The sequence below is a fragment of the Streptomyces sp. NPDC026659 genome (genome assembly GCF_040638245.1).
Classification (GTDB): Bacteria; Actinomycetota; Actinomycetes; order Streptomycetales; family Streptomycetaceae; genus Streptomyces.
Window position 1 is genome coordinate 57,672 of sequence record NZ_JBEZXY010000006.1, and the last position, 401,006, is coordinate 458,677.

At 71.9% G+C, this 401,006-nt stretch carries 363 protein-coding genes, 8 tRNA genes, 3 pseudogenes and 1 riboswitch (1 of these 375 only partly in view); of the genes and pseudogenes, 245 read left to right on the plus strand and 129 right to left on the minus strand.

Going from position 1 to position 401,006, the window contains the following annotated elements:
- The 3 genes from AB0E91_RS16570 to AB0E91_RS16580 all read left to right on the plus strand — a co-directional run.
- Window positions 1-595, plus strand: partial view of a DNA polymerase III subunit alpha gene (locus AB0E91_RS16570; RefSeq protein ID WP_361782434.1) — the 3' portion only. The gene continues 2,816 nt to the left of window position 1, outside the view; only the last 595 of its 3,411 coding nucleotides appear in the window; its start codon lies beyond the left edge, outside the window; it ends in the stop codon at window positions 593-595.
- Complete coding sequence (locus tag AB0E91_RS16575) at window positions 592-1,566, plus strand: hypothetical protein (RefSeq protein WP_361781487.1); 975 nt, start codon at window positions 592-594, stop codon at window positions 1,564-1,566. Before AB0E91_RS16570 ends, AB0E91_RS16575 begins: the two co-directional genes overlap by 4 nt.
- Before the next feature lie 243 nt (window positions 1,567-1,809).
- Window positions 1,810-2,670, plus strand: coding sequence for an alpha/beta fold hydrolase (locus AB0E91_RS16580; RefSeq protein ID WP_361781490.1), 861 nt, complete (start codon window positions 1,810-1,812; stop codon window positions 2,668-2,670).
- Window positions 2,671-2,734: 64 nt separating this feature from the next.
- On the opposite strand, the gene AB0E91_RS16585 is transcribed toward AB0E91_RS16580, so the two are convergent.
- Window positions 2,735-3,658 carry a lytic polysaccharide monooxygenase gene (locus AB0E91_RS16585; protein WP_361781493.1) on the minus strand — a complete coding sequence of 308 codons (924 nt, stop codon included), beginning with the start codon at window positions 3,656-3,658 and terminating at the stop codon, window positions 2,735-2,737.
- A 221-nt stretch (window positions 3,659-3,879) separates the two neighbouring features.
- On the opposite strand from AB0E91_RS16585, the gene AB0E91_RS16590 reads away from it, so the two are divergent.
- Entirely contained in the window at window positions 3,880-4,479 is a 600-nt protein-coding gene (locus AB0E91_RS16590) for a class I SAM-dependent methyltransferase (RefSeq protein ID WP_361781496.1), read from the plus strand.
- Between the two features lie 34 nt (window positions 4,480-4,513).
- Here the strand turns inward: AB0E91_RS16590 and AB0E91_RS16595 are convergent, their stop codons facing one another.
- Both AB0E91_RS16595 and AB0E91_RS16600 read right to left on the minus strand, forming a co-directional pair.
- Complete coding sequence (locus AB0E91_RS16595) at window positions 4,514-5,014, minus strand: DUF402 domain-containing protein (RefSeq protein ID WP_361781499.1); 501 nt, start codon at window positions 5,012-5,014, stop codon at window positions 4,514-4,516.
- Window positions 4,995-5,924, minus strand: a complete 930-nt coding sequence (locus AB0E91_RS16600; protein WP_361781502.1) for a GNAT family N-acetyltransferase — start codon at window positions 5,922-5,924, stop codon at window positions 4,995-4,997. The genes AB0E91_RS16595 and AB0E91_RS16600 overlap by 20 nt, the downstream gene beginning before the upstream one ends.
- A 110-nt stretch (window positions 5,925-6,034) precedes the next feature.
- Between AB0E91_RS16600 and AB0E91_RS16605 the strand changes: the two genes are divergently transcribed.
- On the plus strand, window positions 6,035-6,409 hold the full coding sequence (locus AB0E91_RS16605; protein WP_343245666.1) for a GntR family transcriptional regulator: 375 nt from the start codon (window positions 6,035-6,037) through the stop codon (window positions 6,407-6,409).
- 7 nt (window positions 6,410-6,416) lie between these two features.
- Here AB0E91_RS16605 and AB0E91_RS16610 read toward each other — a convergent pair whose 3' ends face one another.
- Window positions 6,417-7,187 carry a DUF72 domain-containing protein gene (locus AB0E91_RS16610; protein ID WP_361781506.1) on the minus strand — a complete coding sequence of 257 codons (771 nt, stop codon included), beginning with the start codon at window positions 7,185-7,187 and terminating at the stop codon, window positions 6,417-6,419.
- A gap of 69 nt (window positions 7,188-7,256) precedes the next feature.
- Window positions 7,257-8,366 carry a DUF5925 domain-containing protein gene (locus AB0E91_RS16615; RefSeq protein WP_361781509.1) on the minus strand — a complete coding sequence of 370 codons (1,110 nt, stop codon included), beginning with the start codon at window positions 8,364-8,366 and terminating at the stop codon, window positions 7,257-7,259.
- A 110-nt stretch (window positions 8,367-8,476) separates the two neighbouring features.
- Between AB0E91_RS16615 and AB0E91_RS16620 the strand changes: the two genes are divergently transcribed.
- On the plus strand, window positions 8,477-9,898 hold the full coding sequence (locus AB0E91_RS16620) for a xylan 1,4-beta-xylosidase (RefSeq protein WP_361781512.1): 1,422 nt from the start codon (window positions 8,477-8,479) through the stop codon (window positions 9,896-9,898).
- Window positions 9,899-9,932: 34 nt separating this feature from the next.
- Here the strand turns inward: AB0E91_RS16620 and AB0E91_RS16625 are convergent, their stop codons facing one another.
- The 5 genes from AB0E91_RS16625 to AB0E91_RS16645 all read right to left on the minus strand — a co-directional run bounded on the left by AB0E91_RS16625 (window position 9,933) and on the right by AB0E91_RS16645 (window position 17,129).
- Window positions 9,933-13,688, minus strand: a complete 3,756-nt coding sequence (locus AB0E91_RS16625) for a lipopolysaccharide biosynthesis protein (RefSeq protein ID WP_361781515.1) — start codon at window positions 13,686-13,688, stop codon at window positions 9,933-9,935.
- On the minus strand, window positions 13,681-14,481 hold the full coding sequence (locus AB0E91_RS16630) for a polysaccharide deacetylase family protein (protein ID WP_361781518.1): 801 nt from the start codon (window positions 14,479-14,481) through the stop codon (window positions 13,681-13,683). Before AB0E91_RS16630 ends, AB0E91_RS16625 begins: the two co-directional genes overlap by 8 nt.
- Entirely contained in the window at window positions 14,478-15,533 is a 1,056-nt protein-coding gene (locus AB0E91_RS16635; RefSeq protein WP_361781521.1) for a glycosyltransferase family 2 protein, read from the minus strand. The genes AB0E91_RS16630 and AB0E91_RS16635 overlap by 4 nt, the downstream gene beginning before the upstream one ends.
- The gene (locus AB0E91_RS16640) at window positions 15,530-16,351 is read right to left on the minus strand and encodes a glycosyltransferase family 2 protein (RefSeq protein WP_361781524.1); all 822 of its coding nucleotides are present in this window, start codon (window positions 16,349-16,351) and stop codon (window positions 15,530-15,532) included. The genes AB0E91_RS16635 and AB0E91_RS16640 overlap by 4 nt, the downstream gene beginning before the upstream one ends.
- Before the next feature lie 391 nt (window positions 16,352-16,742).
- Window positions 16,743-17,129, minus strand: a complete 387-nt coding sequence (locus AB0E91_RS16645) for a hypothetical protein (protein ID WP_361781527.1) — start codon at window positions 17,127-17,129, stop codon at window positions 16,743-16,745.
- A gap of 306 nt (window positions 17,130-17,435) precedes the next feature.
- Between AB0E91_RS16645 and AB0E91_RS16650 the strand changes: the two genes are divergently transcribed.
- Window positions 17,436-18,230, plus strand: coding sequence for an SGNH/GDSL hydrolase family protein (locus tag AB0E91_RS16650; protein WP_161180066.1), 795 nt, complete (start codon window positions 17,436-17,438; stop codon window positions 18,228-18,230).
- A 72-nt stretch (window positions 18,231-18,302) separates the two neighbouring features.
- Here AB0E91_RS16650 and AB0E91_RS16655 read toward each other — a convergent pair whose 3' ends face one another.
- From AB0E91_RS16655 to AB0E91_RS16670, 4 genes are all read right to left on the minus strand, one after another.
- Window positions 18,303-19,949, minus strand: coding sequence for a serine/threonine-protein kinase (locus AB0E91_RS16655; protein ID WP_361781531.1), 1,647 nt, complete (start codon window positions 19,947-19,949; stop codon window positions 18,303-18,305).
- Between the two features lie 27 nt (window positions 19,950-19,976).
- Complete coding sequence (locus tag AB0E91_RS16660) at window positions 19,977-21,659, minus strand: sulfite exporter TauE/SafE family protein (RefSeq protein ID WP_361781534.1); 1,683 nt, start codon at window positions 21,657-21,659, stop codon at window positions 19,977-19,979.
- Complete coding sequence (locus AB0E91_RS16665; RefSeq protein ID WP_361781537.1) at window positions 21,656-23,194, minus strand: tetratricopeptide repeat protein; 1,539 nt, start codon at window positions 23,192-23,194, stop codon at window positions 21,656-21,658. The genes AB0E91_RS16660 and AB0E91_RS16665 overlap by 4 nt, the downstream gene beginning before the upstream one ends.
- An 82-nt stretch (window positions 23,195-23,276) precedes the next feature.
- Window positions 23,277-24,815, minus strand: a complete 1,539-nt coding sequence (locus AB0E91_RS16670; protein ID WP_361781540.1) for a DUF4331 domain-containing protein — start codon at window positions 24,813-24,815, stop codon at window positions 23,277-23,279.
- Between the two features lie 217 nt (window positions 24,816-25,032).
- Here AB0E91_RS16670 and AB0E91_RS16675 point away from each other — a divergent pair, with 217 nt between their 5' ends.
- The 3 genes from AB0E91_RS16675 to AB0E91_RS16685 all read left to right on the plus strand — a co-directional run bounded on the left by AB0E91_RS16675 (window position 25,033) and on the right by AB0E91_RS16685 (window position 26,777).
- The gene (locus AB0E91_RS16675; RefSeq protein WP_361115056.1) at window positions 25,033-25,575 is read left to right on the plus strand and encodes a sigma-70 family RNA polymerase sigma factor; all 543 of its coding nucleotides are present in this window, start codon (window positions 25,033-25,035) and stop codon (window positions 25,573-25,575) included.
- Window positions 25,572-26,381: an anti-sigma factor gene (locus AB0E91_RS16680; protein WP_361781544.1), complete on the plus strand. Its 810-nt coding sequence runs from the start codon at window positions 25,572-25,574 to the stop codon at window positions 26,379-26,381. Before AB0E91_RS16675 ends, AB0E91_RS16680 begins: the two co-directional genes overlap by 4 nt.
- 126 nt (window positions 26,382-26,507) lie before the next feature.
- A complete protein-coding gene (locus AB0E91_RS16685) occupies window positions 26,508-26,777 on the plus strand; it encodes a hypothetical protein (RefSeq protein WP_361781547.1) in 270 nt (89 codons plus the stop codon).
- Window positions 26,778-26,960: 183 nt separating this feature from the next.
- On the opposite strand, the gene AB0E91_RS16690 is transcribed toward AB0E91_RS16685, so the two are convergent.
- The 3 genes from AB0E91_RS16690 to hmgA form a co-directional block, all read right to left on the minus strand.
- On the minus strand, window positions 26,961-28,112 hold the full coding sequence (locus tag AB0E91_RS16690; RefSeq protein WP_361781550.1) for a type ISP restriction/modification enzyme: 1,152 nt from the start codon (window positions 28,110-28,112) through the stop codon (window positions 26,961-26,963).
- Between the two features lie 117 nt (window positions 28,113-28,229).
- A complete protein-coding gene (locus AB0E91_RS16695) occupies window positions 28,230-28,979 on the minus strand; it encodes a GntR family transcriptional regulator (protein WP_361781553.1) in 750 nt (249 codons plus the stop codon).
- A gap of 44 nt (window positions 28,980-29,023) precedes the next feature.
- Entirely contained in the window at window positions 29,024-30,337 is a 1,314-nt protein-coding gene (gene hmgA, locus AB0E91_RS16700) for a homogentisate 1,2-dioxygenase (RefSeq protein ID WP_361781556.1), read from the minus strand.
- Between the two features lie 123 nt (window positions 30,338-30,460).
- On the opposite strand from hmgA, the gene AB0E91_RS16705 reads away from it, so the two are divergent.
- From AB0E91_RS16705 to AB0E91_RS16720, 4 genes are all read left to right on the plus strand, one after another.
- Window positions 30,461-31,075: a TetR/AcrR family transcriptional regulator gene (locus AB0E91_RS16705; protein WP_361781559.1), complete on the plus strand. Its 615-nt coding sequence runs from the start codon at window positions 30,461-30,463 to the stop codon at window positions 31,073-31,075.
- A gap of 136 nt (window positions 31,076-31,211) precedes the next feature.
- Window positions 31,212-33,458, plus strand: a complete 2,247-nt coding sequence (locus AB0E91_RS16710) for a molybdopterin oxidoreductase family protein (protein WP_361781562.1) — start codon at window positions 31,212-31,214, stop codon at window positions 33,456-33,458.
- A 118-nt stretch (window positions 33,459-33,576) separates the two neighbouring features.
- Window positions 33,577-34,965: an aldehyde dehydrogenase family protein gene (locus AB0E91_RS16715; RefSeq protein WP_361781565.1), complete on the plus strand. Its 1,389-nt coding sequence runs from the start codon at window positions 33,577-33,579 to the stop codon at window positions 34,963-34,965.
- Window positions 34,966-34,979: 14 nt separating this feature from the next.
- A complete protein-coding gene (locus tag AB0E91_RS16720) occupies window positions 34,980-36,074 on the plus strand; it encodes a Zn-dependent alcohol dehydrogenase (protein WP_361781568.1) in 1,095 nt (364 codons plus the stop codon).
- A gap of 10 nt (window positions 36,075-36,084) precedes the next feature.
- Here the strand turns inward: AB0E91_RS16720 and AB0E91_RS16725 are convergent, their stop codons facing one another.
- The 3 genes from AB0E91_RS16725 to AB0E91_RS16735 all read right to left on the minus strand — a co-directional run bounded on the left by AB0E91_RS16725 (window position 36,085) and on the right by AB0E91_RS16735 (window position 38,625).
- A complete protein-coding gene (locus AB0E91_RS16725; RefSeq protein ID WP_361782437.1) occupies window positions 36,085-37,089 on the minus strand; it encodes a DMT family transporter in 1,005 nt (334 codons plus the stop codon).
- Window positions 37,090-37,220: 131 nt separating this feature from the next.
- On the minus strand, window positions 37,221-37,925 hold the full coding sequence (locus AB0E91_RS16730) for a winged helix-turn-helix domain-containing protein (RefSeq protein ID WP_361781571.1): 705 nt from the start codon (window positions 37,923-37,925) through the stop codon (window positions 37,221-37,223).
- Between the two features lie 58 nt (window positions 37,926-37,983).
- Window positions 37,984-38,625, minus strand: a complete 642-nt coding sequence (locus AB0E91_RS16735; protein WP_361781574.1) for a TetR/AcrR family transcriptional regulator — start codon at window positions 38,623-38,625, stop codon at window positions 37,984-37,986.
- An 85-nt stretch (window positions 38,626-38,710) separates the two neighbouring features.
- On the opposite strand from AB0E91_RS16735, the gene AB0E91_RS16740 reads away from it, so the two are divergent.
- The 3 genes from AB0E91_RS16740 to AB0E91_RS16750 all read left to right on the plus strand — a co-directional run bounded on the left by AB0E91_RS16740 (window position 38,711) and on the right by AB0E91_RS16750 (window position 40,948).
- Window positions 38,711-39,862: an acyl-CoA dehydrogenase family protein gene (locus AB0E91_RS16740; protein ID WP_361782440.1), complete on the plus strand. Its 1,152-nt coding sequence runs from the start codon at window positions 38,711-38,713 to the stop codon at window positions 39,860-39,862.
- 93 nt (window positions 39,863-39,955) lie between these two features.
- The gene (locus tag AB0E91_RS16745; RefSeq protein WP_361781577.1) at window positions 39,956-40,264 is read left to right on the plus strand and encodes a YiaA/YiaB family inner membrane protein; all 309 of its coding nucleotides are present in this window, start codon (window positions 39,956-39,958) and stop codon (window positions 40,262-40,264) included.
- A 60-nt stretch (window positions 40,265-40,324) separates the two neighbouring features.
- The gene (locus tag AB0E91_RS16750; RefSeq protein WP_361781580.1) at window positions 40,325-40,948 is read left to right on the plus strand and encodes a TetR/AcrR family transcriptional regulator; all 624 of its coding nucleotides are present in this window, start codon (window positions 40,325-40,327) and stop codon (window positions 40,946-40,948) included.
- 55 nt (window positions 40,949-41,003) lie between these two features.
- On the opposite strand, the gene AB0E91_RS16755 is transcribed toward AB0E91_RS16750, so the two are convergent.
- Entirely contained in the window at window positions 41,004-41,465 is a 462-nt protein-coding gene (locus AB0E91_RS16755) for a MaoC family dehydratase (RefSeq protein ID WP_361781583.1), read from the minus strand.
- Window positions 41,466-41,578: 113 nt separating this feature from the next.
- Between AB0E91_RS16755 and soxR the strand changes: the two genes are divergently transcribed.
- Entirely contained in the window at window positions 41,579-42,037 is a 459-nt protein-coding gene (soxR, locus tag AB0E91_RS16760; RefSeq protein WP_361781586.1) for a redox-sensitive transcriptional activator SoxR, read from the plus strand.
- Between the two features lie 262 nt (window positions 42,038-42,299).
- On the opposite strand, the gene AB0E91_RS16765 is transcribed toward soxR, so the two are convergent.
- Window positions 42,300-42,902, minus strand: a complete 603-nt coding sequence (locus AB0E91_RS16765; RefSeq protein ID WP_361115012.1) for a hypothetical protein — start codon at window positions 42,900-42,902, stop codon at window positions 42,300-42,302.
- Between the two features lie 308 nt (window positions 42,903-43,210).
- Here AB0E91_RS16765 and AB0E91_RS16770 point away from each other — a divergent pair, with 308 nt between their 5' ends.
- Entirely contained in the window at window positions 43,211-46,003 is a 2,793-nt protein-coding gene (locus AB0E91_RS16770) for a penicillin acylase family protein (RefSeq protein WP_361781590.1), read from the plus strand.
- A gap of 53 nt (window positions 46,004-46,056) precedes the next feature.
- Here the strand turns inward: AB0E91_RS16770 and AB0E91_RS16775 are convergent, their stop codons facing one another.
- Entirely contained in the window at window positions 46,057-47,310 is a 1,254-nt protein-coding gene (locus AB0E91_RS16775) for a DUF1343 domain-containing protein (protein WP_361781593.1), read from the minus strand.
- 252 nt (window positions 47,311-47,562) lie between these two features.
- On the opposite strand from AB0E91_RS16775, the gene AB0E91_RS16780 reads away from it, so the two are divergent.
- A complete protein-coding gene (locus AB0E91_RS16780) occupies window positions 47,563-48,333 on the plus strand; it encodes an SDR family oxidoreductase (protein ID WP_361781596.1) in 771 nt (256 codons plus the stop codon).
- A gap of 142 nt (window positions 48,334-48,475) precedes the next feature.
- Window positions 48,476-49,069, plus strand: a complete 594-nt coding sequence (locus AB0E91_RS16785; protein WP_361781599.1) for a TetR/AcrR family transcriptional regulator — start codon at window positions 48,476-48,478, stop codon at window positions 49,067-49,069.
- Between the two features lie 70 nt (window positions 49,070-49,139).
- On the opposite strand, the gene AB0E91_RS16790 is transcribed toward AB0E91_RS16785, so the two are convergent.
- The 3 genes from AB0E91_RS16790 to AB0E91_RS16800 all read right to left on the minus strand — a co-directional run bounded on the left by AB0E91_RS16790 (window position 49,140) and on the right by AB0E91_RS16800 (window position 51,885).
- A complete protein-coding gene (locus AB0E91_RS16790; protein ID WP_361781602.1) occupies window positions 49,140-50,354 on the minus strand; it encodes an acyl-CoA dehydrogenase family protein in 1,215 nt (404 codons plus the stop codon).
- Between the two features lie 6 nt (window positions 50,355-50,360).
- Window positions 50,361-51,383 carry a phosphotransferase family protein gene (locus tag AB0E91_RS16795; protein ID WP_361781605.1) on the minus strand — a complete coding sequence of 341 codons (1,023 nt, stop codon included), beginning with the start codon at window positions 51,381-51,383 and terminating at the stop codon, window positions 50,361-50,363.
- Between the two features lie 202 nt (window positions 51,384-51,585).
- The gene (locus AB0E91_RS16800) at window positions 51,586-51,885 is read right to left on the minus strand and encodes a hypothetical protein (protein ID WP_361781608.1); all 300 of its coding nucleotides are present in this window, start codon (window positions 51,883-51,885) and stop codon (window positions 51,586-51,588) included.
- Between the two features lie 179 nt (window positions 51,886-52,064).
- Here AB0E91_RS16800 and AB0E91_RS16805 point away from each other — a divergent pair, with 179 nt between their 5' ends.
- Window positions 52,065-52,997, plus strand: coding sequence for an NADP-dependent oxidoreductase (locus AB0E91_RS16805; protein ID WP_361781611.1), 933 nt, complete (start codon window positions 52,065-52,067; stop codon window positions 52,995-52,997).
- A 16-nt stretch (window positions 52,998-53,013) separates the two neighbouring features.
- Here AB0E91_RS16805 and AB0E91_RS16810 read toward each other — a convergent pair whose 3' ends face one another.
- From AB0E91_RS16810 to AB0E91_RS16825, 4 genes are read right to left on the minus strand one after another with little or no spacing between them, the layout of a single operon-like run.
- Complete coding sequence (locus tag AB0E91_RS16810; RefSeq protein WP_361781614.1) at window positions 53,014-53,352, minus strand: DUF202 domain-containing protein; 339 nt, start codon at window positions 53,350-53,352, stop codon at window positions 53,014-53,016.
- The gene (locus AB0E91_RS16815; protein ID WP_361781617.1) at window positions 53,349-53,741 is read right to left on the minus strand and encodes a DUF202 domain-containing protein; all 393 of its coding nucleotides are present in this window, start codon (window positions 53,739-53,741) and stop codon (window positions 53,349-53,351) included. The genes AB0E91_RS16810 and AB0E91_RS16815 overlap by 4 nt, the downstream gene beginning before the upstream one ends.
- 21 nt (window positions 53,742-53,762) lie before the next feature.
- Complete coding sequence (locus tag AB0E91_RS16820) at window positions 53,763-54,278, minus strand: NUDIX domain-containing protein (RefSeq protein ID WP_361781620.1); 516 nt, start codon at window positions 54,276-54,278, stop codon at window positions 53,763-53,765.
- 38 nt (window positions 54,279-54,316) lie between these two features.
- The gene (locus tag AB0E91_RS16825) at window positions 54,317-55,228 is read right to left on the minus strand and encodes a DMT family transporter (protein ID WP_361781623.1); all 912 of its coding nucleotides are present in this window, start codon (window positions 55,226-55,228) and stop codon (window positions 54,317-54,319) included.
- Window positions 55,229-55,616: 388 nt separating this feature from the next.
- On the opposite strand from AB0E91_RS16825, the gene AB0E91_RS16830 reads away from it, so the two are divergent.
- From AB0E91_RS16830 to AB0E91_RS16845, 4 genes are all read left to right on the plus strand, one after another.
- Window positions 55,617-56,648: a hypothetical protein gene (locus tag AB0E91_RS16830; protein ID WP_361781626.1), complete on the plus strand. Its 1,032-nt coding sequence runs from the start codon at window positions 55,617-55,619 to the stop codon at window positions 56,646-56,648.
- A gap of 145 nt (window positions 56,649-56,793) precedes the next feature.
- Window positions 56,794-57,483, plus strand: coding sequence for a molybdopterin-dependent oxidoreductase (locus tag AB0E91_RS16835; protein WP_361782443.1), 690 nt, complete (start codon window positions 56,794-56,796; stop codon window positions 57,481-57,483).
- Window positions 57,467-58,084 carry a cytochrome b/b6 domain-containing protein gene (locus AB0E91_RS16840; RefSeq protein WP_361781629.1) on the plus strand — a complete coding sequence of 206 codons (618 nt, stop codon included), beginning with the start codon at window positions 57,467-57,469 and terminating at the stop codon, window positions 58,082-58,084. The genes AB0E91_RS16835 and AB0E91_RS16840 overlap by 17 nt, the downstream gene beginning before the upstream one ends.
- A gap of 55 nt (window positions 58,085-58,139) precedes the next feature.
- On the plus strand, window positions 58,140-58,547 hold the full coding sequence (locus tag AB0E91_RS16845; protein WP_361781632.1) for a YchJ family metal-binding protein: 408 nt from the start codon (window positions 58,140-58,142) through the stop codon (window positions 58,545-58,547).
- A 36-nt stretch (window positions 58,548-58,583) separates the two neighbouring features.
- Here AB0E91_RS16845 and AB0E91_RS16850 read toward each other — a convergent pair whose 3' ends face one another.
- Complete coding sequence (locus tag AB0E91_RS16850; protein WP_361781635.1) at window positions 58,584-59,285, minus strand: FadR/GntR family transcriptional regulator; 702 nt, start codon at window positions 59,283-59,285, stop codon at window positions 58,584-58,586.
- Window positions 59,286-59,427: 142 nt separating this feature from the next.
- On the opposite strand from AB0E91_RS16850, the gene AB0E91_RS16855 reads away from it, so the two are divergent.
- From AB0E91_RS16855 to AB0E91_RS16865, 3 genes are all read left to right on the plus strand, one after another.
- Window positions 59,428-59,946, plus strand: coding sequence for a gluconokinase (locus AB0E91_RS16855; protein ID WP_361781638.1), 519 nt, complete (start codon window positions 59,428-59,430; stop codon window positions 59,944-59,946).
- A gap of 92 nt (window positions 59,947-60,038) precedes the next feature.
- Window positions 60,039-61,436: a gluconate:H+ symporter gene (locus AB0E91_RS16860; RefSeq protein WP_361781640.1), complete on the plus strand. Its 1,398-nt coding sequence runs from the start codon at window positions 60,039-60,041 to the stop codon at window positions 61,434-61,436.
- A gap of 22 nt (window positions 61,437-61,458) precedes the next feature.
- The gene (locus AB0E91_RS16865; protein WP_361781643.1) at window positions 61,459-62,229 is read left to right on the plus strand and encodes an SDR family oxidoreductase; all 771 of its coding nucleotides are present in this window, start codon (window positions 61,459-61,461) and stop codon (window positions 62,227-62,229) included.
- 95 nt (window positions 62,230-62,324) lie between these two features.
- Here AB0E91_RS16865 and AB0E91_RS16870 read toward each other — a convergent pair whose 3' ends face one another.
- From AB0E91_RS16870 to AB0E91_RS16885, 4 genes are all read right to left on the minus strand, one after another.
- The gene (locus tag AB0E91_RS16870; protein ID WP_361781646.1) at window positions 62,325-62,591 is read right to left on the minus strand and encodes a hypothetical protein; all 267 of its coding nucleotides are present in this window, start codon (window positions 62,589-62,591) and stop codon (window positions 62,325-62,327) included.
- 93 nt (window positions 62,592-62,684) lie between these two features.
- Complete coding sequence (locus tag AB0E91_RS16875) at window positions 62,685-63,533, minus strand: helix-turn-helix transcriptional regulator (protein ID WP_361781649.1); 849 nt, start codon at window positions 63,531-63,533, stop codon at window positions 62,685-62,687.
- Between the two features lie 14 nt (window positions 63,534-63,547).
- Complete coding sequence (locus AB0E91_RS16880; protein ID WP_361782446.1) at window positions 63,548-64,033, minus strand: DUF6879 family protein; 486 nt, start codon at window positions 64,031-64,033, stop codon at window positions 63,548-63,550.
- A 1-nt stretch (window position 64,034) separates the two neighbouring features.
- Complete coding sequence (locus AB0E91_RS16885) at window positions 64,035-64,247, minus strand: hypothetical protein (RefSeq protein WP_361781652.1); 213 nt, start codon at window positions 64,245-64,247, stop codon at window positions 64,035-64,037.
- A 180-nt stretch (window positions 64,248-64,427) separates the two neighbouring features.
- On the opposite strand from AB0E91_RS16885, the gene AB0E91_RS16890 reads away from it, so the two are divergent.
- Window positions 64,428-64,616: a hypothetical protein gene (locus AB0E91_RS16890; protein WP_361781655.1), complete on the plus strand. Its 189-nt coding sequence runs from the start codon at window positions 64,428-64,430 to the stop codon at window positions 64,614-64,616.
- 237 nt (window positions 64,617-64,853) lie between these two features.
- Here AB0E91_RS16890 and AB0E91_RS16895 read toward each other — a convergent pair whose 3' ends face one another.
- Window positions 64,854-65,639: a GNAT family N-acetyltransferase gene (locus AB0E91_RS16895; protein ID WP_361781658.1), complete on the minus strand. Its 786-nt coding sequence runs from the start codon at window positions 65,637-65,639 to the stop codon at window positions 64,854-64,856.
- Between the two features lie 238 nt (window positions 65,640-65,877).
- Between AB0E91_RS16895 and AB0E91_RS16900 the strand changes: the two genes are divergently transcribed.
- The 4 genes from AB0E91_RS16900 (at window position 65,878) to AB0E91_RS16915 (ending at window position 67,700) form a co-directional block, all read left to right on the plus strand.
- Window positions 65,878-66,087, plus strand: coding sequence for a hypothetical protein (locus tag AB0E91_RS16900; protein WP_361781661.1), 210 nt, complete (start codon window positions 65,878-65,880; stop codon window positions 66,085-66,087).
- Window positions 66,071-66,592: a DUF6879 family protein gene (locus AB0E91_RS16905; protein WP_361781664.1), complete on the plus strand. Its 522-nt coding sequence runs from the start codon at window positions 66,071-66,073 to the stop codon at window positions 66,590-66,592. The genes AB0E91_RS16900 and AB0E91_RS16905 overlap by 17 nt, the downstream gene beginning before the upstream one ends.
- On the plus strand, window positions 66,589-67,422 hold the full coding sequence (locus AB0E91_RS16910; RefSeq protein WP_361781667.1) for a helix-turn-helix transcriptional regulator: 834 nt from the start codon (window positions 66,589-66,591) through the stop codon (window positions 67,420-67,422). The genes AB0E91_RS16905 and AB0E91_RS16910 overlap by 4 nt, the downstream gene beginning before the upstream one ends.
- An 83-nt stretch (window positions 67,423-67,505) precedes the next feature.
- The gene (locus tag AB0E91_RS16915) at window positions 67,506-67,700 is read left to right on the plus strand and encodes a hypothetical protein (RefSeq protein WP_361781669.1); all 195 of its coding nucleotides are present in this window, start codon (window positions 67,506-67,508) and stop codon (window positions 67,698-67,700) included.
- 276 nt (window positions 67,701-67,976) lie between these two features.
- On the opposite strand, the gene AB0E91_RS16920 is transcribed toward AB0E91_RS16915, so the two are convergent.
- Together AB0E91_RS16920 and AB0E91_RS16925 are read right to left on the minus strand one after the other, a co-directional pair.
- Window positions 67,977-68,441, minus strand: a complete 465-nt coding sequence (locus tag AB0E91_RS16920; RefSeq protein ID WP_361781672.1) for an SAM-dependent methyltransferase — start codon at window positions 68,439-68,441, stop codon at window positions 67,977-67,979.
- A gap of 67 nt (window positions 68,442-68,508) precedes the next feature.
- Window positions 68,509-68,596: transfer RNA gene (locus AB0E91_RS16925), tRNA-Leu, on the minus strand.
- 233 nt (window positions 68,597-68,829) lie between these two features.
- Here AB0E91_RS16925 and AB0E91_RS16930 point away from each other — a divergent pair.
- From AB0E91_RS16930 to AB0E91_RS16940, 3 genes are all read left to right on the plus strand, one after another.
- Window positions 68,830-70,155, plus strand: coding sequence for a M20/M25/M40 family metallo-hydrolase (locus tag AB0E91_RS16930; protein WP_361781675.1), 1,326 nt, complete (start codon window positions 68,830-68,832; stop codon window positions 70,153-70,155).
- Between the two features lie 147 nt (window positions 70,156-70,302).
- Entirely contained in the window at window positions 70,303-70,536 is a 234-nt protein-coding gene (chpH, locus tag AB0E91_RS16935; protein ID WP_361781678.1) for a chaplin ChpH, read from the plus strand.
- 121 nt (window positions 70,537-70,657) lie between these two features.
- Window positions 70,658-71,710 carry a chaplin family protein gene (locus AB0E91_RS16940; RefSeq protein ID WP_361781681.1) on the plus strand — a complete coding sequence of 351 codons (1,053 nt, stop codon included), beginning with the start codon at window positions 70,658-70,660 and terminating at the stop codon, window positions 71,708-71,710.
- A 108-nt stretch (window positions 71,711-71,818) separates the two neighbouring features.
- Here the strand turns inward: AB0E91_RS16940 and AB0E91_RS16945 are convergent, their stop codons facing one another.
- A complete protein-coding gene (locus tag AB0E91_RS16945; RefSeq protein WP_018549191.1) occupies window positions 71,819-72,007 on the minus strand; it encodes a DUF5703 family protein in 189 nt (62 codons plus the stop codon).
- Between the two features lie 47 nt (window positions 72,008-72,054).
- On the opposite strand from AB0E91_RS16945, the gene AB0E91_RS16950 reads away from it, so the two are divergent.
- Complete coding sequence (locus AB0E91_RS16950) at window positions 72,055-72,753, plus strand: hypothetical protein (RefSeq protein WP_361781685.1); 699 nt, start codon at window positions 72,055-72,057, stop codon at window positions 72,751-72,753.
- Window positions 72,754-72,811: 58 nt separating this feature from the next.
- Here the strand turns inward: AB0E91_RS16950 and AB0E91_RS16955 are convergent, their stop codons facing one another.
- Complete coding sequence (locus tag AB0E91_RS16955) at window positions 72,812-75,085, minus strand: helix-hairpin-helix domain-containing protein (protein WP_361781688.1); 2,274 nt, start codon at window positions 75,083-75,085, stop codon at window positions 72,812-72,814.
- Window positions 75,082-76,065, minus strand: coding sequence for an aldo/keto reductase (locus AB0E91_RS16960; RefSeq protein ID WP_361781691.1), 984 nt, complete (start codon window positions 76,063-76,065; stop codon window positions 75,082-75,084). The genes AB0E91_RS16955 and AB0E91_RS16960 overlap by 4 nt, the downstream gene beginning before the upstream one ends.
- A gap of 183 nt (window positions 76,066-76,248) precedes the next feature.
- Here AB0E91_RS16960 and AB0E91_RS16965 point away from each other — a divergent pair, with 183 nt between their 5' ends.
- Together AB0E91_RS16965 and AB0E91_RS16970 are read left to right on the plus strand one after the other, a co-directional pair.
- On the plus strand, window positions 76,249-77,304 hold the full coding sequence (locus AB0E91_RS16965; protein WP_361781694.1) for an LLM class F420-dependent oxidoreductase: 1,056 nt from the start codon (window positions 76,249-76,251) through the stop codon (window positions 77,302-77,304).
- A gap of 209 nt (window positions 77,305-77,513) precedes the next feature.
- Window positions 77,514-78,302, plus strand: a complete 789-nt coding sequence (locus tag AB0E91_RS16970; RefSeq protein WP_361781697.1) for a ferritin-like domain-containing protein — start codon at window positions 77,514-77,516, stop codon at window positions 78,300-78,302.
- 36 nt (window positions 78,303-78,338) lie between these two features.
- On the opposite strand, the gene corA is transcribed toward AB0E91_RS16970, so the two are convergent.
- Entirely contained in the window at window positions 78,339-79,337 is a 999-nt protein-coding gene (corA, locus tag AB0E91_RS16975; protein WP_361781700.1) for a magnesium/cobalt transporter CorA, read from the minus strand.
- Window positions 79,338-79,435: 98 nt separating this feature from the next.
- On the opposite strand from corA, the gene AB0E91_RS16980 reads away from it, so the two are divergent.
- The 4 genes from AB0E91_RS16980 to mshC all read left to right on the plus strand — a co-directional run bounded on the left by AB0E91_RS16980 (window position 79,436) and on the right by mshC (window position 82,948).
- Window positions 79,436-80,122 carry a histidine phosphatase family protein gene (locus AB0E91_RS16980; protein WP_361781703.1) on the plus strand — a complete coding sequence of 229 codons (687 nt, stop codon included), beginning with the start codon at window positions 79,436-79,438 and terminating at the stop codon, window positions 80,120-80,122.
- A 58-nt stretch (window positions 80,123-80,180) separates the two neighbouring features.
- Complete coding sequence (locus AB0E91_RS16985; RefSeq protein ID WP_361114934.1) at window positions 80,181-80,771, plus strand: DUF3090 domain-containing protein; 591 nt, start codon at window positions 80,181-80,183, stop codon at window positions 80,769-80,771.
- Window positions 80,735-81,568 (plus strand): SCO1664 family protein, encoded by an 834-nt coding sequence (locus AB0E91_RS16990; RefSeq protein ID WP_361781707.1) that lies wholly within the window; start codon window positions 80,735-80,737, stop codon window positions 81,566-81,568. The genes AB0E91_RS16985 and AB0E91_RS16990 overlap by 37 nt, the downstream gene beginning before the upstream one ends.
- Window positions 81,569-81,718: 150 nt before the next feature.
- Entirely contained in the window at window positions 81,719-82,948 is a 1,230-nt protein-coding gene (gene mshC, locus AB0E91_RS16995) for a cysteine--1-D-myo-inosityl 2-amino-2-deoxy-alpha-D-glucopyranoside ligase (protein ID WP_361781710.1), read from the plus strand.
- A 74-nt stretch (window positions 82,949-83,022) separates the two neighbouring features.
- Here the strand turns inward: mshC and AB0E91_RS17000 are convergent, their stop codons facing one another.
- The 5 genes from AB0E91_RS17000 to AB0E91_RS17020 all read right to left on the minus strand — a co-directional run bounded on the left by AB0E91_RS17000 (window position 83,023) and on the right by AB0E91_RS17020 (window position 89,365).
- Window positions 83,023-84,018 carry a PAC2 family protein gene (locus AB0E91_RS17000; RefSeq protein WP_361781713.1) on the minus strand — a complete coding sequence of 332 codons (996 nt, stop codon included), beginning with the start codon at window positions 84,016-84,018 and terminating at the stop codon, window positions 83,023-83,025.
- Window positions 84,019-84,182: 164 nt separating this feature from the next.
- On the minus strand, window positions 84,183-85,799 hold the full coding sequence (locus tag AB0E91_RS17005; protein WP_361781716.1) for a glycerol-3-phosphate dehydrogenase/oxidase: 1,617 nt from the start codon (window positions 85,797-85,799) through the stop codon (window positions 84,183-84,185).
- Between the two features lie 51 nt (window positions 85,800-85,850).
- Window positions 85,851-87,389, minus strand: coding sequence for a glycerol kinase GlpK (gene glpK / locus AB0E91_RS17010; RefSeq protein ID WP_361781719.1), 1,539 nt, complete (start codon window positions 87,387-87,389; stop codon window positions 85,851-85,853).
- Between the two features lie 88 nt (window positions 87,390-87,477).
- Window positions 87,478-88,269: an MIP/aquaporin family protein gene (locus AB0E91_RS17015; RefSeq protein WP_361781722.1), complete on the minus strand. Its 792-nt coding sequence runs from the start codon at window positions 88,267-88,269 to the stop codon at window positions 87,478-87,480.
- A 331-nt stretch (window positions 88,270-88,600) separates the two neighbouring features.
- Window positions 88,601-89,365, minus strand: a complete 765-nt coding sequence (locus AB0E91_RS17020; RefSeq protein WP_361781725.1) for an IclR family transcriptional regulator — start codon at window positions 89,363-89,365, stop codon at window positions 88,601-88,603.
- A gap of 318 nt (window positions 89,366-89,683) precedes the next feature.
- Here AB0E91_RS17020 and metH point away from each other — a divergent pair, with 318 nt between their 5' ends.
- The 4 genes from metH (at window position 89,684) to AB0E91_RS17040 (ending at window position 97,753) form a co-directional block, all read left to right on the plus strand.
- On the plus strand, window positions 89,684-93,196 hold the full coding sequence (gene metH / locus AB0E91_RS17025) for a methionine synthase (RefSeq protein WP_361781728.1): 3,513 nt from the start codon (window positions 89,684-89,686) through the stop codon (window positions 93,194-93,196).
- Window positions 93,197-93,414: 218 nt separating this feature from the next.
- The gene (locus AB0E91_RS17030; protein ID WP_361781731.1) at window positions 93,415-94,134 is read left to right on the plus strand and encodes an HAD family phosphatase; all 720 of its coding nucleotides are present in this window, start codon (window positions 93,415-93,417) and stop codon (window positions 94,132-94,134) included.
- A 371-nt stretch (window positions 94,135-94,505) separates the two neighbouring features.
- Window positions 94,506-96,110, plus strand: coding sequence for an ABC transporter substrate-binding protein (locus AB0E91_RS17035; protein WP_361781734.1), 1,605 nt, complete (start codon window positions 94,506-94,508; stop codon window positions 96,108-96,110).
- Window positions 96,111-96,172: 62 nt separating this feature from the next.
- Window positions 96,173-97,753: an ABC transporter substrate-binding protein gene (locus AB0E91_RS17040; protein WP_361781737.1), complete on the plus strand. Its 1,581-nt coding sequence runs from the start codon at window positions 96,173-96,175 to the stop codon at window positions 97,751-97,753.
- Window positions 97,754-97,825: 72 nt separating this feature from the next.
- Here the strand turns inward: AB0E91_RS17040 and AB0E91_RS17045 are convergent, their stop codons facing one another.
- On the minus strand, window positions 97,826-98,500 hold the full coding sequence (locus tag AB0E91_RS17045; RefSeq protein ID WP_161181627.1) for a response regulator transcription factor: 675 nt from the start codon (window positions 98,498-98,500) through the stop codon (window positions 97,826-97,828).
- A 15-nt stretch (window positions 98,501-98,515) separates the two neighbouring features.
- Window positions 98,516-99,523 (minus strand): RecB family exonuclease, encoded by a 1,008-nt coding sequence (locus AB0E91_RS17050; protein WP_361781741.1) that lies wholly within the window; start codon window positions 99,521-99,523, stop codon window positions 98,516-98,518.
- Between the two features lie 176 nt (window positions 99,524-99,699).
- Here AB0E91_RS17050 and AB0E91_RS17055 point away from each other — a divergent pair, with 176 nt between their 5' ends.
- The 3 genes from AB0E91_RS17055 (at window position 99,700) to AB0E91_RS17065 (ending at window position 102,914) form a co-directional block, all read left to right on the plus strand.
- On the plus strand, window positions 99,700-101,148 hold the full coding sequence (locus AB0E91_RS17055; protein ID WP_361781744.1) for a site-2 protease family protein: 1,449 nt from the start codon (window positions 99,700-99,702) through the stop codon (window positions 101,146-101,148).
- Window positions 101,149-101,196: 48 nt separating this feature from the next.
- Window positions 101,197-102,099, plus strand: coding sequence for a tRNA (adenine-N1)-methyltransferase (locus AB0E91_RS17060; protein ID WP_361114904.1), 903 nt, complete (start codon window positions 101,197-101,199; stop codon window positions 102,097-102,099).
- A gap of 230 nt (window positions 102,100-102,329) precedes the next feature.
- The gene (locus AB0E91_RS17065; RefSeq protein WP_361781747.1) at window positions 102,330-102,914 is read left to right on the plus strand and encodes a hypothetical protein; all 585 of its coding nucleotides are present in this window, start codon (window positions 102,330-102,332) and stop codon (window positions 102,912-102,914) included.
- Window positions 102,915-103,053: 139 nt separating this feature from the next.
- On the opposite strand, the gene AB0E91_RS17070 is transcribed toward AB0E91_RS17065, so the two are convergent.
- The gene (locus AB0E91_RS17070; RefSeq protein ID WP_361781750.1) at window positions 103,054-103,356 is read right to left on the minus strand and encodes a ferredoxin; all 303 of its coding nucleotides are present in this window, start codon (window positions 103,354-103,356) and stop codon (window positions 103,054-103,056) included.
- A 542-nt stretch (window positions 103,357-103,898) separates the two neighbouring features.
- Between AB0E91_RS17070 and arc the strand changes: the two genes are divergently transcribed.
- The 6 genes from arc to prcA all read left to right on the plus strand — a co-directional run bounded on the left by arc (window position 103,899) and on the right by prcA (window position 110,054).
- The gene (gene arc, locus AB0E91_RS17075; protein WP_361781753.1) at window positions 103,899-105,665 is read left to right on the plus strand and encodes a proteasome ATPase; all 1,767 of its coding nucleotides are present in this window, start codon (window positions 103,899-103,901) and stop codon (window positions 105,663-105,665) included.
- 235 nt (window positions 105,666-105,900) lie between these two features.
- Entirely contained in the window at window positions 105,901-107,412 is a 1,512-nt protein-coding gene (gene dop / locus AB0E91_RS17080; RefSeq protein ID WP_343245775.1) for a depupylase/deamidase Dop, read from the plus strand.
- A gap of 167 nt (window positions 107,413-107,579) precedes the next feature.
- On the plus strand, window positions 107,580-107,798 hold the full coding sequence (locus tag AB0E91_RS17085) for a ubiquitin-like protein Pup (protein WP_361781757.1): 219 nt from the start codon (window positions 107,580-107,582) through the stop codon (window positions 107,796-107,798).
- A 38-nt stretch (window positions 107,799-107,836) separates the two neighbouring features.
- Entirely contained in the window at window positions 107,837-108,427 is a 591-nt protein-coding gene (locus AB0E91_RS17090; RefSeq protein WP_361781760.1) for an endonuclease VII domain-containing protein, read from the plus strand.
- A complete protein-coding gene (gene prcB / locus AB0E91_RS17095; RefSeq protein WP_361114890.1) occupies window positions 108,379-109,224 on the plus strand; it encodes a proteasome subunit beta in 846 nt (281 codons plus the stop codon). Before AB0E91_RS17090 ends, prcB begins: the two co-directional genes overlap by 49 nt.
- 77 nt (window positions 109,225-109,301) lie before the next feature.
- A complete protein-coding gene (prcA, locus tag AB0E91_RS17100) occupies window positions 109,302-110,054 on the plus strand; it encodes a proteasome subunit alpha (protein ID WP_361781764.1) in 753 nt (250 codons plus the stop codon).
- An 84-nt stretch (window positions 110,055-110,138) separates the two neighbouring features.
- Here the strand turns inward: prcA and AB0E91_RS17105 are convergent, their stop codons facing one another.
- A complete protein-coding gene (locus AB0E91_RS17105) occupies window positions 110,139-111,200 on the minus strand; it encodes a LacI family DNA-binding transcriptional regulator (RefSeq protein ID WP_361781767.1) in 1,062 nt (353 codons plus the stop codon).
- Between the two features lie 81 nt (window positions 111,201-111,281).
- Here AB0E91_RS17105 and AB0E91_RS17110 point away from each other — a divergent pair, with 81 nt between their 5' ends.
- The 16 genes from AB0E91_RS17110 to AB0E91_RS17185 all read left to right on the plus strand — a co-directional run bounded on the left by AB0E91_RS17110 (window position 111,282) and on the right by AB0E91_RS17185 (window position 127,880).
- Window positions 111,282-112,538, plus strand: a complete 1,257-nt coding sequence (locus AB0E91_RS17110) for an MFS transporter (protein ID WP_361781770.1) — start codon at window positions 111,282-111,284, stop codon at window positions 112,536-112,538.
- Between the two features lie 9 nt (window positions 112,539-112,547).
- The gene (gene pafA, locus AB0E91_RS17115; protein ID WP_361781773.1) at window positions 112,548-113,909 is read left to right on the plus strand and encodes a Pup--protein ligase; all 1,362 of its coding nucleotides are present in this window, start codon (window positions 112,548-112,550) and stop codon (window positions 113,907-113,909) included.
- Window positions 113,910-114,054: 145 nt separating this feature from the next.
- A complete protein-coding gene (locus AB0E91_RS17120; protein WP_361781776.1) occupies window positions 114,055-115,059 on the plus strand; it encodes an FKBP-type peptidyl-prolyl cis-trans isomerase in 1,005 nt (334 codons plus the stop codon).
- A 91-nt stretch (window positions 115,060-115,150) separates the two neighbouring features.
- Entirely contained in the window at window positions 115,151-115,531 is a 381-nt protein-coding gene (locus tag AB0E91_RS17125) for an FKBP-type peptidyl-prolyl cis-trans isomerase (RefSeq protein ID WP_361114876.1), read from the plus strand.
- 173 nt (window positions 115,532-115,704) lie between these two features.
- On the plus strand, window positions 115,705-116,658 hold the full coding sequence (locus tag AB0E91_RS17130; protein ID WP_161182305.1) for a WYL domain-containing protein: 954 nt from the start codon (window positions 115,705-115,707) through the stop codon (window positions 116,656-116,658).
- Between the two features lie 20 nt (window positions 116,659-116,678).
- Window positions 116,679-117,746 (plus strand): WYL domain-containing protein, encoded by a 1,068-nt coding sequence (locus tag AB0E91_RS17135; protein ID WP_361781781.1) that lies wholly within the window; start codon window positions 116,679-116,681, stop codon window positions 117,744-117,746.
- 62 nt (window positions 117,747-117,808) lie between these two features.
- Window positions 117,809-118,069, plus strand: coding sequence for a hypothetical protein (locus tag AB0E91_RS17140; protein ID WP_161178678.1), 261 nt, complete (start codon window positions 117,809-117,811; stop codon window positions 118,067-118,069).
- Between the two features lie 85 nt (window positions 118,070-118,154).
- A complete protein-coding gene (locus AB0E91_RS17145) occupies window positions 118,155-118,349 on the plus strand; it encodes a hypothetical protein (protein WP_361781784.1) in 195 nt (64 codons plus the stop codon).
- 262 nt (window positions 118,350-118,611) lie between these two features.
- The gene (tatA, locus tag AB0E91_RS17150) at window positions 118,612-118,893 is read left to right on the plus strand and encodes a Sec-independent protein translocase subunit TatA (protein ID WP_361781787.1); all 282 of its coding nucleotides are present in this window, start codon (window positions 118,612-118,614) and stop codon (window positions 118,891-118,893) included.
- Between the two features lie 45 nt (window positions 118,894-118,938).
- Complete coding sequence (gene tatC, locus AB0E91_RS17155) at window positions 118,939-119,886, plus strand: twin-arginine translocase subunit TatC (protein WP_361781790.1); 948 nt, start codon at window positions 118,939-118,941, stop codon at window positions 119,884-119,886.
- Window positions 119,887-120,007: 121 nt separating this feature from the next.
- The gene (locus AB0E91_RS17160; protein WP_361781793.1) at window positions 120,008-122,863 is read left to right on the plus strand and encodes a DEAD/DEAH box helicase; all 2,856 of its coding nucleotides are present in this window, start codon (window positions 120,008-120,010) and stop codon (window positions 122,861-122,863) included.
- 322 nt (window positions 122,864-123,185) lie between these two features.
- The gene (locus tag AB0E91_RS17165) at window positions 123,186-124,826 is read left to right on the plus strand and encodes an ATP-binding protein (RefSeq protein WP_361781796.1); all 1,641 of its coding nucleotides are present in this window, start codon (window positions 123,186-123,188) and stop codon (window positions 124,824-124,826) included.
- Window positions 124,823-125,230, plus strand: a complete 408-nt coding sequence (locus AB0E91_RS17170; RefSeq protein ID WP_018549147.1) for a roadblock/LC7 domain-containing protein — start codon at window positions 124,823-124,825, stop codon at window positions 125,228-125,230. The genes AB0E91_RS17165 and AB0E91_RS17170 overlap by 4 nt, the downstream gene beginning before the upstream one ends.
- Window positions 125,227-125,658, plus strand: a complete 432-nt coding sequence (locus AB0E91_RS17175; RefSeq protein WP_361781799.1) for a DUF742 domain-containing protein — start codon at window positions 125,227-125,229, stop codon at window positions 125,656-125,658. Before AB0E91_RS17170 ends, AB0E91_RS17175 begins: the two co-directional genes overlap by 4 nt.
- Window positions 125,639-126,271 (plus strand): ATP/GTP-binding protein, encoded by a 633-nt coding sequence (locus AB0E91_RS17180; protein ID WP_361781802.1) that lies wholly within the window; start codon window positions 125,639-125,641, stop codon window positions 126,269-126,271. Before AB0E91_RS17175 ends, AB0E91_RS17180 begins: the two co-directional genes overlap by 20 nt.
- Before the next feature lie 61 nt (window positions 126,272-126,332).
- Entirely contained in the window at window positions 126,333-127,880 is a 1,548-nt protein-coding gene (locus AB0E91_RS17185) for a cytochrome P450 (protein WP_361781805.1), read from the plus strand.
- A gap of 36 nt (window positions 127,881-127,916) precedes the next feature.
- Here the strand turns inward: AB0E91_RS17185 and AB0E91_RS17190 are convergent, their stop codons facing one another.
- Window positions 127,917-128,876, minus strand: a complete 960-nt coding sequence (locus AB0E91_RS17190; RefSeq protein WP_361781808.1) for an RluA family pseudouridine synthase — start codon at window positions 128,874-128,876, stop codon at window positions 127,917-127,919.
- Between the two features lie 76 nt (window positions 128,877-128,952).
- Between AB0E91_RS17190 and AB0E91_RS17195 the strand changes: the two genes are divergently transcribed.
- Window positions 128,953-129,561, plus strand: coding sequence for a GNAT family N-acetyltransferase (locus AB0E91_RS17195; RefSeq protein ID WP_361781811.1), 609 nt, complete (start codon window positions 128,953-128,955; stop codon window positions 129,559-129,561).
- A gap of 54 nt (window positions 129,562-129,615) precedes the next feature.
- Here AB0E91_RS17195 and AB0E91_RS17200 read toward each other — a convergent pair whose 3' ends face one another.
- The gene (locus tag AB0E91_RS17200; RefSeq protein ID WP_361781813.1) at window positions 129,616-130,464 is read right to left on the minus strand and encodes a siderophore-interacting protein; all 849 of its coding nucleotides are present in this window, start codon (window positions 130,462-130,464) and stop codon (window positions 129,616-129,618) included.
- 166 nt (window positions 130,465-130,630) lie between these two features.
- Window positions 130,631-131,551, minus strand: coding sequence for a 5'-3' exonuclease (locus AB0E91_RS17205; protein ID WP_361781816.1), 921 nt, complete (start codon window positions 131,549-131,551; stop codon window positions 130,631-130,633).
- Between the two features lie 176 nt (window positions 131,552-131,727).
- Between AB0E91_RS17205 and AB0E91_RS17210 the strand changes: the two genes are divergently transcribed.
- The 4 genes from AB0E91_RS17210 (at window position 131,728) to AB0E91_RS17225 (ending at window position 137,170) form a co-directional block, all read left to right on the plus strand.
- Window positions 131,728-132,816 (plus strand): glycine betaine/L-proline ABC transporter ATP-binding protein, encoded by a 1,089-nt coding sequence (locus AB0E91_RS17210; protein ID WP_361781819.1) that lies wholly within the window; start codon window positions 131,728-131,730, stop codon window positions 132,814-132,816.
- The gene (locus AB0E91_RS17215) at window positions 132,809-135,424 is read left to right on the plus strand and encodes an ABC transporter permease/substrate binding protein (protein ID WP_361781822.1); all 2,616 of its coding nucleotides are present in this window, start codon (window positions 132,809-132,811) and stop codon (window positions 135,422-135,424) included. Before AB0E91_RS17210 ends, AB0E91_RS17215 begins: the two co-directional genes overlap by 8 nt.
- Window positions 135,425-135,860: 436 nt before the next feature.
- Window positions 135,861-136,433 (plus strand): XRE family transcriptional regulator, encoded by a 573-nt coding sequence (locus tag AB0E91_RS17220; RefSeq protein WP_361781825.1) that lies wholly within the window; start codon window positions 135,861-135,863, stop codon window positions 136,431-136,433.
- On the plus strand, window positions 136,433-137,170 hold the full coding sequence (locus tag AB0E91_RS17225) for a helical backbone metal receptor (RefSeq protein WP_361781828.1): 738 nt from the start codon (window positions 136,433-136,435) through the stop codon (window positions 137,168-137,170). The genes AB0E91_RS17220 and AB0E91_RS17225 overlap by 1 nt, the downstream gene beginning before the upstream one ends.
- Here AB0E91_RS17225 and AB0E91_RS17230 read toward each other — a convergent pair.
- Window positions 137,082-138,239, minus strand: a complete 1,158-nt coding sequence (locus tag AB0E91_RS17230; RefSeq protein WP_361781831.1) for a TDT family transporter — start codon at window positions 138,237-138,239, stop codon at window positions 137,082-137,084. The genes AB0E91_RS17225 and AB0E91_RS17230 overlap by 89 nt on opposite strands.
- 69 nt (window positions 138,240-138,308) lie before the next feature.
- Here AB0E91_RS17230 and AB0E91_RS17235 point away from each other — a divergent pair, with 69 nt between their 5' ends.
- Entirely contained in the window at window positions 138,309-139,214 is a 906-nt protein-coding gene (locus AB0E91_RS17235) for a LysR family transcriptional regulator (protein WP_361781834.1), read from the plus strand.
- Between the two features lie 28 nt (window positions 139,215-139,242).
- On the opposite strand, the gene AB0E91_RS17240 is transcribed toward AB0E91_RS17235, so the two are convergent.
- Both AB0E91_RS17240 and AB0E91_RS17245 read right to left on the minus strand, forming a co-directional pair.
- The gene (locus AB0E91_RS17240; protein WP_361781837.1) at window positions 139,243-139,938 is read right to left on the minus strand and encodes a gamma-glutamyl-gamma-aminobutyrate hydrolase family protein; all 696 of its coding nucleotides are present in this window, start codon (window positions 139,936-139,938) and stop codon (window positions 139,243-139,245) included.
- A 52-nt stretch (window positions 139,939-139,990) separates the two neighbouring features.
- Entirely contained in the window at window positions 139,991-140,803 is an 813-nt protein-coding gene (locus AB0E91_RS17245) for an FCD domain-containing protein (RefSeq protein ID WP_361781840.1), read from the minus strand.
- Window positions 140,804-140,899: 96 nt separating this feature from the next.
- Here AB0E91_RS17245 and AB0E91_RS17250 point away from each other — a divergent pair, with 96 nt between their 5' ends.
- From AB0E91_RS17250 to AB0E91_RS17265, 4 genes are all read left to right on the plus strand, one after another.
- Window positions 140,900-142,258, plus strand: a complete 1,359-nt coding sequence (locus AB0E91_RS17250) for a glutamine synthetase family protein (protein ID WP_361114819.1) — start codon at window positions 140,900-140,902, stop codon at window positions 142,256-142,258.
- 66 nt (window positions 142,259-142,324) lie between these two features.
- Entirely contained in the window at window positions 142,325-143,698 is a 1,374-nt protein-coding gene (locus AB0E91_RS17255) for an aldehyde dehydrogenase family protein (protein ID WP_361781844.1), read from the plus strand.
- Entirely contained in the window at window positions 143,695-144,477 is a 783-nt protein-coding gene (locus AB0E91_RS17260; RefSeq protein WP_361781847.1) for a 3-oxoacyl-ACP reductase, read from the plus strand. The genes AB0E91_RS17255 and AB0E91_RS17260 overlap by 4 nt, the downstream gene beginning before the upstream one ends.
- A gap of 25 nt (window positions 144,478-144,502) precedes the next feature.
- The gene (locus AB0E91_RS17265; RefSeq protein ID WP_361781850.1) at window positions 144,503-145,744 is read left to right on the plus strand and encodes a haloacid dehalogenase-like hydrolase; all 1,242 of its coding nucleotides are present in this window, start codon (window positions 144,503-144,505) and stop codon (window positions 145,742-145,744) included.
- A gap of 28 nt (window positions 145,745-145,772) precedes the next feature.
- Here AB0E91_RS17265 and AB0E91_RS17270 read toward each other — a convergent pair whose 3' ends face one another.
- Complete coding sequence (locus AB0E91_RS17270) at window positions 145,773-146,975, minus strand: amino acid deaminase/aldolase (RefSeq protein ID WP_361781853.1); 1,203 nt, start codon at window positions 146,973-146,975, stop codon at window positions 145,773-145,775.
- A gap of 274 nt (window positions 146,976-147,249) precedes the next feature.
- On the opposite strand from AB0E91_RS17270, the gene AB0E91_RS17275 reads away from it, so the two are divergent.
- Together AB0E91_RS17275 and mycP are read left to right on the plus strand one after the other, a co-directional pair.
- Entirely contained in the window at window positions 147,250-148,752 is a 1,503-nt protein-coding gene (locus AB0E91_RS17275; RefSeq protein ID WP_361781856.1) for a hypothetical protein, read from the plus strand.
- Window positions 148,749-149,972: a type VII secretion-associated serine protease mycosin gene (mycP, locus tag AB0E91_RS17280; RefSeq protein ID WP_361781859.1), complete on the plus strand. Its 1,224-nt coding sequence runs from the start codon at window positions 148,749-148,751 to the stop codon at window positions 149,970-149,972. Before AB0E91_RS17275 ends, mycP begins: the two co-directional genes overlap by 4 nt.
- Here mycP and AB0E91_RS17285 read toward each other — a convergent pair.
- Entirely contained in the window at window positions 149,969-150,931 is a 963-nt protein-coding gene (locus AB0E91_RS17285; RefSeq protein WP_361781862.1) for a serine hydrolase, read from the minus strand. The two genes, mycP and AB0E91_RS17285, sit on opposite strands and share 4 nt — an antisense overlap.
- A gap of 158 nt (window positions 150,932-151,089) precedes the next feature.
- Between AB0E91_RS17285 and AB0E91_RS17290 the strand changes: the two genes are divergently transcribed.
- The gene (locus tag AB0E91_RS17290) at window positions 151,090-151,827 is read left to right on the plus strand and encodes an SseB family protein (RefSeq protein ID WP_361781865.1); all 738 of its coding nucleotides are present in this window, start codon (window positions 151,090-151,092) and stop codon (window positions 151,825-151,827) included.
- Window positions 151,828-151,830: 3 nt separating this feature from the next.
- Here the strand turns inward: AB0E91_RS17290 and AB0E91_RS17295 are convergent, their stop codons facing one another.
- On the minus strand, window positions 151,831-152,187 hold the full coding sequence (locus AB0E91_RS17295; protein ID WP_361781868.1) for a DUF1844 domain-containing protein: 357 nt from the start codon (window positions 152,185-152,187) through the stop codon (window positions 151,831-151,833).
- A 407-nt stretch (window positions 152,188-152,594) separates the two neighbouring features.
- On the opposite strand from AB0E91_RS17295, the gene infC reads away from it, so the two are divergent.
- The 9 genes from infC to AB0E91_RS17340 all read left to right on the plus strand — a co-directional run bounded on the left by infC (window position 152,595) and on the right by AB0E91_RS17340 (window position 162,397).
- Complete coding sequence (gene infC / locus AB0E91_RS17300; protein ID WP_361782450.1) at window positions 152,595-153,272, plus strand: translation initiation factor IF-3; 678 nt, start codon at window positions 152,595-152,597, stop codon at window positions 153,270-153,272.
- A 110-nt stretch (window positions 153,273-153,382) separates the two neighbouring features.
- Window positions 153,383-153,577: a 50S ribosomal protein L35 gene (gene rpmI / locus AB0E91_RS17305; RefSeq protein WP_018549118.1), complete on the plus strand. Its 195-nt coding sequence runs from the start codon at window positions 153,383-153,385 to the stop codon at window positions 153,575-153,577.
- 106 nt (window positions 153,578-153,683) lie between these two features.
- On the plus strand, window positions 153,684-154,067 hold the full coding sequence (gene rplT, locus AB0E91_RS17310; protein ID WP_162469411.1) for a 50S ribosomal protein L20: 384 nt from the start codon (window positions 153,684-153,686) through the stop codon (window positions 154,065-154,067).
- A 155-nt stretch (window positions 154,068-154,222) separates the two neighbouring features.
- Window positions 154,223-155,098: an RNA methyltransferase gene (locus tag AB0E91_RS17315; RefSeq protein WP_361781873.1), complete on the plus strand. Its 876-nt coding sequence runs from the start codon at window positions 154,223-154,225 to the stop codon at window positions 155,096-155,098.
- A gap of 51 nt (window positions 155,099-155,149) precedes the next feature.
- On the plus strand, window positions 155,150-156,277 hold the full coding sequence (locus tag AB0E91_RS17320; RefSeq protein WP_361781876.1) for an ATP-binding protein: 1,128 nt from the start codon (window positions 155,150-155,152) through the stop codon (window positions 156,275-156,277).
- A 160-nt stretch (window positions 156,278-156,437) separates the two neighbouring features.
- Window positions 156,438-157,559 (plus strand): phenylalanine--tRNA ligase subunit alpha, encoded by a 1,122-nt coding sequence (gene pheS / locus AB0E91_RS17325; RefSeq protein WP_361781879.1) that lies wholly within the window; start codon window positions 156,438-156,440, stop codon window positions 157,557-157,559.
- Window positions 157,559-160,072: a phenylalanine--tRNA ligase subunit beta gene (pheT, locus tag AB0E91_RS17330; protein WP_361781882.1), complete on the plus strand. Its 2,514-nt coding sequence runs from the start codon at window positions 157,559-157,561 to the stop codon at window positions 160,070-160,072. Before pheS ends, pheT begins: the two co-directional genes overlap by 1 nt.
- A gap of 347 nt (window positions 160,073-160,419) precedes the next feature.
- On the plus strand, window positions 160,420-161,760 hold the full coding sequence (locus AB0E91_RS17335) for a transcriptional regulator (protein ID WP_361781885.1): 1,341 nt from the start codon (window positions 160,420-160,422) through the stop codon (window positions 161,758-161,760).
- Window positions 161,761-161,860: 100 nt separating this feature from the next.
- Entirely contained in the window at window positions 161,861-162,397 is a 537-nt protein-coding gene (locus tag AB0E91_RS17340; protein WP_361781888.1) for an NUDIX domain-containing protein, read from the plus strand.
- Between the two features lie 43 nt (window positions 162,398-162,440).
- On the opposite strand, the gene AB0E91_RS17345 is transcribed toward AB0E91_RS17340, so the two are convergent.
- The 5 genes from AB0E91_RS17345 to AB0E91_RS17365 form a co-directional block, all read right to left on the minus strand.
- Window positions 162,441-163,106 carry a hypothetical protein gene (locus AB0E91_RS17345; protein ID WP_361781891.1) on the minus strand — a complete coding sequence of 222 codons (666 nt, stop codon included), beginning with the start codon at window positions 163,104-163,106 and terminating at the stop codon, window positions 162,441-162,443.
- Complete coding sequence (locus tag AB0E91_RS17350; RefSeq protein ID WP_361781893.1) at window positions 163,103-163,930, minus strand: ATP-binding cassette domain-containing protein; 828 nt, start codon at window positions 163,928-163,930, stop codon at window positions 163,103-163,105. Before AB0E91_RS17350 ends, AB0E91_RS17345 begins: the two co-directional genes overlap by 4 nt.
- 48 nt (window positions 163,931-163,978) lie before the next feature.
- The gene (gene infA / locus AB0E91_RS17355) at window positions 163,979-164,203 is read right to left on the minus strand and encodes a translation initiation factor IF-1 (RefSeq protein ID WP_161181672.1); all 225 of its coding nucleotides are present in this window, start codon (window positions 164,201-164,203) and stop codon (window positions 163,979-163,981) included.
- 50 nt (window positions 164,204-164,253) lie between these two features.
- Complete coding sequence (locus tag AB0E91_RS17360; protein ID WP_361781896.1) at window positions 164,254-165,006, minus strand: GNAT family N-acetyltransferase; 753 nt, start codon at window positions 165,004-165,006, stop codon at window positions 164,254-164,256.
- Window positions 165,007-165,265: 259 nt separating this feature from the next.
- Window positions 165,266-166,141, minus strand: a complete 876-nt coding sequence (locus AB0E91_RS17365; protein WP_361781899.1) for a 3-hydroxybutyryl-CoA dehydrogenase — start codon at window positions 166,139-166,141, stop codon at window positions 165,266-165,268.
- 173 nt (window positions 166,142-166,314) lie between these two features.
- Between AB0E91_RS17365 and AB0E91_RS17370 the strand changes: the two genes are divergently transcribed.
- Entirely contained in the window at window positions 166,315-167,607 is a 1,293-nt protein-coding gene (locus tag AB0E91_RS17370) for a family 10 glycosylhydrolase (protein ID WP_361781902.1), read from the plus strand.
- Window positions 167,608-167,670: 63 nt separating this feature from the next.
- On the opposite strand, the gene AB0E91_RS17375 is transcribed toward AB0E91_RS17370, so the two are convergent.
- Together AB0E91_RS17375 and AB0E91_RS17380 are read right to left on the minus strand one after the other, a co-directional pair.
- Entirely contained in the window at window positions 167,671-167,868 is a 198-nt protein-coding gene (locus tag AB0E91_RS17375) for a DUF1918 domain-containing protein (protein ID WP_361781905.1), read from the minus strand.
- Window positions 167,869-167,887: 19 nt separating this feature from the next.
- A complete protein-coding gene (locus AB0E91_RS17380) occupies window positions 167,888-168,802 on the minus strand; it encodes a DMT family transporter (protein WP_361781908.1) in 915 nt (304 codons plus the stop codon).
- Here AB0E91_RS17380 and AB0E91_RS17385 point away from each other — a divergent pair.
- Window positions 168,801-170,234 carry a PLP-dependent aminotransferase family protein gene (locus AB0E91_RS17385; protein ID WP_361781911.1) on the plus strand — a complete coding sequence of 478 codons (1,434 nt, stop codon included), beginning with the start codon at window positions 168,801-168,803 and terminating at the stop codon, window positions 170,232-170,234. The genes AB0E91_RS17380 and AB0E91_RS17385 overlap by 2 nt on opposite strands.
- A 125-nt stretch (window positions 170,235-170,359) precedes the next feature.
- A complete protein-coding gene (locus AB0E91_RS17390; RefSeq protein WP_361781914.1) occupies window positions 170,360-170,953 on the plus strand; it encodes a histidine phosphatase family protein in 594 nt (197 codons plus the stop codon).
- 12 nt (window positions 170,954-170,965) lie between these two features.
- On the opposite strand, the gene AB0E91_RS17395 is transcribed toward AB0E91_RS17390, so the two are convergent.
- Together AB0E91_RS17395 and AB0E91_RS17400 are read right to left on the minus strand one after the other, a co-directional pair.
- Complete coding sequence (locus AB0E91_RS17395; RefSeq protein WP_361781917.1) at window positions 170,966-171,457, minus strand: DUF6314 family protein; 492 nt, start codon at window positions 171,455-171,457, stop codon at window positions 170,966-170,968.
- 30 nt (window positions 171,458-171,487) lie between these two features.
- On the minus strand, window positions 171,488-172,378 hold the full coding sequence (locus AB0E91_RS17400) for an AraC family transcriptional regulator (protein WP_361781920.1): 891 nt from the start codon (window positions 172,376-172,378) through the stop codon (window positions 171,488-171,490).
- 263 nt (window positions 172,379-172,641) lie between these two features.
- On the opposite strand from AB0E91_RS17400, the gene AB0E91_RS17405 reads away from it, so the two are divergent.
- On the plus strand, window positions 172,642-175,419 hold the full coding sequence (locus AB0E91_RS17405) for a fibronectin type III domain-containing protein (protein WP_361781923.1): 2,778 nt from the start codon (window positions 172,642-172,644) through the stop codon (window positions 175,417-175,419).
- Between the two features lie 91 nt (window positions 175,420-175,510).
- Here the strand turns inward: AB0E91_RS17405 and AB0E91_RS17410 are convergent, their stop codons facing one another.
- Both AB0E91_RS17410 and AB0E91_RS17415 read right to left on the minus strand, forming a co-directional pair.
- Window positions 175,511-176,506, minus strand: a complete 996-nt coding sequence (locus tag AB0E91_RS17410) for an alpha/beta hydrolase (protein ID WP_361781926.1) — start codon at window positions 176,504-176,506, stop codon at window positions 175,511-175,513.
- Window positions 176,507-176,564: 58 nt separating this feature from the next.
- A complete protein-coding gene (locus tag AB0E91_RS17415; protein WP_361781929.1) occupies window positions 176,565-177,140 on the minus strand; it encodes a helix-turn-helix domain-containing protein in 576 nt (191 codons plus the stop codon).
- Between the two features lie 343 nt (window positions 177,141-177,483).
- Here AB0E91_RS17415 and AB0E91_RS17420 point away from each other — a divergent pair, with 343 nt between their 5' ends.
- Both AB0E91_RS17420 and AB0E91_RS17425 read left to right on the plus strand, forming a co-directional pair.
- The gene (locus AB0E91_RS17420; protein ID WP_361781932.1) at window positions 177,484-178,458 is read left to right on the plus strand and encodes a hypothetical protein; all 975 of its coding nucleotides are present in this window, start codon (window positions 177,484-177,486) and stop codon (window positions 178,456-178,458) included.
- Window positions 178,459-178,505: 47 nt separating this feature from the next.
- Entirely contained in the window at window positions 178,506-179,582 is a 1,077-nt protein-coding gene (locus tag AB0E91_RS17425; RefSeq protein ID WP_361781935.1) for a barstar family protein, read from the plus strand.
- A gap of 22 nt (window positions 179,583-179,604) precedes the next feature.
- On the opposite strand, the gene AB0E91_RS17430 is transcribed toward AB0E91_RS17425, so the two are convergent.
- Entirely contained in the window at window positions 179,605-180,003 is a 399-nt protein-coding gene (locus AB0E91_RS17430) for a DUF5958 family protein (RefSeq protein ID WP_361781938.1), read from the minus strand.
- A 98-nt stretch (window positions 180,004-180,101) separates the two neighbouring features.
- Between AB0E91_RS17430 and AB0E91_RS17435 the strand changes: the two genes are divergently transcribed.
- Window positions 180,102-180,761: a hypothetical protein gene (locus AB0E91_RS17435; RefSeq protein ID WP_361781941.1), complete on the plus strand. Its 660-nt coding sequence runs from the start codon at window positions 180,102-180,104 to the stop codon at window positions 180,759-180,761.
- Between the two features lie 281 nt (window positions 180,762-181,042).
- On the opposite strand, the gene AB0E91_RS17440 is transcribed toward AB0E91_RS17435, so the two are convergent.
- A complete protein-coding gene (locus tag AB0E91_RS17440; RefSeq protein ID WP_361781944.1) occupies window positions 181,043-181,369 on the minus strand; it encodes a hypothetical protein in 327 nt (108 codons plus the stop codon).
- A gap of 686 nt (window positions 181,370-182,055) precedes the next feature.
- Here AB0E91_RS17440 and argC point away from each other — a divergent pair.
- Genes argC through AB0E91_RS17465 form a run of 5 tightly spaced genes read left to right on the plus strand, consistent with a single transcriptional unit; the run spans window position 182,056 to window position 186,910 of the window.
- Complete coding sequence (gene argC / locus AB0E91_RS17445) at window positions 182,056-183,084, plus strand: N-acetyl-gamma-glutamyl-phosphate reductase (protein WP_361782453.1); 1,029 nt, start codon at window positions 182,056-182,058, stop codon at window positions 183,082-183,084.
- Window positions 183,081-184,232: a bifunctional glutamate N-acetyltransferase/amino-acid acetyltransferase ArgJ gene (argJ, locus tag AB0E91_RS17450; RefSeq protein WP_361781947.1), complete on the plus strand. Its 1,152-nt coding sequence runs from the start codon at window positions 183,081-183,083 to the stop codon at window positions 184,230-184,232. Before argC ends, argJ begins: the two co-directional genes overlap by 4 nt.
- On the plus strand, window positions 184,229-185,146 hold the full coding sequence (argB, locus tag AB0E91_RS17455; protein ID WP_361781950.1) for an acetylglutamate kinase: 918 nt from the start codon (window positions 184,229-184,231) through the stop codon (window positions 185,144-185,146). Before argJ ends, argB begins: the two co-directional genes overlap by 4 nt.
- Window positions 185,143-186,357 carry an acetylornithine transaminase gene (locus AB0E91_RS17460; RefSeq protein WP_361781952.1) on the plus strand — a complete coding sequence of 405 codons (1,215 nt, stop codon included), beginning with the start codon at window positions 185,143-185,145 and terminating at the stop codon, window positions 186,355-186,357. The genes argB and AB0E91_RS17460 overlap by 4 nt, the downstream gene beginning before the upstream one ends.
- A 7-nt stretch (window positions 186,358-186,364) precedes the next feature.
- The gene (locus tag AB0E91_RS17465; protein ID WP_161183317.1) at window positions 186,365-186,910 is read left to right on the plus strand and encodes an arginine repressor; all 546 of its coding nucleotides are present in this window, start codon (window positions 186,365-186,367) and stop codon (window positions 186,908-186,910) included.
- A gap of 93 nt (window positions 186,911-187,003) precedes the next feature.
- On the opposite strand, the gene AB0E91_RS17470 is transcribed toward AB0E91_RS17465, so the two are convergent.
- Genes AB0E91_RS17470 through AB0E91_RS17490 form a run of 5 tightly spaced genes read right to left on the minus strand, consistent with a single transcriptional unit; the run spans window position 187,004 to window position 191,893 of the window.
- On the minus strand, window positions 187,004-187,744 hold the full coding sequence (locus tag AB0E91_RS17470; protein WP_361782456.1) for an FAD:protein FMN transferase: 741 nt from the start codon (window positions 187,742-187,744) through the stop codon (window positions 187,004-187,006).
- Window positions 187,745-187,796: 52 nt separating this feature from the next.
- The gene (locus AB0E91_RS17475; RefSeq protein WP_361781956.1) at window positions 187,797-188,603 is read right to left on the minus strand and encodes an FMN-binding protein; all 807 of its coding nucleotides are present in this window, start codon (window positions 188,601-188,603) and stop codon (window positions 187,797-187,799) included.
- A gap of 49 nt (window positions 188,604-188,652) precedes the next feature.
- The gene (locus AB0E91_RS17480) at window positions 188,653-190,035 is read right to left on the minus strand and encodes a ferredoxin reductase family protein (RefSeq protein ID WP_361781959.1); all 1,383 of its coding nucleotides are present in this window, start codon (window positions 190,033-190,035) and stop codon (window positions 188,653-188,655) included.
- A gap of 59 nt (window positions 190,036-190,094) precedes the next feature.
- The gene (locus AB0E91_RS17485) at window positions 190,095-190,526 is read right to left on the minus strand and encodes an FMN-binding protein (protein WP_361781962.1); all 432 of its coding nucleotides are present in this window, start codon (window positions 190,524-190,526) and stop codon (window positions 190,095-190,097) included.
- 17 nt (window positions 190,527-190,543) lie between these two features.
- A complete protein-coding gene (locus tag AB0E91_RS17490) occupies window positions 190,544-191,893 on the minus strand; it encodes a ferredoxin reductase family protein (RefSeq protein WP_361781965.1) in 1,350 nt (449 codons plus the stop codon).
- A 145-nt stretch (window positions 191,894-192,038) separates the two neighbouring features.
- Between AB0E91_RS17490 and AB0E91_RS17495 the strand changes: the two genes are divergently transcribed.
- On the plus strand, window positions 192,039-192,779 hold the full coding sequence (locus AB0E91_RS17495) for a response regulator transcription factor (protein WP_361781968.1): 741 nt from the start codon (window positions 192,039-192,041) through the stop codon (window positions 192,777-192,779).
- Window positions 192,780-192,817: 38 nt separating this feature from the next.
- Window positions 192,818-194,299 carry a HAMP domain-containing sensor histidine kinase gene (locus AB0E91_RS17500; protein WP_361781971.1) on the plus strand — a complete coding sequence of 494 codons (1,482 nt, stop codon included), beginning with the start codon at window positions 192,818-192,820 and terminating at the stop codon, window positions 194,297-194,299.
- A 13-nt stretch (window positions 194,300-194,312) separates the two neighbouring features.
- On the opposite strand, the gene AB0E91_RS17505 is transcribed toward AB0E91_RS17500, so the two are convergent.
- Window positions 194,313-194,900, minus strand: a complete 588-nt coding sequence (locus AB0E91_RS17505) for a pyridoxamine 5'-phosphate oxidase family protein (protein ID WP_361781974.1) — start codon at window positions 194,898-194,900, stop codon at window positions 194,313-194,315.
- A gap of 90 nt (window positions 194,901-194,990) precedes the next feature.
- Here AB0E91_RS17505 and AB0E91_RS17510 point away from each other — a divergent pair, with 90 nt between their 5' ends.
- The 5 genes from AB0E91_RS17510 (at window position 194,991) to AB0E91_RS17530 (ending at window position 201,039) form a co-directional block, all read left to right on the plus strand.
- Entirely contained in the window at window positions 194,991-196,184 is a 1,194-nt protein-coding gene (locus AB0E91_RS17510; protein WP_361781977.1) for an argininosuccinate synthase, read from the plus strand.
- A 131-nt stretch (window positions 196,185-196,315) separates the two neighbouring features.
- Window positions 196,316-197,737, plus strand: a complete 1,422-nt coding sequence (gene argH, locus AB0E91_RS17515; RefSeq protein WP_361781979.1) for an argininosuccinate lyase — start codon at window positions 196,316-196,318, stop codon at window positions 197,735-197,737.
- A gap of 157 nt (window positions 197,738-197,894) precedes the next feature.
- Window positions 197,895-198,866, plus strand: coding sequence for an aldo/keto reductase (locus tag AB0E91_RS17520; protein WP_361781981.1), 972 nt, complete (start codon window positions 197,895-197,897; stop codon window positions 198,864-198,866).
- An 86-nt stretch (window positions 198,867-198,952) separates the two neighbouring features.
- The gene (locus AB0E91_RS17525) at window positions 198,953-199,504 is read left to right on the plus strand and encodes a helix-turn-helix domain-containing protein (protein WP_361781984.1); all 552 of its coding nucleotides are present in this window, start codon (window positions 198,953-198,955) and stop codon (window positions 199,502-199,504) included.
- Entirely contained in the window at window positions 199,501-201,039 is a 1,539-nt protein-coding gene (locus AB0E91_RS17530) for an MFS transporter (RefSeq protein ID WP_361781987.1), read from the plus strand. The genes AB0E91_RS17525 and AB0E91_RS17530 overlap by 4 nt, the downstream gene beginning before the upstream one ends.
- 69 nt (window positions 201,040-201,108) lie before the next feature.
- Here the strand turns inward: AB0E91_RS17530 and AB0E91_RS17535 are convergent, their stop codons facing one another.
- Window positions 201,109-201,738 (minus strand): lysophospholipid acyltransferase family protein, encoded by a 630-nt coding sequence (locus AB0E91_RS17535; protein WP_237525710.1) that lies wholly within the window; start codon window positions 201,736-201,738, stop codon window positions 201,109-201,111.
- Between the two features lie 389 nt (window positions 201,739-202,127).
- Between AB0E91_RS17535 and AB0E91_RS17540 the strand changes: the two genes are divergently transcribed.
- From AB0E91_RS17540 to AB0E91_RS17550, 3 genes are all read left to right on the plus strand, one after another.
- Window positions 202,128-203,321, plus strand: coding sequence for a glycerophosphodiester phosphodiesterase (locus AB0E91_RS17540; RefSeq protein ID WP_361781990.1), 1,194 nt, complete (start codon window positions 202,128-202,130; stop codon window positions 203,319-203,321).
- Between the two features lie 95 nt (window positions 203,322-203,416).
- Window positions 203,417-203,923 (plus strand): sigma-70 family RNA polymerase sigma factor, encoded by a 507-nt coding sequence (locus AB0E91_RS17545; RefSeq protein WP_361781993.1) that lies wholly within the window; start codon window positions 203,417-203,419, stop codon window positions 203,921-203,923.
- Window positions 203,924-203,968: 45 nt separating this feature from the next.
- Entirely contained in the window at window positions 203,969-204,466 is a 498-nt protein-coding gene (locus AB0E91_RS17550; protein WP_361781996.1) for a GNAT family N-acetyltransferase, read from the plus strand.
- Window positions 204,467-204,490: 24 nt separating this feature from the next.
- On the opposite strand, the gene AB0E91_RS17555 is transcribed toward AB0E91_RS17550, so the two are convergent.
- Window positions 204,491-204,916, minus strand: coding sequence for a hypothetical protein (locus AB0E91_RS17555; protein WP_361781999.1), 426 nt, complete (start codon window positions 204,914-204,916; stop codon window positions 204,491-204,493).
- A gap of 1 nt (window position 204,917) precedes the next feature.
- Complete coding sequence (locus AB0E91_RS17560) at window positions 204,918-205,277, minus strand: hypothetical protein (protein ID WP_018549073.1); 360 nt, start codon at window positions 205,275-205,277, stop codon at window positions 204,918-204,920.
- 599 nt (window positions 205,278-205,876) lie between these two features.
- On the opposite strand from AB0E91_RS17560, the gene AB0E91_RS17565 reads away from it, so the two are divergent.
- The 9 genes from AB0E91_RS17565 (at window position 205,877) to AB0E91_RS17605 (ending at window position 218,067) form a co-directional block, all read left to right on the plus strand.
- Window positions 205,877-206,911 carry an ATP-binding cassette domain-containing protein gene (locus AB0E91_RS17565; RefSeq protein ID WP_161178342.1) on the plus strand — a complete coding sequence of 345 codons (1,035 nt, stop codon included), beginning with the start codon at window positions 205,877-205,879 and terminating at the stop codon, window positions 206,909-206,911.
- The gene (locus AB0E91_RS17570; RefSeq protein WP_361782003.1) at window positions 206,908-207,645 is read left to right on the plus strand and encodes a methionine ABC transporter permease; all 738 of its coding nucleotides are present in this window, start codon (window positions 206,908-206,910) and stop codon (window positions 207,643-207,645) included. Before AB0E91_RS17565 ends, AB0E91_RS17570 begins: the two co-directional genes overlap by 4 nt.
- Before the next feature lie 90 nt (window positions 207,646-207,735).
- On the plus strand, window positions 207,736-208,569 hold the full coding sequence (locus AB0E91_RS17575) for a MetQ/NlpA family ABC transporter substrate-binding protein (protein ID WP_361782006.1): 834 nt from the start codon (window positions 207,736-207,738) through the stop codon (window positions 208,567-208,569).
- Window positions 208,570-208,644: 75 nt separating this feature from the next.
- The gene (locus tag AB0E91_RS17580) at window positions 208,645-209,478 is read left to right on the plus strand and encodes a MetQ/NlpA family ABC transporter substrate-binding protein (RefSeq protein WP_361782009.1); all 834 of its coding nucleotides are present in this window, start codon (window positions 208,645-208,647) and stop codon (window positions 209,476-209,478) included.
- Window positions 209,479-209,663: 185 nt separating this feature from the next.
- Window positions 209,664-210,311: a GNAT family N-acetyltransferase gene (locus AB0E91_RS17585; protein ID WP_361782012.1), complete on the plus strand. Its 648-nt coding sequence runs from the start codon at window positions 209,664-209,666 to the stop codon at window positions 210,309-210,311.
- A 152-nt stretch (window positions 210,312-210,463) separates the two neighbouring features.
- Window positions 210,464-211,681 (plus strand): precorrin-6y C5,15-methyltransferase (decarboxylating) subunit CbiE, encoded by a 1,218-nt coding sequence (gene cbiE, locus AB0E91_RS17590; protein ID WP_361782015.1) that lies wholly within the window; start codon window positions 210,464-210,466, stop codon window positions 211,679-211,681.
- A 409-nt stretch (window positions 211,682-212,090) separates the two neighbouring features.
- Entirely contained in the window at window positions 212,091-215,747 is a 3,657-nt protein-coding gene (cobT, locus tag AB0E91_RS17595; protein WP_361782018.1) for a nicotinate-nucleotide--dimethylbenzimidazole phosphoribosyltransferase, read from the plus strand.
- A 183-nt stretch (window positions 215,748-215,930) separates the two neighbouring features.
- The gene (gene cobA / locus AB0E91_RS17600; RefSeq protein ID WP_361782021.1) at window positions 215,931-217,166 is read left to right on the plus strand and encodes a uroporphyrinogen-III C-methyltransferase; all 1,236 of its coding nucleotides are present in this window, start codon (window positions 215,931-215,933) and stop codon (window positions 217,164-217,166) included.
- Between the two features lie 91 nt (window positions 217,167-217,257).
- Window positions 217,258-218,067, plus strand: a complete 810-nt coding sequence (locus AB0E91_RS17605; RefSeq protein ID WP_361782024.1) for an RNA methyltransferase — start codon at window positions 217,258-217,260, stop codon at window positions 218,065-218,067.
- Between the two features lie 16 nt (window positions 218,068-218,083).
- On the opposite strand, the gene AB0E91_RS17610 is transcribed toward AB0E91_RS17605, so the two are convergent.
- The gene (locus AB0E91_RS17610; RefSeq protein WP_361782027.1) at window positions 218,084-219,460 is read right to left on the minus strand and encodes a protein kinase; all 1,377 of its coding nucleotides are present in this window, start codon (window positions 219,458-219,460) and stop codon (window positions 218,084-218,086) included.
- Window positions 219,461-220,098: 638 nt separating this feature from the next.
- On the opposite strand from AB0E91_RS17610, the gene AB0E91_RS17615 reads away from it, so the two are divergent.
- The 5 genes from AB0E91_RS17615 to AB0E91_RS17635 all read left to right on the plus strand — a co-directional run bounded on the left by AB0E91_RS17615 (window position 220,099) and on the right by AB0E91_RS17635 (window position 224,377).
- Window positions 220,099-220,275 carry a hypothetical protein gene (locus AB0E91_RS17615; RefSeq protein WP_202485842.1) on the plus strand — a complete coding sequence of 59 codons (177 nt, stop codon included), beginning with the start codon at window positions 220,099-220,101 and terminating at the stop codon, window positions 220,273-220,275.
- Between the two features lie 259 nt (window positions 220,276-220,534).
- Window positions 220,535-221,677 carry an SPFH domain-containing protein gene (locus AB0E91_RS17620; RefSeq protein WP_361782032.1) on the plus strand — a complete coding sequence of 381 codons (1,143 nt, stop codon included), beginning with the start codon at window positions 220,535-220,537 and terminating at the stop codon, window positions 221,675-221,677.
- Window positions 221,678-221,744: 67 nt separating this feature from the next.
- Complete coding sequence (locus tag AB0E91_RS17625; protein WP_361782035.1) at window positions 221,745-222,827, plus strand: hypothetical protein; 1,083 nt, start codon at window positions 221,745-221,747, stop codon at window positions 222,825-222,827.
- A 231-nt stretch (window positions 222,828-223,058) separates the two neighbouring features.
- The gene (locus AB0E91_RS17630) at window positions 223,059-223,967 is read left to right on the plus strand and encodes an aminoglycoside phosphotransferase family protein (RefSeq protein ID WP_361782038.1); all 909 of its coding nucleotides are present in this window, start codon (window positions 223,059-223,061) and stop codon (window positions 223,965-223,967) included.
- A 125-nt stretch (window positions 223,968-224,092) separates the two neighbouring features.
- Window positions 224,093-224,377 (plus strand): zf-TFIIB domain-containing protein, encoded by a 285-nt coding sequence (locus AB0E91_RS17635; protein ID WP_161180453.1) that lies wholly within the window; start codon window positions 224,093-224,095, stop codon window positions 224,375-224,377.
- Between the two features lie 54 nt (window positions 224,378-224,431).
- On the opposite strand, the gene AB0E91_RS17640 is transcribed toward AB0E91_RS17635, so the two are convergent.
- From AB0E91_RS17640 to AB0E91_RS17660, 5 genes are all read right to left on the minus strand, one after another.
- Window positions 224,432-224,503 (minus strand) — tRNA-Val (locus tag AB0E91_RS17640).
- Window positions 224,504-224,556: 53 nt separating this feature from the next.
- Window positions 224,557-224,628, minus strand: a tRNA-Val gene (locus AB0E91_RS17645).
- A 26-nt stretch (window positions 224,629-224,654) separates the two neighbouring features.
- Window positions 224,655-224,726: transfer RNA gene (locus tag AB0E91_RS17650), tRNA-Val, on the minus strand.
- Window position 224,727: 1 nt separating this feature from the next.
- Window positions 224,728-224,801 (minus strand) — tRNA-Cys (locus tag AB0E91_RS17655).
- Window positions 224,802-224,839: 38 nt separating this feature from the next.
- Window positions 224,840-224,912, minus strand: a tRNA-Gly gene (locus tag AB0E91_RS17660).
- Window positions 224,913-225,130: 218 nt separating this feature from the next.
- Between AB0E91_RS17660 and AB0E91_RS17665 the strand changes: the two genes are divergently transcribed.
- The 3 genes from AB0E91_RS17665 (at window position 225,131) to AB0E91_RS17675 (ending at window position 227,886) form a co-directional block, all read left to right on the plus strand.
- Window positions 225,131-226,156 carry a chorismate-binding protein gene (locus AB0E91_RS17665; protein WP_361782042.1) on the plus strand — a complete coding sequence of 342 codons (1,026 nt, stop codon included), beginning with the start codon at window positions 225,131-225,133 and terminating at the stop codon, window positions 226,154-226,156.
- Window positions 226,153-226,974: an aminodeoxychorismate lyase gene (locus AB0E91_RS17670; RefSeq protein WP_361782045.1), complete on the plus strand. Its 822-nt coding sequence runs from the start codon at window positions 226,153-226,155 to the stop codon at window positions 226,972-226,974. Before AB0E91_RS17665 ends, AB0E91_RS17670 begins: the two co-directional genes overlap by 4 nt.
- Before the next feature lie 93 nt (window positions 226,975-227,067).
- Window positions 227,068-227,886, plus strand: coding sequence for a GNAT family N-acetyltransferase (locus tag AB0E91_RS17675; RefSeq protein WP_361782048.1), 819 nt, complete (start codon window positions 227,068-227,070; stop codon window positions 227,884-227,886).
- 27 nt (window positions 227,887-227,913) lie between these two features.
- On the opposite strand, the gene AB0E91_RS17680 is transcribed toward AB0E91_RS17675, so the two are convergent.
- Entirely contained in the window at window positions 227,914-228,435 is a 522-nt protein-coding gene (locus AB0E91_RS17680; protein ID WP_361782051.1) for a DsbA family protein, read from the minus strand.
- 268 nt (window positions 228,436-228,703) lie between these two features.
- Here AB0E91_RS17680 and AB0E91_RS17685 point away from each other — a divergent pair, with 268 nt between their 5' ends.
- A complete protein-coding gene (locus tag AB0E91_RS17685) occupies window positions 228,704-229,135 on the plus strand; it encodes a hypothetical protein (RefSeq protein WP_361782054.1) in 432 nt (143 codons plus the stop codon).
- Window positions 229,136-229,298: 163 nt separating this feature from the next.
- Window positions 229,299-229,451, plus strand: a complete 153-nt coding sequence (locus tag AB0E91_RS17690) for a hypothetical protein (protein ID WP_199587679.1) — start codon at window positions 229,299-229,301, stop codon at window positions 229,449-229,451.
- A 91-nt stretch (window positions 229,452-229,542) separates the two neighbouring features.
- Here the strand turns inward: AB0E91_RS17690 and AB0E91_RS17695 are convergent, their stop codons facing one another.
- Window positions 229,543-230,109 carry a CGNR zinc finger domain-containing protein gene (locus tag AB0E91_RS17695; protein ID WP_361782058.1) on the minus strand — a complete coding sequence of 189 codons (567 nt, stop codon included), beginning with the start codon at window positions 230,107-230,109 and terminating at the stop codon, window positions 229,543-229,545.
- 307 nt (window positions 230,110-230,416) lie between these two features.
- Window positions 230,417-230,830: an SsgA family sporulation/cell division regulator gene (locus tag AB0E91_RS17700; RefSeq protein ID WP_004002642.1), complete on the minus strand. Its 414-nt coding sequence runs from the start codon at window positions 230,828-230,830 to the stop codon at window positions 230,417-230,419.
- 191 nt (window positions 230,831-231,021) lie between these two features.
- Between AB0E91_RS17700 and AB0E91_RS17705 the strand changes: the two genes are divergently transcribed.
- The 3 genes from AB0E91_RS17705 to AB0E91_RS17715 all read left to right on the plus strand — a co-directional run bounded on the left by AB0E91_RS17705 (window position 231,022) and on the right by AB0E91_RS17715 (window position 232,120).
- Complete coding sequence (locus AB0E91_RS17705; RefSeq protein ID WP_361782062.1) at window positions 231,022-231,462, plus strand: TIGR02611 family protein; 441 nt, start codon at window positions 231,022-231,024, stop codon at window positions 231,460-231,462.
- 47 nt (window positions 231,463-231,509) lie between these two features.
- A tRNA-Val gene (locus AB0E91_RS17710) sits at window positions 231,510-231,581 on the plus strand.
- 467 nt (window positions 231,582-232,048) lie between these two features.
- Window positions 232,049-232,120: transfer RNA gene (locus AB0E91_RS17715), tRNA-Val, on the plus strand.
- Between the two features lie 89 nt (window positions 232,121-232,209).
- On the opposite strand, the gene AB0E91_RS17720 is transcribed toward AB0E91_RS17715, so the two are convergent.
- Window positions 232,210-232,935, minus strand: a complete 726-nt coding sequence (locus AB0E91_RS17720; protein WP_361782065.1) for an exonuclease domain-containing protein — start codon at window positions 232,933-232,935, stop codon at window positions 232,210-232,212.
- Window positions 232,936-233,103: 168 nt separating this feature from the next.
- Between AB0E91_RS17720 and AB0E91_RS17725 the strand changes: the two genes are divergently transcribed.
- The 3 genes from AB0E91_RS17725 (at window position 233,104) to thrS (ending at window position 237,004) form a co-directional block, all read left to right on the plus strand.
- Window positions 233,104-233,670 (plus strand): DUF4365 domain-containing protein, encoded by a 567-nt coding sequence (locus AB0E91_RS17725; protein WP_361782068.1) that lies wholly within the window; start codon window positions 233,104-233,106, stop codon window positions 233,668-233,670.
- Entirely contained in the window at window positions 233,667-234,935 is a 1,269-nt protein-coding gene (locus AB0E91_RS17730) for a hypothetical protein (RefSeq protein WP_361782071.1), read from the plus strand. The genes AB0E91_RS17725 and AB0E91_RS17730 overlap by 4 nt, the downstream gene beginning before the upstream one ends.
- Window positions 234,936-235,027: 92 nt before the next feature.
- Window positions 235,028-237,004: a threonine--tRNA ligase gene (gene thrS / locus AB0E91_RS17735; protein WP_361782074.1), complete on the plus strand. Its 1,977-nt coding sequence runs from the start codon at window positions 235,028-235,030 to the stop codon at window positions 237,002-237,004.
- Between the two features lie 32 nt (window positions 237,005-237,036).
- Here thrS and AB0E91_RS17740 read toward each other — a convergent pair whose 3' ends face one another.
- Entirely contained in the window at window positions 237,037-237,690 is a 654-nt protein-coding gene (locus tag AB0E91_RS17740) for an ion channel (protein ID WP_361782077.1), read from the minus strand.
- Window positions 237,691-237,757: 67 nt separating this feature from the next.
- On the opposite strand from AB0E91_RS17740, the gene AB0E91_RS17745 reads away from it, so the two are divergent.
- On the plus strand, window positions 237,758-238,318 hold the full coding sequence (locus AB0E91_RS17745; RefSeq protein ID WP_361116504.1) for an HIT domain-containing protein: 561 nt from the start codon (window positions 237,758-237,760) through the stop codon (window positions 238,316-238,318).
- 24 nt (window positions 238,319-238,342) lie between these two features.
- Here the strand turns inward: AB0E91_RS17745 and AB0E91_RS17750 are convergent, their stop codons facing one another.
- On the minus strand, window positions 238,343-239,989 hold the full coding sequence (locus tag AB0E91_RS17750; RefSeq protein WP_361782080.1) for a hypothetical protein: 1,647 nt from the start codon (window positions 239,987-239,989) through the stop codon (window positions 238,343-238,345).
- 215 nt (window positions 239,990-240,204) lie between these two features.
- A complete protein-coding gene (locus AB0E91_RS17755) occupies window positions 240,205-242,403 on the minus strand; it encodes an elongation factor G-like protein EF-G2 (protein WP_361782083.1) in 2,199 nt (732 codons plus the stop codon).
- Between the two features lie 268 nt (window positions 242,404-242,671).
- Here AB0E91_RS17755 and pgsA point away from each other — a divergent pair.
- The 7 genes and pseudogenes from pgsA to AB0E91_RS17790 all read left to right on the plus strand — a co-directional run bounded on the left by pgsA (window position 242,672) and on the right by AB0E91_RS17790 (window position 248,525).
- A pseudogene (pgsA, locus tag AB0E91_RS17760) lies at window positions 242,672-243,401 on the plus strand (phosphatidylinositol phosphate synthase).
- Window positions 243,398-244,312, plus strand: coding sequence for a phosphatidylinositol mannoside acyltransferase (locus AB0E91_RS17765; protein WP_361782086.1), 915 nt, complete (start codon window positions 243,398-243,400; stop codon window positions 244,310-244,312). Before pgsA ends, AB0E91_RS17765 begins: the two are co-directional and overlap by 4 nt.
- Window positions 244,309-245,472 (plus strand): glycosyltransferase family 4 protein, encoded by a 1,164-nt coding sequence (locus AB0E91_RS17770; RefSeq protein ID WP_361782089.1) that lies wholly within the window; start codon window positions 244,309-244,311, stop codon window positions 245,470-245,472. The genes AB0E91_RS17765 and AB0E91_RS17770 overlap by 4 nt, the downstream gene beginning before the upstream one ends.
- A gap of 41 nt (window positions 245,473-245,513) precedes the next feature.
- Window positions 245,514-246,056: a hypothetical protein gene (locus tag AB0E91_RS17775; protein WP_356103142.1), complete on the plus strand. Its 543-nt coding sequence runs from the start codon at window positions 245,514-245,516 to the stop codon at window positions 246,054-246,056.
- A 112-nt stretch (window positions 246,057-246,168) separates the two neighbouring features.
- Window positions 246,169-247,074, plus strand: a complete 906-nt coding sequence (gene pdxS / locus AB0E91_RS17780; protein ID WP_161178297.1) for a pyridoxal 5'-phosphate synthase lyase subunit PdxS — start codon at window positions 246,169-246,171, stop codon at window positions 247,072-247,074.
- A gap of 12 nt (window positions 247,075-247,086) precedes the next feature.
- On the plus strand, window positions 247,087-247,692 hold the full coding sequence (pdxT, locus tag AB0E91_RS17785) for a pyridoxal 5'-phosphate synthase glutaminase subunit PdxT (protein WP_361782092.1): 606 nt from the start codon (window positions 247,087-247,089) through the stop codon (window positions 247,690-247,692).
- An 80-nt stretch (window positions 247,693-247,772) separates the two neighbouring features.
- Window positions 247,773-248,525, plus strand: a complete 753-nt coding sequence (locus tag AB0E91_RS17790; RefSeq protein WP_161178299.1) for a YebC/PmpR family DNA-binding transcriptional regulator — start codon at window positions 247,773-247,775, stop codon at window positions 248,523-248,525.
- Window positions 248,526-248,628: 103 nt separating this feature from the next.
- Here the strand turns inward: AB0E91_RS17790 and AB0E91_RS17795 are convergent, their stop codons facing one another.
- Window positions 248,629-248,940, minus strand: a complete 312-nt coding sequence (locus tag AB0E91_RS17795; protein ID WP_361782095.1) for a hypothetical protein — start codon at window positions 248,938-248,940, stop codon at window positions 248,629-248,631.
- 322 nt (window positions 248,941-249,262) lie between these two features.
- Here AB0E91_RS17795 and ruvC point away from each other — a divergent pair, with 322 nt between their 5' ends.
- The 8 genes from ruvC (at window position 249,263) to AB0E91_RS17835 (ending at window position 258,606) form a co-directional block, all read left to right on the plus strand.
- A complete protein-coding gene (gene ruvC, locus AB0E91_RS17800) occupies window positions 249,263-249,865 on the plus strand; it encodes a crossover junction endodeoxyribonuclease RuvC (RefSeq protein ID WP_361782097.1) in 603 nt (200 codons plus the stop codon).
- Window positions 249,862-250,467, plus strand: coding sequence for a Holliday junction branch migration protein RuvA (gene ruvA / locus AB0E91_RS17805; RefSeq protein ID WP_361782100.1), 606 nt, complete (start codon window positions 249,862-249,864; stop codon window positions 250,465-250,467). The genes ruvC and ruvA overlap by 4 nt, the downstream gene beginning before the upstream one ends.
- A 28-nt stretch (window positions 250,468-250,495) precedes the next feature.
- On the plus strand, window positions 250,496-251,566 hold the full coding sequence (gene ruvB / locus AB0E91_RS17810; protein WP_161178303.1) for a Holliday junction branch migration DNA helicase RuvB: 1,071 nt from the start codon (window positions 250,496-250,498) through the stop codon (window positions 251,564-251,566).
- Between the two features lie 165 nt (window positions 251,567-251,731).
- Window positions 251,732-252,271, plus strand: coding sequence for a preprotein translocase subunit YajC (yajC, locus tag AB0E91_RS17815; RefSeq protein WP_361782105.1), 540 nt, complete (start codon window positions 251,732-251,734; stop codon window positions 252,269-252,271).
- A gap of 144 nt (window positions 252,272-252,415) precedes the next feature.
- The gene (gene secD, locus AB0E91_RS17820; RefSeq protein WP_361782108.1) at window positions 252,416-254,179 is read left to right on the plus strand and encodes a protein translocase subunit SecD; all 1,764 of its coding nucleotides are present in this window, start codon (window positions 252,416-252,418) and stop codon (window positions 254,177-254,179) included.
- Between the two features lie 3 nt (window positions 254,180-254,182).
- On the plus strand, window positions 254,183-255,286 hold the full coding sequence (gene secF / locus AB0E91_RS17825) for a protein translocase subunit SecF (protein ID WP_361782111.1): 1,104 nt from the start codon (window positions 254,183-254,185) through the stop codon (window positions 255,284-255,286).
- Entirely contained in the window at window positions 255,283-255,822 is a 540-nt protein-coding gene (locus AB0E91_RS17830; protein ID WP_161178306.1) for an adenine phosphoribosyltransferase, read from the plus strand. Before secF ends, AB0E91_RS17830 begins: the two co-directional genes overlap by 4 nt.
- 264 nt (window positions 255,823-256,086) lie before the next feature.
- Window positions 256,087-258,606 carry a RelA/SpoT family protein gene (locus AB0E91_RS17835; RefSeq protein ID WP_361782115.1) on the plus strand — a complete coding sequence of 840 codons (2,520 nt, stop codon included), beginning with the start codon at window positions 256,087-256,089 and terminating at the stop codon, window positions 258,604-258,606.
- An 88-nt stretch (window positions 258,607-258,694) separates the two neighbouring features.
- Here the strand turns inward: AB0E91_RS17835 and AB0E91_RS17840 are convergent, their stop codons facing one another.
- Together AB0E91_RS17840 and AB0E91_RS17845 are read right to left on the minus strand one after the other, a co-directional pair.
- Window positions 258,695-259,924 carry a DUF349 domain-containing protein gene (locus AB0E91_RS17840; RefSeq protein ID WP_361782118.1) on the minus strand — a complete coding sequence of 410 codons (1,230 nt, stop codon included), beginning with the start codon at window positions 259,922-259,924 and terminating at the stop codon, window positions 258,695-258,697.
- A 158-nt stretch (window positions 259,925-260,082) separates the two neighbouring features.
- Window positions 260,083-260,922 carry a peptidylprolyl isomerase gene (locus AB0E91_RS17845; protein WP_361782121.1) on the minus strand — a complete coding sequence of 280 codons (840 nt, stop codon included), beginning with the start codon at window positions 260,920-260,922 and terminating at the stop codon, window positions 260,083-260,085.
- Between the two features lie 180 nt (window positions 260,923-261,102).
- Here AB0E91_RS17845 and AB0E91_RS17850 point away from each other — a divergent pair, with 180 nt between their 5' ends.
- From AB0E91_RS17850 to nusB, 19 genes are all read left to right on the plus strand, one after another.
- Window positions 261,103-261,810: an MBL fold metallo-hydrolase gene (locus AB0E91_RS17850; RefSeq protein ID WP_361782124.1), complete on the plus strand. Its 708-nt coding sequence runs from the start codon at window positions 261,103-261,105 to the stop codon at window positions 261,808-261,810.
- Between the two features lie 17 nt (window positions 261,811-261,827).
- A complete protein-coding gene (hisS, locus tag AB0E91_RS17855; RefSeq protein WP_361782127.1) occupies window positions 261,828-263,090 on the plus strand; it encodes a histidine--tRNA ligase in 1,263 nt (420 codons plus the stop codon).
- Window positions 263,091-263,308: 218 nt separating this feature from the next.
- The gene (locus tag AB0E91_RS17860) at window positions 263,309-263,965 is read left to right on the plus strand and encodes a vitamin K epoxide reductase family protein (protein ID WP_161178312.1); all 657 of its coding nucleotides are present in this window, start codon (window positions 263,309-263,311) and stop codon (window positions 263,963-263,965) included.
- A gap of 71 nt (window positions 263,966-264,036) precedes the next feature.
- Window positions 264,037-265,389 carry a replication-associated recombination protein A gene (locus tag AB0E91_RS17865; protein WP_361782131.1) on the plus strand — a complete coding sequence of 451 codons (1,353 nt, stop codon included), beginning with the start codon at window positions 264,037-264,039 and terminating at the stop codon, window positions 265,387-265,389.
- A gap of 340 nt (window positions 265,390-265,729) precedes the next feature.
- On the plus strand, window positions 265,730-266,344 hold the full coding sequence (rpsD, locus tag AB0E91_RS17870; protein ID WP_018549020.1) for a 30S ribosomal protein S4: 615 nt from the start codon (window positions 265,730-265,732) through the stop codon (window positions 266,342-266,344).
- Between the two features lie 220 nt (window positions 266,345-266,564).
- Entirely contained in the window at window positions 266,565-267,002 is a 438-nt protein-coding gene (locus AB0E91_RS17875) for a DUF948 domain-containing protein (RefSeq protein ID WP_361782135.1), read from the plus strand.
- Window positions 267,003-267,017: 15 nt separating this feature from the next.
- The gene (locus tag AB0E91_RS17880; protein ID WP_161178315.1) at window positions 267,018-267,380 is read left to right on the plus strand and encodes a hypothetical protein; all 363 of its coding nucleotides are present in this window, start codon (window positions 267,018-267,020) and stop codon (window positions 267,378-267,380) included.
- Window positions 267,380-270,052 (plus strand): alanine--tRNA ligase, encoded by a 2,673-nt coding sequence (alaS, locus tag AB0E91_RS17885; protein WP_361782140.1) that lies wholly within the window; start codon window positions 267,380-267,382, stop codon window positions 270,050-270,052. The genes AB0E91_RS17880 and alaS overlap by 1 nt, the downstream gene beginning before the upstream one ends.
- 10 nt (window positions 270,053-270,062) lie before the next feature.
- Window positions 270,063-270,527, plus strand: a complete 465-nt coding sequence (gene ruvX, locus AB0E91_RS17890; RefSeq protein WP_361782143.1) for a Holliday junction resolvase RuvX — start codon at window positions 270,063-270,065, stop codon at window positions 270,525-270,527.
- Window positions 270,528-270,649: 122 nt separating this feature from the next.
- Window positions 270,650-272,374, plus strand: a complete 1,725-nt coding sequence (gene mltG / locus AB0E91_RS17895) for an endolytic transglycosylase MltG (RefSeq protein WP_361782146.1) — start codon at window positions 270,650-270,652, stop codon at window positions 272,372-272,374.
- 256 nt (window positions 272,375-272,630) lie between these two features.
- Window positions 272,631-272,786, plus strand: a complete 156-nt coding sequence (locus AB0E91_RS17900) for a hypothetical protein (RefSeq protein ID WP_361782149.1) — start codon at window positions 272,631-272,633, stop codon at window positions 272,784-272,786.
- 156 nt (window positions 272,787-272,942) lie between these two features.
- The gene (locus AB0E91_RS17905) at window positions 272,943-273,782 is read left to right on the plus strand and encodes a shikimate dehydrogenase (RefSeq protein WP_361782152.1); all 840 of its coding nucleotides are present in this window, start codon (window positions 272,943-272,945) and stop codon (window positions 273,780-273,782) included.
- A gap of 178 nt (window positions 273,783-273,960) precedes the next feature.
- Window positions 273,961-275,145, plus strand: a complete 1,185-nt coding sequence (gene aroC, locus AB0E91_RS17910) for a chorismate synthase (protein WP_361782155.1) — start codon at window positions 273,961-273,963, stop codon at window positions 275,143-275,145.
- Complete coding sequence (locus tag AB0E91_RS17915) at window positions 275,142-275,660, plus strand: shikimate kinase (protein WP_361782158.1); 519 nt, start codon at window positions 275,142-275,144, stop codon at window positions 275,658-275,660. The genes aroC and AB0E91_RS17915 overlap by 4 nt, the downstream gene beginning before the upstream one ends.
- Window positions 275,657-276,748, plus strand: a complete 1,092-nt coding sequence (gene aroB, locus AB0E91_RS17920; protein ID WP_361782161.1) for a 3-dehydroquinate synthase — start codon at window positions 275,657-275,659, stop codon at window positions 276,746-276,748. The genes AB0E91_RS17915 and aroB overlap by 4 nt, the downstream gene beginning before the upstream one ends.
- Before the next feature lie 178 nt (window positions 276,749-276,926).
- Window positions 276,927-277,790: a Pro-rich N-terminal domain-containing protein gene (locus AB0E91_RS17925; protein WP_361782164.1), complete on the plus strand. Its 864-nt coding sequence runs from the start codon at window positions 276,927-276,929 to the stop codon at window positions 277,788-277,790.
- 310 nt (window positions 277,791-278,100) lie between these two features.
- Complete coding sequence (locus AB0E91_RS17930) at window positions 278,101-279,207, plus strand: aminopeptidase P family protein (protein WP_361782167.1); 1,107 nt, start codon at window positions 278,101-278,103, stop codon at window positions 279,205-279,207.
- Between the two features lie 49 nt (window positions 279,208-279,256).
- On the plus strand, window positions 279,257-279,823 hold the full coding sequence (gene efp, locus AB0E91_RS17935; protein WP_161178545.1) for an elongation factor P: 567 nt from the start codon (window positions 279,257-279,259) through the stop codon (window positions 279,821-279,823).
- A 2-nt stretch (window positions 279,824-279,825) separates the two neighbouring features.
- Window positions 279,826-280,260 (plus strand): transcription antitermination factor NusB, encoded by a 435-nt coding sequence (nusB, locus tag AB0E91_RS17940; RefSeq protein WP_361782171.1) that lies wholly within the window; start codon window positions 279,826-279,828, stop codon window positions 280,258-280,260.
- Between the two features lie 179 nt (window positions 280,261-280,439).
- Here the strand turns inward: nusB and bldD are convergent, their stop codons facing one another.
- The gene (gene bldD / locus AB0E91_RS17945; protein WP_018549006.1) at window positions 280,440-280,940 is read right to left on the minus strand and encodes a transcriptional regulator BldD; all 501 of its coding nucleotides are present in this window, start codon (window positions 280,938-280,940) and stop codon (window positions 280,440-280,442) included.
- Between the two features lie 253 nt (window positions 280,941-281,193).
- On the opposite strand from bldD, the gene pyrR reads away from it, so the two are divergent.
- The 13 genes from pyrR to metK all read left to right on the plus strand — a co-directional run bounded on the left by pyrR (window position 281,194) and on the right by metK (window position 295,604).
- On the plus strand, window positions 281,194-281,763 hold the full coding sequence (gene pyrR, locus AB0E91_RS17950) for a bifunctional pyr operon transcriptional regulator/uracil phosphoribosyltransferase PyrR (protein ID WP_361782175.1): 570 nt from the start codon (window positions 281,194-281,196) through the stop codon (window positions 281,761-281,763).
- Window positions 281,764-281,856: 93 nt separating this feature from the next.
- Complete coding sequence (locus tag AB0E91_RS17955; RefSeq protein WP_161178548.1) at window positions 281,857-282,849, plus strand: aspartate carbamoyltransferase catalytic subunit; 993 nt, start codon at window positions 281,857-281,859, stop codon at window positions 282,847-282,849.
- A 5-nt stretch (window positions 282,850-282,854) separates the two neighbouring features.
- The gene (locus AB0E91_RS17960) at window positions 282,855-284,141 is read left to right on the plus strand and encodes a dihydroorotase (RefSeq protein WP_361782180.1); all 1,287 of its coding nucleotides are present in this window, start codon (window positions 282,855-282,857) and stop codon (window positions 284,139-284,141) included.
- On the plus strand, window positions 284,138-284,722 hold the full coding sequence (locus tag AB0E91_RS17965) for a hypothetical protein (protein ID WP_361782183.1): 585 nt from the start codon (window positions 284,138-284,140) through the stop codon (window positions 284,720-284,722). Before AB0E91_RS17960 ends, AB0E91_RS17965 begins: the two co-directional genes overlap by 4 nt.
- A complete protein-coding gene (carA, locus tag AB0E91_RS17970) occupies window positions 284,719-285,876 on the plus strand; it encodes a glutamine-hydrolyzing carbamoyl-phosphate synthase small subunit (RefSeq protein ID WP_361782186.1) in 1,158 nt (385 codons plus the stop codon). Before AB0E91_RS17965 ends, carA begins: the two co-directional genes overlap by 4 nt.
- On the plus strand, window positions 285,869-289,177 hold the full coding sequence (gene carB / locus AB0E91_RS17975) for a carbamoyl-phosphate synthase large subunit (RefSeq protein ID WP_361782189.1): 3,309 nt from the start codon (window positions 285,869-285,871) through the stop codon (window positions 289,175-289,177). Before carA ends, carB begins: the two co-directional genes overlap by 8 nt.
- 75 nt (window positions 289,178-289,252) lie before the next feature.
- Complete coding sequence (locus AB0E91_RS17980) at window positions 289,253-290,359, plus strand: quinone-dependent dihydroorotate dehydrogenase (RefSeq protein ID WP_361782192.1); 1,107 nt, start codon at window positions 289,253-289,255, stop codon at window positions 290,357-290,359.
- The gene (pyrF, locus tag AB0E91_RS17985) at window positions 290,356-291,198 is read left to right on the plus strand and encodes an orotidine-5'-phosphate decarboxylase (protein WP_361782195.1); all 843 of its coding nucleotides are present in this window, start codon (window positions 290,356-290,358) and stop codon (window positions 291,196-291,198) included. Before AB0E91_RS17980 ends, pyrF begins: the two co-directional genes overlap by 4 nt.
- Window positions 291,199-291,488: 290 nt before the next feature.
- A complete protein-coding gene (locus tag AB0E91_RS17990; protein ID WP_003977346.1) occupies window positions 291,489-291,812 on the plus strand; it encodes an integration host factor in 324 nt (107 codons plus the stop codon).
- A gap of 60 nt (window positions 291,813-291,872) precedes the next feature.
- Window positions 291,873-292,466 (plus strand): guanylate kinase, encoded by a 594-nt coding sequence (gene gmk, locus AB0E91_RS17995; protein WP_361782198.1) that lies wholly within the window; start codon window positions 291,873-291,875, stop codon window positions 292,464-292,466.
- A gap of 74 nt (window positions 292,467-292,540) precedes the next feature.
- Window positions 292,541-292,813, plus strand: a complete 273-nt coding sequence (gene rpoZ, locus AB0E91_RS18000; protein WP_005319902.1) for a DNA-directed RNA polymerase subunit omega — start codon at window positions 292,541-292,543, stop codon at window positions 292,811-292,813.
- 106 nt (window positions 292,814-292,919) lie between these two features.
- The gene (coaBC, locus tag AB0E91_RS18005) at window positions 292,920-294,122 is read left to right on the plus strand and encodes a bifunctional phosphopantothenoylcysteine decarboxylase/phosphopantothenate--cysteine ligase CoaBC (RefSeq protein ID WP_361782203.1); all 1,203 of its coding nucleotides are present in this window, start codon (window positions 292,920-292,922) and stop codon (window positions 294,120-294,122) included.
- Between the two features lie 273 nt (window positions 294,123-294,395).
- Window positions 294,396-295,604 (plus strand): methionine adenosyltransferase, encoded by a 1,209-nt coding sequence (gene metK / locus AB0E91_RS18010; protein WP_361116617.1) that lies wholly within the window; start codon window positions 294,396-294,398, stop codon window positions 295,602-295,604.
- Between the two features lie 58 nt (window positions 295,605-295,662).
- Here the strand turns inward: metK and AB0E91_RS18015 are convergent, their stop codons facing one another.
- Window positions 295,663-296,250 (minus strand): S1 RNA-binding domain-containing protein, encoded by a 588-nt coding sequence (locus AB0E91_RS18015; protein WP_361782207.1) that lies wholly within the window; start codon window positions 296,248-296,250, stop codon window positions 295,663-295,665.
- A gap of 56 nt (window positions 296,251-296,306) precedes the next feature.
- On the opposite strand from AB0E91_RS18015, the gene AB0E91_RS18020 reads away from it, so the two are divergent.
- Window positions 296,307-298,454, plus strand: coding sequence for a primosomal protein N' (locus AB0E91_RS18020; protein ID WP_361782210.1), 2,148 nt, complete (start codon window positions 296,307-296,309; stop codon window positions 298,452-298,454).
- A 351-nt stretch (window positions 298,455-298,805) separates the two neighbouring features.
- On the opposite strand, the gene AB0E91_RS18025 is transcribed toward AB0E91_RS18020, so the two are convergent.
- Window positions 298,806-299,327, minus strand: coding sequence for a hypothetical protein (locus AB0E91_RS18025; protein ID WP_361782213.1), 522 nt, complete (start codon window positions 299,325-299,327; stop codon window positions 298,806-298,808).
- Window positions 299,328-299,607: 280 nt separating this feature from the next.
- On the opposite strand from AB0E91_RS18025, the gene fmt reads away from it, so the two are divergent.
- The 14 genes from fmt (at window position 299,608) to AB0E91_RS18095 (ending at window position 315,259) form a co-directional block, all read left to right on the plus strand.
- The gene (gene fmt, locus AB0E91_RS18030; protein WP_361782216.1) at window positions 299,608-300,540 is read left to right on the plus strand and encodes a methionyl-tRNA formyltransferase; all 933 of its coding nucleotides are present in this window, start codon (window positions 299,608-299,610) and stop codon (window positions 300,538-300,540) included.
- A gap of 82 nt (window positions 300,541-300,622) precedes the next feature.
- Window positions 300,623-302,041 carry a transcription antitermination factor NusB gene (locus AB0E91_RS18035; protein WP_361782219.1) on the plus strand — a complete coding sequence of 473 codons (1,419 nt, stop codon included), beginning with the start codon at window positions 300,623-300,625 and terminating at the stop codon, window positions 302,039-302,041.
- A gap of 286 nt (window positions 302,042-302,327) precedes the next feature.
- Window positions 302,328-303,014, plus strand: coding sequence for a ribulose-phosphate 3-epimerase (rpe, locus tag AB0E91_RS18040; protein ID WP_361782222.1), 687 nt, complete (start codon window positions 302,328-302,330; stop codon window positions 303,012-303,014).
- Window positions 303,015-303,104: 90 nt separating this feature from the next.
- Complete coding sequence (locus AB0E91_RS18045) at window positions 303,105-304,148, plus strand: sugar-binding domain-containing protein (RefSeq protein WP_361782460.1); 1,044 nt, start codon at window positions 303,105-303,107, stop codon at window positions 304,146-304,148.
- Window positions 304,149-304,237: 89 nt separating this feature from the next.
- Window positions 304,238-304,762 carry a ribonuclease domain-containing protein gene (locus AB0E91_RS18050; RefSeq protein WP_361782225.1) on the plus strand — a complete coding sequence of 175 codons (525 nt, stop codon included), beginning with the start codon at window positions 304,238-304,240 and terminating at the stop codon, window positions 304,760-304,762.
- Complete coding sequence (locus tag AB0E91_RS18055; RefSeq protein ID WP_361782228.1) at window positions 304,759-305,094, plus strand: barstar family protein; 336 nt, start codon at window positions 304,759-304,761, stop codon at window positions 305,092-305,094. Before AB0E91_RS18050 ends, AB0E91_RS18055 begins: the two co-directional genes overlap by 4 nt.
- A gap of 126 nt (window positions 305,095-305,220) precedes the next feature.
- The gene (locus AB0E91_RS18060; protein ID WP_361782231.1) at window positions 305,221-306,663 is read left to right on the plus strand and encodes a GuaB1 family IMP dehydrogenase-related protein; all 1,443 of its coding nucleotides are present in this window, start codon (window positions 305,221-305,223) and stop codon (window positions 306,661-306,663) included.
- A gap of 338 nt (window positions 306,664-307,001) precedes the next feature.
- Window positions 307,002-308,486 (plus strand): amino acid permease, encoded by a 1,485-nt coding sequence (locus AB0E91_RS18065; protein ID WP_361782234.1) that lies wholly within the window; start codon window positions 307,002-307,004, stop codon window positions 308,484-308,486.
- A 39-nt stretch (window positions 308,487-308,525) separates the two neighbouring features.
- Entirely contained in the window at window positions 308,526-308,978 is a 453-nt protein-coding gene (locus tag AB0E91_RS18070; RefSeq protein ID WP_018548984.1) for an Lrp/AsnC family transcriptional regulator, read from the plus strand.
- Between the two features lie 115 nt (window positions 308,979-309,093).
- Complete coding sequence (locus AB0E91_RS18075; protein ID WP_361782238.1) at window positions 309,094-311,517, plus strand: nitrate- and nitrite sensing domain-containing protein; 2,424 nt, start codon at window positions 309,094-309,096, stop codon at window positions 311,515-311,517.
- Window positions 311,507-311,944: a roadblock/LC7 domain-containing protein gene (locus tag AB0E91_RS18080; protein ID WP_361782241.1), complete on the plus strand. Its 438-nt coding sequence runs from the start codon at window positions 311,507-311,509 to the stop codon at window positions 311,942-311,944. Before AB0E91_RS18075 ends, AB0E91_RS18080 begins: the two co-directional genes overlap by 11 nt.
- 7 nt (window positions 311,945-311,951) lie before the next feature.
- On the plus strand, window positions 311,952-312,518 hold the full coding sequence (locus AB0E91_RS18085; protein ID WP_361782244.1) for a DUF742 domain-containing protein: 567 nt from the start codon (window positions 311,952-311,954) through the stop codon (window positions 312,516-312,518).
- Window positions 312,519-312,681: 163 nt separating this feature from the next.
- Window positions 312,682-313,482, plus strand: a complete 801-nt coding sequence (locus AB0E91_RS18090) for a carbon-nitrogen hydrolase family protein (RefSeq protein WP_361782247.1) — start codon at window positions 312,682-312,684, stop codon at window positions 313,480-313,482.
- Between the two features lie 79 nt (window positions 313,483-313,561).
- On the plus strand, window positions 313,562-315,259 hold the full coding sequence (locus tag AB0E91_RS18095; RefSeq protein WP_361782250.1) for an NAD(P)/FAD-dependent oxidoreductase: 1,698 nt from the start codon (window positions 313,562-313,564) through the stop codon (window positions 315,257-315,259).
- 49 nt (window positions 315,260-315,308) lie between these two features.
- Here AB0E91_RS18095 and AB0E91_RS18100 read toward each other — a convergent pair whose 3' ends face one another.
- From AB0E91_RS18100 to AB0E91_RS18115, 4 genes are all read right to left on the minus strand, one after another.
- Window positions 315,309-316,241, minus strand: coding sequence for a TIGR03619 family F420-dependent LLM class oxidoreductase (locus AB0E91_RS18100; RefSeq protein ID WP_361782253.1), 933 nt, complete (start codon window positions 316,239-316,241; stop codon window positions 315,309-315,311).
- Between the two features lie 95 nt (window positions 316,242-316,336).
- Complete coding sequence (locus AB0E91_RS18105; protein ID WP_361782256.1) at window positions 316,337-317,023, minus strand: DUF5995 family protein; 687 nt, start codon at window positions 317,021-317,023, stop codon at window positions 316,337-316,339.
- Between the two features lie 119 nt (window positions 317,024-317,142).
- Window positions 317,143-318,537, minus strand: coding sequence for a solute carrier family 23 protein (locus AB0E91_RS18110; RefSeq protein WP_361782259.1), 1,395 nt, complete (start codon window positions 318,535-318,537; stop codon window positions 317,143-317,145).
- Window positions 318,538-318,716: 179 nt separating this feature from the next.
- Entirely contained in the window at window positions 318,717-319,934 is a 1,218-nt protein-coding gene (locus AB0E91_RS18115) for an MFS transporter (RefSeq protein ID WP_361782262.1), read from the minus strand.
- Between the two features lie 119 nt (window positions 319,935-320,053).
- On the opposite strand from AB0E91_RS18115, the gene AB0E91_RS18120 reads away from it, so the two are divergent.
- Window positions 320,054-321,301, plus strand: a complete 1,248-nt coding sequence (locus AB0E91_RS18120) for an ROK family transcriptional regulator (protein WP_361782265.1) — start codon at window positions 320,054-320,056, stop codon at window positions 321,299-321,301.
- Window positions 321,302-321,321: 20 nt separating this feature from the next.
- On the opposite strand, the gene AB0E91_RS18125 is transcribed toward AB0E91_RS18120, so the two are convergent.
- The gene (locus tag AB0E91_RS18125) at window positions 321,322-322,056 is read right to left on the minus strand and encodes an NAD(P)H-binding protein (RefSeq protein ID WP_361782268.1); all 735 of its coding nucleotides are present in this window, start codon (window positions 322,054-322,056) and stop codon (window positions 321,322-321,324) included.
- Window positions 322,057-322,377: 321 nt separating this feature from the next.
- A riboswitch (FMN riboswitch) is annotated at window positions 322,378-322,508 on the plus strand.
- 154 nt (window positions 322,509-322,662) lie between these two features.
- On the opposite strand from AB0E91_RS18125, the gene AB0E91_RS18130 reads away from it, so the two are divergent.
- The 9 genes from AB0E91_RS18130 (at window position 322,663) to AB0E91_RS18170 (ending at window position 330,201) form a co-directional block, all read left to right on the plus strand.
- Window positions 322,663-323,268: a riboflavin synthase gene (locus tag AB0E91_RS18130; protein WP_361782271.1), complete on the plus strand. Its 606-nt coding sequence runs from the start codon at window positions 322,663-322,665 to the stop codon at window positions 323,266-323,268.
- Window positions 323,265-323,903, plus strand: a complete 639-nt coding sequence (locus AB0E91_RS18135) for a nicotinamide mononucleotide transporter family protein (protein WP_361782274.1) — start codon at window positions 323,265-323,267, stop codon at window positions 323,901-323,903. Before AB0E91_RS18130 ends, AB0E91_RS18135 begins: the two co-directional genes overlap by 4 nt.
- Window positions 323,900-325,243: a bifunctional 3,4-dihydroxy-2-butanone-4-phosphate synthase/GTP cyclohydrolase II gene (locus AB0E91_RS18140; RefSeq protein ID WP_361782277.1), complete on the plus strand. Its 1,344-nt coding sequence runs from the start codon at window positions 323,900-323,902 to the stop codon at window positions 325,241-325,243. Before AB0E91_RS18135 ends, AB0E91_RS18140 begins: the two co-directional genes overlap by 4 nt.
- Window positions 325,244-325,269: 26 nt before the next feature.
- Entirely contained in the window at window positions 325,270-325,755 is a 486-nt protein-coding gene (ribH, locus tag AB0E91_RS18145; protein ID WP_361116683.1) for a 6,7-dimethyl-8-ribityllumazine synthase, read from the plus strand.
- Window positions 325,756-325,788: 33 nt separating this feature from the next.
- Window positions 325,789-326,061 carry a phosphoribosyl-ATP diphosphatase gene (locus AB0E91_RS18150; protein ID WP_026249121.1) on the plus strand — a complete coding sequence of 91 codons (273 nt, stop codon included), beginning with the start codon at window positions 325,789-325,791 and terminating at the stop codon, window positions 326,059-326,061.
- A 65-nt stretch (window positions 326,062-326,126) separates the two neighbouring features.
- The gene (gene hisG, locus AB0E91_RS18155) at window positions 326,127-326,984 is read left to right on the plus strand and encodes an ATP phosphoribosyltransferase (protein ID WP_361782282.1); all 858 of its coding nucleotides are present in this window, start codon (window positions 326,127-326,129) and stop codon (window positions 326,982-326,984) included.
- Window positions 326,985-326,998: 14 nt separating this feature from the next.
- A complete protein-coding gene (locus AB0E91_RS18160; RefSeq protein WP_361782285.1) occupies window positions 326,999-327,457 on the plus strand; it encodes a PH domain-containing protein in 459 nt (152 codons plus the stop codon).
- A 288-nt stretch (window positions 327,458-327,745) separates the two neighbouring features.
- Window positions 327,746-329,080: a hemolysin family protein gene (locus AB0E91_RS18165; protein ID WP_361782288.1), complete on the plus strand. Its 1,335-nt coding sequence runs from the start codon at window positions 327,746-327,748 to the stop codon at window positions 329,078-329,080.
- Window positions 329,077-330,201: a hemolysin family protein gene (locus AB0E91_RS18170; protein WP_361782291.1), complete on the plus strand. Its 1,125-nt coding sequence runs from the start codon at window positions 329,077-329,079 to the stop codon at window positions 330,199-330,201. Before AB0E91_RS18165 ends, AB0E91_RS18170 begins: the two co-directional genes overlap by 4 nt.
- Window positions 330,202-330,233: 32 nt before the next feature.
- Here the strand turns inward: AB0E91_RS18170 and AB0E91_RS18175 are convergent, their stop codons facing one another.
- Together AB0E91_RS18175 and AB0E91_RS18180 are read right to left on the minus strand one after the other, a co-directional pair.
- Entirely contained in the window at window positions 330,234-332,099 is a 1,866-nt protein-coding gene (locus tag AB0E91_RS18175) for an AAA family ATPase (RefSeq protein WP_361782294.1), read from the minus strand.
- Between the two features lie 428 nt (window positions 332,100-332,527).
- Complete coding sequence (locus tag AB0E91_RS18180; protein ID WP_361782463.1) at window positions 332,528-333,148, minus strand: hypothetical protein; 621 nt, start codon at window positions 333,146-333,148, stop codon at window positions 332,528-332,530.
- A gap of 251 nt (window positions 333,149-333,399) precedes the next feature.
- Here AB0E91_RS18180 and AB0E91_RS18185 point away from each other — a divergent pair, with 251 nt between their 5' ends.
- From AB0E91_RS18185 to AB0E91_RS18195, 3 genes are all read left to right on the plus strand, one after another.
- The gene (locus tag AB0E91_RS18185; RefSeq protein ID WP_361782297.1) at window positions 333,400-334,356 is read left to right on the plus strand and encodes a hypothetical protein; all 957 of its coding nucleotides are present in this window, start codon (window positions 333,400-333,402) and stop codon (window positions 334,354-334,356) included.
- 39 nt (window positions 334,357-334,395) lie between these two features.
- A complete protein-coding gene (locus AB0E91_RS18190) occupies window positions 334,396-335,937 on the plus strand; it encodes an amino acid permease (protein WP_361782300.1) in 1,542 nt (513 codons plus the stop codon).
- A 344-nt stretch (window positions 335,938-336,281) separates the two neighbouring features.
- Window positions 336,282-337,643, plus strand: coding sequence for a peptidase C39 family protein (locus AB0E91_RS18195; RefSeq protein ID WP_361782303.1), 1,362 nt, complete (start codon window positions 336,282-336,284; stop codon window positions 337,641-337,643).
- Between the two features lie 122 nt (window positions 337,644-337,765).
- On the opposite strand, the gene AB0E91_RS18200 is transcribed toward AB0E91_RS18195, so the two are convergent.
- Entirely contained in the window at window positions 337,766-338,788 is a 1,023-nt protein-coding gene (locus AB0E91_RS18200) for an alpha/beta hydrolase (RefSeq protein ID WP_361782306.1), read from the minus strand.
- A gap of 369 nt (window positions 338,789-339,157) precedes the next feature.
- On the opposite strand from AB0E91_RS18200, the gene AB0E91_RS18205 reads away from it, so the two are divergent.
- Window positions 339,158-339,829 (plus strand): TetR/AcrR family transcriptional regulator, encoded by a 672-nt coding sequence (locus tag AB0E91_RS18205; protein WP_361782309.1) that lies wholly within the window; start codon window positions 339,158-339,160, stop codon window positions 339,827-339,829.
- 315 nt (window positions 339,830-340,144) lie between these two features.
- Complete coding sequence (locus AB0E91_RS18210; protein ID WP_361782312.1) at window positions 340,145-341,317, plus strand: acyl-CoA dehydrogenase; 1,173 nt, start codon at window positions 340,145-340,147, stop codon at window positions 341,315-341,317.
- A 432-nt stretch (window positions 341,318-341,749) separates the two neighbouring features.
- Here the strand turns inward: AB0E91_RS18210 and AB0E91_RS18215 are convergent, their stop codons facing one another.
- Complete coding sequence (locus AB0E91_RS18215) at window positions 341,750-342,199, minus strand: hypothetical protein (protein ID WP_361782315.1); 450 nt, start codon at window positions 342,197-342,199, stop codon at window positions 341,750-341,752.
- Between the two features lie 209 nt (window positions 342,200-342,408).
- On the opposite strand from AB0E91_RS18215, the gene AB0E91_RS18220 reads away from it, so the two are divergent.
- From AB0E91_RS18220 to fxsA, 4 genes are all read left to right on the plus strand, one after another.
- The gene (locus AB0E91_RS18220) at window positions 342,409-342,849 is read left to right on the plus strand and encodes an Lrp/AsnC family transcriptional regulator (RefSeq protein ID WP_018548954.1); all 441 of its coding nucleotides are present in this window, start codon (window positions 342,409-342,411) and stop codon (window positions 342,847-342,849) included.
- A gap of 73 nt (window positions 342,850-342,922) precedes the next feature.
- Complete coding sequence (locus tag AB0E91_RS18225; protein WP_361782318.1) at window positions 342,923-344,539, plus strand: amidohydrolase; 1,617 nt, start codon at window positions 342,923-342,925, stop codon at window positions 344,537-344,539.
- 546 nt (window positions 344,540-345,085) lie between these two features.
- Complete coding sequence (locus AB0E91_RS18230) at window positions 345,086-345,943, plus strand: polyprenol monophosphomannose synthase (protein WP_361782321.1); 858 nt, start codon at window positions 345,086-345,088, stop codon at window positions 345,941-345,943.
- Window positions 345,944-346,019: 76 nt separating this feature from the next.
- Window positions 346,020-346,595 carry an FxsA family membrane protein gene (gene fxsA, locus AB0E91_RS18235; protein WP_361782324.1) on the plus strand — a complete coding sequence of 192 codons (576 nt, stop codon included), beginning with the start codon at window positions 346,020-346,022 and terminating at the stop codon, window positions 346,593-346,595.
- A 131-nt stretch (window positions 346,596-346,726) separates the two neighbouring features.
- On the opposite strand, the gene AB0E91_RS18240 is transcribed toward fxsA, so the two are convergent.
- From AB0E91_RS18240 to AB0E91_RS18255, 4 genes are all read right to left on the minus strand, one after another.
- Window positions 346,727-347,101 (minus strand): RNA polymerase-binding protein RbpA, encoded by a 375-nt coding sequence (locus AB0E91_RS18240; protein ID WP_361116736.1) that lies wholly within the window; start codon window positions 347,099-347,101, stop codon window positions 346,727-346,729.
- Between the two features lie 255 nt (window positions 347,102-347,356).
- Complete coding sequence (locus AB0E91_RS18245; protein ID WP_361782328.1) at window positions 347,357-348,703, minus strand: MFS transporter; 1,347 nt, start codon at window positions 348,701-348,703, stop codon at window positions 347,357-347,359.
- A gap of 66 nt (window positions 348,704-348,769) precedes the next feature.
- Window positions 348,770-349,537, minus strand: coding sequence for a glycerophosphodiester phosphodiesterase (locus AB0E91_RS18250; RefSeq protein WP_361782331.1), 768 nt, complete (start codon window positions 349,535-349,537; stop codon window positions 348,770-348,772).
- Entirely contained in the window at window positions 349,534-350,184 is a 651-nt protein-coding gene (locus AB0E91_RS18255; RefSeq protein ID WP_361782334.1) for a hypothetical protein, read from the minus strand. Before AB0E91_RS18255 ends, AB0E91_RS18250 begins: the two co-directional genes overlap by 4 nt.
- A 103-nt stretch (window positions 350,185-350,287) precedes the next feature.
- On the opposite strand from AB0E91_RS18255, the gene AB0E91_RS18260 reads away from it, so the two are divergent.
- On the plus strand, window positions 350,288-351,793 hold the full coding sequence (locus tag AB0E91_RS18260; RefSeq protein ID WP_361782337.1) for a PLP-dependent aminotransferase family protein: 1,506 nt from the start codon (window positions 350,288-350,290) through the stop codon (window positions 351,791-351,793).
- Between the two features lie 81 nt (window positions 351,794-351,874).
- Here AB0E91_RS18260 and AB0E91_RS18265 read toward each other — a convergent pair whose 3' ends face one another.
- Both AB0E91_RS18265 and AB0E91_RS18270 read right to left on the minus strand, forming a co-directional pair.
- Complete coding sequence (locus tag AB0E91_RS18265; RefSeq protein WP_361782340.1) at window positions 351,875-353,518, minus strand: hypothetical protein; 1,644 nt, start codon at window positions 353,516-353,518, stop codon at window positions 351,875-351,877.
- A 163-nt stretch (window positions 353,519-353,681) separates the two neighbouring features.
- Window positions 353,682-353,876 carry a hypothetical protein gene (locus AB0E91_RS18270; protein ID WP_361116755.1) on the minus strand — a complete coding sequence of 65 codons (195 nt, stop codon included), beginning with the start codon at window positions 353,874-353,876 and terminating at the stop codon, window positions 353,682-353,684.
- A gap of 266 nt (window positions 353,877-354,142) precedes the next feature.
- On the opposite strand from AB0E91_RS18270, the gene AB0E91_RS18275 reads away from it, so the two are divergent.
- From AB0E91_RS18275 to AB0E91_RS18310, 8 genes are all read left to right on the plus strand, one after another.
- Entirely contained in the window at window positions 354,143-354,535 is a 393-nt protein-coding gene (locus AB0E91_RS18275) for an ankyrin repeat domain-containing protein (RefSeq protein WP_361782344.1), read from the plus strand.
- Window positions 354,536-354,878: 343 nt separating this feature from the next.
- Complete coding sequence (locus AB0E91_RS18280) at window positions 354,879-356,297, plus strand: HEAT repeat domain-containing protein (RefSeq protein WP_361782347.1); 1,419 nt, start codon at window positions 354,879-354,881, stop codon at window positions 356,295-356,297.
- Window positions 356,298-356,515: 218 nt separating this feature from the next.
- Complete coding sequence (locus AB0E91_RS18285; protein ID WP_361782350.1) at window positions 356,516-357,640, plus strand: glycosyltransferase family 1 protein; 1,125 nt, start codon at window positions 356,516-356,518, stop codon at window positions 357,638-357,640.
- A complete protein-coding gene (locus AB0E91_RS18290; protein ID WP_361782353.1) occupies window positions 357,637-358,872 on the plus strand; it encodes a glycosyltransferase in 1,236 nt (411 codons plus the stop codon). The genes AB0E91_RS18285 and AB0E91_RS18290 overlap by 4 nt, the downstream gene beginning before the upstream one ends.
- Window positions 358,869-359,786 carry an SGNH/GDSL hydrolase family protein gene (locus AB0E91_RS18295; protein WP_361782356.1) on the plus strand — a complete coding sequence of 306 codons (918 nt, stop codon included), beginning with the start codon at window positions 358,869-358,871 and terminating at the stop codon, window positions 359,784-359,786. Before AB0E91_RS18290 ends, AB0E91_RS18295 begins: the two co-directional genes overlap by 4 nt.
- A gap of 115 nt (window positions 359,787-359,901) precedes the next feature.
- Window positions 359,902-361,428, plus strand: a complete 1,527-nt coding sequence (locus tag AB0E91_RS18300; RefSeq protein WP_361782359.1) for a hypothetical protein — start codon at window positions 359,902-359,904, stop codon at window positions 361,426-361,428.
- A 293-nt stretch (window positions 361,429-361,721) separates the two neighbouring features.
- Window positions 361,722-362,600 carry a hypothetical protein gene (locus tag AB0E91_RS18305; protein WP_361782362.1) on the plus strand — a complete coding sequence of 293 codons (879 nt, stop codon included), beginning with the start codon at window positions 361,722-361,724 and terminating at the stop codon, window positions 362,598-362,600.
- 73 nt (window positions 362,601-362,673) lie between these two features.
- On the plus strand, window positions 362,674-367,296 hold the full coding sequence (locus AB0E91_RS18310; protein WP_361782365.1) for a hypothetical protein: 4,623 nt from the start codon (window positions 362,674-362,676) through the stop codon (window positions 367,294-367,296).
- A gap of 94 nt (window positions 367,297-367,390) precedes the next feature.
- On the opposite strand, the pseudogene AB0E91_RS18315 reads toward AB0E91_RS18310, so the two are convergent.
- Together AB0E91_RS18315 and AB0E91_RS18320 are read right to left on the minus strand one after the other, a co-directional pair.
- Window positions 367,391-368,041: pseudogene (locus tag AB0E91_RS18315) on the minus strand (transposase); the annotation flags it as partial.
- A 24-nt stretch (window positions 368,042-368,065) separates the two neighbouring features.
- Window positions 368,066-368,845, minus strand: a complete 780-nt coding sequence (locus AB0E91_RS18320) for an aminoglycoside phosphotransferase family protein (RefSeq protein ID WP_361782368.1) — start codon at window positions 368,843-368,845, stop codon at window positions 368,066-368,068.
- 341 nt (window positions 368,846-369,186) lie between these two features.
- Between AB0E91_RS18320 and AB0E91_RS18325 the strand changes: the two genes are divergently transcribed.
- Window positions 369,187-370,005: an alpha/beta fold hydrolase gene (locus AB0E91_RS18325; RefSeq protein WP_361782371.1), complete on the plus strand. Its 819-nt coding sequence runs from the start codon at window positions 369,187-369,189 to the stop codon at window positions 370,003-370,005.
- Window positions 370,006-370,126: 121 nt separating this feature from the next.
- Here AB0E91_RS18325 and AB0E91_RS18330 read toward each other — a convergent pair whose 3' ends face one another.
- On the minus strand, window positions 370,127-371,128 hold the full coding sequence (locus tag AB0E91_RS18330) for an alpha/beta hydrolase (protein WP_361782374.1): 1,002 nt from the start codon (window positions 371,126-371,128) through the stop codon (window positions 370,127-370,129).
- Between the two features lie 107 nt (window positions 371,129-371,235).
- On the opposite strand from AB0E91_RS18330, the pseudogene AB0E91_RS18335 reads away from it, so the two are divergent.
- A pseudogene (locus AB0E91_RS18335) lies at window positions 371,236-371,439 on the plus strand (IS1380 family transposase); the annotation flags it as partial.
- A gap of 152 nt (window positions 371,440-371,591) precedes the next feature.
- Here AB0E91_RS18335 and AB0E91_RS18340 read toward each other — a convergent pair.
- The 6 genes from AB0E91_RS18340 to AB0E91_RS18365 all read right to left on the minus strand — a co-directional run bounded on the left by AB0E91_RS18340 (window position 371,592) and on the right by AB0E91_RS18365 (window position 380,837).
- The gene (locus AB0E91_RS18340) at window positions 371,592-373,142 is read right to left on the minus strand and encodes a GMC family oxidoreductase N-terminal domain-containing protein (protein WP_361782377.1); all 1,551 of its coding nucleotides are present in this window, start codon (window positions 373,140-373,142) and stop codon (window positions 371,592-371,594) included.
- 27 nt (window positions 373,143-373,169) lie between these two features.
- The gene (locus AB0E91_RS18345) at window positions 373,170-374,735 is read right to left on the minus strand and encodes an amino acid permease (RefSeq protein WP_361782380.1); all 1,566 of its coding nucleotides are present in this window, start codon (window positions 374,733-374,735) and stop codon (window positions 373,170-373,172) included.
- A gap of 64 nt (window positions 374,736-374,799) precedes the next feature.
- The gene (locus tag AB0E91_RS18350) at window positions 374,800-375,951 is read right to left on the minus strand and encodes an aromatic ring-hydroxylating dioxygenase subunit alpha (protein WP_361782383.1); all 1,152 of its coding nucleotides are present in this window, start codon (window positions 375,949-375,951) and stop codon (window positions 374,800-374,802) included.
- Window positions 375,948-377,153, minus strand: coding sequence for an N-methyl-L-tryptophan oxidase (solA, locus tag AB0E91_RS18355; RefSeq protein ID WP_361782386.1), 1,206 nt, complete (start codon window positions 377,151-377,153; stop codon window positions 375,948-375,950). Before solA ends, AB0E91_RS18350 begins: the two co-directional genes overlap by 4 nt.
- 191 nt (window positions 377,154-377,344) lie before the next feature.
- Window positions 377,345-379,891, minus strand: a complete 2,547-nt coding sequence (locus tag AB0E91_RS18360; RefSeq protein ID WP_361782389.1) for an FAD-dependent oxidoreductase — start codon at window positions 379,889-379,891, stop codon at window positions 377,345-377,347.
- A 202-nt stretch (window positions 379,892-380,093) separates the two neighbouring features.
- The gene (locus AB0E91_RS18365; protein WP_361782466.1) at window positions 380,094-380,837 is read right to left on the minus strand and encodes an IclR family transcriptional regulator; all 744 of its coding nucleotides are present in this window, start codon (window positions 380,835-380,837) and stop codon (window positions 380,094-380,096) included.
- A 493-nt stretch (window positions 380,838-381,330) separates the two neighbouring features.
- On the opposite strand from AB0E91_RS18365, the gene AB0E91_RS18370 reads away from it, so the two are divergent.
- Complete coding sequence (locus AB0E91_RS18370) at window positions 381,331-381,654, plus strand: bifunctional 3-phenylpropionate/cinnamic acid dioxygenase ferredoxin subunit (protein WP_018548931.1); 324 nt, start codon at window positions 381,331-381,333, stop codon at window positions 381,652-381,654.
- Complete coding sequence (locus AB0E91_RS18375) at window positions 381,651-382,865, plus strand: FAD-dependent oxidoreductase (RefSeq protein ID WP_361782394.1); 1,215 nt, start codon at window positions 381,651-381,653, stop codon at window positions 382,863-382,865. The genes AB0E91_RS18370 and AB0E91_RS18375 overlap by 4 nt, the downstream gene beginning before the upstream one ends.
- A 52-nt stretch (window positions 382,866-382,917) precedes the next feature.
- On the opposite strand, the gene AB0E91_RS18380 is transcribed toward AB0E91_RS18375, so the two are convergent.
- On the minus strand, window positions 382,918-383,481 hold the full coding sequence (locus tag AB0E91_RS18380; RefSeq protein WP_361782469.1) for a hypothetical protein: 564 nt from the start codon (window positions 383,479-383,481) through the stop codon (window positions 382,918-382,920).
- A 447-nt stretch (window positions 383,482-383,928) separates the two neighbouring features.
- On the opposite strand from AB0E91_RS18380, the gene AB0E91_RS18385 reads away from it, so the two are divergent.
- From AB0E91_RS18385 to AB0E91_RS18410, 6 genes are all read left to right on the plus strand, one after another.
- A complete protein-coding gene (locus AB0E91_RS18385; protein ID WP_361782397.1) occupies window positions 383,929-387,099 on the plus strand; it encodes a nitrate- and nitrite sensing domain-containing protein in 3,171 nt (1,056 codons plus the stop codon).
- A complete protein-coding gene (locus tag AB0E91_RS18390; RefSeq protein WP_361116806.1) occupies window positions 387,096-387,518 on the plus strand; it encodes a roadblock/LC7 domain-containing protein in 423 nt (140 codons plus the stop codon). The genes AB0E91_RS18385 and AB0E91_RS18390 overlap by 4 nt, the downstream gene beginning before the upstream one ends.
- Before the next feature lie 9 nt (window positions 387,519-387,527).
- Window positions 387,528-387,923: a DUF742 domain-containing protein gene (locus tag AB0E91_RS18395; protein ID WP_361782401.1), complete on the plus strand. Its 396-nt coding sequence runs from the start codon at window positions 387,528-387,530 to the stop codon at window positions 387,921-387,923.
- 24 nt (window positions 387,924-387,947) lie between these two features.
- Window positions 387,948-391,586, plus strand: coding sequence for a hydantoinase B/oxoprolinase family protein (locus AB0E91_RS18400; protein ID WP_361782404.1), 3,639 nt, complete (start codon window positions 387,948-387,950; stop codon window positions 391,584-391,586).
- A complete protein-coding gene (locus AB0E91_RS18405; RefSeq protein ID WP_361116813.1) occupies window positions 391,567-392,172 on the plus strand; it encodes an ATP/GTP-binding protein in 606 nt (201 codons plus the stop codon). The genes AB0E91_RS18400 and AB0E91_RS18405 overlap by 20 nt, the downstream gene beginning before the upstream one ends.
- A gap of 73 nt (window positions 392,173-392,245) precedes the next feature.
- The gene (locus AB0E91_RS18410; protein ID WP_361782407.1) at window positions 392,246-392,782 is read left to right on the plus strand and encodes an NUDIX domain-containing protein; all 537 of its coding nucleotides are present in this window, start codon (window positions 392,246-392,248) and stop codon (window positions 392,780-392,782) included.
- 33 nt (window positions 392,783-392,815) lie between these two features.
- Here AB0E91_RS18410 and AB0E91_RS18415 read toward each other — a convergent pair whose 3' ends face one another.
- A complete protein-coding gene (locus AB0E91_RS18415) occupies window positions 392,816-395,161 on the minus strand; it encodes a glycoside hydrolase family 31 protein (RefSeq protein ID WP_361782410.1) in 2,346 nt (781 codons plus the stop codon).
- A gap of 210 nt (window positions 395,162-395,371) precedes the next feature.
- On the opposite strand from AB0E91_RS18415, the gene AB0E91_RS18420 reads away from it, so the two are divergent.
- Both AB0E91_RS18420 and AB0E91_RS18425 read left to right on the plus strand, forming a co-directional pair.
- Window positions 395,372-397,339, plus strand: coding sequence for an acetoacetate--CoA ligase (locus AB0E91_RS18420; RefSeq protein ID WP_361782413.1), 1,968 nt, complete (start codon window positions 395,372-395,374; stop codon window positions 397,337-397,339).
- 90 nt (window positions 397,340-397,429) lie between these two features.
- On the plus strand, window positions 397,430-398,317 hold the full coding sequence (locus AB0E91_RS18425; protein ID WP_361782416.1) for a hypothetical protein: 888 nt from the start codon (window positions 397,430-397,432) through the stop codon (window positions 398,315-398,317).
- A 75-nt stretch (window positions 398,318-398,392) separates the two neighbouring features.
- Here AB0E91_RS18425 and ptsP read toward each other — a convergent pair whose 3' ends face one another.
- Both ptsP and AB0E91_RS18435 read right to left on the minus strand, forming a co-directional pair.
- Window positions 398,393-400,063: a phosphoenolpyruvate--protein phosphotransferase gene (ptsP, locus tag AB0E91_RS18430; RefSeq protein WP_361782419.1), complete on the minus strand. Its 1,671-nt coding sequence runs from the start codon at window positions 400,061-400,063 to the stop codon at window positions 398,393-398,395.
- Window positions 400,064-400,139: 76 nt separating this feature from the next.
- Window positions 400,140-400,589, minus strand: coding sequence for a PTS glucose transporter subunit IIA (locus tag AB0E91_RS18435; RefSeq protein ID WP_361782422.1), 450 nt, complete (start codon window positions 400,587-400,589; stop codon window positions 400,140-400,142).
- Window positions 400,590-401,006 lie beyond the last annotated feature (417 nt).

The window sequence follows — 401,006 nt, forward strand, 5'->3', positions numbered from 1 at the left end:
CAGTGCCGAACTGGGCGTGCTGTCCATGGACGTCTCGCGTCATCTGATGGACGACCACCGGGAGTTCCTGGCCGAGCTGGGGGTCGTGTCGGCGCGGCGGCTGCGTGCGGCGCGGCACGGGGAGACGGTGCTCGTCGCGGGTGCCAAGGCGGCCACCCAGACCCCGCCGATCCGGTCCGGCAAGCGGGTCATCTTCAGCACCCTGGACGACGGTACGGGCCTGGTCGACCTCGCCTTCTTCGACGACTCCCACGACGCCTGCGCCCACACCGTCTTCCACTCCTGGCTGCTGCTGGTGCGGGGCGTGGTGCAGCGGCGGGGGCCGCGCAGTCTGAGCGTCGTCGGCTCCGCCGCCTGGAACCTCGCCGAACTCGTCGAGCTGCGGGCCGAGGGCGGGCTCGACCGGGTGGCCGCCCGGCTGGCGGAGTCCGTGGAGCCGGCGGGTGAGGACCGGGCCGGTGGCCGTCGTATCCGGATGGCCACCGGGTACGACATGCATCCGTGGGCCGATCTGCGGCCGGCGGGGGAGGGGGTCGCCCAAGGGCCCGCTGCCGCACGGAAGTTGTGGCACCGGAGTCCGGGGAGCGCGGGATGACCGTTCTCTGTGTGCGATTCCGGCTCGCGCCCGGGCGCGAGGGGCTGCTGCCCGCGCTCGTGGGGCTCGTCGAGGAGTTCACGCCGGTGGTGCAGGCGCTGGTGCCGGACCGGGTGCTGGCCGATCTCGGCGGCGCCGAACGGTACTTCGGGCGGGATGCCGTGGAGATCGCCTCCGTCATCCGGGTCCGTGCGCTGGCGCGGTACGGCGTCGACTGTGCCGTGGGTGCCGGGCCCGGGCCGATGCCGGCCCGGTTGGCGCTGCGTTCCGCTCGGCCCGGAGTCGTCCGGGTCGTGCCCGAAGAGCCGGGCGCGCGGGCGGAGTTCCTTGCCGGGCTTCCGGTGGGCGCGCTGCCCGGGGTCGGTGCCGCCACCGCCCGCACCTTGTGCGAGTACGGGCTCGACACCCTGGGGAGGGTCGCCGCCGCGCCGCCGTCCACCCTTCAGCGGCTGGTCGGTGCCCGCGCGGCACGTGAACTGCGGGACGGGGCGCGGGGGATCGACCGGGGACGGGTCGTGCCGAACGCGGCGGCCCGGTCGGCCGGGGCGGAACGTGCCTTCGGCACCGACGAGTTGGACTCCGGGCGGCATCGCGGGGCCCTGCTGGACGCCGCCGGTGAGCTGGGGTTCCGGTTGCGCGGGGGCGGCCAGGTCTGCCGGAGTCTGACCCTCACCGTGCGCTATGCCGACCGGTCCACCACGACGCGTTGCCGCACCCTCGCGGAGCCGACCGCGCACTCGGCCGCTCTCACCCGGGCCGCCTACGGCATGTACGAGACGCTCGGTCTCCAGCGGGCGCGGGTCCGTGCCGTCGCGCTGCGCGCCGAGGGGCTGACCCCCGCCGAACACGCCTCCCGCCAGCTCACCTTCGACCCCGTGGACGAGAAGGTCCGCCGGATCGAGGAGGTCGCCGACCGGGTGCGGGCCAAGTTCGGGCCCCGTGCGGTGATTCCGGGGACGCTTGCGGCCTGAGTGCGGCGAGTTACGCGTGTTGTGGGTGATTTGGGAGTGGCTGGAGTTCTATGGTCGGGTCCAGCCGGTCTGGTGACGGTTCCTCAGTGTGCGTGTGTGTCTGATGCGTGATGGAACTTTTTACTGACGCGTAACTTCACAGTTGCACTACTCGTCCGTAACTTGACGAGTGAACCAGCATCCCGTGATCCGGATCACAGGGTCAGTCCGTGCACCCCCCTTGAGCCGCAAGGAGATCACACGATGCTGCCCTGGAAGCGAGCGTTCAGACCGCTCGCCTCGCTGCTCCTGGCCGCCGCGCTCGCTGCCGTCCCCACCGCCACCGCCCACGCCGCGACCGCGCCCAGCTCCGGCTGGAACGACTACTCCTGCAAGCCCTCCGCCGCCCACCCGCGCCCCGTCGTCCTCGTCCACGGCACCCTCGGCAACTCCGTCGACAACTGGCTCGGCCTCGCGCCGTACCTGAAGGACCGCGGGTACTGCGTCTACTCCCTCGACTACGGCCAGCTCGCCGGTGTCCCCGTCTTCTACGGCCTCGGCCCCATCGACAAGTCCGCCGAGCAGCTGTCCGCCTTCGTCGACAAGGTGCTCGCCTCGACCGGCGCGGGCAAGGCCGACCTCGTCGGGCACTCCCAGGGCGGCATGATGCCGCGCTACTACCTGAAGTTCCTCGGCGGAGCCGCCAAGGTGAACGCCCTCGTCGGCATCGCCCCCAGCAACCACGGCACCAACCTCAGCGGTCTGACCAACCTGCTGCCGTACTTCCCCGGCGCCGAGGCCCTGATCAAGGCCACCACCCCCGGCCTCGCCGACCAGATCGCCGGGTCGGCCTTCCTGACCAAGCTCAACGCGGGCGGCGACACCGTTCCCGGAGTGCACTACACGGTCATCGCCACCCAGTACGACGAGGTCGTCACGCCCTGGCGCAGCCAGTACCTGACCGGCTCCGACGTCCGCAACGTCCTGCTCCAGGACCTCTGCCCGCTCGACCTGTCCGAACACGTCGCGATCGGTCTGATCGACCGCATCGCCTTCCACGAAGTGGCCAACTCCCTCGACCCGGCGCACGCCACCGCCACCACCTGCGCGTCGGTCTTCAGCTGACCGCCGCCGGGTCCTGTCCGGCCTGAGCCGCCGGACAGGACCCGGCGCATACCGCGCGCGCCGCTCAGCGCCCGCCCCGGTCGCCGCCCGTCGAGCGCTGCCGCACCGAGAGGAACAGCGCCGCCGAACCGAGGGCCAGCACCCCGGCCCCGACGACTGCCCCGTACGAGGTGTGCGGGGCGGTGCCCGTGTCGGCGAGATACAGCGACGTCACCGTGGTGGCAGGGGAGTCGGCGGCCGGGGACGTGGTGGTCGCGGGCGGGGTGGTCGGGCCGGGGGTCTCCGCCACGCGCCGCTCGACCGCACGCTGCCCGGCTGCCGGTCCGGCCGCTGCCGCCTCGATCCGTACCTCCTTCGACGCGGAGGGCGCCGACGCCGAGGGAGTGGGAACCGGGGCCGCCCGGTGGGTCGTCGGAGCCGGGGCCGGTGGGGGAGTCGTACCGCCGAAGTCCACGTCCGCGCAGGAGTGGAACCACTCCGAGCCGTCCGAGCGGTGCCACACCGCGTACAGCACCTGTCTGCCGGTGCGCTCGGGGAGCGTGCCCGTGAACGTGTAGCGGCCGTCCGAGGGCGTCGCGTCCACCACCCGCGCGACCGGGTGCGCCAGATCCAGCGCCGACCAGGTCAGGGGTCGTGCCGGGTCGTAGCCGGACTTCGTCACGTACACCTTGAAGCGGCCCTGGTGACGCGTGGTCACCCGGTACGTGAAGGTGTACGGCCCGCTGTGCACCTGGGGCGTGGAGCGGTCGGCGCCGACCAGGTCGAGGCCGCCGGACTCGCCGTTCTCGACGCCGCACAGCTCGCCGCCTTTCGAGCTGTGCGGCGAGTCATCTGCCGACTCGTGCGCTGTTCCGCGCGTCGAGTCGTGTGCCGAAGCGGGCGCGGCGGCGAGGGCGAGCGGGGCGAGTCCGAGCACGGCCACGGCGGCGGCCGCCCGCAGCCGGGACATCCCCTGCCCGGGGTGAGCCGAGGGCGTGGGGAAGGGCATCGGAACTCCTCGCGGCATCGCGTCGTCCGGCCGCCGGACGGCCCGGCTTCCGTGGGGGGTGTGATCAGAAACTAGCCGTGTGCGCGGGCGAGTTGGACCCTTCGGGGCGGTCGGGGCCGATCTTTATGGTCGTCTTAAGGACGTGCTCAGGCTGGGCTCAGGTAGCCGAGGCCCCGGGCCGGTCCGGGGGCGTTGTCAGTGGCGGGTGCCATGCTTCGGGCATGAGTGAGGCGAGTGGATCGGTGGACTGGGACGTGATGGCTGCCTCCTTCGACGAGGAGCCCGATCACGGTCTGCGCGCGCCCGAGGTGCGGGCCGCCTGGGACGCGCGGTTGCGCGGGTGGCTGCCCATACGCCCGGCCGACGTGCTCGACCTCGGCTGCGGCACCGGGAGTCTCGCGCTGCTCGCGGCCGGGCAGGGGCATCGGGTGACGGCGGTCGACTCCTCTCCCGCCATGGTCGAACTGGCCCGGGCCAAGCTCGCCGGGTGGGACGCGACGGTGGTGCGGGGGGACGCCGCCGAGCCGCCGGTGGGGGAGGGGAGCGTGGACGTGGTGCTCGTCCGGCATGTGCTGTGGGCGCTGCCCGAGCCCGGGAAGGTGCTGCGCCGCTGGCGTGAACTGCTGCGGCCCGGCGGGCGGTTCGTGCTGGTGGAGGGGGTGTGGGGGACGGTCGCCCCGGCAGGGATACCCGCCGGCCGGCTCGCCGCGTTGCTGGAGCCGGTCGTGCGGGACGTACGGGTGGAGTCGCTCTCCGGCGATCCGCTGCTGTGGGGGAAGGCCGTGGACGACGAGCGGTATGTGGTGGTGGGCGCGGTGTGAGCCGTCCGCGCCCGGGTCCTGTTCCGGCTTCGGGTCAGGTGAGGAGGGTGTCGAAGGCGTTCGTCCGGGCCAGCGTCTCCAGCGCGCTCAGGGCGGCCAGCGCGGCGGTGGCCGCGTCCGGGTCGGACTCCGCGAGGCCGCTCGCGGCGAACTCGTCCTCGTCCAGGCGCAGTACGTCCTTGCCGTCGGCCGACAGCCAGAGGTCCAGGTCCAGGTCCTCGACGGTCAGTTCGGCGCCGGAGCGGACGGCCGGGCGGGTGATGTCGCAGTACCAGCCCTTCAGCGTGCCGTCCCCGGACCGGACCTCCTTCACCGCGTACCACCGGTCGCGCCAGTAGTGCTCGGTGAACACGTCCCCCGGCTCGAAGCGCACGAAGCCGAAGTCGCGCACGCCCTCGGCCGCCCAGGGGGCGCGCACGGTCAGCCGGGTGCCGTCGTCGGAGAGGAGCGCCGCCGGGTAACGGATCTTCGTACGGCCCGCCTTGGTCAGGACGATCTCCAACAGGCCCGTGTCGTCAGCCGAGTCGGCGGACATGCTGCACCTCCGTAGCGCAGATCTCGTAACCGAGCCACTTGTTGACGGCGAGCATCGGTCCGTTGGTCTTGTCGTTGCCGGTGTACGCGTCGGTGATACCGGCCGCGCGGGCCCGGTGCAGGGAGTGCGCCTTGACCAGCTTGGCGAGGCCGAGGCCCCGGTGGGAGCGGGCGGTGCCGGTCATGCCGGTCAAGTAGCGGGTCGCGCCGTCGGTACGGGCGACGGTGAACGCGACCGGGCGCCCGTCGGCCACGCAGACGGTGGTCAACTCGCGGTCCAGCAGCGGATGTTCCCAGTTCTCCTCGATCCAGGCGGTGTAGTCCGAGTAGGACACCGGCACCGCGTTCGGCTCGTCCGACGTGGTCTCCGCGTCCAGCTCGAACAGCGGCCGGGGATCGTCCGCGAAGTCGGCGGCCGTGCGCACCTCCATGCCGGGCGGCGTCTCGGGCAGCGAGGGGAGGTCGTCGGTGGTCAGGTCGCGGCGCAGGAAGTGGGCGGTGTTGCCCTCGGTGTAGCCGCGCCGCTCGGCGAAGGCACGGTTGCCGGGGGTGTCGAGGACCCAGGAATAGGCCCTGGTCGCGCCGACGGACGCGAGATGCGCCTCCCCGGTCTCCAGGAGCAGACGGCCCGCGCCGCGCCCGGTCCGGTCGGGGCGTACGTACACGTTCACATACCCCTGGCCGGGCTCGGCGCTCTGGTGCGCCATGTGCACCTGGGCCGTGCCGATCACCTCGCCGTCCTCCTCGGCGACGAGCGCGCGGTAGTGGGCGGCAGGGTGCATACGAGCGATGACATGACGGACGGATTCGGGGGTGAACAGGACGTACGGCAGGGCGAGCCGTCGTACGAGGACGAAGCCCTCCGGGTCGGCCGGGACATCGGGACGCAGATCGCGTACGAGGACGGTCATGGGCAGGAACGCTACGAGCAGCCGGGGCGAGGGCGCCTCCTATTTTTCGCGCGCGGCCGGGTACGTTCCGCCCGCTCGGCGGGGCGCGGCGCGTGCGGGACAATCGGGGGGTGAGCCTGAAGATCCACATTGATGACGGCGCCCCGCCCTACGAGCAGGTGCGCGCGCAGATTTCCGAGCAGGCACGGGCGGGTGTGCTCCCGGTGGGGTACCGGCTGCCGACCGTGCGGGGCCTGGCCGAGTCCCTGGGGCTCGCGGTGAACACCGTCGCCAAGGCCTACCGTGCGCTGGAGGCCGACGGGGTGATCGAGACCCGCGGGCGCAACGGCACGTACGTCGCCGCCGCGGGCCCGGCCGCCAGCAAGGAGGCCGCGTCGGCCGCCCAGGCGTACGCGGAACGCGCGCACCGGCTCGGCCTCCCGGAGGACGAGGCCCTGGCCGCCGTACGGGACGCCCTGCGGGCCGCCTACGGGGAGCGGGGCTGAGCGGCCGCTAGCGCCGTGCCGTCGGCTCCGGGGTGCGTGTTACCGGCAGTCCCGCCTTGCGGGCCAGGGCGCCGAACTCCGCCGCGTCCTTCACCGCCGCGCCCCTCGGGTCGTTGTTGAAGTACGCGTACACGTCGTCCGCGCCGTCCCACGTCGAGGCGATCCGCTCCACCCAGCTCTCCAGCGCCGTGTGCCCGTAGCGCGGCCAGGGACGGGCGCGGCCCCGGTGGAAGCGGACGTACCCCCAGTCGGTGGTGCGCCACAGCGGGGTGACCGGGCGGGACAGGACGTCCGCCCAGCACAGCGCCGCACCCCGGGCCTCCAGGACGCTTCGCGTCTCGGGCGTCCACCAGGACTCGTGGCGCGGTTCGACCGCGACCCGCGTGTCCCGGGGGAAACAGGCCAGGCACGCGTCCAGCAGCGGCGGGTCCGCGCGCAGGGTCGGCGGCAGCTGGAGCAGGATCGGGCCCAGCCGGTCGCCCAGGCCCTCGGCGTGGCTCATCAGCCGGTGGACCGGCTCCTCGGGGTCGCGCAGCCGCTTGATGTGGGTCAGATAGCGGCTGGCCTTGACCGCCACCACGAAGTCCGCCGGCACCCGCTCCCGCCAGGACGCGAAGTTCTCGCGGGAGGGCAGCCGGTAGAAGGCGTTGTTCAGCTCCACCGTCGCGAAAAGCTTGGTGTACTCCTCCAGCCACAGCCGCGCCGGGCAGCCCGTCGGGTACACCACGCCCCGCCAGCTCGTGTACTGCCACCCCGACGTGCCGACGAACAGGGTCATAGGTCCATGAAAGCACCGAAGCGGGAGTCGTACCGGTGCGGGAGTCGTACCGGTACGGGTCGGGTGCCGCTACAGATACAGCCCCGCGTCCGCCCCCTCCCGCGCCCCCGGCACCGACGTCGGCCCCGTGCCCCGGCGCAGCGCGTACAGCTCGGCCAGGGTCGCGCCTTCCCGGCCGACCGCGCTCTCGTGCTCGGGGCCCTCGCCGCCCAGCCAGTCCATGGCCTCGGGACGGGTCAGCGGGCCGACCTCGATGCGGGCCAGACAGCGGCCGGGCCGCACCACGGCGGGGTGCAGCCGCTCCAGGTCCTCGTTGGTGGTGACCCCCACCAGGACGTTGCGCCCCTGGCCGAGCAGGCCGTCGGTCAGGTTGAGCAGCCGGGACAGCGCCTGCCCCGCCGTGTGCCGGGCCTCGCCCCGGATCAGCTCGTCGCAGTCCTCCAGCAGGAGCAGCCGCCAGCGGCCCTTGCCCGTGCCGTCCTCCTCGCCGATCGCGATGTCCATCAGATAGCCCACGTCGGAGAAGAGCCGCTCCGGGTCGAGTACGCAGTCCACCTGGCACCAGTCCCGCCAGGAGCGGGCCAGCGTGCGCAGCGCCGAGGTCTTGCCGGTGCCCGGCGGGCCGTGCAGCAGGAGCAGCCGCCCGGCGATGTCCTCCGGGGTCGTCTTCATCAGGCGGTCCATCGCGGAGGCGACCGGAGCGGTGTAGTTGGGCCGCACCTCCTCCCAGGTGCCCGCCGAGATCTGGCGGGTGGTGCGGTGCGGGCCGCGCCTCGGGGAGACGTACCAGAAGCCCATGGTGACGTTCTCCGGCTGCGGCTCGGGCTCGTCGGCCGCGCCGTCGGTGGCCTGGCCGAGGATCTGTTTCGCCAGGTCGGCGGTGGTCGCGGTCACGGTCACGTCCGCGCCCCGGTTCCAGCGCGAGACCAGCAGGGTCCAGCCGTCGCCCTCCGCGAGGGTCGCGCTGCGGTCCTCGTCACGGGCGACCCGCAGCACGCGGGCGCCCTCGGGCAGCAGGGTCGCGCCGGAGCGCACCCGCTCGATGTTGGCCGCGTGGGAATACGGCTGCTCGCCCGTCGCGAAACGGCCGAGGAACAGCGCGTCGACGACGTCGGAGGGCGAGTCGGAGTCGTCGACATTGAGCCGGATCGGCAGGGCGTCGTGTGGGTTGGCGGACATGCCGCCATGATCTGTCACGGATGCCCTCCGCGCACGGCATTTCCGCCCCTTCTCGGAGGGTGTTCCCAAGACCTGCCCGACGCCCCGATTCCGCCGTTACTGTGGTCCTGATGGCACGTCATGGGTGGTACACGGGGGATCGGCGGTGGCGGCTCACCGCGCTGCTCGGCGTGGGCGTGCTCGCCCTCGCCCTGGTGGTGACCCTGCTGGGCACGCTCCCCGGGCGTGGCGCGGACACCTCCGGCACCTCGCCCGACGGCGACCGCGTGCACGGCACACCCGCCACCCCGGCCGGGCGTCCGCGGCCGTCGGTGGGCTGGGGTTTCACCCACACCCAGTACAGCGCGGACCGGGGCGGCGGCGCGGCCACCGAGCGCGTCGAGAAACTCCTCTCCGACGCCGGCGGCCTGCCGCAGGACCAGGCCATCATGGGCTGGGGCGCCGACAATCCCGAGCCGGTGAAGGGGCGTTACGACTTCGGCGCCCTCGACCACCGCATCGACTTCGTCCGCGCCTCCCACGGCACCCCCGTGATCACGCTGTGCTGCTCGCCGGACTGGATGAAGGGCGGCAAGGCCGGGGCCGGTCGCACCGACTGGAGCCAGTCCGCCCTGGAGACCGCGCCCGACCCGGACCACTACGAGGACTTCGCCCGGCTCGCGGCCACCGTCGCCCGCCGCTACCCCGACGTACGCCACTTCGTCGTGTGGAACGAGTTCAAGGGCTTCTGGAACGACTCCGCGGGCCGCTGGGACTACGAGGGCTACACGAAGATGTACAACCTCGTCTACCGGGCCCTGAAGAAGGTCGACCCCGACATCATGGTCGGCGGCCCCTACCTGGTGATGGACAGCGTCGGTGCCGGGCAGGAGCACGCCTCCGCCGACCTGCGCGGCCCCTGGGGGGCCATGGACCAGCGGGTCCTGGACGCCTTCCGCTACTGGAACACCCACAAGGCGGGCGCCGACTTCGTCGTCGTGGACGGCTCCAGCTACACCAACGACGACCAGTTCCTCCCCGACGAGTTCGCCGCCACCGCCAAGTTCACCGCCGTCAGCCAGTGGCTGCGCCGCCAGACCCGTGACCTGCCGCTGTGGTGGGCCGAGTACTACGTCGAACCCGCCGACGCCGACGACCGGCGCGAGGGCTGGTCCGAGAAGCACCGGCTCGCCGTCCACGCCACCGCCCTGATCGCCATGGTCGACGGCGGCGCCGACTCCGCCTTCTACTGGAACCCCGAGAAGAAGAGCGGCACCGACTGCGCGGGCTGCCTGTGGACACCGACGAGCGAGACGGACGGCGGCCGCGCCCTGCCCATGTACGGCCTGCTGTCCCGCTTCCACGCGGCCTTCCCGCCCGGTACCCGGTACGAGACCGTCTCCGTCGCCCGCGACGACCGGCCCAACGTACGGGTCCTGGCGAGTGACCGGACGGTCCTGGTCGTCAACACCCTGAACCGGCCGATCAGCGCCCAAGTGGACGGCAGACGCTTCACGATGGACGCCTACGGCGTGAAGTGGCTGAAGCGCTGAGCCACTTCACCTCGCAGGTCCCTCACCTCATCGCTCAGCTCATTGTCACGAACCGCTGGACCAACGACGCGAGGAACACCGCGAGCAACGGCAGCGAGAACCAGAACCCCGTCTGCAACAGCCGGAGTTGGCGCACGCTCGGCCGCATCGCGACCCGTACGACCTCCCGCGCGGTCAGCAGCAGGATCAGCAGGACGGCCGCCAGCGCGCCCACCACCGACCACGCCGTCCAAGTGACCTGCGGCCCGATCGGCCCCGGGTCCGGCTCCGGCACCGCGCCCGCGGGCCGCTCGCGCAGCGCGTACACCGTCACGTCGTCGTTGACCAGCACCCGCCGCAGCTCCTGCCGCGCGTCCAGGTTGGCCAGCAGCCGCGGCTCCCAGCTCGCCGAGTAGCCCGAGTCCAGCTCCAGATAGCGGACCTGGCTCTCGTTGACCATCAGATACGAGTTCGGGCCCGCGTCCTTCAGCGCCGTGACCAGGCCGGACACCAGCACCGGGTCGGGCGGGGCCAAGGTCGGCACATAGTTCACCCGCTCCATGTCCCGCGCCCCCCACGGCAGCGCCGGGGTCACGTCGTTCACCGGGTCGGTGCTCAGCCACAGCAGCCGTACGGTCGACTCGTCGTGCGCGTACACCCAGTTCATCGCCGCGACCTCGCCGGGCCGGGTCCGCTCGAAGGTCTCGTTGCCCCAACGGGCCACCAGGAAGCCGCCGATCAGCAGCAGACCGGCGAGCAGCGCGGCCACCGGGGCGAGGCTCACCCGGTCCTTCTCGCGTTCCTCGGCGGTGGCGCCGGTGCGCGGGAAGAGGGCGAGGGCGCCGAGCAGGGCCGCGCCCGGCAGCGCGAACATGAAGACGCGCAGCGCCATCTCGCCGCCGTACGACTGCATGCCGAAGCCGAGGAACGGCACGAACGCCAGCACCAGCAACGAGCGTTCGCGGTAGCGGTGGTCGCGTCTGCGCCACCAGCCCCAGCAAGCCAGGGCCAGCACCGAACCGGCCAGCAGCACACGGGTGTAGAGGACCAGCTTGTGGACCGAACTCCCGCCCTGGATACGGCCGGAGACCGAGCTGGAGACATTGCCGCCGACTCCGCCGAGGCCGCCGAAGAGGTCGTTGAAGTGCCCGGACCAGTACGGCTCGGCCATGAAGCCGAGCCATGCCACGACGACCACCGCGAACAGCAGCGGCAGACCGCGCAGTTCGCACCGGCCCAGGACGACCAGGACGGCGACCACGCCGAGCATCACGAACGGGGTCAACTGGTGGGCCGGGACGCTCGCCGCGAACAGGCCGGTCAACACCAGGAGCAGCACGGCCCGTTGACGCCGGTCGGTGGGCTCCACCTCGGCCTCGCCGGGGCGCAGCCGCGTCCAGATGACGTGCGGGGGGCGGAACCAGACCAGCAGGATCGCCGCGAACGCCAGATACAGCAGATAGGTGAAGCCCTGCGGCGAGAAGTAGTCCTGGCCGACCCAGCCGGCCAGGACGAAGATCCACACCCCGGTCCACTTGGCCCGCCAGCTCGCCCGCAGCGAGCGGGTCAGCAGGAACATCGGCGCCAGATAGGCGAGTTGGATGGCTGTCGGCCACCAGCGGATGACCTCCGTCAGATCGCTCACCCCGCACGCCCGCGCCGCGAACGCCGTCACCGCGAAGAAGCCCGGCCAGCTCCAGCGGGCGTCCAGGTCGGGCACGGCGGAACCGGTGCGGTCGATGTAGTCGAGGAAGCCCAGGTGCTGCCACGCCGTGGGGAAGCGCGGCTCGCTCTCGATCACGGCGGGCAGCGCGTGCAGGCTGATCACGGTGGCGAGCAGGGTGGTCAGCAGCAGCGCCCGGTGCTCCCGGCGCAGCCACAGCAGTACGGCGAACACCGTCACCAGCAGCGCGGCCCCGGCCAGCGTGGGCAGCGGCAGCACGGAGACGAGACCGAGCCCGCCCATCGCGTCCAGGTCGGCGTCGTCCAGGCGGAGTGCGGGCACCCAGTACAGAAGGAGCGCGGCGGTCAGCAGACAGCCGAGAAGGAGTCCGGAGCGGGTGGGCGCGAAGCGGGGGCGGGAGTCCGGCTCGGGGCCGGGGGCGTCCGCCGTGTCGTGGGGTCGAGGCGCTGGTTCCTCCTGGTCGGCGGCAGCGCGCTCGGGGGCGGGCGGCTCCGGACGGCTCCGTTCCAGCCCGCTCTCGGGCAGTGCCGTCCCGAGCGGCGCGTCCGTCTCCTCGTGTCGTCCCGGCAGCACAGGCGTCCCTCCCGGCGGCGTCTTTGGTCCCGGGCGGACGTCCGGCCGTCGCTCCACATGGTCGAAGTCCACACCCACCCCCAGGGCGAGTGTGTCCTGGTTCAGCGCCCAGCTCGGCCGCCGTCGGCGTGCCGTGCTTCCGGCCTTCGCCTCGCGGGTGCCCAGGTCGGCGAGGTCGCCGTCGGGTGCGGCGGTGTCGGGTGGGCTCCCCGGTCCGGAGCGGAGCGTCCGCCACAGGCGCGGCGCCGCGATCGCCACGATCACCGCGAGGCTGGAGATCTCCGCGACGCCCGCGCCGGTCAGCCCCATCCGGGGCAGGAGCAGCAGCGTGAGCCCCAGCACCAGTACGCACAACAGCCCCTGGAGCCAGGCGAGTCCGGAGGTACGGCTCTGCGCGCGCAGCACCGCGAAATACGTCTCCATGACGACCCGCAGCACCGCGCCGACCGCGAACCAGCGCAGCAGCGGGGTCGCCGCGTCCGCGTAGCCCGGGCCGAAGACGCCCAGGATCCAGGGGGCGCCGACGAACAGCACCGTCGCGATCGGCAGCATGATCCGCGCCATCCGCCGGAGCGCCGCGCGGGTGTTGGCCGCGAGCCGGGCCGGGTCGTGCGAGCCCTCCACGGTCAGCGAGGCGCCCATGTTGATGGCGAGCAGATTGGTCGTGCCGCCGATGGTGGTCGTGATGTAGAAGTACGCGTTGTCCTCGCTGCTGACCTGCGAGGCGATGATCACCGGGACCAGGTAGACCACCGCGAGCGAGAACAGCGAGCCGGTGTAGTCCCCGGCCAGGAACCTGCCGATCTCCCGCAGCGCCGGGGGACTGGCGTGCCCCTTGGTCGCCTCGACGTGCCGGGGCACCAGGCGCCGGAACACCAACCAGCCCAGCGGCACCACCGAGGTCGCGATGGCCGCGACCCAGGACACGAAGACACCGGCGGCCGGGATCGCCACCGCGAACGCGACCAGCAGCCCCAGCTTCACCGCCGAGAAGACCGTGTTGCCCACCGGCACCCACGGCGCGCTGCGCAGCCCGGTCAGCACCCCGTCCTGCAGCGTGAGCAGATTCCAGGCGACGACGGCCGCGATGAAGCCGAGCCCGTTCACGGTCCCGTGCAGGAACCGGTACGACGGACCCCACTCGTTGAGTGTCAGCAGGAACACGACCGCCGCCAGGGCCACGACCAGTGAACTGCCCGCGTACGTACGGAGGATGAGGCGTCCGGTGTGCCGTCCCGCCACCGGGATGAAGCGGGCCAGCGCGCCCGTGAGCGTCACCGCCGTGAGCCCGGCGAGCAGCTTCATCGCGGCGATGGCGGCCGAGCCCTGCCCGACCGCCGACTCGGAGTAGTAGCGCGCCGCCGCCAGCCAGAAGCCGAGCCCCAGTACGGCGGAGATGCCGGTGTTGAGCATCAGCGCGTAGGCGTTGCGGAACAGCGGACTGCCGCCGCCCTCGCGGCTCATGCCCGGCAGGCGCAGGCGTCTGCCCGGCCGCTCGGGCGGCTCGGTGCCGGGCGCGGCGGCCTCGGTCGTGGTGGTCGTCGTGTCAGACACGGGAACTGATGGCCTTCCGGCGGACCTGGCGTGCTCTTCGGACGAGTGCGTAACCCTTGGTGAGCAGGCGGTCCTTGGCGAAGTGGCAGGAGATCGCCCGGCCTTGGACCAGCTGCTCGAACTCCTCGACGCCGGTCCCGCGGCGCACGGTGACGCGCCGCAGGGCGTAAGGACCCTGCGCCCGCCGCGCGAGCGCGTTGCCGACGGCGAGCGCCTGGGCGTACCCGGCCGAACGCACGGCACGGCGCACCCGGCGGTCGGAGTAGCCGTACGGATAGGCGAACGACGTCGGCCGCACGCCCAGTTCGCCGGTGACGATGTCGGTGCTGCGGTCCAGCTCCCACTTCAGCGCGCCGTCGTCGAGCTGGTCGAGCTGCGGGTGGCTGTGGCTGTGCCCGCCGATCTCGACCCCGGCGGCGGCCAGTTCCCGCACCTGGTCCCAGTCGAGCATGGTGTCCAGGGCACCACCGGTGTCGTAACGGCCCCTGATCCAGCCGGTGGAGACGAACACCGTGGCCGGGAAGCCGTGTTGGGCGAGGACGGGCAGGGCGTGCCGGTGGACGCCCTCGTAGCCGTCGTCGAACGTGATGAGCACCGGGCGCGGGGGGAGCGGGCGTCTCAGACGCCAGCGCTCCGCGAGCGCGGTGGTGGTGAGCGGGGTGAGACCCAAGTCGCCGATGAGCGCCATCTGTTCGGCGAACGCCTCGGGGGCGACCGACAGGGTCCGGGTGGCCGCGTTCGGTGCGGCGGCGACCGCGTGGTACATGAGAACCGGTACGGCCGCCTCGCTCATGCCTGCGCTCCCTTCGCCTCCGGCGCCGCCGTGATCCCTGCCCCGATGGGCGCCACGGAGAACGTCGGGGCGCCCCGCCGGGCCCGCATGCTGCCGATCGCGTAGCCGCCGGCCGCCGTGAGCACGCCCGCGACGATCGCGCCCGCGCGGCCCGCGCCGCCCGGACGGGCGAGCAGTGCGTCCCGTAGCCCGCGCACCACACCCACGGGCAACACCCGTGTCGTGTAACGCCGTTCGGACTCCAGTCCCTTGTCGGCGCCGACGCTGCGGGCCACCAGTGCCTTCGACAGGCCCTCCGCGTAGGTACGGGTGCGGAAGTAGGCGAAGCGCTCGCGGGCCTTCGGCACCCGGTGGTGGATGACCGCGCGGTCGTCGACGAGCAGGACGGCGTCGGGCCGGGCCCGGGTGAGCCGGATGCACAGCTCCGTCTCCTCGCAGCCCAGCGGGCGGCGGTCGCCGTCCCGGCCGATGCCGGTGGCGAAGCCGCCCGCCGCCTCGAACGCCGTACGCCGGAAGGAGGCGTTGCCACCGAGGACGTTGCGCACCCGGACCCGGCCCGGTGCCAGGCCCCGATAGCTGCAGCCGACGACCCAGTCGAACTCCTCCGGGAACCAGTCCGGCCGCCGCCCCGACGCCCACACCGGGACCGTACGGCCGCCGACCGCCAGGACGCGCGGGTCGGCGTACCCCTCCGCGAAGTGGCGCAGCCAGTCGCGTTCGGCCACGGCGTCGTCGTCCAGGAAGGCGATGACCTCGCCGTGCGAGGCGGCGATGCCGGTGTTGCGGCCCGAGGAGAGGCCGCGCGGACCGGCGTTGGCGAGGACGCGGACGGGACCGGTGCCGGTGGCGTCCCCCGTGGTGGCGCCTTCGGCGGTGTCGTCCTTGAACTCCCGTGCCAGCCGCTCCAGCAGCGCCGGGTTGTGGTCCACGACGAGGAGTGTCTCCAGCGCCGGGTACGACTGCGTGCGCACCGAGGAGACCGCCGCGAGGATGTCCTCCCAGCGGTCCTCGGTGTACACACAGATCACGACGGAGATGCCGGGATCTCTCAAGACAGCTCTCCCCGGACGGCATTCGCGAGCGCGGCGGCCCGGCGCTCACGGCGCAGGGCACGGCGGTTGGACCGCTCCTGGAGGATGACCCGCAGCACCCGCAGCCCGTCACGCACGGCCCGCAGATTGCTGGCGCCGTGGATGCGCAGGTATTCGTGGCTCGGGATCTCCTGCACCCTGAGGCCCGCCTTGACCACTCTGATGTTCATCAGGGTCTCGACCTCGAAGCCGGTGCAGTCGAGGTCGATCTTGTCCAGGCAGTGCCGCCAGAAGGCGTTGTAGCCGTAGCACAGGTCGGTGTAGCGGGCGCCGAACTTGCGGTTGACGGCCGTGCACAGCGCCCAGTTGCCGAGCCGGCGGATCAGGGTCATGTCATCGGTGCCGCCGCCGTTGGCGAAGCGCGAGCCCTTGGCGAAGTCGGCGCCGGAGACCAGCGCGGAGACGTACGACACGATCTCGTTGCCGTCGGCCGAGCCGTCCGCGTCGACCATCACGATGATGTCGCCGGAGCATGCCTCGAAGCCGCTGATCAGGGCATCCCCCTTGCCCTTGCCGCGCTGCCCGACGACCTTGACGCCGGGCCACAGCGAACGGGCCACCTCCACGGTGTCGTCGGTGGAGTTGCCGTCGACCAGGACCACTTCGTGGATCCAGTCCGGCAGGGTCTTGAAGACGTACGGCAGGTTCTCCGCCTCGTTCATGGCGGGAATGACCACGCTGACCGGCGGAGTGATCGCCAGATGCGAGGAGATGGGCCGATAGGAGCCCGCGACCACGGGCTCGGGGCCCGGACTGGACATGGGCAGAACGGAACTCATGACGGTGTGATCCCTCTCGTCCGGCGGACCGCCCGCCCCTGGGCGGCCCGGCTCTGTGTCCGGTTCGAAAGGGGGGTACTCACCCCCGGCACGGCGAAGAGCGGTCTGCCGTGTACAAGGACGAGCTGGCAAAGCTGCCGAGCTGCCGACGTGCGGGCAGCCGGTCGCGCGGCCCGGCCCGGTCACCTGAAGCGGTCACCGAGTACGGCACCCCCCTACCGCGCCCCGCCTCGGAATGTCGCCGGTCCTGAGCCCTCCCCTGAACCGAGTGCGACCGACCGATGCGGGTGAGATGTACGACGGTATTGACGATTGAACATGAATGGCAAGGTGTGGACGTGGCCTCACCTTTTTGTTGGTCTGTCCGTTACACAACCTTGGCCCATGTTCCTCATTCCGGCAGCCGTTTTCCCGAACTGGCCTTCATACGACGGAAGATGACCAGAAAGAGCAGCAGGCTCAGCCCGGTCACGGCTACGATCCCGCCCCGCACCGACCAGCGGTGCACGGCGAGCATGGCCTGCGCCACGAGCATGTCGAGGACGACCGCCCCCGCGACCGCGGCGACGAGCCGGCCGTAGGCGTCCAGGCCGCGCAGGGCGAGCCAGATCGCCGCGGCCGGTGCGGCCAGCAGGAAGAACAGGGTCGACGGGCCGCGCAACGGCGTGTGCGCGTCCGTGAGCGCGAGCAGCGCGCCGCATCCGGCGACGGCCGTCGCGGCGCCCGCGAGCAGTGAACTCGTGTTGCCCGATGATGACTTGACAGAAATTGACCGCATGGGCCGACTTGCCCCCCGACGCGCCGGATGCCGGGCTTCAATGTGTCCCAGGCGTGTGCGGGCCGTCAAGACGGCCTGTGTCGCACGCGCGTTCCCGTGGCTGACGTGAACTCCGTGATGAAGACGCTCATGTGATGTGCCGTCAACACCTCTGTAAAGCCTGCGCAATATGTGGGGCCGTGAAGTTCCTGGGGCGATCCTGTCGAGAGATAGTTGAGAGCCAAATAGTTTTGGCATGAACACTTCCGATCAACGCGCGTAGCCGGTACCACAGTTGCGGCAGAGATCCTGCTAAAGGGAGGTTCCATGAGACGTACCCGACTTGCGGCATACGTGACTTCACTCCTCCTCGCCACCGGCCTCGGGATGGCCGGAGCCGGACAGGCCCAGGCCGCCGGTGGCGGCTACGTGGCTCTCGGCGACTCCTACTCCTCCGGAGTCGGTTCGGGCAGCTACATCAGCTCCAGCGGCGACTGCGACCGCAGCACCAAGGCGTACCCCTACCTCTGGAACGCCGCGCACGCCCCGTCCTCGTTCGCCTTCAACGCCTGCTCGGGCGCCCGCACCGACGAGGTGCTCGCCAACCAGCTCGGCTCCCTCAACTCGTCGACCGGACTGGTGTCCATCACCATCGGCGGCAACGACGCCGGGTTCGCCGACGTCATGACCACCTGCGTCATCCAGTCCGACAGCACCTGCCTGTCCCGCATCAACACCGCGCGGGCGTACATCGACTCCACGCTCCCCGGCAAGCTCGACGCCGTCTACAACCAGATCAGCGCCCGCGCCCCGTCCGCCCGGGTCGTCGTCATCGGCTACCCCCGCTTCTACCTCCTCGGGCAGAGCTGCCTCGGCCTCTCCGAGACCAAGCGGTCCGCCATAAACGGCGCGGCCGACTACATCAACAGCGCCATCCAGAAGCGAGCCCAGGCCCACGGCTTCGTCTTCGGCGACGTCCGCAACACCTTCTCCGGCCACGAGATCTGCTCCGGCAACTCCTGGCTGCACAGCGTCGACTGGCTCGACATCGGCGAGTCCTACCACCCCACGGCCGCCGGACAGTCCGGTGGCTACCTCCCCGTCCTCACCAACGCGGCCTGACCCTCACGGGTGAACCCGTCGCTGACCGCGGTCCCTTGTAAGGGTGATCCTCATGAGGGCGAGCGCACCCCGTCAGGGTGAGTACGAAGCCGAAGCGGAGGCCCCGTCCGTCGGGGTCTCCGTCGTCGCGGTTCGGCACGTCACCGAGAACGGCACCTGATTCGACTCCGCCTTCACCGGCGAGCGCACCTCCACGCCGATCGCGTTCTCGATCGTCCCGCTGTCCGACCAGGTCGTCACGGTCACCCGCACCCGCTTGGTCCGCTCCCCGCCCTCCGGGAACGACAGCGTCCGCCAGCCGTCGTCCGGCAGCGAGCCGTGTTCGAGCCGCCAGCGGTACTCCACTTGAGTCGGCACCCTCCCCACCGTGAACGTCGCTGTGAACGCGGGCGCACCGTCCTCCGGGGGCGGGCAGGTGCCGTTGTACTCCGTGTGTTCCCCCGCCACCGTGACGTGCACGGACTGGGCCGGGGCGCTGCTCGCCGGGCTGCTGCTGGTGCGGGTGGGCGGGGGCGCGGCGGTCTTGGTGTTCCGGGTGGGGGAGCGGCTCGTGGTGCTGGTGGTGGTCGGGCTCCCGCCGGACTTGCCCTCGTCGCCCCGCTTCCCGTTGTCGCGGTCCAGCAGGGCGTACGTCAGACCGGCCACGGCCAGGACGAGCGCGAGCACGCCCGCGACCAGGGCGACACGGGCGCCTCGGGTGGTGGTCGGCTGCGTCCTTGTTTCCTCGCCGCCTCCGCCTCCGCCTCCGATCCCGGCTCCGGCTGCCGCTCCCGCGAGTGGGGTCGTGGGCCGGGGAGGGGTGGGCGTGGGTGGCTGCGGGGTCCAGACGGTGGGGGCGTACGGCACGGTGGGCAGCGTGTCGGTACGCGGCGTGCCGCCCGCCGCGACGAGGCGCAGGTCCCGCTCGGCGCGGTCGGGCGCGATGCGGTCGGCCGGGTCCTTGCGCAGGAGCCCCTCGATCACCGGCGCGAGCGGCCCGGCCCGGCGCGGCTCCGGCAACTCGTCCTCGACCACCGAGCGCAGGGTGTTGAGCGGGGTGTCCCGGCGGAACGGCGAGCCGCCCTCGACGGCCGCGTACAGCAGCACGCCCAGCGACCACAGGTCCGACTCCGGGCCCGGAGTGCGCCCCAACGCCCGCTCCGGCGGCAGGAATTCGGGCGAGCCGATCACCTCGCCGGTCATGGTGATGGCGGAACTGCCCTCCACCGTGGCGATGCCGAAGTCGGTCAGCACCACGCGGCCGTCCTCGGCGAGCAGCACGTTCGCCGGCTTGACGTCCCGGTGCAGCACCCCGGCGATGTGCGCGGCGCGCAGCGCGGCCAGGACCTCGGCGCCGATCCGTGCCGCACGGTCCGGGGGCAGCGGTCCGTCCGCCTCCAGCGCGTCCGCGAGCGACCGGCCGCGCACCAGCTCCATCACGATCCAGGGGCGGCCGCCCTCCATCGCCACGTCGTACACCGTGACCACGTTGCGGTGCGAGATACGGGCCGCCGCCCACGCCTCGCGCTCCAGCCTGGCGTACATCCGCTCCACGTCGGAAGCGGGCAGACCCGCCGGGGCCCGCACCTCCTTGACGGCCACGTCACGGTGCAGCACCTCGTCACGGGCGCGCCACACCGTGCCCATACCGCCCTGGCCCAGCGGGGACAGCAGACGGTAGCGGCCCGCGATCAAACGGTCGCGTCCCGGTTCTTCTGACACGGGCGCCCCCCACGGCATCTCGCGCGATTCCTCCCCAAAAGTAGCTCAGCCGAAGGCCGTTGCGACCCCCTTGAGCATCAATCCGGCGCCCAGGGCCACGACGGTCAGCGCGGAGGCGAGCGGGAGTGAGCGGCGGGCCAGGGCGGTCAGGGGATGGGCGGTGCGGCGCGGGTGACGGTCGAGGAGCCGGTTCACCCGTGAGCCCAGCCGGACGACGGCGAAGCCCGCCGCCGTCAGCGTCAGCGCGAGCCCGACGCCGTATGCGACGACGAGCAGCAGCCCGAACCAGGCGTGCCCGAGCGCCGCCGCGCCGACCAGCACGACGACCGCGGAGGGGCTGGGCACGAGGCCACCGGCGAAGCCGAGCAGGATCGTGCCGCGGAGGGTGGGGGCGGTGGGGTGCGAGTGGGTGTGGCCGTTGTGGGTGTGGACGAGGGTGTGGGGGGTGTCGGTGTGGTGGGCGTCGGGGTGGGGGTGGGGGTGGTCGTGTGCATGTGTCCCGCCCACATGGTGGTCGTGCACATGGTGCTCGCCCCGAGCGTGTTCGTGGCCCGCGCCCACCAGGGCCAACGGCCGGGACGCCGCGTGCTGATGGGTGTGGGGGTGCGGGTGCTCGTGGTCGTGCTCGTGGTCGTGGTCGTGCCCATGGTCATGCCCGTGCGCGTGTTCATGCCCGTGCCCGTGCCCCGCGAGCTCCCGGCCCCGCCACGCCTTCCGTACCAGTGTCACCCCCGCCACCAGCACGAGCGCGCCGCTCGCCACGCCCAGCCAGGCGATCACCGAGGGGGCCGCGGCGGAGCCGGCCGTGACCAGGATGCCGAGGCCGACCACGCCGAGGGTGTGGGTGACCGTCACCGAGGCGGCGAGGGGGAGTACGTCCCGCATGCGGGCCCGGCCGCCCCGCGCGGCAGCGGCCGCGGCCATCATGGTCTTGCCGTGTCCCGGGGCGAGCGCGTGCATCGCGCCGAGCACGACCGCGACGAGCAGCGCCAGCGCGGCGAAGCCGACGGTGAGGTGGTGCCGGGCGACCAGGTCGTTCAGGGCCTGGGTCCAGCGGTCCGCGCCGCGCGGCAGCACCGAGGCGGCGGGCGCGTCCCGCTCCGCCGACAGGGCCGCGCCGCCCGGCCGTACCCCCAGCCGGGCGGTGGAGGTGTCGGCGGGAGAGGACAGCAACTGCGCCGGGTACTGGGTGAGTTCGTGGGAGACCGACTTCGCCGGCACGTCGGAGCGGGTCAGCGTCATCCGGTCGCCCCGCGCGGTGATCTCCCGCCAGCCGGGCCCGGAGGACACCCCCGCGCTGTGGAAGCCGACGGTCAGCGTCGCACCCTTGGGCAGCGGGGCCCGCTCCGCGCACTCCACGCGCAGGGTCTCGAGCCCCGCCTGACCCGGCCGCAGCCGCGCCGTGGCCGAGGTGACGGTGAGCGCGACGGGGCGCCCGTCGACGGTGAGCCTGCTGCCCCGCGCCGCCGTCGCACAGCGCTGCCGGGCCCACTCCGTCGTGCCCAGCCGTTCGAGGTCGGGCTTGGCCTGGGTCGCCGGGATCTCCGCCAGGTCCTCGACATGGGTGACGCGCAGCTCGCCGGGGGCGGCCACGAGACCGTCGTAGTGGTTGACGGTGAAGTTGCCGAGCGGGTGCGCGCTCGCGGCCGTCGCCGGGCCGAGCGCGAGGGCGCAGGCGCCGGTGAGGACTGCGGCGGCGAGGGTCAACGGGCGGCGGAGTGAGGTCACTTGGTGTTCTCCAGTGCCTTGCGGGCCGTGGCGGCGCCGAGCGGGGAGAAGCCGGGGTTGAGTTTCAGCGCGGACTGGAGCGAGGCGCGGCCCTCGTTCTTGTGGCCCGTGGCCAGTTCGATCACGCCGAGGTGGTAGCGGAAGAGGGCGCTCTGGTAGCCGGTGGCCGTCGCGCGTCGGGCGTACGAAAGCGCCTCGCGGTCTTGGCCGTTGACGTGCAGCGCCCAGGCCAGGGCGTCCGCCGTGTGCACGGTGTGGCGGCGGGCCCACTCGGCGCGGGCCGCGCGCAGGGCGGCCTTCTTGTCGCCGTGGTCGGCGGCGGCGAGCGCGGTGTCGAGGTCGGCGTCGACGCCGTTGGCGTGGGCGATCGCGATCCACGCCTCGACCAACGCGTACTGCTCGCGGGCCCGTTCGTGGTCACCGGCGGCGCCGCGCGCTTCGTACAGTTCGCCGAGTTCGACCAGTGGGCCGGGCAGCGGGTAGCGCGAGACCACGAGTTCCATGCCCTTGATCGCCGCGGCCCGGTCCCCGCTCGCCGCCTGGGCGCGGGCGCGGCCCTCCAGCGCGGGGAGGTAGTTCTCGTCGGCGGCGAGGGCGCGGGCGTAGGAGGTGAGGGCGGACTTGTAGTCACCCTGGTTCCAGGCGAGTTGGCCGAGCTGGGCGGCCACGTACGCGATGTCGCCCTTCGACGTGGCGGCGCCGAGCGCCTGCTCCAGCACGCGCCGGGCCGCCGGTACGTCGCCGCGCAGCTCGCGCACGTAGGCGTATCGCGTGAACACGGGCACGCCCGGCTTGCGGGCGTCGGCGGTGTCGGCGGCGCGGGACGCCTCGTCGTACCGGCCGAGTTCCACCAGCGCGTCGATACGGGAGGACAACGCCCGTTCGCTGTAAGGGTTCTCGGCGAGCGCCCGGTCGGCGTTCGTGAGCGCTCCCTTGAAGTCGTGCCGGGCGGCGGCGAGCGCGGCCTGTCCGGCCAGCGCCTGATCGCTGTGCGGAGAGAGCGAGAGGGCCCGCTTCAACGCGGCCTGCGCCTGCGGGTACCGGGCCGGGTCTCCCTTGGTCCGTGCCTGCTCCACATAGGCCAGCCCCAGCGTGGCCCACCCGTCGGAGTCCCTCGGCTGCGCCTTGAGATGCGCCTGCAGCGCGGCGATCGCCGCGTCCGGGTCCCCGCTCGCCAGTGCCCCCGGATCAACGGCGGCCGAGACCGCCACGGCGGCCACCGGCGCCTTGTCCCGCGCGGCGCCGACAGCGATGGCACCTCCGGTGACGGCGACGGCGAGCAGCACGGCGATCCCGGCCCGCTCCGCGATACGCCGGGTGCGTCGGGGTGCGTCGGCGGGGCGAGCGGGGGTGTTCTCCGCGGTGGGGGAGGGCTCCGCGGCCGGACCGCTCCCCGGCGCCTCGTCCGCGCCGGCCTTCTCGACCGTCAGCGGCTCCCCGGCGCACTCGACTTCCTCCGTCGTCAACTCCCCTTTTCCTGAGGTCGTTTCCTCGGTCGTTCCGCCGGAGGCCGTCTCGTTCGTGCGCGGGGTCATGCCCTCTCCAAGGTCACCTGATGGGGTCAAAGGGTGGGCGCGGTCCGCCGTGGGGGAGTACGCGGACCGCGCCCGGTCTGGATCAGTACGGACGCTGCATACGGCGGCGCCACCAGCCGAAGGCGACACCGATCAGCAGGACTCCGGCCGCGCCCGCGGCCGCCGAACCGGCGATCAGGACGGTGTTGTCGGAGCCGCCGGAGGCGGAGGCGGGCTGGAGGGCGTCACCGAGGGCGCTGCGGACGTCGGCACCGGCGGTCGTGCCCTTGGCGAGGTTGCCGCGCGAACCGGCCGTGGGCTGCGCGACGTACGGGAAGTACTTCTCGAACTTCTGGTCGTTCGCGTCGACCGCGTCACCCAAGTCGTTCTTGGAGCCGACCAGTTCGCCCTCGACGACCTGAAGGGCCTCGTCCACGACGTCGTCGGTGAGCCGACGCCCGTTCGGGAAGCCCGCGTTGTCGCCGTCGAGTACGCCGAGCCGCTTGGGGTGCATGGCGGGCTTGATCGAGGTGTTCAGCCGCAGCTGCTCCGAAGGCTTCACGTTCGGCGGCTGGTTGAGCCCCTTGACGCCCTTGAGGAACACGTCGACCAGGTCGTTGCGCGGCTCGGCGGGCGCCTTGATCTTGTAGATGCCCTCGATCAGCTTGGGCAGTTCGGGGTTGGTGACGTTCTTCAGGAACTGCGCGTCGTGGGAGGGCTGGGACGCGTTGAAGCGGTCCTTGTCCTTCTGCGGGTTGACGACCTCGTTGACGAGCGGGTTGCCGAGACGCGAGACCTGCGAGAAGTAGCCCTGGGCGTTGCGCCGTTGGGTCGTGGACCAGATGCCGACGACCGGCTGCTCGGCGGACTGGCGGATCAGGCTGTTGGGGACCTGGAGGGCGATCGTGTTGACGTTGTAGCCCTTGAGGGTGTCGCGCCCGACCTCGCTCAGGTTGCCGCCGTAGAGGAGGTCGAAGACCCGCAGGTCCAGGAAGAACGGGTCGTCCGCCTGGCCCGCGAACGTCGCCGCCCCGGACGCGGACTTCTTGATCGCCTGATCACGCAGCTTCGCGTACTCCGGCATGGACGCCTTGCCCACGTTCGACGGCGCGACCGGAACGTTCCGGACCATCTTGTACTTCGACATCACGTGATGGTTCTTCGACCGGATCACTTCGATGTCGTACGTCTGCGTCACGTTCAGGTCGGGATCGTCCAGGCTGGTGACCGGACCGGTGTTGTAGAGGAACGTGTTCCCGTTCTTCGTATGGGTCTTGAACGTGTAGCGGAAGGTCAGGTCGTCCTGCGCGTCCCCGTCGCTGTCGACGTGGATGTCGTACTGCGCGTCGTCCGCGAACGTGTAGAAGTTCGGGCCGCCCGCGGGGTCCTCGAACGGGATCCAGTTCGCCACGATCGTCGTCGTGTCCGGCTTGTCCGGGCTGACGAACGCGTACAGGTCGGTGTTGTCGTACTGCGGGGTGCCCGAGATCAGCGGGGCCTCGCGGTGCGAGGAGGCGGAGGCCGCCCCGGGTGCCAGTGCGGCGGTACCGGCGGCCGCGAGTCCGCCGGCGGCCAACGCGCCGCAGATGAGCGGTATCAGGCCCTTGCGCCCCGTGCCGCTCCTGGAAGAAAGAGGTGTCATGCCGTCCGTCCTCAGTGCCAACTTGCCTTGACGGACGGGTATACGGAGCGGGGAGGGCTTTCGGATTGGCCGTCGGGGAATTTTCTTTTTCTCGTTCCCGACCCGCGTTTTCGAGCCGCCGCTCCGTATCATCCGCCGGAGGTGTGCGTACGTGCGGATGCGTGGGGTCACGGGCAGTTCCGGCTGCGGCCGGGGGAGCCAGGTGAGGGGGGCCCGGATGGAGGCGGACCAGCTTCTGGTGCGCGTGGCCGGTGGTGACCAGAAGGCCTTCGAGGAGTTGTACGCGCTGGTGTCCGGGCCGGTGTTCGGACTGGTCCGGCGCATCGTGCGCGACCCCGCGCAGTCCGAGGAGGTCGTCCAGGACGTGCTGCTCGAACTCTGGCGCTCCGCAAGCCGGTTCGACCCCGCCCGGGGCAGCGCGCTCTCCTGGATCCTCACCCTCGCCCACCGCCGTGCCGTGGACCGGGTACGCAGTGTCCGCGCGGCCGGGGAACGCGAGCAGCGCGAGGCCCTGCGCGCCGGTGAACCCGCCTTCGACCACGTCTCCGAAGAGGTCGAGGCCGGACTGGAACGCGAGTGGGTGCGCCACTGCCTGGACCGGCTCACCGCGCTCCAGCGCCAGTCCGTCACCCTCGCCTACTACGACGGCTACACCTACCGTGAGGTCGCCGAACGGCTCTCACTGCCGCTCGGCACCGTCAAGACCCGGATGCGGGACGGCCTCATCCGACTGCGCAACTGCCTGGGAGGTGCCGCGTGAGCCTCCTCGGCCGCCTGCTGCGCCGCGACGACCCGCACTCCCTCGCCGCGCCCTACGCCCTCGACGCCCTCGAACCCGGCGAACGGCGCCGCTTCGAGCGGCACCTCGCCACCTGCGACCGGTGCGCCGTCGAGACCCGCGCCCTCGCCGACGACGTGGTCCGGCTCGCCTGGTCCACCACCACCGTCGCGCCGCCCGACGCCCTGCGCGAGCGGGTGTTCGCCGCCGTCCGCGCCACCCCGCAGGAACCGCCCGCCGCGCCGGTCCGCAAGCGCGTGGCCCAGCTGCCCCCACATGTGTGGGGCGCACAGCCGCCACCGGCCCGCCGTACGCGCCCGCTGCTGGTGCCGTTCGCCACGGTGACCGCCGCGGCCGCGCTCGTCGTCGCCTCCCTCTTCGCGGTCCAGGCGAACCGCACGCAGGACCGGCTCGCCGCCGAACAGGCGCGCTCGCGTGAGATCGCCCACGTCCTGGCCGCGCCCGACGCCCGCGCCACCGGCGGGACGGACGCACGCGGCCGGAGCATGGCCGTGATCGCCTCCGCCTCGGAGGGGCGGGCCGTCGTCACGCTCAGCGGTTACGGCACCCCGAGCGGAGGGCGCGTCCACCAGCTGTGGCTCGTACGCCCCCACGCGCAACCGCGCTCCCTCGGGCTCCTCACCAGCGACACGCCCTTGGTCGCCAAGGGGCTCGACAAGTCCTCGGCGTCACTCGCCGTGACGGTCGAGCCCGACGGTGGCTCAGTGCGCCCCACTGGCCAGCCCATTGTCCAACTCACCCTGAAATCGGTCGGATTCGGAGAGTAGTCAAAGCGGGATGATCAACCACCTTGTGGGGAAGGTGAATCCCGTGGCCGAGATACACGTGTGCCCAACCGGGACGATAGGGTTACCCTGCCCGGGCCGGGCGGATTCGTACGGGTGGGGAGTGACATGGAACAGATAACGATGCGCAGCAGGGCCAGGGTTCCTGCGATCACCTGCGGAAGCAGCGCGAGCAGTTCGCGCCTGGACCGTCATCTCTCGGTGCTGGCGGGCCCCGCCATTCCGCAGCAGAAGACGGTCGAAGCGACCTCGCTGATGCGCGAGCTGACCGCACGCGACACGGTGCACCGTCGCAGCGACCGGGGTGCCCGGGTCCGCCGGGTCTCCCTCTTCGCCCCCTTGCGCCGCCTGCGGCGCTCCCTCTTCGGCAGCCACTGACCGGACACCGGACCGCATTGGGGCTCTCTTTGAGCCCACCCTGCGAGTCCGGCTCCGGCCCGGTCCGTACGACCCCACGCTCAGGCTGCCACGCCGTCCCGGCACAGCGCCGCGACCCGCCGTCCGTCATTCCCACGGCGCGCTTCGCGGCGAACCGGCGTGCGGTCCTGGGCGTCGTCGCTCTCAGAGCAGCGCGAACTGCCCCTCAGGCCCCTCTTCTTGGTGATCCAGGACTGAGGCGGGGCGACGCGCGGAAGAGGGAGGCGGAAGCACCCCCACCCGATGCAGCTCCGTCCCGGTCAGCGGCGACGTCACCTTCAACTCCGCCCTCGTCGGGGCGATTTCCGCCAGCAGCGCCAAGACCGTGATCAGCTCCAGCAGCTCCGAGGTCCAGGGCTGGGGCCAGGCGGCGGGGCGGATCGCCGAGAGGGTGCCCGGTGGGGCAGCGGCCGTACGGGCCGCGAACCAGGCTTCCAGGGTGCGGACTTCGGACACCTCGTGCTCCCACGCCGAGCGCGGCACGGGAGAGATGCGGCCCTCGTCCAGGCACAGGGTTTCGGTGTCGGCGTCGTAGCCCAGGGTGGTCGGCTGTGCGGGCAACGGGGCGCGGACGTAAGGGCGTCGGCCTCCGGGCAGCTTGGGACGGTCGCCGTCGCGACGCATCAGCCAGAGCAGCCGGTGCCCCAACTCGACTCCCCGCTCCCATACTTCGGCGTCGCCGGTGAGCGGGACCGTACGGTCGGACCGGATCGCGGCCAGAGTCCAGGCGAGGAAGTCCACCGGCGTGGGCCGGACCCCGAGTGTCCGCGCCAGCTGGTCCAACAGCCCCGGCGCCAGGTTGGGTTCCGTGCCGCCGGGGCGGCGGTACAGCGGGCGGATGCGCCCGGAGGGGAGCGTGGGCAGCAGGGAGGTCGCGAGGAGCGCGTCGCCGCCCGTCTCCACCACGAACACCTGGTGTGCGTCCGCCACCCGCCACAGCTCCGGACGCGCCGCGTCGAGCAGCCGATGGTCCGGGATCAGCCACCGTTCGTCGAACGGCGCCGCCAGCACCCGTACCGGCTCCGCGCACCGTCCAGAGGCGCGCGCCAGCCGCTCGGTACCGGCCGGATGCCCCGGCAACTGCGACACCGCCGACCGCAGCGACCGCGCCCGCGTCACCTCGAACAGGCCCTCGCGCTCCGCCCCTTCGGCCGCGAGCAGAGCCGCCCAGCGGGCTTTCAGCGAACCCGCGTCGGGCGCCGTCGGCCACACCCGGCCCGGCCGCAGCGGTGCGACGGACCACGGCATGAGGTCCGCCAGCGGCGGAGCGTCGTCGTCGTACGTCACGCCCGGCATCGTACGACCTGTCCGGCGCCGGGACACGAGGATGAGCCGCACCCGCGCCCGCACTCGCGCCCGTGCGCGCACCCGAAGCCGCGCCCGCTCACACCGATCCCGCCCCCGGCCCGGCCCTCACGTCGCATCCAGCGTCACCGTGAACGAGAACCGATCCCCCCGATACTGGATCACCGCCACGTCCAGTACCCGCCCGTCCGAGCCGTACGTGATCCCCGTGTAGTGCAAGATCGGGCTCAGCAGAGGCACTTGGAGCAGCCGAGCCGTCTCCGGTTCGGCGAGCCGCGCCTCCACCGTGTCCGTGATGCGGCTGATGCCCGCCCCCACCACGTCCCGCAGCACCTTCGTCATCGGCCGGCGGGTGAGGTCGGCGGGGTCGATGCGCGCGGCCAGCTCGGGGCGAACATGGTTGACGGCGTGATTGGTGGGTTCGCCGGTGCTCTCGTCGCCGCGCAGGCGGTGGTAGACGGCGACCTCGGTGAGGTCGGGGAAGTACTCGGTGAGGGCCGTCGGGACGGGGACGTGACCGTGGTCGAGGAGTTCGCTGGTCATGCCGGACTGCTGGGCGACGATCGCGTCGACCGAACCCAGGAGCCGTACCGGGGCCCCGCGCCGGGCGTCGGGTTCGATGAAGGTGCCGCGGCGGCGGTGGCGGCTGATCAGGCCCTCGTCCTCCAGCTCCTTGAGGGCCTGGCGCATGGTCAGCACGCTCACGCCGTAGTGCCGCGCCAGGTCCTCCTCGGTGGGCAGGCGCAGCGGGTCCTGGGGCGAGCGGCCGAGGATGGAGGCGCGCAGGGACTGCGACACCTGGTACCAGAGCGGCAGCTTGCGGTTCAGGACGATCGAATCCGGAGCGAAAGAGGTCACGCGGCTATCCGTACCTGTCGGAGAGGATCAGCGCAATGGAGCGGTCAGGGCGCCCTGAAGTGCCGCTCCAGGCCCTGCCACACATCGTCGTAGCGCGGCTGGAGATGGTCGGCACCGGCCGCGTGCGGGGTGAGCGTGACCGGCCAGCGGGTCTCGAACATGAAGGCCAGGCCGTCGTCGATCCGCTGCGGCCGCAGTTCCGCCGCGCTCGCCTTCTCGAAGGTCTCCCGGTCCGGACCGTGTGCCGACATCATGTTGTGCAGTGAGCCGCCGCCCGGCACGAAGCCCTCCGCCTTCGCGTCGTACGCGCCCTCGACCAAGCCCATGTACTCGCTCATCACGTTCCGGTGGAAGTACGGCGGGCGGAAGGTGTCCTCGCCCACCAGCCAGCGCGGCGCGAACACTACGAAGTCCACCCCGGCGAGCCCCGGTGTGTCCGAGGGCGAGGTGAGGACCGTGAAGATCGACGGGTCCGGGTGGTCGTAGGAGATGGTGCCGATCACATTGAACCGGCGCAGGTCATAGGTGTACGGCACATAGTTGCCGTGCCAGGCGACCACGTCGAGCGGGGAGTGGTCGTACGTGGCCGTCCAGAGGTTGCCGCAGAACTTGTTGACTACCTCCACCGGACCCGTCTCGTCCTCGTATGCCGCGACGGGCGCCCGGAAGTCGCGCGGGTTGGCCAGACCGTTGGCGCCGATGGGGCCGAGGTCGGGCAGTCGGAGCGGCGCACCATAGTTCTCGCACACATAACCCCGGGCAGAGTCGTCCAGTAGCTCCACACGGAAGCGCACCCCGCGCGGGATGAGCGCCACCTGTGCGGGCTCCACATGGAGTCGCCCGAACTCGGTGTGCAGCAGCAGCCCGCCCCGTTCCGGCACGATCAGCAGCTCCCCGTCGGCGTCCGAGAAGACGCGCTCCATCGAGGAGTTGGCGTGGTAGAGGTGCACGGCCATGCCGGTGCGCTGGGTCGCGTCGCCGTTGCCGCCCAGCGTCCACAGGCCCGCGAGGAAGTCGGTCCCGGCCGGCGGCTCGGGCAGCGGGTTCCAGCGCAGCCGGTTCGGATCGGGCACCGTCTCGGTGAAGGGGGCGGTGCGGATCGCGCCGTTGCCGGTGCGGGTGAACTCCGGGTGCGCGGCCGAGGGGCGGATGCGGTACAGCCAGGAGCGCCGGTTGTGCGCCCGGGGCTCGGTGAACGCCGTACCGCTGAGCTGCTCGGCGTACAGGCCGTACGGCGCGCGCTGCGGCGCGTTGCGGCCCTCGGGCAGAGCGCCCGGCACCGCCTCCGAGGCGTGTTCGTTGCCGAACCCGGTGAGATACGACAGTGCCTCGGCGGTCTTCCGCGCGTCCGCGCCCATGATCGCTCCCTCGCGCCCGGGACGCGCTCCATCGGCCGCCCCATTCCTCTGTAGCACCGTAGGAATGAGCGAGCCCCGGCGCAAGGGGGCGCGCTTCGCCGGAACCCTGTGGCGGGGCATCATGTGGCCGTGCCCCATGTGACATCGCTCCGCCGCGCGCCCGTCCAGCGGCGCAGCGCCGAACGGCTGACCCGAATCCTCGACGCGTGCGCCGTGCTCCTCGACGAGGTCGGGTACGACGCGCTGAGCACCCGTGCCGTGGCCGAACGCGCCGGTGTCCCCATCGGCTCCGTCTACCGCTTCTTCGGCAACAAGCGCCAGATGGCCGGCGCCCTCGCCCTGCGCAACCTCAACCGCTACACCGACCGCGTCACCGAACGGCTGGAGGAGACCCGCGAGGGCGACTGGCGGGCGGCGATGGACGTCGTCCTGGACGAGTACCTGAGCATGAAGCGCACCGCGCCCGGCTTCTGCCTCGTCGACTTCGGCAACCAGATACCGGTCGGCACCCGCCAGTCCGCGCCCAACACCCGCGTCGCGGACCGCTTCACCGACCTGCTCTCCGGCCATCTGGGCCGCACCCCGGACGACGAGCTGCGCCGGGTTCTCCTGGTGGCCGTGGAGAGCGCCGACACCCTCGTCCAGCTCGCCTTCCGGATGGACCCGCGCGGCGACGCCGCGATCATCGCCGAGACGCGGGAACTGCTGCGGGCCTATCTGAGCCGCGTACTGGACTGAACCGGCCGGTCTCGCGCACGGGTCTCCCCACCATGCCAACCGGTCGGTATGCTCGCCCCAGCCCGTCGGCCAGGTCCAGGTTCAGGCCCGAGTCCAGGCCCCGGGAGGCAGCGCCGCCGACCCTCCGGGAGGACCCGTGTCCCGCACCGCCCTGCGTATCTGCCCTCTGTGCGAGGCCACTTGCGGACTGACCCTCACCATCGAGGGCACCCGCGTCACCGGCGCCCGGGGCGACCGGGAGGACGTCTTCAGCAAGGGGTTCATCTGCCCCAAGGGCGCTGCTTTCGGCGCCCTGGACGCCGACCCCGACCGGCTGCGCACCCCGCTGGTCCGGGTGAACGGCGAGCTGCGCGAGGCGACCTGGGAGGAAGCCTTCGACGCCGTCGCCGCCGGACTCCGCCCGGTCGCGGAGCGGTACGGGTCCGACGCGGTCGGCGTGGTCCTCGGCAACCCCAACGTCCACACCGTGGCGGGCGGCCTCTACCCGTCCCTCCTGATCGGCGCGCTGCACACCCGCTCGGTGTTCACGGCCTCCACGGTCGACCAGATGCCCAAGCACGTCTCCAGCGGCCTGCTCTTCGGCGACCCGAACGCCATCCCCGTGCCCGACCTCGACCACACCGACCATCTGCTGCTGATCGGCGCCAACCCCCTGGAGTCCAACGGGAGTCTGTGCACCGCCCCCGACTTCCCCGGAAAACTCAAGGCACTTCGCGCCCGCGGCGGACACCTCACCGTGATCGACCCGCGCCGCACCCGCACCGCCCGCCTGGCCGACCGGCACATCGCCGTACGCCCCGGCACCGACGCCCTGCTGCTCGCCGCGCTGGCCACCACCCTGTTCGAGGAGGGCCTGACCGACCTCGGCGACCTCGCCGCACATGTCGAAGGACTCCCCGAACTCCGGGCGGCCATAGAAGACTTCACCCCCGAGGCGGTCGCCGACGCCTGCGACGTCGACGCCGCTCTCATCCGCACCCTCGCCCGCGAGCTCGCCGCCGCCCCGACCGCCGCCGTCTACGCCCGCATCGGCAGCTGCACCGTCCCGCACGGCACCCTGGCCAGCTGGCTCGTGGACGTCCTCAACACCCTCACCGGCAACCTCGACCGGCCCGGCGGCGCCCTCTTCCCGCAGGCCGCCACCGACCGCACCCCCCGCCCGGCCGGACCCGGACGCGGCTTCACACTCGGCCGCTGGCACTCCCGTGTGCGAGAACTCCCCGAGGCGAAGGGTGAGTTGCCGCTGTCCGCGCTCGCCGAGGAGATCGACACCGCGACCGAGCGGGGCGAACCGGTACGCGCCCTCGTCGTGATCGCGGCCAACCCGGTGCTGTCCGCCCCCGACGGCGACCGGCTCGACAAGGCCCTGGAATCACTGGACTTCATGGTCGCCGTCGACCCCTACCTCAACGAGACCTCCCGCCACGCCGACGTCGTCCTGCCCCCGCCCCCGCCCGCGCAGAGCCCCCACCACGACTTCGCCTTCAACACCCTCGCCGTCCGCAACCAGGTCCGCTACAGCCGCCCCGCCGTCCCGCTGGAGCCGGGCCGGATGGCCGAGACCGAGATCCACGCCCGGCTCGTCCTCGCCGCGACCGGGATGCCGAAGGCCGACCCCGGCTCGGTGGACGCCATGGTCGTCGAGCAGACCCTCGCCAAGGCCGTGAAGGACCCCCACTCCCCGGTCCACGGCCAGGACCCGGAGGAACTCGCCGCCCGCCTCACCGGCGGCGACGGCCCCGAGCGGCGCCTCGACCTGATGCTGCGCCTCGGCCCCTACGGCGACGGCTTCGGCGCCGACCCCGACGGCCTCACCCTCGCCCGGCTCCTCGCCCACCCGCACGGCATCGACCTCGGCCCGCTCCGCCCCCGGCTGCCCCAGCCGCTCAAGACGGTCAGCGGCAAGGTCGAGCTGCTGCCCGCTCCCCTCGCCGCCGACCTGCCCCGGCTGCGGCAGGCCCTGCGCGAGCGGCCCGCCGGACCGGTCCTCGTCGGCCGTCGTCATCTGCGCTCCAACAACAGCTGGCTGCACAACCTCCCCGCCCTCACCGGCGGCACCAACCGCTGCACCCTGCACCTCCACCCCGAGGACGCGGCCCGGCTCGGCGTGCGCGACGGGGAGCCCGTACGAGTGAAAGGCGCCGGGGGAGAAGTGACGGCGCCCGCCGAGATCACCGACGGCATCCGGCCCGGCGTGGTGAGCCTCCCGCACGGCTGGGGCCACGACCGCCCCGGCACTCGCCAGAACCACGCGGCAGCCCAACCCGGCGTCAACGTCAACCAGTTGCTCGACGGCACCCTGCTCGACCCGCTCTCCGGCAACGCCGTGCTCAATGGCATACCGGTCGAGCTGACCCGGGTGGCCGTCCCGGAACCCCGGTGACCGCCCCGGAACCCCTGGCGGCCGAAAACTAGCGCCGCTAGTTTGTTTCCCGGGCCGCCCCGCACCACCCTGGAGCACACGCCACACGCCGCACGCCGGACCCGCCGGGAGGAACGCCATGAAGGCACACGACGATCTCTACATCGACGGCGCCTGGCGCCCCGCCACCGGCCGGGACGTGATCGAGGTGGTCAACCCGGCCGACGAGCAGGTCATCGGCCGCGTCCCGGCGGGCGACGCCCAGGACGTGGACGCCGCCGTACGCGCCGCCCGCGCCGCGCTCCCCGGCTGGGCGGCCACACCCCCGGCCGAGCGCGCGGCCCGGCTCGCCGCCCTGCGGGACGCCCTGGCAGCCCGCTCGGACGAGTTCACCGAGACGATCACCGCCGAGCTGGGCGCCCCGCCGGACTTCGCGCGCGCCGTACAGGCCGGTCTGCCCGTCGTGGTCGCCGGGTCCTACGCCGACCTGGCCGCCACCCACTCCTTCGAGGAGAAGGTCGGCAACTCCACCGTCCTGCACGAACCCGTGGGCGTCGTCGCCGCGATCACCCCCTGGAACTACCCCCTCCATCAGATCGTCGCCAAGGTCGCCCCGGCGCTCGCCGCGGGCTGCGCGGTCGTCCTCAAGCCCGCCGAGAACACCCCGCTGACCGCCCAGCTCTTCGCGGAGGCCGTCCACGAAGCGGGCGTACCCGCCGGGGTGTTCAACCTCGTCACCGGCCTCGGCCCGGTCGCCGGACAGGCCCTCGCCGAACACCCCGGAGTCGACCTCGTGTCGTTCACCGGCTCCACGGCGGTCGGCCGCCGGATCGGCGCCGCGGCCGGAGCGGGCGTCAAGCGCGTCGCCCTGGAACTCGGCGGCAAATCGGCCAACGTCATCCTGCCGAGCGCCGACCTCGCCAAGGCGGTCAACGTCGGCGTCGCCAACGTGATGGCCAACTCCGGTCAGACGTGCAGCGCATGGACCCGGATGCTGGTCCACCGCGACCAGTACGACGAGGCCGTCACGCTCGCCGCGGCCGCCGCCGCCAAGTACGGCGACCGCATCGGCCCGGTCGTCAGCGAGCGCCAGCGCGACCGGGTGCGCGGCTACATCGAGAAGGGTGTCGCCGAGGGCGCCCGGCTGGTCGCGGGCGGCCCCGAATCCCCGCGCGAACAGGGGTACTTCGTCAGCCCGACCGTGTTCGCGGACGTCACCCCGGACATGACCGTCGCCCAGGAGGAGATCTTCGGCCCGGTCCTCTGCGTGCTGCCCTACGACGACGAGGACGACGCCCTGCGCATCGCGGACGGCACCGTGTACGGCCTCGCCGGAGCCGTCTGGGCCGGGGACGAGGAGGAGGCCGCCGCCTTCGCCCGCCGGATGCGCACCGGCCAGGTCGACATCAACGGCGGCCGGTTCAACCCCCTTGCCCCCTTCGGCGGTTACAAGCAGTCCGGGGTCGGCAGGGAACTCGGCGCGTACGGACTGGCCGAGTACCTCCAGACCAAGTCCCTCCAGTTCTGAGGAAGTCGGTGACCATGGCCGTACGAGCCGCCGTCCTGCCCGCCGTCGGTGAACCCCTGGAGATCACCGGCATCGAGCTGCCCGAACCCGGCCCCGGCCAGGTCCGGGTACGCCTCGCCGCCGCCGGGGTCTGCCACTCCGACCTCTCCCTGGCCAACGGCACCCTGCGCGTCCCCGTCCCGGCGGTCCTCGGTCACGAGGGCGCCGGAACCGTCGTCGCCGTGGGGGAGGGGGTGACCCATCTGGAACCCGGCGCGCGTGTGGTCCTCAACTGGGCGCCCGCCTGCGGGAATTGCCCCGCCTGTGCGCGCGGCGAGGTCTGGCTGTGCGGCAACGCGCTCAACGGCGCCGCCGCCGTCCACGCCCGCACCGTCGACGGCACCGCACTCCATCCCGGCCTGAACGTGGGCGCGTTCGCCGAGGAGACGGTCGTCCCCGCCTCCTGCGCGCTGCCCCTGCCCGATGGCATCCCGCTCACCGACGCGGCCCTCCTCGGCTGCGCGGTCCTCACCGGCTACGGTGCGGTCCGTCACTCCGCCCGCGTCCAACCCGGCGAGTCCGTCGCGGTGTTCGGGGTCGGCGGCGTCGGCCTCGCCGCGCTCCAGGCCGCACGCATCGCGGGCGCGGAACGGATCGTCGCCGTCGATGTCTCCGCCGAAAAGGAGGAGTTGGCGCGTGGCGCGGGCGCCACCGACTTCCTCCTCGCCTCCCCGCAGACGCCCCGCGAGATCCGCGCCCTCACCGGAGGCGAGGGCGTCGACGCGGCCGTGGAGTGCGCGGGCGTGGCCACCGCCATCCGCGCCGCCTGGGAATCCACCCGGCGCGGCGGCCGCACCACGGTCGTCGGCATCGGCGGCAAGGACCAGCAGGTCACCTTCAACGCCCTCGAACTCTTCCACTGGGGACGGACGTTGTCCGGCTGCGTCTACGGCGACTCGGACCCGGCCCGCGACCTCCCGGTCCTCGCCGAGCACGTCCGCGCAGGCAGGCTGGACCTCAAGGCGCTGGTGACGGAACGGATCACCCTGGACGGCATCCCCTCGGCCTTCGAGAACATGCTCGCGGGCAAGGGCGGCCGCTCCCTGGTGCTCTTCGAAGACGCCGGCTGACCTCGGCGGATCAGACCTCCTCGGGCCGCCGCTCGACCACCGGACCGGCCACCTGCTCCGCCACCGGACCGGCCACCGGTTCCACCACCGGCTCTCCCTCCGGCCCGGCGGCGGCCTCGATCCGTACCACCCGCGCCCGCGCCCTGGACCGCGACACCGCCACACCCGCCAGGCACAGCACCCCGCCCACCAGCGTGAACGGCCCCGGCACCTCGTCCAGCACCAGCCAGGACAGCAGCACGACCAGCGCCGGGACGGCGTACGTCGTCGCGCCCATCCGCGAGGCGGTCGTACGGGCCAGCGCGTAGGCCCAGGTGGTGAAGGCGAGGGCGGTCGGGAAGACGCCCAGGTACACCATGTCGAGGGTGGCGGTGAGCGGCGCGCGGGACGCCTCCGTCACCAGCTGACCCGCGAACGGCAGGCAGCACACGGCCCCGACCAGGCAGCCGAACGTCGTCACCTGCAAGGCGCTGGCCGACCCGAGCGCGGGCTTCTGCGAGACCACCCCGCCCGCGTAGGCGACCGCCGCGAGCAGGCACAGCACCACGCCGAGCACCGAGGAACCGCCGCCCCCGGACGACATCGAGAGGCCCACGACCACCGCACCCGCGAACGACACCGCCATCCCCGCGAGCAGCCGGGGCGGCATCGGATCACCGAGCAGCCGGGCGCCGAGCAGGGCGATCAGCAGCGGGCCCACGTTCACCACGAGCGCGGCCGTACCGGCGTCCACCTGCCGTTCGCCCCAGTTGAGGACCACCATGTAGAACCCGAACCACAGCACCCCGGAGATCAGGATGCCCCGCCACGCGGCACGCGGCGGCCACCCCTCGCGCCGCAGGAGACACAGCGCGCCCAGCGCGACACTCCCCGCGAGCATCCGCCCGAGCGCCAGCGCCCCCGGCGAGTAGGCGTCCCCCGCGGCCCGGATCGCCACGAAGGCGGAGGCCCACAGCAGAACGGTGACAAGGGCCGCCGCGGTGGGCAGCACGGACCGGGACGAGGACACGTTCATCATGCTCCTGACACTGGAGGGCTACTTTTGGAGCCCACGGCAACCAACAAAGGGGCGCGGGGCTGTGCCGATGTGCGGCTCCGCCGCGCGGGCGCGATCAGCCCAAGCGGACCCGCACCCGACCGACGACATCACCCCACCGACACCCCGAGCAACTCAAAAATCATCCGCTCCCCCGACGGAGTCACCCGTACCGCCCGCCCCGACCCGATCCGCTCGCACCACCCCGACTCCAGCGCGTGCCGGCACAACCCCGCCCCCGCCGCCCCCGCGAGATGCGGCCGCCGCTCGGTCCAGTCGAGGCAGGAACGGGCCAGCGGGCGCCGCCCGGAGCGGTCCAGCTCGATGCCCGCCGCGCCGAACCACTCAACTCCCGCCTCCGTCAGGGCGAACCCGGTGTCCTGGCGCAGCAGCCCCCGCGCGGTCAGCCCGTCCGTGAGCGCGATGCCGAGCCGCCCGGCGAGATGGTCGTAGCAGGTACGCCCCCGCGCCATCGCGGCCCCGGCGCTCGACTCCCGCAGCGTGCGCGGCCGTTGCCGTACCGCGTCCGCGGGGAGCCGGGCGGTCAGGTCCTCCAGCAGCTGGGCCACCTCGGGCCCGGCGAGCCGGACGTACCGGTGCCGCCCCTGGCGTTCCTCGGCCAGGAGGCCGCCCGCGACCAGCTTGCCCAGGTGCTCGCTGAGCGTGGACGCGGCGACGCCCGCGTGCCGGGCCAGCTCGCCGGCGGTCCACGCCCGCCCGTCCAGCAGGGCGAGCAGACACGCGGCCCGCGTCTCGTCCGCGATCAGCGCGGCGAGCGAGGCGAGTCCGGGGGCCCGGGGGTCCTTGGCGTTCATGCGTTCCAGCATGGAGGACGGACACTTCGGCGCCCACCGAACGAACGCCACTGCGGATTCAGACCGCCCGCCCCACCCCCGCGAACTGCCCCTCCAGCCCGTCGAGGAGCGCCGCGAGCCCCGTCTCGAAGGCCCGCTCGTCGATCTTCTCCTGCTGCTCGGCGAGGAGGTGGGCCTGCCCGAGATGGGGATAGTCGGCCGGGTCGTAGGCGCTCTGGTCGTCCACGAAGCCCCCGGCGAAGGAGCCCAGCGCGGAGCCCATGATGAAGTACCGCATCAGCGCGCCGATGGAGGTGGCCTGCGCCGGGGGCCAGCCCGCGTCCACCATCGCGCCGTAGACCGCGTCGGCCAGCCGCAGCGCGGCCGGGCGGCGGCCGGGGCCGCGGGCGAGGACCGGGACGATGTTGGGGTGGTCGCGCAGGGCGGAGCGGTAGGAGACGGCCCAGTCGCGCAGCGCGGTCCGCCAGGGGCGGCCGTCCTCGAACATCGACAGGTCGACCTGCGCGCTCACCGAGTCCGCGACCGCCTCCAGGATCTCGTCCTTGGTGCGGAAGTGGTTGTAGAGCGAGGGCCCGCTCACGCCGAGTTCGGCGGCGAGCCGCCGGGTGGAGACGGCCGCGAGCCCTTCGGTGTCCACGAGTTCCCGCGCCGCCGCGACGATCCGGTCGGTGCTGAGGAGGGGCTTGCGCGGTCGGGCCATGGCGCACATAGTAGGGCTGCCGCAAGAAACTAGCACTGCTAATTTAACGCGGGCCCGGTGCGGCCCGGGGTGAGGTGATCGCATGGTGAACCTGGAGCTGAGCGAGGAGCAGGCCGCCGCGCGCCGCCTGGCCCGGGACTTCGTCGCGCGCGAGGTCACCCCGTACGCGGCCGGGTGGGACCGCGCCGAGGAGGTCGACCGGGGCATCGTGAAGAAGCTCGGCGAGGTCGGCTTCCTCGGGCTCACCGTCCCCGAGGAGTACGGCGGCTCGGGCGGTGACCATCTCGCGTACTGCCTGGTCACCGAGGAACTGGGGCGCGGCGACTCCTCCGTGCGCGGGATCGTCTCCGTCTCCCTCGGCCTGGTCGCCAAGTCGGTCGCCGCCTGGGGCGACGAGGAGCAGAAGCGGCGCTGGCTGCCGGGGCTCACCTCCGGCGCGTACCTCGGCTGCTTCGGCCTCACCGAGCCCGGCACCGGCTCCGACGCGGGCAACCTCACCACCCGGGCCGTACGCGACGGCGGCGACTATGTGATCAACGGCGCCAAGACGTTCATCACCAACGGCACCTGGGCCGACGTCGTGCTGCTCTTCGCCCGCTCCACCGACGCCCCCGGCCACAAGGGCGTCTCCGCCTTCCTGGTCCCCACCGGCACTCCCGGCCTCACCCGCCGCGCCATCCACGGCAAGCTCGGTCTGCGCGGCCAGGCCACCGCCGAGCTGGTCCTCGAGGACGTGCGCGTGCCCGCCTCCGCGCTGGTCGGCCCCGAGGGCAAGGGCTTCTCCGTCGCCATGTCCGCGCTCGCCAAGGGGCGGATGTCGGTCGCGGCGGGCTGCGTCGGCATAGCCCAGGCCGCCCTGGACGCGGCCGTGGCGTACGCCGGGGAACGCGAGCAGTTCGGGAAGCCCATCGCCCAGCACCAGCTGGTGCAGGAGCTGATCAGCGACATCGCCGTGGACGTGGACGCGGCCCGGCTGCTGACCTGGCGGGTCGCGGACCTGATCGACCGGGGGCGGCCGTTCGCCACCGAGTCCTCCAAGGCCAAGCTGTTCGCCTCCGAGGCCGCCGTGCGCGCCGCCTCCAACGCCCTTCAGGTCTTCGGGGGTTACGGCTACATCGACGAGTACCCGGCGGGCAAACTCCTGCGCGACGCCCGCGTGATGACCCTCTACGAGGGCACCAGCCAGATCCAGAAGCTGCTCATCGGGCGCGCGCTGACCGGGGTTTCGGCGTTCTGAGGGCCCTGGGACCGTCGTGAGGGTGCTTTCTGAGTATCCGTACTGAGTACGTCGGCGGATGTGGCCCGCGCCGCGTCCGCCGACACTCGTGCCATGAGCGACACACCAGTCAAGCAGCAGAGTACGGCCGCCTTCTACGGACAGGCCGTCGCCTCCTTCGCCGTCGCCATGACGGCCACCGCGATCGGTATCTACCGGCTCGACGCCAACGCCTGGGTGCGTGCCTTCCTCGCCATCGCCGTCCTCTACCTCGTCACCTCCGCCTTCACCCTCGCCAAGGTGATCCGGGACCGGCAGGAGGCCGGGGAGATCGTCAGCAGAGTCGACCAGGCCCGCATGGAGGAACTCCTCACCTCCCACGACCCGTACCGCAAGACCCCCGACCCCCGGCAGTCGCGCTAAGCGGGCGCTCACCTTCGGCGGTATGGTGGTGCTCCTGTCAGCGAGAGGGGCCAGTGAGCGATGAGTACGGCGGAGGAGACGGCCGGCGCCGAGATGGAGCCGTGGGCCGAGGTCACCCCTGACGCGGCCCGGCGCCTGCTCGTCGCGGCCGTGGAGGCCTTCGCCGAGCGCGGCTACCACGCGACGACGACCCGCGACATCGCGGGCCGCGCGGGCATGAGCCCGGCCGCGCTCTACATCCACTACAAGACCAAGGAAGAGCTGCTCCACCGGATCAGTCGGCTCGGTCACGACAGGGCGCTGGACATCATGCGCACGGCCGCCCGGCGCGAGGGGAGCGCCACCGAGCGCCTGGCCGACGCGGTCGGCTCCTTCGTGCGCTGGCACGCCGGGCGGCGCACCACCGCGCGGGTCGTGCAGTACGAACTGGACGCGCTCTCGCCCGACGCGCGCGCCGAGATCCTCGCGCTGCGGCGCCAGGTGGACGCCGAGGTGCGCGGGATCGTCGAGGACGGCGTGGCCGCGGGCGAGTTCGACGTGCCCGACGTGCAGGGCACCACCCTCGCGGTGCTCTCGCTCTGCATCGACGTGGCCCGCTGGTTCAACGTGGACGGACCGCGCACCCCGGAGCAGGTCGGCGCGCTCTACGCCGACCTGGTGCTGCGGATGGTGGGGGCGCGGTGAGTGCGTCCCGCGCCGCCCGCGAGCGGTCCGTACGACGGCGTGGCCGCCGTGCCGGTCAGAAGTAGTACCGGGACACCGACTCCGCCACGCACACCGGCTTCTCGCCGCCCTCGCGCTCCACGGTGAAGGCGAGCGACACCTGGACGCCGCCGGGCACGTCCTCCACGTTCGTGATCGTCCCGGTGGCGCGCAGCCGGGAGCCGACGGGTACGGGAGCCGGGAAGCGGACCTTGTTGGTGCCGTAGTTGACGCCCATCTTCACGCCCTCGACCGCGATGAGCTGCGGCCCGAAGAGGGGAAGCAGCGAGAGGGTGAGGTAGCCGTGCGCGATGGTCGTCCCGAACGGGCCTGCCGCGGCCTTCTCCGGGTCGACGTGGATCCACTGGTGGTCCCCGGTGGCCTCGGCGAACAGATCGATCCGCTTCTGGTCGACCTCCAGCCAGTCGGTGTGGCCCAGTTGTTCGCCCACGGCCGCCTTCAGCTCGTCGGGGGAGGTGAAGGTCCTCGGTTCTGCCATGTTCCCGGCCTCTCGCTCGCGTCTCGCTCACATCTCTAAGCAACTGCTTAGCATGGTCGGGTGTACGGTGCCTGTCAACGGACTCCGCGCGGCGGGTCGGTAGGCTCTGAGGAGTGTCCCGGATTCCCGAGAAGATCCACGAGCTGACCGTCGGCCAGCTGTCCGCGCGCAGCGGCGCCGCCGTCTCCGCGCTGCACTTCTACGAGGCCAAGGGTCTGATCCACAGCCGGCGCACCCCCGGCAACCAGCGCCGCTACTGTCGCGACACCCTGCGCCGCGTCGCCTTCATCCGGGCCGCCCAGCGCGTCGGCATCCCCCTCGCCACGATCCGTGAGGCCCTCGCCGAACTCCCCGAGGAGCGCACCCCCACCCGCGAGGACTGGGCCCGCCTCTCCGAGGCCTGGCGCGCCGAACTGGACGACCGCATCGCCCAGCTCAACCGCCTCCGCGACCACCTCACCGACTGCATCGGCTGCGGCTGCCTCTCCCTGAAGAGCTGCGTCCTGTCCAACCCCGACGACGAACGGGGCGAACAGCAGGCGGGCTCCCGGCTGATGCGGGAGCGCCGCTGAGGGCACTGGTGACGTGACACGGCCGAAGTGGAGGCGGTGATGAAGGGGATCACCTTTCCCGCCTGGTACGGAAAGCGTCATGTGACCCTGGCCGAGCCGCTGGTCCGCCTCGGCAACTCCGGCCGGGCGGCGCACGGGGGCGTGCCAAGCCTCTGCATCACCGCCCACACGCCGTACGCGGGGCGCGCGAGCCCCCACCCCCGCGCCCCTCGGGCATCCGCACCACCGGCCCAGGCGGCTCACCCCCCGAACCGGCGGAGCGTCACGCCGACATCAGCAGCCGTTCCCGCCGCGCCGCCGCCAGTGCCCTCGGCGTGAGGACCGGGCGGGGGACCAGGATGCCGCAGTCCGTGCAGACCGGGCCGGAGGACGGCGCGTGGGCGAGGCCGTAGCGCCACAGGAGGCGGTCGCCCGCGCAGACCGGGCAGACCGATCCCGGCTCCCGTTCGAGCGCGGTGATCAGACGGCGCAGTACCTCGGCCAGCGGCTCACGGGGGTGCAGCCGCGGGTCGTCGCACCAGGCGACACCGAAGCCGCCCCAGGTCATCCGATGCCAGTCGTCCACGCTGCCCGGCCTGCGCAGCCCGTCGTGCTTCTCCTTCCTGCGCCGCTCGGCGAACTCGGCCTCGTAGGCCAGCCACACCGCACGCGCCTCCTCCAGTTCCTCCAGTGCGGCCACGAGCCGCGCCGGGTCCGGGGAGCGGTCCTCCGGGCCGAAACCGGCCCGGGAGCACAGATGGTCCCAGGTCGCCCGGTGCCCGTAAGGAGCGAACCGCTCCAGGCACTTGCGCAGCGAATAGCGCCGCAGCGCCAGATCGCATCGCGGATCGCGCACCTGTCTCGCCAGACTTCGGAATCCGGCCATCGCCCTGCACCTCCGTCACCTCTGTGTCGCACGTCGGTCACCTCGGCGTCGCCGTAAGGCGTTCGTGTGCGACGTTGCCGAATAGACGTGCCGCCGGTCCATCCGGCTCCATCCGATTTCCGATGCCCTCCCATAAGGCGCCCCGGGTTGACCGTCCCGGCCCCCGTCCGGACCGCCGGCCGAGTCATCGACCGAGTCATCGGCCGGGCCATCGGCCGGGCAGAGCACGGAAGTTGACGCATGTTCACCTTCCATCGCGGGGATACCGCCGGTAACGTCCGGCCCACCCCCAGTCGGGAGGAGCTGCCATGGCACGGCGCACCCCACGTAACGCGTTGTCCGACAGAGCGAGAACTCCCCGCACTCTTTCCGGGTTCCTGAAGACGGCCTCCATATGCGTCCTGATCGCCGGTCTTCTCTCCCCGCTCACCCAGGCGGCGGCAGCCGGAACCCCTGCCGCGGCCCCCAACGACTACTGCGGCGGCCAGTGTTCCGACATCCTGCCGCCCGGCGAGAACGGCAACGCCACCCTCGCCCAGATCCTGCTCAACCAGATCTTCGGCACCCAGCCCGACCACGCAGAGGACCAGCTCGGCCCCTACGCCAACCTGGCCACCGGCTACCAGAGCCTGACCGACACGAAGATCAACACCTTCTTCAACGACTCCTCGTTCGGCGTCCCCGCCGACCAGGTCGCCTCCACCGAGAAGCCCGCCGGACGCGCCGACGTGACGATCGTGCGCGACAAGAAGACCGGTGTGCCGCACATCACCGGCACCACCCGCTACGGCACCGAGTTCGGCGCCGGATACGCGGCCGCCGAGGACCGGCTGTGGCTCATGGACCTGTTCCGGCACGTGGGACGCGGCCAGTTGACCACCTTCGCCGGCGGCGCCCTGGCCAACCAGGGCCTCGAGCAGCAGTTCTACCGAGCGGCCCCCTACACCGAGGCCGATCTCCAGGCCCAGATCGACAGCGCCGTGGCCCGCGGCGGCGACCGCGGCCGCCTGGCCCTCACCGACGCGGGCGCCTACCTCGACGGCATCAACTCCTACATCGACGCCTCCGACAGCGGCCGCTACTTCCCCGGCGAGTACGTCCTCACCGGCCACAAGGACTCCATCACCAACGCGGGCACCATCGACCACTTCAGGATCACCGACCTGGTCGCGCTCGCCTCGGTCGTCGGCGCCCTGTTCGGCTCCGGCGGGGGCGGCGAGGTCGACAACGCCGTCTCGCTGCTCGCCGCCCAGTCCAAGTACGGCGTCACGGAGGGCACCAGGGTCTGGGAGTCCTTCCGCGAGCGCAACGACCCCGAGGCCGTCCTCACCGTCCACGACGGCCAGAGCTTCCCCTACGGCACCCGGCCCGCCGACGCCAGGGGCGAGGCCCTGCCCGACCCCGGCTCGGTGACGCAGGAACCCCTGGTCTACGACCGCACCGGCAGCGCGGGCTCGGCGAGCGCCAAGTCCGCCTCGACCACGGCCGCGAAGACCACCCTCGGCTCGGCGAAGCGCGGCATGTCCAACGCCCTGGTCGTCAGCGGCGCGCACACCGCCAGCGGCCACCCCGTCGCCGTCTTCGGACCGCAGACCGGCTACTTCGCCCCGCAACTGCTCATGCTCCAGGAGATCCAGGGCCCCGGCATCAGCGCACGCGGCGCCTCCTTCGCGGGCCTGAGCATGTACGTCGAACTCGGCCGGGGCCAGGACTACTCCTGGAGCGCGACCACCTCCGGCCAGGACATCATCGACAGCTACGCGGTCGAGCTCTGCCAGGACGACTACCACTACCTGTACCGCGGCACCTGCACGGCCATGGAGCAGCTCGAACAGAAGAACGCCTGGAAGCCGACCGTGGCCGACGGCACCGCCGCCGGTTCGTACACCCTGCGCGTCTGGCGCACCAAGTACGGCCCCGTGCAGTACCGCGCGACCGTCGGCGGCAAGAAGGTCGCCTACACCACGCTGCGCTCCTCCTACCTCCACGAGGCCGACTCGATCATCGGCTTCCAGATGCTGAACGACCCCGACTACGTCAAGGGCCCGGAGGACTTCCAGAGGGCGGCCCAGCACATCAACTACACCTTCAACTGGTTCTACGCCGACTCCCGGCACACCGCCTACTACAACAGCGGTGACAACCCGGTCCGCGCCGACGGCGTCGACAGCGAGTTCCCGGCCTGGGGCCGCCCCGACTACGAGTGGCGCGGCTGGAACCCGGCCGGCAACACCGCCGACTACACCCCCGCCTCCACCCACCCGCAGTCGATCGACCAGGACTACTACATCTCCTGGAACAACAAGCAGGCCAAGGACTACGCCGCCGCCCCCTGGGGCGAGGGCTCGGTGCACCGGGGCAACCTCCTGGAGGACCGGGTGAGCAAGCTCGCCGCCGCAGGCGGGGTGACCCGCACCAAGCTCGTCCAGGCGATGTCGGACGCCGCCCTGGCCGACCTGCGCGCCGAGGACGTGCTGCCCAAGCTCCTGAAGGTGGTCAACTCCTCGCCGGTGACGGACAGTACGGCCGCCTCGGCGGTGAGCAAGCTCCAGGCGTGGGTGAACGCGGGCGCCAAACGCACGGAGACCTCGGCCGGTTCGAAGAAGTACGCCGACGCCGACGCGATCCGCATCCTGGACGCCTGGTGGCCGCTGCTGGTGAAGGCCGAGTTCGAACCCGGCCTCGGCACCGACCTGTTCACCGCGTTCACGGCCAACCTGCCCGTGGACGAGGCACCTTCGGCCGGACACGGCCCGACCGGCTCGCACGCCGGAAGCTCCTTCCAGTACGGCTGGTGGAGCTACGTCGACAAGGACATCAGGGCCATCCTCGGTGAGTCCGTACAGGGCCCGCTCGCCCGGACGTACTGCGGCGACGGCAGCCTCACCGCCTGCCGGGACGCCCTGATCGGCACCCTCAAGCAGGCGGCCGGGCGCACCGCGGCCCAGGTCTACCCGGGCGACGACCAGTGCTCGGCCGGGGACCAGTGGTGCGCCGACTCGATCGCACAGCGCACCCTCGGCGGCATCAAGCACGGCAGGATCAGCTGGCAGAACCGGCCGACCTTCCAGCAGGTCGTGGAGTACACCTCGCACCGGTGACGGGCGTACGGCCTCCAAGTCACCGATTGCCCAGGTGACTTGGAGGCCGTCGCTCAGCGGTAGAGCAGATACTTCCCGCGCGCCTTCCGGAACGCCGCCAGCTCCGGCTGCCAGGCGGCGGTCACCTCGTCGGTTCCGGCGCCCGCGTCGATCATCGTGCGCACCCGGTCCGAACCGGTGAGCTTGTCGATCCAGTTGTCCGGCCGCCAGGCGAAGTCCGTCCACACCCGCCGCGCCGTCACCAGCAGCCCGATCCCGGTGCGCGCCGGGTCGTACGCTGCCCGGTCGTGCACATGGATCTGCACCCCGCCCACCGTCTTCCCCTGGAACTTGGAGAAGGTGGGCGCGAAGTACGCCTCCCTGAACCGCACGCCGGGCAGCCGGAGTTCGTTCGCCGCCTGGGCCCAGCGGCCGTCGATCCCCTCCGCGCCGAGGAGTTCGAAGGGGCGGGTGGTGCCGCGCCCCTCGGACAGGTTCGTGCCCTCGAACAGACAGGTGCCGGAGTACACCAACGCAGTATCCGGAGTGGGCATGTTGGGGCTCGGCGGCACCCAGGGCAGCCCGCACGCGTCGTACCACATCGAGCGCCGCCACCCCGTCATCCGCACCGTCTCCAGCGGCACCGGCCGGTCCAGGAACTCCCCGTTGAACAGCAGGGCCAGTTCGGCCGCCGTCATCCCGTGCGCCTGCGCGATCGGGCGCCGTCCGACGAAGCTCGCGAACTCCTGGTGCAGCACCGGACCTTGGGCCGAGCGGCCGGTCACCGGGTTGGGGCGGTCCAGGACCATGAACCGTTTGCCCGCGAGCGCGGCCGCCTCCATGCAGTCGTACAGCGTCCAGATGTACGTGTAGAAGCGGGCACCCACGTCCTGGATGTCGAAGACCACCGTGTCCACCCCGGACGCGGTGAACACCTCGGCCAGACCGGCGCCGCTCTTCAAGTAGGTGTCGTAGACCGGCAGTCCGGTCGCCGGGTCGTCGTAGCGGCCCTCGGAGCCGCCTGCCTGCGCGGTGCCCCGGAACCCGTGCTCGGGCCCGAAGACGGCGGTGAGGCGTACGCGCGGGTCGGCGTGCATCACGTCCACGACGTGCCGGACGTCGCGGGTGATCCCGGTCGGGTTGGTGACGATCCCGACCTTGCGGCCCGCCAGCGGCGCGTATCCCTCGGCGACCAGCCGCTCGAACCCCGTGCGCAGCCCGCCCGCGCCTCCGCCCGCGTCCCCGGCCGTCGACGCCGGGACGGGGACCACCCCGGCGACCGCGGCCGTGGCGGTGGTGGTGAGCAGGCTCCGTCTGGACAGCGTCATGCGGTGACCTCCGTGATCGCGGCGGACGAGCGGGTGACGTGCGGGTCGAGCGGTGGGCTTCGGGCGGTGTGCGGCGGGCGTGGCCCCGGGGACGCTAGCGCGGGTCGGCGCCGCAGGGAACGAGCCGGACCGCGGCCGTCCGTGTTTTCCCTTCCACCTGGCATACCGACTGGTTAGTCTGGCGCGAGTGGCGCCGGAAACGCGCCACGCCGAGCCGTGTCGAGCCGTGTCGTGTGTCGAGGGAGACCGAGCGTGGAAGCTGTGCGGGATACCGCAGTCGTCGTCACCGGGGCGGGCGGAGGGATCGGGGCCGCGCTGGCCCGCCGGTTCGCCGCCGAGGGCGCCCGGGTGGTCGTCAACGACCTGGACGCCGGGAAGGCCAAGGCGGTGGCCGAGGAGATCGGTGCGATCGCCGTGCCCGGGGACGCCTCCGCCATAGTCGAGGAGGCGCGCGAGGCCCTCGGCGGCGCCATCGACGTCTACTGCGCCAACGCGGGCGTCGCCTTCGAGGACTCCCTGCCCGAGGGCCCGCTGGACGAGCGCTCCTGGCAGACCTCCTGGGACGTCAACGTGATGGCCCACGTCCGCGCCGCCCACGCGCTGCTGCCCGAGTGGCTGGAGCGGGGCACAGGGCGGTTCGTCTCCACCGTCTCCGCCGCCGGACTGCTCACCATGATCGGCGCCCCCTCCTACAGCGTCACCAAGCACGGCGCGCTCGCCTTCGCCGAGTGGCTGTCGCTCACCTACCGGCACCGGGGCGTCAAGGTCCACGCCATCTGCCCGCAGGGCGTGCGCACCGACATGCTCGCCGCCACCGGCAGCGCGGGCGACCTGGTGCTCCAGCCGACCGCCATCGAGCCGGAGGACGTCGCGGACGCGCTCCTCAAGGGCATCGCCGAGGACCGCTTCCTGATCCTCCCGCACCCCGAGGTCGCCGACTACTACCAGGCGCGCGCCGCCACCCCCGACCGCTGGCTGGCGGGCATGAACCGCGTCCAGCGGACCTGGGAGGAGGGCCGCTGACGGCCCGCCCGGGCCCGGACGGAGAACCGGGGGCATCCGTCCGGGGCCGGTAATGGGAAGATCCTCCGGCGGGACACGCGTCCCACGCGTGCGACCAGGACGACGACAGTCGGCGACGACGACGGAAAGGCAGGTGGCGGCAGTGCCCAGGACCACGGACGGGGACGGGACGCCCGTACCCCGGCGGCTGCTGGACGCCGCCACCCGCCTCTTCGCCGAACAGGGCTACGACCGCACCTCGGTCCAGGAGATCGTGGAGGCGGCCGGCGTCACCAAGGGCGCGCTCTACCACTACTTCGGCTCCAAGGACGACCTCCTGCACGAGGTGTACGCGCGCGTGCTGCGCCTCCAGCAGGAGCGCCTGGACACCTTCGCGGACGCGGACGAGCCGGTCGAGAAGCGGCTGCGCGCCGCCGCCGCCGACGTGGTGGTCACCACCATCGACAACCTGGACGACGCCGCGATCTTCTTCCGCTCCATGCACCATCTGAGCCCGGAGAAGAACAAGCAGGTCCGCTCCGAGCGCCGCCGCTACCACGAACGCTTCCGCGCGCTCATCGAAGAGGGTCAGCGCGAGGGCGTCTTCTCCACGGCCACCCCGGCCGACCTCGTCGTGGACTACCACTTCGGCTCGGTCCACCACCTGTCGACCTGGTACCGCCCGGAGGGGCCACTCACGCCTCAGCAGGTCGCCGACCACCTGGCGGACCTGCTGCTGCGCGCGCTGCGCCCGTAGAAGCACGAGTCCTGCAGAGGCACGAGTAAGGGGCGTCCGCCATGGCGAACGCCCCTTACCGCACACCCTGTTACAGGTACTTCTTCAGCTCCCGCCGCGCCAGCGACCGCTGGTGCACCTCGTCGGGCCCGTCCGCCAGCATCAGCGTGCGCGCGCTCGCGTACAGCTCGGCCAGCGGGAAGTCCTGGCTCACCCCGCCCGCGCCGTGCAACTGGATCGCGCGGTCCAGGATCTCCACCACCGCACGAGGCGTGGCGATCTTGATGGCCTGGATCTCGGTGTGGGCGCCCTTGTTGCCGACGGTGTCCATCAGCCAGGCCGTCTTCAGCACCAGCAGCCGCAGCTGCTCGACCGTCACCCGGGCGTCCGCGATCCAGTTCTGGACCACGCCCTGCTGGGCCAGCGACTTGCCGAAGGCCGTACGGGACACCGCCCGGCGGCACATCAGCTCGATCGCCCGCTCGGCCATGCCGATCAGCCGCATGCAGTGGTGGATACGGCCCGGGCCGAGCCGCGCCTGCGCGATGGCGAAGCCGCCGCCCTCCTCGCCGATCAGGTTCGACACCGGCACGCGCACCTGGTCGAAGACGACCTCGGCGTGGCCGCCGTGCGAGTGGTCCTCGTAGCCGAAGACCTGCATGGCCCGCTTCACCGTGAGGCCGGGCGTGTCACGCGGGACCAGCACCATGGACTGCTGACGCCGGATGTCCGCGCCGTCCGGGTCGGTCTTGCCCATCACGATGAAGATCTGGCAGTCCGGGTTCATCGCCCCGGAGATGTACCACTTGCGGCCGGTGATGACGTACTCGTCGCCGTCCCGCTCGATCAGCGTGGTGATGTTGGTGGCGTCCGAGGAGGCCACCTCCGGCTCGGTCATCGCGAAGGCCGAGCGGATCTCCCCGGCGAGCAGCGGCTCCAGCCACTGCTTCTTCTGCGCCTCGGTGCCGAACTGCGCCAGCACCTCCATGTTCCCGGTGTCCGGGGCCGCGCAGTTGGTCGCGGGCGGCGCCAAGTGCGGGGAACGGCCGGTGATTTCGGCGAGGGGCGCGTACTGCAGGTTGGTGAGCCCCGCGCCGTACTCGGTGTCGGGCAGGAACAGGTTCCACAGCCCCTGCCTACGGGCCTCGGCCTTCAACTCCCCGACCACGGCCGGGGTGTCCCACGGCGAGGCCAACTGCGCCCGCTGCTCCTCGGCGACCGGCTCGGCCGGGTACACGTACTCGTCCATGAAGGCGAGGAGGCGGTCCCGCAGCTCCTCGGTGCGCGCGTCGAACGCGAAGTCCATGTGCGGTCAGCCTTCCTGAAGGGTCGTCAGTCCATGGTTGATGAAGACGGGTACGAGGTCGCCGATGCGGTCGAAGCCGCGCCCGACCGTCTGGCCGAGGGTGTACCGGTAGTGGATGCCCTCCAGGATCACGGCGAGCTTGAACCAGGCGAACGCCGTGTACCAGTTGACGTCCGAGACATCGCGCCCGGAGCGTGCCGCGTACCGCTCGATCAGCTCGCGCGGGGACGGGTGGCCCGGCGCCTGGGCGGTGGTGGAGACGGGGGAGTCGGCCATGCCGAGCGGCTGGCTGTACATCACCAGCAGGCCCAGGTCGGTCAGCGGATCGCCGAGCGTGGACATCTCCCAGTCGAGGATGGCCTCGATCCGGTCGTCGGTGCCGATCAGCACGTTGTCCAGGCGGTAGTCGCCGTGGACGACCGCCGGGGCGGGGGAGTTGGGCAGCGAGCGGCCGAGCGCCGCGTGCAACTCGTCGATGCCCGCGAGGTCACGGTTGCGGGAGGCGTCCAACTGCTTGCCCCAGCGGCGCAGTTGGCGGTCCAGGAAGCCCTCGGGGCGGCCGAAGTCCGCGAGCCCCACCTCGGCGGGGTCCACCGCGTGCAGCTCGACGAGGGTGTCCACCAGGGACAGCACCGCGTCCCGGGTGCGCTCGGGGCCGAGCGGGGCGAGCTGGTCCGCCGTGCGGTAGGGGGTGCCCTCGACGTACTCCATGACGTAGAACGGAGCCCCGAGCACCTCCTCGTCCTCGCACAGCAGCACCGGACGCGGGACCGGAACGTCGGTCGGGTGCAGGGCGCTGATCACCCGGTGCTCGCGCCGCATGTCGTGCGCGGTGGCGAGCACATGGCCGAGCGGCGGACGGCGGACGACCCACTTCGAGGTGCCGTCGGACACCGCGTAGGTGAGGTTCGACCGTCCGCCCTCGATCAGCCGGCCGGTCAGGGGGCCGGTCACCAGGCCGGGGCGCTCACGGTCGAGCAGCGCGCGCAGCCGGTCGGGATCGAGTCCGGGCGGGTGGTCGGCGCTCATACATCACTCCTACGAACGGGCGAACAGGAACGGGCCAACAGGAACCCGTCTCATGATGCCGACCGGTCGGTATGTCGTCCAGTGTGTTCACCGGAACCATCCCGATCAGTGACCGGGACCACAGCCGCGCGCCGACGGCCCCTCCGGCGCGGCGTCGGAGGGGCCGTCGGCACGAGCGGGCTCGATGGCCTGCGGGCGGGGCTCAGTGGTCGTCGTAGTGGTCCTCGTGCTCGGCGTGCCGGTGCCCGTCGTGCAGATAGTCCACGTGGTCGGCGTGCGCCACGCGCGCGTGCCCGCACTCCTCGTGGTGCACATGGTCGTGGCCGGGGTGCGCGACGTGCCCGGCGGGCTCGCACTCGTCCCAGTGGCCGCTGTGCGCGCGGTGCAGATGGCCGTCGTGCGCGTAGTCGACGTGGTCGCCGTGCGGTACGGCGGAGTGCCCGCAGCCCGGCCCGTGGCTGTGCGCGCCGTGCTCGGAGTGTTCCTGGTGAAGGTCGGTCATGTGGCTCACCTTCGGGGATACGGGGTGGGGAGGTGCCGTCGTGGAGAGGGTGTCGTGGAGCGGGCGCCCAGGGGGTGACGTGCGCTCCATGGCGACGACGACGGACAGGCTACGCGCGAATGGGGCGTATCCCGGCATATGGGTTGCGTGGCGTCCGGGTACCCAGGAAGGTCTAGGACATGAAGGCGATCAGCTACCGCCGCTACGGCGGACCCGAGGTACTGGAGTACGGCGAGCGGCCCGAGCCCAAGCTCGGCCCCGACCAGGTACTGGTCCGCGTGCGCGCGGCGGCCGTCAACCCGGTGGACTGGAAGTGCCGCGAGGGCTACCTCGACCCGATCCTGGAAACCGTGTTCCCCGTGATCACCGGCTGGGACATGAGCGGGGTCGTGGTCCGGCCGGGCGCCTCCGTCCCGGAGTACGAGGAGGGGGACGAGGTGATCGGCTACGTCCGCGAGGACTTCCTCTCGCTGGGCACCTTCGCCGAGTACGTCGCCGCGCCGGTGCGCACCCTGGCCCCGAAGCCCGGCGCGCTCTCCTTCGAGGAGGCCGCGGGCCTGCCGCTGGCCGGGCTGACCGCCTATCAGTGCGTGGTCACCGTCCTCGGGGTCAAGCGCGGCGACACCCTCCTCGTGCACGCCGCCGCCGGCGGGGTCGGCTCGCTGGCCGTCCAGCTCGGCGTCCACCTCGGCGCCCGCGTCATCGGCACCGCGAGCGAGCGCAACCACGCCTTCGTACGCACCCTCGGCGGCGAGCCCGTCTCCTACGGCGAGGGCCTGGCCGAGCGCGTGCGCGGGATCGCCCCCGAGGGCGTCGACGCGGTCTTCGACACCATCGGCGGCGAGACCCTCAGGATCTCCGCCAACCTGCTCGCCCCCGGCGGCCGCCTCGTCTCCATCGCCGACCCCGAGGTGGTCAAGTACGGCGGCCGCTACTGGTTCGTCCGCCCCGATGCCGAGGACCTGACCAAGCTGTCCCAACTGGCCGACCAGGGCGTGGTCTCCGTCCACGTGGAGAAGGTGTTCCCGCTGGAGGAGACGGCGGAGGCCCAGAAGCTCAGCGCGGGGCACCATGCGCGGGGGAAGATCGTCGTCAGGGTGTCGGAGGAGTAGCCCCGGGAGCGCGGGCTCACACCAGCAGCGCCGCCGCGCACACCGCCAGCGCCGCCGCACACACCGCCGCCGCCGTCGCGTGACGCGGGGTCAGCGCGGCGGGGCGGTCGGCCATCGCCAGCACGCGGATGCGACGGTGGGCGATCCACAGAAAGCCCAGCCACAGCCCGCAGCTCAGCGCGCACAGCAGCGCGGCGGCGACCGGCTCGCCCGCGCGCAGCGCCGCCCGCACCGCGAGCACCGCCACCACCGTGCACGCGAGCGTCGTACGCCGCCACGCCAGCCGGGTCCGCTGCGGCTGGAGTCCCCGGTCCCGGCCGGACTGCCCGCCTCCCGGGGGCCGGCCGGCACTCACCCCGCCCACCCCACCAGCACCACCACGACCATCGCGAGAGCCACCACCGCGACCACCAGGCTCAGCGCCACCGGGAAGCGCGACACCGGCAGATCCTCCCCGAGCCGCATCGCCCGCTCGCAGCGCACCCAGTGGTTCACCGCGCGCAGCGCGCACAGGACCCCGGCCGCGAGCAGGGCCAGGGCGAGTCCCGCCCGCCACGCCCAGCGCAGGTGCGGCAGGAACTGGTCCACCGCGAACCCGCCGCCGATCAGCGCGAGCGCGGTCCGCAGCCAGGCGAGGAAGGTGCGCTCGTTGGCGAGCGAGAACCGGTAGTCGGGGGTGCTGCCCTCGTCCCGTACCCGCTCGGGGGCGAACCAGAGGCGGACGTTCCGCGCGAAATCGATCACGCCCTGGACACTACCGGCGCCTCACCGGGCCGCCCGGAACGCCCTCAGCCGCTCGTACGCCGCGAGCCCGTCCGGTACCCATTCCCACGCGCCGAGCCGCCGCTCCACCTCGTCCTCGGCCAGGAAGTCGTGCCACTGCACCTCCTCCACCTGCGGCTCCACCGGAAGCTCGCAGCGGACCTCGTACACCGCCGACCACCAGCTCTTCCCGGCCCCGTCGTCGTAGAGGAACTTGAACAGGAACTCCGGGCGGTCCAGCCCCGACACCCCCAGCTCCTCCTCGGCCTCCCGCAGCGCGGCCTCGTCGTAGGACTCGCCCGCGCCCACCACCCCGCCGACGAACATGTCGTACAGCGCGGGGAAGACCAGCTTGGTCGCGGTGCGGCGGTGGACGAAGAGCCGCCCGGCCGCGTCCCGGGCCAGGACGAAGACGCAGCGGTGACGCAGGCCCCGGGCGTACGCCTCACCGCGCGGCACCCGGTCGATCACCCGGTCCCGCTCGTCCACGATGTCGAGGATCTCGTCGGCAGGATTCATACGGCCATCCAAGCAGCCCACTGCCTGGAGGGCGGGGCTCAATTGCGCTGAAGGTCCCGCACCCGCCGCTCCTGCGCCGTCCCGCACGGCATCGCCGGATGCAGCCCAAGGAGCACGATCCCCGCCACGATCGCCGCGAGCCCGGCCGCCTCCCAGGCCAGCGCCCCGGTGTCGGTACGCAGCCGGTCGCCCAGGAAGCCCACCCCGCACAGGATGCCCGCGAGGGGCTGCGCCGCCGTCAGCGCGGGCAGCGACATCCGCAGCGGAGCCGTCTCGAACGCGCTCTGCACCAGCATCAGCCCGGTCACCCCGAGCACCAGCACACCGTACGGCTGCCAGCCGGTGAACAGTTCCGCCGGGCCGCCCTCGGCCCACCGGGTGGCGCTCACCCGGGTCAGCGCGTCCTGCACGCCGTACAGCAGCCCCGCCGCCGCGGCCAGCAGCACCGCGCCCCAGCCGGTCCGCGACCGCTTGGCGTACCCGGCGAGAGCGAGGGCGACGCCCAGCATCACGCCCATGATCAGCCAGTGCCGCAGCGGATCGGTGACGGCGGTGCCCGCGTGCGGACGGCCCGCCAGGATGAACGCGCTCACCCCGCCCGCGAGCAGCGCGAGCCCGGCCCAGCCCTGACGGCCCAGCGGCTGCCCGGTCTGACGGCGGGACAGCGCGAGCGCGAAGAGGAGGTTGGTGGCGAGCAGCGGCTCCACCTCGGAGATCTCGCCCTGCCCGAGCGCGACCGCGCCGAGCGCCATCCCGGCCACCATCAGCGCCGTACCGCCCAGCCAGCGCGGCACCCGCATCAGGTCGAGGAGCAGCCGGAAGGACAGGAAGTCGCTGAGCGGGGCCCGCTGCGCCACGTTCTGCTGGAGCACGAATCCGAACCCCAGGCAGCAGGCGGCGCCCATGGCGAGAAGGACAACCAGAAGGGACACGCTGCGTACCTCGATCATCGGCCGGGCCACGATTGCGTGTGGCCGACTGTAGCGCCCTCGCACGGCGTCGCCGCGGAGAGTGCCCGGATTGGGGCGGGTTGGCGCGGCCCCGTCGTACGGCCGGGCGGGGCGCCGGACCAGGGGTCGCGAGGCCGGTCCGGGCAGCGGCGAGCGGAACCGTCGGCTCATGTTCCGCCGCCCCGTTCCCGGGCGCCATGGCGTACGCCACAATCGGGCCCCCGAACCCCCGCGCCGGGCCCGCCACCAGGTCCCTCGAACCCCAAATGCCCCTAAAGCAACGCTCGTTGAACCCAGTAACACTCGGATTCCGCTTGACGCAATCCCTGGCGGGGAGTTTGCTGTGCGTGATCGGCCGATGGCAGCCCGAGAAACAGGAAGTCCAGCGGTGCCCCCACTCCCGTCCCTGCTCGGCACATGCCGGGCCCCCGCTCAACCGTCCGGTGACACCGCTCCCGACGACCCCCGCGCCTTCGAGGCGGCCCTCGGCGACGCGGAACTGCTCGCCGCCCGCGCCGCCCTGACCCGCGGCCGCTGGCAGCCCGTCCGCTCCCTGCTGGCGCACACCGGCGACGACTGGGACCGCCGGGGCCACCGGATCACCGTGCTCGCCCAGAAACCGTGCACCGAGGCCCGCGTCCGAGAATGGCTGCTGGCCGAACCCGGCTCCGCCGACGCCACCGCCCTGCTCGCCCTCACCCTGGTCCACCGCGCCCTCACCGGCCGCGAGGAACCCGACAGGGCGCGCGCCGCCTGCCACGCGGCCGCCACGCTCGCGCCCGCCGACCCCACCCCCTGGCTCGGCCTGCTCCTGCTCGCCCGCGCCCTCGGCCCCGAGTCCGAGCTGTGGCGCGCCTTCGCCGAGCTGCGGCTGCGCCACCCCGAGCACCACCACGGCCACCACCTGATCGTCGCCGCCCTGGCCGAACGGCCCGGCGCCGCGCGCCCCGAGTCCCACGAGGCGTACGACCTGGCCGAGCGCGCCGCCGCCCAGGCCCCGGCCGACTCCCCGCTCGCCGTCCTGCCGGTCGTCGCCCACACCGAGCGCCACCGCCACCTCGCCGCCACCGGCCTCGCCCCCGCCGACCCGGCCGCCGCAGGGCACTGGGGCGGCCGCCGGGCCCGCCGCGCCCTGCGCGCCGCCTTCGACTGGTGGCTGGAGTGGGAGCACGACGAGCACCCCCGCCGCCACCTCGACCTCAACCATCTGGCGTTCGCCATGTCCGCCGCCGGGCGCCCCGCCGAGGCCGCCGCCCTCTTCCACCGCATCGGCCCGCACGCCACCCGCGAACCCTGGTCCTACCTGGGCGGCGACCCCCGTACGGCCTTCCACCAGGCCCGCGCCCGTGCGCTCGGATTACCGAACTCTGACATCCGCCCGGATCCACTGGCCCCAGCCGCCCCGACGGTGTTCGAATGACGGCGTGAAGCCCGAAGAACCTCCGGAGGACCGCGCGGACCTCCCCGATGCCGATGCCGAAGCCGCTGCTGCTTCTGCTGCCGCTGCTTCTGCCGCTGATGCCGAAGCCGACGCCGCTTCTGCTGCCGAACCCCGCGGCAAACCGATCGGCCGCCGCGTCTTCCTCGGCACCGTCGCCGCCGGTGCCCTCGGCGTGGCCACCGCGCCCATGCTCCAGCGCGGCCTCGAAGGACTCCTCGGCGGACTCTCCGGCCAGGACCCCACCGGACTGAGCGGCCTGCTGCCCAACGGCGGCGGCTTCCGCTACTACTCCGTCACCGCGTCCGTCCCCCGCAAGGGCCCCGCCGACTACCGGCTCACCGTCGGCGGCCTGGTCGACCGCCCGCACACCTACACCCTGGACGACCTGCGCGCCCTGCCGCAGACCCGGCTCGTCAAGGACGTCCAGTGCGTCACCGGCTGGCGCGTCCCGGGCACCCCCTTCCAGGGCGTACGCCTGGCCGACCTCCTGGACGCGGCGGGGGTCCAGTCCTCCGCGCGGGCCATCCGCTTCACCTGCTTCGACGGCGCCTACACCGAGAGCCTCACCCTCGACCAGGCCCGCCGCGCCGACGTCCTGGTCGCCCTGCGCATGCAGGACAAGGACATCGGCCACGACCACGGCGGCCCCGTCCGCCTCTACGTCGCCCCGATGTACTTCTACAAGTCCGCCAAGTGGCTCTCCGGCATCACGGTCACCGACCGCGTCCGCCCCGGCTACTGGGAGAACCGCGGCTACGATGTCGACGCCTGGGTCGGCCGCTCGAACGGACGGACCGATGACCCCACCAACTGACACCGCCGCCCCGCCCGAGACCCGCGTCCCCCGCTTCACCCCCGCCGAACGCTGGACCCACCGCGTGACGGCACTCCTGATGGGCGTGTGCGTCGCGACCGCCGCCTGCCTCTACATCCCCGAACTGGCCGTACTGGTGGGCCGCCGGGAACTGGTCGTCCGCATCCATGAATGCGCGGGCCTGGCTCTCCCGGCCCCCGTCCTGCTGGGCCTGACCTCCCGCGCGCTCCGCGCGGACCTGGGCCACCTCAACCGCTTCGGCCCCCACGACCGAGCCTGGCTCCAAGCCGTACTCCGCCGCACCCCCCACCGCCCCGCCGCCAAGTTCAACGCGGGCCAGAAGCTCTACTCCGCCTGGATCGCCGGAGCCACCCTCGTCATGCTCGGCACCGGCCTCATGATGTGGTTCACCCACCTCACCCCCCTGATGTGGCGCACCTCGGCGACCTTCGTCCACGACTGGCTCGCCCTCACGATCGGCGTCGTTCTCGCCGGCCACATAGGAATGGCCCTGGCAGACCCGGAAGCCCGCCAGGGCCTGCGCACCGGCACGGTGAGCCGCGCGTGGGCGGAACGGGAACACCCGTTGTGGCGCCCTTAGCGGCCTTCGCGCCACGGGACCCCACCCTGCGGAGCAGTCCGGCACAATGACCCCCATGGCCAGTCGCACCCCCCGCCCCACCCCCGTCACCCCCACCACGCCCTGCCCCTGCGGGCTGCCCAAGGCGTACGGGGAGTGCTGCGGGCGGTTCCATTCCGGTGCGGCAGCCGCGCCGACCGCCGAGGTGCTGATGCGGTCGCGGTATGCCGCGTTCGTCGTGGGGGACGTCGCGTATCTGCTGAAGAGCTGGCACCCGAGCACCCGCCCGGCCCAGCTCGACCTCGACCCCGACATGCGGTGGACGGGACTGGAGATTCTCGACCGCTCCGACGGGTCGGCGTTCCACGACCGGGGGACCGTGACGTTCCGGGCGTCCTATCGCGGTGGGGAACTGTGCGAGCGGAGCCGGTTCGAGCGGGTCGGTGGGGAATGGGTGTACGTCGACGGGGAGTTCCTCGACTAGGGCGACGCCGCGAGAAGTACTCCCGACTCAACTCCCCTACGGCACCAGGATGTCCAGCTCCTGAAGCGCCCCCACCGTGATCTCGCGCGTGAGTTCCTCCGCGCGGACGCTGTCGCGGGCACGTACCGCTTCGGCGACGCGGACGTGGAGGGTGACGGCGGCCGGGTCGGGGTCTTCGAACATGACCTCGTGGTGGGTGCGGCCCGACAGGACCTCCGCGACGACGTCGCCGAGGCGGGCGAACATCTCGTTGCCGGAGGCCGTGAGGATGATGCGGTGGAAGGCGATGTCGTGGATCAGGTACTGGTCCAGGCGGTGGCCGCGCGAGTTGGAGACCATGCCGAGAGCGCACTCGGTGAGTTCGGCGCACTGTTCGGCGGTGGCGAGGCGGGCGGTGAGGCCCGCCGCGACCGGCTCGATCGCCGAGCGCAGCACGGTGAGAGAGCGCAGCTGGTGCGGGCGGTCGGCGCCGGCCAGCCGCCAGCGGATGACCTGCGGGTCGTAGACGTTCCACTCGGCCTTGGGGCGCACCGTCACGCCCACCCGGCGGCGGGACTCGACGAGGTGCATGGACTCCAGGACGCGTACGGCCTCGCGCATCACGGAGCGGGAGACCTCGAAGTGCTGGGCCAGCTCGTCCGTGCGCAGCACACTGCCCGGCGGGTACTCGCCCGCGGTGATGGCAGGGCCGAGGGTGTCCAGTACGCGGCCGTGCAGCCCCCGGCCCGGTGTGCTCATGCACTCAGCGTACGGCCTGGGTCACAGCGACAAAAAGTCAGACTTATATGTCACAGACTCTTGAATTTGTCGTACCTAATAGGTTTCAGTGTGGCGACGCCGGAGTTCGGCGTCGGATGTCGAAGAAGACAGCGAGGCAGTCATGCGCACCCCCCAGGTCGTCGTCGTGATGGGCGTCGCCGGGACGGGCAAGACCACGATCGGTCCGTTGCTCGCCGCCCGGCTGGGCGTCCCGTACGCCGAAGGCGACGACTTCCACCCGCAGGCCAACATCGACAAGATGTCGGCCGGGATTCCGCTCGAGGACGCCGACCGGTGGCCGTGGCTCGACGCCATCGGCACCTGGGCGCACGGCCGGGCGGGGCTCGGCGGGGTGGTGAGCAGCTCGGCGCTGAAGCGGTCGTACCGTGACCGGCTCCGGGCCGAGGCCCCCGGGATCGTCTTCGTCCACCTCAGCGGCAGCCGTGAGCTGATCGAGGGCCGGATGTCGCAGCGGCAGGGGCACTTCATGCCGACCGCGCTGCTGGACTCCCAGTTCGCCACGCTCCAGCCGCTCGAGGCGGACGAGGCCGGAGTCGCCGTGGATGTCGGCGGCGGCCCCGAAGAGATCACCGAGCGTGCCGTACAGGCCCTGGAAGCGCTTTCCGTCGCATCCCAGTAGGGCCTCAGTCATGCCCCAGTGGGGCCCAGTAGTGCCCTCGTAGCACCCCGTAGCACCTTCACCCACGTCCCCCGTACCTGCAAGGGAACCCCGTGACCAGACTCAGCGTCGAGATGCTGGCAGCGGACAGCGTCCAGCCGATCACTTCGGCCGGCCACGCCCAGTTGGGCATAGCCGTCCTGGTGGGCATCGCCGTCATCGTCTTTCTCATCACCAAGTTCAAGCTCCACGCCTTCCTGGCCCTGACCATCGGTTCGCTGGTGCTCGGCGCGGTGGCGGGCGCACCGCTCGACAAGGCGATCGTGAGCTTCACGACCGGCCTCGGTAACACGGTCGCCGGTGTCGGCGTGCTGATCGCGCTGGGCGCGATCCTCGGCAAGCTGCTCGCCGACTCCGGCGGCGCCGACCAGATCGTCGACACGATCCTCGCCAAGGCGGGCGGCCGCGCGATGCCGTGGGCCATGGTGCTCATCGCGTCCGTGATCGGTCTGCCGCTCTTCTTCGAGGTCGGCATCGTCCTGCTGATCCCCGTCGTGCTCATGGTCGCCAAGCGCGGCAACTACTCCCTGATGCGCATCGGCATCCCGGCGCTGGCCGGTCTGTCCGTGATGCACGGTCTGATCCCGCCGCACCCCGGCCCGCTGGTCGCGATCGACGCGGTCAAGGCCAACCTGGGTGTCACCCTGGCGCTCGGCCTCGTCGTCGCCATCCCGACGGTGATCATCGCCGGTCCGCTGTTCTCGAAGGTCGCCGCCCGCTGGGTCGACGTCCAGGCGCCCGACCGCATGATCACCGAGCGCGCCTCGGAGCGCCTCGAGAACCGTCCGAGCTTCGGCGCGACCCTCGCCACGGTGCTGCTGCCGGTCGTGCTGATGCTGAGCAAGGCGCTCGTGGACATCGCCATCGACGACCCGGCGAACATGACCCAGCGCGTCTTCGACGTGGTCGGCTCCCCGCTGATCGCGCTGCTCGCCGCCGTGATCCTCGGCTTCGTCACGCTGGGCCGTCCCGCGGGCTTCACCAAGGGCCGTCTCCAGCAGACCGTCGAGAAGGGCCTGATGCCGATCGCCGGCATCCTGCTGATCGTCGGCGCGGGCGGTGGCTTCAAGCAGACGCTGATCGACTGCGGTGTGGGCCAGATGATCCTGGACATCTCCAAGGACTGGTCGATCCCGGCGCTGCTGCTCGCCTGGCTGATCGCGGTGGCGATCCGGCTCGCGACCGGCTCCGCCACGGTGGCCACGGTCTCGGCGGCCGGTCTGGTCGCGCCGCTCGCGGCCGACATGTCCACCACGCACACCGCCCTGCTGGTCCTGGCCATCGGCGCCGGTTCGCTCTTCTTCAGCCATGTCAACGACGCCGGTTTCTGGCTCGTGAAGGAGTACTTCGGGCTGAGCGTCGGCCAGACGGTCAAGACCTGGTCGGTGATGGAGACGATCATCTCCGTGGTCGCGGGCGCCCTGGTGCTGCTGCTCTCCTTGGTGATCTAGGTGCTCTAGGAGCGATACGACGATGACGGCTCACCCCCTCTTCGACGTCGGCGGCCGTACGGCGCTGGTCACGGGGTCCAGCCGGGGCATCGGCCTCGCGCTGGCCCGGGGCCTGGCCGAGGCGGGCTGCACCGTGGTCCTCAACGGCCGCGACGCGGACCGCCTCGCGCGGGCGGTCCGCCTCGCGGAGCTGCCCGGCGACCGGACGCACACGGCGGTGTTCGACGTGACCGACGGCCCCTCCGTGGCCGCGGGCATCGCCGACGTCGAGGAGCGGGTGGGCCCGCTCGACATCGTGGTCAACAACGCGGGTGTCCAACTGCGCGCGCCGCTCACGGAGTTCACCGACTCCGACTGGCGGCACGTGCTGGACACCAACCTCACGAGCGCGTTCCTGGTCGGCCGCGAGGCCGCCCGGCGCATGACGGAACGCGGCCACGGCAAGATCGTCAACATCTGCTCGCTCCAGAGCGAGGTCGTCCGCCCCGGCATCGCCCCGTACGCGGCGGCCAAGGGCGCGCTGAAGATGCTCACCAAGGGCATGTGCGCGGACTGGGGGCCGTACGGCATCCAGGTCAACGGCCTCGGCCCCGGCTACATCGAGACCGACCTGACCCGGCCGCTCGTCGAGGACCCTGAGTTCAGCGCGTGGGTCCGGGGGCGGACTCCGGCGGGGCGGTGGGGGCGGACCGAGGATCTGGTGGGTGGGCTGCTGTTCCTGGCGTCGCCTGCGGCGGACTTCGTGAACGGGCAGGTGCTGTACGTCGATGGTGGGATGACGAGCGTTTTGTGAGTGGGCCGTCCCGCGGCGGAGTGGGTGTTCCTACTTCGCCGCGCGACGGCCCAGTTCGCGTGCGACCTTCTGGCGGGCGCGGGAGGAGCGGCAGGCTAATCGCCCGAGAAGACGATGCGTAGGTCGCCGTCCGCACGGCAACGCAGGCCCCAGGCAAGCAGTGTCGCGAGGGCCTTGTGCTCGGCCTCCTCCAGGCGACCGAAGTCCAAAGCCTCCAGCTCCCGCACCATCCGGCCCACTGCCTCACCACGCAGTGTGGTGTCCCCGTACGGTTCGACATCGGCGAGGGCAGACAGCCGATGCCGCCCGAGCTTTTCGAGGGCCGCCCAGAACTCGTCCTCGACGACCATCCGCTCCAGCACCCCCACTCCGGGACGCGGCCCGGGCTTCCGACCGGACCGAGACGCCGAGACCCCGCGCCGAAGCTCAACTACGAGCCCCATTCCACGCTCCATTCAGCTCAGTGATCCCAGCGCGGCCGCTATCAGAGAGCGTGCCGCGCCTCCTCGTGCCGCCCCCTGCGAAAGCCGCTCGTAGGCTCGGGCGTACAGCTCGACCTGGCTCGGCTGGGTAAGGGTGGACGCGGCATCCAGTGTGTCCGCGTGCACTCTGGTGTCGTCGAAGATCGTGAAGGTCGGCATTGGCCACACGGTCCGCTGTTCGGAGAACGGGACGATGCCCACGGCGACGTTCTGCAGATCCATGACCGCGAGTAGATGGCCAAGCTGCGCCGCCATGGTCTCGGCACCGCACAGCCGGTATCGCAGCACCGATTCCTCCAGGACGAACGAGAACCGCCGGGTGCCGTTGGCCAGCACCTCGTTGCGTTTCATACGGGCCGTCACCGCGTCGCTCACGTCGTCGGGGGTTCCCCGGAAGCGCGCGATGGACGACAGGAGCGCGGTCGCGTAACCGGGTGTCTGCAGGAACCCGGGGATCACATCGGAGACGTAGACGCGGAACATCCTGGTCCGCTGATAGAGGTCGCCCGTGGACTCCTGCAGTCGGCGCAGACCGCTCCGCTGGAGTCGCATCCACTGTACGTGGGCGTCGGCGGACTGCCTGTTCGCCGCGATCAGGTCGGGGATCTGGTCGTCTGCCGCGCAGGCCCGGCACCACGCCTTTATGTCTGCATCGGAAGGTGGTGTCTTGGCGTTCTCGATCCGGGACGACTTCGACTCCGACCAACCGCACCTGGAGGCCAGCTCCCGCCCGGTGATCCCGGCGTCCTTCCGGATCTCACGGAGACGACCCGCGAGGGCTTCCCGTGCTTTCTGGACGTTGGACGAGGGGTGCGGTGGCATGGAGCTGGCTTCCGTCAGATCGTGTACAGGTGGTGCGGGATCGCTCGCTCCCAGACCGCGTCGAAAGCGGCGGAGCACAGTTTCACGGTCTCCGGATCCGCCGTGATCTCGTCCTCCACCACGACTCCGTCACCGGAGAAGTGGTGCACGCGGAGCAGCGTGCCGTCGAACAGCCAGAAGTCGTTACCCGGGAGCGAGATGCTCGTGGCTTGTCGTCGCGGCAGCCATCGGACCTCCTCGCCCGCTGTGATGTTGGCGTGTGTGACGTAGTGCTCCCAGCGGATGTACTCCGACACGGGTTCGGAAACGACGCGTGCTCGGCGGACCGATACGCCCCGGGCCACGGTGTCCGTGACCAATTGGTCGTACGGGTGCCACCAGGATGCGCGCTCCTCCCAGTTGATCCGCTCACCGCGTTTCCATGCCTCGAACCGTTCTGTCGAGGCGTAACAATCCCGCAGCTCCAGGTGGACGGCAGACCGTTCACACTGGTTGAGCAGTTCAGCGAAGCTGGGCCCGGGCGGGAATCCTGACGATGGCTTCGTTGGCGGGTACTGGACCGTTCGCGGGGCTGGTTGTCTCGCACTCCGACTGAGTCTCGGTGCTCGGCCTCCACCCTTGCAACAAGATCTCTTGAGCTTCCGCGTCCGCCCACACGGTGGGGCAGTGATCCCGGTCTGCATCGGGGTCGATGCCAACGAACTCTACGGCCATGGCTCGCTCCTTCGTTCAGCACTTGCTTGGACTTGCATCACCTTGGATGAACTGCTGATACATCGTCAATGCCACCTACTTCCGGTTGAATTGACGTGCAAGCTCATGCAAGTTCGTGGAGCTCCCGCCAAGCCGACTTCTAGCGTCGCCACATCGTGCAGACGAGCTGGGAAGGAAGCCATGCCACAGAAGCCACAGGCCTACCGGCTGACCGATCCGACGGTCGAGCCTTCCGCTGTTCCCGGTTGTTCGGAGTGCCTGTCCCTCTCGCTCAACAGGCAGAACGCCCGCTCCCGAGGTGACTACAGCGCCGTGTCCGACGCGAACGTCATGCTGCGCAGGCACCAGGCGGAAGCACACACGTCGTGACAGGGAAAGCCCCCAGGCCCCCGTTCACAGAACGCCCTCTCCTGACACTGCGAGTGTCACGTGACTCGGGTCGAACCTGGAACACCGAGCAGTCCGTCTTCGCCACAGATGACCTGAGGCCCCTGCTCACCAGCGCGTGGCCCCCGTGCAGGTGCAAGCGCTGTCCTGACCGCCCGGTCTCGTAGGGAGAGTTGCCAAGTGACGTCACCGGCCGATAGCCCGAGGACTGAACGAAGCTCACGGCGACCAGACATACGGCGTAGTCGTGGTGACCGCGTGCAGCCCCAGCCGGGTGAGGATCGGGGCGCTGTCGGCCGACGCGTCGACGTACAGGTAGGGGACGCCGCGGGCGGCGGCGAGCTGGGCTCGGTGGGCGACCATGGCGCGGTAGATGCCCCGGCCGCGCCACTCCTTGAGCGTGGAGCCACCCCAGAGGCCGGCGAAGTCGATCCCGTCTTTGAACACCAGCCAGGCGGCGCAGACGACTTCGGCACCCGCCTCGGCTACGAGGACGACGGTGTTCTCCGGGGCGTTCTCGATCCGGGCGGACAGGTCGTCGGCGAGCCAGCTCCAATCCTCGCCCCAGACGGTGCTCTCCATGGCGGCGATGCGCTGGAGGTCGGATCGGGCGGTGACCCGGCGGAGGGCCACGCCGTCGGGCAGGACGGGATCGGCGGCAAGCTCCGCGGACCGTCCGACGAGCACGGTCTCGCTGTCCTCGGCGACGAAACCGGCCGCAGTGAGCCGGTCGGTGAGGTCGGCGGGGAGATCATGGCCGCGCGTCTTCCACTCGACCGCCTCCCCCCGAGCGGCGTAAAAGTCACGCTGCCGCGCTATGAGCGCGTCTAGTTCCGCCCCGTACACACCGAGATCGCGCGGCCCCGTGACGAAACCGCGGTGCCAGCCGACCACACGGGTCAGGGGGCCGTCGTTCTCGATACGTGCGCCTCCGCCCGGCGGGGTGACGCCACGGAGTTGGGCGTCGTACGCAGCCCGGAGTTCGTCGATCAGGTTGTCCTTCACGGGAACACCGTACGAACCGGGTCAAGCGATTAAACGCCGTCGGGCGGCGCGTAAGGGCTCAACTACTCACGCAACTCGGGTTCCACCCGCCCCAGTTCGTCAGGCGCACCACCGGTCCCCACAGAGATCGTTTATGCCGGATCGGGAATAGTCCGGAGTCGGCATGGACGAGGGACGATGCCCTGCATACCGTCGTCGGACGGTGGCCCCGACCGGGGCCGACGACGGAGGGGACGCCATGGCGCGCAGCGAACTGACCCGGCTTACCGGCAGGCTCGACGGGCCCAACTGTGACGACGACGATTGCCCGAACGTCTACCGCGCGACGAGCGGCGCCATCGTGGTCCAGGGGAACCTGTCGGACGCCTTCCAGCCGCCGGAGGGTGAGGCCCTGGTGGAGATCCCGGAGTCGGTCCTGAGGGAGGCTGTCCGTGCTCTTGGATGGTGACGAGTGGCGGCAGACGTTCGACGCGTACCAGCATTCCGCGTGGCGGTTCGAGGCGCAGCCCACGTACACCATGCCGAAGGAGGCTGAGAACGTCGCCCGCTTCCTTCGGGGAGAGCTGAAGCCTGCGGACCACAATGCGCGGTGGCACGAGCGCGTCCGTGGCTATGTGGCATCGGGGCGCACCATCGGGCGCGTACGGATCGTGCGGAAGCCGCTGACCGACTACCAGCGGTATCAGTTCGCCTGGGGTATCCCCGGCAACATCCAGGCCGGGGAAGACATCCGTGTCCTGGACGTCACCCAGGACGACTACGGGCTCCCGCTGTCGGGAACCGACTGGTGGATGTTCGATGAGTCACGAGTCGTGCATCTGAACTTTCGGCCGGACGGTACGCAGATCAACCGGGAACTGCTCACGGGCGACGTGACTCCGTACCTGGAGTGGCAGCGCATCGCCCTGGCCCATGCCGTGCCGTTCTCCGAGTACGTGAAAGACACCGTGTGACATTCGAGCCCGAGCAGCTTGGCCAGTCGAGAACCGACCTGGCGGAAAAGCTCCGCGAGCTACGGAAGCGAGCCGGCCTCACAGGGGACCGGCTTGCTCGGCGCTGCAACATGTCTCAAAGTCAGATCAGTAAGTTCGAGACGGGCAAGAAGACCCCGAAGCTCGTGGATGTCGAGCGCATCTTGCGGGCGGTCGATACTCCCCCTGAGATGGTCGCAGAGATTACCGCTCTCGCGCGGGTCGCCAATACCGAGTGGCAGGACAAGCGTTCTTCCTGGCGCCGTGGGATGGAGAAGCGACAGGCGGAGCTTGCGGCCCTGGAGTCAGACGCCACAGAACTCAGGTACTTCCTGCCGTCGATGGTTACCGGGCTGCTGGCCACGCCCGAGTACATCCGTGCCAGCCTGAGCCACACCCCAGGTGACTCGTCTCGGACCGTGGCGCGCAAGCTGGAGCGGCAGACTGTCCTGTACAACACGGCGAAGCGGTTCACTTTCCTGATCACGGAACAGGCGGCACGCTGGGCCATCGTTCCCGCTCCCGCGATGTCCGTGCAGATTGACCGGCTGGCTTCGCTGTCGCATCTGCCAAATGTGAGGATCGGGGTTGTTTCTCTGGGCGCGCCCACGGGCCGTGGTCCGATGAACACGTTCACGGTCTACGACAATCGGCTGGCGACGGTAGAGAACTTCACCGGCAGAATGGTATTTCGAGATGCGCGCGACATCTCTGAATACCTTTCCGTGTTCACCCAGTTCGAACAGCACGCCCGCTTTGGGAACGACGCCAGATCCTTGCTCCGACAATGGGCGGACGACTGTCGCAACTGATCTTTAGTCCGCAACGGGAATAACCCTCGGCAGCATCCGTCAACCGGCAGATCATGGGTGAACCACGAAGTCGGGGAGGACTGATGGCGAACACGGAGACGCCCAAGAAATACGGGCTGACGGAACTGACCCCGGAACCCAGGCCCTTTCCGGGTTGCAAGGTCTGCTTGGGTTTCAGCGTACGGCGGGAGAACGCCCGCTCCCGGGGCGACTACAGCGCCGTGTCCGACGCGAATGTCGTCCTGCGCAGGCACTGGGCGGAAGCGCATGTCTCGTGAGCAGGAAATCTTCCGCTCGCCTGTTCAGTGAACGGCCCTTACTGACCTTGCGAGTCTCGCGTGACTCGGGCCGGACCTGGGACTCCGAGCAGGCCCTGTTCGCCCCGGACGAGCTCACGCCGTTGCTCACCAGCGCGTGGCCCCCGTGCGAGTGCGAGCACTGTCGCGACCGGTCGCCGTCGTAGGTCACAACCGTCGAACGCGGTGCCAGGTTGGACGAGTTCGACGGTGGTGCGTAAAGGAACCAAGCCTGCCCCTCGTGGACTTGGCCGCTGATCAGTAGTAGCCCCGCATCAGCACGGACGCCCATTCCGGCTGCCGGATCTCGCCGTGCGGGCCGAACTCCCGGACGTACGGCTTCAGATCGAGTACCGGTGTCCCGGCCACCGCGTCGAGTCCGGTGACATGGACGTCGAGGCCCTGTACCGAGGTGATGCGGCAGCGGGAGACGCCGAGTCTGTTGGGCCGGCGGCGGCTGCGCTGGGCGAAGATGCCGATCAGGGGGGCGTCCGGTGCCCCCGGCAGAGGACGTGCGCCCCGGTCGATCTCCCGGCTGTCCACCTGGTCGAAGAAGAAGACCACTTCGAGGTGGGAGAACTCCTCCAGGCCGAAGAGGGCCTCGGGGCCGAACATCGAAGAGTCCAGCCGGATGACGGCCTCCTCACGACCCCACCCGGACTCGCGAACCTTGGCGCGCCCGCCTACGACGCGGCCGATCGGCTGGGATTCGACCGGCCCCACCCTGTCCACTCCACCCACCGGCGTCCTCCGAAAAGCAGAAGACCCCGCACGAAGCGGGGTCTCTCGCTGGTGTCCGAGGGGGGACTTGAACCCCCACGCCCGATAAAGGGCACTAGCACCTCAAGCTAGCGCGTCTGCCATTCCGCCACCCGGACAAGGTGTCTGTCGTGCGGGGTTTCCCTCGCGGCGACAGAGGAAACATTACCAGGCTTTCGGGGGTGTCCGATCACGCCCCGGCTCCGAGGGCCGTTCCCGTGAACGGTGTGTTGCCGAGGGGGTCCGGTCTTGGAGGCGGGCGGGGGCGGGGAGAGGATGAAGGGGGAGCCGGCGGACACCTCGGCGGACCCCACCAGCACATCCACCAGCAGCGACAGCGGGAGGAAGCAGCGTGAGCGAGACGGACACGGCCAGGGGCGTCACCGGTGAGGACGAGGTCGTGGACCTCTGCCGCGAGCTGATCCGGTTCGACACCAGCAACTACGGCGACCACTCGGGCCCCGGCGAACGCGCCGCCGCCGAGTACGTCGCGGAGAAGCTCGCGGAGGTCGGCCTCGAGCCGGAGATCTTCGAGTCGCACCCCGGACGCGCGTCCACGGTCGCGCGGATCGCGGGCGAGGACCCGTCCCGGCCCGCGCTGCTGATCCACGGCCACCTGGACGTCGTACCGGCCAACGCCGCCGACTGGACCCACGACCCCTTCTCCGGCGAGGTCGCCGACGGGTGCGTGTGGGGGCGCGGGGCCGTCGACATGAAGGACATGGACGCCATGACGCTGGCCGTCGTGCGCGACCGGCTGCGCAGTGGGCGTCGCCCTCCGCGCGACATCGTCGTCGCCTTCCTGGCCGACGAGGAGGCGGGCGGTACGTACGGCGCCCGCTACCTGGTCGACCACCACCCCGAGCTGTTCGAGGGCGTCACCGAGGCGATCAGCGAGGTCGGCGGATTCTCGTTCACCGTCAGCGAGCAGCGGCGGCTCTACCTCATCCAGACCGCCGAGAAGGGCATGCACTGGATGAAGCTGACCGTGGCCGGCACCGCCGGGCACGGCTCGATGATCCACCGGGACAACGCCATCACCGAGCTGTCCGAGGCCGTAGCCCGGGTCGGCCGCCACAAGTTCCCGGTACGGGTCACCAAGACCACCCGCGCCTTCCTGGACGAACTCGGCGACGCGCTCGGCCTCGAACTGGACCCGGACGACATGGAGGCCACCCTCGCCAAGCTCGGCGGCATCGCCAAGCTCATCGGCGCCACCCTCAGCAACACCGCCAACCCCACCCAGCTCAACGCGGGCTACAAGGTCAACGTCATCCCCGGCGAGGCAACCGCCCACATCGACGGTCGATTCCTGCCCGGCTACGAGGAGGAGTTCCTCTCCGACCTCGACCGGCTGCTCGGCCCGAACGTCCGCCGGACCGACGTGCACTCCGACAAGGCCGTGGAGACCACCTTCGACGGCGCCCTCGTCGAGGCCATGCAGTCCGCGCTGCTCGCCGAGGACCCCGCCGCCAAGGCGATCCCGTACATGCTCTCCGGCGGCACCGACGCCAAGTCCTTCGACGACCTCGGCATCCGGGGCTTCGGCTTCGCGCCGCTCAAGCTGCCGCCGGAGCTGGACTTCGCGGGCATGTTCCACGGCGTGGACGAGCGGGTGCCGGTGGACGGTCTGCAGTTCGGCGTGCGCGTGCTCGACCGGTTCATCGACGCCTCGTGACCCTTGCGGGGGCCGTTAATCAGGCAGGCGTACGAGATCTACTGAGAAGGGTGAATGCGACCATAAGCTCGTAGCTCCATTACTCCCTCCTCGTTACACGTGATGCGACTCCGCACCTGGGAGCCGCAGTGCCAACTAGGAGGAATGATGATCAAGAAGGTCGTCGCTGCCGCGGCTGCCACCGGTGGTCTGGTTCTCGCCGGCGCGGGTATGGCCGTCGCCGACTCGGGTGCCCAGGGTGCCGCCGTGGGTTCGCCGGGCGTGCTGTCCGGCAACGTCATTCAGGTGCCGGTGCACGTTCCCGTGAACGTCTGCGGCAACACGGTCAACGTGATCGGGCTCCTGAACCCCGCCTTCGGCAACACCTGCGTCAACGACTGACGCGGGCTCTCCGAGGGGCGTCTTTTACGAGCCGTCGGCCCCGTGGCGCGCGCCATGCGCTACGGGGCCGACCGGCCTTTTCCGTAGTCGAGGGCAGGGAATTTCAGGGGGGAACACAGTTATGCGACAGGGCACCCGTAAAGGACTGCTCACCATGGCCGCCGCCACCGGTGTGATCGCCGCCGCGAGCGGCTACGCGCACGCCGACGCGGGCGCGGCCGGCTCCGCCGCCGGATCACCCGGCGTACTGTCCGGCAACAGCGTGCAGGTCCCGGTGCACATCCCGGTGAACGCCTGCGGCAACACCGTGAACGTGGTCGGACTGCTCAACCCGGCGGCGGGCAACGCCTGCGGCAACTCGAGCGGTGGCGGCAACGGCAGCGCCGGGGGCGCGCACGCCGGCGCACACACCCGAAACTCGCCCGGCGTGGGATCGGGCAACACCGTCCAGGCACCGGTCGACGTCCCGGTCAACCTGTGCGGCAACAGCGTCAACGTCATCGGCCTCGGCAACGCCGCGGGGGGCAACGACTGCGGCAACGGCGGGGGCGGCCACCAGAACCCGCCGGGGAACCCGGGCCAGCCGGGCCAGCCGGGCCAGCCGGGGCACCCTGGGCACCCTGGGAATCCCGGGCACCCAGGGAATCCGGGGACTCCGGGCCACCCTGGTCATCCGGGGAACCCCGGTACGCCGGGGCATCCGGGCCACCCCGGTAACCCGGACGAGCCGTGCCCCCCGGGACACGAGCACCCGGGCCACCCCGGTCACCCTGGTCATCCGGGACACCCTGGGCACCCGGGCAACCCCGGAAACCCAGGCACGCCTGGAAACCCGGGCACGCCTGGAACCCCCGGAAACCCGGGTAACCCCGGCACCCCCGGCCAGCCGAGCAACCCCGGTACTCCCGGCAACCCCGGCACCCCGAGCAACCCGGGTACCCCCAGCACCCCCGGAACGCCGAGCACCCCCACCACCCCGGCCAAGCCCACCACCCCGAGCAACCACGGCTCCTCCCAGGTGAGCACCGGTGGCGGTTCCGTCCAGTCCCCGGCCGGAGGCGCGCAGCTCGCCCACACCGGCGCCGACGTGCCGCTGGGCCTCGCCCTCCCGTCGGGCGCGGTCGCCCTGCTCGCGGGCGCGGTGCTGTACCGCAAGACCCGCCGGGCCGCGTAGCGGAACCGGAAGGCCGGGCGGAAGCCGCGCAGCGAACCGCCGCGAAACCGCCGGAAAAACGGAGCGGGCCCCACACGAGAGGGGCCCGCTCCGTTCAGTCGTCCTGCTTCACCACGTGGCCCGCACCTGGCGGATGATCCGTCGGCGCAACCGCACTCTGCGGCTGCCGTCACGCAGCAGGCTCAGTCGGTCCAGCTCCCAGTGTCCGTACTCTGCATGGTCCGTCAGCAGACGCGTCGCCTCCTTGCGGGTGACCCCGCGAGGTACGTACACGTCGACAAATTCGTATTCCGGCATCGCATCTATTGTGCGGGCACGCGCCCGGTACGGATAGCGTCTGCACTATGTCTGATGCTGCGCAGCCCACCGCTGCCGAGGTACGCGCCGCCGCCGAGGCCGTCAAGACCGCGCTCGACCGCCACCTGGCGGCTGTCGAACGCCGGTCGGGTGAGGACGACCCGGCCGTCTACGAGGCGTTCAACCAGCTGGCAGCGGCCGCCGAGGCGTACGACGAACTGCTCTACGACCGCTACGACGAGGTCACCCCCTTCGAGATCCCCGGCGGGGACGACTCCCTGCCGCCGTACGCGGGCCCGGAGGAACCCCACGCGGTCAGCGTGGTGATCCGCCGTGACTACGCGGTGGCGGAGCCGCAGCGGCTGCTGGCGCAGGCCCAGCGGGTCGAGGCGGCGGAATACGAGAGCGCGGGTCTGGACGACGAGGCCGCGGCCACGGTGCCGGGCGCGCTGACCATCCTGTTCGGGGAGTTCGAGCCCGACGAGATCGCCACCCGGCACAAGGAGTTCGGGCTGACCGAGGGCGATTCCACGCTGTGGGTGATGGCGGCGGAGGAGGCGGCCGAGCCGGGCGAATGGCTGGAGGCGCCCTTCGAGCAGCTCGACCCGCAGCAGGTGGTCTGCCGCTTCGACGTGAGCGCGGTCTTCGACCAGGACGAGGACACCGAGTCCGACGACGAGCTGGACGACGACCTCGTCGAAATGGACGGCGACGACGACCTGGAGCCCCTCGACGCCGAGCGCTGAGGAGGCGGGCGGTGCGGACCCCGGTCAATCAGGTCCGCACCGCCCGTGAGCAGCTCGCTCAGCCCGCCACCGGCACCTGCGCGGTCAGCAGCGTCCGCAGGCGGGTCGTACGCGGCTTCGCCGCGACCTCCGCCACCGCCCGGGGCAGCGCCTGCTCCACCCCGTGCACCACGGACAGATGGCGCTCGGCACGCCCGAACGCCGTGTACACCCACGGCCGGCTGAGCGCCTGCGCGGCGTCGCCCGGCAGCACCACCACGGCGGCGGGCCAGCGGGCGCCCACCGCCTGGTGCGCGGTCACCGCCCAGCCGTGCCGCACCCGGCTCTCCACCAGCTCCTTCGCTACGACCACCGGGCCGCCCGCGCACTCCAGGTGCAGCCCCTCGGCGTCCGCCCGGACGACCCGGCCCGGCACCGAACGGCCCGGGGCGGGGGAGTGGACGACCACGTCGCCGGGGTCGAAGCCGCCGAAGCGGCCGGGGCCGGGGTTCAGCCGCTCCTTGAGCGCGGCGTTGAGCGCGCGCGTACCGGCCGCGCCGCCGTGGCCCGGCGTGATCACCACCGTCTGCTCGGGCCGCAGGCCGAACGCCCGGGGGACCGAGTCCGCGACGAGCTGCACCGTACGGTGCACGGCCTCGCCCGCGTCCCGCACCGGGACGATGACGATCTCCTTGCCCGGCGCCTCTACCTGGCCCAGCTCGCCCGCGCCGATCCCGGACACCAGCTCACCGAGCGGGCCCGGGTCGGGGACGCGGGACGCCAGCTGGGGGCAGGCGCGGGCGGCGAGGAGGTCGGCGAAGACCCGGCCGGGCCCGGCCGACCACAGCAGCGCCGGGTCGCCGCTCAGCAGCAGCCGCGCCCCGTCGGGCAGCGACTCGGCGAGCATCGCGGCGCCCTCCACGTCCAGCTGGGGCGCGTCCAGCACGATCAGCAGATCGAGGTCGAACGCGCCCTCCTGGTCGCGGCCGGGGCCCTCCTCGGCGCCGGAGAGGACCCCGGCGACCGTGCCGACGCACGAGGCGTCGTCCGACAGCAGCGCGGCGAAACGCCGGGCGCCGTCGGGCGTGTGGCAGACGGCGAAGGCGCGCAGCCCCGCCGCGCGGGCGGCGTCCAGCAGCGCGGCCGGTTCGGCGCGGGCCGCCTCGCCGCCGGTGTGCAGGACCAGACCGTGTCCGGCGACCGTGCGGACCAGCTCGGAGGCGGTGCCGGAGACCGCCTTCTCCCAGGCGGCCGAGGACTCCTCGGACGGTGCGTTGATCAGGCGGCCCAGCGCGTCGGCCAGGCTCTCCTCCGCGAGCGCGTACCGCTCCAGCCCCGCCAGCACGCGGACCGGCCGCTCCTCCTCGGATTCCTCGTCCCCCGAGGGAGTGGCGGCGGGGCGGGCCGGGGTGCCGGGCTCCTCCAGGGCGTCCTGGAAGGCCAGCGCGTCGCCCTCCGCGAGTGCGGCCTGCGTCGCCGCCTCCGCGTCCGGGACACCGCGCTGGGCGAGTGCCGCCGTGAGCGCCGGGAGTTCCAGGGCGGTGTGTCCGGCCAGCGCGGCCTGATCGAGCAGCCACACGGTGAGCGCGCGGCCGCGCCGCTCGTCGTCGGGGCGGCAGTCCGCGCCCAACAGGGCGCGCGCGAAGCCGTCCGCCTGGTCGGGGCGTACGCCGGTGATCCGCAGCAGCTGCCAGGGGTCCTCGCGGAGCACGGAGTCGGCGCCCTCGCCGAGCACCGAGGTCGCCTGGGCGGCCAGGGCGGGCGGGGCGCCGCCCTCGGTGAGGACACGCCGTACGGCGTCGACCGTCTCGGCGGGGGGTGCGACGGGCGCGGCGGGTACGGGCGCTGGCCGGGGCGGGCGCTCCGGCTCCGGGGCGGGGCGGCGTGGGGCCGGAGCGGGCTCGGTGAACGCGGGGCGCACCGGCTTCTCGCCGCTCTCCACCGCGCGGACCGCCGCGAGCAGATCGGCGGCCGTCCCGCTCAGCTTGGCGCCGCTCGCGAGGGGCCCCTTCTTCTCGGCCTTGCGCCGCTCGATCCGCTCCCGCTCCAGCCGCTGCGCGGCCAACTCGGCCTCGGCCTCGGACAACTGGGCCGCGCCGTCACTCTGAGGAGTGCCTTCGGCGTCACCCGAGGCAGTGTCCTCACCCTCGGGAGTGCCATCGGCGTCACCCGAGGCAGCGTCCCCACCCTCAGGAGTGACCTCTTCGTCACCCGGTCCGCCCCCGTCACCCTCACGAGCACCCTCGGCCTCACCCGAGACCGGGACGGTGCCCTCGGGGCTCTCCGGGACATCCGGGCTCTCCGGGGCGCCCTCCGTCCCGGTCTGCTCCGTGGTCTCCGGCTCCGTGCTCACAGCGTGCTCCAGTCGTGATCGGGATAGCGGTGCACGGGCGCCGACACGTCGTCGAGAGCCCGGCAGATCTCGTCAGGAAGATTAAGCGCCTCCACTGACAACGCCGCCGCGAGCTGCCGCGCGGTGCGCGCGCCGACGATCGGCGCGGTCACGCCGGGCCGGTCGCGGACCCAGGCCAGGGCCACCTGGAGCGGGGTGACCGCGAGCCCGTCGGCGGCCGTCGTCACCGCGTCCACGATGCGGCTCGCGGTGTCGTCCAAGTACGGCTCCACGAACGGCGCCAGATGGTCGGAGGCGCCGCGCGAGTCCGGGGGAGTGCCGCCCCGGTACTTGCCCGTCAGCACGCCCCGGCCCAGCGGCGAGGAGGGCAGCAGGCCGATCCCCAGGTCCAGCGCGGCGGGCAGCACCTCGCGCTCCACGCCCCGCTGGAGCAGCGAGTACTCCAGCTGCGTACCGGCGAGCCGGGTGCGGGTGCCCGGCGCCGCGAGCTGCCAGGTGGCGGCCTTGGCGAGCTGCCAGCCGCAGAAGTTGGACACGCCCGCGTACCGCGCGCGGCCGCTGCTCACGGCCAGATCGAGCGCCTGGAGCGTCTCCTCCAGCGGCGTGTCGGGGTCGTAGGAGTGGATGTGCCACAGATCGACGTACTCGGTGCCCAGGCGGGTCAGGGAGGCGTCGAGGGCGGCGAGGAGATGGCCGCGCGAGCCGTCCACCCGGCGGTCGGGGTCGGGCACGCTGCCCGCCTTGGTGGAGATCACCAGGTCCTCGCGGGGCACAAGACCGTCGGTGAGCCGGCCGAGCAGATACTCGGCGGCGCCGTCGCCGTACACGTCCGCCGTGTCGACGAGGGTGCCGCCCGCTTCCCAGAACGCCTTCAGCATGTCCGCGGCGTCGTGCTCCTCGGTGTCCCGGCCCCAGGTGAGGGTGCCGAGTCCGATCCGGGACACGCGCAGGCCGGTACGGCCGAGATGCCTCTGCTCCATGTGCGCGAGATTACTGGCCAGAGGTGGTGCCGTGGGTTGCCTGTGGACAACGGGATCCGGCCGCCTGTGGACAACCGGATCAGGCCGTGGCCCCGCCGGAACACCCGAGGCGGGGTGGGCCGTGCGGGAAAGGGTCGCTAAGGTCGGCCGCAGATACGTTACTTGCGAGTAAGGGGATCGGTCATGCAGCTCGGGATCAACCTCGGCTACTGGGGCGCCGGGATGGACGGGGACAACCTCGCCGTGGCGCAGGAGGCCGACCGGCTCGGCTACAGCGTCTGCTGGGCCGCCGAGGCGTACGGCTCCGACGCCGCCACGGTGCTCAGCTGGGTCGCCGCCCAGACGGAGCGCATCGACGTGGGCTCGGCGATCTTCCAGATCCCGGCCCGCCAGCCCGCCATGACCGCGATGACGGCGGCGACGCTCGACTCCCTCTCCGGCGGCCGCTTCCGCCTCGGCCTCGGCGTCTCGGGCCCGCAGGTCTCCGAGGGCTGGTACGGCGTCAAGTTCGACAAGCCGCTCGCCCGCACCCGTGAGTACGTGGAGATCGTCCGCAAGGCGATGAGCCGCGACCGTCTGTCGTACGAGGGCGAGCACTGGACGCTGCCGCTGCCCGGCGGTCCCGGCAAGCCGCTCAAGCTGACCGTGCACCCCGAGCGCGAGCACATCCCGCTCTACATCGCCGCGATCGGCCCGAAGAACCTGGAGCAGACCGGCGAGATCGCCGACGGCGCCCTGCTGATCTTCCCGGCCGCCGAGCACCTGGAGGAGACCGCCATCTCCTCGCTGCGCGCGGGCCGCGAGAAGGCGGGCAGGACCATGGAGGGCTTCGACGTCTGTCCGACCGTGCCGGTCGCGGTCGGGGCCGACGTGGACGTGACCCGCCTCGCGGACACCTTCCGCCCCTACACCGCGCTCTACGTGGGCGGCATGGGCAGCCGCAAGCAGAACTTCTACAACCGGCTCGCCCAGCGCATGGGGTACGAGAAGGAGGCCGCCGAGATCCAGGACAAATACCTCTCCGGCGACAAGCAGGGCGCCGCGGCCGCCATCCCGCACGACCTCATCGACAAGACCACCCTGCTCGGCTCCGTGGACCGGATCGCCGACCGGATGAAGGCCTACGCGGCCGCCGGGGTCACCACCCTCACGCTCGCCCCGGCGGGCTTCACCCTGGAGGAGCGGATCGCCTCCCTGCGCGGCGGCGCCGAGGCCCTGGAGCGCGCCGGACTCGCGTAACACGGCACGGCACGAGATTTTCGCGGCCGTGGTGGGGGCTCGGGGGTCTTCCCCGCCACGGCCGTCACGGGGAACAACGCGCCGGTCCCCGGCCCGGTTACGCCCCCGGCGCTCCCTCTTTCGGCCCAGCGTGCGCACACCGCGGTTGCGGGTCCTCTTTATCCGCATTTGACTTTTTCACTGCGGAGACCTGCAGAGAGGTGCCCACGATGCTTTCGGCCAAGAGCCTGTTCCAGGAGATCCTCGACAACGACGCGTCCTTCCGGCTCTTCTGCTCCATCGCCGCAAGCGGGGAGGCCCAGGGCGGCTGGGAGAACGGCCGCATCGCCGCCCTCGTACCGCAGAGCCAGCGCGCCCTCGCCCCCAAGATCGCCCGCCATGGTGCCGACGAGGACAAGCACGGCCGGATCTTCCACGCCCTGATGCGCAAACGCGGCCTCGAACCCGTGCCCGTACCACCCGACACCGACTACACGATGCTCCTGGAGCGGCACGGCATCGGCCTCGCCCACGTCCGGCTCGGCGCCGACCGGCCCCTCACCGTGGACGACATCGTCACCTACCTCGCCCACAGCCGCGTCACCGAGCAGCGGGCCTCCGAGCAGATGCGGCTGCTGCTCAGACTCTTCGGCGACCACCCGGACATCGGCCGGGCGGTCCGCATGATCTCCCACGACGAGGACAACCACCTCGCCTACTGCCACGAGGAACTGCTGCGCCTCGCCCACGCCGGACACGGCCGCACCATCCAGCGCATTCTGCGCGAGTGCGCGCTCGCCGAGATCCGGATCTACCGGGACGTCAGCCTCGCCGTCATGGCCCACATGGGGCGCGTCCTGCGCTGGTCCCCGGTCAGAAACGCGCTGCTCGCCGCGGGCATCCACGCCCTCTACCTCTGGGAGCGGGTCATGGGCTGGCGCCGGATGGTCACCCTGGAGATGCCGAAACGGCGCGACGCGCTCGGCGGCCCCGCCCCGAAGGCCGCCGAGTTCGCCTGAGCCCCCGGCCCCGGCCCCGTACCCGAACCGACCGCCCTACAGCCAGCCCCGCCGCCGGAAGTTGCGGTACAGGAAGACCTCCAGCACCACCATCACGGCCACCACCGCCGGATAACCCCACGCCCAGTGCAGCTCCGGCATGTTCTCGAAGTTCATGCCGTAGATCCCGGCGATCAGCGTCGGCACCGCCGCCATCGCCGCCCAGGACGAGATCTTCCGCATGTCGTCGTTCTGCCGCACGCTCATCTGCGCCAGATGCGCCGAGAGGATGTCGGACACCAGCCGGTCCAGGCCCTCCACGGACTCGTTCACCCGGGTCAGATGGTCGTTGACGTCCCGGAAGAACGGGCGCGCCCCCTCGTCCACGAACGGCACCGGCGCGCTGCTCGTGCCCGTGCCGGAGAGCCGGATGAGCGGCACCGCGAGCGGCACAGTCGCCCGCCGGAACTCCAGCACCTGCCGCTTGAACATGTAGATCCGCGACGCCGTGTTCCGCGACCCCGCGTCCGACGGCGAGAAGACCTCCGCCTCCAGCTCGTCCAGGTCCGTGCCCAGCTCGGTCGCGATCTCCAGATAGGCGTCCACCGTGGCGTCCATGATCGCGTAGAGCACGCCGGTCGGGCCGTGCCGCAGCTTCGCCGGGTCCGACTCCACCCGGCGCCGCACCTCCTCCAGCGGCGCCGCCTTGCCGTGCCGCACCGTCACCACGAACGAGTCGCCGATGAAGACCATGACCTCGCCGGTGGTGACCGTGTCGCGCCGCGGCTCGTAGAACACCGGCTTGATCACGACGAACAGCGAGTCGTCGTAGACCTCCATCTTGGGCCGCTGGTGGGCCTTCAGGGCGTCCTCCACCGCCAGTGGATGCAGTCCGAACGTCTTGCGGACGAGGTCGAACTCCTGCTCCGTGGCGTCGTGCAGCGCGATCCAGACGAAGGCGTCGTCGTGCGCCCGCGCCTCCCTCAGCGCCTCGGCAGGGTCCTTGATGGCCTGGGCACGGCGTCCGTCGCGGTAGATGGCACAGTCGAAGATCACGGGGAGCATTTTCCCGCCCACCGGCGGCTTACGCACGCGGGGCGGCCGAATCGGCTTCCCCGGCCGCCCCGCGCGCACGCCGGTCTACGCTGGGGCCCATGCCGACCCTGATCCTCGTCCGGCACGGACGCTCCACGGCCAACACCGCGGGCCTGCTCGCCGGCTGGACCCCCGGCGTCGCCCTCGACGAGCGCGGTACCGAGCAGGCCGCGGCCCTGCCCGCACGGCTCGCCGCGCTGCCCCTGAGCGAGGTGGTCGTCAGCCCGCTCCAGCGCTGCCAGGAGACCATGCGGCCACTCCTGGACGCCCGCCCCGACCTGCCCGTCCACACCGACGAGCGGATCGGGGAGTGCCACTACGGCGACTGGTCCGGCCGCAAACTCGCCGAACTGAAGGACGAACCCCTCATGGAGGTCGTCCAGAGTCATCCGTCCGCCGCCGCCTTCCCGGGCGGCGAGTCCATGCGGGCCATGCAGCACCGCGCCGCCGAGGCCGTACGCGACTGGAACGCGCGCGTGGAGCTCGAGCACGGCGCCGACGCCGTCTACCTCATGTGCTCCCACGGCGACATCATCAAGGCCCTGGTGGCCGACGCCCTCGGCCTCCATCTCGACCTGTTCCAGCGGGTCGCCGTGGAGCCCTGCTCCGTCACCGCGATCCGCTACACCCGCCTGCGGCCCTACCTGGTGCGCCTCGGCGACACCGGCGACCTTTCGTCGCTGGCCCCGCGCGAAACACCCCCGGAGGGCGACGCACCGGTCGGGGGCGGTGCGGGCGCACCGTGATCGCCGCCCGCAGTAGGGTGAGGCCACCCGAACCCACTCGATCCCATGGAGACAGGACGTGTCCCGTCAGGTGTTCCTCTACGATCCGCCGGACCGCTTCGTGGCCGGCACGGTCGGACTGCCCGGACGCCGTACGTTCTTCCTCCAGGCCACCGCGGGCCCCCGGGTGACCAGCGTGGCCCTGGAGAAGACCCAGGTCGCCGCCCTGGCCGAACGCATGGACGAACTGCTCGACGAGGTCGTGCGGCGCAGCGGCGGCAACGCGGCCGTGCCCGCCGTCGCCCCCACCGAGATCGCCGATTCAGGCCCGCTGGACACCCCCATCGAGGAGGAGTTCCGCGTCGGCACCATGGCGCTCGCCTGGGACGGCGAGGAACAGCGCATGATCGTCGAGGCGCAGGCCCTCGTCGAACTGGACGCCGAGACCGAGGAGGACCTCGCCCAGGCCGAGGAACGCCTCCTCCAGGACGAGGAGAACGGCCCCCCGATGCTGCGGGTCCGGCTCACCGGCGCGCAGGCGAGGGCCTTCGCCAAGCGCGCCCTCGACGTCGTCAACGCCGGGCGGCCGCCGTGCCCGCTGTGCAGCCTCCCGCTCGACCCGGAAGGACACGTATGTCCGCGCCAGAACGGATACCGCCGGGGAGCGTGACCGCCACCGACGCGGACCTCGCGGAGCTGATCGCGCGGGGCGAGCTGACCGTACGCGGCCGGATCCGCGACGCCTCCAACGCGGCCCTGTTCTGCACGGTCGCCCTGGACGGCCGCGAAGCGTCCTGCGTCTACAAGCCCGTCGCCGGCGAACGCCCCCTGTGGGACTTCCCCGACGGCACCCTGGCCGGCCGCGAGGTCGCCGCCTACGAGGTCTCCGAGGCCACCGGCTGGGGCCTCGTCCCGCCGACCGTGCTGCGCGAGGGCCCCTACGGCGAGGGCATGTGCCAGCTGTGGATCGACGTCAGCCCCGAGGCCGAACTCCTCGCCCTGGTCGACGGCGAGGAACCGGAGCCCGGCTGGAAGGCCGTCGGCTTCGCCGAGGTCGGCGAGGGCCGCACCGCGCTCCTCGTGCACGCCGACGACGAACGGCTGCGCCGCCTCGCCGTCCTGGACGCCGTGATCAACAACGCCGACCGCAAGGGCGGCCACCTGCTGCCCACCGCCTCCGGCGCGCTCTACGGCATCGACCACGGCGTCACCTTCAACACCGAGAACAAGCTGCGCACCCTGCTGTGGGGCTGGGCGGGCGAGCCGCTGACCGAGGAGGCCGTCACCGTCCTCGACCGCCTCCAGGCCGACCTGGCCGAGGGCGCGGCCCTGGCCGGCCGCCTCGCCCCGCTGCTCACCCCCGCCGAGATCGAGGCCACCCGCGCCCGCGTCGCCGCCCTGCGCGCCTCGGGCCGCCACCCCGAACCGGCGGGCGACTGGCCCGCGATCCCCTGGCCACCCGTCTGACGACGGTGGTGTCCTGCCTCACGCCGGCGGCGTTCCGCCCGGCCACAGCCGTGTCCCGCACGGATTCCGCCGCCGCGCAAGAGCGCCGAACCGGCCATCCGGCCCGATCCGGTTCGTATGCGCTGCTCATGGGCGGTTAGTCTCATGTACATGCATGCCTGGCCCGCTTCCGAGGTCCCCGCCCTGCCCGGTCAGGGCCGCGACCTGAGGATTCACGACACCGCGACCGGCGGTCCGGTCACCCTGGACCCCGGTCCCGTCGCCCGGATCTATGTCTGCGGCATCACGCCGTACGACGCGACCCACATGGGTCACGCGGCGACCTACAACGCGTTCGACCTCGTGCAGCGCGTGTGGCTCGACACCAAGCGGCAGGTTCACTACGTCCAGAACGTCACCGACGTCGACGACCCGCTGCTCGAGCGCGCGGAGCGGGACGGCGTCGACTGGGTCGCCCTCGCCGAGAAGGAGACCGCCCTCTTCCGCGAGGACATGACCGCCCTCCGGATGCTGCCCCCGCAGCACTACATAGGCGCCGTCGAGGCCATACCCGGCATCGTCCCCCTCGTCGAGCGGCTCCGTGACCTCGGCGCCGCCTACGAGCTGGACGGCGACATCTACTTCTCCGTCGAGTCCGACCCGCACTTCGGCGGTGTCTCCCACCTCGACGCGGCCGCCATGCGGCTGCTGTCCGCCGAGCGCGGCGGCGACCCCGACCGCCAGGGCAAGAAGAACCCGCTCGACCCGATGCTGTGGATGGCGGCCCGCGAGGGCGAGCCCAGCTGGGACGGCGGCTCGCTCGGCCGGGGACGCCCCGGCTGGCACATCGAGTGCGTCGCCATCGCCCTCGACCACCTCGGCATGGGCTTCGACGTCCAGGGCGGCGGCTCCGACCTCGCCTTCCCGCACCACGAGATGGGCGCCTCGCACGCCCAGGTGCTCACCGGCGAGTTCCCCATGGCCCAGGCGTACGTCCACGCGGGCATGGTCGGCCTGCACGGCGAGAAGATGTCGAAGTCGAAGGGCAACCTCGTCTTCGTCTCCCAGCTGCGCCGCGACGGCGTCGACCCGGCCGCGATCCGGCTCGCCCTGCACTCCCACCACTACCGCTCCGACTGGGAGTGGACCGACCAGGTGCTCCAGGACGCGGTGGACCGGCTCGGCCGCTGGCGTGCCGCCGTCTCCCGGCCCGACGGCCCCTCCGCCGACGCGCTGGTGAACGAGGTCCGCGCGGCCCTGGCCAACGATCTCGACGCGCCCGCCGCACTTGAGGCCGTGGACCGCTGGGCGGCCCGTCAGGAGGCCGAGGGCGGCACCGACATGGGCGCGCCCGGTCTGGTCAGCCGTACCGTGGACGCGCTGCTGGGTGTGGCGCTCTGACGCCCGCACAGTTCTGACACCCGCACAACGCGGTGGGGCGGTACCCGATCCGGGTACCGCCCCACCGCGTTCGCTCAGTCCTCCGAGCCGTCCGTGTCCTCGCCGCCCTCCGACGGGCCCGGCGCCTCCGGCTTCGGGGGCTTGGGCGGCCGGGTCCGGCCGCTCGGCGTGTCCCGCCGGAACGGCCCGCTGTCCGAGCCGTCCGCCGTGGCGTGCCCGCCGGGCGGCCCGACGTCCCGCCGCCGCAGATAGCGCTCGAACTCGCGGGCGATCGCCTCGCCGGACGCCTCCGGCAGCTCGGCGGTGTCCCGCGCCTGCTCCAGCGTCTGCACGTACTCCGAGACCTCGCTGTCCTCGGCCGCCAGCTGGTCCACGCCCACCTGCCAGGCACGCGCGTCCTCGGGCAGCTCGCCCTGCGGGATGCGCAGGTCCAGCAGGTCCTCCAGGCGGTTGAGCAGCGCGAGGGTGGCCTTCGGGTTGGGCGGCTGCGACACGTAGTGCGGCACGGCCGCCCACAGCGACACCGCCGGAACCCCGGCGTGCGTGCAGGCCTCCTGGAGGACGCCGACGATGCCCGTGGGGCCCTCGTACTTCGTCTCCTCCAGGTCCATCCGGCGCGCCAGCTCCCCGTCGGAGGTCACTCCGCTGACCGGGACCGGCCTGGTGTGCGGGGTGTCGCCGAGCAGCGCGCCCAGGATCACCACCAGTTCCACGCCCAGTTCATGGGCGAAGCCGAGGATCTCGTTGCAGAACGAGCGCCAGCGCATCGACGGCTCGATGCCGCGCACCAGCACCAGGTCACGGGGCTTGTCACCGCCGACCCGGACCACCGAGAGCCGCGTGGTCGGCCAGGTGATCTTGCGTACGCCGCCCTCCATGAAGACCGTGGGCCGGTTGACCTGGAAGTCGTAGTAGTCCTCCGCGTCCAGCGCGGCGAAGACCTCGCCCTTCCACTCGCGTTCCAGATGCGCGACCGCCGTGGAGGCGGCGTCACCGGCATCGTTCCAGCCCTCGAACGCGGCCACCATGACTGGGTCGATCAGCTCGGGAACACCCTCCAGCTCGATCACCCAGTGCCTCCTTCCGACGTGCTCTCGCCTGACCACCCAACCTTACGGCGTCCGGCCGGAGCGCCCGCAGCCCCCTGGACGGGGGGTTGAACGGATCACTGCCCCGAACCCCGGCCCGGAACACCCCGCACGTCGCGGCGATCCGGGCCGGGGGAGCCGACGGGCTACCGCTGGTCGAGCAGGCCCTGCACCCCGGCGCGTATCTCGTCGGTGGCCAGGCCCCGGATGGTGAGCGTGGTGCGACGGCGCAGCACGTCGTCCGGCGTCTCGGCCCACTCGTGGTCCCGCGCCCACACCACCTGTGCCCAGATCTCCGGGGCGTCGGGGTGGACCCGCTCGGCCAGCTCCGGGTGCTCGTTGGCCAGGCGGGCGATGTCGAAGGCGAGCGAGCCGTAGTGGGTGGCCAGATGCCGGGCGGTGTCGGCGGCCATGCGCGGGCCGGGCGCCGGACGGTCCACCAGGAGCCGGTGGGCGACCGCGCGCGGGTTGGCCACGCCGGGCAGCGGCAGCCGCCTGGGCAGCGTGGAGACCGGCTCGAAGTCGTCGCCGAGCGGGTGGCCCGGCAGCTCCTGAAGCTTCGTCATGACCGTACGGCCGATGTGCCGGAACGTCGTCCACTTGCCGCCCGCGACGGACAGCATCCCGCCCCGACCCTCGGTGACCACCGTCTCCCGCTTGGCCTTGGCGGTGTCGCCGGGCCCGCCCGGCAGCACCCGCAGCCCCGCGAAGGCGTACGTCATCAGCTCGCGCCGGAGCTGGTTGTCCCGGACGGAGAACGCGGCCTCGTCCAGGATCTGGGCGATGTCCTTCTCGGTGACGGACACCTCGCCCGGATCGCCCTCGTACTCCTCGTCGGTCGTGCCGAGCAGCAGCATGTCCTCCCAGGGGAGGGCGAAGGTGATGCGGTACTTGTCGATGGGCGTCGCCAGCGCGGCCTTCCAGGGCGCGGTGCGCTTGAGCACCAGGTGCGCGCCCTTGGACAGCCGGATCGACGGCGCCGCGCCCGGGTCCTCGAGCCGGCGCAGATGGTCGACCCAGGGCCCGGTGGCGTTGAGCACCAGCCGGGCGTTCACGCCGAACTCCTCGCCGGAGACCCGGTCGCGCAGCTCGGCACCGGTGACCCGGCCGCGCGTGAAGCGCAGCCCCGTGACCTCGGCGTGGTTGAGGACGACGGCGCCCGAGTCGACGGCCGCGCGGACCGTCATCAGCGCCATGCGCGCGTCGTTCATCTGGTCGTCGCCGTAGACGGCCACGGCCTTCAGGTTCTCGGTGCGCAGCTCGGGCACGTCCCGCGCGGCCCGGGACGGCGAGAGCAGATGCCCCACGCCGTCCCCGAACGCGGAGAGCGCCGAGTACGCGAACACGCCCGCGCCGAGCTTCGCCGCGCCGTGCGGCCCGCCCTTATACACCGGGAGGTAGAAGGTGAGCGGGTTCGCCAGGTGAGGGGCCACCTGGCGGGAGACCGCACGGCGCTCGAAGTGGTTCTCCGCCACCAGCTTCACCGCGCCGGTCTGGAGGTACCGCAGTCCTCCGTGGAGCAGCTTGGAGGAGGCGGAGGAGGTGGCACCGGCGAAGTCACCGGCGTCGACCAGCGCCACCCTGAGCCCGGACTGCGCGGCGTGCCAGGCGGTGGAGATGCCGAGGATGCCGCCGCCGATCACCAGGAGGTCGTACGACGCCCTGGCGAGCTGCTCCCTGGTCTCGGCCCGGCTCGGGTTGGAGCCCGAGGCGGGGCGCGTGCCCAGGGTGGGTACGGAAGGCAGGGTGGTGGGACTGGTCATGTCGGGTACTTCACTCCTCGTCAGAGCCGGATGGGCGGTCCTTCGGGCCGCTCAGCTCTCGTCCTCGAGCCAGCCCATGGTCCGCTCGACGGCCTTGAGCCAGCTCTTGTACTCACGGTCGCGGGTCTCCGCGTCCATGCGGGGGGTCCACTCGGCGGCCCGGCGCCAGTTGGCGCGCAGTTCGTCGGTGCCCGTCCAGAAGCCGACGGCGAGACCGGCGGCGTAGGCGGCTCCGAGACACGTGGTCTCGGCGACCATGGGGCGCACCACGGGGGCGTCGAGCACGTCCGCGAGCTGCTGCATCAGCAGGTTGTTCGCGGTCATGCCGCCGTCCACCTTGAGCGTGGTCAGCTCGACGCCGGAGTCCTTGGTCATGGCGTCCGCGATCTCCCGCGTCTGCCAGGCCGTGGCCTCCAGGACGGCGCGCGCGAGGTGCGCCTTGGTGACGTACCGGGTCAGACCCGCGATCACACCGCGCGCGTCGGAGCGCCAGTGCGGGGCGAACAGGCCGGAGAAGGCCGGTACGAAGTAGGCGCCGCCGTTGTCCTCGACCGAGAGCGCGAGCGTCTCGATCTCGGCGGCGGTGGAGATGAGGCCCATCTGGTCGCGCATCCACTGCACCAGCGAGCCGGTGACGGCGATGGAGCCCTCCAGGGCGTACACCGTCGGCTGGTCGCCGATCTTGTAGCCGACGGTGGTCAGCAGACCGGCGTAGGAGTTGATGATCTTCTCACCGGTGTTCATCACCATGAAGGTGCCGGTGCCGTAGGTGGACTTGGTCTCGCCCTCGGAGAAGCAGGTCTGGCCGAACAGGGCCGCCTGCTGGTCGCCGAGCGCGGAGGCCACCGGGATGCCGCCGAGCAGGTCGCCGAGGCTGCCCCCGGTCACCTCGCCGTAGACCTCGGCGGAGGAGCGGATCTCGGGCAGGATCGCCAGCGGCACACCGATGGACTCGGCGATCTTCGGGTCCCACTCCATGGTGTGCAGGTTCATCAGCATGGTGCGCGAGGCGTTGGTGACGTCGGTGACGTGCTTGCCGCCGTCGACACCGCCGGTCAGGTTCCAGATGACCCAGCTGTCCATGGTGCCGAAGAGGATGTCGCCCGCCTCGGCGCGCTCGCGCAGGCCCTCGACGTTGTCAAGGAGCCAGCGGGCCTTGGGCCCGGCGAAGTAGGAGGCCAGCGGCAGGCCGGTCTCGCGGCGGAAGCGGTCCTGGCCGACGTTGCGGCCGAGCTCGCGGCAGAGGGCGTCGGTGCGGGTGTCCTGCCAGACGATGGCGTTGTGGACGGGCTCACCGGTGTTCTTGTCCCACAGCACGGTGGTCTCGCGCTGGTTGGTGATGCCGATGGCCTTGATGTCGTCGCGGGTGATGCCGGCCTTCTCGACGGCTCCGGCGACGACCTCCTGGACGTTGGTCCAGATCTCGTTCGCGTCGTGTTCGACCCAGCCCGGCTTGGGGAAGATCTGCTCGTGCTCCTTCTGGTCGACGGAGACGATCCGGCCGTCCCGGTCGAAGACGATGCAGCGCGAGGAGGTCGTGCCCTGGTCGATCGCCGCGATGAACGGGCCTGCGGTGTGGGCGTCGGTCACTGTGTGCTCCTGGGAGATCCGAGGTGAGGGTGCGGTGCGTGCGGTGCGTACTCGAAAGATCGGCGCATGTGTGGCAAACCGTTACTCATCAAGCAAAAGCGACGTTGTAGATGCCCGCAGCGATGGCGCCGCCGATCAGTGGACCGACCACCGGGACCCACGCGTAGCTCCAGTCCGAACCACCCTTGTTGGGCAGCGGCAGCAGGGCGTGCACGATGCGCGGGCCCAGGTCGCGGGCCGGGTTGATCGCGTACCCCGTCGGGCCGCCGAGCGAGAGGCCGATGCCGACGACCACCAGCGCGGTGATCAGGGCGCCCAGGACGCCGAGACCGTTGCCCTTGTCGTTCAGGCCCTGGGTGAGCACCGCCAGGACCAGCACCAGCGTGCCGATGATCTCCGTGAGGAGGTTCTGCACCGCGTTCCGGATCTCCGGGCCGGTGGAGAAGATGCCCAGGACCGGCCCCGCGGCCGCCTCCTCGGCCTCGACCGCCTTGACGGTGTCCTGCGCGCCGGGCCCGCCGACGATCTCCCGGTCGGTGAGGTGGGCGTGGAACTGGCCGTAGTACGCCACCCAGACCAGCGTCGCGCCGATCATCGCGCCGAGCAGCTGACCGCCCCAGTACACCGGGAGGTTGCTGAAGTCCTTGTCCTTGATGGCGAGCGCGAGCGTCACGGCCGGGTTCAGGTGCGCGCCGGAGAGGGGCGCGGAGGTGTAGACCGCCGTCAGAACGGCGAAACCCCACCCGAAGGCGATGGCGAGCCAGCCGGCGCCGCGCGCCTTGGAGGCCTTCAGCGTCACGGCGGCACAGACACCGCCGCCGAGCAGGATGAGTATGGCGGTACCGATGGTCTCGCCGATGAAGATGTCGGAGCTGGACACCCGCGACTCCTTTGTCCTTCGTCCAGGGAAAGCCGAACCCCGCGTCCCTTCGGGGGTTCTCGTGCTCTCGGGGATGAGAGCGGTGTCGGCCCTTGGCGCTGTCACACCCTAACGTGCATTAACGGCAAGTGTTCGACAATGCCGACCGATGGACGGGAGTCTCGCTTTGGGGTCGTCCATGCGTCAAGGGTTCTGTAATCGAAAACGCGATCGTTATTGATCGGCGGGGGTTATCGCCTGGGGCGGGCGTGAGGGGCGCGCGGGTGGGCGCGGGCATGCGTGTGGCCGCCCCGGCCGTTGCGCCGGGGCGGTGATGTACGACAAGGGCGCTTCAGAAGCGGGCCGCGCCCAGGTCCCGCGACACCGCGCGGGCGCAGTCGCGCACCGCCGCGATCAGTTCCGGGCGGAGTTCGCCCTCGCGGCACAGGCGCTCCACGGCGCCGGTGATCCCGACCGCGCCCACCGGCATGCGGCGGCGGTCGTGGATGGGGGCCGCGATGGACGCCATGCCCTCCCAGGTCTCCTCCACGTCGGCGGCGTAACCCCGCGCGCGCGTGAGGTCGAGGATGTGCTCGAAGTCCTCGGGGCCGCACACCGTACGGTCGGTGAAGGACTTGCGCGGGGCCTCCAGGGCCTCGCTGTGGGCCACCGGGTCGTACGCGGCGAGCACCTTGCCGAGCGCCGTCGAGTGCAGCGGCTGCATGGCGCCGATCTCCAGCACCTGCCGGCTGTCGTCCGGGCGGAAGACGTGGTGCACGATCAGCACGCCCTGCTGGTGCAGCACCCCCAGGTGCACGCTCTCCCCGCTGGAGCGGGCCAGGTCGTCGGTCCACACCAGCGCGCGGGCCCGCAGTTCGTGCACGTCCAGGTAGGTGGTGCCGAGCCGCAGCAGCTCCGCGCCCAGCTGATAGCGCCCGGACGCCTCGTCCTGCTCGACGAAGCCCTCGTGCTGGAGGGTGCGCAGGATGCCGTGCGCCGTGCCCTTGGCGAGGCCCAGCGACGAGGCGATGTCCGACAGGCCGAGCCGCCGCTCGCCGCCCGCGAGCAGCCGCAGCATCGCGGCCGCCCGTTCGAGCGACTGGATGTTCCGTGCCATCCCCGTCCTACCTCCGTCCGCTCCGGCCGCCGTCGAACGACACCTCGGATGACCCCGCGGGTGACACCTCAGGCATCGTTCGACAATGCCGAACAGTACCGGTCCATGCCGACCTCCCGCCAATGACCGCGCCGTATCCACGCGGTCCGCGGACCCGGCCGCCATGCCCGGAGGGGCCCGTTCCGCCGTCCGCGTCCGTGTGGTGGACGCCGGTGCCCATCCAAGCCCACCGCCGGTTAGTCTGACGCCGTGCCCCTCGCCCGGCTCGCCGGGGGAGGGCGCATAGCCGACAGCCGTCGCATCCCAGGGAGCCCCTTCATGGCCTCGTCGCCGACGTCCCCCCACGCCGACCTCCGGACCCGTGTGTCCGCGCTCCGAGAGGCACTCGCCACCCGTGTGGTGGTCGCCGACGGAGCGATGGGCACCATGCTCCAGGCCCAGGAGCCCACGCTCGACGACTTCCAGCAGCTCGAAGGCTGCAACGAGATCCTCAATCTCACCCGCCCCGACATCGTCCGATCGGTCCACGAGGCGTACTTCGCCGTCGGCGTCGACTGCGTCGAGACCAACACCTTCGGCGCCAACCACTCCGCCCTCGGCGAGTACGACATCCCCGAGCGCGTCCACGAGCTGTCCGAGTCCGGCGCCCGCATCGCCCGCGAGACCGCCGACGCGTTCACCGCGCGGGACGGCCGCGCCCGCTGGGTCCTCGGCTCGATCGGCCCCGGCACCAAACTGCCCACCCTCGGCCACGCCCCGTACACCACCCTGCGCGACGCCTACCAGCGCAACGCCGAGGGCCTGGTCACCGGCGGCGCCGACGCCCTGCTGGTGGAGACCACCCAGGACCTGCTCCAGACCAAGGCCGCCGTCCTCGGCGCCCGGCGCGGCCTGGACGCCCTCGGCCTGGACCTGCCCGTCATCGTCTCCGTGACCGTCGAGACCACCGGCACCATGCTCCTCGGCTCCGAGATCGGCGCCGCGCTCACCGCGCTGGAGCCGCTCGGCATCGACATGATCGGCCTGAACTGCGCCACCGGCCCCGCCGAGATGAGCGAGCACCTGCGCCACCTCGCGCGCAACGCCCGCATCCCGCTGTCCTGCATGCCCAACGCGGGCCTGCCCGTCCTCGGCAAGGACGGCGCCCACTACCCGCTCACCGCGCCGGAACTGGCCGACGCCCAGGAGACCTTCGTCCGCGAGTACGGCCTCTCGCTGGTCGGCGGCTGCTGCGGCACCACCCCCGAACATCTGCGCCAGGTCGTCGAGCGCGTCCGCGACCTCACCCCGGGGACGCGCAGCCCGCGCCCCGAGCCGGGCGCCGCCTCGCTCTACCAGTCGGTGCCGTTCCGCCAGGACACCGCCTACCTGGCCATCGGCGAGCGCACCAACGCCAACGGCTCCAAGAAGTTCCGCGAGGCCATGCTGGCGGGCCGCTGGGACGACTGCGTGGAGATGGCGCGCGAGCAGATCCGCGAGGGCGCGCACATGCTCGACCTGTGCGTGGACTACGTCGGCCGCGACGGCGTCGCCGACATGGAGGAGCTCGCGGGCCGCTTCGCCACCGCCTCCACCCTGCCGATCGTCCTGGACTCCACCGAGGTCGACGTCCTGCGCGCCGGTCTGGAGAAGCTCGGCGGCCGCGCGGTCATCAACTCCGTCAACTACGAGGACGGCGACGGCCCGGAGTCCCGCTTCGCCAAGGTCACCCGGCTCGCCCAGGAGCACGGCGCCGCGCTGATCGCGCTGACCATCGACGAGGAGGGCCAGGCCCGCACCCCCGAGAAGAAGGTCGAGATCGCCGAACGGCTCATCGACGACCTCACCGGGAACTGGGGCATCCGCGAGGAGGACATCCTCGTCGACTGTCTGACCTTCACCATCTGCACCGGCCAGGAGGAGTCCCGGGGGGACGGCATCGCCACCATCGAGGCGATCCGCGAGCTGAAGCGGCGTCACCCGGACGTGCAGACCACGCTCGGCCTGTCCAACATCTCCTTCGGCCTCAACCCCGCCGCCCGCATCCTGCTCAACTCCGTCTTCCTGGACGAGTGCGTCAAGGCCGGCCTGGACTCGGCCATCGTCCACGCCTCCAAGATCCTGCCCATCGCCCGCTTCAGCGAGGAAGAGGTGAACACCGCCCTCGACCTCATCCACGACCGCCGCGCCGAGGGTTACGACCCCCTCCAGAAGCTGATGGCGCTGTTCGAGGGCGCCACCGCCAAGTCCCTCAAGGCGGGCAAGGCCGAGGAACTGGCCGCCCTCCCGCTGGAGGAGCGCCTCAAGCGCCGCATCATCGACGGTGAGAAGAACGGCCTGGAGGCCGACCTCGACGAGGCGCTGACGGAGCGTCCGGCGCTCGACATCGTCAACGACACCCTCCTGGACGGCATGAAGGTGGTCGGCGAGCTGTTCGGCTCCGGCCAGATGCAGCTGCCGTTCGTGCTCCAGTCCGCCGAGGTCATGAAGACCGCGGTCGCCCACCTGGAACCGCACATGGAGAAGTCGGACGCCGAGGGCAAGGGCACCATCGTCCTTGCCACCGTCCGCGGCGACGTCCACGACATCGGCAAGAACCTCGTCGACATCATCCTGTCCAACAACGGCTACAACGTCGTCAACCTGGGCATCAAGCAGCCCGTCTCCGCGATCCTGGACGCCGCCGCCGAGCACCGGGCCGACGTCATCGGCATGTCGGGCCTCCTGGTCAAGTCCACCGTGATCATGAAGGAGAACCTGGAGGAGCTGAACCAGCGCGGACTCGCGGCCGACTACCCCGTCATCCTCGGCGGCGCCGCCCTCACCCGCGCCTACGTCGAACAGGACCTCCACGAGATCTACGAGGGCGAGGTCCGCTACGCCCGCGACGCCTTCGAGGGACTGCGCCTCATGGACGCCCTCATCGGCGTCAAGCGCGGCGTACCCGGCGCCAAGCTGCCCGAGCTGAGGCAGCGGCGGGTGCGCCCGGCCGTCGTGGAGGTCGAGGAACGGCCCGAGGAGGGCCACGTCCGCTCCGACGTCTCCACCGACAACCCGGTCCCCGAGCCGCCCTTCTGGGGCACCCGCGTCGTCAAGGGCATCCAGCTCAAGGAGTACGCGAGCTGGCTGGACGAGGGCGCGCTGTTCAAGGGCCAGTGGGGCCTGAAGCAGGCCCGCGCCGGGGACGGGCCGACCTACGAGGAACTGGTGGAGACCGAGGGCCGCCCCCGGCTGCGCGGTCTGCTCGACCGGCTCCAGACCGAGAACCTGCTCGAAGCCGCCGTCGTCCACGGCTACTTCCCCTGCGTCTCCAAGGACGACGACCTCATCATCCTGGACGAGCGCGGTAACGAGCGCACCCGCTTCACCTTCCCCCGCCAGCGCCGGGGTCGCAGGCTCTGCCTCGCCGACTTCTTCCGCCCGGAGGAGTCCGGGGAGACGGACGTCGTCGGCCTCCAGGTCGTCACCGTCGGCTCCCGCATCGGCGAGGAGACCGCCCGCCTCTTCGCCGCCGACGCCTACCGCGAGTACCTCGAACTCCACGGCCTGTCCGTGCAGTTGGCGGAGGCGCTGGCCGAGTACTGGCACGCCCGGGTCCGCTCCGAACTCGGCTTCGCCACCGAGGACCCCTCCGCCATCGAAGACATGTTCGCCCTCAAGTACCGCGGCGCCCGCTTCTCCCTCGGCTACGGCGCCTGCCCCGACCTCGCCGACCGGGCCAAGATCGCCACGCTCCTGGAGCCCGAGCGCATCGGCGTCCACCTGAGCGAGGAGTTCCAGCTCCACCCCGAGCAGTCCACGGACGCCATCGTGATCCACCACCCGGAGGCGAAGTACTTCAACGCACGCTGACGGGCGGAGCGCGGCGGTCCCCGGGGCACGCTCCGGGCACGGCAAAGGGCATGCCGGAACGTCCCCTGGCCTGCGGCGCAGGCTTTTCCGGTGTACCCCGGCGCGCCCCGGATAAACGAGGCGGTTCGCCGCGCGGAGTCGTACACTGGTCGGTCCATCGCAGGCCGGCTCCCTGTCCGGGGGGCCGGCCTGGTCGTCCCTCAAGGAGGTGCGCCCGGATGACCAGTACGGTCCCCGCGCCCGGCCCCGCTCGGGCAACGAAGACCACCACGGCCGAGGACTACGCCCTACAGGCGGTCCTGCTCGACATGGACGGCACACTGGTGGACACGGAGGGCTTCTGGTGGGACGTGGAGGCCGAGGTCTTCGCGCGCCTCGGCCACACCCTCGACGAGTCCTGGCGGCACGTCGTGGTCGGCGGTCCCATGACCCGCAGCGCCGGCTTCCTCATCGAGGCCACCGGCGCCGACATCACCCTCGAAGAACTCTCCGTCCTGCTCAACGACGGCTTCGAGGAGCGCATCGGCCGCGCCCTGCCGCTGATGCCCGGCGCCGCCGACCTCCTCGCCGAACTCCACCGGCACCGTGTCCCGACCGCCCTGGTCTCCGCCTCCCACCGGCGCATCATCGACCGTGTGCTGACCGTCCTCGGCCCGCACCACTTCACCCTGTCCATCGGCGGCGACGAGGTCTCCCGCACCAAGCCGTACCCCGACCCCTACCTCCTGGCCGCCGCCGGACTCGGCGCCGACCCGGCCCGCTGCGCGGTCGTCGAGGACACCGCGACCGGCGTCGCCGCCGCCGAGGCCGCCGGCTGCCATGTCGTGGCCGTGCCCTCCATCGCCCCCATCGTCCCGGCCCACCGGCGCACCGTCGTCACCTCACTGGAACAGGTCGATCTGGCCTTCCTGCGCGGGCTCCTGGCGGGCAGTCGCTAGCGGGCGTTCCCGACGACCCGGTCGTCACTCAGCGAATTCCGGTAATGGCCACCGGAGTTGAATTGTGAGGTTCACCACTCCGGAAGGTCTGGACATCGCAGGGCCCATATGCCGACCATCCCGGAACCGGGGTGGTCGGCCGGTCTTTGTGTCCCAGTTGATGATCCGTTGCACCAATCCTGCCACTGTCGGTTTTTCGGTGCGTCCACACCCGGTTTCACTGCGTGATGAGCCCTCAACTCGGGCACCCGTCGGCCCTTCCGCGGGCGCGGACTAATGTCGTCGCGACAACATCGCAGCAACTCCCGTGAACCGACGCGCCATCCCTGTTGCCGGGTCCACGGAACCGAACGCTCTGGAGAAAGTCCCGCATGAACCGCAAGACTCTGGTGCTGCCGGCAGTGGCCGGCCTGCTTACGCCGGTGCTCGCCGCGTGCGGTGGATCGGACAGCGGGAGCCAGGGCGGCAAGCCCATCGTCGTAGGTACCACGGACCAGTTCACGGCCACCTCGGACGCCCCCGCGCCGCTCGACCCCGCCTACGCCTACGACGTCGGCACCTGGAACGTCCTCCGCCAGACCGTCCAGACCCTCATGACCCAGCCCAAGGGCGAGGGCAACCCGGTTCCGGAGGCCGCCGAGAGCTGCGGTTTCACCGACTCCGGCAACGAGCGCTACGCCTGCAAGCTGCGTGACGGCCTGAAGTTCGCCAACGGCCACGCGGTCACCGCGGCGGACGTCAAGTTCTCCATCGACCGCGCCATCCACCTCAAGGCGGAGAGTGGTGTCTCGGCCCTGCTGAACACCATCGACACGGTGGAGACCCAGGGCGACCGCGAGGTCATCTTCCACCTGAAGACGGCCGACGCGACCTTCCCGTACAAGCTGTCCACCCCGGTCGCGGGCATCGTCGACCCCAAGAACTACTCGGCCGACAAGCTGCGTGACGGCTTCGTGGTGGACGGCTCCGGCCCGTACACCTTCAAGGCCGAGGTCAAGAACAACGCGGTCGTCAGCGCCACGTACACGAAGAACCCGAACTACAAGGGCAGCACCAAGGTCAACAACGACAAGGTCGAGATCCGGTCCTTCGCCGACGCGGACGCCATGGGCGCCGCTCTCGACCGCGGCGACATCGACGTCATGACCCGCACCATGACGCCGTCGCAGATCCAGAAGCTGGACTCCGGCTCCGACCAGAACGCCGAGCTGGTCGACATGCCCGGCCTCGAGATCCGCTACCTGGCCTTCAACACCGACGCCACCAGCGTCAAGGACAAGGCCGTCCGCCAGGCCATGGCCCAGGTCATCGACCGCGGCGAGCTCGTCGCCAAGGTCTACGGCACCCAGGCCGAGCCGCTGTACTCGCTGGTCCCGGCCACCCTCGCGGGCCACTCCAACTCGTTCTTCAACAAGTACGGCGACCCGAGCGTCCCGAAGGCCAAGGAACTGCTCACCAAGGCCGGCATCACCGCCCCGATCAAGCTGACGCTGCACTACACCACCGACCACTACGGCGCGGTGACCAAGCAGGAGTTCCAGATCCTGCAGAAGCAGCTCAACAACAGCGGTCTGTTCGACGTGAGCATCCAGGGCCACCCCTGGGCCACCTTCCGCCCCGCGGAGCAGAAGGGCCAGTACGACGTCTACGGCATGGGATGGTTCCCCGACTTCCCCGACGCCGACAACTTCATCGCGCCCTTCCTCGACAAGGACAACTTCCTCGGTTCGCCCTACACGAACGCCACCATCCAGCAGACGCTGATCCCCCAGAGCCGCCGCCAGGCGGACCGGCTGGAGGCGGGCAAGACCCTGACGACGATTCAGGACGCCGTCGCGGAGGACGTCCCCGTGCTGCCCCTGTGGCAGGGCAAGCAGTACGTTGCCGCACGGGACGACATCACGGGCGTCTCCTACGCCCTGAACTCCTCCTCGACGCTTCAGCTGTGGGAGCTCGGCCGCGGTGTGAGCGGCTGACGGCTCCCTCGCCGGGGCCGGGACGGCGGCCCCGGGAGGCCCCCGACGAGAAGGCACATGCTGTGAACATGCGCACCCCCTGGCCAGTCCTGCCCATCGTGGCAGGGCTGGCCTGCGGCCTGCTGACCGGCTGCGGCACGAGCGGCGACGGTTCCGGGACCGAAGGCCACCGCGTGGTGATGGGGATGTCCGACGACGTCCTCGCCACCGACCCGGCCTCCGGCTACGACCCCGGCTCCTGGCTGTTGTTCAACAACGTCTTCCAATCGCTCCTGAGCTTCCCCAAGGGCGGCACGCTGCCCGAGCCCGAACTCGCCAAGTCCTGCAAGTTCACGGACACCCGGGCCACCGTCTTCAAGTGCGAGCTGAAGGACGGCCTGAAGTTCAGCAACGGCGACTCGCTCACCTCCGAGGACGTCAAGTTCTCCTTCGACCGGATGCTGAAGATCAACGATCCGGGCGGACCCGCCGTCATGTTCCCCTCGCTCGGCAAGGTCGAGACCCCGGACGCGCGCACCGTCGTCTTCCGGCTCACCGTCCCCGACGCCACCTTCCCCAGCAAGGTGGCCTCCGGCGCGGGGTCCGTCGTCGACCACCGGCAGTACCCGGCGGACCGGCTGCGCGGCGACCACAAGGCCGTCGGCTCCGGCCCCTACACGCTCGACTCCTTCGACAAGGGCCAGGCGGTCTTCTCCGTCAACTCCCACTACAAGGGCACCGCCGAGACCAAGAACGCGGGCGTCACCCTCAAGTTCTTCCACGGCAACCAGACCACCCTGAAGAAGGCCCTCCTCGACGGCTCCGTCGACATCGCCTACCGCGGCCTGAGCGCCCGCGACATCGACGACATCGACAAGCAGGACGGCACCCAGGGCATCGACGTCGTCGAGGGCAGCAGCGCCGAGGTCCAGCACCTCGTCTTCAACATGAAGGACCCCGTCGCCGGAAAACTCGGCGTCCGCAAGGCCATGGCCTACCTCATCGACCGCGACGCCCTCATGCGCGACGTCTACAAGAACACCGCCACCCCGCTCTACTCGATCATCCCGGCGGGCATCGTGGGCCACAACACCGCCTTCTTCGACACCTACGGCGAGCGCCCCTCCAAGGCCAAGGCCGCCCGGGCCCTGCGCGCCGACGGCATCACCGGCAAGGTCACGCTCACCCTCTGGTCCACCCCGACCCGCTACGGCCCCGGCACCGACGCCGAACTCAAGGCCCTCGCCGCCCAGCTCAACGCCAGCGGCCTCTTCACCGCCGACGTGAAGTCCGTCGCCTTCGACCAGTACGAGAAGGACATAGCCGCCGGGAAGTACGGCGTCTACGTCAAGGGCTGGGTGCCCGACTACCCCGACGCCGACAACTTCACCGCACCCTTCTTCGGCAAGGGCAACGTCCTCGACAACCACTACGACAACAGCAGGATCACCCGCACCCTGATCCCCGCCACCGCCGCCCAGACCGACCGCACCTCCACCGACAGCTCCTTCGCCGAGCTGCAGGACATCGTCGCCGAACAGATCCCCGTCCTGCCCGTCTGGCAGGGCAAGCAGTACGCCGTCGTCCGCGACGGGGTCTACGGCCTCGAGTACTGCCTCGACGCCTCCACCGTCTTCCGGTTCTGGGAACTCAGCAAGAGCTGACACGCATCGGCCACGCCAAGGGCGCCCCTCCCTCCGGAAGGGCGCCCTTCGCCGTCGTACCGTACGCCGCCGCTACGGCTGCGCCCCCGGACGCACCAGCCCGCTCTCGTACGCGTACACCGCCGCCTGCACCCGGTCGCGCAGACCCAGCTTGGTCAGCACATGCCCCACATGCGTCTTCACCGTCGTCTCGCTGACGAACAGCTCCGCCGCGATCTCCGCGTTCGACAGCCCACGCGCCACCAGCTTCAGCACCTCGACCTCACGGTCCGTCAGCGTGTGCAGCGTGTCCCGCGCCGGCTCCTCGCCCGAGGGCAGATGCGTCGCGTACTTGTCCAGCAGACGGCGCGTGATGCTCGGCGCCAGCATCGCCTCGCCCGCCGCCACCACCCGGATCGCCTGCACCAGCTCGTTCGCCGGGGCGTCCTTCAGCAGGAAGCCGCTCGCCCCCGCCCGCAGCGCCTCCACCACATACTCGTCCAGATCGAACGTGGTCAGCACCAGCACCTTCGCCGGACCGTCCCGGCCGGGACCGGTGATCTGCCGGGTCGCCTCCACCCCGTCCATCCGGGGCATACGGATGTCCATCAGGACCACATCCGGCTGCAGTGCGCGCACCTGGTCGAGAGCCTGCAGACCGTCCCCGGCCTCACCGACGACCGCGATGTCCGGCTCGGCCTCCAGGATCATCCGGAAGCCCGTACGCAGCAGCGGCTGGTCGTCCACCAGCAGGACACGGATCGCCACGTGACAACTCCTTCGCTAGTCGGACCCCATTCTGCCCAACCCGTCCGCCTCGGACTCCGCCGCCCTCACCGGCAGCGGATACGGCGGGGGAGTCCCCCCGAACTCCGGGCAGCTCGCCCGGTGGTCGCACCAGCCGCACAGCTTCGTCGGCCGCGGCCGCCACTCACCCGTCTCCGTCGCCCGCGAGATCGACTCCCACAGCGACTGCAGCCGCCGCTCCATCCGCTCCAGATCCCCCGGCACCGGGTCGTACGTCAGCACGTCACCACTGCCCAGGTACACCAGCTGGAGCCGCCGCGGCACGACCCGCTTCAGCCGCCACACCACCAGCGCGTAGAACTTCATCTGGAACAGCGCGCCCTCGGCGTACTCCGGCCGGGGCGCCTTGCCCGTCTTGTAGTCGACGATCCGCACCTCGCCGGTCGGCGCCACGTCCACCCGGTCGATGATCCCGCGCAGCCGCAGCCCCGACTCCAGCTCCGCCTCCACGAACATCTCGCGCTCGGCGGGCTCAAGGCGTGTCGGGTCCTCCAGCGTGAACCAGCGCTCCACCAGCTGCTCGGCCTCACCCAGCCAGCGCGCCAGCCGCTCGCCCTCCGGATCGTCCGCGAACAGCTCACCGAGCTCCGGCCTGCTCTCCCGCAACCGGTCCCACTGCCCCGGCACCAGCGACTTCGCCCGAGGCGCCGTACGCTCCACCGCCGGGGCGTCGAAGAGCCGCTCCAGGACCGCGTGCACCAGCGTGCCCCGCGTCGCCGCCTCGCTCGGCTTCTCCGGCAGCCGGTCGATCACCCGGAACCGGTACAACAGCGGACACTGCATGAAGTCGCTCGCCCGCGACGGCGACAACGACGAGGGCGCCGCCGGAGCACGCCGCGCACCCGCACCGTCCCCGGGCCGCGCCGGTCCGGGCACCGCGACGGGCGCGGCGGCCGGCGCGGCGACGGGCACCGTCACGCACACCGGGTCCGCGCCTTCGGCCACGCCCGGCGCCGTCCCCGTGTCCTCACTGCTGCTGTCCATGACCACAGACCATAAGGCCCCCCACTGACAGTGACCCACTCCCGCCGGGCGTCACCCGCGCCCGGCCGGGGCAAACACAAGGGGTGCCGAGGGGTACGGCGCCACCCCGGCCGCATACCATCGACCCGAGACCCTTGTGCCCACAGGTGCGAGGACGCTTCGAACGAGGGGACACCGTGGACGTGAGCGGCGGAAACGGGCAGCCGCGGTCCGGCAGCGACGAGCCGGCCGGCCACCCCGAAGTCCCTGCGACCCCCAGCCCCGGCCCCGGCAGTCCGGACCCCGGCCGCGAGCCGGAGCACGACGCCCGCGGCACCGGCGACACGACCCCCGAACAGCCCCCGCAGGCGCCCCGGCCGGTCTCCGAGGACCACCCCGACGGCCCGACCCCCGGCGGCGACCCGGCCCACGACCACCGCTCCCTCGCCCACTCCGGCACCGGCCCCGGCAAGGGCGCACCGCCCCAGCCCCCCGCCGAACCCGGCGGCGGCATCCTCATGGGCCGCCCGTTCGGCGTACCCGTCTACGTCGCACCCAGCTGGTTCCTCGTCGCCGCCCTCATCACCTGGGTCTTCGGCGGCCAGCTCGACCAGGTCCTGCCCGAACTCGGCGCCGCCCGCTACCTCGTCTCCCTCTTCTTCGCCGTCGCCTTCTACGCCTCGGTCCTCGTCCACGAACTCGCCCACACCGTCGCCGCCCTCCGCTTCAAACTCCCGGTGCGCCGCATCCAGCTCCAGTTCTTCGGCGGCGTCTCCGAGATCGAGAAGGAGGCCGAGACCCCCGGACGCGAATTCGTCCTCGCCTTCGTCGGACCCCTGCTCTCCCTGATCCTCGCCGGGCTCTTCTACCTCGCCCTCAAGCCCGTCCAGCCCGGCACCGTCCCCGGCGTCCTGCTGGCCGGACTGATGATCTCCAACCTCATCGTCGCCATCTTCAACCTGCTCCCCGGCCTGCCCCTCGACGGCGGCCGGATGCTGCGCGCCGTCGTCTGGAAGATCACCGGCAAGCCCATGACCGGCACCGTCGCCGCCGCCTGGGTCGGCCGCGCCCTCGCCCTCAGCGTCCTGATCGGCCTGCCCCTGCTCAACCACTCCCGCTTCTTCGGCGGCGACGCCGACCTCGGCAGCATGGACACCATCACCGACGCCCTGCTCGCCGCCATCCTGGCCGCCATCATCTGGACCGGCGCCGGAAACAGCCTCCGCATGGCCCGGCTGCGCGAACACCTCCCCGAGCTGAGCGCCCGCACCCTCACCCGCCGCGCCGTCCCCGTCGAGACCGACACCCCCCTCTCCGAGGCCCTGCGCCGCGCCAACGCCGCCGGAGCCCGCGCCCTCGTCGTCGTCGACCCCGACGGCACCCCCCTCTCCCTCGTCCGCGAATCCGCCATCGTCGGCGTACCCGAACACCGCCGCCCCTGGGTCGCCGTCAGCGGCCTCGCCCAGGACATCACCGACGGCATGCGCGTCTCCGCCGAACTCTCCGGAGAAGAACTCCTCGACACCCTCCGCGCCGCCCCCGCCACCGAATACCTGGTCGTCGAGGAGACCGGCGAGATCTACGGCGTCCTGTCCGCGGCGGACGTGGAAAAGGCCTTCGTGAAGGCCATGGCCCGCCCCAGCTGAACCCGGTGTGTGGTCGGCACCCCCCGCTGCTGCCGGTAGGCTGGTCTTATGTCCGAACCGACCGGTGCCGCCCGCAGGCGCGGGCCCTTCAAGGTCGGGGACCAGGTTCAGCTGACCGACCCCAAGGGCCGTCACTACACGTTCACGCTCGAAGCCGGGAAGAACTTCCACACCCACAAGGGCTCCTTCCCGCACGACGAACTGATCGGCGCTCCCGAGGGCAGCGTTGTCCGCACCACCGGCAACGTCGCCTACCTCGCGCTGCGCCCCCTGCTCCCCGACTACGTCCTGTCCATGCCCCGCGGCGCCGCCGTGGTCTACCCCAAGGACGCGGGGCAGATCCTGGCCTTCGCCGACATCTTCCCCGGCGCACGCGTCGTGGAAGCGGGCGTCGGCTCCGGCTCGCTCAGCAGCTTCCTGCTGCGCGCCATCGGCGACCAGGGCATGCTGCACTCCTACGAGCGCCGCGAGGACTTCGCCGAGATCGCCAAGCAGAACGTCGAGCGCTACTTCGGCGGCGAACACCCCGCCTGGCAGCTCACCGTCGGCGACCTCCAGGACAACCTGTCCGACACGGACGTCGACCGCGTCATCCTCGACATGCTCGCCCCCTGGGAGTGCCTGGAGGCCGTCTCCAAGGCCCTCGTCCCCGGCGGCATCCTCTGCTGCTACGTGGCCACCACCACCCAGCTCGCCCGGACCGTCGAGTCCATCCGCGAGATCGGCTGCTTCAACGAGCCGACCGCCTGGGAGTCGATGATCCGCAACTGGCACATCGAGGGCCTCGCCGTCCGCCCGGACCACCGCATGATCGGCCACACCGGCTTCCTGCTCACCGCCCGCCGTCTCGCCGACGGCGTCGAGCCGCCCATGCGCCGTCGCCGCCCCGCCAAGGGCGCCTACGGCGAGGACTACTCCGGCCCCAACGCCGACGGCGGCTCCGGCCGCTGACCGGCCCCCACCCCGCACAACACGAAGGCGCCGTGGCCGAGTTGCCGGACCCCGTCCGGAACTCGGCCACGGCGCCTTCCGCGTGACCCCGCACCAGAAACCGCGCCCCCGCACCCACCACGCCCGCCACCACTGGAAACCGGCCCCCACCCCGCCGTTCCCCCCGCACAGTGACCTGTGGCACCATGCTGGCCACCCCCTCGGCACAGCCCTCACAGGAGACACTCCTAGTGCAGCAATCCGCCGTCCCGGAGCTCGCCCACGCCCACCCCCAGCCCATCCACTGGGCCGGCACCGCCACCGCGGTCGCCGGGGTGATCGCGCTGTGCTCCCTCGTGCAGCCCGGCCCGGCCACCGCCGCCCAGGCAACCCCCGCCACCGGCGCCCCCGCGCCCGCCCGCACCACCGCCGCGCCACCCGTCACCGAGGGCGTCGCCTTCCCGCTGCAGTGCGGCCCGGTCAAGGCCCTGGTCGCCAAGAAGGCCACCGGGGACCTCGACGGGGACGGCAACCCGGAGACCGTCGCCGTCGTCCACTGCGACTCCGCCATGGGCACCCCGCCCGACGGCCTCTACGTCCTGACCCGGAACCACGACGGCACCGGCTCCCGCGTCGTCGCCACCCTCGTCGACCCCAAGGACCGGCTCACCGTCACCGACCTCGCCGTGGGCGCGCGCACCGTGACCGCCACGCTGCTCGGATACTCCTCCGACGACGTGCCCAGCTGCTGCCCCGACGTGAAGACCCCCGCCCAGTGGCAGTGGAAGGGCAACGCCTTCATACGCTCCACGCCCACGGCGTCCCACAGCGTCTGACCGCCGCCCGCACGGCTTCCGACGTCCTCAACCGCTACCGCGCCCGTACGCGCATACACGCGCGCGCGTGCCGCCGGCTTCCACCGGCACGCACGCGCGCCACGAAACAACCGGGTCCGCCCGGACCCGCGCCCCCGGCTTAGTCCGCGTCGGGGCCGTACACCTCTACCTTGTCCGAAACGCGGCGTACATGGATGCACGCGCCCGGACACTCCTTCGCCGAGTCCACCACGTCCGTCAGCAATGGCAGCGGCACACCCGTGGTGGCTCCCGCCTCCTGGAGCAGCTCGTCGTCGGCGCTCTTCACATAGGCCAGCCCGTCGATGTCCAGCTCGAACACCTCCGGCGCGTACTGGACGCAGATGCCGTCGCCGGTACACAGGTCCTGGTCGATCCAGACCTCCAGCGCCTCGCCGCCCGGGGCCTCCTGCTGCACGGTCACCTCTCCTGCCGTCGGTTCGCCGGGCGACGGTCCGGGGGCGCGCCCCGGCCCGGTCGGTCCCGGCCGCTCATGAACACCCCGACCCTACCTCCCGCCTGCTTTTCGCTCCTGTGCGCCGGGGTGCGGGGGTTTCTCCCCGCGCACGGCAGGGCGCGGCAGGGACGGCGCGCGCGGTCGAACGCCACCGGGCACCGGCGAAATCAAGCCGCCCGGAAGCGGCCCCCCAAGCCCCCTCGTCTCACCCCGGCCACTCGGATCATTGCTCTGTGTGATCATCGTATGAACTCTCGTACTCCTGCCCAGGAACCGGCCGGACGACCCGCACCGGACAACTCCAGCCACTCCTGAAGGGTCTTGACCACACCCGGCACGGAACAAGCGGCTTCCGAATCACGTTGAGTGGGTATCCCCTCCGTGCGAGAGGGAGCGCACCGGGTGACCGACGACACACCTTGACAGTCTTTGTGATCTAGGGGTTTCAATCGACACCCACCCAGGTAGGGTCTGGAAGCGTCCAGCTCCCCTTGGAGGAGGTGAGGACCGTGGCAGCCCACGACGACGACATGAACCGCGGCATCCGCCCGGGACGAGGGTCCGACGACCCGTCCGGGCAGATCGCCTACCTTGAGCAGGAGATCGCCGTCCTGCGACGCAAGCTCGCCGACTCTCCGCGGCACACGAGGATTCTCGAGGAGCGGATCGTCGAGCTGCAGACCAATCTGGCCGGCGTCTCCGCGCAGAACGAACGCCTGGCCAACACGCTCCGTGAGGCCCGCGACCAGATCGTGGCCCTCAAGGAAGAGGTCGACCGGCTCGCCCAGCCCCCGGCAGGCTTCGGAGTTTTCCTCCAGGCCAACGAGGACGGCACCGCCGACATCTTCACCGGCGGCCGCAAGCTCCGCGTGAACGTGAGCCCCAGCGTCGAACTCGACGAACTCAGGCGCGGCCAGGAGCTGATGCTCAACGAAGCGCTCAACGTGGTCGAGGCCATGGAGTTCGAGAGCGTCGGCGACATCGTCACCCTCAAGGAGATCCTCGAGGACGGCGAACGCGCCCTGGTACTGGGCCACACCGACGAGGAACGAGTGGTCCGGCTCGCCGAACCCCTCCGGGGCATCACCATCCGGCCCGGTGACGCCCTCCTGCTCGAACCCCGTTCCGGCTATGTCTACGAGATCGTTCCCAAGAGCGAGGTCGAGGAACTCGTCCTCGAAGAGGTCCCCGACATCGGCTACGAGCAGATCGGCGGCCTCGGCGGCCAGATCGAGGCCATCCGCGACGCGGTCGAGCTGCCGTACCTCTACCCCGACCTGTTCAAGGAGCACGAACTCCGCCCGCCCAAGGGAGTCCTCCTCTACGGACCCCCCGGATGCGGCAAGACGCTCATCGCCAAGGCCGTCGCCAACTCGCTGGCCAAGAAGGTCGCCGAGGTCACCGGCCAGGCCGCCGGCAAGAGCTTCTTCCTCAACATCAAGGGCCCCGAACTCCTCAACAAGTACGTCGGCGAGACCGAGCGCCAGATCCGCCTCGTCTTCCAGCGAGCCCGGGAGAAGGCCAGCGAGGGCACCCCCGTCATCGTCTTCTTCGACGAGATGGAATCCCTCTTCCGCACCCGGGGATCGGGCGTCAGCTCGGACGTGGAGAACACCATCGTCCCCCAGCTGCTCGCCGAGATCGACGGCGTGGAGGGCCTGCAGAACGTGGTCGTCATCGGCGCCTCCAACCGCGAGGACATGATCGACCCCGCCATCCTGCGCCCCGGCCGCCTCGACGTGAAGATCAAGATCGAGCGCCCGGACGCCGAAGCCGCCAAGGACATCTTCGGCAAGTACCTCACCGAACGCCTCCCGCTGCACGCCGACGACCTCGGCGAGCACGGCGGCGACAAGACCACCACCGTCCAGAGCATGATCCAGACGGCGGTCGAGCAGATGTACGCCGAATCCGAGGAAAACCGCTTCCTGGAAGTCACCTACGCCAACGGCGACAAGGAAGTCCTCTACTTCAAGGACTTCAATTCCGGCGCCATGATCGAAAACATCGTGGGCCGCGCCAAGAAGATGGCCATCAAGGACTTCCTCGAAAAGACCCAGAAGGGCCTCCGCGTCTCCCACCTCCTCCAGGCCTGCGTGGACGAGTTCAAGGAGAACGAGGACCTGCCCAACACCACCAACCCGGACGACTGGGCCCGCATCTCCGGAAAGAAGGGCGAGCGGATCGTCTACATCCGCACCCTCATCACCGGAAAGCAGGGCGCGGACACCGGACGCTCCATCGACACGGTGGCGAACACCGGTCAGTACCTGTAAAAGGCCGGCCGGCTGCGGGTGCCCCCGGCGGGGCACCCGCAGCCGCCTGCTTTTCCGGACCGCCACCGCACCAGGCAAAGACGCAAATGATCTCCACACCAGCGCAAAGGCGTTCTAGGCTCTTTCCTACCGCCGAGTCGCGCAGTGCGGGGACGGGCACCGCACACGCACCGGAGCGCCAGCGGTACGCGAGCGGCGCCCACCACCGAGGGCGCCGCCGGGCAAGGAGGGCCGCATGACCGTACGGCGAGTAATGGGCATCGAGACGGAGTACGGCATCTCCGTCCCCGGCCACCCCAACGCCAATGCCATGCTCACCTCGTCCCAGATCGTCAACGCCTACGCGGCGGCGATGCACCGGGCCCGCCGGGCCCGCTGGGACTTCGAGGAGGAGAACCCGCTGCGCGACGCGCGCGGTTTCGACCTCGCACGGGAGGCCGCCGACTCCAGCCAGCTCACCGACGAGGACATCGGCCTCGCCAACGTCATCCTCACCAACGGCGCCCGCCTCTACGTCGACCACGCCCACCCCGAGTACAGCGCCCCCGAGGTCACCAACCCCCGCGACGCCGTCCTCTGGGACAAGGCGGGCGAACGCATCATGGCCGAGGCCGCCGAACGCGCCGCCGCACTGCCCGGCGCCCAGCCCATCCACCTCTACAAGAACAACACCGACAACAAGGGCGCCTCCTACGGCACGCACGAGAACTACCTGATGAAGCGGGAGACCGCCTTCTCGGACATCGTGCGCCACCTCACGCCCTTCTTCGTCTCCCGCCAGGTCTTCGCGGGCGCCGGACGCGTCGGCATCGGCCAGGACGGCCACGAACACGGCTTCCAGCTCAGCCAGCGCGCCGACTACTTCGAGGTCGAGGTCGGCCTGGAGACCACCCTCAAGCGCCCGATCATCAACACCCGCGACGAACCCCACGCGGACGCGGAGAAGTACCGCCGCCTGCACGTGATCATCGGCGACGCCAACCTCTCCGAGATCTCGACCTACCTCAAGCTCGGCACCACGGCACTGGTCCTCTCCATGATCGAGGACGGCTTCATCGCCGTGGACCTCGCTGTCGACCAGCCCGTACGCACCCTCCACCAGGTCTCGCACGACCCCTCGCTCAAGCGCCTCGTCACACTCCGCAGCGGACGCACGCTCACTGCGGTGCAGCTACAGATGGAGTACTTCGAGCTGTCGCGCAAGTACGTGGAGGAGCGCTACGGCGCCGACGCCGACGACCAGACCAAGGACGTCCTCGCCCGCTGGGAGGACACCCTCACCCGGCTCGAGAACGACCCGATGAGCCTGGCCGGCGAGCTGGACTGGGTCGCCAAGCGGGAGCTCATGGAGGGCTACCGCCGCCGCGACAACCTCGACTGGGACGCCGCCCGGCTGCACCTGGTCGACCTCCAGTACGCCGACGTACGCCCCGAGAAGGGCCTCTACAACCGGCTGGCGGCCCGGGGCCGGATGAAGCGCCTCCTGACCGAGGACGAGGTCGAGCGGGCGCGCACCAAGCCGCCGGAGGACACCCGGGCGTACTTCCGCGGCCGCTGCCTGGAGCAGTACGCGGACGACGTGGCCGCGGCCTCCTGGGACTCGGTCATCTTCGATCTCCCGGGCCGCGACTCGCTCCAGCGGGTGCCGACCCTGGAACCGCTTCGCGGAACGCGAAATCACGTCAAGGAGCTGCTGGACCGCTGCCGCACGGCGGACGAGCTGGTCAGGGTGCTCTCCGGCAATTGAAACCCCTGCGTGGGGCATTGATTGGGCTCCCTCCGCAGGGTGGAAAACCCGGCGCCAGGGAATCATCGATATGGCCCCCGTACGTTCCCTGAACTACGGGGCCGATGTCGGACCCGGCTTGTAGGGTCTGATCATCACCGAACGGCGAACTGAGCGGGGTGAGGGATATGGCGACCAAGGACACCGGCGGCGGCCAGCAGAAGGCCACACGCTCCACCGAAGAGGCCGAGGAGCAGACACAGGACGCACAGGGCTCCGAGGACCTCAAGGAGCGCCAGGAAAAGCTGAGCGACGACGTGGACTCGGTTCTGGACGAGATCGACGATGTCCTCGAGGAGAATGCTGAGGACTTCGTGCGAAGTTTCGTTCAGAAGGGTGGCCAGTAGGCCGGTTCTGCCTTCGAATCGAAGGTGCGGGGGTGTGAGTGAAAGAGTTGAAGGCGAAGCGCTGCTCGCGGTGCAAGGAGACCAAGCCGCGGGCGGCGTTCGCCAGCAACAAGTCAGCTCGTGACGGTTTGCAGGCCTACTGCCGGGAGTGCTGGGCGGCTTACCACCAAGCTCGCCAACTGGCGAAAGGGAAGAACGTGAGGCCGCGGGTGGAAACGCCCGAGGGATACAAGTTCTGTCGGAGCTGCAATACGGTCAAGCCGTGGAGCGAGTGGCATCGCAATGCATCGGCCTCCGATGGTCTGTCAACGAGCTGTAAGGCATGTCGGGCGGCCAAAGGCCGCGCTCATCACCTGAAGCGTAATTACGGCCTGACCGAAGCCGAACGAGACGCCATGATCGCCGCACAGCGCGGTCTCTGCGTGATCTGTCTGAACGCCCCCGCCGCACATGTGGATCACTGCCACAAGACGGGTAGGGTCCGTGGCGTACTGTGCTTCAACTGCAATTCGGCCATTGGCAAGCTGGGGGACGACCCCGGGGCCGTACGCCGGGCCGCCGCCTATCTGGAAGGAATCTCGTGGAAGCCAATACTCGTGGCACCGGGCGTCTACCAGCTGCCTTCCTGACGCCGGGGTCCTCCTCGTTCATGGACTTTCTCTCGGACCACCAGCCCGAGATGCTGCCCGGCAAGCGGACGCTGCCGCCCACGCAGGGTGTGATCGAGGCCCCGCACGGCACGACCATCGTGGCCGTCACGTTCCCCGGGGGCGTCGTGCTCGCCGGTGACCGGCGGGCCACCATGGGCAATGTCATCGCGCAGCGGGACATCGAGAAGGTGTTCCCGGCGGACGAGTACTCGGCCGTCGGTATCGCCGGCACCGCCGGTCTCGCCGTGGAGATGGTGAAGCTCTTCCAGCTGGAGCTGGAGCACTTCGAGAAGGTCGAGGGCGCCCAGCTGTCCCTGGAGGGCAAGGCGAACCGGCTGTCGACCATGATCCGTTCCAACCTCGGCATGGCCATGCAGGGCCTGGCCGTGGTCCCCCTGTTCGCGGGGTACGACGTGGACCGCGACAAGGGCCGCATCTTCTCCTACGACGTCACCGGCGGCCGCTCCGAGGAGCACAATTTCGCGTCGACGGGCTCCGGCTCGGTCTTCGCGCGGGGTGCGATGAAGAAGCTGTTCCGGGACGACCTGACCGAGGAGCAGGCCACCACCCTCGTCGTACAGGCGCTGTACGACGCGGCCGACGACGACTCGGCGACCGGTGGTCCCGACGTCGCGCGCCGGATCTATCCGATCATCACCGTGATCACCGAGGACGGCTTCCGCAGGCTGACCGAGGACGAGGCGTCCGAGATCTCGCGTGCGGTGCTCCAGCGGCGTCTGGAGGAGCCGGACGGTCCGCGGGCCGCGCTGCTCTGAGCGCGGGCCGGACTTCCCGGCCGGACTTCTCAAGCCGAGGTGATTCAGTGACCATGACAGAAAGGGACGGATAACCGGTGTCGACGCCGTTCTATGTCTCACCCCAGCAGGCCATGGCGGACCGCGCGGAGTACGCCCGCAAGGGCATCGCGCGCGGTCGCAGTCTGGTGGTCATGCAGTACGCCGACGGCATCGTGTTCGTCGGTGAGAACCCGTCCCGTGCGCTGCACAAGTTCAGCGAGATCTACGACCGGATCGGTTTCGCGGCCGCCGGCAAGTACAACGAGTACGAGAACCTGCGCATCGGCGGTGTGCGCTACGCGGACCTGCGTGGTTACACCTACGACCGTGACGACGTGACCGCGCGCGGTCTGGCGAACGTGTACGCGCAGACGCTGGGCACGATCTTCTCCTCGGCGGCCGAGAAGCCGTACGAGGTGGAGCTGGTGGTGGCGGAGGTCGGTGAGACTCCGGACGGCGACCAGATCTACCGGCTGCCGCACGACGGTTCCATCGTGGACGAGCACGGTTCGGTCGCGGTGGGCGGCAACGCGGAGCAGATCAGCACGTTCCTGGACCAGCGGCACCGGGACGGGATGACGCTGGCGGAGGCGCTGAAGCTGGCCGTGCAGGCGCTGTCGCGGGACACCAACGGCAGTGAGCGGGAGATTCCGGCGGAGCGCCTGGAGGTGGCGGTGCTGGACCGTACGCGCCCGCAGAAGCGGAAGTTCAAGCGGATCGTGGGCCGTCAGCTGGACCGTCTGCTGGAGGCGGACGGTGCGGCGACGGAGGCGGAGAGTTCCGTGGAGGGGGGCTCCGAGGAGGAGTGATCCTTCCGGGACCCTGGTGAAGCCCCGGCCGGTTCTCCGGCCGGGGCTTCCGTGTGTCCGGGCACCGTGGCCCCTTGGACGCGCTTAGACGGCCCTGGCCGGGCCTGTGGAGCCCCGTACGACGAGTTGGACGGGGATGTCCCCGTTCGTGGGTGCGCGGCCGTCCAGGACGGCCAGGAGGGCTTCCATGCCGCGTTCGCCGAAGAGTTCGGCGTCGAGGCGGACGGTGGTGAGTTCGGGGTCGATGGCGGTGGCGAGGGCGAGGTCGTCGAGGCCGGTGACGGAGATGTCGTCGGGGACGCGCAGTCCGAGACGGCGCAGGGCCTTGTAGGCGCCGGCGGCGAGTTTGTCGTCGTCGCAGACGACGGCGGTGGGGCGGGGTCCTGGTGTGGTGAGGGCGGCTTCGGTGGCGGCGCGGGCGTCTTCGATGGTGATGGGGGCGGTGGTGGTGCGCAGCCGGGTGCCGGGTGTGGCGGCGAGGCGGTCGGCGAGTTCCTGGGCGCGGGCGCGGAAGGTCCAGGAGGGGATGTCGGCGGCGAGGTGGAGGAGGTGTCGGTGGCCGAGGCCGAGGAGGTGGTCGGCGACCTGGCGGACGCCGTCGGCGATGTCGAGGTTGACGGTGGCGGCGCCGAGGCTGCCGTGGGGGTCGCTGTCGAGCATGACGAGGGGGAGTTGGTCGCCGCGGATGGCGGTGAGGGCGTCGGCGGCCATGGAGGAGGCGATGACGCCGTCGAGGGCGGCTTCGGCGGAGGCGAAGGGGTCGCGGGCCGGGCCGACGCCTTCGGGGGAGGGGTAGAGGACGACGCCGAAGCCGTGGCGGGCGGCGACGCGGGCGGCGCCGGTGTAGACGCCGGCGAAGAACTCGGTGGTGAGGGCGGGGACGACGAGGAGGACGGTGCGGGTGCTGCCGAGGCGGAGGTTGCGGGCGGCGAGGTTGGGTCGGTAGCCGAGGGTGCGGGCGGCTTCGCGGACGCGTTCGGCGGTGGTCTCGGAGACGCGGCCGCGCCATTTGTCGCCGAGTACGAGGGAGACGGCGGCCTGGGAGACTCCGGCGGCCGTGGCCACGTCACGGCTGGTCGGGCGCGTGCTGCTGCTGCGTGCCACCGTGGGCCTGCTCCTTCGTGTGGACGGGTGAACAGCGCACATGGTACGTATGAATGCGTTAGTTATACGTAACACTTCGGAGGCGTCGAGGCGGCCCGGAGGGGCTTGGGCGAAGGGCTGCACATGGCGACGGGGTATCTGGAGATCCTGCGGGCGAAACACGCGGTGAGGCTGCTCACGGGCACTCTGGTGGGGCGGCTGCCCAACGCGGTGGCGTCGATCGCGCTGTTGCTGTTCGTGCGGGCCGAGGGGGGTTCGTACAGCCTGGCTGGGGCGCTGGCGGCGGTGTACGGCGTGGCGAACGCGGTGGGGCAGCCGCTGCTGGGCCGCCTGGTGGACCTCTACGGGCAGCCCCGGGTGCAGCTTCCGGCGTCGGTGCTGTCGGCGCTGGCGATGTCGGGGTTCGCCTTCGTGGGCATCGGTTCGCTGCCGGCGTACGTCCTGGTGGCGGCGTCGGGGCTGTTCACGCCGCCGCTGGAGGGCGGGCTGCGGGCGTTGTGGCCGTCGGTGCTGCGCCGGGAGGACCAGGTGCACACGGCGTACGCGCTGGACGCGGTGGCGCAGGAGGTGATGTTCACGGTGGGCCCGCTGCTGGTGACGCTGTGCGTGTCGCTGTGGTCGGAGCGGGCGGCGCTGCTGGTGCTGAACGCGCTGGGGATGCTCGGGGCGTTGTCGGTGGTGGTCTCGCGGCCGTCGCGGGAGTGGCGTTCGGAGCCGAGGGAGGCGCACTGGCTGGGTGCGCTGCGTTCGCCGGGGCTGCTGGCGCTGCTCGCCGCGTTCCTGTTCGTGGGCATCGCGATGGGGTCGATCGCGGTGGCGGCGGTGTCGTACGCGGACGGTCACGGTGGTGACGCGGTGTACGGCTGGATGATGGCGGCGGTGGGCCTGGGTGCGCTGGCCGGTGGGACGGTGTACGGGGCGCGGCGGTGGGCCGGGGCGCCGGAGCGGCGGCTGCGGGTGCTGGTGGCGCTTCTGGCGGTGTGTTACGTGCCGCTGACGCTGATGCCGGGTCCGGTGTCCATGGTGTTGCTGTCGGTGCTGGCGGGGGTGTTCCTGGCGCCGTGCATCGCGTGTGCGTTCGTGATCGTGGACCGGCATGCTCCGGCGGGGACGGTCACGGAGGCGTTCTCGTGGCTGGTGACGACGTTCGTGGTGGGTGCGTCGGTGGGTACGGGCCTTGCGGGTCCGGTCGTGGAGGCGGGCGGGGCGCTGTGGGGTTTCGCGCTGCCGGGTATGGCGGGGGCGGTGTCGTTGCTGGTCCTGCTGGCCACGGGGCGGGTGCTGACGGCCCCGGTGGTGGGCGGGGTCGTGGTGGTGTCCTCGGAAAATGATCCGAATCGTGCTGCCCAACCCCGTTTCAGTTCAGGTGATCGGGCGTAATGTTCATGCATGGACCGCCGCATTTTCGGGCTGGAGAACGAGTACGGCGTCACGTGCACGTTCAGGGGACAGCGGCGTCTGTCTCCTGACGAGGTGGCGCGGTACCTCTTCCGCCGTGTCGTGTCATGGGGTCGCAGCAGCAATGTCTTTCTGCGAAACGGCGCCCGGCTGTATCTCGACGTGGGCTCACATCCGGAATACGCGACACCCGAGTGTGACAATGTGACCGAACTGGTCACTCACGACAAGGCCGGCGAGCGCATTCTCGAAGGACTCCTGGTGGACGCGGAACGACGCCTGCACGAGGAGGGAATCGCGGGCGACGTCTACCTTTTCAAGAACAACACCGACTCGGCGGGCAATTCGTACGGGTGCCACGAGAACTATCTGGTGGCCCGGCACGGGGAGTTCTCCCGCCTCGCGGACATTCTCATCCCGTTCCTGGTGACGAGGCAGTTGCTGTGCGGCGCGGGCAAGGTGCTCCAGACGCCGCGGGGCGCGGTGTACTGCGTCAGTCAGCGGGCGGAGCACATCTGGGAGGGCGTGTCGTCGGCGACGACGCGTTCGCGGCCCATCATCAACACCCGCGACGAGCCGCACGCGGACGCCGAGCGCTACCGGCGGCTGCATGTCATCGTGGGCGACTCGAACATGTCCGAGACGACCATGCTGCTGAAGGTGGGCGCGACGGACCTGGTGCTGCGCATGATCGAGGCGGGCACCGTGATGCGGGACCTCACCCTGGAGAACCCGATCCGGGCGATCCGCGAGGTGAGCCACGACATCACCGGGCGCCGCAAGGTGCGCCTGGCCAGCGGCCGGGAGGCCTCCGCGCTGGAGGTCCAGCGGGAGTACTTCGACAAGGCGGTCGACTTCTGCGACCGCCGGGGCATCCGCACGGGCACGGTGGCGCAGGTGCTGGAGCTGTGGGGCCGCACGCTGGACGCGATCGAGACTGAGGAGTTGGACCGGATCGGTACCGAGATCGACTGGGTGATGAAGTACAAGCTCATCGAGCGGTACCGCGAGAAGCACAACATGACGATGTCGCATCCGCGGGTCGCGCAGATAGACCTCGCGTATCACGACATCCACCGTCGTCGTGGGCTGTACTACCTGCTGGAGAGGAAGGGGCAGGCGACGCGGATCTGCAACGACCTGAAGATCTTCGAGGGCAAGTCGGTGCCGCCGCAGACGACTCGGGCGCGCCTTCGTGGTGACTTCATCCGGCGGGCGCAGGAGCAGCGCCGGGACTTCACGGTGGACTGGGTGCATCTGAAGCTCAACGACCAGGCGCAGCGCACCGTGTTGTGCAAGGACCCGTTCCGTTCGGTGGACGACCGGGTGGAGAAGCTGATCGCGGGAATGTAGTCCGGTCCGCGTGAAGGGTGGTTTTTCCGCGGGCGTCTGACGGATCGCCACACGGGCGCCGTACGTTTACCGTACGGCGCCCTTCTCACGCCGTAGAGTTGCGCGCACGCCAATCCGCAAGATCGACCGATTACGAGGCAACTCCGTGCGCCGACGTTCACTGCTCCTCGCCGCCGCCGTTCCCGCAGGACTGGTCACGCTCGCCGGGTGTGGCGACGGGGATTCGAAGTCCAGCAAGGCGAGCGCTTCTCCGTCTCCGGCGGTGTCGTCCGCGCCACCGCCGAAGATCGTGGACGGTCCGCTGCCGGCGATCACGGCGGGCAAGGAGTTCGGCCAGAAGCCGACGGTGGCGAAGGGCGAGGGGGAGCCGTCGAAGAACCTGGCGGTGCGCACGGTTATCGCGGGCAACGGCCGTACGGTCGCGGAGAACGACTTCGTGCAGGCGAACTACCTGGGCCAGATCTGGAGCTCGGGCAAGGTCTTCGACAACTCCTACGACCGGCAGCCGCTGGTGATCCAGCTCGCGCAGGGCAGCATCATCGACGGCTGGCGGTACGCGCTGACGGGCAAGAAGACCGGCAGCCGGGTGGAGATCGCGGTGCCGCCGACCTGGGGGTACGGCGAGTCGGGCAACTCGCAGGCGGGCATCAAGGGCACCGACACGCTGGTGTTCGTCATCGACGTGATCGACTCCTTCAACTCCAAGAGCTCGGCGAAGGGCAGGAGCGTCCCGCAGAACGACGCGGCGCTGCCGAAGGTCGGCACCAACACCGACGGTGCCGCGCCGAAGGTGACCGTCCCGAAGTCGGCGCCGCCCAAGAAGCTGGTGTCGAACTACGTGCTGGAGGGCGACGGGCAGCCGGTCAAGAAGGACCAGACGGTGCTGTGCCAGTTCCAGGGGCTGGTGTGGGACAGCGGCAAGGTGTTCCAGCAGACGTACGGCACCGGGCGGCTGAGCCAGTTCTCCGTGGAGCAGATGGAGCAGGTCGTCAAGGGGCTGGCGCAGGGGATCGCGGGCAAGAAGGTCGGCAGCCGTGTGCTCGTCGTGGTCCCGCCGGACCTCGCCTACGGGGACAACCCGCCCGGTGGCGGCGACATCAAGAAGGGTTCCACGCTGGTCTTCACGGTGGACATCCTCGCCGCGATGTAGGGGGTGCCCCTTGCCCCGCGAGGGGCGGTGGAGCCGGGGGAAATGAAAGACTGTCCGTGTTACGTGTCGTACACAAGCAGGAGCTTTTGACGTGAACATCGACAAGCCGGAGATCGACTTCCCGGGCGGCGAGCCGCCGGTGGACCTCGAGATCAAGGAGATCTGGGAGGGCGACGGCGAGGTCGCCCAGGCGGGCGACTTCGTCAAGGTCCACTACGTGGGTGTCGCGTTCTCCACCGGCGAGGAGTTCGACGCCTCCTGGAACCGCGGTACGCCGCTGGAGTTCCAGCTCGGTGTCGGCCAGGTCATCCAGGGCTGGGACAAGGGCGTGCAGGGCATGAAGGTCGGCGGCCGCCGTCAGCTGACCATCCCGGCGAACCTCGCCTACGGCGACCGTGGCGCGGGTCGCGCGATCGCCCCGGGCGAGACGCTGATCTTCGTCTGCGACCTGGTGGGCGTGGGCAAGCGCTGACCCGGTGACCGACCGGATCTGATCGAAGAAGGGCCCGTACCTGGCGTACGGGCCCTTCTTTTATGACCTGTGCTGTCCGTAATGGCCCTTCTTCTTTGTTCTGGCTTTTGCCGCGCCACCGCGGAGCGGTACGGTCGACGATCGGAAGCACCAGAGGGAGGCGAAGGGCGTCGATGGCCATTGCCAAGGCCGAGCGGCTGATGAACCTAGCGCTGTGTCTGCTCGGCACACGGCGACCGCTCAGCAAGCGCGAGCTGCGCGAGTCCATCGAGGCGTACCTGGAAGCGGGCTCGGACGACGCCTTCAACCGCATGTTCGAGCGGGACAAGGACGATCTGCGCGAACTGGGTCTCGTCATCGAGACCGTCGAGAACATCGAGGGCGAGGTCGGCTATCTCGCCCGCGGCGACAGCAACCGGCTGCCGCCCATCACCCTGGACGCCGAGGAGGCCGCCGCCCTCGGGCTCGCCGCCAAGGTCTGGCAGCAGGCCCGCCTCGCCGGTGCCGCCAGCGGCGCCCTGCAGAAGCTGCGCGCGGCCGGACTCCCCGAGGACGTGGACCCCTACGGCGCGCACGGCGCCCTGGAGCCGCGCATCCCGGTGCACGAGGCCGCCTTCGAGCCGCTGATGCTGGCCTGCCGCGACCGCCGCCCGGTGCTCTTCGACTACCGCAAGGCCTCCGCCGCCCACCCCGAGCCCCGGCACGTCGAGCCGTGGGCGCTGGAGTGCTGGCGCGGCCACTGGTACCTCGCGGGCTACGACCGCGACCGGGGCGCCGAGCGCGTCTTCAGGCTCTCCCGGATCACCGGCAAGGTCCGCGCGCGCGGCACCGGCTTCACCGCGCCGGTGCCCGACGTCGTCACCGTGCGCGAGACCGTCGCCGGGTGGGCGGGCGAGAGCGCCGACCGCTCGGCGCTGATCCGGCTGCGCTCCGGCGCCGGGTACCCGCTGCGGGCGAAGGCCGCCAAGGTCCGCGACCTCGGCGACGGCTGGGACGAGCTGGAGATTCCGTACGGGCACGGCCTCGACGCCTGGCTGGTGGAGTTCGGGCCCGACGTCGTCGTGCTGGAACCGGCCGAGCTGCGCGCGGACGTGGTGGACCGGCTGCGTGCCGTGGCCAAGGGCTGATGGGGGAGCTGAGCACAACCATGGCAGGAAAAGCGGTCAGGCCCGCCAACGCCATCGACCAGACACGGCGGATGCTGTCCCTGGTGACCTATCTGCGCGAGCGCCCCGGCGCCCGGATCGCGGACGTGGCGCGCGCCTTCGGCATCACCGAGGACGAACTGGTCTCCGACCTCGACGTGCTGCCCATGTGCGGCACCAGCTTCCGGGGCGGCGACCTCCTCGACATCGACACCGACGGCGAGCGCATCTGGTGGCACAACCCCGCCGCCCTCGGCGCGGACGCCGCCGAGCCGCTCCGGCTGGCCGCCGACGAGGCGACCGCGCTGCTGGTCGCCGCCCGCGCGGTGGCCACGCTGCCCGGACTGCGCGAGAGCGACCGCCAGGCACTGCTGCGCGCCACCGCCAAGGTGGAGACCGCCGCGGGCGAGGCCGCCGGGGCCAGCTCACGGCTCTCGGTGACCTTCGAGTCCGAGGGCGGTGTCTTCGCCGACGTGGACCGGGCCATCTCCGAGCGCCGCAGGCTGTGGATCCGCTACTACTCCCCGGCCCGCGACGAGCTGACCGAGCGCGAGATCGACCCGATCCGGCTGGTCAGCGTCGGCCACACCTACGTCGAGGCATGGTGCCGCCGCTCGGAGGCGCGCCGCACCTTCCGCCTGGACCGGGTGGCCGAGATCCGCATCCTGGACGAGCCGTCCGCGCCGCCCGAGATAGCACCCCGCGACCTCTCCGAGGCGCTGGTGCAGCCGGCCGCCGAGGACCCCGAGGTCGTGATCGAGGTCGGCCCGGGCGGCCGCTGGGTCGCCGAGTACTACCCGCACGACAGCGCCGACGAGCTTCCCGACGGCGGGCTGCGCATCACCCTGCGCACCCCCGACCCGGCTTCCCTGCGGCGCCTCGCGCTGCGGCTCGGCCGTGACGGCCGGATCGTCTCGCCGCCCGAACTGGCCGACAGCGCCCGCCGGGCGGCCCGCGAGGCACTGGCGGCGTACGAGTCGTACGACGCCCACGACAGCGCCGACGGCGGGTCGGAGGGGGTGTCCGGCGGCGCGGACGGGACGCACGACCGGGGGGAGCGCGGGCTGTGAGCGAGGTTTCGGTGTCCGAGGCCCGGACAGCGGGCGGTGGCCGGGGGACGGGGGTCCGGGGGATGACGGTCGCCGCCGCCTTCGCCGGGATGCGGCGCGTGGTGCCGGTGGTGTTCAAGGCGGGCTGCCCGGACTGCCGGGGCCGCTTCGAACTCGCCGCGAGCGCGCTGCGCCTGGCCGTCGGAGCCTCCAGCCGCACCACCTTCTACGCCTTCACCTGCCCCGGCTGCGGCGCGGCCGTCCGTAAACCGGCCGGGGAACGGATCGTGGAGCTGCTGACCGGCGGCGGGGTGAGCACGCTGCGGCTGCACTCCACCGCGTAGCCCCATGGCCGTAGGAGCGCGTGGGCCGACGGCCGCACTCCACCCGTGACCGGCCGACCGTTCGGAACCGTCTAGGCTCAACGGCATGTTCTGGCCGATGTTCGCGGTAGCCGTGGGTTTCCTGGGTCTTCTCGTCCTGGGGGTGCTCGCCGTCCGGGTGTTCCTGGCGGCGCGCGGCCTCGGGGAGCAGGTCGCGCGGTCGGCCGAGCGCATCGGCCGGGCGGCGGAGGACCTGGAGCGGGCCGCGGTCAGCGCGGCACGGGCCGCCGACACGCTGTGACGTCCGCCATCCCGGGCCCCCGAACCCCCGGCCGCACCAAGGGCGGGGCGCCCCTCCTCCTGTCGGACGACCGGGGCGGGCAGGTACGCTGCTTCTCGCGGTGCGCGGAACGAGGCTCGCATCGCGGACCGGGACGATGCGCGGGGATCGCTTCGCGTTCACCTCTGAGCGTTACGATCGCCACGACCACGATCGCTCGGACGCCTGCCCGACTGTTCGGACGGCACCCCATCCAGCCGCCTCGGTGAGAAGGTAAAGACTTATGTTCGGAAGGCTCGGAGCCCCCGAGATCATTCTCCTCCTCGTCGTCATCATCCTGCTGTTCGGCGCGAAGAAGCTTCCGGACATGGCCCGCTCGCTCGGCAAGTCCGCGCGCATCCTCAAGAGCGAGGCCAAGGCCATGAAGGAGGAGGGCGGCAGCACTCAGGCCACCTCGCCGGCCACCGGCGAGCAGCCCCCCGCGCAGCGCACCATCCAGGCCGCCCCGGGCGACGTGAACAGCTCGCGCCCGGTCAACGAGCCGACGGACACCACCAAGCGCTGACCCGCGGCCGGACCCCCGGCCTGCCGCACGAGATGAGGACGTGGGTTGCTCAAGTCTGCCCGCAAGCAGGAGAAGGACCCCGAGGGGCGGATGCCCCTGGCGGACCACCTGCGTGAGCTGCGCAACCGGCTTGCGAAGGCGCTGCTGGCCGTCACGCTGGTGACGTGTGCCGCCGCCTTCTACTACAACGACATCATCGATGTCGTCACCAGGCCGATCATGGACTCGGTCGGCTGCACCAAGTCCTTCGCGGAACTGGCGAAGGCGCAGGACGGCCACACCTGCGCGCGGATCACGGTCAACGGCCTGCTCGGACCGTTCACGCTGGCGCTGAAGGTCTCCCTCATGGCCGGTGTCGTGGCCGCCTCCCCGGTGTGGCTGTACCAGCTGTGGGCGTTCATCGCCCCGGGTCTGCACCGGCACGAGAAGAAGTACGCGCTCGGCTTCGTCGCCACCGGCGCCCCGCTGTTCTTCGCCGGTGCCTACTTCGCCTACAAGGTGCTGCCCACCTCGGCGAAGGTCCTGATCGGGTTCACCCCGGACAACGCCGACAACCTGCTGCCGCTGGACGATCTCCTCGACATCGTCATGCGCATGGTGCTCGTCTTCGGCCTCTCCTTCGAGCTGCCGCTCCTGCTGGTCATGCTCAACCTGACCGGCGTGCTCACCGGCAAGCGGATGCTCGGCTGGTGGCGCGGCATGATCCTCGGCATCACCGTCTTCGCGGCCGTCGCCACCCCCAGCACCGACCCGCTGACCATGCTGGCGCTCGCCGCGCCGATCTGGGTGCTGTACTTCGGCGCGGTCGTCCTCTCGCTGCTCAACGACCGGCGCAAGGCCCGCCGCCTGGCCGCGGGCCCCGCCGACGACGAGGCCTCCGAGCTGGACCTCACCCCCGAGGCCATCGGAGCCGTCGAGCCCGTCCCCGCCAGCCGCACCCTGCCCGAGCAGGCGACCGGCGAGCGGTCGAGCGACTACGACGACGTGACCTGAGCGCCGCCGCACCGCCACCGGATGCCCCCTCCCACCTGGGACGGGGGCATCCGTCGTACCGCCACCTCCCCAGCTCCGCCCGGCCTCGGCGGATCCGCATGGATCACCCGACTTCCGGATAATGATCGTCCTGTTGTCGGTGTGGCCCGGTACGCTCGAAAGCACGATGACAGAGGACCTCTCACCGGCCGAGCGGTACGCGGCGTCCCGAGTAAGGGCAGCCGAGCAGGCCACCGCGCTCGCGGGCTTCCGCGAGATGTACGACTTCGGTCTCGACGACTTCCAGGTGGAAGCCTGTTCCGCGCTGGAGGGCGGCAAGGGCGTGCTGGTGGCCGCCCCCACCGGCTCCGGCAAGACGATCGTGGGCGAGTTCGCCGTCCACCTCGCCCTGGAACAGGGCAAGAAGTGCTTCTACACGACACCCATCAAGGCGCTGTCGAACCAGAAGTACGCCGACCTGTGCCGCCGCTACGGCGCGGACAAGGTCGGCCTCCTCACCGGTGACAACAGCGTCAACTCCGACGCCCCGATCGTCGTCATGACGACCGAGGTCCTGCGGAACATGCTGTACGCGGGCTCCCAGACCCTGCTCGGCCTCGGCTACGTGGTCATGGACGAGGTGCACTACCTCTCCGACCGCTTCCGGGGCGCCGTCTGGGAAGAGGTGATCATCCACCTGCCCGAGTCGGTCACGCTGGTCTCGCTGTCGGCCACCGTGTCCAACGCCGAGGAGTTCGGCGACTGGCTGGACACCGTGCGCGGCGACACCGAGGTGATCGTCTCCGAGCACCGGCCCGTGCCGCTGTTCCAGCACGTGCTCGCCGGGCGGCGGATGTACGACCTGTTCGAGGAGGGCGAGGGCCACAAGAAGGCCGTCAACCCCGACCTCGCCCGGCTCGCCCGCATGGAGGCCACCCGCCCCTCGTACCAGGACCGCAGGCGCGGCCGGGCCATGCGCGAGGCGGACCGGGAGCGCGAGCGCAGGCAGCGCTCGCGGGTGTGGACGCCGAGCCGGCCCGAGGTCATCGAGCGTCTCGACGCCGAGGGTCTGCTGCCCGCCATCACCTTCATCTTCAGCCGCGCGGCCTGCGAGGCCGCCGTCCAGCAGTGCCTGTACGCAGGACTCAGGCTCAACGACGAGGAGGAGCGGGAACAGGTCCGCGCCCTGGTCGAGGAGCGCACCGCGAACATCCCGCAGGAGGACCTGCACGTCCTCGGCTACTACGAGTGGCTGGAGGGCCTGGAGCGGGGCATCGCCGCCCACCACGCGGGCATGCTGCCGACCTTCAAGGAGGTCGTGGAGGAGCTGTTCGTGCGCGGCCTGGTCAAGGCCGTCTTCGCCACCGAGACCCTGGCGCTCGGCATCAACATGCCCGCCCGCTCGGTCGTGCTGGAGAAGCTCGTCAAGTGGAACGGCGAACAGCACGCCGACATCACCCCCGGCGAGTACACCCAGCTCACCGGCCGTGCGGGACGGCGCGGGATCGACGTCGAGGGCCACGCCGTGGTGCTGTGGCAGCGGGGGATGAGCCCCGAGCACCTGGCCGGGCTCGCGGGCACCCGCACCTATCCGCTGCGCTCCAGCTTCAAGCCGTCGTACAACATGGCGGTCAACCTGGTCGAGCAGTTCGGGCGGCACCGCTCGCGCGAGCTCCTGGAGACGTCGTTCGCGCAGTTCCAGGCCGACAAGTCGGTCGTCGGGATCTCCCGGCAGGTGCAGCGCAACGAGGAGGGTCTGGAGGGCTACAAGGAGTCCATGACCTGCCACCTCGGCGACTTCGACGAGTACGCGCGCCTGCGCCGCGAGCTGAAGGACCGGGAGACCGAGCTGGCCCGGCAGGGCGCCAACCAGCGGCGCGCCGAGGCCACCGTCGCGCTGGAGAAGCTCAAGCCGGGCGACATCATCCACGTGCCTTCCGGCAAGTACGCGGGCCTCGCCCTGGTCCTCGACCCCGGCCTGCCCGCCGGACGGACCGGCGGCCATCGCGGCTTCGACCACCACGACGGGCCCCGTCCGCTGGTGCTCACCGCCGAACGGCAGGTCAAGCGGCTGGCGTCCATCGACTTCCCGGTCCCGGTGGAGGCGATGGACCGGATGCGCATCCCGAAGACCTTCAACGCCCGCTCCCCGCAGTCCCGTCGGGACCTCGCCTCCGCGCTGCGCGCCAAGGCCGGGCACATCCCGCCGGAGCGGGCCCGCAAGAAGCGCGCGCAGGCCGCCGACGACCGGGAGATCGCCCGACTGCGCACCGAGATCCGCGCGCACCCCTGCCACGGTTGCGACGACCGCGAGGACCACGCCCGCTGGGCCGAGCGCTACCACCGGCTGCAGCGCGACACCTCGCAGCTGGAGCGGCGCATCGAGGGCCGCACCAACACCATCGCGCGGACCTTCGACCGGATCGTGGCGCTGCTGACCGAGCTGGACTATCTGCGCGGCGACGAGGTCACCGAGCACGGGCGCCGACTCGCCCGGCTCTACGGCGAACTCGACCTGCTCGCCAGCGAATGTCTGCGCGAGGGCGTCTGGGAGGGGCTCAGCCCGGCCGAACTCGCCGCGTGCGTCTCGGCGTTGGTGTACGAGGCGCGGATGTCCGACGACGCGATGGCGCCCAAGCTGCCCGCGGGCAAGGCGAAGACCGCGCTCGGCGAGATGGTGCGGATCTGGGGGCGCCTCGACGCGCTCGAAGAGGACTTCCGGATCAGCCAGACCGAGGGTGTGGGACAGCGGGAGCCGGACCTCGGGTTCGCGTGGGTCGCCCATCAGTGGGCCTCGGGGAAGGGGCTGGACGAGGTGCTGCGTGAGGCGGAGATGCCGGCGGGGGACTTCGTGCGGTGGACGAAGCAGGTGATTGACGTTCTGGGTCAGATCTCGGCAGCGGCTCCTCCTTCGGAGGGATCGACGGTGGCCAAGAACGCTCGCAAGGCTGTTGATCAGTTGCTGCGGGGTGTGGTGGCCTACTCGTCCGTCGGGTAACTGTCGTCTGGCGGCTGCGGGTTGTGCGTGGCTTGTCGCGCAGTTCCCCGCGCCCCTAAAAGACAAAGGCCAACTGTCCTTCTCTGGGTTGAAATGTGGCGGTTGGCCTTTCGTATGCCCATGCCTCGCTACTTACTGTGTTCGAATAACTTCCCTGCGTGCAAATGGGGTTGAGGTTACTCCTGGTAGCGCGGCGATTTCAGGTGCTTGCCGAATATGACACCGCGATGATCCGGTCGGACTAAGCTCGCCCGCGACGCACCCGGTTGAGATGGATTCGGGTGCCTGTACCCAAACATACGATTCGCCCCAGAAGGCATCCATGGTGAGTGTTCAGAAACCTCCCGGTGTCCGTGAACGTCCTTACGCACGCGTGTTGTTGCCCCCCGGCCTGCTGATGATCGCCGTGACCGCCGCCGCCGTCGCCCTGGTGCCGGCCGCCGCCCGGATCGCCGTCGCCTGCTGCGGGGCGGTGGCCACGCTGCTGGTGCTCGTCACGGCCGGTGAAGCCGTGCGGCGGGGGCGGGAGTTGCGGGCGGTGCGGGCCGAACACGCCCGGCACACCGCTTATTTGGAGCAGCGCGTCGCCGCCCATGACGCCCAGCTCGACCGGCTGACCACCGATGTGCTGCCCACGGCGGTGTACCGGCTGCGCGGCGGCGACCTGCTCCGGGAAGTCCTGCCCAAGGTCGTCGACAACGACCCCGAACTGCGGAACATGCCGCGCTCGCAGCGCGACCTGCTCTACGCGGCGCTGCGCGCGGTGGACCGTGAGATCTCGATGCGTGACGCCTCCGAGCGCGCGTTCGTCACCATCGCCCGCCGCGTCCAGGCCATCGTGCACCAACAGGCCAAGGAACTGCGGGAGATGGAGGAGGACCACGGACGCAGCCCCGAGGTCTTCGACGACCTGCTGCGCATCGACCACGGCACGGCGCTGATCGGCCGACTCGCCGACACCATCTCCGTCATCGGCGGTGGCCGCCCCGGACGTCAGTGGCCCAAGCCCGTGTCGCTGTACAGCGTGCTGCGCGGTGCGATGTCCCGCATCCTGGAGTTCCCGCGCATCAACCTGAGCTCGATCGTCAACATCAACATCAAGGGCACCTCGGTCGAGCCGATCATCCACGCGGCCGCCGAACTCCTCGACAACGCCACGCGCTACTCGCCGCCCACCGCCAAGGTGCACGTCACCGCCGTGGAGGTGCAGAGCGGTGTCGTCATCGAGATCGAGGACGCGGGCGTCAGTCTCAGCGAGGAGTCGCGGGCCCGCATCGAGAAGATGATCGACGACGCCAAGCAGGCGGACGACGCCGACTCCCTCGGTGAGAACCCCCGGCTCGGTCTCGCGGTCGTCGGCCGGCTGTGCACCTCGTTCGACATGGACGTCTCGCTGCGCGCCTCGGCGTACGGCGGTGTCCGCGCCATCCTCATGGTGCCGCGCAACATGACCACCACCGAACCCGGTGTGGGCGTCGCCCATGGCATCGGCGCCACCGCCGTACCCATGCCCGAACTCGGCGCCCTGGAGGGCCCCAAGCGGCCGCCCAAGAAGCGCCGCCCCACCAGCCCCCGTATCCCGGCCGGTGTCTCCCTGGAGGACGACGTCCCCGAGGTCACCGAGTGGACCGCGGGCGGGCTGCCGCAGCGCCGCAGCCGGGTGAAGACCCCGCTCGCCCAGCGGTACGCCGAGCAGGAGGCCATCGAGCGCGCCGAGGCCGAGGGCAGGCCCACCATCTGGTCCCAGCGGCAGGAACCCGAACCGGAACCCGAGATCGACCCCGAGCGGCAGAAGCTGCTCGACCGGGAGCCCGGGCTGTGGGTCGACGCCTTCTGGGAGGGGCTGAAGAAGGACAACCCGGGCGTGCACCCGACCGACTTCACGCGGAACCCGACCGCCTATCTGCACCTGATCAACGACTCGGCCGACACGGAAGCCGGCGACGAGGGGGACCTCAAGTGATCCAGCAGCGCGCGAACTTCGACTGGATGCTCAAGCAGCTGCACGACGGTGTGCCGGGCATCGAGATGATCGTGGTCCTCTCGGCGGACGGACTGCGCATCGCCCGCTACGGCGGCGACCCCGACGCCGCCGACCGGATGGCCGCCGCCTGCGCGGGAGTTCAGAGCCTCGCCGGTGCCGTCGCCCAGGAACTGCCGGGCAGCAGCGGCGAGATGAAGCTCGTCGTCATCGAGATCGACGGCGGCTACTTCTACCTCATGGCCGCGGGCGACAACGCCTATCTCGCGGTGCTCGCCGACGTGGTGTGCGAACCGGGCCGGATGAGCGGCATGATGCGCGACCTCGTCGTCCGGATCGGCGCCCACCTCACCAGTCCGCCCCGGCGGAACGGGCAGACCGTATGACTCGACCGCGACGCACCCGGCGGGCGCCCAAGGAACCGCCCTCGCCGCCTCCCGTCCCCGCCCCCACGCCCGCCGCCGCACCGGCGGAGGGCGAGGAGAACCCCGGCAACCCGGAACGGCTGTACGCCCTCACCGGGCTCAGCGACGGCGGTCGGATGCACCTCGACCTGGTCACCCTGGTCGTGGCGCGTTCCGCCCCGCCGCGCTCCGGCACCCCCGAGCAGGCGGCCGTGCTCCGGCTCTGCGGCAACCCCTTGTCCGTGGCCGAACTGTCGGCCTATCTGAAACTGCCGTTCAGCGCGATGACCGTACTGATCACCGAACTGATCACGGCCGAACTGGTGCAGGTGCGCGCCCCGATCGTGCGGCAGGCGAGGCCCGACCGATCCATCCTCGAAGCGGTGATGCATGGACTTCAACGGCTCTGACTCCCGGAGCGCCCCGATCCCCGGCCCCCGCACCGAGGACCGGCTCCCGCACACGGCGCAGGCCGCCGTGAAGATCGTGATCGTGGGCGGCTTCGGCGTCGGCAAGACCACCATGGTCGGCTCCGTCAGCGACATCCGGCCGCTGACCACCGAGGAGACCATGACCCAGGCCGGCATCGGCGTGGACGACAACTACGGCTCCGACACCAAGACGGCCACCACCGTGGCCATGGACTTCGGCCGGATCGGCATCACCGACCAACTGGTGCTCTACCTCTTCGGCACCCCCGGCCAGGAGCGCTTCTGGTTCCTGTGGAACCGCCTCTTCGAGGGCGCCCTCGGCGCGGTCGTCCTGGTGGACACCCGGCGCCTGGAGGTCAGCTTCGACGTCATGGGCCGCCTGGAGGAGCGCGGCGTGCCCTTCATCGTCGCCGTCAACTCCTTCCCGGACGCCCCGCACCACCCCGTCGAGGAACTGCGCACCGCGCTCGACCTGGCCGAGGACATCCCGATCGTCGAGTGCGACGTACGACGGCGGGCCTCCAGCAAGGACGTGTTGCTGACCCTCATGCGGTTCCTGCACTCGCTCGCGCTCTCCGGAGCCCTCGCCTGACCCGCGCACCCGCCGGTCCGCGTACCGCCGACCCGCATCCCATCCGTCCCGGAGCGACACTGTGACGCCTGAATCCCACCCCCCGACGGGCACCCACGACCCCACCGCCGGGCCGCCGCCCGGCTGCCCCGCCCACCAACTCGGCCCCGGCGCCCTGCACCGGCTCCACGGCCCCGGCGCCGAGGACCTGGACGACCTCTACGAGTGCCTGCGCGAGCAGTACGGCCCCGTGGCCCCCGCCCTGCTCCACGAGGACGTGCCGATGTGGGTCGTCCTCGGCCACGCCGAGAACCTCCAGATGGTGCGCAGCCCCTCGCAGTACACCCGCGACAGCCGCATCTGGACCCCGCTGCTCGACGGCCAGGTCAAGCCCGATCACCCGCTGATGCCGCACATCGCCTGGCAGCCCATCTGCTCGCACGCCGAGGGCGACGAGCACCAGCGGCTGCGCGACGCGGTCACCTCCGCGATGGCCACCATCGACCACCGCGAGATGCGCCGGACCATCGGCCGCTACACCCAGGGCCTGGTCAACGCCTTCTGCGAACGCGGCCACGCCGACCTCGTCCCGCAGTTCGCCGAGCATCTGCCGATGGCCACGCTGTGCGCGATCCTCGGGATGCCCGAGGAGTACAACGACCGGATGGTGCAGGCCGCCCGCGACGCGCTCAAGGGCACCGAGACCGCCATCCAGAGCCACGCCTACGTCATGGAGGCGCTCGGCAGACTCGCCCTGCGCCGCCGCGCCCGCCCCGAGAACGACTTCACCAGCCACCTCGTCACCCACGAGGCGGGCCTGAGCGACGACGAGGTCCGCGAACATCTGCGGCTCGTCCTCTTCGCCGCCTACGAGGCCACCGCCAACCTGCTCGCCAACGCCCTGCGCATGGTGCTCACCGAGCCCGGCTTCCGCGCCCGGCTCAACGGCGGCCAGATGACGGTGCCGGAGGCCATCGAGCAATCCCTGTGGGACGAGCCGCCGTTCAGCACCGTCCTCGGCTACTACGCCAAGCAGGACACCGAGCTGGGCGGCCAGCGCATCCGCCGGGGCGACGGGCTGCTGTTCGCGCCCGCCCCCGGCAACGTCGACCCCCGGGTACGGTCCGATCCCCGGGCCCAGATGAAGGGCAACCGCTCCCATCTCGCCTTCGGCGGCGGCCCGCACGAGTGCCCGGGACAGGACATCGGGCGTGCCATCGCCGACGTGGGCGTGGACGCTCTGCTGACCCGGCTCCCCGACATCCGCCTCGACTGCCCGGAGGAGGAGCTGAGTTGGCGCTCGTCCATCGCCTCCCGGCACCTCGTCTCCCTGCCGGTGCGGTTCGAGCCCAAGATCCAGCAGGACGTCAGCCTGCCGCCCAGCCAGTCCCCGATCCCGCGCCCGCGCGAACAGTGGCAGATCGCGGGCCCGGCGCGGGCGGCCGCGCCGGTGCCGGAGCCGCGGCAGGAGACGGTACGGCCCGAGCCCATGGCCGAGCCGGTGCGCGTACGGGAGTCCGTGCGGATGCCCGAGCCGGTCGGAGCGGTCGGCGTCGGCAGGGAAACCGGCAGGGAGACCGGCCGGGAGAGTGTCTGGCGGCGGCTGATGCGCTGGTGGGTCGGGGAGTGACGCCCCCGCTCCGGGGGTGGGCGGACCCGGTCCCGGTCAGTCCTCCCCGGCCCACGCGGCCGGGGAGGACCACGCCCGGAGCGTGCGGCCGCTGGTGAACGCGTGTCGCGCCCCCGTCACCGGGTCGGTGAACTCCAGCTCGCGCGCCAGCAGTTGCAGAGGGCGCCGGAAGACACCGGGCGGTTCGGGGGCGGCCACCTCCGGATAGAGCGGGTCGCCGAGGATGGGGACGCCGAGGGCGTTCAGATGCACCCGCAGCTGATGGGTCTGCCCGGTGCGCGGCACCAGCCGGTACCGGGCGAGACCGTCCCGCTCGCGGTGCTCGGCGCACTCCACCAGCGTCTCGGCGTTCGGCTCGCCCGGCACCTCGAACGCGGCCAGCGTGCCGCGCTCCTTCACGATCCGGCTGCGTACCGTCCGGGGCAGGTCGAGCAGCGGATCGTACGGCGCCACCGCCTCGTACTCCTTGCGCACCAGACGGTCGCGGAACAGCGTCTGGTAGGCGCCGCGTTCCTCGGGCCGCACCGTGAACAGCACCAGTCCGGCGGTGAGCCGGTCCAGGCGGTGCGCCGCGCTCAGCAGGGGCAGCCCGAGGTCGCGGCGGAGCCGGGCGAGGACGGTCTCGGTGACATGGCTGCCGCGCGGGGTGGTGGCGAGGAAGTGCGGCTTGTCGGCGATCACGATGTGCTCGTCCCGGTACACCACCTCCACCGCGAACGGCACGGGCACCTCGGGTGGATGCTCGCGGTGGAACCACACGTACATCCCCGGCTCGTACGGCGCGTCCGGCGCCACCGGGCGTCCGTCGGCCCCCACGATCAGCCCGGCCTCGAACATCGCGGCGATCGTCCCCGGCCCGGCGCCCGTCAGCCGCTCCACCAGGTGCTCCCGCACGGTGGCCCAGGCCCCGTCGGCCGGCAGCCGCAGCCGCACCGGGTCGATTCCCCCGCGCTGGGGGAGCGGGGCGGGCGGGGGCGGGGTACGGCGGCGTCTCATCGGGTCCAAGGGTACGGGGGCGGGCGGGGCCGGAAATGCGGTGCGTACGGGGGCAGGGCGTTGGCAGGATGCCCGCATGCCGATTCTCGTACCCCCGGTGCTGTCCGCCGGAGCCCTCGCGCGCCTCGCGCAGCCCGTGATCCCGGCCGGTGACGGCCTGCTCCTGCGCCCCTGGCGCACGGCGGACGCCCCCGGTGTGCACGCGGCCTTCCAGGACCCGGTGCAGCGCCAGTGGCACGGCAGGTTCACCGAGTCCGAGGACGAGGCGAAGGACTGGATCGAGACCTGGCGGCAGGACTGGGCGGAGGAGAACCGGGCCACGTGGGCCGTGGCCGACGCGGGCACGGACGAGGTGGTGGGCCGGGTCGCGCTGCGCGAGATCCACCTGGAGGACGGCTGCGCCGAGGTCGCCTACTGGACGGTGGCCCGCTCGCGCGGCCGGGGCGTCGCCGTGACGGCCACGGAGGCGCTCACCCGCTGGGCGTTCGACGAGATCGGCTTCCACCGCCTGGAACTCACGCACTCCACGGCCAACGAGGCGTCCTGCCGGGTCGCCACGAAGTCCGGGTACGACCTGGAGGGGACCCGGCGCAGCTACGTCCTGCACCAGGACGGCTGGCACGACATGCATCTGCACGCGCGTGTGAACGAGACGCATCTGCACGCGCGTGTGAACGAGCGCTGACCCGCCCTCGGTGGCGGGCGGGGAAGGGCTCGGGCGGGCGGGGCGGAGGAAGGCTCAGGCGGCGGCGCCGTCGCCCTCCTGCTCCGCCTCGATCCGGGCGTTCCACTCCGGCTTGGAGGCTTGCCAGCCGTCCTCGTTGTGGCCCAGGCGCCAGTAGCCGGAGATCGACAGGTCCTCGCGGGGGAGCTGCCGCTCGACGCGCAGCATCCGGCGCAGCTCCTTCACGAAGGACGCCTCGCCGTGCACGAACACATGCGGGCGGCCCTCGGGGAACTCCAGTGCCTGGACGGCCTCCACCAGGGCCTCGCCCACCGGGCGGTCGCCGCGGTGCAGCCAGACGACCTCCACGTCGGAGTCGATCTTCTGCTCCTCCTCGGGCCCGGACACCTCCACGAAGGTGTGCGCACGCGAGCCCGGCGGCAGCGCCTCCAGCGCGCGGGCGATCGCGGGCAGCGCGCTCTCGTCCCCGGCGAGGAGATGCCAGTCGGCCGTGGAGTCGGGGGCGTAGGCGCCGCCGGGTCCCATGAAGCGCAGAGTGTCGCCGGGCCGTACGCGGATGGCCCACGGGCCGGCCAGGCCCTGGTCGCCGTGGATGACGAAGTCCAGGGTGAGCAGGCGCTGTTCGGCGTCCCAGTCCCGCACGGTGTACGTGCGCGTCACCGGCCAGCGCTCGCGCGGAAGTTCGGCGCGGATCCGGTCCAGGTCGAAGGGCTCGGGGTAGACGATCCCGGGCTCGGGTGCGAAGAGCAGCTTCACGTAGTGGTCGGTGCAGGTGTCGGCCGAGAACTCGGCGAGGCCGTCGCCGCCGACCACGACGCGCTGTACGTGCGGGCTCAGCCGCTCGGTGCGCACCACCTGGGCGGTATGGAGCTTGCGCGGCTTTCGCCCCGGACGCTCTGCCATGACGGCCTCCTGCTGCCTTGGTTAGGTTTACCTAAGCTAGCATCCCGATGCCAGGGGCACGCTCCCGGCGGAGGAGTGAACGGCCATGTCCGGAACATTCCCTCCGGTCGGGCCGCCGAAGCGCCGACGGTTCGGCCTGTGCTTCAGTGGCGCCCTCTCGCCGGAGTCACTCGCCGAGCGTGCCCAGCAGCCGCTGCAGAGAACCTCCCAGGCCCCAGCGCGTCGCCAGCGCCTCCAGGGCCACCGGGTCGCGCGGCGTACGCGGCAGCGCGGTGTCCACGGCGGGCAGCGGGACGTCACCGGCCACCCGCACCACCTTCGGCGCCACGTCCAGATAGCCGCGCGCCTCGGTCAGCCGCCTGCGCTGGGCCGGGGTGATCCGCGAGGCGGGGTCCTCGGCCGCCGCGACGATCCCGGCCAGGTCGCCGTACTCCGCGAGCAGCTTGGCGGCCGTCTTCTCGCCGACTCCGGGCACGCCGGGCAGGCCGTCGCTCGGGTCGCCGCGCAGCAGCGCCAGGTCCGCGTAACCGCGGCCGTCGACGCCGTACTTCTCGCGCAGCACCGCCTCGTCGGTGAGCTGGAGCGTGCCCACGCCCTTGATCGGGTACAGCACGCGGATGTCGCGCGCGTCGTCCACCAGCTGGTAGAGGTCGCGGTCGCCGGTGACGATGTCGACCGGGCCGTCGGCGCGCGCGGTGAAGGTGCCGATCACGTCGTCGGCCTCGTAGCCGGGGACGCCGACGCGGGCGATGCCGAGTGCGTCCAACACCTGCTCGATGACCGGCACTTGGGGCGTCAGGGTGTCCGGCACCTCCTCGGTGTCCGGGCCGGCCGGCTGCTCCTCGGCGACGCGGTGCGCCTTGTAGGAGGGGATCAGCTCGACTCGCCACGCCGGGCGCCAGTCGGCGTCCATGCAGGCGACGAGCCGGTCGGGGTGGTGGTCCTTCACCAGCCGGTCGATGAAGTCGAGCAGTCCGCGCACGGCGTTCACCGGCGTGCCGTCGGGTGCCCGCACGGAGTCCGGCACGCCGAAGTAGGCGCGGAAGTACAGCGAGGCGGTGTCGAGGAGCATGAGTCGTCCGGTCACGCTCGCATCATGCCGTACGGCACCGACAACGGGAGTCATGAGGTGTGACCTGGATCACTCTTGCGTTTGTCGTGTGAGCGTCCGGGCAGGCGCCGCCACGGAGTGGAGTAGTTGCTCATGTAAACAACAGAACGGCCGCTCGTCTGCTCCCCCTGCCGTCGAGACGAGAGGTACGCATGTCCGCCAGACTTGCCGCCGAGCACCTGTACAAGGTGTTCGGACCGGAACCGGACCAGGCAGTGCAAAGGCTCGAACAGGGCGCCGACCGTGAGAAGTTGAGGGCGGAGGGCGTCACCGCCGCCGTCATCGACGCCTCCTTCTCCGTCGAGCCGGGGGAGATCTTCGTGGTCATGGGCCTGTCCGGCTCCGGCAAGTCCACCCTGTTGCGGATGCTCAACGGCCTCCTCGAACCGACCTCGGGCCAGGTCTCCTTCGACGGCCAGGACCTCACCGCGCTCAAGGCGCCCCAGCTGCGCGAGGTGCGCGCCCACAAGATCAGCATGGTCTTCCAGCACTTCGCGCTCTTCCCGCACCGCAGCGTCCGCGCCAACGCCGCCTACGGCCTGGAGGTCCAGGGCGTGCCCCGCGCCGAGCGCGAGCGCCGCGCCGACGAGGCCCTCGCACTGTGCGGCCTGGCCGGGTGGGAGGACTCCTGGCCCGACGAACTCTCCGGCGGCATGCAGCAGCGCGTCGGCCTCGCCCGCGCCCTCGCCACCGACGCCGACCTGCTGCTCATGGACGAGTCCTTCAGCGCGCTCGACCCGCTGATCCGCCGTGACATGCAGGACCAGCTCCTGGAACTGCAGAAGACGCTGCGCAAGACCATCGTCTTCATCACCCACGACCTCAACGAGGCCATGCGCCTGGGCGACCGCATCGCCGTCATGCGCGACGGCCGCGTCGTCCAGACCGGCACCGCCGAGGACATCCTGCTGCGTCCCGCCGACGACTACGTCGCCTCCTTCACCCAGGACGTCGACCGGGCCCGGGTCCTGACCGCCGGGGCCGTCATGGACACCGACGTGCGCGGCGACGAGGCCGACTGCGGCTGCGAGACCGCCACGCCCCGGACGCCGTTCACCGACCTGTGCGCGATCAGCGCCCGGCTCTCGCACCCCGTGGCCGTCGTCGACGACCAGGGCGAACTCGTCGGAGTCGTGCCCCGACAGCGGCTCGTCGGCTTCGTCGGCGAGGAGGAGGGCGGCCCGGAACCCTGCGACAACCGGCGCGACCAGGGCGGGAAGAAGGTGACCGCCCATGCCTAGGATTCCGCTCGGCGCCTGGGTCAACGACGTCGTCGACTGGCTCACCGGCCACATGGCGTGGCTGTTCGACTTCTTCAAGACGGTCTTCCAGGGCACCTACGACGGCATCGACACCGTCCTCCAGGCGCCCCCGCCGCTGATCCTCGCGGGCATCCTCGCGATCGTCGCCTTCTGGCTGCGCGGCACCGTCGCCGGTGTCCTCACCTTCGCGGGGTTCGCCTTCGTCGACTCCCTCGGGCTGTGGGACGACGCGATGGTCACCCTGTCGCTGGTCCTCGTCGCCACGATCATCGCCCTGGTCGTCTCGGTGCCCGTCGGCGTGTGGGCGGCCCGCTCCGACCGCGTCAGCGGCCTGGTCCGGCCCGTCCTCGACTTCATGCAGACGCTGCCCGCGATGATCTACCTCATCCCGGCCATCCTGTTCTTCGGCACCGGAGCCCCGGCCGGAATCGTCGCCACCCTGATCTTCGCGCTCGCTCCCGGCGTGCGCATGACCGAGCTGGGCATCCGGCAGGTCGACAAGGAACTGGTCGAGGCGGCCGACGCGTTCGGCACCACGCCCCGCGACACCCTGCTGCGGGTGCAGCTGCCGCTGGCCCTCCCGACCGTGATGGCCGGCGTCAACCAGGTCATCATGCTCGGCCTCTCCATGGCCGCGATCGCCGGCATGGTCGGCACCGGCGGTCTCGGCGGCGACGTCAACGAGGCCATCGGCCAGCTCGACGTCGGCCTCGGCTCCGAGGCGGGCATCGCCATCGTCATCCTCGCCATCTACCTCGACCGGATGACCAGCGCCCTCGGCACCCAGGTCTCCCCGGTCGGCCGCCGCGCCGCCGCCAAGCTGCGCGCGGTACGCGGCGTACGCATCGGCTCCTACCGGCCGCGCCCCGCCGTCGCCGTGGTCGGCATCGTCGTGCTCGCGCTGGTCGCGGGCGGCATGGGAATCTTCGGCGGCGGCCACGGGTCCACCACCACCGCCGACAGTCAGAACGTCGGCCAGGGCAAGAAGATCAGCATCGGCTACATCCCCTGGGACGAGGGCGTCGCCTCCACCTTCCTCTGGAAGGAGATCCTGGAGCGGCGCGGCTACGAGGTCGAGGCCAAGCAGTTCGACGCGGGCCCGCTCTACACCTCGCTCGCCCAGGGCGACATCGACTTCGAGACCGACTCCTGGCTGCCCACCACCCATGAGCAGTACTGGAAGAAGTACGGCAAGCACCTCGACGACCTCGGCTCCTGGTACGGGCAGACCTCCCTGGAGCTCGCGGTGCCCTCCTACCTGAAGGGCGTCGACTCCCTGGCCGACCTCAAGGGCCGGGCGTCGGAGTTCGGCGGGAAGATCACCGGCATCGAGTCCAGCGCCGGTGAGATGGCTCTGCTCAAGTCCAAGGTGCTCCCCGCCTACGGCCTCGACAAGGAGTACAAGGTCGTCGACAGCTCCACCCCGGCGATGCTCGCCGAGCTGAAGCGGGCGTACGCGAAGAAGCAGCCGATCGTCGTCACGCTCTGGTCGCCGCACTGGGCGTACAACGACTACGCCCTGACCAAGCTCAAGGACCCCGAGGGCGCCTGGGGCAAGGGCGACGGCGTGCACACCCTCAGCCGCAAGGGCTTCGCCGCCGACAACCCCGTCGTCGGCCAGTGGCTGAAGAACTTCAGGATGAGCGAGAAGCAGCTCACCAGCCTGGAAGCCGAGATCAACAAGGCCGGCAAGGGCAGGCAGCAGGACGCCGTCCGCGCCTGGCTCAAGAAGAACCCCGGCGTCGTCGACAAGCTCGCCCCGGTGAAGAACGCCGGCGGCGCCGTGCCCGCCGAGGCCAAGCGCGCCGTCGACGTCGCCTGGTTCCCCTGGGACGAGGACATCGCCGTCACCTACCTGTGGAAGAACGTCCTGGAGCGGCGCGGCTACAAGCTGAACCTGAAGCAGATGGACGTCGGCCCGGTCTACACCGGCCTCGCCTCCGGCGACCTCGACGTCAACTTCGACGCCTGGCTGCCGTACGCCCAGAAGAACTTCTGGGACAAGAGCAAGGACCGGCTCAAGGATCTCGGCACCTGGTACCGGCCGACCTCCCTCGAAGTGGCCGTGCCCTCCTACGTCAAGGACGTGAAGTCCCTGGCCGACCTCAAGGGCAAGTCCTCCCGGTTCCACGGGAAGATCATCGGCATCGAGCCCGGCACCGGTGAGATGAACCTGCTCAAGACCAAGGTCCTGCCCGGCTACGGCCTGGACAAGGAGTACAAGGTCGTCGACGGCTCCACCCCGGCGATGCTGGCCGAGCTGAAGCGGGCCTACGCCAAGAAGGAGCCCGTGGCCGTGGTGCTGTGGTCGCCGCACTGGGCGTACAGCGAGTACGCCCTGACCAAGCTGGCCGACCCGAAGAAGGCGTTCGGCGTGGGCAACACCATCCGCACCATCTCCAGCCGGAAGTTCCCGGAGCAGTACCCGCAGCTCACCGAGTGGATCAAGAGTTTCAGGATGAGCGAGGACGAGCTGGGCAGCCTGGAGGCGCGGATCACCAAGGCGGGCCAGGGCAAGGCCGAGCAGGCCGTCGCCGCCTGGGTGAAGGAACACCCGGAGGTCGCGGAGCGCATGACCCCGCAGTGACGACCCGGTAGGGCGCGCACGGAAAGAATCCGGCCAACCACACAGCGCGAGCCGACGCCCCGGGCGCCGCACGCCACCCGTCCGCCCGGCACCGTCCCCAGGTGCCGGGCGGACGGCGTGTACACCTGGGAACACCTCGGGCGGCGAAGGCATTGAAACGTACACCAGGGGTGCCCGGCGGGCCCTGAGGGAAGGATCGGCCGGACGCCGGGCAGCCGACCGACGGTCACGGGCCACAGGGGCGCGGGGCCGGAGCCGGTGGCGTGAACCGTGGTGTTGGCCGTGACCGGTATGACATCGATGCGACAGACGCGCAGAACGGTTTGCCGAACATGCGTAGGGTGCAGACAACCTTGCGGACAACGTTTCCGGACACGGGCGCCCCCGAATGGGTACCCGGGCAGCCGCGCGACGCCTGAAGGAGGGAGCCGCAGCGATGGGCGACCACAAAGAACAACAGCCCGTGCGGGTCGGCGCGGCCGTCCGGCGGCGTCGCCGCGCGCTCGAACTCACCCTCGCGGTCGTGTCGGAGCGCAGCGGCCTGTCGGTGCCCTTCCTCAGCCAGGTGGAGAACGACCGGGCCCGCCCGAGCCCCACCTCCCTGGAGAAGCTGGCCGACGCCCTGCGCACCACCGCCGTGGAACTCCTCGCCGCCGCCGACCCCGCGTGCAGCGTCGACGTCGTACGCGCCGAGCACGTGGAGGAGGGCGACTTCGAGCCGCGCACGCGCCCGCTGGTGCGCGGACACCATCAGCTGCACGCCTCCGAGTTCACCGGCGACCACGACGCGGGCCGCGAGTTCCGGCACCGCAACGACGAGCTGATGTACGTCGCCGACGGCGCGGTGGAGATCGAGGCCGAGGGCCGCGCCTACCGCCTCGGCCGGGGCGACACCCTGTACCTGACCGGTGGTGTCCGGCACCGCTGGCGGGCCACCGTGCCGGACACCCGGGTCGTCGTCGTGGCCGTCGCCGAGCACATCGAGGCGGTCAAGGACCGGTCCCGCTAGTGCGGGAGGTCTCCCCGGCGCGGGTGGTCTCCCTGGTCCCGTCCCTCACGGAGGCGGTGGCCACCACCCTGCCGGGAGCCCTCGTCGGGGCCACCGACTGGTGCACCCACCCGGCCGGTCTCGACGTCACCCGGATCGGCGGCACCAAGAACCCCGACATCGCGCGGATCACCGCCCTCGCCCCCGACCTGGTGATCGCCAACGAGGAGGAGAACCGCGCCCCCGACCTCGCCGCCCTGCGCGCGGCGGGCCTGAACGTGCTGGTCACCGAGGTGCGCACCCTTCCGCAGTCCTTCCCCGAGCTGGACCGGGTGCTCACCGCCTGCGGCGCCCGGACCCGCCCCCGCTGGCTCGACGAGGCCGAGGCCGCCTGGACCGCGCTCCCCGCCCCGGAGACGCCCGCCACCGCCGTCGTACCGATCTGGCGCCGCCCCTGGATGGTCCTCGGCCGCGACACCTTCGCGGGCGACGTCCTGGCCCGCCTCGGCATCCGCAACGCCTATGCCGGCCACCCCGAGCGCTACCCCCGCGTCCCCCTGCCCGAGCTGTGCGCGACCGCCCCTGACCTGGTCGTCCTCCCCGACGAGCCCTACCGCTTCACCCCCGGCGACGGCCCCGAGTCCTTCCCCGGGCTGCCCTGCGCCCTGGTCAGCGGACGGCACCTGACCTGGTACGGACCCTCACTGGCCGAGGCTCCGCGGGTGCTGGCGGAGGCGCTGCGGGCAGCCGCCCGCTGAGCAGACCGCGCACGGTGCCGGACGCGGCGGCGGCCCAGGCGGCCAGCAGCAGGACGTACAGCGCGACCGCGAGCACCGCGTACGCCGTCAGACCGGTGTGCCGGGCGAGCGAGGCCGCGCCCGTGACACACGTGCCCACCGGGAAGGTGAACGCCCACCACGTCAGCGAGAACCCCATCCCGCGCCGCCGCGCCCGCACCACCTGCGCGGCGGCGAACGCCAGCCACAGCAGCGTGAACCCCATGACCGGCACCCCGTACAGCACGGCGAACACCGCGAGCCCGTGCGCGTACGGCTCCGGTACGACCCCGGGCGCCAGGTCCGCGACGGCGCCGGTCGCGGTGGTGGACTGGCCCAGCGGGCCGAGGACCAGGAACAGGGCCGGGGTGAGCGCGAGCGGCAGCGGGCCCGCGACGAGGAGGCGCGCGAGGATCAGCGGCAGCATCAGCAGCGTGGCCAGCAGGCTGAGCCCGAACAGCGCGAAGCAGCCGAGCAGCAGGGTCGCGCGCGGCTGCCCCGGCGGCAGATGAGGGACGAGCGCCGGACCCAGCGCGGCCGACACCATCGGGGCGACCAGCGGCAGCAGCCAGACCGGGGTGGCCTGCCCGGGTTCGATCCGGTGCCGTACGACCATCAGATACGGCACCGCGACCGCCGCCGCGAGCCCCACCGCCGTACCCGCCGTGAACAGCACGGCGTCCAGCACGACCGCCGTCCCGGTGCCGAGCAGGCCCCGCCCCGCCGTGAGGGCGGCGCCGCCGACCGCCAGCAGGGCCATCGACAGACAGCCGTAGAACGGCGCCGTCGCCGGGTCGAGCAGGTGGGCGCGGGCCTGGTCGCGGTGGTGGGTCCAGTGCAGGGCGCGGGCGGTGAGGAGTGCGGCCAGGAGCAGGAGGGACAGGACCCAGACGGCGGCGAGCAGGGCGTGCGGCGGCCGCGCGTGCGCGGGCAGGGCGGTACCCGTCCCGGCGATGGCGGCCGTGCCCATGACGGCGGCGTACCAGTTGGGGCCGAGATGCCGGACGCGGACGGCCCGTGCGGCGGGCGGGCAGAGGACAGGTGTGACCATGACACCAGTTTCCCGTACATAAAAGCCCTGACCAGGGGCCCTGTCTCTATCAGGGCATAAGCTGGGTTTATGAGTGAGAGCGAGGGTCCGCTGGCGCACCGGGTGCCCGACCTGGGCGCGCTGGAGCTGCTGCTCGCCGTGGCGCGGCTCGGCAGTCTGGGCGCGGCGGCCCGGGAGCTGGGCATCACCCAGCCCGCCGCGAGCAGCCGGCTGCGGTCCATGGAGCGGCAGCTCGGCGTGGCCCTGGTGGACCGTTCCCCGCGCGGCTCGCGCCTGACCGACGCGGGCGCCCTGGTCACCGACTGGGCGCGGCGGGTGGTGGAGGCGGCCGAGGCGTTCGACGCGGGGGCGCGGGCGCTGCGCGACCGGCGGGACTCGCGGCTGCGGGTCGCGGCCAGCATGACCATCGCGGAGTATCTGCTGCCCGGCTGGCTGCTCGCCCTGCACGCCGGGCGCCCCGGTACGGCGGTCTCGCTGCTCGCGGGCAACTCGGCGCGGGTCGCCGAACTGCTCCTCGCGGGCGAGGCCGATCTCGGCTTCGTGGAGGGGCTGACCGTGCCGACGGCCCTGGACTCGGCGGTCGTCGCCCGGGACCGCCTGGTCGTCGTCACCGCGCCCACCCATCCGTGGGCCCGCCGGAGCCGCCCGCTCGACCCCGAGGAACTCGCCGCCACCCCGCTCATCCTCCGCGAACGCGGCTCCGGCACCCGGCAGGTCCTGGACGCGGCCCTCGGCGGCCTCGCCCGCCCGCTGATCGAGCTGTCCTCCACCACGGCGGTGAAGGCGGCGGCCGTGGGCGGGGCCGGGCCGTCGGTGCTCAGCGAACTGGCCGTGGGGGAGGAGCTGGCGACCCGGCGTCTGGTAGGTATCCCGGTGGCAGGCCTGGAGCTGCGGCGTGAGCTGCGGGCGGTGTGGCCGACGGGACACCGGCCCACGGGTCCGGCGCGTGAACTCCTTGCGCTGACCCGCAGTTGAGCCGTAGCGGTGCCAGTGCGGGCCGGGTTCAGGAGGCCGCCGCGTCCACCAGCGCCCGCATGACCTGTACGTCCTCGCCCATCTCGGGGTGCCACTGCACACCGAGCACCCACCCGTCGGCCGACGGCAGCTCGACCGCCTCCACCGTGCCGTCGGCCGCGTGGGCGGAGGGGACCAGACCCCGGCCCAGACGGTCCACGCACTGGTGGTGGTACGTCGGCACCTCTGCCGTGTCCTCCGCGGCGAGCTTGGCGTAGAGCGTGCCCGGCACCGGGGTCACCGGGTGGGTGCCGATGACCCCGACCGCCTTCACATGGCCGTCCAGGTGCTGGACGAGGGTGCCGCCGAGGGCGACGTTCAGCAGCTGCAACCCCCGGCAGATGCCGAGGAGCGGTACGCGGGCTTCCAGCGCGGCCTCGATCAGGGCCAGCTCCCAGGCGTCCCGTTCGGGGGCGGGCGGGCCGGTGAGCGGGGAGCGCTCCGCGCCGTAGCGGGCCGGGTCCACGTCGGGGCCGCCCGCGATCACCAGGCCGTCGAGGCGGGCCACGGTGGCGGCGGCACGCTCGGGGGCGTCCGGCGGGAGGAGGGCCGCGATGCCTCCGGCCCGCTGCACCAGCCGGGGGTAGGCGGCGGGCAGCAGGGCCGTGGGCAGGTCCCACACGCCCCAGCGGGCGGAGCCTTCCAGGTAGGTGCTCACACCGATCAGTGGCGGTTGTGCGGTCACGCTGTGCTCCCGTCGTGCAAAGGTTTCCATGCCTACCTTTGCAGAACCTGGCTCACGCAAGGAAGCCCCGCAACAGCGCCGCCGTGCCCGCGCAGTGCTCGCGCGCGATCTCCCGCGCGGCCTCCGCGTCCCCGCTGAGCACCGCCTCCACGAGCGCGGTGTGCTGGCGCTGGGAGTGCTCCAGGTTGCGCACCAACAGGGGGATGCAGTCCAGGAGTTCGTTGACGTCAGCCCGTACCGCCGCGTACTGCGCCGCCAGCGAGGGCGAGCCACACAGCTCGGCCAGGGTCAGGTGCAGCAGGGTGTCCAGGCGGCGGTACTCCGCGAGGGGCGCGTCGTGCGTGCGCTCCAGGGCCCGCCGCAGCCGGGCCGCGTCCTCCGGCGTCAGCCCGTGCGCCGCGCACAGCCCGGCCGCGCCGGTCTCCAGCACCTCGCGGAAGCGGAGCACGTCCTCGATGTCGACCTCGGCGATCCGGCGCCGCAACTCGTCCTCGCCGCCCGCGTCCGCGCGGGGCCGTACGAACGTGCCGCCGTACCTCCCGCGCCGCGACTCGACCAGGCCCTGGTCGTGCAGCACCTTCAGGACCTCGCGCAGGGTCACCCGGCTGATCCCGAGACGCTCCGCCAACTCCCTTTCGGCGGGCAGTCGTTCACCGCCGGGCACCAGTCCGAGGCGGACCACCTGGAGGATCTGCTCCAGCGCCTCCTCGAAACCGTTGCCCGCGCGTACGGGGCGCAGCACGGCGTCCAGGCGGTCGCCCGGCTCGCGCGCGCCGGCCTCCCGTACGCCGGCCTCCCGTACGCCCGTTTCCCGTACGCCCGTTTCCCGTACGTGGGTTGCCCGTATGTCGGTGTCCCGCGGCATCCGGCCGCGCCCCCTTCCCAAGCAATGGTTTCCGGCAATACCTTATGGCCACCGGACCGGCCACACCGCGCGAAGGAGCCTAAGGAGGCTTTCCAGGTGGCAGACCGCACACCCCCGCTGACCGTCGAGGAACTGCGGGCGCTCGTCGCCGGCGGCGAGATCGACACCGTCGTCCTCGCCTTCCCCGACATGCAAGGGCGGCTCCAGGGCAAGCGGTTCGCCGCGCGCTTCTTCCTCGACGAGGTCCTCGGCCACGGCACCGAGGGCTGCAACTACCTCCTCGCCGTCGACACCGAGATGAACACCGTCGACGGCTACGCCATGTCCTCCTGGGACCGGGGCTACGGCGACTTCGCCATGCGCCCCGACCCGGCCACCCTGCGCCGTCTGCCCTGGCATCCGGGCACCGCGCTGCTCCTGGCCGACCTCGCCTGGGAGGACGGCTCCCCGGTCACCGCCGCCCCGCGCCAGATCCTGCGCCGCCAGCTCGACCGGCTCGCCGCGCTCGGCTACACCGCCCAGGTCGGCACCGAGCTGGAGTTCATCGTCTTCAAGGACAGCTACGAGCAGGCGTGGGACGCCAACTACCAGGGCCTCACCCCGGTCAACCAGTACAACGTCGACTACTCCATCCTCGGCACCGGCCGCGTCGAACCCCTCCTGCGCCGCCTGCGCAACGACATGGCGGGCGCCGGGCTCACCGTCGAGTCCGCCAAGGGCGAGTGCAACCCCGGCCAGCACGAGATCGCCTTCCGCTACGACGAGGCCCTGGTCACCTGCGACCAGCACGCGTTGTACAAGACCGGTGCGAAGGAGATCGCCGCGCAGGAGGGGGTGTCCCTGACGTTCATGGCGAAGTTCAACGAACGCGAGGGCAACTCCTGCCACATCCACCTCTCGCTGGCCGACGCCTCCGGCGGCAACGCGATGGCCGGACCCGACGGGATGTCCGACGTGATGCGGCACTTCCTCGCGGGGCAACTCGCCGCGCTGCGCGACTTCGCGCTCCTGTACGCCCCCAACATCAACTCGTACAAGCGCTTCCAGCCGGGCTCCTTCGCGCCCACCGCCGTCGCGTGGGGGCACGACAACCGGACCTGCGCGCTGCGCGTCGTCGGCCATGGGCGGTCGCTCCGCTTCGAGAACCGGCTGCCGGGCGGGGACGTGAATCCGTACCTCGCGGTGGCGGGGCTCGTCGCTGCCGGGCTGTACGGCATCGAGCAGGGGCTCGAACTGCCCGAGCCGTGCGCGGGGAACGCCTACGCCGCCGAGTACGACCACGTGCCCGCGACCCTGCGCGAGGCCGCCGACGTCTGGGCGGCGAGCCCGCTGGCGAAGGAGGCGTTCGGGGAGGAGGTCGTCGCGCACTACCTGAACATGGCGCGGGTGGAACTGGCCGCGTTCGACGCGGCGGTGACGGACTGGGAGCTGCGGCGATCGTTTGAACGGCTGTGACGAACGCTTGTGAACCGCGTACACACCCCCGACGCCCGTGAACCGGCCCCCGCGAAAGGTCACCCCTTGACGGACCCGCACGAACTCCCGGTGGTCAACCCCGCCACGGAGGAACTTGTCGCCACCGTCCCCGCCGCGAGCGGGGACGACGTGGCCGCCGCCGTCACCCGCGCCGCCCGCGCGCAGGAGCCCTGGGCCGCCCTCGCCCCCGCCGACCGCGCCCGGCTGCTGCGCCGCTTCGCCGACACCGTCGACGCCCACACCGAGGAACTGGCCCGACTGGAGGTCCGCGAGGCCGGTCACACCATCGGCAACGCCCGCTGGGAGGCCGGCAACGCCCGTGACCTCCTCCTCTACGCCGCCGGTGGCATCGAACGGCTCCTCGGCAAACAGATCCCCGTACCCGGCGGCTGGGACATCACCTTCCACGAGCCCCTGGGCGTGGTCGGCGTCATCGCCCCCTGGAACTTCCCCATGCCCATCGCCGCCTGGGGCTCCTTCCCGGCGCTCGCCGCGGGCAACGCCGTCGTCCTCAAGCCCGCCGAGACCACCCCGCTCACCGCGCTCCGCCTGGCCGAACTCGCCCTGGAGGCGGGCCTGCCCGAGGACCTCTTCCAGGTGCTGCCGGGATACGGCCACACCGCCGGACGGGCCCTGGTCGAGCACCCCGGCGTCGCCAAGATCGTGTTCACCGGGTCCACCCGCACCGGACGCGAGGTCATGGAGCGCTGCGCCCGGCAGGTCAAGCCGGTCACCCTGGAACTCGGCGGCAAGAGCCCCAACGTCGTCTTCGCCGACGCCGACCTGAAGACCGCCCTCGACCCCTTCTCCTTCCTCGACAACTCCGGCCAGGACTGCTGCGCCCGCACGCGCATCCTGGTCCAGGAGGAGGTGTACGAGGAGGCCCGCGCGTTCCTCGCCGACGCGCTCGCCGCCGTGGTCGTGGGCGACCCCGCCGACGAGAAGACGCAGATGGGACCGCTCATCTCCCGCGCCCAGCTGGACCGCGTCCGCTCCTACGTCCCCGACGACGCCCCCGCCCTGCGCGGCACCGCGCCGGACGGCCCCGGGTTCTGGTTCCCGCCGACCGTCCTCACCGACGTGCCCCCCGACGGCCCGGCCGCCCGCGAGGAGATCTTCGGACCCGTCGCCGTCCTGCTGCCCTTCACCGACGAGCGGGACGCGATCCGGCTCGCCAACGACACCCCCTACGGGCTCTCCGGGTCCGTCTGGACCCGCGACCTCGGCCGCGCCCTGCGCGTCACCCAGGCTGTCCGCGCGGGGAACCTGTCCGTCAACTCCCATTCCAGCGTCCGCTACTGGACCCCGTTCGGCGGCTTCAAACAGTCCGGGCTCGGCCGGGAACTCGGCCCCGACGCCCTGACCGCCTTCACCGAGACCAAGAACGTCTTCATCAGTACGGAGGGCCCCGCACAGTGACCGAGAACCCTGTCTGCCGCCGCCTGGTCGGCCGTACCGCCGTCGTCACCGGAGCCGGGAGCGGCATCGGCCTCGCCACCGCCCGCCGCCTGGCCGCCGAGGGCGCGCACGTCGTCTGCGCCGACATCGACGAGGCCGCCGGGAAGGCCGCCGCCGAGGAGACCCGCGGACTCTTCGTCAAGACCGACGTCACCGACCCCGAGCAGGTCGAGGCGCTGTTCCAGGCCGCCTTCGACACCTACGGCAGCGTCGACATCGCCTTCAACAACGCCGGTATCTCGCCGCCCGACGACGACTCCATCCTCGACACCGGCCTTGAGGCGTGGAAGCGGGTCCAGGAGGTCAACCTCACCTCCGTGTACCTGTGCTGCAAGGCCGCCATCCCCTACATGCGCCGCCAGGGCAAGGGCTCCATCATCAACACGGCATCCTTCGTGGCCCGGATGGGCGCGGCCACCTCCCAGATCTCCTACACCGCCTCCAAGGGCGGCGTGCTCGCCATGTCCCGTGAACTCGGCGTGCAGTTCGCCCGCGAGGGCATCCGGGTCAACGCCCTGTGCCCCGGACCGGTCAACACCCCACTCCTGCAAGAGCTGTTCGCCAAGGACCCGGAGCGGGCCGCCCGCCGCCTCGTCCACATTCCGCTCGGCCGGTTCGCCGAGGCCAACGAGATCGCCGCCGCCGTCGCCTTCCTGGCCAGCGACGACTCCTCCTTCGTCAACGCGACCGACTTCCTGGTGGACGGGGGAATCTCCGGCGCGTATGTAACACCGCTGTAGCACAACGGTGTACGGTCCCCGTCCTATGCGACAGCTTCTCGCCTGGACCCTGGCCGCGGCCGCCGCCCTGGCGGCCGCCCCGCCCCTCGCCCCCACCGCAGCGGCAGCCGACTCCAACTGCCCGAGACTGAGCACCAGTTGGTACGGCGACAACCGCGCTCGACTGCAACGCGTCATCGACGCCCGCGGCACCTGTTCCGGACACCGGGGCGCGGTCGCCGCGTTCGACTGGGACAACACCATCACCAAGAACGACGTCACCGACGCGACCATCTCCTGGGCGCTGCGTCACGACGTCCTGCTCCGTCCGGCCCGCTGGAAGGACACCAGCGCCTGGATGACCGACGCCGCCGACCGCGCGCTCACGGCCGCCTGCGGCACCGGCGCGGGCGTCGCCCTGCGGACCTCCCGGATGCCCCGCTGCACCGACGAGATCCTGGAGATCCGCGAGAACGCGAAGACGATGAGCGGCGCCGCCGCCTTCGCGGGCACCTGGAACCACCGGCACACCGTCCCGCAGTACGCCTGGGTGCCCCAGCTCTTCGCGGGCCGCACCGTCGCCCAGCTCACCTCCTACGCGAGCGCCGCCCGCCGCGAGGCCCTGGCCGCCCCCGTCGGCGCCACCCGCACCCTCGGCACCCACACCGTCCCTGCCTACGTCCGCTACTACGACCAGCAGCGCGACCTCGTCCGCACCCTCCAACGGGCCGGATTCCGCGTCTACATCGTCTCGGCGGGCTCCGAACCCGTCACCGAGGTCTGGTCCCGCGCCCTCGGCGTCGACGCCGCGCACACCATCGCCATCCGCTCCGTCCTCGACCGCCACGGCCGCATCACCTACGCCAACGAGGGCTGCGGCGGCGTCCCGGCCGGCAAGGGCACCGCGATCCCGTACATCGACGGCAAGCGGTGCTGGATCAACCAGGACATCTACGGCATCCACGGCCCCGCCGCCTGGAAGAAACAGCCCGCCGCGAAGCGCATCGCGATCGGCGGCGGCGACGCGGACACCGACGTCACCTTCGTCGGCGACGCCACCGGCGCCCACCTCGTCCTCAACCGCAACAAGGCCGAGCTGATGTGCCGGGCCTACGACAACGCCGACGGCCGCTGGGTGATCAACCCCATGTTCATCGACCCGCTGCCCCGCAAGGCCGAACGGTACCCCTGCTCCACCACCGCCTACAACGCCCCCGACGGAAGCCGCACTCCGGTACTGCGCCCGGACGGCTCGGTGGTGCCGGACCAGGCGGACACCGTGTACTGACCTATGGACAATGCCTGTTGAGGGAGCGTCAGAGGAACGTGTGCCCCTCGCCCCGGTAGGTGGGCACGGTCGCCGTGACCGTGTCCCCCTCCAACAGGTGCAGCACGTCGAACCGTTCGCACAACTCGCCCGCCTTCGCGTGCCGGAACCACACCTTGTCGCCGATCAGCAGATCGTCGGCGGGCGAGCCGAGCAGCGGCGTCTGCACCTCGCCGGCCCCCTCCTGCGGGTCGTACCGCAGCCCCTCGGGCAGATACGGCTCCGGCAGCCGGTCCCGGCCCGCCGCGCCGGACGCGGGATAGCCGCCGCCGAGCACCGTGACGACCCCGACGCCGGGCCGCCGTACGACGGGCAGCGCGAACAGGGCGGCCGGACGGCCCCTGAACGACGTGTAGTTGTCGAACAGCCGGGGCACGTACAGCCCCGAACCGGCCGCGATCTCGGTGACCGCGTCCTCGGCGGCCGTGTACTGCACACTGCCCGTCCCGCCACCGTTGACGAACTCCAGCTCCGGCGCCACCGCCCGCACGGCACGCACCGCCGCCCCGCGCCGCTCGGCCAACTCCCGTCGCGCCGCCGCCTGCATCAGCCGTATCGCCCGCGAACGCACCGGCCGCCCGGCCAACGCGTCCCCGACTCCGGCGACATGACCCTCGTACGCCATGATCCCCACCAGCCGGAACCCGGGCCGACGGGCCACCGACCGCGCCAGCTCGGCCAGTTGGGCGGGGGAGTGCAGCGGAGACCGCCGGGCGCCGACGCGCACGCGCCCGCCCAGCAGTTGCAGCGAGGTGTCCAACTCCAGGCAGACACGTACCACTTCACGCCCACCCTGCCGGGCCGCGTCGATGAGATCCAGCTGCGCCACGTCGTCCACCATCACCGTGACGGCGGCGGCCGCCTTCGGATCGGAGGCCAGCTCCGCGTACCCCGCCCGGTCGGCGGACGGATAGGCCAGCAGCACGTCGTCGAACCCGGAACGCGCGAGCCACAGCGACTCGGCCAGCGTGAACGACATGATCCCCTGGAACCCGTCCCTCGCCAGCACCCGTTCGAGCAGCGCCCGGCAGCGGACCGACTTGGAGGCGACCCGTACGGGCTTCCCCTGAGCCCGGCGCACCAGGTCGTCCGCGTTGGCATCGAAGGCGTCCAGATCCACCAGGGCGAGCGGGGCATCGAGAGCGGCGGTGGCCCGGTCGTACCGGGCCCTGTCGGCGGCACGCGCAGTCATGACGGCAGCCTGCCAGACGCGATTACCGCAGGGTAGGGGGACGTTCCGGGCAGATGCCCCGGGGGTGCGGACTGGTTCCGTCTCCGGGGACGGCAGCCCGTAGAGTGACGCGCACGTACGGCGGAGCGCCCCCGGCCGCATCGGCTGAACAGGGATGGCCGTCGGGCCGTACGGGTATGCGTGCCCGGACGGAACTCGCCCGCCGGGCCCGGCCGACCAGTCAGAACGGCCCGCGCACGAGCAGTCGGCCCGGGCAACAGGAAACGGGGGGTGCATGAGCACGGAAGCGCGCCGCGCCCCGTCTTCCGAGGCCGACGACTCCGAGGGTTCGTCCACGAGTACCACCGGGAACGACGTGGTGCGGGAGCGTGTCGAGGCCGAGCGGTCCGTGTTCACCCCGCGCCCGCGCGCGAAGAGCACGGGGAACGCGGAGAGCGTGGAGAGCGCGGAGAAGAAGCCGACGGCCGCCGTGCCTGCCCCGGACGCCCCGGCGAGCCCGCCTCCGCCGCCCGCGTCGGCCCGCTTCCCGGACACCCCGCCTGTTGCCAGTCGCTCCGTGGGGGAGGGGGCGGCCAAGGCGTCGGGGGCAGCTGTTCCGCCGCGTCCGGTCGAGGTGGGTGGCAGCCCGGCGCGTCCCGTCGCGCAGGCCGCCGCTCCGGCGGCCCCCGTCCCGCCAACTCGCCCCGCCCCGCGGCCCGTCGTGCCCGCCGAGACGCCCGTGGAGACCACGACCCGGTTGCGTCCCGTGCCGCCCGCGCCCAAGGAGCGTGAGGTATCAACTCCCGCTCGCGATAGTGGAGTTGCGGCCGGTGCTCGGGCCAAGGCGACTCCCGCACCGGGATTCGTCGTCCCCGACTCCGGTGCCGCCTGGAGCCCCGCCGCCCCCGCCCGGCCCCTCCTCGGCAACCCCTCGCCGTCGCCCGACCCCGCCTACAACTGGAGTGCCGGGACGCCCGCGTGGTCGCTCGGGACGTTCGGGGAGCCGGAGCCGTTCGGCGGGGTGCGGGAGTCGGGGCCGATGGGATGGGTGCGGGGGCGTGTCGTCGGCGCCGCCGTCTGCGTCGTGCTCGGGCTCGGGCTCATCGGGGGCGCTGCCGTGGGCAGTTGGCTGAGCGGGGACGGGGGTGCCCAGGCGCCCGCCAGTGCCTACGAGGCCGCCGGGGCGCTCTGGCACAACGTGCCCGTGGACCAGCTCTTTCCGCCCACCGTCGACGGCAAGGGCGCCGGACCCGGCGGGGCCGACCGCGTCTGGACCCGGATCGCCGTGGCTCCCGACAGCGGCTGCGCCGACGCGGTCGACCCGTTGCTGCGCCGCGTTCTCGCCCCCGTCGGCTGCCGCAGGCTGCTGCGCGCCACCTACACCGACGCCACCCAGAGCTATGTCACCACCGTCGGCCTGCTGTTCACCAAGGGCGACCCCGCCGCCATGACCTCGCTCGCCAACCGCTTCCGCAGCGAGCACCTGGACCGGCGCACCGACCTGCTGCCCCGGCCGTACGCCGCCAAGGGCACGGTGGCCGCGACGTTCGGGGACGCGCAGCGCGCCAGCTGGACCGTCGACGTCCTCACGGACGCCCCGGTCGTCGCCTTCGCCGTCTCCGGCTGGGCCGACGGCCGCACGGTCGACACGCCCGAGCCCGCGGCGGACGCCGTACGCGGCGGTGCCACCAGCGCACCGGCGCAGGCCGGTCTCGGCAACGAGGCGCAGGGCCTGGCCGACCGTGTCGAGCGGCGGCTGAGACAGAGAGTCGGACCGGCCACGGAGAAACCCGCATGAGGCGCCCCACCCGCCCCACCCCCACCGTCCGTCGCCCGCGCGCCGCCCGCGCCGTCACCCGCCCGGCGCTGAGCCTCCTGGCCGCCGCCTCCCTCGTGCTGCTCCCCGCCACCGCCGCCCACGCGGACGGCATCCGGGCCCAGCAGTGGGGCCTGGACGCCCTCCACCTGGACGACGCGTGGCGTACGACCCAGGGCCAGGGCGTCACCGTGGCCGTCCTGGACACCGGCGTGGAGGACGACCACCCGGACCTCGCCGGGAACGTCCTGACCGGCAAGGACATGATCGGCTTCGGTGCCGGACCCGGTGACCGCGCCTGGGCCCGGCACGGCACCGCCATGGCGGGCATCATCGCCGGGCACGGCCACGGCCCCGGGGACGCGGCCGGTGTCATGGGCGTCGCGCCCAAGGCGAAGATCCTTCCCGTACGGGTCATCCTGGAGGACGGCGACCCCGCCCGCGGCAAGGCCCGCACCACCCGCGCCAACGCCCTCGCCGAGGGCATCCACTGGGCCGCCGACCACGGCGCCGACGTCATCAACCTCTCCCTCGGCGACGACTCCGACTCCGCGCACCCCGAGCCCACCGAGGACGAGGCCGTGCAGTACGCCCTGCGCAAGGGCGTGGTCGTCGTCGCCTCGGCGGGCAACGGCGGCGACAAGGGGGACCATGTCTCCTACCCGGCGGCCTACCCCGGTGTCGTCGTCGCCACCGCCGTGGACCGCTACGGCACCCGCGCCTCCTTCTCCACCCGCCGCTGGTACGCCACGGTCAGCGCGCCCGGCGTGGACGTCGTGATCGCGGACCCCGACCACCGCTACTACGAGGGCTGGGGCACCTCGGCCGCCTCCGCCTTCGTCTCCGGCGCGGCGGCCCTCATCAAGGCGGCCCACCCCGACCTCACCCCGGCCCAGGTCAAGAAGCTCCTGGAGGACACCGCCCGCAACGCCCCGGCCGGCGGCCGCGACGACTCACGCGGCTTCGGCATGATCGACCCGGCCGCCGCGCTCAAGTCCGCGGCCGGTCTCAAGGCGCAGGGCCTGAAGTCGGCGGCGTACAACGGGAAGTACTTCGGCACGGGCCCCGACGCCCCCAAGCCGACGGGCAGCGCGACCGACTGGGCGGCCCCGCTCGCGGGCGGCACGGGCGGGGTGCTGCTGGTCGCGGCGGTGGTGCTGTGGCGCAGCCGCCGGGAGAACACCGGGAGCCTGATCCCCTAGGTGTCACGGGTGAACGCCGACACCGCCGCTCCCGCCGCCGACTCCACCAGCGAGATCCCCTTCGCCTGGCTCGCCGTCCCGCTGGACAGCACCGCGACCAGGTAGAAGGTGCCGTCGGCCGCCTTGATCCGCCCGATGCTGTTCACCACCCACAGGCCCGTCGTGCTGCGGGGCAGCCAGCCGTTCTTCAGGGCGGTGGTACCGCCCCCGGCGGCGGCCGAGACACCCCAGCGCTGATCGGCGTTCACGGACTCCATCAGCCCGCGGAGGTACGCCCGCGAGGCGGTGCTGAGCAGTGAGTCGTCCCCGAACACCTGCTGGAGCAGGGTGAGTTGATCCTTGGCCGTCGTGCGCGTCAGACCCCACAGCCCGTCCGCCCCGGCCGAGGTCGCCGTCATCCCGAAGCGCTTGTTGGCCGCGTCGAGCCCGTCCGCCCCGCCGATGACCTGCCACAGGGCGCTGGCGGAGGCGTTGTCGCTGGCCTCGATCATCTTCACGGCGTACGCCTTCTCCGCCGCCGTCAGCCGCCGCCCCTCGTCCTGTGCCCGGAGGAGCAGCGCGGCGAGGATGTCCACCTTGACGATGCTCGCGGTAGCGAAGTCCGCCTCGCCGTACACCGCGCTCTGCCCGGAGTCCAGGTCGAGCACCGCCGCCGAGACGGCCGCGCCCGAGGGCAGGTCCACCGCCTTCATCGCCCCGTCGAGCAGCGCCGTACGGTCCACGGCGGCGGGTCGTGTCACGGGTTCCACCGAAGCCTCCTCCTCGACCGCCGGGGCGGAAGCCGACGGCGACGCAGCCGACGATACGGTCCGCCCCCCGTCGTGCGCCCGCGCCTTCACATAGACCGTGCCGCCGGCGGTGACCCCGCCGATCACGACGGCCACCAGCGCGGCGTACAGCAGCGGACGGCGGCGGCCACGGCGGCGACGGCGGTCTCGGCCGCCCGGGGAGGACTCCATGCCGCGATGCTCGGGGTGTGGGCTGTGTGTTCCGTTAGGCGGACGTTAGAGACAGGTCAGCGAATCCCGGTTTCCTGTGAGCCCGGTGACGAACGCGTTACCGCCCGCCGCAAACCCACCGACTTCCCCCGGGCCCGCCCCCGCTAGGCTCGGGCATCGTGGCGAACAAGAACATTCCCGACCCCGGTTTCTCCGACGACGACGGCTCCGCCGACCCCCGGCTGACCGCAGCGCTCGCGGCCTGGGCCGAGGACCGCACCGCTGTCGGACCCGTACTGGAGGCCCTGAAGGGTGCCCGGCTGCTCGTCCCCGTCGTCGCCGTGCTGGGTGAGGTCGAGGTGGACGAGAACGGGCTGCGCCGGGAGAAGACCAGCGACATGGCGGTGCCCACGCTGAAGGCCGCCGGACGTACCGCGCTGCCCGCCTTCACCTCCACGGACTCGCTCGCCCGCTGGGACGCCGCCGCGCGGCCCGTCGCCGTACCGCTGCACCAGGCGCTCCAGGCCGCCGCGCACGAGAAGGCCGACACCGTCCTGCTGGACATGGCGGGGCCGGTGCCCTTCGAGCTGACCGGGCCCGCGCTGCTCGCGCTCGCCGAGGGGCGCACCAGCGTCGACCCGCTCGCCGACCCGGCCGTCGTCGACGCCGTCCGTGCGGCCGTGGCCGCCGAGCCCGCCGTGCTGCGCGCCCACCTCGGTCCCGGGCAGGCCGACGGCACCCTGGCCCTCGTCCTCGACCCCACCGCCGCTCCCGCCGAGGCCGCCCGCGCGGTCGCCGGGCGGCTGGCGGCCGACGAAACGCTGAGGGCCCGCCTGGTGCGCGGCCTCGACCTGGCACTGCTGCCGGCCGGGACCACGCCTCCGGGCGAGCCCCTGTACGTACGAGAGTCCCGGTAGAAGCTAGCCGTACACCGGCCCCGTGTACTTCTCGCCGGGACCCTGGCCCGGGTCGTCCGGGACCAGGGACGCCTCGCGGAAGGCCAGCTGGAGCGACTTGAGGCCGTCGCGCAGCGGGGCCGCGTGGAAGGAGCTGATCTCGGTCGTGCTCGCGTCGAGCAGGCCGGCGAGCGCGGTGATCAGCTTGCGGGCCTCGTCCAGGTCCTTGTACTTCTCGCCCTCCTCGCTCAGCCCCAGCTTCACGGCGGCGGCGCTCATCAGGTTGACGGCGACCGTGACGATCACCTCGACGGCGGGGACCTCGGCGATGTCGCGCGTCATCGCGTCGAAGTCGGTGTTCTCAGGAGGGGTCTCACTCATACCCCACACGATAGGCGCCGGGGTGGTCCGGGCTTCGGGCCGGGCATGATTACGGCTTGTAAAGCGATCGCCGATTAGTGCCGGCAAAACAAGCCTGCTAACCTGGTATCCGACCGGCCGGACAAGCACGCCCTGTGGCGAGCGATCCGGCCCACAAGTGGAGGCTTCGAACTCCCACCTGACCGCCCTCCGGGGCAGCGGGTCACCGGTCAGACGGACCGCGGCAATGCCGACGGCGTCCGTCCGAAGCGCGCCCCGTGATTTTCACGGCGGTGTTCCGGTAGTTCGAGGAACCCGCCTGTGATCGTCCGGGGCATTTTTTGTGCTTCGGCGCGGTTAGGTCTTACGAACACAGACGTTACGCGGCTGTCCGCCAGACCGTCGCGTGGTGCTACCGAGGAGGATCCATCAGCGCCGAGCCCCGCATCAACGACCGGATTCGCGTTCCCGAGGTGCGACTTGTCGGTCCCAGTGGCGAGCAGGTGGGCATTGTCCCGCTGGCCAAGGCACTGGAGCTTGCGCAGGAGTACGACCTGGACCTGGTCGAGGTCGCGGCGAACGCCCGTCCGCCCGTGTGCAAGCTCATGGACTACGGGAAGTTCAAGTACGAGTCGGCCATGAAGGCCCGTGAGGCGCGCAAGAACCAGGCGCACACGGTCATCAAGGAGATGAAGCTCCGGCCGAAGATCGACCCGCACGACTACGACACCAAGAAGGGTCACGTCGTCCGGTTCCTCAAGCAGGGCGACAAGGTCAAGATCACGATCATGTTCCGTGGCCGTGAGCAGTCCCGCCCCGAGCTGGGCTACCGACTGCTGCAGCGCCTCGCGGAGGACGTCCAGGACCTCGGTTTCGTCGAATCGAACCCGAAGCAGGACGGCCGAAACATGATCATGGTCCTCGGTCCGCACAAGAAGAAGACCGAGGCGATGGCCGAGGCCCGCCAGGCGCAGGAAGCCCGCAAGGCGGACGCGAAGGCCAACCCCGGCAAGTCGCAGAACGCCGCGGACGCCGACAGCGTCGAGCACGCCGAGAGCGCCGAGGCTCCTGCCGAGGACGCCGCCGAGGCTTCCGCCGAGGCGTGATCCCAGGGGCGCGAGCCCCGGGGACGCAATCCCATACAAGAGCGACGCTCCACCGTGCCCGGTTTCACGACCGGGCACCGGAGCGCCACCGACGAGGAGATAACGGCGCTATGCCGAAGAACAAGTCGCACAGCGGTGCCAGCAAGCGCTTCAAGGTCACCGGCTCCGGCAAGGTGCTCCGCGAGCGCGCCGGCAAGCGCCACCTGCTCGAGCACAAGTCGTCCCGCGTGACGCGCCGTCTGACCGGCACCGCCGAGATGGCCCCGGGCGACGCCGCGAAGATCAAGAAGCTTCTCGGCAAGTGACGCCTCGGCGCTGACCAAGCGCCGTACGTCTTCACCGGGACCCAATCGTTTCCGGGTCGTGCGAGTCTGAGTCCACTCCACGGCCCCGCTACAAGGAGTTAAAAAAGTGGCACGCGTCAAGCGGGCAGTCAACGCCCACAAGAAGCGCCGGGCGATCCTCGAGGCGGCCTCCGGCTACCGCGGTCAGCGTTCGCGCCTGTACCGCAAGGCCAAGGAGCAGGTCACCCACTCGCTGGTCTACAACTACAACGACCGCAAGAAGCGCAAGGGCGACTTCCGTCAGCTGTGGATCCAGCGCATCAACGCTGCGGCCCGCCAGAACGGCATGACGTACAACCGCCTCATCCAGGGTCTGAAGGCCGCGAACGTCGAGGTCGACCGCAAGATCCTGGCCGAGCTGGCCGTCAACGACGCCGGTGCGTTCGCCGCGCTCGTCGAGGTCGCGCAGAAGGCCCTCCCGGCCGACGTCAACGCGCCCAAGGCTGCGTGACGCTGCGCCGGCTTCAGGCCGGCGCGATTCTACGGACCCGTGGGCTTCGGCCCGCGGGTCCGTTCTCTGTGTGGTGCGGGCTGGTTCGGCACCGTCGAAATCCGCCGTCGTGGCCGAGCGCCGTTGCGACGGGAAAGAATGAGGTGGAACTTCCGATGGCCCCCGTAACACCCGACGCCACCCCCGAGCTCATCTCTCCCCGGTCCCCGCGTGTCAGTGCCGCCCGTCGGCTCGCGCGGCGGAACTTCCGGGGGAAGGACCGGCTGTTCCTCGCGGAGGGGCCGCAGGCCGTGCGGGAGGGGGCCGCGCACCGGGGGGCCGACGGCGGGGCCACGCTGGTCGAGCTGTTCGCCACCGTCGAGGCCGCGGAGCGCTACGCCGACATCGTCGCCGAGGCGCGGGACGCCGGGGCCCGGGTGCACCTGGCCTCCGAGGAGGTCATCGCCGACATCTCCACCACCGTCACCCCGCAGGGCCTGGTCGGGGTCTGCCGGTTCCTGGACACCCCGTTCGAGGACGTGCTCGCCGCCCGCCCCCAGCTCGTCGCCGTCCTCGCGCACGTCCGCGACCCCGGCAACGCGGGCACGGTGCTGCGCTGCGCGGACGCCGCGGGCGCCGAGGCCGTGATCCTCACCGACGCCTCCGTGGACCTGTACAACCCCAAGGCCGTCCGCGCCTCCGTCGGCTCCCTCTTCCACCTGCCCGTCGCCGTCGGCGTCCCCGTCGAGCAGGCCGTCCAGGGGCTGAAGGACGCCGGAGTGCGCATCCTCGCCGCCGACGGCGCCGGTGACCGCGACCTGGACGAGGAGCTGGACAAGGGCGCGATGGGCGACCCCACCGCGTGGGTGTTCGGCAACGAGGCGTGGGGCCTCCCCGAGGAGACCCGCGCCCTCGCCGACGCCGTGGTCAGCGTCCCCATCCATGGAAAGGCCGAGAGCCTGAACCTCGCCACCGCCGCCGCCGTATGTCTCTACGCGTCGGCCCGTGCACAGCGCGCCCCCGGAGGGTGCCGTTCCGTCACCAGGAGCTAGTAGGGTGACGCACTCGGGGGCCCTGCGCAGCCTGAGAGGTGGGGTACGGGGATGAGTGTGGTCGGCACGAGCACCGCGCCGGACGGACGTGAGGTGCGCCCCGCGCCCCGGCCGGGGGAAACCGCCGCCATCGACCCCGACCAGCTGCCCGACGGCCTGGTCGTCGCCGACGAGCACGGCCGGGTCGTCTGCTTCAACGCCGCCGCCACCCGCGTCACCGCCGTCCGCGCCGCCGACGCCCTCGGCGAGCCCCTGGAGAAGGCCCTCCCGCTGGAGGACCTGGAGGGCAGGCGCTGGTGGCAGCTCACCGACCCCTACGGCGGCCTCGCCATCCGGGTCCGCCAGCCCGAGCGCAACCTGCTGCTGCCCGGCGGCCGCGAGGTCCTCGTCTCCGCGCGGTACGTGCGCGCCGAACCCCTCGGACCCGTCCAGCGGCTCGTCGTCACCCTGCGCGACACCGAGGCCCGGCACCGCACCGAGCGCAGCCACGCCGAGCTGATCGCCACCGTCGCCCACGAGCTGCGCTCCCCGCTCACCTCCGTCAAGGGCTTCACCGCGACCCTGCTGGCCAAGTGGGAGCGGTTCACCGACGACCAGAAGCGGCTGATGCTGGAGACCGTCGACGCCGACGCCGACCGGGTCACCCGGCTCATCGCCGAGCTGCTCGACATCTCCCGCATCGACAGCGGCCGCCTGGAGGTGCGCCGCCAGCCCGTCGACATAGGCGCCGCCGTCGGACGGCACATCCAGGCCCATGTGGCCGCGGGCCAGTCCGCCGACCGCTTCCTGCTGCGCGTCGAGAACCCGCTGCCCGACCTGTGGGCCGACCCCGACAAGGTCGACCAGGTGCTCAGCAACCTGCTGGAAAACGCCGTGCGCCACGGCGCCGGAACCGTCACAATCGACGTCACGCCCTCGCCCTCCCCGCGCGAAGGCGAGGAGACAGGCACGTCGGTCACGGTGAGCGACGAGGGGCCCGGCATCCCGGAGGAATCCATGAACCGCGTCTTCACCCGCTTCTGGCGGGGCAGCAAGCGCGGTGGCACCGGCCTCGGGCTCTACATCGTCAAGGGCATCGTGGAAGCCCACGGCGGCTCCATCACGGTCGGCCGCGCCCCCGGCGGCGGCGCGCAGTTCCGATTTACGTTGCCCGTGAGCACCCCGGCCTATCTGGCCTAGGCGCCCACGGGCCATTCGTTCACCCCGTCCCCGTTAGACTCGGCCCCTGGCACCTTTGTGTCCGCACACGGCCCTGGCGAGTCCCGGAGCCGGTGACGGGGACCATCAGCCGGGGCACCTCCCAGCCGTAGCTGGGGGCCAATCGGAAGCACAGGAAGAGATGTCGGCACCGAATAAGTCGTACGACCCTGTCGAGGTCGAGGCGTTGAAACCCGAAGAGATCGAGCGTATGCGGGACGAGGCGCTCGCCGCCTTCCGTGCCGCGGACTCCCTCGACGCGCTCCACGAGGCCAAGGTCGCCCACACCGGCCCGGCCTCCCCGCTGTCCCTCGCCAACCGCGAGATCGGCGCCCTGCCCCCGCACGCCAAGGCCGACGCGGGCAAGCGCGTCGGCATGGCCCGCGGCGCGGTGAACAAGGCGCTGGCCGGCCGCCAGGTGGAGCTGGAGGCCGAGCGGGACGCCCGCGTGCTGGTCGAGGAGGACGTCGACGTCACCCTGCCGTACGACCGCGTCCCCGCCGGTGCCCGCCACCCGCTGACCACGCTCTCCGAGCGCATCGAGGACGTCTTCGTGGCCATGGGCTACGAGGTCGCCGAGGGCCCCGAGGCCGAGGCCGAGTGGTTCAACTTCGACGCGCTCAACATCGGCCCCGACCACCCCGCGCGCGGTGAGGCCGACACCTTCTTCGTGCGGGACGACAAGGGCGGCACCGACTCCGGCGTCGTCCTGCGCACCCACACCTCGCCTGTCCAGATCCGTTCGCTGCTCGACCGCGAGCCGCCGGTCTACGTGATCTGCCCGGGCCGCGTCTACCGCACCGACGAGCTGGACGCCACGCACACCCCGGTGTTCCACCAGGTCGAGCTGCTCGCCATCGACGAGGGCCTGACCATGGCCGACCTCAAGGGCACCCTGGACCACATGGTCCAGGCGCTGTTCGGTCCGGACATGAAGACCCGGCTGCGGCCGAACTTCTTCCCGTTCACCGAGCCGTCCGCCGAGATGGACATGGTGTGCTACGTCTGCCGCGGCGAGTCCGTCGGCAACCCCGACCGGCCCTGCCGCACCTGCTCCAGCGAGGGCTGGATCGAGCTGGGCGGCTGCGGCATGGTCAACCCCAAGGTCCTGGCCGCCTGCGGCGTCGACCCGGAGAAGTACAGCGGGTTCGCCTTCGGGTTCGGCATCGAGCGGATGCTGATGTTCCGCCACAACGTCGAAGACATGCGAGACATGGTCGAGGGTGACGTCCGGTTCACCCGGCCGTTCGGGATGGAGATCTGATGCGTGTCCCGCTTTCCTGGCTGCGGGAGTACGTCGACCTGCCGGAGTCCGAGACCGGCCGTGACGTACAGGCCAAGCTCATCGACTCCGGCCTCGAGGTCGAGACCGTCGAGCAGCTCGGCGCCGGCCTCAAGGGCCCCCTCGTCGTCGGTCAGGTGCTGACCATCGAGGAGCTGGAGGGCTTCAAGAAGCCGATCCGCTTCTGCACGGTCGACGTCGGCACCGCCAACGGCACCGGTGAGCCGCAGGAGATCGTCTGCGGTGCCCGCAACTTCTCCGTCGGCGACAAGGTCGTCGTGGTCCTGCCCGGCGCCGTCCTGCCCGGCGACTTCGCCATCGCCGCCCGCAAGACGTACGGCAAGACCTCCCACGGCATGATCTGCTCCACCGACGAGCTGGGCATGGGCGACGACGGCACCCACGGCATCATCGTGCTGCCGCCGGAGACCGAGGTCGGCCAGGACGCCATCGCGCTCCTGGAACTGGTCGACGAGGTCCTGGACATCGCCGTCACCGCCAACCGCGGCGACTGCCTGTCCATCCGCGGCGTCGCCCGCGAGACCGCCATCGCCTACGGCCTGCCGCTGCGCGACCCGGCCCTGATCGACGTCCCGGCGCCGAACGCCTTCGGCTACCCGGTCAAGGTCTCCGAGCCGATGGGCTGCGACCGCTTCACCGCCCGTACGGTGACCGGTCTGAGCCCCGAGGCCCGCTCCCCGATCTGGCTGCGCCGCCGGCTGCAGAAGGTCGGCATCCGCCCGGTCTCGCTCGCCGTGGACGTCACCAACTACGTGATGACCGAGCTGGGCCAGCCGCTGCACGCCTACGACCGCTCGCTGGTCCAGGGCACCATCGGGGTGCGCCGGGCCGAGGAGGGCGAGAAGCTCGTCACCCTCGACGGCGTCGAGCGCAAGCTGCACGCCGAGGACCTGGTCATCACCGACGACCGCGGACCGATCGGCCTCGCCGGTGTCATGGGCGGCCAGAACACCGAGATCGCCGACCACGACGACGAGTCGCACTCCACCGCCGACGTGGTGATCGAGGCCGCGCACTTCAACGCCGTCTCGATCGCGCGCACCGCCCGTCGCCACAAGCTGTCCTCCGAGGCGTCCCGGCGCTTCGAGCGCGGCGTCGACCCGCAGGCCACCGCGGCCGCCGCGCAGCGGACCGTGGACCTGCTGGTGCTGCTCGCGGGCGGCACCGCCGAGGCCGGGGTCACCGAGATCATCGCCCCGTCCGCGCCGCACAGCATCACCATCCCGGCCGACCACCCGGACAAGGTCGCGGGCGTGACGTACGGCCGCGAGACCGTCGTCCGCCGTCTCCAGGAGATCGGCTGCGACGTGTACGGGCAGGACGAGCTGATCGTCACCGTCCCGTCCTGGCGGCCCGACCTCACCGAGGCCAACGACCTGGCGGAGGAGGTCATCCGCCTGGAGGGCTACGAGAACCTGCCCTCCACGCTGCCCCGGCCCACCTCCGGGCGCGGTCTCACCCACCGCCAGCGGCTGCACCGCAGGGTCGGCCGCGCGCTGGCCGGCGCGGGTTACGTCGAGGCGCCGAACTACCCGTTCGTCTCCGAGCAGGTCTTCGACCAGCTGGGCCTGGACGCCGAGGACCCGGCCCGCCGGGTCGTGAAGCTCGCCAACCCGCTGAACGACGAGGAGCCCGCGCTGCGCACGACGTTGCTGCCGGGTCTGCTCGGCGCGCTGCGCCGCAACGACGGCCGCGGCACGCACGACCTGGCGCTCTTCGAGACGGGTCTGGTCTTCCTGCCCCGTGCGGAGCGCGCCGCCGCCGTGCACCCGTCGGCCGACCGCCGTCCCACCGACGAGCAGCTCGCCGAGCTGAACGCCGCGCTGCCCGAGCAGCCGCGCCATGTCGCCGTCGTCCTCGCCGGGGCGCGCGAGCAGGCCGGCTGGTGGGGCAAGGGCCGTCCGTCCGACTGGGCCGACGCGATCGAGGCCGCGCGGACCGTCGCTGGTGAGGCGGGCGCCGAGCTCGTCATCCGCAAGGGCCAGTACGGCCCCTGGCACCCGGGCCGCTGCGCCGAGCTGGTCGTCGTCGAGGACGGCACCGAGCGGGTCGTCGGCCACGCGGGCGAGCTGCACCCGCGCGTGCTCAAGGCCCTCGGCCTGCCCGAGCGCACCTCCGCGATGGAGCTGGACCTGGACGCCCTGGAGCGGGTCGGCGACGACACCCCGCAGGCGCCGGGCATCTCCACCTTCCCGGTCGCCACGCAGGACGTCGCCCTCGTGGTCGACAAGCCCGTACCGGCCGCCGAGGTCGAGGCGGCGCTGCGCGACGGCGCGGGTGAACTCCTGGAGTCCATCCGCCTGTTCGACGTCTACGAGAACGCCGAGCAGCTCGGCGACGGCCGCAAGTCGCTCGCGTACGCGCTGCGCTTCCGTGCCGCCGACCGCACGCTGACGGTGGACGAGGCGTCCGCCGCGCGCGACGCCGCGGTCGCCCTCGCGGGCGAGCGCACGGGGGCGGTCCTGCGAGGCTGACTCTTCGCGGCGCTTCGTCGGAGCGCATGTGACGGCGGCGGCCGGTCGTGGGAGATCCCGCGACCGGCCGCCGCCGTTTCCGGCCCCCTCGGGGCGGTCTCGCCGGGCGCGCGGCAACCGGTCTCAGGTCCGCGCCCCGGCTCTCGCGCGGGCCGAGAAGACCGGGCCGCCGCCGTTTGAGGGGGAGCGGGCGACCCGGCCGGCCTCGCGCGAGGCACTCAGTGAACCCGGTCCGCCCCACCCGGCGACAGCGCGCACACCGCATGGGTGGACGTACTCCGTTCACACCCCGTGTGAAGACGGACGCACTACGCTTACGGCACCAGGCCACCCCGGGGGGCGATGCCATGCAGCCCAACACTCTGCTCGACGCGATCCTGGACGAGGCGGGCGTCTCGCACGCCGGTCTCGCCGCGCGCGTCAACCAGGCGGGCCGAGGCCGCGGCCTCGTACTGCGGTACGAACACACCGCCGTGGCACGGTGGTTGAAGGGCCAGCGGCCGCGCGGCCAGGTGCCCGACCTGATCTGCGAGGTGCTGGCCCTGCGGCTGCGGCGGCCGGTCACCCTGGACGACATCGGGCTCGGGGTGCCCGGCGGGGCGGCCGTGGCGCACTCCGGTTCGCTCTCCGGCTTCGTGGAGCGCGCCACCGCGCTCTGGCGCTCGGACGAACAGCAGCGCCCGCACGTCCTGGGGGCACCCGCGGTCACCGGCACGCCCGCCGTGATGCCGGTGTGGGAGTGGGAGAACCCGCCCGAGGACACCGACGTCTCGCGCGGCGGCCGCCACCGGGTCACCCAGACCGACCTCGACACCCTCCGCGCGGCCCGCGCCCACTACGAGCAGATGTACCGCAAGGCGGGCGGCATCGCGACCCGCACCCGCATCGTCGGCTTCCTCAACGCCGAGGCCGTCCCGCTCCTGCGCGGCAGCTACACCGACGCCACCGGCCGTCAACTCCACCGCGCCACAGGTGGGTTGGTCGCCGTCGCGGGCATCTGCGCCTACGACTCCGACGCGCACGGACTCGCCCAGCGCTACTTCCACCAGGCACTGCGTCTCGCGAAGGCCAGCGGGGACCGGGGATTCGGGGCGTACGTCATAGCGCTGCTGGTCAACCAGTCCCTGCACATGCGGGAGTTCCGGCAGGCGGTGGCCTTCGCGGAGGCCGCGCTGCGGGCGGCGGGGCGGCACATCACCCCGGCGCTCGCCTCCGACCTGTACGCGATGCAGGCCAAGGCGTACGCCCATCTCGGCGACAGCGGGGGCGCGTTGTCCTGCATCCGGCGCGCGGAGACGGCGGCCGAGCACATCCGGCGCGGCCATGAGCCCGACGAGACCGGGTACGTCCAGCCCGGTCTGGTCAACGTCCAGGTCGCCGAGGCGCTGCTCAGCCTCGGGGAACTCGCCGCCGCCCGTGAGCATGCCGCCGCCGCGGTGGACAACCCGGCGCACGACCGGGGCCGCGTGCACCGACTCGCCATGCTCAGCACGATCGAGCTGCGCCAGGGCGATGCCGATCATGCCGTGGCGACCGCCGTGGAGATGGCCGAGCAGGCGCGTGGCATGGAGTCGCGCCGGCTGCGGGAGAGACTCAGAGAAGTGCGCGAACACCTGGTGCGCTTCGGCTCGTCCGGGGCGGCGGAGGCGGCGGAACTGATCGACGGGGCGCTGCGCGTGCCCCTGTAGAAGCAGGCGGGGCGTTCGGATGCAGTGGGCGGGCGCACAGTAGGCCCGTCCGTCTCCCTGCTGCGATATTGCCACTGACTCGGCGGAAGGTGGCAGAACCGTGCAGTGGACGAAACAGGACGAACAAACTGTGTACGCAAACCGCTGGTTCAGCGTCAACCTGGCGGATGTGGAGCTGCCGGACGGCCGGCACCTCGACCACTTCATGATCCGGCTGCGGCCGGTCGCCGTCGCCACGGTGGTCAACGGGGCCAACGAGGTCCTCCTCCTGTGGCGGCACCGCTTCATCACCGACAGCTGGGGCTGGGAACTGCCCGCCGGTGTCGTGGAGGACGGCGAGGACATCGCGGAAGCGGCCGCCCGCGAACTGGAGGAGGAGACCGGCTGGCGTCCCGGCCCGCTGCACCACCTCATGAGCGTCGAGCCGTCCAACGGCCTCACCGACGCCCGGCACCACATCTACTGGTCCGACCGGGGCGAGTATCTCGGCCCGCCCGTCGACGACTTCGAGTCCGACCGGCGCGAGTGGGTGCCGCTGAAGATCGTCCCGGACCTGATCACCCGGGGCGAGGTACCGGCGGCGAACATGGCGGCGGCGTTACTCCTGCTGCATCATCTGCGGCTGGGGGAGGGGTGAGGGGTGCCCGGTGACGGCCCTCTTTTCTGGGGGGCCGTCCGCCTCACCCCGCCTCCCGGTCGGCGGTGGCAGCGGTACGCCCCGCCGCCCAGGCGGAGACCCACCAGCAGCCCACCGCCAGGGGGAGCGTGATCAGCAGGGGCAGCGCCGGGAAGTGCGCGCCGGAGGAGTAGGCCGCGCGGACGGCGGCGTTCGCCGGGGAACCGGTGAGCACCAGCAGCAGCACCGAGCCGACGATCAGCGCGCCCGCCGCGCCCGCCGTCGTACGCACCAGCGACGGCGTGCAGATCGCGCCGAGCGCACTGCCCGCCAGCAGGCAGACCACTCCGACGGCCAGCCCGTCACCGAGCACCGTCACGCCCGCCATGCCCCGGGGCACCCGGCAGGTCAGCAGCGCGGCCCCCGCCGCGAGGAGGACGAGCAGCAGACCGACCGCGAGCGTGACGGCCAGCGCGGCGTACTGGGGACGGCGGGGGCCGGTGGCAGCCGCGAGACAGGCCCGCGCGGCGGCCGGCTCCGCCGCCGGAAGGGCCCGGGTGAGCCAGGCGAGGGCGGGCACCAGCGCGGCCGCGTTCCAGCCGAGCTGGCTGCCGAGCGAGGACTGGCTGTCCAGGGAGATCGCCAGGAGCCCGAGGTAGAACAGGACGGGCGGGAGCCAGCGCTGGGAGCGGACGAGCAGGGCGGTCTGGTAGTGGAGCAGCGCCTTCATCGTCGTCCTCCGCTCACCCGGCGGACATGGGCGCCGTCGCCGCCCGGCACGGCGGTGAGCAGCGCGCGGAGCAGGGCGTCCGAGTGGTCCTCGTCGGTCCGCAGCCGTACGGCACCGTCCGCCAGGGCGGTCACCGCCCGCACGCCCGGCAGCGCGGACGGGTCCTCCGGGCCGCCTGTGAACTCGATCAACACCACCGAAGTGGTGGCCTGTTGGTTCACGGTCACGGTGCCGTCGCCGACGGTCCACCGCAGCTCGGTGCGGTCCGCGAGCCGGGCCGGGGCGTGGTCGACGTAGACGACGGTCGCCCCCTCGGCCACCCGCTGCTCCACGGCCTCGTCCAGCTCGTCGCGCGACGGGGCGTCCAGACCCGTCCACGCCTCGTCCAGCACCAGCAGCGCGGGCTCGCCGAGCAACGCCTGCGCCACCGCCACCTTCTGACAGGTCCCCTTGGAGAGCTGGGCCAGTGGCCGCTCCGCGTGCTCCCCGGCGCCGAAGCGATCGAGGAGCCGCCTTCCGCGCCGCTCGGCCTCCACTGCGGACAGCCCGTGGGCCCGCCCCATGAGCCGCAGATACTGCACGGACGTGAACGGCAGCGTGGCCGGGAACCGCTCCGGTACGTACGCGGCACGGCCGGTCCGCCCGACCACGCGTCCCCGCGCGGGCCGTACGGCCCCCGCGACGACGCGCAGCAGGGTGGACTTCCCGCAGCCGTTGGCCCCCTGAACGCGGATCAACTTCCCTGCGGGCAGATCCAGTTGGATGTCGCGCAGTACCCAGGGCCCACGCCACCCGTAACGCAACCCGACTCCCTCAAGCCTCATCGGGTCAGCATAGGAAGGGCGGCGGGCCCGGTGCGCTTCCCGCCCCCCTCAGTTGCGGTAGCGGTAGAGAATCCGGCCGCGCGTCAGGTCGTACGGGCTGAGTTCCACGAGGACGCGGTCGTACGGGAGGATGCGGATGTAGTTCTTCCGGATCTTCCCGCTGATGTGCGCGAGTACGTGGTGGCCGTTCTGCAGCTCCACCTTGAAGTTGGCGTTGCGCAGGCATTCGAGGACGGTGCCTTCGAGTTCCAGGCCCTTCGGTGTTCTTGCCAAGATCGCTCGTTTCTCGATTGTCGGGGTTGGTGTTCCGGTGTGTGCGGGTGTCAGTGGCGCACCAGTTCCAGGTAGCTGCCCGATCGCCGGGCGCCGACGCCCTCGACCAGCGTGATCGCCGCCATATTGGTGTCGTCCACCTCGGCCCAGGCCGAGCCGATCCCGTCCCGGTGCAGCGCGGCCAGCGCGTGGGTCAGCAGGGCGCGCCCGATGCCGTGGCGGCGCTGGTCGGCCCGTACGGCGAGGAGCCCGATCCTGGCCCGGCTGCGCACCGGTACGACCCGGATCAGACCGGCGTAGTCGCCGTCGCGCACCGCCACGGCGTACTTCGACGGGTCCACCAGCGTGTCCCCGGCCGGGCGGGGACGCACCTCTGCGGGCATGGTGTGCCAGCCGACGGTGGCCTCGACCTCCTCACGGACCGCACGGTCCAGCGCGCGCAGCGGGGCTTCGTCCGCGTGGCCCGCGGGCAGGATGGTCACGCCCTGGGGGAGTTGCGGCAGGTCGACCGACGCGGTGGGCAGCACGTACTCGCGCTCACGGCGTCCGAGGGTGAAGCCGAGCCGCTCCCACGTCGACTTCAGCCCGTGGTCGTCCTCACCGACCAGGGTGTGGAGCGGTTCCGTGAGATCGGCCAGCATCGCGGCGGCGAGCCGGTCGAAGGCCGCGTCCTGCCATACGTCGATGCTGATGAAGAGCCGCCCGTCGGGCCGGTGCGAGAGGTCGCCGTGGCCGACGATCCGGCCCTCGTCCACGGCCTCCCAGCGCGCCTCCGCGACGCGCGTGATGGTCACAGTGTCCATGGTGTTCGCCTTTCAGGAATGCCTTGTCGAACAGACGCTCCCGACGACACCTGGATCAGTCGCACACCGTGACGCACAGAGGGAGCACCCACCTCACTACAGCGTTCATGGGTCTCACCTCCTCCAGCCAAGCCACGGTCAACGGCAAGCTACCAGCTCGACCAGGGGCGCGGCCAACCCTTTTTTCCCCGAGAACCGGCGAGGGCCGCCACCCGGTGTACGGATGGCGACCCTCGCCGCGGTGCTGGGGAGACCCAGGTCAGGCGTACGTATAGAACCCCGACCCCGTCTTGCGGCCCAGGCGGCCCGCCTCCACCATGCGCTGGAGCAGCGGGGGAGCGGCGTACAGGGGCTCCTTGTACTCCGCGTACATCGAGTTGGCGATCGAGACGATCGTGTCCAGGCCGATGAGGTCGGAGAGCTTGAGGGGGCCCATGGGGTGGGCGCAGCCCATTTCCATGCCGTTGTCGATGTCCTCGCGGCTGGCGATGCCGGACTCGAACATACGGATCGCGGAGAGGAGGTACGGCACGAGGAGCGCGTTGACGACGAAGCCGGAGCGGTCCTGGGCGCGGATCGCGTGCTTGCCGAGGACCTTCTCGGCGAAGAGCTGGGCGCGGCTCAGGGTGCCCTCGGAGGTGGTGAGCGCCGGGATCAGCTCGACCAGGCTCTGCACGGGCGCGGGGTTGAAGAAGTGGATGCCGATCACGTGGTCCGGGCGGGACGTGGCGACCGCCAGCTTCACCAGCGGGATGGAGGAGGTGTTGGAGGCGAGGATCGCGTCGGGGCGGGTCACCACCTGGTCGAGCACGCGGAAGATCTCCGTCTTCACCTGCTCGTTCTCCACGACGGCCTCGATCACGAGGTCACGGTCCGCGAACTCGCCGAGGTCGGTGGTGAAGCTCAGCCGCGCCCGCGTCGCGTCCCGCTCCTCCTCGCTGATCTTGCCGCGCTCGGCGGCCTTCGACAGGGAGTTGTACAGCCGGGTCCGGCCGATCTCCAGGGCGTCGCCCGTGGTCTCCGCGACCTTCACGTCCAGGCCGGCCCGGGCGCACACCTCGGCGATGCCCGCACCCATCTGGCCGCAGCCCACGACTCCGACGCGCGAGATGTCTCCGGCTCGGAAGTCCGTCACATCGTCCCCTTCGCTGGTTTCTCGACTCTCGCAGGGCCCCGGAATCGGTGCCTGCTCCGATCGTGCACGTTACCGCCAAGTATCGATGATCGATCGACGGGGTAGGGGCAAGCCGTACCGTCGGGACGGTCCGTCATGGGGCGGATTCGGAGCGTGTGGGGGTGGGCATGGTGATGCGCGGAGAGTCCGAGTCCGGGTCCGGGGGCCGCTCGCGAGTGACGGGCGTCTCGCGCAGAGCGCTCACCCTGGGAGCCGTCACCGCCCTCGTGGCGGCCCAGGGCGCGCAGTCGGCCCAGGCCCAGGTGCCCCGCCCCGCGCACCCCGCGCACCCCACCCGCCGTACCGAGATGCGGGGCGTCTGGCTCGCCACCGTCGCCAACCGGGACTGGCCCTCCCGCCCCGGCCTGTCGCCCGACGAGCAGCGCGCGGAGCTGACCGCGCACCTCGACCGGGCCGTACGGGACCGCCTCAACACCGTGATCTTCCAGGTGCGCCCCACCGCCGACGCCCTGTGGCCCTCGCCGTACGAGCCCTGGTCCGAGTATCTGACCGGCACCCAGGGCGCCGACCCCGGCTGGAACCCGCTGGCCACCGCTGTGCGGGAGGCTCATGCGCGCGGCCTGGAACTGCACGCCTGGTTCAACCCGTACCGGGTCGCCAACCACACCGACCCGGCCCGCCTGGTCCCCTGGCACCCCGCCCGCACCCACCCCGACTGGACCGTCGCCTACGGCGGCAAGCTCTACTACAACCCCGGCCTGCCGGAGGTCCGCCGCTTCGTGCGGCGGGCCATGCTCGACGCCGTACGCCGCTACCCCGTCGACGCCGTGCACTTCGACGACTACTTCTACCCCTACCCGGTGGCCGGGCAGACCTTCGACGACGACGCGGCGTACGCGGCCCACGGCGCGGACTTCCCCACCCGGGCCGACTGGCGCCGCGCCAACATCGACAAGCTGATCCGCGAGATGGCGGCCGGAATCCGGCGCGTACGCCCCGGCACCCGCTTCGGGATCAGCCCCTTCGGGGTGTGGCGGAACGCCGCGACCGACCCGCGCGGCTCGGAGACCACGGCGGGCGTGCAGACGTACGACGACCTGGGCGCGGACACCCGGAAATGGGTGCGCGAGGGGTGGATCGACTACATCGTGCCGCAGGTGTACTGGAACATCGGCTTCGCGGCCGCCGACTACGCGAAGCTCGTCGACTGGTGGGCCCGGCAGGCCGACGGCAGCCGCACCCGGCTGTACATCGGCGAGGCGCTCTACAAGGTGGGCGTCGCCGGACAGCCTCCGGCCTGGCAGGACCCGGCGGAGCTGTCCCGGCACCTCACGCTGGCCGCGCGGTACCCGCAGGTGCGCGGCCATGTCTTCTTCGCCGCACAGGACGTGGCCCGCGACCCGCTGGGCGCGATGGCACGGGTGGTCGCCGACCACTACCGGCAGCCGGCGAGACCCCCGCGCTGACCCCGTTGCACCCCGTTGCCGTTCGCCTGCCTCGTCCTGGCTGTTTCCGTCCGCCTCTTCCGTCTACTTCGGCTCGTCCTCATGGTGTTGGACCTGGCAGTCCGGTCCGGGCGACATGATGGCCTCGTGTCCGTCCTCGAAGCGGACGCGGTAGGGCGGGCTGCCCTCCTCGCCGATCACTTCCACCACTTCCGAGACCTGGTCGTGCTGTCCGACCACCCGCCCGTGCTGGACAAGGTGGTCGCCCTTGTGCGCACGCATCTTCGGGCCCTCCTCACGGTCATGACCGTTGGGTGACGGCGATGCACACGAGCACGGCGAGCGCGGTCAGCGGAGCGGCCGCGGTGACATGCTCGCCCAATAGCAGTGCCGACCACACCAGTGTGAGCAGGGGCTGAGCCAACTGCAACTGGCTGGCCCGGGGGATGCCCACCGCCGCCATGCCCCGGTACCAGAGCACCAGGCCGAGGAACTGCGAGCCCAGCGCGACCCACAGCACGCCCGCCACCCCGTGCGCGGTGAGATGGACCGGCTCGTGCCTGAGGGACAGTGCCGCGCCGAGCGCGCTCAGTGGCAGACAGAGCACCAGCGCCCAGCCGATGACCTGCCAGCCGGGCATGACCCGGGCCAGCCTGCCGCCCTCGGTGTATCCGGCCGCGCAGATCAGCAGGGCCGCGAAGAGATAGGCGTCCGCCCTGGTCAGGGCGCCGCCGCTCTGGGTGATCGTGAACGCGACCACCGCGGCCGCGCCCGCGAGCGCCGCCGTCCAGAACCGCCGCGAGGGCCGGACCCCGACGCGCAGCGCGGACATGGCGGCGGTCGTCAGCGGCAGCAGGCCCACGACGACGGCCGCGTGCGCGGTGGTGGAGGTCTGGAGCGCGAGCGTGGTCAGCAGCGGGAAGCCGAGCACCGTACCGGCCCCGACCACCGCGAGCCCCGGCAGATGGCGCCGGGCGGGCAGCGGCACCCGCAGGAACAGCAGACAGCCGCCCGCGACCAGCGCCGCGAGGACGCCCCGGACCGCCGTGAGCGACCAGGGGCCGAAGCTCTCCAGGCCCCAGGCGGTGGCGGGGAAGGTGAGGGAGAAGGCGACGACGCCGAGGGCCGCCAGGCCGCTGCCCATGAGATGGGGCTCGCGCGGCGGCGCGGTGACCGTTATCGGGGTCGTGGCAGTAGCGCTACTCTGTGCTCTCATGAATGAGCGTAGCAGTGTGCGCGAACTGGCGGAACAGCTGCGGAGGGAGCTGAACCGCTACTCACCGGGTGAGAAGCTGCCGTCCAGCCGGGCCCTGGTCGAACGGTTCCGGGTGAGCCCGGTGACCGTCTCGCGGGCGCTCGCCCAGCTCGCCGCCGAGGGACTGGTCGTCACCCGGCCCGGCGCCGGTGCCTTCCGGTCCCGGCCACGCGCCACTCCCGCGCCCGCCGGGGACACCTCCTGGCAGGAGGTCGCGCTCAGCGCCGACGGCACCGGCGACGTCGTACCCCGCACCGTGGACGCCTCCGGCGTCATGATCTCGCTGCCCGCCCCGCCGCCCGGCGTCCTGGAGCTCAGCGGCGGCTACCCGCACCCCAGCCTCCAGCCCGAGCAGGCCATGGCCGCCGCGCTCGCCCGCGCCGGACGGCGCCCCGGTGCCTGGGGCCGCCCGCCGCTGGAGGGGCTGCCCGAGCTGCGGGAGTGGTTCGCGCGCGGCATCGGCGGCGCTGTCACCGCGGCCGAGGTGCTGATCGCGGCGGGCGGCCAGTCCGCGCTGGCCACCGCGCTGCGCGCCCTCGCCCCGGCCGGTGCCCCCGTCCTCGTCGAGTCGCCCACCTACCCCGGGATGCTGGACCTCGCCCGCGCCGCCGGACTCAGGCCCGTCCCGGTGCCGGTGGACCGCGACGGCGTACGCCCCGACCTGCTCGCCGACGCCTTCCGTGCCACCGGCGCCCGCGCCTTCGTCTGCCAGCCGCTCTTCCAGAACCCCACCGGCGCCGTCCTCGCCCCCGACCGCCGCGCCGAGGTCCTGCGCATCGCCCGCGCCTCGGGCGCCTTCGTCATCGAGGACGACTACGTACGCCGCCTCGCCCACGCCGACGCGCCCCCGCTGCCCCGCCCGCTCGCCGCCGACGACCCGGACGGTGTCGTCGTCCACGTCGGCTCGCTCACCAAGGCGACCTCGCCCAGCTTCCGGGTGGCCGCGCTCGCCGCGCGCGGCCCGGTCCTCGAACGGCTGCGCGCCATCCAGGTCGTGGACAGCTTCTTCGTGCCCCGCCCGCTCCAGGAGGCGGCCCTCGAACTGGTCGGCTCCCCGGCGTGGCCGCGCCATCTGCGGTCACTGTCGGCCGAGTTGGCGGTACGGCGCGAGGCGATGACCGGCGCGCTCGCACTCCACCTCCCCGAACTCACCGTGTCCCACATCCCGTTCGGCGGCTTCCACCTCTGGCTCCGGCTGCCCGAGGGAGTCACGGAACCGGCCCTGACCGCCGCCGCCCTGCGCGCGGGCGTCTCCGTCACCCCCGGGCGCGCCTACTTCAGCGCGGAGCCCCCGGCGGCCCACATCCGGCTGAGTTTCGCGGCGGTCGCGGGGACGGGCGAGATCGCGGAGGGGGTACGGCGGCTGCGGGCGGCGTACGACGAAGTACGGTGAAGTCGGACAAGTCCCGTGCGGTGCCTGTTGGTTGACACCCGGCACGGAGGTGTTTTCCGGTCACTCCGGGTGGCGGGGGCCTGATCGCCCTTGACCGGTACCCGTCCTGGGCCCACCATCGGCGCATGCCACTTCGGGTGACGTTCGTCGCGGCCGCCCACGGTTCCCCGTCGTACGCCGAGCGCTTCGGGGACGACCGGCCGCTGGACCAGGCCGGCTGGGACGAGGTGCAGCGGATGGTCGGGTACCTGCTCCCGCTGGCCGCCGCCGAGCTGCGCTACTGCTCCCCGACCCCGCGCAGCCGCGCCACCGGCGACGCCCTCGGATACGCCCCTCTGGTCCAACTCGCCCTGCGCGACTGCGACATGGGCCGCTGGCGCGGGCTGACCCTGGGCGAGGCGATGGCCCGCGAGCCGCAGGCGGTGGACGCCTGGCTGACCGACCCGCGCTCCTCACCGCACGGCGGCGAGTCCCTGCTGGCGTTCATCTCCCGGGTCGGCGGCTGGCTCGACACCCGGCCGGTGGACGAGTACGGCCGGATCGTCGCCGTCGCCGAGCCCGCCGTGATCCGCGCGGCCCTGGTGTACGCGCTGAAGGCACCGCCCTCGACCTACTGGAACCTCGACGTACGCCCGCTGTCCGCCACCACCGTCACGGGCGGCTCCGGCCGCTGGAACCTCCGCCTGGACGGGGTGTCGGCCCAGCCCTCGCGCACGTAGGCGAGGTGCTGCTCAGCCCTCGCGCGCGTACTCGGTGGTCAGCACCAGGTCCTTTGCCGGGCCGCCCACCCGCCACACCGAGCGCCAGTGGTCGGCGTCGGCGACGGTGAACTCGCCCCGGTAGAAGTCGGCGGAGCAGGGATGCCCGGCGATGTACTGCCCCGTGCGCAGATCCAGCTCGTGGAAGGGGCGCCCGTCCGCGAACCGTACGTCCGCCGTGCCGGGCTCCTGGCCGGGCAGAAAACGCAGCGTACGGGTCGCGGGCCGGGTCACGCCCTGCCAGGTGAACTCCCCGGACTCCTCGTGCAGCAGCCCGGGTTCGCCGTCCGGCAGGGGCGCGAAGACGGTGACGCCCTCGAAGCGGCCGGTGTCCCCGCTCGCGAGGTCGCGTACCTCACGGGTGACGTGCCAGCGCCCGGCGAGATGGGCCAGCACGTCGGGAACGGGCAGCACCTCGGGTACGGGAAGACGGTCGCCGTTCACCCGGCCCCCTTTCGCATCCATGCCCCGAGCTTACGGCCGCCCGCCCCCGGGCTACCGGCCCGCCTCCTCCACCGGCAGCCACAGCTCGCAGTCGGCTCCGGTGCCGTCCGGGGTGGGACGGACCCGCAGGATCTCCGGGCCGGGGCGGCTCGCGTACGGGTTCGACGGGAACCACTGCGTGAACACGTCCCGCCACAGCAGCTGCACGGCCTCCGGCATGGGCCCGGAGACGGTGAACACCGCCCAGGTACCGGCGGGGACGGTCAGGCTCGCGAGGTGATCGGGCGAGGGCGACGGTGAGGGCGTGGGCGTGGGCGCCGAGGTGACCACCCCGTGGTAGTAGTCCAGCTCCGTACCCTCGGCCCGGCTCGGGTCCAGGTCGTCGCAGACCGCGACGACACCCTCCGGCTCCTGGTCCGACAGCTCGGCCAGCCGCGCCAGTTCCTTTTTGTCGATCCCCCGGACGAAGTCCATGATCGCCTGGTTCGGTCCCGCGTGCACCAACGGCACCCTGGCCCTGAACCCGACGACGCCGAACTCCGGCTTCTCCACGATCCGATACCGCATACTGCCGCTCCCTTCGATCACGAGACGGAAGGACATCCGGGGCTGCGAACTGAGCGGCGCGCCGGTCCGCCGGGCCTCACCCGGCCCGACGCCGTGCATCGCGCGGAACGCCCGCGCGAACGCCTCACCCGAGCCGTAGCCGTACCGGACGGCGATGTCGAGCAGCGTCTCCCGGCCCGCGACCACCTCCGCCGCCGCGAGCGTGAGCCGCCTGCGCCGCACGTACTCCGACAACGGCATCCCCGCCAGCGCGGAGAACATCCGCCGCAGGTGATACACGGAGGTGGCCGCGATCCGCGCCAACTCCTCGACGTCCACGGTCCCGTCGAGCCCCTGCTCGATCCGGTCCATCACGTGGTTGAGCCGCTCCAGCACGCCGGTTCCTTCCCTTTGACGTGACCGACGCTAGGTGGGGCGGGGGAGCCCGGGCCCGACTGTCGGTGCCCGATGATGTCGGGTCGGCGGGCGCCGGCGGAGATTCGTGCATTCTTCACGTGACAGCGTTCCGGCGCGCGCTCCGAGGGACGATGATGATCACGATGCCGGGCTGTGCGTTCTCCGCACCGCGGCGCGGGGCGGGTGTGCGTTTGCCGCGACGGCGTCACCTCTTGACGATCCGGAAGGAAACACGGTTCACGATGCGTGCGTTACACAGATCGGCGGCGGGGAGACAGCACGGGACCGGCTCGCGCCGTGCTCTCGCCGATCACCTGGTGGTGTTCCTGCTCACCCTGGCCATGGCGGTGACCGGCTCCGCGCTGAGCGCGGGACCCGCCTCGGCGGCCGAGGCGGGGGCACAGGACGCGGGCGCGGCGTGCGCCTCGCACGCCACCTCCTTCGGCGCCGTGGCGAACGCCCCGGCCATGACCCTCCGCATGGGCTGCGCGGGGGACGCGGGTTCGCTCCGCACGCTCGCCCAGAGCGACAGCGACCTCGTCCTCGCCTTCGACTTCAACGTGCCCGAGCGCCGCGACGAGACCCGCGCCCTGGCCCAGGACGCGGTCGCCGCCGTCCAGGCCGACCAGAACTCGGGTCACACGCTCGCCCAGGCGCTCTACGACCACGCGCGGGACCACGCGGTGGGGCTCTACCCGGTGACGGACGCCGGTGACTACGACGGCCGGGTCACGACCGCGGGCGACAGCGTCGTCCTCGTCCTGCCGATAGGAGAGATCGGCACGAGCGCCACGTGGTGGCAGAAGTTCATCGCGACCGGGGTCGGCTGGGCCGTCAGCATCGGGGCGAGCGCCATCTGCGGTGCGTTGATGGCTCCCGGGGCTCCGTTCGCCGCCCCCATCTGTCTGGGCGTGGGAGGCGCGATGGGCGGGTTCATCACCGAACTGATGAACGCGGCCTTCGACAACGTGTCCTTCGGGGACACGGACACCTGGGCCTCCCTGCTCGGCGCGGCCTTCTGGGGCGCGGTGCAGGGTGCCGCTTCGGGTTACCTGGTCAAGTGGGCGAGCGACGCGACCGGGACCTTCGTCACCGATCTCCAGCTCAGCCTGCGGGGCATCGCCGCCAAGCTGGGCAACCTCGGCAACCCCTTGACGTACATCAGCGACCGCCTGACCGACATGGTGCCGGCCCTGATACGCCGCCTGAACGACCTCCAGCGCGGCGTCGGAGGAACCGGCGCGCCCTTGAGGGTCATGGTCGTCGGCGACTCGATGACGCAGGGGTACGAGGGCGACTGGACCTGGCGTTACCGCCTCTGGAAGTGGTTCCACGACCAGCACGTCGCCGTGGACTTCGTCGGCCCGTACAAGGGGACCAAGGCACAGGCCCAGCCGCAGCCCCCGGCGCGGCCGCCCCTTCAGGGCGAGACCCCCGGCCCTTCGTTGGACGCCCCGGACACCTCCGGCGGCTACGCGGCGGGCGTCGACCCGGCCTTCGACAGCGACCACTTCGGGGTCTGGGGCCGGCAGGCGATGCAGGACAAGAAGCTGATCCGGGGCATGGTGGCGCAGTACAACCCGGACCTGATCCTCGTCGGCCTCGGCTTCAACGACATGGGCTGGTTCGTGAGCGGCCCGCAGGGGACGCTCGACAGCATGAAGACGTTCGTGGACGAGGCGCGGGCCGCCCGTCCCGACGTGAAGTTCGCCGTCGCGGACGTCCCTCAGCGCTCGCACATCGGCGGCCGGGACGACCTGCCGATCAGCACCACCGACTACGACCTGATGCTGCGCCAGGCCGTCCCGCAGTGGAGCACCCCCGTCTCTCCGGTCGAGCTCGTGAACTGGTCGGGGAACTACAGCTGTGCCCCCGACTCCTGCCCCGCGGGCTACGACGGGCTGCACCCGAACGCGCTCGGCGAGTTCCAGATCGCGCACGCCTTCGAGACCACCCTCCACGACCGGTACGGCATCGGGCAGTCCGTCCCCGCCGTTCCGCCCTCGGTCCCGGAACGCCCGTTGGACGTGGCACGGAACGTCAGCGCCGTCTCCAGCGACCTGGGCGTCACGGTCACCTGGGACCGGGTGTACGGCGCGCGCGGCTACACGGTCCGCTCCCGGCTGGTCGGCGCGACCGCGTGGAACGAGACGCCGGTGCAGGCGAACCGCTACGACACCACGTGGACCGCGGACGGCTGGGAGTGGGAGTACTCCGTCCGTGTCGACAACGCGGGCGACGGCATCTCCGCCTGGTCCCCGGTGATCCGGGCCACCGCCCATCCGCACACGGCGGCCCCGCCCACGCATGTCCTCACCGCCGCCACCCTGGACGGAATAGACATCTCCTGGGAGGCCGCCACCGGGCCGTACAGCGACACGGTGGACCGCTACGAGATCCTCACCTGGGACAAGGACACGCCGGGCGCCTTCCTCAACAGCACGGCGGTGCGCGGCACCTCGGCGCACATCTCCGGGCTGATCCCGGGCCATCACTACCTGGTCGCGGTGGACACCTGGAACGCGGTGGGCGGCGGCCTGCCCACGGGCGCCCGGCCCGTCACCATCGGCGCGGGCACCCCGCCGGTCCCGACGGATCTGCGCATCCAGTCCGTGGACGCCGTGACGGTGCAGCTGAACTGGAGCGGCTCCCCGCAGGCGGCCGGATACCGCGTCTGGTATCGCAACCGCACGGAGAACGGCCCCTGGCTGTCGGACGAGTACATCTCGGACACCCCGGAGCGGGGCGTCACCTTCCTCTTCCCCGGCAGCTGGAACTTCGAGTTCGCGGTGACGGCGGTCAACGGGCAGATGGAGTCGGCGCGGTCCGGCGCGGTCTCCGTCCCGGCGCCGCCGAGCACCGGGGGCGGTACCGGCGCCCCGGGCACGAGCGGCGCTTCCCGCAAGGCTGTCCGGGCGGGCGGCGATTCCGGTCCGGACGCCGGCCAGGATCTCGCCCTGCTGCGCAAGGCCCCGACCGCCACCCTCGGGTCGGTGCCCACCGCACGCCCCCACGCGTAGTTCCCCGCCGCCCTCCGCATCACCACGCGCCCTGCGTACCCCGGCTCACCGCCGGGGCGCGCAGGGCGCCGGCGGTCCAACAGGAAACGGCCTAGCGCCGTACCGTCTCGGCCGTGTTCTTCGTGACGAAGTCGGCGATGGCGTCCCGCAGTTGCCGCAGTCCGGGTTCTTCGAGGGGGTAGTGGCCGGCGTTCTCGAGCATGACGGTGTCGACGGGGACCTTCGTGATGCGGGACAGCACCGGGAGGCTGAGGCGGTGGGGGCTCCAGCGGTCCTCGGCGGGCTGGGTCAGCAGCACCGGGCAGGTGTCGAAGTCCTCGGGCTCGACGGCGGGGACGTAGTTCAGATAGCGGTCCAGGAACCGGATGCTCACCCAATTCGCCGCGGAGGTACGGTCCTTCATCAGCGCCTTCATCGCGCCCGGGTCGTTGGCGAGCGCGGACATCTTGCCCGCCAGGCTCATCGGGTACTTCATCGCGGCGGCCGGGGTCCTGGCGAGCAGCCCCATCAGCGGGGCGCCCAGGCGGGCGGTGAGCAGGTCGTGCGAGGTCTCGTCGCGGACCCGCCGGTCGCGCTGGTCGAGAAACGTCATGCCGACGATGCCGCGCAGCGTGCCACGGGGCGCCTTCGCTGCGACGTGGTACGTGAGCATGCCTCCGGCGCTCAGCCCGTACAGCACGATCGGGCGGTCGTCGCGGGACTGCTCGTGGGCGAGGAAGTCGACGACGAGGTCGACCCAGTCGTCGTAGGAGGGGGTGGTGCCGGGGCGGACCTGGGTGAGGCCGTAGCCGAGGTTGTCGAGCGCGACGGTCTCGAAGCCGCGCTCGGCGAGCGGGGCGCCCAGGATCAGCGACATCTGGCGGCCGTTGGTGCCGACGCCGTGGTGCAGGACGACCTTGGCCGGAGCGGCGGGGTTGGGGCAGCGGTCGAGGTGGACACGGTGGCCGCGCCAGTCCCAGAACTCCTCGACGGGGGCGGTGGCGTCGGTCAGCCGGAGCCGCTCGGGGAGGAAGCGCTGCAGCTCGCGCCAGGCCCGCTGGTCGCAGTAGAGGGCGGGGGTCTTGCCCATGGCGGGGGTCTTGCTCATGGTGAGGGCCTTTCGGTGAGGGCCTTTCGGCCCGGCCCGACCGTGGGTCAGGCGTGGGTCAGGCGGGGGGTGGGGAGCTGGGACGGGCGAGCGCCCCGCGGGTGATCATCCGCACGCCGGCCTCCAGGTCACGGCGCGCGGCGTCGACGTCGCGCAGGTCGTCCTCCAGGCCACGGGTGAACGTGAGCAGCACGCCGGTCGCCCGGTCCGCGGCCTCGGGGACGACCTCGGCCAGGGCGGCGGTCAGCAGCCGCGCGAGGTGGTCCATGTAGCCGGTGACCAGCTCGGGGGTGTGGGCGGAAGCGGCCGCCAGCAGCTCGTAGGCGTGCGCCGGGCTGTCCTGCCAGAGCCGGACGGCGACCTCCAGCTTCACCGTGAGCACACCGAGCACCTTCTCCTCGGCCGTACCCGCGGCCTCCGCCGCCGCCTCGGCCTCCTTGGCGGCCGACTCCAGCCACGCCCGGATGACCTTGGCGAACGCCTCGTCCTTGGTCCCGGCGTACTTGTAGACGGTCGGACGCGACAGCCCCGCCTCCTCGACGATGTCGGAGATGGTGGTGCGGCGGTACCCGTTGCGGCAGAAGCAGCGGTAGGCGCTGTCGAGGACGAGCTGGGAGGACGGAACCTTTGGCATGGCTACGAATTTAACAAGCGAGCGTAACTTTGTAAACACCGAACCTCCGGTGGGACCGAGCACGTGAACCGGCACCGGCGGCACCCGGCAGGCGGAACTCCCCGGGCGCTAGGGCCTGTCTTTCGGATCAGGCCGCTCCAGCCGAGCGAGCTTTTCGGCCGACCCGAGCGGGGGCTGGTGCGTGCAGCTGCAAGGCGGAGGAGGGAGTCGACGCGGAGCGATGGGGGTGCCCCCTGCTCGAGCGCAGCCGAGAGCTTGGGGGAGACCGACGACAACGCCGCAGATGTGCGTGCCAGCCCCCGCGACTCGGGCTGATCCGAAAGACAGGCCATAGCCTCCTCGGATGACTCCCGCGCCCCCTCCGAAGGTCATCACGCGCCACCGTGACGGACAGATCCGCGCCTACCTTCCGACGGCGGACCCGGACGCCTTCGGGCCGCTGGAGCCCGTGGCGGTCTTCCGGCCGCGACCCGGCGACGAGATCGTGGAGTCGGCGGTGCGCCCCGATCTGTCGCGAGCCGTCTACACGACCCTGAACGGCGTCGTCTGCCTCACCCGCGCCGGTGACCCGGTGTGGGCGTCGGACTTCGGGCCGCACTCCGAGCGGCACCACGGCCACCGCCCCGGGTGTGCCTTCTCCCTGGACGGCCGGACCGTATGGGTCTACCGACCGGACGCGATGGCGGGACGCGGGGACTCCGACCAGTGGGTCGTGTACGACGCCGACAGTGGGGCGGTCCTCGCCCGCCAGTCACTGGAGACGGTGGGGCACGGCGCCTTCCACCATGTGCACCCCGTGGACGGCAGCGTCTACCTCGACATCGGCGAGGGCCAGGACGGCGTGGTCACCGTGCGCGGCGCGCTCGGCGCCGACGGCGTACCGGAGTTCACGACCTACCCGTGGTCGGACCGCTGCCTGATCGACCTGGCGCCGGGCGGGGAGCGGTTCATGTCCGTCGAACACGGCCAGACGGACGTCGCCTTCCACGAACACCCCGGCGGAGACGTCCTTCTGGCTCTCTCCGTCGAGGACTTCGGCTACGACCCCGAGGAGGCGTTCGTGGAATGGTCCGGCGGCTACCTCACCCCGGACACCGCCGTCGTCACCCTGGGCGGCGAGACCGAGGACGGGGACGAGTGGTTCCGCCACCACCTGGTCGACGTGCACACGGGCGTGATCGGCGGCGAGCTCGTCGTGGAGGCGACCAACCCGTACGACCTGAAGCCCCTGGGCGACGGCTCGTTTTTGATCCCCGGTCCCGAGGGGAATCCGGTCCGCTGGTCCCACGCCCCGCACGCGGCGGGCCGACGGGTGTAAAGGGCTTCGCGGACTGCATCCGGCCGGGCATGATTTCCGTCGTGCACATGATCGGGACCCATCGCGAGCGGGAGCGGTACGCGCTCACGGACACGGAAAGCGGCCACGTCTGGGGCGTCTGCGCCGAGGTGGAGGGGCTGTTCCGGGAACCCCCGCGCGGGACGTACGAGCTGTTCGGCTGGGTTCCGGACGGAGCCGAGGTGCGCGGCTGGGTCGGCGGCCGAGTGTGGCTGGTGCCGGATGACGGGACGTTCGGTCCTTGGCTGCTGGAGGACGCGGAGAGCCTCGGACGGCACCCGGGAACGGACGGTCTCGTCCTCACCGGCCTGGACGACTACGAGGGTCCGCCCGAGGGGCACCGGGCGCCGGTCCGGCTGCACGACGGATTCCGCTGGCTCGGCTCCTGCCGGGAGTTCGCCCGCGTCCTGCCGCCCGAACGGCCAGAGCCTCCACTCGTCCTGCGGGGGCTCGCCCCGAGTGACCGCCTACGGCGGGCACTGGCCACGGGCACCCGGCGTGCGCTCGACCTGGACGAGGCCCGGCTGGAGATACGGGACGGCCGGGGCGAACCGCTCACCGACCGGCTGCTGCGCCCCAAGGTTCGTACATGGCGGCCGTCCTCCCGCAGGACGGACCTGACCGATCTCGAACTCGACGGACACCTCGAACCCGTACCGGGATACGTCCGCCCGATCTGGGAGCGCTGGCTCGCCGGTCCACCGGACACCTCTGGCGCCTGGGCGGGGCTCGAAACCCGCGAGCGCGGGCCCTGGCTCGACCTCGTCCGGGAGCGAGGCTGTCGCCTCAAGCACCGGGCCCGGCAGCCCGGCCACGCCTACGACCTGGACGGTCGCCACATCACCGACGAACCGGGCCTCTACCTTGCCCTCGGCGAAGCCGTCAACGGCCCCGGCGGCTACTTCGGCAGCTCCCCGGACGCCCTCGCGGACTGCCTGCGCGGCAACTTCGGCCACACCGCTCCGGCGACCCTGCTCTGGCGGGACACGGCGACCGCACGCGAGTACCTGTCCCACGCCCTGTCGCCCGAGGGGGAGGGGTATGACCTGCTCGGCCTGGTGCTCGACATCCTGATCGGGGGCGGGATGCGTGTGACGTTCGGGTGAGCCGGTCGCGACGGCAGCGGGCTCAGTCGGCGCCCGACAGCCTGTGCCACCAATGAGCGCACCCGTTCGCGCAGAAGCGTTCCCGGCGCCGTCCGTCCGCGAGCGCGAGCACCGCGACCAGCAGCCGGAATGCCTTTTGGCGTTCGTCGCGGGGAGTGAGAGACGCGATCTTCCCCAACTGCTCCTCGATCCGGCCGCGTGTGATCAGCACCGCCGGCGTGTGCGTCGCGCGCAGACCGGCGCGGCGGACACCCTCCGGCCCGTCCTCGGCGACAGGGCGTGCCTGGTCACAGTGGTGGCGTAGAAACAGCAGCACCTCAGACTGCTCCTCCGGACCGAGCGCGTCGAACCACGCGATGCCCTGTGACATCGGGCGGAGGCCCTGGGCGAGTTCGTTGAGCATGACATCGCGTTCCTTCACGCCTGCCCCCTAGGTCGATCGCGGCGGCCCATGGCCCGGCCCTCCGCGCGCAGAGTAGTCGGTGGGGCGGGATCAACGGTGTCGCGTACGGTCGGCCCGTGATGATCAGAACGGGTGACCCGCGCAGACTCGGCATCCCCGCGGCCGAGGCACGGTTGCGGTTCGAGGCGGAGCGGCAGAAGGGCGGCGACGGGCTGCGGCGGCGGTTGCTCATGGTGGACGACGAGCCCGCCTTCGAGCTGAGCTTCTACTGCGGGTCGTGTCCGTTGTTGTTCCGCCGGTTGGAGACCGCGACGCAGAAGCTGTCCCTGGAGAGCGTGCGGGAACGGCTCACCGGCGTGCTGGACGATCCGGACGAGGGTGGCGTGATCGAGGCGTTCGGTGCGCTGCTTCCGGAAGGCGAGTACCTTCCGCTGCTCCTGAGCGTGGAACCCCGGCTGGTCTTCCCGGGCAGGGAAGGCGACTACTTCAGTGGTGAACAGGTCGAGACGTGGGGGATCGATCAGTTCTGGGGCTTGCCGGCGTACCCGCACACCCCGTACTACCGGACCTTCGAGACCGTCGTCGACGCAGACGCCCACCTCTACGAGTTCGTCGTACCCATGGTCCCCCCGACGTGGAACGACAGGGAGCGGGTCGAGGAGTACGCCGCGCTCATGGAGGGGGAACCGTCCCCACGGCGGTGGCGATCTCCACCCTGGACATCTGCGAACCCGCCGCCGGGATGCCCATCGACCAGTACCGGCACTGGGGCCTGACCCACTTCCTCCTCGACGGCCACCACAAACTGGAGGCTGCCGCGACAGTCGACCGCCCGGTCCGACTCCTTTCGCTCCTGACCGTGGGCGAAAGCCTGGCCGAAGCGGAGGAGTGTGCCCGACTCCCCGCCCTCCGCGCCCAGCCGAGCTCGGCCCGAACGGCCGGTGCCTGAACCAGCACCGAAGGGCACGCCGGCGGACCGCCGACAGGGCGCCCCGGGCCGACCGGCTCCCCGAAGCGCTGAGCACTGGGGGCGGTGCCACTGCTGCGATGGGCTGCTTCAGTCGGCGAGTCTGGGCGTTGCAGTTGGCTCTGCCCCGGCCCGCTGTGGGCGATGCCTCTCATCGCCGGGCGGGTATCCATTGGCGAACCACCAGCCTTCGATGTCCCCGAGGCCGGACAGGTCCGGCTCCGGCAGACCTGGGTCCACCATCACCTTCGTGCCTTCGGGTACCAGCTCCACCTCGATGGTCCCCGCGTCCGATCCGAGGTTGAACGTGTCCAGGGCCTCCAGCGCTTCCGCCTGGCTGTCACAGATCGGCAGGTGCACCGCGAATACGCGGGGTTTGCCCCCACTGTGTGCCCCCGCGCGAATCAACAGGCGCATCGCCTCATCGAAGCACTCCTGGTCGCACGACGCGCACAGCCAGGAGTCGCACCCCTTGCAGCGATGTGGAGCGGGGTAGTGCGAGGAGCGCACCCCCGCTTTCTCGGGCAGACGTTCCTTGCATGGGCAGATCGCCAGCCGTGCGCGCCGTTCGGCCTCGGCTTCGGCAGCGCGGCGTTGCCGTGCCGGCTCTCCCTCGGCCCAAATTCTCGCCCGCTCCGCGCTCCTGAGGTTCCGTGCCCGGGAGCAGTTCCCGCGTTCCTCTTCGCTGAGGTGAGCCCAACAGGCAGCGACGGGTGCCGGCTCTCCAGGGATCGCGGGCCACTCTGCTGGCCTTCTCCGGCAGCGGCGCGTCTTGCCCTTCGTCATCCGGTCACACATTGCCTCGTCCGTCGGTCGGAGAAGTGCGACGGGGGTAGGAAATCCCTGCGGACCCTGCGGACCCTGCGACGTCTGGGGGGGTGGAGCACGCCCCGCAACAGACACCTGCATCCGCCACGGGTCTGCCGCCGCAGGTTGCGCAAAGCCATGCGTCGCATGCAGAGCAGCGGTACTGCGGGCCGTAGGTCAACGAGTATCGGCCGGTCGAGCCAGGCGCTGACCCGCCCCTCCTGTGCGTCACACCCATCAGGTCATTGCATAAACGTGCAGCACTACGTATAGTCATGCCAATGAAGGAGGCTGACATGACGGTCCGCGTAGCTGTCGCCGGCGCCAGTGGGTATGCCGGTGGGGAGGTGCTGCGGCTGCTGCTCGGGCACCCGGGCGTCGAGGTCGGGGCCGTGACCGCGCACGGGAATGCCGGGCAGCGGCTCGGGGCGTTGCAGCCGCAGCTGGTGCCGCTCGCCGGGCGGGTGCTGGAGGAGACGACCGCCGAGACCCTCTCGGGGCACGACGTCGTCTTTCTCGCGCTGCCCCACGGGCAGTCCGCCGCCGTCGCCGAGCAGCTCGGGCCGGATGTGCTCGTCATCGACATGGGCGCCGACTTCCGGCTGAAGGACGCCGGGGACTGGGAGCGGTTCTACGGGAGCCCGCATGCCGGTACCTGGCCGTACGGTCTTCCCGAACTCCCGGGTGCTCGCGCCGCGTTGGAGGGGTCCAAGCGCGTCGCGGTGCCCGGTTGCTATCCGACCGCCGTCTCCCTCGCTCTCGTCCCGGCGTACCTCGCCGGACTCGCCGAGCCCGAGGCCGTCGTCGTCGCCGCCTCCGGCACCTCCGGCGCGGGCAAGGCGCCCAAGGCGCATCTGCTCGGCAGTGAGGTCATGGGGTCGATGTCGCCGTACGGGGTGGGGGGCGGTCACCGGCACACCCCGGAGATGATCCAGAACCTCAGTGCGGCGGCCGGGGAGCGGGTGTCCGTCTCGTTCACCCCCACCCTCGCCCCCATGCCCCGCGGCATCCTCGCCACGTGCAGTGCGAAGGCGCACGCGGGGGTGGACGCCCAGGCCGTGCGCGCCGCCTATGAGAAGGCGTACGCCGACGAGCCGTTCGTCCACCTCCTCCCCGAGGGACAGTGGCCCGCGACCGCGTCGGTCACCGGCTCCAACGCCGTACAGCTGCAAGTCGCGTACGACCCCGACGCCCACCGCGTCATCGCGATCAGCGCCATCGACAACCTGACCAAGGGCACCGCGGGCGGTGCCGTACAGAGCATGAACATCGCCCTCGGGCTCGACGAGACCACCGGGCTTTCCACGATCGGAGTCGCGCCTTGAGCGTCACAGCGGCCAAGGGATTCACCGCGGCGGGCATCGCCGCCGGGATCAAGGACAACGGCAACCCCGACCTGGCCCTCGTGGTCAACACCGGCCCCCGCCGAGCCGCCGCCGGCGTCTTCACCGCCAACCGCGTGAAGGCCGCCCCGGTGCTGTGGTCGGAGCAGGTGGTCAGGAGCGGCGAGGTCTCCGTCGTCGTCCTCAACTCCGGTGGGGCCAACGCCTGTACGGGTCCGAAGGGCTTCCAGGACACCCACGCCACCGCCGAGAAGGCCGCCGAGGTCCTTGGGCGCGGCGCGATCGAGGTCGCCGTCTGCTCCACCGGGCTCATCGGCGTCCACCTTCCGATGGACAGGCTGCTGCCCGGGATCGAGACGGCCGCCGCCCAGCTGTCCGAGCACGGCGGCGAGAAGGCCGCCATCGCCATCAAGACCACCGACACCCACCACAAGACGGCCGTCGTCAGCGGCGACGGCTGGACCGTCGGCGGCATGGCCAAGGGCGCGGGCATGCTCGCCCCCGGCCTCGCCACCATGCTCGTCGTCCTCACGACCGACGCCGACGTGGACGGCGAAGGACTCGACACGGCCCTGCGCGCCGCCACCAAGGTCACCTTCGACCGGGTCGACTCCGACGGCTGCATGTCCACCAACGACACCGTCCTGCTGCTCTCCTCCGGCGCCTCCGGCATCACGCCCGGCCAGGAGGAGTTCACCGAGGCCGTGCGCGCGGTCTGCGAGGACCTCGGGCGTCAGCTCATCGGCGACGCCGAAGGCGCCAGCAAGGACATCAAGGTCGAGGTGATCAACGCGGCCACCGAGGAGGACGCCGTCGAGGTCGGCCGCTCCATCGCCCGCAACAACCTCCTCAAGTGCGCCATCCACGGCGAGGACCCCAACTGGGGCCGCGTCCTGTCCGCCATCGGCACCACCAGGGCCGCCTTCGACCCCGACCTGCTCAACGTCGCCATCAACGACGTCTGGGTCTGCAAGAACGGCTCCGTCGGCGAGGACCGCGACCTGGTCGACATGCGCTACCGCGAGGTGCACATCGTCGCCGACCTCGCCGCGGGCACCGAGACGGCCACCATCTGGACCAACGACCTGACCGCGGACTACGTCCACGAGAACAGCGCGTACTCCTCATGAGCAGCCCCACGCGGAAGCACACCGCGCTCCCCAAGGCCCAGATCCTCGTCGAGGCGCTGCCCTGGCTCACCCGGCACCACGGAAAGACCGTCGTCATCAAGTTCGGCGGCAACGCCATGGTGGACGAGGAGCTGAAGGCCGCCTTCGCCCAGGACGTCGTCTTCCTGCGCCACGCCGGGCTCAAGCCGGTCGTCGTGCACGGCGGCGGCCCGCAGATCAGCGCCGCGCTCGACCGTCACGGCATCGTCAGCGAGTTCAAGGCCGGGCTCCGGGTCACCACCGAGGAGGCCATGGACGTCGTACGGATGGTGCTCGCGGGCCAGGTCCAGCGCGAGCTGGTCGGCCTGCTCAACGCGCACGGCCCGCTCGCCGTCGGCCTCACCGGCGAGGACGCGCACACCATCACCGCGACCCGCCACACCCCCCGTATCGACGGCGAACTCGTGGACATCGGGCGCGTCGGCGAGATCACCGAGATCGACACCGGCGCCGTCGAGGCCCTGCTCGCGGACGGCCGTATCCCGGTCGTCTCCTCCATCGCCCGCTCCGAGGACGACGGTCATGTCTACAACGTCAATGCTGATACGGCGGCTGCGGCACTCGCTGCTGCGCTGGGCGCCGAAACCCTCATGGTCCTCACCGACGTCGAGGGTCTCTACGAGGACTGGCCGCACTCCGACGAGGTGATCAGCCGCCTCACCGCCACCCAGCTGGAGAAACTGCTGCCCGAGCTCTCCTCGGGCATGGTGCCCAAGATGGAGGGCTGCCTCCACGCCGTACGCAACGGCGTGAACACCGCCCGCGTCATCGACGGCCGGGTCCAGCACTCGATCCTGCTGGAGATCTTCACGGACGAGGGCATCGGCACCATGGTCGTGCCCGACGACGAGCCGGACACCCCGGGGGAGTCATGAGCGACACGAGCACCGTCAACAACGCCGAACTGACCGCTCGTTGGCAGGGCGCCCTCATGAACAACTACGGCACCCCGCGCCTGCCCCTCGTGCGGGGCGAGGGCACCGCCGTGTGGGACGCCGACGGCAAGCGGTACCTCGACTTCGTCGGCGGCATCGCGGTCAACGCCCTCGGCCACGCGCACCCCGCGATCGTGGCGGCCGTGAGCACGCAGATCGCGTCCCTCGGCCATGTCTCCAACCTTTTCGTCGCCGAGCCGCCCGTCGCCCTCGCCGAACGCCTGCTGCGCCTGTTCGGCCGGGACGGCAAGGTGTTCTTCTGCAACTCCGGCGCCGAGGCCAACGAAGCCGCCCTCAAGATCGGCCGGCTGACCGGGCGCACCCACATGGTCGCGACCACCGGCGGCTTCCACGGCCGCACCATGGGCGCCCTCGCGCTCACCGGACAGCCCGCCAAGCAGACCCCGTTCCTGCCGCTGCCCGGCGAGGTCACCCACGTGCCCTACGGCGACGCCCGCGCGCTCGCCGACGCCGTCACCGACGAGACCGCCATGGTCATCATCGAGCCCATCCAGGGCGAGAACGGCGTCGTGGTCCCGCCGCCCGGCTATCTCAAGGCCGCCCGCGCGATCACCGCCGCGACCGGCGCCCTGCTGGTCCTGGACGAGGTGCAGACCGGCGTCGGCCGCACCGGGAACTGGTTCGCCTACCAGGCCCACGACGGCGTACTCCCCGACATCGTCACCCTCGCCAAGGGCCTGGGCGGCGGACTCCCGCTCGGTGCCACCCTCGCCTTCGGCCGTGCCGCCGACCTGCTCCAGCCCGGCCAGCACGGCACCACCTTCGGCGGCAACCCGGTCGCCTGCGCCGCCGGACTCGCCGTACTCGACACCATCGAGACCGAGGGACTGCTCGCGAACGCCAAGCGGCAGAGCGAGAACCTGCGCCAGGGAATCGAGGCGCTCGGCCACCCGCTCGTCGACCATGTACGGGGCGCGGGGCTCCTGCTGGGTATCGTGCTCTCCGGACCGTACGCGGCGCAGGCGCAGGCGGCGGCCCAGGAAGCCGGGTTCCTGGTGAACGCGCCCGCCCCCGACGTCGTACGGCTCATGCCCCCGCTGAACCTCCGCGACGACGAGACGGACGCCTTCCTCCAGGCGCTCCCCGGCATCCTCGACGCAAGCCGAGAGGACGGACGAGCCGGAGAATGAGACGACGATGAGCCAGGCGCAGGACCACGGACAGGCGGGGGGTGCCGGTCCCGCGGTGCCGCAGACCCGCACCGCCCGCCACCGCCGGATCGTGGACATCCTCAACCGGCAGCCGGTGCGCTCGCAGAGCCAGCTCGCCAAGCTGCTCGCCGACGACGGACTGAGCGTCACCCAGGCGACGCTCTCCCGCGACCTCGACGAGCTGAACGCGGTCAAGATCCGCGACACCGACGGCGACCTGATCTACGCGGTGCCCAGCGAGGGCGGCTTCCGCACCCCGCGCGCCCCGCTGGGGGAGTCCGCCAAGGAGGAGCGGATGCGGCGGCTCTCCCAGGAGCTGCTGATCTCCGCCGAGGCGTCCGCCAACCTCGTGGTGCTGCGCACCCCGCCCGGCGCCGCCCAGTTCCTCGCCTCGGCCATCGACCAGGCCGAACTGCAGGACATCCTCGGCACCATCGCCGGTGACGACACCCTCCTGCTCATCAGCCGCAACCCCACCGGCGGCCAGGCGCTCGCCGACCATCTGCTCCGGCTGGCCCAGAACGGCCAGTGACGGCTGCCCGTACGGCGAAGGGGGCGCGGGGAGTGTCGAACACTCCCCGCGCCCCCTGCCGGGTGCGCCGCGTAGGCGCGATACGGCGGCCGGTCAGCCGAGCCGCGTCGCCAGCCCCCCGGTACAGCGCACCTCGTCCCCGGCCGTGATGAGTAAGCCCTCCACGTCCGGCAGCGACTCCAGCCAGTCGAGTCCCTCGCGCGAGCCCATCGCGAAGGCGGCCGTGGCCCAGCAGTCCGTCCAGGTCAGCCGGGGGCCCACCACCGTCACCGCGACCAGGTCGGTCACCGCCGACTTGCCGGTGCGCGGGTCCACGATGTGCGCGCCCCGCTCGGCCGTCCCCGAGGTCGCCACGGACAGTTCCTCCGCGCCGGCCGCCGAGATCACCGCCGCGAGACCGCCGGGCCGCAACGGATCGGCCACGCCCACCCGCCACGCCCGCCCCGGCTCCGGGGCGCCGCACATCTGCACGTCGCCGCCGCCGTTCACACTGACCCCGCGCACCCCGTCCACGGCCGCCAGCGCCAGGGCCGCCCGCTCGGCGGACCAGCCCTTGACGATCCCGGTCGGGTCCAGCGAGTCCCGGTAACGCGGGCTGAACCAGCCCTCGCTCACCCGCTCCGCCTCGGCCGCGAGCTCCAGCACCTCGGCGACCTCCGGCGCGCACCGCTCCACCGTCAGCTCGCCCCGGGCCAGCCGGGAGACCTCGCTGTCCTCGCGGTAGGTGCTGAACAGGGCGTCCACGCGGTGCAGGCCCGCGACCGCCTCGTCCAGCGCCGCGCGCACCGCGTCCGCCTCGCCGCCGCGCACGTCGAAGGAGAACACGGTCCCCATGACCTCCTCCGCGTGCCGCACCACGGAGTCCTTCACCCCCTCGGCCACCCGGTCAGCCACCGGCCTGGTCCAGCGCGGACTGCAGCGACTGCTTGTATCCGGTGCTGGTGTAGGTGGCCCCGGACACCGAGTCGATGTCCGCGTTCCCGGCCGTCACGGCCGCCTGGTTGAGCTTCGGCACGGACAGGGCGGTCTTCTGGTCGCTGGTGCCGCCCTTGGGCGCCTGGACCGCCTCGGCCCGGGTGATCTTCTTGCCGCTGACCGTGATCCGCACCTGGACGGCGCCGTACGGCGTCTGCACCGCCTTGCCGGTGACGGTACGCGGAGCGGCCGCCTCGGCCGAACCGGCCCCGCCGGAACCGGAGTTGGACCCCGACCCCGACCCCGACCCCGGAGCGGGTGCCGACGCCTTCACCTTGTCCAGCGCCGACTGGAGCGACTTCTTGTACCCCGTGCTCGTGTACGTCGCCCCCGACACCGAGTCGATGTCCGCGCTCTGCGCCGCCACCGCCTCCTGGTTGAGCTTCGGCACGGAGAGGGCGGTCTTCTGGTCGCTGGTGCCGCCCTTGGGCGCCTGGACCGCCTCCGCCTTGGTGACCTTCCCGCCGCTGACGGTCAGCCGCACCTGCACGGGCCCGTACTGCGTCTGGACCACGTCCCCGGTCACCGCCCGGGTACCGGCCTGCTCCGCGCCGCCCTGCGGCGACTCCTGCGCGGCCGCCGTCTGCTGCGGGGCCGCGCCCGCCGCCGACGCCGAGGACGGGTCGGAGGACGGCTTCAGCGACAGCAGCAGCACGACGCCGGACACGGTCGCGGCGGTGGCCAGCACGACCCGCCGAATCGGGTGGCTCTTCCTCATGTCTTCCAGGGCTCCAGGTCTTGTGCGAACGGTCTTCGGTGAGCGCCGCTCACATCTCGAACGACTCGTGGTGGATACGGCGGGCCGGCACCCCGGCGTCGCGCAGCGCCTCGTACACCGACTGCGCGAATCCGGGCGGGCCGCACATGAAGACGTCGTGGTGATCGATGTCGGGGATCTTGCGCTGGAGGTTCTCCGCCGAGATGTCCGGGCGCCGCCCCTCCGGGCTGTTCACCGCGTACATCAGCCGGGCGCCGCGCTCCTCCGCGATGGTCGCCAGCTCGTCCCACAGGGCCAGGTCCTGCGTGGTGTTGGCCCGGTAGAGCAGGGTGATGTCACCGGCCGCGCCGGGCAGCGTCTCGAACAGCGCCCGCATCGGCGTGATGCCGACACCGCCCGCGACCAGCAGCACCTTGCCCCGGCTGCGCCGCTGCGCGGTGAGCGCGCCGTACGGCCCCTCCGCCCACACCCGCGTGCCCGGCGTCAGCTCGCGCAGCCGCGCGCTGTGGTCGCCGATCGCCTTCACGGTGATCCGCAGCATCCCCGGGCGGGGCGCCGCCGACAGCGAGTACGGGTGCGAGCTGAACCGCATCCCAGGGGCCAGGAACCGCCAGCGGAAGAACTGGCCCGCCTGCGCGCCCATCCGGTGCAGTTTGCGGCCCGAGATCAGCACCGACACGATGCCCGGCGACTCCTCGATCACCGCCTCCACCCGCATCCGGTGCCGCATGTTCAGCCGGACCGGCACGATGATCCGGTACCAGAGCACCAGCGCGGTCACCGCGCCGTAGAGCACGTACCAGAAGGTCTTGGCGGTCGGCTCCACCGCGAAGTCGTTGCCGGTGGTGATCTGGTGCCAGAACGTCAGGAACACGGCCGCGTACGTCAGCAGGTGCACGTGGTACCAGGTGTCGTACGGCAGCCTGCGCCGCACCACACCGATGGACGACAGGCCGATCACCACGAACAGGCCCGTGCCGATGGCCGCCTTGCCCATGTCGGGCAGCTGGTTCACCGAGTCGATCGTCTGCTGCACGATGTCCCCGAGGGACTTGCCCGCCTGGAGCGCGTACCCCCACATGATGAGGAAGACATGCGCGAGGACCAGGCTGAGCGTGTAACGGCCGCTCATCGCGTGCCAGCGGGCCACCCGGTCCGAGCCGACCCGCCGCTCCAGCGCGGGTACGCGCGCCATCTGCAGCACGACCAGCGCCATCAGGTATCCGGCGAGCAGCCCGGTGATCCGGCCCGCGTTCAGAATCCGGCCCGCGTTGTCCGCGATGGACGGCGTGTTGTGCCACCAGAGCCACAACACGGCCGCCGCCCCGGCCCACACCGCCAGCAGCAGCGGAACGGCGGGGGAGCGGCGCGGACGGATGCGGCGCATCGTCTGGCGGCGGGCGGCGCGTCCGCCCGCAAGCGTGGTGGTCACGGTTCCTCCGTGGGGACTTGACCCTTGGCCCACACATACGAGCGGTACGCGCCGAGTGTTCAGCGTGCGGCGGAGTCGAGCGCGGACTGGAGCGACTGCCGGTATCCGGTGCTGGTGTAGGTGGCTCCCGACACCGTGTCGATGTCCGCGCTCTGGGCCGCCAGCGCCTCGGCGCGCAGCCGGGGCAGGGCGTACGCGTTGATCTCCTGGTCGCGCGGATTGTCCGACGGCTGCTGGAGCGTGGTCACTTCCGTGAGCCTGCCGTCCTCGAGCGTGACCCGCACCTGGACCGGTCCCCACCGCGTCTGCGCGGTGTCTCCGGTGGCGGTGCGGCTGCCTGCGCTCGCGCCGGACGACGCCCGCGACGGGACGGCCGTCGCTGCCGGGTTCGTGTGCGGTTTCAGCGACAGGGGCAGCACCGTCACGGCGACGGCGGCCGCGCAGGCCAGGACGGTACGGCGCAGGGGCCGGTTCTTGCGCAGGGGATGCACGGTGATTCCTCTGGGTCCTACAGCTCGAACGATTCGTGGTGGATGCGCCGGTCCGGGACGCCAGCCGCCCGCAGTGCCTCGTAGACGCCTTGGGCGAAGCCGTGGGGGCCGCAGAGGTAGACGTCGTGTCCCGGCAGACCGGGGTACGCCGAGCGCAGCCACTCGGGGGTGAGGACCGGGCGCTCGCCGTGCGGCCCGTTGAGCACGTACCGCACGGTGGCGCCGCGTCGGCTCGCTATCACGTCCAACTCCCCCCGCAGGGCCAGGTCTTCTGGCCCGCGTGCCCGGTAGAGCAGCGCCGTTTCCCCGGGCAGCGTCTCGAACAGCGCCCGCAGCGGGGTGATGCCGACCCCGGCCGCGATGAGCAGGGACCGGTGGCTCGTGGCCCGCTCGGCGGTGAGCGAGCCGTACGGCCCCTCCGCCCACACGCGGGTGCCCGGCCGCAGCAGTGCGACCCTCGCGCTGTGGTCGCCCAGCGCCTTCACGGTGATCCGCAGCCGGCCGGGGAGCGGCGACGCGGAGAGCGAGTACGGCGTGGAGGTGCCGCCCAGGCCCGCGCCGAGGAACCGCCAGCGGAAGAACTGGCCGGACCGCGCGCCGAGTTCGTCCAGCCGCTGTCCGGTCACGACCACCGAGTACACGCCGGGCGCCTCCGCCCGCACGGACTCCACCCGCAGCCGGTGCCGCAGATTGAGCCGCACCGGGACCAGCACACGGAACCAGAGCACCAGCGCCGCGGCCGAGAGGTACAGCGCGTACCACGCGGCGCTCGCCCCGCGCCCGCCGAGGTCCGCGCCCAGGGCCACCTGGTGCCCGAAGGCCAGGAACACGGCCGCGTAGGTCAGCAGATGGACGCGGTACCAGAACTCGTGGCTCGTGCGGCGGCGCACCGCCCGCGCGGAGGTGATCCCCACCGCGAACAGCACGACCGTGCCCGCCGTCGCCTTCAGCATGTCGGGGTAGTCGAGGACCACGGTGACCGTCTCGTGCCACAGCGAGGCCCGGTCCTGCGCGGCGTACCCGGCGAGGATCAGCACCACGTGTGCGGTGAGCAGGGAGACCGTCCAGCGCCCGGCCAGGGCGTGCCAGCGGGCCACCCGGTCCGAGCCGATCCGCGTCTCCAGCAGCGGCACCCGCGCCATCAGGCCGACCAGGACCGCACAGGCGTACCCGCACAGCAGACCGGTGATCCGCCCGGCGCCGGTCAGCCGGCCCGCCGCGCCCACGACCGTGTCCGTACCGCTCCACCACAGCGCGAGCACGGCCGCCGCGCCCGCCCACAGCGCGATCAGCACGGGTACGGCAGGCGAGCGGCGGGCCGGGGGTGACACGGGCGGTGCCGCGCGCCACTCGTCCACGGTGGTCATCGGTGTCGTCCCTTCGTCCGTCAGGACCGCCACTGTGCGCTGCGAAGTTCTGAGGGACCTCTGAACGGATCCCGGGTTCTCAGAGGAAACTCAGAGGTGGGAGGGCACACCACACCCCTTCGCGTCGGCGATGCTGGAGAGCGCGATGAACACCTCCCGCTCCGGCCGCCCCACGCTCACCCGTCCCGACGGCACCCCGCTGCGCGTCCTCGTCGTGGACGACGACCCCGACCTCGCGGAGGTGCTCACCGGAGTCCTGCGCTACGAGGGCTGGGAGGTGCGCGCGGCGGGCGACGGCGCCTCGGCCGCCGCCGCGGCACGGGAGCTGCGGCCCGACGCCGTGGTCCTGGACGTGATGCTGCCGGACACCGACGGCCTCGCCGTGCTGCGCCAGCTGCGGGAGGCCGAGCCCGGCGTCTGCGTGCTCTTCCTCACCGCGCGGGACGCCGTCGAGGACCGCATCGCGGGGATCACGGCGGGCGGCGACGACTATGTGACCAAGCCCTTCAGCCTGGAGGAGGTCGTCGCCCGGCTGCGCGGACTCCTGCGCCGCGCGGGCATGGCCCGCCTCCTGACCGAGGGGCCGCGCCTGACCGTGGGCGACCTGGTCATGGACGAGGACGCGCGCGAGGTGACCCGGGGCGGCGAGCTGATCGAACTCTCACCGACCGAGTTCGAGCTGCTGCGCTACCTCATGCGCAACCCGCGGTGCGTCCTGAGCAAGGCGCGGATCCTCGACCGGGTGTGGTCCTACGACTTCGGGGGCCGCGCGCACGTGGTCGAGCTGTACATCTCCTACCTGCGCAAGAAGGTGGACGCCGGGCGCGAGCCGATGATCCACACCGTGCGCGGGGCGGGGTACGTGCTGAAGCCGGTGGCCCGGTGAGGAGGCCGCGTCTGCCGGTGAGGTGGCCGCGTGTGCCGGTGAGGTGGCCGAACCTGCCGCTGTGGAGGCCACACCTTCCCCGCACCCTGCGCGCCCGGCTCACCGCCGGGCTGGTCGTCCTGCTCGCCGTGAGCTGCGCGGCCGTGGGCCTGGCCGCGGTCGTGGAGCTGAACGGCTTCCTCACCCGGCGCCTGGACCAGCAGCTCGTCGAGGCGGGCGACCGGTTCCCGGAGAGCCTGGAACACCACGGCGTCCTGCCCGACGACCACGACGGCGACGAGTACGGCGACACCCGGCGCCAGGCGGCGGGCACCTTCGGCGCCCGGCTGGTCGACGGCAAGGTCACCCACCGCGGCCTCGTGCGGGCCGGAGATCCGACCGCCGACCTGGGTGTCGCCCTGACCCCGGCGGACGAGCGGGCGCTGGCCGCGCTGCCGCCCGACGGCGGCCCGCACACGGTCCGGCTGTCCGCGCTGCGCGACTACCGGCTGACGGCGGACCGGGGCCGGGACGGCGACGTCCTGGTCGTCGGACTTCCCCTGGAGCCGGTGGAGGCCGCCGTCCACCGGCTGGAGCTGGTCTCCGGGGTCGTCTTCGGGCTCGCCCTCGTGGTCACCGGAGTGGCCGGGGCGCTCTGGGTCCGCTGGTCGCTGCGGCCGCTCAACCGGGTCGCCGCGACCGCCACCCGGGTCAGCGGACTTCCGCTGGCCAGCGGCGAGGTGGCCCTCCCGCCGAGGGTGCCGGTCGCGGAGCCGCGCAGCGAGGTCGGCCGGGTCGCGACCGCCGTCAACCACATGCTCGGCCATGTCGAGGACGCGCTGACCAAGCGGCAGGCGAGCGAGGAGCGGCTGCGCGGCTTCGCCGCCGACGCCAGCCACGAACTGCGCACCCCGGTCGCCTCGGTGCGCGGGCACGCGGAACTCGCGCTGCTGCACCCCGGCCCGGTCCCGGCCGAGGTCACCCGCGCGCTGGAGCGCATCGCCGCCGAGTCCGCCCGTATGGGCGCGATGGTGGACGACCTGCTGCTGCTCGCCCGCCTCGACGCGGGGCGCCCCCTGGAACGCCGTCCGGTCGACCTCACCCGCCTGGTCCTGGACGCGGTCACCGACGCCCGCGCCGTGGGCCCGGACCACCGGTGGACCCTGGATCTCGCCGAGGAGCCGGTCACCGTCACCGGCGACGCCCACCGGCTGCACCAGGTCCTGGCCAACCTCCTGGCCAACGCTCGCCTCCACACCCCGCCCGGCACCGAGGTCACGGTCACCCTGACGGCCGAGGACGGCGCGGCCCGCCTCCGCGTGCGCGACGACGGCCCCGGCATCCCGGAGGAGGTCCGCGCCCACGTCTTCGAGCGGTTCACCCGCGCGGAACACCGGCGCCTCGCGGACGCCCCGGGCGGAGGGGCCGGGCTCGGCCTGTCGATCGTGTCGGCGGTGGTCGAAGCGCACGGCGGAGCCGTGAGCCTGGAGAGCGGGCCGGGAAGCACGACGTTCGAGGTGCGGCTGCCCCGGGAGGGCTAGGGAGAAACACCCTCTAGCCCCCGGTCGGCGGAAGCGGCAGCGGCAGTCCCGGCAGGCCGTCGAGGCTCGTGGCGATGTGGTCCTTCTTCGCGAAGTATGCGCTCAGCGAGGCGTCGTCCTCGCGGGCGAAGCGCTTGCCGTGCAGTTCGCGGTCCGATTCGTAGGCCATGTACGGGACGGCGTAGCCGCAGGAGTCGCGGATCAGGTCCGCGCGGACCACGATGACGGCCCGCAGGCCGTGCCGGGCGGGGTCGATGTCCGGGAACGCGGCCAGGAGCTCCGGGAAACGGGGGTCGTCGCGGAAGACGGGCTCGCCGCGGCCGTGGACGCGGACGATGTTGGGCGGCCCCTGGAAGGCGCACCACATCAGGGTGATCCGGCCGTTCTCGCGCAGGTGGGCGATGGTCTCCGCGTGGGAGCCCGCGAAGTCGAGATAGGCCAGCGTGAGGTCGTCCAGGACGGCGAAGGAGCCCTTCAGCCCCTTGGGGGAGAGGTTGACCGTGCCGTCGCCGGACAGGGGTGCGGTCGCCGTGAAGAAGAGGGGCTGGTCCTCGATGAATCTCCGCAGCCTGCCGTCGATGCGCTCATATGTCTTTCCCATGCCTGCTGGCTACCCGCGTGCCGCGATTGACGAATCATGCAGACTTCTGCATACTCATGCATAACAGCGAATGCACGTGAGGAGAAAACCGTGACCGAGCGCGTCGTACTCGCCTACTCAGGCGGACTGGACACCTCCGTCGCCATCGGCTGGATCGCCGAGGAGACGGGCGCCGAGGTCATCGCCGTAGCGGTGGACGTCGGCCAGGGTGGCGAGGACCTGGACGTCATCCGCAAGCGCGCCCTCGCGTGCGGTGCGGTGGAGGCCGAAGTGGCCGACGCCAAGGACGAGTTCGCCGAGGAGTACTGCCTCCCGGCGATCAAGGCGAACGCCCTCTACATGGACCGGTACCCGCTGGTCTCGGCCCTCTCGCGGCCGACCATCGTCAAGCACCTCGTGGCCGCCGCCCAGAAGCACGGCGCCACCACGGTCGCCCACGGCTGCACCGGCAAGGGCAACGACCAGGTCCGCTTCGAGGCCGGCATCGTCGCCCTCGCCCCCGATCTGAAGTGCATCGCCCCGGTCCGCGACTACGCGATGACCCGCGACAAGGCGATCGCCTTCTGCGAGGCGAAGAACCTCCCGATCGCGACCACCAAGAAGTCCCCGTACTCCATCGACCAGAACGTCTTCGGGCGTGCCGTCGAGACGGGCTTCCTGGAGGACATCTGGAACGCGCCGATCGAGGACATCTACGAGTACACCTCCAACCCGGCCGAGCCCCGCGAGGCCGACGAGGTCGTCATCACCTTCGAGCGCGGCGTCCCGGTCGCCATCGACGGCCGCCCCGTCACCGTCCTCCAGGCCATCCAGCAGCTCAACGAGCGCGCGGGCGCCCAGGGCATCGGCCGGATCGACATGGTCGAGGACCGTCTCGTCGGCATCAAGTCCCGCGAGGTGTACGAGGCTCCGGGCGCCATCGCCCTGATCACCGCCCACCAGGAGCTGGAGAACGTCACCGTCGAGCGCGAACTCGCCCGCTACAAGCGGCAGGTGGAGCAGCGCTGGGGCGAACTGGTCTACGACGGCCAGTGGTTCTCCCCGCTCAAGCGCGCCCTCGACGGCTTCATCACCGAGGCCAACGAGCACGTCTCCGGCGACATCCGCATGACCCTGCACGGCGGCCGCGCCGTCGTCACCGGCCGTCGGTCCCAGTCGTCGCTGTACGACTTCAACCTCGCCACCTACGACACCGGCGACACCTTCGACCAGGCCGCCGCCAAGGGCTTCATCGACATCTACAGCCTGTCGTCGAAGATCGCGGCCAAGCGGGACCTCGCGTAGCCAAGCGGGACCTCGCGTAAGCGACCTCGCGCAAGTCGCGTCGTTAACAGGACAGCAGTAGAACGACCGCCTCTCCGCCTGTCAGGGTGGGGAGGCGGTCGCACACCCAGCCACACCCGAGGAGCAACGCAGTGAGCAGCAACAGCGGTGACGTACGGCTCTGGGGCGGCCGTTTCGCCGACGGTCCCGCCGAGGCCCTGGCGAAGCTGTCCGCGTCCGTCCACTTCGACTGGCGGCTCGCCCCCTACGACATCGCCGGCTCCCGCGCCCACGCGCGCGTGCTGCACACAGCGGGCCTGCTCACCGAGGACGAGCTGACCCGCATGCTCGCCGGGCTCGACCAGCTGGAGGCGGACGTCGCCGACGGCTCCTTCGTGGGCACCATCGCCGACGAGGACGTGCACACCGCCCTGGAGCGCGGCCTCCTGGAGCGCCTGGGTCCCGACCTCGGCGGCAAGCTCCGCGCGGGCCGGTCGCGCAACGACCAGGTCGCCACGCTCTTCCGGATGTACCTGCGCGACCACGCCCGGATCATCGGCGGTCTGATCGCGGACCTCCAGGACGCCCTGATCGGCCTGGCCGAGGCCCACCCGGACGTGGCCATGCCCGGCCGCACCCACCTCCAGCACGCGCAGCCGGTGCTCTTCGCCCACCATGTGCTGGCCCATGTGCAGTCCCTGTCCCGGGACGCCGAGCGGCTGCGCCAGTGGGACCAGCGCACGGCCGTCTCGCCGTACGGCTCCGGCGCGCTCGCCGGGTCCTCCCTGGGGCTCGACCCGGAGGCGGTCGCCCGCGACCTCGGCTTCGAGCACGGCAGCGTGGGCAACTCGATCGACGGCACGGCCTCGCGGGACTTCGTCGCGGAGTTCGCCTTCATCACCGCCATGATCGGCGTGAACCTCTCCCGGATCGCCGAGGAGATCATCATCTGGAACACGAAGGAGTTCTCCTTCGTCACCCTGCACGACGCCTTCTCCACCGGCTCCTCGATCATGCCGCAGAAGAAGAACCCGGACATCGCGGAGCTGGCGCGCGGCAAGTCCGGCCGCCTCATCGGCAACTTGACGGGCCTGCTGGCGACCCTCAAGGCCCTTCCCCTCGCCTACAACCGCGACCTCCAGGAGGACAAGGAGCCGGTCTTCGACTCCTGCGACCAACTGGAGGTGCTGCTCCCCGCCTTCACCGGCATGATCGCCACCCTCACCGTGCACCGCGAGCGCATGGAGGAGCTGGCCCCGGCCGGCTTCTCCCTCGCCACCGACATCGCGGAGTGGCTGGTCAAGCAGGGCGTACCGTTCCGCGTCGCGCACGAGGTCGCGGGCGAGTGCGTCAAGGCCGCCGAGGCCGAGGGCAAGGAACTGGACGAACTGACCGACGACCAGTTCGCCAAGATCTCCACCCACCTCACCCCCGAGGTCCGCACGGTCCTGAACGTCCCGGGCGCCCTGGCATCCCGCAACGGCAGGGGCGGTACGGCCCCGAGCGCGGTGGCGATCCAACTGGCTGAACTGAAGACGGATGTGGAGACACAGCACGCTTGGGCGAGGCTGTAGTTAGTTTTTGAGGGGCGCGGGGCTGTATCGATGTGCGGCTACCGCCGCGTGGGCGCGACAAGCCACGACGCACCCGCAGTCGCCCAAGAGCCGAACCCCCCGAGCTCTTGGGCGCACCGGTTACGTTGGTGCCGCAGCCGACCGAACGGAGCCCGAGATGCCCTTCGCCCGCCTCGCAGCCGCGACCACCCCGACCCGCCACATCGGCCTGGGCCTCGCCGCAGTGGGCCGCCCCGGCTACATCAACCTGGGCCGGGCCCAAGACCTCGGAGAGAACCGCACGCCCGAGGCGCTACGAGCCCGCACCCACGAACTCCTCGACGCCGCCTACGCGCAGGGTGTCCGCTACTTCGACACCGCCCGCTCCTACGGCCGAGCGGAGGAGTTCCTCGCGGACTGGCTCAGCGCCCGCGCAGACGTGAACGACGTGGTCGTCGGCAGCAAATGGGGCTACACCTACACCGCCGACTGGTCCACCGACGCCGAGCGGCACGAGGTCAAGGACCACTCCCTGGCCACCTACGACCGCCAGCGCGCAGAGACAAACGCCCTGCTCGGCGACCGGCTCGACCTCTACCAGATCCACTCCGTCACCCCTGACAGCCCGGCCCTCACCGACCGCGCCCTGCACGAACGCCTCGCGGAGGCGGCGGCCGACGGCCTGACCATCGGCTTCTCCACCAGCGGCCCCGCGCAGGCCGACGCCGTCCGGGCCGCGCTGAAGATCACGGTGGACGGCGCACGGCTCTTCCGTACCGTGCAGTCGACGTACAACGCCCTGGAGACCTCGGCGGGCGCCGCCCTCGCGGAGGCGCACGACGCCGGGCTGACCGTGATCGTCAAGGAGGGCATGGCCAACGGCAGGCTCGCCGGACCCGACGCGCCCGGGCCCCTGCGGGAGGTGGCCGAGGAGACCGGCCTCGGCGCCGACGCGGTCGCCCTCGCCCTGATCCTCTGCCGCCCCTGGGCCGACGTGGTGCTCTCCGGCGCCGCGACCGCCACCCAGCTCACCTCCAACCTGCACGCGGCCGCCGTCGACCTGGACGAGGACCAGTTGGCCCGCCTCGCGGCCGTGGCGGAGGACCCGCGCGCGTACTGGGAGCGGCGCGGACAGCTGCCCTGGCACTGAGGGCACCACCTGGCAAGACCAGGCCCGCGTGAGTCACGCATGCCCACGATGAGACATCAATGTCTCACCAGAGGTACCCTTGTCTCATGGCCCTGGACCGAGACCACGTGCTGCGCAGTGCCGCGGCCCTGCTGACCCGCAGATCCACCGCGACCATGGACGAGGTCGCCCGTGCCGCCGGGATCAGCCGCGCCACCCTGCACCGCCACTTCGCCGGACGCGACGCGCTCGTCCGCGCGCTGGAAGCCCTCGGCATCGCCGAGTGCGAGGCCGCGCTCGACCGCGCCCGCCTCGACGAGGGCCCCGTGAGCGAGGCCGTACGCCGTCTGGTGCGCGAGCTGCAGCCCGCCGCTGGACTGGTCGCCTTCCTCTACGGCGAGAGCCAGCTCTGGGAGGGCCAGGGACAGAACGAGGGCTGGGAGCGACTGGACGCCCGGATCGGCGCGCTGTTCCGGCGCGGACAGCGCGAGGGCGAGCTGCGCATCGACCTCACCCCCGCCTGGCTCACCGAGGCGCTGTACGGGCTGATCACCGCGTGCGCCTGGGCCACCCTGGACGGCCGCGTGGCCGCCCGTGACTTCCCCACCATGGTCGCCGAGCTGCTGCTCGGCGGCGCCCTCAGGAACGAGGAACCATGACCGGCACCCTGCGGCCGGCCGTCGCGACGGGTACCGAACCCCGCCCCGGCCGCTGGCTCGCACTCGCCGTCCTGACCCTGGCCGTACTCCTGGTGGCCGTCGACGCCACCGTCCTCGGCCTCGCCACCCCCTTCATCAGCGAGGACCTCCACCCCTCCGGCACCGAACTGCTGTGGATCGGGGACGTCTACTCCTTCGTCATCGCCGGACTGCTCGTCTCCATGGGCAGCCTCGGCGACCGCGTCGGCCGCAAGCGCGTCCTGCTGTGGGGCGCGGCGGCGTTCGGTGCGCTCTCCGTCCTGAACGCCTACGCGACGACACCCGGCCTCATGATCCTGGCCCGCGCCCTGCTCGGCGTGGCGGGCGCGACCCTGATGCCCGCGACCCTGGGCCTGATCCGCACCCTCTTCCACGACCCGCGCGAACGCAGCCTCGCCGTCGGCGTCTGGGGCGCCACCGCCTCCGCCGGTACGGCCGTGGGGCCCATCGTCGGCGGCTTCCTGCTGGAGCACTTCTGGTGGGGCTCGGTCTTCCTGATCAACCTGCCGGTGACGGTCCTGCTGGTCCTCGTCGGCGCCCGCACCCTGCCCGAGTCCCGCGACCCGAGGCCCGGCCCCTGGGACCTGCCGAGCGTCGCCCTCTCCCTGACCGGCATGCTCGGCGTGGTCTACGCGGTCAAGGAGACCGCCACCCACGGCCCGACCGCCCCCGCCCTCGCCACGGGCCTGCTCGGTGCGGCCGCGCTCTACGGCTTCGTACGCCGCCAGCTCGCCCTGCCCACCCCGCTCCTCGACGTACGGCTCTTCCGGCGCCGGGGCTTCGGCGGAGCCGTCCTCGCCGATCTGCTCACCGTGCTCGGCATGTCGGGGCTGGTGTTCTTCCTGTCCCAGTACCTTCAACTGGTCCAGGGCAGGCACCCGTTCGAAGCGGGCCTGGCCGAACTGCCCGCCGCCGTCGGCGCGGTCGCGGCTGGCCTCCTCGCGGGCCGCGCCGCCCGCCGCTTCTCGGTCCGCGCGGTCGTCTCGGCGGGCCTGGCCGCCATCGGCCTCGCCCTCGCGGCCCTCACCACGATCAGCGAGTCCACCGGCTACCCGCTCCTCGGCGCCGCGCTCCTGATCGTCGGCGTGGGCGCGGGCTTCTCCTTCACCGTCACCGCCGACGTGATCCTCTCCAGCGTCCCGAAGAACCAGGCGGGCGCCGCCTCCGCCGTCTCCGAAACGGCCTACGAACTCGGCGCGGCCCTGGGCATCGCCCTCCTGGGCTCCATCGTCACAGCGGCCTACCGAGACTTCACGGCACCGCCGGGCACCCCGACAGCCGCCCACGAATCACTGGGCGCGGCGGTGGAAACGGCAGCGAAAATGCCCCCGCCGGCCGCGCACGATCTCCTGGAGGCATCCAGAGAAGCGTTCGTACACGGCCTGCACTTGGCGTGCGGAGCGGGGGCAGCGGTACTTCTGGCGACGGCGGTGGCGGCATGGTTTTTGCTGAGGAAGCAGAAACTTGCTGACGCAGGTGAGGCTTATCGCCGTTAGGGGCGCGGGGAACTGCGCGACAAGCCACAACGCACCCGCACCCGCAAAAGAACGGAAGCCCTACGGCGCTCAGGCAGCCTTCGCCTTGGTGGCGTACATATCCACGTACTCCTGACCAGAAAGCCGCATGACCTCAGCCATCACAGAATCCGTAACCGCCCGCAGCACATACCGATCCCGATCCATCCCCTCGTACCGAGAGAACTCCATCGGCTCACCGAACCGCACCGTCACCCGACCAGGGCGCGGCATCCCACTCCCACCCGGCTGCAGCTTGTCCGTGCCGATCATGGCGAAGGGAACAACAGGCGCCCCGGTCATCAAGGTAAGCCGAGCGATACCGGTACGACCACGGTAAAGACGGCCGTCAGGCGACCTCGTGCCCTCGGGGTAGATCCCGAAGATCTTCCCCTCCTCCAGAATCCGCCGCCCGGTCATCAGCGCGGCCACGCCCCCGTTCGCGCCGTCCCGGTCGACCGGGATCATGCCGACGCCGGTGAAGAACCAGGCCATCGCGCGGCCCTTGACGCCCTTGCCGGTGACGTACTCGTCCTTGCCGATGAAGCAGACCTGCCGCTTGGAGACGACCGGCAGCACGATCGAGTCGATGAAGGTGAGGTGGTTGCCCGCCAGGATCACCGGCCCGTCGCCGGGAATGTTCTCCATCCCCTCCACCTGAGGACGGAACATCAGGCGCATGATCGGTCCGAGCACTGCCTTGATGAGGGCGAAGCGGGACAACAGGTCCTCCGAGGCCGACGGGATCGTTATGAGACTGTGCAGGTGAGGACATTACTCGCGGCAACCGGGGAAACGCACGTCGGGCCCGCACGGTTCACCGAGGTCTTACGCACTGTTGACGCTGGTTTACCTGGGAGTCCTCCTCACGGAGGGTGTTCGCGATGTGACAGGCGTCGCACCCGTACGGCCCCCTGGCGGCCCCCTCGGACGGACCCGACGAACCGTCACCTCACCGCCCTCACCGGACACCTCGTGTCAGCCGCGTGTTCGTACCGGGGTCTCCCCCCGGTCATCCCGCCGCCCCTACGATCAGCGCGCATTCGACGATCCAACGGCAGGAGGCGCGCATGGAGAGCGAGCAGACGAACCGGCCCACCCAGGGCACCGGACGGCGGGCGGTCCTCGGTGCCGCGGTGCTCGGCGCGGGCGGCGCGGTCCTCGGGCTGCCCGGCGCCGCCCACGCGGCCGGCACCCGCACGGCGGCGCAGGCCGGGCAGAGCGGGCAGGGCGGGCGCGGGCTGAAGAGCCTGCCCAAGCCGACGATCATCGGCCACCGGGGCGCCAGCGGCTACCGCCCCGAGCACACCTTCGGCTCGTACGACCTGGCGCTGGAGTTCGGTGCCGACATCGTGGAGGCCGGTGACCTGGTGCCCACCAAGGACGGGCATCTCGTCTGCCGGCACGAGCCGGAGATCGGCGGCACCACCGACGTGGCGTCGCACCCCGAGTTCGCGGACCGCAGGACGACGAAGGTCCTGGACGGGGTGTCCGTCACCGGCTGGTTCACCGAGGACTTCACGCTGGCCGAGCTGCGCACGCTGCGCGCGGTCGAGCGCATCCCGGCCAACCGGCCGCACAACACCCTCTACAACGGCCGCTGGCCCGTCCCCACCTTTGAAGAGGTCCTCCAGTGGCAGGACCGGCGCACCCGCGAGCTGGGCCGTCAGGTGTGGATCTACCCCGAGCTGAAGCACCCCACCTACTTCCGCACGCTCGGCCTCGGCCTGGAGGAGCGGGTCGCCAAGCTGCTCCACAAGTACGGCAAGGACAACCGCGACTCCCCGGTCATCGTCCAGTCCTTCGAGCCGACCAGCATCCAGCGGATGAACCGGCTGGTCGACAACCCGCTGGTCGTCCTCCTCGACCAGGCCGGCACCCGCCCGTACGACTTCACCGCCACCGGCGACCCGCGCACCGTCGCGGACCTGGTCACCCCCAAGGGACTGCGGGAGATCGCCGGTTACGCGCAGGGCATCGGCCCCACCCTCGACCTGATCGTCCCGAAGAAGTCCGACGGCACCCTGGGCACGCCCACCACCCTGGTCGGGGACGCCCACAAGGTCGGCCTGATCCTGCACCCCTACACCATGCGCAACGAGAACCCCTTCCTCCCGGCCGAGTACCGCAAGGGCAGCGCCCCGGACGGCTACGGCGACCCCTTCGGCGCCTTCCGCACCTACTTCGCCACCGGCATCGACGGCGTCTTCACCGACAACGCCGACACCGCCCTGCTCGCCCGCGCCGACTTCCTCGGCCACTGAGCCCCGGCGTCAACTCCGCAACCGCTCCTCCCTGATGGGGGTGACACCGCCCCGTCCCGGAAACCCCCGGGCCGGGGCGGCGCGTCCTCGCGCATATGACGTACGACCTGGTGGCCGCCCTGCGCCCGCTGCTCACGGCCGAGGCGTCCGCCGAGGCACATGCCACCGGAAGCGAGCCGGGCGATCTCGAACAGGCCGTCTGGGTGCGGCTCCTGGAACGGCTGGCGGCCGAGGGGCCGCCGCCCGACCCGCAGCGCTGGCTGCGCCGGGCCGTGCGCGCCGAGGCGCGACGCAGCCGCCGCACCGTCCGGCGCGAGCACCCCTACGGCGCCGAGCCCGCCGACGACGCCCGGCCCGGACCCGAGCAACTCGCCCTGGCCGCAGCCCGGTACGGCCTGTTGCGCGAGGCGGTCGGACGGCTGCCCGGGCGCTGCCCCCGGCTCCTGGAGGCGCTGCTCTCCCCGAAGGACCCCACCTACCGCGAGATCGCGGGGGAGTTGGGTATCTCACAGGGCAGTCTCGGCCCGGAACGTTCCCGATGTCTGGGATGTCTGCGGCGATTGCTCGCGCCGGAGGTTGCGGCCGGGGGAGTGCGGGGATAGGTGTGGGGTACGACGGCTGATCAGGTGAGCGGGAGGCGTGCGCACATGGGCATGAGCGTGACCATCTCGGCGGCGACCGAGCGGGACGCGGAGCAGATCTTCAGGCTCCAGTACCTGTGTTTCCAGAGCGAGGCGGCGCGGTACGGCAACTACCGCATCGACCCGCTCGTCCAGAGCCTGGACTCGGTCCGCGACGAGGTCGCCGCCGACTGCGTCTATGTCGCGCGGCTCGGCGACGAGATCGTCGGCTCGGTGCGCGGCCGCCTCACCGAGGACGGCGCCGCGGCCATCGGCACCCTCTGCGTGCACCCCCGCCTCCAGGGCCACGGCATCGGCGCCCGGCTCCTCGGCGCGGCCGAAGCGGCCCTCACCGAGCAGCGCGGCGCCACCGTGTTCCGGCTGCACAGCGGCCACCGCAGCGACGCCGGGCTGCGGCTGTACCGCCGCGCCGGATATCAGGCGGTGGGGCGCTCCAAGGGCGCCGACGGGGTGGAGATGATCGTGCTGGAGAAGAAGGCGGGCGCCTACGCGGCCACCGCGTGACGCCCCGCCCAACGCCCCGCGCGGCTAGGGCGTGACGTCCGCGCGCAGCCGCGCCTTGCGCAGCCAGTACAGGGCGGACAGCGGCAGCAGCACGGGGATGAACACGTACCCCATGCCGTAGTCCGACCACACGGTCGCGTCGGGGAACGCGGACGGCTCGATCAGGGTCCAGGTGCCCACGACCAGCACACCGGCCAGCTCGGCGGCGCAGCACACCAGCGCCGCCCGGCGGGCCGTCTCGCCGCCCCGGACCAGGGTGTACGTGATGAAGCCGTACACCACGCCCGCGAGCGCGGAGAGCGCGTAGGCGAGCGGGGCCCGGTCGAACTCCGTGGCGATCTGGTACACCGAGCGCGACACGGCGCCGACGACCATCACGCCGTAGAACCAGACGAGCAGCATGCCCGGCCCGCTGATCAGCCGGGTCGGCTTCTCCTCCAGCGCCGTCACTTCAGCCTCCCCAGATGTCGAAGAGCCGCACCTCGAGCACGGCAAGGACCACGCCGCCCGCGGCGGCCGTCACCGAGCCCCAGCGGGTCCGCTCGGCCAGCGACATGAACCCGGCCGCGGGGACGCACGCGAACGCGCCCAGCAGATACGCCACGAAGATCGTCGTGCCCTGCTCGGGACGCTCGCCCCGGGCCAGCCGTACGACCCCGACCACCAGCTGCACCAGGGCGAGGACCGACACCACGGCCATGCCGATCAGGTGCCAGTCCTTGGTCGGCTGGTCCCGGTACGCGGCCCAGCCGCACCAGGCGGCCAGGAGCAGCGCGGCGACCCCGGTCACCAGCAAGAGGGCGTTGAGCATGCCGAGACCCTATTACGGCCGAAACGGACGCCCGCCGCCGCCCCCGGCCTACGCCGTCGCCCGTCCCTCGGCGACCGCGACGGCCGTGGCGTTGGCCACAACGCGCCCCTCGAAGGAGTCCGGCACCCTCCTCGGCCGGCGGCCTGCCGCCCTTGTCCGGCTTGGCCGAGCGGGCGGGAGCGGCGGAATGTGTGCGTCCGCCCTGTCCACCAGGGCTGTCCGCGGCTGTCCAGCATGTGGACAGCGGTCTCCGGTCGGGAGCGTCCGTCTGCTTTACTGGCCCGCATGACCACGACGAGCAGCCGCACCCTTGCGACCGAGGCGACCATGACGCCCGGTGCTCGTTGTATGTGTCGAATGTGCGCCTTCTAGAGGGCCCCCGCACCATCTGAGCCTCGCGCCCCGAAGCGAGAGCCGCGGTAGATCGTCCGGAACACCGGCGTACCGGATCCGTGCCGCCTTTCGCGCACACGCCGTTCTCCCCGGGTTTCCCCCCGGTCCCCATCGCCACCGCGAGAACCGTGCCGCGTCCCCATACGAACGCAAGCACCCGTGCCGGGCCCACCCGCGCCCGCGCACTCGACAGTGACGGAAATCCTGTGATCACGACATCGGGCCTGACCAAGGTCTACCGCTCCCGAGGCCGCGAGGTCACCGCCCTCGACGGCGTGGACCTCCACGTCCGCGAAGGCGAGGTCTACGGCGTCATCGGCCAGTCCGGCGCCGGCAAGTCCTCCCTGATCCGCTGCGTCAACCTGCTGGAACGCCCCACCGCCGGCACCGTGACCGTGGCCGGGCAGGACCTCACCGCGCTCGCGGGGCGCGGACCGCGCGCCGGACGGGAACTGCGCCGGGCGCGCTCCCACATCGGCATGGTCTTCCAGCACTTCAACCTGCTCTCCTCGCGGACCGTGCAGGACAACGTCGAACTGCCGCTGGAGATCCTCGGCAAGTCCGGCAAGGAGCGCTCGCGCAAGGCGCTGGAACTCCTCGACCTGGTCGGCCTCGCCGACAAGGCCAAGGCCACCCCCGCCCAGCTCTCCGGCGGCCAGAAGCAGCGCGTCGGCATCGCCCGCGCCCTGGCCGGAGACCCCAAGGTCCTGCTGTCCGACGAGGCCACCAGCGCACTGGACCCCGAGACGACCCGCTCGATCCTCCAGCTGCTGCGCGACCTCAACCAGCAGCTCGGGCTCACCGTTCTGCTCATCACCCACGAGATGGACGTCGTGAAGTCCATCTGCGACTCCGCCGCACTCATGGAGAAGGGACGCGTCGTGGAATCCGGCACCGTCAGCGAACTGCTCGCCACCCCCGGCTCCCAGCTGGCCTCCGCCCTGTTCCCGGTGGGCGGCGAGGCCACCGGTGCCGACCGCACCGTCCTCGACATCACCTTCCATGGCGAGGCCGCCACCCAGCCGGTCATCTCCCAGCTCTCGCGCACCTACAACATCGACATCTCGATCCTCGGCGCGGCCATCGACACCGTCGGCGGCCTCCAGATCGGCCGGATGCGCATCGAACTGCCCGGCCGCTACGAGGACAACGTCGTGCCCATCGGCTTCCTGCGCGAACAGGGTCTGCAGATCGACGTCCAGGGCCAGGAGCCCGTGCTGGTGAAGGATGGTGCCAAGTGACCTGGTCCGAGATGCAGCCGCTGCTGTCGCAGGCGTGTTCCGAGACGTTCTCGATGGTCCTGTGGTCCACCCTGATAGCCGTCGCCGTCGGCCTCCCGCTCGGCATCCTCCTGGTCCTCACCGACCGGGGCGGACTGCTCCAGAACGTGGTCGCCAACAAGGTGATCGGCCAGATCGTGAACGTCGGCCGCTCGATGCCGTTCATCATCCTGATGGTCGCGCTGATGAGCTTCACCCGCTGGGTCACCGGCACCACCATCGGCACCACCGCCGCGATCGTCCCGCTCGCCATCGGCGGCATCCCGTTCTTCGCCCGGCTCGTCGAGACGGCCGTCCGCGAGGTGGACGGCGGACTCGTCGAGGCCGTGCAGTCCATGGGCGGCAACACCTGGACGATCGTCCGCAAGGTCCTCGTCCCCGAGGCGCTGCCCTCGCTGATCGCCAGCACCACAACCACGATCATCGCCCTCATCGGCTACTCCGCCATGGCCGGCACCGTCGGCGGCGGCGGCCTCGGCGACCTCGCCGTCCGCTACGGCTACCAGCGCTTCGAGACCGAGCTGATGTGGATCACCGTCGGCATCCTCGCGGTCGTCATCTCGCTCATCCAGTTCGCCGGCGACTTCGCGGCCCGCTCCCTGCACGGGCGCGGCGGACGCTCCGGACCCGCGCCGAAGCTCCGGCTGCTGAAGGCGTCCGAACCGGCCGCGGCCGACGTCTCCAAGGTCGCCTGAGCCGAGCCGGTCCCCCTGTCCCTCCGGACACCCAAAGACTCCCCGTTCACCCGTACACGGGGTCGCACCACCCAAGGAAAGGCACTTTTCGTGCGTAACACCGCCAAGCTCACCACCGCCGTCCTCGCCGCCGGAGCCATCGCCTTCGGGCTGACAGCCTGCGGCTCCGGCAAGGACTCCGCCGGTTCCTCCGACTTCAGCGGACCGCTGATCGTCGCCGCGAGCCCCACCCCGCACGCCGAGATCCTGAACTTCGTCCAGAAGAACCTGGCGAAGAAGGCCGGACTCGACCTCGAGGTCAAGGAGTTCAGCGACTACATCACGCCGAACACGGCGACCGAGGACGGCTCCGTCGGTGCCAACTACTTCCAGAACCAGCCGTACCTGGACGACTTCAACAAGAAGCGCGGCACCCACATCGTGCCCGTCGTCACGGTGCACCTGGAGCCGCTCGGCCTCTACTCCCACAAGGTCAAGAAGGCCGACGCGCTGAAGAGCGGTGCGACCATCGCGGTCCCCAACGACGCCGTGAACGAGGCGCGCGCCCTCAAGCTGCTCGCCGCCAACAAGCTCATCACCCTCAAGGACGGCGTGGGCAACGAGGCGACCCCCGCGGACATCACCGCGAACCCCAAGAAGCTGAAGTTCAAGGAGGTCGAGGCCGCCCAGACGCCGCGCTCCCTGGACGACGTGGACGCGGCCGTGGTCAACGGCAACTACGCGATATCCGCCGGTCTCAAGCCCGCCAAGGACGCCCTCGTCCTGGAGTCCCCGAAGGACAACCCCTACGGCAACTTCCTCGCGGTGAAGAAGGGCAACGAGAAGGACCCGCGGGTCGAGAAGCTCGCCAAGCTGCTGACCTCGCCCGAGGTGAAGAAGTTCATCGAGGACAAGTACCAGGGCTCCGTCATCCCCTCGTTCTGATCGCGACACGCACGCACGACGCGTGCGACTGACGCGGAAGAACGACCGACGCGCACGAACGACAAGGGGATCGACATGCGCAAGACCGTATGGCTCGCGGTGGCGGCCGCCCTCCCGCTCGGCCTCGGCCTCACCGGCTGCGGCTCGGGCTCGGCCTCGGACGGCGGTGGCAGCAAGGACGGCGCACTCGTCGTCGGCGCCACCCCCGTCCCGGCCGGCGAGGTACTCGGCTACATCAACGACCACCTCGCCGCCAAGGCCGGACTGAAGCTCCAGGTCAAGGAGTTCACGGACTACGTCCTGCCGAACACCGCGCTCCAGGAGGGCTCGCTCGACGCGAACCTCTACCAGAACAAGCCCTTCCTGGACGACTTCAACAAGTCCAAGGGCACCGACCTGGTGCCGGTGGTCGACGCCTACCTGCCGCCCATGGGCATCTACTCCAAGAAGGTCGAGGACGTCACCAAGCTCCCCGACGGAGCCACCGTCGGCGTGCCCAACGACCTGACCAACGAGGCCCGCGCGCTCAAGCTCCTCGCCGCGAGCGGTGTCATCGAGCTCAAGAAGGGCGCCGGTGCCCAGGCGTCCCCGGCGGATGTCGTCAAGAACCCCCGGCACCTGAAGTTCCAGGAGATGGAGGCCGCCCAGCTCCCGCGCTCGCTGGACGACATGGCCGCCGCCGTCATCAACAACAACTTCGCCCAGGACGCCGGACTCAGCCCCACCAAGGACTCCATCTACCTGGAGTCCGCGAAGAACAACCCCTACGCCAACCTCCTCGCCGTCAAGCGCGGCAGCGAGAAGGACCCGCGGGTGAAGAAGCTCGCCGAGCTGCTGACCTCGCCCGAGGTGAAGAAGTTCATCGAGGACAAGTACCAGGGCTCGGTCCTGCCGGTCAGCGGAGGCTGACCCGGCCCGGCGCGCCACACGTACGGCCCCGCTCCCGCACCCCGCACGGGGGTTCCCGTGACGCACGGGGACTGCGGGGGAGGGGCCCCTCGTGCGTTTCAGTGGTTACATGCTTCATGCTGGGCAGTTCAGCGAGGGTTCTCTGACGGTCCCTCACAAAACGATCCGACGTTACGGAGCGGCGCATGACTAGCACCTTCCCCAACATCTCCATCAGCACGGAGCGGTTGGTGCTGCGCCCCCTCGACGAGGACGACGTGCCCGCACTGGCCGAGATGATGAACGACGAACAGGTCGCCGCCTGGACGGACGTCCCCCAGCCCTTCACCGAGGAGGGCGCCCGCCACTGGATCAGCGAGTACGCCCCCGCCGAACGCACCGCCGGACGCGGACTCGACCTCGCCGTCACCGAGTTCCTCACCCAGCGCCTCGTCGGCATCGTCCAACTCGCCAAGACCGACTGGCAGATCAGGTCCAGCGAACTGTCGTACATCATCGCCCCCTGGGCACGCGGCGAGGGCTACGCCTCCGAGGCCGCGCTCGCCACCGCCCAATGGCTCTTCGGCGACCAGAAGTTCGAGCGCATCGAGATCCGCACCGCCGCCGACAACACCGCCTCCCAGCAGGTCGCCCAGAAGATCGGCTGCATCAGCGAGGGCGTCCTGCGCAACGCCTGCATAGTGCACGTCCGCACCGAGGACGGCACCTGGACCGACATGCGCACCGACTACATCGTCTGGAGCCTGCTGCCCGAGGACCTGGAGGGCGCCGAGGAACAGCTCTCGGACAGCCGGGGCTTCGGCGCGTACGCCGACTACTCCGACTGGAACTGACCCCGCCCGGGCCCGGCCGGGACGGCGGCGGGCGACGGCGGGTGACGGACCCCACCCGGGCCCCCGCACCCCCGCCCGACCAGGTAACCTCACGGGGCCCGCACCCTGGGCCACCCCTCTGACGACCTGCGAAGACCTGGAGACTGACGACGATGGCCGACCGGGTCACGGTGATCGGCTGGGACGGCTCGCCGCTGACCGAGGCGGCACGCGGCGCCCTCGGCGCCGCCACGCTCGTCGCGGGAGCCGCCCACCACCTGGCACTGCCCGAGATCCCGCGCGCCGCCGAACGCGTCCGGCTCGGCAGCCTCACCCTGGCCGCCCGCCGCATCGCCGCGCACCGCGGCACCGCCGCCGTGCTCGCCGACGGCGACCCGGGATTCTTCGGCGTCGTCCGCACCCTGCGCGACCCCGCGTTCGGCCTGGAGGTCGAGGTCGTCCCCGGCGTCTCCTCCGTCGCCGCCGCCTTCGCCCGCGCCGGGATGCCCTGGGACGACGCCCAGGTGGTCGTCGCCCACCCGCGCACCCTGCGCCGGGCCGTCAACGTCTGCCGCGCCCACCCCAAGGTCGCCGTCCTCACCGCGCCCGGCGCCGGCCCCGCCGAACTCGGCCTGCTCCTCGACGGGGTGCACCGCACCTTCGTCGTCTGCGAGGAACTCGGCACCGAGAACGAACGCGTCAGCGTCCTCACCTCCGACAAGGCAGCCGACCACACCTGGCGCGACCCCAACGTCGTCATCGTCATCGGCGGCCACCCCGGCGCCGTCGAGGGCGGCGGCTGGATCGCCGGGCGCGACCCCGCCGTGGGCCCGCGCGGCTGGACCCAGCCCGACGAGGCGTACGGCGGCGGCCTCGGCGAGGGCGAGAGCGAACTGCTGCGCGCCGCCCAGCTCGCGCGCCTCGGGCCCCGCACGGGCGACCTGGTGTGGGACATCGGCTGCGGCGCGGGCGCCTTCGCCGTCGACGCCGCGCGCGCCGGAGCCGCCGTCATCGCCGTCGACCACGACCAGGCCGCCTGCGCCCGCACCGACGCGGCCGCGCGCGCCTTCGGGGTCCAGCTCCAGATCGTCAGGGGCCAGGCTCCGCACGTCCTGGAGAACCTGCCGGAGCCCGACGTCGTACGCGTCGGCGGCGGGGGAGCGGCCGTGGTCTCCGCCGTGGCCGACCGCCGTCCGCAGCGCATCGTCACCCACGCCGCGACCCGCGACGCGGCCGAACTCGTCGGCCGCGACCTGACCGAACACGGCTACCGCGTCGAGTGCGCCCTCGTCCAGGCCGTCGAACTCGACAGCCGGGCCTGGACGGAGACCGAGCGGAGCGTCGCGTTCCTGCTCACGGGCGAACTGCCCCGCCGCGACACCCCGCGCTGACCGAAGGCGCGTATGGGGCGGAAAGGGCAGCTCGCCCCCGCCCCGTGATCCTGTTGTCGTACCGCGCGCGGTAGGCTGGCCGATCGTTGTACCGCACCGGCGTTCCGGAAATTCGTTCGCCAATGTCCGGAACGCACGCCCGTTTTGAGGGTGGGTGGGGTACCACGACACCACAGGACGCGCGACGTGGCGCAGTCCACAACGGGCAGTCGCGGATCACGCTGTCGCGACGGCGCGACGGCGGGACAATGTCACTAGCGGTTTTCATGCCACTGAATGGCTTTGTCGTCATTTCTGGCGGCCGTTCGTGCCGCCGGGCACGGACGCTCGTTCTCACTACGGGGCGGTCGGTGCGCCGTTCCGGGTGAGCTGGTCGTAGGAGCACTGAAGCGATGGGCGAGGGGTACGCATGACCGACACCGGCCAGATCCCGGGCGAGGGACAGCCGGAGAGCGCAGGCATGGTGGAGCAGCCGGGCGCCCCCGCCCACGGCTACACCTACGTTGCCGAGGCGCCCGCCGGGGATGAAGACCTGCTGCTGCCGGGCGCCCAGGGCGCGTGGGGCAACGAAGTGCCGCCGCCCGCACCGGAACCGGTCGTCGAGGCCGTCCACCAGCCGGGCGCGCACGAGGCGTCGGGCCGCGACAGCGGCCAGGTCGACCTCACCGGCGTACGGCTGCCCGAGCCGGGCCCCGTCTCCGTCACGCCGTCCCCCATCCTGTCGGCCCCGCACGGCCAGGCCCCGCAGCCGCCGCGCAGGCCGCTGCACCTCGGCCCGCCGATCCCCGACGCCTCCGCCAGCCCGGTCCGCTCCCTTGCCGACCGCGGCCCGGCGGGCGCGCCCGTACGGCAGCCCGCCCAGCCCGTGGCCGGTCCCGAGTACGCGGAGGCACCGCAGTTCCACGAGCCCGTTCCGCACGGGACGGGCCAGTGGAACCTGGCCGCCGCCGTGGCCCCGCCCGCCGCCGAAAGGGTTGGCCCGGTCCCCGGCACCATCGCCGACCCCGCCCAGGCCGCCATGGCCCGCATGGCCACCCAGGCGACCGGCGTCGTGCACGCCCACGACGGGGTCCAGCCGGTGGACGGCCACGACGGGGTGTACGAGGTCGCCGCCGCCGAGGCTGTGCCTGCCGAGGTCGGCGTGGTGGCGGAGGCTGTCGTTCCGTCGGCCGAGGAGCCGCAGGAGGCGGTCGAGGCCGTCGCCGCGGTGGAAGCCCCGGCGGAGCCGGTCGAGCAGGCCGAGCCCGCGACGCCGGAGGTGGCCGCGCCGGTCGAGGCGGTTGCCGCCCCGGCCGCTGCGGAGCCGGTCGCCGTCGAGGCCGACGCGGCCCCGGTGGCCGACGCGACCATCCCGGCCCAGGCCGCCGCTCCGGTGGAGCCGGACCCGCAGGCCGACCTCGCGGTCGAGGCCGACCCGGAACAGGCCCCCGCGCCCGACGCGGCCCAGCAGGCCGTCGCTCCGGTCGAAGCGGAGCCGCTTGCCGCCGCTCCGGTCGAGCCGGACCCGCAGGCCGCCGTTCCGGCCGAGGCCGACCCCGTGCAGGACTCCGTGCCCGACGCGGCCCAGCCGCAGGCTGCCGCCGAGGCCGAGCCGCAGGCTCCCGCGCCCGTCGACGCGGACCCGCAGGCCGTCGCCCCGGTGGAAGCCGACCCGCAGGCGGCCGTCCCGGCTGAAGTCGAGCCGCTCGCCGCCGCTCCGGCCGAGCCGGACCCGCAAGCTGTCGCCCCTGCCGAGGCCGACCCCGCGCAGGCCCCCGTGCCCGACGCGTCCCAGCCGCAGGCTGCGGCCCCGGCCACCGTCGACCCCGCCGAGGCCCCGGCCCCGGACACCGCCCAGCCGGAGCCGCAGGCTGTCGCCCCCGCCGACGCGGACCCGCAGGGCGCCGCCCCGGCCGAGCCCGCCGTCCCGGCCGCCGCCGAGGCGACTCCCGAGGCGCCCGAGCCCGTACCGGCCCCCGAGGCCGAGGCCGAGGCCGAAACCCCGGCCCCCGCCGAGCCCGCCCCCGTCGCCGCCGAGGCGGAGGCCCCCGTACCCGCCCAGGGCCCCCAGCTCGTCGCGCCGCCGCAGGACGCCGAGGAGGCCGCCGCCCCGCTGCCCTCCGCCGTCCCCCTGGAGCCGCACCCGGACCAGACGCTCGGTCGGTTCGTGCCGGTCGAGGGCCAGGTGCCCACGGCCCCGCACCTCGCGCCGACCCCGCCGCAGCCGCTGAAGCTGCCCGAGCAGGTCACCGGGGAGCCGGACGTCGTCCAGAGCGCGGAGGACCTGGACACCCGGGCCGCCGACCAGGACGAGCAGGACGTGCCCGCGGTGGCGGAGGCACTCGTACCCGCAGGCCCCGCCGCCCCCGCGTACAACGACGCCGAGCGCGAGGCCGTGCTCAAGGTGATCCGCGAGCGCCGCGACATCCGCAACGGCTTCCGTGGCGACCCCATCCCGCACGAGGTGCTGCTCCGCGTCCTGGAGGCCGCGCACACCGCGCCGTCGGTGGGCCACTCGCAGCCCTGGGACTTCGTCGTCATCAAGTCCGCGGACACGCGGCGCGCGATGCACGACCTGGCCATGAGCCAGCGCGAGGCGTACGCCCAGTCGCTGCCCAAGGGCCGGGCGAAGCAGTTCAAGGAAATGAAGATCGAGGCCATCCTCGACACCCCGGTGAACATCGTCGTCACCGCCGACCCCACCCGTGGCGGCCGCCACACCCTCGGCCGGCACACCCAGCCGCAGATGGCGCCGTACTCCTCCGCGCTCGCGGTCGAGAACCTGTGGCTCGCGGCCCGCGCCGAGGGCCTCGGCGTCGGCTGGGTCAGCTTCTTCGACGAGCGGGAGATGGTCCGCGCCCTCGGCCTGCCCGAGCACCTGGAGGTCGTCGCCTACCTGTGCGTCGGGTACGTCGACGAGTTCCCGGACGAGCCCGAGCTGATGCAGGCGGGCTGGTCCAAGCGCCGCCCGCTGTCCTGGGTCGTGCACGAGGAGACGTACGGGCGCCGCGCCCTGCCCGGAGAGGAACCCCACGACCTGCTCGCCGAGACCGTCGCACAGATCCGCCCGCTCGACGCCAAGGCGCTCGGCGAGGCGTGGGAGCGCCAGAAGCGCATGACCAAGCCGGCCGGCGCGCTCGGCATGCTGGAGATCATCTCCGCGCAGCTGTCGGGTCTCTCCCGGCAGTGCCCGCCGCCGATCCCGGAGCCCGCCGTCGTCGCGATCTTCGCCGGTGACCATGGTGTGCACGCCCAGGGCGTCACCCCCTGGCCGCAGGAGGTCACCGGCCAGATGGTGGCCAACTTCCTGGGCGGCGGGGCGGTCTGCAACGCCTTCGCGAGCCAGGTCGGCGCCGAGGTGTGCGTCGTGGACGTCGGCGTCGTCGCCGACCTGCCCGCCACCCCCGGCCTGCTGCCCCGCAAGATCCGGGGCGGCACCTCCGACATGACCGCAGGGCCCGCGATGACCCGCGACGAGGCCAGGGCGGCCATCGAGGTCGGCATCGAGACCGCCCGCGACCTGGTCGCGGCCGGGAACAAGGCGCTGCTCACCGGTGAGATGGGCATCGCCAACACCACCGCGTCCGCCGCGCTGATCGCCGTCTTCACCGGCGCCGACCCAGCCGAGGTCACCGGGCGCGGCACCGGCATCAACGACGAGACGCTGGCCCGCAAGACCGAGGTGGTCCGCCGCGCGCTGGAACTCCACCAGTGCGACCCGGCCGACCCGATCGGCGTCCTCGCCGCGGTCGGCGGCTTCGAGCACGCGGCCATGGTCGGCCTGCTGCTCGGCGGCGCGTCGCTGCGTACGCCGGTGATCCTGGACGGCGTCAGCGCCGGGGCCGCGGCCCTCGTGGCCCGCGCCATCGCCCCCGAGGTGCTGGCCGCCTGCATCGCCGGTCACCGCAGCGCCGAGCCCGGCCATGTCGCCGCGCTCAACAAGCTGGGCCTGCGCCCGCTGGTCGACCTCGACCTGCGCCTGGGCGAGGGCACCGGCGCGCTGCTCGCCCTGCCGCTGGTGCAGAGCACGGCGCGCGCGATGCACGAGGTGGCGACGTTCGACTCGGCGGGCGTCACCGAGAAGTAGGTCATCACCGGGAGGGCCACCCCTTGATGTCAAGGGCTGGCCCTCCCGCGAGACGGGCGGTCCGGTGTTCACCCACCGGACCGCCCGTGCCGCCGCCCGCCCCGGCGCCGTAAAATCCGCACGTCAGGGCCGCTCCGCCGCCGTAGCGCGCCGACCGCAGAGCTGGACGAGGAGCCGCACCTCATGGCCGAACACCCCGCCTACCCCGTAGGTCTCCGTCTGGCCGGCCGCCGCGTGGTCGTGCTCGGCGGCGGCCAGGTCGCCCAGCGCCGCCTTCCGGCGCTGATCGCGGCGGGTGCGGACATCCTGCTGGTCTCGCCCGGGGCGACGCCCTCCGTGGAGGCGATGGCGGACGCGGGCGAGATCACCTGGGAGCGGCGGCCGTACGCCGAGGGCGATCTGAACGGCGCCTGGTACGCCCTGATCGCCACCAGCGACCCCGTCGCCAACGCCACCGCCTCCGCCGAGGCCGAGCGCGCGCGCGTCTGGTGCGTACGCTCCGACGACGCCGACGCGGCCACCGCTTGGACCCCGGCCACCGGGACCAGCGAGGGCGTGACGGTCGCCGTCCTCACCACCACCGCGCGGAACCGCGACCCCCGGCACACCGCCGCCGTCCGCGACGCGGTCGTGGCGGGCCTGCGCGACGGCACCCTCGTCGCCCCCCACCACCGCACCCGCACCCCCGGTGTCGCCCTCGTCGGCGGCGGCCCCGGCGACCCCGACCTGATCACCGTGCGCGGACGGCGTCTGCTCGCGGAGGCCGACGTGGTCATCGCCGACCGGCTCGGCCCGCGCGACCTGCTCGCCGAACTCCCGCCGCACGTCGAGGTGATCGACGCGGCGAAGATCCCCTACGGCCGCTACATGGCCCAGGAGGCCATCAACAACGCCCTGATCGAGCACGCCAAGCAGGGCAAGTCCGTGGTGCGGCTCAAGGGCGGCGACCCCTTCGTCTTCGGCCGGGGCATGGAGGAGGTCCAGGCGCTCGCCGAGGCGGGCATCCCCTGCACGGTCGTCCCCGGCATCACCAGCTCGGTGTCCGTGCCGGGCGCGGCCGGGATACCCGTCACGCACCGGGGCGTCGCCCATGAGTTCACCGTGGTCAGCGGCCATGTCGCCCCCGACGACGAACGCTCCCTGGTCGACTGGCCCTCGCTCGCGAAGCTCACCGGCACGCTGGTGATCCTCATGGGCGTCGACAAGATGGGCCGCATCGCCGAGACCCTCATCGCCCACGGCAAATCCCCCGACACCCCGGTCGCCCTGATCCAGGAGGGCACGACCGCCGCCCAGCGCCGGGTGGACGCGACGCTCGCGACGGTCGAGGAGACGGTACGGCGCGAGGCGGTGAAGCCGCCCGCGGTGATCGTGGTCGGCGAGGTGGTCACGGTGGGCCCGACGGCGCCGGACGCCTGAGACGCGTACGAACGCCGAGGGACCCACCGGTCCCGAGGGCACCCCGCACCGTCGTTTTCCTTCTCCCCCCAGAACGAGGCAGCATCTTCCCGTGGCCGAACTCATCACCATCACGGACCCCGACGACCCCCGCCTGCACGACTACACGAACCTCACCGACGTGGAGCTGCGCCGCAGGCGCGAGCCCGCCGAGGGGCTGTTCATCGCGGAGGGCGAGAAGGTGATCCGCCGGGCGCGGGCGGCGGGCTACGGCACGCGCTCCATGCTGCTCACCCCCAAGTGGACCGAGGTGATGCGGGACGTCATCGACGAACTCCCCGCCCCCGTCTACTGCGTGAGCCCGGAACTGGCCGAACGCGTCACCGGCTACCACGTCCACCGGGGCGCCCTCGCCTCCATGGGCCGCAAGCCGCTGCCGACGGCCGCCGAAGTGCTGGCCCCCGCCCGCCGCGTGGCCGTCTTCGAGGACATGGTCGACCACTCCAACCTGGGCGCCGCCTTCCGTAACGCGGCCGCGCTGGGCGTGGACGCGGTCCTCCTCACCCCCCGCTGCGCCGACCCCCTCTACCGGCGCGCGGTGAAGGTCTCCATGGGCGCCGTCTTCTCGGTCCCCTACGCGCGCTTCGACTCCTGGCCGCAGGACGCGGGCACGCTCCACGAGGCGGGCTTCGTCATCGCGGCCCTCTGCCTGGGCCCGGACTCCATCACCCTGGACGAACTGGCCGCCGAGCACCACGAGAAGCTGGCCCTGATGCTGGGCACCGAGGGCGACGGCCTGTCCCGGGCGGCCATGAACGCGGCCGACCAACTGGTCCGCATCCCGATGTCGGCGGGCATCGACTCGCTGAACGTGGCGGCGGCGTCGGCGGTGGCGTTCTACACGACCTGCCGCAAGCCGTAACCCCCCGCCCGGCGGCCTACTTGGCGGCGAGCGAGGGTCCGTCGGGCCGCGGCGTCGGGTTGTACTCCTGCTCCACCGGCACCCCGTCGTCGCCGTTCGATCCCGTCCTCGGCTGGACGTGCGTCTGCCGCGTGCCGTCGCCCCCCAGCCCCCGGGACGGGCCCGTACACCCCTGGGCCAGCGCGATCCCCAGCGCCACCAGCAGCGTCACCACCACGAAGACGAACAGCCGCTGGCGCAGCAGCCGGGGGTTGGCCGGACGCAGTCGGGTTCCCGTCGTACGGGGGGCCGGGCGGCCGGCGCCGCTGCGGGGGCCCGCCGGACGGCCGTTGCCCGTGGAGCGCGGACGCGGTGCGGGGGTCGCGCGGTTCGCGCCCGGCCGCGAGCCGCCCCGCGAGGGGGTGCCACCCCGGGCGGGCGTGGCACCGCGCGGCAGCGGCGTACCCGAGGGGGAGGGCCGCCGCTGGGTCGTACGCTGCTGATCCGGATAGGTGTCCACCAGGCGCCCGGCACCCCGGTCGCCCTCTCCCACGCGCGGCGCGGGCGGCCGCACGTCGCCCAGGCCCTGCGCCTCGCGCGCCGCGATCTCCTTCAGCCGCAGGGACAGCTGGAGCGTGCTCGGCCGGTCCTCCGGGTCCTTGGCCAGGCACGCCCGCACCAGCGGGGCCAGCGCGTCCGGTACGCCGTGCAGCTGCGGCTCCTCGTGCACCACGCGGTAGAGCATCACCTCGGAACTGCCGTGCCCGAAGGGCGAGTCACCGGTCGAGGCGTACGCCAAGGTCGCCCCCAGCGAGAACACGTCCGTCGCCGGGGTGACCGCGGCCCCGCGCACCTGCTCCGGCGCCAGGAAGCCCGGGGAGCCCACCGCCGTGCCCACGTGGGTGAGCGTGGAGGCACCCGTGGCCCAGGCGATGCCGAAGTCGATGATCCGGGGGCCCTTGGGGGACAGCAGGATGTTGGACGGCTTCAGGTCCCGGTGGACCACACCCGCCTCATGGACGGCGACGAGTCCCTCCGACAGTGCCGCGCCGATCGACGCGGCCTCGGCCGCGACCAGCGGGCCCTCGTCGGCCACCTTGTCGTGCAGGGAGGGCCCGGGCACGTACTGCGTCGCGAACCACGGGCGTTCCGCCTCCAGGTCCGCCGCCACCAGCCGCGCCGTACAGCCGCCCCGGATACGGCGGGCCGCCGACACCTCGCGCGCGAACCGCGACCGGAACTCCTGGTCCTCCGCGAGGTCCGGCCGGATCACCTTCAGCGCGACCCGCTGCCCCTTCTTGTCGGAGCCGAGGTAGACCACGCCCATCCCGCCCGCGCCGAGCCGTCGGTGAAGCCTGAACGAGCCGACGACGCGCGGGTCCTCGCGCCTCAGGCGCATCATCGCCATGTTCATCCCCGCTGCCCGGTCCCTGTGACTCGGCCCAGCTTACGTTTCCACGGCCGCCCGCGCGCAGAGGCCGCGCCCTCCGGTACCGACGGATTGCGCGGCGGCCACTCCAGGTGAAGCCCGGTCAGCAGACGGTCAATTGCAGAGCTGTTGAGGGTCTGAGGATGTCAACAAGTCGACCGATCAAGGGGGTTGGGATTCGGCCCGGTGCCCGTCGGCGGCGAGGACGGACCGCGCGGGACCGGCACCCGGCGGTCCGCGTCCGCTCCCACCGCCCCGATCCCGGACGGCGCGGGTCACCGTGCGGAGGTCAAAGTGACTGAAGTCATACGTATCCACCCGTGGGCGGAGAGCGACCCGTGCGGCGGCCTCCCGGCACCGACAACGGGCGACCCCTCCGGGAAGACCCCGAGAACCGGAGCGAGGTCTCCACCCAGGGGAGTACTTCGCATGGGAGGGCTCATCCTCCGGGAGGCCCGCCATTCGATACGAGGGCATGACGCCCGGGACACCGCCCCGCGCCTACATTTGAGGTCAAGCGGCGGGTGCGGTACTCGTCCCCCGAGGTCACACACCCGCCGCTGCTGACGAAGCGCGACAACACAAGAACCACCGAGCACGACCAGGGAAAGCCTGGAGGAATCATGGCCCCTACGGCACCGAGGCGCACCACGCCCGGCCCCCGCCGGACGGGCCGCCGCCATCCCGTGGTGGCGACCCTCATGGCCCTGCCCCTGGCGCTTCTGCTCCTCCTCGTCTTCGACGGGTGGGAGACGGTGGCCACACAGGCGTCGTCCGTGGGTGCGATGCTGGGGCGCTGACCGGCGCTCCAGGTCCGGAAGAGCGGTCCGGGTTACATCCATCCATCCTTGAAACCCCGTGGGGACGGGGGTGCGGCGGACGGCACGAATGCCGGCGCAGCTGGGGAGCTGCGCCGGCATTGCGCTGCCCGGGCCCTGCCCATGGCAGCGTGGGCCGTTGTGGGCATACTGTCGGCTGATCGCTTGATCGCCGAGTGGCCACCGTCCGGGACCCGCGGTCAGGCGGAAACAGGGGGAGTGGGGGAACGTCGTGGGGCTGATGGACCGTATCCGCGGTGAGTTCATCGACATCATCGAGTGGACCGACGACGGCCGGGACACCATCGTGTGGCGCTTTCCGCGCCACGGCAACGAGATCAAGATGGGCGCCCGGCTCGTCGTGCGCGAGTCGCAGGTGGCCGTCTTCGTCAACGAGGGCCGCCTCGCCGACGTCTACCAGCCCGGCACGTACACCCTCTCGACCCAGAACATGCCAGTCCTGTCCACCCTGAAGGGCTGGAAGCACGGCTTCGAGTCGCCGTTCAAGGCCGAGGTCTACTTCGTCACCACCCGGCAGTTCACCGACTTCAAGTGGGGCACCCAGAACCCGGTGATCCTGCGGGACGCCGAGTTCGGCATGGTCCGGGTCCGCGCTTTCGGCACCTTCGCCGCCAAGGTGGTCGACGCAGCCGCGCTGCTGCGCGAACTGGTGGGCACCGAACCGCAGTTCCGCACCGAGGAGGTCGCCGAGCACCTGCGGCAGCTGACCGTGTCCAAGCTGGGCTCCGTACTGGGAGCCGCCGGAGTTCCGCTCCTGGACCTCGCCGCCCGGCAGGACGGCATCGGCCGGCAACTGGCCGAGGCCCTCACCCTGGAGCTGGCCCCCACCGGCATCGCCATCCCCCGTTTCCACATCGAGAACATCAGCGTCCCGCCCGAGGTCGAGGCGGCGATCGACACCCGCTCCCGGATGGCCGTCACCGGCAACCTGGACGACTACGCCAAGCTCCAGGCGGCCGACGCGACGACGATCGCCGCCGCCAACCCCGGCACCGGCGGCGACGCCGTCGGCCTGGGCGTGGGCATGGCGCTGGGCCGGCGGATCGCGCAGAACATGTCCGGCGCGGCGACGGCCCCGCCGGCCCCGGCGGCACAGCCCGCCCCCGCCCCCGCCCCTGTTCCCGCCTCCGCCGACGTCCCGCCGCCGCTGCCCACCGCACCGCGCTGGTTCCTCGCCGTCGGCGGGCAGCAGCAGGGCCCGTACGACGAGAGCGCGCTCGCCGGTCAGGTGGCGGCGGGCAACCTGACCCGCACCACCCTGGTCTGGCGCAGCGGGCAGGCCGCCTGGCAGCCCGCGGACCGGATCCCGGAGCTGGCGTCGCTGCTCGCCGACGTACCGCCGCCGCTGCCCCCGCAGGGCTGAGCCCGTCGGCCGGAGCCTTCCGGCAACAGGTCACACCTTCCGGCAACAGGTCACAAGGAGAAGTGAGTTGACGGACCAGGACGTCGCGCCCGCGCCCGACCGGGCGTTCCAGTGCGAGGCGTGCGGCGGGGTCAGCGAGTACGCGCCCGGGACGTACGCGCTGCGCTGCCCGTACTGCAAGCACGAGCAGGACATCACGCCGATACCCCGGCAGGTCACCGAGCACCCGATCGAGGAGCTGGCCGCGCTGCCCCACCGGGCCATCGCGCCGGACCAGGTGAAGACGTACACCTGCCCCGGCTGCCACGCGGTGACCGAGAGCGACACGCTCAGCGACAAGTGCCCCTTCTGCGCCACCCCGTTGGTCTCCGACGCCGCCGGCACGGAACGCGTGGTGCCCGAGGCGGTCCTGCCCTTCGGAGTCAGTCGCGACCAGGCCCGGGACGCGCTGGCGAAGTGGACCGGATCCCGCTGGTTCGCGCCCGACGAGCTGAAGAAGGTCACCGAGGCCGAGACCTTCCGGGGCAGCTACCTGCCGCACTGGACGTACGACGCGCAGACCAGCACCCGGTACGCAGGCCAGCGCGGCGACTACTACTGGGTCGAGGAGGAGGACTCCGAGGGCCGCACCCGGCAGGTACGGCACACCAACTGGCAGCCCGCGTTCGGCACGGTCGACCGGTTCTTCGACGACGTACTCGTACCCGGCAGCGGCCAGGTGCCGGAGAAGGAACTGGACAAGCTCACCCCCTGGCCGCTGGAGGAGACGGTCCCCTACCAGGAGGAGTACCTCGCGGGCTTCCGCACCGTCCGCTACGACGTCGAACCGGAGGCCGGCCTGGAGTCGGCGAAGGCGCGGATGGCGCCGGTGATCCGCGCCGACTGCAAGCGGGACATCGGCGGCAACGAGCAGCGGGTGCTCTCGATGTCCACCTCCTACAGCGCCCTCACCTTCAAACTGGTCCTGCTCCCCGTCTGGTTCCTGACCTACCTCCACGCGGGCAAGGCGTGGTCCGTGATGGTCAACGCCCGCACCGGCGAGGTCATCGGCGAGCGGCCGTACAGCGCGACGAAGATCACCCTGGCCTCGGTGGGCGGCGCCCTCCTGATCGCCCTGGTGGTGCTGCTCGTGATGATGCTGCGCAACTGAGGACGCGGGCGCGGGCCGGGGGTTCGCGCCAATAGGTGGGCGGACTCCTGCCAACAGGCGCACCGACCCCCGCCGATGAGCGCGCATGCTCCCCCCCCGACGGATGCGCGCGCTCTCGCCGACGGATGCGCGCGCGGGCTCCGAGCACCGGGTCCGCTCGCGGGCCCCCGCTGCCAAGCGCACCCCCGCCCCCGTACCCTCGCCGCACACCGCCACCCCGCCGAGGCCCCCGTGACCCCAGACGCCCTGACCGCCCATCTCACCTCCACGGCCCACTCCGGCACCGCGTCCCCCTGCGCCTGCCCGACCGGACTCCTCGCCGACCGCCCCGACGCCACCGTCCTCCGGCACGGCGACACCGTCGCGAAGGCCCACGCCCCCGGCACCGACCCGGCCGAACTCACCCGGCGCCTCACGGTGGCCGCCGCCCTCCCGGACGTCCTGCTGGCCCCGCTCACGCCCACCCCCGTCGCCGTGGACGGCCGTCTCGTCACGTACTGGCCCCTCGGCACCCCCGTGGACCGGGACGACCCCGACGCGGCCCCCTGGGAGGCCGCCGCCACCCTCCTCGCCCGCCTCCACCGCACGCCCCTGGAAGGCCCGCTGCCCCCGATGCGCGGACCGGCCAAGGCGGCAGCCGCGACGGAACAGCTGAAGAAGGCCCTGGAGGCCGCCCCCTGCCCCGACGCGGCACCCGTGCTGCGGGCCTGGGCCGCGCTGCCCGGCTGGGCCCGCGGTGAGGCGCCCGCGCCCGGTGTTCCGGCCCTCTGCCACGGTGATCTGCATCTCGGTCAGCTCGTCCGTCACCCCGCGCCCGACGGCCCCTGGCGGCTGATCGACGTGGACGACCTCGGCGCCGGAATCCCCGCCTGGGACCTCGCCCGCCCCGCCGCCTGGTACGCCTGCGGGCTGCTGCCGCCCGAGGAGTGGTCCCGCTTCCTGGGCGCGTACCGCGCCGCCGGCGGTCCCGCCGTACCGCCCGACGGCGACCCCTGGCCCGTACTCGACGTGCCCGCCCGTGCCCTCACCGTGCAGACCGCCGCCCTCGCGCTCACCAAGGCGCTCACCGCGGGCCGTTCACCGGACGAGGTCGAACAGGCCGTGGTGGACGCCTGCGCCCGCATGACCGCCGGGCCCTGACCACCGCCGGAGCCGGGCCGGTTGAGCAGCGATTTCCCGGAAAAGGCTGCAACCGAGCGGGGCAGGACGGAGTCTGTCCTGGGGAAACACCAAGCAGGACCCTACGGCGAGGAGTTGAGCCGACCATGCAGTGTCCGAAGTGTCACGCGCCCATGCGCACCTACAACCGCAACGGCGTCCAGATCGAGCAGTGCGACGGCTGTCGCGGCATCTTCCTCGACTACGGCGAGCTGGAGGCCCTGACCCGCGTGGAGTCCCAGTGGGCGCAGCCCGCCCCGCAGGCGTACCCGGCCACCCCGCCCGCCCCGGCCTGGGGCGCCCCGCACGGCGGCCACCAGGGGGGCCACGGCGGTCACTACGGCGGCCACCACCGCCACAAGAGCTTCGGCCACATGCTGTTCTCCAGCTGAGCCGAACAGCGAAAAGCCCCGGCCGTTCGAGACGGCCGGGGCTTTTCCGGTGTGTGGACGATACTGGGATTGAACCAGTGACCTCTTCCGTGTCAGGGAAGCGCTCTCCCGCTGAGCTAATCGTCCTCGGGACCACGATCACTCGATGTCACTCCATGGAGCGGATCGTGGGCACTGCGTGCGCGATACTGGGATTGAACCAGTGACCTCTTCCGTGTCAGGGAAGCGCTCTCCCGCTGAGCTAATCGCGCGGGATCGGATCTTCGAGAAGATCCAGTGGACGATACTGGGATTGAACCAGTGACCTCTTCCGTGTCAGGGAAGCGCTCTCCCGCTGAGCTAATCGTCCTTGGAGGTGGAGACGGGATTTGAACCCGTGTAGACGGCTTTGCAGGCCGTTGCCTCGCCTCTCGGCCACTCCACCAGGAGTGTAGGGGATCGGGATGACCCCTAGTTCCTGCGAGCGGACGACGAGGCTCGAACTCGCGACCTCAACCTTGGCAAGGTTGCGCTCTACCAACTGAGCTACGTCCGCTTGTCGTTTCGGTCCGCTTCCGCGTCCCGGCGACGTGTTGAACTTTAGCGGATTCCTCGGCCAGGACAAAAACGCGTTTGCGCAGCGTGCTGCGGTGCACCTCGCGAACGGCATGGTCACGGTCGCCCCGGAGCCCCTCGCGGGCATCGCGGGCCCCCCCCTCGAAGGGCCCGCCTAGACTCGGCCACGTGCCTCACCTTCCTCCCGTTCTCCCCCCTATGGCCCGCTTCGGCGACCGCGTCGCCACCGGCCTGCTGGACGTCACCGGGGACCCGGCCGCGCTGGACTCCGAGGGCTTCTGGGCCGTCGTCGCGGACTTCGAGGGCGGCCTGACCTGCGCCCGCTTCGCGCACGTACGGAGGGAACCGGTGCCCGCCCCGCGCCCCGGCGCCTGGCACGGACCCGCGCGGGACGCCTGGACCTCCTCCCTGGACCGCGCCGCGTACACAGCAGCCGTACGCCGTGTCCGGGAACACATCGCGGCCGGCGAGGTCTACCAGGCCAACCTCTGCCGCGTGCTCAGCGCGCCCGTCGCCCCCGGCGCCGACGTGGACGCCCTCACCGCCCTCCTGGCCCGGGGCAACCCCGCCCCCTATGGAGGAACGATCCGCCTCCCGGAGCAGGGGGTGGAGATCGCCACCGCCTCGCCCGAGCTGTTCCTGCGCCGCGCCGGGAGCGTCGTCGAGTCCGGCCCCATCAAGGGCACCGGCCGCACCGAGGCCGACCTCCTGGAGAAGGACTACGCCGAGAACGTGATGATCGTGGACCTCGTCCGCAACGACATCGGCCGCGTCTGCGGGACCGGCACCGTCACCGTCCCCGACCTGTGCGCGGTGGAGAAGCACCCGGGCCTCGTCCACCTGGTCTCCACCGTCCGGGGCGAACTGCGCCCCGGCGCGGGCTGGCCGGACCTGTTCGCCGCCGCCTTCCCGCCCGGCTCCGTCACCGGCGCCCCCAAGACGAGCGCCCTGCGGATCATCGAGGCCCTGGAACCCGCCCCGCGTGGCCCCTACTGCGGCGGCATCGGCTGGGTCGACGCCGACCGGGGGACCGCCGAGCTGGCCGTCGGTATCCGCACCTTCTGGATCGACCGGGCCGCCGGGGCGCTCCGCTTCGGCGCGGGCGCCGGGATCACCTGGGGGTCCGACCCCGAGGGGGAGTGGCGCGAGACCGAACTGAAGGCATCCCGGCTGCTCGCGATAGCGTCGGGGGAGCATCAGGAAAGTGGAGAGGCTCTCACATGAGGATCTGGCTGGACGGCGAACTGCGGGACGCCGATTCCGCGCGCGTCTCGGTCTTCGACCACGGGCTCACCGTGGGCGACGGCATCTTCGAGACCGTCAAGGCGGTCGACGGACGGACCTTCGCGCTCACCCGCCACCTCGACCGGCTCACCCGCTCCGCCCGGAGCCTCGGCCTCCCGGACCCCGACCACGACGAGGTGCGCCGCGCCTGCGAGGCGGTCCTCGAGGCCAACCCCATGCCGCTCGGCCGGCTGCGCATCACCTACACCGGCGGCCACGGCCCGCTCGGCTCCGACCGGGGCGAGCACGGCCCCACCCTGCTCGTCGCCCTCGGCGAGACCACCCGCCGCCCCGACTCCACCGCCGTGATCACCGTCCCCTGGACCCGCAACGAGCGCGGCGCGCTCGCCGGTGTGAAGTCCACCTCGTACGCCGAGAACGTGGTCGCCCTGGCCCGCGCGCACGAACAGGGCGCGTCCGAGGCGCTGTTCGCCAACACGGTCGGACAGCTCTGCGAGGGCACCGGCTCCAATGTCTTCGTCGTCCTCGACGGCGAGATCCACACCCCGCCGCTCGCCTCCGGCTGCCTCGCGGGCATCACCCGCGCCCTCACGGTGGAGTGGACCGGCGCCCAGGAGACCGACCTCCCGCTGGATGTCCTGGAGCAAGCCGAGGAGGTCTTCCTGACCTCCACCCTGCGCGATGTCCAGGCCGTGCACCGCGTCGACGGCCGCGAACTGCCCGCCGTCCCGGGCCCGGTGACCGCCAAGGCGATGCGGATCTTCGAGGAGCGGTCCCGGCAGGACCTCAACCCCTGAGCGGGGCAAGGGAGTCGGCAAAGAGACCGGCAAGGGCACCGGTCGGGAGAAAACCGCTGAGGCGGGCGCCCCGGAGCGGGTAGAACTCCGGTGATGACGACGACCCTGCGGCCGGCCGAGCCGCTTCAGCAGCACACCGACGGAACCCGCGCACGCCGCTACCAGGTGTGCGTGAACAGCCGTCCCGTCGGCGAGATCCACCTCGCCACGGTGATCGGAACCACCGTGGCCCGCATCACCGACCTGCGCATCGAGGAGCCCGACCGGCGGCGCGGCCGGGCCACGGTGGCCGCGCTCGCGGCGGAGGAGGTCGCGCGCGGCTGGGGGTGCGCCCGGATCGAGGCGGTGGTCCCGGCCGACGCCGAGCCCGCCCTGCACCTCGCCACGCTCCTCGGCTACGCCCCGAGCGCCCGCGCGATGGTGAAACGTCTCGGCGACATGCCCCCGGAACTGCCGGAGGGCAGCCGGGGGCGGCCCATGACCGAGGCGGAGTTCGAGAGCTGGCTGGTGCAGGGGAGAGAGTCCTACGCGCGCTCGCTGATGAGCCTCGGCCTCTCCGAGGAGGAAGCGCGGACCAAGTCCCTCCGCGACCACGAGACGCGCCTCGGCCGGGGACTGGCCACGGAAGGGGTGCGGTTCAGCGTCCTCGAACACGAGGGGACGCCCGTAGGTACCATCTGGGTCGGCCGCGCCGACGGCGCGCCCTGGGTCTTCGACGTCGGGACCGACGAGGCGCACCGGGGCCGGGGACACGGCCGCTCCCTGATGCTCCACGCCGAGGCGCAGACCGTCGCCGACGGCGAGCGCACCCTGGCCCTCAACGTCCGCACGGGCAACACTCCGGCCGAGCGGCTGTACGCGTCCCTGGGCTACGAGACGACGCGCCACGTCCTCGCCAAGCCGCTGCTGTGACGATCCGCGGAGGGGCCGGGGGCGGGGTCAGGCCCGGTCGGCCAGCAGCCGGTCCGCGATCTCCTCGATCCGCTCGCGCAGCCCCTCCTGGCTCTTGCCGCCGTCCAGGCGCTCGCCGCCGATGACATAGGTCGGGGTGCCGGTGACACCGATCGCCTTGCCCTCGGCCTGGTCCGCGTCCACGATCAGGATGTGCCGCCCGTCGATCAGCGCGGTGTCGAACTCCTCGGCGTCCAGGTCGAGTTCACGAGCGATGTCGACCAGCAGCTCCTCGCCCCGGCGGTCCAGCTCCTCGACCCGCCCCAGCACCGCTTCGACGTACGGCCAGCCCTGCCCCTGCTCCACGGCCTCCTCGGCGGCCTGCGCGGCGGCGAAGGCGTGCTTGTGCTTCTCCAGCGGGAAGTGCCGCAGCCGCACGTCGAGCCGGTCGCCGTAGCGGGCACGCAGGGCGCGGACGTCGTCCAGGGCGGCGTGGCAGTCGGGGCACTGGAGTTCGCACCAGACATCGAGGACGACGGGCTCGACGGATGCGGGGGAGGAGTCGTTCATGTGCCCAGTCTTCCAGGCGGCCCCCGGGCGGCCCAATCCGGTGGGACCGCCTCCGGTGGTCCGGCGGGGCGACCCCGGCGGGCGCCCCCGTCGCACCCCGCCACCCCGAGAGATCCCCGGCGCCGACCCCGAGATCTCCCTGATGTGGGGGCCGGGGCATGGCATCGCGGGTACCGGGCGGTGCAGGATGGAAGGGACGAAGCGCACCGCGCGCCTCGTGTCACCGTCACGCCGGCACCCCGCCGGCCGGGCCCGCCTGGAGGACCGGATGCTTGCCGAGACCATCTGCTCCGCCGTGTCCGCGGCGGGCCTGGGCATCGCCGCGGTCACCGCCTACCGCAAGCGTTTCCTCACGGCCGCCCGCGTCGCGGCCTACTCACTGGTGCCGGTCGGCCTGGTGATGACCGGCGTCGTGGGCTGGCTCGCCAGTACGGCCCTCAGCCCCCTCGCCTGGGCGGGCTTCGGCGTGCTCGCGCTGTCCGCGGCGCTCTTCGCACTCACCCGCGCGGTGGAGCGCCGACGCGGCGGGAAGGGCGCGATACGCGGCGGCGAGGCCGACCCGGTGGCACCCGCCGCCTCGGCACCGTCCCTCGGCCGGGGCAGCGGACGTACGGCCCGTACGGCCACCCCGCCCACCGCCACCGGTTCCGGCGACGACTTCAGCGACATCGAGGCCATCCTCAAGAAGCGCGGCATATGACCCGGCCCTGATGGAGCGTGGCGTCACAGGCGGCCCAGGTACGTCCGAAAACGTTCACGACACGGAGCGAGCCGAACGAATCGGTGCGAATTCCGCAGACTCCCGCGCTTTACAGGTGTGTTGATCGCGTACAGGGCGCCCCGTGGTCCATCATCACCGCGAGATGGTGGATACGACACAGAGCGAGGCCCCGCCGCAGGAGGACGAGCCGCGCGGGTGCCTCTTCGCCCTTTCCCAGCCACCGCTGATGATCTTCCTTGCGGTGATCGGGTGTCTCATCCTCATGGCGGCGCTGCACGATCTGCTGTTGCTGTGAGCCGTACACGTCCGTCCCGGCGTCACCCGCCGGGACCGGCGTCGGTCCGCGAAAGCCCCGACCGTCCCCACGCCCCCGGCGCTCGACCGTCTCAGCCCGCCGACTCCGACTCCTTGCGCCGCGCGCGGTACGCGGCCACGTGCAGCCGGTTCCCGCAGGTGCGGCTGTCGCAGTAGCGGCGCGAGCGATTGCGGGACAGATCCACGAAGGCACGCCGGCAGTCCGGCGCCTCGCAGCGCCGCAGCCGCTCCTGCTCCCCGGCCACCACGAAGAAGGCGAGCGCCATCCCGCAGTCGGCGGCGAGATGGTCGGCCAGCGACGCACCGGGGGCGAAGTAGTGCACATGCCAGTCGTAACCGTCGTGGTCCGTCAGACGCGGGGTGGTGCCCGCGGCGGCGACCAGCTCGTTGATCAGCCCCGCGGCGGCCCGGGCGTCCGGCGCCGCGAAGATCCTCGCGAACCGGCCCCGCACCTTGCGCACCGCCGACAGGTCGAACTCGGACAGCGCCCCCACATCACTGACCGCGTGGCCGCGCACGAACGCGGCGAGTGCCTCGACGTCCGGCAGCCCGTCCGCCGCCGTGTCGTCCTCCGGCACGGTGTTCACCAGATCGACCACGGTGTCGAGGGCGCACCGGGTGTCGTGGGTGATCAGCACGTTTCGCTCCCTGGCCTGGGGGTCGGGCGGACGCCCGCCGATGCTGGCCGATGGTAGCGACAACCCGGGCCGCCGCACCGGGCCCGCCCCGGGTGACTGCCCGGGCAACGCCTCGCCCCCCGCCCGCGTTCCCGGATCCGAGCGGAAAGCCGGGCGGACGGCGCGTGGCGAAGGGAACGCGGGCACGGCTCGGCGCCGTCACCGTGAGTGTTCACGGTGACGGCGCCGAGCCTGCCGGTATACGGCTGTGCGGGCCCGAGCCGTCTCCCCGAGTGGACGGCGCCGGGCGTCTTGGACGGGCGGCGGCCTAGCTCTCCGCCAGGATGTGGGAGAGCTCCTGATCCAGATCGAAGTGCCGGTGCTCCGTGCCGGGCGGCACGGCGGCGTCGGTCCGCTTCAGGAAGGACTCCAGGGCCCGTGCGGGGGCCTCCAGCAGAGCCTCGCCCTCCGGAGAGCTGAGGGCGATGCACACGACGCCCTGGCCATGACTGCGCGATGGCCAGACACGGACGTCGCCGGTGCCGGTGGGCCGATGCAGCCCCTCGGCGAGAAGGTCGCGGGCGAACACCCACTCGACGGTCTCCTCGGCTCCGGTGTGGAAGGTGGCGTGCACGGCGTAGGGGTCGGCCGTGTCGTACCGCAGGCCTGCGGGGACAGGCAGGGAGGACTCGCTCGACACAACGAGGCGCAGGTGCAGCTCGCAGCTGACCGTGGTGTTCATAAGCGCCAGGGCCTTTCGCTCAGTGTGCGCTCGGGGATTCGCACGTCGGCGAAATCGACATGCCACCTACGGTGCCGTTGTAAACCCCTCTGGGGGTTTTGCATGAGTTTCCGTACCTCTTCCGGCCGAGAACTTGTGCGACATCTGCCACCATTCCGGTGACTGGAATCACTCGGGTAGGGTTCGACGGTATGAATACGGGGAGTGACGTTCCGGATGAGGTTGTCGTGGCGGACAAGGCGGACGCGGACCAGGAGCAGCCCGGACAGGGGCTGGGCTCCCGCGCGCCCCGGTTCGTCAAGGACCGCCGCGCCCTCCATCTGAGCTGGCAGGTCGGCGTCTTCCTCGTGGGCCTCGCGGTGGTCGCCGTCGGCGTCGCCATGCTCCCGCTGCCCGGCCCCGGCTGGCCCGTGATCTTCGGCGGCATGATGATCTGGGCCACCGAGTTCGTCTGGGCCCAGCTCGTCCTGCGCTGGACGAAGCGCAAGGTCACCGCCGCGGCGCAGCGTGCCCTCGACCCCCGCGTACGCCGCCGCAACATCACCCTGACCGTGATCGGCCTGGTGATCATCGGCGTGCTCACCGGGATCTACGTCCGGCAGTTCGGCTTCGTGATGCCCTGGAAGATCTAGGCGGTCGGAACCACCCCCTGACATGCGGTAATGTTCTCTCTGCGCCCGGGCGATTAGCTCAGTGGGAGAGCGCTTCGTTCACACCGAAGAGGTCACTGGTTCGAACCCAGTATCGCCCACCCGGACCGACGGCCCATCTGCTTCCGAGCAGGTGGGCCGTCGGCATATGCGCTACGCTCCGCGCCCGCCGCTCCCCACGGATGCCCGTCAAGACCGACTTCCGGACGGACCGTCCCACCCTCGCCGAAGCACCCCATTCGGGCCGCCTCCGGAAATACCCCCGCACCCTATTGCGCGACCGCGCACCGGCAATTCCCATTGCGCCCGCATTTCCGCGGCACCCCGCACCGCACCCGGAATTCCGGAATCCTCAAGTCCTGTGTTCCGACAGGTCATATGAGTACAAGTCACTTCATGGGAAGCGGACGCGCAATGCCGCACACGCACCGCGCGGGACCCCGCCCCGCACCCCGCCCGTGCCTCCCGTCACCGGCGACCGGCCGCGCCCCGGCAGCCCCGGCCGGCACCCCGCACCGAGGCGGTTTGGAGGAACCCCGCCGAGACCTGTATTGTTCAGTGCGTTCCCGGGCGATTAGCTCAGTGGGAGAGCGCTTCGTTCACACCGAAGAGGTCACTGGTTCGAACCCAGTATCGCCCACCCGGACCGACGGCCCATCTGCTGACGAGCAGATGGGCCGTCGTCGTACGCCCACGCGGCACCCCCTGCGCACCACCTCCCCGCCCCCGCTACGCCGCCGCCGACAGCTCCGCCCTCAGCGGCCACTCCGTGCTCACCGTCTCCGGCGAACCACTGCGCGCGAACCACGCCTGGAGGCCCCGCGCCTGCGCCGCGTGCCAGCCGACCTGCAACGCGTGCAACTCCGCCGGGGAGAGCCGCTCAAGGCGTGCCGAGAAGCGCCGCCCCACCGCCCGTACGACGTCCAGCGCCGCCAGCGCGTCCGCCGCCGCGTCGTGCGCGTCGTTCAGCGCCACGCCGTAGTGCTCGCACAGGTCCGTCAGTGTGCGGCGGCCCTTGCGGTAGCGGTCCAACTGCTTGTCCAACACCCGGGGGTCCAGCACCCGCAGCGGGGCCGCCTCGAACCAGCGGTCCAGCGACGAGGCCCGGTGCCGCCGCAACTCGCGGTCCAGCAGCGTCAGATCGAACGGCGCGTTCATCACCACCAACGGGCGCCCCATCGCCGTGTGCTCCGCCAGCTGCTGGGCTATCTCGTACATCACCGGCGCCGGCCAGCGGCCGTTGTGCTGGAGATGTTCCTCCGTCAGCCCGTGCACCGCCGTCGCCTCCGCGGGCACCGGCACCCCCGGGTTCACCAGCCACCGGCTCACCCGCGGCCGTGTACCCGGCGCGTCCTGTACGACGACGGCGGCCGCCACGATCCGGTCGCCCTCGACGTCCACACCTGTCGTCTCCGTGTCGAAGGCGGCCAGGGCCCCTTCGTACCAGCAAGTCATCCCAACCCAACTCCTCGTTCACCCACGACACATGACATGCCGTCTTCTGCCCGTTTGGTGATACCCGGGCTGTTTGCGCCGTACGCCGGGCGGAGACAACAGGAGTACGGGTCTTTGCAGTTCAGCGGCCCGCAACGGGGAAACCCTTGGCTGGGAAGGCTGTTGGTCATGGCCATTGCGCAGCCCGAGCGGGGCGGGCTGCTGCCCGAACGCGCGGGACTGGTTCGCGGCACACTCGCCACCACCGCCTGCATGGAGACCTTGCAGGTCGGCTATCTGCACGCGGTCGCCGCCGCCGCGGGCTGCTCCCTGTCCCAGCCCTTCCCGGACAACGGCATCGACTGGCACGTCAGCCACAGTGCCGCAGGCCACACCGTCGACGACGAGGTGACGATCAAGGTGCAGCTCAAGTGCACCTACCAGATCGCCCCCCACCCCCCGGGGCCCACTTTCTCCTTCACGCTCGACAACGACCATCTGCGCAAGCTCGCGCGCACCCCCGTCTCGGTGCACAAGATCCTCGTCGTCATGATCGTCCCGCGCGCCCAGGAGGACTGGCTGCGCGCCGGACACGACCGGCTCGACCTCCGCCACTGCTGCTACTGGGTCAACCTCGCCGGACACCCCGTCACCGGACGCCACCGCACCACCGTGCGCATACCGGTCTCACGCATCTTCGACGACCGCGCGCTCTGCGAGATCATGACGCGCGTCGGGACGGGAGGCAGACCATGAGAAGCCGCTCCGACGACTCCGACGACGACACCACCGTCCGCCACCTGCGCGCCCACCCCGACCACCTCCCCTGGCACGAGACCCCCGACCCCACCCGCGTCGACCCCGCCGTCCTCACCACCCTCCTGCACCGCCATGGCTGGCAACGACGCGGAGGAGCCGCCGGACGCTACGGCCGCTGGACCCCGCCCGCCCCGGCGGGCCCCGGCACCAGCCTCCTCGTGCCCGAGAACCGCGCCTTCCCCGACAGCGACGACCTCCTCGGCGAAGCCCTGGACGCCCTCGCCCGCAGCACCGCCCCCACCGCCCGCGAGGTCCTCATCGCCCTCGCCGTGCCCAGCGACGAGATCCGCTGGCACCGCGACACCCCCTGCGGCCCCGCGGGCGCCGCCCCCTGGACCACCGACGAACACCTGCGCACCGCCGCCCGCCGCACCCTCCTGGCCGCCGCCCTCGCCACCCGCGCCCCGGCCGGCTACCACGGCGCCCGCCACCGGTCCGCCGCCGCGGCCCTCCTCGACAGGATGCTCGTCGGACCGGCCGCCGAAGGCCGCCGCCTCACCGCCTTCGCCCCCGTACCCACCGCACGCCCCCTCGCCGTCCGCCTCCACCAGGCCCTGCACGCCACCCGCGAGGCCATCGACTACCAGCGCGCCACCGGCAGCGCCGACGCCTTCGACGGCGCGATCGCCGCCGGAGTCAGCCGCGAACTGACCGAGGCGCTCACCGTCCTCGTCCGCGGCAGCGAGGGCGCCCGCGTCACCGTCTCCTGGGCCCCCGCCGCCGGAGTCCCCGACGGCTGCGCCGCCCACGCCGAACCCGTCGAGTTCTCACCCGGCGACCTGCCCGTCCTGCGCGCCGCCGCGGCCCGCTATCTGCGCGTCGAACCCTCCGTCCCCGTCGCGGTCACCGGCGTCGTCGTCCGCCTGCGCCGCTCGGGACCGCGCGGCGCGGGCACCGTACGGCTCCGCGTGCTCACCGGCGCCGAGGTGGCCCACCTGCGCCTCACCCTCGGCGAGGAGGACTACCGCATCGCGGGATACGCCCACCTCGTCGGCCTCCCCGTGCGCGTGCACGGCAGGCTGGAGCGCAGGGGCGGCTTCCGCAGGCTCACCGGCGCCACCGGGGTCGTCCCCGTCCAGGTCGACGAGGCCGAGCGCGACCGGCTGATGAAATCCCTCCAGGAGAACCTCGACTCCTTCGAGGAGGCGTGCGGCGAGACGTACAGCGAAGGCGAGACGTACAGCGAAGGGGACGGAAAGTAACCGTTTCGCGGTGGACGGTGCCGGGTCGGTACGATCCCTTGTGCGCGCGCTCCTGGTATGGCGCCGCATCCCACTTCAGTCAGGAGAGACCGGTGTCAGACGTCCGTGTGATCATCCAACGCGATTCCGAGCGGGAAGAACGCGTGGTGACGACGGGCACTACGGCCGCCGACCTCTTCGCGGGCGAGCGCTCGATCATCGCCGCGCGCGTGGGCGGCGAGCTGAAGGACCTCAGCCACGAGCTGTCCGACGGCGACGAGGTCGAGGGTGTCGAGATCTCCTCCGAGGACGGTCTCAACATTCTGCGCCACTCCACCGCGCACGTGATGGCCCAGGCCGTGCAGGAGCTCTTCCCCGAGGCCAAGCTCGGCATCGGACCGCCGGTCAAGGACGGCTTCTACTACGACTTCGACGTCGAGAAGCCCTTCCACCCCGATGACCTCAAGGCCATCGAGAAGAAGATGCAGGAGATCCAGAAGCGGGGCCAGAAGTTCTCCCGCCGCGTGGTCTCCGACGAGGACGCCCGCGCCGAGCTGGCCGACGAGCCGTACAAGCTGGAGCTGATCGGCCTCAAGGGCTCGGCCTCCTCCGACGACGGCGCGGACGTCGAGGTCGGCTCCGGCGAGCTGACCATCTACGACAACCTGGACGCCAAGACCGGCGAGCTGTGCTGGAAGGACCTCTGCCGGGGTCCGCACCTGCCCTCCACCCGCCTCATCCCGGCGTTCAAGCTGATGCGCAACGCTTCGGCGTACTGGCGCGGCAGCGAGAAGAACAAGCAGCTCCAGCGCATCTACGGCACCGCCTGGCCGTCCAAGGACGAGCTGAAGGCGCACCTGGAGTTCCTCGCCGAGGCCGAGAAGCGCGACCACCGCAAGCTGGGCAACGAGCTGGACCTCTTCTCCATCCCGGAGCAGATCGGCTCCGGCCTCGCCGTCTTCCACCCCAAGGGCGGCATCATCCGCCGCACCATGGAGGACTACTCGCGGCGCCGCCACGAGGAGGAGGGGTACGAGTTCGTCTACACCCCGCACGCGACGAAGGGGAAGCTCTTCGAGACCTCGGGCCACCTGGACTGGTACGCCGACGGCATGTACCCGCCCATGCAGCTCGACGAGGGCGTGGACTACTACCTCAAGCCCATGAACTGCCCGATGCACAACCTGGTCTTCGACGCGCGCGGCCGCTCGTATCGCGAGCTGCCCCTGAGGCTCTTCGAGTTCGGGACCGTGTACCGGTACGAGAAGTCGGGCGTCGTGCACGGCCTCACCCGTGCCCGCGGCTTCACGCAGGACGACGCGCACATCTACTGCACCCGCGAGCAGATGGCGGAGGAGCTCGACAAGACGCTCACCTTCGTCCTCGGCCTGCTGCGCGACTACGGTCTGACCGACTTCTACCTGGAGCTGTCCACCAAGGACGAGACCAAGTTCGTCGGCTCCGACGACGCCTGGGAAGAGGCCACCGAGACCCTGCGTCAGGTCGCCGAGAAGCAGGGCCTGCCGCTCGTGCCCGACCCGGGCGGTGCCGCCTTCTACGGCCCGAAGATCTCCGTCCAGGCGCGAGACGCGATCGGCCGCACCTGGCAGATGTCGACCATCCAGCTCGACTTCAACCTGCCCGAGCGGTTCGACCTGGAGTACACGGCGGCCGACGGCACCAAGCAGCGGCCGGTGATGATCCACCGTGCGCTGTTCGGCTCCATCGAGCGGTTCTTCGCGGTCCTCCTGGAGCACTACGCGGGCGCGTTCCCGGCGTGGCTGGCCCCCGTGCAGGCCGTCGGCATCCCGATCGGTGACGGGCACGTCGAGTACCTGGAGAAGTTCGCGGCCGAGGCCAAGAAGCAGGGCCTGCGGGTCGAGGTGGACTCCTCCTCGGACCGGATGCAGAAGAAGATCCGCAACGCCCAGAAGCAGAAGGTGCCGTTCATGGTCATCGTCGGTGACGAGGACATGAGCGCGGGCACCGTCTCCTTCCGCTACCGCGACGGCTCGCAGGAGAACGGCATCCCGTTCGGCGACGCCATCGCGAAGATCGCGAAGGTCGTGGAGGAGCGGGTCCAGGTCTGATCCGGACCGGCCCCCGTACGAGCCCCCGAGGACTAGTTCCTCGGGGGCTCGTCCTCTTCCCGCGAGAACACCTGCAACAGCCACGACGAGAACGACCCCGTCACCGCCCCGAGCAGCGCCAGGCCGCCCGCCATCATCGCCGCCGCGATGATCCGGCCGCCCGTGGTGACCGGGACGATGTCGCCGTAGCCGACGGTGGAGAGGGTGGAGCAGGCCCACCACACGGCGTCGCCGAAGTTCCGCATCTGGGAGGCCGGGGCGTCCCTCTCCTGCTGGTAGACCGCGAGCGCGCCGGTGAAGCCCATCAGGAGGGTGGAGAGCCCGGAGTAGACGATCACCCGCCCGTACAGCGGGAGCCGGGGGAGGCCGCGCCGGTGCTCCATGGCCTCGTAGATGCGGACGATGCGGAGCGGGCGCAGCAGGGGCAGGATCAGGACGAGGGTGTCCAGCAAGTGGGCGCGGACGAAGCGCGGGCCCTGGCCGCTGATGGTCCAGCGCACGGCGTAGTCGACGGCGAAGAGTGCCCAGCAGGCGAAGAGCAGTGAGAGCCAGAGGTCGTCCCACGGTGTGCCGGGGCGGGGGGCGAGGACGAGGGCGGCGTAGGAGCCGAGGAACGTCATCGAGGCCACGGTGAGCGGCATCTCGGCGTGGCGCTCCCAGCGCGCCGTGGGGCTGTCGTGGTCCACCGGGTCAGCTTGGCCGTTTGGTCCCCCTCCGCCGCCCCGGCGACACGCCGCGAACGGGCGAAGCCATATGCTGCCTTGCATGACGAGTGAGCCGGAGCAGCAGATCGGAGTGGGGACGCAGGACGCGTTCCAGCGCCTGTGGACGCCCCACCGGATGGCCTACATCCAGGGTGAGAACAAGCCGAGCGGTCCGGGTGCGGACGACGGCTGCCCGTTCTGTGTGATTCCGGCGAAATCGGATGAGGACGGTCTGATCGTGCGGCGGGGTGAGCACGTGTACGCGGTGCTCAATCTGTATCCGTACAACGGCGGCCATCTGATGACGGTGCCGTACCGGCATGTGGCCGACTACACCGATCTGACCGGTCCGGAGACGGCCGAGCTGGCGGAACTGACGAAGCAGGCGATGACGGCGCTGCGGACGGCGTCCGGGGCGCACGGGTTCAACATCGGTATGAACCAGGGTGCGGTGGCCGGTGCGGGTATCGCGGCCCATCTGCATCAGCACATCGTGCCGCGCTGGGGCGGGGACACGAACTTCATGCCGGTGGTGGGGCACACGAAGGTGCTGCCGCAGCTGCTCGCGGACACGCGGAAGATGCTGGCGGAGGCCTGGCCGGCGAGTTGACGCCGACTGGCCCCCGCCGGGGTCCTACGCGTTGTAGAGGTCGGCCTTCCCGGGGGTCGGGTCCTGCACCGCGCCGCTGAGGACGGCGGAGCGGGCGCCGAACTTCTCGGTGTCCACGCCGTTCTCCTTGAGGACCTTGATCGCGGCGGCGTGCACCACGCGCAGGACCGGGGTGGCCGCGCGCAGGGCGTCGTCGGCCATGAAGCGGTGGCGCCAGGGCTGGTCGGCCCAGGCGTGCCGGAGACCGAAGGGTTCGGGCAGGGCGATGGAGCCGCCGAGCCAGTTGAGCAGCGGCGGGTACCAGGTCAGCGGGGCGCGGACGGCGAGCCGTACGACCTCGTCGGTGTTGACGAGGGGGAGCTTGACGGTGCGGTTCTCCCAGCGCTTGACGGACTTGGTGACCGTCTTGGTGGGGGCCTCGGACTTGGAGGTGAACAGGGGGTTCACCGGGCCAAGGGCGTGACCGGTGACCTCGATGCGCAGGGTCTCGTGCAGCACGGTCACGGTGATCATCATGGTGATGACCAGCTGGCCGTCCCACAGGGTCCACTGGACGCCGAGGTAGTGGCGGTCGCCGCTGCCGAACTGCTGCTTGTTGCAGATCTCCTGTATGGCGTGCGGCTTGACCTGGAAGGCCTCGACGTCGGTGCCCTCGGGGCGGGAGACGGCCTTGGCGTTCTCGCCGATGGGGGTGACGATCCAGTGCCGTATCGACGGGCGCGGGAAGCCGCCGGTGTTGAGCGGGCCGCGCTCCAGCATCCGGAGCTGGTCGTGGATGGAGCGTATGACGTCCCAGCTGCGGAAGGGGTGGATCTCGCGGCCCGACTCGGCGGGGACCAGGTCCTCGGCGAGCTGCCAGGAGCCCCAGCGGGTGCCCATGCCGAGGACGCCCTTGGGTCCTGCGTAGAAGACGGAGTTGGAGCGCTGTTCGGCGCTGAGCCGGGCCAGGGACTGGCGGAGCTGTTCGGCGGCGGTCTCGCCGGGGCTGCGGGGCACGGCCTCGGGGACCTTGGCGCCGACGCTGCTGCCGGAGAGCAGGCCGTCCCAGCGGGCGCGCAGGTCGGCGGCGGTCTGCTCGCAGACGCGCCTGGCCCAGTACCAGCCGAGGACGGGGGCGATGACGGCCGCGCGGGCGTACCAGCCCCAGAAGCCGCTGAAGGGGAGCTTCAGCAGGAAGAGGACGGCGAGGAGGCCGACTCCGGCGAGGAGTGCGGTGCCGATGGCTCCGGCGCGTTTGTCCTCGCGTTTGGCGAGAAATGCGCGGAGCTGGAAGACGACGAGCCAGGCGATGAGGCCGGGCAGGAAGATCAGGCCGCAGACGACCATGATCATGGAGAGTTTGTTGTCGCGGTCGCGGCGGATGTTGTTCGCGGCGAGGCAGTGCTCGACGATCACCTGGGGTTCGGCGCCGAAGGACTGGATCAGCGGCTTGCGGCCGGAGGCGAGGAGCCGGTCGACGACGGCGCGGGAGAAGGCTTCGCCGAGGTTGGGCCGGAACAGGCGGACGCGGCCGGCGTTGACGGTGGACTGGTGCCACTCGTTGTCGGTCTTCTTGATGTCCTCGATCGCGTTGTCCCGGTAGGCCGCCGAGGCCAGCGCGAAGGTCGCCGCCTGGCCCTCGTCGCCGGAGACGGGCACCTGAGGCCCGTCCCACTCCGTTCCGACTGACATTCCCGCCCCCATCGCCGCCTTCTCGCTCCTGCGGCCTTCCCGACTTCCGTGTCTCGCACACCTGTTGAACAGGCCATCTTGAACGGGCCGTCGTGCGGGCGCCGGGTCGCCGGTGCCCGCCACGAGCGGCTTGATCAGCCTAGCCGCGGGCACCGACAACGCACCGGCGGACGACCGAAGCCGCCCACCGGCGCGCGGAGCGTACGCCGGGTGAACTACGGGGTGTCGCCCGCCTGTTCGCGGATGCGGTCCGCCACCTGAGGGGGCATCGGCTCGTGCCGGGCGTAGGAGCGGCTGAAGCGGGCGGTGCCGTGGGAGAGGGAGCGCAGGTCGATGGCGTAGCGCCCGATCTCGAACTCGGGGACCTCGGCGCGGACCAGGGTGCGTCCGGTGCCGACCTGTTCGGTGCCGAGGACGCGGCCGCGCCTGCTGGAGAGGTCGCTCATGACGGGGCCGACGTAGTCGTCGGGGATGAGGACGCCGACCTCGGCGACGGGTTCCAGGAGGTGGATGCGGGTCTCGGCGGCGGCCTCGCGCAGGGCGAGGGCGCCGGCGGTCTGGAAGGCGGCGTCGGAGGAGTCGACCGAGTGGGCCTTGCCGTCGAGCAGGGTGATCCGCACGTCGACGAGCGGGTATCCGGCGGCGACGCCCTTGGCGGCCTGGGCGCGTACGCCCTTCTCGACGGAGGGGATGAACTGGCGGGGGACGGCGCCGCCGACGACCTTGTCGACGAACTCGATGCCGGAGCCGCCCGGGAGTGGTTCGACCTCGATCTCGCAGATGGCGAACTGGCCGTGGCCGCCGGACTGCTTGACGTGGCGGCCGCGTCCGGCGGCCTTGCCCGCGAAGGTCTCGCGCAGCGACACCTTGTGGGGGACGACGTCGACCTGGACGCCGTAGCGGCTGCGCAGCCGTTCCAGGGCGACGTCGGCGTGGGCCTCGCCGAGGCACCACAGGACGACCTGGTGGGTGTCCTGGTTCTGTTCGAGCCGCATGGTCGGGTCCTCGGCGACCAGGCGGGCCAGGCCCTGGGAGAGCTTGTCCTCGTCGGGTTTGCTGTGGGCCTGGATGGCGAGCGGGAGCAGCGGGTCCGGCATCTGCCAGGGCTCCATGAGCAGCGGGTCGTCCTTGCCGGAGAGCGTGTCGCCGGTCTCGGCGCGGCTCAGCTTGGCGACGCACACGAGGTCCCCGGCGACCGCGTGCGGGACGGGGCGCTGCTGTTTGCCGAAGGCCATGGAGACGGCGCCGATGCGTTCGTCCACGTCGTGGTCCTCGTGGCCCCGGTCGGTCATGCCGTGTCCGGAGACGTGGACGGTGTCGTCGGGGCGCAGGGTGCCGGAGAAGACGCGGACCAGGGAGACGCGGCCGACGTAGGGGTCGGAGGAGGTGCGGACGACCTCGGCGACCAGGGGTCCTTCGGTGTCGCAGGGCTGGAGTTCGCGGGGCCTGCCGTCGAGGGTGGTGACCTCGGGCAGCGGGTGTTCGAAGGGGGTGGGGAAGCCGCCGGTGATCAGTTCCAGCAGTTCCAGGGTGCCGAGGCCCTGGCGGGCGCCGTCGGCGGCGGGGGCGGCGGCGAGGACGGGGAAGAAGGTGCCGCGTGCCACGGCGCGTTCCAGGTCCTGGACGAGGGTCTTGACGTCGACCTGTTCGCCGCCGAGGTAGCGGTCCATGAGGGTCTCGTCCTCGCTCTCGGCGATGATGCCCTCGATGAGCCGGTTGCGGGCCTCCTCGATGCCGGGGAGTTCGTCCTCGCCGGGTTCGGACTCCACGCGCTCGCCGGTGGAGTAGTCGAAGAGCTTGCGCGAGAGCAGGCCGGTCAGGCCGGTCACGGGGGCGTGGCCGTCGGGGCCCTCGGGAGCGCGCAGCGGGAGGTAGAGCGGGAGTACGGCGTCGGGGTCGTCGGCGCCGAACGCCTCGGCGCACTGCCGGGTCATCTCCTCGAAGTCCGCGCGGGCGGACTCCAGGTGTGTGACGACGATCGCGCGGGGCATGCCGACGGCCTGGCACTCCTCCCAGACCGCGCGGGTCGAGCCGTCCACGCCGTCGGAGGCGGAGACGACGAAGAGGGCCGCGTCCGCCGCTCGCAGACCGGCCCTCAGCTCCCCGACGAAGTCGGCGTAGCCGGGGGTGTCGAGTACGTTGATCTTGATGCCGTCCCATTCGACCGGGACCAGCGAGAGCTGCACCGAGCGTTGCTGGCGGTGCTCGATGTCGTCGTAGTCGGAGACCGTGCCGCCGTCCTCCACGCGGCCGGCCCGGTTCACCGCCCCCGTCGTGAGTGCGAGGGCTTCCACCAGGGTCGTCTTGCCCGCTCCGGAGTGGCCGACCAGCACCACGTTCCGTATGGATTCGGGGTGGTCGGCCGTGACTGCCCTGCCGGCGGCCCCGGGATGTGATTGCGCCTTTTCGCCCATGATCCTGCCTCCCGTGGACGGTGAGGTCACTGTGGGCGCGGACACGCGGCACCGCGTGCACTGGCGGCTCCTGCGACGCCCGCGGTCCTTCGAGCTTTCCACTTGGGCCATGCCACGTCCATACGACGGACGGTTCCCGGCCGTACGACGGACAGCTTCTGGGCGTAGGGCGGACGGCTCCCGGCGCGGCCCGGACGGCCCCCGGACATCACGACAGGGCCACAACCCCAGGGTGCCCGCCAGCCGTGGGCCCCCGCGCGTGACTACGATGGGCGCGCCGGTGGTCACCAGGGGCTGCCGCCACACCGACCGTCGGGAAGGCCATGCTGAACAAGTACGCGCGTGCATTCTTCACGCGTGTCCTCACGCCGTTCGCCGCGTTTCTCATCCGCCGGGGCGTGAGCCCGGACGCGGTCACGCTCATCGGGACGGCCGGGGTGGTGGCGGGGGCGCTGGTCTTCTTCCCCAGGGGCGAGTTCTTCTGGGGCACGATCGTGATCACGCTGTTCGTGTTCTCGGACCTGGTCGACGGCAACATGGCGCGCCAGCTGGGCCGCTCCAGCCGGTGGGGCGCCTTCCTGGACTCCACGCTCGACCGGGTGGCCGACAGCGCGATCTTCGGCGGCTTCGCCCTCTGGTACGCGGGCAACGGCGACGACAACGTGCTGTGCGCCGTCTCGATCTTCTGTCTGGCCAGCGGCCAGGTGGTGTCGTACACCAAGGCGCGGGGCGAGTCGATCGGGCTGCCGGTGGCCGTGAACGGGCTGGTGGAGCGGGCCGAGCGGCTGGTGATCTCGCTGGTCGCGGCCGGGTTCGCGGGGCTGCACAAGTTCGGTGTGCCGGGCATCCAGTACGTGCTGCCGGTCGCGCTGTGGATCGTGGCCGTGGGCAGCCTGGTCACCCTGATCCAGCGCGTCGTCACGGTGCGCCGGGAGTCGGCGGAGGCCGAGGAGGCCGCGCGGGACGAGGCGGCGCGGGGCAGCGAGGCGGCCAAGTGAGTACCGCGGAACGCCTGACCGACACCCTGTACGGACTCGGCTGGGGCGCGGTCAGGAAGCTGCCCGAACCGGTCGCCACGCGCCTGGGCGTGACCATCGCCGACCTGGCCTGGAAACGGCGCGGCACGGGTGTCCGGCGGCTGGAGTCGAACTACGCGCGCGTGGTGCCGGACGCGAGCCCGGAGCGGCTCGCCGAGCTGTCGCGGGCGGGGATGCGCTCGTATCTGCGCTACTGGATGGAGTCCTTCCGGCTGCCCGCGTGGAGCCCCGAGCGGGTGCGCACGGGCTTCGCCCCCAAGGGCGCCCACCATCTGATCGACGGCCTCGCGGCGGGCAAGGGCGTGATACTCGCCCTGCCGCACCTGGCCAACTGGGACCTGGCCGGTGCCTGGGTCACCACGGAGCTGAACACGCCGTTCACCACGGTCGCGGAGCGCCTGAAGCCGGAGAGCCTGTACGACCGTTTCGTCGCCTACCGCGAGGGCCTCGGCATGGAGGTGCTGCCGCACAGCGGCGCCTCCGCGTTCGGCACGCTGGCGCGGCGGCTGCGCGACGGCGGACTGGTCTGTCTGGTCGCGGACCGCGATCTGTCGGCCTCCGGCGTCGAGGTGGACTTCTTCGGTGAGCGCGCCCGGATGCCCGCGGGGCCCGCGCTGCTCGCCCAGCAGACCGGGGCGCTGCTGCTGCCGGTCACGCTCTGGTACGACGACTCCCCGGTGATGCAGGGTGAGGTGCACCCCGCGATCGAGGTTCCCGAGGCGGGCACGCGCGCGGAGAAGACGGCCGCCATGACGCAGGCGCTGGCCGACGCCTTCGCGGGCGGCATCGCCGAGCATCCCGAGGACTGGCACATGCTCCAGCGGCTGTGGCTCGCCGACCTCGATCCGGCCAAGGCGGAGGGGCGGGCGTGAGAATCGGCATCGTCTGCCCGTACTCCTGGGATGTCCCGGGTGGGGTCCAGTTCCACATCCGTGACCTCGCGGAGTACTTCATCCGCCTCGGCCACGAGGTGTCCGTGCTGGCCCCGGCCGACGACGACACCCCGCTGCCGCCGTACGTCGTCTCGGCGGGCCGCGCGGTCCCGGTGCGGTACAACGGCTCGGTGGCCCGGCTGAACTTCGGGTTCCTCTCGGCGGCGCGGGTGCGGCGCTGGCTGCACGACGGCGCGTTCGACGTGGTCCACATCCACGAGCCGACCTCGCCCTCGCTCGGCCTGCTCACCTGCTGGGCGGCGCAGGGGCCCATCGTGGCCACCTTCCACACGTCCAACCCGCGCTCGCGCGCCATGATCGCCGCGTACGCGATCCTCCAGGCCGCGCTGGAGAAGATCAGCGCCCGGATCGCGGTGAGCGAGTACGCGCGCCGCACCCTGGTCGAGCACCTGGGCGGCGACGCGGTGGTTATCCCCAACGGGGTGGACGTGGACTTCTTCGCCAAGGCCGAGCCCAAGCCGGAGTGGCAGGGCGGGACGATCGGCTTCATAGGGCGCATCGACGAGCCCCGCAAGGGACTGCCGGTGCTGATGCGGGCGCTGCCGAGGATCCTGGCCGCCCGGCCGGAGGCGCGGCTGCTGGTGGCGGGCCGGGGCGACGAGGAGGCGGCCGTCGCGGAGCTGCCCGAGGAGCTGCGCTCGCGCGTGGAGTTCCTCGGCATGATCAGCGACGAGGACAAGGCCCGCTTCCTGCGCAGCGTCGACCTGTACGTGGCGCCCAACACCGGCGGCGAGAGCTTCGGCATCATCCTGGTCGAGGCCATGTCGGCCGGTGCCCCGGTCCTCGCCTCCGGCCTGGACGCCTTCGTCCAGGTTCTCGACCAGGGGCGGGCGGGCGAGGTTTTCGCCAACGAGGACGCCGACGCCCTCGCCACCGCCGCCGTCCGTCTCCTGGGCGACCCGGACCGCCGCGCCGAACTCAGCGAGCGCGGCAGCACCCATGTCCGCCGCTTCGACTGGTCGACCGTGGGCGCGGACATCCTCTCGGTCTACGAGACGGTCACCGCGGGCGCGGCGGCGGTCGCCACGGACGAACGCCCGGGTCTGCGCTCCCGCTTCGGACTGGCGGCCCGGGACTGACCGGCGGACACGGCACCGCCCGGGGCCGGTAGCCTTCCGGCGTGACAGCAACGCTCATCTGGATTCTCGTCGCGCTCGTGGCCATCGGCGTCTATCTGAGCTGGACGGCCGGCCGGCTGGACCGGCTGCACGTGCGGATGGACGCCGCGCGCGCCGCGCTCGACGCGCAGTTGCTGCGCCGTGCCTCCGTGGCGCAGGAGCTGGCCACCTCCGGGGTGCTGGACCCGGCCGCCTCCATCGTGCTCTACGAGGCCGCGCACGCGGCCCGGCAGGCCGAGGAGGAGCAGCGCGAGGTCCTCGAGAGCGAGCTGAGCCAAGCCCTGCGCGCCGTGTTCGAGGACGCGGGCCAGGTGGAGGCCGTACGGGCCGCCCCGGGCGGCGAGGAGGCTGCCAGGGAGCTGGCCGAGGCGGTGCGCCGGGTGCCGATGGCCCGCCGTTTCCACAACGACGCCGTCGGCGCCGCCCGCAGGCTCCGCGAGCACCGCAAGGTGCGCTGGTTCCGCCTCGCAGGCCACGCGCCGTTCCCGCTCGCCTTCGAGATGGACGACGAGCCGCCCGCCGCCCTGATCGAGCGCGCGGCCTGAGCGGACCGCGCAAAACGATCCACCGGTTCCCCATTGGCCCTTGTCGTGACCTGCGGGGTTCACGTTTCCTCGATGGTGCAGCAATCCCCTTCGCCATCAGTGAGGTCACCCCGTGTCCACCATCGACAACCAGGCTCCCGAGACCGGTACCGCCCGTGTGAAGCGCGGCATGGCCGAACAGCTCAAGGGCGGCGTCATCATGGACGTCGTCACCCCGGAGCAGGCGAAGATCGCCGAGGACGCGGGCGCCGTCGCCGTCATGGCCCTGGAGCGGGTCCCGGCCGACATCCGCAAGGACGGCGGCGTGGCCCGTATGTCCGACCCGGACATGATCGAGGGCATCATCGACGCCGTCTCGATCCCGGTCATGGCCAAGTCCCGCATCGGCCACTTCGTCGAGGCCCAGGTCCTGCAGTCCCTCGGCGTCGACTACATCGACGAGTCCGAGGTCCTCACCCCGGCCGACGAGGTCAACCACTCCGACAAGTGGGCCTTCACCACGCCGTTCGTGTGCGGTGCCACCAACCTCGGTGAGGCCCTGCGCCGCATCGCCGAGGGCGCGGCCATGATCCGCTCCAAGGGCGAGGCCGGCACCGGCAACGTCGTCGAGGCCGTGCGCCACCTGCGCCAGATCAAGAACGAGATCGCGCGCCTGCGGGGCTACGACAACAACGAGCTGTACGCCGCCGCCAAGGACCTGCGTGCCCCGTACGAGCTGGTCAAGGAGGTCGCCGAGCTGGGCAAGCTCCCCGTGGTCCTCTTCTCCGCCGGTGGCGTCGCCACTCCGGCCGACGCCGCCCTGATGCGCCAGCTCGGCGCCGAGGGCGTCTTCGTCGGCTCCGGCATCTTCAAGTCCGGCGACCCGGCCAAGCGCGCCGCCGCCATCGTGAAGGCCACCACCTTCTACGACGACCCGAAGATCATCGCGGACGCGTCCCGCAACCTCGGCGAGGCCATGGTCGGCATCAACTGCGACACCCTCCCCGAGACCGAGCGCTACGCGAACCGCGGCTGGTAAGGCACGACACCCATGAGCACCCCCGTCATCGGCGTCCTGGCCCTCCAGGGCGACGTACGGGAGCACCTGATCGCCCTGGCCGCGGCGGACGCCGTGGCCAGGCCCGTCAGGCGCCCCGAAGAACTCGCCGAGGTGGACGGCCTGGTCCTCCCCGGCGGCGAGTCCACCACCATCTCCAAACTGGCCGTCCTGTTCGGCCTGATGGAGCCCCTCCGCGCGCGCGTGCGCGCCGGAATGCCCGTCTACGGCACGTGCGCCGGGCTCATCCTGCTCGCCGAGAAGATCCTCGACCCGCGCTCGGGCCAGGAGACGATCGGCGGCATCGACATGATCGTGCGCCGCAACGCCTTCGGCCGCCAGAACGAGTCCTTCGAGGCAGCGGTCGACGTCCATGGCGTACCGGGCGCTCCTGTGGAGGGCGTTTTCATCCGTGCCCCCTGGGTCGAGTCCGTCGGCGCGGACGTCGAGGTGCTCGCCGAGCACGACGGCCACATCGTCGCCGTCCGCCGGGGCAACGCGCTCGCCACCTCGTTCCACCCGGAGCTGACCGGTGACCATCGCGTCCACGCGCTCTTCGTCGACATGGTCCGCGCGAACCGGACACCGGAGTCCTTGTAGGATCTGCGGCGGTACCCCTCAGGCTCTCCCAGCGCCGGGGGAGTCCGATCAGGATTGGGTTACGCGAAGGAGACAGGCAGATGTCCGGCCACTCTAAATGGGCTACGACGAAGCACAAGAAGGCCGTGATCGACGCCAAGCGCGGCAAGCTCTTCGCGAAGCTCATCAAGAACATCGAGGTCGCGGCCCGCATGGGCGGCGTCGACATCGAGGGCAACCCGACGCTGTACGACGCCATCCAGAAGGCGAAGAAGCAGTCGGTCCCGAACAAGAACATCGACTCCGCGGTCAAGCGCGGCGGCGGCCTCGAGGCCGGCGGCGCCGACTACGAGACGATCATGTACGAGGGCTACGGCCCCAACGGTGTCGCGGTGCTCATCGAGTGCCTCACCGACAACCGCAACCGCGCCGCCTCCGACGTGCGTGTCGCCATGACCCGCAACGGCGGCAACATGGCCGACCCGGGCTCCGTGTCGTACATGTTCAGCCGCAAGGGCGTCATCATCGTCCCCAAGGGCGAGCTGAGCGAGGACGACGTCCTGGGCGCCGTCCTGGACGCCGGTGCCGAGGAGGTCAACGACCTCGGTGAGACCTTCGAGGTCATCAGCGAGGCCACCGACCTGGTCGCGGTCCGCACCGCGCTCCAGGAGGCGGGCATCGACTACGACTCCGCCGACTCCAGCTTCGTGCCGTCCGTCCAGGTCGAGCTGGACGAGGAGGGCGCCAGGAAGATCTTCAAGCTGATCGACGCGCTCGAGGACAGCGACGACGTGCAGAACGTCTTCGCCAACTTCGACGTGAGCGACGAGGTCATGGAGAAGGTCGACGCGTGAGCCGCCGGCGCCGCAGCACTGCTGCGGCGCCGCCGTTCCCGTTACGCAGAACGGCCCGCCGGACCAACTGGTCCGGCGGGCCGTTCTGGCACATGGTGCTGGATCAGCCGTCGATGCTCTTGATCGAACCGGTGTGCTTCAGGTGGCCCTTGCCGTCGGCCTTGACGGAGTCCGCGAGCATGTCCTCGAACTGACCGTCCTTCCACCAGATGTTGATGGTGGCGGTGTGGTCACAGATGTTGTGGTAGTACACGGTCGTGGTCGAGATGCCGTCGCTGTAGGACCAGTTGAAGCAGCCGCTGCGGCCGCTGTGGTCGGCGGCGGCCGACATCTGGGCGGCCTGCGCGGGCGTCGCGACGGCAAGGCCCGCCAGCAGGACGGACGTGGCGACGGCGGTCTTCAGTATGGAACGCACGATTTCCCCGGTTTCTGTGTGACGTGATCGTGGCTGAAAGTTCGGCCTGTTACAGATGGTGGTCGATTGGCCGACAGCGAGTGAAGGTATAGCGATCACGTGCGCGCAGCAATTGACAATGACCGTCGCGTGCCCAAGTCCTGACGAAGCATCAGGATTTTCCTGGACAGCCGGACCGTTTTCTTTGCCTCCCCTTTGATCGTTCCGTGGCCGACGACGCGTTGTCGGTGGCGCCGGATAGCCTGGCGCGGCAGGTACGGCCCAGGTCGTGCGGGCCGGACGGTCAGGGCGCGGGCAGATGGAAGGAGCGAGGATCAGTCAGATGCGCGTACTCGGTGTGGACCCGGGGCTGACCCGGTGCGGCGTCGGCGTCGTCGAAGGTGTGCCCGGACGGCCGCTCACGATGCTCGGCGTCGGTGTCGTCCGTACGCCGCCGGACGCCGAGCTGAGCCACCGACTGCTCGTCGTCGAGCAGGGCATCGAGCAGTGGCTGGACGAGCACCGGCCGGAGTTCGTCGCCGTGGAGCGCGTCTTCGCCCAGCACAACGTCCGCACCGTCATGGGCACCGCCCAGGCCAGCGCCGTCGCCATGCTGTGCGCCGCCCGGCGCGGCATCCCCGTCGCCCTGCACACCCCGAGCGAGGTCAAGGCCGCCGTCACCGGCAGCGGCCGGGCCGACAAGGCCCAGGTCGGCGCCATGGTCACCCGCCTGCTCCGGCTCAGCGCGCCCCCCAAGCCCGCCGACGCGGCCGACGCCCTCGCCCTCGCCATCTGCCACATCTGGCGCGCCCCCGCGCAGAACCGGCTCCAGCAGGCCGTGGCCCAGCACCAGGCCCACGCGGCCAAGGCGGCCAACGCAACACACGCAGCACAAGCAGCACAAGCAACGCACGCAGCTCACGCAACGAAAGGCCGAACGGCATGATCGCCTTCGTCAGCGGCACCATCGCCGCGCTCGCCCCCGACACGGCGGTCGTCGAGGTCGGCGGGGTCGGCATGGCCCTGCAGTGCACCCCGGACACCCTGGCGAAGCTGCGCCTGGGCGAGGCCGCCAAGCTGCACACCTCCCTGGTCGTGCGCGAGGACTCCCTCACCCTGTACGGCTTCGCCGACGACGACGAGCGCCAGGTCTTCGAGCTGCTCCAGACCGCGAGCGGCGTCGGCCCCCGCCTCGCCCAGGCGATGCTCGCCGTGCACACCCCGGACGCGCTGCGCCGCGCGGTCGCCTCCAACGACGAGAAGGCCCTCATCGCCGTGCCGGGCATCGGCAAGAAGGGTGCGCAGAAGCTGCTGCTCGAACTGAAGGACCGGCTCGGCGCGCCCACCGGCACCGCCGTCGCCGTCGCCCCGGCCGCCCAGGGCTGGCGCGACCAGCTGCACACGGCCCTGGTCGGCCTCGGCTACGCCCCCCGCGAGGCCGACGAGGCCGTGTCCGCCGTGGCACCCGAGGCCGAGGCCGCCGAGGGCACCCCGCAGGTGGGCCAGCTCCTGAAGGCCGCCCTCCAGACCCTCAACCGCGCCCGCTGACCCGCGCCACGTCGCAAGGAGTACCTGAGTGAACCGGGACGACCCGATCGACAGCCCCGCCGAGGACCGGCTGGTGGGCTCCGTCGCCGACCGGGAGGACCAGGCCGTCGAGGCCGCCCTGCGCCCCAAGGACCTCGGCGAGTTCATCGGCCAGGAGAAGGTCCGCGAACAGCTCGACCTGGTGCTGCGCGCCGCCCGCGCGCGCGGTGCCACGGCCGACCACGTCCTGCTCTCCGGCGCGCCCGGCCTCGGCAAGACCACCCTGTCGATGATCATCGCGGCGGAGATGGGCGCCCCCATCCGCATCACCTCCGGCCCCGCCATCCAGCACGCCGGCGACCTCGCCGCGATCCTCTCCTCGCTCCAGGAGGGCGAGGTCCTCTTCCTCGACGAGATCCACCGCATGTCCCGGCCCGCCGAGGAGATGCTGTACATGGCGATGGAGGACTTCCGCGTCGACGTGATCGTCGGCAAGGGCCCCGGTGCCACCGCCATCCCGCTGGAGCTCCCGCCGTTCACCCTGGTCGGCGCCACCACCCGTGCGGGCCTGCTGCCGCCCCCCTTGCGCGACCGCTTCGGCTTCACCGCGCACATGGAGTTCTACGAGCCGCACGAGCTGGAGCGCGTCGTGCACCGCTCGGCCAGCCTGCTCGACGTCGGCATGGAGGGGCAGGGCGCCGCCGAGATCGCGGGCCGCTCCCGGGGCACGCCCCGTATCGCCAACCGGCTGCTGCGCCGGGTCCGCGACTACGCGCAGGTCAAGGCGGACGGCCGGATCACCCGTGAGATCGCGGCCGCCGCCCTCGCCGTCTACGAGGTGGACGCGCGCGGACTCGACCGGCTGGACCGGGCCGTGCTGGAGGCGCTGCTCAAGCTGTTCGGCGGCGGACCGGTCGGTCTGTCCACGCTCGCGGTCGCGGTGGGGGAGGAGCGTGAGACGGTGGAAGAGGTCGCCGAGCCCTTCCTCGTACGCGAGGGACTGCTCGCCCGCACCCCCCGCGGCCGCGTCGCCACCCCGGCGGCCTGGGCCCACCTCGGACTGACCCCGCCACGCCCGGCGGGCACGGGAAACGGACAACAGGACCTGTTCGGGACGTGACGGCGGGGGCATTGGCGACGGAAGGAACCCAGGTGCCATGCTGAGCGTTGTTCCATGCACGCGGACTCGCCTAGACTCCGCCGATGCCGCCCTTGTGGGCGGCGCCGACCAGCCCCCTCCACCAGGCCGCTCACCGCGCGGTCGCGCGAAGGAAAAGTCCGTCTCGTGAATATCTACACCCTTCTTCCCTTCATCGTGCTCATCGCGGCCATGTTCCTGATGACGCGCTCGGCCAAGAAGAAGCAGCAGCAGGCCAGCCAGATGCGCAACGAGATGCAGCCCGGTTCGGGCGTGCGCACCATCGGGGGGATGTACGCGACGGTCAAGGAGGTCACCGAGGACACGGTCCTCCTCGACGCCGCTCCCGGCGTCGAGCTGGTCTTCGCCAAGAACGCGATCGGCGCCGTCCTCACCGATGACGAGTACAACCGCATCGTGCACGGCATCGAGCACGACCTGAAGTCCGACGCGGACGTCGTCCCGGACGACGCCTCCTCCCTCACCGCCGACGCCGCCCCGGCCGCCGACGCCGACGACAAGCCCGTCGACCTCGGCAAGAAGGACGCCGCCGAGGACGAGCCGGCCGCCGAGGCCGAGGACGCCAAGACCGGTGAGGAGACCGAGGCCGCCGACGTCAAGGACGCCGCCGAGGCCACGACAGGCGACGCGCCGAAGAAGACCGACGGCGAGTCCGACGCGAAGTAGGCGTCTCACGGGGCGGTCCGGCGCGGCCCGACGGCCGCCGGACACGCCCCGATCGCCTCTGTTTCCCGCACGGAATCCCGACACCATGTCATGGCCGGCCGGCGCCGACGGCGACCGGAGCGGCCCGAGAGGGAGTACGAGAAGGTGGCAGCACCTAAGAAGGGCCGGAGTGCGAGCGCTCAGAGCAAGCCAGGGCGCTCACTGGTCCTCATCCTGATCGCCATCGTGGCGCTCACCGGGGGGATGTTCGCCTCCGGACACACCACTCCGCGTCTCGGCATCGACCTTGCCGGTGGTACGAGCATCACGCTCAAGGCGAAGGCCGACCAGGGGTCGGCGATCAACAAGGCCAACATGGACACCGCGGTCGACATCATGAACCGCCGTGTCAATGGCCTGGGTGTCTCCGAGACCGAGGTGCAGACCCAGGGGACCGACCACATCATCGTCAACATCCCCAAGGGCACCAACTCCAAGGAGGCCCAGGACCAGGTCGGCACCACCGCCAAGCTGTACTTCCGCCCGGTGCTCGCGTCCGAGCCCAGCGGTGCGGCCGCCACGCCCAACCCCTCGCCGAGCGCCTCCTCCAAGGGCGGCGCCTCGCCGAGCCCGTCGGGCAGCGCCGCCGGTGACCAGAAGGCGTCCGCCACCACGCCCTCTCCCACCTCCACCACCCAGGGCCGCCCCGTCAGCGGCGCCCTGAAGGCCGACGCCACGCCGTCGTCCTCCGCCTCTCCCAAGGCGTCCTCCACGCCCGCCGCCTCCGCGAACCCGTCCGCGAGCGCCGCCGCCGGCAAGCTCCAGGCGCAGTACGCGGCGCTGGACTGCGCCAAGCCCGCCCAGCGCGCCAAGACGAGCCAGAACAGCAAGCCCGGCGACACCATCGTGGCCTGCGGCCAGGTCGGCAAGGCCTGGTACAAGTACGTGCTCGGCCCGGCCGCCGTCGACGGCACCGAGGTGAAGAAGGCCCAGGCGGTCTTCGACACCCAGGGTGCCTCCGGCTGGCAGGTCCAGATGAACTTCACCTCCACCGGAGCCAAGAAGTTCGCCGACATCACCGGTCAGCTCGCCAAGAACCCGGACCCGCAGAACCAGTTCGGCATCGTCCTCGACGGCGAGGTCGTCTCCAGCCCGTACGTGCGCACCGCCATCACCGGCGGCCAGGCCGAGATCTCCGGCAGCTTCACCCAGCAGGAGGCCCAGAGCCTCGCGAACATGCTGTCCTACGGCGCTCTCCCGCTCTCCTTCCAGAAGGAGACCGTCACCACGGTGACCGCCGCGCTCGGCGGCGAGCAGCTCCACGCCGGTCTGCTCGCGGGTGCCATCGGCCTCGCCCTGGTCGTGCTCTACCTGGTGATCTACTACCGCGGTCTGTCGCTCGTCGCCATGGCCTCGCTGCTGGTCTCCGCGATCCTCACCTACGTGATCATGACCCTGCTCGGTCCGGGCATTCACTTCGCGCTGAACCTGCCCGCGGTCTGTGGCGCCATCGTGGCGATCGGCATCACCGCGGACTCGTTCATCGTCTATTTCGAACGCATCCGGGACGAGATCCGCGAGGGCCGCTCGCTGCGTCCCGCCGTCGAGCGGGGCTGGCCGCGCGCCCGGCGCACCATCCTCGTCTCCGACTTCGTGTCCTTCCTCGCCGCCGCGGTGCTGTTCATCGTGACCGTCGGCAAGGTGCAGGGCTTCGCGTTCACGCTCGGTCTGACCACCGTGCTCGACGTGGTCGTGGTCTTCTTCTTCACCAAGCCGCTCATGACCCTCCTGGCGCGCCGCAAGTTCTTCGCGGACGGCCACAAGTGGTCCGGGCTCGACCCGAAGAGCCTGGGTGCCAAGCCGCCGCTGCGCCGCACCCGCCGTCAGTCCGGTCCTGCCGCCGGTTCCGTCGACTTCCAGGAGGCGTGAGCGATGTCGAAGCTCGGTAACCTCGGCGCCCGGCTGCACCGCGGCGAAGTCAGTTACGACTTCATCGGCAAGCGCAAGATCTGGTACGGCGTCTCCATCCTGATCACCATCACGGCCATCGTCGGCCTGGTGGTGCGCGGCCTGAACATGGGCATCGACTTCCAGGGCGGCGCGGTCTTCACCACGCCGGCCAAGATGAGCACCTCGGTCAGCCAGGCCGAGGGGTTCGCCCACGAGGCCTCCGGCCACGAAGCGGTGGTGCAGAAGCTCGGCAACGGCAGCCTGCGCATCCAGATCGCCGGCATCGACACCGGCAAGGCCGACGACATCAAGGAGACCCTGGCCAAGGATCTCAAGATCGACCCGGAGACGCTCGCCGCCGACCTCGTCGGCCCGAGCTGGGGCGAGCAGATCGCCAACAAGGCCTGGGAGGGCCTGGCGATCTTCATGGTGCTCGTGGTGATCTACCTGGCCATCGCCTTCGAGTGGCGCATGGCGGTGGCGGCCCTGGTCGCCCTGATCCACGACATCACGATCACCGTCGGCATCTACGCCCTGGTCGGCTTCGAGGTCACGCCCGGTACGGTCATCGGTCTGCTGACCATCCTCGGTTATTCGCTCTACGACACGGTCGTCGTCTTCGACAGCCTCAAGGAGCAGACCAAGGACATCACCAAGCAGACCCGCTTCACCTACAGCGACATCGCCAACCAGTCGATCAACGGCACCCTGGTGCGCTCCATCAACACCACGGTGGTCGCCCTGCTGCCGGTCGCGGGTCTGCTCTTCATCGGCGGCGGCTTCCTCGGCGCCGGCACGCTCAACGACATCTCGCTCTCGCTGTTCGTCGGCCTCGCGGCCGGCGCGTACTCCTCGATCTTCATCGCCACCCCGCTCGTCGCCGATCTCAAGGAGCGCGAGCCCGCGATGAAGGCCCTGCGCAAGCGGGTCCTGGCCAAGCGCGCGCAGGCCGCGGCCGGGGAGAATTCCGGGGAGCAGGGTTCCACGGGTGATACTTACGATGCGGCGCCCGCTGTGGTGGGCCCGCGCGACCAGCCCGTGGCACGCAACCGAGGCCGCGGCCGACCCTCTGGAAAGCGCCGATGACCGACATCCAGGAGCTGCTGCTCAGCCGAATCCGTGACGTCGCGGACTACCCGGAGCCGGGAGTGATGTTCAAGGACATCACCCCGCTCCTGGCAGACCCGGCGGCGTTCACGGCCCTGACCGACACGCTGGCCGAGATCGCCACGAACACCCGGGCGACCAAGGTCGTCGGCCTGGAGGCCCGCGGCTTCATCCTCGGAGCGCCCGTCGCCGTCCGCGCGGGCCTCGGCTTCATCCCCGTCCGCAAGGCCGGCAAGCTGCCCGGCGCGACCCTGCGCCAGGCCTACGACCTGGAGTACGGGTCGGCGGAGATCGAGGTGCACGCCGAGGACCTCACCCCGGACGACCGCGTGCTGATCGTGGACGACGTGCTCGCCACCGGCGGCACCGCCGAGGCCGCGGCCCAGCTCATCGAGCGGGCCGGGGCCCAGGTCGCGGGCCTCGCGGTCCTCATGGAGCTCGGCTTCCTGGGCGGCCGCGCCCGCCTGGAGCCCGCGCTCAAGGGCGCCCCCCTGGAGGCTCTGCTCCAGGTCTGACGCGTCCGGCCGACACGTTCGGCGGGAAACGAAGCACAGCTCGGCCGTGGGCGGCACCGGATCAACGGTGCCGCCCACGGCCGTATCCTTTCGGCCACCAGGACGACAGTCCCCGGCCACCTCCCGGAATCTCCCACCAGCCCCACGCGTTCCATGGACGGACCGCCCGCGCATCGGGCCGAAGGCGATGACGAGGCGCGGGATCGCTACCATGGGATCTCCGGAGCCTGTCCGGGCTACCCGGATCGCGCACGAGGAGTCCTCTTGCCAGACGAGGCCCAGCCACTGACCGCCGCCAAGCCCGAGTCCGCCTCGGCCCCGGCGGTGAAGCCCGCGCCCAGCGCGTCCGACGCGAAGAACGACTCCCGCGGAACGGCGGCCCACGCCTCCTCCGCGCCCGTCGAGAAGACCGCCGACGCCTCCCGGCCGAAGCCGGCCGCGCCCGTCCGCGCCGCGGCCGGGCAGTCCGCGTCCCGCTCCGGCTCCTCCAACCGCGTCCGCGCCCGCCTGGCCCGCCTCGGTGTGCAGCGCGCGAATCCGTACAACCCGGTCCTGGAGCCGCTGCTGCGGATAGTGCGCAGCAACGACCCCAAGATCGAGAACGCGACGCTCCGCCAGATCGAGCGCGCCTACCAGGTCGCCGAGCGCTGGCACCGGGGACAGAAGCGCAAGAGCGGCGACCCGTACATCACGCACCCGCTCGCCGTCACCACCATCCTGGCCGAGCTGGGCATGGACCCGGCCACGCTGATGGCGGGCCTGCTCCACGACACCGTCGAGGACACCGAGTACGGCCTGGACGACCTGCGCCGGGACTTCGGCGACGTGGTCGCGCTGCTCGTCGACGGCGTGACCAAGCTGGACAAGGTCAAGTTCGGCGAGGCCGCGCAGGCCGAGACCGTGCGCAAGATGGTCGTCGCGATGGCCAAGGACCCCCGTGTCCTGGTCATCAAGCTCGCCGACCGCCTGCACAACATGCGCACCATGCGCTATCTCAAGCGCGAGAAGCAGGAGAAGAAGGCGCGCGAGACCCTCGAGATCTACGCGCCGCTCGCCCACCGCCTGGGCATGAACACCATCAAGTGGGAGCTGGAGGACCTCGCCTTCGCGATCCTCTACCCCAAGATGTACGACGAGATCGTGCGTCTGGTGGCCGAGCGCGCGCCCAAGCGCGACGAGTACCTGGCCATAGTGACCGACGAGGTCCAGTCCGACCTGCGCGCCGCCCGCATCAAGGCGACCGTCACCGGGCGCCCGAAGCACTACTACAGCGTCTACCAGAAGATGATCGTCCGCGGCCGCGACTTCGCGGAGATCTACGACCTGGTGGGCATCCGCGTCCTCGTGGAGACCGTCCGCGACTGCTACGCGGCCCTCGGCACCATCCACGCGCGATGGAACCCGGTCCCCGGCCGGTTCAAGGACTACATCGCGATGCCCAAGTTCAACATGTACCAGTCGCTGCACACGACGGTCATCGGGCCCAACGGCAAGCCGGTCGAACTCCAGATCCGCACGTTCGACATGCACCGCCGGGCCGAGTACGGCATCGCCGCGCACTGGAAGTACAAGCAGGAGGCCGTCGCCGGCGCCTCCAAGGTCCGCACCGACGCGCCGAAGTCGTCCGGCAAGGGCAAGGACGACCACCTCAACGACATGGCGTGGCTCAGACAGCTCCTGGACTGGCAGAAGGAGACCGAGGACCCCGGCGAGTTCCTGGAGTCCCTGCGGTTCGACCTCTCGCGCAACGAGGTCTTCGTCTTCACGCCCAAGGGCGACGTCATAGCGCTCCCGGCCGGTGCCACTCCGGTCGACTTCGCCTACGCGGTGCACACCGAGGTCGGCCACCGCACCATAGGAGCGCGCGTCAACGGACGCCTCGTACCGCTGGAGTCCACCCTGGACAACGGCGACCTGGTGGAGGTCTTCACCTCCAAGGCACCCGGCGCGGGCCCCTCCCGCGACTGGCTGGGCTTCGTCAAGTCGCCCCGCGCCCGCAACAAGATCCGTGCCTGGTTCTCCAAGGAGCGCCGCGACGAGGCGATCGAGCAGGGCAAGGACGCCATCGTCCGCGCCATGCGCAAGCAGAACCTGCCGATCCAGCGCATCCTCACCGGCGACTCGCTGGTCACGCTCGCGCACGAGATGCGCTACCCCGACATCTCCGCGCTGTACGCGGCGATCGGCGAGGGCCATGTCTCCGCGCAGAACGTGGTGCAGAAGCTGGTGCAGGCGCTCGGCGGCGAGGAGGCCGCGAGCGAGGAGATCGACGAGAGCGTCCCGCCCGCGCGCGGCCGCAGCCGCAAGCGCCGCTCCAGCTCCGACCCCGGTGTCGTGGTCAAGGGCGTCGACGACGTGTGGGTCAAGCTCGCGCGCTGCTGCACGCCCGTCCCCGGCGACCCGATCATCGGCTTCGTCACCCGGGGCAGCGGCGTCTCGGTGCACCGCAGCGACTGCGTCAACGTGGAGTCGCTCTCCCGCGAGCCCGAGCGCATCCTCGACGTCGAGTGGGCGCCCACCCAGTCCTCGGTCTTCCTGGTCGCCATCCAGGTCGAGGCGCTGGACCGCTCCCGGCTGCTCTCCGACGTCACCCGCGTCCTGTCCGACCAGCACGTCAACATCCTCTCGGCGGCCGTGCAGACCTCCCGCGACCGGGTGGCCACCTCGCGCTTCACCTTCGAGATGGGCGACCCCAAGCACCTCGGCCACGTCCTGAAGGCCGTGCGGGGCGTGGAGGGCGTCTACGACGTCTACCGGGTCACCTCGGCCCGCAACCGCACGTAGGAGCGCGCGGGGACCGCACAGGACCCCCTGGGACACACCGAAGGCCCCGTACGTCGTGTACGGGGCCTTCGGTGTGGTGGGCGGGGTATCAGCCGCCGAACTCGTGCAGACCCTTCAGAGCCTGGTCCAGGAGCGCCTGGCGGCCCTCCAGCTCACGCTCCAGCTTGTCGGCGCGCGAGGTGTTGCCCTGCGCGCGCGCCTGCTCGATCTGGCCGCGCAGCTTGTCCACGGCGGCCTGGAGCTGACCGGTCAGACCCTCGGCACGGGCACGCGCCTCCGGGTTGGTCCGGCGCCACTCGGCCTCCTCGGCCTCCTGGATGGCCCGCTCGACCGCGTGCATCCGGCCCTCGACCTTGGGACGCGCGTCCCGCGGCACATGACCGATGGCTTCCCAGCGCTCGTTGATCGAGCGGAAGGCGGCCCGCGCGCTCTTCAGATCGCCGACCGGAAGGAGCTTCTCGGCCTCCTCGGCCAGCCCCTCCTTCAGCTTCAGGTTCTCGCCCTGCTCCGCGTCCCGCTCCGCGAACACGGAACTGCGCGCGGCGAAGAACACGTCCTGGGCGCCGCGGAAGCGGTTCCACAGCTCGTCCTCGTGCTCGCGCTGGGCGCGGCCCGCGGCCTTCCAGTCCGCCATCAGATCGCGGTAGCGGGCCGCCGTCGGACCCCAGTCCGTCGAAGCGGACAGCGCCTCGGCCTCGGCGACCAGCTGCTCCTTGATCCGGCGGGCGTCCTCGCGCTGCGCGTCCAGCTGCGCGAAGTGCGCCTTGCGCCGCTTGGAGAACGCCGACCGGGCGTGCGAGAAGCGGTGCCACAGCTCGTCGTCGGACTTGCGGTCGAGCCGGGGCAGCCCCTTCCAGGTGTCCACCAGCGCGCGCAGCCGCTCACCTGCCACCCGCCACTGGTCGGACGCCGCCAGCTGCTCCGCCTCCGTGACCAGGTCCTCCTTGGCCTTGCGGGCCTCGTCGGACTGCTTGGCCCGCTGCGCCTTGCGCTCCTCGCGGCGCGACTCGACCGTCTTGACGAGCTTGTCGAGGCGGGTCCGCAGTGCGTCCAGGTCGCCGACCGCGTGGTGCGCGTCCACCTGCTCGCGGATGTGACCGATCGCGGTCTGGGCGTCCTTCGCCGACAGATCGGTGGTCTGCACACGCTTCTCGAGGAGGCCGATCTCGACAACCAGGCCCTCGTACTTGCGCTCGAAGTAGGCAAGCGCCTCCTCGGGGGAGCCGGCCGCCCACGATCCGACGACCTGCTCACCCTCGGCCGTACGCACGTACACGGTCCCCGTCTCGTCGACGCGGCCCCACGGGTCGCTGCTCACAGCGCCTCCTCCACATGATGCCCGCCAGGTGCCTCCCGGCCCCCGGGCATCGTCCACAGTTTCGTCACCGCCAACATAGGCGACCGGCGGGTGGCCTGTCCGCATCCAGCGCGACCGAAATTGCGCAGATGACGACGCGGACCGCCACCACCGGAGGGTCAGGACTTGGCGACCGTGGCCTTGTCGATCACGACGGTCGCGTTCGGGGCGCCGTCGCCCTGGCCCGTGTTCTCGCCCGCCGCGGCGATCTTGTCGAGCACCTTCAGGCCCGCCTTGTCGATCGTGCCGAACGGGGTGTAGTCGGGTGGCAGCGGGCTGTCCTTGTAGACCAGGAAGAACTGGCTGCCGCCGGTGTGCCGGCCCTGCTGGGTCTGGGCGTTGTACTGGTTGGCCATCGCCACCGTGCCCGCCGGGTAGACGTTGCCCTTCAGGCTCTTGTCCTTCAGGTTCTCGTCCGGGATCGTGTAGCCCGGACCGCCGCTGCCGGTGCCCGTCGGGTCGCCGCACTGCAGCACGTAGATCCCGTTGGTCGTCAGGCGGTGGCACTTCGTGTGGTCGAAGTAGCCCTTGCCCGCCAGGAAGTCGAACGAGTTCACCGTGTGCGGGGCCGCCGTGTTCAGCGCCACGTCGATGTCGCCGCAGGTGGTGGCCAGCTTCATCGTGTACTTGGCCGACGTGTCGATCGACATCGCCGGCTCCTTCTTCCACTGGAGCTTCTTCACCGCGCCCGTGGCGGCCTTCTCGCAGGGGTCCGGCGCCTTCTGGCTCGGGCTCGCGGACGGCGTGCTCCCGGAGCCCGCGTTCACCTTCTTGCTGTCGTCGCTCTTCAGCGCCCCGGTCATGGTGAGGGCGACAGTGACGATCACGGCCACGCCGAGGGCCGACGCGATCACGGCGTTGCGCGTCCTGGCCTTGCGCCGTGCGCCTGTGCGTCGCTGCTGCTGCCGCAAGAACTTCTCCCGGGCGAGCTGACGCCGCCGCTGCTCCTGGCTGACCACCGGGTTCTCTCCTCATGCGTGTCGTGTGCCGGCCGGTGCGCGTGGGTGCGCCGGGCCGACAGGCGCGTGTAGCCCCGTACCGTATATGGGTTCGCTGAGGAAACGGCAGCGCCGGTAGGCTCATGACCACGGGCCGACCGCCCGCGAGCCCTCCCGTATCGACACAAACGAAGGACGATCGTGCTCATTGCCGGGTTCCCCGCCGGGGCCTGGGGGACGAACTGTTACGTCGTCGCCCCCGCCGCCGGTGAGGAGTGCGTGATCATCGACCCGGGCCACCAGGCGGCCCAAGGAGTCGAGGAGACGCTCCGCAAGCATCGGCTGAAGCCCACCGCCGTCGTCCTCACCCACGGCCACCTCGACCATGTGGCCTCGGTCGTCCCCGTGTGCGGAGCGCACGACGTGCCGGCCTGGATCCACCCCGACGACCGCTACATGCTCAGCGACCCCGAGAAGGCGCTCGGCCGGTCCATCGGCATGCCGCTCATGGGCGAGCTGACCGTGGGCGAGCCGGACGACGTCCGGGAGCTGACCGACGGGGCGAAGCTGGACCTGGCCGGGATGGAGTTCTCCGTCGCGCACGCGCCGGGCCATACCAAGGGGTCGGTGACCTTCAGGATGCCCGGGAAGACCGACATCCCGCCGGTCTTCTTCTCCGGGGACCTGCTGTTCGCCGGCTCCATCGGACGCACCGACCTGCCGGGCGGCTCCATGGAGGACATGCTCGGGTCGCTGGCACGGGTGTGCCTGCCGCTCGACGACTCCACCGTGGTCCTGTCCGGCCACGGCCCCCAGACGACCATCGGCCAGGAACGCGCCACCAACCCCTATCTGCGGCAGGTGGCCGCCGGCCAGGGAGCCGACCAGGCTCCCCGACGAGGAATGTGACGAGAGAGCTTCTTTCCGTGAGCACCTTCAAGGCCCCCAAGGGCACGTACGACCTGATCCCGCCGCAGTCCGCCACGTACCTCGCCGTGCGCGAGGCCATCGCCGCCCCCCTGCGCAACTCCGGGTACGGCTACATCGAGACCCCCGGCTTCGAGAACGTCGAGCTGTTCGCGCGCGGTGTCGGCGAGTCCACCGACATCGTCACCAAGGAGATGTACGCCTTCGAGACCAAGGGCGGCGACAGGCTCGCCCTGCGCCCCGAGGGCACCGCCTCCGTGCTGCGCGCCGCCCTGGAGGCCAACCTGCACAAGGCGGGCAACCTCCCGGTCAAGCTCTGGTACTCCGGCTCGTACTACCGCTACGAGCGCCCCCAGAAGGGCCGTTACCGCCACTTCTCCCAGGTCGGCGCCGAGGCGATCGGTGCCGAGGACCCGGCGCTCGACGCCGAGCTGATCATCCTGGCCGACCAGGCGTACCGCTCGCTGGGCCTCAGGAACTTCCGCATCCTGCTGAACTCCCTGGGCGACAAGGAGTGCCGTCCCGTCTACCGGGCCGCGCTCCAGGACTTCCTGCGCGGCCTCGACCTCGACGAGGACACCCTGCGCCGCGCGGAGATCAACCCGCTGCGCGTCCTCGACGACAAGCGCGAGTCGGTCCAGAAGCAGCTCACCGGCGCCCCCCTCCTGCGCGACTACCTGTGCGACGCCTGCAAGGCGTACCACGAGGAGGTCCGCGAGCTGATCCTCGCGGCGGGCGTCGCCTTCGAGGACGACCCCAAGCTGGTGCGCGGCCTGGACTACTACACCCGCACCACCTTCGAGTTCGTCCACGACGGCCTGGGCTCGCAGTCCGCGGTCGGCGGCGGTGGCCGCTACGACGGCCTCTCCGAGATGATCGGCGGCCCCGCGCTGCCGTCGGTCGGCTGGGCGCTCGGCGTGGACCGCACCGTCCTCGCCCTGGAGGCCGAGGGTGTGGAACTGGACATCCCGTCCTCCACCAGCGTCTACGCCGTACCCCTCGGCGAAGAGGCCCGCCGCCTGCTGTTCGCCAAGGTCACCGAGTTGCGCAAGGTCGGCGTCGCCGCCGACTTCTGCTACGGCGCCAAGGGCCTGAAGGCCGCCATGAAGGCCGCCAACCGCTCCGGCGCGCGCTACGCCCTGGTCCTCGGCGAGCGCGACCTCGCCGAGGGCGTCGTCCAGCTCAAGGACATGGAGACCGGCGAGCAGACGCCGATCGGCCTCACCGAGGTCGTGGCGGAACTGGAGTCCCGGCTCGGCTGAGCCGGTGGTCGTACGACGGGCCGGGCGGCACGATGCCGCCCGGCCCGTCACTCTTCGTTCTGCTGTGCTCCCGCCGGATGCGGAACCGGCCGGAAACCCGCCCCTTCGGAGGGCCGAAGGTCCTTACTTATCCACAGCGAACGGTGCACGGGTGCACCCGTGCGGCACAATGGCCCCTGCCCGAAGAAGGTCCCCTCTCAAGCAGACGGAACGGCGTGATGAGCAAGACGACAGTCACCGACCTCTCCACCGTGCCCGAGCCGGAGCACGCGGCCACCCCATCCGGAGCCGCCGGGGCAAGCCGCGCCCTCGCCGTGCTGCTGTTGATCACCGGTGCCGCGGGTCTGCTCGCCGCGTGGGTCATCACGATCGACAAGTTCAAGATCCTCGAGGCCAAGGTCGCGGGCAAGACCTTCACCCCCGGGTGCAGTCTCAACCCGGTGGTCTCCTGCGGCAGCGTCATGGAGAGCAAGCAGGCCGCCGCGTTCGGCTTCCCGAACCCGATGCTCGGCCTGGTCGCCTACGGCATCGTCATCTGCGTCGGCATGAGCCTGCTGGCCCGCGCCCGCTTCCCGCGCTGGTACTGGCTGACCTTCAACTTCGGCACCCTCTTCGGCGTGGCCTTCTGCTCCTGGCTCCAGTTCCAGTCCCTGTACCGGATCAACGCGCTGTGCCTGTGGTGCAGCCTGGCGTGGGTCGCCACCATCGTCATGTTCTGGTACGTGACGTCCTTCAACGTCCGCAACGGCTTCCTGCCGGGCGGCCGCGCCCTGAAGACCTTCTTCGGCGAGTTCACCTGGGTCCTGCCGGTCCTGCACATCGGCATCATCGGCATGCTGGTCCTGACCCGCTGGTGGACCTTCTGGACCAGCTGAGCGCCGGTCCGCCGGGTGCCGGGCACAGTGGCCCGGGCCCGATTGTCAGTGGGGTGTCTTAGGGTTTCAACGTGGAAGCCGACCTGTTCACCGCCGCTGCGGAAGAGCGCCAGGAGAAGGACCCGACCAGCAGTCCTCTCGCCGTGCGGATGCGTCCGCGCACCCTGGAGGAGGTGGTGGGCCAGCGGCATCTGCTGAAGCCCGGCTCACCCCTGCGGCGCCTGGTCGAGGGCGGCGGCGGCCCGGCAGGACCCTCCTCGGTCGTGCTCTGGGGCCCGCCGGGCACCGGCAAGACCACTCTTGCCCACGTGGTGTCCCGGGCCACCGACAAGCGGTTCGTGGAGCTGAGCGCGATCAGTGCGGGCGTCAAGGAGGTTCGCGCGGTCATCGACGGCGCCCGCCGCGCCGCCGGGGGCTTCGGCAAGGAGACCGTCCTCTTCCTCGACGAGATCCACCGCTTCAGCAAGGCCCAGCAGGACTCCCTGCTCCCGGCCGTCGAGAACCGCTGGGTCACCCTGATCGCCGCCACCACCGAGAACCCGTACTTCTCGGTGATCTCCCCGTTGCTCTCCCGCTCCCTCCTCCTCACCCTCGAACCCCTCACCGACGACGACCTGCGCGGCCTGCTCCGCCGCACCCTCGCCGACGAGCGCGGTCTCGGGGACGCCCTCACGCTTCCCGAAGAGGCCGAGGGGCACCTGCTCCGCATCGCCGGAGGCGACGCCCGCCGGATTCTGACGGCTCTGGAGGCCGCGGCCGGCGCCGCCCTCGACAAGGCGGAGACGGAGATCACCCTCGAGACCCTGGAGGAGACCGTCGACCGCGCCGCCGTGAAGTACGACCGCGACGGCGACCAGCACTACGACGTGGCCAGCGCCCTCATCAAGTCCATCCGGGGCTCCGACGTGGACGCGGCCCTGCACTACCTGGCCCGGATGATCGAGGCCGGTGAGGACCCCCGGTTCATCGCCCGGCGCCTGATGATCTCCGCGAGCGAGGACATCGGCGTGGCCGATCCGAACGCGCTCCCCATAGCCGTCGCCGCCGCCCAGGCGGTTGCGATGATCGGCTTCCCGGAGGCGTCGCTCACCCTCAGCCACGCCACCATCGCCCTCGCCCTCGCCCCCAAGTCCAACTCGGCGACCCGGGCGATCCAGGGAGCCATGGCCGACGTGCGCAAGGGCCTCGCCGGACCGGTCCCCGCGCATCTGCGGGACGGCCACTACAAGGGCGCCGAGAAACTCGGCCACGCCAAGGGCTACATCTACCCGCACGACCAGCCGAACGCGATCGCCGCCCAGCAGTACGCCCCGGACGCCCTCAAGGACCGCGAGTACTACACCCCGACGCGCAACGGCGCCGAGGCGCGGTACGCGGACGCCGTCGAGTGGACCAGGAAGCACCTCGGTCGCAAGCGGTCCTGAGCGCCCTGTAGACTGCCCCGAAGTGCTGAGTCCCGTGTCCGGCCCCTCGCAGAGGGAACCGGCTCACCAGAGCGGGACATCCAGCCGGAGACCCGGCCCCCGGGCGGGGTTCTCCAGGAGCGTCGCGCACCGTCGAAGGTGTCGCGGGCAGCCCACCACCCTCCGGCAGCAGCCGGAACCGGTCGGTGGGCCACTCGCGTGCTGCACGTATGTGCCCAGTTCGGGGAACGGCTGCCCGGCCCGTCCGACAAGGACAGGCAGGGTCTCCCCGGCTGCGGATGCGACCTCCCCTAACCCTGGTGAAGCCGTATTCGCACAGATAAAACGAGGTGTTTGGTTCATGGCGAACCAGTCCCGCCCCAAGGTCAAGAAGTCGCGTGCCCTCGGCATCGCGCTGACCCCGAAGGCCGTCAAGTACTTCGAGGCCCGCCCCTACCCGCCGGGCGAGCACGGCCGCGGCCGCAAGCAGAACTCGGACTACAAGGTCCGTCTGCTCGAGAAGCAGCGTCTGCGCGCGCAGTACGACGTGTCCGAGCGCCAGCTCGTCCGCGCCTACGAGCGTGCCGCCAAGGTCCAGGGCAAGACCGGCGAGGCCCTGATCATCGAGCTGGAGCGTCGTCTCGACGCCCTGGTCCTGCGTTCGGGCATCGCCCGCACGATCTACCAGGCCCGCCAGATGGTCGTCCACGGCCACATCCAGGTCAACGGCCAGAAGGTCGACAAGCCGTCCTTCCGTGTCCGTCCGGACGACGTCGTGCAGGTCCGCGACCGCTCCAAGGACAAGACGCTCTTCCAGGTCGCGCGTGAGGGTGGCTTCGCCGCCGACGGTGAGACCCCGCGTTACCTCCAGGTGAACCTCAAGGCCCTGGCGTTCCGCCTGGACCGCGAGCCGAACCGCAAGGAGATCCCGGTGATCTGCGACGAGCAGCTCGTCGTCGAGTACTACGCCCGCTGATCCCAGCCCCCGCGCAGTCACTCAGGCCCGCCGTCCCCTCGCCCTCAGGGCGGGCGGGGCGGCGGGTTCGCGCGTTCCCGGGCCGCGTCCGCGCACCCCGTGAAGCGGGCCCGGGAAGGCCGCCGCGCAGCCCCGGGTAATCCGGTACGGAGCCCCGCCCCCGGCGCGATAGGCTCGGTGCACGACTTTTCCGATGCTCAGGCATGTTTTCAGGGAGCGGGTGCGCACAGTGTCCGGTGGAGAGGTGGCCGGAATCCTGGTGGCCGTCTTCTGGGCGATCCTGGTCTCCTTCCTCGCGGTAGCGCTGGCGAGGCTGGCCCAGACCCTCAAGGCGACGACCAAGCTCGTGGCGGACGTGACCGACCAGGCCGTCCCGCTGCTCGCCGACGCGTCCTCGGCCGTGCGGTCGGCACAGACCCAGATCGACCGGGTGGACGCGATCGCCTCGGACGTCCAGGAGGTCACCTCCAACGCGTCCGCGCTCTCCTCCACCGTCGCCTCCACCTTCGGCGGCCCGCTGGTCAAGGTCGCGGCCTTCGGCTACGGCGTCCGCCAGGCCCTCGGCGGCCGCAAGGAGGCCGCGCCCGCGAAGCCGTCGAAGCGCACGGTGATCGTGGGCCGGACGGTCCCGGCCACCCGGCGGGGCAAGCGAAAGTAAGGACTGAGACCAGCGATGTTCCGCCGTACGTTCTGGTTCACCACGGGTGTCGCCGCCGGTGTGTGGGCCACCACCAAGGTCAACCGCAAGCTGAAGCAGCTGACGCCGGAGAACCTGGCCGCGACGGCGGCCAACAAGGCCCTGGAGACCGGCCAGCGCCTGAAGGACCGCGCGGTCGGCTTCGCGCTCGACGTCCGCGACAACATGGCGCAGCGGGAGAGCGAGCTGGAGGAGGCTCTTGGCATCCAGGAGCGCCCCGGCCTGCCCCCGGCCCGGCGGTACACCGCCATCGAGAACCACCGCGCCCCGAACAACCGCAGCACACTGAAGTACATCGAGAACACGACGTACTCGTACAACCGGAATGAGGACCACTGATGGAGTCGGCCGAGATTCGCCGCCGCTGGCTGAGCTTCTTCGAGGAGCGCGGGCACACCGTCGTCCCTTCGGCGTCGCTCATCGCGGACGACCCGACTCTGCTCCTCGTCCCCGCCGGCATGGTGCCCTTCAAGCCCTACTTCCTGGGTGAGGTCAAGCCGCCCTTCCCGCGCGCCACCAGCGTGCAGAAGTGCGTGCGCACGCCCGACATCGAAGAGGTCGGCAAGACCACCCGCCACGGCACGTTCTTCCAGATGTGCGGCAACTTCTCCTTCGGCGACTACTTCAAGGAAGGCGCCATCAAGTACGCCTGGGAGCTGCTCACCAGCCCCCAGGACAAGGGCGGTTACGGCCTCGACCCCGAGCGTCTGTGGATCACCGTCTACAAGGACGACGACGAGGCCGAGCGCATCTGGCACGAGGTCGTCGGCGTGCCCAAGGAGCGCATCCAGCGCCTGGGCATGAAGGACAACTACTGGTCCATGGGCGTCCCCGGCCCCTGCGGCCCCTGCTCCGAGATCAACTACGACCGCGGCCCCGAGTTCGGCGTCGAGGGCGGCCCCGCCGTCAACGACGAGCGGTACGTCGAGATCTGGAACCTCGTCTTCATGCAGTACGAGCGGGGCGAGGGCATCGGCAAGGACAACTTCGAGATCCTCGGGGACCTGCCGAGCCAGAACATCGACACGGGTCTCGGTCTTGAGCGCCTCGCCATGATTCTGCAGGGCGTGCAGAACATGTACGAGATCGACACCTCCATGGCCGTCATCAGGAAGGCCACCGAGCTGACCGGTGTCGAGTACGGCGCCGCCCAGCACTCCGACGTCTCGCTGCGCGTGGTCACCGACCACATGCGCACCTCCGTGATGCTCATCGGTGACGGCGTCACCCCGGGCAACGAGGGCCGCGGCTATGTGCTGCGCCGCATCATGCGCCGCGCCATCCGCAACATGCGCCTGCTCGGCGCCACCGGTCCGGTCGTCAAGCCGCTGATCGACACCGTGATCGAGATGATGGGCCAGCAGTACCCCGAGCTCATCACCGACCGCGAGCGCATCGAGAAGGTCGCCGTCGCCGAGGAGAACGCCTTCCTCAAGACGCTGAAGGCCGGCACCAACATTCTCGACACCGCGGTCACCGAGACCAAGGAGTCCGGCGGCACGGTCCTCTCCGGCGACAAGGCGTTCCTGCTCCACGACACCTGGGGCTTCCCGATCGACCTCACCCTCGAGATGGCCGCCGAACAGGGCCTCGCCGTGGACGAGGAGGGCTTCCGCCGCCTGATGAAGGAGCAGCGGGAGCGCGCCAAGGCCGACGCCCAGGCCAAGAAGACCGGCCACGCCGACATGGGCGCCTACCGCGAGATCGCGGACGCCGCCGGAGCCACCGACTTCATCGGCTACGCCGACACCGAGGGCGAGTCCACGATCGTCGGCATCCTGGTCGACGGCGTGTCCTCCCCGGCCGCCACCGAGGGCGACGAGGTCGAGATCGTCCTCGACCGCACCCCGTTCTACGCCGAGGGCGGCGGCCAGATCGGCGACACCGGCCGTATCAAGATCGACACCGGTGCCGTCATCGACATCCGCGACACCCAGAAGCCGGTCCCGGGCGTCTACGTCCACAAGGGCACCGTCCAGGTCGGCGAGGTCACCGTCGGCGCCAAGGCCCACGCCTCCGTGGACCGGCTGCGCCGCAAGGCCATCGCCCGCGCCCACTCGGCCACCCACCTGACCCACCAGGCGCTGCGCGACGCCCTCGGCCCGACGGCCGCCCAGGCCGGTTCCGAGAACCAGCCGGGCCGCTTCCGCTTCGACTTCGGCTCCCCGTCCGCCGTCCCGACGGCCGTGATGACCGACGTGGAGCAGAAGATCAACGAGGTGCTCTCCCGCGACCTCGACGTCCACGCCGAGGTCATGGGCATCGACGAGGCCAAGAAGCAGGGCGCCATCGCCGAGTTCGGCGAGAAGTACGGCGAGCGCGTGCGCGTCGTGACCATCGGCGACTTCTCCAAGGAGCTGTGCGGCGGCACGCACGTGCACAACACCGCCCAGCTGGGTCTGGTGAAGCTGCTCGGCGAGTCCTCCATCGGCTCCGGTGTGCGCCGTATCGAGGCCCTGGTCGGCGTGGACGCCTACAACTTCCTCGCCCGTGAGCACACGGTCGTCAACCAGCTCACCGAACTGCTGAAGGGCCGCTCGGAGGAGCTGCCGGAGAAGGTCTCCGCGATGCTCGGCAAGCTCAAGGACGCCGAGAAGGAGATCGAGAAGTTCCGCGCGGAGAAGGTCCTCCAGGCCGCCGCCGGTCTCGCCGACTCCGCCAAGGACGTGCGCGGCATCGCCCTGGTCACCGGCCAGGTCCCGGACGGCACCACGCCGGACGACCTGCGCAAGCTGGTCCTGGACGTGCGCGGGCGTATCCAGGGCGGCCGGGCCGCCGTCGTGGCCCTGTTCACCGTGAACAACGGCAAGCCGCTCACGGTCATCGCCACCAACGAGGCCGCCCGCGAGCGCGGTCTCAAGGCCGGCGAGCTGGTCCGTACGGCCGCCAAGACCCTCGGCGGCGGCGGTGGCGGCAAGCCGGACGTCGCCCAGGGCGGCGGTCAGAACCCGGCCGCCGTCGGCGACGCCGTCGACGCCGTCGAGCGCCTCGTCGCCGACACCGCCAAGTAGGGCATCGCTCATGCGTAGAGGACGACGACTCGCCATCGACGTCGGGGACGCCCGGATCGGGGTCGCCTCGTGCGATCCCGACGGGATCCTCGCCACTCCGGTGGAGACGGTGCCCGGCCGGGACGTCCCGGCCGCGCACCGGCGCCTTCGGCAGCTGGTCGAGGAGTACGAGCCGATCGAGGTCGTCGTCGGCCTCCCTCGCTCCCTCAAGGGGGGCGAGGGCCCGGCCGCGGCCAAGGTGCGCGCGTTCACCCAGGAGCTGGCCCGGGGCATCAAGCCGGTGCCGGTGCGTCTGGTGGACGAGCGGATGACCACGGTGACGGCCAGTCAGGGACTGCGCGCCTCCGGTGTGAAGTCCAAGAAGGGCCGCTCCGTGATCGACCAGGCGGCCGCCGTCATCATCCTTCAGCAGGCCCTGGAATCCGAACGGGTGTCAGGGCGGCCGCCGGGTGAGGGCGTCGAAGTGGTCATCTGATCGCGATACGGTAACGTTCCGCGCGATGCGGTGGTTTCGAACAGCGACCGCACAGCAAGAGGCGGAACGGCGCCGGTACGGGAGCCGAGCGACCGCCATGGCCTCGCGGCTCTAGGGGATCGATGACTGAGTATGGCCGGGGCTCTGGCTCCGAACCGTGGCATCCGGAGGACCCGTTGTACGGGGACGGCGGATGGGGAGGACAGCAGACCCACCCCGGTCAGTCCCCCTACGGCGGCCAGCCGCAGCAGCAGTACCCGCAGCAGCCGCAGGAGCAGTACGGCGACTGGTCCCAGGGACAGCAGCCGGGCTATGGCGAGCAGTACCTGCAGCCTCCGCAGCACCCGCAGCACTACGACGGGCAGGGCGGGGCGCACTACGACCCCCAGTTCGACCCCCGGTTCGCCGGTCAGCAGCAACAGCACCCCCAGCAGCCGCAGCAGCCCCAGGGCGGCGGCTGGGACGCCACGGGCACCCACGGCCAGGCTCCCTACGCCGCCGACCCCGGTGACCCCTACGGACAGCAGCCCGTGGCGTACGGCGCCGAGCGGCCCGACCTCTACGGCACCGAGGACGCCTACCCGCCGCCCCAGCCGCCCGGCCACCGCACCGCCGACCCGGAGCCGGAGTGGGAGCAGGAGGCGGAGGAGCACCCTCTGGCCGCCGGGAGCGGCGAGGACGACGACGCCGAGGACGAGCCCGCGGAGACCGGGCGCGCCGAGCGGCGCGGCAAGGGCCGCAAGCCCGTCAAGGACAAGAAGAAGCGCACCGGCTGCGCCCTCCTGGTCGTCGTCGTGGTCTTCGGCGGCGGCCTCGGTGGCGTCGGCTATCTCGGCTACACCTTCTACCAAAATCGTTTCGCCCCGCCCGCGGACTACGCGGGCAGCGGCAACGGCGAGACGGTCGTCGTGGAGATCCCGAAGGGCGCGGGCGGCGCCGACATCGGCCGCAAGCTCAAGGAGGCCGGGGTCGTCGAGAGCGTCGACGCCTTCGTCTCCGCCCAGATCGCCAACCCCCAGGGCAAGTCCCTCCAGGACGGCGTCTACACGCTCCAGAAGCACATGTCGGCCGCCAGCGCGGTCGAACTGATGCTCAGCCCGAAGAGCCGGGCCAACCTCATCATTCCCGAGGGCAAGCGCAACGCCTGGGTGTACGAAGCGATCGACACCCGTCTGAAGCTCGCCAAGGGCACGACGGCGAAGGTCGCCAAGGACGACTGGAAGGACCTTGGTCTGCCCTCCTGGGCGAACAGCAACAAGGACATCAAGGACCCCCTCGAGGGCTTCCTCTATCCCTCCAGCTACCCGGTGGCGAAGGGCATGAAGCCCAAGGACGTCCTGAAGAGCATGGTCGAGCGCTCGAACGAGCAGTACAAGCAGTACGACCTCGCCGGCAAGGCCAAGGATCTGGGTCTCGACAGCCCGCTTCAGGTGCTCACGGTGGCGAGCCTGGTGCAGGTCGAGGGCAAGTACAAGCACGACTTCGACAAGGTCGCCCGCGTCGTCTACAACCGTCTCGAGCCGAACAACACGGAGACGGCGGGCCGGCTGGAGTTCGACTCCACCATCAACTACCTGAAGGCCCAGAGCACTCTGGACGTCGGCTCGGTCGCGGACCTGCGGAAGATCCACGATCCGTACAACACCTACGACATCAAGGGACTTCCGCCGGGCCCCATCAGCAACCCCGGCGCCGAAGCCATCGAGTCCGCACTGAACCCGGCCGACGGCCCCTGGTACTACTTCGTCTCGATCAGCGAGAACGAGACGGTGTTCGCCGTCACCAACGAAGAGCACAACCGGAACGTGGAGCGCTACGAGAAGGCACGCAAGCAAGCGGGCCAGTGAACTCCATGAAGCGCGCGGTGCTGCTCCCGCTCACCGCGCGCTTCCTCGCTGCCGCGAGAGGATCAGGCGATTTCTGGCCATGATCGGAATGGCTTGATGAGAGCCTGCCGGTGTTGATCATGATGTTGCTAGCTTTCCCCCTGCAGTTCCTCGACCCAGTACAACTGCGTCGTGAACCGTCAAGCACGAGAACTCCGGTGCGTACTACGGAACCGCCACCGGTCTCGGTGCCGGCGTCCAGGCGGAGGGCGGCAGCATGATCAAGAACGACGGCGACTTCAAGTACTACGCGGGGCCGGTCTACGTGCACGCGCCCGACTCGTGCGTCCGGTTCTGGGGTCACTACGAGGAGATCGGCGCTTCCAGCATCCGTGACTGGTACTACACCAGCCCCTACGGGAACTGCGGCTGACAGCCGTGGTGTCCGACGCGGCCCCGGCCATGTCGGACACCTGTGGCCACACCGGATCCTTGATTCCTTCGCCCCGTCGGACTCTCCGACGGGGCGAAGTCGTGCACGGGAAGCTACGATCCGTCAAGACCGTCAGGCAGCTCAAGGACAAGTTCAATGACAGCTCGGGCAACTGAGGCCCGCCGAGCCGCTGTGCTCGGTTCACCGATCGCGCACTCCCTTTCTCCGGTGCTGCACCGTGCCGCGTACCAGGAGCTGGGCCTGGACGACTGGACCTACGACCGCTTCGACGTCGACGAGGAAGCCCTACCGGGTTTCTTCGACGGGCTCGGCCCCGAGTGGGCCGGGCTGTCGCTCACCATGCCGCTCAAGCGGGCCGTCATCCCGTTGCTGGACGGGATCAGTGAGACGGCCGCTTCCGTGGACGCAGTCAACACGGTCGTGTTCACCGAGGACGGGCGTCGCATGGGGGACAACACCGATATCCCCGGCATGGTCGCCGCGCTGCGTGAGCACGGGATCGAGGAGGTGGAGTCCGCCGCGATCCTCGGTGCGGGTGCCACCGCGTCCTCCGCGCTGGCCGCCCTGGCCCGGGTCTGCACCGGCGAGGTCACCGCGTATGTGCGCAGTGCCGCCCGGGCCGACGAGATGCGGCAGTGGGGTGAGCGGCTCGACGTCGAGGTCCGCATCGCCGACTGGGCGGACGCGGCCGAGGCGCTGCACGCGCCCCTGGTGATCGCCACCACCCCGGCGGGCACCACCGACGCCCTCGCGACGGCCGTGCCCGAGCGGCCCGCCACGCTCTTCGACGTGCTCTACGATCCCTGGCCGACCGAGCTGGCCGCCCGCTGGTCCATGTTCGGCGGCGCCGTAGTCGGCGGTCTGGACCTGCTCGTCCACCAGGCCGTGCTCCAGGTCGAGGCCATGACCGGCCGCTCCCCGGCCCCGCTGGAAGCCATGCGCCACGCGGGCGAACAGGCCCTCGCCGCCCGCTGAACACCCCCGCTCCCACGCCCCGCGCCGGTCCCGGCATCCGGACCGAGGACCGGATTCGTCCCCCGGCGTGGGAGGATCGGAGGTGGCAGACCGGAATCGCGCACCCGGTCGTGCCGCCGCCGTACGCGCGCATCTGTGTACGCGGCGCAGTACCGGGCGCGAACACTGAGGAGCACCGTTGAGCAGGCTGCGTTGGCTGACCGCGGGGGAGTCCCACGGCCCCGCACTCGTCGCGACGCTGGAGGGACTTCCCGCCGGCGTGCCGATCACCACCGAAATGGTGGCCGATCATCTGGCGCGGCGGCGGCTCGGCTATGGACGCGGCGCGCGGATGAAGTTCGAGCGCGACGAGGTCACCTTCCTGGGCGGTGTCCGGCACGGTCTGACGCTGGGCTCCCCGGTGGCGGTCATGGTGGGCAACACCGAGTGGCCGAAGTGGGAGCAGGTCATGTCGGCCGACCCGGTGGACGAGGAGGTCCTCGCGGGCCTGGCGCGCAACGCGCCGCTGACCCGTCCGCGCCCCGGCCACGCCGACCTCGCGGGCATGCAGAAGTACGGTTTCGACGAGGCCCGGCCGATCCTGGAGCGTGCCTCGGCGCGTGAGACGGCGGCGCGGGTCGCGCTGGGCGCGGTGGCGCGGTCGTACCTGAAGGAGACGGCCGGGATCGAGATCGTCTCCCACGTCGTCGAACTGGCCGCCGCCAAGGCTCCCTACGGCGTCTACCCGACCCCGGCGGACGTGGAGCGGCTGGACGAGGACCCGGTGCGCTGCCTGGACGCGGACGCGTCGAAGGCGATGGTCGCGGAGATCGACCAGGCCCACAAGGACGGCGACACGCTCGGCGGTGTGGTCGAGGTGCTGGCGTACGGCGTGCCGGTCGGCCTCGGCTCGCACGTGCACTGGGACCGCAGGCTGGACGCCCGTCTGGCCGCCGCCCTCATGGGCATCCAGGCGATCAAGGGTGTCGAGGTCGGCGACGGCTTCGACCTGGCGCGGGTGCCGGGTTCGAAGGCGCACGACGAGATCGTCCGGACCGAGGACGGTATCCGCCGGGTCACCGGCCGCTCCGGCGGTACCGAGGGTGGTCTCACCACGGGTGAGCTGCTGCGGGTGCGTGCCGCGATGAAGCCGATCGCGACCGTGCCGCGCGCGCTGAGGACGGTGGACGTCGCCACGGGCGAGGCCACGCAGGCGCACCACCAGCGCTCGGACGTGTGCGCGGTCCCGGCGGCGGGCATCGTGGCGGAGGCCATGGTGGCGCTGGTCCTCGCGGACGCGGTGGCGGAGAAGTTCGGCGGCGACAGCGTGGCCGAGACCCGTCGCAACGTGCAGTCGTACCTCGACAACCTGACGATCGGATGAGCGGCGTGCCGGTCGTGGTCCTGGTCGGCCCGATGGGCGTGGGCAAGTCCACCGTCGGGCGGCTGCTGGCCGAGCGGCTGGACGCGGCCTTCCGGGACACCGACGACGACATCGTGACCGAGCAGGGCCGCGCGATCGCGGACATCTTCGTGGACGACGGCGAGGAGGTCTTCCGCGCGCTGGAGAAGCGCGCGGTGGCCGCCGCCGTCGCCGGGCACGAGGGTGTCCTCGCCCTCGGCGGCGGCGCGGTCCTGGACATGGACACGCGGGCGCTGCTGGCCGGGCAGCGGGTCGTCTATCTCTCGATGGACGTCGAGGAGGCCGTGCGCCGCACCGGTCTGAACGCGGCGCGCCCGCTGCTCGCGGTCAACCCGCGCAAGCAGTGGCGGGGGCTGATGGAGGCCCGCCGCCATCTGTACGAGGAGGTCGCCACGGTGGTCGTGGCGACGGACGGGCGCGGCCCCGACGAGGTCGCCCAGGCCGTCCTGGACGCACTGGAGTTGAAGGAAGCATGAGCGAGGCAGTCACCCGCGTCCAGGTCGCCGGGACGGCCGGCACCGACCCCTACGAGGTCCTCGTCGGCCGCCAACTCCTGGGCGAGCTGGGCGGGTTGATCGGCGGCAAGGCCAAGCGGGTCGCGGTGATCCACCCCGAGGCGCTCGCGGAGACCGGGGACGCACTGCGCGCCGACCTGGCCGGGCAGGGCTTCGAGGCCGTCGCCATCCAGGTGCCCAACGCCGAGGAGGCCAAGACCGCCGAGGTCGCCGCCTACTGCTGGAAGGCGCTCGGCCAGTCCGGGTTCACCCGCTCCGACGTCATCGTGGGCGTCGGCGGCGGTGCCACCACCGACCTGGCCGGATTCGTCGCGGCGACCTGGCTGCGCGGGGTCCGCTGGATCGCGATCCCCACCACCGTGCTCGCCATGGTGGACGCGGCGGTCGGCGGCAAGACCGGCATCAACACCGCCGAGGGCAAGAACCTCGTCGGCGCCTTCCACCCCCCGGCCGGTGTGCTGTGCGACCTGGCCGCGCTGGACTCCCTCCCGGTCCACGACTACGTCTCCGGGCTCGCCGAGGTCATCAAGGCCGGCTTCATCGCCGACCCGGTGATCCTCGACCTGATCGAGTCCGACCCGCAGGCCGCCCGCACCCCGGCGGGCCCGCACACCGCCGAGCTGATCGAGCGTTCCATCCGGGTCAAGGCCGACGTCGTCTCCTCCGACCTCAAGGAGGAGGGCCGCCGGGAGATCCTCAACTACGGTCACACGCTCGGCCACGCCATCGAGAAGAACGAGCGGTACAAGTGGCGGCACGGCGCGGCCGTCGCCGTCGGCATGCACTTCGCCGCCGAACTCGGCCGCCTGGCGGGCCGGTTGGACGACGCCACCGCCGACCGTCACCGCGCGGTCCTGGAGTCCGTCGGTCTTCCGCTGCACTACCGCTACGACCAGTGGCCCAAGCTGGTGGAGGCGATGAAGGTCGACAAGAAGTCCCGGGGCGACCTGCTCCGCTTCATTGTCCTGGACGGCCTCGGCCGCCCCACCGTCCTGGAGGGACCGGACCCCGCCGTCCTCCTCGCCGCCTACGGCGAAGTGGGCCAGTAACTCCCGACACCGCCCCGTCTGCCCGATTCCCTTGACGGGCCCGGGACTTGCCGCCGCCCCCGGCCGTTTCACCAAACGACGGCCGGGGGCGGTACGGTTCGCTACAGTGCGGGCTTCGTACCCGCCTTCCGGCGCTGAACGCGTGTACGAGCGCGTGTACGAGATGGAGTGGCAACGGATGCAGCACGCAGTGGGATCTCCGCTGCCGCCGCCCCACCCACCGGGGCAGGGACCGCAGACCGGCTGGGGACCGGCCGCCCACCATCCGGGTCCGCCCCCGGCGGCACCCCAGGGCCCCCCGCCCGGCTATCCCGCAGCGGGCGCCCCCATACCCCCGGGCGCCATGCCGCCCGTACCGCCGCCCCCGCCCGCGCCGCCCGTCGCCGGGACGTACGGACCACACGGCTCCGAGGCCACCGGCCATGTGCCGCTGCCGCCCGGCGCGCCCTTCGGGGCGCCGCCCGCCGCCGCCCCCGACCCCTCGGCCACCACCCTCGCCGTGCTGCTCATCGGCCCGGCGGGCGCGGGCAAGACCAGCGTGGCCAAGTACTGGGCGGACCACCGCCGGGTGCCCACCGCCCACATCAGCCTCGACGACGTGCGCGAGTGGGTGCGCTCGGGCTTCGCCGACCCCCAGACCGGCTGGAACGACAACTCCGAGGCGCAGTACCGCCTGGCCCGCCGCACCTGCGGCTTCGCCGCCCGCAACTTCCTCGCCAACGGGATCTCCTGCATCCTCGACGACGCGGTCTTCCCCGACCGGCCCGTGGTCGGCCTCGGCGGCTGGAAACGGCACGTCGGCCCCGGCCTGCTCCCCGTCGTCATCCTCCCCGGCCTCGACATCGTCCTGGAGCGCAACGCCGAACGCTCCGGCAACCGCCGCCTCACCGACGAGGAGGTCGCCCGCATCCATGGCCGCATGGCCGGCTGGTACGGCTCCGGCCTCCCGATCATCGACAACTCCCAACTGGACGTCCCCGGCACCGCCCGCGTCCTGGACGAGGTCCTGACCCGGGCGATCGCGAGCCCGCCGAGCTGGTAGCGGGAGGGGCCACGCCGCTCAACCGGTGGCCGCCGACGCCACGGCAGCCCCGCCCCGCACCCCTGGCGGGAGGCCGGGTGCCGGCCGCGCGCTCGCCGGAGGTCCCCGCCCGGACGACGGGGCGGGACGACCACCGCGACGGCCGGGGCTCCCCGCGCCCCGGCCGGGAGGCCGGGCGTTCACCGCGAACCGCCGGGGGCTCCCCGTGCCCCGGCCGGGCGGCCCGGTGTTTGCCGCGGAACCGCCGGAGGCCACCCCACTCGGACCCCGCCGAACGGCGAGAGCCGGGGAGAACTCCTACGCTCGTCTCATGTCAGAGGTGTACGCGACCCGCCGATCCCGGCTGAGGGATCGCTGCAACGCGGCCGGTACCGCGGCAGCGCTCATCTCCCGCCCCGCCAATGTGCGCTACCTGGCGGGAGCGGCGCCCCAGGGGGCGGTCCTGCTGCTCGGCAGGCGCGAGGACCAGCTCGTGTGTCCCGTCCCGCCGGAGGACCGGCCGGGGGAGGGGCGCCCCGACGAGGCCCTGGCCCTGCACGTGCTGCCCTCGGCCGGGGGCGACCCCGCCGTGGCCGCCGCCGGGCTCGCCGGCGGAGAGGGCACCGACGCCCTGGCCGTGGAGGAGCACCACCTCACCGTCGCCCGGTACCGCGCCCTCGGCTCGGTCGCGCCCGGGCTGCGCCTCGCGGACCTGGGAACCGCCGTGGAGCAGCTGAGGGTGGTCAAGGGCGAGGAGGAGATCTCCTGTCTGCGGATCGGCGCGGAGATCGCCGACCAGGCCCTGGGCGAGCTGCTCGAGTCCATCCTGGTCGGCCGCACCGAACGGCACCTCGCCCTGGAGCTGGAGCGGCGCCTGGTCGACCACGGCGCCGAGGGGCCCGCCTTCCCCACCTCCGTGGCGACCGGACCCAACTCCGGCCGCTGCGGACACCGGCCCACCGACCGGCGGGTGGAGGAGGGCGACTTCCTCTCCGTCTGCCTCGGCGCGACCTATCGCGGCTACCGCTGCGAGATCGGCCGCACCTTCGTCATCGGCACCTCTCCCGCCGACTGGCAGGTCGAGCTGTACGACCTCGTGTTCGCCGCCCAACGGGCCGGGCGCGAGGCCCTGGTGCCCGGCGCCGCCTACCGCGATGTGGACCACGCGGCCCGCCAGGTACTGGACTCCGCGGGGTACGCGGACGCCCTGCCGCCGGTCACCGGGCACGGGGTCGGACTCGAAATCGACGAGGACCCGCAGCTCGCCCCTTCAGCCATGGGTAAACTGGACGCTTGCGTGCCGGTCACCGTCGAACCCGGGGTTCACCTCCCGGGCCGGGGCGGCGTCCGGATCGATGACACGCTCGTCGTGCGCCCAGAGGCGGACGGCGGACCAGAGCTACTCACCATCACGACCAAGGAGCTGCTCGCGCTTTAACGGTGCGTGCCCCGGGGTCGTCCACGTCAGTCCAGGAGATTCCGCAACCGTGGCTTCCACGAACGACCTCAAGAACGGCATGGTGCTCAAGCTCGATGGCGGCCAGCTGTGGTCCGTCGTCGAGTTCCAGCACGTCAAGCCCGGCAAGGGCCCGGCCTTCGTGCGCACCAAGCTGAAGAACGTGCTGTCCGGCAAGGTGGTCGACAAGACCTTCAACGCCGGCGTCAAGGTCGAGACCGCCACTGTCGACAAGAGCGACATGCAGTTCTCGTACATGGACGGCGAGTACTTCGTCTTCATGGACATGGAGACCTACGACCAGCTGCACATCGACCGGAAGACCGTCGGCGACGCCGCCAACTTCCTGATCGAGGGCTTCGAGGCCACCGTCGCCCGCCATGAGGGCGAGGTGCTCTACGTCGAGCTGCCGGCCGCCGTCGAGCTCGTCATCCAGGAGACCGAGCCGGGTGTCCAGGGCGACCGCTCCACCGGTGGCACCAAGCCCGCCACGCTGGAGACCGGCCACCAGATCCAGGTCCCGCTGTTCATCACGACCGGCGAGAAGATCAAGGTCGACACCCGCACCAGCGACTACCTCGGCCGGGTGAACAGCTAACCGTGGCTGCCCGCAACACGGCCCGCAAGCGCGCGTTCCAGATCCTCTTCGAGGGCGACCAGCGCGGCGCCGACGTACTCACGGTCCTCGCGGACTGGGTCCGGCTCTCCCGGTCCGACACCCGGCAGCCGCCGGTCAGCGAGTACACGATGCAGCTGGTCGAGGGTTACGCGGACCACGCGTCGCGCATCGACGAGCTGATCTCCCAGTACGCGGTCGGCTGGACGCTGGACCGGATGCCGGTCGTCGACCGCAACCTGCTGCGGCTCGGCACGTACGAGCTGATCTGGGTGGACGAGACGCCCGACGCGGTCGTTCTGGACGAGATGGTGCAGCTTGCCAAGGAGTTCTCGACGGACGAGTCGCCGGCGTTCGTGAACGGCCTGCTGGGCCGCTTCAAGGAGCTGAAGCCGAGCCTGCGGCGCGATCAGCCGTAAACAGCGCCGTTGGGGCGTGGGTGGATTTTTGTGTGCCGGTCCGTTGTGGCTGGTCGCGCAGTTCCCCGCGCCCCTTTGGTGTTTCCGCTCGCGTATGCCGAAAAAACCGCCGGGGTGGCAGGGACACAACTCTCCCTGCCACCCCGGCGGCACGTTTCTGCTCAATGCGCGTAAAGCGGTCAGCTGTCCTCGTGGGCGACCGCGCGGCGCGCGTCCGCGTCCAGGACGCCCCAGCTGATGAGCTGCTCGGTCAGGACCGAGGGGGACTGGTCGTAGATGACGGCGAGGGTGCGCAGGTCGTCCTGGCGGATCGAGAGCACCTTGCCGTTGTAGTCGCCGCGCTGGGACTGGATCGTCGCCGCGTAGCGCTGGAGGGGGCCCGCCTTCTCGGCCGGCACCGTGGCCAGCCGCTCCAGGTCCAGGACGAGCTTCGGCGGCGGCTCGGCGGCCCCGCCCGGCGTGGTGCCCGGCAGCAGCTCCTGCACCGGAACGCCATAGAAATCGGCCAGCTCGGCCAGGCGCTGCACGGTCACGGCACGGTCGCCGCGCTCGTACGAACCGACCACCACGGCCTTCCAGCGCCCCTGGGACTTCTCCTCGACACCGTGGAGGGAAAGGCCCTGCTGGGTGCGGATGGCCCGGAGCTTGGCCCCGAGCTGTTTGGCGTATTCGCTGGACATATAGCTCCCCGGACACTGTGTCGACGCGGCCGACGGGGGTGCCCGCCGCGCGGCTGGTAACTCACTGTGAGGTTACGCAGCGTGATTCTTCTGCGTCAAGCCGAATGGTCCACACCGACTCTTCCGTGGTAGTGGCCGCCCGCTGACCCGAACGGGTGAAACAGGCGCTCCGGAGGACCTGCTAGGGTGGATGGCGCAAATCCGACGTCCTTTAACGTCCGTCCTGTGAGGCGGAGAAGGGGGTCCGTTTCGTATGGACACGCACACGCAGAATCCCGCGTCCGATGCCCGGCCTGTTCTCGAGGGTCCCGACATCGCACGCGTCCTGACCCGTATCGCCCACGAGGTCGTCGAACGCGCCAAGGGCGCCGACGACGTGGTGCTCCTCGGTATCCCGACCCGGGGCGTCTTCCTCGCCCAGCGGCTCGGCGTCAAGCTGGAGCAGATCACCGGACGCAAGGTCCCGGTCGGCTCGCTCGACATCACCATGTACCGCGACGACCTGCGGATGCACCCGCCGCGCGCGCTCGCCCGCACCGAGATCCCCGGTGACGGTGTCGACGGCCGCCTGGTCGTGCTCGTGGACGACGTGCTCTTCTCCGGCCGCACCATCCGCGCCGCCCTCGACGCCCTGAACGACATCGGGCGCCCCCGCGCGGTCCAGCTCGCGGTCCTCGTCGACCGCGGCCACCGCGAACTGCCCATCCGCGCCGACTACGTCGGCAAGAACCTCCCCACGTCGTTGCGGGAGACGGTCAAGGTCCAGCTCGCCGAGGAGGACGGTCGCGACACCGTGCTGCTCGGTGCCAAGCCCGGCCAGTAGCGAACCGCGGCGCACGGGCTGCTTCGGCATGCCCTCGACGCGCCCCGCTCCGCCCGAATCCTCCCGTTTGAACTGCCTTACGGAGCCTGACAGATGCAGCGTCATCTCATCTCGGCCGCCGACCTCACCCGCGACGACGCCGTCCTGATCCTCGACACCGCCGAGGAGATGGCCCGGGTCGCCGACCGGCCGATCAAGAAACTGCCGACCCTGCGCGGCCGCACGATCTGCAACCTCTTCTTCGAGGACTCGACCCGGACCCGGATCTCCTTCGAGGCCGCCGAGAAGCGCCTCTCCGCCGACGTCATCAACTTCGCGGCCAAGGGGTCGAGCGTCTCCAAGGGCGAGTCCCTCAAGGACACCGCCCAGACGCTGGAGGCGATGGGCGTGGACGCCGTCGTCATCCGGCACAGCGCCTCCGGCGCCCCCTACCGCCTCGCCAACTCCGGCTGGATCGACGCGCCCGTCATCAACGCCGGAGACGGCACCCACCAGCACCCCACCCAGGCCCTGCTCGACGCCTTCACCATGCGCCGCCGGCTGATCGGCCCCGACGCCGGGCTCGGCCAGGACCTCACCGGCAAGCGCGTCACCCTCGTCGGCGACGTCCTGCACAGCCGCGTCGCCCGCTCCAACGTGGACCTGCTGCACACCCTCGGCGCCGACGTCACCCTCGTCGCCCCGCCCACGCTGCTGCCGGTCGGCGTGGAGACCTGGCCCTGCGAGGTGTCGTACGACCTCGACTCCACGCTGCCCAAGTCCGACGCGGTGATGATGCTCCGCGTCCAGCGCGAGCGCATGAACGCCGCCTTCTTCCCCACCGAGCGCGAGTACTCCCGCCGCTACGGCCTCGACGGCGACCGCATGGCGCGGATGCCGGAGCACGCGATCGTGATGCACCCCGGCCCGATGGTCCGGGGCATGGAGATCACCGCCGAGGTCGCCGACTCCGACCGCTGCACGGTCGTCGAGCAGGTCGCCAACGGTGTCTCCATCCGCATGGCCGTCCTCTACCTGCTGCTCGGCGGCAACGAGCCCGCCACCACCCAGCCCGCCACCACCCACCTTCGTACCGAGGAGAAGTAAGAACCATGAGCAAGATCCTGATCCGTGGTGCGAAGGTGCTCGGGGGCGAGCCGCAGGACGTCCTGATCGACGGCGAGACCATCGAGGCGGTCGGTACCGGCCTGTCCGCCGAGGGCGCCGAGGTGATCGAGGCCGACGGCAAGGTGCTGCTGCCGGGCCTGGTCGACCTGCACACCCATCTGCGCGAGCCGGGCCGCGAGGACTCCGAGACCGTGCTCACCGGCACCCGCGCCGCCGCGTCCGGCGGCTTCACCTCCGTCTTCGCCATGGCCAACACCTTCCCCGTCGCCGACACCGCCGGTGTGGTGGAGCAGGTCTGGCGGCTCGGCCGGGAGTACGGCTACTGCGACGTGCAGCCCATCGGCGCCGTCACCGTCGGCCTCCAGGGCAAGAAGCTCGCCGAGCTGGGCGCCATGCACGACTCCGCCGCCGGGGTCACCGTCTTCTCCGACGACGGCAAGTGCGTGGACGACGCGGTGATCATGCGCCGCGCCCTGGAGTACGTGAAGGCCTTCGGCGGTGTCGTCGCCCAGCACGCCCAGGAGCCCCGGCTCACCGAGGGCGCCCAGATGAACGAGGGCGTCGTCTCCGCCGAGCTGGGCCTCGGCGGCTGGCCGGCCGTCGCCGAGGAGTCGATCATCGCGCGGGACGTGCTGCTCGCCGAGCACGTCGGCTCCCGCCTGCACATCTGCCACGTCTCCACGGCCGGCTCGGTCGAGATCATCCGCTGGGCCAAGTCCCGCGGCATCCAGGTCACCGCCGAGGTCTGCCCCCACCACCTCCTCCTCACGGAGGAGATGGTGCGCACCTACAACCCGGCCTACAAGGTCAACCCGCCGCTGCGCACCGAGCGCGACGTGCACGCCCTGCGCGCGGGGCTCGCCGACGGCACGATCGACATCGTCGCCACCGACCACGCCCCGCACCCGCACGAGGACAAGGACTGCGAGTGGAGCGCCGCCGCCATGGGCATGGTCGGTTTGGAGACCGCCCTGTCGGTGGTGCAGGAGACCATGGTCGAGACCGGCCTGCTCGACTGGGCCGGGGTCGCGGACCGCATGTCCGCCGCGCCCGCCCGCATCGGCCGCGCCACCGGCCACGGCCGCCCGGTCGCGCCGGGCGAGCCCGCCAACCTCACGCTCGTGGACACCGCCTACCGTGGACAGGTGGACCCCGCGGGCTTCGCCTCGCGCAGCCGCAACACCCCGTACGAGGGCCGCGAGCTGCCGGGCCGTGTCACCCACACCTGGCTCCGGGGCAAGGCCACGCTCATGGACGGGAAGCTCACGTGACATCTGCACCCCTGCTCGCCGCATCGCTCGCCACGGGGCTCGCGGACGAGAAGAAATCCGCCGCGGTGACCGACTGGGGTGCCAGGATCGGCTGGCTCGTCGGACTCGCCCTCTTCATCGCGCTCGTCTACTGGCTGATGCGCGAGGGCTGGAAGTGGCGCGGCACCCTCCAGAGCGACCTGCCGGAGCTGCCCGGCGTGCCGGAGGACCCCGGTACGGCGAGACTGAGCATGAGCGGCCGTTACCACGGTTCCACCACCGCCGGACAGTGGCTGGACCGCATCGTGGCGCACGGCCTGGGCACCCGCAGCCGGGTGGAGCTGACCCTCACCGACGCGGGCCTGGTGGTCGAGCGCCCCGGCGCGAACGACTTCCTCGTGCCCATGGACGCCCTGCGCGGCGCCCGGCTCGACAAGGGCATCGCGGGCAAGGTCCTCACCGAGGGCGGACTGCTCATCGTCACCTGGGCGCACGGCGACAAGCTGATCGACTCCGGCTTCCGCTCCGACCGCGCGGCCGAGCACAACGAGTGGGTCGACACCCTGAACCACCTGATCAACGACACGGAAGGCGCACGATGACGACCTCCACCAGGGGAGCCGCCAAGACTCCCGCCGTACTCGTCCTGGAGGACGGCCGCATCTTCCGCGGCCGCGCCTACGGGGCCGTGGGGGAGACCTTCGGCGAAGCCGTGTTCTCCACCGGCATGACCGGCTACCAGGAGACCCTGACCGACCCCTCGTACGACCGCCAGATCGTCGTCGCGACCGCGCCCCAGATCGGCAACACCGGCTGGAACGACGAGGACGACGAGTCGAGGCGCATCTGGGTCTCCGGCTACGTGGTCCGCGACCCCGCGCGCGTGCCGTCCAACTGGCGTTCCCGGCGCGCCCTGGACGACGAGCTGACCGCCCAGAACGTGGTCGGCATCTCCGGCATCGACACCCGCGCCCTCACCCGCCATCTGCGCGAGCGGGGCTCGATGCGCGCCGGCATCTTCTCCGGCGAGGCCCTCGCCCCCGAGGCCGAGCTGATCGAGCGCGTCCAGGCCCAGCCGCACATGAAGGGCGCGAGCCTCTACGAGGAGGTCGCCACCAAGGAGGCGTACGTCGTCCCGGCGATCGGCGAGAAGAAGTTCACCGTCGCCGCGATCGACCTCGGCATCAAGGGCATGACCCCGCAGCGCATGGCCGAGCGCGGCATAGAGGTGCACGTGCTGCCCGCGACCGCCACGGTCGAGGACGTCTACGCCGTGAACCCCGACGGCGTGTTCTTCTCCAATGGCCCCGGCGACCCGGCCACGGCCGACGGCCCGGTGGCCCTCATGACCGCCGCGCTGGAGCGCAGGACCCCGCTCTTCGGCATCTGCTTCGGCAACCAGATCCTCGGCCGCGCGCTCGGCTTCGGCACCTACAAGCTGAAGTACGGCCACCGGGGCATCAACCAGCCCGTCCAGGACCGCACCACCGGCAAGGTCGAGGTCACCGCGCACAACCACGGCTTCGCCGTCGACGCGCCGCTCGACCAGGTGAGCGACACCAGGTTCGGCCGCGCCGAGGTGTCCCACGTCTGCCTCAACGACAACGTCGTGGAGGGGCTCCAGCTGCTCGACCAGCCCGCCTTCTCCGTCCAGTACCACCCCGAAGCGGCGGCGGGCCCGCACGACGCGGCCTACCTGTTCGACCGCTTCACGTCTTTGATGAGCACCGCTCCGATGGAGGGCCAGCGTGCCTAAGCGCCCCGATATCCAGTCCGTCCTGGTCATCGGCTCCGGCCCGATCGTCATCGGCCAGGCCGCCGAGTTCGACTACTCCGGCACCCAGGCGTGCCGCGTGCTCAAGGCCGAGGGCCTGCGCGTCGTCCTGGTGAACTCCAACCCGGCGACGATCATGACCGACCCGGAGATCGCCGACGCCACCTACGTCGAGCCGATCACGCCCGAGTTCGTCGAGAAGATCATCGCCAAGGAGCGCCCCGACGCCCTCCTGCCCACCCTGGGCGGCCAGACCGCGCTCAACACCGCCATCGCCCTGCACGACAACGGCGTCCTCGAGAAGTACGGCGTCGAACTGATCGGCGCCAAGCCCGAGGCGATCCACAAGGGCGAGGACCGCGACCTGTTCAAGGGCGTCGTGGAGGCCGTCAACGCCAAGATCGGCCACGGCGAGTCCGCCCGCTCGGTCATCTGCCACACCATGGACGACGTCCTCAAGGGCGTCGAGACGCTCGGCGGCTACCCCGTCGTCGTCCGCCCCTCCTTCACCATGGGCGGCGCCGGCTCCGGCTTCGCCCACGACGAGGACGAACTGCGCCGCATCGCCGGCCAGGGCCTCACGCTCTCCCCGACCACCGAGGTGCTCCTGGAGGAGTCCATCCTCGGCTGGAAGGAGTACGAGCTGGAGCTGATGCGCGACAAGAACGACAACGTCGTGGTCGTCTGCTCCATCGAGAACTTCGACCCCATGGGCGTGCACACCGGCGACTCGATCACCGTCGCGCCGTCCATGACGCTGACCGACCGCGAGTACCAGCTGCTGCGCGACATCGGCATCGCGATCATCCGCGAGGTCGGCGTGGACACCGGCGGCTGCAACATCCAGTTCGCGGTCAACCCCGAGGACGGCCGGGTCATCGTCATCGAGATGAACCCGCGCGTCTCGCGGTCCTCCGCGCTCGCCTCCAAGGCGACCGGCTTCCCGATCGCCAAGATCGCCGCCAAGCTGGCCGTCGGCTACACCCTGGACGAGATCCCCAACGACATCACCCAGGAGACCCCGGCCTCCTTCGAGCCCACGCTCGACTACGTCGTCGTCAAGGCCCCCCGGTTCGCCTTCGAGAAGTTCCCGCAGGCCGACTCCACGCTGACCACCACCATGAAGTCGGTCGGCGAGGCCATGGCCATCGGCCGCAACTTCACCGAGGCCTTCCAGAAGGCGCTGCGGTCGCTGGAGAAGAAGGGCAGCCAGTTCACCTTCGTCGGTGACCCCGGCGACAAGGCCGCCCTCCTCGAAGAGGCGGTGCGCCCCACCGACGGCCGCGTCAACACCGTCATGCGGGCCATCCGCGCGGGCGCCACGCCCGAGGAGATCTTCGAGTACACGAAGATCGACCCCTGGTTCGTCGACCAGCTCTTCCTGATCAAGGAAGTCGCCGACGAGCTGGCCGACGCCCCCGAGCTGACCCGCGAACTGCTCGCCGAGGCCAAGCGGCACGGCTTCTCCGACTTCCAGATCGGTGAGATCCGCGGCCTGCGCGAGGACGTCGTCCGCGAGGTCCGGCACGCGCTCGGCGTCCGCCCGGTCTACAAGACGGTCGACACCTGCGCCGCCGAGTTCGCCGCGAAGACGCCGTACTTCTACTCCTCCTACGACGAGGAGACCGAGGTCGCGCCGCGCGAGAAGCCCGCGGTCATCATCCTGGGCTCCGGCCCCAACCGCATCGGCCAGGGCATCGAGTTCGACTACTCCTGCGTCCACGCCTCCTTCGCGCTGTCCGGCGCCGGGTACGAGACCGTCATGGTCAACTGCAACCCGGAGACCGTCTCCACCGACTACGACACCTCCGACCGGCTCTACTTCGAGCCGCTCACCCTGGAGGACGTGCTCGAGATCGTGCACGCCGAGTCCCTCGCGGGCCCGATCGCCGGTGTGGTCGTCCAGCTCGGCGGCCAGACCCCGCTGGGCCTCGCGCAGGCGCTCAAGGACAACGGCGTGCCGGTCGTCGGCACCCCGCCCGAGGCCATCCACGCCGCCGAGGACCGGGGCGCCTTCGGCCGCGTCCTCGCCGAGGCCGGACTGCCCGCGCCCAAGCACGGCACCGCCACCACCTTCGCCGAGGCCAAGGCCATCGCGGACGAGATCGGCTACCCGGTCCTGGTCCGGCCCTCCTACGTCCTCGGCGGACGCGGCATGGAGATCGTCTACGAGGAGGAGCGCCTCGCCTCCTACATCGCCGAGTCCACCGAGATCAGCCCCTCCCGGCCGGTCCTGGTCGACCGCTTCCTGGACGACGCCATCGAGATCGACGTCGACGCCCTCTACGACGGCGAGGAGCTGTACCTCGGCGGCGTCATGGAGCACATCGAGGAGGCCGGCATCCACTCCGGCGACTCGGCGTGCGCCCTGCCCCCGATCACGCTCGGCGGCTTCGACATCAAGCGGCTGCGCGCCTCCACGGAGGCCATCGCGCGCGGGGTGGGCGTCCGCGGTCTGATCAACATCCAGTTCGCCATGGCGGGCGACATCCTCTACGTCCTGGAGGCCAACCCGCGCGCCTCCCGCACGGTGCCCTTCACCTCCAAGGCCACCGCCGTACCGCTGGCCAAGGCCGCCGCCCGCATCTCGCTCGGCGCGACCATCGCCGAGCTGCGTGCCGAGGGCCTGCTCCCGGCGACCGGCGACGGCGGCGAACTCCCGCTGGACGCGCCGATCTCCGTCAAGGAGGCCGTGATGCCCTGGTCCCGCTTCCGGGACATCCAGGGCCGGGGCGTGGACACCGTGCTCGGCCCGGAGATGCGCTCCACCGGCGAGGTCATGGGCATCGACTCCGTCTTCGGCACGGCGTACGCCAAGTCGCAGGCGGGCGCGTACGGCCCGCTGCCCACCAAGGGCCGCGCGTTCATCTCGGTCGCCAACCGCGACAAGCGCTCGATGATCTTCCCGGCCCGCGAGCTGGTCGCCCACGGCTTCGAGCTGATGGCCACCTCCGGCACCGCCGAGGTCCTCAAGCGCAACGGCATCAACGCCACCGTCGTGCGCAAGCAGTCCGAGGGCCCCGGCCCCGACGGCGAGCGGACGATCGTCCAGCTCATCCACGACGGCGAGGTGGACCTCATCGTCAACACCCCGTACGGCACCGGCGGCCGCCTCGACGGCTACGACATCCGTACGGCGGCCGTGGCCCGCTCGGTCCCGTGCCTGACCACCGTCCAGGCGCTCGCCGCCGCCGTCCAGGGCATCGACGCCCTCAACCGCGGCGACGTGGGCGTCCGCTCGCTCCAGGAACACGCCGAACACCTGAACGCGGCCCGCGACTAGCAGCCAGCCCGAGGGGGACACCGGAAACGGTGTCCCCCTCTTCGTGAGGACAGCCGTGTCCTCGTGAGGACAGCCATGTACAAGTTTTTCTTCAACCTCGTCTTCAAGCGCATGGACCCCGAGGAGGCCCACCACCTCGCCTTCCGCTGGATCCGCCTCGCCGCCGCCCTGCCGGTGCTCCGCGTCTTCCTCGCCGCCGCGCTCGCGCCGCGCTACAAGGAACTGCGCACGGAGGCCCTCGGGCTGCGGATGCACGGGCCCTTCGGGCTCGCCGCCGGCTTCGACAAGAACGCCGTCGCGATCGACGGCATGTCGATGCTCGGCTTCGACCACGTCGAGATCGGCACCGTCACCGGCGAGGCCCAGCCCGGCAACCCCAAGAAGCGGCTCTTCCGGCTGGTCGCCGACCGCGCCCTGATCAACCGCATGGGCTTCAACAACGAGGGCTCCGCCGCCGTCGCCGCCCGCCTCGGCGCCCGCAGGCCCGCCTTCCGGACCGTCGTCGGCGTCAACATCGGCAAGACCAAGGTCGTCCCCGAGGATGAGGCCGTCGCCGACTACGTGAAGTCCGCCGAGCGACTCGCCCCGCACGCCGACTACCTGGTCGTCAACGTCTCCTCCCCGAACACCCCCGGCCTGCGCAACCTCCAGGCCACCGAGGCGCTGCGCCCGCTGCTCACCGCCGTGCGCGAGGCCGCCGACCGCGTGGTCGCGGGCCGCCGCGTCCCGCTCCTGGTGAAGATCGCCCCCGACCTCGCCGACGAGGACGTGGACGCCGTGGCCGACCTCGCCGTGGAACTCGGCCTGGACGGCATCATCGCCACCAACACCACCATCGCCCGCGAGGGCCTCGGCCTGCGCTCCGCGCCCGCGCTGGTCAAGGAGACCGGCGGTCTCTCTGGCGCGCCCCTCAAGGCCCGCTCCCTGGAGGTGCTGCGCCGCCTCTACGCGCGCGTGGGCGACCGCATCACCCTGGTCGGCGTCGGCGGCATCGAGACCGCGGAGGACGCCTGGCAGCGCATCCTCGCCGGAGCCACCCTCGTCCAGGGCTACAGCGCCTTCGTCTACGAGGGCCCGTTCTGGTCCCGCGCGATCCACAAGGGCCTGGCCGCCCGCCTGACCAACAGCCCGTACGCCACCCTCGCCGACGCGGTCGGCGCCGACGTGAGGAAGCCCGCATGAGCTCCCTGGAACCCTTCGGCGCCCGGCTGCGCCGCGCCATGGACGAGCGCGGCCCGCTCTGCGTCGGCATCGACCCGCACGCCTCGCTGCTCGCCGAGTGGGGTCTGAACGACGACGTGGCCGGTCTGGAGCGGTTCAGCCGCACGGTCGTCGAGGCGGTCGCCGACCGGGTCGCGGTGATCAAGCCGCAGATGGCGTTCTTCGAGCGCTTCGGCTCGCGCGGTGTCGCCGTCCTGGAACGCGTCGTCCAGGAGACGCGCGCGGCCGGGGCCCTGGTCGTCATGGACGCCAAGCGCGGTGACATCGGCTCGACCATGGCCGGATACGCCGAGGCGTTCCTGCACAAGGACGCCCCGCTGTTCTCCGACGCGCTCACCGTCTCGCCGTACCTCGGCTACGGCTCGCTCGCCCCGGCCGTCGCGCTGGCCCGGGAGACCGGCACCGGCCTGTTCGTGCTCGCCCTGACCTCCAACCCGGAGGGCCCGGAGGTGCAGCACGCGGTCCGCGCGGACGGCCGTACCGTGGCCGCGACCGTGCTCGCGCACCTCGCCGCCGACAACGCGGGCGAGGCGCCGCTCGGCTCCTTCGGCGCGGTCGTCGGCGCCACCGTGGGCGACCTGTCCTCGTACGACCTCGACATCAACGGCCCGCTGCTGGCCCCCGGCGTCGGTGCGCAGGGGGCGACCCCGGCGGACCTGCCCCGGGTCTTCGGCTCCGCCGTGCGCAACGTCGTGCCGAACGTCAGCCGGGGTGTTCTGCGTCACGGTCCCGAGGTCGCGGGGCTGCGGGCGGCCACGGAGCGGTTCGCGGACGAGATCAGGGCCGCTGTCGGCGGCTGACGAGGGCCGTCGCGGACCGGTGCGGAGGCCGTGACGGGCGCCCGAATGCCCGTCACTGGCCCCGCGCGGTGTGAATAGAACGGCGAATCCCGGGCAATATGCCCGAAAAGTCCGGCCTCACGGAGGCTGACCAGGACTTTTCCGCTGTTCTCGCTGACTCTGGCTGAGTTGGCCGCTAGTCTCCGAGCAGAGAAACGGGCAAGCGTGTTGCTCGTACCTCCCCAGGTGTGGGGCGACTAGGTTCCTCACCGGTCCGTATCCGACAGTTCGACATCCGAGGTGACGTAGGCGTGGCTCTTCCGCCCCTTACCCCTGAACAGCGCGCAGCCGCGCTCGAAAAGGCCGCCGCGGCTCGCCGGGAGCGGGCCGAGGTCAAGAATCGACTCAAGCACTCCGGCGCCTCTCTGCACGAGGTCATCAAGCAGGGCCAGGAGAACGACGTCATCGGCAAGATGAAGGTCTCCGCCCTTCTCGAATCCCTGCCTGGCGTGGGCAAGGTCCGTGCCAAGCAGATCATGGAGCGTCTGGGTATCTCCGAAAGCCGCCGCGTGCGCGGCCTCGGTTCCAACCAGATCGCGTCCCTGGAGCGTGAGTTCGGCAGCACCGGGTCCTGAGTCCGGCCTCTGCCGGACCAGGAGTCCCGGGCACCCCGGGATTGCTGGAATAATCGCTGCATGGCTGTAACACCCCGGGGGACGACCCCCGTGCCCCCGGACGCACGTCCGCGGCTGACCGTGCTCTCCGGCCCCTCCGGGGTCGGCAAGAGCACGGTCGTCGCTCATATGCGCAAGGAACACCCCGACGTCTGGCTCTCGGTGTCGGCGACGACCCGCAAGCCGCGCCCCGGCGAGCAGCACGGCGTCCACTACTTCTTCGTCACCGACGACGAGATGGACAAGCTGATCGCCAACGGCGAGCTGCTGGAGTGGGCCGAGTTCGCCGGCAACCGCTACGGCACGCCGCGCACGGCCGTCATCGAGCGGCTGGAGAAGGGCGAGCCCGTCCTCCTCGAGATCGACCTCCAGGGCGCCCGTCAGGTCCGCGAGTCCATGCCGGACGCGCAGCTGGTCTTCCTGGCTCCCCCCTCCTGGGAGGAACTGGTGCGCAGGCTCACCGGACGGGGCACCGAATCGCCCGAGGTCATCGAGCGCCGCCTGGAGGCGGCCCGGACCGAACTGGCGGCCGAGCCCGAGTTCGACGTGACCCTTGTCAACACCTCCGTCAAGGACGTGGCCCGTGAGCTGCTAGCCTTGATGGACGTTGTGTGATCGTGACCGCCGTCCTGTGAACGGCATCGACGGTCGCACCGACTGAATCTTTCCCACCCATCGGAAGGCAGAGCGTGTCCTCTTCCATCACCGCGCCCGAGGGCATCATCAACCCTCCGATCGACGAGCTCCTCGAGGCCACCGACTCGAAGTACAGCCTCGTGATCTACGCGGCCAAGCGTGCCCGTCAGATCAACGCGTACTACTCGCAGCTCGGTGAGGGCCTCCTCGAGTACGTCGGTCCCCTCGTCGACACCCACGTCCACGAGAAGCCGCTGTCGATCGCGCTGCGCGAGATCAACGCCGGTCTGCTGACGTCCGAGGCCATCGAGGGCCCCGCGCAGTAAGTAGTACGGTCGGATTGCGACTGACTTATCCACAGGCCCGGCAACCACGTTGCCGGGCCTGTGGTGTGTGATGGTCCCGTACGTTGTGCCGAGCCGGGGAGAGACGGTGGAGAAGCCGAAGGTCGTTCTGGGGGTCAGTGGTGGCATCGCGGCCTACAAGGCATGTGAGCTGCTGAGAAGGTTCACGGAGTCGGGCCATGACGTGCGGGTGGTGCCGACCGCCTCCGCGCTGAACTTCGTCGGCGCCGCCACCTGGTCCGCCCTCTCGGGCAACCCGGTCTCCACCGAGGTCTGGGACGCGGTCCACGAGGTGCCGCACGTCCGCATCGGCCAGCATGCCGACCTGGTGGTCGTCGCGCCCGCGACCGCCGACATGCTCGCCAAGGCCGCCCACGGCCTCGCGGACGACCTGCTCACCAACACGCTGCTCACCGCCCGCTGTCCGGTCGTCTTCGCCCCCGCGATGCACACGGAGATGTGGGAGCACCCCGCCACCCAGGAGAACGTGGCCACGCTGCGCCGCCGGGGCGCCGTCGTCATCGAGCCCGCCGTCGGCCGGCTCACCGGCGTCGACACCGGCAAGGGGCGGCTGCCCGACCCCGGCGAGATCTTCGAGGTCTGCCGCCGCGTGCTGGCCCGGGGCGTCTCCGAGCCCGATCTCAGGGGCCGCCATGTCGTCGTCTCCGCGGGCGGCACCCGCGAGCCGCTCGACCCGGTCCGCTTCCTCGGCAACCGCTCCTCCGGCAAGCAGGGCTACGCCCTCGCCCGCACCGCCGCCGCGCGCGGCGCCCGTGTGACTCTCGTCTCGGCCAACGCCGCGCTGCCCGACCCCGCCGGGGTGGACGTCGTCCCGGTCGGCACCGCCGTGCAGCTGCGCGAGGCCGTGCTGAAGGCCGCCGCCGAGGCCGACGCGGTGGTCATGGCCGCCGCCGTCGCCGACTTCCGTCCGGCCGTCTATGCGAGCGGCAAGATCAAGAAGAAGGACGGCCAGGAACCCGAAGCGGTCGCCCTGGTGCGCAACCCGGATGTGCTCGCGGAGCTGTCCGCCGAGCGCGCCCGGCCCGGACAGGTCGTGGTCGGCTTCGCCGCCGAGACCGACGACGTGGTGGCCAACGGCCGCGCCAAGCTTGCCCGCAAGGGCTGCGATCTGCTCGTGGTGAACGAGGTGGGGGAGCGCAAGACCTTCGGCTCCGAGGAGAACGAGGCGCTGATCCTCGGCGCCGACGGCAGCGAGACGCTCGTCCCGCACGGTCCGAAGGAGGACCTGGCCGACCTCGTCTGGGACCTCGTGGCGGCCCGACTGGGCTGACTGGTTGGGCCGTTGGGGACGGTGTTCTTTCGGCCACACGGAGTCATTCGTTCCCTTTCGGACCCGCCGGGATCTCGCGTGGCGGGCCTGGTCAATGCCGCTGGGCATTGGGCAGAATGCCTGTGCCGCAGGTCACGGCACCCTCCGCCGGGAGAGTGCGGGTGGGCTCGCGGCCGCGAGCGACCGATAAACTGTCCTCGGACGACGCCGGGCGCAGCTCCCGCGTTGTCCGCCAATGATCAGCCAGCAGCCGCTGCAACCCCAGGGAGCGTTGTGTCCCGTCGCCTGTTCACCTCGGAGTCCGTGACCGAAGGTCACCCCGACAAGATCGCTGACCAGATCAGCGACACGATCCTCGACGCGCTGCTGCGCGAGGACCCCTCCTCGCGCGTCGCCGTCGAGACGCTGATCACCACCGGCCTGGTGCACGTCGCCGGCGAGGTGACGACCAAGGCGTACGCGCCGATCGCGCAGCTGGTGCGGGACAAGATCCTCGAGATCGGTTACGACTCCTCGAAGAAGGGCTTCGACGGCGCCTCCTGCGGCGTCTCGGTGTCCATCGGCGCGCAGTCCCCGGACATCGCGCAGGGCGTCGACACGGCGTACGAGTCGCGTGTCGAGGGCGACGAGGACGAGCTGGACAAGCAGGGCGCGGGCGACCAGGGCCTGATGTTCGGCTACGCGACGGACGAGACGCCGACGCTGATGCCGCTGCCGATCTTCCTGGCGCACCGCCTGTCCAAGCGCCTCTCCGAGGTCCGCAAGAACGGCACCATCCCCTACCTGCGCCCCGACGGCAAGACCCAGGTCACCATCGAGTACGACGGCGACAAGGCCGTCCGCCTCGACACGGTCGTGGTCTCCTCCCAGCACGCCTCGGACATCGACCTCGAGTCGCTGCTCGCGCCCGACATCCGCGAGTTCGTGGTCGAGCCGGAGCTGCGCGCGCTGCTCGACGAGGGCATCAAGCTGGAGACCGAGGGCTACCGCCTGCTGGTCAACCCGACCGGCCGCTTCGAGATCGGCGGCCCGATGGGCGACGCCGGTCTGACCGGCCGCAAGATCATCATCGACACCTACGGTGGCATGGCCCGCCACGGTGGCGGCGCCTTCTCGGGCAAGGACCCGTCCAAGGTCGACCGTTCCGCCGCCTACGCGATGCGCTGGGTCGCCAAGAACGTCGTGGCGGCCGGTCTGGCCTCCCGCTGCGAGGTTCAGGTCGCCTACGCGATCGGCAAGGCCGAGCCGGTCGGTCTCTTCGTGGAGACCTTCGGCACCCACAAGATCGAGCCCGAGAAGATCGAGAAGGCGATCGACGAGGTCTTCGACCTCCGCCCGGCCGCCATCATCCGCGACCTCGACCTCCTCCGCCCGATCTACGCCCAGACGGCGGCCTACGGCCACTTCGGCCGCGAGATCCCCGACTTCACCTGGGAGCGCACGGACCGCGTGGACGCCCTCCGCAAGGCCGCGGGCATCTGATCCACCGAGGCATTCCGAGGCCCGGTTCCCCTGCGGGGGAGCCGGGCCTCGGCGTATGTCAGCGCGCGAGCGTCAGACGGATACGACGCCAGACCCGGTCGATCTCCAGGACCCGCACGGTGAGTTCCTGCCCCTCGCCCACGTCCGCCCCGCGCAGCTCCGCGACCGGCACCAGCCCCTCCGCGCCGTCGCCCACCAGAACGAACGCCCCCACGGGAGTCATCAGAGTCACCGTTCCCCGCACCACGTCCCCGGACCGCGCCGTCAGCCGGTCCCACGGGTCCTCCTGGAGGGCCTTGAGAGACACGGACACCTGCGTCTGATGCAGGTCCACGAAGAGCACCTCGCCGGTGACGCGGTCGCCGGGTTCGACCACGTCCTCCGGGGCGGCGAAGCGGTACCAGGTCAGATCGGGGGTGCGGACGAAGCCGGTGCCGGGGAAGACGGGGTGGGCGGGCTCGCCGTCGAGGCGGAGGAAGACCCCGAAGCGGTGCACGGAGGCGACGGTGCCGGTGACCACGTCACCGCGACGGATGGCGCGCAGGTAGCGGTGGAGGGGGTCGTCGTCCCGGCCGTCGTCCGGTTCCTCCTCGGCGCGGGCCGTCAGCTGCTCTCTCAGGCGGGCGAAGGGGTCGAGGTCGGACATGGGCGAGAGGATACGGCGGGGCGGCGGTGTCAGTGGGGTTTGGTAAGAATGCAAGCGTGAGCAGGGAGAACGGGTCGGGGGGCGGCGGGGCTGAAGGGGCCTCGCCGGAGCAGCTTGCGTTCATCAGGGAGAGCGTGCGGGCCGCCGAGGTGCCACGGGCGAAGCCGCGGACCTGGCGGGGGGCGGCGCTGGCCAAGGACAGGCCCGTGGCGCGGGTGCTGGTCGACAAGGGTGTGCTGCATCTCGACCGGTACTTCGACTACGCCGTGCCCGAGGAGCTGGACGCCGAGGCGCAGCCGGGGGTGCGGGTCCGGGTGCGGTTCGGGGCCGGGCGGGGACGGGTGCGGGGCGGGCGCCGTGAGGGCGGCGGGCTCATTGACGGCTTTCTCATCGAGCGGCGCGCCGAGTCCGACTACGCGGGACCGCTGGCCGCGCTGGCCCAGGTCGTCTCCCCGGAGCCCGTGCTCAGCGAGGAGCTGCTGACGCTGGCCCGCGCCGTCGCCGACCGGTACGCCGGCAGCCTCGCCGACGTGCTGCAGCTCGCCGTGCCCCCGCGCAGCGCCCGCGCCGAGCGCCGCCCCTCGCCCGAGCCGCTGCCCCCGCCCCCGGCCCCCGGCCCCGGTTCCTGGGCGCGGTACGAGCACGGGCCCGGCTTCCTCACCTCCCTGGCCTCCGGGGGCGCTCCCCGAGCGGTCTGGAACGCCCTGCCGGGACCGGAGTGGGCCGCTGAACTGGCCCGCGCCGTCGCCGCCACGCTCGCCTCGGGACGCGGCGCGCTCGTCGTCGTACCCGACGGCCGTACCGCCGCCCGCGTCGACGCCGCGCTGACCGAGGTGCTCGGCGAGGGACGGCACGCGCTGCTCACCGCAGACGCCGGGCCCGAGAAGCGGTACGCGCAGTGGCTCGCGGTGCGGCGCGGTGCGGTACGGGCCGTCGTCGGGACACGCGCGGCGATGTTCGCCCCCGTCCAGGACCTCGGACTCGTCGCGATCTGGGACGACGGCGACGACAGCCATGCCGAGCTGCACGCGCCCCAGCCGCACGCCCGTGACGTGCTCCTGCTGCGGGCCTCCCTCGACCGGTGCGCCTTCCTGCTGGGCAGCTGGAGCTGCACCGTGGAGGCCGCCCAGCTGGTGGAGACCGGCTGGGCCCGGCCGCTGGCCGCAGGGCGCGACCAGGTGCGCCGTACGGCCCCGCTGGTGCGGACCGTCAGCGACGCAGACCTCGCCCGCGACGAGGCCGCCCGCGCCGCCCGGTTGCCCACCCTGGCCTGGCAGGCCGTACGGGAGGGGCTCAAGCACGGGCCGGTGCTGGTGCAGGTGCCCCGGCGCGGATACGTCCCCCGGCTGGCCTGCGCCCAGTGCCGGGCGCCAGCGCGGTGCCGGCACTGTTCGGGGCCGCTCCAGGCGCAGGACGCGGGGGAGCTGCGCTGCGAGTGGTGCGGGCACCAGGAGACCTCCTGGCACTGCGCGGAGTGCGGCGGCTTCCGGCTGCGCGCCCAGATCGTCGGCGCGCGCCGGACCGCCGAGGAACTGGGGCGCGCCTTTCCCGCCGTACCGGTGCGCACCTCGGGCCGCGAACACGTGCTGGACACGGTGCCGGGCACGCCCGCGCTGGTGGTCAGCACGCCGGGCGCCGAACCCGTGGCCGAGGGCGGCTACGCGGCCGCCCTGCTGCTCGACGGCTGGGCCATGCTCGGCCGCCCCGACCTGCGCTCCGACGAGGACGCGCTGCGGCGCTGGATGTCGGCGGCCGCGCTGGTGCGTCCGCAGGGGGAGCACGGGACCGTGGTCGTCATGGCCGAGCCGACGCTCCGGCCCGTGCAGGCGCTGGTGCGGTGGGACCCGGTCGGCTTCGCGCTGCGCGAGCTGGCCGAACGGGCGGAGCTGGGCTTCCCGCCGGTGTCGCGGATGGCCGCGGTGTCAGGTACGACCGAGGCCGTCGCGGAGTTCCTGACCGCCGCCGAGCTGCCCCCGGACGCGGAGGTACTGGGCCCGGTCCCGCTGCCCCCGACCCTCCCCGGGCGCCCCCGCAGGCCCGGTGCGCCTCCGCCGGGCGAGGAGTGGGAGCGCGCGCTGATCCGGGTGCCGCCGGGCAGCGGGTCGGCGCTGGCGGGGGCGCTGAAGACGGCTCAGGCGGCGCGGATGGCGCGGGGTGGGGGAGCGCCGGTGCGGGTGCGGGTTGATCCGCCGGACATCGGCTGAGACGCTCCGCTGCGGTTCGGCCTGCGGTCGGCGCGGTCCGCCCGGGTGGGCGCGGTTGGCGGTCGCCCGATTCGTCCGGCCGGTGTGGCGTGTGGTCGGCTCGGTCCGGCGGGGCGGGTGTGACTGATGGCGGCGCGGTCGTTCAGCTCGTTCGGTTGGCGGGGTCGGCGGTGAGCTGCCCTGCCGGGAGACGTCGGCGGTCGGTCTCGGGGCCGCCTCGCCGGGTACCGGTGTGCGGTGGGCCGCCCGTGGGGGTCGGGTGGTCGGGTCGTCGGTGCCCGGTGTCGCGCCTGCGGCGGTGTGTTGTGCGAGTGCCCTCCCGGGCGGGGTGGGGGCCGGGAGGGCGGGCGGTCAGCCGTTGCGCGGGCCCGGGAAGGCGGTCGGGCGGGAGTCCTCGCGGAGGGTGGGGCTGCCGGCCGTGGGCTGGGTCGGCATCGAGCGGGCGGCGGGGACCGTGGGCACGTTGAGCGTGCGGGTGCCCGAGGGCTCGCCCGCGCGCTCGGCGTCGGCGGCCGCCTGGGCGGCGGCGCGGCGGGCGCCGTAACGGCGGTGCACGGCCTGCTTGGTGACGCCGAGCGCGGAGCCCACCGCGTCCCACGAGAAGCCGAGCGAGCGGTCGAAGTCCACGGCGGCGGTGACCAGGGTCTCGACGCTGTCCCGGAGTTCCTGGGCGAGGCGGACCGTGGGGGCGGGGGCGCGTCCGTAGACGACGAAACCGGTGGACGGGCCGGAGCGGCGCGGGCGGTAGACGTTGCCGAGCTGGGCGGTGAGCGTGCGCAGTGCGTCCACCTGGCGGCGGACCCGCTCGATGTCCCGCACCAGGAGGTGCAGGCTGGCCCGGGCCTGGGCGTCGTGGGTTGCGTGGTCGGCCATGAACAAGCCTCTCGAACCGGCGTTGAAAGGAACCGGGCCGCTTCAGCCGCCCGGTGTTGGTCAACTCTGTCTTGACCAACGCGTGGGGGCTCCGCTGGTCACGCGGTGGGGGCGTGCGGTGTGTTTTGTACGCCGGTTCTCCCACCCGCGCACCACCCGTTTCCAGTTGGCGGAGAGGCTGGGCAACCTGCGTGGGCGGAGCGCCGTCGGCGGCTCCCCCTCGTGGCCATAGACTGGTGCGCTGCCCGTCCGTAGCCGTTTGAGAGGCTCGATCCTGGTTATGAAGCTTGTCTTCGCCGGAACTCCCGAGGTTGCCGTTCCCGCTCTGGACGCACTGATCGCGTCCGGGCGGCATGAGGTGGCCGCCGTGGTCACGCGGCCCGACGCGCCGGCCGGGCGGGGGCGCAGGCTGGTCGCGTCGCCCGTGGCCGAGCGGGCGGTGGAGGCCGGGATCGAGGTGCTGAAGCCGGTCAGCCCGCGCGACCCCGCGTTCCTGGAGCGGCTGAAGGAGATCGGCCCGGACTGCTGTCCGGTCGTCGCCTACGGCGCCCTGCTGCGCCGCGCAGCCCTCGACATCCCGGCCCAGGGCTGGGTCAACCTGCACTTCTCCCTGCTGCCCGCCTGGCGCGGCGCCGCCCCCGTGCAGCACTCGATCATGGCGGGCGACGAGATCACCGGCGCGTCCACCTTCCTCATCGAGGAGGGCCTGGACTCCGGCCCGGTCTACGGCACCGTCACCGAGGCGATCCGCTCCACCGACACCAGCGGCGACCTGCTCACCCGGCTCGCCCTCGCCGGGGCCGGGCTGCTCGCGGCGACCATGGACGGCATCGAGGACGGCACCCTGAAGGCCGTACCGCAGCCCGCCGACGGCATCACCCTCGCGCCGAAGATCACGGTCGAGGACGCGCGCGTCGACTGGGCGGCGCCCGCGCTGCGCGTCGACCGGGTGGTGCGCGGCTGCACCCCCGCGCCGGGCGCCTGGACCGTCTTCCGGGGCGAGCGGCTCAAGCTCGTCCAGGTCGTGCCCGTGCCCGAGCGGACCGACCTCGCGCCGGGGCAGCTCGCGGTCGGCAAGAACAGCGTGCACGTGGGCACCGGTTCGTACGCCGTCGAGCTGCTGTGGGTGCAGGCCCAGGGCAAGAAGCCGATGCGCGCCGCCGACTGGGCGCGCGGAGTCCGTATCGCCGAGGGCGAGACACTGGGCGCCTGAACGTCCTGAAGAGGAGGGGTGGGGTCCGGCCGACGTAGGCTGGGGGCCGCACCCCCTTCTTCGTATCCGGAGCACCTTTCTCGTGAGCGAGCAGTCCCGTCGGCCGCACCGGCCCGCCAAGCCCTACCGGCGCCCCCAGAAGGACCCCGTCCGCATCCTCGCCTTCGACGCGCTGCGCGCGGTGGACGAGCGGGACGCGTACGCCAACCTGGTCCTGCCCCCGCTGCTGCGCAAGGCGCGCGAGAACGGCGACTTCGACGCGCGGGACGCCGCCCTCGCCACCGAGCTGGTCTACGGCACGCTGCGCCGCCAGGGCACCTACGACGCGATCATCGCCGCCTGTGTGGACCGCCCGCTGCGCGAGGTGGACCCGCCGGTGCTCGACGTGCTCAGCCTCGGCGCGCACCAGCTGCTCGGCACCCGCATCCCGACGCACGCCGCCGTCTCCGCCTCGGTCGAGCTGGCCCGTGTCGTCCTCGGCGACGGACGCGCCAAGTTCGTCAACGCCGTGCTGCGCAAGGTGGCCCGGGACGACCTGGACGGCTGGCTGGAGAAGGTCGCGCCGCCGTACGACGAGGACCCCGAGGACCACCTCGCCGTGGTCCACTCGCACCCCCGCTGGGTCGTGTCCGCGCTGTGGGACTCCCTCGGCGGCGGCCGCGCGGGCATCGAGGACCTGCTCGCGGCGGACAACGAGCGTCCCGAGGTCACCCTCGTCGCACGCCCCGGCCGGTCGACCGCCGAGGAACTGCTGAACGAGGAGGCGGCCGTAGCGGGGCGCTGGTCGCCGTACGCCGTCCGGCTCGCCGAGGGCGGCGAGCCCGGCGCGGTCGAGGCCGTGCGCGAGGGCCGGGCGGGCGTGCAGGACGAGGGCAGCCAGCTGGTCGCGCTCGCGCTCGCCAACGCCCCCATCGAGGGCCCGGACGAGAAGTGGCTCGACGGCTGTGCGGGCCCCGGCGGCAAGGCCGCACTGCTGGCCGCTCTCGCCGCCCAGCGCGGCGCCTTCCTGCTCGCCTCCGAGAAGCAGCCGCACCGCGCGGGCCTGGTGGCGCGGGCCCTGGACGGCAACCCGGGGCCGTACCAGGTGATCGCCGCCGACGGCACGCGCCCGCCCTGGAAGCCCGGCACCTTCGACCGCGTCCTGGTCGACGTCCCCTGCACCGGCCTCGGCGCCCTGCGCCGCCGCCCCGAGGCCCGCTGGCGCCGCCGCCCCGAGGACCTCGACAGCTTCGCCCCCATCCAGCGCGGGCTGCTCCGCACCGCCCTGGACTCGGTTCGCGTCGGCGGCGTCGTCGGCTACGCCACCTGCTCCCCCCACCTCGCCGAAACCCGCGCGGTGGTCTCCGACGTTTTGAAGGAACGTCCCCACACCGAACTCATCGACGCCCGCCCCCTCCTCCCGGGCGTCCCCGACCTCGGCGAAGGCCCCGACATCCAACTCTGGCCCCACATCCACGGCACGGACGCGATGTACCTGGCCTTGATCCGCCGCACGGCCTGAGGGGCCAGGCGACTACGGCGCCCTTGGGGTGATGGCGGTCGCTCCCCGGGCGCGGGCGCGTGGTGGCCTTTCGCGCAGTTCCCCGCGCCCCTGGAGGGCGCGGGGTCTGACGGCACGCGACTCCGCCAAGGTTCCACCGGACCGGCAGCCGATCAACGACGGTCACCACCCCCAAGGGGCGCGGGGAACTGCGCGAGAAGCCCCACGCACCCGCACCCGAACCACAACCCCCACCCACCCCGGACCTGCCCCCCAACCCCCCGGAGGGACATGGCAGGCTTGGGGCATGGCCGCTCAGATCAACCCCAGCATCCTGTCCGCAGACTTCGCCCGACTCGCCGACGAGGCGAAGGCGGTCGAGGGCGCCGACTGGCTCCACGTCGACGTCATGGACAACCACTTCGTCCCGAACCTCACGCTCGGCACCCCGATCGTGGAGTCCCTGGCCCGCGCCACGGACATCCCGCTGGACTGCCACCTGATGATCGAGGACCCCGACCGCTGGGCTCCGCAGTACGTGGAGGCGGGTGCCTCCTCGGTCACCTTCCACGTGGAGGCGGCCCGCGCTCCGATCCGGCTGGCCCGTGAGATCCGTGCCAAGGGCGCCCGCGCCTCCATGGCGCTCAAGCCCGCGACGCCCATCGAGTCGTACGAGGACATCCTCCCCGAGCTCGACATGCTGCTGATCATGACGGTGGAGCCCGGCTTCGGCGGCCAGGCGTTCCTGGACGTCACGCTGCCGAAGATCCGCCGTACCCGGGAGCTGATCGCCAAGCACGGCCTGCAGATGTGGCTCCAGGTGGACGGCGGTGTCTCGGCCGAGACGATCGAGCGGTGCGCCGAGGCCGGAGCCGATGTGTTCGTCGCCGGATCGGCCGTCTACGGCGCCGCCGACCCCGCCGAGGCCGTGCGCGCGCTGCGCGCGCAGGCGGACCGGGCGATCGCCGATTCGACCTGGGCGTGCGGCCACTGAGCCACGGTTGCGTGAACGGTTGACAGAAGCCGTCCATCAGGGCGGATGAGCCGCGCCGAATCTGCGAGGATGAACGGCGAATCAGAGTGTGTGCACAGCAGTGAGGAGATCGCCGTGTCGGGTATGTCGGCGGGCCGGACAGCGATGCGGATGGGGCCCGCTGAGCTGGTGCAGGCGGCGGCCATGGCCCGTCGCTTCTACCTGGAGGGCAAGTCCAAGATCCAGATCGCCGAGGAGTTCGGCGTGAGCCGCTTCAAGGTGGCCCGGGTCCTGGAGACGGCCCTCGAACGGGATCTCGTGCGTATCGAGATCCGTGTGCCGGCCGAGCTGGACGCCGAGCGCTCCGACGCGCTCCGCGCCCGCTACGGACTGCGGCACGCCGTGGTCGTGGAGTCCCCGGCCGAGGCGGAGGAGACCCCCGACCCGGAGAACCTGGGCGAGGTGGCGGCCGACCTGCTCGGCGAACTCGTGGACGAGGGGGACGTGCTCGGCCTCGCCTGGGGCCGCTCCACCATCCACATGGCCGCGGCCCTCGACCGGCTGCCGCCGTGCACGGTGGTGCAGCTGACGGGCGTGTACGACGCCGGGACCGCCGAGCGCGGCTCCGTCGAGGCCGTCCGCCGGGCCGCGCAGGTCTCGGGCGGCGACGCGCACCCGATCTACGCGCCGATGCTGCTGCCGGACGCGGCCACCGCGGCCGCGCTGCGGAACCAGACCGGGATCGCCCGCGCCTTCGAGTACTTCGACAAGGTCACGGTCGCCTGCGTCTCCATCGGCTCCTGGGAGCCGGGCATCTCGACCGTGCACGACATGCTCAGCGACGAGGAGCGCGCGCACTACGCCTCGCTCGGGGTCGCCGCCGAGATGTCCGCGCACCTCTTCGACGCCGAGGGCCGCCGGATCGGGCGGGACCTGGGGGAGCGGTGCATCACGGTCAAGACCGACCAGCTGCGCCGTATCCCGGAGGTCGTGGCCATCGCGGGCGGCCAGCGCAAGGCCCCGGCCATCGACGCGGTGCTGCGCTCCGGGCTGGTCACCAGCCTGGTCACGGACACCTCGGCGGCGGACTACCTGCTGACCGCGGGGCCCACGCCGAAGGCCGCGCTCAGCCGCGCGGACCCCGACGGTTCCTGACGGTTCCTGACTGGTCCCGGCCGCCCCGATCCTGGCGAAAGGGGCCATCCGGGCCCGCGCGGGGGCCGGACCGTGACAGCATCGTCGGCATGCTGTCGCGGTTCGTCCCCCACCGGCCCGTCCGGCGCGCGTCCCGCGCGTCCCACGGGCCGTCCCGTTTCGTCCCCCGCGTCTTCGCGGGGCTGCTCGTCGCCCTCTCCGTCCTGCTCGCCGGGTGCGCGGACCCGGGGGCGGGCACCGCTCCGCCCGCCGTCACGCGTACGACCGTCGCGGCCACCTCGTCCGCAGTGGTCTCCTCCGGCCCCTCCACCGCGTCCGTACCGGCGTGGGCCAGGGGCATGGCCACCGTTGCGGCGTCCCGGCTGCCCGTCGAGGCCCGGCGCACCCTGGCCCTGATCGACAGGGGCGGCCCCTATCCGTACACGCGGGACGGCGTCGTCTTCGGCAACTACGAGGGGCTGCTGCCCAAGCATCAGCGGGGCTACTACCACGAGTACACCGTGCCCACCCCCAACTCCCGTACGCGGGGCGCCCGGCGCATCATCACCGGGCAGGGCACCGAGTTCTACTACACCGACGACCACTACAACTCGTTCCGGGCGGTGCTGAGATGAGCGAAGACCTGGCGGACCGGTTCACGGTCACCCTCAACCTGGCGGGCGTCACCGACAAGGCAGGGCTGATGGAGCGGGCGGCCGACGTGCTCGACCTGCCCGAGTGGTTCGGCCGCAACTGGGACGCGCTGCTCGACTCCCTGTGCGACACCACGGTCTGGCCGACCCCGGCCGTCGAGCGCGGGCTGCTGGTCGTCGTACGTGGCTGGCACACGTTCGCCGAGAAGAACCCGCGCGAGTGGCGCATCGCGAGCGACCTCCTCTCCGAGGCGGTCGACCGCACCTTCCTGCTCGACGTGATGCTGGCGCTTGGAGGAAACGCCCACCCCTGATCGGTGACGCTGGAGGTTCCGTGGGGGTATGACCGGGGACCTCCCATGGGAGAATGAAGTACGTGCTCTTTTCCCTCCGGCGCACCCGTCGGGGGGTCACCTCTGATCGACTGGGATGTGCGGCACGTGCGTTTCCTCAATGACAACCGGCCCGCGTACGACCTCACGTACGACGACGTGTTCATGGTTCCGAGCCGCTCCGCGGTGGGCTCGCGGCAGGGAGTGGACCTCGGTTCGCCGGACGGGACCGGTACGACGATCCCGCTGGTCGTCGCCAACATGACCGCCATCGCGGGCCGCCGTATGGCCGAGACGGTCGCGCGGCGCGGCGGCCTGGTGGTCATTCCGCAGGACATCCCGATCGACGTGGTCACCGACGTCGTCTCCTGGGTCAAGAGCCGCCATCTGGTGCTGGACACCCCGATCGTGCTCTCCCCGCAGCAGACCGTCGCCGACGCGCTGGCCCTGCTGTCCAAGCGCGCGCACAACGCCGGTGTCGTCGTGGACGAGGACCACCGGCCCGTCGGTGTCGTCACCGACCAGGACCTGACCGGTGTCGACCGGTTCACCCAGCTCGAAGTGGTCATGTCCAAGGACCTGTTGCTGCTGGACGCGGACATCGACCCGCGCGAGGCGTTCAACACCCTGGACGGCGCGAACCGGCGCTACGCCCCGGCGGTCGACAGCGAGGGCAGGCTCGCGGGCATCCTCACCCGCAAGGGCGCGCTGCGCGCCACGCTGTACACCCCGGCCGTGGACGACAGCGGCAGGCTGCGCATCGCCGCGGCCGTCGGCATCAACGGCGACGTGGCGGGCAAGGCCAAGCAACTGCTCGACGCGGGCGTGGACACGCTCGTCATCGACACCGCGCACGGCCACCAGGAGTCGATGATCAACGCGGTGCGCACGGTGCGCGGGCTCGACCCGGACGTGCCGATCGTCGCGGGCAACATCGTCTCCGCCGAGGGCGTGCGGGACCTCATCGAGGCGGGCGCGGACATCGTCAAGGTCGGTGTCGGTCCCGGCGCGATGTGCACCACCCGCATGATGACCGGCGTGGGCCGCCCGCAGTTCTCCGCCGTCCTCGAATGCGCCGCCGAGGCGCGGAAGTTCGGCAAGCACGTGTGGGCCGACGGCGGTGTCCGCCACCCGCGCGACGTGGCGATGGCCCTCGCGGCCGGTGCCTCCAACGTGATGGTCGGCTCCTGGTTCGCGGGTACCTACGAGTCCCCGGGCGACCTCCAGCAGGACGTCAACGGGCGCCTGTACAAGGAGTCCTTCGGCATGGCCTCCGCCCGCGCCGTGCGCAACCGCACCTCGGAGGAGTCGGCGTACGACCGCGCCCGCAAGGCGCTGTTCGAGGAGGGCATCTCCACCTCCCGCATGTACCTCGACCCGGTCCGCCCGGGCGTCGAGGACCTGATCGACTCGATCATCGCGGGCGTCCGCTCCTCCTGCACCTACGCCGGTGCCGCCTCCCTGGAGGAGTTCGCCGACAAGGCCATCGTCGGCATCCAGAGCGCGGCGGGCTACGCCGAGGGCCAGCCCCTGCACGCCAGCTGGAACTGACCCGACTCCTTGCGTACGGCCCCCGTTGCCCCGACCTGGGCGGCGGGGGCCGTCGTATGCCGTCATCAGCGCGGGGGCGCCGCGGCCGGGAGCGACGTCCGAGGCTTCCGCGCAACGGTCTGACGTCCGCGCGCAACGAATGAACACCCTGCCGGGATGAACGCAATGATCATGCGGGCATGCGCAAGGCCGGTGCATTACGCCCGTGAAGGCCCAGCTCATAGGGTGCTGCGCAATACGTGGCGTGGCGGGGACTCCGCTCGGTGGTTCCCCGCAGCAGTGCACGCGGGGCTGCCGGTCCCCGCGGACCCCGACCGGCAGCGACAAGGAGCCAGCACGTGCTCGACCAAAGCGCACCCCCGCGGAACCGCACAGAGACCGGCCCGGCGTCCCCCGGCGTCGCCGCGCGCCTCATGCGCCGCAAGCCCGTGGAAAGCCTGGTCGCCGAGGGCGGTCAGGGCGAGGGCGGCGCGCTGCGGCGCTCGCTGGGTCTCTGGCAGCTCACCATGATCAGCATCGGCGCCACCCTGGGCACCGGCATCTTCGTGGTCCTCGGCGAGGCCGTTCCCAAGGCCGGCCCCGCCGTCACTCTCTCCTTCGTGATCGCGGGCCTCACGGCGCTGTTCTCGGCCCTGTCGTACGCCGAACTGGCGGGCACCATCCCGGTCTCCGGCTCCTCGTACTCGTACGCCTACGCGACCATGGGTGAACTCGTCGCCTGGGTCTGCGGGTGGTGTCTGCTCCTCGAGTACGGCGTCTCGGTCGCCGCCGTGGCCGTCGGCTGGGGCGAGTACCTCAACGAGCTGCTCGACGGCACCCTCGGCGTCACCATCCCGGACGCCCTGTCCGCCCCGCCCGGTGACGGCGGCGTCTTCAACCTGCCCGCGCTGATCGTCGTGCTGCTCGCCATGGTGTTCCTGATGGGCGGAGCGAAGGAGTCGGCACGCGCCAACACCGTCATGGTGTGCGTGAAGATCGCCGCGCTGGTGCTGTTCTGCGCCGTCGGCGTGCAGGGCTTCCGGTCCGGGAACTACGAGCACTTCATGCCGCTCGGCATGGCGGGCGTCAGCGCGGCGGGGGCGACGCTGTTCTTCTCGTACATCGGTTTCGACGCGGCCTCGACGGCCGGCGAGGAGGCGAAGGACGCGCAGCGCGACCTGCCGCGCGCGATCATGCTGTCGCTGGTCATCGTGACCGCGCTGTACGTCCTCGTCGCGGCCGTCGCCGTCGGCGCCAGGCCCTGGCGGCGTTTCAACGACTCCGAGGCCGCGCTCGCCCGGATCATGCGCGACGTGACCGGACAGAGCTTCTGGGGCACTCTGCTCGCCGCCTGCGCCGTCGTCGCCATCGCGAGCGTCGTCCTGACCGTCCTCTACGGCCAGACCCGCATCCTCTTCGCCATGGCGCGTGACGGGCTCGTGCCCAAGGTCTTCGCCAAGGTCCACCCGAAGAGCGGTACGCCCCGTGCCAACACCGTGATCGTGTCGGTGTTCTGCGGGGTGCTCGCCGCCGCGATCCCGCTCGGCCAGCTCGCGGACGCGACCAGCATTGGCACGCTGTTCGCCTTCGCGCTGGTCAATGTCGCGGTCGTGGTGCTGCGCCGGACCCGCCCGGACATGGCCCGTACCTTCCGTGTCCCGCTGGCGCCGGTCCTGCCCGCGCTGGGCTTCGCCTTCTGCGTCTGGATGATGGGCAGCCTTTCGGCCGTCACCTGGGTGGTCTTCGGTGTCTGGATGGCGGTCGGGCTCGTGTTCTACTTCGTGTACGGCTACCGCCGTTCCCGTCTCGCGTCCGGCCCGGACGTCGTGACGGCGGAGCAGTGACTTGCCCGAAGACCGGACCGAAGAAGTGAACCACCCGCAGTGCTGAACGATCTCGACGAACGCATCGTGCACGCCCTCGCCGAGGACGCCCGCCGCTCCTACGCGGACATCGGGCAGTCGGTCGGTCTGTCCGCGCCCGCCGTCAAGCGGCGGGTGGACCGGCTCCGGGCCACCGGAGCCATCACCGGATTCACCGTGCGGGTGGACCCGGCGGCGCTCGGCTGGGAGACCGAGGGGTACATCGAGATCTACTGCCGCAGCAACACCTCGCCGGAGACGATCCAGCGGGGTCTGGAGCGGTACCAGGAGGTCGTGGCCGCGTCGACCGTCACCGGGGACGCCGACGCCATCGCCCAGGTCTTCGCCTCCGACATGCGGCACTTCGAGCGGGTCCTGGAGCGCATCGCCGGGGAGCCCTTCGTGGAGCGCACCAAATCGGTGCTCGTGCTCTCGCCGCTGCTGCGGAGGTTCTCCTCGGGGGCACCGGCCTGACCGGCTCCCGGCAGGTGTTACCCGAGGTAACCGTTGCGGTCCGCTGGGTGATCGCGTAGGTTGTCCCGCGCTTTGTACCGAGTGGTAACCCCATAGGTGACCAAGCAGGTGATGCATGCGCCGGTTCCGCCGTCCCACCACCGTCCGCGCGCGGATCGTGGCGCTAGCCCTGGCCCCGGCCGTCGCGCTGATGGCGCTGTGGGGCTTCGCCATGGTGTCCGTCACCGGTGAGTTACGCGCCCTGATCCGCCTCCAGGGCGTGTACGTGGACTACGGCAGCCCGGTGGACACCGCCATCGGGCAGATCCAGATCGAGCGCCGGATGTCCGCCGCCTACCTCGGCACCCCGCGCGAACGGGCCGACCCCGGCGGACTGCTCGCCCAGCAGCGCCGTACCGACCGCGCCGTGGCCGACATGCGGCACGCCCTCGCGAGCGGCGACCTCGGCCGGCTCACGGCCCGCCAGCGCCGGACCCTGGACACCATGACCGCCGCCACCGGCAAGCTGGACGGGCTGCGCCGGCAGGTCCTGGAGCGCCGTCTCACCTGGGACGGCGCCGTCACCGCGTACAGCGCGCTCGTGGAGCCCGGCTTCGCCGTCGAGTCCGCGCTCACCGCCCTCCAGGCCGGACAGCTCGCGCGCGAGTCCCAGACGGTCATCGAGCTCGTACGGGTACGGGAGTTCGTCTCCCGCGAGGACGCCCTCGTCGCCGGGGCACGCGCGGAGGGCGGGCTGACCGACCGGCAGTACGACACCCTCACCGCGACCATCGAGGACCGGCGCGTCTTCGAGCGGACCTATGTGCCCGACCTGCCCGCCCCGGCCCGCGCCCGCTTCGAGCAGTTCCAGCGGGGGGACCTCCACCGCTCGCTGGTGCGCGGTGAGGACGCGCTGCTGCGGGCCGGACCCGCCGGTTCCGGCAAAGCCGTCGCGGCGGACACCTGGCGGACGGTCACCGACCGGGCCGTGCTCCGCTACCGCGAGCTGTGCGTCGCCGCCGCCAAGGACTCCGCCGCGCGCGGCCGGACCTTCGCCTACGCCGAGCTGACCAAGGCGGCCGTGGTCGGCGCGGCCGGACTGGCCGCCGTCGCGCTGTCCCTGTGGCTCGCCGTGCGCGGCGCCCGGCGCGTCTCCCGCCGCCTGGAACGGCTGCGGGACGCCGCCGATCTGCTCAGCACCCGCCAACTCCCGGACGTCATGCGACGCTTGAGCGCCGGTGAACCGGTCGACGCGGCCGCCGAGGCACCCCCGCTCGCCGCCGACGACGTACGCGACGACGAGATCGGCCAGGTCGGCCGCTCCTTCAACGCCGCGCGACTCGCCGCCGTGGAAGCCGCCGTCACCCAGGCCACGCTGCGGCGCGGCCTGTTCGCGGTGCTGCTCAACATCGCCCGCCGCAACCAGGCGCTCGTGCACCGGCAGTTGAAGCTCGTCGACACCCTGGAGCGCAGCACCGAGGACCCCGAACTGCTGCGCCACCTCTTCCTCATCGACCACCTCACCACACGGATGCGGCGGCACGCGGAGAGCCTGATCATCCTCTCCGGCGCGACACCGGGCCGCCGTTGGCGCGGTCCGGTGCCTCTCGCGGACGTCGTCGCCTCCGCGGTGAGCGAGATCGAGGCGTACGAGCGGGTGGTGGTCCCGCCCCTGCCGGACCTCGGCATCGCGGCGGACGCCGTGGCCGACGTGGTGCACCTCGTCGCCGAACTCCTGGAGAACGCCACCGCGTTCTCGCCCCCGCACACCGAGGTCACGATCCGCACCGGACGCGTGGGCGACGGCTTCGTCCTGGAGATCGACGACCGGGGGCTCGGCCTCGACGCCACCCACCGCGAGGAGGCCCGCCGCACCCTCACCGACCCGGACGCCTTCGACCCCACCCGCCACGACCGCCTGGGCCTCTACGTGGTCGGCCGCCTGGCCGCCCGCCACGGGATCGACGTGAGCCTCGGGGACTCGCCCTACGGCGGTACGACGGCGGTGGTGGTCCTCCCGGCGGCCGTGCTGGCGGAAGTGGAGCTGGTGGGTACGGCGGGAACGGGGGCACGAGCGATCCAGGAAGCCGGTGGGCCACCCGGAGGCGGGCCCGGGACGAGAGGCGGTGGCGGCGACGTGGGCGGAGACGGAGACAGCGGCTGGGGCGGCAGCGGCTGGGGCGGCTCAGGCGGTGGGGGCGGGGCGCTCCCGCCGCCGACCGGGCCCCGGGCCTCGCCCCCGCTGCCGCCCGCCGCCGGCCGGACCGCGCCCACCCCGCCGGGCCGCCCCGGCGCCCCTGCGCTCCCCACCCGCGTCCGCCAGGCGTCCCTCGCCCGCGAGCTGCGCGACGAGCCGCCGCCCCGGACGCCGGAGGTCGCCGCCGACCCCGAGGAGATGCGCGCGATCTTCGGCGCCTTCCAGCGCGGCCGGGACCTGGGCCGCCAGGGCTCCGGCACACCCGCGGAGCCCGGTGCCCCGGCCCCCGGCCCGCGCCCCGTACCCCCCGACCACGCGAGCACTCACGTCGACGAAGGGATGGACACCGACGATGTACGGTGACGACCGGAACGCCCAGAGCCCGGCGGTGCCCGAGGGAGTGCCCGGGACGGATCTCGGCTGGCTGCTCGACGACCTCGTGGCGCGCACCGACCATGTGCGGCAGGCCGTGCTGCTCACCGCCGACGGATTGGCGCTGAGCTGCTCGGAGGGGATGCGGCGGCGGGACATCGAGCACCTGGCCGCCGTCTGCTCCGGCTTACACGGGCTGGCCCGCTCGGCGGGGGAGCGGTTCGGCACCGGGCGGATACGGCAGACCATGGTCATGCTGGAGGACGCCTACCTCTTCATCACCCCGGCCGGTCACGGCAGCCGCCTCGCCGTCCTCAGCGAGGCCCGCAGCGACGTCGGACAGCTCGGCCACGAGATGGCCCTGCTGGTGCGCCGGCTCGGCCGCCACCTGGACGCCGCGACCCGCTCGGCCTCCTGAACCGGCGGTGAACAACGGGGACCGGTGCGACGAGCCCGGGGACGGGCAGGGGGAAGGGCACCTGTACGACCCGTACGAGGGATACGGGTACAGGCGGTACGGCGACGCGGAGGGGGCGTACGACGAGGGGGCGTACGACGAGCACGGGCCCGAGGAACCGGCGCACGACGATCAGGCGGACGAGGAGCACGAGTCCGACGAGCGCTGGTACGAGGACGAGACCGGTGCGATGGTGCGCCCGTACACCGTGACCCGGGGGCGCACCCGCCCCTCGGGGCGACACGCCGTCGACCTGATGTCCCGGGTCACGGCGCTGGACCCGGAGACGGCACCCGTGCCCGGTGTCGAGCACGCGGGGGCGGCCCTGCTCGACCTGATCCGGCGCGGGCCGCGCCCGCTGGTCGAGCTGGCCGTCGACGCCGACCTGCCCCTGACCATCGTCCGCGTCCTGCTCGGCGACCTCGCCGAGGCGGGCCTGATCCGCATCGACGCGCCCCGCCGTCTGCCGGTCACCGGCCCGGCCGCCGACCCCGAGCTGCTGCGGGAGATCGTGCACCGGCTGCGGCGGATCTGAGGCCGCGGACCGGGCCGCGCAACGAATCGCCGTATCCGCGGCCAGGCGCGCAACGAACCGCGCACCCGCGCGCAACGGCTGCTCCTTGTGAGGCCGAGCGCGCCGACCGTACCGTCTATCTGACTCCCAACCCCCTCTTTTTCACCTCAGGTGAGGACCATCCATGCGCACCGCCCTGCTCCAGAGCTCCGGCCGCCCCGGCTCCGTCGCCGAGAACCTCAAGGTCCTCGACGAGGCGGCGGGCCGTGCCGCGGCGGCGGGCGCCGGGCTGCTGGCCGCGCCGGAGATGTTCCTCACCGGGTACGCGATCGGCGACGACATCGCCCGCCTCGCGGAGCCCGCCGACGGCGCCTCGGCGCGGGCGGTCGCGGAGATCGCCGCCCACCACGGCGTGGCCGTCGCCTACGGCTACCCCGAGCGCGACGGCGAGGCGGTCTACAACTCCGCCCGGCTCGTCTCCGCCGACGGCCGCTCCCTCGCCAACTACCGCAAGACCCACCTCTTCGGCTGCTTCGAGCGGGACCACTTCACCCCGGGCGAGCAGGCGGTCGTCCAGGCCGAGCTGAACGGCCTCACCGTCGGCCTGATGATCTGCTACGACGTGGAGTTCCCCGAGAACACCCGCGCCCACGCCCTCGCCGGGACCGACCTCCTCGTGGTGCCGACCGCGCAGATGCACCCGTACCAGTTCGTGCCCGAGTCGATGATCCCGGTGCGCGCCTTCGAGAGCCAGATGTACGTGGCGTACGTCAACCGGGTCGGCAAGGAAGGGGAGTTCGAGTTCGTCGGCCTTTCCACGCTGGCCGGACCCGACGGTGTCGCCCGCGCGCGGGCCGGGCGCGGCGCCGACCAGCTGGTGTTCGCCGACGCCGACCCCGCCTTCCTGGCCGCCTCCCGCGAGACGAACCCGTATCTCAGGGACCGGCGCCCCGGTCTGTACGGGCCGTTGGTCGACCCGTCCTGAACGACCGGCCCCGGACCGGCCCGAGTTCACCCCCGTTCTTCCGCGTAACCAGTTCTTCCGTGCAAGGAGTCCGTACCCCATGACGTCCACGGTGCCCAACGCCGTCGAGCACGCCGGTGAGCAGCAGCCGCCGATCACCATGTTCGGCCCGGACTTCCCCTACGCCTACGACGACTTCCTCGCCCACCCGGCGGGGCTCGGCCAGATCCCGGCCACCGAGCACGGCACCGAGGTCGCCGTCATCGGCGGCGGCCTTTCCGGCGTCATCGCCGCGTACGAGCTGATGAAGATGGGCCTCAAGCCCGTCGTCTACGAGGCCGACCAGCTCGGCGGCCGGCTGCGCACGGTCGGCTTCGAGGGCTGCGACGAGTCGCTGACCGCCGAGATGGGCGCGATGCGCTTCCCGCCCTCCTCCACCGCCCTCCAGCACTACATCGACCTGGTCGGCCTGGAGACCACGCCCTTCCCCAACCCCCTCGCCGAGGCGACCCCTTCGACCGTCGTCGACCTCAAGGGCGAGTCGCACTACGCCGAGACCGCCGCCGACCTGCCCCAGGTCTACCGCGACGTCGCCGAGGCGTGGAACAAGTGCCTCGAAGAGGGCGCCGACTTCTCCGACATGAATCGCGCCCTGCGCGAGCGGGACGTGCCGCGCATCCGCGAGATCTGGGCCCGGCTGGTCGAGAAGCTGGACAACCAGACCTTCTACGGCTTCCTCTGCGAGTCCGAGGCGTTCAAATCCTTCCGGCACCGCGAGATCTTCGGCCAGGTCGGCTTCGGCACCGGCGGCTGGGACACCGACTTCCCCAACTCCATCCTGGAGATCCTGCGGGTCGTCTACACCGAGGCCGACGACCACCACCGGGGCATCGTCGGCGGCTCCCAGCAGCTGCCGCTGCGCCTGTGGGAGCGCGAGCCGGAGAAGATCGTCCACTGGCCCTACGGCACCTCGCTGGCGTCCCTGCACGTGAACGGCGAGCCCCGCCCGGCCGTGACCCGGCTGCACCGCACCTCGGGCAACCGGATCACCGTCACCGACGCGAACGGCGACATCCGCACCTACCAGGCGGCCGTCTTCACCGCCCAGTCCTGGATGCTGCTGTCCAAGATCGCCTGCGACGACTCGCTCTTCCCGATCGACCACTGGACCGCGATCGAGCGCACGCACTACATGGAGTCCTCCAAGCTCTTCGTGCCCGTCGACCGGCCCTTCTGGCTGGACAAGGACGAGGAGACCGGCCGGGACGTCATGTCGATGACGCTCACCGACCGCATGACGCGCGGCACCTATCTGCTGGACGACGGCCCCGACAGGCCCGCCGTCATCTGCCTGTCGTACACCTGGTGCGACGACAGCCTGAAGTGGCTCCCGCTGTCCGCGAACGAGCGGATGGAGGTCATGCTGAAGTCGCTCGGCGAGATCTACCCGAAGGTCGACATCAGGAAGCACATCATCGGCAACCCGGTGACCGTCTCCTGGGAGAACGAGCCTTATTTCATGGGCGCGTTCAAGGCCAACCTGCCCGGCCACTACCGCTACCAGCGGCGCCTGTTCACCCACTTCATGCAGGACCGGCTGCCCGAGGACAAGCGCGGCATCTTCCTCGCCGGTGACGACATCTCCTGGACCGCCGGGTGGGCCGAGGGCGCCGTCCAGACCGCGCTGAACGCGGTCTGGGGCGTCATGCACCACTTCGGCGGCGAGACCGACCGGACCAACCCGGGTCCCGGCGACCTCTACGACGAGATCGCGCCCGTCGAGCTGCCGGAGGACTGAGCGGGCGGCCCGGGCGGGCGGCCACTCGCACGGCCCGGACGGGCGGGGCTCAGATCCCGGCCGCCCGGGCCTTCTCGTACAACTCGACCGCGAGCTCCGTCAGTTCCGCCGCGTCCCGGGCCTCGCTCTGCAGGTCGAACAGGAACTCGGCGTCCGGGACGATGCCGACGTGGGCGGCGACATCGGTCACGATCTGGTCGGTGTCCCCCTCGAACAGCGGGCGGTCCGCACCCGGGTACGGCTTGTGGGCCACGCGCGCGTTCACCCTGACGACCGTGCGGATCGGCTCGGTGCGGCCGCGTTCGTCGGCCAGCTCCCGCAGGTCGCGCCACTGGGCGGCCAGCTGCTCCGGACCGTAGGCGCCCGGCAGCCAGCCGTCGGCCTGGTCCACCAGCCGTCGCATCGCCCGCCGGTTGCTCGCCGCCAGCAGGACCGGGACCGGCCGCACCGGCTTCGGGCCGACGACCGCGGAGGCGATGTCGGTGGTCTTCCCGTGATGGACGACGGGATCGGGGCCCCACACCGCCCGGCACACCGCGATCACCTCGTCCAGCGCGGCGCCCCGCTCCTCGAAGGGGCGCACACCGGAGGCCGCGTACTCGTCCAGCGACCAGCCCGTGCCGAAACCCGCGACGACCCGGCCGCCGCTCACCACGTCCAGCGTGGCCAGGGACTTGGCGAGCTGGAACGGCAGGTGCAGCGGGGCCACCAGCACGCTGGAGCCCAGCTCGGCCCGGGTGGTCGCGGTCGCGGCCAGGGTGAGGGTGATCAACGGGTCCGCCACGCCCCGGTACCCCTCCGGCCAGGGCAGGCCCGGTATGCCGTACAACCCCTGGGTGGCGGGGTCCGGGACCAGGGCCCTTTCGAACACCCACAGGCTGTCGTAGCCCGTCTCCTCGGCCGTGCGGGCCACCCGGGGCACATCTCTGCCGAGGTCGTACTGGCGCATCTGGGGGAGGGCGAGGCCGAGCCTGGTCGTCATACCGGTGCTCCTTCGCGTCGGGTCTGCTCATCCAACGCGCTGCCCTCGCCCGGCTGTTCCGTAAGTCACTCGAAGGGGTGAGTTCCGGCCAGGGTTCAGTCCCTGAGGGGCGTCAGCAGCATCCGGCCCGCGAAGCCGACCGCCGCGTCCAGGCGCCCGGTGAACTCCTCGGCCACCTCGCCGCACCGGCGCAGCGCCCACAGCACGCGGGCCGCCGACCAGGTGGCGTCCCGGGCGCGCTCCAGGCTCCAGGAACCCAGCAGATGTGTGAGCGGGTCGGCGATCTGGAGGAGGTCGGGGCCCGGCATCAGGTCCTCGCGGATGCGCTCCTCCAGCGCGGTCAGCAGCTCGCCGACCCGGTCGAACTCGTCCTCCAGATCGGCCGGTTCGCAGTCGAGCGCGTGACAGGCGTCCACCACGGCGAGCGCCAGGTCGTGCCCGATGTGGGCGTTGATGCCGGCCAGCGCGAACTGGAGCGGACGTACGCCGGGATGGCGGCGGAGCTGGAACAGCGGGCGCCAGCAGGCGGGCGTCCCACGGTCCGCGTCGGCCGCGTCCACCGCCGTCAGATACCGCTCCGCGAACCGCACGTCCAGGGTGGCCGCCGCCCGCCGGTCCGGGAACCGGCCGGAGTCCAGGCACCGGTCCACCTCCTCGGTGACGGCGAGATAGACCCGGTTGAAGACGGCGACACCGTCCCGCTCGGGCAGCCGCGCCGCGAGGGCGCGCATCCGGGACAGGACGGTGTCGACGGTGGAGACGGGGTATCGCGGCTGCGCCATGGGGGAAGGGTGGCAGCACCGGCCCGGACGGGGGGCCGTACGGACCGGTGCTTCGCCGGAACGGGCGAACGGCGCGCGCCGCCGCGGTCAGGAACGGGCGCACGGCGGGGGCGTCGCGGTCAGGACTTGCCGGGCTCCGGCGTCTCGTCGTCGTACGACGACGTGCCCTCGTCCAGCAGCGGCTCCTGCACCTTGAGGTGCGCCGGGGCGAAGGCGCGCAGCGCGTGGTAGCCGGTGATGACGACCAGGGTGCCGAGCGCGATGCCGCTCAGCGAGAAGGTGTCGGAGAACTTCATGGTGACGTTGCCGACGCCGATGATGATGCCCGCGGCCGCCGGGACCAGGTTCAGCGGGTTGCGCAGGTCCACCTTGCCGTGCAGCCAGATCTGCGCGCCGAGCAGGCCGATCATGCCGTACAGGATGACGGTGATGCCGCCGAGCACACCGCCCGGGATCGCGGCCACGACCGCGCCGAACTTCGGGCACACGCCGAAGAGCAGGGCGAAGCAGGCGGCGGCCCAGTAGGCGGCGGTGGAGTAGACGCGGGTCGCGGCCATGACGCCGATGTTCTCGGAGTAGGTGGTGTTCGGCGGGCCGCCCACGGCGGTCGAGAGCACCGAGGCGACACCGTCGGCCGAGATCGCCGTACCCAGCTGGTCGTCCAGCGACTTGCCGGTCATCTCGCCGACCGCCTTGACGTGCCCCGCGTTCTCGGCGACCAGGGCGATCACGACCGGCAGTGCGACCAGGATCGCGGACCACTGGAAGCTGGGGCCGTGGAAGTGGGGCAGCCCGATCCAGTCGGCCTTGGCGACGCCGGAGAGGTCCAGGCGCCAGTGGTCGGTGATCTTGCCGCTCGCGTCCGCCGAGTGGATCTTGCCGAAGGCCAGGTCGAAGACCCAGGAGATGAGATAGCCGAAGACCAGGCCGAGGAAGATCGCGATGCGCGACCAGAAACCGCGCAGACAGACGACCGCCAGACCGGTGAACAGCATGACGAGCAGCGCCGTCCACTGGTCCTGCGGCCAGTAGACGGTCGCGGTGACCGGGGCGAGGTTGAAGCCGATCAGCATGACCACGGCGCCGGTGACGATCGGCGGCATCGCGGCGTGGATGATCCGCGCGCCGAAGCGCTGCACCGCGAGTCCCACCAGGAACAGCACCGCGCCGACGACCAGGATCGCGCCGGTCACGGTAGCGCTGGTGCCGCCGTCCGCCCGGATCACGGCGGCCACGCCCACGAACGACAGCGAGCAGCCCAGATAGCTCGGCACCCGCCCGCGCGTGGCGAGCAGGAAGATCACCGTCGCCACACCCGACATCATGATCGCCAGGTTGGGGTCCAGGCCCATGAGCACGGGGGCGACGAAGGAGGCTCCGAACATCGCCACGACGTGCTGGGCGCCGAGGCCCACCGTGCGGGGCCAGCTGAGCCGTTCGTCGGGGCGTACCACCGCTCCGGGTGCGGGTGACTTGCCGTCCCCGTGCAGTTTCCAGCGGACGCCGAGGTCCATGGTGGGGTTTCGCTTTCTCTGTACCGATGTGGGTCTGCACCATTGTCGGGGGTCAGGGGCGGTGCCCCGGCCCTTTGTCCCCGCGCGCGGCCCGGATGCCGGGGACGCGCGGGGTCTGGTGCCCGACCCTTCCGACCAGGGAAGTTTCCCCCGGGCGGTCGGCCGGAACGATCAGCGCCTCAGGCCGGAGGCCCCGGCACCGCCTCGGCCTGCCGCGCGGTCTCGGTCGTGCCGCCGCGCCCGGCGGTGCGCAACACGCCCGCGAACAGGGCGAGTCCGAGGGCCAGTACGGTCACCACGGCGAACGACACGGTCAGGCTGGTCGCCTGGGCCACCCCGCCGATCAGGCTCGGCGCGACCAGTCCCGAGGTGTAGGTGATGGTGGCGACGCCCGCGATGGCCTGGCTCGGGTTCGGGCCCGCGTGTCCGGCCGCCGCGAAGCACAGCGGGACGACCACGGCGATGCCGAGACCCATGAGCGCGAAGCCGGTCATCGCGACAGCGGGCCGGTCCGCGACGACGACCAGCAGACCGCCGAGCCCCGCGAGGACCCCGCCCGCCCGTACGGTGCGCACCGGGCCGAAGCGGTCGACCACCGCGTCCCCGGCGATCCGGGCCACCGCCATGGTCAGCATGAACCCGGTCGTCGTGGCCGCCGCGAGCCCGGGCGAGCCGCCGAGCCGGTCCCGCAGGAACACCGCCGACCAGTCCAGGTTCGCCCCCTCGGCGAACACCGCGCAGAAGCCGACCGCGCCGATCAGCAGGGCCGAGCGGGGCGGCAGCGCGAACCTCGGCGGCGCCTCCTCCTCTTCCGCGGGCCGCAGGTCCAGCACCCAGGTGCAGGCGACCAGGCCGAGCACGGTCAGTACGGCGGCGGCCAGTACATGGTGCAGCCGGGCGTCCGAGCCGAGGTGCGCGGCGAGGGTGCCGGCCGCCGAGCCGATCAGCGCGCCCGCGCTCCACATGCCGTGCAGACCGGACATGATCGACCGTCCGAGCCGCTGCTCGACCTCCACCCCGAGGGCGTTCATGGCCACGTCGGCCATGCCCGCGGCTGCGCCGTAGGCGAACATCGCCAGGCAGAGCGTGAGCAGGTTCGGCGCCAGCGAGGGCAGCACCAGGGAGAGCGTCCAGAGGGTGAGCAGTCCGCGCAGTGCCGTACGAGTGCCGAAGCGGTGCGTGATACGGCCCGCCAGCGGCATCGCGCAGGAGGCGCCGAGCGCGGTGAAGGCGAGCGAGAAGCCGAGCTGTCCCGCGCTCAGGTCCGCGTGGTCCTGGATCCAGGGCACGCGGGTGGCGAACGAGCCGGTCACCGCGCCGTGCACGGCGAACACGGCCGCGACGGCGAAGCGGGCGCGCCTCAGCGTCGCGGCCGGGAACTCCTTCTCGTCGCCCATGTCAGGTCCCCTCCCCAGGAGTCACCGGCAGTACGCCGCGAAAACTATCAGGGAGCCTGCCTGATAGATAGTGGGCGTACGGCCACGCGCCGTCCCGCCCCTCTGGGAGGATTCCGGTCATGCCCGCATCACCGAGCACCGCCCGGCTCATCAACGACCGGCTCGCCCTCCGCCTCCTCCAGCGGGAGGGCTCCCTCACCGCGGGCCGCCTCAAGCAACTCACCGGCCTCTCCCGCCCGACGGTCGCCGACCTCCTCGAACGCCTCGCCGCCTCCGGTCTCATCACCGTCGTCGGCGAGTCCGGCGCCGAACGCCGGGGCCCCAACGCCCGCTTGTACGGCATCGTCGCCGACCGGGCCCATCTCGCCGCGCTGGACGTGCGCACGGGCGGTGTCCTCGTGCTGGTCTCCGACCTGATCGGGCGCGTCCTGGCCGAGGTCTCCGTGCCGATCGACGGGGAGGCGGGGACGGGAGCGGCCGTGGAGCGTGCGGTGGGGGCGGTGGAGCGGGCGGCGACGGAGGCGTCCGGGGGAGCGGGGTGGGGGCGCCTGCACACCGTCGGCATCGGGGCGCCGGGGCTCGTGGACCCCGCCACCGGCGAACTGCGCGACTCCAGCGGACTGCCCGCCTGGCACCGGAGTCTGGTCGCCGCGCTCCAGGAGCGGTTGCCCGAAGCACGGGTGACCGTCGAGAACGAGACCAACCTCGCCGCCGTGGCCGAGCAGCGCGAGGGCGCCGCCCGCGACCGGGACACCTTCGTCCTGCTCTGGCTCGGGCACGGAGTCGGCGCCGCCGTCGTCCTCGACGGCACCCTGCGCCGGGGCGCCTCCGGCGGTACGGGCGAGATCGGCTTCCTGCCGGTGCCGGGGACGGGCGGGCTGCCCTCCGCGACCGACTGCGAGGGCGGCTTCCACGCCCTGGTGGGGGCGGCGGCGATCGGCGCGCTGGCGGCGCGGTGCGGGCTGCCCGTGCCGGGGGTCATGGACGGACCGGGGGCGGCCCGGGTGGTGGCGGAGGCGGTGCAGGCGTTGGCGGGGCCGGGTGGGGAGGCCGCGGCCGCCGCGGATGCCGTGCATGCGGGAGGTTTCCTGGACGCCCTCGCCGACCGCGTCGCCATGGGCGCCGCCTCCGTGGCCGCCCTGCTCGACCCCGGCTGCGTCGTGCTCGGAGGTGAGGTCGGGCAGGCCGGGGGAGCGGAGCTGGCCGGACGGGTGGCGGAGCGAGTGCGGCGGATGTCGCCGCTGGCCACCGAGGTGCGGGCGAGCGAACTCGGTGGCGGAGCCGTGCTGCGCGGGGCCCTGCTGACCGCCCGCGACCGGGCGCAGGACGAGCTCTTCACCCCGCCGGGCCACCGGGACGCCCTTTAGGCCCTGGGAACCCCCAGCCCCTACCGCCCCGCCAGATACTCCTCGAACGTCACCTTCCCCACCGCCTCCTCCGGTGTCAGATGCCCGCCCGCGCGGAACGCCCGGTACGTCCGCCCCGCGAGCGGCACCTCCGCCAGGAGCCGGCGCCGTCCGGTGGCGTGGAGGTAGGCGCGGGCCAGGGAGCGCAGGGACCGTACCTCCGGGCCGCCCATGTCGGGCACCCGGCCTGCCGGTGCTGTCTGGGCCAACTCGGCCAGCCGGGCGGCCACTTCGGTCACCTCCACCGGCTGGTCGGAGAGCCCGGCGGGGAGGAGGGAGAGGGGAGGGGCGGTGAGAGCCCGGAGTGCCGTGGCCACCAGGTCGTGGAACTGGGTCGTCCGCAGCACGGTCCAGTCGAGGCCCGAGTCCTCGATCCGCCGTTCCACCGCGAGCTTGGCGCGGTAGTAGCCGAGCGGCACCCGGTCCACGCCGACGATCGAGATGTGGACCAGGTGTGCCGTACCGGCGCGCCGCGCGGCGGCGATCAGATGGTCCACCGCCTGTTCGTCCCCGCCCCGGGGACTGCTCGCGCAGTGCACCACCGTGTCCACGCCCGTGAGGGCCGCGTCCAGGCCCGGACCGCCCGCGCGCAGATCGACGGCGTACGGCTCGGCGTGCCTGCTGAGCACCCGTACCGCGTGGCCGTCCTCCCGCAGCCGCCCCACGACATGCCGCCCGAGCGTGCCGGTCCCGCCGGTCACCAGGATCGTGCTCATCCGTCCTCCACTTCCCCTGCGGGGCGCTTCACCCCTTCAGAAGTGGGACGGACGGCTGCGCGCGGATGTGACATGGAGGTCGTGGTGACCCGGCGGCGGGCAAGGGCCGTCGTCACCGCCGCCGGGTCCGTCCGCACCTTAAGAGGACTAGACCACTGTGGTCAATAGGTCCGGACCATGCTCAACACGACTGTGAGGAAAGGGGGTTGAGCAGCGCGTTGGTGAGCGGCGCGAGCCGGACCGCCACCCCTGTGAGACAGCCCACACCACCCGCCCGCATGGGTGGCAGTCGGGCATGGCAGACTTGCCGTGTACCAGAAGCAGCGCACTCCGGGGTCGGTGAAATTCCGAACCGGCGGTTACAGTCCGCGACCCGGTCGCTTCCAGCGGCCGGTTGACCAGGTGAAATTCCTGGACCGACGGTTAAAGTCCGGATGGGAGGCAGTGCGCGGCGGGCGGGCATCACCGATGCGCGCCGCCGTATCAGGACCGTCCACACGCGGACGTGCCCCCTCGGCGTCGCACCCGGTAGCGCCCCGTCCGTTCCTGCCGTCGTCATCGACGAGCCCCGGAGTCCGTGCCCCATGAGGCAGGAGGACCCGGGAAGTGTTCACCGGAATCGTCGAAGAGCTGGGTGAAGTCACCGCCGTCGAGAATCTCGACGACGCCTCCCGTTTCCGGCTCCGAGGTCCCGTCGTCACCGAAGGCGCGCGGCACGGCGACTCCATCGCCGTGAACGGAGTCTGTCTCACCGTCGTGGACCACGAGGGCGACGAGTTCACCGCCGACGTCATGGCCGAGACGCTGAAGCGCTCCAGCCTGGGCGTCCTCGCCGTCGGCTCCCGGGTCAACCTGGAGCGCCCCACCGCGGTCGGCGCCCGCCTCGGCGGCCACATCGTGCAGGGACACGTCGACGGCACCGGCGAGGTGCTGGCCCGTACCCCCTCCGAGCACTGGGAGATCGTGAAGATCTCGCTGCCCGCCGACCTCTCCCGCTACGTTGTGGAGAAGGGCTCCATCACGGTCGACGGCATCAGCCTCACCGTGGTCGAGGCGGGCGCGGACTTCTTCACCGTCAGCCTCATCCCGACCACCCTCGCCCTGACCACGCTCGGCCACAAGCAGCCCGGCGACCCGGTCAACCTCGAGGTCGACGTCATCGCCAAGTACGTGGAGCGGCTGCTCGCGGCCGGGCAGGGAGACGCGCGGTGAACTCACTCAACTCCGAGGCGTTCACGCTGTTCGGCCAGCACATCCTCTGGTCCGACATGCTGGGCAACGTCTTCGGCCTGGCGGCCCTCGCCCTCGGCTGGCGCCGCTCCCTGTGGACCTGGCCGGTCCAGTTCGTCTCCGGCCTGATCCTCTTCGCCGCCTTCTACGGCCATCTGACCGGCAGCGCGGGCAAGCAGGCGGTCGTCATGGCCGTCGCCCTCTACGGCTTCTGGCAGTGGCAGCGGGGCAGGAGCACCGCAGGGGGACACATCAGCCCCCGCTTCGCCACCTGGCGCGAGCGGACCGCGATGATCGCCGCCGCGGTCATCGGCACGGTCGCCGTCGCCCTGCTCTTCACCGCCTACCCGTCCCTGTCCTGGGACCCCTGGCCGGACGCCTACATCTTCGTCGGCACCATCGTCGCCATGTACGCCCAGGCCAAGGGCATGACCGAGTTCTGGATCGCCTGGCTCCTGGTCGACGTGGTCGGCGTCCCCCTCAACTTCGCCAACGGCTACGCCTTCTCCGGCTTCGTCTACGTCATCTACGGCGCGCTCGTCCTGTGGGGAATGCGCGACTGGTGGCTGCGCTCCCGCGAGGCGGCGCGGCCCGTCCTGGAAGGAGCCCCGGCATGACCTCGGCACCGCCCCTGCACCACCTCGACACCGACAGCGCCGAGGACTTCACGCTCGACCCGGTCGAGCGCGCCGTCGCCGACATCGCGGCCGGCCGCCCGATCGTCGTCGTGGACGACGAGGACCGGGAGAACGAGGGCGACCTCGTCATCGCCGCCGAGAAGATCACCCCCGAGATCGTCGCCTTCATGATGAGCGAGTGCCGGGGTCTGATCTGCGCGCCCATGGAGGGCGCCGAACTCGACCGGCTCCGGCTGCCGCAGATGGTCGAGGACAACACCGAGGCCCTGCGCACCGCCTTCACCGTCTCCGTCGACGCCTCCGCCGCGCACGGCGTGACCACCGGCATCTCCGCCGCCGACCGCGCCACCACGCTCCAACTGCTGGCGAGCGGCACCGCCGAGCCCGCCGATCTGGTGCGCCCCGGCCACATCTTCCCGCTGCGTGCCCGCGAGGGCGGCGTCCTGGTGCGCGACGGCCACACCGAGGCCGCCGTCGACCTCGCCCGCCTCGCCGGACTGCGCCCGGCCGGTGCCATCGTGGAGATCGCGGGCGAGGACGGCCGGATGCTGCGGCTGCCCGAGCTGATCCCCTTCGCCCGCAAGCACGGCCTGACGATCATCTCCATCGCGGACCTGATCACGTACCGCCGCGCCCAGGAGACCCCGGCCGCGGTGCCCGCGCAGAACGCGACCGGCGCGACCGCCGCCGAGCCCGCCGTCCGCCGAGAGGCCGAGACCCGGCTGCCCACCCGCCACGGCGTCTTCACCGCCTACGGCTACCGGGCCGCCGACGGCGTCGAGCACGTCGCCCTCGTCCACGGCGAACTCGGCGACGGCGAGGACGTCTTGGTCCGCGTCCACTCCGAATGCCTCACCGGAGACGTCTTCGGCTCCCTGCGCTGCGACTGCGGCCCCCAGCTCGACGCCGCCCTGGAGCGCATCCAGGCCGAGGGCCGGGGCGCCGTCGTCTATCTGCGCGGACACGAGGGCCGGGGCATCGGCCTGCTGTCCAAGCTGCGCGCCTACGAACTCCAGGAGCGCGGCCGCGACACCCTGGACGCCAACCTCGAACTCGGCCTGCCCGCCGACGCCCGCGACTACGGCGCGGGTGCCCGCATCCTCGCCGACCTCGGCGTGCGCAGTGTCCGCCTGATGACCAACAACCCCGACAAGACCGAGGCGTTGGAACGCCACGGTCTGAAGGTCACCGACCGCGAGGCGATGCCCGTCCGCGCCGGTGAGCACAACCTCCGGTATCTGCGCACCAAGCGCGACCGGATGGGCCACGACCTGCCCTGGCTGGACACCCCCACCGTGTCCACCTGCGGCGACCAGTAAGCGAAAAGCACTTAGGAGAGACAGACGTGAGCGGCAAGGGTGCACCGGAGCTGTCCGTACGCAATGTGAGCGACCTCAGGGTCGCCGTCATCGCGGCGCAGTGGCACGACAAGGTGATGGACGGCCTGCTGAACGGCGCCACGCGCGCCCTGCACGAGCTGGGGATCGACGAGCCGACGGTCATCCGCGTCCCCGGCAGCTTCGAACTGCCCGTGGCCGCCAAGGTCCTCGCGGGCCGCGGCTACGACGCGATCGTCGCCCTCGGCGTCGTCATCCGGGGCGGCACCCCCCACTTCGACTATGTGTGCCAGGGCGTCGCCCAGGGCCTCACCCAGGTCTCGGTGGAGACCGGCGTCCCCGTCGGTTTCGGCGTGCTGACCTGCGACAACGAGGAGCAGGCCCTGGACCGGGCCGGCATCGAGGGCTCCCACGAGGACAAGGGCCACGAGGCGGTCACCGCCGCCGTCGCGACCGCGGCCACGCTGCGCTCGGTGTCCGAACCCTGGCACTGAGGCACCCCCGGAGCGCGTAGGGTGGAGACCACCATGTCCAAGAAGACGTTCGAGGAGCTGTTCACCGAGCTCCAGCACAAGGCAGCCACCGGCGACCCCGCCACCTCCCGCACCGCCGAACTGGTCGGCAAGGGCGTCCATGCCATCGGCAAGAAGGTCGTCGAGGAGGCCGCCGAGGTCTGGATGGCCGCCGAGTACGAAGGCAAGGAAGCGGCGGCCGAGGAGATCTCCCAGCTGCTGTACCACGTCCAGGTGATGATGGTCGCCCGCGGCATCTCGCTGGACGACGTGTACGCCCATCTCTGAACCGCCCTCCGCGTATCCCCCGTTCCACCGCACCACCCACGTCACACGAAGGAAGCCGAAACCTCATGCTGCGCATCGCTCTCCCCAACAAGGGTTCCCTGTCCGGACCTGCGGGGGAGATGCTGCATGAGGCCGGCTACCGGCAGCGTCGCGAGTCCAAGGAACTGCGCGTCGTCGACCCGGTGAACGAGGTCGAGTTCTTCTACCTCCGCCCCCGCGACATCGCGCTCTACGTCTCCTCCGGCCGCCTCGACATCGGCATCACCGGCCGCGACCTGCTGATCGACTCCGGCGCCGGTGCCGAGGAGATCCTGCCGCTCGGCTTCGCCCGCTCCACCTTCCGCTTCGCCGCCAAGCCCGGCACCGCCGGCGGCGTCGAGGACCTCAAGGGCCGTACCGTCGCCACCTCCTACGAGGGCATCGTCGCGGGCCACCTCGCCGACCGCGGTGTGGACGCCTCCGTCGTCCACCTCGACGGCGCCGTGGAGACCGCCATCGAACTGGGCGTCGCCGAGGTCATCGCGGACGTCGTGGAGACCGGCACCTCGCTGCGCAACGCGGGCCTGGAGGTCTTCGGCGACCCGATCATGACCTCCGAGGCCATCGTGATCCGCCGCACCGGCGCGGCCGGCGACGAGGCCGCGGAGCCCAAGGTCCAGCAGTTCCTGCGCCGCCTCCAGGGCGTCCTGGTCGCCCGCACGTACGTGATGATGGACTACGACTGCCGCGTCGAGCAGCTGGAGAAGGCCGTCGCGCTCACGCCCGGCCTGGAGTCCCCGACCGTCTCCCCGCTGCACAACGAGGGCTGGGTCGCCGTCCGCGCCATGGTCCCCACCAAGGACGCCCAGCGCATCATGGACGACCTCTACGAGATCGGCGCCCGCGCCATCCTCACCACCGCCATCCACGCCTGCCGCCTGTGAGGGACACGCCCCGGATGTCCGACACCCCGCCCGCCCTCCCGGTCACCTTCCGGCCGGGCCGTACCCGGGCCATCCTGCTCACCGCCGGAGTCGTGATCTTCGTGGTCATCTCCGGGATCGGGCTGCTCCTGGAGAAAGCCGGCCCGGGGGAGCAGCTCACCTTCGTGGTCACCGGCGCGCTCATCTTCTGGGTGCTGGCACAGCTCGCCCGGGTGAAGGTCGTCGCCGAGGACTCCGGTGTGACCGTCGTCAACATCGCGAGCAGCCGCAAGCTGGACTGGGCGGAGATCGTCCAGGTCAACCTGCGTCAGGGCGACCCCTGGGTGTTCCTGGACCTCACCGACGGCACCAGCCTGCCCGCGCTCGGCATCCAGCCCGGCGTCGCCAAGCAGCGGGCCATCGCCGACGCGCGGTCCCTGCGCACTCTGGTGGAGCAGCGCGCGCCGCGCGATCCCGAGCCCTCTCAGGGCTGAGCCCCGAGGGTGGTCCGGCCCGAGGTCAGGGACGGATCAGGGGCGGTTCGGGGACGGTTCGGGGCCGCCGCCCCTGCCGCACCGGCCCCTGTCTTGACTAATCTGTTGGCGGAGGCGTCCCCATGGCGCCTCCGCCTCCGTCGTGCCACGCCCGGCGCGCACGGAGGTTTCCCTGCTATCCGAGGAGTGACCCTCTCCGGCGATGGACGGATCGTCCTGTAGTACCTGCGCCGCCCCCTGCCGACATACCGCGGACCCGTTCCGCGTACATGGCGAGGCGGCGGCATCATGACCACCTCTCTGCTGCTTCTCGCGGCGGCCCTCCTGCTCATCCTCGCCAACGGCTTCTTCGTGGCGGCCGAATTCGGCCTCGTCACGGTCGAGCGGCCCGACGCCGAGAAAGCCGCCGCCGACGGCGACAAGCGCGCCCACCGGGTCGTGGAATCGCTCAAGGAGCTGTCCTTCCAGCTCTCCGGCACCCAGCTCGGCATCACCATCACCTCCCTGGTCGTCGGCATGCTCGCCGAACCGGCCCTGGCCGACCTGCTGGACGGCCCCGTGGGCGCGCTCGGCGTCCCCGAGGGCGTGGCCTCCGGCATCGCCGTCATCGTCGGCATGCTGCTCGCCTCCGCGGTCCAGATGGTGATCGGCGAACTCGTGCCCAAGAACTGGGCGGTGTCCAAGCCGCTCCAGGTCGCGCGCTTCGTCGCGGGCCCGCAGCACCACTTCGCGCGCCTGTTCCGCCCGGTCATCGCCGTGCTGAACACGGTCGCGAACAGGCTGGTGCGCGCGCTCGGCGTCGAGCCCGCCGAGGAACTGGCCTCCGCCCGCACCCCCGGTGAACTGGTCTCCCTGGCCCGGCACTCCGCACAGGCCGGAGCCCTGGAGCAGGACACCGCCGACCTGTTCGTGCGCACGCTCTCCCTGGGCGAGCTGACCGCACAGCACGTCATGACCCCGCGCGTGAAGGTCAGCGCGCTTGAGGACTCGGCCACCGCCGAGGACGTGGTCAATCTGACCCGGGCCACCGGCCTGTCCCGCTTCCCCGTCTACCGGGAGAAGATCGACGACGTGGTCGGCATGGTCCACCTCAAGGACGCCCTGGCGGTCCCGGCGCACGAGCGCCTGCGCACCCCGGTCGCCCGCATCGCCCGCAAGGCACTCCTCGTCCCGGAGACCCTGCCGGTGCGGCCGCTGCTGACCCGGCTGCGCAGCGAGCAGCCCATCGCGGTCGTCGTCGACGAGTACGGCGGCACGGCGGGCGTGGTCACCCTGGAGGACATCGTCGAGGAACTCGTCGGCGAGGTCCGCGACGAGCACGACCGCCAGGACGTGCCCGAACTCGTCGCCGCCCCGCCCGAGGACGGCCGCCCCGCCTGGGACGTGGACGGCGGCTGCCGGGTCGACGTGCTCCGGCGCATCGGCCTCGAAGCCCCCGAGGGGCCGTACGAGACCGTCGCCGGTCTGGTCGCCGACCTGCTCGGCCGTATCCCCGCGCCCGGTGACCGGGCCGAACTGCCCGGCTGGCGGCTCTCGGTGCGCCAGGTCCGCCACTACCGCGCCGAGCGGGTCCGCGTGATCCGCACGGCCCCGGTGGCCGCGGTGAAGGAGACCGTGCGATGAGCGTCCTGCAACTCCTCTTCGCGGCGCTGCTCGTGCTCGCCAACGGCTTCTTCGTCGGCGCCGAGTTCGCGCTCGTCTCCGTGCGCCGCAGCCAGATCGAACCGCTCGGTACCGCGCGGGCCCGCCAGGTCCTGCACGGTCTGGAGCGGCTGCCGCAGATGATGGCGGCGGCGCAGTTCGGCATCACCGTCTGCTCCCTGACCCTGGGCGCGGTGGCCGAGCCGACCGTGGCCCATCTCCTGGAGCCGCTGTTCGAGGCGGTCCACCTCCCCGAGGGCATGATCCATCCGCTGGGCTACGCCATCGCGCTCGCCGCGGTGGTCTTCTTCCACCTGGTCATCGGCGAGATGGTCCCGAAGAACCTCGCCATGGCCGCCCCGGAGAAGGCCGCGATCTGGCTCGGTCCCGGCCTGGTGTACTTCGCCCGGCTCTGCCGGCCGGTCACGGTGGCCCTCGGCGCCTGCGCCCAGGGCATCCTGCGGCTCTTCCGCGTCGAGCCCAAGGACGAGGTCGAGGCCGTCGTCACCAGCGAGCAGCTCAACCGCCTCCTTGAGGACTCCGGCCAGGCCGGACTGCTCGACCCCGAGGAGCAGGAGCGCCTGGAGGACGCGCTGGAGCTGGGCTCCCGCCCGGTCACCGACGTCCTCCTCAAGCGGGAGTCCCTGGTCACCGTGGAGCCCTCGGTGACCCCGGCGGAGATCGTGGAGCTGACGGCGCGCACCGGCTACTCCCGCTTCCCGGTGGCCGCCTCGGCCAAGGGGGCCTTCATGGGGTACGTCCACGTCAAGGACGTACTCGACCTGGAGGACTCCGGGCGTGCGGTGCCCCAGCACGTCTGGCGGCCCATGGCCACGCTCCGCGCGGAACTCCCGCTGGACGACGCGCTCGGCGTGATGCGCCGGGAGGCCACCCATCTGGCTCAGGTGGCCGACGCCTCCGGGCGGGTGCTCGGTCTGGTCGCCCTGGAGGACGCGCTCGAACTGCTGGTGGGCGAGGTCCGCGACCCGGCCCATCCGCACCCCGCGCCGTCGCCGCACGAGTCGCCGAAGCCGGAGCGGTCCGGCGCGGAGGTCTCGGCGCCGAGACAGAGCGGGGAGCCGGAGCAGGCCCTGACGGCCTGACCGAGGTCATGCGCAGGCCGCGGGGCCCGTCGTCACATCGCCGACGGGTCCTGCGGCCCCCGCCCCGACAGCACCTCGCCGTACGCCTGCATCAGATCGGGCAGCCGCAGCGTGGCGAGATCGTCCCGGGACAGCGCGCCCGGGTACACCGAGAGCCGCAGATCCCGGTAGGCGCAGCTCTTCTCGTACAGCGTGCGCAGGAAGCGGCCGTTGCCCAGCTCGTCGATCCATCCCTGGTCGACCACGTGCCCGGCGATGGACCGCAGCTCCTCCACCGCCTCGTCGTCCCACCGGTCGCCGTTCTCCGCCGCCAGCACCCGGCCGATCTCGGTGAGTTCGCCGGGGCGGTACGACGGAAAGTCCACCCGGGTCGTGAAGCGGGAGGACAGCCCGGGGTTGGCGGCCAGCAGCCGGTCCATGCCCTCCGGATAGCCGGCCAGGATCACCACCAGATGGTCCCGGTTGTCCTCGGCCCGCTTGAGCAGCACCTGCAGCGCCTCGTCGCCGTACGCGTCGCCCTTGCCGTACCCGGAGTTGGAGAGCGCGTACGCCTCGTCCACGAACAGCACGCCGCCGATGGCAGAGTCGATCAGCTCGTTGGCCTTCACGGCGGTCTGGCCCAGGTACTCGCCGACCAGGTCGGCGCGCTGGGCCTCCACCAGATGGTCGCCGCCGAGCAGGCCGAGGGCGTAGAAGACGCGGCCCAGGATGCGGGCGACGGTGGTCTTGCCGGTGCCCGAGGGGCCGGAGAAGACGAAGTGTCGTTTCGGCGGCTGCACCGGCAGGCCCTGTCCGGCCCGCAGCCGCGCCATGTTGAGCTGTGCGGAGAGCGCCTTCACCTGGCGCTTGACCGGTTCGAGGCCGACCATGCGCTCCAGCTCGGCCAGCGCCTCCTCCAGTAAGGCGGGGTCGGTGGGCCCGGTGGGCAGCGGTGCTGAAGCGGACGTACCGCTTTTCACGCGGACCGCGCGGTCCGGTACGGAGGGCAGGGGGCCGGTCGGCAGGTCCGGTTCGGGCAGGCGCAGATCGCGGCCCTCGGTGCCGAAGAGCGGATCGAGGGTGTCCGGGCCGTCCATGGCGTCCTGTCCGGCACCGGCCAGCGTGATCGCGGCGAAGTCGCCCGGGTCGTCGTACCCGTCGCCCTCGGCGATGGCGGCGAGGCGGGCCGAGGTGTCCATGAAGGCCGGGTCGACCCGGTGCACCGCCCGGTACAGCGGCAGGGCGGCGGCACTGCGGCCGGTGCCCTCGTGCGCGCGGGCCAGCCAGTAGCGCAGCTCCTTGCGCTGGGGCTGCTCGCTGCGGCAGCGCATCAGGGCCGCCGAGAGCAGCGGCTCGGCCTGGCCGTACATCTCCAGGCGCACCCGGGCCATGCCGCCGAACAGCCCGGCCTCGATGCCGAGCAGCGAGTCGTCGAGCAGCGGATCGGTGTGCCGCGTCAACTGGTCCCAGTCCTTGACCAGATAGGAGCGGCACGCGTGCAGGAAGCGGACCTGCGGGTCGGTGTCCACCGGGGGCAGCCCGGCAAGAGCCCGGTCCAGCTCCGGCACATGGCGGCCGTCCAGCCAGTGCGAGGCGTGCGCGAGCAGCAGATCTCTCGGGCTCTCCAGCACCGGCTGCACCCACCAGCCCAGCCAGTACCAGGAGTTGAGGGCGCGGCGGTGCCGGGCGCGCTGTTCCCCGAAGCGGTCGCGGTGCCGGAACATCCGCAGCAGCGCGGTCGTCGTGTCCACGCGCAGCGCGTGCAGCCCGAGCCAGGCGTCGGCCATCCCCGGGTCCATCCGCACCGCGGCGCGGAACTCCTCCTCCGCCTGCGGGTAGGCGCCCATCGTGTAGGCGTCCACGCCCCGCGTCCAGGCGAGGTCGGCCGGGGCCTCGGAGCCCCGCGTGCCGAAGTCCATCATCCCCCCACGAGCAGTGCCCCGATGGTCACCACCGGGCAGGCGCCCGACGGTTGCCGCGGTCGAACCGCTGTGCCGCGGAACGGAGTTGCAGGTGCGCGAGGCAGCAGCTCGAAGGTCGCACCGAGGGCATCGTACCCGTGGGACGACCAGGTGCCGAAGGGTGTGACAGGGGCCGTTGTACGAGGTGGGAGCATACGGGGCGCACACCGCGCGGTGACCCAGAGTGAGAATCCGGGGCCGCCGAGGGGCCCGGAGGCGGCGTCAGGGCAGAACGAAGCCCCCAGTCACGGGGGAACAACCGGGGGCTTCGTGTCAGCGGGGCGACTCCGGGGAGCCGCACATTGAGAACGTAAGACCTGTACGGGCCCTCGGTCAAGCGGAGTTGGGGCGCTCGTGAAAGTTGATCGCCGCCTGTCTTCACAAGTTCACCACACCGCCGATGGTCCCTCACGGTGAGTGACATCTTGGTCCGGTCCATCGGTCATCGCGGGCCCCGGCAGCACCTCGTACCCCTCCTGCGCCTGCCGCACCAGAAGATCCGCACGGGGGCGCGAGGGGTCGTCCGCGAAGTGCGCGCGCTCCGCCGCCGTCCAGCCGTCCCAGAACTCCCGCTGCGCCTCGCCGTCCCGCCGCCGCCCGCGCGCCCACGCCTCCGGCGCCGGCAGCTCCATCCACAGCAGCAGCGCCAGACGCGGGCGCAGCTCCCGGCGGCCCGCGCCGACTCCCTCCACCAGGACCACCGGCGCGGGCGGCAGCGGGCGGGGCGGCCCGAAGACGCGCAGATTCCAGTCGTAGGGCGTGTACCGCGCGCTCTCGCCGCGCGCCAGCGGAGTGATCACCTGCTCCGTGAAGCGGCCGGTCCAGTCGAAGAGGTGGTCGTGGCTCGCGAAGTCGTCCAGGTGCAGCACGGGTGCCCCGCCGAGCGCGGCCGCCAGGCGGGCGGCGAAGGTGGACTTCCCGGAACCGGCGTGCCCGTCGACGCCGACCAGCCGGACCGGACCCAGGGACGGAGGGAGGGCGCGCAGCCGGGCGGCGAGGTGCTGAATGGCGATTCCCGAGGTGTGGTGCGGTGTGGGGGAGTTCTCCGGAAACAGTCTAGTAGCGGCCGGTGCGAGCACTCGCGCGGGCACCGAAAGGTCACCCCTTGAACCACTGGCTGACTTCCGGTCAATGAGGGGATATTACGTTCCGATTCCGCCGACCGATTTGTGAATTTAGGCGTTCCCGGTGCGGCGGCGGCTGAGTAAGGTGCGTCCTGCGCAACTGTGATGCGCCGTATGCGGACGGACAGGAGAGCATGGCCGCGGAGTTATTCGAAGGGCACTATGTATGGCATCCGGCGGCCGACGACCGTGTCCTGGCGAGTGTTTGCGTCGATGTGCGCGCCGGGCGTTATCGCTACGCCCAGGAGGCCCTGGCCGAGACGCGTTCCGACTTCGGCCTGCGCGCCCACCGCTCCCTGGTGCTCGCCTCCGAGGCGGCCGGCACCGACCTGGTCGAGCAGTGGCTCGCCGAGGAGGCCACGCCCGAGTCCACGCTGATGTGGGCCAGGGTCGCCGTACAGCGCGCGATGCGGGCCGCCGACGCGCGCGACGAGCGCGCCGAGACGCTGGAACGGATCGCCCTCACGGCCTGCGACCGGGCCGCCGCCCTCGCTCCCGACGACCCCACGCCCTGGGTCGCCAAGCTCGCCATGGCCCGGCTGCACCGGCTGCGCGACCCCGCGCCGAAGGGCCTGCTCACCTCGCCGCCCGGCCCTTGGCGGCTGTTCTCGCACGTCCTGTCCCTCGACCCCTGGAACCGCGAGGGCCACCACCGCTTCCTCTCCTTCTTCTTCACGCGCCACGGCGGCTCGGTGAACGCGGCCTGGGACGTGGCCGCCTTCCTCAGTCAGCGGGCGCCCGCCGACTCCGCGCTGCGGCTGCTGCCCCTGGTGGCCCTGGTGGAGAGCTACAACCCCACCCAACTGCTCGCGGACCGGGTGTGGGAGCAGCCCCAGTGGCGCTCCACCACCCTGGCCGCCTACCGCAACTGGCTGCCCACGGTGGCCGGTTACCGCTTCACCCCTGTGCTCGACCTGGCCTACCTCGCGCACGCACTGGTCATGGCCCAGTGCGAGTTCGAGGCCCGGGCGGTCTTCGCGGCGATGGGTCCGTACGCCTCGCGCATGCCCTGGAGTGCCTTCGGCGACCCCGCCGAGCAGCTCTCCCGGGCCCGGCGCGCGTGCGGGCTGCCCGTCCCCGGACCCGCCTGACCCCGTACCCGCTCTGTCCCCCAACAGAAAGGCCGAGCTGTGTCGGAACGGATATCGACGCCCCGGGAGAAGTCCCGGGGGGACGAGGAACCGGTCGTCCTCGACGACGACGCGACGCTGCACGCTATGGGTTATCCGCGAAAACTGACGCGCCGTTTCAAGGCGTTCGACAATTTCGCGATCTCCTTCACCATCATCAATATCCTCTCGGGTATTTTCTCCTCCTTCGGATTCGGTATGAATGCGGGCGGACCCCGTGTTCTCGTGTTCGGCTGGATCGGCGTCTCGGTGATGGTCCTGTTCATCGGTGCCGCGATGGCGGAGGTGGCCTCCGCCTATCCGACGAGCGGTGCGCTGTATTTCTCGGCGGGCAAGCTCGCCAAGCGGCACAAGGGCGCCTGGTCGTGGTTCACCGGGTGGCTGAACTTCGTCGGTCAGATCGGCGGAACCGCCGCCACGGGTTACGCGGCCGCCACCTTCATCCAGGCGTTCGTCGCTCTCCAGTGGCCGTCCTACGAGCCGACCGCGCACCAGACCGTGCTGCTCACGGCCCTGATCATCGTGCTCCAGGGGCTCGCCAACACCTACACCGTCCAGCTGGTCGCCCTGCTGAACCGGATTTCCGTGTGGTGGCTGCTGATCGGACTCGTGGTCATCGTGACCGCACTCATCGTGATTCCGGATCACCACCAGTCGGCGTCGTTCGTCACGCATTTCGAGAACAACACCGGCTTCACCAACGGCCTTTACGGCGGCATGTTGGGTCTGCTCGTCACCAGCTGGACGTTCACCGGGTTCGACGGCAGCTTCCACATGTCCGAGGAAACGGTTCAGGCCACCGTCAACGCGCCGAAGGGGATCACCCGGGCCATCGGCTATTCGGCCGTCACCGGCCTGATCCTGATGCTGGCACTGGTCTACAGCATTAGCGACTACGCCAAGGTGGCCGGCTCCGACGCGCCTCCCGTCCAGATTCTCATCGACGGTCTCGGACTCGGCGCCGCCAAGGCGATGCTGCTCATCGTCATCGGTGCGATGCTCTTCTGCGGTCTCGCCAACCTCACCAGCAACACCCGGCAGATCTTCGCCTTCTCCCGCGACGGCGCGATGCCCGGCTCCCGCTGGTGGCACTCCGTCTCCCCGCGCACCCGGACGCCCGTCAAGGCCGTGTGGCTCGCCGTCGCGTGCTCGCTCGCCCTGGTGGTCCCCGGCTGGTGGTCGCACACGGCCTTCACCGCCATCGTCAGCGTCAACGTGGTCGGGCTCTTCCTCGCCTACGCGGTGCCGATCTTCCTCCGGCTGCGCCTCGGCGACGAGTTCCAGCCCGGCCCCTGGCACCTCGGCCGCTGGGGCCGCCCCATCGGCTGGCTCGCGGTGATCTGGATTCTCCTCAGCAGCGTCCTCTTCATGCTCCCGCAGGCCTCGCCCATCACCGTCGACTCCTTCAACTACGCCCCCATCGCCCTGGCGGCCGTCATCCTGATCGCCACGGTCTGGTGGTTCACCACGGCCCGCCGCCGCTTCCAGGGCCCGGTCAGCTACGGCCGGCCGGACGAGGTGGCGGCGATGGATCTGATCTGAGGACTCCCTCCGGGGGTCCGGCAGGTTTCCACGCACGAGGGGGCCCGGGTACGCGTACCCGGGCCCCCTCGGGGTTGCCGTCGGCGGTACCGGGAGGCTGATGTGGACAGCGCCGGAAAGCCGATGCGGGCAGCGCCTGACCAGCCGTTCCGCCATCCCGGCGACCGGCGTCATTGGTTGAACCAATGTTCCTCGTGCGGCATGCGGGGAAGTGCTGGCAGGGGCATGGCGGGGGGCGCATAGTGGGCGCGAAGCCACGCGTCGTCCGCACCCGAATCCGCACCCGTTCCGCGCACCTGTTCCGCACCCGTTCGCACCTGGACTCCCTGGGGGTAGTCGCGTCCATGAGCAGAGCCCAGCAGCCCTCCCGCCGCCATGTCCTCGGGGCGGCCGTGGCCGTCGCGGTCAGCGCGGGGGCGGCCTCCGCCGTTCCCGCCGTCGCCGCTCCGGCCCTACAGCACGGCGGAGCGTCCGGCCGTCCCGTCGAGTACCACGCCTGGACCTCGTACACGGACTGGCGGCGCGGGACCGCACACGGAGTCCGGGCCGTCGCCGGATCGCGCCCCGGGATCGTGATCGCCGCGCCCGCGGGCCGTACCGACTACACCGACCCGCACACCGGCACCACCGCCACCTGGGAGTACGCCACCTGGACCTCGCCCGTCCACCGGCTGTCCGTGCCCGCCACCGAGGTCATCGCCTCCTGGAACGCGCACACCCCCGAGGGCACCTGGCTCCAGGTCGAGTTGACCGGCACCTACTCCGACGGCACCGCGACCCCCTGGTACGTGATGGGCCGCTGGGCCTCCGGCGACCAGGACATCCGGCGCACCTCCGTGGACGACCAGAGCGACGGCAAGAGTTCCGTCTGGACGGACACCTTCGCGATCGACGACGCGAGCACGGGCCTGCGCCTGGTCTCGTACCGCCTGCGCCTGACCCTGTACCGCAAGCCCGGCACCCACACGACCCCCGCGGTCCGCCGCCTGGGCGCCATGGGCTCGGACATCCCCGACCGCTTCACCGTCCCCGCCTCCGCCCCCGGCCTCACCCGCGAACTCGCCGTCCCGCGCTACTCGCAGGAGATCCACAAGGGCCAGTACCCGCAGTACGACAACGGCGGCGAGGCGTGGTGCAGCCCCACCTCCTCGCAGATGATCATCGAGTACTGGGGCGCCCGCCCCACCCCCGAACAGCTCTCCTGGGTCGACCCCTCCTACACCGACCCCCAGGTCTGCCACGCGGCCCGCTCCACCTACGACTACCAGTACGAGGGCTGCGGCAACTGGCCCTTCAACGCCGCCTACGCCGCCTCCTACTCCGGCCTCCAGTCCGTAGTCACCCGCCTCACCTCCCTCACCGACCTGGAAACCCTGATCGCGGCCGGCATCCCCGCCATCACCTCCCAGTCCTTCCTGAAAACCGAACTGACCGGCGCGGGCTACGGCACCTCCGGCCACCTCATGACAGTCATCGGCTTCACCACCGACGGCGACGTCATCGCCAACGACCCGGCGTCCGCGAGCGACGACGCGGTGCGGCGGGTGTACGCGCGGCGGGAGTTCGAGAACATCTGGCTGCGGACGAAGCGGTACAACGCCTCGGGGCAGGTCGCGTCGGGGACCGGTGGCGTCTGTTACCTGTACTTCCCGGAACACCCGACCCCGCGCCGGCGGGCGGCGCTCGCGGCGGTGGGGGTGCGCTGACCGAGGGCTCGTCGCGGCACGCCGGATTGGCCCTCGGGCCGGCCTCGGGCCGCCGCCGCGTCGCCACCTCCGGATCGTCTCGGCGGGGACGAACGGGGCGGTCCCCGGAACCGCCGAGGGAACTACCGGAGGTGGCCGTCGAACCAGCCGATGAGCTTTTCGGGGTGCTGTCCGAAGTAGTTGTAGGCGTAGAACCGCTGGTTGGAGCCCTCGATCCAGAACAGCTCCTTGTCCTCCGCGCCGATCGCGTCGAAGATCTCGGTGCCGTCCTTCTCGGCGTCGATCAGGAAGTCATGGCGCAGTTGGGCCATGAAGGTGGGCACCTTGACCGCGTGGGCGTACAACTGGGGGGATTCGTCGTCCAGGCGCATACCGCAGAGGCCGGCCAGCTTCGTGGCCAGCGCCTCGCGCGCCTTGTCCGGGTCGAGACCGATGTTCCTGGCGCCCTGTTCGATGAACGTCTTGCCGGACACCGTGTTGAGGACCACGAGGGCCTGGACACCGCCGAACTCCTCGGGCCAGAAGTTCATGGCGACGATCGTGGAATTGGCTCCCATGCACCGGCTGTAGAGCCCGAGCTTCATCGCCGCCAGGTTGTCCTGGCCACGGACGTAACGCAGCGATCCGACGACATCGCGGGCCTCGATCAGTCCGAGCCCGCTGGTGATGCCGTTGGCGTCGCTGCTCAGCCCGTGATTGCGGAGGTCGTAGGTGAGGATGTTGTAGCCGGCGTCGTGCAGGAAACGCAGCTCGGTCAGGAAGTCGACCTCGAAGCCACCGAACACACCCAGCTCGGTGTGCCACGGTTCGAGCTGTCCGGGGAATCCGTACCGGTTGCAGGTCATCGGGTGGTTGACCACGAGAAGGCGGTCCGAACCTTCGGCCGGGATGTACCAGGCCTCGAGTGGGACCCCGTCCTTGGAGGGGAACTGCACCTCTTCGTACGCCATCTCCACGTCGGTCGGACGCCTGAGCACCGGTGTGCGTGCACCGTGCGCGAACATCTGCGCGTACTGATCCACCAGTCCCTTCAGCTTCTCCTCGTCGGTGCCGGTGGGCTGCGGCAAAGTGGACAGGTCACGGTCATGCTGGCCGAGGTCGATGTCGACGTCGATCTGCTCGCCCTTGTCGTTGAACGCGATCATGGTTTCTGCTCCATGCTCCGGTCCGGGGTTCTGTTCGGGGGCGACCTCGAGGGTGTCGCGCCGGACGGGTCCGGTCGGCATGGAGTGGTCCGGTCCGACAGCGCAACGGCGACGCGAAGCGTTCCTCGCCGTTGACGCGTACGAAAGGCTGCACCGGTCGTGCAGGCCGCCCACAGTCACCCTCGCCCATGGGTTTTCTCGCCGCAAACGCTTCTGCCGTGCCCCAGGCCGCCCAGTGCCGCCCCCACCCAGTCCGCCCCGTCCGCTCCGTCCACTCCGTCCGCTCCGCCACGCCCCCTCACCCGAACGGCCGCCTCTGCCATACTGCGGATGTCCCGCCGACCGCAGAGACCAGGGCCGGAATTGAATATGCGTCAACAGCCCGTCGCCCTCAGTCAGGCAGTCGGCCCGGGTCGGCCGGCGCGTGGTACGGAGCGCTCCGCGGCGCGCAGGGCCGAGCTCATCGCCATCGGGCGCAGGCTGTTCGCCGACCGGTCCTACGACGCGCTGTCCATGGACGACATCGCACGGCAGGCGCATGTGGCCAAGGGGCTCATCTACTACTACTTCCGGTCCAAGCGCGGTTACTACCTCGCGATCATCCAGGACTCCGTCGCGGACCTGGTCACCTACGCCGCGAGCGGTCTCGAACTGCCCGCCGTGGACCGGCTGCACCGCACGCTCGACAGTTATCTGACGTTCGCGGAGCACCATCAGGCGGCCTATCGCACCATCGTCAGCGGCGGTGTCGGTTTCGACGCGGAGGTGCACGCGATCCGGGACGGGGTGCGCGAGGCGATCGTCGACACCATCGCCGAGGGCGCGTACGGCAGGACCGGCATCGGGCCGCTCGCTCGCAGCGGGCTGTTCTCCTGGGTGTGCAGTGTCGAGGGTGCCACCCTCGACTGGATCGACCGCCCGGCGCTGACCCGCGACACCCTGTGCGAGCTGCTCGTCAAGACGCTCGGCGGCACCCTGCGCGCGATCGAGGAGCTGGACCCCTCCTGCCCGGCCCCGCCCCCGGCCCGCCGGGACGGCTGACCCCGCCTCCGTCCGACCCCGTCCCATCCCGCCTCGCCCCACTCGCTTCGCCCCCGCTCACCACCCCCGCTTCACTCCGACGGCCCCGCGCTCCCAAGATCGGCAAAGCGCCGCGGGCCCTTTTCGGGTTTCCTGAAGTAAGCGCTCGTTAACTGGTGACGGGAGGTCGCCGATCGGGCATACTCACGGCACAGCCGCTGGTCAGCCGCCTCCGAGACCCGGAGCGGGCCATCGGCGAACCGGAACGATCAGGCGGAGCCGCCCGACCCGAGGCGCACCTCCGCCGGTGTGCCCGACAGGGAGGAGACCGACGCCATGTCCGACCGCGACCCGCAGCCGGTGGAGCGTCAACTGCCCACGGAAGAGGCCCGCGATCTGCTCGCGCTCGTCCGTGAGATCGCCCAGCGCGAGATCGCGCCGAAGGCGGCCGAGGAGGAGGACGCCGCCCGCTTTCCGCGCGAGGTCTTCACCCTGCTCTCGGAGGCGGGCCTGCTGGGCCTGCCGTACGACTCCGAGTACGGCGGAGGCGAGCAGCCCTACGAGGTCTACCTCCAGGTCCTGGAGGAGCTGGCCGCGGCCCGCCTCACCGTCGGCCTCGGCGTCAGCGTGCACACGCTCGCCTCGTACGCCGTCGCCACCCACGGCACCAAGCAGCAGCAGGTCGAGCACCTGCCCGCGATGCTCGGCGGCGGGCTGCTCGGCGCGTACTGCCTCTCCGAGCCCGCCTCCGGCTCGGATGCCGCCTCGCTGCGCACTCGGGCCGTCCGGGACGGCGACTCCTGGGTGCTCTCCGGCACCAAGGCGTGGATCACCCACGGCGGCATCGCGGACTTCTACACCGTCATGGCCCGCACCGGCGAGGACGGCCCGCGCGGTATCACGGCCTTCCTGGTCCCCGGCGACGCCGAGGGACTGAGCGCGGCCGTGCCCGAGAAGAAGATGGGTCTCAAGGGCAGCCCCACCGCCCAGGTTCACCTGGACGGCGTACGGGTCTCCGACGACCGGCGGATAGGTGAGGAGGGCCAGGGCTTCTCCATCGCCCTGTCGGCCCTGGACTCGGGCCGCCTCGGTATCGCCGCGTGCGCCATCGGTGTGGCCCAGGCCGCCCTGGACGCGGCGGTCGGCTACGCCACCGAACGCAGGCAGTTCGGCCACCCCATCGCGGACTTCCAGGGCCTGCGCTTCATGATCGCCGACATGGCCACCCAGATCGAGGCCGGTCGCGCGCTCTACCTGGCCGCCGCCCGGCTGCGCGACGCGGGACTGCCGTTCGCCAAGCAGGCCGCCATGGCCAAACTGCACTGCACCGACACCGCCATGCGGGTCACCACGGACGCCGTGCAGATCCTCGGAGGCTACGGCTACACTGCTGACTTCCCGGCCGAGCGCTACATGCGCGAGGCCAAGGTGCTCCAGATCGTCGAGGGCACCAACCAGATCCAGCGGATGGTCATCGCCCGTCATGTGGCGGGGCCGGAGGCTCGCTGAACTGCCCCCTGACCACCTGCGGGGCCGCCAGCTCGACCCACTCCGGGTCGTGGCGGCCCGGCAGGGTGCGGCCCCGGTCGGCCCAGGCGCGCATCATCTCCAGGTAGATGGGCGGGTCCTGCGGCGGCCGGGGCGCTGCCGGTTCCGCGGGCCGTGGGACGAAGGGCCGGCGCTGACGCCCGTTGGCCGTGTGCATGGGGGTCATGCCTGGCCAACGCGGGCCCGCCCGCCGGGGTCACCCTCGCGCCGAATCGAGCGTCAGTTCACTCGCGTCGGCCGTCGGCCACCCGTCCCGCGTCACCCGCGCGGCACGATATTTCACCCGTACGGCACGGCACTTCACCCGCACGGGGCCACGCCTCACCCGTACGGCACAACGCCCCGCCCCCGGTGCGGCTCGCACCGGGGGCGGGGCGTTCGTCGAAAGCGGGCTCAGGCGGCCCGGTCGCGCATCGCCGGTACGCGCATCGGGCGCGAGCCCGGGCCGCCGACGTGCGAGAAGGGCTGCGTGCGCCAGTCCAGACCCTGGGGGAGCGTCAGCAGCAGGGCGGTGTCCTGCTCCTGCGGCGCGTCGGACGCGTCGGCCGGGCGGGCGTCCGCCGCCGTACGGCCGGTGCCCGCGCAGACCGTGAGGCCGAACGGGTTCCACGGCGAGGCGCACCGCGCGTGCTCCGGCAGGATCTCCTCGTCCGCGAGGAGCGCGATGGGCTGCGCGCAGTCCGGGCAGATCACCCGGTACATCTCGAACGTGTCGTAGGTGTCCTCGGCGTCCAGGCTCTCGGCGTCGTCGTCGAAGTCGGGTTCGACGTACTCCGGCACGGGCTCGACGACGCGCGGCTGCCGCCTGGCGGCGGAACGGACGGGGCGCTTGACACTCTGCATGGGATTCTCCCCCTAAGGCTGGGCCGTGAAGGCACTGCGGCCTCGACCACAGCAAGCACTTCCCGTCCACTCTCGGCGGTAATCGTGAGAACATCACGCAGCGCGCACAAGTCCTGTGGTGTTCGTCACATGACGGTGTGAGCGTACCCCGCATGACCTGCGCAGCTCGGGTACCGGAAAGGATCGTGCGGCCTGTAGGTTCTTGCGACATGGAGGAGCTGGACCGACAGATCGTGCAGCTGCTCGTCAAGGACGGGCGGATGAGCTACACAGACCTGGGCAAGGCCACGGGCCTGTCCACGTCGGCCGTGCACCAGCGGGTGCGCCGGCTCGAACAGCGGGGCGTCATCCGCGGCTACGCGGCCGTCGTCGACCCCGAGGCCGTCGGGCTGCCGCTGACCGCCTTCATCTCGGTCAAACCCTTCGACCCCAGTGCCCCGGACGACATCGCGGACCGGCTCGCCGGTGTCCCCGAGATCGAGGCCTGTCACAGCGTCGCCGGGGACGAGAACTACATCCTCAAGGTGCGCGTGGCCACCCCGCACGAGCTGGAGGAGCTGCTCGCCCGGCTGCGCTCGCTGGCCGGGGTCTCCACCCGCACCACGGTCGTGCTCTCCACGCCGTACGAGGCGCGTCCGCCGAGGATCTGACCCCCGTCGGCCCCCATCGGTCCCGTCCGCCCCGGTTCCCGCCCTCCCGCGCGCACGCGAGAGACTGTGGGACATGAGTGACCAGTGCGCCGACCCCACGAGCGACCCCGAGACCGTCCTGCTGCGCCGGGGCGAGGTCCACAGCCCCGCCGACCCCTTCGCCACGGCGATGGTCGTGGAGCGCGGCCAGGTCGCCTGGGTCGGCTCCGAGGGCGCCGCCGACGCCTTCGCCGACGGTGTGGACCAGGTGATCGACCTCGACGGCGCCCTCGTCACCCCGGCCTTCACCGACGCCCACGTCCACACCACGGCCACCGGTCTCGCCCTGACCGGGCTCGACCTGTCGGACGCGCCGTCCCTGGAGGCGGCCCTCGACCGGGTCCGGGCGTTCGCCGCCGCCCGCCCCGCCGACCGGGTGCTCCTCGGCCACGGCTGGGACGCCGCCCGCTGGCCCGGCGGCCGCCCGCCGACCCGCGCCGAGCTGGACGCCGCGACCGGCGGCCGCCCCCTGTACCTCTCCCGCGCCGACGTCCACTCGGCCGTCGTCAGCACCGCCCTGCTGGACCTCGTACCCGCCGCCGTGAACCGCGCCGACGCGCCGCTCACCGCCGACGACCACCACGCCGTCCGCGAGGCCGCCTTCGCCGCGCTCACCCCCGCCCAGCGCGCCGAGGCCCAGCGCGCGGCGCTCGACCGCGCCGCCTCCCTCGGCATCGGCTCCGTGCACGAGTGCGGCGGTCCCACGATCTCCTCCGAGGACGACTTCACCGGCCTGCTGAAGCTCGCCGCCGAACGGCACGGCCCCCGTGTCATCGGCTACTGGGCCGAGCAGGACGTCGACAAGGCCCGCGAACTCGGCGCCCTCGGCGCGGCGGGCGACCTCTTCGTGGACGGCGCCCTCGGCTCCCACACCGCCTGCCTGCACGAGCCGTACGCCGACAACGGCCGCACCGGTACCGCCTACCTGGACGCCGACGCCGTCGCCGCCCATGTCGTCGCGTGCACCGAGGCGGGCCTCCAGGCGGGCTTCCACGCCATCGGGGACGCCGCCGTCAGCGCCGTGGTGGAAGGGATGCGCGCCGCCGCCGAGAAGGTCGGCCTCGCCCGCGTCCGGGCCGCCCGGCACCGCGTCGAGCACGCCGAGATGCTCACCCCCGAGTCCGTCGCCGCCTTCGCGGAGCTGGGCCTGATCGCCTCCGTGCAGCCCGCCTTCGACGCGGTCTGGGGCGGCGAGGACGGCATGTACGCCCGGCGCCTCGGTGCCGAGCGGGCCCGCACGCTCAACCCCTTCGCCGCCCTCCTGCGCGCCGGGGTGCCGCTCGCCTTCGGCTCGGACAGCCCGGTCACCCCGCTCGACCCCTGGGGCACCGTCCGCGCCGCCGCCTTCCACCGCACCCCGGAGCACCGGATCTCGGTGCGCGCCGCGTTCACCGCGCACACGCGCGGCGGCTGGCGGGCCATCGGCCGCGACGACGCGGGCGTGCTCGTGCCCGGCGCCCCGGCCGACTACGCCGTCTGGCACACCGGCGAACTGGTCGTCCAGGCCCCCGACGACCGGGTCGCCCGCTGGTCCACCGACCCGCGCTCCGGCACCCCCGGCCTGCCTGACCTGGGCCTCGACCGCGAACTGCCCGTCTGTCTGCGCACGGTGGTGGGCGGCCGGACCGTGTACGTACGGCCGGGCGAGTGATCTACGGCGGCGGTGCCGGCCGGCGTCCGCGCCGCCGCACCGCCGCCCGACCTGCGCATCCTTGCGACAAGCCCCGCCTCCGTCGGCGTTTGCGCAGGCCACAGGGCTGTTGACAGTCGAAGGGCGGGGGCCGGTAGGTTCGGCCGCGTCCACCACCGGACGCCCGGCCGCCGAGTGTTCGCGTACTCGTCGCAGCGCCGCTGGGTCAGGGACGGTGTGCCGCTTGGGGGCACCGTCACTGGGAGCCAGGCTCAGCGCCCGCGCCGACGGGGGAACGCTCCGCCGGCCGGCCAGGTGTGACCCGGGTGGGGCCCGGTCGCTCAGTAGACAACGGCTCTAGGTCGACCCGCAGCCGGCGGGTCCCAGGCCGGCCCGAAGGGCGCCGGGCCCCCATCCGCAGCGAACGTTCGCGGTGGATGGCGGTGACGAAAAACCCATCCCTACCCAACTCTTGCGCAATCGACACCACCAGAGGAATGTGCTGTCACGTCATCGCAGGCCGTGACCACTATGGTGGACGCCTGCGTACGACATGAAGGGGCAGCAGTGAACGACGGCGAGACCCTCGAGGCCACGGCCCGGGGGAGGCAGTTCGGTCCGCTCGGCACGGTCCTGGTGATCATTCCGACCTACAACGAGGCGGAGAACATCAAGACGATCGTGGGCCGGGTGCGCAAGGCCGTCCCTGAAGCACACGTACTCGTGGCGGACGACAACAGCCCCGACGGCACCGGAAAGCTCGCCGACGAGCTGGCGGCGGCGGACGACCACGTCAAGGTGCTGCACCGCAAGGGCAAGGAGGGCCTGGGCGCCGCCTACCTCGCGGGCTTCCGGTGGGGCCTGGAGCACGGCTACGGCGTCCTGGTCGAGATGGACGCCGACGGCTCCCACCAGCCCGAGGAGCTGCCCCGCCTGCTCACCGCGCTCAAGGGCGCCGACCTGGTGCTCGGCTCCCGCTGGGTGCCCGGCGGCCGGGTGGTCAACTGGCCCAAGTCCCGCGAGGCCATCTCGCGCGGCGGCAGCCTCTACTCCCGCCTCGCCCTGGACCTGCCGCTGCGCGACATCACCGGCGGCTACCGCGCCTTCCGGCGCGAGACCCTGGAGGGGCTCGGCCTGGAGGAGGTCGCCTCGCAGGGCTACTGCTTCCAGGTCGACCTGGCCCGGCGCTCGGTCAAGGCCGGTTACCACGTGGTCGAGGTGCCCATCACCTTCGTGGAGCGCGAGTTCGGCGACTCCAAGATGAGCAAGGACATCCTGGTCGAGGCGCTGTGGCGGGTCACCGCGTGGGGCGTGGGGGACCGGGTGAACAAGTTCAAGGGCAGGAGCGCCGCCAAGGGCGGGACCAAGGGTGCCGTCGGGGGCGAGACGAAGAGCGGCGCCAAGGGCGCCGTCGAGGGCAAGTAGGCCCCGCCGGGACCGGCTCAGCGCGGACAAGTACCCCCTTATCCCACGCTGAGCCGGGCCCAGGCACACTGGAAGCATGACGACTGGCGCAGCACCCACCCCTCCGCAGACCGGACGCCTCCGGCGCTCGGCCCTGCGCCGCTGGCTGCCGCTGGGCATCGCCGCCTGGCTGGTGCTGGAGATCTGGCTGCTGATACTGGTCGCGGACGCGGCCGGGGGTCTCGCCGTGTTCCTGCTGCTGGTCGCGGGCTTCGTCGCGGGCGCCGTCGTCGTCAAGCGCGCGGGGCGCCGCGCCTTCCGCAACCTGGACGAGGCCCTGCGCCGCGGCACCGCCCCCTCGGAGGGCACCGCTCCCACGTCCGGCGGCGGCAACGGCCTGCTGATGCTCGCCGGTCTGCTGCTGATGATCCCGGGCATCGCCTCCGACGCGGTCGGACTCCTCCTGCTGCTGCCCCCGGTGCAGACCCTCGTACGCCGCCGCACCGAGCACCTGGTCCAGCGCAAGCTGCGGGTGGCCGCCCCGGGCTCCCTCGGCGACGCCTTCCAGCAGGCCCGCATCCACCGCCCCGACGGCAAGGTCGTCCAGGGCGAGGTCATCCGCGAGCGCCGGGACGACGCCCCGGACGGACCGCGCCCGCCCCTGAACCGCTGAGCGCGGCCGGGGCCGTATCCGCACGGCCGGACACGCGGACCCACAGGTGGAGACATGAAAAACCGCGGGCGCCGTACATCACGAAGATGTACGGCGCCCGCGGTTCTCTCGCGTGCTTGCCCCCGGAGGGGTTACGCGGACTTGCGGCTGTCGCGCGGGTGTACGGCGATGTTCATCGCCCCCGAGCGCAGGACCGCCAGGCGCTCCTCGAGGACCTCTTCGAGCTCCTCGCGGGTGCGCCGCTCCATCAGCATGTCCCAGTGGGTACGCGCGGGCTTGGCCTTCTTCTCCTCAGGGCCGTCGCCGTCGACCAGGAGTGCCTGGATCCCGCAGACCTTGCACTCCCACTCCGGCGGAATCTCCGCCTCGACCGAGAAGGGCATCTCGAAACGATGCCCCTTCTCGCATGCGTACTCCACGGCCTGGCGCGGGGCCAGGTCGATGCCGCGGTCCGTCTCGTAGCTGGTCACCACGAGGCGCGTACCGCGAAGAGCTCGCTCACTCATGAATCGTGCCTCCCGGGCTTGTCGCCCACAGGACAGGTGTCGCTGTCGTCGTCATCCGGTCAACGTCCGGTCGGCGGTAAAGATTCCCGTTCAGGGTCATGCGTCGCCGTCGTAGCCGCCCCTTGTTCTACCCACAGGCGCCCGGTTTGTCACATCTGACAGCAGATGTCACTCAGCGTTTCGCTGACTTTGACGCGCAGTAACGGTACGCCTGGCAGGCCAAACGCGTACACTACCGCCCTTTCGTGTGGAACGCTAAATCCTGTCCGGAACCGGATTCCCCGCCTCGTCGATCGCACGCCGCACCGGCACCCGGGCCAGCAGGACGAAGCCGACGACGAAGAAGGCCACCAGCGACACGATCGCCGAACGGTAGCTCCCGGTCAGCTGGTAGGTCAGCCCGAACAGCAGGGGGCCGAGCCAGCTCATACCCCGGTCGCTCAGCTCGTAAGCCGAGAAGTACTCGGCCTCCTTGCCCGGCGGGACCAGATGCGAGAACAGCGAGCGGGACAGGGCCTGGCTGCCGCCGAGGACCAGCCCGATCGCGCCGGCGAGGACGAAGAACCAGACCGGCACCCGGGCGGGGAGGAAGTACCCGGCGCCCAGCGTCAGCGTCCACGCCACCAGCGAGCCCAGGACGGTGCGCTGCGCGCCGTAGATCCGCGCGAGGCGCCCCATGGCCAGGGCGCCCGCCACCGCCAGCACCTGGACGAGGAGGACCGCGCCGATCAGCGTGGACTGGCCGAGGCGCAGCTCCTCCGAGCCGTAGACCGACGCCTGGGTGATCACCGTCTGGATGCCGTCGTTGTAGACGAGGTAGGCCAGCAGGAAGGCCAGGGTGCGCGGGTGGCGGCGCATGTCCCGTACGGTCGCCGCGAGCTGGCGCAGGCCCGTCGGCGCGGCGGCGGTCACCCGCGTGTGCCGGTCGCGCAGGGCGCGCAGCGGGACGAGCGTGAAGGCGCCCCACCACAGCCCGGCCGAGGCCAGGCAGATCCGCACGGCCTCCGTCTGGGTCAGTCCGAAGGAGTCGTGCGCGGAGAAGAGCACCAGGTCGGCGACGAGGACCAGGGAGCCGGACGCGTAGCCGAAGGCCCAGCCGCGCGAGGAGACCGCGTCGCGCTCGGCGGGCGCGGAGATCTGCGGCAGATAGGCGTTGTAGAGCATCATCCCGATCGACTGCGCCGCGTTGGCCACGATCAGGAGCGCTCCGCCGAGCAGATAGCGGTTCCCGTCCAGGAAGAACATGCCGGCCGTCGCCGCCGCCCCGGTGTACGCGGCGGCGGCCAGCAGCGGCTTCTTGCGGCCGGTGCGGTCGGCGGCGCTGCCCACCAGCGGCATGATCAGCACGGCCACGATCACCGACAGGGAGACCGAGTAGGCGAAGAACGACCCCGCGCGCACCGGGATGCCCAGCGGGTGCACATACCCCTCGGCGTCGGCCGCGTTGCGGGCGACCGCGGTGAGGTACGGGCCGAGGAACACGGTCAGGACGCTCGTCGAATAGACCGAGCACGCCCAGTCGTAGAAGTACCAGCCGCGCTGTTCGCGCCGCAGTCCGGCGGCCTCGTCGGCCACCTCCGCCCGCACGGTGTCGGTGCCCACCCCGCGCCCTCGCTTCCCCGCCGCAGTGCCGTGCGCGCGGCGGGCGGCGAGGGCACTCCGGGGCGTTCAGACCCAGGCGCCCCGGTCCTCCATGACCTCGCGCAACGTGTCGATGTGATCGGTCATGATGCCATCGACCCCCAGGTCCAGGAGCCGGTGCATCCGCTCGGATTCGTTGATCGTCCACACGTGCACCTGCACCCCGCGCGCGTGGGCGGCGCGCACGAAGGCCGCGTCGACCACCGGGACGCCCGACTGGGCCTCCGGCACCTGCGCGGCCACCGCCGAGCCGCGCACCGGGACGGGCAGGCCCCAGGAGCGCAGCCGCAGGCCGAGCACCCCGCGCGTGCCGAACGAGGTCGCCAGGCGCGGCCCGGCCAGCCGCTGCGCCCGCACCACCCGTGCCTCGGAGAAGGAGCCCGCGCACACCCGGTCCCAGGCGTCGGTTCGCTCGACCAGGTCCAGGAACGGCAGCAGTGCCGACTCGGACTTGAGGTCGACGTTCCAGCGGACCTCGGGGAACGTCTCGAGGAGTTCCTCGAAGAGCGGCACCGGCTCCTTGCCCGCCACCCGGGCCTCGCTCACCTCCCGCCAGGGGAGGTCCGCGATCCGCCCCCGGCCGTCGGTCGTGCGGTCCAGGGTCGGGTCGTGGAAGGCGACGAGCCGGCCGTCCGCCGTGGTGTGCACGTCGGTCTCCATGTACCGGTAGCCCAGCTCGGCCGCGCGCCGGAACTGCGCGACGGTGTTCTCCAGGCCCTCGGCCGCGCCGCCCCGGTGGGCGAAGGCGAGCGGGGCGGGATGGTCCAGGTAGGGGTGGCGTATCCGCGAGGTCACGGGCGCAGTATCGCGCGGGCGGGTGTCCCGGCGGCAACCACGGTGGCGGGACCGCTCGACGGGAGGGCGAACACGCGCAGGAACAACTGGGCGAGCGGGCCGATCGCCAGCGCGTACAGGACCGTCCCGACGCCCACCGTGCCACCGAGCGCGAAGCCGGTCACGACCACGGCGACCTCCACGCAGGTGCGGATCAGCCGGATCGAGCGGCCGGTGCGCCGGTGCAGCCCGGTCATCAGACCGTCGCGCGGGCCGGGGCCGAAGGCCGCCGCGATGTACAGGCCGGTCGCCGCGCCGTTGAGGACGATCCCCGCCACCAGCAGCACGGCCCGTGCGACTAGACCGTGCACGGCGGGCAGCACGGTCAGGGTCGCGTCCAGGGCGAAGCCGATCACCAGGACGTTGGAGACCGTGCCGAGGCCGGGGCGCTGGCGCATGGGTATCCAGAGCAGCAGCACGAGAGCGCCGACGAGCGTCATGACGACGCCGATGCTGAGCCCCGTGAGCCGGGACAGGCCCTGGTGCAGCACGTTCCACGGCTCCAGGCCGAGGTCCGCGCGGACGAGGAGCGCCGAACTGGCGCCGTAGAGCGCGAGGCCGCCGTAGAGCTGGACCAGGCGTCGGCCGAGACGGCCCCGAGTGGACATGGGATACCCCCCTGGGGTGGAAGCAGTGGACTGACCCGTGTCACTCTGTGGCTCGGTAGGGACGGTCATCCATGGCCAATCCGAGGAAGGTGGACTGATCTTCATGGCGCAGTGGACCTCGGCGGTGGGTGCCGCCCAGCTGGCGCGGCTCCTCAACTCCCAGCAGAAGCGTCCCGCGGGCCCCGGAACCCGTAGGCCGCCCGCCTACCGTGCCCTCGCCGACGGCGTACGGCTGCTCGTCCTGGAGGGCCGCGTGCCGGTCGCCGCGCGGCTGCCCGCCGAGCGCGAACTCGCCCTCGCCCTGTCCGTCAGCCGCACCACCGTCGCCGCCGCCTACGAGGCACTGCGCGCCGAGGGCTTCCTGGAGTCCCGGCGCGGTGCGGGCAGCTGGACCGCCGTCCCGGCGGGCAACCCGCTGCCCGCGCGCGGCCTCGAACCCCTGCCGCCCGAGACGCTCGGCTCGATGATCGACCTCGGCTGCGCGGCCCTGCCCGCCCCCGAGCCGTGGCTCACCCGCGCCGTCCAGGGCGCCCTGGAGGAGCTGCCGCCGTACGCGCACACCCATGGCGACTACCCGGCCGGACTCCCCGCCCTGCGCGCCATGATCGCCGAGCGCTACACCGCGCGCGGCATCCCCACCATGCCCGAGCAGATCATGGTGACCACCGGCGCGATGGGCGCCATGGACGCGATCTGCCATCTGTTCGCGGGCCGGGGCGAGCGGGTCGCCGTCGAGTCGCCCTCCTACGCCAACATCCTCCAGCTGATGCGCGAGGCGGGCGCCCGGCTCGTCCCCGTCGCCATGGCCGAGGGGCTCACCGGCTGGGACCTCGACCGCTGGCGCCAGGTACTGCGCGAGGCCGCGCCCCGGCTCGCCTACGTGGTCGCCGACTTCCACAACCCGACCGGCGCCCTCGCCGACGAGGACCAGCGGCGACGGCTGGTCGACGCGGCGCGCTCGGCGGGGACGGTCCTGGTCACCGACGAGACCATGAGCGAGCTGTGGTTCGACGAGGACCTGGGCCGCGAAATGCCGCGCCCGGTCTGCGCGTTCGACCCGGCGGGCTCGACCGTCGTCACCGTCGGTTCGGCCAGCAAGGCGTTCTGGGCCGGGATGCGCATCGGCTGGGTGCGCGCCGCCCCCGACGTCATCCGGAGCCTGGTCGCCGCCCGCGCCTACGCCGACCTCGGCACGCCCGTCCTCGAACAGCTCGCGGTGAACTGGCTGTTCAGCACCGGCGGCTGGGAGGAGGCGGTGGAGCTGCGCCGGGCGCAGGCCCGCGAGAACCGCGACTGTCTGGTGGCCGCCGTCCGACGCGAGCTGCCGGACTGGGAGTTCGAGGTGCCCGAGGGTGGACTGACCCTGTGGGTCCGCGCGGGCGGCCTCTCGGGCTCGCGGCTGGCCGAGGCGGGGGAGCGGGTCGGTGTCCGGGTGCCCTCCGGGCCCCGCTTCGGGGTGGACGGTGCCTTCGAGGGCTATGTGCGGCTGCCGTTCACCGTCGGGGGCGCGGTGGCGGACGAGGCGGCGGTACGGCTCGCGGCGGCGGCGCGGCTGGTGGAGACGGGGGCGGGGGGCGGGGCGGAGCCGCCGCGCACGTTCGTGGCGTAGGAGCGGCGTAGAAGTGGCGTAGCAACCGGCAGGGCCGGGCGGGGAGTTGATCCCGTCCGGCCCTGCCGCGTCGTACGCCCGTCAGGACTCGGCGCCGACCGCCTCCGCCACCACGGGAGCGGCGACGGTGTCGTCGGACTTGGTGAGCCGGGCGGACTCGATGGGCTGGGCCGACGGCACGGGTTCCGCCGCCTCGGCCGGTGTCGTGCGCGGCGGCAGCAGCGCCAGCACCGCCTGCCGGTCGGTCTCGCCCGTGGCGTCGTCGTACGGGTCGGGCGTGGCCGGGACCTGGAGGCGGAGCACCGGACCAGAGCCGAGGCGGGCGTAGCCCCGGCCCGCGGGGACGTGGTCGGGCGGCGTGGTGTGCGGGGGTTCGCCCAGCACCGCGGCCACCTGCTGGGCGGTCGCCGGGCCGAGCACGACCCGCGCGCGGGTGTGACGGCCGACGGCCTCGCTCAGGCTGTCCGCGCTGTCGAACTGCTCGGCCAGGACCACCGTGACGTTGGCCGCGCGGCCGTGCCGCAGCGGGACCTGGAGCAGCGCCTGCGGGTCGGTGCGGTGCTCGGCCTCCGCGAGGTGCGTGAACACGGTCGGCCGGTCGAGCAGCAGCCACAGCGGGCGCCGGGTGTCCTCGGGCATCGGCTCGCCCGCCTGCCGGGCCCGGTTGACCGCGAGGAGCCGCCGCTCGGTCTCCTGCGCCGCCCACTCCAGGCTCGCGACCGCCCCGGCCGGGGCGCACTCCACGGCCAGTACGCCGTCCCGTCCGGTCAGGCACGCGTACTCGCCGGTGCCGCCGCCGTCGACGACCAGCACGTCGCCGTGCTGGAGGGCCTGGAGCGCGATGGAGCGCAGCAGGGTCGAGGTGCCGCCGCCGGGGTGGCCCATGGCCAGCAGATGCGGCTCGGTGGAGCGGACACCGGTGCGCCAGACGACCGGCGGCACGTCGCGCTCCTCCTCCTCGAAGGAGAGCGGGAGCGTGCGCTGGACCTCGCTCTGGTCGGTGAAGCCGAGCACGGTCTCGCCGGGCGCGGTGACGAACCGCTGGGCGGTGATCCCGCTCGGCAGCGGCGCGAGCGCGGACAGGGTGAGCCGGTTGCCCTCCTCGTCCCAGTCGAAGCGGTACTCGCGGCCGCGGCCGGCCTTCGCGCCGAGCAGCCGCTCGACCCGCGCACGGGCCTCGGGGTCGCCGTCGGGGAAGTAGGCGGGGTAGCGGATCACCAGGTGGCCGACGCGGCCGCCGTCGTCGAACTCGTGGTCGGCGAGGACCTTCTCCCACTCGCCGCCGTGCGCGTACAGCGGGGCCGGGTCGTCGGCCGTCGAGAAGACGGGCACCAGGGCCTCGTACAGCGAGCGCAGCCGCTCGGTCTGCGCCGGGTCGGGGCCGTCGGGCTTCGCGGGGGTGCGGTCGCGGCCGTACCAGGCGGCCGCCGCCATCAGGGCGATGGCGGCCAGCAGCGGGCCGTACGGCGTCATCGCCACAACCAGGACCACGGCGGCCGCCAGGAACAGCAGCGGTCCGCGCTTGTCCTTGGGCGTCGCGGCCCACTTCTGCCGCCCGGCCGCGGCGAGGCGGCCGAGCCCGCGCGAGAGGGTGATCAGCGGGTGGAGGACGTCGGTGGCGCTGTCGGCCGCCGTCCGGGCCATGTCCCGGCTCCGGGCGAGCTGCGTGCGGGCGAGCTGCGCGCTGTCCTTGCTCAGAATGCGGGGAAGTGGGCGCCGGGCCACTGCTGTCTCCTGTGCGTGGTGCCGAGTGGGGCGGGGTGTGCGCGGGGGTGCGTACGCGCGGGGTGTGCGCGGTGGTGCGTACGCGCGGGGTGCGCGGTGGGGCGTACGGGCGGGGTGGTCCCCCTCGGACGGCGCGGTGCCCGCCCTCGGGGGAGGAGGGGCTTCAGAACTTGATGCCGCCGAGGAGGCTCGCCAGACTCTCGCCGCCGGCCTTGATGCTCGGGGCGATGGCCGTGCTCGCGAGGTAGAAGCCGAACAGCGCCGAGATGCACGCGTGCGTGCCCTTGAGGCCGTCCTTGCGGAAGAAGAGGAAGACGATGATGCCGAGCAGGACCACGCCGGACATGGAGAAAATCATGGGGGACCTCCTGGTGTCGTAAGGGGGGACAGTCACCATGAGTACTTCCAGGATCACAGGATGTATCCATACGATAAAAGGTGCAACTGGGTGAAAAGTGCCGCTTTTCCTCCGGGTGGCCGAGCCCGCGCTGCGCCGTGGGGCCGCATCGGTGCGTCCGACCGGGTCTGCCGGGTCCCCCACCTCGGTCGCACCCGGTCCGGCCCGGTACGAGGAAGTACCCTGACGATTCACCTGAACGGTTGCAACGAGAGGCGGTCCGGCCGATGAGCGAAGCCCCCGACCCCGAGGTCGTGGAGCTGGCGACCAAGATCTTCGATCTGGCCCGGCGGGGGCGGACCGAGGAGCTGGTCGCCTACGTCGACGCGGGTGTTCCGGCGAACCTCACCAACGACCGGGGCGACTGTCTGGTGATGCTCGCCGCCTACCACGGGCACGCCGGCACCGTCCGCGCGCTGCTGGCCCGCGGTGCCGACGCCGACCGGATCAACGACCGGGGGCAGACCCCGCTCGCCGGGGCCGTCTTCAAGGCCGAGGCCGAGGTGATCGACGTCCTCCTGGAGGCCGGTGCCGACCCGGCCGCGGGCACGCCCTCGGCGGTCGACACCGCGCGCATGTTCGGCAGGACCGAACTCCTGGAGCGCTTCGGCGCACAGTGAGCCGCGCGCCTCGGACGGACACGGGCGAAGCGCCCGGCCGGACACGGCGCGCGACGGCGGGGGAGTGGTGCGAACAGCGGGGGAGGCGGTACAAGCCGCCGGAAATACGGTCGCGGCAGCACAGACCGCGGGTCATCATGACGACGTGATTCACGGACGCGGGGGCGGGGCAGGAGTTGCCGCACCACGCGGTCCGTGACGCGGTCCGCATGGGCCACCTACGAGAGGCAGAGAGAAATGGTCTTCGGCAAGCAAGAGACGGCGGGCGCTCCGACGTTGTGTCACGCGGCCAGGTAGTGCGTGTTCCCCGGTTGCGTCGACGCTTGATGTGAGGCTGTTTCCCATGTTCGATCCGGTCATAGCGCCCAGCGGTACCCTGCTGGGCCTGTTGCAGCGGGGCCGCGGTGACGGCACCCTGCACGCGCTCACCGCCCCCCGCGCGGAAGCGCTCGAAGCCCTCGACCACTGCGTGCTCCACGACCCCCGCCACGACTGGCAGGTGGAGAACCGCTCCCTGTACTACGCCCGGCTCTACCTCGACCTGAACGGCGAGCTGGACGCCATCGAGGCCCACCTCTTCGGCGCCGAGGACATCCTCGACGGCGACGAGTCCCGCACCGGACTCGCCCTCGCCGTCCTGGGCCACCTCGCCTCCTACGGCCGCCTGGACGCACTCGCGCTGCTGCGCCGGTACGCCGCCCACGGCGCCAACTGGGCCTGGGCCCTGGACGAACTCGCCCTGCGCGACGACGACGCGGGCCTGCGCGCCCTCGCCGCCCCCGTCCTGGCCCGCTTCCCCGCCGACGCCGCGGGCGACGCCGAGCTGGCCGCCACCGTGCGCGACGCCTTCGAACCCCGGCCCTGGCGGCTGTGGGCCGAGGACCCGCGCACATCCATCGCCACGCGGGTGCGCACCGCCCAGGAGGCGGGCAGTTTCGACCGCTGGCAGCGGCAGATGCGGCCCGGCGGACCGCGCCCCGGCTGGAGCGTGGCCGCCGTCCTCGACTGGGCCCAGCAGGGCCTGGAGCGCGGCGCCGCCCTCCATGTCCCCGCCGCCCGCTGTCTGGCCGCCGTGGCCGGACCGGAGGACCGCGCGGAGATCCTGGGCGCCGCCCGCACCGGCACCGAGGGCGCCCGCTGCACGGCCCTGCGCTATCTCGCCGACAGCGCCGACCCCGAGGCCCTCCCGCTGATCGAGGCCGCCGTCGCCGACGGCACCACCGGGGTCGTCGAGGCCGCCGTCGACGCCTTCGAACGGATGCGGACCGAGGCGGCCGTGGAGCACGCGCGCCGCTGGGCCGAGCGGCCCGACGCGCTCGGCGCCGCCGCCGGACGCGTCCTCGCCTGCCGGGGCACCGCCCAGGACGGCGACCTCGTCCTCGGCGCCCTGCGCGAGGCCGTACGGGGCGAGGGGCCGGACGCGCCCACCCTGTGGACCCTGGTCGACGGCGCCGGGCGCCTGGGCATCGCCTGCGCGGCCCCCGTCCTGCGCCACGTCTACCGCGAGACGGCCTCCTCCCATCTGCGCGGCCGCGCCGCCGGCGCCCTCGCCGCCACCGACCCCTCCTTCGCCACCGGCTTCGCCGTCGAATGCCTGTGGGACTGCGAGGAGACCACCCGCGAACTGGCCGCCCGGCACGCCGAGACCGGCGACGCCCGCGTGGTCGAGCGCCTGCGCCGCCTCGCCGCCGACCCGGCCGAGGAGGCCGAGGTCCAGACGGCGGTCCGCAGCCGCATCGGCCCGGACGCGGCCGCCATGTGACGGCTCCCGGGGCCGGCCGTACCCCCGGCCGGCCCCGGAGCGAGCGGCCGGGCACGTACCGCCGGCCCCGCGCGCGGGCCGATGCGGACCGACGCGGACTGATGCGGGTCGATGCGGACTGATGCGGGCCGACGCGCGCGGACCAACGTCATGGGACGTTCCCCGCCCGGACAGATCGACGTCGACGCGGACACGCCTGTCATGGCGAGAACAGCCGTATGCGTGTCGTCATCGTGACCGAATCCTTTCCGCCCGATGTGAACGGCGTCGCCCACTGCGCCGTCCAGACCGCCCGGCATCTCGCCGAGCGCGGCCACGCCCCCCTCGTCGTCGCCCCCGCTCCCGCGCCCGGCACCCCGCTCGGCCCCGAGCCCTGCCCCGTCGTCCGCGTCCCCTCCCTGCCCCTGCCCGGCTACCCCCAGGTCCGCGTCGCGCTGCCCAGCAGACGCCTGGCGGCCGCGCTCACCGCGCACCGCGCCGACCTGGTCCACCTGGCCAGTCCCTTCGTCCTCGGCGTACGCGGCATGGCCGCCGCCGCCCGCCTCGGCATCCCCGCCGTCGCCGTCTACCAGACCGACCTCGCCGGGTACGCGCGGACGTACCTCGGTGCCGGTGAGGCGCCCGCCTGGCGGCGCATCCGCTCCGTCCACTCCGCCGCCGACCTCACCCTCGCCCCCTCCACCGCAGCCCTCGCCGACCTCGCCGCGCACGGCGTGCCCCGGCTGCGGCTGTGGCCCCGGGGCGTGGACACCGCACGCTTCCGCCCCGACCGGCGCGACGGGGCGCTGCGCCGCGAACTCGCGCCCAACGGCGAGCTGATCGTCGGCTACGTCGGCCGTCTCGCCCCCGAGAAGCGCGTCGACCTCCTCGCCGGGGTCTGCGGCCTGGACGGCGTACGGGTCGTCGTCGTGGGCGACGGACCCAGCCGCGCCCAGCTGGCCGGGGCGCTGCCCGGCGCGGTGTTCCTCGGGCGCCGCGAGGGCGGTGAACTCGCCCGGATCTTCGCCTCGCTGGACGTGTTCGCGCACACCGGCCCCTTCGAGACCTTCTGCCAGACCGTTCAGGAGGCCATGGCGAGCGGGGTGCCCGTGGTAGCGCCCGCCGTCGGCGGCCCGCTCGACCTCGTCGACCACGGCCGCACCGGACTCCTCGTCCCGCCGGACGACACCCCCGCCCTGCGCGACGCCGTACGCGCCCTCGCCGCCGATCCGGCGCTGCGGGCGGCCTACGGCGCCGCCGGACGGGCGGCGGTCGAACGGCGCACCTGGGCCGCCGTCGGAGACCGCCTCATCGCCCACTACACCGACGTCCTCGCGGCCCGCCGTACGGCGGTGGCGGCATGAGCGGCGGCACGATCGCCCGGCCGCTGCGCATCGTGCGGCTCGCCAACTTCGTCGCCCCGGCCTCCGGCGGCCTGCGCACTGCCCTGCGCGAACTGGGCCGGGGCTACCGCGTGGCGGGCCACGAACCCGTGCTGATCGTCCCCGGCGACCGGCACACCGACCGCGAGACCGAGCAGGGCCGCGTCATCACCCTCCCCGGGCCCCTGCTGCCCGGCACCGGCGGCTACCGCGTCCTGACCGGACAGGCCCGCGTGGCCGCCCTCCTGGAGGAGCTGGCCCCCGACCGCCTGGAGGTCTCCGACCGTACGACCCTGCGCTGGACCGGACGGTGGGCGCGACGCGCCCGGGTGCCGGCCGTCATGGTCTCGCACGAGACTGCCGACGGCGTGCTGCGCACCTGGGGCGTGCCCGAGCAGTTGTCCCGGCGGGCCGCCGACGCCCTCAACACCCGCACCGCGCACGTCTACGCGCGCGTGGTGTGTACCACCGAGTTCGCCGCGCGCGAGTTCCTGCGCGTCGGAGCGCGCAACGTCGTACGCGCTCCGCTGGGCGTCGACCTGACGGAACGGCACCCCGCGCTCCGGCACACCGGTCCGCGCGCGGCGTACGCGCGCGGGGGCGAGACGCTGCTCCTGCTGTGCTCGCGGCTGTCCGTGGAGAAGCGGCCGAGCACCGCGCTCGACGCCCTGGAGGTGCTCCTGCGGCGCGGGCGGCGGGCGGTGCTGGTGGTGGCGGGAGACGGGCCGCTGCGGGCCCGCCTCGAAGCACGCGCGCGGGAACGCGGTCTTCCGGTCCTCTTCGCGGGCCACATCGGCGACCGGGCCGCCCTCGGCGCGCTCCAGGCGGCCGTCGACGTGTGCCTGGCACCCGGCCCGGCCGAGACCTTCGGCCTGTCCGCGCTGGAGGCCATGGCGTGCGGGACGCCCGTCGCGGTGAGCGCGTCGTCCGCGCTGCCCGAGGTGGTCGGGTCGGCGGGCGCCGTCGCGGCCGACCACGGCGTGGGGTTCGCCGACGCCGTGGAGACGCTGCTCGCCCGGCCGGAGCGGGTGCGGCGGGAGGCGGCACGCGCGCGTGCCGAGTGCTTCGGGTGGGGAGCGGCCGTGGAGGCGTTCCTGGCCGCTCATGACGCACCGGTGCTCGGGGGCGGCGGCGGAACGGCTCGGGCGGACGTGGGGGAGGGCGTGGCACGGGAACGTGGCGTGGCGCGGGAGCGCGAGGAGGGGGCCGTATGAGAACCCTGCGCTACGTGGCCCTCGGCGACTCGCTCACCGAGGGCGTGGGCGACCCCGCTCCCGGCGGGCCGCGCGGCTGGGCCGCTCTGCTGGCGGAAGGGCTCAGGGAGGACCCCGGGCGGGTGGAGTTCGCCAACCTCGCCGTCAGCGGGGCCCGCGTCCGCGACGTGCTGCACCGGCAGACCCCGGCAGGACTCGCACTCCGCCCCGACCTGGTGTCCGTGGCGGTCGGCGTCAACGACACGCTGCGCGGCTCCTTCGACATCCGTGAGGTGGCCGACGGGCTCGACCGGGTCTACGCCGCCTTCACCGGGCAGGGCGCCACCCTCCTCACCCTCTGCCTGCCCGACCCCGGCGCGCTCCTCGGCCTGCCCGCCGCCCTCGCCCGCCCGCTGGCACGGCGCCAGCGGTCCGTCAACGCGGTGACACACGCGCTGTCCGACCGGTACGGCGCGGTCCATCTGCACGCGCACGAGGGGGCCTGGCTCACCGACCCCGCCCTGTGGAGCGCGGACCGGCTGCACCCCGGCGAACGCGGGCACCGGCACCTCGCCGCCCGCTGCCACGCCGTACTCGCCCGCGCGGGCCTCGCCACCGGGGCCCCACCGTCCCCCGACCCCGGACACCCCGCCCCGACTCGCGCCGCCCGCCTGTGGTGGCTGGCCACCGCGGGTACCGGCTGGGTGGCCCGGCGCTCCACCGACCTGCTGCCCGGACTGCTCCGCCTGGCCGTCGAGGAGGTACGCCACGGCACGGGGGCGGAACTGGACGCGCGCGCGTCGGCGGAGACGGCGGGGGCGCTGGCCGCGCCGGCGCCGCCGCGACCGGTGTCCACCACCCGCCCCGGCATCCGGCGCGTGCCGGTGGCGCGGCCCTCCGACACGGTTCACCCGACCCGGTCCCCGGCGCCATGACCCCTCGTACGACCGGCTCTTGGGCGCCCCGGGCGGGTGGTCTCGCGCCGCTGTGACGTCCGTCGCTTCTGCGCCGTTTGGGTTGTTGTCAGATCGAGGACCTAATCTGTGCACCGTGACTTCGCCTGCAACGACGGACAGCGTTCCGCCCCAGCTCAGCGCGGCGCCGCGCCCGGCGCCGGGCCCTGCCGCCGACGAGGGCCTGGCGCGGCGGCTGCGCGCGCTCGCCTGCACCGCGCCGCTGCACGACCTGGACGCGCGCAAGGCCAACCTGGCCGGCGAGTACTCGGTGTACGGCATGGCCGAGGTGGCCCTCGCCGCCATCGACCTGGTCACGCTCAACATGGACTTCGACACGGGCGCCGACCACGACCAGATAGTGGCCCGGCTCGTCCCGCGCATCGCCGCCCAAGCCCCGCACCGCCCCGCCCCCGAGCACGAGCGCGTGGCCCGCTGGGTCCTGGAGAACCTGATCAACGTCGGCAGCGCCGACCGGGGCTTCCGCGCGGTCTACGGCACCTTCGCGGCGGACGGCAGCTATGTGCGCCGCGACTACGACTTCAAGCTGATCGAAGAGGTCCCGGGCCCCGGCGGCACCGTCTACCTGCGCACCACCGACGAGGCGGTCAACGTCCTCGTCGGCGCCCTGGACACCGACGTCACCAGCGCCCAGATCGCCGCCGAGGTCAAGCTGGAGGTGCTGATCAGCCGGGGCCGTCTCGCCGACGCCCAGCTCGCCGCCGAGCAGGCCCGCTACCGCACCGTGCAGTACTCCGAGACGCTGCGCCGCGCCCTGGAGGCCACCCGGCGCAACGTCCGAGCGGTCGACTGGCTCAACTCCGTGCCCGACATGATCGCCGAGGCCCTGGACCACGTGGCCGAGCGCTACCGCCACGAGAACGCGATCCTCACCAACATCCGCAAGGCCCGCGACGAGACCGAGGAGCCCGAGCACAAGCGGCGCGCCGCCGAGCTGGTCGACATCGTCAAGGACTGCATCCGCCGCCACACCCAGCTCCAGTCCCGCCTCCTGGAGGCGGGCCCGCTCTTCCGCGCCGAACAGGACCGGCAGGCGTTCGCCACGCCTACGGCTTCCGCCGGCATCGACCTGTACGGGCATCTTGTCGCGCCGGTGCTGCCGTTGCCCGTGGAGCAGGCGATCCGGGTCACCGATGCGTTCTTCGCTCGTGGGACGGGGTTGCGTACGCCGGTGTCCGTGCGGGTTGCCGACCTCGTGGACATTCTGCTCACGCCGCCTGTCGAGCGGGAGCATCTCGGGGCGGAGATGCCGGAGCCGGATCTTATCGAGACGCCCAACGACAGCCGGTTCAGCGAGGAGCAGTTGGGGGCGGCCATGGAGTTGCTCTCGCTGCCGCCGGACGCTCCGCGGCGGTTGTCGGGGCTGCTTGCGGACGCGCGTCGGCAGGATCCCGAACTTCCTTATCTGGTCGCACTGTTGGCTGTTCACGCGGCGAGTCCTCCGGTGGGTACGGCTTATCGGCAGGGCGAGGAGAAGCTGCTGTTCGCCGTGGACGACGGGACGGAGCTGGAGGACCCGGAGTTCGGTGGGGCGGATCTCATTGTCGGGACGGCCCTGTTGGACGCGGCCGGGATGGCTGCGGATCGGACGGAGGGGGCGTGATGGTTCTGCCTGTGGGCGTCTTTCGGTCCGTTGTGGCCGGTCGCGCAGTTCCCCGCGCCCCTAGGGCCTGTCTTTCGGATCAGCCCGAGTCGCGGGGGCTGGCACGCACATCTGCGGCGTTGTCGTCGGTCGCCGACGCTCCGCGTCGACTCCCTCCTCCGCCTTGCAGCTGCACGCACCAGCCCCCGCTCGGGTCGGCCGAAAAGCTCGCTCGGCTGGAGCGGCCTGATCCGAAAGACAGGCCCTAGGTGGGTTGCACTTTCCCCTCGTTTCAAGCACAAGGAGTCGCAGTCGTGAGCGAGTACGTCGAGTGGAGTGACGCCGAGGCCCCGGCGCCGCCGGTGAGCAGTGCCGTCACCCCCGCCGACGCCGCCGACGCGGCGCGGCTCGTCGCCTTCGGGTTGCAGCCCAAGCTGCAGCCCGCGCGGGACCAGGAGTACACGAATCTGCTGCGCCGGTATCGCGAGGACCCGCCGTTCGCGCGGCTCGCGGATGCCGTGGCCAGTGGGCTCGGGCTGGTCGTCCTCGAGGTGTCCCCGCGCGCGGGGATGGCGGTGACGGCGGCCGAGGACTCGGTGTTCGCGGTGCGGATGGGCGACTACGCGCGCCGGACCGCCGCCGACTCCGGGGACCGTTTCCTGCACGGCCTGGCGCATCTCTCCGTGGCCGCGCTGGCGTTCCCCCGGCCGGAGGACCTGGCCGACGACTCGTACATCGGGCGGGTGACCGTCAACGGCGTGGACGCCTTCGTACGGCAGGCGTGCCGTCGCCTGGAGGAGCGGGCGCAGGAGGAGGGCGAGAACACCGACCCGGCGACCGACGCGCCCGGCCTGGAGGCCGCCTGGCGGATCTGGGCGCGGCGCAGCGTCACCGGTGCCACCAAGGACGCCCGGCGTCCGGCCTCCTCGACCACCGGTATCGTCGCCAAGGCGCTCGGGTTCCTCACCGACTCCGGATTCCTCCAGCGCACCGGGGACGAGGGCGGCGGCACCTACCGCACCACGGCCCGCTATCAGCTCCAGGTGCGTGACATGGCGGGCACCGCGGCCCTCGCCGAGCTGCTTGAGCTGGGCATAGTCCCGGACACCGGCGCCTCCGCGAGCCTGCTGCCCGCCGAGGAGAGCGACGACCTGGACCTGGTCGCCGACGCCGGGCTGCCGTTCCACTCCTGACGGCACGGGGCCCCAGCCGTCCCCCTCCACGCACCACCGCACCCTGTTCGAAGCCTTACGACGAGAGTCCGCCATGTACGAGCTGTCCCGCGTCCGCCTCTACTCCATCGGGCCCGCCGGCGCGCGCTACGCCGACACCGTGCTCGACATGCGCGGCGTGGGCGCGCCCGTGCCCGACCCGGCGCCCACCCAGGCGGAGTTCTTCGAGGAGGAGCCGGTCGGGCCGCCGCGCCGTCCCGCGCCCGCGGGCGTGCTGTTCCTGGAGAACGGCGGCGGCAAGTCCGTCCTGCTGAAGCTGATCTTCTCGGTGATGCTGCCGGGCCACCGCAACACCCTCGGCGGCGCCAGCTCAGGCGTGCTGCGCAAGTTCCTGCTCGCCGACGACTGCGGCCATGTCGCCCTGGAGTGGCAGCACGTGCTGACCGGCGAGTGCGTGGTCGTCGGCAAGGCCAGCGAGTGGCGCGGCCGCCAGGTGTCCAACGACCCGCGCAAGTTCGCGGAGGCGTGGTACTCGTTCCGGCCCGGGCCCGGACTCAGCCTGGACAACCTCCCGGTCGCCGAGGCCACCGCCGTACGCCCGCCCGTCGAGGGCGCTTCCGGCGCGCGGGGCCGTCGCCGCACCATGAAGGGCTTCCGCGACGCCCTCACCGAGTCCGGCAAGAACTACCCGCACCTGGAGGTGCACTGGGAGGAGATCCACGAGCGCTGGACCGAGCACCTTGGCGAACTGGGCCTCGACCCCGAACTCTTCCGCTACCAGCGGGAGATGAACGCCGACGAGGGCGAGGCCGCCGGTCTCTTCGCGGTCAAGAAGGACTCCGACTTCACCGACCTGCTGCTGCGCGCCGTCACCGACACCCGGGACACCGACGGCCTCGCGGACCTGGTCAGCGGCTTCGGAAACAAGCTGGGCCGCCGCGCCGAACTCATCGCGGAACGCGACTTCACTGCGGGCTCCGTCGATCTGCTGGGCCGCATCGTGGAGTCCGCCGACGCCCGCGCCCGCGCCCGGGAGATCCACACGGGCGCCGAGCGCCGTACCCGCACCCTGGCGCGCAGGCTCTCCGCGCGCGCCGTGCGTGAGCGCGTCCGCGCCGCCGACCTCGCCCAGCGGGTCACGGCCGCCGCCTACACCGTCACCCACTCCGAGGGCGCCCGCGAGCGCAGCTCCCTCGTCGCCGCCGAACTCGCCTACCGGCACGCCTCATTGGCGCTCGCCGCCGCCGAGAAGGCCGCCGCCGCGCAGAAGCGCGAACTGGCCGACGCCCGCACCCTGTACTCCGCCTGGCAGGCCGCCGAGGCCGTGCTGCGCCACCGCGCCGCCGCCGACCGCGTCGCGCGCGTGTCCGCCGCGATCCAGGAGGCCGAACGCGACGCGGCCCCCGCGCTCGCCGCCCGCGCCAAGGCCGCCGTCGACCTCGTACGCGCCCTGCACGCCGCCGCCGAGCGCGCCGAGAGCCTCGCCAACGAGGAGGAGGAGCGCTCCGCCGCCCTCCAGGAGGTCGGTGACGGCGCCTACCGCGACTCCACCACCGCCGCCACCGAGGCACAGCGCGCCCGCAGCGAGGCCGGACACCTGCGCCAGCGCCTCGAAGAGGTCGAGCAGGAGACGGCCGAGGCCGTCCGCGCGGGCTGGCTGGACGACAGCGCCCCCGACGCCGACCCGGCCCGTGCCGCGCTCGCCGCGAGCGACGCCGAGAAGACCACCGTCGCCGCCTGGGACGAGGCCCGCGAGGCCGCCCGCGCGGCCGTCGAACGCGCCCGCGAGGCCGCCGCCGTCGAGTCCCGCGCCGAACTGACCGCCGCCCGCGCCGCCGACGCCGCGACCGCCGCCGACCGCACCCACCAGGCCGAACGCCGTCTGGCCGAGGCCCTGGCCGCCGAGGACCGCCTCACGGAACTACTCGGCCTGCCCACCGCCCGCGCCGCCGTACCCGCGCAGCGCGACAGCGCCGAGGACCCCCGCGACGACAGCGAGGGCCCGCTCGCCGTCGACGAACTCGACCGCTACGCCGACGAGTTGAAGTCCCTCCTCGCCGACGCCGTCTCCGCCGCCGAACGCAGCCTGTTCGAGCTGCGCACCGCCGCCGCCGACGACACCCGCATCCTCGCCGCCCTCGGCGACGGCGGCCTGCTGCCGCCAGGACCCGACGTGCTCGCCACCGTGGAGTTCCTCGGCGAGCACGGCATCCCGGCGCTGCCCGGCTGGCGCTACCTCGCCCAGTCCGTCGACCCCGCCGACCACGCGCGCGTGCTCGCCACCCGCCCCGAACTGGTCGACGGCGTCATCATCACCGACCCCGACACCCACGCCCGCGCCCGCGAGGCCCTCGGCGACGCCGCGCTGCTGCCGCGCTCCGCCGTCGCCGTCGGCACCGCCGCCGCGCTGCTCGCGCCCGCCCCGGCCGCAGACGCGACGTCCGGCGACGTGTTCCTGGTCCCGCCGAACCCGGCCATGCACGACGAGTTCGCCGCCGACGAGGAGCGCCAGGCCCTGCGCACCCGCGCCGCCGCCCGCGACGAGGAGATCCGGACCCTCGCCGCCCGCCTCGGCAAGGACCGCGAACTCGCCGCCCGCCTCTCTTCCTGGCGCACCGGCTGCCCCGCCGGACGCCTCACCGAACTCGCCGAAACCGCCGCCGAGGCCCGCGCTTTCGCCGACGAGACCGAGGCCGAACTCGCCGAGGCCCGCGCCCTGCGCGCCGAAACCGACGAGAACGCCGCCGAGGCCGTACAGCTCCGCGACGAGCGACAGGAGGCCGCCCAGCGCGCCCGCCGCGCCGCCGACGCCCTCGCCGGACTCGCCCACCGGCTGCGCGAGCGCGCCGGATGGCAGCTCAAGCTGCGCGAACTGGCCGACGAGGCAGCCGAGTCCGAGGCCCGCACCCAGTCCTGCCTGGAACGCGCCCGCGCCGCCGACGAGGACCGCCGCGCCGCCCAGCGCGCCGCCGACGACGCCCGCCGTACCGCGCGCGCCCTGCGCGCCGAGCGCGCCGAGATCGCCGGAGCCCCCGACGACGTACCCGAGGACACCGACGGCGCCCCCGAGGCATCGCTGCCCGCGCTGCGCGAGTCGTACCGGGCCGCCTCCCAGGTGTACGAGAAGGTCGGCGTCGGCGCCGACCTGCGCGCCGAGCAGGCCCGCGCCGAGAGCGACGAGAGCGGCGCCCGTACCGAACTCGACCGGCTCAGCAACAAGGTCCGCACCCGCGCCGAACAGCTCCTGACCTCCCCGGACGGCTCCGACGGCCCGTCCCGGCAGGCCGCCGCCGCCCGCGCCGAGGAACTGGTCCAGCTTCTGGAGACCCGCATGTCGACCGCGAGCGAACAGCTCGGCCGGCTGCGCGGCGAGGCCGAGCGGCACGCCCCCGAGGACGGCGACGCCCACACCGAACTGCCCGAGGAACTCCTCCCGCGCGACGCCGAGCACGCCCAGGCCCTGCTGCGCACCGCGACGGCCGAACTCGCCTCCCGCGTCGAGGCGTTGACCGAGGCCCGCGACGCCCACGCCGAACTCCTCCAGGCCCACCGGGCCGCCGAGGACGGTGCCGCCGGGTTCGACGAGATCGCCGCGATGCTCCGCGACCTGCTGCGCGAGCAGACCACCCCCGAGGACGAGCCGGACAACCCCGAGCCCTACCCCGGTACCCTGGACGAGGCCCGTCAGGCGGCCGCCGAGTCCCGCCGCTCCCTGCGAGGCTGCTCCGCCGACCTCTCCGCCGCCGACGCCGCCGTCCGCGAGGCGAGCGACATCCTGGTCCGGCACGCCAACTCCACCCGCTACGAGCAGGTCCGCACCCCGGCCCGGCAGCAGATCCGCGAGCTGCCCGCCGCCGCCCTGCCCGAGCACGCCCAGAAGTGGGCCGACGCCTTCGCGCCCCGGCTGCGCGTCCTCACCGACGAACTCGCCCAGCTGGAACGCAACCGCGACTCCATCGTGGACCGTCTGCGCGGCCTCGTGGAGACCTCCCTCGCCACGCTCCGCTCCGCCCAGCGGCTCTCCCGCCTGCCCGAGGGCTTGGGCGAGTGGTCGGGCCAGGAATTCCTGCGCATCCGCTTCGAGGAGCCGGACCAGGCGACCCTGACCGAACGCCTCGGCGAGGTCATCGACGAGGCCACCCGCGCCGCCGTCAAGAAGAACTCCGACCTGCGCCGCGACGGCATGTCCCTCCTCCTGCGCGGCGTCGCCGCCGCCCTCCAGCCGAAGGGCATCGCCGTCGAGATCCTCAAGCCCGACGCCGTACTGCGCGCCGAACGCGTTCCCGTCGGCCAGATGGGCGACGTCTTCTCCGGCGGCCAGCTCCTCACCGCCGCCATCGCCCTCTACTGCACGATGGCCGCCCTCCGCTCCAACGACCGCGGCCGCGACAAGCACCGGCACGCGGGCACGCTGTTCCTGGACAACCCGATCGGCCGCGCCAACGCGACGTATCTGCTGGAGCTTCAGCGGGCGGTGTCGGACGCGCTGGGCGTGCAGCTCCTCTACACCACGGGTCTCTTCGACACCACGGCGCTGGCGGAGTTCCCCCTGGTCATCCGACTGCGGAACGACGCCGACCTCCGAGCCGGGCTGAAGTACATCAGCGTGGAGGAGCACCTTCGGCCTGGGCTGCCGCAGCCGCCGCAGGCGGGGGAGGCGCACAGTGAGATCACGGCGACCAGGATGTTCAAGCGGCCGGCGAGTGTGAATTCCTGAGGTTTGTGGGGAGCTGCGGGCTGTCTTGGGCTAAGGCTTGTCCCGCAATGATCATCGAGTCGAGTCAGGTGGGCGACTGCTGAGATCCGCTTGCTCAACCGGCGAGGTTGAGGTTGTGCAGGCGTGCGATGCCGAGCATGGCGTGGTGGAGCCCGTCGCCCTTGCGGCGGCAGTCGCGGAGGATCTTCCATGTCTTCATGTGGGCGAAGGTGTGCTCGACGCGGGCGCGGACCTGTTTATGGGAACGGTTGTGAGCCTGCTTCCACTCGGGCAACTCCTCACCTGGGGTGCGCCGGTGGGGCGTGACGAGCCCGGTGCCCGGATAGCCGCCGTCGGCAATCGTCATCGTTCTCCCGACCGTGGCCTTGGCGCCAGATTGCTCCCACACCTTGTAGCCGTGGCGGTTACCCGGCATGGGTCGGCCGATCATGACGACCCTGCGAGTGTCGGCGTCGATGACGACCTGGTGGGTCGTGGAGTAGCGGTAGTTCTTCGACTGCTCAGCTACCGCGTAGTCACGGGTGGGCACGAGGGTGCCATCCACGATCAGTACGGTCCCCTTCGCGAACCGCTGCCTCGGCTGGAGCGCGAGCTTGGGCCCGAGATGGTGGATGATCCGGTCGGCGGCGGACTTCGAGACGCCAAAGAGTAGAGCGAGTTGGCGCAGCGTCAAGTTCGTTCGCCAGTAGGCCGCGACCAGCAGCACCCGGTCTTCCAGCGGCAGGCTCCAGGGCCGTCCGCGCCGTGGCCTCCGGGCCGGAGGCGGTTGTCACTTGTGCCCAGTGTCCAAGAGTGCCTGACTCTCCGAGCGGACCCAGCACTGCTCGGCCAACATCTCAGCCGCGTCACCACGGTCGAGGAAGGTCGCCCATGGCTCGGTGCCCTGTCTGCCGAGGCGTTCGATGCGCGCGGCCTCGCGGGACTGGAGGGCATCCAGCGCCTCGATCACAGTTCCAGGCTGTTCCCCGTAAGCGGTACACAGCGTATGAAGGCGGGTCCGCAGGGTACTGGCACCAGTGACCGATGCTCGCCGCTGCTGTTCCATGGGCCGCAGTGGGACGGCGTACCAGGCGAGTTGAGCCAGGTCGTCAATGGCATGCCCAGGTGCTGCGAAGTCCCAGTCGATGAAGCCGATGAGCTGGCCATCGTCCCAGATCGAGTTCCACGGTCCGAGGTCTCCGTGCCGGATCACCATGCCTGACTGCCACGCTTCTTCCTGGCCCTGCCACTGGGCATCGGCCGGCGGCCGGAAGGTCCGGATGGCATCGTGGTATTCCCGCAGCCAGCGGCCCAACTCAGCAACTCCGCGCAAGGAGCACAACGCTTCCGGCCAGGGCGTGAACGCGGGCTCGCCAAAGAGCATCGAAAGCACCTCGTCGGTGCCGTCGATGCCCAACGCACGGGGAGCCCGGCTGAATCCCACCGCTTCCAGGTGGCTCAGGAGGGCGTGTACGGCAGGTGTCCACGCGCCCGTCGGCCTTCGGATCGTCGCGCCGATCCGTCGCACTGTCGTGACACTGCCGCGGTCTGTGGAACCGTCCTCAATCACTTGGCCAGCATAGTCCGGCTGCCTCAGCAAGCGCCTTGAATATCAGCGCGCCGGACCTGCGTCTCACGTCCGGCTGACAACAGATGCGGCTGTGACGCCAGTTATGGGACAGCCCTTAGTCGCTGGGTTCCCCGCGCGCCCAGCGGCTGCGAACTTCCAGATCATTTCCACCCTTCACATGATCGGTGGAACCGACTGAATTTATCAACCATTCTTTAAGACGCCACCGATCGGATAGGGGCTGGCTCTTGAACTGAGGGCTTTGTTCCTTACGGTGCCGCATCGCTTCAACAAGCAGTGATGCTCTGTTGTAGCGCGTCCCCGATCACTACGCTGCCCCTGTGGCGACTGACAGCGTGACGGTACGGACCCTTGACGGCCTGCATCTTGCGGGCACCCTCGAACGTCCCCAAGTGCCGACGCAGCGCGCCGTGATCCTGGTGCATGGCGGCGGGGTCACTCGTGAGGAAGGCGGCTTCTTCACCCGGCTCGCAACAGGTCTTGCAGAGGCAGGCATTGCCAGCTTGCGCTTCGACCTCCGGGCGCACGGCCAGAGCGAAGGCCGGCAGGAAGAGCTGACGCTCTCCATGATCCTCAACGACATCCGCGTCATGTTGGCGTACCTGCGGCAGGAAACGGGAGTCCACCAACTCACCCTCCTCGGAGCGAGCTTCGGCGGCGGTATCTGCGCTTACTACGCGGCCAAGCGTCCGGAAGAAATCTCGCGGCTGGTGCTGTTCAATCCGCAGCTCGACTACAAACGCCGGACTGTCGACAGCCGGGACTACTGGGCAGACGACGTCATCAGCGATGAGGCAGCCGCGGAACTCACCGAGCACGGAGCCATTCAGTTCACGCCAACGCTCCGCCACGGCCGCCCCATGCTCAATGAGGTGTTCTGGCTCAAGCCGCACGAAGCGCTCGGCGAAGTGAAGGCACCCACCCTCATCGTCCACGGCACCGCTGACACGCTGGTGCCGTTCGAGTCGTCCCGCGATGCTCTACGGCACTTCACAGCTCCGGTGCAACTCGTCCCCGTCGAGGGTTCGCAGCACGGCTTTGCCGTCCATGACGATCCCCAGTACCGAGAGCCCAAAAGTCAGGAATACCAAGCGTTCGTCATTCGTACGGTGGCCGACTGGCTCAGCCAGCCTGATTGAGCACGGTGCTCGGGGTTTGACGGAGCCGGGATGCTGGACATTTATTGGTCCAGAACCTTGGAGGGCTCCGTGTCGCCGGTACGTTGTCCATCCCGCGACCGACTACCGCCCGAGGAGACTGTCAGTTGGTGGCGAGAAGGTGCTCCAGCCAGTTGCGGCGTGCCGCGACAGCGGCCTTGCTGATCCGCGCCTCGGGGGCTTTCCGGTCGAAACCGTGGATTCCGCCGGGCCACACGTGCAGTTCGGCTTCGCCGCCGGCCTGCCAGATCCGGTCGGCGTAGGCGACGACCTCATCGCGCAGGCACTCGGCGGAGCCGACGTCGAGGAATGTGGGCGGCAGGCCGGCCAGGTCGGTGGCGCGGGCGGGCGCAGCGTACTGCGGCACGTCAGCTCCGCCCTGGACGTCGCCGAGCAGTGAGTTCCAGGCGAACGTGTTGCGGCTGCGGTCGAAGAGTTCGACGTCGTCCATCTGCAGGGCCGAGACGCTGTCGTTGCGGTCGTCGAGCAGCGGGGCGATCAGCAGCTGGCCGAGCAGGCGGGGACCGCCCTTGTCGCGCACGGCCAAAGCGAGCGCGGCGCTGAGGGTGCCGCCGGCGCTGAAGCCCGTGACGACGATGCGCTCCGAGTCGATGCCGAGCTCGTCCGCGTGGTCGGCGACCCACAGCAGACCGGCGTAAGCGTCGTTGATCTGGGCGGGGTAGGGATGTTCGGGCGCGAGCCGGTAGCCGACCGAGATCAGAGTGGCCCCGAACCGCTCGGCCGTCTCGAGTATCTGGTCGAGCCCGGTGCGGTGATCGCCACCGTAGAAGCCGCCGCCGTGCATGAAGTAGAGCGCCGGCCGCGATGCGGGCGCGCCGGAGGGTGTGCACACCAGCAGTGGGATCTCGGGGGCGCCGTCCAGGCCGGGCACCGAAGGCTGGAAGACGGTGAAGCGCCCGCCATGGCTGAGGTCCCCGAACGCCGCCACTGCGGCGTCGGCCTCCGCGCGGATCACCGACAGCTTCTCGAGGCTCATCGGCGCCAAGTCCGGTTCCTCCGCCAGGTAGGCGTCATAAGCGACCTGGAGTTCGGCATCGAGAGGAACGGGAACGGCGGGCACGGTCTTTCCAGGTTCAAGATCCATGCGCGCACGCTAGCGCCCCTGCTCTTTTCGCATCATCCGGTTTTTAACACCTGGTCGATCGCGTAGCAGGGCCGGGCGGATCAGCGGCGTGGGTCAGACGTGGGCCCGACCACATCACCGTCCTGGACCACGCGCTTGCCCAGATCCCCGACGACCGTCGGTATGGGGCGCCGATTCTGGTCCGCACCGACACCGCCGGCTGCACCAAAGCGTTCCTGGCACACATCAGGGCACTGCGCGCCGACGGGGTGGACGCCCGGTTCTCCGTCGGCGCCCCCATCGACGCCGAGGTCCGTGACGCCATCAGCGCGCTGCCGCCCTCCGCATGGCCGGCCGCGATTGACCCCGCTGCCCCGTCCGGTCATCTGCCGACCAGCCGCTTCACGATGCCGGCCGACCACGACCCCGAGGACCCCTGGCCGCAACGCCCAGAGGCTTGACGAAAGACTGGGGCCAGGTGAGTTCAGGCGTCCTCTCTCAAGAGGTCCGCGCACTTCTCGCCTATCACCATCGTCGTGATGCACGGGTTCACCGAGATCAGATCCGGCATCACCGACCCGTCGGCCACTCGCAACCCCGCGATCCCCTTGACCCGCAGCCGTGGGTCGAGGGGAGCCGCCGGGTCATCCGCCGCTCCCATACGGACCGTGCAGGACGGGTGATACACCGTGTTGTGCGTCCGGCGGATGTACTCCAGCAGCTCGTCGTCCGTCCGCACATCGGGGCCCGGCGCCAGCTCCGCCCCCGCCCACCCCGCCAGCGCGGGCTGCTCAGCGATTCGCCGGGCGAGCCGCAGCCCGTACGTCATCACCCGCACGTCGTGCTCGTCGGTGAAGTAGCGCGGGTCGACCAGCGGCTTGTCGCGGAAGTCGGGGGTGCGCAGCCGTACCGTCCCGCGTGAGCGTGACCGGGTCACGTTGGGGGTCAGGCAGAACGCGTTCTCCGAGGTGGGGTAGCCCCAGCGGACCGTGTTCATGTCGAAGGGGACCGAGCCGTAGTGGAACATCAAGTCGGGGCGGTCCAGGCCGGGTTCCGTGTCGTAGAAGATGCCTGCTTCCCACCACTGGGTGGAGGTGGTGGGCATCGGTCGGCGGGCCTCCCACATGATGACGCCCTCGGGGTGGTCCTGGAGGTTGGCGCCGACGCCGGGGGCGTTCACGGCCACCTCGATGCCGACCTCGCGGAGATGGGTGGCCGGGCCGATGCCGGAGAGCATCAGCAGCTTCGGGGAGTCAATGGAGCCGCAGGAGACGATCACCTCGCGCCGGGCCCGTACCGTGCGGGTGTGGAGGAGGTCGGGGTCCAGGTACTCCGCGCCCACGCAGCGCCGCCCCTCCAGGAGCAGCCGCCTGGCCCGTACCCCCGTGCGCACCTCCAGGTTGGGCCGCTTGCCGAGCACCGGGTGGAGGTAGGCCACGGAGGAGGACTGGCGGACGTTGTCCTCGTCGGCGTTGATCTGGAACCAGTTGGCTCCGCGCACCACCGTGCGGCCCGAGTTGAACGGCACCGTCGGAATCCCCGCCTGCGCGCACGCCTTCAGCAGGGCCGCGCCGCACGGGTCCGCGCCCTTGACCGTGTGCAGCCGCACCGGACCGCCGCGGCCATGGTGCTCGCCGGGCGCGTCGTTGTCCTCCACGCGCCGGTACAACGGGAACAGGTCGGCCGCACCCCAGCCCGTACAGCCCCGGGCCGCCCAGTCGTCCAGGTCCTCGGCCGGGGCCCAGAAGGCGATGCAGGAGTTGTGCGAGGAGCAGCCGCCGAGCACCCTGGCCCGGGCGTGCCGCAGGAAACTGTTGCCGTTCTCCTGTGGCTCGATGGGATAGTCCCAGTCGTAGCCGGACTCCAGCAGGCCCATCCAGCGCTCCAGTCGGAGCACGTCGTCCACGCCCTCGTCGCTCGGGCCCGCCTCCAGCACGCACACGGTGACGGCCGGGTCCTCCGACAGCCGCGCGGCGACGACATTGCCCGCCGTGCCGCCGCCGACCACCACGTAGTCGAACGTGTCGCTTCCCATCGCAACCACCCTCCCCTGAAGTGAAGTTCAGTCGGCCGCAGGCGCACCCGGAATGGTGTCCGGCGCGGTCTCCTCCAGTCGGTGTCCGGCGAGCACTCCGGTGCGGTGGCGTTGCACGAACCAGTAGTAGGCGAACCCGCCCCCGGCGATCACGGCGACGAACAGCACCGCGCCCCAGCGCAGATACCAGTGGTACGGCGCGGTCGCGTTGTAGACGGCGGCGCGCGGCCAGAGCAGGTTGAGCGTCATGCCCGCGCCCCACACCACCGCGACCACGTTGACGAACAGCCCCCAGCGGCCCAGCGAGAACTTGCCGTCACCGGCGGGCTGCCACCTGCCGCGCAGCCGTGCGACCAGCATCGGCGCGGTGACGCCCAGATAGGCGAGGTAGATCATGACGATGCCGATGCTGGTGACGACCGTGAAGATCTGCGGCTGGCGGATGTTGACCACCAGGATCGCCAGCGCCAGGACGCCGATGAGCACGGCGGGCAGCACCGGGGTCCGGAAGCGCGGGCTCACCCGGGCCAGCAGCACGGAGCCGGGCAGGTTGTTGTCGCGGGCCATCGCGAAGGCCAGCCGGATCGCCGCCGTGTGCACCGCGAGCGCGCACACCGTCACCGCGATCAGCACGCACCACAGCATCGCCTTGCCGGCCGTCGGACCGAGCACGTCGAGCACCACGTACTGGAGGCCGTCCGTGGACAGCTTGTCGCCCTTCAGGCTCGACACGCTCATCAGGGCCAACAGCAGTACCAGACCGCCGAGTACGAAGGAGGCGACCACCGCGCGGACGATGGCGCGCGGCGCGTTGCGCGAGGGGTCGAGGGACTCCTCGCCGAGCGAGGCCGCCGTGTCGAAGCCGTACATGACGTACGCCGACGCCAGCGAGGCCACCAGGAAGGCGCCGAGGTATCCCGCGCTGTGACCGGAGCCGGTGCCGTTCGTCTGCAGGACGACACCCGGTCCACGCGTGATGTGCACCGCGAACGCGATGATCAGCACCACGCTCGCGATCAACTCGATGAACACGCCCGCCGCGTTGATGGTGGCCATCAGCCGCACCCCGAAGGCGTTGACCAGGGTGGTGAACAGGATCAACACGGCTGCGAGAACCACCGCGTTGGTCGCCACGTCGTAGGTGCCCGAGCCGTCGCCCACGAACTGGAAGGCCGACGAAATCTGAGGAAGCGTCAGTTGGTAGGCGAGGGCGACCGCCGCGATGGACACGATGGAGGCGATCAGCATCATCCATCCGGCGAGCCAGCCGAGGTGCCGATTGCCTATCTTCTTCGACCAGTTGTAGACCGACCCCGCCACCGGATGCCGGGCGGCCAGCTCCGCGAAGCACAGGGCGACGGCGAACTGGCCCAGGAACACCATCGGCCACGACCACCAGTAGGCCGGACCGCCGCTGCCGTAACCGAAGTAGAAGAGCTGGAAGGTGCCGGTCAGGATGGAGATGTAGCTGATCCCGGCGGCGAAGGTGTGGAAGTTGCCCAGCGTGCGCTTGAGTTCGGGCCGGTAGCCGAATTCGGCCAGCTCGGTGTCGTCGTGGTGGTGCGAACCGGGTGACGGCTCGGTGGTGGTCATGGGGTGGACTCCTGGTGGCCCTGGGGGAGGAGGGGCGGGAAGCGAATACCCGTTAACTCGGCTTTCAACCAAGGGAGTTGTTGTCGAGCGCGGCCAGCAGCCACGCGTGGAAGGCGCCGATGTGGTGCTCGCTCGGCACCAGCACCCCGCCCGCCCGGTAGGCGCGGGAGGACATCGCCGGCTGGGTGCGCTCGCACGCCGCGAAGTCCTGCTCGTTGACCCGGTGGAACAGTTCCACTGATTTCGACACGTCCGCCCCGGACGCCACCACCTCCGGCGCGTACAGCCAGTCGCACTCCACCACCGTGCGGTCCTCGGCCAGCGGGAACATACGGTGCAGGATGACGTGGTCCGGGACGAGGTTGACGAACACCGTGGGCTTGACCGTGATCGCGTAGTAGCGGCGGTCCTGGTCCGCGCTGACCTCGGGGAGTTTGCCGAAGCCCGCGCTGCCGTCCACGGTGAAGCCCTCGACCCCGGTGCCGAACTCCGCGCCGTGGCCCACGTAGTACTGGGCCGCGTAGCCCTCCGCGAACTCCGGCAGCACCTCGGTGAGTTCGGGGTGGATCGTGGCGCAGTGGTAGCACTCCATGAAGTTCTCGACGATCAGCTTCCAGTTGGCCTTCACGTCGTAGGTGACGCGCCTGCCGAGGGCCAGCCGCTCGGTGCCGTAGTGCTCGATGGCGGCCCGGTCGCCGAGCCGTTCGACGGCCGCGTGGAGGACGGTGTCCTCGAAGGAGGGCGGCTCGTCGGCCAGGCACACCCAGGCGTAGCCGAGCCACTCGCGCAGGGCCACCTTGACCAGGCCGTACCGGTCCCGGTCCACATCCGGCATCTTCACCAGGTTCGGCGCGGCGATCAGGCGGCCGTCGAGGTCGTACGTCCAGGCGTGGTACGGGCATTGGAGATTCCGGCGCACCTGCCCGGACTCCTCCGCGCACAGCCGCGCTCCCCGGTGGCGGCACACGTTCAGAAAGGCCCGCAGCTCGCCGGTGCGGCTCCGGGTGACGACGACGCTCTCGCGACCCACCTGGACCGTGCGGTAGGCGCCGGGCCGGTCCAGGTCGGCGGCGCGCACCACGCACATCCACATCGACTCGAACAGGGCCGCCTGCTCGCGCCGGAAGATCTCCGGGTCGGTGTAGTAGCTGCCGGGGAGGGTGGCGATCAGGCTCGGCGGGAGCGAACCGGCCGGGGAGATCGGGGTCGTCGTCACGGGCGGTCTCCTCGGTCGGGGGCGGCGGTCTGCTCGGGCGTGGCGGATTCGCCGGGCGAAGTGCTGAAGCGGGCGGGGTCGAACAGGCCGATCGGGTGCGCGGTCGTGCCGGTCAGCGCCAGGTCGGCCAGGATCTCGCCGACGACCGGCACGAACTTGAAGCCGTGCCCGGAGAACCCGCAGGCCACGGTCACCGACCCGGGGTGCGCGGGATGGCGGGCGATCACGAAGTGCTCGTCGGGCGTGTTGGAGTACATGCAGGTCGCGGCCTTGAGGAAGGTGCCCGGCAGCTCGGGGACGCAGCGGGACATGTGGTCCGCCATCGCCTGCACCTCGTGCTCGTGCACGGTCCGGTCGATGGTCTCCGGGGTGGTGACCTGCCCCTTCCGGAAGAAGGCCACCTTGGCGCCGAGCTGGGGCCCGTCGATGGCCGGGAAGCCGTACACCTGGACGCCCCGCGCGTCCTCCCAGATGTAGACGGGGTGCCGCTCGGGCACGAACGGCTCCGTGCCGCCCCTCGGCTGGAACCAGTACATGATCTGCCGCTCCACAGTGACCGTCACCCCGAGATCGGCCAGCAGCTGTGGTGCCCAGGCGCCCGGGCAGATCACGAGCTGCCCGGCCGTGTACGACTCGCGCGCCGTGTGCACCCGTACGCCGTCCCCGTACGGCTCCCAGCTCAGCACCGGCTCCTCGAAGCGCAGGTCGGCACCCTGCCCGGCGGCCAGTTCCAGATGGGCGGAGACCATCGTCTCGGGGCGGACCAGACCGGCCTTCGCCTCGTACAGCGCCACCTCGTCGTCGTACGGGTTCAGGGTCGGGAAGCGGCGGCGGATCTCCTTGGCGTCCAGCAGCTCGTGGGGCAGGTCCCACTCGGTGGCCGAGCGCAGGGAACCGGCGACGGTGCGCGAGTCGGCCGGCCCGACCATCACACCGCCGCACAGGGTCGCGATCTCCCGGCCGGTGGCCCGCTCCACGTCCTCGTACAGCTCGTAGGCGCGCAGCAGCAGCGGCACGTACGCCGGGTCCTCGAAGTACGACTGCCGGGTGATCCGCGAACCGCCGTGGCTGGAGCCCCGGTTGTGCGCCGGGCCGAACTTCTCCAGGCCGAGCACGCGGGCGCCGCGCGCGGACAGATGATGGGCGGCGGCACTGCCCATGCCGCCGAGGCCGATGACGATCACGTCGTGAGCGGGGGACACGGTGCGGACCTCCTGAGGGGGACGGGTCGGCGGCAGGTGGGACGGGCGGCGGCGGGAGCGGGGCGGTCGTCCGGCGGGATCGGGCGAGAGCGGATGCGGTCGGTGGCGGGGCCGGTCGGCGGCGGACGGGCTCGGTGACGGACGGACGGGCGTTGTCGGCGACGGAGGAGGGCTGCCGGTGGCGGGACCGGTCAGCGGCGGATGCGGCTCATCCCGGGGTCGAACAGCGGCTCCTCGGCGACCGTCGCCGGAAGCTTCTCGCCGAAGTACTCGATGTGCACGCCGGTGCCCGGCGCGAGCCCGGCCGGCAGCCAGGCGTAGGCGACGCACCGGCCCAGCGTGTAGCCGTAGCCCGCGCTGGTCACGAACCCGGCCGGGACGCCGTCCAGGTGCACCGGCTCCTTGCCGAGGACCACGGCGGCCGGGTCGTCGAGCAGCAGCGGGGTCAGCGTGCGGGTGGGCTCGGGCCGGGCGCGCAGGGCGTCCTGCCCGGTGAAGTGCTCCTTGTCCATGCGGACGGCGAAGCCGAGGCCCGCCTCGTACGGCGTGTCTTCGGTCGTCATGTCGGTGCCCCAGGCGCGATAGCCCTTCTCCAGCCGCAGCGAGTTGAAGGCGGAGCGGCCCGCGGCGATCACACCGAGGTCGCGGCCCGCCTCCCACAGCGTGTCCCAGAGCCGGAGCCCCAGGTCGGCGGTCGTGTACAGCTCCCAGCCGAGTTCCCCCACATAGCTCAGCCGCAGCGCCGTGACCGGCACGTGTCCGATGTGCGTCCGCTGGGCGCGGAAGTAGCCGAACCCCTCGTGGGAGAAGTCGTCGCCGGTCAGCGGCTGGACCAGATCGCGGGCGAGCGGGCCCCAGACGCCGACGCAGCAGGTACCGGAGGTGATGTCCCGGATGTGCACGTCGCCCGGGGCCTGGCGGAGCAGGTGGTCGAGGTCGGCGGGGGAGTTGGCGCCCACCTGGAAGTGCTCGGGGCCGAGGCGGGCGACGGTCAGGTCGGAGCGGATGCCGCCGGACTCGTCCAGGAGCAGGGTGTACGTGACCGCGCCGGGCTTCTTGCGAAGGTTGTTGCTGGTCACGCGGTCGAGGAAGGCGAGCGCGCCGGGGCCGGTGACCTCCAGGCGGCGCAGCGGGGTCATGTCGTAGAGGGCGACGCGCTCGCGGGTGGCGCGGGCCTCGGCGGCGGCGACGGGGGACCAGTGACGGGCGGCCCAGGGGTCGCGCGCGGGGAGGTCCCGGAGGGCGCCGAGATCCCCGAGGGCCCCAGCGACCTCGTCGCGCCCACCGCCCCTACCGCCCCCGCCGTGGTCGACACCCCCACCGTCCCCACCGTCCCCGAGTTCCGCCACCAGCGGCGCGTTCGCCTCGTACCAGTGCGGGCGCTCCCAGCCGCCGCCCTCCAGGAAGTACGCGCCCAGCTCCTGCTGGCGTGTGTGGAAGGGGCTCACGCGCAGGGGCCGTGGCCGCTCCATCGGCTGGAGCGGGTGGATGACGTCGTACACCTCGACGAACTGCTGTGAACCGCGTTCACGGACGTACGCCGGTGAACGCTGCGCTTCCTCGAATCGCGTGACATCGCATTCGTGCACGTCGATCGACGGCCGTCCGTTCACCATCCACTCGGCCACCGCCTTCGCCACACCGGCCGAGTGCGTCACCCACACCGCCTCGGCCAGCCAGAACCCGCGCAGCTCCCGGGACTCCCCGAGCACCGGCATCCCGTCCGGGGTGAAGGAGAACACCCCGTTGAACCCGCTCTCGATCTCCGTCCCGCGCAGCGCGGGCAGCAGCCGCCGGCACTCCGCCCAGCTCGGCGCCCAGTCCTCCTTGGTGAACGGGTAGGAGGACGGCATCTCCCGGCCCGCCGCCCGTGCCTCGTCGTACGGCGGCACCGCGAACGGGTCCACGGGCAGCGGCCGGTGCGCGTACGAGCCGATGCCGATCCGGTCGCCGTGCTCGCGGAAGTACAGGTCGGCGTCCTGGAAGCGCAGGATCGGCCGCGTCGCCTCGGCCGTCGCCCCGCTCAGCTCGGGCAGCGGGCGGGTCCGCGCGTACTGGTGCGCCAGCGGTTGCAGCGGTACGTCGACCCCGGCCATCCGGCCCACGACCGGACCCCAGAACCCGGCCGCCGAGACGACGTGGTCGGCCGCGAAGAAGCCCCGGTCGGTGTGGACCCCGGTGACCCGGCCGTCCTCCCGCGCGACACCGGTCACCGTGTGCCGGTCCAGGAAACGGGCACCCCGTGCGACCGCCCGGTCCAGCTGCGCGCGGGCTGCGAACACAGCGCGGGCCAGTCCGTCGCCAGGGGTGTGGAAGCCGCCGAGCACCACCGACTCGTCGAGCAGCGGCCACAGTTCCTTGCAGCGGGCCGTGCTCACCACCTCGCCGGACACGCCCCAGGAGGCGGCGAAACCGGCCCGGCGATGCAGCTCGGCCAGGCGTTCCGGGGTGGTGGCCAGCTCCAGACCGCCGACCGGTTCGAAGCAGGGCACACTGGCCACGTCGAGCGAGGAGAACTTCTCGACGGTGTACGCGGCGAACCGCGTCAGCGTCCGCGACGGACCGGTGCGGAAGACCAGCCCGGGTGCGTGGGAGGTCGACCCGCCGGGCGCGGGCAACGGGCCCTGCTCCAGCACGGTGACGTCCGTCCAGCCCCGCGCCGTCAGCTCGTCCGCGAGGGAGCAGCCGACGATCCCGGCCCCGACGACGATCACCCGGGGCGTCACCTCGTGTGGCACGACAGGCTCCTCTCCTGTTGCGCAGTGCACGATGGGTTGCGTGATGGGGAACATAGTGAGAACGCCGTCACGGGGCCGTCAAGGGGCGCGCGTTAACCCTTGGCAAAAGGAGTCCGACGGCCGAAACCCGCCGGACACACCACCGCGCGGGGCCGGAAATCCCTGCCCCGCGCGGGTGTTCGTCAATCCGGCCGACGCTACGTCAGAAGCCGTATCCCATCCGGCGGGACAGCTCGGCGCCCGCCGCCACCGCCCGCTTCGCCACCTCCGGCAGCCGGTCCGCGTTCAGCCGGTACACCGGCCCCGACACGCTGATCGCCGCGATCACCTTGCCGTCGTGGGAGCGGACCGGCGCGGCCACGGCGGCCAGGCCCAGCTCCAGCTCCTCGACCGTCATGGCACAGCCCTGCTCCACGACCGCCTCCAGCTCCGCCCGCAGCATCGTCGCGCCGGTGACCGTGCGCTCGGTGTAGCGGTGCAGCGGGCGGGCGAGCAGGCCCTCGCGCAGGGTCGGCGGCATGTGGGCGAGCAGCACCTTGCCGCTGGAGGTGGCGTGCAACGGGGTGCGTCTGCCGAGCCAGTTCTGCGCGGTCACCGAGGCGGTGCCGCGGGCCTGCATGATGTTGACGGCCGCGTCGTCGTCCAGGACCGCGATGTTGACCGTCTCGCCCAGCTCGTCCGCCACCTCGCGGCAGACCGGGACGCCCTCCTGCGAGATGTCCAGCCGGACGGCCGCCGCCCCGGCCAGGCGCAGCACCCCGGCGCCGAGGTAGTACTTGCCCCGGTCCTTGGCCTGGGCCACCAGACCCCGGTTCTCCAGGACGCCGAGCAGCCGGAACGCCGTGGACTTGTGCACGTCCAGCTCGTCGGCGATCTCGGTGACCCCGGCCTCGCCGTGCCGGGCCAGGATCTCCAGCACGCTCACCGCACGGTCCACCGACTGCACCGCCCCGGCGCCGCCCCGGCCACCGCCCCGCTCCGGCGCGGCCGCGTCCCCGCCCCGTTCCGGAGCACTCGCGTCCGCCGTGGTCGCCCCGGCGCGGCCGGACCGCTTCTGCGTGCGACTCATGGCTCAACTCTCCCCATCGCCGGCCCGGTTCGGGCCGCGTCTGCGGGAAGCCCTTGACGCGACGGTCCTCCCACGCGGATTCTGTTGCGCACAGCGCAGGAACATGCGCCATGCGAAACATCATGTTACCGAAGCGTCGGTATCCCGGAAGGGCTCCGACCGCCCGGTGTTGACGGCACGTCACGTCCTCACGTCATCGATTCCGCAGCACCGTCCCCGCTCCACCGCTTCCCCGGTTCGGCTTCCGCAGCCCGGTTTCCGCAGATCAGTTTTCTCGGCTCGGCTTATCTGCTCGGCTTCTCCAGCTCGGCTTTGGCTTTCTCCGGCTCAGCTCCGTCTCTCCGCTTCCGTGCTCCGTTGAGGGGGGCCCGTGATTCCCGTCTGCCGCCTCGATGATCTCCCCGAGGGCGAGTCCGTCCGTATCGCGACCACACCGCCGGTCGCCGTGTTCCGCACCGACGACGGCGAGTTGTACGCCATCGACGACACCTGCACCCACCAGGACGCCTCCCTCTCCGAGGGCTGGCTGGAGGGCTGCCTGGTCGAATGCCCGCTGCACGCCGCCTCCTTCGATCTGCGCACGGGCGAGCCGACCTGCCTCCCCGCACGGCGGCCCGTGCGCACCCACCGCGTCACCGTGGAGGACGGCGTCGTCCACGTCCACCTCACCGCGTGGGAGGGCACCGCCGCATGAGGACCGTGACCGTCGTCGGCGCCTCCCTCGCCGGGCTGTACGCCGCCCGGGAACTGCGCGCCCAGGGCTTCGACGGCCGACTGGTGATCGTCGGCGACGAACCCCACCGCCCCTACGACCGCCCGCCCCTGTCCAAGGACTTTCTCACCGGCCGCGCCGACGAGTCCCGCCTCGCCCTCACCGACGCCGAGGACCGCACCGCGCTCGACGCCGAGTGGCTGCTCGGCCTCCGGGCCACCGGACTCGACCCCCGCACCCGCACGTTACGGCTGCACACCGGCCGCACCGTCACCACCGACGGTGTCGTCATCGCCACCGGGGCCCGCGCACGCCGTCTGCCAGGTCCCGCGCCGGCGGGCTGCCACACCCTGCGCACCCTGGACGACGCCCGCGCCCTGCGCACCGCCCTCACCGGGGGTTCGCGCCGGGTCGTCGTCATCGGCGGAGGCTTCGTCGGCGCCGAGACCGCCTCCTCCTGCGCCGTACTCGGCCACGAGGTCACGGTGGTGGAGGCGGCCCCGCTCCCGCTGCTGCCCCAGCTCGGCCCGGAGATGGCCGCCGTCTGCGCGGCACTGCACCGCCGGTCCGGGGTCCGGCTGCTCACCGGCACGGGTGTCGCCGCTCTGCGCGGCCCCCGCACGGTCACCGCCGTGGACCTCGCCGACGGCCGCACGCTCCCCGCCGACCTTGTCGTCACCGGCATCGGCGCGACTCCGAACACCGACTGGCTCGCGGGCTCCGGCCTGCCCCTGCGCGACGGCGTGCTCTGCGACGCGGGCGGCGCGACCCCGCTGCCCCAGGTGGTCGCCGTCGGCGACGTGGCCCGCGTCGACGGGGTCCGCTCCGAGCACTGGACCGCCGCGACACTCCAGCCCCGTACGGCCGTCGCCAGTCTGCTCGCCGGGCACACCCGCGAGACCGGCCGCCCGGTGCCGTACTTCTGGTCCGAGCAGTACGGCTCCCGGCTGCAGTTCGCGGGCAGCCGCCGCGACGGCGACACCGTCCGCGTCACGGAGGGCACCCTCGCCGACGGCACGCCCGGCCCGGACGGCTTCCTGGCCCGCTACGAACGCGACGGCCGCACCACCGCCGTCCTCGCGGTGGACCGGCCCAAGCCGTTCACCCGCGCCCGCCGGGAACTCGGCCGGGAGGAGAAGGAAACCGAGACGGCCGCGATCCGATCGTTCCCCGCCGGGACGGCCGCTTTCTGAGGCCCCTACGAGCCCGAGACCTTCGCCACGAGTCCCCGAGGACTCCTACGAGTTACGAGTGGGACAGCCGCCCGGCGCCGCCGGATATCCGCTCCTGGTCGCGCCGCGCGGACCGCTCGCGCCGCCGCGCCGCCCGCCGCTCCTTGCGCAGCGAGCGCGCCGTGCTGCTGGGCTCGGAGACCACGCCGTACCGCTGGTTCCAGACCTGGCGCGTCACCCAGACGTCGACCACCGACCAGGTCGCCACCACCGTGCTCGCCACACTGCTGATCACCATGGGGAAGGCCAGCCAGGACCCCGCCATCGTGCACAGGAACGCCACCATCGCCTGGATCAGCGTCACCGCGATCAACAGCACCGCCCGCACCGCCGACGTACGCACCGGGTCGGGAAGCCGGCGCCGCCGGGCGGGCTCCTCCACCCACAGCGGCCGGTACGCGGCCCGCGCGCCCTCGCCGTACGCCCCCGGGCGCTCCCGCGCCGCGTACTCCCGCGTGTGCTCGCGGGTCTGTCCGCGCGTCCCGCCGGCCTGACCGGGCACGTTTCTGCCCCGCCCGGGCGCCGGGCGCACCGCCACGCTCTTCTCGGGCGCCTCGCGCCGCTCCGCCGTGCCCATCACCGTGTCACTCCCCACCGCCGGCACACCGCTCGCCCCGGAACCCGAAAGCTCCGACTCCCCAGTGGCTGCCCGGCTTGCGCTGATTTACGCCGCCGGGACGCGGGACGCGGCTCCTGTGGCCGATTCCGTCCCCGTGTCCCCGTCGACTCCCCAAGCGTTCCCCATGGACAAGGACGCGTGGGACGCCGTGAAGATTCCCGGTCCGGGAAAAATTTCGGCCAACCGCCGTCCGTGCGATTTCGGCCCCGGCACCCCATGGCCGTGCCCCGCTGCGGCGGCAATCTCCCGCAATGCCCCGACAACTCGCCATCTTCCTTTGCCCACAAGGGAGTTCACGCGTCAGACACGTCTTCGAGTTACGCGTGGGGCGGTAGTAGGCTCGCGCCGTTCCGAGTCGGGACATCCACACTCCCGCGCCCGGCGCGGGCCGAGTTGGGGGAGGCCATGCGCTTTCGCGGGAAGTCGATCCGCCGGAAGATCGTGGCGCTCCTCCTCGTGCCCCTGGTGTCCCTGACCGCCGTCTGGGGCTTCGCCACGGTGCTGACGGGACGCGAGGTCACGCGGATGCTGCGCGTCTCCCGCACCGTCGACGCCGTCGGCCACCCCACCGAGGACACCGTCCGCCTCCTGCAGAGCGAACGCCGCCAGAGCCTGGTCTACCTCGCCGACCCGCGCGCCGCCGACGCCCTCACCGCGCTCCACCGCGCCCGCACCGACACCGACAAGGCCGTCGCCCGGCTGCACGCGAACGCGCGCGACCGCGACACCCGCGCGGCCGTACGCGGCGAGGACGGCGAACGCCTCACCGCCGTCCTGGACGCCCTCGGCGGCCTGGAGTCCCTGCGCCGCGGCGTCGAGGAACGCACCGTCACCCGCGCCGAGGCCCTCGACCTCTACAACCGCCTCGTCGACCCCTGCTACGCCCTGATCGTCGCCGTCGACGGCATCGACGACGTGGAGATGGACAAGCAGGCGGCCGCCCTCGTCAACACCACCCGCGCCCGCGAACTCCTCTCCCGCGAGGACGCCCTGCTCGCCTCCTCGCTGGTCGTCGGCCGCTTCACCCGCACCGAGACCCGGCAGATCTCCGACCTCGTGGCCCAGCGCGACCTGCTCTACGACATCAGCCTGCCGTTGCTGCCCGCCGCCGAACGCGAGCGCTACGAGCACTTCTGGGGCAACGCCGCCACCGCCCCGCTGCGCGTGGCCGAACGCGACGTCGTCGCCACCGACTCGGGCACCCCGCGCGGAGTGACCGTCACCAACTGGAACGCCACCGCGAGCGGTGTCCTCTACGAACTCGGCAAGCTGGACCAGCAGGCGGGCGACCGCCTCCGCGACCGGATACAGCCCGTCGCCATCGGCGTCATCGCCCAGGCCGCCGTGGTCGGCGTCCTCGGCCTCGTCGCCGTCCTCGTCTCCCTCGTCCTCTCCGTACGCGTCGGCCGCCGCCTCATCCGCGACCTGCGGCAGCTCAGCCGCGAGGCGCACGAGGCGTCCGGCACCCGGCTGCCCAACCTGATGCGGCGCCTCACCACCGGCGAACAGATCGACGTGGAGAGCGAGGTGCCCCGGCGGGAGTACGACAAGACCGAGATCGGCGAGGTCGGCCAGGCCCTCAACACCCTCCAGCGCGCCGCCGTCGAGGCCGCCGTCAAACAGGCCGAGCTGCGCGCCGGTGTCTCCGAGGTCTTCGTCAACCTCGCCCGCCGCAGCCAGGTACTGCTCCACAAGCAGCTCACCCTGCTCGACACCATGGAGCGCCGCACCGAGGACACCACCGAACTCGCGGACCTCTTCCGCCTGGACCACCTCACCACCCGTATGCGCCGGCACGCCGAGGGCCTGGTGATCCTCTCCGGCGCCGTGCCCTCCCGGCAGTGGCGCCGCCCCATCCGCCTGATGGACGTCGTACGCGCCGCCATCGCGGAGGTGGAGGACTACGAGCGCATCGAGGTACGACGGCTGCCCAGCCTCGCCGTCACCGGGCCCGCAGTCTCCGACCTCACCCATCTCGTGGCCGAACTCCTCGAGAACGCCACGGTGTTCTCCCCGCCGCACACAGCCGTCCAGGTCGTCGGCGAACGCGTCGGCAGCGGTTTCACGCTGGAGATCCACGACCGGGGCCTCGGCATGACCGCCGACACCCTCCTCGACGCCAACCTCCGGCTCGCCGAGACCCCCGAGTTCGAACTCTCCGACACCGACCGGCTCGGCCTCTTCGTGGTCAGCCGCCTCGCCCGCCGCCAGAAGGTCCGCGTCTCCCTCCAGCCGTCCCCCTACGGCGGCACCACGGCCGTCGTCTTCATCCCCGACGCCCTCCTCAGCGAGGACGACCCGGGCACCAACGGCCTCGGCATCCGCCTGGACCCGGCCCGCCTGACGAAGACCCCGGCGACTCCGCTCCCCGCACCCTCCGTCCCCGAGCCGTCCGACCCCGACGACTTCCCCGGCGCCATCGGAGACACCGAGACCGAACGCGGCGCCATCTTCCGCCCCCGCGGCTACGTCCCCACCCCGGACCCGGACCCCGAACCCGCCCTCCCCTCACGCACGCCGCCCCCGCTCCCGACCCGGCATCGCAAGCCCCGGGACACCGAGGAGGACGTGCCTACAGGTCCGACGGACACCGCCGACGCCTCCGGCTCCGCGAGCCCGACGGGGCCTTCGCGCCACACGGACCGGGCCGATACGGCGGGCTTCGACGGTCGCCCGGGCCACGCGGATCCGGTGGACGCGATCGGATCCGCGGGTCTCTCGGACCTGCTCGATTCGCTCCGCTCCGCCGGCTCCTCGGGCCGTACGGGCCTGACGGACCGGGACGGTTCGACCGGTCCCTCGGATCGCACGGGCCTGACCGGCGAGGTCGGCCCCGCCGATCCCTCCGGCTCCACCGACTTCTCCGGCCGCTTCCGTGGCCCGGCGGGCCTGTCCGGCCCCGTCGCCCCGACCGGCTTCACCGACCCGATGGGCGTGCTCGGCCCCGACGACGCGACGTACTCCGCCGACTCCGCCCCCTTCACGGGCCGGACGGATTTCACCGACGCCTGGGACATTCCCGGCCCCGACGGCCCGGCCCACCCCACCGGCCCGACGGGCTTCACCGACCCGATGGGCGTCCTCGGCCCCACACCCGCCACCGGCTCGGCCTGGTCCCGGGACACCGCCGGGCCCGGCGACGCCGCCGATGTCGACGGCCCGACCATTCCGCCGGGCCAGGCCGACACCCCCGTACCGCCCCGGCCGGTGACCCCCTGGACCTCCCCGCCGGAGGACCAGGACCTTCCCCGGCGCCCCCGCACCACGACGGCCGCCCACGAGGACACCGCCGCGCGCGAGGGCACCCCGAGCACCGACGGCACCCCTGCCGGGGGGCACACCACCCCCCTCCCCAGACGGGTCCGCCAGGCCAACCTGGCACCGCAGTTGAAGCAGGACTCCCGCCGGAAGCCGACCGCGCGACCGGCGGAACCAACCCCGCGGGACGCCGACGAGGTCCGCACCCGCATGGCCGCGCTGCAGCGCGGCTGGCAGCGCGGCCGCGAGGAGAACGCGGCGGGCGACGATGCCCGCCACGGCACAGCACCAGGAACGACCAAGGGAGACGGTCGATGACCGCACCGAAGACGATCGGCCACTCGGAGACCGTGAAGAAGGAGCTGAACTGGCTCCTGGACGAACTCGTCGACCGCGTCGCCAGCATCCGCAAGGCCGTCGTGCTCTCCGGCGACGGCCTCGCCACCGGCGTGTCCAAGGACCTCACCCGGGAGGACGGCGAGCACCTGGCCGCCGTGGCCTCCGGCTTCCACAGCCTCGCCAAGGGAGTCGGCCGCCACTTCGACGCGGGCAGCGTCCGCCAGACCGTGGTCGAACTGGACGACGCCTTCCTGTTCGTCACCGCCGCGGGCGACGGCAGCTGCCTCGCCGTCCTGGCCGACTCCGACTCCGACGTCGGCCAGGTCGCCTACGAGATGACGCTGCTCGTCAAGCGGGTCGGCGTCCACCTGAGCAGCACCCCGCGCGCGGGCGGGTAGTCGCGGAACATGAGCCGTAAGGGCCAGGGGAGCCGTCACTGGTTCGACGACGAGGCCGGTCCCGTCGTCCGTCCGTACGCCATGACACGCGGCCGCACCACGAGCGGCACCGAGGAGTTCCTCGACCTGATCGCGGTCGTCGCGACGGAACTCGACGCGGCCGACCCGGAGACGGACCCGGAACTGGCCCCCGAACACGTGGAGATCGTCGGACTCTGCCGCGACACCCCGCAGTCGGTCGCCGAACTCGCCGCCGGGCTCGACCTGCCCGTCGGCGTGGTCCGCGTGTTCATCGGCGACCTCGTGCACGCGCGATTCGTCCATGTGACGCGTCCGGTACCCCCGGCGGAACTGCCGGACGAAGGTATCCTGCGCGACGTGATCGACGCCCTCCGGGCACTGTGACCGGCGCGGAAGCGGGGTGGTGACATGGCAGGCTGGCAGTTCTGGATCGACCGGGGCGGCACCTTCACCGACATCGTGGCGCGCCGCCCCGACGGCACCCTGCTCACCCGCAAACTGCTCTCGGACAACCCGGCGCGGTACGCCGACGCGGCCGTCGCCGGGGTCCGCGAGCTCCTCGGCGACTCCACGGAGCCCGTCGACTCCGTGCGCATGGGCACCACCGTGGCCACCAACGCCCTGCTGGAACGCAAGGGCGAACGCACCCTCCTGGTGATCACGCGCGGCTTCGGCGACGCCCTGCGCATCGCCTACCAGGACCGCCCCCGCATCTTCGCCCGCCGCATCGAACTGCCCGAGCAGCTCTACGCGCGCGTACTGGAGGTGGACGAGCGGATCGCCGCCGACGGCACGGTGCTGCGCGCACCCGACCTGGACGCGTTGGAACGGGAGCTGCGCCGCGCCCACGACGACGGCATCCGCGCGGTCGCCGTCGTCTGCCTCCACAGCCATCTGCACCCCGGCCACGAGCAGGCAGTCGGTGAACTCGCCGAGCGGATCGGCTTCCCGCAGATCTCGCTGTCCAGCGAGGTCAGCCCGCTCATGAAGCTCGTCCCGCGCGGCGACACCGCCGTGGTCGACGCCTACCTCTCGCCCGTGCTGCACCGCTACGTCCGCCGTGTCGCGGACGAACTGCGCGACGTACGGCTGATGTTCATGCAGTCCAACGGCGGTCTCACCGAGGCGGGCCGGTTCCGGGGCAAGGACGCGATCCTGTCCGGGCCGGCCGGCGGCATCGTCGGCATGGCGCGGATGTCGCGCCTCGCCGGGTTCGACCGCGTCATCGGCTTCGACATGGGAGGCACCTCCACCGACGTCTCGCACTACGCGGGGGAGTACGAACGCGTCCTCACCACCCGGATCGCGGGCGTCCGGCTGCGCGCCCCCATGCTCGACATCCACACCGTGGCGGCGGGCGGCGGCTCCGTGCTGCACTTCGACGGCTCCCGCTACCGCGTCGGCCCCGACTCGGCCGGCGCCGAACCCGGCCCCGCCTCCTACCGCGCGGGCGGCCCCCTCACCGTCACCGACGCCAACGTCATGCTCGGCCGCATCCAGCCCGCCCACTTCCCGGCCGTCTTCGGCCAGGGCGGCGACCAGCCCCTGGACGCGGACCTCGTCCGCGACCGCTTCACCGAACTCGCCGTCGAGATCCGCGAGCGCACCGGCGACGACCGCACCCCGGAGGACGTGGCCGAGGGCTATCTGCGGATCGCCGTCGCGAACATCGCCAACGCCGTCAAGCGGATCTCCGTCCAGCAGGGCCACGACGTCACCCGCTACGCGCTGACCACCTTCGGCGGGGCGGGCGGCCAGCACGCCTGCCGGGTCGCGGACGCCCTCGGTATCCGCACCGTCCTCGTGCCGCCCATGGCGGGCCTCCTCTCCGCGCTCGGCATCGGCCTGGCCGACACCACGGCCATGCGCGAACAGTCCGTCGAGACACCCCTGACGGACGACGCGATGCCCGAAGTCCACCGAACCGCCGATGAGTTGGAGAACGCCGCCCGCGCCGAACTGCGCGCCGAGCACGTCCCCGACGACCGCGTCGAGACCGTCCGCCGCGCCCAGCTGCGCTACGACGGCACCGACACCGCCCTGACCGTCGAGCTGACCGACCCCGACACGATGCGGCACGCCTTCGAGGAACGTCATCGCGCCACGTACTCCTTCACCCTGGACCGCCCCGTCGTCGTCGAATCCCTCTCCGTCGAAGCCACCGGCCTCACCCCGCCCCCCGATCTCTCCGCCCTCGCTCCCTACGAAGGCCACCCCGCCGCACCCGCCACCGCCCGCCTCCACACCGGCGGCACCTGGCGCGACGTACCCCTGCACCGCCGCGAGGCCCTTCCTCCCGGCGAGACCGTCGCCGGCCCGGCGGTCATCACCGAGGCCGGGTCCACCACCGTGGTCGACGACGGCTGGCGGGCCGCGGCGAACGACGACGGACATCTGGTCATAGAACGGACGGCCGTCACACAGAGTTCCCGGCCGGACACGGAAGTCGATCCGGTTCTGCTGGAGGTCTTCAACAACCTCTTCATGTCGATCGCGGAACAGATGGGCGCCCGACTCGAATCCACCGCCCAGTCCGTCAACATCAAGGAACGCCTGGACTTCTCCTGCGCCCTGTTCGACCCGGACGGAAACCTGGTGGCCAACGCCCCCCACATCCCCGTCCACCTGGGCTCCATGGGCACCGCCGTCAAGGAGGTCGTCCGCCGCCGGGGCCCCGCCATGCGCCCGGGCGACACCTACGCCGTCAACGACCCGTACCACGGCGGCACCCACCTCCCCGACGTCACCGTGATCACCCCGGTCTTCGGCACGGACGGCGCGACCGCCACGCAGGGTGAGCCCACCGTCCTCTTCTACGTCGCCTCACGCGGCCACCACGCCGAGATCGGCGGCATCGCCCCCGGCTCCATGCCCGCCCACAGCCGCACCATCGACGAGGAGGGCGTCCTCTTCGACAGCTGGCCCCTCACCGAGAACGGCCGCCTGCGCGAGGAGGAGACCCGCCGCCTGCTCACCGAGGCGCCCCACCCCAGCCGCAACGTCCGCACCAACCTCGCCGACCTGCGCGCCCAGATCGCCGCCAACCAGAAGGGCGTCGACGAAGTCCGCCGCATGATCGAGGAGTTCGGCCTCGGCGTCGTCCAGGCGTACATGCGGCACGTCCAGGACAACGCCGAGGAAGCCGTCCGCCGCGTCATCGACGCCCTGGACGACGGCGCGTACGCCTACGAGACCGACTCGGGCGCGGTCATCCGCGTGCGCGTGCGCGTGGACCGCGCCGGGCGCCGCGCCACCATCGACTTCACCGGCACCTCACCCCAGCTCGGCACCAACTTCAACGCCCCCACCTCGGTCGTGCACGCCGCCGTCCTCTACGTCTTCCGCACCCTGGTGGCGGACGACATCCCGCTCAACGACGGCTGTCTGCGCCCCCTGGACATCGTCGTACCGCCCGGCTCGATGCTCGCGCCCGAGCCGCCCGCGGCCGTCGTCGCCGGGAACGTCGAGACCTCCCAGGCCGTCACCGGCGCCCTCTACGCCGCGCTCGGCGTCCAGGCCGAGGGCTCGGGCACCATGAACAACGTCACCTTCGGCAACGAGCGCCACCAGTACTACGAGACGATCGCCTCGGGCTCCGGCGCCGGACCCGGCCACCCGGGCGCCGACGCCGTACAGACCCACATGACCAATTCGCGGCTCACCGACCCCGAGATCCTGGAATGGCGCCTCCCGGTCCGCCTGGAGGAGTTCGCCGTACGGCGGGGGAGCGGCGGCGCGGGCCGGGAGCGCGGCGGGGACGGCGTGGTGCGCCGTATCCGCTTCCTGGAGCCCATGACCGTCTCCACGCTCTCCCAGCACCGCCGCGTCCCGCCCTACGGCATGGCGGGCGGAGCCCCCGGCGCGCTCGGCGCCAACCGGGTGGAGCACGCCGACGGCACCGTGACCGACCTGGGCGGCAGCGGCTCGGCCGAGGTCGGCCCCGGCGACGTCCTCGTCATCGAAACCCCCGGGGGCGGCGGCTACGGCCCGCCGTCCCCCGACCACCACCGAGCAGGAGAAGAGACCGATGGTCTTCCGACGACCTGAACGCGCCAAGCCCCCGGTCGAGCCCGTCACGCTCAAGATCCTGGTGGCGGGCGGCTTCGGCGTCGGCAAGACCACCCTGGTCGGCGCGGTCAGCGAGATACGCCCGCTGCGCACCGAGGAACTCCTCACCGAGGCGGGGCGTCCCGTGGACGACCTCAGCGGGATCGAGGGCAAGCACACCACCACGGTCGCCATGGACTTCGGCCGCATCACCCTGCGGGCCGATCTCGTGCTCTACCTGTTCGGCACGCCGGGGCAGGAGCGGTTCTGGTTCATGTGGGACGAGCTGTCCGAGGGCGCGCTCGGCGCGGTCGTCCTCGCCGACACCCGCCGCCTGGAGGACTGCTTCGCCGCCGTCGACTACTTCGAGCGGCGCGCGATTCCCTTCGTCGTCGCCGTCAACTGCTTCGAGGGCGCCGACCGTTACCCGGCGGAGACGGTCCGCCAGGCCCTCGACCTCGACCCCCATGTGCCGCTGCTGTTGTGCGACGCCCGCGACCGGGAGTCGGTCAAGGAGGTCCTCATCGGGGTCGTACGGCACGCCATGGACCGGGCCGCCGAACGCCGCCGCACCGTCACCGGCTGACCGCGCTCCACGCGCCCACCATGAACCCCCGACGACAGAGGACGCGCCACCCCTGATCGGATACAGTCCGCGCGTGTCCGAAACTCAGCACTCACCTGTCAACTCCGCGCCCGGCTCGCACTGTTCGAGCTGCGGAGCCCCCTACGGGGAGAGCATCACCGGCTGGCCGCGCACCTGCCCGGCCTGCGGCACCGTCGCCTACCGCAACCCGCTGCCCGTGGCCGTCGCGCTCCAGCCCGTCTACGACACCCAGGGCACCGCCCTGGTCGTCATCACCCGCACCGTCGGCCCCCAGCGCGGCGGCATCGCCCTGCCCGGCGGCTACGTCGACGACCGCGAGGACTGGAAGCACGCCCTCGTCCGCGAGCTCAAGGAGGAGACCGGCATCGAGACGGAGGCCCGCGACGTGCGGCTCATGGACGCCATGAGCTCACCCGACGGCCACCTCCTCCTCTTCGGCCTTCTGCCGGAACGCCCCGCCGAAGAACTCCCCGCCTCCGCCGCGACGGACGAGACCGAGGGCTGGCACCTGCTGCGCACCCCCGACGAACTCGCCTTCCCGCTGCACACCCTCGCCGCACGGGCCTGGTTCGAGGGCCGCTACATCTGACCCGCGCGGCTCATCCCAGGCCCCGTGTCCAGCTCACCCCAGCCCCCGTACCCGCACCGGGCAGGACGGTTCCGCCGAGCCGTCCTCCCCCTCCAGCGTGACGACCACCTCCCCACCCAGACGGCGCACCGCGTACCGCTCGATCGCGGGCTCCTCCCACCCGTCACCCGCGTCCCGCACCACGAGACCGCCGCCCGTCCGCCCCTCGGCGGGCGCCCACACCTCCAGCTCCGTCCCCCCGTCCGCGCCCCGCACCGGCACCACCGCACCCGCGCGCGCGAGCACCGGTATCCGCGACAGCGGCGCGTCCACCAGGACCTGCGCCGGTCCCTCGTACACCCGCTCCGTCGCCGTGTCGTACCAGCGCCCGCGCGGCAGCCGCACCGCCCGCCGGTCCGCCCCCGGAGCCAGCACCGGCGCCACCAGAAGCGCGTCGCCGAGCAGGAACGCGTCCTCGCAGTCCCGCAGCGCCCGGTCCCCCGGCGACCCCCACCACACCGGCCGCGCGTACGGCGCCCCGGTCCGCCGCGCCAACTGCGCCAGCGTCACGAAGTACGGCGACAGCCGCCGCCGCTCCACCAGCGCCCCGCGCACGTGCTCCAGCACCGCCGGACCGAACTCCCACGGCTCCCCGGCCCCGGCACGCCCACGCGCGCGCGTACGGAACAGCGGCAGATACGCGCCCAGTTGCAGCCACCGCAGATACAGCTCCGGCGGCATGCCCCCGTCACCCCCGTCCACGTCGACCCCCGCGTACGGCACCCCGCACAGCCCGAGCCCCAGCACCTCCGACAACGACGCCCGCAGCCCGGGCCAGTCCGCGACGGCCCTCCCCGCCGACACACCGCCGTAGCGCTGCGCACCGGCCCAGCCCGCCCCGGACACCACGAAGGGCCGCTCCCCGGGCGCCAGTTCACGCAGCCCCTCGTACGCGGCACGCGCCATGGAGAGGCCGTACACGTTGTGCGCCTCCCGGTGATCACCACCGCGCCCCTCCAGCGCGTGCCGTGCCGAGCGCGGCAACGTCGGCTCACCGAAGGCGCTCAGCACCGTCGGCGCGTCCATGGTGTGCCAGACACCCGCGAACCCCTGCTCCCGCCGCTCCCGCTGCAGACCGCCCCACCACGCGCGTACGCGCGCGTGCGTGAAGTCCGGGAAGACCGACTCCCCGCACCACGTCTCCCCCCGCACCGGCCGCCCCGAGCCGTCCCGCACGAACGCGTCCATCACGCGCCCCGCCTCGAACACCGCCCCACCCGGCACCGCCCGCACCGCCGGACCGGTCTCCGACACCAGCCGCACCCCGTCCCGGCCCAGCTCCTCCGCCACCCCCGCGAGCTTCGGAAACCGCTCCTCGTCCACGCCGAACCCGTCGCGGCCCTCGTACCGCCCGGCCCCCAGCTGCACCGCGTCCAGCGGCAGTTCCCGCTCCCGGTACCCCGCGACGAGCCGCCGCAGCTCCTCCTCACCGCCCAGCCGGCCCGGCACATGATGGTGCCCCAGCGCCCATGCGGGCGGCAGCGCGGCCGCACCCGTCAGCGACGTCCACGTACCCAGCACGCGCGCGGGAGTGCCCACCACGACCCAGCAGCGCAGCGGACCCCCGTCCATCCGCACCTCGCAGCGCCCCGCCCGGTCGTGCCCCGACCCGGCACCCTCCGCGCCCTCCCGCAGGATCACCGTGCCGTCCCACGTCGTGTCGTGGAACACCAGATGCGCCCCCGCGTCCGCCACCACCAGCTGCACCGGCATGGCCGTACGCGGCTCGCCCCCCTGCCCGGGACCGGAGTTCCACAGCCGGTGCGCGCCGTCCCCCAGCCGCGGCCCCGACGCCCGGCCGCCGAGCCCGAAGAACCGCGCGTCCGCCGCCACCTCCGACCGCAGCGTCCACCGCGCCACGCCCCCGTCCACCGGCTCCCACCAGCGCGGCGGCAGCTCCCGCCGCAGCACCACCCCGCCCGGCGTGCACACCTCCACCGCCCCGTGCCGCGAGACCACCACCGTCGCCCGCTCGGCCACCACCCGCCAGCCGCCGTCCTTGTCCGGCTCGAGGACCACCCGGGGATCGGCCTCGGGACAGCCCCCGGCCAGCGCGTACGACGGCTCGGGCCCGGCCCCGTCCCAGCCACAGAAGACCGCCCCGCCCGCCGTCACCACGATCCGCAGCTCCGAGCGTTCGAACCGCAGCACCCCGCCGCCCGGCTCCGGCACCGCCTCCCGCAGCTGCCCCGGCACCCGCGCCCGCTCCGCCCCGCGCGGCGGCAGCCCCACGGCGTCGGCACGCCGCCTGCGCCAGGCGGCCCGCCACGTCCGCACCGCCCGGGCCGCCCGCCCAGAACCGACCTCACTCATCGAACGCACCAGGTCACGACCGTCCATGCTGCTCACCCTGTCACCGAGCGCCCCACCCACGCGGGCCGTTCAACTGCCGTTCACCCAGGCCCGGACCACATGGACGCGGCCCGGACTGTGTGGGGAGTGCCCTGGTGCAGAAGTCGATCACATGGCATCGTCCCTGTCAGCCGTCCCGCACACACCTCGGCGCGGACGCAGGAGACGCAACGACGCGTACAGCCCGGGAGCCGCCCCATGTCCACCGCGAACCCCCAGCCGCTCTGGCAGCCCGATCCCGAACGGATCGAACGGGCCCGCATCACCCGGTTCCAGACCTGGGCCGCCGACCACCACGGCGCCCCCGCCGACGGCGGCTACTTCGCGCTGCACCAGTGGTCCGTCACCGAACCCGAGTCCTTCTGGCGGGCCGTCACCGAATGGTTCGACGTCCGCTTCGGCACGCCCTACGCGCGCGTGCTCGGCGACCGCTCCATGCCCGGCGCCCAGTGGTTCCCCGGCGCCACCCTCAACTACGCCGAACACGCCCTGCGCGCCGCCGCCGACCGCCCGGACGACGCGGCCCTGCTCTGCGTGGACGAGACCCACGAACCGCGCCCCGTCACCTGGTCCGAGCTGCGCCGCCAGGTCGGCTCCCTCGCGGCTCACCTCCGCGACCTCGGCGTACGCCCCGGCGACCGCGTCAGCGGCTACCTCCCCAACATCCCCGAGGCCGTCGTCGCCCTGCTCGCCACCGCCGCCGTCGGCGCCGTGTGGACCTCCTGCGCCCCCGACTTCGGCGCCCGCAGCGTCCTCGACCGCTTCCAGCAGGTCGAACCCGTCGTCCTGTTCACCGTCGACGGCTACCGCTACGGCGGCAAGGAGCACGACCGCCGCGACACCGTCGCCGAACTCCGCCGCGAACTGCCCACCCTGCGCGCCGTCGTCCACATCCCGCTCCTCGGCACCGACACCCCCGAGGGCGCCCTCGACTGGTCGTCACTGACCGCCGACGACACCGAGCCCGTCTTCGAACAGGTCCCCTTCGACCACCCCCTGTGGGTGCTCTACTCCTCCGGCACCACCGGCCTGCCCAAGGCCATCGTCCAGTCCCAGGGCGGCATCCTCGTCGAGCACCTCAAGCAGCTCGGCCTGCACTGCGACCTCGGCCCCGAGGACCGTTTCTTCTGGTACACCTCGACCGGCTGGATGATGTGGAACTTCCTCGTCTCCGGCCTGCTCACGGGCACGACGATCGTCCTGTACGACGGCAGCCCCGGCCACCCCGACACCGGCGCCCAGTGGCGCGTCGCCGAACGCACCCGCACCACGCTCTACGGCACCTCCGCCGCCTATGTCATGGCCTGCCGCAAGGCCGGCGTGCACCCCGCCCGCGACTTCGACCTCTCCACGGTCCAGTGCGTCGCCACCACCGGCTCGCCCCTGCCCCCCGACGGCTTCCGCTGGCTGCACGACGAGGTCCGCGACGACCTCTGGATCGCCTCCGTCAGCGGCGGCACCGACGTCTGCTCCTGCTTCGCCGGAGCCGTCCCCACCCTCCCCGTGTACACCGGCGAACTCCAGGCCCCCGGCCTCGGCACCGACCTCCAGTCCTGGGACCCGAACGGCGAGCCCCTGGTGGACGAGGTCGGCGAACTGGTCGTCACCAACCCGATGCCCTCCATGCCGATCCGCTTCTGGAACGACCCCGACGGCAGTCGCTACCGCGAGAGCTACTTCGAGACCTACCCCGGCGTCTGGCGCCACGGCGACTGGATCACCCTCACCTCACGCGGCTCGGTGATCATCCACGGCCGCTCGGACTCCACCCTCAACCGCCAGGGCGTCCGCATGGGCTCCGCCGACATCTACGAAGTGGTCGAGCGCCTCCCCGAGATCAAGGAATCCCTGGTCATCGGCGTCGAACAGCCCGACGGCGGCTACTGGATGCCCCTCTTCGTCCACCTCGCCCCCGACACCGTCCTGGACGACTCCCTCCGCGACCGGATCAAGAAGGCCGTCCGCGAGCAGCTCTCGCCCCGACACGTCCCCGACGAGATCATCGAAGTCCCCGGCGTCCCGCACACCCTCACCGGCAAGCGCATCGAGGTCCCCGTCAAACGCCTCCTCCAGGGAACCCCCCTCGACAAGGCCGTCAACCCCGGCTCCATCGACGACCTCACCCTCCTCCACTTCTACGAGGAACTGGCCCGCAAGCGCCCCTGACCTGCACGAATCCGCTGGTCGGCCCCCATTGTCAGTGCCCCCGGCTACGGTGAGTGAGCATTGATCGACCGAGCATCACGGGGGCACCACATGACACACACCGACCAGCGGACCCAGCGCCGCGCCCTGCACCGCGAGATCGCCGGCACCGTCGGCCTGCTCACCGACGCCCACGACTTCCACACCATGCGGCGCTACGCCACCTTCCCCTTCGACGACCACCCGTCCTACCTCCAGAACCTGGAGGCCGTCCTCAAGTCCCGCACCGCACAAGGCAGCCACACCACACTCGCCCTCTTCGACCCCGAGGAGTACGCCGAGTACTGCACAACCAACGGCCTCGATCCCGGAGCCCCGGCCAGCCGGGGCCGCTTCACCGCCGAACTCGCGGCCCTCGGCCCCACCCTCGCCTACGAGGGCCAGCCCCTCACCACCCTCCTGCCCGCCCTCGTCGACGCGGCGGTCCGCCAGGCCACCTGGGAGTACGCCACCACCCTGCTCACCCGGCTGGGACCCTGCCCCACCTGCGGCGAGGACATCGGCCGCGCCGCCTTCATCCGCGCCGCCGCACTCCTCGCCCGCGTCCTCGAAGCCGCACCACCCGGTGACCAGCACCTCGTGTGCAGCGTCTCCGGCCCACCCGAAACCCTGATCGCCGTGCTCCACGCCGACCAGCAGGGCACCGACCCCGCCGAACCCGACCAGGCCGAGGCCATCGAATTCACCAGCGTCCTCGCCCTCGGCCTCGCCACCCGCAGCCCCGGCGGCCTCGTCATGCGCACCACCGCCCCCGACCGCCCCGACCGCGTCCACGGCTGGCGCATCCGCGCGGGCGCACTCGAACCCCTCACCGCCGCCGAGGTCTTCGACGCCTACTGCACCGACGCCGAATCCGGCGACCTCGTCGCCCCCGAATCCGGCGTCGACTACTGCGCGGCCCCCGACCTCGGAGAGGAAGGCCCCGACCACCGGCACTGAGGAACCTGTCCGGGAAACACCGAGGGGCGCCCCACCCGAAGGCGGGACGCCCCTGCGCCGGAGAACCGGTCCGTACTACTCGCCGGACAGCACGGCCTGCGCCGCGGCACGCGCCTCGTCGGCGCTGTCCGTCGCACGCGCGGCGGCCGCGGCACGCTCGCACTGCTCCAGCGTGTACTGCGCCAGCGTCGCGCGCACATAAGGAATGGACGCCGCACCCATCGAGAGGGAGGTGACACCCAGACCCGTCAGCACACACGCCAGCAGCGGATCGGACGCGGCCTCACCGCACACACCGCAGCTCTTGCCCTCGGCCTTCGCCGCCTCCGCGGACAGCGCGACCAGGTCGAGCAGCGCGGGCTGCCACGGGTCCTGGAGCCGCGACACCGCGCCCACCTGACGGTCGGCGGCGAACGTGTACTGCGCGAGGTCGTTCGTGCCCAGCGACAGGAACTCGACCTCCGCGAGGATCGAGCGCGCCCGCAGCGCGGCCGAGGGGATCTCCACCATCGCGCCGTACTTCGCGTTCAGCCCCGCCTCACGGCAGGCGTCCGCGAACGCCTTGGCGTCCGCCCGGTCCGCCACCATCGGCGCCATGACCTCGAGCCGCACCGGCAGCCCCTCGGCGGCCTTCGCCAGCGCGGTCAGCTGCGTGCGCAGGATCTCGGGGTGGTCGAGGAGCGTCCGCAGACCCCGCACACCCAGGGCCGGGTTCGGCTCGTCGGCGGGGGTGAGGAAGTCCAACGGCTTGTCCGCACCCGCGTCCAGCACGCGCACGACGACACGACCCTCGGGGAACGCCTCGAGGACCTGGCGGTACGCCTCGACCTGCTTCTTCTCGGTCGGCGCGTTCTTGCTGTCGTCCAGGAACAGGAACTCGGTGCGGAACAGACCCACACCCTCGGCCCCGGCCTCCACGGCCGCCGGCACGTCCGCCGGACCGCCGACGTTCGCGAGCAGCGGCACCTTGTGCCCGTCGGCCGTGGCACCCGGGCCACTGACGGAGGACAGCGCGGCCACGCGCGCGGCCGCGGCGGCCTTCAGCCGCGTCTTCGTCTCCTCGCCCGGGTTCACGAACACATCACCCGTGCTGCCGTCCACCGCGACCAGCGCGCCCTCGGCCAGGTCGCCCGCGCCCGGCAGCGCCACCACGGCCGGCACACCGAGCGCCCTGGCCAGGATCGCGCTGTGGCTGGTCGGCCCGCCCTCCTCGGTCACGAAACCGAGCACCAGCGCCGGGTCGAGCAGCGCCGTGTCCGCCGGAGCCAGATCCCGGGCCACGAGCACATAGGGCTCGTCGCTGTCCGGCACACCCGGCATCGGCACACCCAGGAGCCGCGCCACGATCCGGTTGCGCACGTCGTCGAGGTCGGCCACCCGCCCGGCCAGATACTCCCCGGCGGCGGCCAGCAGCTCGCGGTACGCGGCGAACGCGTCGTACACCGAGCGCTCGGCCGTGCTGCCGCCGGTGATCCGCCGGTCCACGTCCGCCATCAGCTCGGGGTCCTGTGCCATGAGGGACTGAGCCTCGAGCACGGCCTGGGCCTCGCCCCCGGCCAGATTGCCGCGTGCCACCAGGTCGGCCGCCACCGCGTCCACGGCCTGGCGCGCGCGAGCCTGCTCGCGCTCCGCCTCCTCGGCCGCGATCTGCTTGGCCGGCGGCTCCAGCACCGCCGTACCCATGTGCCTGACCTCGCCGATCGCCACACCGTGGCTGACACCGACGCCCCGCAGCGTTGTCTCCATCTCACCGTCTCCGCTTAGTACGGCGGCCCCCGCCGCCGAGTTGGTTTACGTGTACGCCGTCAGACGGCAGATGTGGTCAGGACCAGGAGAAGAGGCTGTCGCCCGGCTGCACCTGGCCGCTCTCGACCACCTCGGAGAGGGACTCGGCCGTCGCCTCCAGTGCCACGACCGGGCAGATCGGCGACTTGCCGGCGGCCTCCACGGAGGCGGGGTTCCAGCGCACGACGCTCTGGCCGCCCTTCACCCTGTCCCCCTTGTTCACGAGGAGCTCGAAGCCCTCGCCGTTCAGCTGGACGGTGTCGATACCGAGGTGGACGAGCACACCGTGCCCCTCGTCGTCCACCACGACGAACGCGTGCGGGTGAAGGGAGACGATGACGCCGTCAACGGGCGAGACAGCCTCGGAGGGCTCGCGCACGGGGTCGATGGCGGTGCCCGGGCCGACCATGGCCCCGGCGAAGACCGGATCTGGCACGTCGGTCAGTCCGATGGCGCGTCCGGCGAGCGGGGACGTCACGGTGGTCATGGGTGGCCTCCCATTAGGAGTGGGGGTGCATACGCGCCGTCACCGCCTGTCCCGGACAGCGCACTGAGCAGCAGCGTATGCCAGTTGTAGTCGCAGTTCTGCGGAGAAGCTACCAGGTAGTGGTCTAGACCACCAACAGTGGGGGTTTGCGCTGCCGCCGAGACTTGTGTATTGTCGTCGTCCTGCCCAAGAGGAGGCGGCACGAAAGTGCGCCTCCGGTGGCAGCACCCAAACTCTTCAGATCCTATCCCTGGATCGTCTTTCGCATGTCTGCGAAAACGGATGGTTCAGAGGGCCGGAAAAACCCTGGTAGAGTTTGGATCGCCGGAAAGGGAAACGCGAAAGCGAGAACCTGGAAAGCACCGAGGAAATCGGATCGGAAAACGATCTGATAGAGTCGGAAACACCGAAGGGAAG

Excerpts from the sequence above, each read along its gene's own strand:
- AB0E91_RS16575 (WP_361781487.1), top strand. The coding sequence starts at position 592 with ATGACCGTTCTCTGTGTGCGATTCCGGCTCGCGCCCGGGCGCGAGGGG.
- AB0E91_RS16580 (WP_361781490.1), top strand. The coding sequence starts at position 1,810 with ATGCTGCCCTGGAAGCGAGCGTTCAGACCGCTCGCCTCGCTGCTCCTG.
- AB0E91_RS16585 (WP_361781493.1), bottom strand. The coding sequence starts at position 3,658 with ATGCCCTTCCCCACGCCCTCGGCTCACCCCGGGCAGGGGATGTCCCGG.
- AB0E91_RS16590 (WP_361781496.1), top strand. The coding sequence starts at position 3,880 with ATGAGTGAGGCGAGTGGATCGGTGGACTGGGACGTGATGGCTGCCTCC.
- AB0E91_RS16595 (WP_361781499.1), bottom strand. The coding sequence starts at position 5,014 with ATGTCCGCCGACTCGGCTGACGACACGGGCCTGTTGGAGATCGTCCTG.
- AB0E91_RS16600 (WP_361781502.1), bottom strand. The coding sequence starts at position 5,924 with ATGACCGTCCTCGTACGCGATCTGCGTCCCGATGTCCCGGCCGACCCG.
- AB0E91_RS16610 (WP_361781506.1), bottom strand. The coding sequence starts at position 7,187 with ATGACCCTGTTCGTCGGCACGTCGGGGTGGCAGTACACGAGCTGGCGG.
- AB0E91_RS16615 (WP_361781509.1), bottom strand. The coding sequence starts at position 8,366 with ATGTCCGCCAACCCACACGACGCCCTGCCGATCCGGCTCAATGTCGAC.
- AB0E91_RS16620 (WP_361781512.1), top strand. The coding sequence starts at position 8,477 with ATGGCACGTCATGGGTGGTACACGGGGGATCGGCGGTGGCGGCTCACC.
- AB0E91_RS16630 (WP_361781518.1), bottom strand. The coding sequence starts at position 14,481 with ATGAGCGAGGCGGCCGTACCGGTTCTCATGTACCACGCGGTCGCCGCC.
- AB0E91_RS16640 (WP_361781524.1), bottom strand. The coding sequence starts at position 16,351 with ATGAGTTCCGTTCTGCCCATGTCCAGTCCGGGCCCCGAGCCCGTGGTC.
- AB0E91_RS16645 (WP_361781527.1), bottom strand. The coding sequence starts at position 17,129 with ATGCGGTCAATTTCTGTCAAGTCATCATCGGGCAACACGAGTTCACTG.
- AB0E91_RS16650 (WP_161180066.1), top strand. The coding sequence starts at position 17,436 with ATGAGACGTACCCGACTTGCGGCATACGTGACTTCACTCCTCCTCGCC.
- AB0E91_RS16655 (WP_361781531.1), bottom strand. The coding sequence starts at position 19,949 with ATGCCGTGGGGGGCGCCCGTGTCAGAAGAACCGGGACGCGACCGTTTG.
- AB0E91_RS16665 (WP_361781537.1), bottom strand. The coding sequence starts at position 23,194 with ATGACCCCGCGCACGAACGAGACGGCCTCCGGCGGAACGACCGAGGAA.
- AB0E91_RS16670 (WP_361781540.1), bottom strand. The coding sequence starts at position 24,815 with ATGACACCTCTTTCTTCCAGGAGCGGCACGGGGCGCAAGGGCCTGATA.
- AB0E91_RS16675 (WP_361115056.1), top strand. The coding sequence starts at position 25,033 with ATGGAGGCGGACCAGCTTCTGGTGCGCGTGGCCGGTGGTGACCAGAAG.
- AB0E91_RS16685 (WP_361781547.1), top strand. The coding sequence starts at position 26,508 with ATGGAACAGATAACGATGCGCAGCAGGGCCAGGGTTCCTGCGATCACC.
- AB0E91_RS16690 (WP_361781550.1), bottom strand. The coding sequence starts at position 28,112 with ATGCCGGGCGTGACGTACGACGACGACGCTCCGCCGCTGGCGGACCTC.
- hmgA (WP_361781556.1), bottom strand. The coding sequence starts at position 30,337 with ATGGGCGCGGACGCGCGGAAGACCGCCGAGGCACTGTCGTATCTCACC.
- AB0E91_RS16715 (WP_361781565.1), top strand. The coding sequence starts at position 33,577 with ATGAAGGCACACGACGATCTCTACATCGACGGCGCCTGGCGCCCCGCC.
- AB0E91_RS16720 (WP_361781568.1), top strand. The coding sequence starts at position 34,980 with ATGGCCGTACGAGCCGCCGTCCTGCCCGCCGTCGGTGAACCCCTGGAG.
- AB0E91_RS16725 (WP_361782437.1), bottom strand. The coding sequence starts at position 37,089 with ATGAACGTGTCCTCGTCCCGGTCCGTGCTGCCCACCGCGGCGGCCCTT.
- AB0E91_RS16730 (WP_361781571.1), bottom strand. The coding sequence starts at position 37,925 with ATGAACGCCAAGGACCCCCGGGCCCCCGGACTCGCCTCGCTCGCCGCG.
- AB0E91_RS16735 (WP_361781574.1), bottom strand. The coding sequence starts at position 38,625 with ATGGCCCGACCGCGCAAGCCCCTCCTCAGCACCGACCGGATCGTCGCG.
- AB0E91_RS16745 (WP_361781577.1), top strand. The coding sequence starts at position 39,956 with ATGAGCGACACACCAGTCAAGCAGCAGAGTACGGCCGCCTTCTACGGA.
- AB0E91_RS16750 (WP_361781580.1), top strand. The coding sequence starts at position 40,325 with ATGAGTACGGCGGAGGAGACGGCCGGCGCCGAGATGGAGCCGTGGGCC.
- AB0E91_RS16755 (WP_361781583.1), bottom strand. The coding sequence starts at position 41,465 with ATGGCAGAACCGAGGACCTTCACCTCCCCCGACGAGCTGAAGGCGGCC.
- AB0E91_RS16765 (WP_361115012.1), bottom strand. The coding sequence starts at position 42,902 with ATGGCCGGATTCCGAAGTCTGGCGAGACAGGTGCGCGATCCGCGATGC.
- AB0E91_RS16770 (WP_361781590.1), top strand. The coding sequence starts at position 43,211 with ATGGCACGGCGCACCCCACGTAACGCGTTGTCCGACAGAGCGAGAACT.
- AB0E91_RS16775 (WP_361781593.1), bottom strand. The coding sequence starts at position 47,310 with ATGACGCTGTCCAGACGGAGCCTGCTCACCACCACCGCCACGGCCGCG.
- AB0E91_RS16790 (WP_361781602.1), bottom strand. The coding sequence starts at position 50,354 with ATGGACTTCGCGTTCGACGCGCGCACCGAGGAGCTGCGGGACCGCCTC.
- AB0E91_RS16795 (WP_361781605.1), bottom strand. The coding sequence starts at position 51,383 with ATGAGCGCCGACCACCCGCCCGGACTCGATCCCGACCGGCTGCGCGCG.
- AB0E91_RS16800 (WP_361781608.1), bottom strand. The coding sequence starts at position 51,885 with ATGACCGACCTTCACCAGGAACACTCCGAGCACGGCGCGCACAGCCAC.
- AB0E91_RS16805 (WP_361781611.1), top strand. The coding sequence starts at position 52,065 with ATGAAGGCGATCAGCTACCGCCGCTACGGCGGACCCGAGGTACTGGAG.
- AB0E91_RS16820 (WP_361781620.1), bottom strand. The coding sequence starts at position 54,278 with ATGAATCCTGCCGACGAGATCCTCGACATCGTGGACGAGCGGGACCGG.
- AB0E91_RS16825 (WP_361781623.1), bottom strand. The coding sequence starts at position 55,228 with ATGATCGAGGTACGCAGCGTGTCCCTTCTGGTTGTCCTTCTCGCCATG.
- AB0E91_RS16840 (WP_361781629.1), top strand. The coding sequence starts at position 57,467 with ATGACCCCACCAACTGACACCGCCGCCCCGCCCGAGACCCGCGTCCCC.
- AB0E91_RS16845 (WP_361781632.1), top strand. The coding sequence starts at position 58,140 with ATGGCCAGTCGCACCCCCCGCCCCACCCCCGTCACCCCCACCACGCCC.
- AB0E91_RS16850 (WP_361781635.1), bottom strand. The coding sequence starts at position 59,285 with ATGAGCACACCGGGCCGGGGGCTGCACGGCCGCGTACTGGACACCCTC.
- AB0E91_RS16855 (WP_361781638.1), top strand. The coding sequence starts at position 59,428 with ATGCGCACCCCCCAGGTCGTCGTCGTGATGGGCGTCGCCGGGACGGGC.
- AB0E91_RS16865 (WP_361781643.1), top strand. The coding sequence starts at position 61,459 with ATGACGGCTCACCCCCTCTTCGACGTCGGCGGCCGTACGGCGCTGGTC.
- AB0E91_RS16875 (WP_361781649.1), bottom strand. The coding sequence starts at position 63,533 with ATGCCACCGCACCCCTCGTCCAACGTCCAGAAAGCACGGGAAGCCCTC.
- AB0E91_RS16885 (WP_361781652.1), bottom strand. The coding sequence starts at position 64,247 with ATGGCCGTAGAGTTCGTTGGCATCGACCCCGATGCAGACCGGGATCAC.
- AB0E91_RS16890 (WP_361781655.1), top strand. The coding sequence starts at position 64,428 with ATGCCACAGAAGCCACAGGCCTACCGGCTGACCGATCCGACGGTCGAG.
- AB0E91_RS16900 (WP_361781661.1), top strand. The coding sequence starts at position 65,878 with ATGGCGCGCAGCGAACTGACCCGGCTTACCGGCAGGCTCGACGGGCCC.
- AB0E91_RS16915 (WP_361781669.1), top strand. The coding sequence starts at position 67,506 with ATGGCGAACACGGAGACGCCCAAGAAATACGGGCTGACGGAACTGACC.
- chpH (WP_361781678.1), top strand. The coding sequence starts at position 70,303 with ATGATCAAGAAGGTCGTCGCTGCCGCGGCTGCCACCGGTGGTCTGGTT.
- AB0E91_RS16940 (WP_361781681.1), top strand. The coding sequence starts at position 70,658 with ATGCGACAGGGCACCCGTAAAGGACTGCTCACCATGGCCGCCGCCACC.
- AB0E91_RS16945 (WP_018549191.1), bottom strand. The coding sequence starts at position 72,007 with ATGCCGGAATACGAATTTGTCGACGTGTACGTACCTCGCGGGGTCACC.
- AB0E91_RS16950 (WP_361781685.1), top strand. The coding sequence starts at position 72,055 with ATGTCTGATGCTGCGCAGCCCACCGCTGCCGAGGTACGCGCCGCCGCC.
- AB0E91_RS16960 (WP_361781691.1), bottom strand. The coding sequence starts at position 76,065 with ATGGAGCAGAGGCATCTCGGCCGTACCGGCCTGCGCGTGTCCCGGATC.
- AB0E91_RS16965 (WP_361781694.1), top strand. The coding sequence starts at position 76,249 with ATGCAGCTCGGGATCAACCTCGGCTACTGGGGCGCCGGGATGGACGGG.
- AB0E91_RS16970 (WP_361781697.1), top strand. The coding sequence starts at position 77,514 with ATGCTTTCGGCCAAGAGCCTGTTCCAGGAGATCCTCGACAACGACGCG.
- AB0E91_RS16980 (WP_361781703.1), top strand. The coding sequence starts at position 79,436 with ATGCCGACCCTGATCCTCGTCCGGCACGGACGCTCCACGGCCAACACC.
- AB0E91_RS16990 (WP_361781707.1), top strand. The coding sequence starts at position 80,735 with ATGTCCGCGCCAGAACGGATACCGCCGGGGAGCGTGACCGCCACCGAC.
- mshC (WP_361781710.1), top strand. The coding sequence starts at position 81,719 with ATGCATGCCTGGCCCGCTTCCGAGGTCCCCGCCCTGCCCGGTCAGGGC.
- AB0E91_RS17005 (WP_361781716.1), bottom strand. The coding sequence starts at position 85,799 with ATGACCAGTCCCACCACCCTGCCTTCCGTACCCACCCTGGGCACGCGC.
- AB0E91_RS17020 (WP_361781725.1), bottom strand. The coding sequence starts at position 89,365 with ATGGCACGGAACATCCAGTCGCTCGAACGGGCGGCCGCGATGCTGCGG.
- metH (WP_361781728.1), top strand. The coding sequence starts at position 89,684 with ATGGCCTCGTCGCCGACGTCCCCCCACGCCGACCTCCGGACCCGTGTG.
- AB0E91_RS17030 (WP_361781731.1), top strand. The coding sequence starts at position 93,415 with ATGACCAGTACGGTCCCCGCGCCCGGCCCCGCTCGGGCAACGAAGACC.
- AB0E91_RS17035 (WP_361781734.1), top strand. The coding sequence starts at position 94,506 with ATGAACCGCAAGACTCTGGTGCTGCCGGCAGTGGCCGGCCTGCTTACG.
- AB0E91_RS17050 (WP_361781741.1), bottom strand. The coding sequence starts at position 99,523 with ATGGACAGCAGCAGTGAGGACACGGGGACGGCGCCGGGCGTGGCCGAA.
- AB0E91_RS17060 (WP_361114904.1), top strand. The coding sequence starts at position 101,197 with ATGTCCGAACCGACCGGTGCCGCCCGCAGGCGCGGGCCCTTCAAGGTC.
- dop (WP_343245775.1), top strand. The coding sequence starts at position 105,901 with ATGACCGTACGGCGAGTAATGGGCATCGAGACGGAGTACGGCATCTCC.
- AB0E91_RS17085 (WP_361781757.1), top strand. The coding sequence starts at position 107,580 with ATGGCGACCAAGGACACCGGCGGCGGCCAGCAGAAGGCCACACGCTCC.
- AB0E91_RS17105 (WP_361781767.1), bottom strand. The coding sequence starts at position 111,200 with ATGTGCGCTGTTCACCCGTCCACACGAAGGAGCAGGCCCACGGTGGCA.
- AB0E91_RS17110 (WP_361781770.1), top strand. The coding sequence starts at position 111,282 with ATGGCGACGGGGTATCTGGAGATCCTGCGGGCGAAACACGCGGTGAGG.
- pafA (WP_361781773.1), top strand. The coding sequence starts at position 112,548 with ATGGACCGCCGCATTTTCGGGCTGGAGAACGAGTACGGCGTCACGTGC.
- AB0E91_RS17130 (WP_161182305.1), top strand. The coding sequence starts at position 115,705 with ATGGCCATTGCCAAGGCCGAGCGGCTGATGAACCTAGCGCTGTGTCTG.
- AB0E91_RS17135 (WP_361781781.1), top strand. The coding sequence starts at position 116,679 with ATGGCAGGAAAAGCGGTCAGGCCCGCCAACGCCATCGACCAGACACGG.
- AB0E91_RS17140 (WP_161178678.1), top strand. The coding sequence starts at position 117,809 with ATGACGGTCGCCGCCGCCTTCGCCGGGATGCGGCGCGTGGTGCCGGTG.
- AB0E91_RS17145 (WP_361781784.1), top strand. The coding sequence starts at position 118,155 with ATGTTCTGGCCGATGTTCGCGGTAGCCGTGGGTTTCCTGGGTCTTCTC.
- tatA (WP_361781787.1), top strand. The coding sequence starts at position 118,612 with ATGTTCGGAAGGCTCGGAGCCCCCGAGATCATTCTCCTCCTCGTCGTC.
- AB0E91_RS17160 (WP_361781793.1), top strand. The coding sequence starts at position 120,008 with ATGATCGTCCTGTTGTCGGTGTGGCCCGGTACGCTCGAAAGCACGATG.
- AB0E91_RS17165 (WP_361781796.1), top strand. The coding sequence starts at position 123,186 with ATGGTGAGTGTTCAGAAACCTCCCGGTGTCCGTGAACGTCCTTACGCA.
- AB0E91_RS17175 (WP_361781799.1), top strand. The coding sequence starts at position 125,227 with ATGACTCGACCGCGACGCACCCGGCGGGCGCCCAAGGAACCGCCCTCG.
- AB0E91_RS17180 (WP_361781802.1), top strand. The coding sequence starts at position 125,639 with ATGGACTTCAACGGCTCTGACTCCCGGAGCGCCCCGATCCCCGGCCCC.
- AB0E91_RS17190 (WP_361781808.1), bottom strand. The coding sequence starts at position 128,876 with ATGAGACGCCGCCGTACCCCGCCCCCGCCCGCCCCGCTCCCCCAGCGC.
- AB0E91_RS17195 (WP_361781811.1), top strand. The coding sequence starts at position 128,953 with ATGCCGATTCTCGTACCCCCGGTGCTGTCCGCCGGAGCCCTCGCGCGC.
- AB0E91_RS17200 (WP_361781813.1), bottom strand. The coding sequence starts at position 130,464 with ATGGCAGAGCGTCCGGGGCGAAAGCCGCGCAAGCTCCATACCGCCCAG.
- AB0E91_RS17210 (WP_361781819.1), top strand. The coding sequence starts at position 131,728 with ATGTCCGCCAGACTTGCCGCCGAGCACCTGTACAAGGTGTTCGGACCG.
- AB0E91_RS17215 (WP_361781822.1), top strand. The coding sequence starts at position 132,809 with ATGCCTAGGATTCCGCTCGGCGCCTGGGTCAACGACGTCGTCGACTGG.
- AB0E91_RS17220 (WP_361781825.1), top strand. The coding sequence starts at position 135,861 with ATGGGCGACCACAAAGAACAACAGCCCGTGCGGGTCGGCGCGGCCGTC.
- AB0E91_RS17230 (WP_361781831.1), bottom strand. The coding sequence starts at position 138,239 with ATGGTCACACCTGTCCTCTGCCCGCCCGCCGCACGGGCCGTCCGCGTC.
- AB0E91_RS17235 (WP_361781834.1), top strand. The coding sequence starts at position 138,309 with ATGAGTGAGAGCGAGGGTCCGCTGGCGCACCGGGTGCCCGACCTGGGC.
- AB0E91_RS17245 (WP_361781840.1), bottom strand. The coding sequence starts at position 140,803 with ATGCCGCGGGACACCGACATACGGGCAACCCACGTACGGGAAACGGGC.
- AB0E91_RS17265 (WP_361781850.1), top strand. The coding sequence starts at position 144,503 with ATGCGACAGCTTCTCGCCTGGACCCTGGCCGCGGCCGCCGCCCTGGCG.
- AB0E91_RS17270 (WP_361781853.1), bottom strand. The coding sequence starts at position 146,975 with ATGACTGCGCGTGCCGCCGACAGGGCCCGGTACGACCGGGCCACCGCC.
- AB0E91_RS17275 (WP_361781856.1), top strand. The coding sequence starts at position 147,250 with ATGAGCACGGAAGCGCGCCGCGCCCCGTCTTCCGAGGCCGACGACTCC.
- mycP (WP_361781859.1), top strand. The coding sequence starts at position 148,749 with ATGAGGCGCCCCACCCGCCCCACCCCCACCGTCCGTCGCCCGCGCGCC.
- AB0E91_RS17285 (WP_361781862.1), bottom strand. The coding sequence starts at position 150,931 with ATGGAGTCCTCCCCGGGCGGCCGAGACCGCCGTCGCCGCCGTGGCCGC.
- AB0E91_RS17295 (WP_361781868.1), bottom strand. The coding sequence starts at position 152,187 with ATGAGTGAGACCCCTCCTGAGAACACCGACTTCGACGCGATGACGCGC.
- rpmI (WP_018549118.1), top strand. The coding sequence starts at position 153,383 with ATGCCGAAGAACAAGTCGCACAGCGGTGCCAGCAAGCGCTTCAAGGTC.
- AB0E91_RS17315 (WP_361781873.1), top strand. The coding sequence starts at position 154,223 with ATGGCCCCCGTAACACCCGACGCCACCCCCGAGCTCATCTCTCCCCGG.
- AB0E91_RS17320 (WP_361781876.1), top strand. The coding sequence starts at position 155,150 with ATGAGTGTGGTCGGCACGAGCACCGCGCCGGACGGACGTGAGGTGCGC.
- pheS (WP_361781879.1), top strand. The coding sequence starts at position 156,438 with ATGTCGGCACCGAATAAGTCGTACGACCCTGTCGAGGTCGAGGCGTTG.
- pheT (WP_361781882.1), top strand. The coding sequence starts at position 157,559 with ATGCGTGTCCCGCTTTCCTGGCTGCGGGAGTACGTCGACCTGCCGGAG.
- AB0E91_RS17335 (WP_361781885.1), top strand. The coding sequence starts at position 160,420 with ATGCAGCCCAACACTCTGCTCGACGCGATCCTGGACGAGGCGGGCGTC.
- AB0E91_RS17345 (WP_361781891.1), bottom strand. The coding sequence starts at position 163,106 with ATGAAGGCGCTGCTCCACTACCAGACCGCCCTGCTCGTCCGCTCCCAG.
- AB0E91_RS17350 (WP_361781893.1), bottom strand. The coding sequence starts at position 163,930 with ATGAGGCTTGAGGGAGTCGGGTTGCGTTACGGGTGGCGTGGGCCCTGG.
- AB0E91_RS17360 (WP_361781896.1), bottom strand. The coding sequence starts at position 165,006 with ATGGACACTGTGACCATCACGCGCGTCGCGGAGGCGCGCTGGGAGGCC.
- AB0E91_RS17370 (WP_361781902.1), top strand. The coding sequence starts at position 166,315 with ATGCGCGGAGAGTCCGAGTCCGGGTCCGGGGGCCGCTCGCGAGTGACG.
- AB0E91_RS17375 (WP_361781905.1), bottom strand. The coding sequence starts at position 167,868 with ATGCGTGCGCACAAGGGCGACCACCTTGTCCAGCACGGGCGGGTGGTC.
- AB0E91_RS17385 (WP_361781911.1), top strand. The coding sequence starts at position 168,801 with ATGAATGAGCGTAGCAGTGTGCGCGAACTGGCGGAACAGCTGCGGAGG.
- AB0E91_RS17380 (WP_361781908.1), bottom strand. The coding sequence starts at position 168,802 with ATGAGAGCACAGAGTAGCGCTACTGCCACGACCCCGATAACGGTCACC.
- AB0E91_RS17390 (WP_361781914.1), top strand. The coding sequence starts at position 170,360 with ATGCCACTTCGGGTGACGTTCGTCGCGGCCGCCCACGGTTCCCCGTCG.
- AB0E91_RS17395 (WP_361781917.1), bottom strand. The coding sequence starts at position 171,457 with ATGGATGCGAAAGGGGGCCGGGTGAACGGCGACCGTCTTCCCGTACCC.
- AB0E91_RS17405 (WP_361781923.1), top strand. The coding sequence starts at position 172,642 with ATGCGTGCGTTACACAGATCGGCGGCGGGGAGACAGCACGGGACCGGC.
- AB0E91_RS17410 (WP_361781926.1), bottom strand. The coding sequence starts at position 176,506 with ATGAGCAAGACCCCCGCCATGGGCAAGACCCCCGCCCTCTACTGCGAC.
- AB0E91_RS17415 (WP_361781929.1), bottom strand. The coding sequence starts at position 177,140 with ATGCCAAAGGTTCCGTCCTCCCAGCTCGTCCTCGACAGCGCCTACCGC.
- AB0E91_RS17420 (WP_361781932.1), top strand. The coding sequence starts at position 177,484 with ATGACTCCCGCGCCCCCTCCGAAGGTCATCACGCGCCACCGTGACGGA.
- AB0E91_RS17425 (WP_361781935.1), top strand. The coding sequence starts at position 178,506 with ATGATCGGGACCCATCGCGAGCGGGAGCGGTACGCGCTCACGGACACG.
- AB0E91_RS17440 (WP_361781944.1), bottom strand. The coding sequence starts at position 181,369 with ATGCGCCTGTTGATTCGCGCGGGGGCACACAGTGGGGGCAAACCCCGC.
- argC (WP_361782453.1), top strand. The coding sequence starts at position 182,056 with ATGACGGTCCGCGTAGCTGTCGCCGGCGCCAGTGGGTATGCCGGTGGG.
- argB (WP_361781950.1), top strand. The coding sequence starts at position 184,229 with ATGAGCAGCCCCACGCGGAAGCACACCGCGCTCCCCAAGGCCCAGATC.
- AB0E91_RS17460 (WP_361781952.1), top strand. The coding sequence starts at position 185,143 with ATGAGCGACACGAGCACCGTCAACAACGCCGAACTGACCGCTCGTTGG.
- AB0E91_RS17465 (WP_161183317.1), top strand. The coding sequence starts at position 186,365 with ATGAGCCAGGCGCAGGACCACGGACAGGCGGGGGGTGCCGGTCCCGCG.
- AB0E91_RS17470 (WP_361782456.1), bottom strand. The coding sequence starts at position 187,744 with ATGGGGACCGTGTTCTCCTTCGACGTGCGCGGCGGCGAGGCGGACGCG.
- AB0E91_RS17475 (WP_361781956.1), bottom strand. The coding sequence starts at position 188,603 with ATGAGGAAGAGCCACCCGATTCGGCGGGTCGTGCTGGCCACCGCCGCG.
- AB0E91_RS17490 (WP_361781965.1), bottom strand. The coding sequence starts at position 191,893 with ATGACCACCGTGGACGAGTGGCGCGCGGCACCGCCCGTGTCACCCCCG.
- AB0E91_RS17495 (WP_361781968.1), top strand. The coding sequence starts at position 192,039 with ATGAACACCTCCCGCTCCGGCCGCCCCACGCTCACCCGTCCCGACGGC.
- AB0E91_RS17505 (WP_361781974.1), bottom strand. The coding sequence starts at position 194,900 with ATGGGAAAGACATATGAGCGCATCGACGGCAGGCTGCGGAGATTCATC.
- AB0E91_RS17520 (WP_361781981.1), top strand. The coding sequence starts at position 197,895 with ATGCCCTTCGCCCGCCTCGCAGCCGCGACCACCCCGACCCGCCACATC.
- AB0E91_RS17525 (WP_361781984.1), top strand. The coding sequence starts at position 198,953 with ATGGCCCTGGACCGAGACCACGTGCTGCGCAGTGCCGCGGCCCTGCTG.
- AB0E91_RS17530 (WP_361781987.1), top strand. The coding sequence starts at position 199,501 with ATGACCGGCACCCTGCGGCCGGCCGTCGCGACGGGTACCGAACCCCGC.
- AB0E91_RS17535 (WP_237525710.1), bottom strand. The coding sequence starts at position 201,738 with ATGCGCCTGATGTTCCGTCCTCAGGTGGAGGGGATGGAGAACATTCCC.
- AB0E91_RS17540 (WP_361781990.1), top strand. The coding sequence starts at position 202,128 with ATGGAGAGCGAGCAGACGAACCGGCCCACCCAGGGCACCGGACGGCGG.
- AB0E91_RS17545 (WP_361781993.1), top strand. The coding sequence starts at position 203,417 with ATGACGTACGACCTGGTGGCCGCCCTGCGCCCGCTGCTCACGGCCGAG.
- AB0E91_RS17550 (WP_361781996.1), top strand. The coding sequence starts at position 203,969 with ATGGGCATGAGCGTGACCATCTCGGCGGCGACCGAGCGGGACGCGGAG.
- AB0E91_RS17560 (WP_018549073.1), bottom strand. The coding sequence starts at position 205,277 with ATGCTCAACGCCCTCTTGCTGGTGACCGGGGTCGCCGCGCTGCTCCTG.
- AB0E91_RS17580 (WP_361782009.1), top strand. The coding sequence starts at position 208,645 with ATGCGCAAGACCGTATGGCTCGCGGTGGCGGCCGCCCTCCCGCTCGGC.
- AB0E91_RS17585 (WP_361782012.1), top strand. The coding sequence starts at position 209,664 with ATGACTAGCACCTTCCCCAACATCTCCATCAGCACGGAGCGGTTGGTG.
- cbiE (WP_361782015.1), top strand. The coding sequence starts at position 210,464 with ATGGCCGACCGGGTCACGGTGATCGGCTGGGACGGCTCGCCGCTGACC.
- cobT (WP_361782018.1), top strand. The coding sequence starts at position 212,091 with ATGACCGACACCGGCCAGATCCCGGGCGAGGGACAGCCGGAGAGCGCA.
- cobA (WP_361782021.1), top strand. The coding sequence starts at position 215,931 with ATGGCCGAACACCCCGCCTACCCCGTAGGTCTCCGTCTGGCCGGCCGC.
- AB0E91_RS17610 (WP_361782027.1), bottom strand. The coding sequence starts at position 219,460 with ATGAACATGGCGATGATGCGCCTGAGGCGCGAGGACCCGCGCGTCGTC.
- AB0E91_RS17615 (WP_202485842.1), top strand. The coding sequence starts at position 220,099 with ATGGCCCCTACGGCACCGAGGCGCACCACGCCCGGCCCCCGCCGGACG.
- AB0E91_RS17620 (WP_361782032.1), top strand. The coding sequence starts at position 220,535 with ATGGACCGTATCCGCGGTGAGTTCATCGACATCATCGAGTGGACCGAC.
- AB0E91_RS17635 (WP_161180453.1), top strand. The coding sequence starts at position 224,093 with ATGCAGTGTCCGAAGTGTCACGCGCCCATGCGCACCTACAACCGCAAC.
- AB0E91_RS17665 (WP_361782042.1), top strand. The coding sequence starts at position 225,131 with ATGGCCCGCTTCGGCGACCGCGTCGCCACCGGCCTGCTGGACGTCACC.
- AB0E91_RS17670 (WP_361782045.1), top strand. The coding sequence starts at position 226,153 with ATGAGGATCTGGCTGGACGGCGAACTGCGGGACGCCGATTCCGCGCGC.
- AB0E91_RS17675 (WP_361782048.1), top strand. The coding sequence starts at position 227,068 with ATGACGACGACCCTGCGGCCGGCCGAGCCGCTTCAGCAGCACACCGAC.
- AB0E91_RS17680 (WP_361782051.1), bottom strand. The coding sequence starts at position 228,435 with ATGAACGACTCCTCCCCCGCATCCGTCGAGCCCGTCGTCCTCGATGTC.
- AB0E91_RS17685 (WP_361782054.1), top strand. The coding sequence starts at position 228,704 with ATGCTTGCCGAGACCATCTGCTCCGCCGTGTCCGCGGCGGGCCTGGGC.
- AB0E91_RS17690 (WP_199587679.1), top strand. The coding sequence starts at position 229,299 with ATGGTGGATACGACACAGAGCGAGGCCCCGCCGCAGGAGGACGAGCCG.
- AB0E91_RS17700 (WP_004002642.1), bottom strand. The coding sequence starts at position 230,830 with ATGAACACCACGGTCAGCTGCGAGCTGCACCTGCGCCTCGTTGTGTCG.
- AB0E91_RS17705 (WP_361782062.1), top strand. The coding sequence starts at position 231,022 with ATGAATACGGGGAGTGACGTTCCGGATGAGGTTGTCGTGGCGGACAAG.
- AB0E91_RS17720 (WP_361782065.1), bottom strand. The coding sequence starts at position 232,935 with ATGACTTGCTGGTACGAAGGGGCCCTGGCCGCCTTCGACACGGAGACG.
- AB0E91_RS17725 (WP_361782068.1), top strand. The coding sequence starts at position 233,104 with ATGGCCATTGCGCAGCCCGAGCGGGGCGGGCTGCTGCCCGAACGCGCG.
- AB0E91_RS17730 (WP_361782071.1), top strand. The coding sequence starts at position 233,667 with ATGAGAAGCCGCTCCGACGACTCCGACGACGACACCACCGTCCGCCAC.
- AB0E91_RS17745 (WP_361116504.1), top strand. The coding sequence starts at position 237,758 with ATGCTGCCTTGCATGACGAGTGAGCCGGAGCAGCAGATCGGAGTGGGG.
- AB0E91_RS17750 (WP_361782080.1), bottom strand. The coding sequence starts at position 239,989 with ATGTCAGTCGGAACGGAGTGGGACGGGCCTCAGGTGCCCGTCTCCGGC.
- AB0E91_RS17755 (WP_361782083.1), bottom strand. The coding sequence starts at position 242,403 with ATGGGCGAAAAGGCGCAATCACATCCCGGGGCCGCCGGCAGGGCAGTC.
- pdxT (WP_361782092.1), top strand. The coding sequence starts at position 247,087 with ATGAGCACCCCCGTCATCGGCGTCCTGGCCCTCCAGGGCGACGTACGG.
- AB0E91_RS17790 (WP_161178299.1), top strand. The coding sequence starts at position 247,773 with ATGTCCGGCCACTCTAAATGGGCTACGACGAAGCACAAGAAGGCCGTG.
- ruvC (WP_361782097.1), top strand. The coding sequence starts at position 249,263 with ATGCGCGTACTCGGTGTGGACCCGGGGCTGACCCGGTGCGGCGTCGGC.
- ruvA (WP_361782100.1), top strand. The coding sequence starts at position 249,862 with ATGATCGCCTTCGTCAGCGGCACCATCGCCGCGCTCGCCCCCGACACG.
- secF (WP_361782111.1), top strand. The coding sequence starts at position 254,183 with ATGTCGAAGCTCGGTAACCTCGGCGCCCGGCTGCACCGCGGCGAAGTC.
- AB0E91_RS17830 (WP_161178306.1), top strand. The coding sequence starts at position 255,283 with ATGACCGACATCCAGGAGCTGCTGCTCAGCCGAATCCGTGACGTCGCG.
- AB0E91_RS17860 (WP_161178312.1), top strand. The coding sequence starts at position 263,309 with ATGAGCAAGACGACAGTCACCGACCTCTCCACCGTGCCCGAGCCGGAG.
- rpsD (WP_018549020.1), top strand. The coding sequence starts at position 265,730 with ATGGCGAACCAGTCCCGCCCCAAGGTCAAGAAGTCGCGTGCCCTCGGC.
- AB0E91_RS17880 (WP_161178315.1), top strand. The coding sequence starts at position 267,018 with ATGTTCCGCCGTACGTTCTGGTTCACCACGGGTGTCGCCGCCGGTGTG.
- alaS (WP_361782140.1), top strand. The coding sequence starts at position 267,380 with ATGGAGTCGGCCGAGATTCGCCGCCGCTGGCTGAGCTTCTTCGAGGAG.
- ruvX (WP_361782143.1), top strand. The coding sequence starts at position 270,063 with ATGCGTAGAGGACGACGACTCGCCATCGACGTCGGGGACGCCCGGATC.
- mltG (WP_361782146.1), top strand. The coding sequence starts at position 270,650 with ATGACTGAGTATGGCCGGGGCTCTGGCTCCGAACCGTGGCATCCGGAG.
- AB0E91_RS17900 (WP_361782149.1), top strand. The coding sequence starts at position 272,631 with ATGATCAAGAACGACGGCGACTTCAAGTACTACGCGGGGCCGGTCTAC.
- AB0E91_RS17905 (WP_361782152.1), top strand. The coding sequence starts at position 272,943 with ATGACAGCTCGGGCAACTGAGGCCCGCCGAGCCGCTGTGCTCGGTTCA.
- AB0E91_RS17915 (WP_361782158.1), top strand. The coding sequence starts at position 275,142 with ATGAGCGGCGTGCCGGTCGTGGTCCTGGTCGGCCCGATGGGCGTGGGC.
- aroB (WP_361782161.1), top strand. The coding sequence starts at position 275,657 with ATGAGCGAGGCAGTCACCCGCGTCCAGGTCGCCGGGACGGCCGGCACC.
- AB0E91_RS17925 (WP_361782164.1), top strand. The coding sequence starts at position 276,927 with ATGCAGCACGCAGTGGGATCTCCGCTGCCGCCGCCCCACCCACCGGGG.
- AB0E91_RS17930 (WP_361782167.1), top strand. The coding sequence starts at position 278,101 with ATGTCAGAGGTGTACGCGACCCGCCGATCCCGGCTGAGGGATCGCTGC.
- bldD (WP_018549006.1), bottom strand. The coding sequence starts at position 280,940 with ATGTCCAGCGAATACGCCAAACAGCTCGGGGCCAAGCTCCGGGCCATC.
- pyrR (WP_361782175.1), top strand. The coding sequence starts at position 281,194 with ATGGACACGCACACGCAGAATCCCGCGTCCGATGCCCGGCCTGTTCTC.
- AB0E91_RS17955 (WP_161178548.1), top strand. The coding sequence starts at position 281,857 with ATGCAGCGTCATCTCATCTCGGCCGCCGACCTCACCCGCGACGACGCC.
- AB0E91_RS17960 (WP_361782180.1), top strand. The coding sequence starts at position 282,855 with ATGAGCAAGATCCTGATCCGTGGTGCGAAGGTGCTCGGGGGCGAGCCG.
- carA (WP_361782186.1), top strand. The coding sequence starts at position 284,719 with ATGACGACCTCCACCAGGGGAGCCGCCAAGACTCCCGCCGTACTCGTC.
- AB0E91_RS17980 (WP_361782192.1), top strand. The coding sequence starts at position 289,253 with ATGTACAAGTTTTTCTTCAACCTCGTCTTCAAGCGCATGGACCCCGAG.
- pyrF (WP_361782195.1), top strand. The coding sequence starts at position 290,356 with ATGAGCTCCCTGGAACCCTTCGGCGCCCGGCTGCGCCGCGCCATGGAC.
- gmk (WP_361782198.1), top strand. The coding sequence starts at position 291,873 with ATGGCTGTAACACCCCGGGGGACGACCCCCGTGCCCCCGGACGCACGT.
- AB0E91_RS18015 (WP_361782207.1), bottom strand. The coding sequence starts at position 296,250 with ATGTCCGACCTCGACCCCTTCGCCCGCCTGAGAGAGCAGCTGACGGCC.
- AB0E91_RS18025 (WP_361782213.1), bottom strand. The coding sequence starts at position 299,327 with ATGGCCGACCACGCAACCCACGACGCCCAGGCCCGGGCCAGCCTGCAC.
- fmt (WP_361782216.1), top strand. The coding sequence starts at position 299,608 with ATGAAGCTTGTCTTCGCCGGAACTCCCGAGGTTGCCGTTCCCGCTCTG.
- rpe (WP_361782222.1), top strand. The coding sequence starts at position 302,328 with ATGGCCGCTCAGATCAACCCCAGCATCCTGTCCGCAGACTTCGCCCGA.
- AB0E91_RS18050 (WP_361782225.1), top strand. The coding sequence starts at position 304,238 with ATGCTGTCGCGGTTCGTCCCCCACCGGCCCGTCCGGCGCGCGTCCCGC.
- AB0E91_RS18055 (WP_361782228.1), top strand. The coding sequence starts at position 304,759 with ATGAGCGAAGACCTGGCGGACCGGTTCACGGTCACCCTCAACCTGGCG.
- AB0E91_RS18075 (WP_361782238.1), top strand. The coding sequence starts at position 309,094 with ATGCGCCGGTTCCGCCGTCCCACCACCGTCCGCGCGCGGATCGTGGCG.
- AB0E91_RS18080 (WP_361782241.1), top strand. The coding sequence starts at position 311,507 with ATGTACGGTGACGACCGGAACGCCCAGAGCCCGGCGGTGCCCGAGGGA.
- AB0E91_RS18090 (WP_361782247.1), top strand. The coding sequence starts at position 312,682 with ATGCGCACCGCCCTGCTCCAGAGCTCCGGCCGCCCCGGCTCCGTCGCC.
- AB0E91_RS18095 (WP_361782250.1), top strand. The coding sequence starts at position 313,562 with ATGACGTCCACGGTGCCCAACGCCGTCGAGCACGCCGGTGAGCAGCAG.
- AB0E91_RS18100 (WP_361782253.1), bottom strand. The coding sequence starts at position 316,241 with ATGACGACCAGGCTCGGCCTCGCCCTCCCCCAGATGCGCCAGTACGAC.
- AB0E91_RS18105 (WP_361782256.1), bottom strand. The coding sequence starts at position 317,023 with ATGGCGCAGCCGCGATACCCCGTCTCCACCGTCGACACCGTCCTGTCC.
- AB0E91_RS18110 (WP_361782259.1), bottom strand. The coding sequence starts at position 318,537 with ATGGACCTCGGCGTCCGCTGGAAACTGCACGGGGACGGCAAGTCACCC.
- AB0E91_RS18115 (WP_361782262.1), bottom strand. The coding sequence starts at position 319,934 with ATGGGCGACGAGAAGGAGTTCCCGGCCGCGACGCTGAGGCGCGCCCGC.
- AB0E91_RS18120 (WP_361782265.1), top strand. The coding sequence starts at position 320,054 with ATGCCCGCATCACCGAGCACCGCCCGGCTCATCAACGACCGGCTCGCC.
- AB0E91_RS18125 (WP_361782268.1), bottom strand. The coding sequence starts at position 322,056 with ATGAGCACGATCCTGGTGACCGGCGGGACCGGCACGCTCGGGCGGCAT.
- AB0E91_RS18140 (WP_361782277.1), top strand. The coding sequence starts at position 323,900 with ATGACCTCGGCACCGCCCCTGCACCACCTCGACACCGACAGCGCCGAG.
- AB0E91_RS18150 (WP_026249121.1), top strand. The coding sequence starts at position 325,789 with ATGTCCAAGAAGACGTTCGAGGAGCTGTTCACCGAGCTCCAGCACAAG.
- hisG (WP_361782282.1), top strand. The coding sequence starts at position 326,127 with ATGCTGCGCATCGCTCTCCCCAACAAGGGTTCCCTGTCCGGACCTGCG.
- AB0E91_RS18160 (WP_361782285.1), top strand. The coding sequence starts at position 326,999 with ATGTCCGACACCCCGCCCGCCCTCCCGGTCACCTTCCGGCCGGGCCGT.
- AB0E91_RS18165 (WP_361782288.1), top strand. The coding sequence starts at position 327,746 with ATGACCACCTCTCTGCTGCTTCTCGCGGCGGCCCTCCTGCTCATCCTC.
- AB0E91_RS18170 (WP_361782291.1), top strand. The coding sequence starts at position 329,077 with ATGAGCGTCCTGCAACTCCTCTTCGCGGCGCTGCTCGTGCTCGCCAAC.
- AB0E91_RS18175 (WP_361782294.1), bottom strand. The coding sequence starts at position 332,099 with ATGGACTTCGGCACGCGGGGCTCCGAGGCCCCGGCCGACCTCGCCTGG.
- AB0E91_RS18185 (WP_361782297.1), top strand. The coding sequence starts at position 333,400 with ATGGCCGCGGAGTTATTCGAAGGGCACTATGTATGGCATCCGGCGGCC.
- AB0E91_RS18195 (WP_361782303.1), top strand. The coding sequence starts at position 336,282 with ATGAGCAGAGCCCAGCAGCCCTCCCGCCGCCATGTCCTCGGGGCGGCC.
- AB0E91_RS18200 (WP_361782306.1), bottom strand. The coding sequence starts at position 338,788 with ATGATCGCGTTCAACGACAAGGGCGAGCAGATCGACGTCGACATCGAC.
- AB0E91_RS18205 (WP_361782309.1), top strand. The coding sequence starts at position 339,158 with ATGCGTCAACAGCCCGTCGCCCTCAGTCAGGCAGTCGGCCCGGGTCGG.
- AB0E91_RS18210 (WP_361782312.1), top strand. The coding sequence starts at position 340,145 with ATGTCCGACCGCGACCCGCAGCCGGTGGAGCGTCAACTGCCCACGGAA.
- AB0E91_RS18215 (WP_361782315.1), bottom strand. The coding sequence starts at position 342,199 with ATGCAGAGTGTCAAGCGCCCCGTCCGTTCCGCCGCCAGGCGGCAGCCG.
- AB0E91_RS18220 (WP_018548954.1), top strand. The coding sequence starts at position 342,409 with ATGGAGGAGCTGGACCGACAGATCGTGCAGCTGCTCGTCAAGGACGGG.
- AB0E91_RS18225 (WP_361782318.1), top strand. The coding sequence starts at position 342,923 with ATGAGTGACCAGTGCGCCGACCCCACGAGCGACCCCGAGACCGTCCTG.
- fxsA (WP_361782324.1), top strand. The coding sequence starts at position 346,020 with ATGACGACTGGCGCAGCACCCACCCCTCCGCAGACCGGACGCCTCCGG.
- AB0E91_RS18240 (WP_361116736.1), bottom strand. The coding sequence starts at position 347,101 with ATGAGTGAGCGAGCTCTTCGCGGTACGCGCCTCGTGGTGACCAGCTAC.
- AB0E91_RS18255 (WP_361782334.1), bottom strand. The coding sequence starts at position 350,184 with ATGTCCACTCGGGGCCGTCTCGGCCGACGCCTGGTCCAGCTCTACGGC.
- AB0E91_RS18260 (WP_361782337.1), top strand. The coding sequence starts at position 350,288 with ATGGCGCAGTGGACCTCGGCGGTGGGTGCCGCCCAGCTGGCGCGGCTC.
- AB0E91_RS18270 (WP_361116755.1), bottom strand. The coding sequence starts at position 353,876 with ATGATTTTCTCCATGTCCGGCGTGGTCCTGCTCGGCATCATCGTCTTC.
- AB0E91_RS18275 (WP_361782344.1), top strand. The coding sequence starts at position 354,143 with ATGAGCGAAGCCCCCGACCCCGAGGTCGTGGAGCTGGCGACCAAGATC.
- AB0E91_RS18280 (WP_361782347.1), top strand. The coding sequence starts at position 354,879 with ATGTTCGATCCGGTCATAGCGCCCAGCGGTACCCTGCTGGGCCTGTTG.
- AB0E91_RS18285 (WP_361782350.1), top strand. The coding sequence starts at position 356,516 with ATGCGTGTCGTCATCGTGACCGAATCCTTTCCGCCCGATGTGAACGGC.
- AB0E91_RS18290 (WP_361782353.1), top strand. The coding sequence starts at position 357,637 with ATGAGCGGCGGCACGATCGCCCGGCCGCTGCGCATCGTGCGGCTCGCC.
- AB0E91_RS18295 (WP_361782356.1), top strand. The coding sequence starts at position 358,869 with ATGAGAACCCTGCGCTACGTGGCCCTCGGCGACTCGCTCACCGAGGGC.
- AB0E91_RS18310 (WP_361782365.1), top strand. The coding sequence starts at position 362,674 with ATGTACGAGCTGTCCCGCGTCCGCCTCTACTCCATCGGGCCCGCCGGC.
- AB0E91_RS18330 (WP_361782374.1), bottom strand. The coding sequence starts at position 371,128 with ATGGATCTTGAACCTGGAAAGACCGTGCCCGCCGTTCCCGTTCCTCTC.
- AB0E91_RS18340 (WP_361782377.1), bottom strand. The coding sequence starts at position 373,142 with ATGGGAAGCGACACGTTCGACTACGTGGTGGTCGGCGGCGGCACGGCG.
- AB0E91_RS18345 (WP_361782380.1), bottom strand. The coding sequence starts at position 374,735 with ATGACCACCACCGAGCCGTCACCCGGTTCGCACCACCACGACGACACC.
- AB0E91_RS18375 (WP_361782394.1), top strand. The coding sequence starts at position 381,651 with ATGAGGACCGTGACCGTCGTCGGCGCCTCCCTCGCCGGGCTGTACGCC.
- AB0E91_RS18380 (WP_361782469.1), bottom strand. The coding sequence starts at position 383,481 with ATGGGCACGGCGGAGCGGCGCGAGGCGCCCGAGAAGAGCGTGGCGGTG.
- AB0E91_RS18385 (WP_361782397.1), top strand. The coding sequence starts at position 383,929 with ATGCGCTTTCGCGGGAAGTCGATCCGCCGGAAGATCGTGGCGCTCCTC.
- AB0E91_RS18390 (WP_361116806.1), top strand. The coding sequence starts at position 387,096 with ATGACCGCACCGAAGACGATCGGCCACTCGGAGACCGTGAAGAAGGAG.
- AB0E91_RS18395 (WP_361782401.1), top strand. The coding sequence starts at position 387,528 with ATGAGCCGTAAGGGCCAGGGGAGCCGTCACTGGTTCGACGACGAGGCC.
- AB0E91_RS18400 (WP_361782404.1), top strand. The coding sequence starts at position 387,948 with ATGGCAGGCTGGCAGTTCTGGATCGACCGGGGCGGCACCTTCACCGAC.
- AB0E91_RS18405 (WP_361116813.1), top strand. The coding sequence starts at position 391,567 with ATGGTCTTCCGACGACCTGAACGCGCCAAGCCCCCGGTCGAGCCCGTC.
- AB0E91_RS18415 (WP_361782410.1), bottom strand. The coding sequence starts at position 395,161 with ATGGACGGTCGTGACCTGGTGCGTTCGATGAGTGAGGTCGGTTCTGGG.
- AB0E91_RS18420 (WP_361782413.1), top strand. The coding sequence starts at position 395,372 with ATGTCCACCGCGAACCCCCAGCCGCTCTGGCAGCCCGATCCCGAACGG.
- AB0E91_RS18425 (WP_361782416.1), top strand. The coding sequence starts at position 397,430 with ATGACACACACCGACCAGCGGACCCAGCGCCGCGCCCTGCACCGCGAG.
- ptsP (WP_361782419.1), bottom strand. The coding sequence starts at position 400,063 with ATGGAGACAACGCTGCGGGGCGTCGGTGTCAGCCACGGTGTGGCGATC.
- AB0E91_RS18435 (WP_361782422.1), bottom strand. The coding sequence starts at position 400,589 with ATGACCACCGTGACGTCCCCGCTCGCCGGACGCGCCATCGGACTGACC.